The following is a 450,338-nucleotide window of genomic DNA, read 5'->3' on the forward strand; positions in this document are numbered from 1 at the left end:
CGGGCGACCCCGCGTACGTGTACGGCGAGCCCTCGACGCGGTTGCGGTTGTGGTAGGAGATGGTGCAGCCGAATGCGCTGAGCCGCTTGGCGATCGCGCCGCCGATGCGGCCCATGCCGAGAATGCCGACTCGGGTGTTGCTGACCTGACGGGTGAGCGGGTAGTTGCCGTCGACGGGCCAGCGACCGTCGCGCAGGTAGCGGTCGGCGGCCGAGAAGCGGCGCAGCGTGTCGATCATCAGCCCGACGGCGGTGTCGGCGACGCAGTCGGTCAGGACGTCGGGCGTGTTGCTCACCACCACACCGCGTTCGGCCGCGGCGTCGACATCAGTGGTGTCGTAGCCGACGCCGAAGTTGATCACCGCGCCGAGCCGCGGCAACGCCGCCATCAGTGCGGCGTCCACACCGGTGCGGCCCGAGGTCACCACGGCGGTGACGTCTGCCGCATCGGTGCCGAGGAATCGCTCCCTTTCGCCGGCGTCCTCGGGCAGCACGTGGGCGTCGTAGTCGGTGCGCAGCGTCTCGGCGAGGGAGGGCTTCAGCGGGCCCACCTGCAGCACACCCGGGCGGCGGGAAGGATCACGGCGGGTGGCGGTGTCGTCGGTGCTGGGCACGGTTCTCCTCTGTCGGGTCTGGTGTCACCGTAGGCCGGGCCGCGGATACCCGTCCAACTCGGAATTGGCATGGGTTTATACGGAACCTGCATGGATTGGCCTACGGAGTAACCGGTAGCGCATCACCGGCCGCGTCGTCGCGACGTCGCTGCAGCTCAGGCCCATGATTACCGTGCCCTAACCCGCCGCGACGACGTGTGCCGCGTGTCACTTGCGCGCCGCTCCGGGCCCTTTCTGACGGTTGACCCGGTCACGGCCCGTCCTTAGCGTGTGGTTGCGATCACACAGTCCATCCACATACGTGGACGCCACATTCGGAGGATTCATGAGGTCCACAGCCCCGACCACGCGGCGGCCGCGCCGCGTGCTGGCCCTCTCCGCCGCCGCCGCGGCGACGTGTGTGACAGCCGCCGGCTGCACGGTGGCCAACAGCGGCCACGGCGGCTACGACCCCAACACCCTGCGCATCGTGCTGCAGCAGGAGCCACCGACGCTCGAACCCTGTGAGAGCTCGCTGACCTCCACCGGCATCGTGGTCCGCTCGAACATCAGCGAGCCGCTGATCGAACGCGATCCGGGCACCGGCGACCTCGAGCCGCTGCTGGCCACCGGCTGGCGCCAGGACTCGCCGAACGTCTGGAGCTTCGACATCCGGCCCGGAGTGACGTTCTCCGACGGGACGCCGTTCACCGCCACCGACGCCGCCTTCTCGATCGACCGCGCGGTGAACTCCGACCTGCAGTGCAACGTCGACGGCTACGTGTTCGGCGACGACGAACTGGTGTTGGAGACCCCCAGTGACACCAAGCTGACCGTCACCACCGCGACGCCCGATCCGATTCTCCCGCTGCGGCTGTCGTTCGTGGAGATCGTGCCGCGCACCACCAGCATGACCGAGAAGGTGCGCGAGCCGATCGGCACCGGCCCCTACGTCATCGCGGACTGGGACTACGGACAGAAGCTGGTCCTCGAGCGCAACGAGAACTACTGGGCGGAGAAGCCGTCCTTCGCCCGCGCCGAATACCAGTGGCGCAGCGAGGGCAGCGTCCGCGCCGCGATGATCACCGGCGACGAGACCGACATCGCGACGGGCCTCGGCCTCGAGGACGGCGCGGGCGACCTCGGCGTGGAGTTCCCCAACAACGAGACCACCGCGCTGCGCATCACCTGCACCGACGCCCCGCTCAACGACATCCGCGTCCGGCAGGCCATCAACTACACCGTCAACCGCAGCGGAATCGTCAAGGCGCTCTTCCGCGACATGGGCGAACCCGCCGCCCAACTGATCCCCGACGGCGTCGTAGGCCACAACGCCGATCTGACCGAGTGGCCACACGATCCGGACAAGGCGAAGCAACTCGTCGACGAGGCCAGGGCCGACGGGGTTCCGGTGGACCGCCAGATCCGCCTGATCGGCCGCACCGCACAGTTCCCGAAGGTCGTCGAGACGGTCGAGGTGATCCAGAGCGAGCTCGCCGACGTCGGCCTCAACGCCAAGATCGAGATGATGGACACCGCCGGTCAGCTGCAGTTCCAGCTGCGGCCCTTCCCGGAGAACGCCGGCCCGTTCCTGGCGCTGATCATGCACGGCAACCAGGCCGGTGACGCCGCGTTCAGCGTCGACCAGTACATGCGCACCGACGGCGCCCAGAACGGCTGCGGCACACCCGAATTCGACAAGAAGATCGACGCGGCGGGCCAACTCACCGGCCAGCAGCGCCAGGACGCCTACGCCGAACTGTTCGCCGAGGAACCCGACGAGGTCGCCCAGTTCGCCTACATCGCGCACATGACCGGCATCCTCGGCAAGTCGCCGCGCGTGGACTACACCCCCGACTCCGCCACCGGCGACGAGATGCGGCTCGCCGAGATGACACCGGCCCGCGACGGCGCCACCGACCGCACCGACGCCCAGTAAGGAAGGCCGACACCATGTTCCCTTTCGTCCGGCGCCGGATGTACACCAGCGCCCTGCCCCTGATCATCGTGCTGCTGGGCGTGTTCCTGCTGGCCCGGCTCACCGGCGACCCGACCAACCTCTACCTCCCCGAGTCGGCGACCCCCGAACAGCGCGCGGAGTTCGCCGCCGCCAACGGCTTCGACAAGCCGTGGCTCACCCAGCTCGGCGACTACTTCACCGGCGTGCTGCACCTGGACTTCGGGTCCTCGCTGCGCACCGGTGAACCCGCCGCGGAGATGGCACTGCGGGCCTTCCCCGCCACCCTGCAGCTCGCGCTGGTCACCATGCTGCTGGCGATGGTCGGCGCCGTCGTCATCGGCTGCTGGGCGGCCTACCGGCCCAACTCACTGGCCGACCGGTTCTCCAGCCTGCTGTCCATGACCGCCGCCAGCATCCCGGACTTCTGGTTCGCGATCACCGGCGTGTGGCTGTTCGCGGTGCTGCTCGGCGTGCTGCCGACCTCGGGCACCGACGCGGGGATGCTGTCGTGGATCCTGCCGATCGCCACGCTGATGATCCGCCCGCTCGGCGTCCTCACCCAGGTGGTGCGCGGCGCCATGGTGTCCGCGCTGTCGGCGCCCTACATCCGGCTGGCCCGCAGCAAGGGCGCGGGCGACTTCCGCGTCGTCACCCACCACGCGCTGCGCAACGCCGCCGCCCCCGCGCTGACCGTGGCCGGCGACCTGGCCGTCGGACTCATCAACGGCGCCGTCGTGGTGGAGGCGATCTTCGGCTGGCCCGGCATCGGCAAGCTGATGATCGACGCGATCCTGCAACGCGACTTCGCGGTGCTGCAGGCCGCCGTGCTGCTGACCGCCGTGAGCATCTTCCTGCTCAACATCATCATCGACGCCTGCTACGCACTGCTCGACGCCCGCGTCCGGGAACCAGCGAAGGTCTAGGAGCACACCATGACTCAGATCGATATGGTGCCGGTCAAGCCGACCACCGCGATCGTCGGCGAGGCCGACACCGACCTGTCCAAGGGCCGCAACCGGTCGACGTGGTTCCGGCTGCTGGTCAACGACCGCGTCGCCGCGGTGGCGGCCTGTGTGCTCGGCCTGGTGTTCCTCACCGCTGCGTTCGGGCCGATGCTCGTCGGCGACCTCGCCACCGACATCGACCTGGACAACTCCAATCAGGCGCCGTTCACCCTGTCCCACGGCTGGGCGAACATCCTCGGCACCGACCCGCTGGGCCGCAGCATGCTGGCCCGGCTCATCGTCGCCAGCCAGACCACGCTCTCGGTCGCGATCCCCGCGGTGGTGATCTCGGCGGTGATCGGCTCGGCCGTCGGCATGTGGGCCGGCTACCACCGCGGCTGGCGCGAGACCATCGCGATGCGCGTCGCCGACGTCATCATGAGCTTCCCGTCGCTGCTGCTGGCCGTCGTGGTGCTCTACGTGTTCTCCCCGAGCGCCGCGAACATCGTGCTGGTGCTGGCGATCACCCGCATCCCCGTGTACCTGCGCACCGCCCGCGCCGAGTCGGCCGAGCTGCAGAGCCGGCTCTTCGTCGACGCCGCGAGGACATTCGGGTCCAGCGCACACTCCATCATCTGGCGCCACGTGCTGCCCATCGTGCTGCCGACCCTGCTGACCGTCGCCACGCTGGACTTCTGCTACGTGATGCTCGCCGAGAGCTCACTGAGCTTCCTCGGCATCGGCATCCAGCCGCCCGACATCAGCTGGGGCCTGATGGTGTCCCAGGGCCGGACCTACCTGCACACCGCCTGGTGGCTGTCGTTCTTCCCCGGCCTCGCCATCGTCATCACCACGGTGTCGGCCACCATCCTGGCCGCGTGGGCACGCATCGCCACCGATCCCGCCCAGCGGTGGCGGCTCACCGTCCCGCAGAAGAAACTGTCCCGCTTCACCAAGCGCACCTCGCGAATCTGAAAGGGCGCCTCATCATGACCGCTGTCGCAGACCATCCGCCGCTCGACAAGGTCGACGCGGACCCGGCCCTGGAGGTCGACGGCCTGACCGTCGACATCCGCACCATCACCGGCACCGTCCGCGCCGTGGACGACGTGACGTTCTCCGCCCACCGCGGCGAGACTTTGGCGCTGCTCGGCGAATCCGGCTGCGGCAAGTCGATGACCGCCACCGCACTCGTCGGCCTGCTCGAACCCGTCGCCGAGGTGGTGGCCGGCTCCGCCCGCCTCGGCGACGCCGATCTGCTGGCTGTGGACCGCAAGACGCGGCGCAGGCTGGCGGGCACCGAGCTGGCGATCGTCTTCCAGGACGCGCTCACGGCGCTCAACCCGCTCTACACCGTGGGCACCCAGCTGTCGGAGCCGTTCCGCATCCACGAAGGAATGAGCGCCAAGGACGCCCGGCGCAAGGCGGTGGAGCTGATGGCGCGGGTCGGGATCCCGCAGCCGGAGTCGCGGCTGAACTCCTACCCGCACCAGTTCTCCGGTGGCATGCGGCAGCGGCTGCTGATCGCGATGGCCGTCGCGCTCAACCCGACCGTGCTGATCGCCGACGAGCCCACCACCGCGCTGGACGTCACCGTGCAGGCCCAGATCATGGCGCTGCTTCGCGACCTGCGCGCCGAGTTCCACATGGCGGTCGTCCTGATCACCCACGACCTCGCGCTGGTGGCCGAGGAGGCCGACCGGGTGGCGGTGATGTACGCCGGCAACATCGTCGAGACCGGGCCCGTCGCCGAGGTTTTCGCCGACCCGCGGCATCCCTACACCAAGGGGCTGCTCGACTCGGTGCCCGTCAACGCGGTCCGCGGCGAGGCGCTCAAGTCGATCGGCGGGGCGCCGCCGGACCTGCACTCGATTCCCGAGGGCTGCGTCTACCAGGCGCGCTGCCCGATCGCCCGCGACGTCTGCGTCACCACCCGCCCGGCACTCGAGGCCACCGGCACCGCCGGCTCCGGCCGCAAGGCGGCCTGCCACTTCCCGGAAGAGGTCCGAAATGCCTGACACCGCAACGGACGGCCGGCTACTGACCGTCCGCGATCTACGCAAGTCCTTCCGCGTGCCCGGCGGCGGCAAGAACCGGCTGACCGCGCTGGACGGGATCGACCTCCACCTGGCCCGCGGGGAGACGCTCGGCCTGGTCGGCGAATCAGGTTGCGGCAAATCGACTCTCGCCCGCACGCTGATGATGCTCGAACGGCCCGACTCGGGCACCGTGACCTTCGACGGCGTCGACCCGTTCGGGTTGCGCGGCAAGGACCTGCTGAAGTTCCGCCGCCGCGTGCAGATGGTGTTCCAGGATCCCTACGCGTCGCTGAACTCCCGCATGTCGGCGGGTGAACTCATCGCCGAGCCGTGGCGCACCCACAAGTCGCTTCACCCGAACCGCAAGGACCGCGACATGCGGGTGCGCGGCCTGCTCGACCTCGTCGGGCTGGGCGCCAAGGCCGCGGGCAAGTTCCCGCAGGAGTTCTCCGGCGGACAGCGCCAGCGCATCGGCATCGCCAGGGCGCTGGCGCTCGACCCGGACGTGATCATCTGCGACGAACCGGTGTCCGCGCTGGACCTGTCGGTGCAGGCGCAGGTGCTCAACCTGCTCAACGATCTGCAGGATCAGCTCGGCATCTCCTACGTCTTCATCAGCCACGATCTGTCGGTCGTCCGCCACGTGGCCGACCGGGTCGCGGTGATGTACCTCGGCCGCATCATCGAGAACGGTCCCACCGAGGCGGTGTTCGACCGGCCCACCCACCCGTACACGGCCGCGCTGATGTCAGCCGCGCCGAAGCTCGACGCCGCACAGCGCGGCGAGCGGATCCTGCTCAGCGGTGAGGTGCCCTCGCCGCTGAACCCGCCGTCGGGCTGCCGGTTCCGCACCAGGTGCTGGCGGGCCACCGACATCTGCGCCGAGCAGACGCCGCCCGTGGCCGCCGACCAGCGGGCCGACGGCCATACCGCGCTGTGCCACCACCCGCTGCAGTCCGAACAGAGCGGGTTGGCGACGATGTCGGCGTGAGTGTCGCCGCGTACTGCGTGATCGCCGCGGCGATCCTGTTGGCCTCGTGCATGCAGGGGTCGATCGGCTTCGGCATGGGGATGCTGGCCGCGCCGTTCGTGGCGCTCGTCGATCCGAGCCTGATTCCCGGGACGCTCATCATGCTCGCCACCCTCGTCACCATCCTGGTGGTCGCGCGCGAACACCAGCAGATCGATCTACAGGGCACCGGCTGGGCGCTGGCCGGCCGGGTCCCCGGAACGGTCGCCGGGGCGCTGCTGCTGGTGATGCTGCCGGACAAGGCACTCGCGCTCGTCCTCGCGGGCGTGGTCCTCGGCGGTGTGCTGCTGACCAGCGTCGGGTGGGCGCCGGTGCCGCACCGTCGCAACCTGGTGCTCGCCGGTGCGGCGTCCGGCGTGCTCGGCACCGCGACCGCGATCGGCGGCCCGCCGATGGCGCTGGTGTGGCAGAAGGTGACCGGCGCCAGGCTGCGCGGCACGATGAGCGGTTTCTTCCTGGTGGGGTCGGTGCTCTCCCTCGTGGTGCTCGCCGCCGGCGGGGAGATCGACCGGCATTCGGTGATGTCCTTCCTGCTGCTGAGCCCGGCGGTGGTGATCGGCTACCTGCTGTCCCGGCTGATGAACCGGGTGCTCGACCGGCAGCGGCAACGGTGGCTGGCGATCTCCGTCTCCGCGGTGGGCGCCGTCGTGCTGATCGTCCGTCAGATCACGGGATGAAGGGGGACGCGATGAGTGAGGGTGAACCGGTACGGGCGGCCGACCGCAGGGTGAAGTCCGCGGTGCGCACCGTCGAACTGCTCGAGTACCTGGCCGCCCGACCGGACCGGCCTGCCCGCATCCGCGACATCTGCGGTGCGCTCGACATGCCGCGCAGCAGCGCGCATGCCCTGCTGCGGACGCTGGTCGCACAGGGCTGGGTGCGCTCGGACCCGACGGGCAGCCAGTACGGCATCGGCGTCCGGGCGCTGCTCGTCGGCACCAGCTACCTCGACGCCGACCCGTACCTGCCGGTGATCGCGCCGTTTCTCGACGACCTGCGCAACGACCTCGACGAGACCTTCCACATCGGCAGGCTCGACGGCGGTGACGTGGTGTACCTCGCGACCCGCGAATCCCGCCAGTACGTCCGCACGTCGAACAAGGTCGGCCGCAGGCTGCCGGCCTACACCTGTGCGCTCGGCAAGGCGCTGCTCGCCGAGCGGTTCGGCGCCGAGCGCGACGCCCACATTCCGGCGGCGCTCTCGCCGCTCACCCCGCACACCATCACCGACCGGGCGGCGCTCGACGCGTCGCTGGAGGAGGCGCGGGTGCGCGGTTACGCGACCGAGTACGAGGAGAACACCCCTGGCGTGCGGTGTTTCGCCGTGCCGCTGCGCTACGTCACACCCGCGCAGGACGCCATCAGCGCGTCGGTGCCGCTGGAGCGGCTCACTGGCGAACGGGAACGCGAGATCGTCGACGCGTTGCGGATGGTCTGCGACAAGGTGTCCCGGGTGGTCCGGCCGCTGGTCAACGGCGATCGGTGGTTCGCCGGATGACTGGACCAACTGATGCGATACAGGCATTGGTCCATGCCCCATTGGTGTTGGACATGCATAGAACGGCGATCTTAGGGTGAGGACATCATGAGCGCGCAGAACCGCACCCCCGTCGTCAGCGAGATGAAGGTCGTGCCGATCGCCGGACACGACAGCATGCTGCTCAACCTCAGCGGCGCGCACGGGCCGTTCTTCACCCGGAACCTGTTGCTGCTCACCGACTCCGACGGCAACACCGGTGTCGGTGAGGTGCCCGGCGGCGAGCAGATCCGCCGCACACTCGAAGACGCCGCCCCGCTGGTGGTCGGCTCGTCGCTGGGCGCCTATCACGGGACACTCGCCGCGATCCGGAGCCGCTTCGCCGACCGCGACAGCGGCGGCCGCGGAGCGCAGACGTTCGACCTCCGCGTCACCGTGCACGCCGTCACGGCGGTCGAGTCGGCGCTGCTCGACCTGCTCGGCCAGTATCTCGACGTCCCGGTCGCGGCGCTGCTCGGCGACGGGCAGCAGCGGGACCGGGTGCAGGCGCTCGGCTACCTGTTCTTCGTGGGGGACCGCACCCGCACCGATCTCGCCTACCGGTCGGCCGCCGACGAGGACGCAGGCGCCGACGAGTGGCTGCGCATCCGCCACGACGAGGCGCTGACGCCCGAGGCGGTGGTCCGCCTGGCCGAGGCCGCCCGTGATCGCTACGGCTTCCGCGACTTCAAACTCAAAGGCGGTGTGCTGCCGGCACCCGACGAGGCCAAGGCCGTGATCGCCCTCGCCGACCGGTTCCCCGACGCGCGGATCACCCTCGACCCCAACGGTGGTTGGCTGCTGCAGGACGCCATCCGCACCTGCCGCGAACTGACCGACGTGCTGGCCTACGCCGAGGACCCCGTCGGACCCGAGGGCACGTTCTCCGGCCGCGAGGTGATGGCCGAGTTCAAGCGCGCCACCGGTCTGCCCACCGCCACCAACATGATCGCCACCGACTGGCGCGAGATGGGTCATGCGATCCGCACCGGCGCCGTGGACATCCCGCTGGCCGACCCGCACTTCTGGACCATGAACGGCTCGGTGCGCGTCGCGCAGCTGTGCGACGCCTGGGGACTGACCTGGGGATCGCACTCCAACAACCACTTCGACGTGTCGCTGGCGATGTTCACCCACGTGGCCGCCGCCGCACCCGGGGAGATCACCGCGATCGACACCCACTGGATCTGGCAGGACGGGCAGCGGATCACCAAGGAGCCGTTCACGATCGCCGACGGCTATCTGACGGTGCCGGGCCGTCCCGGCCTCGGCGTCGACATCGACCACGACGCCGTGGCCGCCGCCCACGAGCTGTACCTGAAGGAAGGCCTCGGCGCCCGCGACGATGCGGCGGCCATGCAGTTCCTCGTCCCGGGCTGGACCTTCGACAGCAAGCGCCCGGCGCTGCACCGGTGACGCGCCGATGAAGGTCGTCGTCGGCGACACCAACCTCGCCCCGCACCGGGATCGGTTCGACGCCGCACTGCCCGACGGGGTCGACGTGTGCTGGCCCGACGGTGCCGTGGCCGACGCACTGGGCGACGCCGACGTCTTCGTGGGCGGCCGGTTCACCGCGCAGCTGGCCGCCGCCGCCCCAAGACTGCGGCTGGTGCACGCCGCGGGCGCGGGTACCGACAAGATCGACTTCGACGCGTTGTCGCCGGACACGTTGGTGGCCAACACCTTCCATCACGAACAGTCGATGGCCGAATTCGTCGTCGCCGCATCGGTGATGCTGCGGCGCAACTTCCTCGAGCAGGACCGGGCGCTGCGCGCCGGCCGGTGGGCGACCTCGGTGTACGACCGCTCGATCGCCCAGCCCGCATCGCTGCAGGGCGCGAGGATCGGCTTCGTCGGCTTCGGCCACATCGGCCGCCGCAGCTGGGAGCTGTTCCGCGCGTTCGGCGCCGACGGCGCCGCCGTCACCGGTCGCGGCAACCTCGACGCGGCCGCCGAGGGACTGCGATGGGCAGCGGGCACCGACCGGCTCACCGACCTGATGGCCGAGTCCGACATCGTGGTCGTCTCGGCCCCGCTGACCGAGCAGACCGTCGGCATGGTGGGCGCCGCCGAACTCGCTGCCCTCGGGATGCACGGCGTGCTCATCAACGTCGGGCGCGGGCGGCTCGTCGTCGAACAGGATCTCTACGAAGCGCTTTCGTCTCAGGCGATCGCCGCCGCCGCCGTCGACGTCTGGTACCGGTACCCCGATGGCACCGGTTACGGCGCCCCGAGCGCGCTGCCGTTCGCCGACCTGCCGAACGTGCTGATGACGCCGCACTCCTCGGGGGTCACCCGCGACACCTTCATCGGCCGGGCCGACGACATCGCCGCCAACATCGGCAGGCTGCACCGCGGCGAACCGCTGCACAACCTCGTCGCCCGCTGAGGCTCGGCCCGCGAAAGCGCAGCGGTGGTCGTTGATTCGTGAGAATCGCAGCCGTCACTGCTATCTCGCGAGAACCCCGTCAGCCCGACAGGCTCCAGTTCTCGGCGACCCGCTGCAGGCCCTGCCCGGTGAGCCGACCGAACAGCCGCAGCCGCGCCATCCCGCCGTCGGGGAAGATGTCCAGCCGGGCCTGCGTGACCGGCCGGTCGTCGCCGATGACGAACCGGTGCCGGGTGTCGGGCTGCAACTCGGTGCGCGGCAGCAGTTCGAACCATTCGCCGTCGGGGTCGTCGCGCCCCCGCAGCGTGGCGGCACCCGGGGCGTTGCCGAGGAAGTAGGACGTGTCGAGTTCGGCGAAGTCGAGCACACCGTGGCCGCCTAGCTGGACCTGCACCCAGTCGTTGCCGGAGTCGCGGCGGCGTGAGGTCTCCCAGCCGTCGCCCATGTGCCGGGCGGTGCCGGGCAGCAGCAGATTGTTCGGCGAGCTGTAGAACATGTTGGAACACGCGGTGATCCGGCCGCCGTTCTCCAGCGCCGCCAGATCGAGCGGCAACTCCGCGTACTGCGGGTCCAGCAGGCCCTCGCCGTGCACCCGCAGCCGCGCCACCCCGCCGTCGGGGTAGATCGACAGCCGCACATGCGTCCACCGCCGGGATGTCGCCACCGGGAACAGGTTCCGGGTGTCGCCGTCGACGCCGGTGCGTTCGACGATCGTGGTCCAGTGCGTGTTCTCGACGAGTTCGGACACCGGCGGATGGCCGTACACGAACGCCGCCTCGACCGAGACCTCCGGCGGATAGTTCCCGGTGAAGCACGCCGTGTCGACCACCACCCCGCGCACGATCCCGGGGACCCCGAGCCGAACGATCGCCGCGTCGTGCGCGTCGGGGCCCGCGCCGCGCCGCCTACGGGTCTCCCACCCGTCGTAGACCTGCCCCTTGTGGCCGAACGTGGCGGGCCGGTACGACGCCGGGCCGGGGGTGATCAGGTTCTCCTTTTCGGCGAACAGGTCGTCGTTGGCCCACACCACCGCCCCGCCCGCAGAGCGGACGGCCAGATCGGGCAGCGAGAGGAAGTGTGCCTGCGACACGGGGCCTGCCGGGGTGCTCACGCACCGAGACTAGGCCAGTGACCTACCAGTTGTGGTAGCCGCCTTCGGGTCCCAGCATCCGTTCCAGGCGGCTGCGGTTGATGCGGGCGAGCTCGTTGCGCACCACCTTGCGCTCGGTGTCGACGTCGTTGTGCAGCCGGTCGGTCAGCGCGGCCAGCACCTCCGTCGCGCCGTAGCCGTTGACGTACATCACGAAGCTGAAGCCGAACTGCTGTTCGTAGGCGCGAGCCTGCGCGTCCAGCCGGGCCATCACCTCGGGCCGCTCGTCCCACACCGCGCACTGCTCACACCGTGATCGGGCGCTGCGTGGCCGCCGGCCGACGCTCGGATACGCCTGCAGGATCGCGTCGATCGACACCTCGGCCATCGCGAACAGCAGCTCGTCGGCATGCCGGAACAGTGCGTCGTGGTTTCGGTATGGCCGGTCGCGGGCCAGGTCGGCGGCCAGCGACACGCTGCCGCAGCACTCGTAGACGGCGTGCACCGCCCGGCGCTGCGGCATCGCGTTGTAGGCGTCGAGTCCGATGCCCTGGTGCATCAGCATGTGCCCCATGGTGAAGCGGCGATGGGGCGGTGGCGTTACGCCGTGTTACGGCCAGGCAAATTCCGTGGCGACGGGGCCGGTCAGTGGCCCTGGGCCTTGAAGCGTTCCACCGAACGCTGCACCTCGGCCTCGGCCTCCTCGCGGCCCACCCAGTTGGAGGCCTTCACGAACTTGCCCGGCTCGAGGTCCTTGTAGTGCACGAAGAAGTGCTCGATCGCCTTGAGTTCGAAGTCGTCGATGTCGCCGAGGTCGCGGATGTGCTCCCACCGCGGATCGCCGGCGGGCACGCACAGCACCTTGTCGTCGCCGCCGGCCTCGTCGGTCATCTGGAACATCGCGACCGGCCGGGCGTCCAGCGCCGCGCCGGGGAACAGCGACTCGGGCAGCAGCACCAGCGCGTCGAGCGGGTCGCCGTCCTCACCGAGGGTGTCCTCGATGAACCCGTAGTCGGTGGGGTAGCCGAAAGCGGTGTAGAGGTAGCGGTCGAGCTTGACCTTGCCGGTCTCGTGGTCGACCTCGTACTTGTTGCGCGACCCCTTGGGGATTTCGATGACGACCTCGAACTCCACGGCCCGGCTCCTTTGAACGTCGTTTGCGATTCGGGGCGTCGTGACGACGACGCGGGACAACCCTAATGGAGCGGATACCCTCGTTGATTAGGTGCCCGGGGGGTGCCTCGGGTGAGTTCCACCCGGGCGAGAGTGGCGAAGGCAGGAACCACGGACGTGATGCGGCCCGCGCGGTGGAAGCGCTCCACCCATGTGGTGATCGGGGCGGCGGTGCTGTTGCTGGTCGCCGCCGTCGTCGCCGTGGCCGGTGTGCTCACCGCGGGCCGCGGCGGAGAGGCCCAGGCCGCCAAACCGCTCCCCGCGCCGGTCACCGCCGACCCGGCGGTCAAGCCGGTCGCCGACGACGCGCCGCGGCCGACGTCGCGCGGGATGGCCGCCGCACTGGCCCGCGCGCTGGCCAACCCCGACCTCGGGAACTTCACCGGCCGCATCACCGACGCGCTCACCGGTGGCGAGGTGTGGGCCAGGGGCGCCGACATCCCGATGCAGCCGGCGTCGACGAACAAGACGCTCACCGCGGCCGCCGCGCTGCTGACCCTCGATCGGGAGGCCCGCCTCACCACCACCGTGGTCGCCGGCGATCAGCAGCGGGACCCCGGCCTGGTGGTGCTCAAGGGCGGCGGTGACCCGACCCTGTCGGCGGCGCCAGAGGGCACGGACACCTGGTACAAGGACGCGGCCCGGATCAGCGACCTCGCCGGTCAGGTGCGCCGCAGCGGCATCAACGTGAAGGCCGTACAGGTCGACGTCAGCGCGTACAGCGGGCCCGACATGGCCGTCGGCTGGGATCCGCTCGACATCCCCGGCGGCGACATCGCGCCGATGGCGCCGGTGATGCTCGACGCGGGCCGCACCCAGCCGGTCAGCGACGAGTCGCGGCGGTCCACCACTCCGGCGCTGGACGCCGGCCGTGCCCTCGCCGACGCGCTCGACATCGACCCGGCCGTCGTCCGGGTGCGGCCCACGGCCTACACCGGCGGCAGCCAGATCGCGGCCGTGCAGTCGCCGCCGCTGATGGAGAGGTTGCGCACGATGATGAACGCGTCGGACAACGTGATGGCCGAGGCCATCGGGCGTGAGGTCGCCGCCCAGATCGACGAGCCGCAGAGCTTCGACGGCGCGGCGCGGGCCGTCCTGGACCAGTTGGAGGACGCCGGTGTCGACACCCGCCGCGCCGTGCTGAAGGACTCCAGCGGGCTGTCCGTCGACGACCGGCTGACCGCGCTGACCCTGGACGGGGTCGTCACCGTCGCGGCCGGCGACGACGAGCCGAAGCTCCGCCCGCTGGTCGACCTGCTGCCGATCGCCGGTGGCAGCGGCACACTGTCGAACCGCTACCTCGACACCGACGAGGGCCGCGCCGCCGCGGGCTGGTTGCGCGCGAAGACCGGCTCGCTCACCGGAACCAATTCGCTGGCCGGCATCGTCACCGACGCCAGCGGTCGGGTGCTGACGTTCGCGCTGATGTCCAACAACGCCGGCCCCACCGGCCGCACCGCGCTCGACGCGTTCGCGGCCACCCTGCGCAGCTGCGGGTGCACCGGATGAGCGGCGCCGAGCTGACCGTCGGGCGCGCCGTCGACTGGCAGTTCGCCGCGAACGTCGGCGCGAAGCTGGCCCGGCCGGGCCCGGTCACCACCGACTACACCCGCCGCCAGGCGGTGGACCAGCTGGCCGCCGCGGCCCGCGAGGCCGAGCTGCCGGTGCGCGAGGTGACCGGACTGAACGAGGGGCAGGCCGTCACCGAGGCCCGCATCGTCGACCGCGCGCAGTGGGTCCGGGCGGCCACCGGATCCATGCGGGTGATGACCGGCGGCGGGGACGCGCCGCGGGGGTTCGTCTCCGGACACCTGACGGGCGCACAGACCGGGGCGGTGCTGGCGTTCATCTCGTCGGGCATTTTGGGTCAGTACGACCCGTTCGCCGCCGGCGGCGGTGAATTGCTGCTGGTGTGGCCGAACGTGATCGCCGTCGAGCGGCAGCTGCGGGTCTCACCCACCGACTTCCGGCTGTGGGTCTGCCTGCACGAGGTCACCCACCGGGTGCAGTTCCGGGCCAATCCGTGGCTGGCCGACCACATGTCGCAGTCCCTGGCCGTGCTCACCCAGGAAGCCGGTGAGGACGTCACCGAGGTGATCGGCCGGCTGGCCGAGTTCGTCCGGGCCCGGCGCAACGGGTCCGACGCGGACCAGGATCCGAACTCCACCGGGGTGATCGGGCTGATGCGCGCCATGCAGGGCGAGCCGCAGCGCGAGGCGATGGACCGGCTGCTGGTGCTCGGCACGCTGCTCGAAGGACATGCCGACCACGTGATGGACGCCGTCGGGCCGAAGGTGGTGCCGTCGGTGGCCACCATCCGGCGCCGGTTCGACGAACGGCGCACACGCAAGCAGCCGCCGTTGCAACGGGTGGTGCGGGCGCTGCTCGGGGTGGACGCGAAGATGAGCCAGTACACCCGCGGCAAGGCGTTCGTCGACCACGTCGTCGGCCGGGTCGGGATGGCACGCTTCAACACCGTCTGGTCCGGACCCGACACGCTGCCGTTGCCCGCCGAGATCGACGAGCCGCAACGATGGATCGACCGGGTGCTGTAGCCGCCTTGCGGGCGGCGGTCGCGGCCTTCGCGGCCACGTACGCGACCGGCGACGAGCGGTGGTGCGTCGCCCTGTCGGGTGGTCCCGACTCGCTGGCGCTGACGGCGGCGGCCGCCGAACTGAGGCCGACCACGGCGCTGATCGTCGACCACCGGCTGCAACCCGATTCCGCGCGGATCGCCGACACCGCCCGTGAACAGGCGCTGCGCCTGGGGTGCCTCGGCGCACAGGTGCTTCGCGTCGACGTCGGCGCCGTGGGCGGACCGGAAGCGGCCGCACGATCGGCGCGCTACGCAGCGCTGGAGGCAGCTCGTGACGCGGCGCCGGTGCTGCTCGGCCACACCCTCGACGACCAGGCCGAGACGGTGCTGCTCGGTCTCGGCAGAGGCTCCGGTGCTCGTTCGATCGCCGGGATAAGGCCGTCTGACCCACCGTGGTACCGCCCGCTGCTCGCGGTCCGCCGGGCCACCACCGTGGCGGCATGCTCCGAACTGGGGCTCACCCCGTGGCAGGACCCGCACAACACCGACCCCCGCTTCACCCGCAACCGGCTGCGCGCCGAGGTGTTGCCGCTGCTGGAGGACGTCCTCTCCGGCGGTGTCGCCGAAGCGCTGGCCCGCACCGCCACCGCCCTGCGCGAGGACAACGACGCGCTGGACGACTTGGCCCGCGACAGCCTCGATGCGGTGGTCACCGACGACGGACTGAGCACGGACGGACTGGCCGTCCTCCCGGAGGCGATCAGACGAAGGGTGATCCGGCTGTGGCTGCTGGCCGGCGGGGCCCGTGGGCTCACCGACAGGCAGATCCGTGGGGTCGACGCTCTGGTCACCGGCTGGCGGGGGCAGGGCGGCGTCGCGGTCGGGTCCTCGCTACCGGCGCAACGGCTGGTCGCGGGGCGTCACGACGGTGCGCTGACCCTGCGCGCCGAACCGGTCAGTCGTTAGCGCTGTAAGAAGTCGAAGGGGCCGACGGGCGACGGCTCACCCTCCACGATTCGCCATCCCACCTGGACCTGCCCGTTGGTCGCGCCGGTGCGACCGGCGAAACCCTCGAAATAGGTGTGGCAGACGTTCATGTCCCACTTGACGTCGGGTTGCAGGCCCCAGCCGCCGACGGGCAGCGGCTGTCCGGGGCACCACACCCGGCTGCACATGCTCAGCGAGTTGCACTTGGCTTGGGCGATGCCGGGCGTCAGCGCGACGCCGGTGAGGGCGAGTCCGCCCGCGAGCACGGCGCCTGCGAGAAACCGGGTGCCCATCTTGTGAGTGGTCATGTGCGTCCTCTTCTCTCCTGCGCCACACCGTGCGGCGTCGTTGAGACAAGCTGACCCGACCCGCTCGGCTACCGATCCCAAAAATAACGGCCGGACTGCGGGACGATCCCGCTTTTCGACCCCCTTGCGCTGGTCGGCGGCCCCGGCTTCTGGCACGCTGTGGGCGTGTCTGCGCAATCAGCCGATTTGTATCCCGGGGACATCAAGTCGGTGCTGCTGTCCGAACAGCAGATCCAGGAGCGCACGGCCGAACTCGGCGCGCTGATCGCCGAGAAGTACCGCGACCACATCGGCCCCGACGGGCAGGACCTTCTGCTGGTGACGGTGCTCAAGGGCGCGGTCATGTTCGTCACCGACCTGGCCCGGTCGATCCCGCTGCCCACCCAGCTCGAATTCATGGCCGTCAGCTCCTACGGCTCGTCGACGTCGTCGTCGGGCGTGGTGCGCATCCTCAAGGACCTCGACCGCGACATCAACGACCGCGACGTGCTGATCGTCGAGGACATCGTCGACTCCGGGCTGACGCTGTCCTGGCTGCTGCGCAACCTGGCCCAGCGCAGGCCGCGCTCCCTGAACGTGTGCACACTGCTGCGCAAACCCGACGCCGTGCGCGCCGACGTCGAGATGGCCTACGTCGGTTTCGACATCCCGAACGAGTTCGTGGTCGGCTACGGCCTGGACTACGCCGAGCGGTACCGCGACCTGCCCTACATCGGCACGCTCGACCCGAAGGTCTACGAGGTCTAGACGATGACCGGCACCGCACTCCGGATCTGCCCGCTGTGCGAAGCCACCTGTGGACTGACGCTGACCGTCGACGACGGAGTCGTCACCGCTGCCCGCGGCGACCGCGCCGACGTGTTCAGCGCCGGCTACCTGTGCCCGAAGGGCGCCGGCTTCCCCGAACTGGACAACGACCCCGACCGGCTCACCGCGCCGCTGGTACGGCGCGACGGCGAACTGGTCGAGACCACCTGGGCCGAGGCGTTCGCGGAGGTCGCCGACAGGCTGGGCGCGGTGCTGCGCGAGCACGGCGGCCCGTCGGTCGCGGTGTACTTCGGCAACCCGAGTGCGCACAGCATCGCGGGCGCGCTCTACGTCCCGTTGCTCGTCAAGGCGCTCGGCACCCGCCAGGTGTACTCGGCGAGCACGCTCGACCAGATGCCCAAGCACGTCTCGGTCGGCCACCTGTTCGGCAATCCGATCGCGTTCCCGGTGCCCGACCTCGACCGCACCGACCACCTGGTGATCATCGGCGCCAACCCGCTGGTGTCCAACGGAAGTGTCACCACCGCAGCCGATTTCGGCGGCAAGCTCAAGGCGCTGCGCAAGCGGGGCGGAACGCTGACCGTCATCGACCCGGCGCGCACCCGCACCGCCGAACTCGCCGACCGCCACCTCGCGCCGCGCCCGGGCACCGACGCCGCACTGCTGATGGCCGTGGTGCACGTGCTGTTCGACGAGGAGCTGACGACCCCCGGGCCGGACGGTCTGGTCGCCGGCGTCGACGACGTCCGCGCGCTGGCCGCCGACTTCGCACCGGAGGTCGTCGCCGCGCACTGCGGCGTGGCCGCCGACGAGATCCGCGCGCTGGCCCGCGACATCGCCGCCGCACCGAGCGCCGCCGTGTACGGCCGCCTCGGCACCTCGACCGTCGAATTCGGCACCCTCGCCAGCTGGCTCGTCGACGTGATCAACATCCTCACCGGCAACCTCGACCGGCCCGGCGGGGCGATGTTCCCGCAGTCGCCGGTGTCCTCGGCGCCGCGGCCGCACCGGCCGGGCCGCGGCTTCCGCACCGGCCGCTGGCACAGCCGGGTGTCGGGGCATCCCGAGGCGCTGTCCGAGCTGCCCGCCACCGCGCTGGCCGAGGAGATCGAGACGCCGGGCGACGGCCAGGTGCGGGCGTTGATCACCGTGGCGGGCAACCCGGTGCTGTCCGCCCCTGACGGCGACCGGTTGAGCCGCGCCCTCGACGGCCTCGGCTTCATGATCTCGATCGACCCGTATCTCAACGAGACCACCCGGCACGCCGACGTCATCCTGCCGCCACCGCCGCCGTCGCGGACCGCCCACTTCGACGTCGCGCTGAACAACCTGGCGGTCCGCAACACCGCGCGGTACTCGCCGCCCGCGCTGCCCCTGCCCGACGGCAGGCCCGGCGAAGTCGAGATCGTGGCCCGGCTGGCGCTGATCCTCCACGGGATGGCGCCCGACGGCGACCCCGGACTCGTCGACGACCAGGTCATCGCGACCACGCTGGGCAGGGAGACCGCCGACCCCGACTCCCCGGTCGCGGGCCGTGACGCCGCCGAGCTGACCGCGATGCTGACAGCCGGCCCGGGTTACGAACGGCGCCTCGACATGATGTTGCGCCTCGGCCCCTACGGCGACGCGTTCGGCTCCCGGCCCGGCGGGCTGACCCTCGACACGCTCAAGGCGAACCCGCACGGCGTCGACCTCGGGCCGCTGCGGCCGCGACTGACCGAGGTGCTGCGCACCCCGTCGGGCAAGGTGGAACTCGCTCCCGAGCCGTTCGCCGCCGACGTCGGCCGGCTGCTGGACTCGCTGCAACGCCGCGACGCTCCGTTCGTCCTGATCGGCCGCAGGCACCTGCGCTCCAACAACAGCTGGATGCACAACCTGCCCGCGCTGGCCGGCGGCACCAACCGCTGCACGCTGCAGATCCACCCGGCCGACGCCGCCGAACTCGGGCTCACCGGCGCCGCGGTGATCAAAGGGCCCGGCGGCGAGGTGGAGGCGCCGGTCGAGATGTTCGACGGACTGCGCCGGGGTGTCGTGTCGCTACCGCACGGCTGGGGTCACGACGTGCTCGGCACCCGGCTGACCGTCGCCGCCGCGCGGCCGGGCGTCAACGTCAACCGGCTCAACGACGGTGCGCTGCTCGACCGGCTGTCGGGAACCGCGGTGCTCAACGGCATCCCGGTCGACATCAGCCCTGCCGGCTAGGACAGCTCCCACACCGCGGTCACCGTGAAGCCGACGGACTGCTGACCCGGCTCCAGCGGCACCGACTCCATGGCCGCCCGCGGCGCCTGCATCGGCACCGGCGGCGTCTCGCCGGCCAGCTCGGAGATCGAGATCACGTCGCCGAGGTCGAGTCCCGACAGGCCGGCGTACTGCTCGGCGCGGCTCTTGGCGTCCTCGAACGCCCGCGCCCGCGCGTCGCGAATGAGCTGCGAGTCGTCCTCGATCGAGTAGTTCACCGAGTTGATCCGCGCGGCGTCGCCGCCGGTGCTGACGATGAGCGCCAGCACCTGCGACGCCTTACCCAGGTCGCGGATCTTGACGTCGAGCGAGTTGCTGGCCCGGTAGCCGGCGATGGCGACGCTGTCCGGGCCGAACTGCGGCTGCAGGCTGACCTGCGTGGTGTTGATGTCCTTGCGCTCGATCCCGGCGTCGACCAAGGCGTTGATGACGGCCTGCTGCCGGTCGCTGGACTGGTTCATCGCGGCGGTGACGTCGGGCGCGATGAACTCCATGGAGACGTTGGCGGTCAACAGGTCCGGGGTGCCCTGCACCTGACCTTCGCCGACCACGGTGACCTGACGGGAGTCGGTGTTCGCCGGGGCGGCGGGGCCTGCCGTGGCGTCGCAGGCCGACAGCGCTCCGACGGTCAGCGCGGCGACGGCGAGGGTGGTCAGCAGGTTCTTCGCGCGGGCGGCGATCGGCATGCCTGGCACCCTACCGTCAGGGTGTCACGAGGATTTTGCAGTGCTGGTCGGGGTGCGCCAGGTCGTCGAACGCGGCGCCGACCGCGTCGAGTGGCACCTCGCCGGTGATCAGCGGGGCCACGTCGATGGCGCCTTCAGCGATGGCGCGCAGGGATTCCGCGAACTCGGCGGGCTCGTAGGCGAAGACGAACTGAATGGCGATCTCCTTGGCGGCGGCGAAGAACGGCAGCATGGTGTCGGGTTCCATGCACACTCCGGCGACCACCAGCCGGGTGCGCGCCGGCGCGCGGCGCAGCACGTCGTTGATGATGCCGGGTGCGCCGACGGCCTCGAACACCACCGTGGGGGCGACCGTGTCGAACGGCGACTCCTGTGCCGGGTCGACGGTCTCGTGGGCGCCGACGGTCGCCGCGAGTTCGCGGCGCTTCGCCGAGAAGTCCGACCCGACAATGTGTTCCACGCCGCGGTGGCGCAGGGCCGCGATGATCGCCACGCCGATCGGCCCGCACCCCAGCACCAGCGCGGTGTCACCCGGCGCGATCGCCGACCTGTTCACCGCGTGCAGGCCGACCGCCATCGGCTCGGTGAGTGCGGCATGCCGCGGGTCGAGCCCATTGGGCACCGGCAGCAGCAGCGGCGCCGAGAGCAGCATACGTTCGGCGTAGCCGCCGATCGTGTTGTTGGAGTAGATGATCGGCTCGACACCCGTACCGGACAGCAGCACCGGGATGGATGTGACCACGGTGCCAGGGGCGGGCGCGTCGGTGTCCGGACCGGCTTCGAGGACCTCGGCGCTGAACTCGTGGCCCATGTAGACGTCGGCGGCCAGATCCAGTGGCGCGCCGCCCAGTGGTGAGCCCTGCATCTGGGCGCCCAGCTCGAGCACGGTCGGGCCGTGCTGGGCGAAATGCAGGTCGGAGCCGCAGATCCCGCATGCCTTCACCGCGACGAGCACCTGCCCGGGCCCGGGCACCGGGTCGGCGACGCCGTCGCGCACCACCATGCGGCCGTCGCGCAGCACCGACGCCCGCATCAGCCCTTGGCCTGTTGCTCGTCGGTGTGCGCGGTGATGGCGTTCACGATCGCCTGGCCGGCGCTGCCGAGCAGTTGGTCGCGCATGCCCTTCGCCCACTCGTGCGACGCCTGCGGCGCGGTCAGCTGACCCTTGAAGTGCGGCATCACTTTCCGGGCGAACAACTCGTAGGAGTGGTACGTCGCCTCCGGGTCGGCCCAGTCGTGTCCCAGCAGCAGCAGCGTGCCGAAGCCGCCGGACTGCTCGAGCAGGCCGGTGATGTACTCGATCGCGTCGTCCGGGGTGCCGATGCAGCAGTTGCCTCCCGCGGCGTACTCGGCGACGAACTCCCGCGGCGTCTGTTGTTCACCCTCGACGGTGTTGGAGAGCGGGACGAAGCCCGCGGCGCCGAAGTAGTTCGCGAAGTCCTGCAGCCCGTAGGTGCAGTCCTCGATGGCCTGCTCGCGGGTGTCGGCGAGGTGGAAGATGCCCAGCACCCGCCAGCCCGACCGGTCGGGGGTGTCGCGGCCTGCCTTGGCCGCCTGCTCGGTGACCACCTGCCAGGTGTTCTCGAGCGCGGCGAAGCCGCCGGGCACCGACATCGACAGCGACAGCAGCGACGTGCCGTGCTGCCCGGCCAGCCGGGGCCCCGACGGCGAGACCATCGCCGCGGTGGAGATCTCGGGGTACGGCCAGGTGTAGGGCCGGATGTGCAACTGGGCGTCGCGCAGCGTGAACCAGTCGGTCTCGCGGGTGATGCGCTCGTCGGGTCCGGCGCGGAACAGAGCGAGGATCGCTTCGAGCGACTCCTGCATCATCCGGCGCTGGTCCACCGGGTCGATGCCCATCATGTAGGCGTCCGACGGCAGGGCGCCCGGCCCCGTGCCGAACACGACTCGGCCGCGGGTCATGTGGTCGAGCAGCACCCAGCGGTCGGCGACCATCAGCGGGTGGTGGTAGGGCAGCGACACCACGCCGGTGCCGAGCCTGATGTGTTTGGTGCGCTCGGCCGCCGCGGCGATGAACACCTCGGGGCAGGCGATCAGCTCGTAGCCGCCGGAGTGGTGCTCGCCGAACCACACCTCGTCGTAGCCGAGCCGGTCGAGCGCCACGGTGCGCTCGAGGTCGTATTCGAGGGCCACGGTGGGGGACTGGCCGACGGGGTGGAACGGCGTGATGAAGACGCCGAAGTTCAGGGGACGGTTCACGGCAGACCTCCGAGGAATTCGAGCAGGGCGGTGTTGACCTCGTCGGCGCGTTCCTGTTGCAGCCAGTGGCCTGCGCCGTCGAGCAGAATCTCGCGGTACGGGCCGGTGACCACGTCGCCGATGCGGTCGCGGGGGGTGAAGGACAGCACCGGATCGGCGGTGCCCGCGATGAACAGGGTCGGCACCCCGATCGTGGTCGCCGGGGTGTCCGCGGTGATCTCCCAGTTGCGGTCGAAGTTGCGGTACCAGTTCAGCCCGCCGGTGAAACCGGTGCGGGTGAACTCCGCGACGTAGTGCTCGACCTCCTCGGCGGTGATCCACGCCGGGATGCCGTCCGGCTCCGGGAGGCGGTCCAGGAATCCTCGCCGGTCCTGTGTCGCCATGTCGACCAGCGCGGTCCCCTCGGCGGGGTTGTTCAGCCCGCCCAGCATGCGCCGTATCGTCCGGCGCGGGTTCTCGTTCAACTCGGTGTCGGCGGGGCCGACGTCCTGGAAGTAGAGGATGTAGAAGAAGTTGTCGGCGAAGATCTTGCGCCAGATCTGGGTGGGCGGCCTCGACGAGCGCGGCACCGGCGGCGCGCTCATGGCCACCACTGCAAACACCCGGTCGGGGTGCAGCAGCGCGGTGTGGCTCACCACGGGAGAGCCCCAGTCGTGGCCGACGAACACCGCGGTGTCGGCGCCGACGTCGTCGAGCAGCCCGATCAGGTCGCCGCTGAGATGGACGATGTCGTAGTCCTGCACGTCCGCCGGCCGCGACGACCCGCCGTACCCCCGTTGATCGGGCGCCAATACGTGATAACCCGCGGCGGCCAGCACCGGGATCTGACGGCGCCAGGAGAAGGCCAGTTCGGGGAAGCCGTGCGCCAGCACCACCACCGGGGCGCCACGCTCACCGGCCTCCATCACCCGCAGCCGGACTCCGTTGGTGTCGACGAGACGTTCGGCCGGGGTGGTTGCGTCGGTGCCCACCGGCTCACCCAAGCACACGGGCGGCGGGCAGCGGAAGGCTTCTGGCGACGTGTGTAGCCAGAATCCTCGCGAAGTCACCCGTCGGCCGTCGGGAACTTCCGCACGTTGGTCTAGCGGTAGCCTGAAGTGATCCCAGCTGCGCGTATCGGAAGGACCTGGCCGACAGACTCATCGCTGGCCGAAAAATGATGAACCGGAAAAATGTGATCCGCACGCTGACCGTGATCGCGGTCGTGTTGCTGCTGGGCTGGTCGTTCTTCTACTTCAGCGACGACACCCGGGGCTACAAACCCGTCGACACCTCGGTGGCGATCGCCCAGATCAACGAAGGCAACGTCAACAGCGCCCAGATCGACGACCGCGAACAGCAGTTGCGACTCGACCTGAAGAGCGGCAAGGGCGAGACCGAGGACAGCGACAAGATCATCACCAAGTACCCCACCGGGTACGGGGTGACGGTCTTCGAGGCGCTGCAGGGCAAGAACGTCAAGATCAACACCGTCGTGAACCAGGGCAGCGTGCTCGGCTCGCTGCTCATCTACATGCTGCCGCTGCTGCTGCTCGTCGGTCTGTTCGTGATGTTCTCCCGCATGCAGAGCGGCGGGCGGATGGGCTTCGGGTTCGGCAAGTCGAAGGCCAAGCAACTCGGCAAGGACATGCCGACGACCACCTTCGCCGACGTCGCCGGTGTCGACGAGGCGGTCGAGGAGCTCTACGAGATCAAGGACTTCCTGCAGAACCCGAGCCGCTACCAGGCGCTGGGCGCGAAGATCCCCAAGGGCGTGCTGCTCTACGGCCCGCCGGGCACCGGCAAGACGCTGCTGGCCCGCGCCGTCGCAGGCGAGGCCGGCGTGCCGTTCTTCACCATCTCCGGTTCCGACTTCGTCGAGATGTTCGTCGGTGTCGGCGCCTCCCGGGTTCGCGACATGTTCGAGCAGGCCAAGCAGAACAGCCCGTGCATCATCTTCGTCGACGAGATCGACGCGGTCGGCCGCCAGCGCGGCGCAGGCATGGGTGGCGGGCACGATGAGCGCGAGCAGACGCTGAACCAGTTGCTCGTCGAGATGGACGGCTTCGGCGAACGCCAGGGCGTCATCCTGATCGCCGCCACCAACCGGCCCGACATCCTCGACCCGGCGCTGCTGCGTCCCGGCCGCTTCGACCGCCAGATCCCGGTGTCCAACCCCGACATCGCCGGCCGCCGCGCAGTGCTCAAGGTGCATTCGGCGGGAAAGCCGATCGCGCCCGACGCCGACCTGGACGGACTGGCCAAGCGGACCGTCGGCATGTCCGGCGCCGACCTGGCGAACGTCATCAACGAGGCCGCACTGCTCACCGCCCGCGAGAACGGCACCGTCATCTCCGGCGCCGCGCTCGAAGAAGCGGTCGACCGGGTGGTCGGCGGGCCGCGCCGCAAGGGTCGCATCATCAGCGAGCACGAGAAGAAGATCACCGCCTACCACGAAGGTGGGCACACGCTGGCGGCCTGGGCCATGCCCGACATCGAACCGATCTACAAGGTGACGATCCTGGCCCGCGGCCGCACGGGCGGCCACGCCATGTCGGTGCCCGAGGACGACAAGGGCCTGATGACGCGTTCGGAGATGATCGCGCGGCTCGTCTTCGCGATGGGTGGGCGCGCCGCCGAGGAACTCATCTTCCGCGAGCCCACCACCGGCGCCTCGTCGGACATCGACCAGGCCACCAAGATCGCCCGCGCGATGGTCACCGAGTACGGCATGAGCTCCAAGCTCGGCGCCGTCCGGTACGGCACCGAGCACGGCGATCCGTTCCTGGGCCGCACGATGGGCACGCAGGCGGATTACAGCCACGAGGTCGCCCAGATCATCGACGACGAGGTGCGCAAGCTCATCGAGGCCGCCCACACCGAGGCGTGGGAGATCCTCACGGAGTACCGCGACGTGCTGGACGTCCTGGCCGGAGAACTGCTGGAGAAGGAGACGCTGCACCGCGTCGAGCTCGCCGAGATCTTCGGTGACGTGAAGAAGCGTCCGCGCCTGACAATGTTCGACGACTTCGGCGGGCGCGTTCCCTCCGACAAGCCGCCGATCAAGACGCCGGGCGAGCTCGCGATCGAGCGCGGCGAGCCGTGGCCGCCCCCCGTCAAGGAGCCTGCTTTCAAGCTCGCGATCGCGGAGGCGTCCAAGGCCGCCGAGGAGGCGGCCGCCAAGAACGGCGGAAGCGCGCCGGGCACCAACGGCGCCGGTGGCAACGGCGTACCGGCGAACGGCGCTGCGACGCAACCGGATTACGGCGCGCCCGCCGGCTGGCACGCACCGGGTTGGCCGCCGGGCGGTCCGCCGGGGAGCCAGCAGCAGGGCCACTGGTATCCGCCGCCGCCCCATCCGTCGGGCTGGCCGGAGGGCTATCCGCCTGCGTACCCCCCGCCGTACCCGAACTACCCGCCGCCCGGGCAGGCCGGTCCACAGGCGAGCGGCCCCGATGACCAGCAGGCGCGCGACGCCGGCCGGCCCAATCCACCGACCCAGAACTGACAACTTCACAACGGGAGGCCCCGATGACGCGGTCGCACAACTCGACGGCCACCGGCGTCGAATTCGATGAGGAGCGCGCCGTAGCGGCGGTCCGGGAACTGCTGATCGCGATCGGGGAGGATCCCGACCGCCACGGCCTGGCCGACACGCCCGCGCGGGTGGCGCGCGCGTACCGGGAGATGTTCGCCGGATTGCACACCAATCCCGACGACGTGCTGAACACCACGTTCGACGAGCAGCACGACGAGATGGTGCTGGTCAAGGACATCCCCATGTACTCGACGTGCGAGCACCACCTGGTGGCCTTCCACGGGGTGGCTCACGTGGGCTACATCCCGGGCGAGGACGGCCGGGTGACCGGGCTGTCGAAGCTGGCCCGCGTCGTCGACCTGTACGCCAAGCGGCCGCAGGTACAGGAACGGCTGACCACCCAGATCGCCGACGCCCTGATGCGCAAGCTGGACCCGCGCGGCGCGATCGTGGTGATCGAGGCCGAGCACCTCTGCATGGCGATGCGCGGTATCCGCAAGCCCGGCGCCGTCACCACCACTTCGGCGGTGCGCGGACAGTTCAAGACCGACAAGGCATCTCGCGCCGAGGCGCTGGATCTCATCCTGCGCAGGTGAGTTCACCCGGCTTTCCGGTCCCGGCGCCCGGCGGGACGCGCGTGCAGGTGATGGGGGTCGTCAACGTCACCGACGACTCCTTCTCCGACGGAGGCCTGTTCCTCGACCGTGACCGGGCCGTCGAACACGGCGTGGCGCTGGCCGCCGACGGCGCCGCGATCGTCGACGTCGGGGGCGAGTCGACCCGGCCGGGCGCCAGTCGCGTCGACCCGCAGGTCGAAGCACGCCGCGTACTGCCGGTGATCGACGGTTTGGTGGCCGAGGGCATCACGGTCAGCATCGACACCATGCACGCGAAGGTGGCCGAGGTCGCCCTCGAACACGGCGCGCGGATCGTCAACGACGTCTCCGGCGGCCGGGCCGACCCGGACATGGCGCCGCTGATCGCCGACGCCGGGGTGCCGTGGGTGTTGATGCACTGGCGCTCGGTGCACGCGCAGCGGCCACACGAGGTGCCGCAGTACGGCGACGTGGTCGCCGCGGTCCGCACCGAACTGCTGTCCGCCGTGGACGCCGCGGTCGCCGCCGGTGTGGACCCCGCCAGGCTGGTCATCGACCCCGGGCTGGGCTTCGCCAAGACGGCACAACACAATTGGGCGCTGTTGCGCGCCCTGCCCGAATTCGTCGCGACCGGGATCCCGGTGCTCGTCGGCGCGTCGCGCAAGCGCTTCCTCGGCACTCTGCTGGCCGGCGCCGACGGGGAACCGCGACGGCCCGACGGGCGGGAAACCGCCACCGCCGTGGTGTCCGCACTGGCCGGGCTGCACGGCGCGTGGGGGGTCCGGGTGCACGACGTGCGTGCCTCGGTCGACGCATTGAAGGTGCTGCAGGCCTGGACGGAGCGGGATGACTGATCGAATCGAGTTGCGCGGGTTGACCGTTCGTGGACACCACGGTGTGTACGACCACGAACGGCGGGACGGCCAGGACTTCGTCGTCGACGTCACCGTCTGGATCGACCTGGCGGTCGCCGCGGCGAGCGACGACCTCGCCGACACCCTGGACTACGGCGGCCTCGCGCAGCGCGCCGCCGACATCGTGTCCGGACCACCCCGCAACCTGATCGAGACGGTGGCCGCCGAGATCGCCGACGACGCGATGGCCGACGAGCGCATCCACGCCGTCGAGGTCGTGGTGCACAAGCCGTCGGCGCCGATCCCGCTGACGTTCGGCGACGTGGCGGTGGTGGCGCGGCGGTCGCGTCGGGCGGGACGGGTCACGCCGTGACTCGTGTCGTGTTGTCGATCGGGTCGAATCTCGGCGATCGGCTCGGGCGGCTGCAGTCGGTGGTCGACGGTCTCGGCGGCGCCGTCCGCGCGGTGTCACCGGTGTACGAGACCGAAGCCTGGGGCGGCGTCGAGCAGGGGCCGTTCCTCAACGCGGTGCTGGTCGCCGACGACCCCGCCCTGGACGGCCACGGGTGGCTGCGCCGCGGCCAGCGACTCGAAGAAGCGGCGGGCCGCGTGCGCGGTCAGCGCTGGGGCCCCCGCACCCTCGACGTCGACCTCGTCACCTGCCACGACGGTGACACCGAGGTGACGTCGCGCGACGACGGCCTGACGCTGCCGCACCCGCTGGCGCACCTGCGGGCGTTCGTGCTCATCCCCTGGCTGGCGGTCGACCCGGAGGCGACGCTGACGGTGTCGGGCCAGGAGCGGCCGGTGGCGTGGCTGCTCGCCGACATCGACCCGGCCGAGCGCGACGGGGTGGTGCTGACGCCGTTCGTGCTCGAGACCGGTACCGCCTGATGGGGCCGACCAGGCTGCGGGATCTGGGGCTCGCCGCGGTGGCCGCAGCCGTGGCCGGTTACCTCGCCGCCGCGTTCGGTTATCCACGATCCTTCCCGCCGGTCACCGTCTGGAGCGGGCTGTCGTTGCTCGCTGTGGCGATCGCCGTCGGGGGGTGGGCCTTCTATGTGCGGACCAGGATCAGGGAGAACGAGATCGGCGACGGTGCCGGACGGCTGCACCCGCTGGCCGTCGCCCGCTCGGTGACCATCGCCAAGGCGTCGGCCTGGGTGGGAGCGCTGGTCACGGGCTGGTGGCTCGGCGTGCTGGTGCACGTGATCCCGCAGCGCGGGGTGCTGCAGGCGGCGAACGACGACACGGCAGGAATCGTGGTCGCGGCGGTGAGCGCGCTGGCACTCGCCGTCGCCGGATTGTGGTTGCAGCATTGCTGCAGGTCTCCGCTGGAGCCACCGGACAACGGCGACAACGCCTCCGGCTGACATCACGCCCGCGACGACGCGCCGAATCGCCGGATGGTCGACACGCTGAATGACCTGTGACGGGTACAGTCGCCCCATGACCGTTCTGTCCCGCGGCGCGCGCACCCGGCGCGGCGGACGCAGGCCGGGTTGGGTGCTGTTGACGGTGTTGCTGGTGCTCGCCATATTGGCGAGTTCGGCTCTGGTTTTCACCAACCGGGTGGAGCTGCTGAAGCTCGCGGTGATCCTCGCGCTCTGGGCGGCCGTGGCGGCGGCATTCGTCTCGGTGATCTACCGCAGGCAGAGCGACGCCGACCAGGCGAAGGCGCGTGATCTGAAACTCGTCTACGACCTGCAGCTCGATCGCGAGATCTCGGCGCGCCGCGAGTACGAGCTGACGGTCGAGACGCAGCTTCGCCGCGAGCTCGCGTCGGAGTTGCGGGCACAGTCCGCCGACGAGGTCGCCGCGCTGCGCGCCGAACTGGCGGCGCTGCGGACCAACCTGGAGATCCTGTTCGACACCGACCTCAACCAACGGCCGGCGATCGAAGGCGAGCGCACCACCGTGCGCGCCTTCGCCGACTGGGCCCGCGACGCGGAGACCACCGGGCGGGTCTCCGACTTCCCGCTCTCCTTCGACGGCGACGCAGACGATCCGGATCCGCGCACCGAGGAGAGCCCGATCATCGACGTGCCCGCCGAGCCGCAGCCGGCCGAGGCGGACTGGCCGCCGCCACCGCACGGAGGTGCGCACCGCAGGCCCTCGGAGACCGAGTCCGCGGTCAACGGCCGCCGTCACCGGCCCGAAGAGGCCCGTGGGCAGCGGCGACGCGACGGGACGCCACCACCGCCGCCACCGCAGACACCTCGCGAGGCCGCGCAGCGGTGGGCGGCACCGACACCGCAGGCCCCGCCGCCACCGCCACCCGAACCCCCGCCCGTCGTCGAGCCCGCGCCCGTCGCGCAGGCGGCGCCCGAGGCGGAGCCGGTGTCCCAGCCCGAAGCCGTGCCCGTGTCCCAGCCCGAGGCCGAGCCGCTGATGCCGTGGCTGCCGCCACAGGAACCGCCCCAACCGCCCCGCCAGCCCGTGCAGCAGGCGGAGCCGCCTCGGCCCACCGAGCCCCCGCAGCCACACCGCTTCACCGCGCCGGAGGCACCGCCGCTCCGCGAGCCGGGCGATCCGCAGTGGCAGCCCGCGCCGGCCGAGGGGCAGTGGATCCCGGCGGGCGTTCCGGGCAGCAACTGGGCCGCTCCGGTGCCCGAGAGCAGCACCGAGTCGTCGGAGTACGTCGGGCGCCGCCGCGCGCCTGAGCCGACGATGTCCGCGCCTGCGCCGGAGCCGCGGCGGGGCAAGCACTCGGCCGCGGCGGAGGAACAGGATGCCGCCCGTCCCGAGCCGGCGCTGGCCGCCGAACCCGCCGGTCCACCACCACCGCCTGAGCCCGTGACCGAGCCGGAGCCGGAGACGGCCGAGGAGTCCGCCGCCCGCCGGCACCGCAGCATCGAGGACACCGGCGGACAGTCGGTCGCCGACCTGCTCGCCCGGATGGGCACCGCCCCGTCCGGAGGCGGCAGGCGCAGGCGCCGCGAAGAGTGAGCTAGTCTGCTACAGACCGTCCGGTACCCGCAGAGCGGGACCGGAACGTAGAAATCAACGACAAGTTGCGAGGTCGTCTGCGATGGAGCAGCCCCCTGCGCGTGCGTCGGACGTCCCCGACGGGCTGCGTCCTGCCCGGCTGACGGTCGGCCTGATCTCGGCCGGCCGGGTCGGCACCGCGCTCGGCGTGGCGCTGGAGCGCGCCGAACACGTCGTCGTCGCCTGCAGCGCGATCTCGCAGGCGTCCCGCGGGCGCGCCGAGCGCCGACTCCCCGACACCGCGGTGCTGCCCGTCCAGGACGTGGCAGCCCGTGCGGAGCTGCTGCTGCTCGCGGTGCCCGACGCCGAACTCGCCGGGCTGGTGGCGGGCCTGGCGGCCACCGGCGCGGTGCGCGCGGGCACGATCGTCGCGCACACCTCGGGAGCCAACGGGGTGGCGATCCTGTCGCCGCTGACCGACCAGGGCTGCATACCGCTGGCCATCCACCCGGCGATGACGTTCACCGGGGCCGACGAGGACATCGCCCGGCTGTCGGAATCGTGCTTCGGGGTGACCGCCGCCGACGAGGTCGGCTACGCCATCGCGCAGTCGCTGGTGCTCGAGATCGGCGGCGAGCCGTTCCGGGTCCGCGAGGACGCCCGCACGCTGTACCACGCCGCCCTGGCGCACGGCAGCAACCACCTGGTCACCGTGCTGCTCGACGCTGTTGAGGCGCTGCGTTCGGCGCTGTGGGGGCAGGAGTTGCTCGGGCAGGAACTGGTCGGTGGGGCGCCGGGCGGCATCGCCGAACGCGTCGTCGGTCCGCTCGCGCGGGCGGCGCTGGAGAACGCGCTGCAACGCGGCCAGTCGGCGCTGACGGGTCCGGTGGCCCGCGGCGACGCCGCCGCCGTGGCCGGCCATCTGCGCGCGCTCGGCGAGGTCGACCCCGCATTGGCCGCGGCCTACCGGGCCGACTCGCTGCGCACCGCGCAGCGCGCACACGCTCCCGAGGAGGTCTTCGCGGTGCTGGCCGAGGTGAACAGATCGTGATCGTGCGCAAGCCGCCGAAATTCGCGGCCAATCAGCTCAACGTCTACGCCCGCCCGGCCGACGTCGCCGACGTCAGCCGCGCGCTGCGCACCACCGGCAGGCGGGTGATGCTGGTGCCGACGATGGGCGCCCTGCACGAGGGCCATCTGACGTTGATCCGGCACGCGAAGCGGGTGCAGGGCGCCGTCGTGGTGGTCTCGATCTTCGTCAACCCGCTGCAGTTCGGCGCGGGCGAGGATCTCGACGCCTATCCGCGCACCCTGGACGACGACCTGGAGGCGCTGCGCGCCGAAGGGGTCGAGGTGGCGTTCACCCCGACCGCCGCCGACATGTACCCCGCCGGGCCGCGCACCTCCGTGCACCCCGGGCCGCTCGGCGCCGAGCTCGAAGGTGCTTCGCGCCCTGGCCATTTCGCCGGTGTGCTGACCGTGGTGCTCAAGCTGCTGCAGATCGTGCGGCCGGACCGGGCGTTCTTCGGTGAGAAGGACTACCAGCAGCTGGTGCTGATCCGTCAGATGGCCGACGACCTCGACGTCGACACCCGGATCGTCGGCGTGCCGATCGTGCGCGAAGGCGACGGCCTTGCGCTGTCCTCACGCAACCGCTACCTCGACGACGTCGAGCGCGAGCAGTCCCTGGCGCTGTCGGCGGCGCTGCTCGCGGGCATGTACGCGGCGTCCGGCGGTGCGGCCGCCGTGCTCGACGCCGCCAGGGCGGTGCTCGACGAGGTGCCGGCCATCGACGTCGACTACCTCGAGCTGCGCGACACCTGGCTGGGTCCCGCGCCCGCCCACGGGCCGGCCCGACTGCTGGTGGCCGCCCGGCTGGGCCGCACCAGGCTGCTGGACAACATCGCCGTCGACATCGGCGCGAGTGCAGGCATCAACGGCCATCCCGGGATGGCGGGGCCGGACGACAATCACGAATTGCCATGGAGGAACTGATGTTACGTACGATGCTGAAGTCGAAGATCCACCGCGCCACCGTCACGCAGGCCGATCTGCACTACGTCGGCTCGGTCACCATCGACGCCGACCTGATGGACGCCGCCGACCTGCTCGAGGGCGAGCAGGTCACCATCGTCGACATCGACAACGGCAACCGGCTGGTCACCTACGCGATCACCGGTGAGCGTGGCAGCGGGATCATCGGGATCAACGGCGCCGCAGCGCATCTCGTTCATCCCGGCGACCTGGTGATTTTGATCGCCTACGGCACGATGGAGGACGCCGAGGCCCGCCGGTACCGCCCTCGGGTGGTGTTCGTCGACGCCGACAACAGGCAGGTCGACCTGTCGGACGACCCCGCATTCGTGCCGGACACGGCGGCCGACCTGATGTCGCCACGGTAATCACGGTGCTCCTGGCGATCGACGTCCGCAACACCCACACCATCGTCGGCCTGGTCTCCGGCGCGGGTGAGCACGCGAAGGTGGCGCAGCACTGGCGGATCCGCACCGAGTCGGAGATCACCGCCGACGAGCTGGCGCTGACCATCGACGGGCTCATCGGTGACGACTCCGAACGCCTGACCGGGGCGGCAGGCCTGTCGACCGTGCCGTCGGTGCTGCACGAGGTGCGGGTGATGCTCGAGCAGTACTGGCCGTCGGTGCCGCACGTGCTGATCGAGCCAGGCGTGCGCACCGGGATACCGCTGCTGGTGGACAACCCGAAAGAGGTCGGCGCCGACCGGATCGTCAATTGCCTTGCGGCCTACCACAAGTACGGCGGCGCGGCGATCGTCGTCGACTTCGGCTCGTCGATCTGCGTCGACGTGGTCTCGGCCAAGGGCGAGTTCCTCGGCGGTGCGATCGCGCCCGGCGTTCAGGTGTCCTCGGACGCCGCGGCGGCCCGGTCGGCAGCGCTGCGCCGGGTCGAGCTGACCCGGCCCCGGTCGGTGGTCGGCAAGAACACCGTGGAGTGCATGCAGTCCGGCGCGGTGTTCGGCTTCGCCGGCCTGGTGGACGGGCTGGTCAGTCGCATCCGCGCCGACGTCGACGGCTTCGCGGGCAACGACGTCACGGTGGTCGCCACCGGTCACACCGCCCCGCTGGTGCTGCCCGACGTGCAGACCGTCGGCACCTATGACCGGCACCTCACGCTCGACGGCCTGCGGCTGGTGTTCGAGCGCAACCGCGACAACCACCGCGGCCGCCGCTAGGCCGGTCCGTCGCTCAGAAGAAGGTGCGGATCAGGTCGACCACCCGGTTCTGCTCGTCGACCACCGGGATCACCGGCCACTTGTCGAACACCGTGCACGGGTGGGAGATGCCGAACCGCACCCAGTCCCCGACGTCGGCGCGGTCGGCGGCATCGAGCCGCAGGTAGGCGTGCTGGTCGTTGAGCTTGGTGACAGTCCCGGTCATGCCGTAGGGCACCGGCAGATCCTGGTCGAACGACACGTCGCGGCGGCCCATCGTCAGCAGTGCCAGGCCCGGCTCGGGCCGCGACACCACCTGCGCCCACACGCTCAGCGCGGCCGCCAGTTCGCCGTCGCTGGTCCGGCCCAGCGGTGACGTCCGGCGGTACAACCCGTCGTCGTGGGTGAGATAACACCCGCTGCGGATGACGGTCCGCACGGTCAGCCCGCCGGGCCAGTCGCCGGTGAGCACATCGGCGACGAGGTCGAAGTACGTGCTGCCGCCCGCGGTGACCACCACCTCGCCGGATTCGAACAGGCCCGCCAGCCGCACCACAGCGGCCCGCAGATCGCTCAGGTAACCGGTGACCACGGCCAGCGCGTCGGCGGTGACGGCGTGGCCGACGGCCGCCTCGTAACCGGCCACCCCGACCAGCCGCAGCCGCGGCGCCGCGACGGCCGCACGGGCGACCGCGTCGACGGTCTCCGCGTCGCGGCAGCCCGTCCGCCCGCCGGCCATGCCCAGCTCCACGCACACGTCGACCGGCCGGCCCTCGGATCCGAGTGCCGCGGACATCAACTCGACGCCGCGCACCGAGTCCACCCAGCAGACCACGCCGAAGTCCGGGTCGGCGTCCAGCTCGGCGGCCAGCCACGCCAATCCGGCCGGGTCGACCAGCTCGTTGGCCAGCACCACCCGCCGCACCCCGAACGCCCGGAAGACCCGGACCTGGCTGATGGTGGCGACGGTGACCGCCACCGCCCCCGCGTCGAACTGGCGGGCCAGCAGTTGCGGAGCCATGTGCGTCTTGCCGTGGGGGGCCAGCTCGACACCCCGGCGTCGGCACCACCGCGCCATCGTGACCAGGTTGTGGGTGAGCGCCGACGACAGCAGCACGCACACCGGTCCGACGGCCCCGGCGCCGAACAGATCAGGGGTGCGCCGACAGATCTCGGCCGGGCGCAGACCCCACCACTGCGCGGGGATGCCCTTGAACCGCCAGTCCAGCGGTTCGTCGGACAGGGCGGCCACCCGCTGCGCGTCGATTTCACCCGGCATTCGTTCATTTAAGCTGGCACCTCGTGATGGCAGCCGATGACCGCGCCGACGCGGCGCACGACGGACCCGACCTCCCCGAGCAGTTCCGGATCCGGCAGGCGAAGCGGGAGCGGCTGCTCGACGAGGGCCGCGATCCCTACCCGGTCGTGGTGGCCCGCACCCACACCCTTGCCGAGGTCCGGGCCGCGCACCCCGACCTCGCCGCGGACTCCGCGACCGGTGAGATGGTCGGCGTCACCGGCCGGGTGGTGTTCGCACGCAACTCCGGGAAGCTCTGCTTCGCGACGCTGCAGGAAGGTGACGGCACCCAGCTGCAGGCGATGATCAGCCTGGCGCAGGTGGGGCAGGGGTCCCTGGATGCGTGGAAGGCCGACGTCGACCTCGGTGACATCGTCTTCGTGCACGGCGAGGTGATCAGTTCGCGCCGCGGGGAACTTTCTGTGCTCGCCGACAGCTGGCAAATGGCGTCCAAGGCGCTGCGCCCGCTGCCCGTCGCCCACCGCGAGATGAGCGAAGAGGCCCGGGTGCGGCAGCGGTACGTCGACCTGATCGTCCGCCCCGAGGCGCGCACCATCGCTCGGCAGCGCATCGCCGTGGTGCGGGCGGTGCGCTCGGCGCTGGAACGTCGCGGCTTCCTCGAAGTCGAGACGCCGATGCTGCAGACCCTGGCGGGCGGCGCCGCGGCGCGCCCGTTCGTCACGCACTCCAACGCGCTCGACGCCGATCTGTACCTCCGTATCGCGCCGGAACTCTTCCTCAAGCGCTGCCTGGTCGGTGGATTCGAGCGGGTCTTCGAACTCAATCGAAATTTCCGGAACGAAGGCATTGATTCCACGCATTCACCGGAATTCGCGATGCTCGAGACTTATCAGGCCTACGGTGACTACAACGATTCGGCCGTCGTGACGCGTGAGCTAATTCAGGAGGTGGCCGACGAGGCGATCGGCACCCGGCAGGTCCCATTGCCCGATGGCGACGTCTACGACCTCGACGGCCAATGGGACACGCTGGAAATGTACCCGTCGCTGTCCGGGGCTCTCGGTGAGGAGATCACCCCGCAGACATCGGCCGAGACGTTGTGGTCGACGGCCGACCGGTTGGGCCTGGAGATTCCCCGGGATCGCGGCTACGGCCACGGGAAATTGGTCGAAGAACTGTGGGAACACACCGTCGGCGAGACGCTGTGGGCGCCGACCTTCGTGCGCGACTTCCCCGTGGAGACAACCCCACTGACCCGGCCGCACCGCAGTCAGGACGGCGTTACCGAGAAATGGGATCTCTACGTCCGGCGCTTCGAACTGGCGACGGGATACTCCGAACTCGTCGACCCGATAATCCAGCGGGAAAGGTTCCAGGCCCAGGCCGCCGCGGCCGCCGCCGGTGACGACGAGGCAATGGCGCTCGACGAGGATTTCCTCGCCGCTCTGGAGTACGGCATGCCTCCGACGACCGGCACCGGAATGGGCATCGACCGGTTGTTGATGGCATTGACGGGCCTGTCGATTAGGGAGACGGTTCTTTTTCCCATAGTTCGTCGGCACGGTGGTTGAGCGACCGGGTCTTGCACTTCGTTTAATGACGTACACTGCGAGCACATAACTGTTGTGGTCGAGAGACGAACAACTCGTCAATGCGCAGGCAGAAGGGTCAGTGTGAGCTGATGGCTAAGAAGGTCACCGTCACTTTGGTGGATGATTTCGACGGGTCGGGTAACGCCGACGAAACGGTCGAATTCGGGCTCGACGGAGTCAGCTATGAGATCGACCTTTCTGCGAAGAATGCGAAGAAGTTGCGCGAAGACCTGAAGCAGTGGGTCGAGGCCGGCCGTCGCGTCGGCGGCCGCCGCCGGGGCCGGTCCGCCGGTACGAGCCGCGGCCGCGGCGCGATCGACCGCGAGCAGAGCGCGGCCATCCGGGACTGGGCGCGCCGCAACGGTCACAACGTGTCGACGCGCGGCCGGATCCCCGCCGACGTCATCGACGCGTTCCACGCGGCAACCTGATTCGGCGTTGCCAGAACCGCTGATCCTGGAAATTTCGGGCCTGGCCGCGGCGTCACGCTGACGTTTCGCTGACGGCGAAGCGCTCCGGCCGCCCCGGCGGAAACGAATGCGCTGACCGCGGCGTTGATGCAGGCAAGCACCGGGAACAGGGCAGACGCGGCGGGCGGAGACACTCGCGACGGCTGCGGGCCGGATGGGGAAGGGACCGCCAACCACGGCACCCGGGGCAGCCGCCCGATACAGTGGACGGCAGGTGCGATGCGGCTCGGAGCACGCCTTCGGGACGCGGGGCGCCACTTATGCGATGGAGAGCAGGTAACCACCGATGTTCGAGAGATTCACCGACCGTGCCCGCAGGGTCGTCGTCCTGGCTCAAGAAGAAGCCCGGATGCTCAACCACAACTACATCGGCACCGAGCACATCCTCCTTGGACTCATCCACGAGGGCGAGGGCGTAGCGGCCAAGTCATTGGAGTCGCTGGGCATCTCGCTCGAAGGCGTGCGCAGCCAGGTCGAGGAGATCATCGGCCAGGGCCAGCAGGCGCCCTCTGGCCACATTCCGTTCACGCCGCGCGCCAAGAAGGTGCTCGAGCTGTCGCTGCGCGAGGCGCTGCAGCTCGGCCACAACTACATCGGCACCGAGCACATCCTGCTCGGCCTGATCCGCGAGGGCGAGGGTGTCGCCGCGCAGGTGCTGGTCAAGCTCGGCGCCGAACTGACGCGCGTCCGCCAGCAGGTCATCCAGCTGCTGTCGGGCTACCAGGGCAAGGAGGCCGCCGAGGCGGGCACCGGAGGCCGTGGTGGCGAGTCGGGCAACCCGTCCACCTCGCTGGTCCTCGACCAGTTCGGCCGCAACCTGACCGCGGCCGCGATGGAGGGCAAGCTCGACCCGGTGATCGGCCGCGAGAAGGAAATCGAGCGGGTCATGCAGGTGCTGAGCCGCCGCACCAAGAACAACCCGGTGCTGATCGGCGAGCCCGGCGTCGGCAAGACCGCCGTGGTCGAGGGCCTCGCTCAGGCCATCGTGCACGGCGACGTGCCGGAGACGCTGAAGGACAAGCAGCTCTACACCCTCGACCTGGGGTCGCTGGTGGCGGGCAGCCGGTACCGCGGCGACTTCGAGGAGCGCCTGAAGAAGGTGCTCAAGGAGATCAACACCCGCGGCGACATCATCCTGTTCATCGACGAGCTCCACACGCTCGTGGGTGCGGGTGCCGCCGAGGGCGCGATCGACGCGGCATCGATCCTGAAGCCGAAGCTGGCCCGGGGTGAGCTGCAGACCATCGGCGCCACCACTCTCGACGAGTACCGCAAGTACATCGAGAAGGACGCCGCCCTGGAGCGACGCTTCCAGCCGGTGCAGGTCGGCGAGCCCACAGTCGAGCACACGGTGCTGATCCTCAAGGGGCTGCGCGACCGCTACGAGGCCCACCACCGGGTCTCCATCACCGACGGCGCGATCGTGGCCGCGGCGACGCTCGCCGACCGCTACATCAACGACCGCTTCCTGCCGGACAAGGCGATCGACCTGATCGACGAGGCCGGCGCCCGGATGCGCATCCGCCGGATGACCGCTCCGCCGGACCTGCGCGAGTTCGACGAGAAGATCGCCGACGCGCGCCGGGAGAAGGAGTCCGCGATCGACGCGCAGGACTTCGAGAAGGCGGCGAGCCTGCGTGACCGGGAGAAGACCCTGGTCGCTCAGCGTGCCGAGCGGGAGAAGCAGTGGCGGTCCGGTGATCTCGACGTGGTCGCCGAGGTCGACGACGAGCAGATCGCCGAGGTGCTCGGCAACTGGACCGGCATCCCGGTGTTCAAGCTCACCGAGGAGGAGACCACCCGTCTGCTCCGCATGGAGGACGAGCTGCACAAGCGGATCATCGGCCAGGAGGATGCCGTCAGGGCCGTCTCCAAGGCGATCCGCCGCACCCGTGCCGGGCTGAAGGATCCGAAGCGCCCGTCGGGCTCGTTCATCTTCGCCGGCCCGTCCGGTGTCGGTAAGACCGAGCTGTCCAAGGCGCTGGCCAACTTCCTGTTCGGCGACGACGACGCGCTCATACAGATCGACATGGGCGAGTTCCACGACCGCTTCACCGCCTCGCGGCTGTTCGGTGCCCCTCCGGGGTACGTCGGCTACGAGGAGGGCGGCCAGCTCACCGAGAAGGTGCGTCGCAAGCCGTTCAGCGTGGTGCTGTTCGACGAGATCGAGAAGGCCCACCAGGAGATCTACAACAGCCTCCTGCAGGTCCTCGAGGACGGCCGTCTCACCGACGGTCAGGGTCGCACGGTCGACTTCAAGAACACCGTGCTGATCTTCACCTCGAACCTCGGTACGTCCGACATCAGCAAGGCGGTCGGCCTCGGCTTCACCCAGGGTGGTGGCGAGAACAACTACGAGCGGATGAAGCAGAAGGTCAACGACGAGCTGAAGAAGCACTTCCGCCCGGAGTTCCTCAACCGCATCGACGACATCATCGTGTTCCACCAGCTCACGACCGATCAGATCGTGATGATGGTCGACCTGATGATCGGCCGGGTCTCCAAGCAGTTGAAGGCCAAGGACATGACGATGGAGCTGACCGACAAGGCCAAGTCGCTGCTCGCCAAGCGCGGGTTCGACCCGGTGCTCGGGGCGCGGCCGCTGCGCCGGACCATCCAGCGCGAGATCGAGGACCAGCTCTCCGAGAAGATCCTGTTCGAGGAGATCGGCCCGGGGCAGCTCGTCACCGTCGACGTCGAGAACTGGGACGGCGAGGGTGCCGGCGAGGACGCGAAGTTCACCTTCAGCGGTGGGCCGAAGCGGCCGGAAGCCGTCGAGCCGGACCTGGCGAGCGCCGGTGCGGCAGGCGCCCCCAGCGTCGTCACCGAGTAGCAGCGCACGACCTGCACGACGAAGCGGGCGGCTTTCCCTCACGGGAATGCCGCCCGTTTTGCGTCACGCGTCGCCAAGGAGCGCGCCGAGTGCTTACGATGCTCAGGTAATCGGCGGGCGAAGGAATCTGGTGAGAGTCCAGAACGGTCGCGCCACTGTGACAGTCAGACCCGACGTCCGCCATCTGCTAACGGGACGCGACATCCCGAAAGGACTGGTCAATGACATCTCCTGACGCTCGCCGGAGCGCAGCACCCGCACTCGACCTCTCGGCCACCCGGGCCGCCGTGTGGCTTTCGGCCACCGCATTCCTCGCCCTGCTGGTGCTGTACTTCATCGGCCTGGACCAGGGCGCGACGTCGGTGTTCGGCAACAACACCGCGATCCACGAGTTCGTCCACGACGCACGCCATCTCCTCGGGTTCCCCTGCCACTGACCTGCCGTAGGGAGAACAAGTAAACATGGAGAAGCAGATCATCGGTCGCGGCCTGTTGGCCGGGGCCGCTGCGGGTGTGCTCGCCTTCGTCTTCGCCCGTATCTTCGTAGAACCCGTCATCCAACGGGCCATTGGCTATGAGGAGGGTGTCGGCGCCGCACGCGAGGCACTCGAGTCCGCTGCGCACGCGGGCGGCCACACTCACGAAGCGGACGGCGGCGGGTTCAGCCGCGCCGTGCAGATGAACATCGGCATGGGACTGGGCGTGCTGCTGTTCAGCCTGGCAATCGGCGCCATCTTCGCGGTGGTGTTCGCCGTGGCCTATTCGCGCGTGGGCGCGAAGGGCATGGTCTCCGCCCGGCTGCTGTCGGTGTACGTCGCCGGCGGCATGCTGTTGAGCCTCTACGTCGTGCCGTTCCTGAAGTACCCGGCAAACCCGCCCGCGCTCAGCCTCGACGGGACGCTGCGGCAGCGCACGCTGCTGTACCTGCTGATGGTGGTGCTGTCGGCGGCGCTGCTGGTCGGCGCGGTCTACCTGGGCAGGAGGCTCACCGACCGGCTGGGCACCTGGAACGCCACCCTGGCGGCCGCGGGCACCTACCTGGTGGCGGTCACGGTGTTGATGCTGGCGCTGCCTGCCATCCACGAGACGCCGGGCCCGCTGACCGACGACGCGGGCACCATCGTCTACGAGGGCTTCCCGGCCGACGACTTGTACGAGTTCCGGCTGTTCTCGCTGGGCACTCAGGTGGTCATGTACGTGACTCTCGCGCTGGTGTTCGCTGCTCTGGTGTCGCGGCTGCTCGATGGCAAGGGTCATGAGGCGCTGAGCCGACAGTGAGTGAGGTCGTCCGGCTGACCTTCGTCTCGCACGCGATGACCGATGCGATGGCAGCCGGACGATTCCCCACCGACGAACCGCTGAACTCGACGGGTCACCGGCAGGTCGACGCGTGTGTCGAGCTGGGCCGCACCGACGCGGCCTACTGCGGGCCGGAGAAGCGCGCCCGGCAGACCGCCGAGCTGCTCGGCCTGCCCGCCCTCATCGAACCGCAGCTGGCCGACCTGGACTGCGGCCGGTGGCGCGGTGACGTGTTGGGCGGGGTGCGGCCGGCCGAGCTGGCGATCTGGCTGACCGATCCGGCGCGGGCGCCGCACGGTGGCGAGTCGGTGGTCGACCTGATCGCCCGGGTGGGCACCTGGATGGAGTCATTGACCAGCCGGCGGGGCAGGCTGGTCGCCGTCACCCATCCGTCGGTGATCCGCGCCGCGATCCTGATCGCGCTCGACGCGCCGCCGAAGTCGTTCTGGCGCATCGACATCGCGCCGGTGAGCCGCACGGTGATGCACTTCCGGGGCCACGCCTGGACACTGCGGTCCGCCGTCTGAGGCCGGCTAACGCCCGACCGGAACCAGTGCGAAGGTCTGGTGCACGATCGACAGCAGCCACGTCGCTGCGGTGGTGCTGCGGTATCTGGGCCAGTTGAGCTGGAAGCTCACCACCCACGGCTGGCCGGTGTGGTCGACCGCGTACCAGGAGAACGTCAGGTCGCCGGGCAGGTTGCCGCCCTTGGCGCCGATGTAGGTCCACTTCTTGCGGTCGAGGTCGACGCCGGGGATGGCCGACAGGATGTCGCGCACGGGCGCGGCCGGTCCGGTAGCGGCCGCCTGCAGCGCCAGGTGCACGCGGCAGATGTCGGCGGCGCTGCCGTACCACTCGGCGCCGTAGGTCGACGCCGGCGTGTGGGTGCGGGCAGGGTCCGGCTCGTAGGGCCGGGACTTCGTCTGCCGCAGCAGCTGTGCGCGACGCGGGGGGTCGGCCTGCTTCCACTCCTCGCGCAGGTCCGGCTCGCCCCAGCCGACCGAGAACAGCTCGTGCATCGTCGGGAACGGCGTCATGCTGGCCGGGTCGTGGTGGCCGGCCGTCTTGAGCGCATGCTCGACGGCGCCCGGCCCCAACCGGTCGATCAGCAGGTCGGTGGCCATGTTGTCGCTGGCGGAGATCATCTGCTGCGCGGCCTCGCGCACCGACACCTGCGAGCCCGGCGGCAGCTCGTCGAGTCCCGCCGAGCCGACCGCCTTGGCCTCCTCGGTGATGGTCAGCGAGTCGTCCCAGGAGACCCGGCCTGCGGTGACGGCCTCGGCGACCGCGAGCAGCACGTAGAGCTTGAAGATCGACGCCAGCGGCAGTGACAGGTCGAGGTTGGTGCCCGCGACGGTGTCGCACCTGGCTTTGGTTCCGGCGGCGCCGGGCAGCACCCGGGACACCTGGTAGGAGTACCGGGCTCCCGACGCGGACAGCTCCCGGTCGATGTCGGCCCAATTCCGGATGACCGTGGGCTGCAGTGACACGTCGAACTGGTCGACCAGGCCGGCGTCGTCGGTGCGCAGCACGACGTCCTGGGCGACCCCGTAGGACGTCTTGACGTGCAGGGTCGCGGTGCCCGCGCCGATGTCGACGCCGGTGACGGTGATCGGCCGGTCCCACCACAGGTTGCCCATGGCGTCGATGATGTGGTCCACCTGACCGGGTACGGCCATCGTGCGCACGTTGACGTCGCCGATGGGCCAGTCCGAATTGACCATGTCCATGGTCTGTCTCGCGCGCAGCCCCTGCGGGGTGGTGGTCCCGATGTGGGCGCCGTAGGCGGCGTCGGCGGGCGCGGTACCCGCGTCGCCGCAACCTGAGGCGATGGTGACGACGAGGGCGGCAGCGGTCAGCAGGCCGGTGGCCCGGCGTCCCGCCCGCCTCGCGTCAGCTCTTGTCGCTGCTGCCGGCAACGTCCAACACGACCTCGAACTCCAGCAACGATGCCCCGGTCGCGACGGGGTTGTTCTGCTGGCCCTTGTGCGCCTCGATGGCCGGGCCGGTCGCCCAGGCCTGGAACGCCTCTTCGGTCTCCCACTGCGTCACCACGAAATAGCGGTCCTCGCCCTTGACCGGCCGCAGCAACTGGAAGCCGAGGAAGCCGGGCTGGTTGTCCACCGCGTGCGCGCGGTGGGCGAACCGTTTCTCCAGCTCGGGGCCGGCGTTCGGCGGCACCTCGATTGCGTTGATCTTCACCACGGACATGCGGTCAGGCTACCGCCTCGTCGGCTGGGCAAGATGGCGGCATGCGCTCCGAACTGCTCACCCCGCGCGGCGGCCCGCCCGATGCCGGGGGCACACCGCTCGTGCTGGTCCACGGTCTGATGGGCCGTGGCAGCACCTGGTCGCGGCAGTCGCCGTGGCTCGCGCCCTTCGGCGCGGTGTACACCTACGACGCGCCGTGGCACCGCGGCCGCGATGTCGTCGACCCTCATCCGATCAGCACCGAGCGGTTCGTCGCCGACCTCGGCGACGCCGTCGAGGAACTGGGCCGGCCGGTGATCTTGGTGGGGCACTCCATGGGTGCGCTGCACGCCTGGTGTCTCGCGGCGACTCGGCCCGACCTGGTCAGCGCGCTCGTGGTGGAGGACATGGCCCCGGACTTCCGCGGCCGCACCACCGGCCCGTGGGAGCCGTGGGTGCATGCACTGCCGGTCGAGTTCGGTACCGCCCAGCAGGTGTACGACCAGTTCGGACCGGTGGCCGGCCAGTACTTTCTCGAGGCGTTCGATCGCGTCGCCACCGGCTGGCGCTTGCACGGGCACCCGCGGCACTGGATCGAGATCGCCGCCGAGTGGGGTGTGCGCGACTACTGGCAGCAGTGGTCGGCGGTGCGGGCGCCTGCGTTGTTGATTGAGGCGGGTAACGGTGTCACGCCCGCAGGCCAGATGCGCCGGATGGACGAGACCGGCCATCGGACGACGTACCTGCTCGCGCCCGACGCCGGTCACCTGGTGCACGACGACGCGCCGGAGCTGTACCGACAGGCGGTCGAGACCTTCCTAACGACGCTCACCGACCGCGCCTGAGGCCGGCCACGCGGGGTGCTGCTCGAACCGGGTCCGGATGGCGTCGACGTCGTGGGTGACGCGGTGGAAGTCGCGATCGTCCTCGAAGAGCCGGCCCATCATCGGGGCCGACACCCGGAACTGGTCGAGGTGCAGTCGGAGCACGCCGGACCGGTGGGCCGCCCAGCCGAGGGCTGCGGCCAGTGCGAACGGTGCTGACAGGATGAGGATGGCGAGTGCAATGGTCATGGCAGTAATTCTGCGCAACGCCACATACCGCCAACAGTGGCGGAACTGACACCATGCGATAAGATGCTGCCATGGCGATCAAGAGCGTGTCGGCGATGGTGCTGGACGGTCTGGCGGTCTTCGAGTTCGGTGTCATCTGCGAGGTCTTCGGCATCGACCGGTCCGGCGACGGCGTTCCCAATTTCGACTTCAAGGTGTGCGGCCCGGTAGCGGGCGTCCCCGTCCGGACGTCGATCGGCGCGTCGTTGACCCCCGACCACGACTTCAGTCAGCTGGTCGGCGCCGACCTGGTGGCGGTGCCCGCCATCTCGGCCGGACCCAACGGCTATCCGCCGGAGGCGCTGGAGGCCCTGCGAACGGCCAGTGCGGCCGGCTCGATCATCCTCACCGTGTGCTCCGGCGCGTTCGTCGTGGGCGCCGCGGGCCTGCTCGACGGCCGCCCCTGCACCACACACTGGATGCACGCCGACGAACTGGCCCGGATGTACCCGACCGCGCTCGTCGACCGCAACGTGCTCTACGTCGACGACGGTGACCTGATCACCAGCGCCGGCACCGCGGCGGGCATCGACGCCTGCCTGCACCTGGTGCGGCGGGAACTGGGCAGCGAGGTCACCAACAAGATCGCGCGGCGGATGGTGGTGCCGCCGCAGCGCGACGGCGGCCAGCGCCAGTACATCGACCAGCCGATCCCGGTGCGCTGCTCGGAGCGGTTCGCCCCGCACCTGGACTGGATCCTGGCGCACCTCGAGAAGCCGCACACCGTGGCCACGCTGGCCCGGCGCGCCAACATGTCGGCGCGAACCTTCGCCCGCCGGTTCGTCGAGGAGACCGGCACCACCCCGATGCAGTGGGTCACCGATCAGCGGGTGCTCTACGCCCGCCGGATGCTCGAGGAGAGCGACCTCGACATCGACCACATCGCCGAACGGTCGGGCTTCGGCACCGCGACCCTGCTGCGGCACCACTTCCGCCGGGTGATCGGGGTGACGCCGTCGGACTACCGCCGCCGCTTCTGCTGCACCGGCAACGACCCTGCGGGCGTGAGCGAACTCGACAGCGAATTCGCCGCGGTGGTAGCCGAATCCGAGCAGACGGCGTAGCGCTCAGTCGCCCTCGCCTGCGAGCGCGAACCGGCCGTCGGCGGTCTGCTCCACCAGCCCGTCGACCAGCAGCGAGTCCAGCGCCCGGTCGCGCTGGGCGGTGTCGGTCAGCCAGGCCACGTCCAGCTGCGCACGGCTCACCGGAGAGTCGTTGCCGCGCAACACGTCCAGTAGCCGGCCGCGGCACTGGCGGTCGGTGCCTGCGTACTTCTGCGGCCGCCGCGCCGGCGCGATCGCGGCGGGATAGCCCAGCGTCCGCCAGGTGCACGCGCTGAGCGGGCACAGCCCGCACCGCGGCGCGCGGGCCGTGCACACCGTGGCGCCGAGTTCCATCAGCGCCACCGAGAACACCGGCGCCCGGTCATCGTCGGGCAGCAGCGCCTCGACGTCGGCCAGATCACGGGTGCTGGCCGGGGCGTCGGCGCGGCCGTGCACCGCCCTGGCCACCACCCGCCGGACGTTGGTGTCCACCACCGGAACTCGCTGCCGGAAGGCGAAGCAGGCGACGGCGCGGGCGGTGTAGGCGCCGATGCCCGGCAGCGTCAGCAACGTCTCCACGTCGGCGGGCACCTCGTCGCCGTGGTCGGTGGCGATCACCGTCGCGCACTCGTGCAACCGCTTGGCCCGGCGCGGGTAACCCAGCTTCCCCCACGCCCGCAGCACCTCACCGACGCCGGCCGCGGCGGTGGCCGACGGGGTGGGCCAGCGCGCGATCCAGTCGCGCCAGATCGGCTCCACCCGGGCCACCGGTGTCTGCTGCAGCATGAACTCGCTCACCATGATCTGCCATGCGCTGACGCCCGGCCTGCGCCACGGAAGGTCACGTTGCGCGTGGCCGTACCACGTCAACAGCTCGGCCGGTGCGATCACCGGGAAGCCCTCGGGCAGAATGTCGGCCATGCCCAATTCGAGTCCGAAGTCGGCGTGGAAAGCACTCACCGAGGGTAACGAGCGCTTCGTCGCCGGCCGTCCACAGCACCCCAGCCAGAGCATCGAGCACCGGGCCGGCCTGGCCGCAGGTCAGAAGCCCACCGCCGTGGTGTTCGGCTGCGCCGACAGCAGGGTGGCCGCGGAGATCATCTTCGATCAGGGGCTCGGCGACATGTTCGTGGTGCGCACCGCGGGTCACGTCGCCGACTCGGCGGTGCTCGGCTCGATCGAGTACGCGGTCACCGTCCTCGACGTACCGCTGGTGGTCGTCCTGGGCCACGACAGCTGCGGTGCGGTGAAAGCCACCCTCTCCGCGCTGGAGGACGGCGAGGTGCCCGGGGGCTACGTCCGCGACATCGTCGAACGGGTGACGCCGTCGATCCTGCTCGGCCGCAACCAGGGTCTGACCCGCGTCGACGAATTCGAGGCCAAGCACGTCATCGAGACCGTGCAGCAGCTGCGGGTGCGGTCGGCGCCGATCGCCCAGCGCATCCTCGATGGCACGCTCGCGATCGCGGGGGTGACCTACCACCTGGCCGACGGCCGGGTGGTGCTGCGCGACCACGTGGGTGACATCGGCGAAGGCTGACGACGACACGCCGGGTCACCTCGGACAACTATGCGTGACCTGCCCTTACCGTGAACTTGTGCTGGACGTTGAACCGCAGGGCCCGCTGCCCCCTGAGATCTACCGGCGGCGCAGAGCGCTCGCGCTCGGCGTCGGCGTACTCGTCGTCGGCATCATCGCCGCCCTCGTCATCATCATCGTGACCAGCGGTTCCGGTGGCGACACCGCAGATCAGCAGACGCCGACCACCGCCGCCGCGCCCACCCCGCTGCCGGGGGAGAACCCCGAGATAAAGACCCCCGTCGTGCCTCCGGCGCAGGCCGCCCCGCCCCCGACGCCGACACCGACCGCCGCGGTGGCGCCGCCGCCGGTGCTCAAGGAGGGCGACGACTGCCCCGACTCCACGCTCGCGGTCAAGGGCATCACCAGCCAGCCCGAGTACGTCGTCGGCGACCAGCCGAAGTTCACCATGGTCGTCACCAACATCGGCCTGGTGGCCTGTCAGCGCGACGTCGGCGCCGCCGTGCTGGCCGCGTACGTGTACGCACTCGACAACACCCGTCTGTGGTCGAATCTCGACTGCGCGCCGTCCAACGAGACCCTGGTCAAGACGTTCGCGCCTGGTGAACAGGTGACCACCGAGGTCACCTGGACCGGAATGGGATCGGCGCCGGACTGCCCGCTGCCGCGTCAGCCGATCGGGCCCGGCACCTACAACCTGATCGTCCAGCTGGGCAACCTGCGGTCGGCCACGGTGCCGTTCATCCTGGCCGCTCAGCCGGGCTCTCCCGCACCTGTGGGTGCACCGCCGGGACCGGTGCCTCCCGTCGGCTGACGCCGGGTCAGGCCAGCCGGTCGGCGATCGTCGACTCGGCCAGCAGCGACAGGCCCTCCCGGATGTGGCGCGCCCACATCGAGCCGATGCCCTCCACCGACTGCAGGTCGTCGGCGCTGGCGGCGAGCAGGCCCTGCAGCGACCCGAACGACCGCACCAGCAGATCGACGTGGGCGAACTGCAGCCGCGGGATGCCCGCCATCGCCCGGTAGCCGCGTGAACTCATCGCCGAGTCCTGCGCCTCCGGTGTGGACGGGTAGCCGAAAACCCTTGCAAGAGTTGTGAAGTCGAGCAACTCGACATCGGAGAGGCTGTCGAGCTCCTCCAGCGTGGCGCCGACCTGCGACGGGGACGGCGGATCGGGGTTGGCGTGGTAGTCACGCACGATCAGCTCGCGGGCGGTGTCGTTGTCGCCGACGAGTTCCTCGAGCTGGAGCTTGAGCTGACGGCCGTCGGTGCCGAGTTCCACCACGTCCGCGTCGATCTCGAGGCTGATCCGGCGCACCATCTCCAGCCGCTGCACCACGGTCATCACGTCGCGCAGCGTCACGAAGTCCTCGATCTCGGCGGTGGACAGCTGCCTGCTCACCTCGTCGAGCCGGGTCTTGTAGCGCTCCAGGGTGTCGATGGTCTGATTCGCCCGCGACAGGATGGTCGGGGTGTCGGGGACCACGTGCCGCTCGCCGGCGACGTAGACGGTGACGATGCTCATCGAGTGGCTCACCGAGATCACCGGATATCCGGTCTGGATGGCGGTGCGCTCGGCCGAGCGGTGCCGCGTGCCGGACTCGTCGGTGGGGATCGACGGATCGGGCACCAGTTGCACGTTCGCCCGCAGGATGCGGCTGCCGTCGGTGGACAGCACCACCGCGCCGTCCATCTTGGACAGCTCGCGCAGTCGGGTGGGGGCGTAGCGGATGTCGAGTTCGAAGCCGCCGTCGCAGATGACCTCGACGCTGTCGTCGTAGCCGAGCACGATCAACGCGCCGGTGCGGCCGCGCAGGATGCGTTCGAGGCCGTCGCGCAGTGGTGTCCCGGGTGCGAGCCTGCCCAGCGTCTCCCGCAGCGTCGGACGGGTCAGTGGCACCACGTTGCGCCCGGTGCGGCCGGTCCGGCCGGTCGACTTCACTGCCATGGCTACTCCTCGGATCGGGCGCTATTGTCCGCGATCCGGCGCAGCACCCGCAATGCCGCGCCGATGTTGTCGGCCTGCAGCACCCGCATCCCGGTCGGAACGGACTTCAACCCGGCGGGCACCACGGCCGAGGTGAAGCCCAGCCGGGCCGCCTCGGCGAGGCGGCGGTCCATCCCGGTGACCCGGCGCAGGTCACCCGCCAGACCGACCTCGCCGATCACCACCGAATCGGCGGGCATCGCCAGGTCCTTGCGGGCCGATGCCATCGCGAGCGCGATGGCGAGGTCCGCGGACGGATCGGTGAGCCGCATGCCGCCGACGGTGGACAGATAGATGTCCTGGCTTCCGACGCCGAGGCGGAGGTGCTTGTCGAGGACGGCGGCGATCATCGCGGCGCGGGCCGAGTCGATGCCGCTGACCGCCCGCCGCGGCATCGCCGCGGTGGGTGCACCGACCAGCGCCTGCACCTCGCCGATCAGCGGCCGCTTGCCGTCGAGCGTGACGGTGACTGCGGTGCCCGGCACGGGTGTGGTGCGCTGGTCGCGGAACAGTCCGGACGGGTCGGCGACGCCCTCGATCCCGGTGTCGTGCAGCTGGAAACAGCCCACCTCGTCGGCGGCGCCGAACCGGTTCTTGACGCCGCGGACCATCCGCAGCGTCGACGCCCGGTCCCCTTCGAAGTGCAGCACCACGTCGACCAGGTGTTCCAGCGACCGCGGCCCGGCGATCGCGCCCTCCTTGGTCACGTGACCGACCAGCAACACGCCGACGCCGCTGTTCTTGGCGTAGGAGGTGAGCGCGGCGGTGACCGCGCGCACCTGGGTGACCCCGCCGGGGACGCCGTCGGTCTCGCCGCTGGTCATTGTCTGCACCGAGTCGACGATCACCAGCGTCGGCTGCACCGCGTCGATGTGGCCGAGTGCGGTCGACAGATCGGATTCGGCGGCCAGGTACAGCTCGTCGTGGGTGCAGCCGGTGCGTTCGGCGCGCAACCTGACCTGGCCCGCCGACTCCTCGCCGGACAGGTAGAGCGCGCGCCGGCCCGCAGCGGCCCACCGGTGCGCGACCTCGAGCAGGAGCGTCGACTTGCCGACGCCCGGCTCACCGGCCAGCAGGGTCACCGAGCCCGGGACCAGTCCACCGCCCAGCACCCGGTCGAGTTCGGCGACGCCGGTGTGTTCATGACGTGTGGTGCCCGCGGCGATGGCACTGATGGGCACCGCGGGGGAGGCGGGCATCCGCAGCGCCGTACCGGCCTGGCCGAGCTGACCGGTCCGGACGGGCGCGAGTACCGCGATCTCTTCGACGGTGCCCCAGGTGCCGCACTCAGCGCAGCGCCCGACCCACTTGGCGGTGATGTGCCGACATTCCGAGCAGCGGTACTGCGCGCGGGCTCTTGCCACAGGTCGACGGTATCCCGCGCGACCGACAGGACGTCAGTGTCCGGCGCCGTTTCCCTCGTCGCCCTCGTTGTCGAGTTGGCCGGGGTCGTCGCGGCGCTGCTGCTCGCCTGCGGAGATCGGCACCGCGACCGTGGCCTTGCCGCCGCGCTCGAAGGTGAACTCGAAGTCGTAGGTCAGGCCGTTGGAGATCGGTTTGGTCAGCTTCACCTGGGCGGTCACGGTGTCGGCGGCCTCGACCGCCTCCAGCGGCGCGATCTGGCCGTCGGGCTCGCCTACGATCAGGGCGCCGCCTGCAGGCACCTGCGCGTCACCGGCCAGGGTGACCGTCGCGATGTCGGAGCGGATCGACACCAGCTTGTCGTTGACGTCGGGGGACTTGTTGGCGGCCACGAAGAGCAGTTCGGCATCGGTGCCCGGGCGCACGTAGTCCGACGTCTGCGGGGCCCGCAGGTGCACGTTGCGCAGCGCGATCTCGCCGGCGTTGGCGCTGACACCGTTGACCGCGGGTTCCTGGGTGGCCGTCTGGGCGATCTGCCCGGCGCTGCATCCGCTGAGTGTCAGTGTCGCGGCCAGCCCGGCGACGGCCAGGCCTGAGGTGACCGCCGAAGCGCGCAGTCCGAAGCGGTTCACTCGAGCCTCCTGGGTGCGGGTCCGGCGATGACGGACCGACGACATGCCGTTCGACTATGCAGAGTAGTAGGTGCGGTGAGCGGGCGGTACCGCAGGGCGGAGCGGGTTTGCGCGGCGGGCCGCGAAGGGCCCTCCCAGACACCACTCGGGGCCGTCACAGGTTCGCCGGACAACGCGGCCAGGCAACCCTCGCCTTGCACGGATTCCTGGCGGTGTCAACCCCTGGTCTTCCCGGTCAACGCCCCTGACCTGCATCGTTGATCCCCGCCTGTCTGGGCGTCGTGTTAACATGGACACGTGAAAGGGGCTCGAAACTGATGATTTTCAAGGTCGGAGACACCGTTGTTTACCCGCATCACGGTGCTGCGTTGATCGATGCGATTGAAACCCGGACGATCAAGGGTGTGGCGAAGGAATACCTCGTCCTGAAGGTCGCCCAGGGTGATCTGACCGTTCGAGTGCCCGCTGACAACGCCGAATATGTGGGCGTTCGCGACGTGGTCGGACAGGAGGGCCTCGACAAGGTGTTCCAGGTGCTGCGCGCCCCGCACACCGAGGAGCCGACCAACTGGTCGCGCCGCTATAAGGCCAACCTCGAGAAGCTGGCTTCGGGTGACGTGAACAAGGTCGCCGAGGTGGTTCGCGACCTGTGGCGCCGCGATCAGGAGCGCGGCCTGTCGGCAGGCGAGAAGCGGATGCTGGCCAAGGCCCGGCAGATCCTCGTCGGCGAACTCGCACTGGCCGAGAACACCGACAACGAGAAGGCCATGAACATCCTCGACGAGGCGCTCGCTACCGCGTCCTGACGCGCAATGACCACGGTGGCCGTCGTGCCTGCCGCGGGATCCGGTCAACGGCTCGCGGCGGGCGCGCCCAAGGCGTTCGTCCATCTCACCGGTCGGCCGATGCTCGAACACGCGCTGGCCGGCCTGCGGGAATCTGGAGTCGTCGACAGCGTGGTGGTGGCTGTGCCGCCCAACCGCACCGACGAGGCGAAACTGGTCTTCGGCGCGCACGCGGTGATCGTCGCCGGCGGGGCCGACCGCACCGAATCCGTGCGATTGGCGCTCGACGCGGTGGGTGACGCGGAATTCGTGCTCGTCCATGACGCCGCGCGCGCGCTGACCCCACCCTCGCTGATCGTGCGGGTGGTGCGCGCACTGCAGGACGGCCACACCGCCGTCGTGCCCGCGCTGCCCCTGACCGACACCATCAAGGCCGTCGATGCCAACGGCGCGGTGCTCGGCACGCCCGAGCGGGCGGGGCTGCGCGCCGTGCAGACCCCGCAGGGCTTCCACACCGACGTGCTGCGCCGTGCCTACCGGTCCGCCGCCGGCGGCGGCGGGTTCACCGACGACGCGTCGATGGTCGAGCGCATGGGCGGTCAGGTGCAGACCGTCGATGGGGATCCGCTGGCCTTCAAGATCACCACGCCGAACGACCTGCTGCTGGCCGAGGCCCTGCTCGGCGCCCGGGTGTGAGGCCGACCGTGAACCTGCCCCGCGTCGGTCTCGGCACCGACGTCCACCCCATCGAGTCCGGCAGGCCGTGCTGGCTGCTCGGGCTGCTGTTCCCCGACGACGACGGCTGCGCGGGGCACTCCGACGGCGACGTCGCCGCACACGCGCTGTGCGACGCGCTGCTCTCGGCGGCCGGGCTCGGCGACCTGGGCTCGGTGTTCGGCACCGGTCGCGAGGAGTGGCGGGGCGTCGGCGGGGCGGACATGCTGCGCCACGTCCACGGCCTGCTGCACGCCGAGGGCTTCCGGGTGGGCAACGCCGCGGTGCAGGTCATCGGCAACAGACCCAAGGTGGGGCCGCGGCGGGCGGAGGCTCAGCGCCTGCTGACAGAACTGCTCGAGGCACCGGTGTCGGTGTCGGCGACCACCACCGACGGCCTGGGGCTGACCGGGCGCGGCGAGGGGCTGGCGGCGATCGCGACGGCTCTTGTCGTCGCCGATGCCGGAATGTCGTAAACCTGCCGGTAAGCTGGCGCGTCGTGACCGAAGCCCGCGCCGGAGGCGATCTCCGCCTCCACGACACCTGGACCGGTGGCGTGCGCGACTTCGTCCCGCTGCGCGACGGCCACGTGTCCATTTACCTCTGCGGCGCAACGGTTCAGGGCCTTCCGCACATCGGCCATGTCCGCAGTGGCGTCGCCTTCGACGTGCTGCGCCGCTGGCTCACCGCCAAGGGCTACGACGTCGCGTTCATCCGCAACGTCACCGACATCGACGACAAGATCCTCAACAAGGCCGCCGACGCGGGCAGGCCGTGGTGGGAGTGGGCCGCCACCTTCGAGCGGGCGTTCTCGGCCGCCTACGACGCCCTCGGCGTGCTGCCGCCCTCGGCCGAACCCCGCGCCACCGGGCACATCACCCAGATGGTCGAGTTGATCCAGCGGCTCATCGACCAGGGGCACGCCTACACCGGTGACGGCGACGTCTACTTCGACGTGGCGAGCTACCCGGATTACGGCAGATTGTCGGGGCACCGCATCGACGACGTCCACCAGGGTGAGGGCGTCGCCACCGGGAAGCGCGACCAGCGCGACTTCACGCTGTGGAAGGGCGCCAAACCCGGCGAGCCGTCGTGGCCGACGCCCTGGGGTCCGGGCCGCCCGGGCTGGCACACCGAGTGCGTGGCGATGTGCGAGTCGTATCTCGGCGCGGAGTTCGACATCCACGCCGGCGGAATGGATCTGGTGTTCCCGCACCACGAGAACGAGATCGCCCAGGCCAAGGCGGTCGGCGACGGCTTCGCGCGGTACTGGCTGCACAACGGCTGGGTCACCATGGGCGGCGAGAAGATGAGCAAGTCGCTGGGCAACGTGCTCTCCATTCCCGCTGTGCTGCAACGGGTCCGGCCCGCTGAGTTGCGCTACTACCTGGGCAGCGCGCACTACCGGTCGATGCTGGAGTTCTCCGAGAACGCGCTGCAGGACGCGGTGAAGGCCTACACCGGCATCGAGGACTTCCTGCACCGGGTGTGCAGCCGCGTGGGCACCGTGGTGCCCGGTGACTGGACGCCGAGATTCGCCGCCGCCCTCGACGACGACCTGGCGGTGCCCGCGGCGCTGGCCGAGGTGCACGCCGCGCGCGCCGAAGGCAACCGGGCGCTGGAGTCCGGCGACCACGAGACGGCGATGGGCCACGCCCGCGCCATCCGCGCGATGATGGGCATCCTCGGGTGCGACCCGCTCGACGAGCGCTGGGAGTCCCGCGACGAGACGACGGCCGCGCTGGCGGCGGTCGACGTGCTGGTGCACTGGGCGCTCGCGGGCCGCGCCGAGGCCCGCGCCACCCGGGACTGGGCCACTGCCGACCAGATCCGCGACCGCCTCAAAGAGGCCGGCATCGAGGTCACCGACACCGCCGACGGTCCGCAGTGGACGCTGCTCGACGGCCACAGCAAGGACGACTGACCATGGCGGGTAATTCCAAGCGGCGCGGCGCGGTGCGCAAGGAAGGCACGAAGAAGGGACCGACGGTCGGTTCGGGCGGGGTGCGCAGACGCGGCCTCGAGGGCCGCGGCGCGACGCCGCCGGCCCACCAGCGGCCGAGCCACCCGGCGGCGAAACGTGCGGCCAAGACCGCGAGGTCACAGCAGGGCAGGCAGAAGAAGCCAGAGGACACCACCGAACTCGTGCTGGGCCGCAACCCGGTGGTGGAGTGTCTGCGGGCCGGGGTGCCCGCGACGGCGCTGTACGTGGCACTGGGCGCCGACAACGACGAACGTCTGACCGAGGCGGTACAGATCGCCGCCGACGCCGGCATCTCCATCCTCGAGGTGCCGCGTTCCGACCTGGACCGGATGAGCGGGTTCACCCTGCACCAGGGGCTCGGCCTGCAGGTGCCGCCCTACGACTACGCCCATCCCGACGACCTGCTCAAGGCGGCCAAGGCCGCCGGCGCACCGCCGCTGCTGGTCGCGCTGGACAACATCTCCGACCCGCGGAACCTCGGCGCGATCGTGCGGTCGGTGTCGGCGTTCGGCGGCCACGGCGTGCTGATCCCGCAGCGCCGCTCGGCGTCGGTCACCGCCGTCGCGTGGCGCACCAGCGCGGGTGCCGCGGCCCGGCTGCGGGTGAGCCGGGCCACCAACCTGACCCGCACGCTGAAGTCATGGTCGGACGCCGGTCTCCAGGTGGTCGGGCTGGACGCCGACGGCGACATCACGGTCGACGAGCTCGAGGGCACTGGGCCGATGGTGGTGGTGGTCGGTTCCGAGGGCAAGGGGCTGTCCCGACTGGTCCGCGAGACCTGCGACGCCGTGGTGTCGATCCCGATGGCCGGGCCGACGGAATCGCTGAACGCATCGGTGGCCGCGGGCGTGGTGCTCGCCGAGATCGCCCGCCAGCGACGCAGCTGAGGCTTCGTCAGCCGACGCTGACGAGCGTGCTCGACTTCGGTTCGATGCCCGCTCCCGGTCATCCGCCGCAGCCGCCGGATCGCCCACGGCGCGGCGAACGAGATCGCCCACCGGACATTGGTGTACACGTCCGCACCCGACGTCGGCGCCGGGATGAAGTTCGGCACCGGCGCTGCGCGCGACCCGGTGTCCGGCAGCGCCTCGAGCACCCGCGCCGCCATCACCTCGTGGCCGAGCGGGGACAGGTGCACCCGGTCGCCGTCCCACAGCAGTGGGTCGCGGAACTCGTCGAACCGCCAGAAGTCCACCAGGCCGATGCCGAGGTCGTCGGTGGTGGCGCGCAGCAGTTCGTTGTAGATGGCGGCCCGGCCGCGCAGTCCGCGGAACAGCGGCTTGGCGCCGAGGTCGGGTGCGGTGAAGGCGAGCACCACCGCGCCGGTCTGCTGCAGCGCCTTGAGCCCGTCGGCGTAGCGGGCCATCACCGCGTCGGTGTCCACGGCCAGCGCCATCAGGTCGTTCATGCCCGCGTAGACGGTGACCAGGTCGGGTTCGAGCAGCGCGCACAGCGGGATCTGCTCGGCCACGATGTCGTCCATCACCCGGCCCCGCACAGCGAGGTTGGCGTAGCCGAATCCGGGATGGTCCCGCGCGAGGTGGGCGGCGACCCGGTCGGCCCAGCCCCGGAGTCCGTTCCTGCTACCCGGATGCGGGTCACCCACCCCCTCGGTGAAGGAGTCTCCGATCGCGACGAATCTGCTGAACCTCAGCACGGCCCCAATTGTGCCCAGTCGCCGCCGGATCCGCTCGGTACGCCACGGCTCACACGCCGAACAGCCGGATGCCTGCCCACAGCGCGACCACCGCGGCGACCAGGGTCAGCGGCACGGTGACCACCCCGACCCGGCTGAACTCGATCGCACCCGCCGGGATGTCATGTTTGCGAACCACATTGCGCCACAGAAGGTTCGCCAATGAACCCACGTAGGTGAGATTGGGTCCGATGTTGACCCCGATCAGCACCGCGAGCACGGCGGCCGGACCGGCGCCCGCGATCAGCGGCAGCAGCACCAACACCGCAGGCAGGTTGTTGACGACATTGGAGAGCACCGCGGCGACGGCCGCGAACCCCAGCAGCGCGGGCAGGCTGTGACCGCCGGGCAGGATGTCGCGCATCGCGTCGTCGAGGCCGTGCACCATCACCGCCTCGACCACCACACCCAGCGCCAGCACGAACGCCAGGAACGGCACGTTGACCGCACGCGCGACACCGGCCACCGAACTGCGGCGCTGTGCGAGGCCGCGCACGCCGAGCGCCACCGCGCCGGCCAGTGCCGCCCACGCCGGTGACAGGCCGAGAAACGAGGTCAGCGCGAACCCGAGCAGCGTGAGCGCCAGCACCACGAGCACGAACACCGGCACCTCCGCCGGCGGCTGGTGATCGGCCCTGCGCGGTGCGACGGCCAGGTCGCGGGCGAACACCCAACGCAGCAGCAGGAACTCGACGAGCATCGTCACCAGCCACGGCAACGCCATCAGCGCGGCGAACCGGGTGAACGACAGCCCGGCCGCGGCGAACGCCAGCAGATTGGTCAGGTTGGACACCGGCAGCAGCAGCGACGCGCTGTTGGCCAAGTGGGCGGTCGCGTAGGCGTGCGGCCGCGCCGGTATCGACAGCGTCGCCGCGGTGGCGATCACCACCGGCGTCAGCAGTACCACGGTGGCGTCCAGGCTCAGGACCGCGGTGACAGCGGCCGCGACGACGAACACCATCCTCAGCAGGCGCCGCGGATCGCCCGCGCTGACCCGGGCCATCAGTACACCCGCGGCGTGGAACAGGCCTTCGTCGTCGCACAGCCGGGACAGCACCAGCACCGCCGCCAGGAACCCGACCACCGGGAGCAGTTCACGGATCTCGGCGGCGGCGTCGCCGGGTGAGATCGCACCGACGCCGACGAGCAGCGCCGCGGCGGGCACGGCGACCACCGCCTCAGGCAGGCCCCGCGGGCGGACCACCGCGAACGCCAGCACGACGGCGAGCAGCAGCAGGCTCATGACCAACGCGCGTGACATCCCTTCGAACTCTCGATGACGAAACTGCGTTGGTCCGCCTCGACTCCACCTGTCGCAGCGCCGACGCGGATAACGTCTTCAGCCATGCGCAGAGCTGCCACCCTCATCATGCTCGTCGCCGCTGCGGTCGCGTTCGGCAGCGCACCGCCTGCCGCCGCGCAGCCGTCGGGCTTCGACCTGCAGGCGCACCGGGGCGGGCGGGGGGAGACCACCGAGGAGTCGCTGCGCGCCTTCACCAAGGCGCTCGAGCTGGGCGTCAGCACACTCGAACTCGACGTCGTCATCACCAGGGACAACCAGCCGCTGGTGTGGCACGACCCGAAGATCGCACCGGAGAAGTGCGCGGACACCGCCCCGGCTTTCCCCAACGACCCGCAGTATCCCTACGTCGGCAAGTTGGTGCGTGACCTCACCCTCGCCCAGATCCGCACGCTCGACTGCGGCAAGCTGCTGGCCGACTACCCGAATGCCGAAGTCGTGCGGGGCAACAGGATCGCCGTGCTGCCGGAGGTGTTCACGCTCGCCGACGACTTCGGGGCGGGCGTGCGGTTCAACATCGAGACGAAGGTCGAGGCCGAACATCCCGAGCAGTCGGCGGCCCCCGAGGTGTTCGTCGACGTGATCCTCGCGGCGGTGCGGGCGGCGGGCAAGGTCGGCCGGGTCGACATCCAGAGCTTCGACTGGCGCACGCTGCCGATGGTGCGCCGCGCGGAGCCGTCGATCCCGCTGGTCGCCCTGTGGGACGAGACCACCTGGGTGCCGGGCTCGCCGTGGCTTGCCGGCATCGACCCGGCGGTGACGCCCGATCCGATCGCGGCCGCGCAGCAGATCGGCGCGAACATCCTGTCGCCGGGCTACTCGGTGCCCTACGGGCAGACGCCCGCCGATCCCGGCTTCCGGCTGGTCGCCGACCGGGCGTTCGTCGACCGGGCGCACGCGGCGGGCCTGCGGGTGATCCCGTGGACGATCAACGACGAGGACGCGATGCGCGCGCAGATCGCCGCGGGCGCCGACGGCATCATCACCGACTACCCGACCCGGCTGCGCGCGGTGCTGGCCGGCCTCGGGATGCCGTTGCCGCCGGCGTATGTCCGGATCAGGTGAGCCAGGGATCCTCGCGCTGCCACAGTGTCGGCAGATGCAGCGGCACGCCGTCGGCTTCGGCGAGGCGGGTGAGCACGCGCACCGAGAAGTCGAGGTCGTCGCCGGCGTAGGGCAGCGCCTGCAGCGGCCGGTGCAGCGGCCGGAAGAAGTCGTCCCAGTGGATGAGCACGACGCGGCGGGCGCCGACGGCGCGCACGACGTGGGTCCAGTAGTCGACGAGGTAGCGCTCGGGCTGCACGCCGAGCTGGCCGACTCCCAGGTAGACCACGTCGGCCTGGCTGCCGTCGAGCGCGCCGGGCACGAATCCCGCGCTGCCCACGATCAGCAGCCGCCGGCCGGTGGGGGAATGCTCGATCATCGTCGACCACGCCTCCCCACAGCGGTAGGCCGACGCTCGCACCGGCGGCCTGACGGGTTCGGTGATCTTTCCCGGGAACCGGTCGGGTGGGCAGTGTTCCGACTCGAGCAGCGTGACGCGGTAGGCGCCGAGCGTCATCGTCGTCCCGGGTTCGGCGATCAGCAGCCGGTCGGCGGGCAGTCCGTGACCACGCCCGACCTGGGCGGTCGATGTACCGCCGACCAGTGTGGCGCCGGTGCGCTCGGCGACCAGCGCGGAGTCGAGCGCGTGGTCGAAGTGGGTGTGCACCGGCAGCACGGCGTCCAGGTGCTGCACGCCGAGCCTGGCGAGGCAGCCGTCCACCCGCGGCGGTGACGGCGCGATCCGGCCCAGCCCGACGGACAGCAGGCCGGGCCGGGAGAAGAAGCCGTCGGTCATCAGGGCCGACGTGCCGTCGTCGACCAGCAGGGTCGTGACACCGGCCCAGGTGACGGTCAGCGGGCTGTCAACGGCCGCGGAGGGCGCGTCGAACAGGTGGGCGTGGGCATCGAGGTCGGGCCGGCCGGCGCGTAGGCGCATGGCTCGACTCTAGAGCGGTGCTGCTCCCGCTAGCCGCGGGCGGCGGCCCGGGTGCTGCGCAGGCCGAATGCGGCGGCCGCCAGGCAGGCCGCCGCGACGGCGCCGGCGAACCACGGGAACACCGCGGTGATGTCCCAGCGTGTCGCGGCCCATCCGGCCATCAGCGTCGGCACCGCCATCGCGGTGTACGCCAGCAGGTAGTACGCCGACATCGTCTCGCCGCGACGGTCGGCGGGCACCACGTCGGACAGGTGGCGCAGCGAGCCGCCGAAGCCGAGCCCAAAGGTGGCGCCGAGCAGCGCGGCCGCGACGAACACCAGCTGCCACTGGTGCGACATCAGCACCGGGATCGTCACGAGGAGCGCGACCGCCATGCCGACGTCTCCGACGACGGCCGCACGGCGGGCGGGCACCCGGGTGGCGAAGAGCTGTGCCAGCGCGGCGGCGAAGGCGGTGGTGCCGACGACAGCGCCGCCGAACACCAGGTTGTCGATGTGGGTCTGGCGGGCGGCCAGCGACGGGTACAGCGACAGCAGCACACCGAGCACCGACCACGACGCCATCACGCCGAGCGCGGCGAACCAGAAGTCGGCGCGGATCTCGGCCGGCACGGCGGGACGCGCGATCCGGATCGGTCCGCTGCTGCGGGCGAGGTGGGGTTCGCGCAGCGCCAGCAGGCCGACGCCGACGATCAGGCACAGGACGGCCACCACCGCATATGGGGTCCGCAGCGGGTGCGGCGCGTACTGGGCCAGCAGCGCGGAGCCGACGATGGCGATCGTCATGCCGATGTTGAAGCTGACCCCACTCAGCTGGCCGGAGCGCACGCCGTGCTGTGGACGGAGGTCGAGCAGTGCGGCGGCGCCTGCGACGACGATGGAGCCGACGGCCGCGCCGTGAATCGTGCGGGCAACCAGCAGCAGCGCCATGTTGTCGGCGATCAGGAACACGCCGAGTCCGACGAGCAGGGCGATCAGTGCGCCGACCAGGACGGGCTTGCGGCCCACCACGTCGGAGATGCGGCCGGAGACCAGCACGGCGGCCAGCGCCGCGACCGCGTAGACCCCGAACACGACGGTGGTGGCCAGCGGCGAGAGGTGCCACACGGACTCGTAGATGCCGTAGAGCGGGGCGGGCAGTCCGGAGACCCCGAGCGCCACACCGCTGAGCACCAGCAGCAGCGGGTACGCCCAGCGCTGCGTGTCGGTGCGCGGGGGCTCGATCGCGACCACTCCCGATCCCTCCTGACGGTTGGTTTGACAGGCATCGAACTTCATCCGAGAGTACGTTAGGTTCGATCGACATCAAACTTCGCGTGGCAGAGGACACATGACACCGACGACCGCGGCCTACCCGACCCATCCGGTCGGGTCCGTCCAGCAGGTGCTGGGCGCCATCGGTGACCCGGTGCGGCTGGAGATGGTGCGCCGGCTGTTCAACGCAGCCGCCCCGGTGCAGTGCGGCGGGCTCTACGACGGCATCAACAAGTCGACGGCCGCCCACCATTTCCGGATCCTGCGCGAGGCGGGGCTGACGGAGCGACTCGTGCTCGACGGGCACACCTGCCAGCGACTGCGCATCGAGGAGGTGGACGCGGCACTGCCGGGTCTGCTCGGCTCCGTCGTGGCGGGCGCCAACCGGGAGGCGGCCGGCTAGGCGCTGACTGAAGAGCCGAAGTCTTCCGGCGCCTGCGAACGACATTGCACAGATGGCTGTGCATGTTCACCGCACAGCCCTCGGCGCAGTCTCGTCAGTAGGGAGGGAATCAGTCCGTTGCCCACGGCGGCGCGGCTAGGTGAACGGTGCGACGGTGATGCCGTCGTCGGTGAGGCGGCGCCGCACCGCGGTGGCGATCTGCACCGCGCCCGGTGAGTCGCCGTGCACGCACACCGAGGCGACGGAGATCGGGATCGTCGACCCGTCGACCGCGTCGACGCGGCCCTCGGTCACCATCGACACCACCCGTTCGACGATCTCGCCGACGTCGCCGAGCACCGCGTTGGGTTCGCGCCGCGACACCAGTTGACCGTCGGCACGGTAGGCCCGGTCGGCGAACGCCTCGGGCACCGTGCGCAATCCGAGTTCCTCGGCGGCGGTGAAGAACACCGACCCGGACAGGCCGAGTACCGGCAGTCCCGGGTCGACGGCGTGCACCGCGGCCGCCACCGCCCTGGCCTGGCCGTGATGGCTGACGATCGAGTTGTACAGCGCGCCATGAGGTTTGACGTAGGACACCCGTGACCCCGCCGCATGGGCGAGCGCCTGCAGCGCGCCCATCTGATACATCACGTCCGCGGTGAGGTCTTCGGGGGTGGCGTCGATGAACCGGCGGCCGAAGCCGGCGAGATCGCGGTAGCTGACCTGCGCGCCGATCCGGACGCCGCGCTCGGCGGCGGCGCGGCACACCCGGGCCAGCCGGGCCGGGTCGCCGGCATGGAAGCCGCAGGCGACGTTGGCGCTGGTGACGATGTCGAGCATCGCGTCGTCGTCGCCGAGGTCCCAGACCCCGAAGCCCTCGCCGAGGTCGGCGTTGAGGTCGACGGACAGTTCGGCGCGAGCCGTTGGCATGCCGTCAGCCTAGTGCGGCGGCATCCGGTCCGACACGATCACCGAGTGGTCCGGCGGGCCAGGAGTTCTCGCTGACGAACTCGGCCAGTGGGCGACCGTGCGTCCAGTCGTCGATTTCGAGCGCGGGCCGGTCGGGGAACTCGGGCACCGGGCCGAGGCACAGCACCGCCACGGCCTGCGCGTCGTCGGGCAGTCCGAGCAGCGCGCCGAGTCGGTCCGGGTCGAAGATCGACACCCAGCCCATGCCGAGGCCCTCCGCGCGGGCGGCCAGCCACAGGTTCTGGATCGCACACGACACCGAGGCCAGGTCCATCTGCGGCAGGGTGCGCCTGCCGAACACGTGCCGCGCCCGGTCGTCGCCGAGTGCGACGACCAGCAGTTCCGCGCACTCGAGGATCCCCTCGACCTTCAGCGCCAGGAACTCCGCGGCGCGCGGGCCCAGCGCCTCGGCGGTCCGGAGCCGCTCCTCGTCGACCACTGCGTGAATCCGGCGCCGCAGCGCGCCGTCGGTGACGCGGATGAAGCGCCAAGGCTGCATCAGCCCCACGCTGGGCGCCGCGTGCGCCGCCTGCAGCAGCCTGCCGAGCACCTCCTCGTCGACCGTCGCGCCCGCCACGAACCGGCGCATGTCGCGCCGCTCGGCGATCACCCGGTAGACGGCACGCCGCTCGGCGGCGCTGAACGCATGGTCGGTCACCGGCCCAGCTTAGGGATGGCACCATCGAGTGGTGGCCCGTGCCGACGTCCTCATCACCGCCGACGAGCTGCTCGGCCTGCTCGCCGAGGGGCGGCCGGTCACCCTGCTCGACGTGCGCTGGCAGCTCACCGAACCCGACGGCCGCGACACCTACCGTCGCGGTCATCTACCGGGCGCGGTGTACGTCTCGCTCGAGGACGAGCTGTCCGACCACGGCGTCACCGGCCGGGGTCGCCATCCGTTGCCCGCCGGCCGTGCGGTCGAGTCGGCGGCACGCGGGTGGGGTGTGCGCGACGGTGTGCCGACCGTCGTCTACGACGACTGGAATCGCGCCGGTTCGGCCCGGGCGTGGTGGGTGCTGTCCGCTGCAGGCATCTCCGGCGTGCGGATCCTCGACGGCGGGCTGGCCGCGTGGCGGCAGGCGGGCGGTGCCATCGAATCGGGTCCGGTCACCCCGGCTCCCGGTGACGTCACCGTCGCGCACGACGATCTGTACGCCGGCGCGCTGCCGACGCTGACCGCCGACGACGTCGCCGGCTACGGCGGGGTGCTTCTCGACGCGCGTGCACCCGAACGCTTCCGCGGCGAGGTCGAACCCGTCGACCCGGTGGCCGGTCACATCCCGGGCGCGCGCAACGCACCGAGCACGGCCGTGCTGGACGACGCTGGCACGTTCCTGCCGACGGCGGACCTCACCCGGATGTTCGAATCACACGGCGCCACAGTCGCTCCCGGGATCGGCGTGTACTGCGGCTCCGGTGTCACCGCCGCGGTGACGATTGCGGCGTTGCGCGCCGCGGGCGTCGAGGCGGAGCTGTTCCCCGGTTCGTGGTCGCAGTGGTCGTCAGATGCCACCCGGGCGGTGGCCACCGGACACTGACGCGCAGTCGGTTCGCCACCGATAATGCAAACCGTTATCATTATCGGGTGACGACGAAGCGCGCTGCGATCCGCACGCTGGCCGCCGGTGCCCTGCTGGTCCTGCCCCTCGGGACGGCGGCCTGTGGCAACGGCAACGAACCCTCCGCCACCCCGGCGCAATCCGCCGCGCCCGAGTGCCCCACCGATCCGGTGTCGGTGGTGGTGAGCGTCGACCAGTGGGGCGACATCGTCTCCGACCTCGGCGGACAGTGTGCGAAGGTCACCACGGTGCTCGCCGGGTCGGGCGTCGATCCGCACGACTTCGAGCCCGCTCCGAAGGACGCCGCGCTGTTCGAGGACGCCCAGCTCGTGGTCGTCAACGGCGGTCACTACGACGAGTGGGCCACCAAGCTGGCCGCCGGCTCGGCGCCCGACGCGCCACTGATCGACGCGCTCGAGGCAGGCGGCGGCGAGGGCGTGCACGACGAGTCCTCGCACGGGGCCCACGCCCACGAGGACGGCGAACCGAACCCGCACGTCTGGTACAGCCCCACCGGCGTCACGGCGGTCGCCGACGCGGTCACCGCCGAGCTCGGAAAGCTCGCCCCGGACGCCATGGGCTACTTCGGCGAGCGTCGGGCCGAATTCGGTCAGTCACTCCGGGCGTACGACGAGCTGATCGCGTCGATCAAGGCCGGCGCATCCGGCAGGACCTACGCCGCCACCGAGAGCGTCTTCGACGACATGGCCACCGCCGTCGGCCTGACCGACCGCACCCCCGAGGGCTACCGGGCGGCCTCGGCGAGCGAGAGCGACCCGTCACCGGCCGACCTCGACGCGTTCCTGCGGCTGCTCGATGATCGCGGAGTGGATGTCCTGGTCTACAACGTCCAAACCGAAGGCTCTGTGCCACAGCAGATCCGGGCAGCGGCCGAAAAGTCGGGCGTGCCGGTGGTCGAGGTGACCGAGACGGTGCCCGCAGAGGCTCAGTCGTTCCAGGCGTGGCAGGTCGACCAGCTGACCGCACTCGCGAAGGCGCTCGGTGTCCCTGCCTGATCCGGTGACCGCGCAACCGGCGCTCACCTTCGAGGGCGCCGCCGTTGCCCGCGGCGGGCGCACGGTCTGGTCGCATGCCGACTTCGAGATCCCGGCGGGCGGGATCGTCGCGGTCATCGGCTCCAACGGCACCGGCAAGACCACGCTGCTGCAGGTGGTGCTCGGAGTGCTACCCCTGTCGGCGGGCCGGGTCCGGGTGCTCGGCCGCCCGCCCGGCACCGACAACGAACGCATCGGCTACGTGCCGCAGACCATCGGTTCTCACACCGGTGAGGCCATCCGGGTGCGCGACGCGGTGACGCTCGGTCTCAACGGACACCGCTGGGGTTTCGGCATCGCCAACCGTGACCAGCGCAGACGTGTCGACGAGGTGCTCGCCGCCGTCGACGCGACCGAGCTGGCCGACAAGCGGCTGTCGCAGCTCTCCGGCGGGCAGCGGCAGCGCGTCGCGCTGGCCGAGGCATTGGTGAGCGGCCCGGAGATGCTCATCCTCGACGAACCGCTGGCCTCTCTCGACCTGCGCAACCAGCGCGAGATGGTCTCACTGCTCGGCCGGATCAACGCCGAGCTGGGCGTGACCATCCTGGTCGTCGCCCACGACCTCAACCCGCTGCTGGGCGTGCTCACCGGCGCGGTCTACCTGCTCGACGGGCACCCGCACTACGACACCATCGACGGCGTCGTCGACGAGGATCTGCTCACCCACCTCTACGGCACCACGGTCGAGGTCGTGCACACTCCCCAGGGCGACCTGTACGTGCGGAGGACCTGAGTGACCACGACATTGGTGGCGTTGGGCTACCAGGAGAACTGGTGGCAGATCCTGACGTCGAGTTTCATGCGCAACGCCCTGGTCGGCGGCACGCTGGTGGCGCTGGCCGCCGGGCTCATCGGCTACTTCGTCGTCGTGCGCAACACGGCGTTCGCCGCGCACGCGCTCGCGCACATCGGTCTGCCCGGAGCCACCGGCGCCGTACTGCTCGGTCTGCCGGTGGTGCTCGGCCTCGGGGTGTTCTGTGTCGGGGGAGCGCTGGTCATCGGCGCGCTGGGGCGCCGCGCCGCCGACCGGGAGGTCGCCACCGGAACCGTGCTGGCGATGGCCACCGGTCTCGGCCTGCTATTCAACTCGCTGGCCACCCGCAACTCGAGCACCCTGACCAACGTGCTGTTCGGCAACCTGCTGGCCATCACCGATCAGCAGCTGGTCACCTTCGCCGTGCTGCTGGGGATGGTCGTGCTCAGTATCGGCGTCATCTACCGGCCGCTGCTGTTCACCTCGATCAACGCGCAGGTGGCCGACGCCCGCGGCGTCCCGGTGCGCGGGCTGTCCATCACGTTCATGGTGCTGCTGGGCCTGACCGTGACGATGGCCGTGCAGGCCGTCGGCACGCTGCTGCTGTTCGCGCTCGTCGTCACCCCCGCGGCGGCGGCGATCATGCTGACGCCGCGGCCACCGGCGGCGATCGGCGTCGCGACGCTGATCAGCCTGGTGTCGGTGTGGCTGGGGCTCGGGGTGTCGGCCATGTTCAACGCCCCGCCGAGCTTCGTCGTCATCACCATCGCCTGCACCATCTGGGCGGTGGTGTGGGCGGCGCAGCGAGGGCTGCGCTCGTCGGCGAACCGCGTACTGGTGACCTGACCTGCCCGCACCCGCCTCGCGATCGACGGTGCGTCCGCTAACCTGACACAGCATGTCCAGGAGTCCGCACCCGCGCCGGCGGGCGACCCTGGCCTCGCTGGCCGCCGAACTCAAGGTGTCGCGGACCACGATCTCCAACGCCTACAACCGCCCCGACCAGTTGTCGTCGGACCTTCGTGACCGAATCTTCGCCGCTGCCAAGCAACTCGGCTATCCCGGCCCTGATCCGGTGGCCCGCTCACTGCGCACCCGGCGGGCCGGTGCGGTGGGGTTGATGATCACCGAGCCGCTCAATTATTCGTTCAGTGATCCGGCGGCGCTCGATTTCGTTGCCGGCCTTGCCGAATCGTGCGAGGAAGCCGGACAGGGCCTGCTGCTGGTGGCCATCGGCCCCAACCGCAGCGTCGAGGACGGCTCGGCCGCGGTGCTGGCCGCGGGGGTCGACGGCTTCGTGGTGTACTCCGCCTCCGACGACGACCCGTACCTTCCGGTGGTGCAGCAGCGGCACCTGCCGGTGGTGGTGGTCGATCAGCCCAAGGACGTGCCAGGCCTGTCGCGGGTCGGCATCGACGACCGGTCGGCGATGCGCCGGCTCGCCGAACACATTGTCGGACTGGGTCATCGGGAGATCGGTCTGCTGACTATGCGGCTGGGAAGGGAGCCGCCGAACGGCAGCGTCCAGCCGGCGGTGGCCGACCCGCAGCGGTTGTCCACACCGCACTTCCACGTGCAGCGCGAACGCGTCAACGGGGTGTACGACGCCCTCGCCGCAGCCGGACTGTCACGCGAATCGGTGACCGTGGTGGAGAGTTACGAGCATCTGCCCTCCTCGGGCGGGGTCGCCGCCGAGGTGGCGCTGGCCGCCAATCCGCGACTCACCGCGTTGATGTGCACCGCCGACGTGCTGGCGCTGTCGGCGATGGATCACCTGCGCGGCCGCGGCATCTACGTGCCCGGCCAGATGACCGTGACGGGTTTCGACGGCATCCCCGACGCGCTGCGCCGCGGCCTGACCACCGTGGTGCAGCCCAGCATGGACAAGGGCCGGCGCGCGGGCAGGCTGCTGCACCACCCGGCGCGCTCGGGACTGCCGGAGGTCGAGTTGCTCGACACCGAGCTGATCCGCGGCCGGACCTCCGGCCCGCCCGCCTAATCGCGCGGTCGCGAGCGCCACTCGTCGACCGTGGGCCGCAGCGCGTCGGCGAGCATCGGCAGCTGCGGCGCCAGCGCCAGGACGGCTACCGCGGCGAGCCGGCCCGCGGCCTCGGTGAGCGCGAGCACCCGTTCATCGAGCTGCCGCATGCCGAGCCGCGCCGCGGCCGCGTCGTAGGCCGCCACTCCCTCGGCGCCGGCGAGCGCGAGATCGGATTCGACGGCCCCGAGCGTGACCAGCTCGAAGTCCGACCAGTACTCGCCCGACGGCGTGGCGATCATGTTGTAGAACGGGGCATCGCCGTGGATCGGTTGCACGTCCACGCCGGGGAATTCACGCTCGAACGCCGCGCGCGATGCGAAGACCGGCGCGATGTCGGCCCACTCTTGTTGTGCGCGAGCCACGTCGGCGGTGTCGAGCAGGTCCGGCCGCCGCTCGAGCTCGGCGAGACCCTCGGGGATGTAGGTGCTGAACTGCGTCCAGAATCCCAGTTCCGCTGCGTCGCAGTCGCGCAGCGCGGCATGCAGCCGCGCGGTCGCCTCGAAGCGCCGTGGCCATTCCGGCTCGACATCGGGTAGCTCGTCGAGATACCGCCAGAACGTCATCGAAAAGCCATCGCGCCGAACGGGTTCGCGGGCCACGAGCGGGGACGGCGGCACGACCGGATGTCCGTGGTCGGCCAGCCACCCCGCCACCGCCAGCTCCGAGCGCTGCTGCGTCGCCTGCCGGTCGGGATCGGCGGCCAGCGATCGAGGCAGCACCGTGGGGACGCGAACCACCACCGGCGCAGGCGCCAGATGGACGATCACCGAGAAGACGTCGTAGAGCACTCTCGGTTCGTCGGACCGGATTCCGAGTGCGCGGCCGGCCCAGGAGGCCGCCGCGACGGCACGGGCGGTACGCGCGGCGATGTCGTCGGGAGTCAGCATCGGCGCCAGTATGGCCGCCGAAGCGGCCGGGGTCGAACCGTTTTCAGCCGCGCCGCGCGGCCAGCAGATACCCGAGCGCCTCCGCCACATCCTCGGGTGAGTCCACCCGGAAACCCGCCAGCGACTCGCCCGGCCCGACCTTCACCCCGACATCGCCGTCGCCCATCCGGCGGAAGGCCTTCTCGTCGGTGACGTCGTCGCCGAGGAAGATCACCCCTGTCGCACCGGTCTGCTCGCGCAGGATGTCGACCGCTTCGCCCTTGTCGGTGGAGATCACCGCGAACTCCAGCACGGCCTTGCCCGCAGTGGCCTGCGCATCCCACCGGGTGGCCGCCTCCTGCGCGGCGGCCAGTGCGGCCTCACCGTCGGCCGGGCTCGCGTTGCGCACGTGCAGCGCCACGCTCGCCGGCTTGGTCTCCACGGTGACCCCCGGCCGGTCCGCGGCGATCTCGCGCAGTTCGGCGACGATCCGTGCCAGCAGGTCCTCGTCCACGTCGTGGGAAAAGCCGGTGTCGAACTCCGCGCCGTGGCTGCCCACCAGGTGTATCGCCGCGGGCATCGCCGACAGGTCGCGCAGCACCGCGAGCGCCCGCCCGGACACCAGCGCCGCGGCGGTGTCGGGGAGGTCGGCCAGCGCGGTCAGTGCCTCGGCGGAGGCGGGAAGCGCGCGAGCGGCGGACGGATCGCTGACGATCGGCGCCAGTGTCCCGTCGAAGTCGGAGACGACGAGCAGGCGGGGGGTGGCGGCGAGGCCGTCGAGCGCGCGGGTCAGGTCGGCAGGGAGCACGGGGACCATCATTCCCCGGGTCGCTTCGCTCCGCTCAGATCTTCGGGTGGTCCCCGTCGCCGATCAGCAGCCGCACCGCGAGGTCCAGCCGCTTGCTGACGTCGGTGGCCGACGCCCGGCGGGTCAACCAGGCCAGCAGGTTCGACAGCCACACGTCGGAGATGACGCGGGCGATGTGGTACTGGTCCTCGGTGGGTTCGCCGTCGCTCATCGCGCGGGCGAACATCGAGTCCATCAGCTTTCCGACGTGGTCCACCTCACCGGCGGCCGAGGCGTCGGCGAACACGAACGCACGGGTCATCGCCTCGGTCAGCAGCGGGTTGCGTTGCATGGCGCGGTTCAGCTTGCCGACCATGAAGTTCAGCCGCTGGTACGGAGTGCCGCCGGCCAGCGCGGCGCGGTCGGTCTTGGCGTCGATGCGTTCGAACTCCCGGCCCAGCGCCGAGACCAGCAGATGCACCTTCGAGGGGAAGTAGCGGTAGAGCGTGCCGACCGCGACGTCCGCGCGCTCGGCGACGGCACGCATCTGCACCGCTTCGTAGCCGCCCTTGGACGCGATGGCCAGGGTGGCGTCGAGGATGCGTTTGCGGCGCTCCCGCTGCGCTTCGGAGCCGAGTTCGGATTCCGCGAGGACCGACACGTTCATCACCTCACGCGGCCGCGAGTCCGAGCCCGAAGATTGTGCTGGCGACGACATGCAGCGGAAAACCCCTTCATCTTGCGTATCCACCTGAAACGATACGCATGCCCAACCCCATTTTCTCACCTCAGTGTCGCTTCGGCAGCGACCTGTCCTGCTGTGATGCCGGTCGACTTGACGGTCGAACGCTGGCACCATTAGAACACGTTCTAGTGAGAAGTGAGTCCTTCTCGCCCTAGGCTAGGAGGCCGGTAGATGACCCAGTCGGTCATGTCGGGGTCGGAGTCCGGTACCGACGAGCAGTTCGCTGCCCGTGAGCTGGTACGGAGCTGGGCCGCCGGCTCGAATGCGGTGGGCGCGGCCCGTGATGTGGAGCAGGGTGACCGCGACGCCTGGAAGGTGCCGTACGCGGGCCTGGCGGAACTAGGCATCTTCGGTGTCGCGGTCGACGAAGACCTCGGCGGCGCCGGCGGCACGATCGCCGATCTGTGCGCGATGGTCGACGAGGCGGCGGCCGCCCTGGTGCCGGGACCGATCGCCACGACCGCGCTGGCGACACTCGTCGCCCCCGGTGAGTGGCTCGAGGCGCTGATGTCGGGCGAACGCACCGCGGGCGTCGCGCTGGACGCCGACGTGCGGGTGGAGGGGAGTCTGATCTCCGGTACCGCAGGCCACGTGCTCGGCGCCGATCCGGCCGGTCTACTGCTGCTCACCGCGGGCGATCAGGTGCTGCTGATCGACGCCGCCGCGGACGGTGTGACGGTGGAACCGCTGACGCCGACGGATTTCTCCCGTCCGCTGGCGCGGGTGGTGCTCGACGGCGCCTCCGCCACCGAACTGCCGGTATCCGCGCGGCGGTTCGCCGACCTGGCCGCGACGGTGCTGGCGGCCGAGACCGCAGGCCTGGCCCGGTGGCTGCTGCGCACCGCGACCGACTACGCCAAGGTGCGCGAGCAGTTCGGCAAGCCGATCGGCAGCTTCCAGGCCATCAAGCACATGTGCGCCGAGATGCTGTTGCGTTCGGAGCAGGCGTCGGTGGCCGCGGCGGACGCTGCCCGGGCCGCGGCCGAGGCCGACGACGACCAGCTGTCGATCGCCGCGGCGGTGGCGGCCGCCACGGGTATCGAGGCGGCGAAGGCCAACGCCAAGGACGGCATCCAGGTGCTGGGTGGCATCGGCATCACCTGGGAACACGATGCGCACCTGTATCTGCGTCGGGCGTACGGCATCTCGCAGTTCCTCGGCGGCCGGCAACGCTGGTTGCGGCGCGTCGCGACCCTCACCCAGCAGGGCGTCCGGCGCCGGCTGCGGATCGATCTCGACTCGGTCGAGCATCTGCGCGCCGAGATCGCCTCCGCCGTCGCGGACGTCGCCGCGCTGCCGGAGGACCGGCGCCAGGCCGCGCTCGCCGAGGCCGGCCTCCAGGCGCCGCACTGGCCGCCGCCGCACGGGCGCGGGGCCGGTCCGGCCGAACAGCTGCTGATCGATCAGGAACTGGCCGCGGCCGGGGTCGACCGGCCCGACCTGGTGATCGGCTGGTGGGCGGCCCCGACGATCCTCGAGCACGGCACGCGGGAGCAGATCGAGCGGTTCGTGCCGCCGACGCTCAGTGGCGAGCTGATCTGGTGCCAGTTGTTCTCCGAACCTGGCGCCGGCTCCGACCTCGCCGCGCTGCGCACCAAAGCCGTTCGCGCCGAGGGTGGTTGGAAGTTGACGGGGCAGAAGGTGTGGACATCCTCGGCGCACCGGGCGCAGTGGGGTGTCTGCCTGGCGCGCACCGATCCCGATGCTCCGAAGCACAAGGGCATCACGTACTTCCTCGTCGACATGGCCTCGCCCGGCATCGTGATCCGGCCGCTGCGCGAGATCACCGGCGACGAACTCTTCAACGAGGTGTTCTTCGACGACGTGTTCGTGCCCGACGAGATGGTGGTCGGCTCGGTCAACGAAGGCTGGCGGCTGGCGCGCACCACGCTCGCCAACGAGCGGGTGGCGATGGCCGCGGGCACCGCGCTGGGCAACCCGATGGAGGAGTTGCTGCGCACGGCAGGCGAACTCGAGCTCGACGTCGCCGAGCAGGACCGTCTCGGAACCGTCATCCTGTCCGCTCAGATCGGCGCTCTGCTCGATCAGAGGATCGCCCAGCTCGCGGTGGGCGGTCAGGATCCCGGTGCGCAGTCCAGTGTCCGCAAGCTGATCGGGGTGCGGCACCGGCAGGCGCTGGCGGAGTTCAAGATGGATCTGTCGGAGGGCGCAGGCGCCGTGCACAGCCCGCAGGTGTTCGAGTTCCTCAACACCCGCTGCCTGACCATTGCGGGCGGCACCGAACAGATCTTGCTGACACTGGCCGGTGAGCGCCTGTTGGGCTTGCCGCGCTAGTTGAACGAGGCCTGCGCGCAGGCGTCCGGCGACGTCAAGTTGACGCCTGCGTACACGACTTGGATGTGGGCGCACACGATCAGCGGGACGTCGTTCCTGTGCTGTCCCGTTCGCCAGTCCGTGGGCCAGGTGTTGCCCTGCAGAGTGAACTTCTCGGGCGGCCCGCCGCCGAAGTAAACCGTCGACATCTCGACGTAAGTCTGCGACTTGAACAGCCGGGTATTCGGCCCGACGAATTGAGTCTCGACCCAGACCCCGCGGTCCATGGTCCGCACCGTGGTGGTCTGCCGGCCGTACACGTCGCCGGGAAACCCGATCACACCCTCGGGGGTGCGCAGGTTGGCGGCAGTGTTCCACAGGCAGTTCGATTCGGCCGCAATGCAGTTCGCGGTGACGTGCATCTCGAGCGTGGTGGTGGGATTCACCGGAATAGAGGAGTGGGCCGTGTCGATCGCAGCGGATGCGGCCGGACTATGTGCGATGAACATCAACGCCGACATCCCCGCCAGCCAGCCTGTCAATCGCTTGGTCACGTTGTTCCCTTCGGTGCGACGGATGATAGCCCTTCGCTACTCGTCGTAAGTGACTTCAACCGATTCCGACCGCGGCAGCGCCTGGCATCCCAGGATCAGGCCCTCGTCGAGGTCGGTCTGCTCGAGCACGTCGTTGATCGGCATCTCGACGTCCCCGCTCTTCTTGAGCACCGCGCAGGCGCCGCAGTGACCCTCGCGGCAGGAGAACGGCGCGTCGAGTCCCTTGTCGAGCAGGACGTCGAGCAGCTTGGCGTTGCGCGGCCACGTCACCTCGTGGGTGGCGCCGTCGAGTGTCACCACGGCGGTGGCGGGGCCCTCGTCGCTGTCGTCCTCCTCGATCACCACCGCGGCGAACGGGTCGGACTCGAGCGACTTGAACACTTCGAGGTGGATGCGGTTGTCGGCGGTACCCGCGCTGCGCAGCGCCTTCTCCGCGGCGGTCATGAATGGTCCTGGGCCGCAGATGTACGCGTCGTGGCCGGCGTACGGGGCGATGAGGCCGGACAGCGCGGCCGGGTCGGGCAGGCCCTGCACCGTCTCGAGCCAGTGCACGACGCTCAACCGGTCGGGGTACTGCGCCGCCAGGTCGCGCAGCGCGCCGCCGAAGATCACCGAATTCTCGTCGCGGTTGGCGTAGAGCATGACCACCTTGCCGTTGCCCTCCACCAGCGCCGACTTCAGGATCGCCAGCATCGGGGTGATCCCGCTGCCCGCGGCGAGCAGCAGGAAGTCGCCGTCCAGCGTCTTGGGCACGAACGTGCCCGACGGCGCGAGCACGTGCAGTCTCATACCGGGATGCGCGTGGTCGCACAGCCAGTTCGAGGCGTAGCCGTCGGCGGTGCGCTTCACCGTCACGGTCAGCGGATCATCGGTGAACGGCGAACTGCACAGCGAGTAGCAGCGGGCGACCGAACCGGTGCGGTCGCTGGGTACCCGCAGGGTCAGGAACTGCCCGGGTGCGTACCGCAGCCGCTCGGCGGGGATCTCCGGGTCACCGGGCCCGTCGGGCACCTTGAACACCAACGAACGCGCGTCGGCGGTCTCCTCGATCACGTCGGCCACTTCGAGCTCGAGCACGTGGCTGCCGAGCGGCTCGTCCGTCACGTCGCCTCAACCCTTCCGTCGCGTAGAATTAGAACAGGTTACAGAAATGCATGTGCGCAGGTCCAGCCGCCACAGGAATACGCTGCTCGACACAAATCGTAACGTGTTCTAATCTTTGTCCAGCCCTACTTCCGGGAGGCACTCCAGTGACGTCCATTGAACAGCGTGACGTGCAGTCGGTCCTAGCCGGCATCGACGATCTGCTGCCGCTGATCGCCAAGCGCGCCCAGTCCGCCGAGGAACTGCGGCGCCTCCCCGACGAGACGATCAACGAACTCGACGAGGTCGGCTTCTTCAAGCTGCTGCAGCCCGAGCAGTGGGGCGGCCTGCAGTGCGATCCCACCGCCTTCTACGAGGCTGTCCGGCGGATCGCCAGCGCGTGCGGGTCCACCGGCTGGGTGAGCTCGATCATCGGCGTGCACAACTGGCATCTGGCGCTGTTCGACCAGCAGGCCCAGGACGAGGTGTGGGGCAGCGACCCGACGGTCCGGGTGTCCTCGTCCTACGCCCCGATGGGCGCGGGCACCGTCGTCGACGGCGGCTACCTGGTCAGCGGCGCATGGCAGTGGTCGTCCGGCTGTGACCACGCCACCTGGGCGTTCCTCGGTGGCCCGGTGATCAAGGACGGCAGGCCGGTCGACTTCGGCAGCTTCCTGATCCCGCGCAGTGACTACCGCATCGACGACGTCTGGAACGTGGTGGGGCTGAAGGGCACCGGCAGCAACACGGTGGTCGTCAAGGACGTCTTCGTCCCGCGCCACCGGTTCCTGTCCTACCGTGCGATGAACGACGGCACCGCGGGCGGCTACGAGAACAACACCGCGCCGGTCTACAAGATGCCATGGGGCACCATGCATCCCACCACCATCAGTGCGCCGATCATGGGAATGGCCTACGGCGCCTACGACGCCCACGTCGAGCATCAGGGCAAGCGGGTGCGCGCGGCGTTCGCGGGCGAGAAGTCGAAGGACGACCCGTTCGCCAAGATCCGGATCGCGGAGGCCGCCAGCGACATCGACGCCGGCTGGCGTCAGCTGATCGGCAACGTCCGCGACGAGTACCAGCTGCTGCAGGCCGGCCAGGAGATCCCGTTCGAGCTGCGCGCCAGGGCCCGCCGCGACCAGGTGCGGGCCACCGCCCGCGCCATCGCCTCGATCGACCTCCTCTTCGAGGCCTCGGGTGCCACCGCGCTCAACCTCGACCAGCCCGTGCAGCGATTCTGGCGCGACGCGCACGCCGGCCGGGTGCACGCCGCCAACGAGCCCGAGCGGGCCTACCTGATCTTCGGCAACGACGCGTTCGGGCTGCCGCCGCAGGACACGATGGTCTAAATGACGTCGTACATCAAACAGGTCGAGACGCAGGCCGAGGTCACCTTCGAGTCGACGTCGCGGTACGCGCAGGTGGCCGACGACATGAAGCTGCACTACCACGAGGCGGGCGTCGGCAACGGCGAGACGATCGTGCTGCTGCACGGCGGCGGTCCCGGCGCGTCCAGCTGGTCGAACTTCGGCCGCAACATCGCGGTGCTGGCCAGGCACTTCCACGTCCTCGCCGTCGACCAGCCGGGGTACGGCCACTCGAGCAAGCACACCGAACACGAGCAGTACAACCGATACAGTGCGAACGCACTGCTCGGCCTGTTCGACCACCTCGGCATCGAACGCGCAGCGCTGGTGGGCAACTCGCTCGGCGGCGGTACCGCCGTGCGCTTCGCGCTGGACAACCCGAAGCGGGCAGGCCGGCTGGTGCTGATGGGCCCCGGCGGTCTGAGCGTCAACCTGTTCGCTCCCGATCCCACCGAGGGCGTCAAGCTGCTGGGCCGCTTCACCGCAGACCCCACCCGCGAGAACATGGAGCGCTTCCTGCGCATCATGGTCTTCGATCAGAAGATGGTGACGCCCGAACTGGTCGACGAGCGGTTCGCCATCGCCAGCCAGCCGGAGTCACTGGCCGCAGCGCGGGCGATGGGGAAGTCCTTCGCCGGCGCCGACTTCGAGCTCGGCATGATGTGGCGCGAGGTGTACAAGCTGCGGCAGCCGGTCCTGCTGATCTGGGGCCGGGAGGACCGCGTCAACCCGCTCGACGGAGCCCTGGTGGCGCTCAAGCAGATCCCCCGCGTGCAGTTGCACGTCTTCGGACAGTGCGGCCACTGGGCGCAGCTCGAGAAATTCGACGAGTTCAACAAGCTCACCATCGACTTCCTGGGAGGTACACGATGAGCATTCGTTCTCTGGGGTACCTGCGCATCGAGAGCGCCGACGTCGGCGCCTGGCGCGAGTACGCACTCAAGGTCCTCGGCATGGTCGAGGGCAAGGGTGCCACCGAGGGCGCCCTCTACCTGCGGATGGACGAGTTCCCTGCCCGCCTGATCATCGTTCCCGGCGAGCAGGACCGGCTGCTGGAGTCGGGTTGGGAGACCGCGAACGCGGCTGCGCTGCAGGAGATCCGCAACCGGCTCGACATCGAGGGCACGCCGTACAAGGAAGCCACGGCCGCCGAACTCGCCGACCGTCGCGTCGACCAGATGATCGTCTTCGACGACCCGTCGGGCAACACCCTCGAGGTGTTCCACGGGGTCGCGCTGGAGCATCGTCGTGTCGTGAGCCCCTACGGCCACAAGTTCGTCACCGAGGAGCAGGGGCTCGGCCACGTGGTGCTGACCACCCGCGACGACGCCGAGACGCTGCACTTCTACCGGGATGTACTCGGCTTCCACCTGCGCGACTCGATGCGACTGCCACCCCAACTGGTGGGCCGTCCCGCCGACGGCGCGCCGGCGTGGCTGCGGTTCCTCGGCGTGAACCCACGGCACCACAGCCTGGCGTTCATGCCCGGCGAGACACCCAGCGGGATCGTGCACCTGATGGTCGAGGTCGAGAACGCCGACGACGTGGGCCTGTGCCTGGATCGCGCGCTGCGGCGCAAGGTCAAGATGTCGGCGACCCTCGGCAGGCACGTCAACGACAAGATGCTGTCGTTCTACATGAAGACCCCCGGCGGCTTCGACGTCGAGTTCGGTTGCGAGGGGCTCGAAGTGGAGGACGACGACAGCTGGATCGCTCGCGAGAGCACCGCGGTCAGTCTGTGGGGGCACGACTTCAGCGTCGGCTTCAAGTAGCGATGAGCGCTTGCGCGAAGAGCCGAGGTCTGTGATGGCGGCCGAGCCCATCGATCCACGCACGTTCCGTCATGTGCTGGGCCAGTTCTGCACCGGCATAACGATCATCACGACGGTGCATGAGGACGAGCCGATCGGCTTCGCGTGCCAGTCCTTCGCGGCGCTGTCGCTCGACCCGCCGCTGGTGCTGTTCTGCCCCACGAAGGTGTCGCGGTCCTGGCAGGCGATCGAGGCCAGCGGGAAGTTCTGCGTGAACGTGCTGCACGAGAAGCAGAAGGACGTCTCGGCGCGGTTCGGGTCGAAGACCCCGGACAAGTTCGCCGGGATCGACTGGCGGCTGTCCAAACTCGGCTCGCCGGTGATCGACGGCACGCTCGCGCACATTGACTGCACCGTGGCTTCGGTGCACGACGGTGGCGATCACTTCGTGGTGTTCGGCGCGGTGCACTCGCTGTCCGAGGTGCCGAAGAAGAAGCCACGGCCGCTGCTGTTCTACCGCGGCGAGTACACCGGCATCGAGCCCGACAAGAACTCGCCGGCGCAGTGGCGCGACGACCTCGAGGCGTTCCTCACCGCGACCACGCCCGACACCTGGCTCTAGCCCGCACCCGATTTTCGCGAGCGTGCGTGTCTGTCGGCGACACGCCGCGCGGATTCCAGCGATTGTGCACGCTCGCACAGTGCTGACGCTGCGCGTCGGCAAAGGCGTGCGGCGGACGGACTCTGTTGTGTCAGCAAACGAATGCCCGATCGGGTAGCCGGTCCTCCTGCGCCGTTGCCCCGCGGACGCCGAGACGTAACCGCGGCGTCATGCATGTGCCGGTGCGCGGGCGAAGCGCCCTGGCCCGCGCCGGGTCGTTTGCATACTGGACTCTGCAAATAGCAACGCGCAGTGGCGTTCCTGACGCTTGTGTCGTTGCGGCGCTGCTGTCAGCCTTAGGGCAGTAGGGCAGGGAACGCATGTACTCAGGGGGCACCGAAATGACAGTCATCACAACGCAATCCGAGGAGCCGGACGAAGCCGTCGACACCATCGAGATGGCCGTCGTCGTACAGGCAACGGCCGCAACGGTGCTCATCAGCGAACAGCAGGTGCTGTTCGCGACATCGGCGGCCGTATTGGATGCGCCCCGTCGCAGGCGGCGGTGGTCGGTGCTGCACGCCTGGCTGACCTCGGCGCCGACGTCGCGCACACCGCGTCGGCGCCACCACCCCTCTCGGCGTGCGGCTTACATGGAGCACGCCGCGATGTCGCGGGAGATGCACCGGCTCTGACACCCGGCTACAGCTGCGCGTCGATGAAGTCGACGATCGCCGCCGCCACCTCGCGGTGCACGTTCTCATTGAGGATGTCGTGGCGACCCGGGAACTCCTGCAGCTGCAGCGGATTGATCTGCTCGGCATACGCCCGGACCGCGCCGATCGAGGCGATCGGATCAGCGATACCGTGCACGGCCAGCGTCGGCACCTCGAGGCCGGGTAGGTCCGCGCCGAATCTGTCCCAGCCGCGGTCGAGTTCGCGGGCCAGCGCCGTGGTGTCGGCGTCGACGAACGCGAGCGGATCGTTCTCCAGCGTGTCCAGATAGAACGGGTCGGCCGACAGCCAGTCCGGGTCCAGCTGCACGGACGTGTCGGCATCGAGCAGTTCGGCAACGGGCACGAGCGGTGCGCCCGAGATCACCGCGGCGGCGGCACGGGTATCACCGTCGAGCAGGCGGAACAGGGTGACGATTGCGCCGAAGGAGTGGCCCTGCGCGATCACCGGCACACCTGCCTCGGCGGCCAGCGCGGTCAGCGAATCGGCGAGGGCGGAGCTGTCCTCGATCGAGCCGAAGTCACCACGGTCGCCCGGGCTCAGGCCGTGGCCGAACTGATCGACCGCCCATAGGTCGATGCCCGCGGCGTTGAGCGCGAAGCCGTAGCGGTGGTAGACGCCGGTGTGCTCGCCGAAGCCGTGCAGGAACACGACCGCGGCCCGGGGCTCGTCGGTCGCCCAGTGCCGGTAGTACGCGCGGCCGCGATCGTGGTCGAGGAAGGGCATGGCTGACTGCACCACGCGCGCAACTGCAGGCGCAAGGTGTCGTCAACGCCGCTGCGCCGTGTCGAGGATCAGTTGCACCGTTTCTTGCGGTCGGTCCCAGTGCGGAAAGTGCCCGCAGTCGTCGAACCAGTGCATCGTGGCATCCGGGAAGCACTCCTGGGCTCGGGCGGCCTGACTCGGTGGCGTCACCCGATCCTTGCGACCCCAACCGATCACCACCGGCGCTCGCAGCGTTCCGGCGGGTGCCCCCTGCTGTTTCGGCCCGTGCACCAGAGCATGCATCGCCGCATCCAGGCTCGGGGAGCGCTTGAACGCCCGCAATTCGGTGCGCACCAGGTCGGCGTCCAGGCGCCAGGGCTTGGCGGAGAACTGCAGCAGCAGCGCCGTGCGGGTCAGCGGGGTGGCGGCCAACGCGGGGATGAGTGGGTCGATGGCGCGCACCAGCTTCAGCGACGGGCCGACCGTCGCGCCGAACATCCGCACCTGGGCGTCGGTCCAGAACCCGCCCGGGTTGAGTGCCACCACCGGACCACCGTGACCGCGCCGCGCCATCTCCAGCGCGATGCGGGCGCCCATCGAACTCCCGACAACGGTGACGTCGCCGAGGTCCTGTTCGACGACGAATTCCTGCACGGCGTCGGTCAGCGCGGCGACGGTGACCTCACCGGGTAACGGCGCGCTGTCGCCGAAGCCGGGCAGATCCACGGCGACGACCTCGTGCCCGGCGGCCAGCGCCGGGATGACGGGATCCCAGTTGTGCAGCTGCGAGATGCCGTGGACCAGCAACAGTGGGGGACCCGAGCCGTACCGACGAGAATGCATGGGGGTGGACTACCCACGCCGCCGGTCACGGCGGTGACGATCCTATGAACCTCCCAGCAGCACCTCGCGCTGCTCGGTGACGCGGGCGCGGATCGCGGCCACCACGGCCGAGACCTCCGGCCGGCGCATCGTCTCCGCCCGGGTCACCAGCCAGTAGCTCAGCCGGACGGCGACGGCGTCGGGCAGCACCCGCACCAGGTCGTCGTGACGGTCGGCCATGAAGCACGGCAGCAGTCCGAGCCCGGCTGCCGCCCGGGTGGCCTCGACGTGGACGAACACGTTGGTCGACGTCACCGACTCCCGCATCGCCGGAGCGAAACTCGTGGCCACGTCCAGGTCGTCGACCTGCAACATCGAGTCGATGAAGTACACCAGCGGATAGTCGGTCAACGCGTCGATGCCGCCGGGTGTCCCGTGCTCGGCCAGGTACGAACGGGCGCCGTACAGCCCGAGGCAGTAGTCGCCGAGCCGGATCGCCTCGGCCCGGTGCACCTGCGGCTCACCGACGACGACCTCGATGTCCAACCCAGACCGCTGCTGGGTGACCCGCCGGGTCGCGGCGACGATCTCCACCGCCACCCGCGGATGACGCCGCTGCACCTGGGCCGCCGCGGGTGCGGCGATGTAGGCGCTGAAGCCGTCGGTCGCCGACAGGCGCACCACCCCCTCGAGCGCCCGCTCACCGCCGGGATCGGCCTCCAGCGAGCGCACCGCCGTCTCGACCGCTTCGGCCGCGGACAGCGCGGCTCTGCCCAGGTCGGTGAGTTCCCAGCCGCCGGCCACCCGGGTCAGCACACGCCCGCCCATCGACTGTTCGAGCGCGGCGATCCGCCGCGAGATGGTGGTGTGGTTGAGCCCGAGTTCCTCCGCGGCGGTGGTGTACCGGCCGGACCGTCCGACGGCCAGCAGCACCAACAGGTCGTCCGCGCTGGGACGGCGGCCGGGCACGCTCACGTCTGCAGTTTTGCAGATCAAAGCTGCAGATTTGACCATTGCGGCGATGTCTAGGTGCATGAATACTCACCTGCAGAGTGTGGCCGGTCACAGTGCGACCCTCCATATGTCCTGCGTCATGAACGGAGCGTGCGATGAGCGTGCAGGAGCCGGTACAACCGGACACCAGTCCTCCGAGCTCGATCACCCAGGGGCTGAAACGGGTCGTCGTGGCGTCGATGGCCGGCACCGTCGTCGAGTGGTACGAGTTCTTCCTCTACGGCACCGCCGCGACGCTGGTCTTCAACAAGATCTTCTTCTCCGAGACCACCAGTGAACTGAACGCGATCTTCCTGGCATTCGCGACGTACGCCGTCGGCTTCGTCGCGAGACCGGTCGGCGGCGTGGTGTTCGGGCACTTCGGCGACAAGTACGGGCGCAAGAAGCTGTTGCAGTTCAGCCTGGTCCTGGTCGGCGCGGCGACATTCCTGATGGGCTGCCTGCCCACCTTCGGGCAGATCGGCTACTGGGCGCCGGGGCTGCTGGTGGCGCTGCGGTTCATCCAGGGCTTCGCCGTCGGCGGTGAGTGGGGCGGCGCTGTGCTGCTCGTCGCCGAGCACAGCCCCGACCGCCAGCGCGGGTTCTGGGCCAGTTGGCCGCAGGCGGGAGTGCCGGTCGGCAACCTGCTGGCCACCGTGGTGCTCTTGGTGCTCACCACGACGCTGCCGGACTCCGCCTTCCTGTCCTGGGGCTGGCGCGTGGCGTTCTGGCTGTCCGCGGTCGTGGTGCTGGTCGGCTACTACATCCGGACCAAGGTCACCGACGCCCCGATCTTCCTTGCCGCCCAGCAGGAGGTCGAGCGGGTGAAGGCCACCTCCTTCGGTGTGCTCGAGGTCCTGAAGCGTTACCCGCGTGGTGTTTTCACCGCGATGGGCCTGCGCTTCGGCGAGAACATCATGTACTACCTGGTGGTCACCTTCTCCATCACCTACCTCAAGACCCAGGTGGGCGCGGACACCACGTCGATCCTCTGGTACCTGCTGGTCGCCCACGCGGTGCACTTCGCGGTGGTGCCGCTCGTCGGCTGGCTCTCGGACCGCTACGGCCGCCGCCCGGTGTACATGGTCGGCGCGGTCACCGGCGCCACCTGGGGGTTCTTCGCCTTCCCGATGATGAACAGCGGGAACTACGTCATCGTCACGGCGGCGGTGACCATCGGTCTGGTGTTCCACGCGTTGATGTACGCCCCGCAGCCGGCGATCATGGCCGAGATGTTCCCGACGCGGATGCGCTATTCCGGTGTGTCCCTCGGTTATCAGGTCACGTCGATCGTCGCGGGCTCGCTCGCGCCGCTCATCGCGGTCAAGCTGCTCGACATCTACGGCTCCGCGGTGCCCGTCGCGATCTACCTGGCCGCGGCGTGCGCCATCACCCTCGTCGCGGTGCTCTTCACCAGGGAGACCCGGGGCATCGACCTCGAGTCGCTCGACGAGGCGGACCGCGCGGACCTCGCCCGCGAAGCCGAGGCTGCCCGCCGATGACGGATCTCGACGGGCGCACCGCCCTCGTCACCGGCGGCGCGAGCGGCATCGGCGCGGCCTGTGCGCGGGAACTGGCCGCCAGGGGCGCCGCGGTCACCGTCGCCGACCTCGACGACGTCGCCGCGAAGGCGGTCGCCGACGAGATCGGCGGAAAGGCGTGGGCCGTCGACCTTTCCGACGTCACCGCCCTCGAGGACCTGAAGCTCGACGTCGACATCCTGGTGAACAACGCCGGCGTGCAGCACGTCAGCCCGATCACCGACTTCCCGCCCGAGAAGTTCCGCTTCATCCTCGCGCTCATGGTGGAGGCGCCGTTCCTGCTGGTTCGGGCGGCGCTGCCGCACATGTACGACCGGGGTTTCGGGCGGATCGTCAACATCTCGTCGGTGCACGGCCTGCGGGCGTCGGAGTTCAAGTCCGCCTACGTCACCGCCAAGCACGCACTCGAGGGCCTGTCGAAGGTGACCGCGCTCGAGGGCGGCCCGCGCGGGGTGACCAGCAACTGCGTCGACCCGGGCTACGTGCGTACCCCCCTGGTCACGAAACAGATAGCCGATCAGTCCAAGGCGCACGGCATCGCGGAGGATGAGGTGGTGACACAGATACTCCTCAAGGAGGCCGCGATCAAGCGTCTCGTCGAACCCGGCGAGGTGGCCTCGCTGGTGGGTTGGCTCACCGGGCCGCAGGCCGGCATGGTCACCGGCGCCTCGTACACGATGGACGGCGGGTGGAGCGCACGATGACCGACGTGCCCGAAATGATCGAACCGCAGTGGGTGCCCACCGACCGGGATGTCGCCGAGTCCACCATCACCGACTTCGCCGGCTTCGTGGCCGCGCGCACGGGACGCGACATGCCGGACTATCAGACCCTGTGGCAGTGGTCGGTCGACGATCTGGCCGGCTTCTGGTCGGCGCTGTGGGAGTACTTCGACCTCGGCGACGCACCGGCCGAGGTCCTCGCCGACGACGAGATGCCCGGTGCGCAATGGTTTCCCGGCACCCGCTGCAACTACGTCGACCAGGTCAGGCGGCAGGCTCGCGGTGACCGCACCGCCATCATCCACGTCGATGAGGACGGCCACGGCACCGAGATGTCGTGGGACGAACTGCTGGGTCGCGCAGCGGCGTTCGCGCACACGCTGCGCGACCTCGGCGTCGGTCCCGGTGACCGCGTCGCGGGGTACCTGCCCAACGTCCCCGAGGCCGTGGTGGCGTTCCTGGCGACGGCGGCGATCGGCGCCGTCTGGAGCGCCTGCGGCCAGGACTACACCGCACGGGCCGCGCTCGACCGCCTCGGCCAGCTCGAGCCGACGGTGCTCGTCGCCGCCGACGGCTACCGGTTCAACGGCAAGGTCCACGACAAGCGCGACGAGATCAGCGCGCTGCGCGCCGGGCTGCCGACGTGCAAGGCCGCCGTCCTGGTGTCGCGCCTGGGTCTCGACGCCCCCGACGACTGGCTGGACTGGGCCGCCGTCAGCGCTCCCGGCGACGCCGAGCTGAGCACCGAGCAGGTCGAGTTCGGCCACCCGCTGTGGGTGTTGTACTCCTCGGGCACCACCGGCCTGCCGAAGGGCATCGTGCACGGGCACGGCGGCGTCCTGGTGGAGCACCTCAAAGCCGCTGCGCTGCAGTCCGACATCGGCGCCGACGACGTGTTCTTCTGGTACACCAGCCCGAGCTGGATGATGTGGAACTACCAGGTGGCGGGCCTGCTGGTGGGGGCGACCATCATCTGCTACGACGGCAGCCCCACGTGCCCGACGCCCGACGCGCTGTGGGCGGTTGCGGCCCGGTTCGGCGTGACCGTGCTGGGCACCAGTCCCGGTTACGTGCTGGCGTGCGCCAAGGCCGGGGCGGTGCCTCGCCGCGACCACGACCTCTCGGCACTCAAGACGGTCGGCATCACCGGATCGTCGCTGCCGGCGTCATCGTCGATGTGGTTGCACGACAACGTTGGTGAGCATGTGCAGGTGTCGTCGATCAGTGGTGGCACCGACGTGGTGTCGGCGTTCGCCGGCGGGGTGCGCACGGTGCCGGTGTGGCCGGGCGAGCTGTCGGCGCCGTTCCTCGGCGTCGCCCTCGACGCCTGGGACGAATCCGGTCAGCCCGTCCGCGGCGAGGTCGGCGAGCTCGTCATCACCAAGCCGATGCCGTCGATGCCGGTGTCGTTCTGGAACGACGACGACGGAAGCCGTTACCGCGACGCCTATTTCGAGATGTACCCAGGGGTGTGGCGGCACGGCGACTGGATCACCCGCACCGAGCGGGGCAGCATCGTGGTGCACGGTCGCTCGGACTCGACCCTCAACCGGCACGGGATCAGGATGGGCAGCGCGGACATCTACCAGGCCGTCGAGGGGCTGCCGGAGATCGCCGAGGCGCTGGTGATCGGCGTCGAGCAATCCGACGGCGGCTACTGGATGCCGCTATTCGTCACCCTCGCCGATGGCGGTGAACTCACCGACGACCTGCGGGCCACGATCAAGGACACCATCCGCGCCGACGTGTCACCGCGCCACGTGCCGGACCAGATCGTGCTCGCGCCCGGCATCCCGCACACCCGCACCGGCAAGAAGTTGGAGGTGCCGGTCAAGAAGCTGTTGCAGGGCGCCGATCCGGCGAAGGTGGTCAACCCGAGTGCGGTCGACGACCCGGCGCTGCTGCAGTGGTACGCGCAGCAGAAGCCCTAGCGTCCGGCCAGCCACGGCCCGATCCGGCGCAGCGCCTCGGTGATGTCTGCGGTGGGCCCGGCGAAGGAGAGCCGGACGAACGAGCCGCCGTGCACGGTGTCGAAGTCGATTCCCGGTGCGATCGCGACACCGGTGTCCGCCAACAGTTTCGAGCAGAACGACATCGAGTCGGTGGTGTAGTCGCTCACGTCGGCGTAGACGTAGAACGCGCCGTCGGTGGGGGCGACCCGGTCGACGCCGATCTGCCGCAGGCCGTCGAGCAGTAGGCGCCGGTTGTCGGCGTAGTGCCGCAGCAGGCCGTCGGACTCCGCGATCGATTCGGGGGTGAAGGCGGCGACGGCCGCGTGCTGGGCCAGCGCAGGCGGGCAGATGGTGAAGTTGCCCGTCAGCCGGTCGACGGCGCGCCGGAGTTCCTCGGGCACCAGCAGCCAGCCCAGCCGCCATCCCGTCATCGCGAAGTACTTCGAGAAGCTGTTGACCACCACGGCATCTCGCGATGTCTGCCAGGCGCAGCTGGTGGCGGGGGCGCCTTCGTACACCAGCCCGTGGTACACCTCGTCGCTGATCAGACGCACGCCTGAGGTGGCGCACCACGAGGCGATGGCCGCGAGTTCGTCGGGGGGGATCACGGTTCCGGTGGGGTTGGCCGGGCTGGCCACGATGACGCCCTGCACCGGCGGATCGAGTTCGGCGAGCTGGCGGGCGGTGGGCTGGAACCGGGTGTCCGGCCCGCACGGGATCTCGACCACCTCGCAGCCGAGCGCCGAGAGGATGTTGCGGTAACAGGGGTAGCCGGGGCTGGCGATCGCGACCCGGTCACCGACGTCGAAGCACGCCAGGAACGTCAGCAGGAAGCCGCCCGACGAGCCGGTGGTGATCACCACGTCGTCGGGCTGTACCGCAAGGCCGTACCGGTCGTCATAGCGCTGTGCGATCGCGGCCCGCAGTTCGGGGATGCCCAGTGCGACGGTGTAGCCGAGCTGGTCGCCCTGCAGTGCGGCCACGGCCGCCTCGCGCACCGCCGTCGGAGCGCCGGCACTGGGCTGACCCGCCGACAGGTTCACCAGGTCGCCGTGCGAACGCTGCCGTTGCGCGGCGGCCAGCCAGACGTCCATCACGTAGAAGGGCGGGATGCCTGCCCTCAGTGCCACCCGGTCACCCATTGCGCCAGGCTACTGAAGCGGGTTGCGGTGCTTGCGCGAGGCGGCCGAGCGGGGCGGCCGGTCACGCATGTGGTCGCGGACCCGGCTCATCAGGTCACCGAGGGTCTGCACGTCGGCATCGTCGAGCGCGCCGTAGAGCAGGTCGCGTACCACCTCGATGTGACCGGGCAGGACCTTGGCCACGCGGGTCCGGCCCGCCCGGGTGATGTCGACGACCGTCGCCCGCTGGTCGTGCGGGCTCGCGGTGCGGGTGATCAGCCCGGCCTTCTCCAGCAGGCCGGCCTGATGGGTGAGGCCGCTGCGGCTGTAGACCACACCGTCGGCCAGTTCGGTCATGGTGAGTGGTCGCTCGGCGTCGACCAGCGTGGCCAGCACCTCGAACTGCACGTAGCTCAGGTCGCCTTCGGCCTGCAGCTGCTGTCGCACGGCGTACTGCAGCAGGCTCACCGCCTCGGTGAGGGCGAAGTAGGTCCGCATCTGCGCGGGCCCGAGGGGTTCGGCCATGGCACCAGCCTAGTGTTTCGAGCTCGAAGCAATATCCGCTAAACGGGAATGCTTCGCGTTCGAAGCAAGTTACTCGGAGTGTAACTGCTTCGATATCGAAGCACCTGACAGAGGAGGACATCATGAAGGCAGCGATCTACCACCGGTACGGCGACAGCGGAGTCTTGCGGTACGAGGACGTGCAACGGCCCGCGCCGGGCGCCGGGGAGGTGCTCGTCAAGGTCGCCGCGACGTCGTTCAACCCGGTCGACGCGGGCATCCGGGGCGGCTACCTGTCCCAGGTGTACGCGATCACGTTCCCGCACACGCCGGGCATCGACGTCGCGGGCACCATCGCCGAACTGGGCGATGGGGTGGACGGCTGGCACGTCGGCGACGCCGTGGTGGGCATGCTGGCACTCGATGCCGACGGAGCCGCCGCGGAGTACGTCGTCGCTCCGGTCGAGGTGCTGACCGCCGCGCCGCGCTCGGTCGCCCTGGCCGACGCCGCGGCACTGCCCACGGTCGGGCTGACGGCCTGGCAGGCACTGTTCGAGGTCGCCGGACTCGAGGCCGGACAGACGATCCTGATCAACGGTGCGGGCGGAGCGGTCGGCGGCTACGCCGTCCAGCTCGCCAAGCGCGCCGGGGCGATCGTCACCGCGACCGCATCCGCGCGCAGCGCCGGCCGGCTGCGCCGCTACGGCGTCGACCGGCTGATCGATCACATCGACTACGCCGCAACACCATTCGTGGTCGACGGACAGCCGTTCGACGTCGTGCTCAACCTGGTCAGCAGCTCACCGGAGGAGACGGCGGCGCTGGTGAGCGTGGTCAAGGACGGTGGATTCCACGTCGGCACGATGGCCTCAGGGGAGGAGAATCCCCGGGTGCGCACGCAGCGGGTCTTCGTCCGCAGCGACGCAGCCCAACTCGCCGGCCTCGTCGGCCGTGTCGACGCCGGCGAGCTGCACATCGACGTCGCCGATCGCCGGCCGCTGGCCGAGGTCGCCGCGGTGCACGACGAGTCCGACGCCGGGCGGCTGCCCGGCAAGACCCTCCTCGTCCCCGGCGCATAGTGATTTCGGCGCGGAGACGATCACTCAGCGAACGTTTCCGCGCCGAAATCCCCTCTAGAGGACTTGGGATTCGAGGCGGCGCAGGTGGTCGCGGGGCGCGCCGAGCAGCTGTGCGCTGCCGTGGGCGCGCTTGAAGTAGAGCTGGATGTCGTGTTCCCAGGTGATCGCGATGCCGCCGTGCATCTGGATCGCCTCGCCTGCCACCGCGCTGAATGCCTCGCTCGCGGTGAACCGGGCCAGTGCGGCCGACGTGGCCGACGGCTCGGCGATCGCCTCGTTCACCACGGCCCTGGCCGACTGCACCAGCACGTAGAGGTCGGCCATCCGGTGCTTGAGGGCCTGGAAACTGCCGATCGGCCTGCCGAACTGCACCCGGTCCTTGGTGTAGGCCACCGTCAGCTCGAGACACCTTGCCGCTGCGCCGATCTGCTCGGCGGCCAGCAGCAGCGCGGCGATGTCGGCCAGTCCCGGGTCGGCGCCGAGTTCCCCAGCGGCCCGGCCCTGCAGCCGTGCCAGCCGGCGCGTCGGGTCCATCGTCACGTGCGCCTCGGCGGACACGTCGGTCCAGCGCACCAGCCGCTCACCGTCGACGGCGATCACCACGTCGGCGACGTCGCCGTTCACCACGTACTCCGGGTCGAACACCACCGCGCCGATGCGGGTGCCCTCGGCCAGCCCCTCGATGGCGTCGGTGTCGGGTTCGTCGGCGGCGAGCAGCGCCAGTTCGGCCAGGGTCGTGCCCAGCAGCGGCGTCGGCACCAGGGCCCGGCCCAGCTCCTCGATCACCACCGCCGCATCGGCCAGTTCACCGCCTGCGCCGCCGAGCTCCTCGGGCACCACCAGCGCGGCCGCACCGACCTGCTCGCACAACAGCTTCCACAGCGACTCGTCGTAACCGCGGTCGGACGCCATCGCCTCGCGCACCGCGGCGGGGGCGGCGTGCTTGTCGACCAGTGCGGCGACGGTGTCGCGCAGCAGTTCCCGCTCTTCACTCATTCGCGATCCGCTCCGCTCCTCGCTGGGCCCTCATCTCGTCAACTCCTCCAGCACCCGCCTGCGGTGCCACGCCGGGTCGCCCCACGCCGAGCGCAGTGCCTGCACCCGCAGCAGCCACAGCGACAGGTCGTGTTCGTGGGTGAAGCCGATCGCCCCGTGGGTCTGCAGCGCCGATCGCGCGGCCAGCAGCGCGGCGTCGGATGCGGCTACCTTGGCGGCGCTGACATCGCGGGCGGTGTCCGGGGAACCGTCGGCGAGCGACAGGGCCGCGCCGTAGACGAGGGGGCGGGCCAGTTCGACGGCGATGAGCACGTCGGCGAGCTTGTGCTTGATCGCCTGGTACGAACCGATCGCACGGCCGAACTGGTGACGCTGCTTGGCGTACTCCACCGACTGGTCGAGCATCGCCTGGCCGGCGCCGACCAACTGAGCGGCGGTGGCCAGCGCGCCGAATTCGTAGGCGCGGGCGACGTCGGCGGCGCGGGACTCTCCGGAGGCGTTGACGTCGAACAGCTTCCGTGCCGGGTCCACCGACTCGTGCGGTGCGCCTGCGGACCCGTCACGCACGCCGTGGTCGTCGGCGAGCAGCACCAGACCTGCGGTGTCGGCGTCGACGGCCCTCGGCACCCGCGGCGGCAGGGCGACGGTCGCGATCAGCTCACCGGATGCCAGTGCGGCGCTGCGCTCGTCACCGGCCAGCAGCACCGGGGCCACCGCGATGGACTCGGTGACCGGCCCCGGCACACACCAGCGGCCCAGCCGCTCGGCGGCCACCACGAGGTCGACCGGGTGGGCGTCGATGCCGTCGAACTCCTCGGCGACCAGCAGCGCGGTAACGCCCAGGTCGGCCAGCTGCGCCCACACCTTGCGGCCGGGCCCGGGGTCACCGGCGGCCCAGGCGCGCACCGCACCCGGCACGTCGGCCGCCCCGAGCGCCGCGTCGATGCTGGCCGCGAAATCCCGCTGCTGCTCGTCGATCTCGAAGTTCATTTGGCCTGCCCTTTCGGCTCGCGGGGCAGACCCAGCAGCCGTTCGGCGATGATGTTACGCTGAATCTCGTTGGTGCCCGCATAGATCGGCCCGCCGAGCGCGAACAGCAGTCCGTCGGTCCAGGAGCCGGCGAGTTCGGCGTCGGGGCCGCGCAGGTCGAGCGCGGTCTGGTGCAGCTCGACGTCGAGGTCGGACCAGAACACCTTGGTGACCGACGATTCCGCGCCCAGCTCACCGCCACCGGCGACGCGGGTCACGGTGCCGAAGGTGTGCAGCCGGTAGGCCTGCGCCTTGATCCAGGCGTCGGCCACCCGGTCGGCGATCGCGGGATCGCGGTCCTTCGCCCAGTCGGCAACCAGTCGTTCGGCCGGCGCCAGGAACCGCGCCGGGCTGCGCAGCGACATGCCGCGTTCGTTGCTCGACGTGCTCATCGCGGCCCGCCAGCCGTCGTTCACCTCACCGATCACGTCGGCGTCGGGCACGAAGACGTCATCGAGGAAGATCTCGCCGAACCCGGTGTCGCCGCCGAGCTGGACGATCGGCCGCACGGTGACGCCGTCGGCCTTCAGGTCGAACATCACGTACGTGAGGCCCTTGTGGCGCTGCGCCTCGGGGTCGGAGCGGAACAGCCCGAACGCCCTGTCGCCGAACGGCGCCCGCGAACTCCAGATCTTCTGCCCGTTGAGCAGCCAGCCGCCGTCCGTGCGCGTCGCCGTCGAGCGCAGTGAGGCCAGGTCGCTGCCCGACTCGGGCTCCGACCAGGCCTGCGCCCAGATCTCCTCACCGCTGGCCATCTTCGGCAGGATGCGATCGAGCTGCTCGGAGGTGCCGTGCGCGAACAGCGTCGGGGCGAGCATCGAGGTGCCGTTGGCGCTGGCCCGGCCCGGCGCACCGGCGCGGAAGTACTCCTCCTCGTAGACCACCCATTGCATCAGCGAGGCGTCCCGGCCGCCGTACTGCTCGGGCCAGGTGATCACCGACAGGCCTGCGTCGAACAGCACCTTGTCCCACTGCCGGTGCTGCGCGAAACCCTCGGCGTTGTCGTAGGACGTCGTCGGGAACGAGTCGCGATTCGCCGCGAGGAACTCGCGCACCTCCGCGCGGAAGTCCTCGGCGGAGTCGTCGAATGTCAGGTCCATTCAGGCTTCTTCCTTGTGGGACATTTCCCGAAGCGCAGGCTTGACCACCTTGCCCCCGGGATTGCGGGGCAGCGCGTCGAGGAACTCCACCGATCGTGGTGTCTTGAAGTTGGCGAGATGTTCACGGGTGTGGGCGATCACGGTCTGCGCGTCGAGCGTGGCGTCGGGCCTGGCGACGACGAACGCCTTGCCGACCTCGCCGAGCCGCTCGTCGGGTACGCCGATCACCGCGGACTCGGCCACCCCGTCGAGGCGCGCCAGCACCTGTTCGATCTCGGCGGGGTAGACGTTGAACCCGCCGCAGATGTACATGTCCTTGAGCCGGTCGGTGATCCGCAGGTTGCCCGCCGAGTCGACGGTGCCGATATCGCCGGTGTGCAGCCAGCCGTCGGCGTCGATGGTCGCCGCGGTCGCCTCGGGGTCGTCGAGGTAGCCGAGCATCACGTTCGGGCCGCGTAGCAGCACCTCACCCTCGGGTCCCTCGCCGTCGATGCGCAGTTCGAATTCGGCGATCGGCCGTCCGCAGGTGTTGGCGACGGTGACCGCGTCGTCGTCGGCCCGGCACATGGTGCCAAAGCCGCTGGCCTCGGTGAGCCCGTAGCCGGTGAGCACGATGTCGATGTCGAGTTCGGCCTGCATGCGCTCGATCAGCACCACCGGCACGACGGCCGCGCCGGTGACCGCGAAGCGCAGCGAGCTCAGGTCGTGGTCGGCGCGGCGGGGGTGGTCGAGCAGCGACTGGTAGATCGTCGGCGGTCCGGGCAACACGGTGATGCGGTGCTCCGCTACGGCGGCCATCGCCCGTTCGGGATCGAACGTCAGCTGCGGGATCAGCGTCGCGCCGGTCTGCAAGCAGGCCAGGATGCCCGCCTTGTAGCCGAAGTTGTGGAAGAACGGGTTGATGCACAGGTAGCGGTCGGCGCTGGTGAGCTCTCCGCAGGCGGCCCACGCGGCGGGTGCGTCCAGGGACTGCCGGTGGGCGCACAGCGCGCCCTTGCTGCGGCCGGTGGTTCCCGAGGTGAACAGGATGTCGGACACGTCGTCGGGCCGCACGGCGGCGGCGCGGGCGTCGACCGCCGCGAGGTCGGTTCCGCGAGCGACGAAGTCGTCCCAGGTGCCGTCGGCCTTGTCGACGGGCACCCGCACGACGTGCCGCAGGGCGGGCAGATCCGCACCGGCCAGCGATGCCGCCTTGTCGACGCCGAGGAACTCTCCCGAGGCGAACAGCAGCGGTGCGCCGGTGCGGCCGAGGACGTCGGCGGCCTCACTGGCGGTGTAGCGGGTGTTGAGCGGGACGACGACGCCGCCGGCGTAGTGGGTGGCGAGGCAGGCCACCACCCAGTGCCAGGTGTTGGGGGACCAGATCGCGACGCGGTCGCCGGATGCGACGCCGAGGTCGATCATGGCCGCGCCCGCGCGGCGGACCTCGTCCCTCAACTGGGCGTAGGTGATCCGCCGGTCGTCGGTGACCAGCGCGTCGTGGTCGGCGAACTGGTCGGCGATCCGGTCGAGGACCTGGGGAACGGTCCTGCCGTCGGACCGGTCTTGCCCGCCGGGCGTCGTCATCGATGCTCCTCTAACAAAGCAAGTGCTTGGTAGGTTAGCCTACAGGGGTGATAGAGGTCCAGGAGTTCCGGGCCGAGGTCCGGCAGTGGCTCAGCGAGAATCTGGTCGGTGACTTCGCCGCGCTCAAAGGCCTCGGCGGCCCCGGCCGCGAGCACGAGGCCTTCGAGGAACGGTTGGCGTGGAACCGCCGTCTCGCCGAGGCCGGCCTGACGTGCCTGGGCTGGCCGGAGGAGCACGGCGGCCGCGGCCTGACGGTGGCGCACCGGGTGGCGTTCTACGAGGAGTACGCGATCGCCGACGCACCGGCCAAGGTCAACCACCTCGGTGAGGAACTGCTCGGTCCGACGCTGATCGCCTACGGCACCCCCGAGCAGCAGCAGCGCTTCCTGCCCAGGATCCTCGACGTCACCGAACTGTGGTCGCAGGGCTACTCCGAGCCGGGCGCGGGCAGCGATCTGGCCAACGTGTCGACCACCGCCGAGCTGGACGGCGACCAGTGGGTCATCAACGGTCAGAAGGTGTGGACGTCGCTGGCGCACTGGGCGCAGTGGTGCTTCGTCATCGCCCGCACCGAGAAGGGCTCCAAGCGCCACGCCGGCCTGTCCTATCTGCTCGTGCCGCTCGACCAGCCCGGTGTCGAGATCCGGCCGATCATCCAGCTGACCGGCGACTCCGAGTTCAACGAGGTCTTCTTCGACGATGCCCGCACCGACGCCTCGATGGTGGTCGGCGAGCCGGGGGACGGCTGGCGGGTGGCCATGGGGACGCTGACGTTCGAGCGCGGCGTCTCGACGCTGGGCCAGCAGATCGAGTACGCCCGTGAGTTGTCCGCGCTGGCCGAGGTGGCCAAGCGCACCGGCGCCGCCGACGACCCGCTGATCCGGGAGCGGCTGACCCGGGCGTGGGTCGGCCTGCGCACGATGCGTTCCTACGCGCTGGCGACGATGGACGTCGAGGAGTCGGGTCAGGCCGACCCAGGAAAAGACTCCGTCTCGAAGTTGTTGTGGGCCAACTGGCATCGCGACCTCGGCGAGCTGGCGATGGAGATCGTGGGCGGCGAGGGGCTGGCGCTGCCCGGCGGCGAATTCGACGAGTGGCAGCGGCTGTACCTGTTCTCCCGCTCGGACACCATCTACGGCGGGTCGAACGAGATCCAGCGCAACATCATCGCCGAGCGGGTGCTCGGCCTACCGCGGGAGCCAAAGGGAACATGACGCTGACCGAAGCGCCGAAGGAGATCGACGGGCACGCACTCCTGGCAGGCAGGGTGGTGGTGGTCACCGCCGCGGCGGGTACCGGCATCGGGTCGGCGGTCGCCCGCCGGGCGCTGGCCGAGGGCGCCGACGTCGTGGTCTCCGACTACCACGAACGCCGGCTCGGGGAGACGCGCGACGAACTCGCCGCCCTCGGGCTAGGCCGCGTCGAAGCGGTGGTCTGCGACGTGACGTCGACCGCGGCCGTCGATGCGCTGATCAGCACGGCCGTGGAGAAGATGGGCCGGATCGACGTCCTGGTCAACAACGCCGGGCTGGGCGGTCAGACACCGGTGGTCGACATGGACGACGACGAATGGGACCGCGTGCTGAACGTGACCCTGACGTCGGTGATGCGGGCCACCCGTGCGGCGCTGCGGTACTTCCGTGACGCCCCGCACGGCGGTGTCATCGTCAACAACGCCAGCGTGCTCGGCTGGCGCGCACAGCACTCGCAGTCCCACTACGCCGCAGCCAAGGCCGGGGTGATGGCGCTGACCCGTTGCAGCGCAATCGAAGCCGTGGAGTTCGGCGTGCGCATCAACGCGGTGTCGCCGAGCATCGCGCGGCACAAGTTCCTGGAGAAGACCAGCTCCTCGGAGCTGCTGGACCAGCTGGCCGGCGGCGAGGCCTTCGGCCGGGCCGCCGAACCGTGGGAGGTCGCGGCCACCATCGCGTTCCTCGCCAGCGACTACTCCAGTTACCTGACCGGCGAGGTCATCTCGGTGTCCAGCCAGCGGGCGTAGCGAGCATCTCCACCGAATCTTCACAATCGCTGCCGGGAAGCCCCACAACCGGCCCCTACAGTCGGACATGTGAAGCGCATCCTGGTGGTCGACGACGAGCCGACCATCCTGGCCCAGGTGGCCACCCGGCTGCGCGCTGAAGCCTTCACCGTGGTCACCGCGGTCGACGGGCCGTCGGCGGTGGCGACCGCCGCGGCCACCGCACCCGATCTGGTGGTGCTCGACGTGATGCTGCCCGGATTCGACGGGCTCGAGGTGTGCCGGCGGATCCAGGCCGAACGTCCCGTCCCGGTGCTGATGCTCACCGCCCGCAGCGACGAGACCGACATGCTCATCGGGCTGGGTATCGGCGCCGACGACTACCTGACCAAACCGTTCAGCATGCGCGAGCTCGTCGCGCGGGTACGGGTGCTGCTGCGCCGGATGGACCGCGCCGGTGACGACCCGCAGCCGCTGCTGGTGGGCGACTGCCGCATCGACATGCAGGCGCGGCGGGTGCACCGCGGGGACGACGAGATCCACCTGACCCGGACCGAATTCGACCTGCTGGCGTTCCTCGTCGGCCGGCCGAGGGCCGTGGTGTCGCGCGACGTGCTGCTCGAGCAGGTGTGGGGCTGGGCCTCCGGGGTGGAGACCCGCACGGTGGACAGTCACGTGAAGGCGTTGCGGCGCAAGCTGGGTGCCGAACTGATCAGGACCGTGCACGGCGTGGGGTACGCACTGGAGACGCCGCGGTGACCGTCCGCGGCCGGGCCGTCGCCTTCTGGGAGCGACTGCCGAGGCCGTTGGACCCGTTCGCGTCCTTCAAGGTCAAGACCGGGCTGTTGGTGGCGGGCGCCATCACGCTGGCGTCGTTCACCTTCTGGATCGGCGCGAGTTGGCAGTTCCGGTATGCCCTGCTCGCCGCGCTGGTCACCTCTCTGGTGGTCACGCAGTTCCTCGCCCACGGGATGACCTCGCCGCTGCGGCAGATGACGGCCGCGGCGCGGGCGATGGCCCGCGGCGACTACAGCATCCGGGTGCGCGCCACATCGCGTGACGAGATCGGGCAGCTGGCAACGGCATTCAACCAGATGGCGGCCGACCTCGGGGCGGCCGACGAGTACCGGCGCGGTCTGATCGCCAACGTCTCACACGAGCTGCGGACGCCGATCACCGCGCTGCACGCGGTGCTGGAGAACGTGATCGACGGTGTCGCCCAACCCGACTCCGACACCATGCGGATGGCGTTGGCGCAGACCGAACGCCTCGGTGAGCTCGTCACCAACCTGCTCGACCTGTCGCGCGTCGAGGGTGGCGCGATCCCGTTGCGTCACGAGCGGTTCGACGTCGACGCCTTCCTGCGCGACGCGGTCGCGCACGTGGCTGCGGGTCAGGCGATCATCGAGGTGCGGGTGTCCCCGCCGACGCTGACCGCGGTCGCCGATCCGGCGAGGTTGCGGCAGGTGGTGGTCAACCTGGTGCAGAACGCGATCCGGCACAGCCCGCCCGGCGGCCGGGTGTCGGTGCTGGCGTGCGCGGCCGTGCCGTCGGGCATCCGGCTCGACGTGTGCGACGAGGGCCCCGGTATCCCGGCCGCGGAACGCGAGCGCGTCTTCCAGCGCTTCACCCGTGGTGCCACCTCCGACGGCGGCACCGGGCTGGGCCTGGCCATCGCCCGGTGGGCCGTCGAATTGCACGGCGGCGCCATCTCCGTCGCCGACGTCCGGGCGGGCTGCCGGATCAGCGTCACGATCCCCGAACCGAGAGAACAGGTGCCCACATGACCTCAGGCATGACGCAGATGGTTCCCGGCGTGCAGATGATGCCGCCCCCGCCGCCGCTGCTCGGTCCGCTGCTGCCGCGCCACGGCGAGCCCGGTTGGTCGGTGTGGTCGCGCAAGGTCTGGCCGATCGACCCGCTGGCCGCGGCGCCGTCCCTGCTGCTGGCCGCCGCTCCGGTGGCGGCACTGCTGGGCACCGCGCTGTGGCGTCCGTCGGTGCACAGCATCGGCTATCTCGTGACCGGGCTGATCGTCTTCGGGGTGGTGTATGCGACGGCGCAGCGCAGGCCCACCCGACGGGAGTGGTGCGGCATCGCCCTGACACTGGCGCTGCTGGCGGTGCCGGGACTGCTCGCCGCGGACTGGCTGGGCGTGCTGTGCATCATGACCGCGTGGATCACCGGGTGGCTGACGATCGTCGGCGGACACACCTGGACCGCGGTGTTCACCGGACCGTTCGTGCCGTGGGCCTCGCCGGCGCGGGTGCTGGGCTGGGTCCGGCGCGGTGCGAGTGGTTCGGTGGCGCACGGGCGCATCCCCGACGTCGGCCGGGTGGCCGTGGTGGCGGGGGTGACCGTGGCCGTTGCGCTGGTCTTCGGCGGTCTGTTCGCGGCGGCCGACGTCGCGTTCGCGCACGTGCTGGGCAGCGTCACCCCGGAGTTGCAGGTCGACGAGTTCGTCGCGCGCAGCGGCGTCTTCGTGATCGTCGCGGCCTTCGTGCTGGGCGGCGGGTACCTGCTGCGGTTCCCGCCGCGGCTGGACGCGTTGGCGCCCGCGCCGGGCAAGCCGGTGCGGCGGTGGGAGTGGGCGGTGCCGCTCGGTGTGCTCGACGCGCTGTTCCTGGTGTTCGTCGCCGTGCAGGCGACGGTGCTGTTCGGTGGGCATGCCCATGTGCTGGAGACCGAGGGGCTGACCTACGCGGAGTACGCGAGGCAGGGCTTCTGGCAGCTGCTCTGGGTGTCGGCGCTGACGCTGCTGGTGCTGGCCGCGGTGATCAGGGTGGCGGCCCGGGTGACCGGCACCGACCGCCGGGTGCTGCGGGTGCTCGTCGGAATCCTGTGCGCCACATCGGTGGTCGTGGTCATCTCGGCGATCCACCGGATGTGGCTGTACCAGGAGGCCTACGGGTTCAGCGTCCAGCGGCTGATGGTGATCACCATCGAGCTGTGGCTCGGCACGGTGTTCCTGCTCGTCGCGGCAGCGGGTGTCCGGATGACGGCGCGGTGGCTGCCGCAGGCGGTGCTGGTGGCGGGCGTGCTGGCGCTGCTCGGGCTGGCGGCGCTCGACCCGGAACGGCTGATCGCCGACCGGAACATCGACCGCTTCGAACGGACCGGTGAACTCGACGCCGAGTACCTGTCGACGCTGTCATCGGACATCGACCCCGCGGTGCACCGGCTGCCCGAGCAGGTGCAGCTCTGCGTTCCCTCGCCGCATCGCGACCCGGAGCCGTGGTACCTGTTCAACCTGTCCCGGTCGCGTGCGGACCGGCCGATGGACACCGATCGCCCGGAGCTGTGCCTCCAGTACGGGTGGGGCGACTACCGGTACTGACGGCGGACTCGACCTAGCAAGTGCTTGGTTGGTAGTCTGCACTGATGGACAAGGTGGCGCCGACGCGTCGCGAGGAGCTGCTCGAGCTCGCCGCGACGATGTTCGCCGACCGCGGGTTGCGGGCCACCACCGTGCGCGACATCGCCGACTCGGCGGGAATCCTCTCCGGCAGCCTCTATCACCACTTCGCCTCCAAGGAGGAGATGGTCGACGAGGTGCTGCGCGGATTCCTGGACTGGCTGTTCGACCGCTACCGGCAGATCGTCGACACCGAACCCACTCCGCTCGAACGGCTCAAGGGCCTGTTCCTGGCGTCGTTCGAGGCGATCGAACACCGCCACGCGCAGGTGGTCATCTACCAGGACGAGGCGAAACGACTCTCCGCGCACCCGCGCTTCTCCTACGTCGAGGAGCGCAACAAGGAGCAGCGCAGGATGTGGATGAGCGTGCTGAACCAGGGCATCGAAGAGGGCTGCTTCCGCCCTGATCTCGACGTCGACCTGGTCTACCGCTTCATCCGCGACACCACCTGGGTCTCGGTGCGCTGGTATCAGCCCGGCGGACCGCTCACTGCCCAGGAGGTCGGGCGGCAGTACCTCGACATCGTGCTCGGCGGCATCACCGTCGCGGGCGCATCGAACACCACGAAAGAGAGCTGAACATGGCTGAGGCGTATGTCATCGACGCTGTGCGCACCCCCGTCGGCAAGCGCGGCGGTTCGCTCGCCGGTGTGCATCCGATCGACCTCGGGGTGCATGCATTCCGCGGAATCTTCGACCGGGTCGACGTCGACCCCGGCGCGGTGGACGACGTCATCGTCGGCTGCGTCGACGCGATCGGCGGACAGGCAGGCAACATCGGCCGCAATGCCTGGCTGGCCGCCGGCTACCCCGAGGAGGTTCCCGGCGTCACGGTCGACCGGCAGTGCGGATCCAGCCAGCAGGCCATCTCGTTCGGCGCGCAAGCGATCCTGTCCGGAACGGCGGACATCATCCTGGCCGGCGGCATGCAGAACATGAGCCAGATCCCGATCGCGTCCGCGATGGTGGTCGGCAAGGAGTTCGGATTCACCTCGCCCACAGGCGAATCGGAGAACTGGCGGCACCGCTACGGCGACCAGGAGATCTCGCAGTTCCGCGGCGCCGAGATGATCGCCGAGAAGTGGAACATCTCCCGCGAGGAGATGGAGCAGTTCGCCTACACCAGCCACCAGCGGGCGTTCGGCGCGATCCGCGGCGGCCATTTCGAGAACGAGATCCTCGCCGTGGGTGACTTCCGCATCGACGAGGGCCCGCGGGAGTCGACGCTGGAGAAGCTCGCGTCGCTCAAGCCGCTCGCCGAGGGCGGCCGCCTGACCGCGGCTGTGGCCAGCCAGATCTCCGACGGCGCGAGCGCGGTGCTGCTCGCCTCCGAGCAGGCCGTCAAGGAGCACAACCTGACCCCGCGCGCCCGGATCCACCACATCAGCGCTCGGGGCGCCGACCCGGTGTACATGCTCACCGGTCCCATCCCCGCCACCCGCTATGCGCTGGAGAAGACCGGGCTGTCGATCGACGACATCGACACCGTCGAGATCAACGAGGCCTTCGCGCCCGTGGTGCTCGCCTGGCTCAAGGAGATCAAGGCCGACCCGGAGAAGGTCAACCCCAACGGCGGTGCCATCGCGCTGGGTCACCCGCTCGGCGCCACCGGCGCGAAGTTGTTCGCCACCATGCTCAACGAGCTGGAGCGCACCGGCGGCCGCTACGGCCTGCAGACGATGTGCGAGGGCGGCGGCACCGCCAACGTCACGATCATCGAGCGCCTCTAGTTCCTCTCGCCGGGAATGGCTCGCCGGGAATGGCTACGCGGCGACCGGCATGTCCGCGGCGGCTGCGGCGACGAACTCGTCGATCAGTCCGGCCACCGTCTCGGGGCGTTCGGTCGGCGGATGGTGGTGCACACCGGCCATGACGTGCAGCCGGCTGTTCGGTAGCAGCCGGTGGGCCGCACGGGCATGTTCGACGGGGATCACCCGGTCCTCGTCGCCGCTGATGATCAGCGCAGGCATGGTGTCGCACAACTTGTTCAGGGCCGACACCGCCTGACCGCGGAAGTCGACGACCGATCGCAGCGTGCGCAGGAAGGCCTGCCGGTGATCCCGGTTCGACAGGGACGGGCGGGCGGTGAAGCGGTCAGCGGAACCCGTCATCGCCCGCACCGCGTTGCCGGCGAAGATCGCAGCCCGCGATGCGAGGACCGGCAGGACGAGTTCGGAGCCCGGCAGCGACAGCAGGCGCAGCACGCGGCCGACGTCGCCGCCGAAGCCGCCGCTGCTGATCAGCACCATCCGGTCGCAGTACTCGCCGTGCTGATGGGCGAACTGCATCGCGATGCCGCCGCCGAGGGAATGTCCGACGACGGTGACGCGGGAGACGCCGAGGGTGTCCAGGAAGTCGCGGAGCAGTACGGCGAACGCGCCCACCGAGTAGTCGCCGCGCGGCTTGTCGGATGCGCCGTGGCCGAGCAGGTCCGGGGCGATCACCCGGTACTTCCTGGCCAGCAGCGGGATCACGCCGCTCCAGGTCTGCGAACTGCCCCCCATGCCGTGCACCAGCAGCACCACCTCGCCTTCGCCCTCGTCGCGGTACGCCAGGCGGTCACCGTGCAAGGTCATGGTCTTCAGCCGCTCGTCCACCGCGCTGATCACGGCGGCCGGCTGGGCGTCACGCCCGGGCAGTGAGGCGACGGCCGGGGCCGCCGCGAAGGCTGCGCATGCGGCTGCGCCGACCAACAGGCTCTTCATGGCGTTCATACGCTTGCTCCGATTGTGCGGGTTCCCGTGTGAGGAACGTCTTTCGATTGATCTCTACGATATGAGTTGCTGGTCAACACTTCTCGCTTGTGCGCACTACCGGCCACAAGCAACGATGTCCGCGTTCTGTGCATTGTGTGCGACGAGTGTCAGGTGCCGTTTCGTTCTGCCGGGCAGGGAAGTCCGTGACGTACGGCGCATCTCCATCGCGCGGCCGATGACGTCGCTGACGCACTCGGCGGCCTCCTGCGGCAGCAGGTGGCCCGCGGTGGGGTGGTGCAGATGGACGGCACCCGGGATGGCGGCGGCGATCTCCCGGGAATGCACTGCCGGGGTGAGGATGTCGGCGCCGCCGCTCACGACGAACGTCCTCGCGGTGATCCTCCCGAGAGATCTGGACACGTCGTAGCTCCGCAGGCTCGGCAGGAAGCCCGCCGCCGTGGTGAGCAGGGTTCGGCGGACGGCTGCTGCGGTGACACCGCTGACCGTGGTGTCGTCGCCGGCGAACATCGCCAGTGCGTCACCCAGTGGCCGCATGATCGCCTGGCCGGCCGTGTCCATGGCAGGTATGCGGCGGACGAGTCCGAACAGGGCTCCGGTGGCGGGTGTCGCCAGCAGCCGCGGGACGCCGTGTCCGGCGAGTCCGCCGGCGGCGGTGCCGACGAGCACGAGGGCGTCCGGATCGACGGGGCGGTCGCCGGCGGGCCGGGCGAGATACGCCAGCGCGGTCATCCCGCCCATCGAGTGGCCCGCGACCGTGAGTGGGCCGGTGATGTCGGATGCCGCCAGGATTTCGGCGAGATCGGTTGCCAGCCGCTCGATCCGGTAGGTGGGCATCGGTGCGGCGGCCGATCGGCCGTGGCCGCGGTGGTCGTAGGTGATGATGCGAATGCTGCCGCCGAACCTACGGCGCAGCCGGCACACCTGAGGAGCCCAGCTCTGTTGCGAGAGGAGCAGGCCGTGCAGCAGGACGACCGTCGGCGCGTCGGCGTGGTCGGCGCGGTGGTCACGCATCGCCAACCGCACGCCGTCGCTCGTCACGACGGTGCGTTCGACGACGGCGCGTTCGACGTAGTCGGCGCCGCCTGACGCATCCGCCCGAAAGGCGTTGGGCGCCAGCTCGTGCTCGGGTGCGATCGACATGGTGGGCTCCTCGACATCGTTGATGTCCTGAACCTACGGGCGGCCGATCATGCTGGCGCGCTTGTGCTTACAACCCACGTTGAACCCGAATTCACGCTTCTGCGCATTGCGCTCAGCGAGTGTTCCGACGCACGAAAGGAGGGCCGCCCGATGGCGGCCCTCCTGTGCGGCTATCCGGCGGGGCCGGTCACCTCCGGTGCCGGGCCACCGCGCCCGGCCTCGCCGGCCACCAGTTCGCCGGTCCGAGCAGCGTCGCCAGCGCAGGCACCGTGATCGTCCGCACCACGAAGGTGTCGATCAGCAGGCCGACACCGATGATGAAGCCGGTCTGCACCATGGTGCTGAGGCTGCCGAACAGCAGTCCGAACATCGATGCGGCGAAGATGATCCCGGCCGATGTGATGACGCCACCGGTGGACCGGATGGCGCGGATGATGCCGGTGCGGATCCCCGATCCCGACTCTTCGCGGATGCGGGTGATCAACAACAGGTTGTAGTCGGCGCCGACGGCCACCAGCACGATGAATGCCGTCGCCGCGACACTCCAGTGGATCGACTGTCCGAGTAGCACCTGGAAGAACAGCACACCCACGCCCATCGCCGAGAGGAACGACAGCACCACGGAGACGATCAGGTAGAGCGGTGCCACCAGGGCCCGCAGCAGGAGCACCAGGATGAGGAACACCACGGCCAGCGTGACGGCGATGATCAGCTCCACGTCGCTGTTGTAGTCGCTGCGGATCGTGCTGTACATCGCGGTGGTGCCGACCATCGAGATCGTGGCGTCCGACAGCGAGGTGTTGGGCTGTGCTCCTCGGGCGGTGTCCAGGATCGACGACACCTGGTCCATCGCGTTGGTGCTGAACGGGTCGAACGTCGTCTCGACCGTGTACCGCGCCGAATGCCCGTCGGGCGAGATGAACAGCTGCGCCGCCTTCTTGAAGTCGTTCGAGTCGAGCACCTGGCTCGGGATGTACATGCCCGCCATGGCCGGCGACGTCGCGTTCTGCTTCATCGACAGCAGCAGGTCGGACGCCTGGTTCAGGCCCGCACCCATCTTCTTGGTCTGGTCGACCAGGGTGTGCACGCCCGCGGCCAGTTTCGCACTGCCGTCGGCCAACTGGTCGGCTCCACTCTGCACCTGGGAGACCTCCGACTGGATGGTCGCTGCGCCACTGCCTGCGGCGTTGCGCAGCGTGTTGATCGCGGTGTCCAGCTGGCCGCTCAGGTTCTGCACCGTCGAGAGCATGCCGGGCGCGGCGGTCGAAGTGCTCGCGGGGATCACCTGGCCCAGAGCGGAGCGCCCGGCGCTGCACAGCGGATTGGCGGTGCACTGCGGCCCGTTCAGCTCGGACTGCATCTGGTTCACCGTCCCGGACGCCTGGGTGAGCGCCGCGGTACTCGAATTCGCCATCCCGCGAATCGAATCGACGAGGTTGGCCGCGGCATTGAGCTGGCCCTGCACCTGGCCCAGCGTCGAGGTGAGCCCGCTGACCGAGCCACTGGCACTGTGCACCTGATCGCGCACCGAGGCCAGGGTGGCGGCCAACTGGTCTGCGCCACTGGTCAGCGCATCGAGATCGCGGTCCTTGTCCGAGATCTGCGTCGATGCGCCGTGCAGCGCGTCGCCGACCTGGCCGGCCTGGTAGCTCAGCTTGGTCTGGTCCAACGGCTTGCCGTCGGGCCGGGTGATCCCACGCACCGCGGCGACGTTCGGCAGCTGGGACACCCGTTGCGCCATCTGCTCCATGTCCGCGAGGCTCTGCGCGGAGCGCAGGTCGTGCGGTGAGTGGATGTAGATGTACTGCGGCAGCAGCGCGCTCGTCGAGAAGTGGTCCTGCATCGCCGCGAACCCCACGTTGCTCTCCGCGGACTGCGGGAGCTGCAGCCGGTCGTTGAACGTCGGATGCAGGAACGCCGCACAGCCCGCCAGCGAGATCAACACCACCAGGCTGGCCGCCAGGTGCATCTTGGGCTTGCGGACGATGTTGACGGCCGAGCGCTGCCACAGCCGGCCGGTCAGCGAGCGCCGCGGCTTCACCCAGCCGCGCCGGCCTGCGAGCACGAGCACCGCGGGCAACAGGGTGATCGCGGCCAGCAGGGCAACGGCTATCGAGACGGCAAGGGCCGGGCCGACACTGGTGAACCAGGGCAGCTTGGCGAAGATCATGCCGAGGAACGTGACCGCGACGGTGGCCGCCGACGCGGCGATGACCTTGCCGATCGAACTCAGGGCCTTCCGCACCGCGGCGTCGGAATCCATTCCGTCACCGATGTACTCGTGGTACCGGCTGATCAGGAACACCGCGTAGTCGGTGCCCGCGCCGGCGACCATCGTGGTCATCAGCACCATCGTCAGCAGTGAGACGCTCAGACCCGCGTGGGTCAGCGCCGAGACCGCTCCTTCGGCCGTCGTCACCGAGACGCCGATCACGATCAACGGCAGCAGCACCGTGACGGGACGCCGGTAGATCACCAGCAGGATGGACAGCACCAGGATCATGGTGGCCAGTTCGATCAGGTGCATGTCGTGCTCACCGATGTTCGACAGGTCGCCCATCATCGCGGCCTGGCCGGTGACGTCGGCGGACAGCCCGGTGCCTTCGGTGGTGTGCTTGACGGTATCGGTGATCTGCCGGTAAGCGGCCGACGACTCGGGTGAGCCGGCAGGCGCCTTGAGTATCACCGCCATGTACGCCGCCTGATTGTCCTTGCTGACCATCAGCTGACGCAGGGGCGGGGTGGTGAGGTAGTCCTGGACACTCGCCACCTGGTCGGTGTCGGCGCGCAGCGTGGTGGCCACCTTGCGGTAGGTCGCCTCGTCGGCGGGTCCGAGGTCCTTCTTGTCGTTGTCGGTGAGGACGACGACCATGATGTTCTGGGCGGACTCGCCGAATTCCTTGGCCATCTGGTTGGTCGCCGCCATCGCGGCGGGCGGCAGCGGCTGCACCTGCTGGCTCTGCACCACCTTCGCGAGCGGAGTGCAGAACACACTCAGCACGATCAACAGCGCGACCCAGGCGCCGACCATGACCCATGGCGCGCGTACGACGAACCGACCCAGCGCGGAGAACGCGTCACCGGACGGCTTGGACTCGGCCCTGTGGGTGCCGGACTTTGTGAACACGGTGCGACCTTTCGCTGCGGTATGTGCTGGTAGAGCGAAGGTATGGCGCCGGGTAGCCCCGGGTCGCGCTTGTGAGCGATAGTCGCGACAAGCGACGATTACGGTGTTCTGCGCATTGCGCTCAGCGGGCCGCCGGTGCCGGCGAGGTGTCGACGCCGGTGAGCGAGAAGTCGCTCAGCGTGTCCGCCAGCTGCCGGCGCACCTCGGCGTTGGAGTTGGTTCGACCCGGCTGATATCCGGCGACAGACAGGAAGATCCGTCCGCCGACCCGTCCCGCGAGCATCGCCATCATTCCGCCCGTGCGGTGCATGAGCGAGCGGGTCATGCCGGGGCAGTTGGACTTGATGACGAAGCTGTCGGCGGCGGTGCCGTCGGGCCGGTAGACGTCGGGGTCGACCTCACCGAGGTTGGACGCGACGACACCCGTTGCGGCTCCGGCGGCCACCCCCGCCATCCGCTTGAGCAGCCACCGGGGGATCAGCGGCACCAGGGGCAGCAGCACCCAGCGCTCGTCGGGATTCGCGTCCCGCTGCGTGATCGCCTGTTTGGTCGCGGCGCGGATGGCGCGCAGTTCGGTCGTCGCGAGCGCGGGGTCGACCGTGAAGTCGACGTTGGTCACGGCGTTGGCGCGGGTGTCGTCCGGGGTGCGCTCGTTGACGGGCATCCCGACCGTGACCGCACCGTCCGCGGTGATTCGCCCCGCGCGCCGGGCGAGGCCCGCGGCGACGGCCGCCAGCAGGCTGTTGCTCGTGCCGCCGAGGGATTCGGCGCGGGCGTCCCAGTCGGCGGCGTCGATGAAGACCGTCGCCGTCGACAGTGTGATGGCTTCGTCGTCGCCGGTGAACTGCGCGGGCGGGGCGGTGGTCTGCGCCGCGGCTGATCCCTGGCCGCCGGTGCGTGCGCGCCGGGCCATGCGTGCTGCCGTGACGATGGCGCGACCGATGGCGGGGACGTCGCGCGCGGTCTGGCGGGCGTCCTCGCGGACGGCCCGCCATCGCGGACGGGAACCGGCGGCGGGCCAGGCGATGGTGTCGTCGCGACCGCACGCCGCGTCGGCCAGTGCCCGGAACAGCCCGACACCGTCGGTGAGGCTGTGCGAGATCAGCAGGCTCACACCGGCTCCGCCGTCGGTGAACGGCAGCACCGCGAGGTGCCATGCCGGGCCGTGTTCGGCGTCCAGCGGAGTGCCGGCCTGCTCGCGCAGCCACGCGTCGAATTCTTCGCGCGGCCGCGGGGTCGCGACGATCTCGAGCTCGGAGTGCGTGTCGGCCGCGACCCAGCGGTACCGGCCGAATGGCAGCGGTGAGCGTTCGATGAGGCGGGAGATCCGGCCGCGCTGCAGGTGGTGATGGAACCGGCGCACGCCGTCCAGGTCGATCGCGCGGTCGTAGACCCATACGGTCTGCAGCAGACCGGTGGCGCCGGTGACGCGTTCGCCGGTGAAGAAGGCCTGGTCGAAGAGGCCGAGTGTGTTGTCCATGATCCTGTGTCCTGTCTGTCGGTTCGGTCAGTGCGTTGCGGGCGCGGTGGTGGGCCAGCCGATGGTGGCGGGCAGTGCGAAGTCGGCCATGATCTGCGAAAGCATTTGGCGCAGTTCGATGTTGGTGGTGACGCTGTCCGGCTGGTAGGCGAGGACGGAGATGAAGACCCGTCCGTTCACCTCGGCCGAGATCAGCGCCATCATCCCGTTGGACAGCTGCACCGTCGCCTTGGTGACGCCGGGGCAGACCGACAGCAGGGACATGTAGTCGGCCGCGGTGCCGTCCGGGCTCGCGACGATCGAGGGTGCCGTCCCGAGCTGCGATGAGGCCACGCTGGTGGTGCTGGGCGTGTACACGTTGACCCAGCGCCGGACGAGCCGCCTGGGAAGCAGCGGAACCAGGGGCAGCAGGGCCATCCGCTCGTCGGGCGTGTCCTGGCGATGGATCAGCGCCTGCTTCGTCGCGGAGCGGATCTCGCTCAGGTCCGAGGTCGCTCGCGTCGCATCGACCGTGACGTCGACGTTGGTGACCGCGTTCGCGCGGGTGTCGTCGGCGGTCCGCTGGTTGACCGGGACTCCCAACGTGACCGTCCCCTCCGGGGTGACCCGTCCGGCCCGTTCGGCGAGCCGGGCGGCGACGCCCGCGAGCAGTGAGTTGCCGGTGCCGCCCAGCTCGGCGGCGCGGGCGTTCCAGTCGTCGGCGTCGACGAAGATGGTGGCCGTTGGGAGCGTGACGAGTTCGTCGGCTCCGGTGAGCGGCGCGGGCGGGGTCGGTGCTGTCGCACCGGTGCGGGCGCGGCGGGCCGCGCGGGCCGATCGCGCCGCGGCGACCAAGGCCCCGCGGACGGCCGGGATGTCGCGCGTGGTCTGACGGGCGTCCTCGCGCAGCGCCTGCCACCGCCGGCGCGAGCCGGCCGCGGGCGCGTCGATCGCGCTGTCGTAGCCCGAAGCCGCCTCCATGATGGCCAGGCAGCCGCCCATGCCGTCGGCGACGGTGTGGGAGACGACCAGGCTGACCCCGGCTCCGCCGTCGGTGAAGGGCAGCACGGCCAGATGCCATGGGGATCCGTGCTCGATGTCCAGCGGACGGTTCGCCTGTTCGGTGAGCCAGGCGTCGAATTCCGCACGCGGTCGAGGGGTCGCCACGAACTCGAGGTCGGACTGCGCACTCGACACCCAGCGGTGCCGGCCGAAGGGCAGCGGCGAACGTTCGATGCGGCGCGACAGCCGGCCGTTGGCGAGGTGGTGGTGAAACCGGTGCAGACCGTCGACGTCGACGGCGCGGTTGTAGATCCAGACCACCTGGCCGCGGCTGTTGGCGCCGGTGGCCCGCTCGAAGTCGAAGACGGCCTGGTCGACCAGGTCGAGTACGTTGCTCATCGTCGTCATTCCTTTTCCGGATCGTGGGTTATGCGGAGAGTTCGGACAGTCCGGCCGTCAAGCCGAAGGAGGCCGCGAGACCGAAGTCGTTCAGGGCATGCGAGATGTGTTCGTGCAGGGCGTCGTTCGAGTTGTCGCTGCCCGGCTGGTAGGAGAGCACCGAGACGAAGACCGTGTCTTCCGTGCGTCCCGACAGCAGTACCAGCAGGCCGCCGAGGCGGTGCATGACCGCTTCGGTCACTCCCTTGCCCAGTGATCTCATGACGAAGCGGTCGGCGGGCGTGCCGTCCGGCCGGTGGGCGGCCGGGTCGACGTCGCCGAGGTTCGACGAGACGACGCTGGTGGGGCTGCCGGCCGACACGCTCACCACCCTCCGGATCAGCCACTGCGGGAGCAGCGGAGCCAGGGGCAGCAGTGCGAACCGCTCGTTGGGCGCCTCCTGGGAGCGGGTCAGCGCTTCTTTGATCGCCGCCCGGATGCCGCGCAGATCCGTCGTCACCGGTGTGGGATCGACGGTGAAGTCGACGTTGGTGATGGCGTTGGCGCGGGTGTCGCCGGCTTCACGCCGGTTGACGGGCAACGTGAGATCGACTGCGCCAGCGGGGGTGACGCGTCCCATTCGTTGGGCCAGGTGCGCCGCGAATCCGGCGAGCAGCCCGTTGCTGGTGCCCCCGAGCGACGCCGCGCGCCTGTCCCAGTCGTCGGCGTCGATGAAGATGGTGGCCTTCGGAAAGGTGATGACGTCGTCGGACCCGGTGGACGGCGCCGCGGCCGCGTCGGAGGTACTGCTGCGCGTGGCGAAGCGTGCCGCGGAGACGGCGGCGCGGCCGATGTCCGGGAGGTCCCGTGCGGTCCGGCGGGCGTCCTCGGCCAGCGCCTTCCACAGCGGTCGCTTCCCGGCCGCCGGCCAGGTGATCGGGTCGTGTCGACCGCATGCCGCGTCCGCCAGCGCCTCGCACAGCCCCACACCGTCGGTCAGGCAGTGGGAGATGACCAGGCTCACGACGGCGCCGCCGTCGGTGAGGGGCATTGCGGCGAGGTGCCATTCGGGCCCGTCTTCGGCGTCGAGGACGGTCGCGGTCTGCTCGGCCGACCATGCGTCGAGATCTTCGCGCGGCCGCGGCGTCTCGACGATCTCCAGGGTCGAGCGGCCGCTCGCCGACACCCAGCGGTGGCGGCCGAACGGTAGGGGAGACGATTCGATACGGCGCGACAGCCGGCCCCGCTGGAGATTGCGGTAGAAGCGCTGCAGCCCGTCCATGTCGAGGGCGCGGTCGTACACCCAGATGCACTGCAGCATGTTGGTGGTTCCGGTCGCGCGCTCACCGGCGAAGGTCGTCTGGTCGTAGAGGTCGAGAACGTTGCTCATTTTCCGTAAGTCCCTTCCGGTGAACTGAATTCGTTCAGTGAGATCGAACCTACGGCGGGCCGGAGCGAGAGTCGCGGTTGTGGGCGATAGTCGGGATTAGTCTCGATTTTCGCGGTTGTGCGCATTGTGCGCAGCGGCCGTCGTCCGGTGCCATCCAGCGGTCGGCGTCAGCGCGAAGTCGCTGAGGGCATCCGAGATGTGCTGCTGCAGCGATGCATCCGACTCCGGATGCTGTGGCTGATAGCCAACCACCGAGACGAAGACCCGGTCACCGGCGCGTCCGGACAGCACCGACAGCACGCCGCCCTGCCGTCGCATCATCGCCGTGGTCATTCCCGACTGCAGCGATCGCATGGCGAAGTGGCCGGCGTCGGTGCCGTCGGGACGGATGACGGCGGGGGCGACGAGGCCGACGTTGGATGCGCCGACGCTCGCCGCACTGTTGGTGGCCGCGCCCACCCATTGCCTGCGGAGGCGCTCGGGGGTGAGCGGGATCAGCGGCAGCAGTGTCCACCGCTGGTCCGGCTGCTGCGCCGAGCGTGTCAGCGCGTTCTTGGTGGCGGCACGGATCGGGCGCAGATCCGTCGCCGCGGCGGAGGGGTCGACGGCGATGTCGACGTTCGTGATCGCGTTGGCGCGGGTGTCACCGGCGCAACGCCTGCTGATCGGCATCGTCAGCGTGACCGAACCGTCCGCGGCGATGCGGTCCACCCGCTGGGCGAGGCGGGCGGCGACGGCCGCGAGCAGCGTATTGCTGGTGCCTCCCAGCGCGTTCGCGCGGGCATCCCACTCGTCGGCGTCGACGAAGACCGTGCTCGCCGGAACGGTGACGGGTTCGTCGACCTCCGCCGCGGCGGCGACCGGCTCCGCTGTGCCCGGGCCGCTCCTGATGAATCGGGCCGCCGCGGCGGCGGCACGGGCAACGGCCGGCACGTCGCGTAGGGTCTGACCGGCATCCTCGCGGATGGCACGCCAGCGCGTACGCGACTGAGCCGACGGCCAATTCACCGTCGCCTCGGTGCCGGATGCGGCATCCGCAACCGCCTCGCACAGGCCGACCGCGTCGGTGACACAGTGTGAGGCGACCAGACTGATCCCGGTGCCGCCGTCGGTGAACGGCAGCACGGCGAGATGCCATCCGGGTCCGTGTTCGGCGTCCAGCGCGGTATCGGCCTGCTCGGCCAGCCAACCGTCGAACGCGGCGCGGGGCCGCGGCGTCGCGGCGACCTCCAACGGGGAGCTTCCACCGGGGGAGACCCAGCGGTACCGGCCGAACGGCAACGGGGACACCTCGACGCGACGCGCCAGCCGGCCCCGCCGCAGATGATCGTGAAAGCGCCGCAGTCCGGCGATGTCGACCGGCCGGTCGTACACCCACACGCACTGGATCAGGCTGGTGGTGCCCGCCGCCCGCTCGAGGCTGAAGATGGTGTGATCCACCAGGTCCAGTACGTTGTTCTGCTCTTCGGCGCCCATGTCTGCTGCATTCCTCTCAGTTCGCGCCCGTGCACACGACGCACGAGTCGCTGGTGTTGGCGTGATGGGCGACCTGCTCGATCCACTCCACGGTGGTCTGCGCGGCGTCCGCGAACGCCCGGCTCAGGGTCGCGATGTAGCGGTGCACAGACTTCCGCGCGACGGCGTTGTCCGGATATGACACGGTGATGGTGGTCTTGGTGGCGTGCCGGTTGATCCAGATGTTGATCTCGCCGTAGTTCAGGTTGTCACCGTAGGTGCCGAAGTTGGTCTCGTCCCACAGGGCGGCGACAGGGATCTTGCGGAAGTCCATGTAGGACAGCATCATCAGCGGTCGCCCAGGCGGCTTGATATCGATGCCCGCCGCTGCCGCCAGCTCGAGCATGCGGTCGATCGGCACGCCTGCGAGGTGCTTGGCCGCGTCGAACGATGCCTGGGCTGCACGGGCAGCGTCGGAGAACACCCGGCTCGCGGACGGCACGGTGACGGGGAACAGGCTGGCGAACCAGCCCACCGTCATCGCGTCGACGCCCGGTGTGCGGGTGTCGTAGGGCGTGAAGCCGCGGAAGATCCCGGTTCCCGCCAATTCACGCTCGGCGATCGCGGCGCAGGCCATCATGCCGCCGACGAATCGGGCGCCCGCGGCCTGGCACGCGGTGTCGAACGCCTCGGTGGCGGTGTCGTTCAACATCTCGACCGTCACGAAGCTGCCCGTGTTGTCGCCGTGGGTCTCACCGATCGGCAGGGGGAAGCTCGGCCAGTCGCCGTCGGCGTCCTGCGCGAAGTCGATCCATTCTTCGACCTCGGCCGAGGACTCGGTCAGGGCGTCCAGCGCGGCGTGCTGGCGGACGGCGAAGTCGCGGTAGCTGCTCACCGGGGCGAGGGTGCCGTCCACCTGTCCGTCACCCGATGCGAGGTGGTGGTAGAGCAGGTGGATGTCGAAAAAGATCAGCCCGGCCGAGGTGCCGTCGATGTGGAGATGGTCGATGCTGGCGTAGAACGTGAAATACCCGGCGTGCTGCACGATGCCGAAGGTGAAGCAATCCCACTGCAGCGTCTCGGGTGTCGTCGTCAGCGCGTGCGATCGCACCTGCTCTTCGGTCATGTAGCCGAATTCCACCGAGACGAGCTCGATCGCCTCGGGATCGTCGATCGTGCGGCGCACGAAGGCGCCGTCGGTGTACTCGAACCAGTCGTGGTACGCGTCGTGCCTGCGGACGTGCGCATTGATCGCGGTCGTCATCGCCGCGATGTCGCAGACGCCATGAATGTCCCAGGCCACCACCATCAGGCGGGGGAGCTGCCGGCCGGAGGCCTTGCTGTCGTAGGCCTTCCGGAGGTGATGCGCCCGCTGGTACGTCGGCGGGATGTCACTGCGGCGGGCGGCCTTGGCGGCGGCGCGCGAGGCGGGTGAGGCCATCCAGGTAGTGACCGGGCCGTCCGACGGCTGCCAGCCATTGATGTTGCCCAGTGCGACCATGTCGAAACTCCCTGCCTCTGAGTGCCTTTGCGTGTGCTGCTGATCTGAACCTAGGACGCTGCGTGCGGTGTGGCCCGCTTGTGCGCACAAGTCGCCGAAGTGGGCGATTAACTGCTTTCGTGCGTTGTGCTCATCGCGGCGCCCATCGTCTCGGGCAGTAGGTAGGTGCTGACGAGGCTGGTGACGACGAGGACTCCGAGCAGCGTGCCGATGCCGACGGCGCCGAAGGTGGCCGTGAGCGGTGCCGCGATCAGCGGCGGTATCGCCCCGCCGACCAGTCCGGCGATGTTGAGCGCGAGACCCGCGCCGCTGTAGCGGTAGCGGGTCGCGAACGTCTCGGTGATGAAGGCCCCCATCGGGCCGTAGGACGCACCGGCGATCGCGTAGGTGCCGACGATCGCAAGGGTGTACCAGACCGTGTTGCCGGTGTCGACGAGCGGGAAGAGCACGAACGCCCACGGCACGCCCGCGGCGAACGCAGCCATGATGACGCGCCTGCGCCCGAAGCGGTCGCAGGCGATCGCCGACAGGGCGCAGAACGTCATCGCCGTGATACCGCCGAGCACGTTGACGCTCAGGATCAGGTCGGGGGAGAAGCCCAGTCCGGTGTGGGCGTAACCGGTCAGATAGGCGTTCGCGATGTAGCCGAACGCGAAGAATCCGACCATGCTGCCCGCGGCCAGCAGCACCTCACGGCGCTGATGGGTGAACAGGGCGGCGACGGGAGTCCTCGCGGGTCCACCGTGGGACAGCTGTTCGGCGAACACCGGCGTCTCGGCGACGTTGAGGCGTACGTACAGCGCGATCGCGACCAGTACGACGCTGAACAGGAACGGCACTCGCCACGCCCAGTCGAGGAACGCGTGGCTGGTCTCGCCGATCGTCGAGTTGACGGCGAGGAACACCAGGCTGCTCAACGTCAATCCGCTGCCCGCGCCCAGCGAGGTGAACATGCCGTACCGGCCGCGCGATCCGGCGGGCGCGTGTTCGGTGGCCAGCAGCGCGGCGCCCGCCCACTCCCCGCCGACGGCGAAGCCCTGGGCGAGTCGCAAGGCCAGCAGGATCACCGGCGCCGCCACACCGATGGTCGCGGCGCCGGGCACCAACCCGACCGCGACCGTCGACAGGCCCATGATGAGCAGCGTCGCGGTCAGCGTCGCCTTGCGGCCCAACCGATCACCGAAGTGACCGAAGAACGCCGCGCCGGCCGGACGCGAGACGAAGGCCGCCGCGAAAGTGGCCATCGACGCCACCGTCGCCATCGTCGGGCCGAGGTGCGGGAAGAACACCCTGGGGAACACCAGCGCCGCGGCGGTGCCGTAGACGTAGAAGTCGTAGTACTCGATCGCCGAGCCCACATAGCTCGCGACGGCCACGCGCTTCATGGACGCCGGCCTGGTCAGTGTGGTCATGCGCTGAAGTTATGGGCGGCGCCGACGCGCGTCGCGGTTGCGCGCACAACCCGCGTAGCGGGCGATCTGCGAGTTGTGCGCGTTCTGCTCAGTGGCTAGTGGTCGTGCACCACCACACCGCGGATGATCCGTCCGGCGAGCATGTCGTCGTAGGCCTCGTTGATCTCGCCGAGCTTGTATTCATGGGTGACCGTCTCGTCGAGCAGCAGCTGCCCCGTGCGGTACAGGCTCAGCAGCCGCGGGATGTCGGCGCGCGGATTCGCCTCGCCGTACAGGCTGCCCAGCAGCCGCTTCTGGAACAGCGTGAACATCGCCATCGGCAGTGTCGGCGTCACGTCGGCCATCGCGGCGATGCCGGTGAGCACCACCGCACCGCCCTTGCGGATGATCTCGAGGGCCTCGCCGATCATCGGCCCTTCGACGAGCCCGACGGTGAGGATCGCCGAGTCGGCCATGACGCCCTTGGTCAGGTCCGCCACCAGCGCGGTGGCCTCCGCCATCGACGTCGCGAAGTGCGTGGCGCCGAACTCGTGGGCCTTCTCCCGCTTGTCGGCGACGATGTCGACGACGACGATCCGCTCCGCGCCGGCCAACCGGGCGCCCTGGACCGCGCCGCTGCCGACCCCGCCGAGGCCGATGACCACCACGGTGTCGCCGGGCCGGACGTCCGCGGTGTTGACCGCGGAGCCCCAGCCGGTGGTCACGCCGCAGCCGATCAGGCAGGCCCGCGACAGCGGCAGGTCGTCGTCGATCTTGACCACCGACGCCTCGGAGACCACGCCGTACTGGGCGAACGTGCCGAGCAGCAGCGCGACGTTGACGTCCACATCACCGATGTGCCGCCGGTAGGTGCCGTCGAGCTGGGTGCCGTTGAGGATGTGCGCGCCCAGGTCGCAGAGGTTCTGCCTGCCGCTGGCGCACCACCGGCAGCGACCGCACGCGGGCAGGAACGACGCCACCACGTGATCGCCGGGTTTGAGGTCGCGGACGCCCGGGCCGACCTCCTGCACGATGCCCGCGCCCTCGTGGCCGCCGATCACGGGCATCGGGCTCGGGAAGTCGCCGGTGCGGCCGTGGTGGTCGGAGTGGCACAGCCCGGTCGCCTCGAACGAGACGAGGATCTCGCCGTCCTGCGGTGGGTCGAGGTCGACCTCCTCCACCGTCCAGTCGCCATTGACTTCCCACAGGACCGCGGCGTCCATCTTCATGGTCGCCGAGTCTAGGAACGCCCGGCGCGCTACATCGGCGATTGGACATCGCGGGTGGATCGGAGCCCGCCGCAGCGCCACCTACGCTGGTGTCGTGCTCTTCATCTTCGGCTTCGGCACCAAACAGCAGCACCTCGGCGCCGGCAGCGTCCGGACCTGCCCGCGCTGCGGCAACACCACGCAGTGGGCGCGGATGCGGGAGTTCAAGCAGTTCACGCTGTTCTTCGTGCCGGTCGCGCGGTGGAAGCGCAGGCAGTTCGAGGCGTGCGGCATCTGCGGCGCCGCCGTCGCCGTCTAGCGTCCTCGAGGTCGCCGAGTGTGAACGTCACGACGATTTCGGCCCGATTCCGTCGTGAGGGTCACACTCGGGCCGGCCGCGAGCCCGCAGCGCCTCCTCGACCCGCAGCACGTAGGTCGCGCGGCGGTAGCGGAGCAGGTCGCGGCTCACACGAATCACGTTCCAGCCCAGTGCCGTCAAGTCGAACTGCTTGTCGATGTCCCGTTGTCGCACGGCGGGGTCCGTCCAGTGCTGCGGACCGTCGTACTCGATGCCGACCTTGACCCTTTCGTAGGCCAGATCCAACCGGGCGACGAACGTCCCCCATTCGTCGAAGACATTGACTTGGGTTCGGGGTGCAGGCAGCCCGGCATCGACCAGTGCGAGCCGCGCAACGGTCCCTTGCGGCGACTCGGCGCCGCCGTCGACCAGTGGCAGGACGGCGCGCAATCGCCGGAGGCCGCGCACGCCGGGGTGCGCCGCCGCCAACCCCTCGACGGCCGCAGGGTCGAGCCTCGTGGCCGCGGCCAGCGCGTCGAGCCGCTGAACAGCCTGAACGCGGTGGATGGTGTGCCGCCCGATGTCGAATGCCGTACGCGCCGGACTGGTCACCGCCATGCGGTCGACCTCGACGCGCTCATCGTCGAGGAGTACGTCGGAACGGACGATCAGCATCGGCGGTGTCTTGCGATTGTCGTGGACCAGCTCGGCCGGCTGCCGCCCGTCGATCCATTTGGTCCCGAGCATCGCTGCTGCGGACAGGCCGGCGACGACCCCTCGGCGCTTGGACCACAGCCAGGCCGCCTCGGCGCGCTCACGTGCGGACGGCTCGGAGCCCGTCGGCACGTAGACGCCCGGATAGAGCTGCAGGTATCTGCGGCGCAGCGTCCGCTCTGGGATCACCCGCGCTGCGATGGCTTCGGCACCGACGATCGGGCGGCACGGGGCGGACATGTGTTGCAGCGTGCGGACCGCCACCGACACCGACGACGTCAGGTGAGGGAGTTGTCCACAGGTCGAGAGCCGCGAGTGCGAACGTCACGACGATTTTGGCCCAAGAACGTCGTGAGGTTCACGCTCGAGCGACTTACTGCACGTACGAGACCGCGGCCTGCAGGTGTTTCACGGCATCGGCGACGATGGTGTCGATCAACTCCGCGCACGACGGCAGATCGTCGAGGATCCCGGCCACCTGACCCGACGCCAGCACACCGGCGTCGGTGTTGCCCTCGACCAGGCCGGCCTTGAGCAGCATCGGGGTGTTCGCGGCCATCACCACCTGCGACCAGGTGAGGTCCTTGCCCTTCCGCATCGCCACACCGTCGCTGATCATCGACCGCCAGCTCATCTGTGTCATCTTCTTGAACTTCTGTGCGTTGCCGACCGCCGCGGCCAGACCCCGCACAGGAGATCCGCTCTCGAGCTTCTCGACCAGCCCGGTGCGCAGTACCCGGTGCGGCATCCCGTCGACCCGGGTCGACACCACCGTGCCATCCAGCGCGGCCTCGAGATAGCGCCGCTTCACCGCCTCGGGCACCGTCGAATCCGAGGTCAGCAGGAAGCGGGTGCCCATCGCGACGCCGGCCGCACCGTAGGACAGCGCCGCGGCCAACCCGCGGCCGTCGAAGAACCCGCCGGCGGCGATCACCGGCATGCCGGTGTCCTTGACGGCGTCGAGCACCGACGGAAGCAGCAACGTGGTCGCGACGGGGCCAGTGTGTCCGCCGCCCTCGCCGCCCTGCACGATCACCGCGTCGGCGCCCCAGCCGGCCACCTTCTTGGCGTGCTTGGCGGCGCCCACCGACGGGATCACCACCACACCCGCGTCCTTGAGGCGGGCGATCAGCTCGGGTTTGGGCGCCAGCGCGAACGAGGCCACCTTGACGCCTTCGCGGATGAGCAGGTCGACCCGTTCGTTGGCGTCACCGGCGTCGGCACGCATGTTGATGCCGAACGGCTTGTCGGTCGTCGACTTCACCTTGGTCACGGCGGTCTGCAGTTCGTCGAGCGTCATCGTCGCCGACGCGAGGATGCCCAGCCCGCCTGCGTTGGCCGTCGCCGACACCAGCCGCGCACCGGCGACCCAACCCATCCCGGTCTGTACCACCGGATGTTCGATACCGACCAGCTCGGTCAGCGGCGTCTGGAGCCTGCTCACGACCGGATCTCCCGGTCACGCAGTGACTTCGGGTCGATCACCTCTCGGATCAGGCGCAGTTCTTCGTCGGTGGGCAGCCGCGTCGGCTCGGCCGAATCGAGGCCGTGCACCTCGAAGCCGGTGTTCTCGGCGACCTGGCCTGCGTCGACGCCGGGGTGCAGCGACACCGCGCGCATCTGCCGGTCCGGGCCGTTGAAGTCGAACACCCCGAGGTTGCTCACCACCCGGAAGACGTTGGTGAACCGGTATGCCGGGTTCTCGGGATCGACCTTGTCCCAGCCGATTCCGGACACGATGTCGACGGACTCGCCGAACACCCGCGAGCTGTGTCCGCCGACCCAGTAACTGGTCGCGTGGTTGATGGTGTTGCCGGGTGCGCCGCGGACGCCGAACATCTGCCGCTTCGGCTGCTGGATCGGGCCGAACGCCGAGAGGTTCTGGTTGCCGTACCGGTCGATCTGGTTGGCACCCATCACGACGTGCCGCCGCCCCCAGGTCAGCGTCTCGAAGACCCGGCCGAACGGCATCCACCCCTCGATCGCCCCGGTGGCGCCGAGTGCGGGTGTGTCGGCGAGCAGGCGGGCCTCGCCGTCGGTCAGCACGATGTCGGGGGAGAACGTCAGCCGCGCCAGGCGCGCGCCGACGGACACCATGTTGGCCATCGGGCTGACCATGATCTCGCCTGCGTCGCGGAACAGTTCGGCGCACGCGACGGCGCACACCTCGGCTCGGGTCGCGGCGGTCATGAGTTCTGCTCCTTGAAGTCGCGCACCGCGGCCTGGTAGTCGGCCTCGCTGCCGGACAGATAGGTGGCGACGAACGCCGCCCAGCTCTCGTCGGATCCGGCGGCCTCGGCATAGTGCCGCTGGAACTTCTCGTCGCGCCGGTAGTCGGGTTCGGCCGTGGTGAAGTGGGCGCCGTTGGGTGCTTCGACCACGGAGTCGACCATCATCCGGTTGATCAGGAGTGCCTGCGGCGGAACGGCCTTCACCAGCTCGTCGGTGGCCACCACCCGCTCGACCGACAGCAGCCGGCGCTCGGCCGACATCAGGAACAGGTCGTCGAAGTAGGGGTCGATGCCGGTGTAGGCCGCATTGCCCGCGGCGTCCCCGAGATTCATGTGCACCAGTGCCGCGTCGAGATTCAGCGCAGGCATCGCGACGAGTTCTTCGTATCCGTCGCCGGTCATATAGGGCGAGCGCACGGTCTTCAGTTCGTCGCCCCAGAACGCCCGTACGTCGCTGCCGAGGCCGGCGCGGATCGGCAGGAACGGCAGCCGTTGTGCCGCCGCCTGCAGGCCGCAGCGCAACATGCCCTCGTCCATCTCGCGGGCCTCGATGGCGCCGGACGTCCGGGCCTTGGCGAACCATGGATCGTAGAAGGGCGGGGAGTCCAGTGAGACGAAGCCGTAGTAGACCCGCTTGACCTTGCCCGCCGAGCACAACAGTCCGAGGTCCGGTCCGCCATAGGTGACGACGGTGAGGTCGGTGACGTCGGTGCGCAGCAGCGCCCGCACCAGGGCCATCGGTTTGCGCCGGGACCCCCAGCCGCCGATGCCGATCGTCATGCCGCTCTCGATCGAGGCGACGGCCTCGTCGGGCGTCGTCCGCTTGTCTGTCATCGAATCCCCGATCGCTTCGCTCGTGCCCGCCGGATCACCGTTCCCCGTCCTTCTTGCTGGTTCCCGCGAAGGCGTCCCGGTGTTCGTCGGACACGCCCGCGAGGTTCAGCTCGAAGGTGAAGCCCTGCTCCATGCGGTACCTGGCGTTCACCGGCTGCACGTCGATGAAGTTGAGCGCCTCTTTCGCGGCGCGGATCACGCGGGTGTCCTTCGACGCGATGTCGCGTGCGACGCGCAGTGCTGCCTCGTCGAGGTCCGCCCGCGGCACCACCTCGTGCACCGAGCCGAAGTGGTGCAGCGTGGCCGCGTCGACTCGCGCGGCGGTGAAGAACAGCCGGCGCATCATGTGCTGCGGAACCAGCCGCGACAGGTGGGTGGCCGCGCCGAGGGCGCCGCGCTCCACCTCCGGCAGCCCGAACGTGGCGTCGTCGGACGCGACGATGACATCGGCATTGCCGACCAGTCCGATGCCGCCGCCGACGCAGAACCCGTTGACGGCCGCGACCACCGGCACCGCACACTCGTACACCGCCCGGAAGGCTTCGTAGCAACCGCGATTGGCGTCGATGAGTGCGGTGAAGCCCTCGGTCTTCTGCATCTCCTTGATGTCGACGCCGGCGTTGAAGCCCTTGCCCTCGGCGCGCAGGATCACCACGTGGGTCGCGGTGCCGCGGCCCGCCGCGGTGAGGACGTCGGCGAGTTCGAACCAGCCGCGCGACGGGATCGCGTTGACCGGTGGGTAATCGACGGTGACCGAGACGATGCCCGGCTCGACGGTCGTGGACGTGATGGTCATCAATGACTCCTGGTGCACTTCAAAGGGGTCGCTACCTAAGCAAGCACTTGCTTGGTACGCTAGCACAGTGACCGACGCCGCTGGAATCAACCTGCAACTGGCCGGCCGGGTCGTCCTGGTGACCGGCGGGGTGCGCGGAGTGGGTGCAGGCATCAGCGCCGTGTTCGCCGGTCAGGGCGCCACGGTCGTGACGTGCGCGAGGCGGCCCGTCGACGGACTGCCCTACGAGTTCCACGCCTGCGACGTCCGCGACGACGACTCGGTGAAGGCCCTGATCGACACGATCGTCGAACGCCACGGCCGCCTCGACGTCGTGGTCAACAACGCGGGCGGATCGCCCTACGTGCCGGCCGCCGACGCTTCGGCGAAGTTCAGCGCCAAGATCGTCGGGTTGAATCTGCTGGGCCCGCTGTCGCTCTCGACGCACGCCAACGCGGTGATGCAGACACAGGACCGCGGCGGGTCGATCGTCAACATCGCCAGTGTCAGCGGCCGGCGCCCGACCCCGGGCACCGCGGCCTACGGGGCGGCGAAGGCGGGCATGGAGAGCATGACCACCACCCTGGCCGTCGAATGGGCGCCGAAGGTGCGGGTGAACTCGGTGGTGGTGGGCATGGTCGAGACCGAGCAGGCCGAATTGTTCTACGGCGACGCCGATTCCATCGCCGCCATCTCGCGCAACGTCCCACTCGGCCGGCTGGCCACCCCTGCCGACGTCGGCTGGGCCACGGCGTTCCTGGCGTCCGACGCCGCGTCCTACATCAGTGGCGCCTCACTGGAAGTACACGGTGGCGGTGAGCCGCCGCACTACCTGGCGACCACCACCGCCGACATCAAGCGATAAGGGAGACAACAGGGATGGGACTTCTCGACGGCCGCGTGGTCATCGTGACGGGAGCCGGCGGCGGTATCGGCCGCGCGCACGCACTGGCGTTCGCCGCCGAGGGCGCGCGCGTGGTGGTCAACGACATCGGGGTCGGCCTCGACGGATCACCGGCGGGCGGCGGCAGTGCGGCGCAGGGTGTCGTCGACGAGATCACCGCTGCCGGTGGCGAAGCCGTCACCAGCGGAGCGAACGTCGCCGACTGGGCGCAGGCCGAAGGCCTCATCCAGACCGCAGTGGACGCCTTCGGCGGCCTCGACGTGCTGGTGAACAACGCGGGCATCGTCCGTGACCGGATGTTCGCCAACACCAGCGAGGAGGAATTCGACGCCGTCACCGCCGTGCACCTCAAGGGCCACTTCGCGACCATGCGGCACGCAGCGGCCTATTGGCGGGCACAGTCCAAGGCCGGCGACACCCGAGATGCCCGCATCATCAACACCAGCTCCGGCGCGGGCCTGCAAGGCAGTGTGGGACAGGCGAATTACAGCGCGTCGAAGGCCGGCATCGCGGCCCTGACCCTGGTGGCCGCCGCGGAGATGGGACGCTACGGCGTCAGTGTCAACGCCATCGCCCCGTCCGCGCGCACCCGCATGACCGAGACGGTGTTCGCCGACATGATGTCGACGCAGGACAAGGACTTCGATGCCATGGCGCCGGAGAACATCTCGCCGCTGGTCGTGTGGTTGGGCAGCGCCGAGTCCAAGGACGTCACCGGCAGGGTCTTCGAGGTCGAGGGCGGCATCATCCGCGTCGCCGAGGGCTGGGCGCGGGGCGCCGAGATAGACAAGGGTGACCGGTGGGATCCGGCCGAAATCGGACCGGTCGTCAGCGATCTGCTCGCGAAGTCGCGCACGCCGCTACCGGTGTTCGGCGCCTGACCGGGCCGTTCCTCAGGGTTCGCAGACCACCAGCGGGATTACCCGGTCGGTGGCGTCGCGATAGTTGCGGTAGGGCGGATAGATCTTCGTCAGGTAGCGCCAGTAGCGTTCGCGCTCCTCGTCGGTGGCGTCGCGCGCGGTCATCTCCCGCTGCTGCGGCCCCACCTGGACCTGCACCTTCGGGTTCTCCTTCAGATTCAGGTACCAGACCGGGTCGGTGGCGCGGCCGCCGAACGACGCGGGCAGCACCACCTTGTCGCCGTCGCGCAGATACAGCGTCGGGGTGGTGCGCGGTAGGCCCGACTTGCGTCCGGTCGTCGTCAGCAGCGCTGCCGGGAACCACAGCAGTCGGGAGCCGAGCCGTCCGCCGGTGTTGCGGTACACCCAGATGTGGCCACGGGCGAACGACTTCATCGCCCACTTGACCAAGCCCGAATTGCGGATCGGGTGCGAATCATCGGCCATGGCGGGTAGATAGCCCGCGACGGCGTCTCGCAAACGCGCCGGACGGCGTTACGCCGGGTCGCAGATGACGATCGGGATCTTGCGGTCGGTGTAGGACCGGTAGTTGGCGAAGTCGGCGTACATCGCATCCAGCTTCGGCCAGTACTCGTCGCGTTCGGCGTCGGTGGCGTCACGCGCGATCAGGTCGGACACCCCGGCCTTGGTCTGGAACCTGACCTTCGGGTCGGCCTTCAAGTTCAGGTACCACATCGGGTTGGTGGCGCGGCCGCCCTGCGAGGCGACGAGCACGATGCGCCGGCCCTCCTGCAGGAACAGCAGCGGGCTGTCCCGCGGCTCACCGGACTTGCGGCCGGTGGTGGTCAGGATGCCGACCTCGGCGCCGCGCAGGAACTTGTTGCCGAGCTTGCCGTTGGACTTCTTGAACAGCCAGGTCTGAGCTTTCGACATCCACTTGATCGCGGTGCCGACCTTGGCGGAGTTCAGGCTCTCGATCTGCTTGCCGCTCAACGGGCGTGAGGGTTCGGCCATACCGGTCAACCTATCTGATGATGAACGGGCGGATTCGGGCGTCGATGCGGTGGATCAGACCGTCGGCGGGAATGTGGAACGTCTCGTCGATGTGGGCGCCCACCCGCACGCCGCCGACACGGGGCTTCGTCGCCAGGTCGAAGCGGGCACGCACCCGGTCGCCGTCGACGGTGAACTCCGGTGTGGTGGAGGATTCGATCACCTTGTACTGCGGTCCGCGGTTCAGGCTGCGCCGCAGATGATCTCCGGAGAAGCCGGTCTTGATGCCGATCTCGACGCGGGTGCAGCCGGGGGCGAACGGGACGGCGTCGGCCTGGTGGCTGACCAGCGCGTCGATGTAGGCCTGCGCGGCCGCGATCCGGTCGGTGTCGGTGATGGGCACTAGATCCGCTCGATGATCGTGCCGGTGGACAGCGCCCCGCCGGCGCACATCGTGATCAGCGCCGTCGTCTTGTCGGAGCGTTCGAGTTCGTGCAGCGCCGTGGTGATCAGCCGGCTGCCCGTGCTGCCCACCGGATGGCCGAGCGCGATCGCTCCGCCGTTGACGTTCACGCGGTCCATGTCGGGCTCGTGCACGCGCGCCCACGACAGCACCACCGACGCGAACGCCTCGTTGATCTCGGTGATGTCGATGTCGCCGATCTTCATGCCGGCCTTCTCGAGCACCTTGACCGTCGACTGCACCGGGCCGTCGAGGTGGTAGTAGGGCTCGGCGCCGACGAGCGCCTGGCTGACGATCCGCGCCCGCGGGGTGAGCCCCAGCGCCCTGGCCTTGTCCTCGTCCATCCACAGCACGGCCGCGGCGCCGTCGGAGATCTGTGACGACGTCCCCGCGGTGTGAATGCCGCCTTCCATCACGGGTTTCAGCGCGGCGAGGCCTTCTGCGGTGGTCTCGCGCAGACCCTGGTCGCGGGTCACCACGTGGCGCTCGGCGGTGGGCTGCTTGTTCTCGTCGAGCACGGGCGCCTCGATGCCGCTGATCTCGCGGTCGAACCGGCCCTCGGCCCACGCCTGAGCGGCCTTGCGCTGCGAGGCCAGCCCGAACGCGTCGATGTCCTCGCGGGTGATGCCGCGCCGCTTGGCGATGCGCTCGGCGGCCTCGAACTGGTTGGGCATGTCGATGTCCCACGACTCGGCGCGGATCCTCGACCGATCGGGCCCGGCGTTGGCGCCGAGACCGACACGGCTCATCGCCTCGATGCCGCAGGCGATGCCCACGTCGATGGCGCCCGCGGCGATCAGGCCCGCGATCAAGCCGTTGGCCTGCTGGCCGCTGCCGCACTGGCAGTCGATCGTGGTGGCGCCCACCTGCTCGGGCAGCCCCGCGGTCAGCCAGGCCACCCGGGTGATGTTGTTGGACTGTTCGCCGTACTGCGTGACACAGCCACCGATGGCCTGTTCCACCTCGGCGGGATCGATGCCGGCCTTCTCGACCAGAGCCCTCTGCGTGGCGCCCAGCAGCTCGGTCGCGTGCAGGCCGGAGAGCCATCCGTTGCGCTTGCCGATCGGGCTGCGGGTGGCTTCGACGATGACAGGGTTACCCATTCCGCCAGGCTAGAACACGTTTCATTAGTCTGACAAGCGGGGATCAACTGGTGCCTTTGATCTGCGGTGAAGCCGTGTTTTACTGGCACTAGAACACGTTGCAATTAGGAGCGCACTGCTATGGCACCCCTCAACATCCCCGCCGACTTCGACTTCCTCGATCCCGACGTGAACCTCGAGGCGTTGCCCGTCGAGCAGCTCGCCGAGCTACGGAAGTCCGAACCCATCCACTGGGTGGACGTACCCGGCGGCACGGGCGGCTTCGGCGACAAGGGCTACTGGCTCGTCACCAAGCACGCCGACGTCAAGGAGGTGTCGCGGCGCAGCGACGTCTTCTCCAGCTGGCAGAACGGCGCGATCCCGGTCTGGCCGAAGGAGATGCAGTTCGAGCAGATCGAACTGCAGCGCAGCGTGATGCTCAACATGGACGCGCCGCACCACACCCGGCTGCGCAAGATCATCTCGCGCGGCTTCACGCCGCGGGCGATCGGGCGGCTGGAGGAGGAGCTCTCGCAGCGCGCGCAGAACATCGCCAAGACCGCCGCGTCGGAGGGCACCGGTGACTTCGTCGAGCAGGTGAGCTGCGAACTGCCGCTGCAGGCCATCGCGGGTCTGCTCGGGGTGCCGCAGGACGATCGCGACAAGCTGTTCCGCTGGTCGAACGAGATGACCGGCGGCGAGGACCCCGAGTTCGCCGACGTCGACCCCGCGCAGTCGTCGATGGAACTCATCATGTACGCGATGGCGATGGCCGACGAGCGGGGCAAGAACCCGACCGACGACATCGTCACCACGCTCATCCAGGCCGACATCGACGGCGAGAAGCTCTCCGACGACGAGTTCGGCTTCTTCGTGATCATGCTGGCGGTGGCGGGCAACGAGACCACCCGCAACTCGATCACCCACGGGATGATCGCGCTCTCGCAGAATCCCGATCAGTGGGAGCTGTACAAGAAGGAGCGTCCGTCCACCACCGCCGACGAGATCATCCGCTGGGCCACGCCGGTTTCGGCGTTCCAGCGCACCGCCCTCGAGGACACCGAGCTCGCGGGCGTCCAGATCAAGAAGGGCCAGCGGCTGGTGATGTCCTACCGCTCGGCCAACTTCGACGAAGACGTCTTCGAGGATCCACATGCGTTCAACATCCTGCGCGACCCGAATCCGCACGTGGGCTTCGGCGGCACCGGTGCGCACTTCTGCATCGGGGCCAACCTGGCGCGGATGACCATCAATCTCATCTTCAACGCGGTCGCCGACCACATGCCGGATCTCAAGCCCGTCAGTGAGCCGGAACGGCTACGTTCGGGGTGGCTCAACGGCATCAAGCACTGGCAGGTCGACTACACCGGGGCCACTCGCTAGCTTCGTGCGCTGAATCAAGGAGGATTCGGGTGGATTTCAGCCCAGACGAGGGGCAGCAGGCTGTCGCCGACGTGGTGACATCGGCGCTCGGCAGGGACAACAGCTGGCAAGCACTGGTCGACGGCGGCGTCGTCGCCTTCGGGGTGCCCGAGCGTCTCGGTGGTGACGGGCTGGGTCTACCCGAGATCACCACCGCGCTCACCGAGATCGGCAGGCACGGCACCGTCAGCCCGGCGCTGGCGACGCTGGGCCTCGGACTGTTGCCGCTGCTCGATCTGGCGTCCGACGAGCAGCAGGACCGCTTCCTGGCCGGTGTCGCCAAGGGTGGCGTGCTCACGGCTGCAGTCAACGAGCCGGGTAGTTCGCTGCCCGAACGGCCCTCGACCCGCCTGTCCGGCGGCAAGCTCACGGGCACGAAGATCGGCGTTCCGTATGCCGAACAGGCGGATTGGCTGACCGTCACCACCGACAGCGGTGTCGTCGTCGTCTCGGCGAAGGCCGACGGGGTGACGCTGACCAGGACGCCGGCCGCCAACCACTCCGACGAGTACGTGGTGACGTTCGACGCCGTCGCGGTACCCGAGTCGGACGTGCTCGGGGCGACATCCGACTCAGTGCACCGCGTCAACCAGCTGGTGCTCGCGGCGACGGGTGCGTTCGCCGCGGGACTCGTCGCAGGCGCCCTTCGGCTGACCGCCGATTACGTGGCCAACCGGCACCAGTTCGGCCGGCCGCTTTCGACGTTCCAGACAGTTGCCGCCCAACTCGCCGAGGTCTACATCGCCTCTCGCACACTGGCCTTGGCGTCGACGTCGGTGGTGTGGCGGCTCGCCGAGGGCAGGGACGCCGACGAGGACCTCGACGTGCTGGGCTACTGGCTGACGTCACAGGCGCCGCCGGTGATGCAGACGTGCCATCACCTGCACGGCGGCATGGGTATGGACATCACCTACCCGATGGACCGCTACTACTCCACGATCAAGGACCTGACCCGCCTGCTGGGCGGTCCCTCGCATCGTCTCGAACTGGTGGGAGCGCAATGTACATCGAACTGACCCCCGAGCAGCGCCAGCTGCAAGCCGAACTGCGGCAGTACTTCTCGACGCTCATCACGCCCGAAGAGGCCGAGGCGATGGAGTCCGACCGGCACAACGAGGCCTACCGCGCCGTCATCAAGCGCATGGGCGCCGACGGCAAGCTGGGCATGGGCTGGCCCAAGGAGTTCGGCGGGCTGGGCCTGGGACCGGTCGAGCAGTCGATCTTCGTCAACGAGGCCGCCCGGGCCGACGTGCCGCTGCCCGCCGTGACACTGCAGACCGTCGGCCCGACGCTGCAGGTGTACGGCACCGAGGCGCAGAAGAAGAAGTTCCTCCCGGGCATCCTCGCCGGCGAGGTGCACTTCGCGATCGGCTACTCCGAGCCCGAGGCGGGCACCGACCTGGCGTCGCTGCGCACGTCGGCGGTGCGGCACGGTGACGAGTACATCGTCAACGGCCAGAAGATCTGGACCACCGGCGCGCACGACGCCGACTACATCTGGCTGGCGGTGCGCACGGATCCCGAAGCCGCGAAGCACAAGGGCATCTCGATCCTGATCGTGGACACCAAGGATCCGGGCTACTCGTGGACCCCGATCATCCTGTCCGACGGCGCCCACCACACCAATGCCAGTTATTACGAGGACGTCCGGGTGCCCGCCGACATGCTGGTGGGTGAGGAGAACGCGGGCTGGAAGCTGATCACCACCCAGCTCAACCACGAGCGCGTGATGCTGGGCCCAGCGGGCAAGGTCGCCGCCATCTACGACCGGGTGCACGCGTGGGCGTCCAAGCCGGGCGGCGACGGCGTCACCCCGATCGACCACGACGACGTCAAACGTCTGCTCGGCGAGATCAAGGCCATCTGGCGGATCAACGAACTGCTCAACTGGCAGGTCGCGGCCGGCGGCGAGACCATCCTGGTCGCCGATGCCGCGGCCACCAAGGTGTTCGGCACCGAGCGCATCCAGAAGGTGGGCCGGATCGCCGAGGAGATCGTCGGCAAGTACGGCAACCCGGCGGAGTCCGCGACCGGTGAGCTGCTCGACTGGCTCGACAGCCAGACCAAGCGCAATCTCGTCATCACCTTCGGTGGTGGGGTGAACGAGGTGATGCGCGAGATGATCGCGGCGGCCGGCCTGCAGGTGCCGAGGGTGCCACGATGAGTGACTTCTCCGCTGCCATCGACGAGATCAAGGCGGCGGGCCGCAGTGAGCCGCGCGTCGGACCCGATCCGGTGAATCAGCCGATGATCCGGCACTGGGTGGACGCGATCGGCGACAGCAACCCGATCTACGTCGACGAGGCGGCGGCGCAGGCCGCCGGGCACCCGGGGATCGTGGCCCCGCCGGCGATGATCCAGGTGTGGACGATGGCCGGGCTGAAGGGTCACCGCTCCGACGACGACCCGCTGAGCAAGATGATGAACCTGTTCGACGAGGCGGGCTACGTCGGCGTCGTCGCCACCAACTGCGAGCAGACCTACCATCGCTACCTACGCCCCGGCGAGGACGTCAGCATCAGCGCCGAACTCACCGACGTGATCGGGCCCAAGCGCACGGCGCTCGGCGAGGGTTACTTCATCAACCAGAAGATCACCTGGACCGTCGGTGACGACCACGACAACCCCGTCGCCGAGATGAACTGGCGGATCATGAAGTTCAGGCCCGCGGACCAGGACGCAGCGGCCACCGCGGCGCCGGTGCCCGACGATCTGGACGCCGATCAGATGATGCGGCCGTCGTCGTCGAAGGACACCAAGTTCTTCTGGGACGGCGTCAACGAACACGAACTGCGCATCCAGAGGCGCGGCGACGGCACGCTGGTGCACCCGCCGGTGCCCGCACTGTGGCTGGATAAGGAGCAGCAGACCGACTACCAGGTCGCGTCCGGTGCCGGCACCGTGTTCAGTTTCGTGGTGCACCACGCACCGAAGGTGCCGGGCCGCACACTGCCCTTCGTCATCGCACTGGTCGAACTGGAGGAGGGCGTCCGCATGCTCGGCGAACTCCGCAATGTCGACCCCGCCACCGTGGAGATCGGAATGCCGGTTCGCGCAACGTACATCGACTTCCCCGCCGGTGACTCCGGTCCGGCGTGGACGCTCTACGCCTGGGAGCCGGCCGCATGAGCGCCGCCGAGGTGGTGTCCGGCCTGGAGGTCGGGACGAAACTGCCCGAACTCGCGCTCTACGGCGACCCGACGTTCATCGTGTCGACCGCGATCGCGACGCGCGACTACCAGGACGTCCATCACGACCGGGACAAGGCGCAGGCCAAGGGGTCCAAGGACATCTTCGTCAACATCCTCACCGACACCGGTCTGGTGCAGCGCTACATCACCGACTGGGCGGGTTCGGACGCGAGGATCAGATCGATCGGACTGCGGCTCGGCGTGCCCTGGTACGCCTACGACACCGTCACGTTCCGGGGTGAGGTCACCGCCGTCGAGGACGGCCTCGTCACCCTGAAGATCGTGGGCAGCAACAGTCTCGGCGATCACGTCATCGCCAACGCCACGCTCACCGTCGGAGGCGGCGCGTGAGCGGGCCGCTGTCGGGCAAGGCCGCGATCGTCGGCATCGGCGCGACCGACTTCTCCAAGAACTCCGGCCGCAGTGAGCTCCGGCTCGCCTCGGAGGCGGTGCTCGACGCGCTGGACGACGCGGGCCTGACCCCTGCCGACGTCGACGGCATGACGACGTTCACGATGGACTCCAACACCGAGGTCGCGATCGCCCGTGCGACCGGCATCGGCGAGCTGAAGTTCTTCTCCAAGATTCACCACGGCGGCGGCGCCGCGTGCGCGACCGTCCAGCAGGCGGCGATCGCGGTGGCCACCGGGGTCGCGGACTGCGTGGTGGCCTACCGCGCGTTCAACGAGCGGTCCGGGATGCGGTTCGGCCAGGTGCAGATGCGGCTGGTGGAGAACGCGGATGCGACCGGCGTGGACAACTCGTTCTCCTATCCGCACGGCCTGTCGACACCGGCGGCGCAGGTGGCGATGATCGCCAGGCGCTACATGCAGCTGTCCGGCGCCACCAGCAGGGACTTCGGCGCCGTGTCGGTCGCGGACCGCAGACATGCGGCGAAAAACCCGAAGGCGTACTTCTACGAGAAGCCGATCACGATCGACGACCACCAGAATTCGCGGTGGATCGCCGAGCCGCTGCGGCTGCTGGACTGCTGCCAGGAGACCGATGGCGGTGTCGCGCTGGTGATCACGTCGGCGGAGCGGGCCAAGGACCTCAAGCACCGGCCCGCGGTCATCGAGGCGGCGTCGCAGGGCTCGAGCCCCGATCAGTACTCGATGACGAGCTACTACCGGCCGGAGCTGGGCCTGCCCGAGATGGGACTGGTCGGCAGGCAACTCTGGGAGCAGTCCGGCCTGTCGCCCGCGGACATCCAGACCGCGATCCTCTACGACCACTTCACGCCGTTCACGCTGATCCAGCTCGAGGAACTCGGCTTCTGCGGCCGGGGCGAGGCCAAGGACTACATCGCCGACGGCGCCATCGAGATCGGCGGCCGGCTGCCGATCAACACCCACGGCGGCCAACTCGGCGAGGCGTACATCCACGGGATGAACGGCATCGCCGAGGGCGTGCGTCAACTCCGCGGCACGTCGGTGAATCCGGTGCCCGACGTCGAGCACGTCCTGGTCACCGCAGGCACCGGGGTGCCGACGTCGGGCCTCATCCTCGGCTGACCGCCCGCCCCGGCGGCCGGAAATTGCTGCGCAGCAAACACCCACGCGCACGGTAGTGTCGGATGACACGGCGGACGAACGCGTAAGGGGGCCGTTGCAGTGGCGATCCAGCCGGAGAGCAGTCCGTTCGGATCACAGACGGTGACGGGGCCGGGCTGGCCCAACGTCGACGAGGAACAGCTCGCCGCGGCCGCGGCGAAGTTCGAGGCGCTGGCCGCCAAGATCACCGGCACGGTGGTGCCGCAACAGCAGACCCAGCTGATGGGCCTCTCCGAGAAGTGGATGGGCGGTGGTTCGCTGGCCGCCCAGGGTGAGGCGACCACGATCATCGGCGGCCACGAGGCCAACGGCGCGCAGGCGGCGGCGATCGCGGCGAAGCTGCGCGCCATGGAGGCCACCGTCGTCAAGACCAAGCTGCTGGCCAACGCCACCGCGGTCGAGGTGCAGCGCGAGTGCGAGGCGCTGTCGATGATGCCGTTCAGCAACGCCCAGGAGTTGGTGCAGAGCCGCATCAAGATGGGCCTCTCGCAGAACATCGCGTTCGTCACCGCCAACACCACGGAGCTCGCCAACACCCTCGCCGTGCCGCCCAGCATCCCGATGGTCGGCGCCGCGCCCGGGACGCAGGGCAAGGACGAAGCCGAAGATGCGGCCAAGGCCGCCGGCGAGGGCGGCGGCCAGGGCATGCAGCAGATGATGCAGATGGCCACCCAGATGGGATCGATGGCGGCACAGTTGCCCCAGCAGATCGGTCAGATGGTCACCCAGGTGCCGCAGCAGATGATGCAGACGCTGTCGCAGCCGCTGCAGCAGCTGACGTCGATGTTCGGCAAGGGCGGCAAAGCGGACGCGATCGGTCCTGCGGGCGCGCCGTTCTCGCAGTTCTCCAAGCATCCGCTGGCCGGCGGCGGTGGGCCGGGCGGCGGCTCCGGCATGGTCAAGGCCGCGTCGACACCCGGATCGGGCGGGGTGTCACCGCAGACACCGCTGATGTCGTCCCTGGTCAAGACCAATCCGGTGAGCACGGCTCCGGCGGAGGCCGCAGCGGCCACCGCCGCGGGCGGGTTGGCCCCGGTGGCCGCCGGTGCCAGCGGCATGGGCGGCGGCATGGGCCCCATGATGGGTGCCGGCCAGCGTGGCACCAGCGGCGGGACGACGGCGTCGCTGGCCATCCCGGCGCCGCTGGAATACGACGACGACATCGACGACGACGACGAGTGGTGAGGGAGTAGCTGTGGGCAGCCCATTGGAGAAGCCGGAAGGCATCAATTGGAACGCCGCCTCGGTCGAACTGCCCGAGGTCCCGATGATCCAGCCGGGTCAGGACGCGATGAGCATGACCATCGCCGGGGTGCTGCCGACGATGGCCGCCTCCTTGACCGCGAACGTCGCCACGCTGCAGGCCAAGGAGAACATGTTCTCCGGCAAGCTGGTTGCGGCCGAGTCCGCCTACACCAACGCCGACGACCAGGGCGGCCAGGCGGTCGGGCAGCTCACCGGCATGCTGGGTCAGCTCGGCCAGATGAGCCAGATGGCCGGTCAGGGCGGGCAGCAGGCCAGCGGTCTCACCGGCCAGTTCGGACAGTTGATGCAGCCTCTGATGAAGGCCTTCGAAGGAATGAAGCCCGAGGGTGGCGGGTCGCCGGCGGCCGGTCAGCAGGCTCAGCCGCAGGGCGCGGGCACGCCCGGCGCCGGGGCGCCTCAGGGGACGGGCACCGGTCAGGCGCCCGGCGGCCAGGGCACACCCGGCGGCGCGGGCGCACCGCAGCAGGGCCGCGACGACGCCGGCGAGTCCCGGCCGGAGGAGTCGCGCCGCGAGGAGGTCGACCGCGAACGCGAGGCACGCGAGAGCCGTGATCGCGAGGAGCGCCAGCAGGCCGCCCCGCCCGCGGCGGCCGGGCCCGCGGAGGCGCGCCCGGGCGCCGGGCCGGTCCCGGTCGCACCGGACCATCCGCGGCAGACCGGCGGCGAGGATGACCTCGCCCGCCGCATGTAGCGCGGAGCAGTCCGGCGCGGGCTACTTGACGCCGACGAGATAGATGCCGAGCACCCACCGGAACGGCACCCGACGGGCCAGCGCCCGGGACAGCTTGCGGGGCAACAGTTCCAGCACGCGTTCAGCCATGGCGGGCAACCAGTTCGGGACGGCGTAGAAGCGTCCGAGCACCCGGACGTGCGCGATGCTCTCGCGGAAGCCCACCGAGGAGAAGAGCCGGCGGAGTTCACCGGTGGTGTACTCCTTGAGGTGGAATCCGCAGGCATCGTAGGCGAAGTACTGCGAGACGTCGTGGGGGCCGTTGAGGCGATTCGGTGTCACACAGACGTAGCGACCGCCAGGGGCGAGTGCGCGGTGCAGGTTCCTGAGCTGTTCTTCTGCGTCGTCGGGATGGAGGTGCTCCATCAGCTGGTTGCTGTACGCGACGTCAACGCTGTTGGGCGGCACGGGAATGCTGCAGCCGTCGGACAGGACGAGTTCGCCGTTCGCCGGTAGCGCACCGGCACTCGCGACCTCGACCGAGACGTCGACCGCGTACACGCGCTCGACGTGAGCGGCGACCTCGGCGGACAACGTGCAATCTCCCGCACCGACCTCGAGGAAGGTCGCGCCGGGCGACAGGAAACGGCGCAGGAACCGCATCTGCTGGTCGACCAACTCGCGCGTGTCGGCGGGTGAGCTCTTCCTGGTCAGTTGCGGGTGCGTGGGCACCCGCTGAAAGAGCTCGTCGTACAGCTGGCTGTACAGGCCGAGGCGGCGCTCCCTCGGGGCGTCGCGCAGGACGCCCGCCAGTCCGCGCTCGACTTCGTAGTGCTGCATCACCTGTTCGGACGTGCGGGCGTCGTCCGGGCGTTTGAGCATCTGCATCGTCAACCTCAGGGTTCGAGCTGGACACGGGGCGCATACGTGGGCGTGTTTGCCCGCACCGCGACAACTGTACCGCGCCGGAGGTGACGGCGCCGCATCGGATAGTTCTCTGTGAGGCATACCGATGAGCGGATTACACATGTAGAACGTGCGAGACCGTACCACCTCCGATTTGCGAAATATGGCTGTTGATGTGCGTCAGGACCACCACCCACGTTGTGTCCGAGTTTCCTCGGCCATGACGCGCCATCGGCTCCCATGGCATGCTGGTGACCATGGTCGACGGAAATACCGTGACGAACACCGGGACGGACACCGCGCGCATCGGGCGTCGCACCTTCGCTCGCCTGTCGTTGGCCGCGGCCGCAGCGGTGGCCGGGGGATGCGCGGTGAGGCCGACCGAGGTCGCGACACCGCCGCGCGGACCGGCGCCCGCCCCGCGCATCGTCGGGGTGAGCAGCGAACTCCGGTTCCTCGGCGATTACAGCACAGGCGATTTCCGGCAGTGGTCGGTTCAGTGCCCCGGATACAACGGCCCCGGTGCCGAGTTCCCGGGGTCGTCCTCGGCCGAGGTCGTGCCGGATCCCCAGTACGGCCACGCGGCTCGCTTCGAGGTCCGACGTGGCGACGTGCCGCCGTTCGGCGGAGGTGAGCGTTCCGAGGTGAGCGGCGACGACAACTCGGGCGGGCGCGCCGGCCAGGAGCGCTGGTACCGGTTCGCCACGCGTTTCGATCCCGGCTTCCCCGGTGACCACGCCGATCTCGGCTGGGGAGTGACCAATCAGTGGCACGGCGACGCCGACGCGGGCTCCCCACCCCTCAACTGGGGCGTCGGCGAGCAGAACGGGCAGTGGACGCTGCTCGCGGCACGGCAGTCCGCGCCCGGGCAGTACCTCGACACCGTGCCGCTGTTCAGGACGCCGCTGGACGCGGGGCGGTGGCACGACGTCAAGATGCACGTCCGCTGGTCGACCTCGGACGAGGACGGGTTCGTGGAGCTCTGGCTGGACGGTGCGCGCCAGACCTTCACTGACGGTTCGACAACGTATCGGGTCCGGACGCTCATTCCCGGTACGCCGGCGCCGTCGGTCTACTACAAAGAGGGCTACTACCGGCAGAACGACATCGCGCCGACCGGGATCGTCCACCACGCCGGTTTCCGGTGCGCGGAAACCGAAGGGGCCCTCTGACTTCGGGCCCCTTTGTGCTGGATCAGCGCACCGGGTCAGGCTGTACCGCGGGGGCATCGGCCTGCGGGCGGTGGTCGTCGAGGGTGGTGAACACGTTCCGGTAGAACTCGATCAGATTCCGCCGCGACGTCTCCCACGACAGATCGCGCTCGACGCGGTCCCGTCCGTATCTCCCCATGGCCGCTCGCCGGTCAGGTTGATCGAGCAGTTCGCCGATCGCGACGGCGAAGGCGACCTCGTCGTTGGCGGGTACGTATACGGCCGCTTCTCCCGCGGACACCCGCGCCTCGACCAGATCGAAGGACACCAAAGGCCGTGCCATGGCCATGTATTCGACGACCTTGTTCATCGTCGAGACGTCGTTGAGCGGGTTCTTCGGATCCGGCGACAGACAGATGTCGGCACTGGACAGGCAACGCTGGACGTACTCGTCGGGCACCCGGCCGGTGAACTCGACGATGTCGGCGATGCCCAGTTCCCCCGACAGCGCCACCATCGCGTCGAACGCATCGCCTGCGCCCATGAAGACGAAGTGGACGTCGTCACGCCCCAGTTCATGGCGCAGGTGGGCGATCGCCCGCAGGGCGTAGTCCACGCCGTCCTGGGGTCCCATCACGCCCAGATACGTTCCCAGATAGCGCTTCCCGTTGCGCAGTCCCGGATCGGCGGCGCGCTGGACGAAGCGGGCGAGGTCGGGGGCGCTCCTGACCACCGACACCCGGTCCGGCCGCATCTTGCCGCGTTCGATCGCGACTCGCCGGTAGCTCTCGTTGGTGGAGATGACAGCGTCGGCGCACAGGAACGTCAGACGCTCGAGTGCCCGGGTGAACCAATACAGCGTCCTGCCGCCCGAACCGAAGCGCGACTGGAACAGTTCGGGAACGAGGTCGTGCTGGTCGAACACCGACCGGGCACCCCCGAGGATCCGGAGCATGATGGCGACCACGAAGAACAGGTCCGGCGGATTGCAGGAGTGGACGACGTTGACGGGATGGCGGCGGTGCACGGCGAGGGCCAGCCGCATGGTGTGCCACAGTGCGACGGAGTACTCGCGGAGGTAGCCGACCGGACCCCCGACGGCGGGACGCAGGGAGTACCGCAGGATGCGGACGCCGTCGATCGTCACCTCGTCCTCGGTGTCCTGTTTCGTACCCCGCGGGCAGATGACGGTGACGCGGTGGCCGGCGTCGACCAGGGCTCGGCTCTCCTGCCAGACGCGCCGGTCGAAGGGCACCGAGAGGTTCTCGACCAGGATCAGGACGTGCCGATTCATTTCTTCATCCTTTGCGTGCCACGACATCGCTGAGCAACTCCTCGTATCGGCGGGCGGTGTTCTCGATGCGGAAGTCCACCTCTGAGCGACGTCGCCCGTTCCGGCCCAGCCGTTTTCGCAGCAGGGGATCGCCGGCCAGTAACTGCAGTCGATCGGCGAAGCCGGCGACATCCCCGACGGGGACCACGAATCCGTTCTCGCCGTCGGTGACCACGTCGCGCACCGACCCGCAGTCGGTGGCGACGATGGGAACGCCGGCCGCCATCGCCTCGATCAGGGTGATCGGCACACCTTCGTGCACCGACGAGAGGCATGCCACGTCGAGCCCGGGGAGCAGGTCGGGCACGTCTCGGCGGATGCCGAGAAAGTTTGTGCGCGGATGGATGTCGAGGGCACGCGCCAGTTCGCGCAGCTCGCCGTCGCGTTCTCCGCCGCCGATCACGACAAGTCGGATCCGCGGCACCGATGCGGCGCACTTCGCGACAGCCTCGAACAGCACCTGGTGCGCTTTCTGGGCGCTCAGGCGGGCCACGACACCGACCACGACATCTCCGTCCTCGGCGTCGAGGAGGCGCCGTGCGCGCGCCCGCTGCTCCGGGGTGGCGGCAGCAGGCAGTGCGATCCCGTTCGGGATGACGACTTCGCGCGTGGTCGCGAGCAGGTGATCGCCGACGCCTTCCTCGCGGTGCAGATAGTCCCCCTGACCGGCAGAGAGCAGGACGAGCGCATCCGACATCGCGAGTGTGTTGACCGCCCAACGCGGAAGCACCCGCTGACCCGATGCGACGAGGTCCATGTCGTGCGCCGCCACCAGGCTGGGAACCCGTGCCCATCGCGCGGCGATGCGGCCCAGCGCAAGGGATGCGCGGTGGTGGTGTGTCACGAGGACCGCGTCGGTCCGCGCCCGGCGCAGTGAGCGGACGAGGCGAGGCAGGGTGCGTACATCGAATCTGCCGGACCTGTGCAGCACCTCGACCTCGAACCCCGCCGCCAGGAAGTCGGCGGCCAACGGTCCCGGGTCGCGCAGACACACCAGCCGCGGTGCGACGACCTCCGGGTCGAGGTGCTTGAAGAGATCCAGGAGCAACATCTCGGCGCCGCCGACGAAGGTGACGTCGAGGACCACGGTCAGGCGAAGCGGGCCCCCGCGCGGACAGGATTCGCCCACGAGGGCGCGGAGTGCACCTTCGGTCGCCGCCACGCTGGCCCGCAGGCTGAACGACTCCTCGACGCGGGAGCGCGCCGCGCGCCCCATCCGGTGTGCGAGCTCCCGGTCCGACAGGACCGCGACGAGCCGCTCGGCGAGCGCACCGGGATCGCGGGGCGGCACCAGGTAGCCCGTGCTGCCCTCCTGGATCATCTCGGGCACGCCACCCACCGCAGTGCACACGGCGGGCCGCCCCGCAGCCATCGCCTCCAGCAGTGAGATCGGAAAACACTCCACCGTCGCGGAGCTGAGAACGAAGACGTCGATGGCGCGCAGCAGCGCAGGCACGTCGGTGCGGGCGCCGGTCAGCACGACATGATTCGTGAGTCCGAGCTCGACGACGAGGCGTTCGATGTCCGATCGTGTCGCGCCGTCGCCGACGACCAGGAACTTCGTGTCCGGTAACCGGTCGACCACCAATCGTGCTGCCCGCACCAGGGTTTCGTGGTCCTTCTCCGGTCGAAGCATCGCGAATGTGCCGACCACCCGGTCGGCCTCGCCGATCTGGTGTCCCTGTATTGCGCTGCGGTCATCGGTGGAGTCGAAGGCGTCCGGATCGACACCGTTGTGGATCAGATGGACCTTCTCCGCCGGGTATCCGAGGTCGTTCACCAGATAGTCGACCTGGGTTCTGACGAGGCCGTAGTAGGCACTGGTGACGCGGTCCAGTGCGCGATCAGCCAGACGGCGGATCAGCCCGCGCGGTGTGGTGTCGCCGTGGTTGTGGACCCAGACGACACTGTGCGGCACCCCCGCCAGCCGCGCCGCGATCCGGCCGAGTGTCTCGGCGTTGTACCCGCGGGTGAGCACCACATCGGGTGCGAAGGCCCGCATCTCGCGGGTCAGGTCGCGTACCGCCCGCACAGCCTGGCGCTTGTTGCGGTTCAGTGCCACTGCATGGACGGCGGACCCTGCGAGTTCGCCGAAGAGGGCTCCTTCTTCGCCGATGCACACGACGGCGGTGTCGAAGTGGGCCAGATCGAGGTTCGGCATCAACGCGACGACATGGCGCTCCGCACCTCCGACCCGGAGATCGGGCACCACGTACATCACGCGGACGCGCCGCGCCGCGACCGCCTCCGGGCGGCGTGGTGCATCGCGGACATCACTCGCTGGCATGCTCGGCGCTTCCCCCGTCTGACGAGTACCGCGATGCGCCCGTCGTCGGCACGGGGTCGCCTTTGCCGCTGATGATAGAGGACCGGCAACCAGGTTGGCGAATGCAGATACGGCAAATGATGGCGAGCGCGATTGTCGCGACGATCAACAGCAGTTATGGCAGACAGCGGGCAACGTGATGCAGTGATGGCAAATTAATAGGCCTACGAGTTCGCTGACGTCATTCTCAGGAAACGATTAGCTCCGGCGTCGATCCCCAGTAGACTCACAGCGATTTCCAAGGCGGGGGCCGACGAAGCGGTCGGAAGGGATGTGGCCGGGTCATGTGTCGGGGTGCTTCATGTGCGGGATAGCCGGGGTGCGGAACCTCGACGGCTCGCCCGTCGACCGTTCCGTCCTTGCCGCGATGGCCGGGAGTCTGCAGCACCGGGGACCGGACGACAGCGGCCTGTGGACGGGTGGCTCCTGCGGGCTGGCGCACACCCGGTTGTCGATCATCGACACCGCGGGCTCGCGGCAACCCATGGAAGACGCCGGTGGCAGTGCCCATCTGGTGTTCAACGGCGAGATCCTGAACTACCGACAGCTCCGGCAGGAGAGCCGCTACCCCTTCCGCACCGACGGCGACACAGAAGTGCTCCTCGCGCTGTATGCCGAGTACGGGGCCGCCGGGGTGAGCCGGTTGCGCGGGCAGTTCGCCTACGCCGTGCAGGACACGGCGACCGACGAGACCCACCTGTTCCGTGACCGCCTCGGGATACTGCCGCTCTACTACTTCCTCGACGGCAGGGTGTTCGCGTTCGCGTCGGAGATCAAGGCACTGTTCCCGGTCATCCGGAACCCGAGCATCGACGACAGCAGCCTGCACGACTACCTCGCGCACCGATCCCTGCCGGCCCCGCACACCATGATCAAGGGCGTCCGCAAGCTGCCCCAGGGTCATCATCTCGTCGTCCGGCGTGACGGCACCCTCACCTGCCGCAGCTACTGGCAGGTGCCCAACAGCGCTGAGCAGCGCAAGACGAGTCCACGGGACGCCGTCCACCTCGTGGGCGAGGCGCTGACCGCGTCGGTGCGCGAGGCGCTGGTCGCCGACGTGCCGGTCGGGACCTATCTCTCCGGTGGCGTGGACAGCAGTCTGATCAGCGCACTCGCTGCGAAAGAACCTCGCTCGCAACGACTCCAGACGTTCTCCGCCGGATTCGGGGACGACCGGCTCGACGAGACACGCCACGCGCGCAGGGTGGCCGACCTCATCGGCAGTGACCATCACGAAGTCGTGGTGACCCCTGAGGACTTCCGGCAGGCGTGGTCGGCGCTGAGCTGGCATCGGGACGCCCCGCTCTCGGAGCCGGCCGACGTCGCGGTGTTCCGCCTCGCGCAGACTGCGCGCCGGCACGTCAAGGTGGTGCTCTCCGGTGAGGGCAGCGACGAACTGTTCGGGGGTTATCCGAAATGCAAGTTCGCCGGCCTGACGCGATGGGCCGGCTCGCTGCCCACTCCGGCGATGCGGCTGATCGAGCATTCTCTGCCCCCGCGAGCAGCGCGGTTGGGTACGGCCATGCGCGCCATGTCGGAGACCTCTCACGCGGAGCGCATGCGCGGCTGGTTCGCGCCGTTCACCGCCGCCGAACGCACGCAGATGATCGGGCGGCCACCGTCCCGCGACGCCCTGGCCCCATATCTCGAAGGCCGGGGCGACGCTCTGAGCCGGATGCTCTATGCCGACGCGCACACCTGGCTGGCCGACAACCTGCTCGAGCGTGGCGACCGGATGTCCATGGCGGCGTCGCTCGAGCTTCGCCCGCCGTTCCTCGACCACCGTCTCGTCGAGCTCGCTTTTGCCTTGCCGAGCAGTGTCAAGGTTCGCGGCGGCACCACCAAGTGGGTCGTCAAAGAGGTCGCCCGGCGGCACCTGCCCGCGGACATCGTCGACCGTCGGAAGGTCGGTTTCAAGGTGCCGTTGGACAGCTGGCTCCGCGGCGGCCTGCGGGACATGGCCTTCGACCTCCTGACCGGGCCGTCGTCGTTCGTCGGCGCGAACTTCGAGCCGGCAGCGGTGCGCACTCTGCTCACCGCCCATGGGTCGGGTAGACGCGACGAGCAGTCGCGGATCTGGACCCTGCTGTCCCTGGAGGTGTGGTTTCGTGAGTTTGCCAGGAGGGTCGTATGACTGCATGTACGTATTTGCGGATATGGACGACCTCTGTGGTGCACCTCCGGTGCGCAGTCATGGCGGCGCGGGGGTCCGACCGCCGACCGGTGCGTGACTTCCCGCGGTAGCGCGGAGGCACCGTGTGTGCCATCGTGGGGCGTTTCCAGCGGAAAAAGCCGCATAACGCCTTTCTTGCAGGATGCTGAGAATTTGCCGGGGGAGTCGGCTCGACTAGGATCTGCCATCGTTCGCTGCTACTCTGTTCGCGGGGTCCTTGCGTCGTGGTCGTTCGATCGACATGGATGTGCTCAGCGTTGCAGAGGATCTGTATTCGTCTCGGTGCATCGGTCGCCGAAAGGGGATGAAAGTGGAGCTCACGTCGAAGTACCGCCTGGAGCAGGTCCGCAGGAGATGGTGGGTCGTCGCGGTGGGCGTCGCCCTGGGGGTTCTCGCCGGGTTGGCGGTTTCGGTGAACGCCGGAACCAGCTACGTGGGTAAGTCCACGGTGCTGCTCTCCGGTCGGGCACCCGAGCAGGATGCCGTGATGGTGATCGGCTACCTGACTCTGATCAACGATCCGGGCACCGTCGAGCGGCTCAAGAACGCGGAGTCCGTTCCGCGGGACGTGACCGTGGAGGCCCGCACCGCGGGTGCGAGCCCGATCCTCTCCATCGAGGCGACCGCCCGGGATCCGGAGATCGCGCAGGACGCCGCCGAGACGATGGCCCAGGCGTTCAGCGAGGACGTCAACAGGGCGCCCCGGAAGGGCCGGGAAACACTGCTCGCCGACCTGCAGAACCAGCTCGGCACTGTGGCGCCGCTTGCGCCCGACGGGTCGGCGAACCCGTATTACACCGCCCTGCTGACTCAGATCGACGAGCTGAAGACCACCACGACCAACGAACTCCTCAGCCTCAATCCCCGCGCAGGTGTCACCGAGATCTCGCCGGCGACCACGTTCAACGTGATGACCGGCGCCCTCGGTGGACTGCTGCTCGGGATCCTGGCAGCGCTGGGCCTGGCGGTGTTGTCGAGCCGACTGAGCACCCTCTCGGACATCCGGAATCGCACGGGCGTCCGGCCGTTGGTCGAACTGCCGGCGGGCGCTCACCCGCAGGCCGGAACTCCTCTGCGGGAGGAACGGTTACGCGAATTGGCGAACACCGTCGACGCCGAGTGCTCACCCAAGCCGGGCGTTGTCGTCGTGACCGACGCACAGGGCGGAAGTGAAGCGCGGGGCGTCGCCGAGGCACTCGCCGAACTGTCCGCGAAGCGTGGTGCCCGAACCATCCTCGTCCATGCGGACGACAGGGCGGGCACGGTCGCGTCACCGATGATCGGCGGCGCAGGCTTCAATGACGCCGTCATCGGCAGCCGGTCGATCGACGAGATCCTGGAAGATCATGGCGCGGAGAGTCCGTCGGTCATCCACTGCGGGACGCTCGTCGACAATCGGCACCGGCTCACTTCGCCGACGGGTGTCATCGAGTTGTTCGAGGAGTTGCGTAAGCGGGGCGACGCGATCTTCGTTGCCGCACCGGCCATGTCGCCCGCCACCGATGCGTCGGTGCTGGCGGCGTTCGCGGATGCCGCCATCCTCGTCGCCACGCGCAACGAAACCCACGTCGTCGACTTCACCACTGCCGCGTCGATGCTGAGGGGGATGCGGACCCGTCTCGTCGGTGCGGTGCTGGTCGACACCGCCACACGCGTGCGCTGGAGCCCACGGTCGCGCGAGCGGCGGGCAGCGTCACAGCAGAACGAGAACCGGTCGGTATCCGGACGGCAGCCTGCGCCTGAGGAGCCTGCGTACGTCGTGGCGAACCGCGGCGACTGACGGATCGCGCCGCATGACAGAGTTCGACGGGCGCGGCGACGCCCGCGCCGGCACGGTGATGACGGCGCCGCCGGTCACCACCCGGGCGCCGGCAGCGGCGGAGACGCTCAGCGGGCCGGCCGTCGCCCCCATCGTCGCCGCCCTCGCCCTGGTTCTCACGACGTTTCTGCACCTCGGGCTCAAGCCGTATCTTCCCGACGGAATCTTCGTGGTGCTGTTCGCAATAGCGGTCGTCGCGATGGCCGTGTGGTTCCGTCACACCACGGTGCGGCTGCGCGGCATCGGTGCGGTCGAGTGCGCCTTTGCGCTCTACCTCGCGTGGAACATCTACTCGATGTACTACCCGCACAAGTATCCCGCCAGTGATCCGCTGACCGGGCAGGTGTTCTCGGTGCCCCGGTTCATCATGACCGGGGTCATGGTGCCCTTCCTGATGTACGTGATCGGGCGCTACGCGTTCAACCGCGAATCCTTTGTCCGGCTGCTCTTGTGGGCCGTCGTGTTCATGGCCGGCTACTCGGCCGCGGTCAGCATCATGCAGTTCACCGGGCCCAAGGACATGGTCTGGCCGCGTTTCATCGTCGACGGTTCACTGACGCCGGGGGTGGACACCTGGGCCGATCGCGCGATCGGGGTGTTCAATCAGCCTGTCGTGAACGGCTTGACGATGGTGCTCGGCTTCACCATCGCGATGGTGCTGGTGTCTCGCCGAACCGAGCCGGCGGTGCTGCGTTGCGTTGCCGCTGTGACCGCCCTCGCATGCGGTTTCGGCATCTACTTCACCTACACCAGGGCGGTGTGGCTCAGTGCCGCGCTCGCAATCGTCATCGGGGCGCTGCTCGCCAAGGGCAGTCGCCGCGGCTTCGCCATCTCGATGGCGATCGTGGCGGGCGCTGTGCTGACCAACTGGTCGACCTTCACCAGTGCCGACCGCAACGCCGGTGGCATCGGCTCGGCGAGCGAGGTCGACGACCGGATGAACATCATTCAGACTGCCCTGTGGGCGGCCGCGCGAGAACCGTTCACCGGATGGGGAATCCAGCGATTCCAGGCCATCAACACCTATCACCATCAGCAGTGGTCCCCCGAGGTGCCGTGGGGCAACGGTTACGGGATCGTCTCACACACGAACGAGATGGGGATCCTCGCCGAACTGGGACTCATCGGGCTCGGGCTCTGGCTCACCGTGCTGCTGCTCATCGTGCGCCGGCTGTGGACGGCGTACCGATCACTGCCCGAGCAGGATCTGTGCGGGAAACCGCTCGCAGTGATCGCGATCGTCGCGCTCGCTGTGTTGTTCTCGTCGGGACTGACCGTCGACCTGCGCCTGTTCGACTTCCCGACCGCCGTGGTCTTCCTCATCGTGGGTACCGCCGTCGGCTGGTCCGAGCGCGCGAGGGCCGCAGATTCTCTGAGCCGCACCCGCAGCCGATCCGGCTTCCTGCATGGCTGATGGGCGCGCACTGTGGGTCTCCACGAGTATGCGCACGAGAGGTGGAATCGCGACCTACGTGCGCGAACTGAAGCAGACGTCGCTGTGGGACGACTGGCAGGTCCGGCACATCGCCACCCACGTCGACGGGTCGAAGGCGGCGAAGCTGCTCGCGTTCGCGACCGGCGTGCTCCGGTTCGGCGCCGATCTCGTCCGGTTCCGGCCACACGTGGTACACCTGCACTCCAGCGCCGACGCGAGCTTCTTCCGGAAGGCGATCCTGTTGTGGCTGAGCACGGCCGCGCGCGTGCCGGTCATCGTGCACATGCACGGGTCGGATTTCCAAAGCTTCCACGATGATTCGCCGCTGCTCACCCGGACGTTCATCAGTCGCACGCTGAGCCGGGCGGCCGTGGTGATCGCGCTCGGCGAGGTCTGGGCCGGGCGCCTGCGCTCCATCGCGCCGTCGGCCCGCGTCACGGTCGTCCCCAACGCCGTGCGATCCGCTCGGCAGGTCGCTCAACCGCGGCCCGGTGACCCCGTCGAGGTCGTGTTCCTCGGCCGCATCGGCGATCGGAAGGGCGCTTTCCGGGTGCTCGAGGCGTGGGCGCGACTTGCCGCCGCCGGTGATGTGCGGGTCTCAGCGGCGAAGCTGACCCTCGCGGGCGACGGAGAGACCGACCGTGCCCGGGCCCGCATCCGCGAGCTCGGTGTGGGCGACACCGTCGTGACCCACGAATGGCTCTCCGAGGAGGCGGTCGCCGATCTGCTGGATCGCAGTCACATCCTCGTCCTCCCGTCGCGGAACGAGGGCCAGCCGATGGCGGTGCTCGAAGCGATGGCGAGGGGGATGTGTGTGGTCGCCAGCGGCGCGGGTGGCCTACCGGAGATGGTGGGTGGAGGCTGCGGGCTGATCGTCGCGCCGGACGAGGTGGACTCGATCGCAGCCGCGTTGAAGCGGGCGATCGACGACGCCGACCTGCGCGTCCGGCTCGGATCAGCGGCTCGAGACCGGTGTGCGAACACTTTCGACGTGGATGCGGTGGCCCGCCAGATCGACTCGCTGTACCGGCAGGTCGTCCGCACGCCGTCGTCCGACCGAGCGGGTTAACGATCCGGGAGCACCACCACGGCATCGCCCGCCGTTCCCGACGGCAGCACGAGCACGCGTGTGCCTGCGGGCATGACGTCTGAGCCGAAGCCGACCATCAGATGCCTTCCCGGCATGGGCTGCGGCGCACCGGGTCCGCGCAGTGCCTGCACGTAGCGCGCCAGATCTCCTTCGTTGGTCGGCGGCCGGTGCACCCGGTCGACGGCATTGGCGGAGTCGGTCGGGTTGTCTCTCTGCCCGACGAACCGGAGGTCGTAGTCGTCGTAACCCGACGCGACGAGCCAACGCACGATCTCCTCCATCTGGAAGGTCTTCTGCTGCTCGGCGACCAGTGGCGCAGAGAGCCGGGAAATCACCGGCACGTCGACGCCGAAGCGCAGGACGACCAAGAGCACCGACGCCGCGGTCACCACGACCACGGCCGCGACCGGCTTGCGATTGCCGATGCGTTCCTCGAATCGGCCACAGCCGTAGGGCAGGACGGCGCAGCACACCATGAGTGCGAACACGGTGTATGTCGGCGATCCGGTGGCCGTCGGCGCGGGAAAGGCTGCGGCGCAGACGAGTACGAGTGCGATCCACCATTTCTTCATGACGGCGGCCTTGACCAGGCAGACGGCGATCCACACCAGGAGCATGGGTAGCCCGGCGAGGTGACACACCGCACCGGCCAGCACCGCGGCGGCGGTCAGGCCGAAACGCAACCGATTGCCCAGCGGGACAGTGAGGGCGGTGACCACCGCCAGGCCGAGCGCGATCACGGAGATCAGGGGGTTGACCTCCACCATCCGGTAGGAGACCAGCAGTCCGTCGAACATCTCGCCGAGCGTCCTGGGGTCCGTTCGGCGCTCGGACACGACCAGCACGACCAACAGCGCGGTCGCGGCGCCGGTGACACCCGTCATCATGGCCCGCGGGCCGGCGTGAGATCCGCGTCGTTCGAGCGCCATCCCCGCCAGCGCCGCGATGAGCACCACGAGCGCATAGGGATGGAAGAACGCCGCGACCAGCGCACCGGCGGCCACGACGAGCAGACGGCCGCGGGTGAGGTCACGGTCTGCCCAGAACATCGCGGCCACCAGCAGCAGCAGCGGACTGTAGAAGACGCCGTGGAGGTGGAACAGATAGATGTACCCGGTGAAGAACACACCGCCGACCAGGAGTGCGGTGACCGCGAAGGCTCTGCGCTCACGCACCGAGGCGAGCAGGAGCAGCCATGCGGCCACCGCGACGACGTAGTTGAAGACCTGGACTGAGGTGATCGTGCCGCTCGACCGGTACCCGAGCCAGGCGACCGCCTGACCCAGCGGACGGTAGTTCGCCACCGGATAGGCGATCTGGGTCAGTGCGTCGGCGAATCCCATCTCCCGTAGCTGCGCGACGATGGCGAAGGACTCGTTGTGATTCGCGTACGGGAAGCCCAGGAAGAACCAGAACGACAGTCCCGTCACCGTCAGGAGCGAGTAGACGACGCGCTCGCCGGTCGTCATCCGCGGGCCGCGCCGGGTTGCGGCCCCGGCTTCTGCAGGGTCGACGGAATCGGCCGTGTCACCGGTGTCGGAGCCCGTCGCGGATCGGTGATCCGCGCCGAGCAGGCCACCGGACTGTCGTGACGCCATCTGCGGTCGGTATCCCTCCACTGGAAGCTGCAAACGTACTCTAGTACGCTTTGCTGAAATTGCATCGGCGAACCAAGTGGTTCACGAACACCAGGGGCGAAGTGTCCAGTCTGACGTGGTACGCGGATCGGCTATCCGCCATGTCTGCCAGGGAGATCGCATGGCGAGCCAGGCAGGTGGGCGGACGCCTGTCGTCCCCGGGCAGCCGATATGAGCGAACTGACAGGGAAGTGCTGAATCTCGCTGACGTCGACTGGTCCGAGGCGCTCCGGCGTTTCCGGCGCGGCGACGATCGCCCGGTTCTGCTCGACCGGGTCCATGCGGAGGCGATCGCGGCAGGTCATCCGTCGGAGGTCGAGTCGATGGTCACCGAAGCCGATCGCTGCGTCGCCGGTGAGCGGTCCTACTTCGGCTATCCGACGGTCAGCGTGGGGACGGTCGTCGACTGGCACCACGACCCGATCGCCGACTACCGCTGGCCGGCGACGCCGAGTGACCGGATCGACCATCGGGTGGCGCCGTGCGATCCGAAGTGGATCTGGGAGCTGAACCGCCTGCAACACCTGCCGGCACTGGCGCAGGCGTGGCTGTTCACCGGTCGGCCGCACTATGCGGAGACGGCGTTGAATCAGCTCGAAGGCTGGCTGGAGCAGAATCCCGTCGGCTGTGGAATCGCCTGGCGGGGCGCGTTCGAAGCGGGTCTGCGGGCGATCTCGGTCGCCGTCGCACTCCAGGGCCTGCGCGACTCGCCCGCGCTCACCGAGGCCCGTTTCCGGCGAGTCGTCCGCATGCTGGACGCCAGCGCCCGCTACTGCTGGCATGGCCAGTCCCGCTTCAGTTCGGCGAACAACCACCTCGTGGGCGAGATGGCCGGGCTGGCCGTCGTCCACCTGCTGGTGCCGGAACTCGCCGCTCCCGCCGAGCTGTTCGAGAGGTGCATCGCCATCCTCGTGACGGAGGCGGACCGCCAGATCCTCCCCGACGGCGCGGGCGCCGAGCAGTCGGTCGCCTATCAGATCTTCACGGCCGAGCTGATGTCCATCGTCATCGCCCTGCTGCGTCTGCGCGGTGACGACGTGCCGCCGCAGCTCGCCGACGCCGTCGCGCGCAGTTCGCGCTACCTGGCCGGCCTGGTCGGCGAGGGGGATCCCGACCCGCGCTACGGCGACGATGACGACGGCGTCGCGCTGCGACTGGGCGTCGAGCCGAAACAGTCGGTGCGTCGGCACCTCGGCGTCACCGCCGCGCTCACCGGCACCGCGACGACACCGGTCGAGACGACGCTCACCGCGGCGTGGTACGCCACCGCGTTCGGAGCCGACCTCGAGCAGATCCTGCGGGCGCAGCGCCCGGCGCACGCGAACTTCTTTGCTCCGGACGGCGGACTGGTGGTGCTGCGGTCGGGCGGCCGCCGGCTCACGATGGACGTGGGTCCGCTGGGTTACCTCTCGATCGCCGCGCACGGGCATGCCGACGCGCTCGCCGTCACACTCAGCGCGCACGGCACCGACCTGATCGTCGACCCGGGTACCGCGAGCTACTACGGGAATCCGAAGTGGCGCACAGCGCACCGGAGCACCCGGGCACACCCCACCGTGTGCGTCGACGGACTGGACCAGTCCGTGATGGCGGGGGCGTTCCTGTGGAGCAGGCACGCCGGATGCCGGGTCCGGTCGGTCGACATGGCAGGCGGAGTCGTCGACGCCGAACACGACGGCTACCGCAGGCTCGACGATCCGGTGGTACACCGACGGTGGTTGATCGCCAGGCCCGACGATCCGACCATCGCGGTGATCGATCTCATCGACGGTGCCGCCGAGCACGACGCGGTGGTGTCGTGGCCGCTGGCGCCCGGACTCGACGTGTGTTGCACCGGCGACGGCCACGACGTGATGCGGGCCGGGGAGCCGGTACTGGGTCTCCGCTACGCCGCCACCCGTCCGCTGTGGACGGAGCAGGTCAGGGCGGATACGCACGACGATCTCGGATGGTGGTCCGATCGGCTCGAGTCGAGGACGCCCTCGTGGCTGCTCGGCGTCAGATGCGCCGCGGTGGCACCGATGACCGTCCTGACCCTGATCCGCACCCGCGACATCGACGCGATCACGCAACCGACGATCACCGTGCACTCCGGCCGCACCACCGCCACGTGGGAGGAGAACGGGGTGGCCCGAGAACTCATCATCGACCGCATCTTCTCCGGCGCCATTGTGCGGGGCCCTTTTCCATCATCAGGAAGGACGGTCAACGCGCCGTGAACCAACAGAAGTCAACGGTCAGTGTGTTCGGCCTGGGGTATGTCGGGTGCGTGTCGGCAGCCTGTCTGGCGATGCGGGGGCATACGGTCATCGGCGTCGACGTGAGCCCCGAGAAGTTGCAGCTGCTGCAACAGGGCCGGTCACCGGTGGTCGAGGAGCGAATCGGTGACATCGTCGCCGATGTCGTCGCCGCGCAGACCCTGACGGTGACCACCGATTCGCACCGAGCCGTTCTGCGTTCCGACATCTCGCTGGTCTGCGTCGGCACGCCGTCGGGCTCGGGCGGCGGACTGTCGACCCGCTACCTCGAGCAGGTGACCGACGAGATCGGCGCGGCGCTGGCCGTCAAGGACGGCTGGCACGTCGTGGTGTACCGCAGCACCATGGTGCCCGGCACGTGTGAGGACGTGCTGATACCGCGTCTCGAAGCGGCGTCGGGCAAGCGTGCGGGCATCGACTTCGGTGTGTGCGTGAACCCGGAGTTCCTCCGCGAGGGGTCCAGCGTGCGGGACTTCCTCGATCCGCCCAAAACCGTTGTCGGGCAGACCGAGCCACGCAGCGGCGAGATGGTGATGGAGCTGTACGAAGGCCTGCCGGGACCGCGGTTCAACGTGCCGATCGGTACCGCCGAGATGACGAAGTACGTCGACAACAGCTTCCACGCGCTCAAGGTCGGCTTCGCCAACGAGATCGGGGCGATCTGCTCGTCGCTGGGTCTGGACTCCCACGACGTGATGGACGTGTTCCTGGCCGACACCAAGCTCAACATCAGTCCGGCCTACCTTCGCCCCGGATTCGCGTTCGGCGGCTCCTGTCTGCCCAAGGACGTGCGGGCCCTCACCCACACCGCGCGCCGCCACGACATCGACGTGCCGCTGCTGGCGAATCTCTTGACGTCGAACGAAGTCCACCTGCGCCGCGCGGTCGACATGGTGGTCGCAAGCGGTCGCAGGAACGTGGGCATGTTCGGGCTGTCGTTCAAGCAGGGCACCGACGACCTGCGCGAGAGTCCGATGGTGGAACTCGCCGAACGGCTCATCGGCAAGGGCTTCGACGTGAAGATCCACGACGCCAACGTGACGTTGTCGCGGCTGATCGGCGCGAACAAGAGCTACATCCGTCAGCAACTCCCGCACATCGGAGACCTCCTCACCGACGACGTCGATGCGGTCCTCGACCACGGTGACGTCCTGATCGCCGGATCGCGCGCACCCGAGGTCGTGGAGGCGGTGGCCCGTGCCGATGCGGAGACGCTGATCATCGACCTGGTCCGGTTGCCCAACGCGGCGGAGTTGCGGACCGGGCCGAATTACTGCGGAATCGGTTGGTGATGGTCGAGGCGCGTGGCGAACAAGGAGGCGGACGCCCGTTCGTCAGCTTCCTGACGACCGCGTTCGAAACGGAGCAGTACGTCGGCGAGATGATCGAGAGCGTGCTGGCGCAGACCGACGGCGACTGGGAACTCGTCGTCGTCGACAACGGCTGCTCCGAAGCGATGGCGGACGCCGTACGGCCGTACACCGCGGATTCCCGCGTCCACCTGATCCGGCAGGAGAACAAGGGGTACACCGGCGGCGTGAGCGCGGCAGCGGCGGCCGCGTCGGGCCGCTACCTCTGCGTGCTGGACAGTGACGACGCTGTGGCGCCGCGGTTCTGCGAGCGTGCGCGCTCACTGGTCGCCGCTGATCCGGGCATCGACGGGATCGGTTGCAACGCAGTCATGTTCCGTGACCTCGACGATGGTGGCGAACTCGAGGACTTCTTCACCTCGACCGGACGCCGGACCACCCCCGACCCCTCGCGCACGGTGACGTTCAGCGAGGTCCTGGCCGAGGGCGCTCCGCCGTACGTCGGGTTGATCCGGCGGGAGGTGTGGGACGACCTCGGCGGGTACGAATGCCCGGCCGATCTCGAGCCGGACGTCATCCTGTGGCTGCGGCTGGTCAGCACCGGCCGCGATCTCCGCATCCTGCCCGACTCCCTCGTCAAGACCCGTTTCAGGCCGGAGTCGCTCTCGCACCACCCGGACAAGGTCGACGCGTTCCAACGCCGGATGCAACTGTCGTACCTGACCGCCGCGCGCGAGCACGGGATGAGCGACTCCGTCGCGGCGCGCACGGGAATGCTGCGCCGATTGCGCTATCACCACTCGCTGACCACCGCCAGATCGGCGCTCGAGGACGGCGACGCCCCGTCGGCTCGCCGGGCCGCGCGTGACGCCTTCCGGCAGCGACGCACGCTGCGGGCCGTGGTCGCGGTCGCGGCGACCCATCTCGGGCGCGATGTCGCGCTGCGCCTGCGGGCGGTCAAGAACAACGCCGGCGACGGGCTGCGACGCCGGACGCGCCGCAGGCACGCAGGGTCGGTCGGGTGAGCGAGTCGGCCACCGGCCTCGCCGGCGTTCTCAAACGCGGTGCGACCATGTCGGCGGTCGGACTGATCGTCGCCCAGTCCGCCACGGTGGTGCAGACCATCGTGCTGGGCCGACTCCTCGGGCCCACCCAGGTCGGCATCTTCATGGCCGGCTCCGTGCTGATCGGATTCCTGGTCACGTTCTCGCAGGGCTCTCTGGTGCAGGCGCTCGTGCACCGCGACGGGGACATCGAGCAGGCCGCCAACACGGCGCTGGTGGCGACCTTCGTCACCGGCCTGCTCGGCACCCTGGCGGTGCTCGCCGCCGCTCCGGTCATCGGCATGCTGTTCCACAGCTCCGAGGTCGCCCTGATCGCGGCGGCGACGTCCGGTGTGATGCTGCTCCACGTGTGTGCGAGTGTGCCGGACGCGTTGATGCAGAGGCGTTTTCAGTTCACCCGGCAGATGATCATCACGCCGGCGGTCTCCATTGCGTTCGCGGCGGTGTCGATCGTGTTCGCGACGATGGGATACGGCGCGTGGGCGATGGTCATCGGGTGGTACGCATCGACGGTCACCGCGGTGGTCCTCAGCTGGTGGATGGCGCGATGGCGGCCCTTCGCCGCGCGGTTCTCGTTTCCGGTCTGGCGCGAGATGGCGCGGTACTCCTTTCCCCTGCTGCTGGACTCCATCGCCGAACGGCTGCGGGAGGTGTTCGAGCAGTTGGTCGTCGGCCGCGCGATGGGGACCGAGGTGCTCGGGCAGTACCGGTATGCGTACCGCCTGGCGTCGCTGCCCTCCCTGGCGGTCGTCACCGTCTGCTCGCACGTGCTCTTCCCCGCCTTCTCCCGGATCTCGGGTGACAGCCATCGATTCAAGGACGCATATCTGCGGGCGCTGGGCTGGATCTGGTTCGCCGCAGCGCCTCTGGCAGCGGTGCTCGTGGTCACCGGGGAGGCACTGGTGGTGCTCCTACTCGGTGAGGAATGGCGCGGCGCCGGCGTCGCGACCGCCGCCATGGCGGGAATCGGCCTCGGAGCGGCGCTCAACTCGGTGAACGGTGAGGCGATCAAGGGTGCGGGCCGGTCCTCGCTGCTCATGTGGTCGCCTGCGCTGGCCCTCGGCGTCGGTGTGCCTGCGATCCTGCTGCTCCTCCCGTACGGCTTGTTCGGGGTGAGCATTGCCATCTCGGCCACCTGCCTGGTCGTCGGCGCGGTCAATCTCGCGCTCGCTCACCGAGTCGTCGGCACGACACGGCGCGAGATCATCGGTTGTCTCGTGCCGCCGACGATTGCGGCGCTGATCGCCACCGCGGCGGTGCTGCCGCTCGAGCAGTTCGTCATCCTGTCCGACCGGCAGGCAGTGGCCCCCGGCCTCGCCTGGGTCGTCGCGGAGTGCGCACTGCTCGCCGGCGTGTATCTCGTTGCGCTGCGCGTCGTGTCACCGAGCCGGTTCCGGTCGGTGTCCACCGCGGTGGCGGGCGTGGCCACGAAGGCTGCGGCGAGATCTCGCCGGTCGTCGTGAGCTGCGCTTCGACTCAACACCCGGGTTGCGCGACCGCCCGTAGATAGCCGGCGGTCTGGTACACGTACTGCCAGGCCCATTCGGCCGCAGACGTGCCCGTCGAGCTGGCCACCATCGTCAGTTCACCGTCGAAGCACTGCTCGAGGATGAAGCGTGCACGCGAGATGTGTGGGCGGAACGTGACGACGATGACGCTCTTCCAGCCGTGGCGGTCCGCAAGGCGCCGCAGTTCGCGGCCTTCGCCCTTCGTGGTTCCGGGGTCGGGTACGAAGCAGTGCATCGTCACCCGTGGCGGCGGACTCGCGCAGTGGTCCCTGCGCCATGCGATCGCCGCGTCCTCGGGATTGGACACCACGAGGTCGGCCGCCCACCCTCGAGAGGCGAGGTCGAGACCGACCCGGTAGCGGCTGCCGCCCTGGCCGCCCAGCACGAGGATCGCGTCGGCGTGGCGCAGCGGGTCGGTCTGCGGCCTGACGTACACGGGGATGCCTGCGGCCACGGCGATGACGAGTGCCAGACAGCCCGCGATCAGCAACCGGGTGGCTCGGCGGCGGTCACCACGCATCAACGCGCGCAACCTCCAACATCGGCCCCGGACGGGGCGCCGCCCGACCCGCGACCATGCTACGGCGGGCGTGGGCGGCGCTACTTCGGGATCAGCTCCACCCCGGTGAGCACCGCGGCGTCCTCGCGGCCGGGCGCGACCACCGTCGCGACGTAGCGTCCGTCGTCCTTCCAGACGTTCGCCTTCAGCGTCTCACCGGGGAACACCACGCCGGCGAAGCGCGCGCCGTAGGTGTCCACGGCCGCGGCGTCGCCGTCGAGCACCCGGTCGGTGATCGCCTTGCACGTCATGCCGTAGGTGCACAGCCCGTGCAGAATCGGCTTCGGAAACCCTGCGGCCGAAGCGAATCCGGGGTCGGAATGCAGCGGGTTGCGATCGCCGCAGAGCCGGTACAGCAGCGCCTGCTGAGGCAGTACCGGGATCGACAACTCGAAGTCGGGTGCACGCTCGGGCGGCGCAATGCTGGTCGAGGGACCGCGCTCGCCGCCGAAGCCGCCCTCGCCGCGCGCGAAGATCGACCGCTTCTGCGTCCACAGCAGCGTGCCGTCGGGTGCGGTGACGGTGGTCTCCGACCAGATCACCGCGGCCTTGCCCTTGTCCCAGATGTCGGTGAACCGCGTGACGGCCACACCGGTGCCGCTCGCCGGGATCGGTCCCGGCGCCGAGATCGCCTCGCTGGCGTGCAGCACCTTGGACAGCTCGATGTCGATGCCCGGGAACTGCACCGTCGGGGGCTTGGTCATGTGGAAACTCTGGGCGACGTTGCCGAACGTCGGGAGCACCTGCGGGGTGTCGTCGACCAGGTAGCGCAGTTCGCGCGGGTCCATCGGGTCGCCACCTGCGCCGAGGCCCAGGTGGTACAGCTGCACATCGCTGCTGCTCCAGGAGAACTCGTCGGGCTCGAGCTCGGCCCCGAGTGCCTCGTCGAGGTTGATCGGCATCAGTTCCCGCCCCTGCCGGCCGTCGCCGGCTGCTCGACTCCGGCAAGGTGCAGGGCCGCGAGGTAGCCGAAGGCCATGGCCGGACCGATCGTCCCGCCGGGGCCGGGGTAGGTGTGGCCCATCACCGGGGCGCTGACATTGCCCGCGGCATAGAGGCCCTCGATCACCGAGCCGTCGTCGCGCAGCGCGCGGCCGTGCACGTCGGTGCGGATACCGCCCTTGGTGCCGAGGTCGCCGGGCACCATCTTGGCCGCGTAGTACGGGCCGTGGCTGATCTCGCCGAGGTTCGGGTTCGGCTTGTTGGTCGGGTCCCCGTAGTAGCGGTCGTAGGCGCTCTCGCCGCGGTGGAAGTCCTCGTCGACCCCGGCGCGGGCGAAGCCGTTGAACCGCGCGATCGTGGCCTCCAGCGCGTCGGCGGGCACTCCGGTCTCGGCTGCCAGCTCGGCCAGTGTGTCGGCCTTGACGATCACGCGCGACTCCAGCCACCTCTTCGGAATCCGCTGTCCGGGCTGCAATCCCGCGAAGATGTAGCGGTCACGGTACTGCTGGTCGAACACCAGCCAGGCCGGGATGTTCTCGCCCGGTCCGGCGCCCTGGCCGTACACGCCGCCGTACATGTGATGGCACGCCTCGACATACGGCATCGATTCGTTCATGAACCGCTTGCCCGACATGTTGACGATGATCGAACCGGGCGAGTTGCGTTCCGACAGGGCGAACCACGGCGCGCCGACCAGTGGGACGGTCGGCCCCCACCAGGCGTCCTCCATGACGTCGAGGGCGGCGCCCAGCTTCTCGGCCGCGACGATGCCGTCGCCGGTGTTCGCCTTCGCGCCGACGGTCCACTCGGTACTGATCGGCGCGCGCTGGTACTTCACCCGCATCTGCTCGTTGTGCTCGAACCCGCCGCTGCCGAGGATCACTCCGCGGCGCACCCGGATGAGCTCGGGCTCGGCGCTGGCGGAATCGCGCGCATCAACAACGTAGACGCCGCGCACCACCCCGTCCTCGACGTAGAGGTCGGTCAGGGCGGTGTTGAGCCGCACCGGGACCCCGGCCTGCTGCAGCCCGATGCGCAGGGGGGCGATCAACGCGCGGCCCATGCCGACGAGGTTCTTGCCGGTCGCCTTCGCCCAGGTCGCCCGCATGCCCACCTTCAGGCTGCGGAGCACGCCACGCGGGTGGCGCTTGAGCTGGTTGAGCCGGACGTAGTCCTGCTGCATGACGACCATGTTCATCGGCACCTTGCCGTACGGCGGCTCGAGGCCGTCGAGGTCGGCGCCGAGCTTCTTGGCGTCGAACGGCTTGGGCTCCACGGAGCGACCGGTGGGCTTGCCGCCGGGTGCCTCGGGGTAGTAGTCCGAGTAGCCCGGCACCCAGCACAGCTTCAGCGGGGAGTGCTTCAGTACGAACGACAACATCTCCGGCGCCCGGTCCAGATAGGTGTCGATCCGCTCGGCGGGCACCACGTCGCCGATGATGGCGTGCAGGTATTGGCGGGCCGCGTCTGGGCTGTCCTTGACGCCGTCACGCTTGAGGATCTCGTTGTTCGGGATCCAGACGCCGCCACCTGACCGCGCAGTGGAACCACCGTAGTGCGCGGCCTTCTCAACGACTACTGTGGAAAGGCCCTGGTGAGCGGCGGTGAGGGCGGCGACCATGCCGGCTGCGCCGCTCCCCACCACGACGACGTCGTACTCCTGTCCGGTCATGTAGAACACGTTATAGAATCGCCCGGCCGACCCACAACTGCGCCGGTCGACGAAACGAGGGGAATTCAGGTAGATGCTCTCTGCCGAGGTGCGTGACTGGCTTGCCGCTGACCTGGCGCAGGCCGAACGAAGCCGCGTTCCGATCACGCCGCTGACCGCCCGCGAATCCGACATCGACGTGGTCGATGCCTACGAGATCCAGCTCATCAACATCCGACAGCGGGTCGCCGAGGGGGCCCGCGTGATCGGCCACAAAGTCGGCCTGTCGTCGGAGGCCATGCAGAAGATGATGGGCGTCGACGAACCCGACTACGGCCACCTGCTCGACGAGATGCAGGTCTACGAAGATGTCCCCGTCCAGGCCGGGCGGTATCTCTATCCGCGGGTCGAGGTCGAGGTCGGCTTCATCCTCGCCGACGACCTGCCCGGGGCGAACTGCACCGAAGAGGACGTGCTCGCCGCGACGGCGGCGTTCGCGCCGGCGATCGAACTCATCGACACCCGGATCACCGACTGGAAGATCAAGTTGTGCGACACCATCGCCGACAACGCGTCGTCGGCGGGGTGGGTGCTCGGCGAGGCCCGGGTGTCGCCGAAGGACATCGACATCAAAGCCATCGACGCGGTGCTGACCAACAACGGCGAGGTCGTGGCCGAGGGGCGCAGCGACGCGGTGCTCGGCAATCCGGTCACCGCGGTGGCGTGGCTGGCCCGCAAGGTGGAGAGCTTCGGGGTCCGGTTGAAGGCGGGCGACATCGTGCTGCCGGGCTCGTGCACACGTGCGATAGATGCACCACCCGGCAGCCATTTCGTCGCCGACTTCGCCGGGTTAGGTTCAGTCAAGCTGAGTTTCGAATAAGCCAGGGGAGAAGCAATGCCGCAGAAGCTGCAAGTCGCGATCGTCGGGTCGGGCAACATCAGCACCGATCTGCTGTACAAGCTGCTGCGGTCGGATGTGCTGGAGCCGCGGTGGATGGTGGGGATCGATCCGGAGTCCGAGGGTCTGGCCCGGGCGCGCAAGCTCGGCCTGGAGACCACCCACGAGGGGGTGGACTGGCTGCTGGCGCGGGATGAGAAGCCGGACATGGTGTTCGAGGCCACCAGCGCCTACGTGCACCGCGACGCCGCCCCGCGCTACGCCGAGGCGGGCATCCGCGCGATCGACCTGACGCCGGCCGCGGTCGGGCCGGGGGTGATCCCGCCGGCGAATCTGCGCGAGCATCTGGACGCGCCGAACGTCAACATGGTGACCTGCGGTGGGCAGGCGACCATCCCGATCGTGCATGCGGTGTCGCGCGTGGTGGAGGTGCCCTACGGGGAGATCGTGGCGTCGGTGTCGTCGGCGTCGGCCGGGCCGGGGACACGCGCCAACATCGACGAGTTCACCAAGACCACCAGCGCCGGGGTACAGCACATCGGCGGTGCCAGGCGGGGCAAGGCGATCATCATCCTCAATCCGGCCGATCCGCCGATGATCATGCGCGACACCATCTTCTGCGCCATCCCCGAGGACGCCGACCGCGATGCGATCGCGCAGTCGATCCGCGACGTGGTGGCCGAGGTGCAGACCTACGTGCCGGGCTACCGCTTGCTCAACGAGCCGCAGTTCGATGACCCGTCGATGAACTCCGGCGGGCAGGCGGTGGTGACGACGTTCATCGAGGTGGAGGGTGCGGGTGACTACCTGCCGCCCTACGCCGGGAATCTCGACATCATGACCGCCGCGGCCACCAAGGTCGGCGAGGAGATCGCGAAAGAGTCTTTGACTGCGGCGGCGGGAGGCCAGGCATGAGTACCGACGAGATCTATTTCGACCCGATGTGGGACATCCGGATGACGGACACCTCGTTGCGGGACGGCAGCCACCACAAGCGCCATCAGTTCACCACCGACGAGGTCGGCGCGATCGTCGCCGCGCTCGACAGTGCCGGCGTTCCTGTCATCGAGGTGACCCACGGCGACGGGCTGGGCGGGTCGAGCTTCAACTACGGGTTCTCCAAGACCCCCGAGCAGGAGCTGATCAAGCTGGCCGCCGAGACGGCCACCAACTCCAAGATCGCATTCCTGATGCTGCCCGGGGTGGGCACCAAGGAGGACATCAAGGCCGCGCAGAACAACGGCGGGTCCATCTGCCGCATCGCCACCCACTGCACCGAGGCCGACGTCTCGATCCAGCACTTCGGGCTGGCCCGCGAACTCGGGTTGGAGACCGTCGGGTTCCTGATGATGAGCCACACCATTCCGCCGGAGAAGCTGGCCGCCCAGGCCCGCATCATGGCCGACGCGGGATGTCAGTGCGTCTACGTGGTCGACTCGGCCGGGGCGCTGGTGCTCGAGGGTGTGCGCGACCGGGTGGCCGCGCTGGTCGCCGAACTCGGTGACGATGCCCAGGTGGGTTTTCATGGCCACGAGAACCTCGGGCTGGGCGTCGCGAATTCGATCGAGGCGGTGCGGGCGGGCGCCAAGCAGATCGACGGGTCCTGCCGGCGGTTCGGTGCGGGTGCGGGCAACGCTCCGGTCGAGGCCCTGATCGGGGTGTTCGACAAGATCGGTGTGAAGACCGGCATCGACTTCTTCGACATCGCCGACGCGGCCGAGGAGGTCGTCGCGCCTGCGATGCCCGCCGAATGCCTGCTGGACCGCAACGCGTTGATCATGGGCTACTCGGGCGTTTACTCCAGTTTCCTCAAGCACGCCATTCGCCAGTCCGAGCGCTACGGGGTGCCCGCGCACAAGTTGCTGCACCGCGCGGGTCAGCGCAAGCTGATCGGCGGCCAGGAAGACCAGCTCATCGATATCGCGCTGGAGATCAAGCGTGAGCAGGACGCCGCCGCTGAGGTGGGCTGAGAGATGTCTCGATTGTGACATCACAGCCTGTCCGGTTCTGACGCGTAGTCGTTTGCGGGTATGGTGTGCATCGCTGTCGCACCTGCGATGGTTGCCGTGAGCACACTCGGCTTACTGTGACATCGGAGACGCCCTGAACGATCGATCTGTGGTGACTGGAACGCTTCAGATGCCGGAGCCCGTCGGCGGTCCGGTCAGCGATGTGTTCCTCGCACCCCGTGCCCGCGGCTGGATCCACGTGGTCGCCGCGTTCGTCGCCGTGCTCGGCGGCGCGGCGCTGATCGGGGTCGCGTGGAGTGGTGACCGGCCGGCAGAGGCCGGCTGGGCCGCGCTGGTCTACGTTGCCGCGATCATCACGATGTTCAGCGTCAGTGCGGTGTACCACCGGATGCGATGGACCTCGCCGGTCACGCAGAAGTGGATGATGCGCGTCGACCATTCGGTGATCTTCGTGTTCATCGCAGGCACCTACACACCGCTCGCACTGCTGGCCATGCCGCCGTCGATCGGGACCGAGGTGCTGGTGGTCGTGTGGACCGGCGCCGCGGCCGGCGTGCTGTTCAAGATGGCCTGGCCGTCCGGCCCTCGGTGGATCGGCGTCAGCCTGTACCTGGCCTTCGGCTGGGCGGCGATCTGGTTCGCCGAGACGCTGCTGCTCGGTGCCGGCCTGACGGTCGTCGCACTGCTGATCGCCGGCGCGGTGCTCTACAACATCGGCGCCGTCTGCTACGGCATGCGCTGGCCGAATCCGTGGCCGACCACGTTCGGGCACCACGAGGTGTTCCACGCGTTCACCGCGGTCGCGGCGCTCTGCCATTTCGCCGCCATCTGGCTCGTCATCGACTAGCTGCCCGTCCGCCTGTCACCGCGGCCGGGCACGATGGCGGCATGGCGACGCGGACCGAGGCACAGGCCCTTCTCGAACAGCTGGCAGGACCGCACGCCACCCTGCGTGACGACCAGTGGCGGGCGATCGAGGCACTCGTCGTGCACCGGCGTCAGGCGCTGGTGGTGCAGCGCACCGGGTGGGGCAAGTCGGCGGTGTACTTCATCGCCGCGAAGCTGCTGCGCGCTGCCGGGCACGGCCCCACGGTGATCGTGTCGCCGCTGCTGGCGCTGATGCGCAACCAGGTGGCCGCCGCCGAGCGCGCCGGGGTGCGGGCCGCGACGATCAACTCGAGCAACGTCACCGACTGGGACGACATCCACGCCCGGGTCGCCGCCGGTGACCTCGACGTGCTGCTGGTCAGCCCGGAACGGCTGAACAATCCCGACTTCCGCGACCAGGTGCTGCCGGCACTGGCCCGCGACGCCGGTCTGGTCGTCGTCGACGAGGCGCACTGCGTGTCGGACTGGGGCCACGACTTCCGGCCCGACTACCGCCGGATCCGCACCCTGATCGCCGACCTCGGCGCCGACATCCCGGTGCTCGCCACCACCGCGACCGCCAACGACCGGGTGGTCGACGACGTGGCGAGCCAGTTGGGCGTGGGTGGCCGGGACACGGTGGTGCTGCGCGGCGGCCTCGACCGGGAGTCGCTGCGGCTGTCGGTGGTGCATGCGGGCAATCCCGCTCAGCGCGCGGCGTGGATCGCCGCGCACCTCGGCTCGCTGCCCGGGTCGGGCATCGTCTACACGCTGACCGTCGCACAGGCGCACGACGTGGCGGCCCTGCTGCGGGAGCACGGGCACCCGGTCGCCGCGTACACCGGCGCCACCGAGGCCGCCGAGCGCGAACAGCTCGAGGCGGACCTGCTCGCCAACGAGGTCAAGGCCTTGATCGCCACGTCGGCGCTGGGCATGGGCTTCGACAAGCCGGATCTGGGCTTCGTCGTGCACCTGGGCGCGCCGTCGTCACCGATCGCGTATTACCAGCAGGTCGGCCGCGCAGGCCGGTCGACGGCGGAGGCCGAGGTGGTCCTGCTGCCCGGCCGGGAGGACCAGGACGTGTGGCGCTACTTCGCGTCGGTGGCGTTCCCGTCGGAGGCGATGGTTCGCGACGTGCTGCGCGCACTCGAGCCGGACCGTCCCCAGTCCACACCCGCGCTCGAACCGCTCGTCGACCTGAATCGCGCGCGGCTGGAGATGGTGCTCAAGGTGCTCGACGTCGACGGGGCCGTCCGGCGGGTCAAGGGCGGCTGGGTCGGCACGGGCGCACCGTGGACCTACGACGAGGAGCGTTACCGCAACCTCGACGCGGCGCGCAGGCGTGAGCAGCAGGCGATGCTCGAGTACCAGTCGACCGACGAGTGCCGGATGACGTTCCTGCGCCGCCAGCTCGACGATCCGGAGCTGGCCGACGGCGAGCGCTGCGGCCGCTGCGACAACTGCGCGGGCAGTCACCACGACGCCGGCGTCGACGACGCGACCGCCCAGGCCACCCGGCAACGGCTGCTGCGGCCGGGCGTGGAGATCACCCCGCGCAAGCAGTGGCCGTCGGGGCTGGCCAAACTCGGCGTGTCGCTGACGGGCCGCATCGCCGACGGACCCGCACCGGGACGGGTGATCGGCAGGCTCACCGACCTCGGCTGGGGCGCCCGGCTGCGCGCGGTGCTCGACGCGCCGGACGACGAGGTGAGCGACGACGTCGTGCGCGCGGCGGTCGACGTGCTCGCCGCCTGGGAGTGGCAGACCCGCCCCGTCGCCGTGCTGGCCATGGATTCGGTGGCCCGGCCGCGGCTGATCGGGTCGCTGGCCGGCCGGCTCGCCGAACTGGGCCGTCTGGAGAATCTGGGCACGCTGCGGTACCGGCCCGGCCGTCGCCAGGTGGCCGCCGCGAACTCGGCTTATCGCGTTGCGGCGCTGCATGATTCGTGGGAGACGCCGGATGTGTCGGCGGTGGGCGGGCCGGTGCTGCTGGTCGACGACCTCACCGATACCGGCTGGACCCTGACGATGGCCGCCCGGGTGGTGCGGGACGGGGGAGCGCCTGCCGTGCTGCCGTTCGCGATGGCCGCGGTCAGCTGACCGCAGGCCAGGGTGGCTTCTCGCCGCCCAGCTGAGCGGTCAGGGCGTCGGCGGACGACATCAGCCTGCGCGCCCGCCTGACGATCTCGGCGGCGCTCAGAGACCGGCCGACGTGCAGGGAGACCACCATGGCCTGGCGCTGATGGTGGTCGTACACCGGAGCGGAGATCACGCTGACGTCGTGGCGTTGCCGCCCGTCGCCTGTGGATTCACTCCGCAGGTAGACGCGCTCGCCGATGTCGGACACCATCTCGCCGAGCAGCGCCCGCAACTCGTGCGGGAGTGTGCTGGGTATGCCCGCGGTCAGCGCGTAGAGCCGCTGGCCGGCCGCGGTCCGTCGCTCCACCAGGTAGCCGTCGGCCCGGCACTCGGCGATCACCCGTTGCAGCCGGTCGTCGTCCGTGCGCAGCGGCACCGTCGGCTCCTTGGCCAACCAGGTCCGCACGGCGTCGTCGTCCCAGAGCACGAACATCAACCCGACGGGCGGGGCGAACGGATAGCTCTGGCCCACGTGCACCGGGGCCGCCACCTCAGGTGGCGACACCAGGTCCAGGACCGTGATGCGGTCCTGCACGACCGCCGACAGCGCGGCCGTCGCCGTGTAGGCCGCCGAGAGCCGGCGCAGTTCGGCGCGCGCGGCGGGGTTGACCCGAAGCGACTCCTGGGCCGTGTGCCCGAGCGCGATGAGCGCAGGACCCAGCCGATAGGTCTTGTCCTTCGCGTCGCGCACGAGGTAGCCCGCCGACGTCAGCGTGGTGACGATGCCGAGGCACGTCGGCTTGCTCAGCTGCAGGCGCCGCGCCAGGTCGGACAGCCCGAACCGGCCCCGCGGGTGGCCGGCGAGGTAGTCGAGCACGGCGACCACGCGTTCGGTGGGTGGCGACGTGCGAGCCGTGGACATGTCAGAAATGTACCTTGACGTTCCAAATATGAACCACGGATCAAGTCGCGACCATTGACTGGCACTAGAACGCGTTCTAGTTTCAAGGCGTGTACTCCGCACCCTTCGCCGAGGCCATCGCCGAGGCCGAGCGCCTCGTCACCGAAGCGCCGTTCATCGAATCCGAAGCCGATCTGCTCGAAGGTCTGCAGTACCTCGCCGGCGGGATCGCCGCCTGCACGCATCTGGCCTTCGACTACGACCGTGACCATCCGTTCCTGCAGTCCGGCACCGGCCCCTTCACCAAGATGGGCCTGGACAACCCGGACACGCTGTACTTCGGCACCCGGGTGCACCCGGGTAACGAGTACGTCGTCACCGGCAAGCGTGGCACCACCACCGACCTGAGTTTCCAGATGCTGGGCGGCGACTACACCGACGACAACGTGCCCGCCAGCCAGGCTGCATTCGACGACCGCGAACTCGACATCGCCGACGACGGCACCTTCGAGTGGCGGGTGACGCCGAACAGCCCGTCGCAGTTGCTGATCCGTGAGGTCTACAACGACTGGTCGGCCCAGCGCGGCTACGTCAACGTCGCGCGCACCGACACCGCGGGCACCGCGCCGCCGCCGCTCACCAAGGAACTCATTGAGAAGCGCTACGCCGTGGCGGGCAAGCAACTCGTCCAGCGGGTCAAGACCTGGCTGCAGTTCCCACAGTGGTTCTACGACAACCTGCCGGTGAACACGATGGTCGCGCCCCGCCTCACGCCCGGCGGCCTGGCCACGCAGTACTCGTCGGTGGGTCGCTTCGACCTGGCGCCGCACCAGGCCATGGTGATCACGCTGCCGGTTTCCGACGCGCCGTACCTCGGCTTCCAACTCGGCAGCCTGTGGTACATCTCGCTGGACTACATCAACCACCAGACGTCGCTCAACGGCACACAGGCGCAGGCCGATCCGGACGGCAAGATCCGCATCGTCGTCGCCGACGCCAACCCGGGTGTGACGAACTGGTGTGAGACGCTCGGCCACCGCAAGGGGTACCTGCAGTTCCGGTGGCAGCGGCTGTCGCGCGAACTGACCGAGGCCGACGGCCCGACGGTGGAGATCGTGGACGTGGACAAGGTGGCCGACGCGTTGCCCCATCACGACTCGAACAAGATCTCCGAGGACGATTGGCGCGACCGTATCGCGCTGCGACAGAAGCAGATCCAGAACAGAATGGTGGGCTGAGCCGATGACCGGACTGCTCGACGGCAAGGTGGTCGTGATCAGCGGTGTCGGACCCGCGCTGGGGACAACGCTGGCCCGCCGCTGCGCCGAGAACGGCGCCGACCTGGTACTGGCGGCGCGCACCGTGGAACGGCTGGACGACGTCGCCGGGCAGATCACCGGCCTGGGCCGGCGCGCGGTGTCGGTCGGCACCGACATCACCGACGACGCCCAGGTGGCCAACCTGGTCGAGAAGACGCTCGAGGCCTACGGCCGGGTGGACGTGCTCATCAACAACGCGTTCCGCGTCCCGTCGATGAAGCCGTTGGCCAACACCACCTTCGAGCACATGCGCGACGCGATCGAACTCACGGTGTTCGGCGCGCTGCGGCTGATCCAGGGCTTCACGCCGGCGCTGGCCGAGGCGAACGGATCGGTGGTCAACGTCAATTCGATGGTGGTGCGGCACTCCCAGGCCAAGTACGGCGCCTACAAGATGGCCAAGTCCGCGCTGCTGGCGATGTCACAGTCGCTGTCCACCGAACTGGGCGAGCAGGGCATCCGGGTGAATTCGGTGCTGCCCGGCTACATCTGGGGCGGCACCCTGGAGAGCTACTTCACCCACCAGGCCGGCAAATACGGCACCACCGTCGACGAGATCTATAAGGCCACCGCGGCCGCGTCCGACCTGAAGCGGCTGCCCACCGAGAACGAGGTCGCCTCGGCGATCCTGTTCATGGCCAGCGACCTGTCCAGCGGGATCACCGGACAGGCACTGGACGTCAACTGCGGGGAGTATAAGGCGTGAGCTTCCACGAAGGCGAACGCGAGTGAGGATCGCAGCGAGGTACGAGCGAGGACCGGAGCGAGCGAGAGTCGAGACATGAGCACACGCACCGATGTCGGCACCGTCGAAGATCTGCACGCGTCGGCCACCAAGGCCTGCGGCCTCGACGATTTCGGCTCCGACGACGACAACTACCGCGAGGCACTCGGCGTGCTGCTGGAGTCCTTCCGGCGCGACGCCGACCTCACTGAGTTCGGCAGCAAGATGCAGCGCTTCTTCGTGCGCAACGCCCTGGTGGCGCGGTTGGTCTCGGAGGCGGCGTGGAAGCAGTATCCCGAGCATGCCGACGTCGCGATCGAACGGCCGATCTTCGTGACCGGGCTGCCCCGCACCGGCACCACCGCCCTGCACCGGCTGCTGTCCGCCGACCCGGGCCACCAGGGCCTCGAGCTGTGGCTGGCCGAGTTCCCGCAGCCGCGTCCGCCGCGCGAGACGTGGGCGGACAATCCCGTCTTCCAGCAACTGGACGCCCAGTTCACCAAGGCCCACGAGGAGAACCCGGACTACACCGGGCTGCATTACATGACCGCCGACGAGGTCGAGGAATGCTGGCAGCTGCTGCGCCAGTCGCTGCACTCGGTGTCCTACGAGACCCTCGCGCACGTCCCGACGTACTCGCAGTGGCTGGCGCGCCAGGACTGGACGAAGCCGTACCAGCGGCACCGGCGCAATCTGCAGCTGATCGGGCTCAACGACGCCGAGAAGCGCTGGGTGCTCAAGAACCCGAGCCATCTGTTCGCGCTCGACGCGTTGTTCGCGACCTATCCAGATGCGCTCGTCATCCAGTGCCACCGGCCGCCCGAGACGCTGATGGCCTCGATGTGCTCGCTGGCCCAGCACACCACCGAGGGCTGGTCGCACCGCTTCGTCGGCGAGCAGATCGGCGCCGACTCGCTGGAGACCTGGTCACGCGGCCTCGGGAGGTTCAACACCGTTCGTGCGCAACATGACTCGGCGCAGTTCTACGACATGGACTACTTCGACTTCATCGCCGACCCGGTCGCCGAGGTGGAGCGCATCTACCGGCACTTCGGCCTGCCGTACACCGACGCCGCGCGCGGCGCGATGGAGCAGAGCCACGCCGAGAGCAAGAAGGGTCCGCGCGCGCCCAAGCACACCTACTCCCTTGCCGACTACGGGTTGACCGACGACATCGTCAAGGAGCGCTTCGCCGGCCTCTAGACGGTCACACCGTCATGTCGGCAAGGGTGTTGATGCGCTGCAACGCTTCCCGTGCGACGGACAGCACGTCGAAGCCGTTCTTCTGGGCGCACGCGGTGAGCTCGATCGCCGCGTTGTGTGCGGCGACGAACGCGTTGTCACACGACCATCCGCCGGTGATGGACCACAGCACGATCTGAGGCGAACCCGAATCCCGCGGCGGCAGCAGGCGGAAGTCGATCGTCTTGCCCTCCATGGTCGTCACCGCCAGGGCGTCGTCGCGGCAGGAGTCGATGGCGCGTCGCACCGTGTCGACGGCTGCGGCGGTGTCGAAGTCGGCACGGTAGACCGCGGCCATCTGCTGGACGGAGACGGTACGTGCGGCGTCGCCGTAGAACTGGCCGCCGTCGTGCGCGGCCGGGGTCCTGGCGAAGATGAAGGGCGGATCGACTTCCTGGGCGAGACCGGCACACTTCTCGGGTTCGGCCGTCACGAACAGGTTCGACTCGTGCTCCGGTGCGGTCTTGTCGCTCAGCAGGCCGCCGACCTGTCCGGCGGTGATGGGAGCAACGGGCACCACGGCGCGGGCGCGCGCGTCATCCACCACCTGGGTGCAGCCGCCGAGTGCGACACACAGCAGACCTGCCGCCGCGGTCCTGAGCATGGGATCAGTGTCGCAGCTCAGCCGTCGCCGGGCGACGGGGCGGACGACACCTCCTCGAGGCAGCCCTCTGCGACGGCGTGTTTGATGCTGTCGGCCAGCCGCGGACAGCTGCGTGAGCGGGCCGAGTGACCGCCGGACTCCCGGATCTCGGTGAAGTACGCGCAACGCTGGGACGCCGCGGAGTTCCACTGCACCGCGGTGTGCTCCGGCCCGAGCTTCTTCACGTCCACCGCCACGTGGCAGAACCGGCAGTCGATGGACACCAGACCCGCGGTCAGGTAGCGCTCCCGGTCACGCTGGCTGGCCTCTCGCACCGCCTCGGCCCGTTGCGGATCGGCAGCGAAGTCCGGTGCCTTGGACCAGGATCCGCGGCTTGGCGCGGCAGGCAGGTCGTCCTCGTCGTCATGGGCGCCGTGCAGGAGCAGCATCGACCGGGCCAACCGGTCGACGTCCGGTGCCTCCTGACGCTCGCCGGTCATGACGTGGCCTGTTCGGCCTTTGCCTCGTCGCGCTGCTTTTCGGCTTCCTGGCGCTTGAGGTTCTCCTCCACCTCGACCTGCCACTTCTCGTTGGCGGCCGTGGTGTCGACCTCGATTTCGAAACGGTCGGTCATGTCCGGCGTGACGTCGGCGACGTCGACGTAGAACTGCTGGTACCAGCGGCGCATCTGGTAGACGGCGCCGTCCTCCTCGACCAGCAGCGGGTTGTCGATGCGGGTCTTGTGCTTCCAGATCTCGACGTCCTGCAGGAAGCCCTTGCTGACGCCTTCGGTGAACACCCGCGCCAGCTTGTCGGTGGTCTTGTCGTCCAGGCCCTTGGGCTTCTCGACGATGACGCCCCACTGCAGCACGAAGGAGTCCTGGCTGACGGGGTAGTGGCAGTTGATCAGGATCGACTCGGCCTTGAATCCGCCGTAGTTGTTGTGCAGCCAGTTGATCATGAAGGACGGGCCGAAGTACGACGCCTCGGAGTCCAGGTGGGCCTCGCCGTAGGTGGTGCCCATGTCGTTGATGTCCGCACGGCCCACGTTGTGCAGGTACTGCGACGCGATGTGGCCCTCGAAGACGTTCTTGAAGTAGGTCGGCAGCCCGTAGTGGATGTAGAAGAAGTGCGCCATGTCGGTGACGTTGTCGATGATCTCGCGGCAGTTGGAGCCCTCGATGAGCATCGAATTCCAGCGCCAGTCGGTCCACTCGTCGCTGGCGGACTCCGGGATCTCGGGGATCTGCACCTCGGGCTGCGGTGGGTTGCCCTCGTGGTCGTGCCACACGAAGAGCAGGCCGCCGCGGACGTCGGTGTGCCAGGCCCGGGTGCGAGCCAGCCGGGGGGTGCGCTTGGCGTACGGGACGAGCTTGCACTTGCCGTCGCCGCCCCAGCGCCAGTCGTGGAACGGGCAGGCGACCTCGTCACCCTTGATGGTGCCCTGCGACAGGTTGCCGCCCATGTGCCTGCAATACCCGTCGAGGATCTTCACATCGCCCTTGGAGTCGGCGAAGACCACGAGCATGGTGCCGAAGATCTCGACGCCGTGCGGTTCGCCGTCCAGGTAGTCCTTGACGGGTCCCAGGCAGTGCCATCCGCGGGCGTACCGGTCGGGCAGCGCTCCGGTGTCGATCTCGCGGACGCCTGCGCCGGCGGTATCAGTAGCCACGTCGCACCTCCAGATCTGGGCTTCTAACTAGAACACGTTACAGTTTTATCCCGCGTTCGCACAATGATCGGTCCGTGACCTGCGGCATACCCAGGTCCGCAGCCTTCTGAACTGCTCACCCGCCATCCAGGGCGGCCAATACGGCGTGCGCGGCGGTGACCCGCGCGGCGATGGGGAAGTTCTTGTTGGCCAGCATGACGACACCGATGCCGCGCTGCGGCACGAAGGCGGCGTAGGCGCCGAAGCCGTCGGTGGACCCCGTCTTGTTGAACAGGGTCGGCGCGCCGGGCTGCTCAGCGGCGAGGGCGGCCACGGGATGGGGGTCCATCGCCATCGAGGTGGAGTTGCCCGCCAGCAGCTGGTCGAGGGTGACCGGATACGGGTACTGCTCCCAGCCCAGTCCCTGCACCATCGGGCCGACGCGGTAGCGGCCGACGTGCGTCGTCTCGACGGCCCGGCGCAACCGGGGCTCGAGGCCGTCGGGGGAGATGTTGCGCTCGACGAACCGGATCATGTCGGTGGCGGTGGACTTCACGCCGTAGGCCTCGGCGTCGAAGACGCCCGGATTGACCCGCACGGGTCTGTCGGACTTGTCGTATCCCCAGGCGTAGGCGTTCTGCGCCTGCGGCGGCACCCGCACGAAACTCTGCGGCAACCCGAGCCCGGGCATGATGTCGGTCTGCATCACCTCGGTGAAGTCGCGGCCCATCGCCGTCGCGCTCAGGTGCCCGAGCAACCCGATGCTGGCGTTCGAGTACTGCCTGATCCGGCCCGGCGGTGCGGTCGGGCGCCACTGCCGGAAGTACTCCGTCATCGTGGCGGCGTCGGTGACCGTCTCGGGGAACTGCAGCGGAAGTCCCCCTGCGGTGTAGGTGCCGAGGTTCGCCAGCGTGGCGGCGTCGATGGCGGCGCCGCGCAGCGCGGGCAGGTACCGGCCCGGGTGGTCGTCGAGCGACAGGACACCACCCTCGGCCGCGTATCCGGCCAGGGTGGCGGTGAAGGTCTTGCTCACCGAACCGATCTCGAACAGCGTGTCGGGCGTGACCGGCGCCCCGGTGTCCCGCGCCGCGACGCCGTAGGTGAAGAACTGCCTGCGGCCGTCGACGCTGACGGCGACCACCATGCCGGGGATCCCGTGTTCGGCCATCAGCGGGGCGAAGGCGCGATCCACCGCGGCGGCGACGGTTGCGGGGTCGGCGCCCGCAGGCGCGGCCGGTGCCGCCGCGGCGAGGAGCGCCACGGCCAGCAGGGTCCTGAGCACTCGCACGGAGATTCTCCTCGGGGTCGGGTCGATCGTCCGCCCTGACGCGTCCGCCCCAACCTAGCCGTCACCGGCCGCGCCGCTGCCCTGCGTGCGTCAGGCGGGCTTGTCGGCCGCGACGACCCACATCGAGTAGTACTGCGAACCGCCGCCGTAGGCATGGCCGAGGGCCTTGCGGGCGCCCTGCACCTGGTGCTCGCCCGCCTTGCCCATCACCTGGATCGCGGCCTCGGCGAAACGGATCATGCCCGAGGCGCCGATCGGGTTGGACGACAGAACACCGCCCGACGGGTTGAGCGGGATGCGACCGCCGATCGCGGTCTCGCCGGCCTCGGTGAGCTTCCAGCCCTCACCCTCGGGGGCGAAGCCGAGGTTCTCCAGCCACATCGGCTCGAACCACGAGAACGGCACGTACACCTCGGCGACGTCGATCTCGTCGATCGGGCTGGTGATGCCTGCGGCCTTCCACAGCGCCTTCGAGGCGTCCCGGCCGGCCTGCGGGTTGACCTGGTCGCGACCCGAATAGGCGAGCGGTTCGGTGCGCAGCGCGGTCGCGTGGATCCAGGCGACCGGATTCCCTTCCTGAACACGGCGATCCGCGATTTCTTCGTTGCCGATCACCATCGCGCAGGCGCCGTCGGAGGACGGGCACGTCTCATCGAACCGGATCGGGTCCCACAGCATCTGCGAGGCCATCACCTTCTCGAGCGTGATGTCCGGCTGGTGCAGGTGGGCCAGCGGGTTCTTGGCGCCGTTGAGGCGGTCCTTCACCGCGACCATCGCGCCGATGTGCGTCGGCGCACCCGAGCGGCGGATGTATGAGCGCACGTGTGGTGCGAAGTATCCGCCCGCCCCTGCGCCGACGGGCTTGGTGAACGGCACCGGAATGCTCAACGCCCACATGGCGTTCGACTCCGACTGCTTCTCCCAGGCCATCGTCAGCACGCGCCGGTACTTGCCGGACTGCACCAGTGACGCGGCGACCACACCGGTGGACCCGCCCACCGAACCGGCGGTGTGCACCCGGATCAGTGGCTTGCCCGTCGCGCCAACGGCGTCGGCCATGAACAGCTCGGGCATCATCACGCCCTCGAAGAAGTCCGGCGCCTTGCCGACCACCACGGCGTCGATGTCGTCGAACGTCGATCCCGAGTCGGCGAGCGCTCTGTCGATCGCCTCTCGGACGAGCCCGTTCATCGACACGTCCTGGCGCTTGGCGACGTACTTCGTCTGGCCGGTGCCCAGCACCGCCGCGAGTTGCTTACCCATCGTGTTACCGGCCTTCCAGGACTGCGACCAGATTCTGTTGCAATGCAGGGCCACTCGTCGCATGAGCGAGTACCCGTTGTGCGGACCCGTCGAAGATGTGCCGCGCCGCGAAGCCGATGCGCTCGAGGCCCGCCGAGAACATCGGATTGGCGGCCAGCGCACCGCCGGACGGGTTGATCTTCGTCGAGCCGTTCAGCCCGATCGCCTCTTTGAGGATCAGGTGTTGATGGGTGAACGGCGCGTAGAGCTCGGCGACGTCGATCGATCCGGCATCGCCACCCGTGGCGGCCTTCGCCGACGCCGCGGTCGACGGGGACGTCGTCAGGTCGCGGGCGCCCAGGATCGGCGTCTCGATGCGATGCTCGAATCCGGTGATCCAGGCCGGGTTCTCGCGCAGCTCGCGGGCGCGGTCGCCGGCGGCCAGCACGATCGCGGCCGCGCCGTCGGAGATCGGCGCGATGTCGTGGCGGCGCAACGGGTCGGCGAAGTACGGCCGCGCGAGCAGTTCGTCGATGCTCTCGGCGGGCTGCTCGCGGTCGGTGCGCTCGGCGACGGCGAACGAGTCGAGCGCCACCTGGGCCATCTGCTCGGCGGTCCACTTGCCTGCGTCGAGCCCGAGGCGGGCCTGCAGGCCGGCCATCGACACCGAGTCGGGCCACAGCGGGGCGACGGTGTACGGATCGGTCTGCAGTGCCAGCACACGGCGCAGGACGCCTGCGCTGGACTTGCCGAAGCCGTACACCAGCGCGGTGTCGACCTCACCGGTGAGGATCTTGATGTAGGCCTCGTAGAGCGCCCATGCCGCGTCCATCTCGACGTGGGACTCGTTGATCGGCGGCACGGCACCGATCGAGTCGATCGCGGAGATGAACGAGAACGCCCGGCCGGCAAGGTAATCCGAGGACCCCGAACACCAGAAACCGATGTCGGTCTGCTTGAGGCCGAGATCGGCGTACAGCTCGGCGAAACACGGCATCAGCATCTCGACGCCGTTGGTGGTGCCGTCGGTGCGGCGCACGTGCGGGGCGTGCGCGAAGCCCACCACTGCAACATCATTCGAGCCAGTCATTGTGTTCGCGCCCCTCAGAGGTGGTGCTTGTAGGTGTCGTACTCGGCGTCGGGCTCACCCGTCGGCCGGAAGTGCGAGATGTTGTCGATGCCGAGGCCCCACTCCTCGCGGGGCTTCCACACCGCCTGCACCCGCATCCCCATCCGCACATCGGCGGCCTCGATCTCGGTGACCAGGTGCAGGAACGGGATGTCCGCGCCGTCGAGCAGCACGTAGGCCGCCACGTACGGCGGCTTGATGCGCTGACCCGCGAACGGGATGTTGATGATCGCGAACGTCGTCACGGTGCCCTTGTCCGGCAGTTCGACGAACTCGGTGGTGGGTCGGCCGGTGCCCGGATCCGCCTCGCGCGGCGGGAAATACAGCTTGCCGTCCTTGCCGGTGCGAGCGCCGAGCAGCTTGCCCTCCTCCAGCGCCCGCAGGAACGTGCTCTCCGGCAGCGACGCGGTGTGCTGGATCTCGATGCTGCTGGGGGAGACCTGCACCGTCACCGGTTCGCGGTCGTCGGCGACGTCGGGGTGCTGCTCGGCCTCGTCGCCGAGCTCGAAGTAGGCGATGTCGGTGATCGCGCCCACCGGCTCGTCGGCCCAGTGCACGCGCACCCGGGCGCCTGCGCTGATGGCGTCGGACGATCCGGCGTCGACGGCGTGCAGCATCGGGGTGTCGGCGCCGTCCAGCGTGATGAGCGCCCACGCGAACGGACGGTCCAGCGGCTGGCCCTCCAGCGGCTGCGGCTGCCACGTCCACGACACCACCGTGCCGACCTCGCCCACCGGTACGATCTCCGTCAGCTGTTCGTAGCTGACCGGGTCGTATTCGGCCGGCGGCACGAGCACGCGCCCGTCGGTGCCGCGCACGCCGAGGATGCGCCGCGAGCGCAGTGCGGTGAAGAACTGACCGAGGAGTGGTCCGACTGAACGGGTGTAGTCGAAAGACAGTCTCAGCGGCGCGGAGAGCGGCTTCTCATGCTGGTCGATCAGGGCCGGGCTGCTTTGGCTGGCGGTCACGGCATCGAGTAGAACAGGTTCTAACTATGGTTTCAAGAACAGGGTGGCACTGATGAAACTGGGACTGCAGCTCGGCTACTGGGGCGCACAGCCGCCGGAGAACGCCGCGGAACTCGTCGCGGCGGCCGAGGACGCCGGTTTCGACACCGTGTTCACCGCCGAGGCGTGGGGCTCGGACGCCTACACCCCGCTGGCGTGGTGGGGTCGCGAGACCACCCGGATGCGGCTGGGCACGTCGGTCATCCAGCTCTCGGCGCGTACGCCCACCGCGTGCGCCATGGCGGCCCTGACACTCGACCACCTGTCGGGCGGGCGGCACATCCTCGGCTTGGGCGTCTCGGGGCCGCAGGTCGTGGAGGGCTGGTACGGCCAGCGGTTCCCGAAGCCGCTGGCGCGCACCCGGGAGTACGTCGACATCCTGCGCCAGGTGTGGGCGCGGGAGGCGCCGGTGCACAGCGACGGCCCGCACTACCCGCTGCCGCTGACCGGCGAGGGCACCACCGGACTGGGCAAGAACCTCAAGCCGATCACCCATCCGTTGCGCGCCGACATCCCGGTGATGCTGGGCGCCGAGGGGCCGAAGAACGTGGCGCTCGCCGCCGAGATCTGCGACGGCTGGCTGCCGATCTTCTACTCGCCGCGCATCGCGGGGATGTACAACGAGTGGCTCGACGAGGGCTTCGCCCGGCCGGGCGCGCGCCGCTCCCGCGAGGACTTCGAGATCTGCGCGACGGCGCAGGTGGTGGTCACCGACGACCGGCCGGCGGTGATGGAGCTGATGAAGCCGCACCTGGCGCTGTACGTCGGCGGCATGGGCGCCGAAGGCACCAACTTCCACGCCGACGTCTACCGCCGGATGGGTTACTCCGAGGTGGTCGACGACGTCACGCGGCTGTTCCGGTCGGACCGCAAGGACGAGGCGGCCAAGGCCATCCCCGACGAGCTGGTCGACGACTCGGCGATCGTCGGTGACCTGGCGTTCGTCGAGGAGCAGATCAAGGCGTGGGAGGCCTCCGGCGTCACGATGATGGTCATCGGCGCGCGTTCGACCGAGCAGATCCGCGATCTCGCCGCCCTGGTCTAGTAGACACTTCTTGCAAGCTGTCTAGAACACGTTCTAGATTCATCGTGTGACCGACACCACCCCTGTCTCAGGGGAGAGCTCCACGTACACCATCCAGGGCACCACGCTGACCATGCCGGTGCGGATCCGCAGGGCCGACACCCACGTCGCCATGTTCTCCGTCGACGCGTCCGCCGCGCAGCGGATGATCGACTACAGCGGGCTGCGGGTGTTCGAGCTGCGGCCGGGCCGCGCGGTGACGATGCTGATGCTGGTCCGGTATCACGACGGCGACCTCGGGAAGTACCACGAGTTCGGCACGGCCGTGATGGTGAGCCCGCCGGGCAAGACGCTCAAGGGGCTGGCGTCGCTGCAGTCGGCGGCTGCGTTCATCCACCACCTTCCCGTCAACCAGGGCTTCACCCTCGAAGCAGGACAACGGATCTGGGGCTTCCCGAAGATCATGGCCGACTTCTCCGTGCGGGAAACGGGCGGATTCGAGTTCGACGTCAGCGAGCACGGCAAGCTCATCGCGGGCATCGAATTCGGCGGCGGCGTGCCGATCCCCTCGGCGTTGACCGCCAAGCCGCAGGTGCTCACCACCTTCAGCCACCGTGACGGCGTGACCCGCGAGATCCCCTGGGAGATGCGGAACTCCGGGATGCGGGTCCGCCCCGGCGGCGCGCGGCTGCGGCTCGGTGACCATCCCTACGCAGACGAGCTACGGTCCCTCGGTCTGCCCAAACGGGCGTTCGCCAGCCAATCGTCTGGCAACGTCGAGATGACCTTCGGCGACGCCCAGGAGATCCGATGACACAGACGCTCTCGACCACCAAGCCCGACGTCGACCTGGCTGACGGCAACTTCTACGCAGACGGCCCCGCCGCCCGCGAGGCCTACCGGTGGATGCGGGCCAACCAGCCGGTGTTCCGCGACCGCAACGGCCTGGCCGCGGCAACCACGCACGCCGCGGTGCTCGACGCCGAGCGCAACCCGGAGCTGTTCTCGTCGACCGGCGGCATCCGTCCCGACCAGCCGGGCATGCCGTACATGATCGACATGGACGATCCGGCACACGTGTTGCGGCGCAAGCTGGTGAATTCCGGCTTCACCCGCAAGCGCGTGATGGACAAGGTGCCGTCGATCGAGCGGCTCTGCGACACCCTGATCGACGCGGTCTGCGAACGCGGCGAGTGCGACTTCGTGCGCGACATCGCGGCGCCGCTGCCGATGGCGGTGATCGGCGACATGCTCGGCGTGCTCCCCCAGGAGCGCGACATGCTGCTGCAGTGGTCCGACGACCTGGTGTGCGGCCTGAGCTCGCACGTCGACGAGCTGACCGTGCAGAAGCTGATGGATACATTCGCCGCCTACACCGCCTTCACCATGGACGTGATCGCCAAGCGGCGGGCCGAACCCACCGACGACCTCTTCTCGGTGCTGGTGCACGCCGAGGTCGAGGGCTCCCGGATGGCCGACGACGAGATCGTCATGGAGACGCTGCTGATCCTGATCGGCGGCGACGAGACCACCCGGCACACGCTGTCGGGCGGCACCGAGCAGCTGCTGCGCCACCGTGACCAGTGGGAGAGCCTGCGCGCCGACGAGGAGAAGCTGCCGGGCGCGATCGAGGAGACCCTGCGCTGGACCTCGCCGGTGAAGAACATGTGCCGCACGCTGACCGCCGACACGGAGTTCCACGGCACCGAGCTGAAGCAGGGCGAGAAGCTGATGCTGATGTTCGAGGCGGCCAACTTCGACGAGGAGGTGTTCGGCGATCCCGAGAATTTCCGGATCGACCGGAATCCGAACAGCCACCTGGCCTTCGGCTTCGGTACGCACTTCTGCCTGGGCAATCAGCTGGCCCGCCTGGAGCTGCGGCTGATGCTCACCAAGGTGCTGCAGCGGCTGCCCGACCTGCGTCTGGCCGACGGCGCCGAGGTGCCGCTGCGGGCGGCCAACTTCGTCAGCGGGCCGGAGGCGATGCCGGTGGTGTTCACGCCGACCGCGCGGGTGCTCTGAGTCCTGCGCGCCGAGTGTGCCGAGTGTGAAACTGTGGCGGGATTCGAGCCGAATTCTCGCCAACGCTTCACACTCGGCGAGCCCAGGCGGCCTGTAGCCGGCGGACGATGCCCCCTTCGGTGTCCTGGGACGTCACCCGGATGTCCGCCCAGCCGAGTTCCGTGACGGCGTCGTGGCGGTGGATGTCCTTGTTGAAGCGGATCGGACCCCTATGGTGGGCGCCTTCGTAGTCCAGCGCGACCTTGATGTCCTCCCAGCCCATGTCGAGCACGGCCACCAGGACGCCGTGCCGGTCGCGGACGGGGATCTGCGTGGTCGGCGGCGGAAAGCCGTTGCGAATGACGAGCAGTCGTAGCCACGTCTCCCGCGGCGATTCGGCGCCCGGGTCGACGAGCTCGAGAGCCCGACGCGCCGCCCGGATCCCGCGGTGGCCTCGATACCGCTCGGCGAGAAGTTCGACGTCGGCGACCTTGAGGTCAGTGGCATTCGCCAGTGCGTCGACCTCGGTGACGGCACGCTGCAGCGGGTTGCGGCGTGCCAGGTCGAGGGCAGTGCGGACCGGAGTTGTCACGGCCATGCCGTCGATCGTGGTCAGCTCGTCATCGGCGACGGCGTCGGCCCACGTGCGTATGCCTCGGGGCGGGTGCCGATTCCCACAGAGCAATTCGGCCGGCACTCGGCTATCGAGCCACTTGGCACCGTGCATCGCCGCCGCAGACCGGCCGGCGAGGACTCCTCGACGTCGTGACCACAGCCACGCCGCCTCAGCACGCAGCCGCGCAGTGATCTCCGCATCTGCAGGTAGGTAGACGCCCGGATACACCGCGGTGTGACGACTGCGGAGTTGATGGCGGGTGAGCACACCGCCGGTCAGCGCTTCACCCCCGATGAACGGCTTCTCCATGGCCGAAGTGTGCCGACATGGGCCGACATGTCACCGAGCGTGCGGTCAGTGCGAGATTCCGCCCCGGATTTTCGCACTGACCGCACGTTCGGCGCACGACCAAGGTGCCTACTTCATCTGGAAGTTGGGTGCCCGCTTCTCCTTGAACGCCCGCGGGCCCTCCTTCGCGTCGTCGCTGATGAACACCTCGATGCCGATCTTGGTGTCGATCTTGAACGCGTCGTTCTCGTGCAGGCCCTCGGTCTCGTGGATCGACCTCAGGATGGCCTGCACGGCGAGCGGGCCGTTCTTGTTGATCACCTCGGCGATCTCGAGCGCCTTCTCCAGCGCGGTGCCGTCGGGGACGACGTAGCCGATCAGGCCGTACTGCAGGGCCTCGGCGGCGGTGATGTGCCTGCCGGTGAGCAGCAGGTCGCAGGCGATGGTGTACGGGATTTGGCGCGGCAGGCGCACCGCCGACCCACCCATCGGGTACAGGCTCCACTTGGCCTCGGAGATGCCGAACTTGGCGCTCTCGCCGGCGATGCGGATGTCGGTGCCCTGCAGGATCTCGGTGCCACCGGCGATCGCGGGTCCCTCGACGGCCGCGATCAGCGGCTTGGTCAGCCGGCGACCCTTGAGCAGGCCGTCGATGCGCGACGGGTCGTAGGCGCCGCTCTTGAAGGAATCGCCGGGAGGCGCCTTGGTCGCGGCCTTGAGGTCCATGCCCGCGCAGAAGTAGCCGCCGGCGCCGGTGAGGATGCACGTCCGGATCTCCGGATCGTTGTCGACGCGGTCCCAGGCCTCGACCATTATCGAGAGCATCTCGGTCGAGAGCGCGTTGCGCGCCTCGGGTCGGTTGAGCGTCAGGATCAGAGTGTGTCCGCGCTGCTCAATGAGGGCGTCGGGGCCCTTTTCCGGCTCGCTCACAGGTATCCGCCTTCCTGCCGATCAACCACAGACTTGTCACGAAATGTAACACGTTCTAGTTTAGGCATCGTGGCCCTGAACATCGCCGATCTTGCCGAGCACGCCGTCGACGCCGTGCCTGACCGTGTCGCCCTGATCAGCGGCGACGAAACGCTGACCTACGGCCAACTCGAAGAGAAGGCCAACCGGCTGGCGCACTACCTGGTCGACCGGGGGGTGAAGAAGGACGATAAGGTCGGGCTGTACTGCCGTAACCGCATCGAGATCGTGATCGCGATGCTGGGCATCGTCAAGGCGGGCGCCATCCTGGTCAACGTCAACTTCCGCTATGTCGAGGGCGAACTGAAGTACCTGTTCGACAACTCCGACATGGTCGCGCTGGTGCACGAGCGCCGCTACGCCGACCGGGTGGCCAACGTGCTGCCGGAGACGCCGAACGTCAAGACGATCCTGGTGGTCGAGGACGGGTCCGACGACGACTTCCAGCGCTACGGTGGCGTCGAGTTCTCCGCCGCTCTCGAACAGGCTTCGCCCGAACGCGATTTCGGCCCGCGCAGCGAGGACGACATCTATCTGCTGTACACCGGCGGCACGACGGGGTTCCCGAAGGGCGTGATGTGGCGCCACGAGGACATCTACCGGGTCCTGTTCGGCGGTACCGACTTCGCGACGGGTGAGCCGATCGCCGACGAGTACGACCTGGCCAAGCAGGCCGCCGCGAACGCGCCGATGATCCGCTACCCGATCCCGCCGATGATCCACGGCGCCACCCAGTCCGCGACGTGGATGGCCCTGTTCTCCGGGCAGACCGTCGTGCTGGTGCCGGAATTCGACGCCGACGAGGTGTGGCGGACCATCGAGAAGCACAAGGTCAACCTGCTGTTCTTCACCGGCGACGCGATGGCGCGCCCGCTTCTCGATGCGCTTCTGGCGCAACAGGGCAAGGGCAACACCTATGACCTGTCGAGCCTGTTCCTGCTCGCCAGCACCGCGGCGCTGTTCTCCACCAGCATCAAGGAGAAGTTCCTCGAACTGCTGCCCAACCGCATCATCACCGACTCGATCGGATCCTCGGAGACCGGCTTCGGCGGCACCAGTGTGGTGGCCAAGGGGGAGTCGCACACCGGAGGCCCGCGCGTCACGATCGACAAGAACACCAAGGTGCTCGACGAGGACGGCAACGAGGTGGTGCCTGGATCGGGCAAGCGGGGCATCATCGCCAAGTGCGGTCACATCCCGGTCGGCTACTTCAAGGACGAGAAGAAGACCGCCGAGACCTTCAGGACCTTCCACGGTGTGCGGTACGCGATCCCGGGTGACTACGCCGAGGTCGAGGCCGACGGCACTGTGACGATGCTCGGCCGCGGGTCGGTGTCCATCAACAGCGGCGGCGAGAAGATCTACCCGGAAGAGGTCGAGGCCGCGCTGAAGGGACACCCCGACGTGTTCGACGCTCTCGTGGTCGGGGTGCCCGACCCCCGCTTCGGTCAGCACGTCGCCGCCGTGGTGCATCCGCGGAAGGACAGCCGCCCGGCGCTGGCCGACCTCGACGCGTTCGTCCGCAAGGAGATCGCGGGATACAAGGTGCCGCGCAGCCTCTGGTATGTCGACGAGATCAAGCGGTCGCCCGCGGGCAAGCCGGACTACCGGTGGGCCAAGGACCTGACCGAGGAGCGCACCGCCGACGAGGTACACGCCAAGCACGTGGCAGCAGGAGCGTGACACGCATGAGGACAGAGCTCTGTGATCGCTTCGGCATCCAGTACCCGATCTTCGTCTTCACCCCGTCGGAGAAGGTGGCGGCGGCCGTCACCCGTGCCGGCGGCCTCGGCGTGCTCGGATGTGTGCGCTTCAACGAGGCCGACGAGCTCGAGAACGTCCTGCAGTGGATGGACGAGAACACCGAGGGCAAGCCCTACGGCGTGGACATCGTCATGCCGGCGAAGATTCCCACCGAGGGCACGTCCGTCGACATCAACAAGCTCATCCCGCAGAGCCATCGCGACTTCGTCGACAAGACGCTCGCCGACCTCGGCGTGCCGCCGCTGCCCGAGGACGAGGAGCGCTCCGAAGGTGTTCTCGGATGGCTGCATTCGGTGGCCCGCAGCCACGTCGAGGTGGCACTCAAGCACCCGATCAAACTCATCGCCAACGCACTCGGCTCGCCGCCCAAGGACGTGATCGACCAGGCGCACGAGGCCGGGGTGCCGGTGGCTGCGCTGGCCGGCTCGGCCAAACACGCACTGCGCCATGCGGAGAACGGTGTCGACATCGTCGTCGCGCAGGGCCACGAGGCGGGCGGTCACACCGGTGAGATCGGTTCGATGGTGCTCTGGCCGGAGATCGTCGACGCGCTCGGCGGGAAGGCCCCGGTGCTGGCCGCAGGCGGCATCGGCACCGGTCGCCAGGTGGCCGCGGCGCTCGCCCTCGGCGCCCAGGGCGTCTGGATGGGCTCGGCATTCCTGACGTCCGCCGAGTACGATCTCGGCGTTCGCCGTGAGTCCGGCGTGTCGGTGATCCAGGAGGCGATGCTCACCGCGACGTCCGCCGACACCGTCCGGCGCCGCATCTACACCGGCAAGCCGGCCCGGCTGCTCAAGACGAAGTGGACCGACGCGTGGGACGCACCCGACGCGCCGGAGCCGCTGCCGATGCCGTTGCAGAACATCCTCGTCAGCGAGGCGCATCAGCGGATGAACGAGTCCGACAACCCCGCGACCGTGTCGATGCCGGTGGGCCAGATCGTCGGCCGGATGAACGAGATCCGGCCCGTCGCCGACATCATCGCCGAACTGGTGACGGGTTTCGAGGAGGCCAGCAGGCGGCTCGACGGGATCCGCGAGAGCTGAGGAGACAACCTCAGAAGGTGATGGTGGTCTCGTCGTCGATGGCCATGGTCGCCGGGGCCAGCACCATGGCTTGATCCTCGAGTGAGTCGGCATTGAGCTGCAGCACATAGAGGGCGTCGGGACCCGGGATCACGACGGTCTTCTGGGCGACCAGCTTGGTGACCCCGTCCTGCACCCACGTTCCGCCCAGCTGAAAGGCGGGGTACTCGCCGAGCGTGGTCGTTTCGCCCTCGTTCATCGCCGACCATCCGGGCAGGTTCTTCAGCTCGCCGGGCGCGAGGTCGATGATGGCCTGCGGGTCGACGTCGCCCTCGAGTCGCGACACCAGCGCGACGATCGACGGCTGGTAGTCGGCGGATTCGGGCCCGGTGTAGGCGATTGCGCCGTAGGCCCACTCGGGCGTCTGATCGCCGGCGGTGACCCAACCCTCCGGGATCGGGAGGTTGATCACCGGTGCGCCGGGCTCGCCCATCTTCACCGCCGACTCCTTGATGCCGTTGTCGGCGATGTAGCTGGCGATGGTGGGATTGGCGCCTGCGGCGTCCTCGTCGCGTGGCGCGATGCGCAGCTTGCCGGGCGCGGCCGCCGCCGAAGACGGTGTGCTCGGGGCGCTCTCACTGCTGGTGGCGCTGCTGGCACTCGAGGCGGCGGGCTCGGTGTCCGAGCCGCAGCCGGACAGGGCGAGCCCGAGGACGGCGGCGGCAGCCACCGCTCCAGTTATGCCGCTGGCTTTCATGAATTGACCTCCATGGAGTGGAAACGCGGAACACCGCGACAACACCGCAAACCTATCGAGTGCGAGCGAAGCGTAGCTCACCGGCGTGACCGCGGCTGTCCGATTCGTTCACGACAGTTCCGTGCGGTGTCCTTAACGTGATCGGCATGGATATCGCGCTCACCGGGACCACGATCGAGATCGTCGCCAAGGATCTACGGCGGACGCTCGACTTCTACCGCCTGCTGGGGTTGGCCGTACCGGAACCCGAAGGGGCCCCGCATGTCGAGGCCGAACTGCCCGGCGGAAACCTGCTCGCGTTCGACACCGAAGAGACCATCGCCGGGATGCACCCGGGGTGGACGCCCCCGGTGTCGGCGGGCCGGGTGGCGCTGGCCTTCCGGGTCGGCTCACCGGCTCAGGTCGACGCGCTCTACGAAAAGCTCACCGCAGCAGGTCATCCCGCCACGCTCGAGCCTTTCGATGCGCCGTGGGGGCAGCGCTACGCCACGGTGGCCGATCCCGACGGCACATCGGTGGACCTGTTCGCGCCGCTGGCCAGCTGAGCGACGGCGACGCCTGCCAGCGTCCGGACCTCGCGGTGCAGGTGCGGCTGGTCGGCGTAACCGACGCGCGTGGCGACCTCGGCCGCGGCGAGACCGTCGCCGAGCAGGCGCACCGCACGACGGAACCGCAGCACGCGCCGCAGCACCACCGGGCCGTAGCCGTACACCGCGCCGCAGTGGCGCTGCAGGGTGCGTGCGGACCAGCCCACCTCGGCGGCCACCTCCGTCACCGCCGCACCGTCGGCCAGGCGTGCGGTGACGTGCCGCAGCACCGGCAGGGGCCAGGGCGCCGTCTCGGTGGCCGGCTCCCCGGCGGCGAGGGCGTCGGTCACCCCGAGCAGCGGACGGTCGGCGACGTCGGAGCGCAGGTCCGCCAGCGGCACCCGGTGACCGCGGAGCTCGGAAGCCGGGACACCCAGCAGCCGGGGCAGCACACCGGGCCGGAACCGAAGTCCGCGCACGGTATCCGGGTGGGAGCCGCTGAGGTGTGCGACGGTGTCCGGTCCGGCGACGACGACATGACCGTCCATCTGGATGAGGTCCATGCAGCCGTCGGGCAGGACACGGCCCGGCTCGGCGGACCCGTCGCGTGTCCACCCGCACTCGACCAGATCGCGCAGCCGGTGCGGTGGCGAGAACTCGCGATAACCCACCCGACCGACCGTACCGCCAACCCCGTTCCAGGGAATCCACCGCAGGCCACTCGCCCAGCCCATAACCTGGACACATGTCCAGTGAGGTGTCCGATCACCGTGTGACGTGCCCACTCTGCGAAGCGATGTGCGGTTTGCGTGTCCGCGTGCGCGACGACCGGGTGCTGAGCATCCGCGGCAACGGCGACGATGTGTGGTCGCGCGGCCACCTCTGTCCCAAGGGCACCACACTGGGCGCGCTGCACGAGGATCCGGACCGGTTGCGCATGCCGATGGTCAAGGGCAGCGACGGCGTCCACCGCACCGTCGGGTGGGACGAGGCGTTCGCCGAGATCGAGCGACGGCTGCGACCCGTGCTGGACGAGGACGGCGCCCGGGCGCTGACCGTCTACGTCGGCAATCCCGTGGCGCACAACCTCGACCTCGCCTCCTATATCGGCGCCCTGGTCGGGATGGCCGGAGCCGCAGGGATGCCCGCGTACTACTCCCCGGGGACCGTCGACCAGTGGCCGCTCAACGTGGTGGGCACGCTGTTGTTCGGCGGCATGTGGAACGCACCGATTCCCGACCTGGAGCGCACCGACCATCTCGTCATCCTCGGCGCGAACCCCGCTGCCTCCCAGGGCTCGATGCTGTCGGCGCCCGACGTGATGGGACTCCTGGCCGACATCCGTCGCCGCGGCGGCGCCGTGGTCGTCGTCGACCCGCGCCGCACGCCCACCGCCGACCGGGCCACCGAGTGGGTGCCCATCCGACCCGGCACCGATGCCCTGCTGCTGTTCGCCATCCTGCGAATTCTGGCCGCCGACGGCAACATCCGGCGCCCCGCGCACCTCGCGGGCAAGGTCGACGGGCTGGACGAGGCAATCGCATTCGCCGATCCCTTCACCGAGGACCGGGTCAGCGCGGCCACCGGCATCGAGGCGACCACCATCCGGCGGCTGGCCGCCGAGCTCGCCGCGGCGCGCTCACCGGTGCTGTACAGCCGGATCGGAACCTGCACACAAGAATTCGGCACGCTCACCACATGGCTCGTGTTCGTCCTCAACGTCGCACTCGGAGCGGTCGACCGGCGGGGCGGCACAGTGTTCGCCAAACCCGCGGTGTACTCGCCGATGTTCATGAGGCCGCCCGACCAGACGGGTGAGCGCTGGGAGTTCGGCCGGTTCCGCAGCCGGGTCCGCGGCGCACCGGAGGTGCTCGGACAGTTCCCGCTCAGTTGCCTCGCCGAAGAGATCGACACCCCCGGGGACGGCCGCATCCGCGCACTGATCACGGTCGCAGGCAACCCGGTGATCTCGGCGCCCGGCGCGCGCCGCCTGGACATGGCGCTGCCGAAGCTCGACGCGATGATCGCGGTGGACAACTGGCTCAACGAGACCACCCGGCACGCGCACGTGATCCTGCCCGGGCTCTCGCCGCTCGAACGCGCGCACAGTGACGACCTGTACTGGATGTACGCCGTCGCGTCCTGCCTCAAGTGGTCGGCGCCGGTCTTCCCTCCCGATCCCGACCGTCCTGCGGAGTGGGAGATCCTGCTGCGGCTCGGTGCCGCGGCGCTCGGGGTTCCGGTTCAGGACGTCGACGTGACGGCGATGGACGACATGTACACCACCGGGCTGCTGTCGGCGATGTGCACCCAGCCGGGAACCCCGTTGACGGGACGTGACCCGGGTGAGGCCTTCGCGGCGCTGTCCGGCGGCGGACCGGCGAGGCTCGCGGACCTCGGAATCCGATTGGGGCCGTGGGGCGATCAGCTGGGCAGCAATCCCGGCGGGCTGACGCTGGACGCGGTGCGCGCTCACCCCGACGGGCTACGGCTGGCGGAGCTGGACGGCGGGCGCCTCGACGACGCCGTCGCCACACCGTCGGGCCGGATCGAACTGATACACCCGTGGATCACCGACGACATCCCTCGCCTGCTGGACCGGATCGACCGTGCCGGCCCGGGTCTGGTGCTGACCAGCCGGCGTCACCTGCGGTCCAACAACTCGTGGCTGCACAACGTACCGGCCCTGATGCGCGGGCGTGACCGCTGCACGCTGCTGATCCATCCCGACGACGCCCGTTCGGCAGGCGTCGCAGACGGAGAACTCGCCGTCGTGACGACCAGCGCGGGCTCACTCGAGATTCCGGTGGAGACGTCGGACGAGATGATGCCCGGCGTGGTGTCCCTGCCGCACGGCTGGGGTCACGGCAGGCCCGGCACCCGGCTCGGGGTCGCCAACGCCCATCCGGGGGTCAACTCGAATCTGCTGAATCCGGTTGACGTGATCGATGTTCCGAGCAACACCCACGTGGTGAACGGGGTGCCGTGCCGGGTCAGCGCGACGGTCGGCTGATCTCCCATACCGGGTCGGCACAGTCGGTGCCGTCGGCCGACAGAAGGCGCTTGAGCACCTTGAACGTCTCGGTGCGGGGCAGTTCGGTGGTGATGCGGACGAACGACGGCCACTGCTTGGGGCCCAGATCGTCCTGCGCTGACAGGAATTCGCACAGCCGCGCGGCGTCGAGGTCGGCGCCCGGAATCAGCACCAGCGCGGCCATCACCTGGTCGCCGACAGCCGGGTCGGGAATCGGATAGACGGCCACATGGGCGACGTCGGGATGGCGTGCCAGGATCCGCTCGATCGGTGCGGTGCCGAGGTTCTCGCCGTCGACGCGCATCCAGTCACCGAGACGGCCGGCGAAGTACACGAAGCCGTTCTCGTCGCAATAGGCCAGATCCCCACTGTGGTACATGCCGCCCGCCATCCGGACGGCCTCAGCATCCGGGTCGTTGTAGTAGCCGCGGAACTGGCCGCCCCCGCGGGGATTGACCAGTTCGCCGATCTTGCCGGGCGGGCACGGCTCGCCGGTCTCGACGTCCACGACGGCCACCTCGTCGGTCAGCGGCCCGAGTGCGCCGTCGGGGGTGTCCGGCGTTCGCGCGATCGACACCCCGCCCTCGGTGGAGCCGAAGCCGTCGACCACCACGACGCCGAACCGCCGCGCGAAGCGGTCCAGGTCGCGAGGCGCGCCTTCGTTGCCGTACAGGAACTTCAGCGGATTGTCGGCGTCGTCGTCACGCTCCGGTGTGGCGAGGATGTAGGACAGCGGCTTGCCGACGTAGTTGGCGTAGGTGGCGCCGAAGCGGCGGACGTCGGACATGAACGCGGACGCGGAGAACCTGCTCCGCAACGCGATCGATCCGCCTGCCGCTGCGGCCACCGCCCAGCCGGCCATGATCGCGTTGGAGTGGAACAGCGGCATCGACAGGTAGAACGTGTCCGCCGGGCCGAGGCCGAACCGGTCGGCGAGCATTCGGCCGGGGAACGCCACCTTCTCGTTGGTGACGCGCACCGCCTTGGGTTCGCCGCTGGTGCCGGAGGTGAAGATCAGCATGTACAGGTCGTCGGACGCGATGTCGGCGAACCGCACCGGCGTACCGTGCTGCCCGGCCACCTCCTCGGCCCACGCCGCCGATCCCACGTCGACGAACTCCACCCCGTCGGGCACCGGGCCCGCGTCATCGGCGAGCACCAACTGGCAATCGGCGCGGTCGATGTCGCGGGCCAGTGCGGCGCCGCGGCGAGTGGGATTGAGCCCCACCGGGACCAGTCCCGTCATGGCCGCGGCGACGAGCACCGTCGAGAAGAACGGGGTGTTGCCCAGCAGCACGCCGATGTGCGGCGGGCGGTCCGGGTCGAGCCGCGCCCACAGGGCCGCACCGAGTGCCGCGCCGTCGGCCAGGTGTTGCCGCCAACTGATGAAGGTGTCCTCCGCGTACACCCCGCGGTCGTCGACCTCGGTCAGCGGTTCCAGCAGTCGACCGACGGTCGGCCCGCCGTCCACAGTCAGACCGGGGTGTCAGCCAGCTCGCGGCCGATGCGCAGCAGCGCACCGGTGGCGCCGCCGACCGCGAACTCGGTCTGCTTGGCGGCCAGGAAGTACCGGTGCACCGGATGGTCCATGTCGATGCCGACGCCGCCGTGCACGTGCACCGTGGTGTGAGCGACCCGGTGGCCGGCCTCGGCCGCCCAGAACGCCGCACTGGCGACGTCGATGTCGGACAGCAGGTCTTCCGACAGCCTCCAGGCAGCCTGCGTCAGGGTCAGCCGGAGGCCCTTGATGTCGATGTAGCCGTCGGCCAGCCGCGACGACACCGCCTGGAAGCTGCCGATCGGCCGGTCGAACTGCTCACGCTCCCTGGCGTATTCGGCGGTCAGCTCGAGCGCGCGCTCCAGCACGCCGAGCTGAAAGGCGCTTCGGCCGAGCATGGACCTCGCGGTCAGCCACGCCACCGCGTCGCCGAGTCCGCGGTCGCCGCCGACCTCGACGCCCTGCAGCTCCAGGTATCCCACGCTGCCGAGACCCGTGGTCTCCAGCGTGCGCACCGACACCCCCGGATCGTCCCTGCTCACCAGGAAGACCGCAGTGCCCGAGTCCGTTTCGGCCGGCACCAGGAACGCGTCGGCCACCGGGCCGTACGGAACCTGGGTACGGGTGCCGGTCAGGGTGTGATTCCCGCCGCTCGCCGTCGCCCGGACGGGGCCCTCGCCCATCTCACCGTCGAGCGCGACGGTCAGGATCTTGCCGCCGGTGACCGCCGGTGCCGCCCACTCCTGCTGCAGCGCTTCGGAACCGAACGCGGCAAGCGCACCCGCGGCCAGCACCACCGACTCGAGGTAGGGCACCGCGGCCAGCCGACGGCCCAGCGCCACCAGCACGGCCACCTCTTCGAGCACCCCGTACCCGCCGCCGCCGAGCGACTCGGGTGCGGTGGTGCTCAGCACGTCGGCGTCGATCAGCTTCTGCCACAGTTCCCGGTCGACGCGATGCTCCTGCCTGTCGAGCTCGCGCTGGTGCTCAGGGGTGACCACCGACTCGGTGATGGTGCGGACCAGCCCGCCGAGGTCGTCGGCTGCTTCAGTCGTGGTGAAGTCCATATCGGGGGAGTCCCTTTCCTACCGGTTGACCCGGGGCAGGCCGAGCGCGACCATGCCGATGATGTCGCGCTGGATCTCGTTGGTGCCGCCGCCGAACGTCAGGATGAGCGCCGACCGGTGCATGCGCTCGATACGCCCGCGCAGCAGTGCGCCGGGGGAATCGGCCCGCAGCGTCGCCGACGTGCCGAGCACCTCCATCAGCAGCCGGTAGGCCTCGGTCGCCAGCTCGGTGCCGTAGACCTTGGCCGCCGAGGCGTCTGCGGGCGAGGGGCCGGCGCCGTCGGCGGAGGCGAGTTCCCAGTTGACCAGCTTGAGCACCTCGGCCTTGGCGTGCACCCGCGCCAGGTTGAGCTGCACCCACTCCGAGTCGATCAGCCGATTGCCGTGCGCGTCCTTGGTGTTCTGCGCCCAGTCGCGGACCGCGTTGAGCGCCACGTAGATCGGCTGGGCGGACACCAGGGCGACCCGCTCGTGGTTCAGCTGGTTGGTGACGAGCTTCCAGCCGGCGTTCTCCTCACCGACGAGACTCGTCGCCGGAACCCGGACGTCCTGGTAGTAGGTGGCACTGGTGTCGACGCCGGACATGGTGTGCACCGGCGTCCACGAGAAGCCCTCGGCAGTGGTGGGCACGATGAGCATCGAGATGCCGCGGTGCTTCTTGGCCTCCGGATTGGTCCGCACCGCCAGCCAGACGTAGTCGGCGTAGGCGATCAGGCTGGTCCACATCTTCTGGCCGTTGATCAGGTAGTCGTCCCCGTCGCGCACCGCAGTGGTGCGCAGCGACGCGAGGTCGGTGCCCGCGCCCGGTTCGGAGTAGCCGATCGAGAAGTGCAGTTCCCCGGCGGCGATCTTTGGCAGGAAGAACTTCTTCTGTTCGTCGGTGCCGAACGCCATGATGGTCGGCGCGACGCTGTTGATCGTGAGGAACGGCACCGGCACGTTGGCGATCGCCGCCTCGTCGGTGAAGATCAGCGCGTCGATCGGCGGGCGGCCCTGGCCGCCGTACTCCGTCGGCCAGTTCAGCGTCAGCCAGCCGTCCTTGCCCATCTGCGCGACGGTTTCGCGGTAGACGTTGCCGCGTCCCATCTCGCCGTCGTTGGACGCGAGCGCCTCGGCCCGGTCGGGCGTCATGAGCTTGGCGAAGTAGGCGCGCAGTTCGCGGCGCAACTCCTCCTGTTCGGGGCTGTAGCCGATCCGCATGGCGGTGAATCCTCACTTGTCGGCGCCCGCTCGTGGGCACCCTGGTATCCACCTGGTTGTAACACGTTCTAGTCTTGGGGTCCAGGCCGGTGTTGCGCACGCGCCTGAAGCCGGGGTCGTATTCTGACCCTTCATCACGGGCGGGCCGTCCGCACAGCGGTTGCGAGGAGGTTGTCATGCGAGTGGAAGTCGACCGGGACCGATGCGAGGGCAATGCGGTCTGCGTGGGAATTGCACCGGATCTGTTCGATCTCGACGACGAGGACTACGCCGTCGTCAGGGAGGATCCGGTGCCCGGCGATCAGGAGGACGTCGCCGAGCAGTCCATCGCCGAATGTCCCCGCGCCGCCCTGATCCGGAAAGACTAGAGGTATTCATAAATTGACTGATTCAGACGTGACCGATCTGTCCGGACGGGTCGCCGTCGTGACCGGTGCGGCCGCCGGGCTGGGCCGTGCCGAAGCGATCGGGCTCGCTCAGGCCGGCGCGTCGGTGGTGGTGAACGACATCGCCGCGGCGCTGGACAAATCCGACGTGCTCGACGAGATCTCCTCGGCAGGCGCCAAGGGGGTGGCGGTGGTCGGCGACATCAGCGAGCGCGCCACCGCCGACGAATTGGTGGAGACCGCCGACGGCCTCGGCGGCCTGGGCATCGTCGTCAACAACGCAGGCATCACCCGCGACCGGATCCTGTTCAACATGTCCGACGACGAGTGGGACGCCGTCATCGCCGTGCACCTGCGCGGGCACTTCCTGCTCACCCGCAATGCGGCGACCTACTGGCGGTCGAAGGCGAAGGCCGGGGACGGGACCGTTTACGGACGCATCATCAACACCTCATCGGAGGCCGGCCTGTCCGGTCCGGTCGGCCAGCCGAACTACGGCGCCGCCAAGGCCGGGATCACCGCGCTCACGCTGTCGGCGGCGCGCGCGCTCGAGCGCTTCGGCGTGCGGGCGAACGCCATCGCGCCGCGAGCCCGCACGGCGATGACCGCCGGGGTGTTCGGCGACGCGCCGGAGCTGCCCTCGGGTCAGGTCGACCCACTGTCCACCGACCACGTCGTGAACCTGGTCCGGTTCCTGGCCTCGCCCGCCTCGGGAGGGGTCAACGGACAGCTCTTCATCGTCTATGGTCCGACTGTCACTTTGGTGGCGGCGCCGGTCGCCGAGCATCAGTTCACCGCGGACGCGGACGCGTGGGACCCTGCGGAGCTCAGTTCGACGCTGCGCGAATACTTTGCTGACCGCGATCCCGAGCGCGGCTTCTCCGCCACCGCACTGATGGAGTCGCGAGACTGACAGTCTCGGTTGTCAGCCGGCTAGGCAGACTAGAACACGTTTCAGAATGACTTACATCACACCCGCGCTGAGCAGCGTGAATATAACGAAATGGACTGGTTTTGCGGTTCTTTGACACTGCGAACTTGTTCTAGTTAGTATGAGCCGGCTCACTAAGAGCAGTGCTTAAACCAGGGGTGGATTGGCCGCCGTCACAAGCGGTCCGGGATTTTTCGCCACGGCGAGATCTCGAGAACTCCCCCCGCCCTGAGAACGGAGCCGAGGTTGTTCGAACAGCTCGCGGTCCCGGCCCGGGCCGTGGGCGGTTTCATGCAGATGTCCGTCGAAACTCTCCGAGCCACGTTCCGCCGGCCGTTCCAATTTCAGGAGTTCCTCGACCAGACCTGGATGATCGCCAGGGTTTCGCTCATTCCGACGGTGCTGATCTCGATTCCGTTCACGGTGCTGGTCGCATTCACTCTCAACATTCTCCTGCGCGAACTCGGCGCCGCGGATCTGTCGGGCTCCGGAACCGCGTTCGGCACCGTCACCCAGCTGGGTCCGATCTCGACCGTGCTCGTCGTCGCCGGCGCGGGGGCGACTGCGATCTGCGCCGATCTGGGCGCTCGCACCATTCGCGAGGAGATCGACGCGATGCGGGTGCTCGGCATCGATCCCATCCAACGACTCGTCGTGCCGCGGGTGCTGGCGTCGACGGTCGTGGCCATGTTGCTCAACGGTCTGGTGATTGCGATCGGCCTGAGCGGCGGCTACGTGTTCTCCGTGCTCCTGCAGGGCGTGAATCCGGGAGCGTTCATCAGCGGCCTGACCATCCTGACCGGGTTGCCCGAGTTGGTGATCTCAGAAGTCAAGGCCCTTTTGTTCGGCGTCATGGCGGGACTGGTCGGGTGCTACCGAGGCCTCACCGTCAAGGGCGGACCCAAGGGTGTCGGAGAAGCTGTCAACGAGACCGTCATCTATGCCTTCATCTGCCTCTTCGTGATCAATGTGCTGATGACGGCAATCGGCGTTCGGATCACCCAATGAGTCAGATCGGGAGTTACGACGCGGCGCTGCGCATTCGGCGTGCGTTCCGGTGGCTGCCCCGGGCTGTCGACACGTTCGGCGAGCAGGCATTGTTCTACGCCGAGTCGATCCGATACATCCCGCACGCGCTGGGGCACTACCGCAAGGAAACACTCCGGCTGATCGCCGAGATGACGCTGGGCTCCGGTGCGCTGCTGCTGATCGGCGGCACGGTCGGCGTCGCGGCGTTTCTGACCCTGGCGTCCGGCGGCGTCATCGCGGTCCAGGGTTACGAGTCGCTCGGCAACATCGGCATCGAGGCGCTGACCGGGTTCCTCTCCGCGTTTCTCAACGTGCGCATCGTTGCGCCGATCATCGCCGGCATCGCGCTGGCCGCCACCATCGGCGCCGGCACCACCGCCCAACTGGGCGCGATGCGCATCGCCGAGGAGATCGATGCCACCGAGGCGATGGCCATACATTCACTCTCTTACCTGGTGTCCACCCGCATCATCGCCGGGTTGGTCGCGATCGTTCCGTTGTACTCGCTGGCAACCTTGGCTGCGTTCTTCTCCGCCCGCACGATCACCGTCTACGTCAACGGACAGTCCGGCGGTCTCTACGACCACTACTTCAACACGTTCTTGATCCCCACGGACCTGCTGTGGTCTTTCGCCCAGGCCATCGTGATGGCGGTCGCGGTGATGCTGGTGCACACCTACTACGGATACAACGCCTCCGGCGGACCCGTCGGCGTAGGCGTCGCGGTGGGTCAAGCGGTACGGACGTCGCTAATTGTCGTGGTCGTCATCACCTTGTTCATTGCACTCGCCGTGTACGGCGCGTCCGGTAATTTCAACCTCTCGGGGTAGAAGGGGAGGCCAGACGTCGTGTCGAGGACCACCGCGATCAGGTTCGCCGCCGCAGTGCTGGCGACGATCATCGTGGCGTTCACGGTGTTGACTTATCTGTCGTATACCGCGGCGTTCAGCCCGACCGAGACCGTGACGGTGATGTCACCGCGGGCCGGGTTGGTGATGGACAAGGAAGCAAAGGTCAAGTACCGCGGTATCCAGATCGGCAAGGTCGAAGACATCGCCTATACGGGTGACCAGGCGAAGTTGACGCTGGCGATCAGCGAGGACCAGTTGCGTTTTGTCCCGTCGAACGCCCCGGTACGAATCGCCAGCACCACCGTGTTCGGTGCGAAGTCGGTAGATTTCATGTCGCCGGAGCAACCGTCGGACGCGCCGTTGCGTCCCGGCGCCACCGTCGCCGCCCAGGCCGTGCAACTGGAAGCCAACACGCTGTTCCAGACCCTGATCGACGTGCTGCACAAGGTCGACCCGATGAATCTCAACGCGACCATATCGGCGATCGCCGAGGGGTTGCGCGGTCACGGTGACGAATTCGGCGGTAGCCTTGCAGGGTTGAATCAGTATCTGACGCAACTGAACCCGAAGTTGCCCACTGTCGAATCGGACTTCGCGCAGACAGCGACGGTCGCCAACATCTACGGCGATGCCGGTCCCGATCTGGTCACCGTGATCGACAACGTGCCGACCATCAGCAACACGATCGTCGATGAGCAGGAGAACCTCAACGCGACGCTGCTGGCGGCAACCGGCTTGGCGAACGAGGGATACGCAACGTTGGAGCCGGCGGCAGACGACTACATCGCAGCGATCCAGCGGCTGCGGGCGCCGTTGACGGTGCTGGGGGACTATTCGCCGGTACTCGGCTGCATAGTGCAGGGTGTCAAGAAGGGGGCCGAGCGGGGTGCAAGCGTCGTCGGCGGCATGAAACCCGGCGCGATGGTCAGTTCCAGCTTCGTGCTGGGCGTGCCGTCCTACACGTATCCGGAGAGTCTGCCGATCGTGAATGCGTCGGGCGGTCCGAACTGCCGCGGCCTGCCCAACCTCCCCACCAAGCAATACGGTGGCTCCTTCTACCGTTCGCCTTTCCTGGTCACCGACAATGCCGTAATTCCGTACGAGCCGTTCACCGAGGTGCAGGTCGACGCCCCGAGTACCTTCCAGTTCTTGTTCAACGGGGCATTCGCAGAACGCGACGACTTTTGATGAGCCGCCGGGGAAATCTGCTCAAGGTGAGCATTTTCGCGGTGGTCATGCTGCTCATCTCCGCCGGTCTGGTGGTGGTTTTCGGGGAAATCAGGTTCGCTTCGAGCAACACCTATCACGCCACGTTCGCCGACGCCTCGCGGCTGAAGGGCGGCAACGACGTGCGGATCGCCGGCGTTCCGGTGGGCAGTGTCGGCGATGTGAAATTGAACCCCGACAACACCGTTGACGTGGCGTTCAACATCGACAAGAAGTATCAGATGTACACCTCGACACGGGCCGCGATCCGCTATGAGAACCTCGTCGGCGACCGCTATATGGAGATCACCTCGGGTCCGGGCGAGCTTCGGAAGTTGCCGTCGGGTGGGATGGTTCCTATCGACCAGACCCAGCCGGCCTTGGATCTCGATGCTCTGCTCGGTGGCCTACGCCCGGTGGTCAAGGGTCTCGACGGCGAGCAGATCAACCAGATAAGTGGTGCGGTCATCGAATCGCTGCAAGGCGAGGGTGGTGCGCTGTCGCGATTGCTCTCGGAAACAGGAACATTCAGTCAGACCCTGGGCGATCGCTATCAGGTGATCTCCGAGGCGATCAAGAATCTGAACGAGGTGCTGGGGACCATCGACGAGAAGAGCGTCGAGTTCGATGCGAGCGTGGACGAACTCCAACAGCTGGTCAGCGGACTGGCGGAGGGCCGGGACCCGATCGCAGGGGCCATTCCGCCGCTGGCATCCGCCTCAGCGGATCTGACCGACATGCTTGTCGATTCGCGACGGCCGCTGCAGGGCGTGCTCGAAAACCTTCGTCCGCTTTCGACCGAGCTCGACAATCGAAAGGATGAGGTCAACCGCGTCATCGAACCGTTGGCCGAAAACTATCTGCGGCTCAATTCCCTTGGCGCGTACGGCTCGTACTTCAACTACTACATCTGCGCGACGACGCTCAAATTCAACGGGCCGGCAGGCAGCGACATCTTCCTGCCGATCGGTGGCGTGCCGGACCCGTCGAAGGGCAGGTGTTCAGACAATGGATAAGACCATCCGGGCGGGTGTACTCGGGATCGCGGTCGTGGCGTGTGTCGTGATCGTTGCGTTCGGCTACACCAGCTTGCCGTTCTATCCGCAAGGCAAGACCTACGAGGCCTTCTTCGCCGACGCAGGTGGTATCTCGCCGGGCAACGACGTCAACATCTCCGGCATCACGGTCGGCAAAGTGACCGACGTCGGCCTCGCGGGCAACGCCGCAAAGGTGGCGTTCACCGTCGACCGCAAGGTCAGGCTCGGCGATCAGACTCTCGTATCGATCAGGACCGAAACCGTTCTGGGGGAGAGGTCGTTGGGGATCGTTCCGCAGGGTAGCGGGTCGGTGACATCAATTCCTTTGAGCCGCACCACTGCTCCGTACACCTTGAACATGGCGCTGCAGGACCTCGGTCAGAATTCCGGTGCGCTCGATAGGAACCAGTTGACCCAGGCGTTGCAGGTGCTGACCGATTCGTTCCGCGACGCGACGCCCGAGCTGCGCCGCACGCTCGACGGGGTGGCCACGTTGTCGCGCAGCATCAACGCCAACGACGAAGCGCTGGGTCAGCTGTTGACACGCGCCAGGTCGGTGACGGCGGTGCTCGCAGACCGGGCCGGTCAGGTGAACCAGCTCATCACCGACGGCAACCAGCTGTTCGCCGCGCTCGATGAGCGACGGGCTGCGCTGAGCAGTCTGATCGCGGGCATCGACGATGTGTCACAGCAGATTTCGGGGTTCGTCGCCGACAACCGCCGCGAATTCGGCCCAGCCCTGAGGAAATTGAACTTGGTGTTGGACAACCTGCTCGAACGCCGTGAACACATCAGCCAGGCGCTGAAGCGTCTGCCAGGCTACGCCACCTCGCTCGGCGAGTCGGTCGCGTCGGGTTCAGGCTTCCAGGTCAACCTACCCAATGCGATACCGAACGGTACGCAGTCGGCCGCACTACTGGACCTCTATTTCCAACCGGGCAAGATTCCCGACAGCCTCGCCGACCTCCTGCGCGGGTTCATCAACGAGCGCCTGATAATAAGGCCGAAGTCGCCGTGAGCCGCCTCTTGCGCTACGGCGTCATCGCCGCGCTACTGGTTGCGCTGATCGGTGGCGTCGCCATGGTGTGGCCGCGAGTCTCCACGTACACAGTGGTCGGATACTTCACCTCGGCGGCGGGCGTCTATCCGGGCGACGAGGTTCGTATCATCGGCGTGCCTATCGGCTCGATCGAATCCATCTCGCCGCAGGCCGATGCCGTCAAGATCACCATGAGGGTGAAGGAAGACGTCAAAGTGCCCGCCGACGCTCGCGCGGTGGTCATTGCCCCGAACCTCGTGGCAGCCCGGTTCATTCAGCTGACCCCTACCTATAGTCAGGGTCCGGCAATGGAGGATGGCGGCACCATCGAGTTGGGCCGCACCGCCGTGCCGGTCGAGTGGGACGACGTCAAGACCGAGCTGACCAGGCTCAGCCGGCAACTCGGACCGTCGGCGGGCGAAGTTCACGGCCCGTTGAGCAGCTTCGTCAATCAGGCCGCCGATACCTTCGACGGAAACGGCGACTCGTTTCGACAAGCCGTGCGCGAATTGTCGCAGACTGCGGGGCGGCTGGGCGACTCACGCACGGACCTGTTCGGCACGGTGAAGAACCTGCAGATCCTGGTCGACGCGCTGTCGAGGAGCAACGAGCAAATCGTGCAGTTCAGCGGGCATTTGGCCTCGGTCTCTCAGGTGTTGGCCGACAGCGCGGTGGGGCTGGACGACACCTTGGGCAGTCTCAACCAGGCCCTGTCGGACGTCCGCGGCTTCCTCGACGAGAACAACGCGGCGCTGATCGACAACGTCAACAGGCTGACCGACTTCACCAGCATCCTGACAACGCAGACCGACGACGTCGAGCAGATACTGCACGTCCTGCCGAACGCGATGGCGAACTTCTACAACATCTACAACCCGGCGCAGGGCACCGCGAATGGTCTTCTGGGCCTGCCGGAGTTCGCCAATCCGGTGCAGTTCATCTGCGGCAATTTCGACGCGGCGGGGATGCCCGACTATGACAAGCGATCCGAGATCTGCCGCCAGCGGATGGCTCCGGTGCTCAAGCGCCTCGCGGTGAACTACCCGCCCTTCATGGCGCACGGGATCAACACGATCAGCGCGTACAAGGGCCAGGTGATCTACGACACCCCGGCGACTGAGGCCAAGGCGCAAACCTACATCCCGCACCTCGAGTGGATCCCCAGCGACGGGCGGTTCCCGCCCCGTGCCGGTGAGGGAGGAGATCCCACGTCGTTGCTGCTGCCACCGAACCCGGTTCCTGGTCCGCCGCCGCCTGCGCAGCCGTACACGCTTGGTCCGGTGGTACTGCCGCCCGGTCCAGCGCCCGGTGGTCCGCCGCCCGGTCCGGCTCCGGGTGCGCCGGCACCAGCTGCGCCCGGTCCGCTTCCGGCCGAGATCGGCGCGCCGGTGCAGCCGATCGCTCCGCAACAACATGGAGGCGGAGGATGACGCGAAAGTCGTTGCAAAGCAATAGTGGCCGCGTGAGCAGGTGCATGGTGGCCGTCGGCTCCGGCGTAGTGCTACTCACCGGGTGCCAGTTCGGCGGGCTGAACTCCCTGAACATGCCCGGCACGGCCGGTCACGGCGCGGGCGCGTACACCATCGCCGTGGAGCTGCCCGACGTTGCCACTCTGCCGCAGAACTCGCCCGTGATGGTCGACGACGTCACCGTCGGCAGCGTGTCGGGGGTCGAGGCTGTGCAGCGGTCAGATGGCAGCTTCTATGCTGCGGTGCAACTGTCCCTTGACCGCGAAGTCCGGCTGCCGGCCAACGCGACGGCCAGGGTCGCGCAGACATCGCTGTTGGGTTCACAGCACATCGAGCTATCGGCTCCGGTCGATCAACCCCCGGTGGGCGAGCTACGTGACGGGTCGGAGATCCCGTGGAGCCAGGGCGGCCGCTACCCCACTACCGAGGAAGTGCTGTCCGCCTTGGGTGTCGTCGTCAACAAGGGCAATCTCGGTGCGCTGCAGGATATCACCCAAGAGGTCTACAACGGGGTGGCGGGCCGTCAAGGCCAGTTCGCGGGCCTGATCCCGCGGCTCGCCGAGCTGACCGCGTCGTTGAACCGGCAGACCGAGGACATCATCGCCGCTGTCGAAGGCCTGAACCGATTCGCCGGAGTCCTCGCGCGCAGCAAGGACAGTCTCGGCCGGACCCTGGACACCCTTCCGGCAGCGCTGCGCGTGCTCAACGACAATCGGACGAACATCGTTGACGCGTTCGCCGCACTGCAGAGTTTCGCCACCGTCGGAGCACGCATCCTGGCCGAGACCAAGGACGATTTCGCGGAGGACATGATCGACTTGTACGCGGTGATCAAACCGCTCAATGACAACCGCGCGGACCTCGTCTCCTCCCTGGACAGCTTGGCGACCTTCCCGTTCCCAGGCAAGAATCTGCATCGAGTGGCCAGGGGTGACTACTTCAACATCTTCTCCACATTCGACCTGACAATCCGCCGGCTCGGCGAGACCATCTTCACGACGTCGTTCTTCGACCCGAACATGAAGCGCCTCGCCGAAGTCGTCAACCCGCCGGAGTTCTTGACCGGGGAGATGGCAAACTTGTCCGGGCAGGCCGCTGATCCGTTCAAGATCCCGCCCGGTACCGCGTCGGGCCAGGAGGTGCCGCCCGAGTAATGCTCAACCGAACCGCGCGAATCCAACTGATGATCTTCGCCGTCGTGACCGTGGTCACCGTCGGCGCGATCTCCTTTTTCTACCTTCGGGTACCCGCCCGGCTGGGCGTCGGTGTGTACGGTGTCACGGCCGAATTCGTCGCCGGTGGCGGGCTGTACGAGAACGCCAATGTCACCTATCGCGGCGTGCAAGCCGGCCGCGTCCAGGCCGTGGAGTTGACCGACGACGGCGTCGCCGCGCACATGGAACTCAACAGCGATGTCAAGATTCCGGCGAATTCGACCGCCACCGTCAAGAGTGTGTCGGCGATCGGCGAACAATACGTAGATTTCGTTCCGCCCGCCGATCCCTCGCCGGCGTTGCTGTTCAACGGTGCAACCATCCCGAAGGAACGGACGGCGATACCGCAGGACGTCGCTGAGCTGCTGGGTGAGGCGGACCGATTGGTGAACAGCCTCGACAACACCCGCATCCAGGACCTCCTACGCGAGACGTTCGACGCGTTCAACGGCTCAGGGCCCGAACTGGCGCGACTCATTCAATCGGCACGGTCGCTGATCGACGAGGCCAACGCAAGTTGGCCGCAGACCGCGACGCTGATCGACCAGGCTGAACCGTTCCTCGAGGCGCAGATTCGCAGTGGCGATGACATCCGGTCGTCGGCCGACGGCCTTGCGCGCTTGACAACCGAAGTGGCCAACGCCGATCCGCAACTGCGTGCGCTGCTTGCGGAGGCACCGGCGGCGGCAGCCGAAGCCGGCGAGACGTTTGCGGGCATTCGGCCCTCGTTCCCGGTGCTCGCGGCCAACCTGGCCAACTTCGGCCGCGTCGGCGTCATCTACCACAGGTCGATCGAACAGGCGCTGGTCATCTTTCCTGCGCTGCAGGCATCGCTGTTGACGATCGGCGGCCAACTTCCCGCGGACGAAGGTGGCAAGCAGGACTTCAAGATCTCGATCAATGATCCGCCGCCGTGCAACACTGGATTCTTACCGCCGTCGGAGATTCGCACGCCAGGCGACACCACGCTGCGCGAGCTACCCGACGACTTGTATTGCAAAGTCGCGCAGAATGATCCGATGGTTGTGCGCGGCGCGAGAAACTATCCCTGTCAGGAGTTCCCCGGCAAGCGCGCGCCGACAATTCAGTTGTGCCGCGACCCCCGTGGCTATGTCCCGATCGGTAACAGCCCGTGGCGCGGTCCGCCGGTGCCGATCGGCACACCGATGGACGTCCTGGAGGACGACACGCCCGAGGATGGGCGAAACATCTTCCCGCCCAACAAGTTTCCCTACATTCCACCGGAGAATGACCCGGACCCGGGGTACCCCGTCGCGCCGGGTCTGGTACCGCCCGGGGTCCAAACCGGCCCGGGGCCGGCGCCACATCAACCATGGCCGTACATTCCCCCTCCGAACGATGGCCCACCGCCGCCGCCGCTGACGGCGTGGATACCGCCGGCGCCGTACCCGGAGGCATGGCCGCCGCCGCCGGTCGGGCCGGCGATCAACGGTCCTCCAACACCGCCGCCGATCTTCGCGGGGCCCTACAACACCGCGGCCCTGCCACAGACCCCCGCAGCGCCGCCGCCACCCGCTGCGCCGCCGCCACCCGCTGCGCCGGTGCCGCAGGGTGCGCCGGTGCCGCAGGCGAGCGGGGCGGCTTACGGGACGTACGACCAGAAAACCGGAGTCTTCGTCGATCCGGCCGGCGGTAGCGGGGTCTACGCCCCCGGTGTCGCTGACGTGCGGCCGCAGGAGAATTGGGTTGATCTCATGCTCTATCCGAGGCTGGCCTGATGACGCCTACTTCGGCCCGTCCGGAACAGGCCCGACGTCGCCGCGCGTCCCGGCCCGCAGGTCCGGCGAACGGTAAAGCCGCCGAGGCCACCGTCGCACGTGTTCAGACCACGAAGCCGACCGGTGCAACGTCTGCGCGCAAGTTCGGCAAAGCTGCGCCCCCACCACGCCGGAAGGCGCACCGACGGCTGGTCGCAATCGTTGCGTTGGTGTCTGGGCTCGTCGCGACGAGTGTTCTCGGCGCTTTAGTGGCGGTACTGGTCGTCCAGAAACAACACACAGAAGCAACGCAAGCACGCAATCAGCGGTTCGTCGACACGGCGACGCAGACCGTGGTGAACATGTTCAGCTTCAGGCAGGACACCATCGACGAGAGTGTCGACCGATTCTACGAAGGCACCAGCGGGCCATTGCGAGACATGTTCAGCCAGAACAACAACGTGGTGAACCTCAAGGCGATTTTCCGGGACACCGGCGGCAGTTCGGAGACGGTGATCAACGGTGCTGCATTGGAGAACATCGACGACATCAGTAAGAATGCGGCGGTGTTGGTGTCGGCTCGGGTCACGGCCAGCGACATGGACGGCAACAACAGGCCATCGCAGCCGTACCGGCTGCGCATCGTCGTGCACGAGGATGACGACGGGCGGATGACAGCCTACGACCTCAACTATCCCAACGGTGGCAACTGATGCGCTGGATCGTCAGCGGAATCATCGGGCTGATGGCGGTTGCGTTCGTCAGCCTGGCCGCCGTGGGTGGTGGCCTCTACTGGCAGCGGGTGGAGACGCGTGGAGAGCAGTCTGCCCGCGACGAACTCGGACCACTTGCGCAGAAACAAATTCCGACGGTCTTCACCTACGACTACAAGACGGTCGAGCGCAACCTCATCGATTCCTACAACCTGCTCACGCCCGACTATCGCAGGGAGTTCGAGCAGAGGGCGAACGCCGACATCATTCCGCAGGCGCGGGAGCGAGAGGTAGTCAGCCAAGCCAACGTAGTCGGCGTCGGAGTTCTGAGTGCGCAGCGCAACTCGGCAGCGGTGATGGTCTACATCAACCGCACAGTGTCCGAGAAGTCGAATCGCGACCAACCGATCTATGACGGCGCGCGACTGCGGGTGGAGTACGAACGAATCGACGGGAAGTGGCTGATCAGTTACATCGCGCCGATCTAGGCGCGCGGTGACTCGGTGTCGGCCAGCGCGTCGAGGAAGGCACGCGCCCACCGGTCGACGTCGTGTGCCAGCACCTGCCGTCGCAGCGCACGCATCCGGCGCCTGCCCTCCTCGGGAGCCTGGCGCAGCGCCGCCTCGATCGCGTCCTTGACGCCCTCGAGGTGATGCGGATTGGCCAGGTATGCCTGGCGCAGTTCGGCTGCCGCACCGGTGAATTCGCTGAGGACCAGCGCGCCTCCGAGATCGCTGCGGCAGGCCACGTACTCCTTGGCCACCAGGTTCATCCCGTCACGCAATGGCGTGACCAGCATGACGTCTGCGGCGACGAAGAACGCGATCAGCTCGTCACGGGGGATCGGCCGGTGCAGGTAGTGCACGATCGGGTGGCCGACTTCGCCGTGCTCGCCGTTGATGTGGCCGACCTGACGCTCGATGTCCTCGCGCATCGCGATGTAGCTCTCGACGCGTTCCCGGCTGGGGGTCGCCAGCTGCACCAGCACGGTGTCGTCGCGGTCCACCCGTTTCTCGTCGAGTAGTTCCGACAGCGCGTGCAGGCGGACGTCGATGCCCTTGGTGTAGTCGAGCCGGTCGACACCCAGCATGATCTTGCGCGGATTCCCGAGCTCGGCACGGATCTTGCGGGCCCGCTGCCGGATCTCCCGGTTCCTCGCCTTGGTGTCGAGTTCGGCCGAGTCGATGGAGATCGGGAACGCGCCGACCTTGACGGTGCGGAAGCCGACCTGCACCTCGCCGAAGCGGGACCGCACACCGACGTTGCCGCGCGAGGTGTTGGCGCCGACCAGCCTGCGGGCCAGGATCAGGAAGTTCTGCGCGCCGCCCGGCAGGTGGAAGCCGACCAGGTCGGCGCCCAGCAGGCCCTCGATGATCTCGGTGCGCCAGGGCATCTGCATGAACAGCTCGACCGGTGGGAACGGGATGTGCAGGAAGAACCCGATGGTGAGGTCGGGCCGCAGCATCCGCAGCATCTTGGGCACCAGCTGCAGCTGGTAGTCCTGGACCCACACGGTGGCGCCCTTGGCGGCCGCACGTGCGGTGGCCTCCGCGAACCGCCGGTTGACCTCGACGTAGCGCTCCCACCATTCGCGGTGGTAGATCGGCTTGACGATCAGGTCGTGGTAGAGCGGCCACAGCGTGGCGTTGGAGAAGCCCTCGTAGTACTTGGCGACGTCGTCGGCCGACAGCGACACCGGGTACAGCTGCAGGCCGTCGTCGTCGATCGGATCTTCGTCGCTGTCGGGAACGCCCGCCCAGCCGATCCATGCCCCGTGCCGCTTACGTAGCAGCGGCTCCAGCGCCGTGACCAGGCCACCGGGGCTCCGCTTGTACGTCGTGGTGCCGTCCGGGTTGCGCTCGATGTCGATCGGCAGCCGGTTGGCCACGACGACGAAGTCGGAGTCCCCGGAGTCGGACTGTGCGCCGGCCTCCGGTGACACCTACGCCTCGATTTTCGACGGTCCAATACCGAGCATCGAGAGGAAGACCCGGCATTCGTCGGCATCGGTGGCGTAGGCGGCGACCACGCGCCTGGCCTGACGCGCAGTGCTGTCGGCCAGTGGTTCGACGTCGCCGATTTCGGCGGGATCAGATTTCGCGGGCATGACGTCAACTCTAGGCGACATCGGCGACAGCCGGTTGATCGCCTGTTACTACACGGTGTAGCTGATCATGGCCGCGACTGTGTGAAGGCGGGCCGGGCGCTGCCCGTAATGTGCCTGCCATGGCCGATGAGCAGGTGACTTACGAATCCCTCGACGAGGGCCGGATAGCTCGCATCTGGCTCAACCGGCCGGAATCCCAGAACGCGCAGTCGCGCACCCTGCTGGTGCAGCTGGACGAGGCCTTCACCCGCGCCGAGGCCGACGACCAGGTGCGCGTGGTGATCCTGGCCGCGCGCGGGAAGAACTTCTCGGCCGGACACGACCTCGGCTCGGAGGCGGCACTGGCCGAGCGCACGCCGGGGCCGGACCAGCATCCGACCTTCCGCTCACACGGCGCGACGCGGTCCGCCTCGATGGAGAAGCTGTACCTGCAGGAGTGGCACTTCTACTTCGAGAACACCAAGCGGTGGCGCGATCTGCGCAAGATCACCATCGCGCAGGTACAGGGCAACGCCATATCCGCCGCGCTGATGCTGATCTGGGCCTGCGACCTCATCGTCGCCGCGGACGACGCGAAGTTCAGCGATGTGGTGGGCGTCCGGCTCGGGATGCCGGGCGTCGAATATTACGCCCACCCGTGGGAATTCGGTCCCCGCAAGGCCAAAGAGCTCTTGCTGACCGGTGATTCGATCGACGCCGAGGACGCCTACCGGCTGGGCATGGTGTCCAAGATCTTCCCGGTCGACGAGCTCACGGACAAGACGCTCGAGTTCGCCCGCCGGATCGCCGAACGGCCCACCATGGCGGCGCTGCTGATCAAGGATTCGGTGAACGCTGCCAGCGATGCGATGGGCTTCGCCGAGGCGCTGCGACACGGATTCCACATCCATGAGCTCGGCCACGCGCACTGGGCCGCGCACAACGAGAACCGACTGCCACTGGGCCTGCCGCCCGACGTGCCGGACTGGCGCACACTGGGCGCGCCGAAGCCGGCCCGGCGCGATCAGCCGTGACGTATAACTAGAACCTGTTCTAGTAAACCTGGCGAAGGGGTCGCGGTGCAGCTGTCGTTGGCGGATCGGACGTACGTGGTCACCGGTGGTGGCAGCGGCATCGGCAAGGGTGTGGCCGCCGCGGTGGTGGCGGCCGGTGGCAGGGTCATGCTGGCCGGCCGCAACGCCGACCGGCTGGCTGCCGTCGCCGAAGAGCTCGGCGATCGTGACTCGGTGCGGTACGAACCGACCGACATCACCAACGAGGACGAAGCGGCACGGCTCGTCGACGCGGCCGCCGCCTGGCACGGGCGGCTACACGGCGTCGTGCACAGCGCGGGCGGTTCGGAGACCATCGGTCCGATCACGCAGATCGACTCCGACGCCTGGAGGCGCACGGTGGACCTCAACGTCAACGGCACGATGTACGTGCTCAAGCACGCCGCGCGCGAGCTGGTCCGCGGCGGCGGCGGATCGTTCGTCGGGATCTCGTCGATCGCGTCGAGCAACGTCCACCGCTGGTTCGGCGCCTACGGTCCGAGCAAGGCGGCACTCGACCACATCATGATGCTGGCCGCCGACGAGCTGGGCCCGTCGTGGGTGCGCGTCAACGGCATCCGGCCCGGCCTGATCCAGACCGACCTGGTGGGACCGATCCTGGAGTCGCCGGAGGTGTCGGCGGACTACCGCGCCTGCACGCCGCTGCCCCGCTTCGGCGAGGTCACCGACATCGCGAACCTCTCGGTGTTCCTGCTCAGCGACGCCGCGGAGTGGATCACCGGGCAGGTGATCAACGTCGACGGCGGCCACGGCCTGCGTCGCGGGCCGGACATGTCCGGCATGCTCGAGCAGCTGTTCGGCGCCGACGGTCTGCGCGGAGTGGTCGCGAAGTAACACCCGGCCGCGGTATACCTGGCCCCATGCCGGCCGACGTACCGCTACTGCTGGTGCTCGACCTGGCGGGCACCTTCGCCTTCGCGCTCAACGGGGCGCTGACCGCGGTACGCGCCGAACGCCTCGACATCTTCGGGGTGATCACCCTCGGCATGTTCACCGGTCTCGGCGGCGGCACGATCCGCGACGTGCTGCTCGACGACCTGCCGCCCGCCACCTTCGTCGACTGGCGCTACCTGGCGCTGGCGGCAGTCGGGGGCCTGCTGGCCTTCGCGCTGAGCCACGTGCTCGAGAAGCTGGCGACCGTCATCACCGTCCTGGACGCGGTCGGGCTGAGCGTCTTCGCCGTGCTGGGGGCGGTCAAGGCGCTCGACATGGGATTCGGTGTGCCACAGGCGATGATCGTCGGCACGATCACCGCCGTGGGTGGCGGAACGATCAGGGACGTGATGCTCGGCCGGGTGCCGGTCGTGCTGCGCAGCGAGCTGTACGCCATTCCCGCGCTGTTGGGTGCGGGCTGCGCGGCCGCGGCCTACAGCTTCGGGTACCGCGGCACGCTGGCCGCACTCGCCGCGGCGGCGGTCTGCTTCATCGTCCGCATGGTCGGCGTCCGCTTCGACCTCCACGCGCCGCGGCCACCCGGCCGGCGGTGATGTCACGCCCGCCCGACGGCGCGGATGCGTTCGCGGTACCGGGTGCGGGCATCGTCGCGGACCACCGTGCCCGCGTCGAGGTGCTCACCGCGTAGATATCCGGCCACTCCGAGCGCGGCCGCGGCGAAGCCCAGCGACCACGCCGTCCACGCGCCCGCTCCGGGGGTGAAGCCGACCACCCACGGCGCCATGAACAGCGCCAGCCCGACGACAGCCAGCTTGAAGTAGTCGCGGGTGGGATCGGCGGCGAGCAGCGACCACAGCGCCGTCACCGCGATCAGGACGCCCGCGCCGGCGACGACGACGGTCGCCGCCGACGACCGCACCAGCGTGGCGGCCAGCACCACGGCGACGGCACCGAGCGCCAGGGCCGAACCACTCAGCCACCCCGCGATCACGCCGGGCCGCACCTCGCGGCTGCCGTACTCGTTGACGCCGAGCTTGGTCGGCGGGTCCCCGGTCACCCAGCCGATGCCGCCGAGGACCAGGGCCAGCACGCCGGCCACGCCGGCGGTCCACGCGGCGCCGCGGTCGGGGACGAAGCCCGAGCCGAGCCACGGCACGACGGCCATCGTCAGGCCCGTCACCACGAGCCCCCATCGGCCAGGTATCGGATCGCGGGCGAGCAGGGACATCGAGGCGAAGAAGACGATGAAGGCGCCGAGTCCCAGGGTGAGCCCCCGTCCCGGCTGTGTCGCCGACAGCGCGACAGCGCCCGCGAGGGCGCCGACGCCCACCGCCAGCGCCGCCCAGCTCGTCCACGATCTGTCTGGTCTCTTCACTTCTCGCTCCTCACTACGGGTTCTTTCGTTCGTCTGGGCCGTGAATGGCTACGACAGCGCGCCGCCTTCGGCCTCCCATCGCTCGATCCAGATGTCAGCGTTGGCATACATGGGTTTTCGCCTCCTCGTGTGTTCGTCGGTCATCGCGACAGTGCTCAGCGCGCGACTGACTGCGCCAACTGATGCGCGTCGCACGGCCTGTCGCGTATGGCGTGGCACAGCCGCGGAAAGAAGGTGGCCGAACCTGCTGGCCACGCACTCCATTGTCGTCGACACAGCCGCCCGGCGGCCTGCGCCAAGCGGACAGCATCGCCGTCGTCGATTCTCGCCGACCGACAAGCGGCCGGCGCAGAGATCAGCCGGTAGGACTGTGGATGCCGTGGGGGACGGCCCTGAGCATCGTGATGGTCATGGTCTTCCCGTTGGGCGTGGTGTAGCTGCACTGCTGCCCCGGGCGGGCCCCGACGATTGCGGCGCCGAGCGGTGACCGCACGGAATAGACGTCGAGCTCGCCGTATTCGGCACCGCGCACACCGAGCAGGAACGTGTCGGTTTCACCGGTGTCGTCGTAGCGGACCGTCACCACCATGCCCGGCTCGGCGATGCCGTCATTGGGCGGATCCTCGCCGACGACGGCGTTCATCAGCAGGTCGTGGATCTGCTGGATGCGGCTGCGCCGGGCGGCCTGGACGGCCGCCGCGTTCTCGTCGGTGTCCGCGTCGCCGGTCGTGATGGTGGTGAGCCGGCGCAGCGTGGCCAGTTCGTCCTGCAGGTGCTCGTAGGCCTGCGGCGACAGCCAGACGGTGTGCTTCTCGATCATGTGGATTCCTTCCAGGTCAGGGGATTGCCGTCAGGGGCGGGCGAAGAGAAGCTCCGCCCCTGACGACTCGCGGGCCCGCGGTGGGCCGAAGTCAAGGGTTCGAACATGCTGTGTCAGCGGGAGACTCAGCGACCCGTGCGGCGCAGGGGGTCGAGTTCGCGCAGGGCGTCGGGTTGCTTGCCGGTGGTGATCTGTTCGGCGAGGAGGCGCCCGGTGACCGGTCCGTGCGCCAGGCCCCACATGCCGTGTCCGCCCGCCACGTAGACGTTGCGCGACATCTCGCCGACGAGCGGCCGACCGTCTGGCGTCACCGGCCGCGGCCCGACCCACACGTCGGTGCGTTCGGCCCAGCGGACGCCCTCGAGTAGTTCGCCGGCCGAGGCGACTATGGCGTCCACCCGTGCCGCCACCGCCGGTTCGTAGGGGTCGCGGAATTCCATGGTTCCCGAGACGCGCAGCCCGTCGCGGTAGGGCGTGCACGCCACCCGGATGCCGGGGAGATAGAAGGGTCCCGGTAGCGGCCGGTCCACGGGCACGGTGAACGAGTAGCCGCGCCCGGACTGCACGGGCACGCGCAGTCGGCCGGCCAGCCGGGACAGCCACGCTCCGGTGGCGACGACCACGGCGTCCGCGGTCATGGGATCGCCCTCGCGAAGGAAGACTTCCGCGCCGCTTCCACTGCTGTACACGCCCCGGACCTCCGCGGTGTGGATCGTGGCGCCGCGGTCGACGACAGCGCTGGCCAGGGCGTGCACGAAGCGGCCCGGGTCGATGAAGCGCTGTCCGTTGACGTTGATCGCGGCGGTGATCGCCGACGAGGCCAGCGGCACCTGTTCGCGCAGCGCTGCACCGCTGAGGTGGGTGACGTCCACCGACTGACCGGCTTCGCCGAGTCCGTCCAGTTCGGCCAGCATGTGCCGCGCCTCGTCGGCGCTGCGGAACAGCGCCGTGATGGGGGCATCGGTGACCGGCGCGTCGACGCCGTTGGAGACGAGGACGTCGAAGGCTTCGATGCACTCCTCGTTGAGGGGCAGGTTGGCGCGCACCGCGCGTCGCCATGTCGACCGTCGGCAGCTGGCGGCGAATTGCACGAGGAAGACCCCGAGCCCGCTGTTCGCGGCGAGCGGGATGTGCAGCGGTGCGGCGGGGTCGCGCAGCGCTCGCAGCCCGTACCGCAACGTGGCGGGGGAGTTCAGCGGCAGGGTCAGCGTGGGCGCAATCCAGCCGGCGTTGCCCCAGGACGCTCCGGCGGCCACGCCGGTGCGGTCGATCACCGTGACGTCGACGCCGCGTTCCTGCAGGAACCACGCCGTGGACAACCCGACGATGCCTGCGCCCACCACGATCACCGATCGCGGTCCGCCGTCGAAGCGCTCGTGGCCGGCCATCACATACCTCCTCAGGTGTCACTCCCCATGGTGGTGTGCGGGACCACGGCGCGGCTTGCCCGGAATCGACAACCCGCTGCCGCGGCGTTGTGCCGATGCGACAACGCCGACCCGGCGCCGGGTCAGTCGGACTCGGCGGCCGCCAGTTCGATCGACATCGCCTGCCGCTTGCGCGCGTCGTCCAGTTGCAGGTCGGTGATCTCGGCCATCTTGCGCAGGCGGTACCGCACGGTGTTCTCGTGCACTCCGAGGCGTTCGCCGGCTTCGGTGGGGTCACCGAGGGCCTCGAGCCAGGCCCTCAGCGTGGCCAGGTATTCGGTGGCGTGCTCGCGGTCGTGGCGGCGCAGCTCGGCCACCGGCCCCCGGCCCGGCGACCGACCCGAGCGTGCGGCCATCCGCAGCCGCGCCAGCACGATCTCGTCCCACGATTCGTCGTAGGCCGGGGGCTCGGTTGCCTGGGGCCGCGTCTCGTGCAGCGCCAGACACTCGTCGGCCTCCTGGCGCGCCGCCGGCAGGTCCGGTACCGCTGCGGGCTTGCTGATGCCTGCCACCACCGTCACCCGGTCAGGCAGTGCCGCCCGTAGCCCGGCGACCCAACGGCGAGCCGCGGCGGCCTGCTCGCCGGGCAGCAGTGTGTAGACGGTGTTCCCGGCCAGTGCGCTGCGGCCGGGCCGCGACCAGCCGAATCCACTGGTGGCGCGGTCGAACAGCAACAGCAGCGGGGCATCGCGGTCGGCGGCGACGGAGGCCTGCAGCGCGATGACCCGCATGGGGCCCTGCGGCAGCCCGAGCCTGCTGGTCGACGCCGTCGCGTCGGCGGTGCCGTCGAGCAGCCGGATCACCTGTTCCGACTCGACCTGGCGTTCGAGGTCCGCGCTGGCTCGAGACCGCAGTAGATGCAATGCCACCGTGCGGGCGCCGTCGGTCAGGGCCGTGAGTTCCTCGCCCTCAAGCGGAGCCGTGCACGACACCCACACCGAGCCCATCAGCACCCGGGCTGAGCGCACCGCCACGACCATACGGCCGGAAAGGCCTTGATCCGCAGCGGCATTCACGAACAGCGGCTCGTCGGACACCGCGAGATGGGCGGAGATCCCACACTGGTCGAAGAACTCGCGGAGGTGCTCTGGTGCCTGTCTGCCCATGATCGTCGCAGTGCGTGCGTCGTCGGCATTCCTCTGCACCATGGAGTACGCCAGCACGCGCGAGAGCGGGTCCTCGATGGTGACCGCGCCGCCGGTCACCTCGGCGAGGCTGTCGGCCAGTGCGAACAGATCCGTGGGTCCGCGACCGGATTCGGTCTCGCGGCCCTCGAGCACCAGGCCGTAGACCACGGCCGCGAGTTCGCTCCAAGACATCGCCGGGTCGACCGCCAGCACCGCGATGCCGTCATGGTCGGCGTCGGACCCCGTGTCGTCCTCGACGTCGCGGACGAACACGACCGCCGCCCGCGCCGACATCGCCCACCGCACCGCCTGGGCCACCGTGGCGGCGCCGATGGCAAGCAGCACGTCACCGACCACGGCGCGGCCGCCGACCTCTTCGTGCACAACAACGCCGGCCAACCCGGTGGAGCGAGGAATTGGGCACGACCGCAGCCGAACGCCATACGCGCCCAGTACATTCACCAATCGGTCCAAAGTGACCACACGCTGCTCCTCTGGCGTCGCGGCTGAGACGGACCGTGTGTGCCTACGGTCAAGGCTAGCCCCACATCCCATGGGAACCGCCGGATTGCGCCCCGGGCCCCATCCCGGAGAGCGGGTCTGCCACATTTACTGCCGTGGGCACCTACGTCGTCACCGGCTCGGCCTCGGGCATGGGACTCGAGACCGTGCGCCGGCTGCGCGCCGACGGCCACACCGTCATCGGTGTCGATCTGCAGCAGACCGACGTCGTCGCCGACCTCTCCACGCCCGACGGTCGTATCGGCGCCGCGCGCAGCGTGCTGGCAGCTGCGGACGGGCACCTCGACGGCGCGGTGCTCGCCGCCGGTCTCGGTCCCGGCCGGGGACGGGACCGGTGTCGCGTCATCGCGGAGGTCAATCACTTCGGCGTCGTCGATCTGCTCGAGCACTGGCGACCGGCGCTCGCGGCAGCACCGAGAGCGAAGGTGGTGGTGCTGTCCAGCAATTCGACGACGACCATCCCGGCGGTGCCGCAACGGGCGGTGCGGGCGCTGCTGTCGGGCGATGCCGACCGGGCGGTGCGCGCCGTTCGACGGTTCGGCCCGGCCGACGGCACGATGATGTACGCGGCGTCGAAGATCGCGGTGAGTCGATGGGTGCGCGCACAGGCGGTGCGACCGGAGTGGGCGGGCGCCGGTATCCGCCTGAACGCGCTGGCGCCCGGCGCGGTGATGACCCCGCTGCTGACCGACCAACTGGCGAATCCGACACAGGCGAGGGCGGTGCGGCGCTTCCCGGTGCCCATCGGCGGCTTCGGCGACGCCGCCCAGCTGGCCGAGTGGATCTGCTTCATGCTGTCCGACGCGGCCGACTTCCTGTGCGGCAGCGTGCTGTTCGTCGACGGTGGCACCGACGCCCACTTCCGCGCAGGCGACTGGCCGAGGGCGGTGCCCGGCCGCCGCCTGCCGTCCTATCTCGTCCGGTTCCTGCGCTGATCACCGGCTCGCGGCCGATGGCTCACGCGATCGGGCCGGTGCCGCCCGAATCCCACTCTGCGAGTGCGCCGATCGCCGACCAGTCGAGGTGACCGCCGCCGAGGGCGAGCAACGTCAGGAACCGGTCGCGCAGCAGGCTGGCGATCGGCAGCGGCACCTGCAGGCTCTCGCCGGCCGCCAGCACCAGCCGGACGTCCTTGAGTCCGCCCTCGGCCGCGAAGCCGACCGGTTCGAATTCCTGGCGCGCCAACAGCCCTCCATAGGTGTGGTAGACGGGCGCGTCGAAGAGTGTGGACGTCAGCAGTTCCAGGTACTGCTGCTTGTCCAAGCCGGCCTTGCCCACCAGCGCCATCGCCTCACCGACCGATTCGATGACGGACGCGATGAGGAAGTTGCCGCTCAGTTTCACCAGGTTCGCGGTCCTGGGCTCGTCTCCGACGGTGAACGTGCGCCTGCCGATGGCGTCGAACACCGGCGACATCGCCGCCACCACGGCGGGCGCCCCGGCGGCGGCGACGAAGAGCTTCGCTGCGGCCGCGGCTTCCGGGCGGCCGAACACCGGTGCCGCGACGAAGCCCTGTCCGGCGTCGCCGTGGGCGGCCGTCAGCCGCTCGCTGAGCGCCACGCTGATCGTCGACGCCGACACGTGCACCGCCCCGGCGGGCAGCGACGCGAGGATCCCGTCGTCGCCGAACGTCACCGCTTCGACGGCCCCGTCGTGGGCGAGCATCGAGACGACCGCCTCTGCGTCGCACGCCTCGGCCACGGTCCTGGCGGGCCGCGCGCCCGCGGCGGCGAGTGCGTCGACCTTGTCCTGCGACCTGTTGTACGCGGTCACCTCGTGGCCGGCCTGCAGCAGGTTCGACGCCATGCCCGTACCCATGTTGCCCAGTCCGACGAAACCGATTCTCATGTCATCACTTCTACCGGACCGATCCGTGCGAAGCTCAGATGATGGACCCGCAGCCGCACGCCGTGGCGACGCTGCCGCCGCCGGTGGCCGCGCTGGTCGACGGCGCGGGTCTCGGTGACAAAGTGGGTCAGACGATTTCGATCCTGACGGTCGGGGAGGACGGCTGGCCGCGGTTGTCGCTGCTGTCGGTCGGTGAGCTGCTCAGCACGTCGGGCGCCGACATCCGGTTGGCACTGCACGCGCACAGCGGCACCACCGCGGCGCTCACCGCATCGGGGCGGGCGATGCTGCACGTGGTGTGCGACGCGACCGTCTACAAGATCCGCGTGCTCGTGCACCGGCTGGACCCGCAGCCCGCACCAGGCTCCGGCGATGTGGAGCTCGCCTTCTTCGCCGGCGAGGTCTGCCGGGTCGACGAGGACCGGGTCGCCTACGCCGAATTGACCTCCGGGATCACCTACCGGCTCGACGACCCAGCGGCCGTCGTCGAACGTTGGACCCGGCAGGTGGACCGGCTCAAGGCGCTGACGTGACCGCGTCGCGCGCTCACCGCCCGCGGATCGTGGTCGCCATCACCGGCGCCAGCGGCTCCATCCTCGGGGTGCGGATGCTCGAACGGCTGCGCGAGTTCGACGTCGAGACCCACCTCGTCATCAGCGCGTGGGGGGCACGCACCCTCGAGCACGAGACCGGCTGGACCGTCGCCGAGGTGCGCCGGCTGGCCGACGTGGTGCACAAGCCAGGCGACCTCGGCGCCAGCATCTCCAGCGGGTCGTTCCGCACCGAGGGCATGCTGATCGCGCCGTGCAGCGTCAAGACCCTGGCGGCCATCGCCAACGGCTACGCCGAGGACCTGATCGCCCGCGCCGGCGACGTCGTGCTCAAGGAACGCCGGCGACTCGTGCTGATGGTTCGCGAGGCGCCGTTGAGCGAGATCCACCTGGAGAACATGCTCAAGCTCGCCAGGATGGGCGCCTCGATCGTGCCGCCCGTACCGGGCTTCTACAACCGGCCGAAGACTCTCGACGAGGCCGTCGACCACATCGTCACCCGGGCGCTCGACCAGGTCGGCCTGGTGTCGGGGGAGACGCCGCGCTGGGACGGCACCGTGATGAGGCAGCGACCATGACCGGATCCCGCCGCATCGCGGCGGTCGTCACAGCGCTTGCGGGCTGACCTCTTTCGCGGCGCGGGTGTGCTCAGCGGCCTGGTGCACGGCGTTGACGATGCCCTGGTATCCGGTGCACCGGCAGAAGTTGCCGGACAGTCCCTCGCGGATCTCGGCGTCCGTCGGCTCGGGGTTGTCGCGCAGCAGCGCCGTGATGGAGGTGACGAATCCCGGTGTGCAGAAACCACACTGCAGTCCGTGGCAGTCGCGCATCGCGGACTGCACCGGTGACAGCTCGCCGTCGGGACCCGCGATGCCCTCGACGGTGGTGACGTCCTGGCCGTCGGCCTGGACCGCGAAGATCAGGCACGATCGCACGGCCTGGCCTTCGAGCAGCACCGTGCAGGCGCCGCAGGCACCGTGCTCGCATCCGAGGTGGGTGCCCGTCAGGCCGCACTGCTCTCGCAGGAAGTCGGCGAGGGTGACCCGTGGCTCGACGGTGCCGCGGTGCTCGATTCCGTTGACGTTCAACTCGACCGGTAGCTCATGCACTGAGCGTCACCTCCGTCTTCTCGTCGCTGGTGGCCTCTGCGATGGCCGAGTGCAGCGCGCGTGACACCATCGCGGCGCCGACCCGGCGGCGGTACGAGGCGGACCCCTGCAGATCGGCCGGGACGTCGTCGAGGGCCGACATGGTCAGCCGGCCGATCTCGTCGGCGCTCAGTTCGGTGACCGGACGCCCGAGGATCGCATCCTCGCCCGCGGAACCGCGCACCGGCGTGGATCCCAGGCCGAGCAACCCGATGCCGCACCGCGCGATCCGGTCGTCGCCGTCCACCTCGACGGCCACCACCGCGCCGGCGATCGCGAAATCGCCATGCCTGCGCGCGAACTCCTCGATCGCGAACCCGGTGCGGCCGCCCCACACGGGAAATCTTACGGCGGTGAGGATCTCGTCGGCCGCCAACGATGTCTCCCAGAGCCCGGTGAAGAACTCCGACGCCGCGATCTGCCGGGCGCCTCGCGTCGACACCGCGTCCATCTGCGCGTCGAGCGCCAGGGCGACGGCGGCGTACTCGGCCGCGGGATCGGCGTGGGCGATCGCCCCGCCCAGGGTGCCGCGGGTGCGGATCTGGAAGTGCCCGATGTGCGGCGTGGTGAGTGTCAGCAGCGGCGCCGACTCGGCGACCTCGTCGTCCATGCCGACGAAGGCGTGCGGTGTGCCTGCGCCGATCACCACGTCGTCGCCGTCCAGGTCGATGCCCTGCAACTCGGCGACGCGGGAGATGTCGATCAGGTTCTCGAAGTGCGTCAACCGCATGGCCAGCATCGGCACCAGACTCTGCCCGCCGGCGAGGACCTTGGCATCGTCGCCGTACTCGGCGAGCAGTTCTGCCGCCTCCTTGACCGAGCCCGGGCGGTGGTATTCGAACGGGGCGGCTTTCATGACGACAGCAGCCGGGCCAGTGCCGCCTGCAGGTCGTCGGCGAGCACCGCCGCGGGGTGTGCGCGCCTGCGCCTGCCCACCAGCAGTCCGACGGTGAGACCGGCCGCGAGACCCGCGAGCACCGGCGCGACCCGCTTCGCCATCGGCAGGGCGACGACCTTCAGCAGGTCCACCGAGTCGCCTGCGTCGGCCGCGACGGCCGCGACCCCCGCCGCCGACGGTGCGTCGGTTGCCGCGCCGGCCGGTGCGTTGGCCGCCGGCGTCGAATCGCCGAGCACGCTGGCCTCCAGCGACTTCGCGAACTGGCCGATCAGGTTGCCTGCCACGTCGGCCAGCACTCCGCGGCCGAACTGCGCCGCCTTACCGGAGATCTGCAGATCCGTGCTGATGTAGACGGCGGTGGCGTCGCCCTCGTCCTTCAACTGTGCGGTGACGACGGCCGCCGCGCTGCCGTTGCCGCGGGTCTCCTTGCCGGTGGCGCGCAGCACCACCCGCCGGGCCGTCGCATCCTTCTCTTCGAATGCGGCAATACCCTTGTACGACACCGTGATCGGGCCGACCTTGACCTTGACGGCACCGGTGAACTCGTCGCCGTCGACGGAGAGCAACGTGGCGCCCGGCAGGCACGGCGCCACCCGCTCGACGTCGGTGAGCACCTCCCAGGTCTTGGCGGCGGGCACCGCGACGCGGAATTCGTTGGTCAGTTCCACAGTCAGTGGTCCTCTCGCTTGGCGTTCTCGAGCAGTTCGACAATCGCCGCCGGGCTGGCCGGCAGCGTGGTCAGCGTGACGCCCAGTGGCGCCAGCGCATCGTTGACGGCGTTGATCACGGCGGGCGTGGACCCGATGGCGCCCCCTTCGCCCGCACCCTTGTAGCCGCCGACGCCCGGGCCGGGGATCTCGACGTGACCGAACTCGATCGGTGGCACCTCGGTCGCGGTGGGCAGCAGGTAGTCGACGAAGGTGGACGACAACGGATTCCCCTCGGCGTCGTAGACGAGGCTCTCGAGCAGCGCACCGCCGATGCCCTGCACGGTGCCGCCGGCCACCTGACCCTCGACCACGTTGGGATTGATCATCGGCCCGACGTCCTCGCTGACGATGTAGCGCGTCAAGGTCACCTGGCCGGTGTCGATGTCGACCTCGCACGTGCAGGCGTGAGTGGCGTTGGCCCAGTGGATCATCGCCTGGGAGGTGAACCGCGTGGTGGCCTCCAGCGACGCGGACATCCCGGGCGGCAACTGCTGAGGCTCGTAGTGGGCGCGGTAGGCGATGTCGGCGAATGTCACGCATTTGTCCGGGTCGTCGCGGACGTACGCCGTCGACCCGCCGAGCTCGATGTCGCCGGCTTCGACCCCCAGCCGGTGGGCGGCCATCGCGGCGATCTGCCCGCGCAGGATCGTGCCCGCCTCGTTGACCGCACCGGCCGTCATCGGCCCGCTGCGGCTGCCCTGGGTCCCGGCCCCGTAGGGGGTGACCGCGGTGTCGCCCTGGATGGTCGAGACGTCGTCGATGTCGGCGCCGAGCGCATCGGCGGTGAGCTGAACGACGGTGGTCTCCAGGCTGTTTCCGGTGGACCCGCCGTTGACGTAGACGTTGATCTTGCCGGTGGACTCCATCCGGATGGTGCAGCCCTCGGTGGCCAGGTGACCGGTAGCCGCACCCGTCGGTTCGATGTAGGCCGAGAACCCCAGCCCGATGTAGCGGCCCTGCGCGAGTGCCTCGGCCTGCTCCTTGCGGAAACCTTCGTGATCGAGGATCTTGACCGCCTGCTCGAACGTGTCGGCCGGTGCGACATGGTCGTACGGCATGCCGTTCGGGTTGAAGTAGGGCATCTCGTCCCCGCGCAGGATGTTGCGGCGGCGCAGTTCGACGGGATCCATGCCGAGCTTGCGCGCGGCGATGTCGAACATGATCTCGCGGGCCAGCGTCTCGTACTGCCACGGACCCCGATAAGCATGCAGCCCTGCGGTGTTCGAGAACACCGTCTTGTAGTTGAAGCTGGACTTCGGCACGCGGTACGGACCCGGATAGAACATGCCGATGGCTGCGGTCGTCAGCACCGGGTACGGCGTGGGATAGGCGCCGATGTCCTGGACGAAGTCGATGTCGACGGCCAGGATGGTGCCCTCGTCGTCGAACGCCATCCGCGCGGTGCCGTCGACATGGCGCGCCTGGCCCGCCGACATGAGATTCTCGCGCCGGTCCTCGATCCACTTCAGCGGCCCCGGCACCTTGCGCGCCGCGAGCATGATGACCATGTCCTCGCGCATCGGGACGACCTTCTGGCCGAAGCCGCCACCGGTGTCCCGCATGATCACTCGGACCTTGCTGGCGGGGATGCCGAGCAATCGGGCACAGAACGCGCGCAGTTCGTGCGGTGTCTGCGTCGAACCCCACAGCGTCAGCTCACCCGTGGTGGCCGTCCACTCGACGACCATGCCGCGCGTCTCGATCGGCACCGGCACGTGCATCTGTTGGTAGATCTTCTCCGACACCACACAGGCCGCGGTGCTGAACGTCTCCTCGTCGGGCGGCGCGCCGCCCATGCCGCCCGCGACGTTATCCGGATACTCCTCGTGCACCACGGGAACGCCGGCTTCGGCACCGCCGATGGCGACCCGGAAGTCGGCGACGGCGGGCAATGGTTCGTAGTCGACCTCGACAGCGTCGGCGGCGTCTTCGGCCAGGTAGCGGGATTCGGCGACGACCAGCGCGACAGGGTCGCCGACGAACTTCACCTGACCCTCGGCCAGCGGCGGACGCGGGGTGTCCGGCATGTCCTTGCCCGCGACGGCGTGCCAGGCCTCGACGGCATCGCCGTTGATGTCGGCGGCCGTGAGGACCGCCCGCACTCCGGGCATCGCGAGTGCTGCGGCGGTGTCTATGCCCCTGATGGTGGCGCGGGCGAACGGGCTGCGGACGAAGCAGGCGTGCAGCATGCCGGGACGCTGGATGTCGTCGACGAACGTGCCGCGGCCGGTCAGCAGGCGGTTGTCCTCGACGCGGGCGTGCCGGGTGCCCGAATAGCGGGTGGCGACGGTCTCCAGCCTGGGCGATGCAGACGTTGACGTCATCGTCGGTCACTCCTCATCCGTCGAGAATGCTGTTCGAACTTCTGCGCGTAAGCACTCCAGCACGGGCTGGCGGACATCGCTCAAGAGTCTGCTTATCGTAGTTGAATAAGGCGCATGCCAGAAGGGGAGAGTCACGTTTCCGCATACGTGGCGAGAATGCTTGTCGGCGGTAGCAATTTTTGACGAGCAAGATAATAGCTCACAGGTTTTCCGCAGTATTTACATGGTCGGCTCTCTAGCAGCGGAAACGGCGCAAAGTCGTCGGGTAGGGTAGCGCCAGTTCTTGGGGTGGCGAGTGATGGGGCAAAGGGGGTGTCGTGGTGGATTGGCGCATCAAGCAGGTCGAGCCTCAGTTCGACAGCGATGAGATCGCCGCATTGTGCGGCACCGTCGAACGCGGTTGGCTCACCGAGGGCCCGTGCGCCGAGGAATTTCTCGAGGCGATCAGGCAGTGCACGGGTTCGCGCTATGCGGTGCTCGCCCCCAACGGCACCCTCGGGCTGTTCCTCGGTCTGCTCGCGCTGGACCTGCCGCCCGGCGGCGAGATCCTCATCCCGTCGTTCACCTTCTTCGCCTCGGCATCGGCCGCGATCTTCGCGGGACTGCACCCGGTGTTCGTCGATGTCGACCCAAACACCTTCAACGTCGACGTCGAGGCACTCGAACGGCATGTCACCGACCGGACGGTCGCCGTGATGCCCGTTCACATCTACGGGCACGCGGCGCAGGCCGACCGGATTCAGGAGTTCGCCGAGGCCCGGGGACTGCGTGTCATCGAGGACGCGGCGCAGGCCTACGGCGTGCACTATCGCGGCAGGCACGCCGGCACGTGGGGCGACGTCGGAGTGATCTCGTTCTTCGCGGACAAGACCGTGACCACCGGTGAGGGCGGCGTCGTGCTCACCCAGGACGAGGCCCTCTACGACCGGCTTCGCCTGCTGCGCAACCAGGGTCGGCTCAACAGTGGGACGTTCGTTCACGACGCCCTCGGGATGAATTTCCGGGTCACCGATCTGCAGTGCGCCGTCGGCCTGGGACAACTGCGCAAGCTGCCCGCCATCTCCGGGGCCAAGCGGCGCAATCACGCACGGTATGTGGCCAACCTGCGCGAGGTCACCGGCATCACCCTGATGGGTGTGGATCGCGAATCCGACCACGTCCCTTTCCGGTTCGCGATGCGCAGCGACCGACGCGACGCTGTCGTGGCGGCGCTGGAGGGGGCAGGCGTACAGACGCGGACGTTCTTCTATCCGCTGCATCGGCAGCCTGCGCTGCAGAAGTACGCGCGTGGTGCGTTACCGGTGTGCGATCGACTCTTCGCAGAGGGAATCTGCCTCCCCGTGCACGGGGGGCTCTCGTCGTCGGACATCGACTCGATCACCGACATCGTCCGGCAGGTGCACGGGGCCTGACGAGGGTTTGCCGAAATGTGGATCCGCTGTCGAGACCTCGCGCCGCGCGCGCAACGGTACGATCGGCGACAATGTGTTTCGTGTGGGCGGGACGAGGTGGCGGGGCACTTCGGCTCGTCGAGCGCCTGATAGCTGGCACTGTGCCGGCGTGAGCGACGGGGGACCAGCCGAATGCAGCGCAGGGCACTGAGCCGGCATCTGCCGGCGGCACTGGCTTGGAGCTTCGTGCTCGCCCTTCTGCTCGGCCTGGTGTCGGCGTGCGGTGCCGCTGACGACCGGACGATCGCACTCCCCGGACCGGCGGGCGAGCGTTCTGCGATCGTCTTCCATCCTTCGTCCGCGGGACCGGGTGCGCCGCTGGTGATCGTGTCGCACGGCGCCAACGGCTCTGCCGAGCAGGCGCGCAAGTCGTTCGGCTGGGACGCTGTGGCCGAACGGAACGGGTTCGTGGTCGCCTACCCGGACGCACTCGACGGCCGCTGGAGCGCCGGCTTCTGCTGCCGCAAGTCCAGCAGCCCGAAGGTGGACGACGTCGCCTTCCTGCATGAGCTGCGGGACCGGCTCATCGCCGAGGACAGCGTCGATCCGAAGCGGGTCTTCGCGGTCGGCGCCTCGAACGGCGGCATGCTGTCGTACGCCTGGGCGTGCACACGTCCGGGCGACCTCGCCGGCATGGGCATCGTCGCCGGTGCGCTGACGGTGCCCTGCCCGAACCCTGCGCCGTTGACGGTGGTCGCGGTGCACGGAGCGCAGGACGAAGTGGTCCCGGTCGCCGGGGGCACCAGCGTCGGTGGGCCGGGGAACAACCTGGTGTACCCGTCGATCGACGAGGCGCTGGCGCCGTTCATCCGTGCCGCAGACTGTTCGTCCGAACCGCGGGTGCAGTCGGAGCCGCCGGCGACCGTGACGACGTGGCCGTGCCCGAACGGCCGCGAGGTGGTGCGCGATGTGATCGACGGCGAAGACCACGGGTGGCCGGGCTCGGGCGGCGACGCCGGCACCACCACCGACCCGTGGGACAGCACCGGCTTCCTGTGGAGCAAGCTCGGCAACGTGAACGCGCCGTCACCGAGCTGACGCGCGCGCTCGGCTCTGCAGCTCCTGCAGCCAGGCCTCGTAGGCGTCCAGCGCGCTGGAACGGGAAAGCACCTGACGGGCGTACTCGCGCCCGCGGTTGCCCAGCCGGCTCGCGCCGCCGCGGTCTTCACCCGTGCGCAGTGCCGCATCGAGCAGAGCCTGCGGTTGGCCCGACTCCACGCAGGTGCCTGCGCCGGCGGCCTGCATCTCACGCTTCGATCCGCTGCGTGGGTCGGTCGCGGCGACCACCGGTCGACCTGCTGCGAAGTACGACGTCAGCTTGCTGGGCACACTCATCTCGGCGACACCGGGCTTCTCGTTGAGGATGAGCACGTCCGCGGCGCCGAGGGCGTTCTCGAACTCTCCGTCGGGGAGCGGGTCGAGGAACTGCAGTGTGCTCAAGCCCGAACCCAGAGATTCGAGTGCCCGCCTGCGCGCCCCGTCGCCGAGCAGCACGAAGCGGATGGGCAGGGAGTTCTGCTGCGCGATGCGGGCGGCGTCGACGACGTTCTCCAGGCCCTGCTTCTCGCCCATGTTGCCCGCATGCAGCGCGATCACCTCGTCATCGCGCCAGGCGAGCAGGCGGCGCGAGGCTGATCTGTCGCGCGCGGGTTCGGCGATGTGACTCCAGTTGCGGATGACGGTGACCTTCGCCGGATCGATGCCCAGCTCGGTGACCACGTCCCCGAACAGATCGTGGATGACGGAGACGCCGTCGGCCCGCGACAACAGGCCGTGCTCGAGCCGCGCCACTGCGCCTGCACCCCGGCCGCCGAGCGCCCCGGTCTCGACTGCGGCACGTGAGTAGATGTCCTGGGTGATCACGCCAACCGCGGTCCGGCCCGGCCGGCGCCATGTCAAAGCGGTTGCCACGCTGAGCAATGCCGGACTGACGGCCAGCGCGACGTCGGGCCTGCGGCCGCGGATCATGGTGGCGTGGGCGGCGAAGGCCGCTTCCATCGCGATGCGGCCGACGCCCGTCGAGGTGCGCGGGACAGGATGACGCACCCGGGTGACCTCGACACCGTCGATCACCTCGCGCATGCGCAGTCCGTGGTAGCCCTCGGCGATCTTCCACTGCGGATAGTGCGGATACCCGACGACGGCCCGGACCCGGTGCCCCCGCTCGACCAGCCCGCGGGCCAGTCCGGCGGCGTACGGCGCGATTCCGGTCGGTTCGGGCTCGTAGTAGAAGCTGACGAGGAGGACGTCGAGGGCGCCCGCCGCCATGTCAGTCCGTCCGTGGCGGAACGTGCGGGTCTTTTCCGTTCTGCCGCGGCGGCTTCACCAACGTCGACGTGACGTGCTCCGGTGGTGTGCCGTTGCGAACGTGCGGCGCGGGTCGCGCTGTATTCCGGCGCGGCTCGGCCAGCGCCGTGTCGACCGGCCTGGCATGCGGCCGGTAGGTGTAGCCGGTGCCGTACCAATAGCGGCTCTTGCCGGCCTTCCTGGACGGCACCATGTTGAGCACCGTGCCGAGTACCCGGGCGTTGACCTGTTCGAGGCTCTTGAGCGCCCGCTGCATCTGCGGGACGGTGGTCTTGCCGGCCTGCACGACGAACAGCACCGCGTCGGCGAGCGCTGCCAGCACCACCGCGTCGGCTGCGGGCAGCGTGGGCGGCGCGTCGATCAGGACCACCTCGAACCTCTCCGTGAGGTCGCGCAGCAGCCCCGGGAATCGCTTGGAACTCAACAGTTCTGCCGGATTGGGTGGCACGGGGCCGCTGGTGATGACGGCGAACCCGGTGTCCACCGACTGCAGTATCTGGTCGAGGTTGGCGCGTCCCACAAGTGCATTGCTCAATCCGAGGGTGCCGTTGAGCTTGAAGTAACTGGCCACGGACGGCCGCCTGAGGTCGCCGTCGACGAGGCACACCCGCACGCCGACATGCGACATCGCCACCGCCAGGTTTCCCGCGACCGAACTCTTCCCCTCGCCGGCGAGCGCGCTGGTGACGACGATGACCTTGGGCATCCGGTCCACCGCGGCGAACTGCAGATTGGTCCGTAGCTGCCGGTAGGCCTCGCTGCGGCTGCCGAGATGGTCGTCGCGCACGATGGCGGTCGCACCGCGGCGGGAGTCGCGCACCACGTGGGCCAGTACCGGGATGTCGGTCACCTCCGCGAGATCAGAGGTGTCCTTGACGCTGGTGTTGAGCTTCTCGAGCAGCACAGCCAGTCCCACTCCGGCGATGAGCCCGATGAGCAGTCCCAGGCCGAGGTTGATGGGGATGCTCGGCGAGGCCGGCGAGGCCGGCACCATGGCCGGGGTCACCACCGTGGCCTTGACCGGCGAGGAGCCCCTGGTCTCGGAGGATTCCAGTTCCTGGATCACCTTGGCCAGGCTGTTACCGACCGAGTTGGCGATCGCGGCGGCCATCTCGGGCGAGTCCGATGTCGCCGAGATGTCGATCATGACCGTCTCCAGCGGAACCTTCGCCGAAACATGATCGGCTAATTGGCGGGCGTCGACCGGCAGGCTCAGTTCCGCGATCACGGGGTCGAGCACAGTGGGGCTCGTGACGAGCTGCGAGTAGGACTTGACACGCTCTGCCGAAAAGTTGCTGCCCTGAAAGAGCTCCTGGTTGAGATTGCCCGAGCTGATCTGCGTGGAGACGAACAACTGCGCCTCACCGCGGTAAGTGGGCGTCATCAGCAGGATGGAGCCCGCGGCGGCCGCCAAGCACACCACCACCACACTGACGATCAGCCATGCCCGTTTGGCCAGTATGGCGAGGTAGGAACGAAGATCCACGGTTTCCCCCATCGATGCCGGACGACCGTCTCAGCCGTTGATTCGTATTCACGTTGTGTTCTGCGCGACCGGCATGCTGCGGCCCAGTCACGTCCCGCCCCGTGCGTAACGATAGGGCACGAAACGCATGTTGGTCGAGTATGCGGCGAAGTTGCCCGCTTTTATGTGCCAAGTCAATTTTTGACCATGAAGGTAATAATGCCGTCACGAAAATTCGCCGTTAAAGATTGCTGTTCCGATCGCGGAAATGATGATCACCGTGTAAGCACTGCAATCAGGGGATCGTTTGCCAGCACGGCATCGAAGTGACGAATGGGGCGGAAGTGCAACAGATGAAACGAGCGTTCATCACGGGTGTCACCGGGCAGGACGGGTCCTACCTGGCGGAACTGCTGCTCGAGAAGGGTTACGAGGTGCACGGGTTGATCCGCCGTGCATCGACGTTCAACACGGGCCGACTGGAACACATCTACACGGATCCGCACGTGGAAGGCGCCCGTTTCTTCCTGCACTACGGTGACCTCACCGACGGGTCGCGTCTGGTGACGCTGCTGCAGCGGATCAAGCCCGACGAGGTGTACCACCTCGCCGCCCAGTCCCACGTCCGGGTGAGCTTCGACGAGCCGGAGTTCACCGGTGACACCACGGGGCTGGGGACCACCCGGTTGCTCGAGGCGATTCGGATGATCAACCTGAACTGCCGGTTCTACCAGGCTTCGAGCTCTGAGATGTTCGGCGCGAGCCCGCCGCCGCAGGACGAGCACACGCCCTTCTGGCCGCGCAGTCCGTACGGCGCGGCCAAGGTGTACTCCTACTGGATCACCCGCAACTACCGCGAGGCGTACGGCATGTTCGCCGTCAACGGCATTCTCTTCAACCACGAATCACCGCGCCGCGGAGAGACGTTCGTTACCAGGAAGATCTCCCGCGCGGTGGCGCGGATCCGGGCCGGCTTGGACGGCGACCTGTATCTCGGCAACCTCGACGCCGTCCGCGACTGGGGCTATGCCAAGGAGTACGTCGAGGCGATGTGGTTGATGCTGCAGGCCGAACGGCCCGAGGATTACGTGGTCGCCACCGGCACCGCGTACTCGGTGCGGGACTTCGTTCAGTTCGCGTTCGATCACGCCGGGCTGGATTGGGAGCGCTACGTCAAGTTCGACGACCGCTACCTGCGGCCCTCAGAGGTCGACTCGCTGATCGGCGACCCGTCGAAGGCCCGAGAAGTGCTGGGCTGGAAGGCCAAGGTGCTGGCGCCGGACCTGGCACGGCTGATGGTCGACGCAGACAGCGAACTTGCGCTGGCGGAGGTGCGCAGCCGTGGCTGAGCTGCCCCTCGACCGCAATGCCAAGGTGTACATCGCCGGCCACCGCGGCCTGGCCGGCTCGGCGATCCACCGCGCCTTCGCGGCGGCCGGGTTCGACAACCTCGAAGGTGTCGCTTCGTCCGAGCTGGACCTGAGGGACCGCGGCGCGACATTCGACTACCTGCGCGGCCTCCGGCCGGACGTGGTGGTCATCGCGGCCGCACGGGTGGGCGGTATCGCCGCCAACGACGCGTCGCCCGCCGAGTTCCTCTCCGACAACGTCCGCATCCAGGTGAACCTGATGGATGCGGCTCGCGAGCTCGCGGTTCCCCGGCTCGTGTTCCTCGGTTCGTCCTGCATCTACCCCAAGCACGCGCCGCAACCGATTCCGGAGTCGTCGCTGCTGACCGGACCGCTCGAGCCGACCAACGAGGCCTACGCGGTGGCCAAGATCGCCGGCATCACCCACCTGCGCGCCGTGCGCCGCCAGTACGGACTGCCGTGGATCGCGGCGATGCCGACCAATCTCTACGGCCCGGGCGACAACTTCGACCCGGAGAACTCACACGTCCTGCCCGGCATGATCTACCGGTTCCACACGGCGCTCGAGCAGAACCGTGACGACGTGGTGCTGTGGGGGTCCGGTGAGCCACGCCGGGAGTTCCTGCACGCCGACGATCTGGGCCGGGCCATCGTGCACCTGCTCGACACCTACGATCACCCCGAGATCGTGAACGTCGGTTGCGGGACCGATCTCACCATCCGCGAGCTCGCCGAACACGTCGCTGCGGCGGTCGGTTTCACAGGGCGGATCACCTGGGACACCTCCCGGCCCGACGGGACGTTGCGCAAGCTCCTCGACGTCTCCCGCATCACCGCGACCGGGTGGCGTCCACGGGTCGAACTCGACGAGGGGATCCGTGGTGCCTACGAGTGGTTCCGGGCCAATGTCGCCGGTGAGCAGGCCGTCGCGTGTGCCTCGGGGGTTCGCGATGCGTGATTCTGGTTCCGCACAGGAGGGTCGACGGTGACGCACATCGTGGAGCGCGGCCCGGACGCCGCGCAGGACAGGCCGCCCGCCGGCCCGGTCCGCGAGAAGACCGCGGTCGTCAGCTCGAAGGTGGGTGGTCACCGAAAGGACATCGAGGGGCTGCGCGCCCTGTCCATCTTGATGATCATGGTGTGGCACGCCGGCGTGCCGTTCTTCCCGGGCGGCTTCGTGTCGCTGGACGTGTTCTTCGTCATCTCCGGGTTCCTCATCACGCAGCTGCTCGTCCAGGAATTGCGGACGACGGGGCGGCTGAAGTTGCGGCGCTTCTACGGTCGGCGAGCCAAACGGCTGTTGCCCGCGCCCACAGCGGTCTTCGCGGTCGTCGCCATCCTCACCATCGTGCTGTTGCCGCGCAGCCGGTGGATTCCCACCGCTCAGGACATCATCGCCACCGCGACGTACAGCATGAACTGGCGGCTGGCGGCAGAGAGCACGGATTACTTCTCCCAGAACTCCACGGAGAGCATTCTCGAACACTTCTGGTCGTTGTCCGTCGAGGAACAGTTCTACCTGTTGTGGCCGTGTCTGCTGGCCTATACCGCCGCCCGCACGTTCCAGCGCGGCAGGCGCACCATGGGGCCCGCGCTGCTCGCCGCGTTCGCCCTCGTCGGTGTGCCGTCGTTCCTGTGGTCGGTGTACTACTCGGTGGAGAATCCGGCCAAGGCCTACTTCGTCACCACAACGCGGGCATGGGAATTCGCGCTCGGCGGCGCTCTGGCCATGCTCACGTTCACCACCTGGAAGCTGCCCAAACCGGCGGCGATCGTGGTGGGGTGGGCCGGTCTGGTCACCATCTTCGCCGGGGCCTTCTACATCACGACGGAGTTCCCCTATCCCGGGTACTGGGCCCTGATTCCGTGCCTGGGCACCGCGGCGATCATCTTCGCCGGCTTCACCGCTGGCCGCGCCGGACCGGTGGCGATACTGGGCACCGCTCCGATGCAGGTGGTCGGGCGAATGTCGTACTCGCTCTATCTCTGCCACTGGCCGGTGCTGATGTTCACCGCGGCAGCACTCGGGCGGCCGCTCACCCCGGTCGAGGGATTGATCACGGTCACGGCCTCGGCGATACCGGCATATCTGTTGTACAAGTTCGTCGAGAATCCGATCCGATACTCCCGCACGCTGTTCCCGACCTCGGCGCGCATGCTGCAGGCCGCGGCTGTCGCCACGGTCGTGTCGCTGATCGTCGGGATGGGTCTGTACATGGCGAACTGGCCGCCGCCACCGCCGTTCGTGCCGCCGACGATCGCCCAGGTGGGGGACTCCTCCGCCGATCAGGGCGCCGCGGCGAGCCCGACGGCCAATCTCGACCCGAAAGCCGTGGTGGGTGCCGGCGCGCTCGGCCCGAAACCACTGGGCGATCAGAACGGTGCACCGAAGGACCAGTCCCCCTCGATCGTGCCCGCGCCGAACGTCGCGGCCAATGACTACACGGATTGCACACAGACGCAAGAGAACAGCGACGTGATGTCGTGTGTCTACGGCAAGAAGGACTCGTCGACGGTGGTGGCCGTCGTCGGTGACTCCCATGCCAATCAGTGGGTGCCCGGCCTCGCCGAGGTCGCGACGGCGCGGGGCTGGAAGCTCGTCGAATACACCAAGGCGGCGTGTTCCTTCGCCGACGTCCTGACAACCACCAAGGACGGCGACCCGTATCCGTCCTGCCAGGAGTGGGGCAGGTCGCTGCTCGACAAGCTGCTCACCACGGAGAAGCCGACCATGTTGATCACCAGCAGCATCAAGAAGCGGGTGATCCTCGACGGGGAGGCCAATTTCGATGCCGCCAATGTCAGCGCGCTGGCGGCGGGCCTCAGGCGCAACTACGAGGCGCTGAACAAGGCCGGTATCCCGGTCGTGGTCATCCAGGACACGCCGACCCCGACGTTCGACATACCTGAATGCGTACAACAGAACCCGGACAAGCTCACCAAGTGTGCGGGTGACCGGTCGAAGATGGTGCCCGGCGATCTCGGTGCGGAGCAGTTCGAAGCGAAGGCGGGGCTCGACGACGTGAACATCATCGACCTCAACGGCGCCATCTGCCCGACGGAGCAGTGTGCCGCGGTCATCGGCAACGTGTTGGTCTACCGCGACGCCAGCCACCTGACGGGTACCTATGTCCGGACACTGTCGCCGAGGCTCGACGCCGAGATCGGTGCCGCGACGCAGTGACGCTCCAACGCGGCGATTCCATCGAGAGGGTGTCGGCGGATCCACCGCCGACACCTGGCAGTCCTCAGCACGACGGCCTGCTCACGCTGGGCAGGGCGCTGCTCTACCCGGGGCTCGCGCTGACGTCGCTGTTGCTGCTGAGGGGTCCGATGGCGTTGCCGATCGGCGACATCCTGATGGCGGGGGCGGGTTTCTGTGCGCTGCTGTCCATGCGCCGGCCACCACGGCAGGTTCCCGCGATGCTCTGGCTGGCGGCCGCTCTCCTGGTGGTGGGTGGCGCGGTGGCCTCCGCTGTCAGCAGCGATCCTGTCGGCAGCCTGAGCATCCTGGCCCGGCTGGTGTACATGGTCGTCATCGTGCCGTGGATCCTGTTGAACCTGCTCGTCGAACAGCGGCATGTGACGCGAGCGGTCTCCTGGTGGCTGATCGGAGCGGCGCTGTGCGGGTTGGGTGCCGTCGTCCAGCTGCTCTTCGGTGATGTGATCCCGGGTGGTCAGGTCACCGTCGACGGGCGGTTCACCGGTATCACCACCCACCAGAACGACCTCGCAGGCATCAGTGTGATGGCGGCCGCGGCGGCGCTCGCTGCGTTCGGCAACGGAGTGACGAGACGCTTCCGCATCTTCGCGTTCGGCATCCTGGCCATCTGCACGACGGGGTTGATCCTCAGCGGCAGTGTGAGCGGGGTGCTTGGCATGCTCGCCGCCATTTTGTTCCTGCTGCTGTCGAGAGCGATCCACCTCGGCCGCGCGACGCTCGTCACCGCCGCCGGCTCGGTGATCATCGTGTTCGTGCTCAGCCAGCTGGAGGGCCTCGGCGCCCTCAACCCGATCGAACGGCTGATGCGGACCACCGGGTTCACCACCACCAAGGCCGAATACGACACCGCGGGAACGCGAATGGAGTTGGCCCGTCGTGCGATGGATCAGATCCGCGAGTCACCGGTCATCGGTAACGGGATGCTGATCGAAGACAACGTCCTGATGAAGCGGTTCACCGTGCACAACAACTTCCTGGGTACGTGGACCGCCGGTGGCGTGCTCGCGTTTCTGGGCGTGGTGATCGCGACGGCACTGGCCGCTCGCTACTGTCTGCGTCGCGACCCGAGGAACGCCCTCCACGGCGTGGTGGCCACCGCGTTCGTCGCTGCACTGGCGTTCGCGCAGACCGCGCCGGGCATCTACAACCGGTACTACTGGATCCCGGTGGCGTTCATGATCTTCCTGGTCTGGCAGTGGCGTCCCACGGCAACAAAGGCCGGTTCACTGCGATGTTGAAGGCCCTCGGCCTCGTCGGCGGTGCCCGAATCTCGTCGACGGCCGCGCAGGCGCTGAGTCTGCTGGTGCTCGCCAGAAGCCTCGGGCCTTCGGACTTCGCCGAATTCGCCGCCGTGCTGGGCGCACTCATGGCGCTCAACCTGGTCTCCGACGGGGGCGCCACGTACGCCGTGGGCCGTCACCACGAAGACCCGACGACGATCGTCAGGATCCTGCGCGCCGGGCGCACGCTCTCCGCGGCGACCATGCTCATCTCGATCCCGGTGCTCGTGGCGTTCGCCGCCGCAACGGGGTCGGCGGTGCTCGTCGCGTGTCTACCGCTGTGCCTGTGGGTGCCACTGGAGCGTCAACTGGAAGTCAGCAGCGCGTATCTGATGTCGAGGAACCAGCAGGTTCCGGTCGGCGCCGGCTTCCTGCTGCGCAGGCTGCCCACGCTGGTGGCGGTCCTGCTCTTCGCCTCGACCACCCACCTCGTGTGGGCATTCTCGGTCACCATGCTGATCACCGCCGTGGTGGCGAACGTGTATCTCGGCCGGCGGGTCGCCGCTGAGACGGCGGCCGGCGACAGGGACGCGCGTCCCGACGGGGCCACCTGGCGCATGCTCCGGCCGTTCTGGGCCGCCATCGCCGGACAGGGAGTCCGCCAGATCGACGTCGCCGTGCTGACCTTCGCCGCCGGCACCGCGGTCGCCGGGATCTTCGCGCCGGCAACCCGATTGGTGCCTGCCCTGCTCCTGGTTCCGGGTACCTACACACAGCTGCTGCTGGCGCGCCTCGCGACCACCAAAGAGACCTTGACGCTACGGGCGGTCGCGGTGCTGGGACTCGTCACCGGCGCGGTGTTCGCACCGCTGGCGGTGACGGCAGGCCACTGGGTCCCGCTGCTTCTCGGGGACGAGTACAGCGCGAGTGTGCCTGTGGTGCAGATCGTGATCGGCAGCCTGGTCTTCGCGGCGATGTCGTCGGCCTTCGCCAGCGGACTGCACGCTGTCGACTGCGCGTCCCGGGTGGCGGCCACGGTGTGGACCAGCGCGCTGACCACGCTGGCGCTGATCGCGGTGCTGGGCTCGACGCACGGCGGGATCGGTGCCGCGTGGGCCGTCGCCGTGGGTTACGTCCTGCAATTCATCCTGATGGCCGGTGCGTACCGGCTGCGGCGACAGCCCGCACCGACAACGGTTCTCGCGCACTGATGGGGGACAACGACCGATGACCAGTGACACGATTCGTTCGGTGACCGGCGATCGGGTCCGCGCGCACTCTCCGGTGCGGCGCCGACGCGATCTGGTGGTGACGCAGTTGGCGATGCCGTCGTATCGGCAGGAGTTCGTGCGCGCGCTCGAATTGTCCGGCGAGGACATCCTGCTGCTGGTCGGCGACGCGCAATTCGGCGACGGCGTCGTGACCGACGTGGCGTCGCCCATCGTGCTGCGTACCGGACGCAACCGCTATCTCGCCGGGCGCCGGGCGGTGTGGCAGCACGGATGCCTCGTGCGTGGATTCCTCGCCAGGAAACTGGTGATCGAGATCAACCCGCGCAATCTGACGTCCTGGCTGCTGCTGATCGCCCGGCTGCTCACCCTGCGCGGCACTGCCGCGTGGGGGCACGCGCACTCACGGCGCGGACCTCGACCGGAGCACAATCGCATTCGCCGGGTGATGGAGAGTTTGTGCTCGGAGCTGATCACGTACACCGAGACGGAGGCCGCGGAACTCCAGGACCTCTTCCCGCGCAAGAACGTCATGCCGGCTCGCAATTCGCTCTACTCGATCGAGCAGATGTCGCGATTCGACGTGGGTCAGGTGGCCGACCGTCCGGATCTGGTGATGATCGGCCGCCTGGTTCCAGACAAGAAGCCGCTGCTGGGCCTCGAGGCGTTCGAGCGGGCCCGTGCCGCGCTGCCCGCGGACACCGTCCTACACATCGTCGGGTCGGGGCCGTTGGAGCGTGCCATCGCCGATCGGGTGGCGCAGTCGGGACTCGACGCCCAGGTCCGCTGCTACGGCTGGGTCAGCGACCTCGACCAGCTGGCGCCGATCTTTCAGCGCTGCCGTGGACTGCTCGCGCCCGGTTACATCGGTCTGAATGCCACGCAGGCGCTGTATTTCGGTGTGCCCGTCGTCTATCCTCGCGACGATCCGCATGCCCCCGAGATCGAGGCCCTCGACGCGAGCAACAGCATCGTGTTCGAGACCGACGACGCCGCGGGCTGCTGCGAGGCCATCATGTCGCTCTACCGCGAGCCCTGGTCGTTCGATTCCGAACAGATGGCCCAGCTTGCGCGGTCGAAGTATTCGGCCGACCGAATGGTCGAACCGTTCCTCGCGCTGGCGAGGCGCGGTTGACGACTTCGGCCGAGCGGCGCATCTCGCCCCGACCGGTGCCGCTCTGTACCGGTGCGCGCAAGGTGGCGAGCGGCGGGAAAGACTTTGGCGGAGCGGGCAGCTTCGTGCTGCATGACGTACCGTCCAACGCAGTGGTCGCCGGCCGGCCGGCCCGTGTGATCCGGACGAGGTGACATGCGATTTCGCTCCGCTGCGTTGGCGGCCGCCGTCCTGGCGACGTCGGCGGGCTGTGCCACGGAGCCGCCTCGGGTTCCGGTGGGGTCGCGGGTGGTGTTCGTCGGCGACTATGACACCGGCGATCTCACCCAGTGGGCGACACTGCAGACCCAGGACTGGAGCCAGTTCGCCGGTGACTACTGCACCTACCGGGCATGCGTTCAGGACGGCGGCGAAGGCCACTCGACTGCGGCACGATTCGAGGTACGGGATGGGGATGTCCCGCCGTTCGGCGGCGGAGAGCGCGCGGAAGTGCGTACCGGCGACGGTCCTTCGAACGGCGGCTACGCCTTCGAGGGTGATGAGCGCTGGTATGAGATGTCGGTCAAGTTCGACGAGGGTTTCCGCAACCCCCGGGTGTCCAGCGCGGGTTGGTTCATCGTGATGCAGTGGTTCGGCTACGGAGCTCCCGCGCTGGCCCTGCAGGTTTCGGAGAGCAACACCCTGGACTTCGGCGGCGACGGGGTGCCCCGCAGGTATCACCGGTCCATCGGGGAGGTGCGGCCCGGCGAATGGGTCGACTACATCCTGCATGTGAAATTCTCGAAGAACCCATCGGTCGGATTCGTCGAGGCATGGGCCGACGGTCTGCTGGTGCTCCCGCGGTACAACCGGCCGACGATGACCACCGAGTCCATCTATTTGAAGCAGGGTATCTACCGTGACGCGAATGCCGGTGACACGCAGGTGGTGTGGCACGACGGCCTCCGTGTCACGGCGCCCTGACATGCGCCGCACCGCCACCGTCGTGGCTGTCGTCTGTCTGGCCTGGCTCGCCGCAGGCTGCGCGGCACCGCCTGCTCCCGCGTCGCCGCTGTGCGCGAGTCCACGCGACGCGGCCGACGCGTGCATGGTCCGGGCGGGATCGCGTGTGGTGTTCACCGGCGATTACGACACCGGTGATCTCGACCAGTGGGCCACTCTCCACACCAGAGACTGGAACAAGCCCCCTGGTGCCTACTGCGAGTACAGCGCATGTGTGCGCGACGGGGGACCGGGACATCCCACTGCGGCTCGTTTCGAGGTGCGCGACGGCGACGTCCCGCCGTTCGGCGGTGGCGAACGCGCGGAGGTGCGCACCGACGACGGATCGACAAGCGGTGCCGGCGTCGCCGAGGGCGATGTCCGGTTCTACGAGCTGTCGATCATGTTCGACGAGGCCTTCCAGAATCCCCGGCAAGGCAGCGACAGCTGGTTCGTGCTCATGCAGTGGCTACCCAGCGACGACTCGTCCCCGCCGCTCACCCTGCAGGTGTCCAAGGCGAACACGCTCGAACTGGGAGGCGACGGTCCGTCGATTCCCCACCGGCGCCCGATCGGGCCGGTGCGGCCGGGCGTGTGGTCGGATTACGTTCTGCACGTCAAGTTCTCCGCCGATCCCGCCATCGGTTTCGTGGAGGTCTGGCAGGACGGGGTGTTGGCCGTGCCGCGGCACAGCCGCCCGACACTGAGCGATAGGCCGGCGTACCTGAAACAGGGGGTGTACCGCGATGCAGCCAGCAGCGGGACGCAGGTCGTCTGGCACGACGGATTGCGCGTGACCGCTCCTTAGCGGGTCTCAGACGGCGGCCAGTGAATGCGGCGCTTCCATCAGCTTGCACCGCATCTCGTCGACCACAGTCTCGGCCGCGGTGACGGCGGTGACCAGCTTGCCCGAGAACAGTGTCATGACCGTCGGCGCCACCCAGTTGACGATGGTCGGGCGCGCATCGGTGGCGTCGACATCCGCCAGCACGGTACGCACGCTCCACAGTGAGCCGCAGTACTCGGCGTCGTCGAGGCCGTTGACGAACCTGCTGGCGTTCTCGCGCATCGCTTCGAAAGCGGTGAGCGCCGAGGGCGCTCCGCAGGGATTCGTCAGCAGCTCGCGGTAGATCTCGGGCGGCTCGAAGGACTCCGAGACCGACCGGTGGTGCACACTGTGTTCGACGTCGTAAAGGATGTGCAGATCTTCCCGCCGGCCGTACGGCGACAGTGAATTGAACGGCCCGTCCATCACGACGATGTCGGTGTCGCCCAACGCCGCGCCCTTCATGATCGCGACCTCGCACACCTCGAACTGACGGCGGGGCGGCGTGATGCCCCATGCCCGCATGAGCGCGTTCGAGCGGGCGTTGCCACACAGCACCACGTAGTCGTAGTGGTCCACCACATCGGGTCCGGCCTCCACGCCGCCGTACAGACGTACGCCCGACTCCGCCAGCCGGCGCAGCCCGATGTTCTTCAGCTGCACCGGATCCATCCGCGACTCGGTCGCCCTGATGACGAGTTCCGTGGAGTCCTCGCGAAGCAAGGGCGACTTCACCACCTCGACCTCCAGGCCGGCCCTGGTGCAGTGCTCGAGGAACTGCTCGCCGGTGACCCTGCTGCCGACGCGGCTCACCGCGTAGAGGTGCTGCTCGGAGTCGATCACCGCCGCCCCGTACTCGGCGAGGAACGAGGTCACGCTCTCCTTGGTTTCGAGAGCGGTGTCGAGGCTGCGGGGATAGTGGTATCCGCGGTGCAGCCGGAAGACGTTGTTGCCTGTCGCCCCGTTCATGATGGAGCGCTGTGCTTCGAAAACGTCCACCTCCCAGCCGTCTTCGGCCAGCCGCACGGCGGCGGAGACGCCGAACACTCCGGCGCCGACGACGGCCACACGGCCGAATGTGACGGGTTTCGAGATCATGCGGGACGCTCCTGTCGAGTGGATAACGCGCGGCTGATGAGATCGGTGACGGCGACGGACAGCGACATGTCGGCCCGCATCGCGTGGCGGTCCGCGCGATGGTCGAGGAACCACTGCACTTCGCGCAGGAGGGGCTGGTTCGGCGCGAACTGTGCGTCGACGGAATCTGCACCGGCCGGTGACTGCCGTAGCCGGTGGTCGGACCAGTCCCAGGACTCACCCGATGCGGTCGTCAGCGAGAGCTGCTTTCGTTTCGGGCCAGGGCCCGAGCCCTTCAGTTCGATCGACACGGTGGCCCCGCGGGAGGTGGTCCACCAGCATCGGGCGGATTCTCCGCCGCCGGACACCCGGATCGCCCGCGGGACCTCGTCGGTCAACGTGACGGCCAGGGCGATCTCGTGCGGGAGCAACTCCCACTCGACCGGGCCTGCGAGTGCCGGCCGGTTCCAGGTGAAGCTCAGCGCCGCAACGTCATCGGCGGTGACCGCGGCACGCAGTCGCTCGACGGCCGGGTGGTAGAGATAGGTGAATCCGGTGAAGAGCGCCAGCCCACGGTTATCCGCCATCGCGGTCAACTGACGGCCGTCGGCGGGATCGAGCGCCATCGGCTTCTCGACGAAGACGTGGCGGCCGTGTGAGAGCGCGAGTTCGGTCAGGGCGACGTGGGATTCCTTCGGCGTCGTGATCACCACGGTCGCGGCGTCGTTCTCGGCGAGCAGCTGCCGGGCGTCGGTCGACACCGGCACCCCGGGATGGGCGGTGGACAGCCACGTCAGGGTCGGCGCGGTCCCGTTCACCGCGAACCCGCTCGCGGTGGCGCCGCACGCGGTGAACGCCGTGATGACATTGCGGCCCCAGTTGCCCGCGCCGAAGAACAGGCAGGAGCTGTCGGGTCGGCTGCTGGGCGGCAGGGTCAGGACGTTCATTGCGGCAGCGATATCCGCTTGTCGAGGAACGGCACGAGAGTGCGCACGTACGTCCCGGTCAGGTGGCTGTTGTCGCGATAGAGGAGCACATTGCCGATGACCGCCGCGCACTTGTCGGTCGGGCAGATCGCATCGTTGAAGTCGACCACACGGACGTTGCTCAGCCCCTGGACCGCCTCCATCTGATCGGAGCCGTGGTCGTCGGGGACCATCACCGCGCGGTCGGCGGCGCAGGCGGTGAGTTCTTCGGTATTGGCCTCGACACAGTCCGGGATGTCCTGGGTGGGTGCGGGACTGTCCTGGATCACCAGGACGGGTATCCCCGCCTTCGTCAGCGCCTCGTAGTACCGGCGCAGGCCCGCCGCGAGCGCGCTGCGTCCCACCGGGTCGTAGCGGAGCTCACCGTTGACGAACACACCCTTGGAGGACTGGGCGGTGATCACCATCGTCGGTTTCTCTTTGATCAGCTGGTCGAGCACTGCCGCGCTCCACTCGTTGCACGAGGGGTAGGGCTTCTGGTCCTTGGTGGCCACCGGGACGTCGCTGAACGAGCACGCCGCCTTGGTGTACTCCACCAACGCCCAGCCCTTCTTCTCGGCGACCTTGGCCAGGCCAGGCACCCATTGGTTGGCGTGCGAGTCCCCGACGACAGCGACGACGACGTCGGAGTCCTGTTTTCCGTACGCGCAGGAGCGCACCTCGGCGCTCTCGATGACCTGGGTGCACTGGGTGTAGTCCTCGTTCGCCACCAGGGGATCCGGAACGATGTGTGCCGACTTGTCCTTCGGTGCCCCGTTGGGATCGTTGAGCGGATCTTCGCGGAGCAGAGCAGCGCCGAGTATGGCGTTGGGATTCGTCCGGTCGACCGGCTGTTCGTTCTGTGTGCCGCCCGTCTGGCTGACGGGACTCGTCGTGCCGGCGCCGTTCATCACCGTGATCGCGGGCGGCACGAACGGGGGTGCGGGGGGCCAGTTCGCGATGTAGAGAACCATTCCGGCGGTCAGCGAGACGATGGTGGTCACGCACGCCAACTGCAGCATCGGCCCGGAGTACTGCAGACGTGACTGGGAGAACCGGATGGGATTCTCGATGTGGTGGTGCAGCAGATACGCGGGGATGAACGAAGCGCTCACTGCCACCAGTCCGACGACCGGGCTCAGGGTGCCCATGGTCGCGGTGACCACCACGATGATCGGCCAGTGACACAGGTACAACGAGTACGACAGTCGTCCGATCGCCTCCATCGGACCGGTGGACAGGATCCAGCCGACGGACCCTGTTTCCCTGCCGTCGGCGGAGAGACCCGCAACGATGACGGCCGCGGTACCCAGCGTCGGGACCAGGGCCCAGTAGCCGGGGAACGGGGTCTCCGTGGTGAACAAGACGCCCGCCGCGATGATCGCGGCGATGCCCGCCCACCCGGCCAGGACGGCCAGGGTCCGCGGGAGGTTTCGCCCGTTCACCGCCAGAATCGCCACCGCCGCCCCGAGCGCGAGCTCCCACACCCGGGTGGTGGACACGAAATATGCTCTGTCGGGGCTGGTTTCGGTGTAGTAGATCGACCACGCCAGCGACGGCAGACCCACGAGCGCGAGTGCGCACAGCAATGCGCCGTTCAGGCTGCGTCGATGGGCCAACCGGGCAGCGAACGCCGCCGCGATCAGCAGGCACGGCCACAGGATGTAGAACTGCTCCTCCACGGCGAGTGACCAGAAATGCTGCACGATGCTCGGAGCGGCATCGGCCCGCATGTAGTTCACGCTCTCTTCGGCGAATCGCCAGTTGATCGCGTACACCGCGCTGAACATGATGTCGTAAGCGGTGCTCGCCCAGCGGTTCTGGGGCAGGAACAACCATGCCAGGAGTGCCGACGCCACCAGCGTGACCGCCGATGCGGGCAGCAGCCGCCGGGCCCGGCGGGCATAGAAGCGGCGGACGCGGAGCCGCCCGGTGGAGCGGACCTCGCGGACCAGCATCTGCGTGATGAGAAAACCGGAGATCACGAAGAAGACGTCGACGCCGACGTATCCACCCTCGAGCCGGCTCACTCCGGAGTGGGCGAGCAACACCAGGATGATCGCTACCGCGCGCAGCCCCTCGATGTCGGGCCGGTAGCCGGCGCGGACCTTGGGCTGGTCCGGGGCCGACTCGACCCTGGCGACCTGTGTCATCTAGTACGCACCCTTGCGCTCGAAGACGACCCGCGGCGTCTGCAGCATGATCCGCAGATCCCACAGCAGTGACCAGGATCGGACGTACACCGAGTCGAGGTGTTGCAGATCGGCGTAATTGAGGTCACTGCGACCGCAGACCTGCCAGAGCCCGGTGATGCCGGGGCACACGTCGAGTCGGGTCAGAGCGGCGCCGTCGAGACCGTCTGCCATGTCGGTGGGCAGCGGCCGCGGACCCACGAGCGACATGTCGCCGAGCACCACGTTGAGGAACTGTGGCAGTTCGTCGAGGCTGGTGCGGCGCAACAGTCCTCCGACGCGGGTGACCCGGGGATCGTTCTCCGCCTTGAACAGCGGGCCGTCCACCTTGTTGTGCTGCGCGACCGCGTCGAGCTGTGCGGCGGCGCCGTCGGTCATCGTGCGGAACTTGAAGATCTGGAAGGGCTTTCCTGCGCGTCCGATTCGCTCCTGGCGGAAGAAGACCGGCCCCGGACTGTCCAGCCGGATGGCGACCGCGATCACCAGCCAGAGCGGCGCCACCACCGCCAGCGCACATGAGGCGAGTGTGATGTCCATGGCGCGCTTGAGGGTTCGCGCGCTGACACCCAGTGACGCGGCGGGCACATGCATGAGCGCGAGCCCGTGCAGCTCCTCGACCTCGCTGCGCCAGTTGTGCAGTTCGAAGAACCGGGGGATCACCGACACCGGCACCTGCCCCAACAGGAGTCGAAGCGCGTCGAGAGTGTGCTGATCGGTCGCATTCGGGAACGCGACGATGACCCGGTCCGCGCGGTGCTCCGAGCAGACGTCGGGGAGATCTGCCAGGCCGCCGAGCACCGACGAACCCGGTGCCGGGTTGTCATCGACGTGGCCGACGACGAGGGTGTCGGCGCACCTGCTCAGTCGCGCGGTCAGCCGGTCGGATATGGGTCCGGTGCCGACCACCACGATCCGGGTGACGGTCGGGGTGTCGAACATCCGGACCACGAGCCCTCGTGCGGACGGGACCAGAGCGACGGCGGGCAATGTCATCGCCACTGCCGAGGTCAGTGTCATCCGGCCGCCGTGGAACAGCAGGGCGTCGGCGCCGAGCGCGAGCAGTGCCGCCGTCGGCAGGCAGCGCGCGATGACCGTCGGCCGCCACCAACCACTCGGCCGCAACCGGGATGCCGGCCTGCGGTACAGGCCGTGCAGATGCAGCGCCACCACCATCGCCAGCACAGTGACGATGATGTCGCGCACGCCGAGGTCACCGGCCCTGACCGGGCTGATGAGATTCAGCGCCGTGCCACCGAGCGCGGCGGACGCGGTCAGCGCCAGCACATCGGAGATCCGGAGCAGATACCGCTGCCGCTGACCGAGTTCGGGGGCCGCAGGCACCGGTCGGGTGTTGTTGAGTGGCAACACGGCTGACGGCGGTGCGATGTTGGCCGCCACCGGCATGGCGGGCGGTGCTGTTCGACCGGCGAGGATTGCCTCAGTGGTCATGGTGACTCCTCGGTGCTTTCGGAGTGTGATGGTGGAGTTGGGTCACCAGCCGAAGCCGATGAGACGCAGACCGGATCCCGCGAAGGCGGCCTGCGGCAGGAAGTTTCGACCGTCGACGACCAGGTCTCCGCGCATGACGCGGCGCAACGCTGCAGCGTCGATGAAGCGGAACTCCGGCCAGTCGGTCATCAGGATCAGCGCGTCCACCCGGTCGGCCGCGTCGTACGCGTCACTGGCAAGGCGGATCGCCGCGTACTCGTCGGGCAGCGACTTGACCACCGGGTCGAACGCCGAGATCACTGCCCCCGCGGCCAGCAGCCGTTTGGCCACGTCCAGTGCGGGAGCATCACGCAGGTCGTCGGTCCCCGGCTTGAACGTCAGCCCGAGCAGGGCGATGCGGCGGCCCTTGAGTACGTGCAGCTCCCGCTGCAGCTTGCGCACCGCCGTCGCGCGCTGCGCCTGGTTGATCTCGACCGTCGCGCACAGCATGGAGGGGGTGTAGCCGTACTCCTGGCCGGTCGAGATCAAACCGGCGACATCCTTGCCGAAGCACGAGCCACCCCAGCCCACCCCGGGATTGAGGAACGCGTTGCCCACGCGGCGATCGGCGCCGATGGCGGGAAGAACCTCGCGTACGTCCGCTCCGACCAACTCACACAGCTGCGACATCTCGTTCGCGAAGCTGATCTTCGTCGCGAGGAAGGCGTTGGCCGCGTACTTGATCATCTCGGCCGATGCCAACTCGGTGGTGATCAGCGCCGGCCGGTGATTGCGGCGGCCGGCCTCGAAGGACTGGTCGACCACCGGCTGGTAGAGCTGCGCGACCCGGTTCACGTCGGACGGGTCACCGCCGAGCACGATCCGGTCCGGGTACAGGAAGTCCTCGATGGCGCTGCCTTCGCGCAGGAATTCGGGGTTGGAGACGACGTGGAAGAACGTCTGCCTGCCGCCGGGCAGCGCCTCTTCCAGGATCGTGCGGGTCCAGTTGCCGGAGCCGACCGGCACGGTCGACTTGTTGACGATCACCACTCCGGGACGCAGATGCGGCGCGAGGGAGCGGATCGCGCTCTCGAGCTGAGTGAGGTCGGGTGACCCGTCGGTGCCGAGCGGAGTGCCGACACAGAGGAACACGAAGTCCGCGTCGGTCAGCGCCTCGGCCGGCTGGTCGGTGAACTTCAGCCGGCCGGTGCCCAGGGTGGCGGTCAGCATCTCGGGCAGGCCCGGCTCGTGGAACGGCGCCTGACCGTCGTTGAGCTGGCCGGCCCTTGCCGGGTCCGCATCGAGACCACACACCACGTGACCCAGCGATGCCAGGCAGATGGAGGTCACTGCGCCGACGTACCCGGTGCCGATCACCGCGACCTTGTGCCGTGGGCGGTCCTGCTCGGCCTCGCGCGGAGCGCGCCGCGGCGTGGGGAAGCTTGCCGGTGACCGCTCGTCGGACTGGTCGCGGAACCAGCCGATCGTCTCCAGGAGACCCTCGCGGACGTCGACCTTGGGCTCCCACCCCAGCTCCCTGCGAGCCAGTTCGATGTCGGGCCTGCGCTGAGAGGGATCGTCCTGGCCGCGGTCGGTGAACTCCACCGGGGACTGCGACCCGGTGAGTTCGCGGACCAGGTTGGCGAGCTCGAGCACGGTCATCTCGTGCGGATTGCCGACGTTCACCGGGCCCGACAGGTCCGAGAACAGCAGCCGCAACGCACCGTCGACCAGGTCGTCGACGTAGCAGACCGAGCGGGTCTGGCTGCCGTCACCGTGCACGGTGATCGGCGTGTTCGACAGTGCCTGACCGACGAAGTTGGGAATGGCCCGCCCGTCGCGCGGCCGCATCCGGGGACCGTAGGTGTTGAAGATCCGCATGATGGCGGCGTTGACGCCGTGCTTGACCCGGTAGGACGTGGTCAGCGCCTCCGCGAAGCGCTTCGCCTCGTCGTAGCAGGCGCGTGGGCCGACCGGATTGACGTTGCCCCAATATGTTTCGGGCTGCGGGTGGACCAGGGGGTCCCCGTACGTCTCCGAGGTCGACGCCAGCAGGTAGCGCGCGCCCTTGTCCTTGGCCAGGCCCAGCGTGTGCAGCGTGCCGAGGGAACCGGCCTTCATGGTCTGGATCGGCAGTTCGGAGTAGTCGACGGGCGACGCCGGTGACGCGAAGTGGAGCACGTAGTCGACCGGTCCCGGGATGGAGATGTAGTCCGAGACGTCGACCTTGAGCAGGCGGAACCCGTCGCGCCCCAGTAGATGGGCGACGTTCTCCGGTGCCCCGGTCACGAAGTTGTCCAGACAGACGACGTCGATGTCGTGCTCCAACAAGCTTTCCGCCAGGTGGGAGCCGACGAATCCTGCCCCTCCGGTCAATACCGCACGTCGGCGCATGGTCCCCTCCTCGTCTGCCACGGCACCGGCGACGCCGATGCAGTGACACCTCCGGTCATAAGTTTGCCCCCGCGCGAGACTTTAGCGTGTTCTGGCGTTCTTCGCGTGATAAAAGGCAAGCCGAAAGGTGATCTTGGCAAATCTTCGTTGAAAACAAGATCATCCCTACCGGCGGCGGCTCCGATTGCGACGCGCGGCGAGCGGTGACACCGGCGGCCCACGAGCCCGAAGGCATGGAAATGCATCGTTGGCAACCAATCGGCGACGGTCCAGCTCTGCTCACTTGCGTAGGTGCACGTCGCGGGCGATCGTGCCGCGTCGGCGGCATCGCCCGCGCACCCACCCGTTGTCCTGAGGGATACCTGCTGTTCAGACGCCTCTTCAGCGTGACCTCGAGGAGCTCGGTGGGAGGCCGCATCGCCGTCGGTGTTCGGTGTCTGCTGCGGGCGGCAGGGGCGGAGAATGACACTGCGAATCACATTCCGCGACTTCGGCGAACTTCCGATGTGTTCGGATGGTCGGCTTTATGATGCCGCCGCCCACCTCGGTGTCAGGAGGGATTGGTCGCCGGCGGTGGCATTCCGGACGTCGGGCGTGAACGGCGATTGTTACGCCGGTGTTATTTTTTGGCGAAGTAGATACGCCCGGAGATTACGAAGTCGTCGCACGTGTTCGCATTGGCAATTGATCTTTGCCAATGAAAGCGGTGACCAATCCGCTCGCCGCGCGTTCCGACGGATCGATCGACGCGTCGGCCGGCGAGGTGCTTCGATCGTCGGATGCGCAGACCGGTCGCCGCGGCATGCGTGGTCGCGATGTGCCTGTTCGTGGTCGGCTGCGGCCGTGACAAGGCGCCGACCTCGTGGTTCGACGCCGCGGGTTACCACGTCCGCGACGGCAAGGTGTTCTACCTCGAGGCGTTCCCCGGCACGGCGGTCGAGATCGCCGGCGCCGACGCCCCGTCGTTCCAGGCGCTCGATCGGACGTTCGCGCGTGACCGGCGCAGCGTCTACGTCGACGGCCGGCGCCTCGTGGAAGCGGATCCGGAGAGCTTCGAACTCTTGGACCGTCAGGACTTCGCCCGCGACCGATCGCACGTGTTCCGGCGGGACCGCATCGTCAGCGACGATCCCGCACACTTCGCCCTGCTCGACGGCGACCTGACCCGCGACGGCCGCGCGGTGTACTGGAGCGACGGTCGCGTGCTGTCCGATGACCCCGCGAACTTCGCGATCATCTCGAACGTCGACTCCTACCTGTTCACCAGGGACAGGGCCGCGGTGCACGTCAACGGCGGCGTCATCGGCGACGCCGATCCTGCGACATTCCGTGTGTTGCGGGGGGCGTATGCACAGGACGCGGCACAGGTCTTCTACTTCACCGGTCCGATCGCCGGCGCAGACGCCGAGAGCTTCCGTCCGCTACAGGGCCCCTACGCCGTGGACGCCGCCCGGGTCTACTGGATGGGCAAGCCGATCGCGGGTGCCGACCCGGCGTCGTTCCGCGTGCTGAACGCCGACTTCGAGTGCACGTCGGACCGCACTCGGGCCTACTACCGCGACGGCGTCGTCGCCGGCGCCGATCCCACCACGTTCCCGCCCGGTCGGGCCGTCACGAATTGCTCCGAGACGTCGATATCGTTCGCCGGCTGAGCGTCGACCGCCGTCATGCCCAACCGCCTGGTGCCACTGCTGTTCGTTCTCGGTGCGGTGTCGCAGTACGTGGGTGCGGCGATCGGCGTGTTCCTGTTCGACACCACCGAACCGTCGACGGTGGCGTGGCTGCGGGTGGCGACCGCGGCGGCGCTGCTCTGCGCCTGGCGCCGCCCGTGGCGGCTGCCGTGGACGCGGCGCGGCCTGGCCGCGGCCGGGTGCTTCGGCCTGATCACCGCGGGCATGAACATCGCCATCTACGAGGCGATCGCGCGGATCCCGCTCGGCACCGCGGTGGCGATCGAGTTCCTCGGCCCGGTCGTGGTGGCGGCACTCGGCTTTCGACATCGGCGCGACGTCGTCGCGGTCGTCCTCGTGTGCGCGGGGGTGATCCTGCTCGCCGGCGTGCAGTTCGAGGCCTCCTGGCTCGGTGTCGCCTTCGCGCTGGCGTCGGCCGCGATGTGGGCCGGTTACATCGTCACGGGCAAGATCGTCGCCGACGCCGGGCAGGGCCTCGACTCCCTCGCGGTCGGCATGGCGATCGCCGCGGTGGCGATCGCGCCGGTGATCGTCGCCGGCCAGGCCCGAGTTGAACCGACGGTCTTTCTCGACGCGCGGACCTGGCTGCTCGGCGCAGGCATCGGAGTGCTGTCCACGGCCATCCCGTACGCGCTCGATCAACTGGTGCTGGCCCGGGTGGGCCGCGCGCGGTTCGCCCTTCTGCTGGCGCTGCTGCCCACCACGGCGGCGGTGGTCGGAGCCGTTGTGCTGCTGCAGGTTCCGACGGCAGCGGAGATCGCCGGCATCGCCCTGGTGATCGCGGCGCTGGTGGTCGGAGCGCCGCCGACGGACGCCGGGCCGCCCGCCTAGATGATCGGGTCGTCGTCCGGGCGGCGCAGCCGCAACCACCGGTAGCCGTAGGGCTCCAAGCCGATCTCGATGCGGCCCTTGCTGTCGAGCCGATGCTCGGTGAGACCGTGCAGCAGGTCCACCAGGAGGCAGCCGCCCTCGTCCTCGAGCTGCAAGGGCACCATGCAGCTGTCTGCGCCGAAGTTGTGCAGCGCCAGCATCAACCAGTCCGACTCGGCTTCCCGGCAGACGTGTGCCAGCACCCCCGGGTGTGGCTGCTTGAGTACTTCCGGGGTGGACCAGCCGATCTCAGGCTGCTGCCGGTAGGTGTAGATCAGGTTGCGCATGAACCACCAGAACGACTCGTGGTCGTGGCGCTGATCGGCGGCGTTGACGCGGTCCGGGCCGTACATCCCATCGGGGAGTGGTCGCGGCAGTCGGCGTTTCCCGGCGCGGGAGAAGCCGCCGTTGGGTCCGCCGGTCCACTGCATCGGGGTGCGAACCGCGAACCGTCCTGGCACCTCGAGGTTCTCGGCCATCCCGAGTTCCTCGCCGTAGAACAGCACCGGTGTGCCGGGCAGCGAGAACGCCAGTGAGTAGGCCATTCTCATCCGGCGCTGGTCACCGCCGAGCATCGAGGGCAACCGGCGGCGCAGCCCACGACCGTAGAGCTGCATGTCCTCGTCGGGTCCGAACGCGTCGAACACCTCCTGGCGTTCCTCGTCGCTCAGCTTGTCGAGGGTGAGCTCGTCGTGGTTGCGCACGAAATTCGCCCACTGACTGGTGATGTCGAGTTTCGGCCGTTGCCGCAACGCCCTGGCGATCGGGCGGGCGTCGGCGCGGGCCAGCGACAGGAAGATGTTCTGCATCCCGATGAAGTCGAACTGCATGTTCAGGCCGTCGCCGTCAGCGCCGCCGAAGAACGCCTTCTGATCCTTGTAGGGCACGTTCACCTCGCCGAGCAGTACGGCGTCGCCGACGCGGCGGTTCACGAAGTTGCGCACGTCGCCGAGATATTCGAAGGGATCGAACGGATCCGGCCGGCCCGGGACGGCGTCCTTGGCGAACAGGAACGGCACCGCGTCGACCCGGAATCCCGAGACCCCGAGCTGTAGCCAGAAGCCGAGGGTGCGCGAGATCTCCTCCTGCACCTTGGGGTTCTCGATGTTCAGATCGGGTTGGTGCTTGTAGAAATGGTGCAGATACCACTCGCCTGTCTTGGGGTCGAGCTCCCAGAGGCTGTCCTCCTGGTCGGGAAACACGACGTCCTTCGAGGTGTCGGGCGGCTCGGTGTCGGTCCAGACGAAGTAGTCGCGGTAGGAGTCGTCCTTGCTGCGGCGCGCGGACTTGAACCACGGGTGCGCGTCGGAGGTGTGGTTCATGACGAAGTCGATGATCACCCGGATGCCGTGGGCCTTGGCGGTACGGACGAGCTCGACGAAGTCGCCGAGATTGCCCAGGCGGGGGTCGACGCTCAGGAAGTCGATGATGTCGTATCCGTCGTCCTTGCGGGCGGTGGGGTAGAAGGGCATCAGCCACAGGCAGGTGACGCCGAGGTCGGCCAGGTACTCGACGCGTTCGGTCATCCCGCGGATGTCGCCGCAGCCGTCGCCGTTCCAGTCGTAGAAGGTCTCGATGTCGGCGCAGTAGAAGACGGCGTTCTTGTACCAGAGGTCGCCGGTGTCGGCCCGCCTCATGCGTTGGCCGCTTCGGCGGCCGGTGCGGGTGCGGTCGGGGAGAGCTGCGGCAGCACGTGCTCGCCGAACGCGTCGATGAACGGTGTCTGCTGCTGGCCGACGAAGTGCAGGTACAGCTCGTCCCAGCCCTGCTCGAGGTATCCGTGCAGCCACTCGGCGTGCCGGCCGAGGTCGCTGGAGATGTTCACCGACTTCCTGACCTGGTCGACGGTGACGTCCTGGCCGATCGCGTCGAACGCCTCGACGGACTCGGTGTCCCAGCAGACCGGTGGTGGGAACACGTTGCTGCGCCACTGGTCGTGAGCGATCGCCTCCGCGGTGTCCTCGTCGGGCGCCCAGCTGAGGTGGATCTGCAGCCGAGCGGGGCCCCGGCCGCCTGCGCCGCGGTACGCGTCGAGCACCCGCCGCAGGGTGTCGCGGTCCTGGTTGACGGTGATCAGGGCGTCGGCCCAGGCGGCGTGGCGGGCGGCGGTCTCGGGTGTGACGGCCGGGCCGACGAGATCGGGGACGGCGTCGGGCAGCGTCCACAGCCGGGCGCGGTTGACGTGCACCAGGCCGTCGTGGCTGACCTCCTCGCCGCGCAGCAGCCGCCGGATGACGTCGACGCACTCGACGAGGCGCTGATCGCGCACCTCTTTCCGTGGCCACACGTCACCGGTGACCCGTTCGTTGGATGCCTCGCCGGAGCCGAGCGCCGCCCAGAACCGACCCGGGAACATCTGAGCCAGCGTGGCGATGCCCTGGGCGATGATTGCCGGGTGGTACCGCTGCCCCGGCGCGTTGACCACGCCGAACGGCAGACTCGTCGTGGCGAGTGCGGCGCCGAGGAAGGCCCAGGCGAACCCGGACTCGCCCTGCCGCTCGCTCCACGGGCTCAAGTGGTCCGAGGACATGCCCGCGGTGAAGCCGGCCTGTTCGGCGTGCTGGACGTCGCGCAGGAGCTGGGCTGGGTCGATCTGCTCGTGGGAGCAGTGGAAGCCGATGACCGTCATGGCCGGGGCATACCCGTTTCTGGGAGGTCGCTGTCAGCAGTTGTGACGGCTGTGGACTCACGGATTGCGTCAGCAAAGTTCGGGGTATGACGACACTTCCCGATCGACGATGGAGTATTCGATGAAGTGTAAGAACCTGGCCGGCCGTGCGGCGGCAGTCATGGCCGCGCCGGCCTTCGTGGCCGCGATGCTGGTGGGGGCACCCGCCCCGGCGGCGACGGCCCAGCAGTGTGCCGACGTCGAGGTGGTGTTCGCCCGGGGCACCGGAGAGGCGCCGGGCGTGGGAGGCGTCGGCCAGTCGTTCGTCGACGCGCTGCGCAACCAGGCGGCACCCAGGACGGTCAACGTCTACGCCGTCAACTATCCGGCCAGCAACAACTTCTCCGGCGGTGTGGAGTTCGCGCGCACGGTCGTCGACGGCATCCGGGACGCGGGCAGCCACATCCAGGCGACCGCAGCCAACTGCCCGGACACCCGCATCGTGCTCGGCGGCTTCTCCCAGGGTGCGGCGGTCGCCGGCTACACCACGTCGGCCTCGATTCCCGCTGACGTTCCGCCCGCGTACGCGTCCTACATCCCGCAGCCGCTGGCGCCGGAGATCGCCGAGCACGTCGCAGCGGTGACGCTGTTCGGCACGCCGTCGGAGCCGTTCCTGCGCACCTATGGCGCACCGCCCATTGCGATCGGTCCGCTGTACGCACCGAAGACCACCCAGTTGTGCGCCCAGGGCGACACCATCTGCGACGGCACGCCCGGCGGCCAGCCGTCGTTCGCCCACGCGCTCTACGGCGTGAACGGAATGACCGCGCAGGCCGTGACATTCGCCGTCGGCCGGCTCTGAGGATGACGCAGCCAGACGACCCGTCGGCCCGGCCGAAGGACGCCACAGAGGTCACCGACGAGCAGCGTGAACAGCAGCAGCTGTTCGATCATCAGGGTGAGGATCCGGACGCGCCCGGCGGGCATGAGAGCCGCCGCCAGATCGCCGACGAGAACTGATCCGCGGCGGAGCTAGTGGGGCGCGCGGTGGGAGATCACCCGCTCGAGCGCTTGGATGTCGGCTTCGATCTGCCGCGACAGCCAGTACACGAGAACGAAGCCGGCAATGCCGCCGATACACAGCACCCTGATCGGCAGGATGACCGCGGCGATCTCGGTGGCGGTCAGGAAGCTCACCGCCACCACCCCGAGCAACGGCACCGACGCGGCAACCGCGAGGTAGCGGGGCAGTCGACGACTCAGCGCGCATAGCTGTTCGGCCTCCCGCTGGTCGGTCTGTCCGTGTGCCACCAGTTCGGGATAGACGCTGCGCACCACATAGAAGGTGACCAGGAAGAACGGATACGCGATCGCGATGGCGCCGCACACCGTGATCGACCCGAAGAAGTGGATCGCCGACCTGCCGGGAATTCCACCCGCGGCGAACTGCATGGTGAACGGAAAGGTGAGCGCGGACAGCAACCACAAACCGAACACCACGAACACCACCCGGTCACCTGCGACGAGGCAGTCATGGCGGGCCCGGGCCACGTCTTCGGCGGGCGGTGCCGGACCGCTTCGCAGGCGCCGCGGAACCAGGATGACGTAACGGAACCAATAGATCAGCACCGCGCCGCCGAGCGGGAAGAACACCAGGTTCACCAGTGTGGTGACCAGCATGAACCGGGCCTGGGCATGCTCGGAGAGTTGGCTGACGATGAGCAGCTGGTTGTGTCCGATGTTGTACGCGCTGGCCAGCACGTTGGGGATCAGGATGGCCAGCGTGGCGATCGGCAGGAAGAACGGCCGCAACCGCAGCCGCCAACTCCGCGCGGGCGGATCGACGAGATCACGGGCATGCGGATCGAGGCACAGCTGCAGTTGCTCGGCGAATTCGGCGCCCGAGGCCCAGCGCTGTTCGCGATCGCTGCTGAGTGCCTTCAGCAGAACTCGACACAGCGCGGCAGGGCAGTCCGCGGGCAGCGCGGCGATCGCCGCGGACGAAACCCCTTGCGCTCGGGCGGTCAGCATCAGCTCGAGCGCGGTGGTGTCGCTGATCGATCCGCCCGAGTCCGCCCGAGCGGCTTGCGCCGCGGAGTCGTCGAACGGTTTCCGGCCGGTCAGCAGTTCCCACAGCACGACAGCGAGCGAGTAAGTGTCGCTGCGGGTGTCGAGGTCGGCCGCACCGTGCGTGTGACCGGGCCGGCAGGCCATGAGCTGCTCGGGCGACATGTAGGACAGTGAGCCGCCGAAATAGTCGAACGGGCTCGCGCCCGAGACGTTGCGGGCGAAGCTGATGTTGAAGTCAGCGAGTTTCGGGGTGCAGTCGGGAGCGAGCAGCACGTTCGCAAGCTTGATGTCGCGGTGCAGGACGCCTCGCGACGTCGCGTAGTGCACTGCTTCGGCCAGTCGTTTACCCAGCCAAGCGACGGTCTCGGGCCAGGTGAGGTCCGCGAGCTCGGCGCGGGTGACCGACTCGGCCGGCCGGATCTCGCCGCGCGACTCCAGTGCGCTGTCCACCGCGTCGATCAGCGCTTGACCGGAGTCGGGGGGCCGGTCCGTACGGTGCACCGCTTCGACGAGATCGAGCAGCGTCCCGCCGGGCAGGTACTGCATGTACAGCAGCCGCCAGTCCCGGTCGCGGAGGATTCTCTGGTCGAAGACCCGGACGATGTAGTCGTGATCGAGCTGGGCGAGGGTCTGTGGTTCGTGGCCGAGATTCTCGGAGATCTTGACCGCCACCAGTCGTTGCAACGACATCTGCCGGGCCAGGAAGACGCGCGCAAAAGCCCCGCTGCCGAGTTCGATGAGCAGATCGAAGTCGTCGAGCCGCTGGCCGACCTCGATATCGGTGAAGTGGGTGCACGGGCCGAGGGTGGACGTCGATCCGAAGGTCGCCGTTCCGGCTTCTGTCGCGTCGCCGGCGAAAGGCGTCGCTCGAGTGCGGGACAGCTCGCCCGGGTAGTCGGCAGTCGGATCAGTCATGGCAACCTCGTTCAGGTCACCCAGATACTAACGGCTGCCGTGCCCGCAGCCTGCGCGTTTCGCGACGCCGACCCCTCGATGGTCAGGGTGTGAGGGGTGCCCCGCAGCGCTGGCGGAAGTCGACCGATGGTTGCCGGATGCGCTGAAGTTCCTGCCGCACGTTCGGATTGGCGTCGAGATACACCCGGACCTTCTCGCCGATCTCGTTCTTCGGCTGGCCTTTGAGACTGGTGAAGAAGTCGTTCACCGGCGGGTTGAGGGTGAGATAGTTCGACGTCTCGAACGTGACCCCGGACATCACCCGGGCCAGTTCCGCGGCGGTGCATGGGGGCGGGATCGGAGCAGGCGGAAGTGGTTGTGCGCCAGCGGATCCAGTGGCGATCGCGAAGGCGCAAGCCAGGGCGCCGAAACCGGCGAGTCCCATCGCTGTGCGGCGTCCTGGGCGGGTTGCAGGCAACATCGTGTCTCCTTGATCTGTGGGTTGGCCGGTCACGTCGGGGCTCATCGTCATCCACCACCGCCGGGGCGGTTTGGGCGGCCCGGGCGGCCAGGATCAATGGGGCGATCCGGACGGTCCGGAGGGTCCGGGTTCCAGGCGATGTCGACATCGGAGTCGGTGTCGCAGTACCAGTCGTAGTCACACGGGTACGGGACCACCGGAGTGGCCACCCTCGGCCCACTGTCGCCGCCCTGGGCGCAGACCGACGTCCCCCATGTGGAGGTACATTGCGCCACTGCCGGTGGCGCCGTGACGATGACGGACATGGGGACGGCCGCAGCGACCAGCCCCCAAGCCAGGTAGCGCCGCTGTGATCGCATGAGAGCTCCCCCTTCGTCGGCAATGCGGGCGAAGCGCTCGCGTAGCCGGAGCATAAGACGCCGAGTCGAATTCAAGTAGACAAATCGGAAATCTGAAAGTGCCGAATGTGTACCGCTGGTGAGCACGATTGTTGCGCATGCAGAATCGGACGCGCAAGGAAACACGGATATCCAGATATCGACGGCTCGTCGGTTTTTGACATCATCACCGATTGATTTCCGTATCACCCATCACGCCGATGACGAAATGAACCCACCGACCGCTATGGCGTGGCAGGTACCCCGCAGCGCTGGCGGAAGTCCACCGATGGTTGCCGGATGCGCTGAAGTTCCTGCCGCACGTTCGGATTGGCGTCGAGATACACCCGGACCTTCTCGCCGATCTCGTTCTTCGGCTGGCCCTTGAGGCTGGTGAAGAAGTCGTTGACCGGCGGGTTGAGGGTGAGATAGTTCGACGTCTCGAACGTGACTCCCGACATCACCCGGGCCAGTTCCGCGGCCGTGCACGGCGGTGGGACCGGAGCGGGCGGCGGTGGTTGTGCGCCGGCGGATCCGGTGGCGATCGCCATGGCGCATGCCAGGGCGCCGAATCCGGCCACTCCCATCGCTGCGCGGCGTCCTCGGCGTGCTGCAGGCAACATCGTGTCTCCTCGATCGATGGGTTGGCCGGTCATTGAATTGCTCAACGTCCTCTTCCGCCGCCGCCCCCGCCGCCGGGGCGGTTCGGGCGGTTCGGACGGTTCGGGCCGTCCGGACGGTCGATGCCGGGATCCCACGCGACATCGAGATCCCAGTCGGTGTTGCAGTACCAGTCGTTCTCGCACGGGTAGGGCACCCCCGCGGTCGCTGCTCGCGGAACGCCGTCGGCGCCACGGACGTCGCCCTGGGCGCAGATCGTCGTCCCACCCGAGTAGGTGCAGTCCGCCTCCGCCGGTGGCGCCGAGACGATGACCGCCACGGGGATCGCCGCGGCGGCCACTCCCCACGTCAGGTAGCGCCGCTGTGATCGCATGACAGCTCCCCTTCTTCAGTTGGGCGAGCGCAGGCACCCGCACAGGCGGAGCATAGAACGCCGCGCCATTGTCGAGGAGAAATTCGGCAATTCGCGTGCTTCAAGCGAGTGGCGCCCAGAAGCGATGTTCTTGCCAAATCAAAATAAAATTGACGCACGAGCAAACACGTTCGATGTGCTAGGAATGCTGTGCTTCACAGCGATGTGTCATCGCTTGTCGTGGCCGTGGCGTGCGCGAAACGGATTTCGTGAACGGGACATGTCGAGGTGCTGATTTCGGCTGAAAGTGCTGCTGTCCGTAACCCGCTCCGAGTACCGTCTGGGTACATCAATTAGACGAAGGGGCCGCCATGCCGACGACCGAACGTGACTGGACTACTCCGGCGGCGATGGCCATTCCCGAGAAGGGCTATTTCGAAGAGCAGCGGGGCCGGTATGGGCCGATCTTCCCGCGGACGCCGGCCTGCTACGGCTTCTCCATCATCGCGAAGGTGAAGGAGGGGCGAGAGGAAGCGGTACGGGCGTACGGCAAGCAGATCGAAGAGGCCATCGCGGGCAGCCCGGAGGTGCTGGCGCCGCTGCGGCTGCACTATCTGCGGTGGGTGCTGTTCGACATCGGGTCGGGTCTGCACTTCCAGTATCAGGGCATCTTCGACACCGACTTCGACAAGTACACCGAGGACGCCGTCGCGCTGTTCAGCGCGACGGGCATCACCACGGTGTTCACGAATCTCGAAGGCTTCCCAGAGGATTGGAAGGAGAACCCCGCCGCCTTCATGCAGTTCGTGCGTGAGCACCATTACCCCAGCTTTTTGGAGTACGGCGAATATCCGTACGTGACGGCCGACGAGATCAAGAAGGCACTTCGACTGAAAGCGGCCTTCTCGACCATGCTCGACCAGATGCAGTGAGAGCCGCCGAGGTGCGCACTGATGCTTGAGCTCGACGACATCCAGCACATCCTGCTGACCCGGACCCCGTCGATGACCGGGCGCTACGAGTTCCTGACATTCGACAACCCGGCGGGCGCGCGCGCCTGGCTCAGCGAGCTGACCGACGTCGTCGAGTCCGCGGCGTCGGTGCGGGAGACGATGGACGAGACGAAGCGGTGGGTCACGCTCGGCTTTACCTGGAATGGACTACGCGCACTCGGGGTTTCGCAGGAGTCGCTCGACAGCTTTCCGGAGGCGTTCCGGCAGGGTATGGCCGCGCGAGCCGACATCCTCGGGGACACCGGCCAGAACCATCCGGACAAGTGGGAGGGCGGCCTGGCCGGTGACGACCTGCACGCCATCGCCATCCTGTTCGCGCGCGACGACGCCGAGCACGCGCGGGCCACCCGCGCACACGACGAGTTGGTGGCCCGATGCGACGGGGTGCGCGTGCTGTCCCGTCTCGACCTGAATGCCACACCGCCGTTCAACTACGCGCACGACCACTTCGGATTCCGTGACCGGTTGTCGCAACCGGTGATCGAGGGCTCCGGTGAGGAGCCGACGCCCGGCTCGGGCGCTGCGCTGAAGGCCGGCGAATTCCTGCTCGGATATCCCGACGAGTGGGGACCGACCGCCAACCTCCCGCAGCCGGACGTGTTGTCCCGCAACGGGACATACGCGGCATACCGCAGACTGCAGGAGCACGTCGGGCTGTTCCGCTCCTATCTGAGCGACAACGCCGAGACGGCGGAGCAGCAGGAACTACTGGCCGCCAAGTTCATGGGCCGCTGGCGCAGCGGAGCACCGTTGGTGCTGGCCCCAGATCGTGACGACCCGGAACTGGGCGCAGACCCGATGCGCAACAACGACTACGACTACGGCACCATGGATCCGCACGGGTACGCCTGCCCGCTCGGATCACATGCCCGCCGCCTCAATCCGCGTGACACTGCGCACAACATGAACCGCCGCAGGATGATCCGGCGCGGCGCCACCTACGGTCCGGCACTGCCCGACGGAGCACCGGACGACGGCGCGGACCGCGGTATCGCCGCGTTCATCATCTGCGCCGACCTGGTCCGGCAGTTCGAGTTCGCGCAGAACGTGTGGATCAACGACCGCGCGTTTCACGAGCTCGGCAACGAACACGACCCGATCTGCGGAACACAGGACGGAACGCTGGATTTCACTGTGCCCAAGCGGCCGATCCGCAAGGTGCACAAGGGTCTGCCCGCATTCACCACCCTCACCGGTGGCGCCTACTTCTTCCTTCCCGGGATCAACGCGATGCGCCACCTCGCGGCCTCGGGCGGAGCGGAATCGCCATGACCTCGTTGCCGCACGCCCGCACCTACAACCAGAACCACGTGGCCCGGCCGCATTCCGGCGGACGCCGCATCAGCATCTACTGGACGTGGAGCTATCCGTGGGAGGCGCAACGCGACCCCGCTCTGATCGAGAACCGCTTCTCCACGATCACCGAGGTGCGCAACGTGCTCTGGCCGGCCTACGAGACGCCCGAGTACGACGCCGCGAACTTCTTGCAGGGGATCGCAGGCACCCTCGAGCTCTTCCACCGGTCGTCGCTGGCCTTCCAGAAGGTCGCGGAGGAAGCCACCGGTCACCCGGTCGCGGTGTTCCAGCGCATCGACCAGGCCGGATACCAGCAGCCGATCGACGAGCGGATCCTGGCCGACACGGACACGCTGATGGTGTTCGGGCTCGACCACCTGCTCGGCCAGCAGGAGGCCGCGCCCGAGGAGATCGCCGCGATCACCGAGTGGTTGCAGCGGGAGGGCACCTGCCTGCTGCTTGCGCCGCACCACGACGTCGGATTCACCGACGACTACGACCAGCGGCAGGTCGAGTACCAGCACCACGGTGACCGACTCGTCCCGCGACAGCAACGCTTCAGCCAGTACACCCGCTCGTTGATGACCGCGCTCGACGTGCCGGTGCACAACGTGTGGGGGTTACGGCCCGCGGTCGTCGAAGGGACGAAGGACATCGCGCCGCTCACCGGTGTACGCGACCTGGACACGCCTCGGCTGCTCGACAACGTCACCACGTTCAACTTTCACCCGCATCTGCCGCACTACGAGCTGACGGAGCCGGAGAGCGACCTGCTCCGGGTGCTGGGGCGCCAGCGCGTCGACCCGAACCGGCCGCACCCGTTCACCGCCGCCGGGCACACCGAGTTCAACGCGTTGATCTGGATGCCGCCGAACGGTGGGCGTGCGGGCGACATCGTCCTGATCGACTCCACGCATTTCACGACGCTGTTCGGCGGAACCGACAGTCTGCGGAACCTCTGGCACAACCTCGCGACCATGGGGTGAGCCTTTGGTCACCGGCCCGCGACCGGACAAGCAGTGTGGGGTGGGCCTTGTCGCCCGCGTCGGCTGGCCGATCCGCGGGCCGGCGCCCGCCTGCGGTCCAGCACGATCCGGGCACCACGGGCAGGGACGATCGTGACGGTGCTCCTGCCGATGCGCTCTGATCGCTCGGTGGTGGGTTCGACGCGTGCGGTGCGCAAAATCGTCGCCAGCACGATGCGCGACTCCATGGCGGCGAACGCTGCTCCGAGGCACCGCCTGCGTCCGCCGCCGAACGAGATCCACGAGTAGGTGGGTACGGTCGCGTCGAGGAACCGCTCGGGGCGGAAGGCGTGCGGGTCGTCGTACAGGTCGGGCCGCCGGTTGACGAGCGTGATGTACGGGCTCACCATCGTGCCCTTCGGAACGGTCAGGCCGGGCAACTCGAAGTCCTCCGCGGCAAGGCGCCCGGTGAGCGGGAACACCGGGCGCAGCCGCATCGTCTCCTTCACGACCGCATCGAGGTACTCGTCGTCTCCGTCACGTGCGGCGGCGTCGGCGCGGACGAGCACCTCCGGATGGCGGGCCATCCGTTCGAGGGCCCAGGCGAGCGTCGTCGCCGTGGTGTCGTGACCGCCGAGCAGCAGTGTGCGCATCGTGTCGCAGAGCTCGGCGTCCGTCAGGAGGGACCCGTGCTCGTCGGGGGTCCGCAGCAGTACGCCGAGGACGTCGCCGCGGTCGAGGTCACCGGATCCGCGCCGGGCGTCGATCTCCTCCCGCACGACCACGTCGACCGCGGCGATCGCCCGGCGCATCCGGGGGAACGGGCCGTCCCATCCGTTCGGGCGGGACGAGGCGATCATGGTCTGGACGAGGAATCGTCGCGAATTGCCCTCCCGGAGCAGCGCTTCGATCGCTGTGCGCAAGCGTTGCAGGCGTGCGGGGTCGGTGATTCCGAAGACTGCCGCCATGATCACCTCGAGGGTGATCGACTGCATCATCGGTAGCGCCGGGGTCGCGACGCCGTAGGGCCAGCGGGCCAGGGCCTGCTCGGTCTTGGTGCGCACCGTCGCCTCGTGAATCGTCAGAGACTGTCCGTGGAACGGCGGGTTCTGCACCCGGCGTAGGCGTCGGTGCTCGGCGCCGTCGACGTTCGTCAATCCGCTCGGCCCGAGCACGAGGGGATGTGGGGAGGACTTCGCCAGGGCCTCGCCGAAGCGCAGTACGTCGGTGTCGGCAGTGAACACGCGCTTGACGTCGTCGGGATGGGTGAGGCAGAGCCAGGGTCCGGTGGCCGGCATCGGAACCTGGAACCGGTCGCCCAGGGTTTCGCAGCGATCGGCGAAGCGCGCCGGGGCCAGCCAGTATTCCGCGGCATTGAGCACCGCGGGCCGGCGTAATCGGGGTACATCGAGCGTGGTCCGACGCATGGGTCGCATCCCTCCATTGATACTAAGTTATGAATTGCGTATCATAGTAGCCATGCTGTCAATGGCGGATATCCTGCAGGTAGGGCCGGAGCCGGGCGAGGACGCGACGGTCGACCGCATCGCCGCCGCTGCGCTCGATCAGTTCGCGCAATACGGCATCCGTCGGTCCACGATCGACGACGTGGCGAAGCGCGCCGGTGTCTCGCGGGTCACGGTGTTCCGCCGGTTCACCAACAAGGAGCGACTGGTCGAGTTCGTGGTTGCTCGCGAGATCCGCCGTGGCATGGAGGAATTGGACCGCGCGTGGGACGGCGGCGGAACGCTGGAGGACCGGTTGGTGCACGGGTTCTCGTTCGTCATGGAGTTCACCCGCGGTCATCCACTGTTCGGGCGGCTGCTGCACAGCGAACCGGATTACGTTCTGCCGCTGGTGACGGTCGACGGAGGGCCCGCGCTCGCGCTCTACCGGTTCCTGATCGCCCACCGTCTCGACGCCGAGGTCCGCGCCGGCCGTGCTCGGGCCGGTGATGTGGAGGCCAAGGCGGAGGTCATCGCGCGGCTGGCGATGTCACTGGTGCTCACACCCGTCGGCGTGATCGATCTCGACGACGCGAGCTCGGTGCGGGCCTTCGTCCGTCTCGCGTTGCTGCCGATGCTGGAGCCGATCGACGGAGACACGCCTCAGTAGGACTGGCCATCGGCGTATCGCTGCCTGCGGTAGTGGCGCCCCTTGCCGCGGTTGCGGTTCTTGAAGGTCGGCAGCTGCGAGTCGCAGTTCGGGCAGATCAGCCGCAGGTTCTCCCGCCGGTTGTTGGTCGGGTCGCCGTCGATGTGGTCCAACACGAAGGCCAGGGGGAGATCGAGCCACACAGCTGCGCCGCCACAGATCGCACAGCAACCCGACTGGGCGGCGGCGATGTAGGTCCGGATGTAGTGGCCGCGGCTGCTGCCTGGCCACGCCTCGCCGGATTCGAGCCAACGTCGCGTACCGGTGTCGCGCCGAACCGTCGCCTGGCACGCGTTGCTGCAGTAGATCTTCTGACTGCGCTTCGAGAGCGGTGAACCACAGCCGCGACACTGTCTCACGCGTCGGACGTTACGAGCTACCTCCGACAACATGCCGGACCGTGGAGCCTCCTATCGGGATTGAACCGATGACATTCCGCTTACAAGGCGAACGCTCTACCACTGAGCTAAGGAGGCGACGCGCAGAGTTTACCGGGTTGCGCCCGCGGGGAACCCGCTGCCCGTGACTGTCAAGGACGATCTACTGGCCGACTTCCCGCACGTGTATCCCGCGCTGCCGCGGGACAGGGTCGAGCGGCTGCTGACCCTGCTCGACCAGAGCGCGGGGACCGAGGGCAGCCTTGCGACGTCCATCGCCACCTCGCTGGAGCCGCTCGCGCCTGAGGTGGCCGGTCGCATCAAGTCGTACAAGAGCTCCGCCGACGTCGACGACTACGTCCGCATGCTGCGCGGCGCGACCGTGTTGCTGCTGCAGAGATGGGACGGTCAGCCGCCGGATGCCGACGCGATCAGCGCCGCGGTGAAGGATCTCGAAGCGGAGGGCTGACGCCTACTCGTCGGCCTCGACGATGCGCTGCGAGCGCACCACCGTGGGTGTGGACGAGGGCCGGTTCCGCGGCCGCCTGCCCGGGAACGGGATGCGGTCAGCGATGTTGCTCAGCGGGTTGACCACCTGGCTGAGCGTGATCACCGCGTCGCGCAGCGCCTCGATCGTCGGTTCCAGCGCTTCCAGCCCGGGCGCCAACCGGTTCAGGGTGTCCGCGACGGCCGCCAACTGCTCGAGCGGGCCGTTGCGGGCGGTCAGCCTCTCGACCAGGCCGCCCTCGGCAAGCAGCCGATCGGCCAGGCCGTCCTCGGCCAGCAGCCGATCGACGATTCCGTTCTCGTCGAGCAGCTGATCGACCAGCCCGCCGGGCTCGATGGCCCGCATCAGGCCGCCGTCCTCCTTGGTCAGCCGGTCCAGCACCCCGCCGGGCATGGTCAGCTTGTCCACCACGCCGCCGGGCTGAAGCAGGCGGTCGATCGGCCCGCCCGGTGTCAGCGCCCGCCCCAGCGGCTGGTCGTCGTCCATCAGCTTGGCCAGCCGGTTGGCACGCTGCACGGCCTCGTCAATGCCCAGCAGGTGCGCCATCGAGTTGGGCGCGGACCTGGTCTGCGCTCCGGCCTCGCCCAGGGTGCGCTGCGCCAGCCCCACCGCACCTGCGGCGGCCCCCAACGATGCCTCGGCGACGGCGAGTCCCGCCCGTGCCGGCGCGGTCGCGAGGTCGACCAGGTTCTTGCCCAGGTTCATCTGCCCAGTGTATGAACAGCGCAAGCGTCGATTCACAGGAAGTCCACAGCTGGCCCGCAGGATGACGATAGGCGGAGGGAGGACTCTGACAACCATGGCGATGCCTGCAATGACCGAGTCCGTTCCGGAAGCGCGGGTCCTCGTCGTCGACGACGAGGCCAACATCGTGGAACTGCTCTCGGTGAGTCTGAAGTTCCAGGGCTTCGAGGTGCACACCGCGTCCAACGGCGCGGCGGCGCTGGACAAGGCCCGCGAGGTCCATCCCGACGCGGTGATCCTCGACGTGATGATGCCGGGCATGGACGGCTTCGGCCTGCTGCGCAGGCTGCGGGCCGACGGCATCGACGCGCCAGCGCTGTTCCTGACCGCGCGCGACTCGCTGCAGGACAAGATCGCGGGGCTGACGCTCGGCGGCGACGACTACGTCACCAAGCCGTTCAGCCTCGAAGAGGTGGTGGCCCGCCTGCGGGTGATCCTGCGGCGCATCGGCCACGGCGTCGAGGAGCCGCGCAGCGCACGGCTGACCTTCGCCGACATCGAACTCGACGAGGACACCCACGAGGTGTGGAAGGCCGGCGAACCGGTGTCGCTGTCGCCGACCGAGTTCACCCTGCTGCGGTACTTCATCATCAACGCGGGCACCGTGCTGTCGAAGCCGAAGATCCTCGACCACGTCTGGCGCTACGACTTCGGCGGCGACGTCAACGTCGTCGAGTCCTACGTGTCGTACCTGCGCCGCAAGATCGACACCGGCGACAAGCGGTTGCTGCACACGCTGCGAGGCGTGGGGTACGTCCTGCGCGAACCGCGATAGTGCGCCAGGGCGTGCCGCTGCGGGTGGGGCTGGTGGCCGCCACCCTGGTGCTGGTGGCCTGCGGCCTGCTGGCCTCGGGCATCGCCGTGACCACGATCATGCGGCATAGCCTGGAGAACCGGGTCGACCAGACGCTGCTGGAAGCGTCGCGTGGCTGGGCGCAGGCGCCTGCCCGGTCGTCGTCGATGCCGATGGAGGGGCCGAACCCGGCCCGGCCGCCGTCGAACTTCTACGTCCGCGGCATCGACCCGGACGGCCGGATGTGGATGGCGGTCAACGACCGCGACGCCGAACCGGTGCTCCCCGACGACAACGACGTCGGACCCGAACCCGTGACGGTCCACTCGGTCGACCACTCGAACGTGACCTGGCGAGCGATGACCGTGCGCGGGCCCGAGGGCACGGTCACCACGGTGGCCGTCGACCTGTCCGAAGTGCAGTCGACCGTCCGCGCGCTGGTCTGGTCGCAGGCCGGGATCGGGGCGGCGGTGCTCCTGGTGCTCGGTGTGCTGGGTTATGCGGTGGTGCACCGCAGCCTGCGGCCACTGACCGAGGTGGAGGAGACGGCGGCCGCCATCGCCGCGGGCCAGCTCGATCGCCGTGTCCCGCAACGTGACCCGCGCACCGAGGTGGGTCGACTCTCGCTGGCGCTCAACGGCATGCTCGCCCAGATCCAGCGTGCGGTGGCGTCGTCGGAATCGTCGGCCGAGGCCGCGCGTACCTCGGAGGAGCGGATGCGCCGCTTCATCACCGATGCCAGCCACGAACTGCGCACCCCGTTGACCACGATCCGCGGGTTCGCCGAGCTGTACCGCCAAGGCGCGGCGCGCGACGTGGAGATGCTGATGAGTCGCATCGAGAGCGAGTCGCGGCGGATGGGTCTGCTCGTCGAGGATCTGCTGCTGCTCGCGCGCCTCGACGCGCAACGTCCGCTCGAGCGGCGTCGGGTGGATCTGCTGGCGATGGCCACCGACGCGGTGCACGACGCGCGGTCGATCGCGCCGAAACGCTCGATCACCCTGGACGTGTTCGACGGTCCGGGCACGCCGGAAGTGCTCGGCGATGAGGCCCGGCTGCGTCAGGTGCTCGGCAACCTCGTTGCGAACGCGCTGCAGCACACCCCGGAGACCGCAGGCATCGCGCTGCGGATCGGCACCGACGGCGACGACGCCGTGCTCGAGGTCTGCGACGAGGGTCCCGGCATGAGTCCGGAGGATGCGCAACGGGTGTTCGAACGGTTCTACCGGACCGATTCGTCGCGGGCCCGCGCCAGCGGCGGCACGGGCCTGGGGCTCTCGATCGTCGACTCGCTGGTGTTCGCGCACGGCGGGACGGTCACCGTCACCACCGCGCCCGGTGAGGGCTGCCGGTTCCGGGTGCAGCTGCCGCGGATCGCGGAGACGCCGGTGGCGGCGAATGCGGCGGACAATTCCTCGCTGGTGTGACGCCTCAGGTCAGTTCGGCGAGCGCTGCCTTGATCTTGCGCTGGGCGTCGTCGAGCGACTCCGGTGAGGGGTTGTTGTCGACGTTGGCGAAGCCGAAGTCCGCGAGATCCCGTGCGGGGAAGACGTGCACGTGCAGGTGTGGCACTTCGAGGCCGGCGATGATCAGCCCGGCGCGCTCGGCGGGGAACGCCTTGATGACGGCCTTGCCGATCAGCTGTGCCACCTCCATCACGCGACCGAAGACCGCGGGTTCGATGCCCTGCCACTGGTCGATCTCGGCGCGCGGCACCACCAGCGTGTGGCCCGGCGTCATCGGCTGAATCGTGAGGAAGGCGACGATGTCGTCGTCCTCGTAGACGAATCGGCCCGGCAGTTCTCCGTTGATGATCTTGGTGAAGACGGTCGCCATGCTCACGAGCATGCCAGATTGCTCACGCCGCCGAGGCTACGGTTGTTGACGCGAAACACGAGTAGATCCGTCAACAACCGTACTGTCGGCGATCAGCGTGGGCCGAGCAGCGCGTCCAATTCGTCGAGGGTCCAGGGCGGCGAGTCATGGTGGTCGCGGTAGCCGATGAAACCGGGTGAGGGGCGGCCGAATTCGCCGACGAAACCGCCTGCGGCGATGAAGATGCGGCCGGTGATGTCGCGGGCCCGGTCGCTGACCAGGTAGGCGTAGGTCGGGGCCACGTACTCCGGCGGTGCGGCGTCGAGCGCGCCCTGCATGCTGACGTCGTCGAGCAGGCCGCGCCGGTTCAGGTCGGCGATGTGGGCCTCGTAATCCGGACCCGTCGAGAGCCGGGTCTTCGCGCCCGGGCAGACGACATTCGCGCGAACGCCCTTCCCCTCGAGTTCCGCCGCGATCGCCAGGGTGAGCCCGTTGACCGCGCCCTTGCCGGCCGGGTAGCCGGTGCCGCCGTAGTCGCCGAGGAACGCGAACGAACTGGTGTTGACGATCGCGCCCCCACCCTGGGCGACCATCCTCGGCGCGGCCGCCCGGCACGTCTCGAACACCGTGCCGAGATGCGCGTCGAGCAGCTCGCGGAACTCGCCGCTGGTGACCGTGAGGATGGACGACCCCGGCGGCTCGGCCGTGCCCGCACAGTTCACCAGGATGTCGATGCGCCCGAACTCCTGCACACACGCGTCGACGAGTGCGTCGGCCATGGCGGGGTCCGCAGGTGAGCCGGCGACACTGTGTGCACCCGGAATCCCTTGCGCTGCGGCCGCGACCGCCTCACTGTCCCGGCCGTTGAGCACCACACCCGCGCCCTGGGCGGCGAGCAGCGAGGCCACCGCGAGGCCGACACCCCGCGAGCCGCCGACGACGACCGCGCCACGCCCGTCGAGCGGGCCGGCGCTAATCGCCCTCGCCCTCCTGGCTGAACTCCATCGAGTCCTCCATGTTCCAGTAGCCGCGCAGATTGGTGATCAGGCCGTCGTCGTTCACCCGGTAGGTGAAGACGCCCCGCACCGTGGCGACGAAGCCGTTGGGGAAGCGGGTGCGCAGCACCAGGATGTAGGCGATCTCCGTCGGGGAACTGGAAGCGAACGTCGCCTCCCGGGTGACGGTCAGCTGGTTGGGGCCGATGTTGGCGTCGAAGAACTCCGAGACCGCCTGCTTGCCCCGCACCCCGTTGCCGTCCGGGTTGGTGACCGCCTGCCCGATGGGATCCTCGAGCACGACGTCGTCGGCCATCAGGGCCAGCCAGCCGTTCTTGTCGCCGGCCTGGACGCAGCGCCACGATGACTCCGACGCGGTCACCACCGGCGTCTGCTGGGCGGTGTCGGTGCTCATGTCAGCGGTCCGCGTCGGTGTAGCGGATGATGCCGCGGATGTTGCGGCCCTCGAGCATGTCCTTGTACCCGTCGTTGATCTGTTCGAGCTTGTACTGCCGGGTGATCATGTCGTCGAGGTTGAGCTTGCCCGCCTTGTACATAGACAGCAGCTGCGGAATGTCGTAGTGCGGGTTGCCGCCGCCGAAGATGGTGCCCTGCAGGTTCTTCTGCATCAGCGTCAGCATCGCCAGGTTCAGCGTCACGTTGGTGTCGAGCAGGCTGCCGATCGCGGTCAGCACACAGGTGCCACCCTTGGAGGTGAGGTTGACGTAGCTGTCGACGTCGGCACCCTTCAACTCGCCGACGGTGACGATCACCTTCTTGGCCATCAGGCCCCAGGTGACCTCGGCGATGCCGGCAAAGGCCGACTCGAGGTCCGGATAGGTATGTGTGGCACCGAACTTCAGCGCGGCATCGCGCTTCCACTCCACCGGCTCGATGACGAAGATGTTGCGCGCGCCTGCGTTGACGGCACCCTGCAGCGCCGACATGCCCACGCCGCCGACGCCGATCACCGCGACGTCGTCACCCGGGCGGATGTCCGCGGTGCGGGTCGCCGAGCCGTAGCCGGTGGTGACGCCGCAGCCGACCAGGCAGGCCACCTCGAACGGGATGGACGGGTCGATCTTCACCACGGAGCTCTTGTGCACCACCATGTACGGGCTGAACGTGCCCAGCAGTGTCATCGGGATGACGGGCTGCCCCTTTGCGTGGATGCGATGGGTGTTGTCGGAGACCGCGAGGCCGCCGAGCAGTCCCGCGCCGAGGTCGCAGAGGTTGCGCAGGCCGGCCTGACATGACGGACACCTGCCACACGACGGGATGAACGAGAGCACCACGTGATCGCCGGGTGCGATGTCCTCGACTCCGGGACCGACCTCGGTGACGATGCCCGCGCCTTCGTGGCCGCCGAGCACCGGGAAGCCGGCCATCGGGATGTCACCGGTCACCAGATGGTGGTCGGAGTGGCACATGCCCGACGCTTCCATCTGGATCTTGACCTCGTCCTTGACGGGGTCTCCGATCTCGATCTCCTCGATCGACCACGGCTGGTTGAACTCCCAGATGAGAGCGCCTTTTGTCTTCATCAAAAGCTGCCTTCCAATAGAGCCGGTGAGCACAGACTAGAGGCATTAGTTAGGTGCGTCACACCCACCCCCAATCAACTGCTTGGCCGGGAGTCACCAGATCGGGACGGGGGCGTGGCCGAGGGGGTAGTAGCCGGGCAGTTTCTCGCCGGCCACGCTGCGCTCGATGCGCTTCTGCATGGTCGGGCTGAGATCTCCGGACTCGATGAGCTTCAGGAACATCTTCTGCACGTGGCCGAAGTCGAAGAAGTCCCGCTGCCACTCGATCTTGAGATCGTCATCAAGCCGGAACCAGCTGCCGCCGATGCCGTAGATCTCGTCCTGGGTGCCGTCACTCTTGTTGACGATCTGCTTCCAGAACCCGACGATCTCGTTCTGCTTGTCGTCGATCAGCACCTTCTGGTATTCGTAGTACCAGTTCTCCAGGCCCTCCATCTCCAAACCGAGTGCGGTGTCGCGGATCTCGTCCTTCCCGACGCACATCACATCCTCTTTGGGCCCGATGTTCCAGCCGTAGGTCGCGTCGTCGGTGTAGAAGTCGGCCAACGGCTTCCAGTCACCGGCCTTCTCGGCGTCCTTGTTGGCCTGCAGCCAGCGCTCGACCCAGTTTTCGAGCTGTTCACGTGACGCCATTGTCAGTCCTTCTCTTCGATGGATATTGCACGGGTAGGGCACATGTCGACAGCCAGCTCCACGGCATCGCGGAGCTCGTCGGGTGGTTCGGGGTCCAGGATCTGGACGACGCCGCGTTTGGGCACCGTGAACACGTCGGGAGCCTCCAGTTCGCACATCGCGTGGCCCTGGCACAGGTCCTCGTCGAGCACGACTCGATAGCAACCCATGTCGGATCAGGCCTCTCCGATTCCCCGGTCACTGCGCTCCTGCCCGCCGGCAGCGCGCTTGCGGTAGCGCACCTTCGCCGGCTGGGCCAGCTGCACGACCATCTTCGAGTGGTCGTTGTGGTAGCTCTCCGCGGGTTGAGCCATTTCGAACTCGTACTCACGCAACAACACCGAGAAGATCGCCTTGATCTGCATCTGGGCGAACGCCGCGCCGACGCAGCGGTGCTTGCCGGCGCCGAAGGGGATCCAGGTCCATCGGTTGGCGACGTCGGCCTGCTCGGGCTTGTTGTAGCGATCGGGGTTGAACGCGTCGGGGTCGGGGAAGTCCTCGGCGATCCGGTTGGAGATCGCCGGTGACGCCGCGACGAAGTCACCCTTGTGGATCGGGAAGCCCTTCACCTCGAACTCGTCCTGCGCGACCCGCATCAGGATGATCAGCGGCGGATGCAGGCGCAGCGTCTCCTTGACCACGTTGTCCAGCTTCGGGATCTGGCGCAGCGCGTGGAAACTCACCTCCTGGCCGTCGGCATAGAGGTCGTCGAGCTCTGCCCGCACCTCGGCGTAGGTATCGGCGTGGCGGATCAGTTCGATCAGCGTCCACGCCGATGTTCCCGAGCTGGTGTGGTGGCCCGCGAACATCAGCGAGATGAACATCCCCGTCACCTCGTTGGCGGTGAAGCGCGGGTTGCCGTCGTCGTCCTTGATCGACACCAGCACGTCGAGCAGGTCGCGGTCGGCCTTGTCCGCGGGCGGGTTCGCGATACGTGCGTCCATGATTTCCTGCACCAGCGCAACGAGTTTCACCCGCGACTCGTCGCGGATGCGGAAGCTGTCGATGTCGAGGTAGGGGTCGACGTAGCACAGCGGGTCGGTGCCGCGTTCGAGCTGGTGGTAGTAGTGGGCGAACCGGCTGTCGAGCTGCTCGCGGAACTTCAACCCGATCAGGCAGGCCGTCGAGGTGTAGATGGTGAGCTCGGAGAAGAAGTCGAGCAGCTCGATCTCGCCTTCATCCCCCCATTCGGCGACCATCTTCTTGACTTCGTTCTCGATGGTGGCGGCGTGGCCCTTCATCTGCTCACCGCGAAGTGCGGTGTTGTGCAGCATCTCCGCGCGACGTTCGGGGTCGGCATCGAACACCACGCCCTCGCCGAAGATCGGTGTCATGAACGGGTAGGCCTCGGCCTGGTTGAGCTCGCTGTCGCTGGAGCGGAAGAAGAACTCGTTGGCCTCGGATCCGGACAGCATGACGACCTGCTTGTCGGCGAGCTGGAACCAGCCGACGTCACCGCACTCCTCTCGGATCCGCTTCATCAGGCCGATCGGGTCGGTGCGGAACTCTTCGAGGTGGCCGTGCTCCTCTTCGCCGCCCGAGACGCGGGGAACGATCGCAGTGGTCATGGCTTCAAGTTCTCCTCGTTCAGCTTCAGCTGTTGACGGTCGGCGGGCGCGTCGGCCAGCGGTGCTTCGGGCTGGAGTTCCATGTTGGCGATGTATCCGCCGCGCGGTGTCTCGGCGACGAAGGTGATGGCGCGCGCGAGATCCGACGCACGAAGGAAGTAGTCGTGGCGGGCCTGTCCCCACTTGGCCCAGTCCTCGAGCGCGGGCCCGATCTTGTCGGCGGGCAGGCTCCAGCCCATCGATGTCTTGGTGGGGCCCGGGTGGACGATCGAGGCGCGCACGCCGGTGCCCTCGAGCTCCATCTGGAAGTTGTTCACCATGGCCACCAGCGCGGCCTTCGCGGCGCCGTAGGCGCCCATGTGCGGTCGCTGACGAAGCGCCACATCGGATCCCACGAAGATGAGATCACCGCGCTGACGCTCGAGCATGCCGGGCAGCACCGCGGCCGCCAGCCGGTTCGCACCGACGAGGTGGATCTGCAGTTGTGACTCGAACTCGTCTGTGCCGATCTCGGCCAGCTTGCCGAAATAGGTGTCACCGGCGCCGGCCACCAGCACCTCGATGTCGCCCAGTGCGTCGATCGACTGGGTCACGAACGACTTCACCGAGTTCGGGTCGGTGACGTCGAGGTGGAAGCCGACGGCTTCACCGCCGTCGGCGTTGATCTTTCCGACCAGGTCCTCGAGCTTCTCCACCCGGCGCGCGCCGAGCGCGACCGGGAAGCCGCGGGCGGCCAACTCGATGGCGGTGGCCTCACCGATGCCGGAGGAGGCGCCGGCCACGATGGCGGGTCGGCGTTCGGGAAGTGGGGCGAAACGTGGCATGGAACGGGAGCCTCTCGGGCGGACGTGTCAGCGGGGCTGGAGGGTCATGGGCAGGTGGGCGAATCCGCGGACATTGCTCGAGTGGACGCGGACGGCGTTGGCCTCGTCGACCTCGTATCCGCGGATTCGTTTGAAGAGCTCGGCCAGCGCGACGCGCGCTTCCATGCGAGCCAGGTGGGCACCGAGGCAGAAGTGCGCGCCGGAGCCGAAACTCATCAGCTTCGAACCGATCTCGCGGCCGATCACGAAGTCGTCGGGGTTCTCGAAGACCCGCTCGTCGCGGTGCGCGGATCCGGGCAGCAGCAGCAGCACGTCGCCGTCGGGGATGGTGGTGTCGTACAACGTCAGATCACCGGCGACGGTGCGGGCCAGGATCTGGCTGGAGGTGTCGTAGCGCAGCGTCTCCTCGACCCACAGCGGGATCCGCGACTCGTCCTGGTAGACCGGCTGAAGCTGGTCGGGGTTCTTGTGCCCCCAGAAGGCCGCGTTGGCAAGCAGTTTGGTGGTCGTCTCGTTGCCGGCGATCACCATCAGGAACATGAAGCCGAGGATCTCGTCGTCGGTGAGCCGGTCACCGTCGATCTCCGCCTCCAGCAGTGCTGTCGTCAGATCGTCGGTGGGGTTCTTCCGGCGCTGGGCGACCATCTCCTGGTAGTAGACGATCAGGTTGATGGACGCCTCGATCGCCTCGGGGGGCACATCGGTCACGCCGTCGTCGCGGTGCATCACCCCGTCGGCCCACGCCCTCACCTGGTCGCGGTCGGGTTGTGGCACCCCCATCAGCTCGGAGATGACGTCCATCGGCAGCTTGCCCGCGAACTCGTTGACGTAGTCGACGGTCGCGTCGTCGCCGGCCTTCTCCATCATCGCGTCGAGGTGCTGGACCGCGATCTCGGTGACCCGTGGTTCCAGTTCGCGGATGCGTCGCGGGGTGAAGCCCTTGGACACCAGGGTGCGCAACCGAAGGTGCGCGGGGTCGTCCATCGCCAGGAAGGACATCGTCTTGGCGGCGTGCGGACCGCGGGACGCCGGATCCAGGGAGACGCCGAACTTGTTCGACAGCGTGGTGCTGTTGCGGAAGCCCTGCAGCACGTCGGAGTGGCGCGACAGCGCCCAGAAGCCGAGTGCCTCGTTGCGGTACAGCGGGGCCTCGTCGCGCAGGCGCTGGTAGTACGGGTACGGATCCTCGTGGAAGTCGTAGTCGTACGGGTCGAGTACGACGTCTGAAACGGTCACGTGTCTTCTCCGAGGATGAGGCCGACGACATAGGACAGCCGGTCGGCGATCTGGTGGTAGGTGAAGGCGCCGCTGCCCGCGTTGACCAGCGCGCCGAAGAACGTCATCTCCAGGGCAGCGACCGCGCGCGGGTCGGCGTCCGGGCCGACCGCGGAGCGGATACGGCGGTGGATCTCGGCGCCGATGCGGTCGCGCACCTGGCGGACGGTCGGGTCGGTACCGGTGAGCAGTGCGGTGGTGCACGCCGCGGCCACCTCGGGCTCGTCGGCCACCGTCAGGGCCATCGCCCGCAGCGCCTGCGCGACGCGCGCCTGCATGGGCTCGTTCACGTCGGTGAAGAACGGCACCTTCTTGATCAGATCGAGGTAGACCTCGGCGATCAGGTGGTTCTTCGACGAGAAGTAGGTGTAGGCGGTGGCGGGCGCGACCTTGGCCCGCGCCGCCACCGCGCGGACGGTCAGGTCCGCATACGACGACTCGCGCAGCATCTCGACCCCGGCAGTGAGCACCTTGCGAAAGGTCTCCTCCTGCCGGCGGTTGCGGGGCGCCTTGACCACGTCGGCCGGCGTGCTGCCGTCTGTGATCGCGACCACTGCATCACTGGACACATGTCCAAGTTATCCGACGTCCGCACCGGGAGGCAAGCCGAAGCAGCAAATTGGCGCTGCCCATGCGCTTTTCGGATGTCGCCGCGGAGTCGCAGGTGACCGGGCCTTGCGGCGCGGTCGGCCCGACGGCTATGGTTCGACTGAACAGCGCCGGACAGTTGTCCAGTGACGAGACGGGAGTGCGGATGACGCTGCTGGGCGATCGAGAGAGTCGGCTGCTGGTCGACGGCAAGTTGGTGGCCGGGAGCGGCGGCACGTTCGCCACGGTCAACCCCGCCACCGAGGAGACGCTCGGCGTCGCGGCGGACGCGACGGCCGAGGACATGGGCGCGGCCATCGAGGCCGCCCGCCGGGCCTTCGACGACACCGGCTGGTCGACCGACGTCGAGCTGCGCGTCCGGTGCATCCGGCAGCTGCAGCAGGCGATGCGCGACCACGTGGAAGAACTTCGTGACCTGACCATCGCCGAGGTGGGCGCGCCGCGGATGCTGACGGCGGCCGCGCAGCTCGAGGGTCCGGTGGAGGACCTCAGCTTCTGCGCCGACACCGCGCAGTCCTACGAGTGGACGTCCGATCTCGGTGTCGCGTCGCCGATGGGCATCAAGACCCACCGCACGATCGCCAGGGAGGCGATCGGCGTCGTCGGCGCCATCACACCGTGGAACTTCCCGCATCAGATCAACCTCGCCAAGGTCGGACCGGCCCTCGCGGCGGGAAACACGCTGGTGCTCAAGCCCGCGCCCGACACACCGTGGGCGGCGGCAGTGCTCGGCGAGCTGATCACCGAGCACACCGACTTCCCGCCGGGCGTGCTCAACATCGTCACGTCGAGCGACCATGCGGTGGGCGCGCTGCTGTCGAAGGACCCGCGCGTCGACATGGTGTCGTTCACCGGGTCGACGAACACCGGACGGGCCGTGATGTCCGACGGCGCGGCCACGCTGAAGAAGGTCTTCCTGGAACTGGGCGGCAAGTCCGCGTTTCTGGTGCTCGACGACGCCGACCTGGCGGGCGCGTGCTCGATGGCGGCGTTCACCGCGTCGATGCACGCCGGTCAGGGCTGCGCGATCACCACGCGCCTGGTGGTGCCACGCGCCCGGTACGACGAGGCCGTCGAGGCGGCCGCCGCCACCATGGGCGGGTTGAAGCCCGGCGATCCGAACAAGCCGGGCACCATCTGCGGACCGGTGATCTCGGCACGCCAGCGCGACCGGATCCAGGCCTACCTGGACTCCGCTGTCGCCGAGGGCGGCCGATTCGCCTGCGGTGGTGGCAGTCCCGCCGATCGTGACACCGGCTTCTTCATCGAGCCGACGGTGATCGCGGGCCTCGACAACGGTGCGAAGGTGGCGCGGGAGGAGATCTTCGGGCCGGTGCTGACGGTGATCGCCCACGACGGCGACGACGACGCCGTCCGCATCGCCAACGACTCGCCCTACGGCCTGTCCGGCACCGTGTTCTCGGCCGACGAGGATCGTGCCGCCGGCATCGCCGCCCGGCTGCGTGTCGGCACGGTCAACATCAACGGTGGGGTCTGGTACTCGGCGGACATGCCGTTCGGTGGTTACAAGCAGTCCGGCATCGGCCGGGAGATGGGACTCGCCGGCTTCGAGGAGTACCTCGAGATCAAGGCGATCGCCAAGGCAGCGAAGTAGAAAGCGGAGACCGGGATGGGACTCTACGGAGATCAGTTCAAGGACAAGGTGGCGATCGTCACCGGTGCCGGCGGCGGCATCGGCCAGGCGTACGCCGAGGCGCTGGCCCGTGAGGGCGCGGCCGTCGTCGTCGCCGACATCAACACCGAAGGCGCGGCGAAGGTGGCCGACGGCATCAAGGGCGAGGGCGGCAACGCGCTGGCCGTGCGTGTCGACGTCTCCGACCCGGACTCCGCGAAAGAGATGGCGGCGCAGACGCTGTCGGAGTTCGGCGGGATCGACTACCTGGTGAACAATGCGGCCATCTTCGGTGGGATGAAGCTGGACTTCCTGATCACCGTCGACTGGGACTACTACAAGAAGTTCATGAGCGTGAACATGGACGGCGCGCTGGTGTGCACCCGGGCGGTGTACCGCAAGATGGCCAAGCGCGGCGGCGGCGCGATCGTCAACCAGTCGTCGACCGCGGCGTGGCTCTACTCGAACTTCTACGGCCTGGCCAAGGTCGGCATCAACGGCCTCACCCAGCAGCTGGCCACCGAACTGGGCGGGCAGAACATCCGCGTCAACGCGATCGCGCCGGGACCCATCGACACCGAGGCCAATCGCACCACCACGCCGCAGGAGATGGTCGCCGACATCGTCAAGGGAATCCCGTTGTCCCGCATGGGCGAAGTGGACGACCTGACCGGCATGTGCCTGTTCCTGCTGTCGGATCAGGCCAAGTGGGTCACCGGGCAGATCTTCAATGTCGACGGCGGACAGATCATCCGCTGATGAGCGCTTGCGCGAAGAGGAAAAGACGATGACCGACGAGCAGCCCCGGTACGGCTACATCGGGCTGGGCAACATGGGCGCGCCGATGGCCAGCCGGCTGGTCGAGTGGCCCGGCGGGCTGACCGTGTTCGACGTGCGCACCGACGCGATGACCCCGCTGGTCGAGGCGGGTGCGTCGGTGGCCGACAGCGTGGCCGACGTGGCGAGCGCCGACATCATCAGCGTCACCGTGCTGAACGACGCGCAGGTGCGCCAGGTGGTCGCCGAACTGGCCGAGCACGCGAAGCCGGGGACCGTGATCGCGATCCACTCGACGATCAGCCCCGAGACCGCCGTCGAACTGTCCGAGCAGCTCCGGCCGCAGGACATCCACATCGTCGACGCCCCGGTCAGCGGTGGCGGGGCGGCCGCGGGCAAGGGTGAACTCGCGGTGATGGTGGGCGCCGACCGCGAGGTGTACGAACGCATCAAGCCTGCCTTCAAGCAGTTCGCCTCGATGGTGATCCACGCGGGAGCGCCAGGTGCCGGGACGCGAATGAAGCTGGCGCGCAACATGTTGACCTTCACCTCGTATGCGGCGGCGTGTGAGGCGATGCGGCTCGCCGAGCAGGCGGGCATCGACCTGCAGCAGCTGGGCCGGGTGGTGCGTCACACCGATGCGCTGACCAGTGGCGCCGGCGCGATCATGGTGCGCGACGACATGCGCCCGCTCGATCACGACCACTTCCTGTACGAGCCGTTCCTGCACGCCCGCGGTCTGGGAGAAAAGGATCTCAGCCTCGCGCTCGCGCTGGGGGAGTCGGTGTCGGTCGACCTTCCGCTGGCGCGGGTGGCGCTGGACCACCTCGCCGACGGGTTGGGTGTCCCGCACGTCGAATCCAGCACGGAGGAGTGAGCATGGACGAGCTGCGCCGCAAGGGCCTCGACAAGATGAACGAGGTCTACGGCTGGGAGATGCCGGACATGCCCGGCGACTACTTCGCGCTGACCGCCGACCACCTGTTCGGGACGATCTGGACGCGTCCCGGACTGTCGATGCGCGACAAGCGGATCATGACGCTGACCGTCGTCACCGCCCTTGGCATCTCGGATCTCGCCGAGATACAGGCCAATGCCGCGCTCGCCAACGAGGAGCTCACCGAGGAGGAGCTCAAGGAGATGGCGATCTTCTTGACCCACTACCTCGGCTTCCCGCTGGGATCGAAGCTCGACGGTGTGGTGACGAAGGTGGCCAAGCAGCGCAGGAAGACCGCAGAAAAAGGTGAAGACAAGAAGGCCAACGTCAATGCCGCGCTGAACATGCACTCGGGAAGCACGCTCGATGATGAGTAGGTACGCCGCGCTCTCGCGCGAGGAACTCGCGGTGCTGGTGCCCGAGCTGCTGTTGATCGGTCAGCTGATCGACCGGTCGGGCATGGCGCACTGCATCAGCGCGTGGGGACGCGAGGAGATGTTGCAGGTCGCCATCGAGGAGTGGGCGGCGTCGAGTCCGCTCTACACCAGGCGGATGCAGAAGGCGCTCAACTACGAGGGTGTGGACATCTTCACCCTCTTCAAGGGTCTGCAGCTCGACATCGGCGCGCCGCCGCAGTTCATGGACTTCCGGTACGTCGTGCACGACCGGTGGCACGGCGAGTTCTACCTGAACCACTGCGGGGCGCTGCTCGACGTCGAGCCGATGGGCGAGGACTACGTGCACGGGATGTGCCACGACATCGAGGACCCGACGTTCGACGCCACCGCGCTGGCCACCAACCGCAAGGCCCAGGTGCGGCCCATCCACCGGCCGCCGAGGGCGTCGGCCGATCAGCACCCGCACTGCCGGTGGACGGTGATCATCGACGAGTCCTACCCGGAGGTGCCGTTCATTCCCGCGATGGACGTCGTCGCCGCCACCCACGCACACCACACCGAGCTGGACCCGATCGACCGCGACGACGAGGGGATGGCGGACTATTCGGGTCCGTTGCTGGCCGACGTCGACTTCGGCGCGTTCTCGCACTCGGCGCTCGTGCGGATCGCCGACGAGGTGTGCCTGCAGATGCACCTGCTCGTCTTTTCGTTCAAGCTGGCGGTCGAGGCGCGGGCGAAGGATGATGCGGCGCTGGCAGAGTCGATCCGCACCAAACAGCTGATCGGCATCGCCGGAGTCGCAGCGGAGCGAATTCACAAGGCGCTCAAGCTGTCCAGTGACGTCAAGGGAGCGCTGCGGGTGCTCGAGTTGCATCCGCTGCTCAACCCCGCCGCCTACGTGTGGGCTGACGTCGACCCGGGGTTCGTGCATGTGCGACCGTCGCCCGCCCACGAGGACGGGTCATGGATCTCGCTGGTGTCACCGGTCGCGGACAAGCCGCTGCAGGCGATCGCCGCGGCGGTCGACCCTCATCTGCGGGCGGAAGTGACCGGCACGCAGTCGGACTGGACGGTGCGCTTCGTCGAGACCGACACTCCGTCGAAGGAGCTGGGCGAGGTCGCGGTCACCAAGTTCAGTGGGGGCGCGAGCTGGGTGTTCGAGGACCGCAAGTCGCTGCCGCTCACCGTGGTGTAGCTAGGCCGCTGTGTTGCCGGGTGGTTCCGGTCTTCCGGGTTCGTCCTCGGCGGCCGGGCGCGCGTCATCCTCCTCGAGTGGCAGGAGCAGTTTCTCGGGGTGGTGGTAGCCGTTGGTGCGCTTCTGCCCGGTATCGAGTCCGGCCGGAGGTATCCATTCGACTTCGTGCCGGTGGTTGAGCAGGGTGGTCCAGCCGCCGGGGCCGACCGCGCGATTGTCCGGCCCGCACGCCAGGCCGAGGTCGTCGATGTTGGTGTCGCCGCCGGCGGTCCAATCCTTCGCGGCGTGGTGGACCTGGGCGCCGTAGGCGGGCACCGTGCAGCCGGGTTTGGTGCAGCCACCGTCGCGGGCGATCAGCGCAAAGCGTTGGGCCACCGAGGCAGTCCGCCGGGTTCTGAACAGGTCGAGTGTGGATCCGGTGGCGTCGTCGAACACGGCGAGGTAGTTGGTGGCGTTGGCGTGCGCTGCCATCCGTAGGACGTCGGCAATCGGAAGTGCAGTGCCGCCACCGGTGATGCCGATGCCGGCCAGGGTGCGCAGCTCCTGCAGCGTGGTCCGCACGATGATCGCGGTGGGGAGGCCGTTGAGCTGGCCGAGTTCGCCCTTGTCGAAGGCAGCGCGACCGATGAACTCGAAGGCGTCGTGGCGGCGTTGCTCGATGCTGCGGTTGTCGCCGTCGATCTGCGCCTGCGTCGGTGTGCCGGACGTGCACGGGGCGACGTCTGCCGGGTTGCACATGCCGGGTGCTGCGTATCGCGCGAACAGGACCTCCCACACCGCCCAGGCTTCGGGGGTGAGGTTCGCCTTCATCTCGGTCATGGCGTCGTGTTGCTGCCTGCCCTTGGACAGCCCCCGGCGGCGGGCGCGCTCCTCGTCGTCCGGGGCGGGCCCATCCTGGTCGAGCAGGAACAGCGTCCGTGCGGTCTGGTCCTGGAGTTCCTTGGGGCCCGACCCGACGGCGTGCCGCACCCAGTCGACTTCGAGGCGTTCGCGGGTGGCGGTGTCGACCCAGCCGGGCATGCGCTTCATCGCGAGACGGATCACCGTGACGTGCTCCGGGGTGATGAGCCCGAGTCGCTGTGCGGTGGCGGTCGCGACGAGCAGCGGTGGCAGCGGTGCTCCGGTGAGGGCTCGCCGGGGCGCCAGCAGTGCCGTCTCGGTGAGCCGGCGGTTGGCCTCCTCGGTGGAGATGCGCCACCGGATCGCGATGACGTCACGCCATGACTTGGCACCGAGTTCCCGCGGTGTCGACTCGGCCTGCAGGCGGGCCAGCAGACGGTGGTTCTGGCTCGGGAGCTGGCAGCCGATCGTCTGCACCTCGTCGAGGACCTCGAGTAGTTCGGTGCGGGTGAGTGTTTCGACGTCGCAGTCGGCCAGGGCGTCGTACGCGGCACGGAGCGCGGTGAGCGCTTCACGGACTGACTCGAACGCCATTCGTCGAATATATGTTCGAATCTTAAGAGAACGGCGACGTGTTTGATGTGAGCTCCCGAAGAGCTGAAATGCCTGCCATGCAGGTGATTTCAGGCGTGTCGGCGACGCCCGCGGCGCCGTCCGAGGATCCCGCTAGCGCGGCCCCACCGCGCCACCCACCCAGCGGCGTAGGTAGGCCCTCAGGTCCTCGCCGGTGCGCGGCGGCCTGCCCGGGTCGACGACGAACGACTGGATGATCCGCAACAGGTGTTCGGCGAGTTCGTCGAGTTCGTGGTCGGTGAAGCCGAGACCGGTCCAGTCGACGTCGAACCGGCGCAGCATCGCGTTCGCGAACTGCTGGGCGACATCGGAGGTTACCGACTCGCTGTGGGCGTCGGCCCGGCCCGGCGTGACGAGCAGGCCGATGTGCTTGTCCTTGGGTAGCCACTCCAGCGCGGTGGCGATCGCCTCGGCGACCGCCTCGACCGGATCGGTGATGCCCTGCAGGTGCATGGCGAGCCGCTCGAGGAAGTCGGCCGCAGCGTGCACCGCCGCCTCGACGAGAAGTGCTTCGGTGCTGGGGAAGTACCGGTACACGGTCTGCCGCGTGACGCCGAGGGTGCGGGCCACATCGGCGATGCTGATGTCGGCGCCGCGCTCGTCGATAGCCCTGCCCGCCGCGGCGAGGATGCGCGCGACGGCCTCCTCGTCGGACGCGGGCGCCGCGCCCGACCAGCCGTGGGTGCGCATGGGCCGATGGTACGTCAGCCCGTGCGCTCAGCCGCGATAGCTGACCTGTAGGTCTTTCACCCCGTTGATCCAGCCCGACCGCAGCCGCTGTGGCTCGGCCAGCTTCGCGATGTCCGGTATCTGGTCGGCGATCTCGTTGAAGATCAGCTTGATCTCCATGCGCGCGAGGTTCGCGCCGATGCAGAAGTGCGCGCCGTTGCCGCCGAAGCCGAGGTGCGGGTTCGGGTCGCGCAGGATGTCGAAGCGGAACGGGTCTCCGAAGACGTCCTCGTCGTAGTTGGCCGAGCTGTAGAACAGGCCGGCGCGCTGCCCCTCGCGGATCGTCACCCCGCCGATCTCGACATCGGTGAGCGCGGTGCGCTGAAAGCAGTGCACCGGGGTGGCCCAGCGGACGATCTCGTCGACCGCGGTGTTCGGCCGTTCGCGCTTGAACAGCTCCCACTGGTCGGGATGCTCGAAGAAGGCGTTCATGCCGTGCGTCATGGCATTCCGGGTGGTCTCGTTGCCCGCCACGGCCAGCAGGATCACGAAGAACGCGAACTCGACGTCGCCGAGCGACTCGCCGTCGATGTCGGCCTCGATCAGCCGCGTGACGATGTCGTCGGCCGGGCAGCGCCTGCGCTCCTCGGCCATCGTGTAGGCGTAGCCCATCAACTCGGCGTTGGCGGTGGTCGGATCCGAGTCGAAGTCCGGATCGTCGGTGTTCATGATCGAGTTCGTCCAGTGGAACAGCCGCTCACGGTCGGCCTCCGGGACGCCGATCAGGTCGGCGATGGCCTGCAGCGGCAGGATCATCGCGATGTCGTCGACGAAGTTGCCACTGTCCTTCTGCGCTGCGGCGCTGACGATCTCGCGGGCGGCGACAGCAAGCCGCTCCTCGAGTGCGGCGACCGACCGCGGCGTGAACAGCCGCGAGACGATCTTGCGCAACCGGGTGTGCTCCGGGGCGTCGTGGTTGATCAGCAGCGCCTTGGTCAGGTCGAGCTGTTCGCTGGTGACACCCTCGGGCAGCCGCATCACCGCGCCCTTGCGGTTGGTCGACCAGAGATCGCCGTTGCGCGAGATCGACTTGATGTCCTCGTGCCGGCTGATCACCCAGTAGCCGCCGTCGTCGAATATCGACTCCGCCTGCTCGTTCCACCACACCGGCGCCGTGCGGCGCAACTCGGCGAATTCGGTGACCGGGATGCCCTTGAGCAGGACGTCGGGATCGGTGAAGTCGTACCCCGGTCCGAACGGACAGCGGCTCTCCATGGTGGTCACGGCGAATACCTCCTTGTGTGACGCGGGCCACGTTCACCACGACCATACACTCTGCTGTCAAGTGTATGCCCGGACGGGCGCGTTAGGGTTGTCGACTGTGCACGTCCTGGTGATCGGATCCGGCGCCCGTGAACACGCCCTGCTGCTCGCGCTGCGCCGCGACCCGGAGGTCGAGACGCTGGCCGTCGCCCCCGGCAACGCCGGTACCGCGGTCATCGCCGACCAGTACGACGTCGACGTGACGTCGGGCGAGGCGGTGACCAAACTGGCTCAGCGCATCGGCGCCGATCTGGTGGTGGTGGGTCCCGAGGTGCCACTGGTGCTCGGTGTGGCCGACGCGGTGCGCGCGGCAGGCATCGACTGCTTCGGGCCGACCAAGGACGCCGCCCGCATCGAGGGCTCGAAGTCGTTCGCCAAGGACGTGATGACCGCCGCAGGCGTGCGCACCGCCACCAGCGAGATCGTCGACACCCCCGCTCGCCTCGACGAGGCGCTCGACCGGTTCGGCCCCGCCGCGGGCGACCCGGCGTGGGTGGTCAAGGACGACGGACTGGCCGCGGGCAAGGGTGTGGTGGTGACGGCCGACCGCGACGCGGCGCGTGCGCACGCCGCCGCCCTGCTCGACGCCGGGCACCCGGTGCTGCTCGAGTCCTTCCTCGACGGTCCCGAGGTGTCGCTGTTCTGCGTCGTCGACGGTGAGACCGTCGTACCCCTGCTGCCCGCACAGGACTTCAAACGCGTCGGGGACAACGACACCGGGCCCAACACCGGCGGCATGGGCGCCTACGCCCCGCTGCCATGGCTGCCCGACGATGTCGGTAGGCGGATCGTCGACGACATCGTCAAACCCGTTGCCGCAGAACTCGTCCGGCGGGGCAGCTCGTTCTCCGGACTGCTGTACGCCGGGTTGGCCATCACCTCACGCGGGCCCGCGGTGGTCGAGTTCAACTGCCGCTTCGGCGACCCCGAGACGCAGTCGGTGCTGGCGCTGCTCGAGAGCCCGCTCGGTCAGCTCCTGCGGGCCGCCGCCACCGGCCGGCTCGCCGGCTTCGGCGAACTGCGCTGGCGGGACGGCGCGGCGGTGACGGTGGTGCTGGCGGCCGAGAACTACCCCGGCCGGCCGCGCGTCGGCGACGCGATCACCGGGTCGGAGGCCGACGGCGTGCTGCATGCCGGTACGGCGCGCCGCGACGACGGGGCCGTCGTCTCGTCGGGCGGTCGGGTGCTGTCGGTGGTGGGCACCGGTGCGGACCTGTCGATTGCCCGCGCCGCGGCCTACGACCTGATCGGGTCGGTTCGTCTGCCGGGCAGTCACTTCCGCACCGACATCGGACTCGCGGCCGCCGAGGGCCGCATCGCGCTCTAGGCGACGAGCAGCGGTGCCATCCAGGCGATCTCGGCAGGCAGCTGAGAGCTCCAGAAGGCGCCGTCGTGTCCGCCCGGCGAGAAGCCGCCCGCGGGCGGGGTGGGCAGCTGCGCGATGAACTGCTCGGTCGCCGCGTAGAACGGGTCGCTGTCGCCGCAGTCGATGCGGATCGGGATGTCGGCGAGCGCAGGCAGGCCCCAGACGCTGTTGGCGGCGTAATCGTCGGCGCCGTCGAATGCGCCGGGCGCCGCCGCCCCGGCCGACGTCCACAGCGCAGGGCTCACCGCGCAGATCGCCGCCGTGCGCGCCGGTCCGAGGCGGGCGCCCAGCAGCAGCGCGCCGTAACCGCCCATCGACCACCCGAGGAAGCCGACGCGCGAGGTGTCGAGGCCCATCGTTCCCAGCATCGGGATCAGCTCGTCGAGCACCATGGCGCCCGAGTCCTCACCGGAAGCCCTTTTGTGCCAATAACTCCCGCCACCGTCGACGGCCACGACGGCGAACGGCGGCAGCCCGGCGTCGACGGCCTGAGCCAGCCCCTGTTCCACACCGCCCGCCATCACCTGGGCGGCGTCGGCCCCCTTGCCGTGCAGCGCGATCACCGGTCGAAGCGGCCCGGACTGCCCCGGCGGACGCGCGATCGCCCAGTTGGTCGCAGCTCCGCCGCGCGCGGCCGAGACGAACGAACCGGTGACGTAGGTCGGGGCGGCGGCGGGCGGCGGCTGCAGCGGGGGTGGGGCCAGCGGAGCGCCCGCGCTCGTCATCGCCACCGACGGTCCACCGGCCGGCGTGGTGTCGAGCGTCGTGCCGAGCGCGTAGGCGCCCGCCGCTCCGGCGGCCGCGCCCAACCCGAGGCGCAGGAGCGCGCGGCGGCTGACGTCAGGCATGCGGGCCATCATGCCATCGCTGCCGGACCCGCCGACCGGCGGCCGATTCCCTGAACAAAGCCTGATGATTGGCCGAAACCGCGATGTCGCTTCGCTGTGACTGGCAGCATGCAAGGCGTGACGGCAGCGGTCACTCCCAAGGGAGAGAGACGACGGTATGCGCTGGTCAGCGCCGCCGCGGACCTGCTGTGCGAAGGCGGCTTCGACGCGGTGCGACACCGGGCGGTGGCGCGCCGGGCGGGTCTGCCGCTGGCGTCGACGACGTACTATTTCTCCTCCCTCGACGACCTCATCACCAAGGCCGTCGAACACGTGGGCACCCGGGAAGCCGACGAACTGCAGCAGCGGGTCGCGGTCCTGTCGCGGCGGCGCCGGGGCGCGGAGTCGACCGCCGAGGTGCTGGTGGATCTGCTCGTCGGCGAGTCGGCGAGCACCTTCGGCTCCGACGAACTGATCTCGCGTTACGAGCGCTACATCGCCTGCGCCCGCCAACCCGCACTGCGCGACGTGCAACGCCGAATCCTGCAGCAGCGCACCGACGCCGTCGTCGAGGTGGTCGAGCGCTCCGGCCGGACGGTGCGGTCGGAATTCCTGACCGCACTGGTGTGCGCCGTGGATGGAGCGGTGGTCGCGGCGCTGGTGGGCGACGGCGACGGGCCCCGCGCGACCGCACGGGCCACCCTGGTCGACGTGATCGACGTGCTGGCCCCCATCGACTGACCGAATAATCCGGATGACACTGCGTGGCGGTCGCCGCTGACTCATGATGGTGGGCACCAACCGTCACGGAGGAGCCCATGAGTCAGTCGGAAACCGCCGAGGAGCAACCGCAGTTACGGCGCGTCATGGGTCCCGGCCTGCTGTTGCTGTTCATCGTCGGCGACATCCTCGGCACCGGCGTCTACGCGCTCACCGGTGACGTGGCCGCCGAAGTGGGTGGCGCCGCGTGGGTCCCGTTCCTCGTCGCCTTCCTCATCGCCACCGTGACCGCGTTCAGCTATCTCGAGCTGGTGACCAAGTACCCGCAGGCGGCCGGCGCAGCGCTCTACGCGCACAAGGCTTTCGGCATCCAGTTCGTCACGTTCCTGGTGGCCTTCGTGGTGATGTGTTCGGGCATCACCTCGGCCTCTACCGCGTCCCGGTTCTTCGCGGCGAACCTCGACACCGTGCTCGACGACGCATTCCAGTGGAGCCTGGGCAAGGTCGGGATCGTCGTCGTCGCACTGCTTTTCATGGCTCTGATCGCCATGGTCAACCTGCGCGGTGTCGGTGAGAGCGTCAAGCTCAACGTCGTCCTGACCATCATCGAGATCACCGGCCTGCTGCTGGTCATCTTCGTCGGACTCTGGGCCTTCACCGGTGGCGGCGGAGATGTCGACTTCGCCCGGGTGGTGGCCTTCGAGACCGCGCAGGACAAGAACGTGTTCCTGGCCGTCACCACCGCCACCTCGCTGGCGTTCTTCGCGATGGTGGGCTTCGAGGACTCGGTCAACATGGCCGAGGAGACCAAGGATCCGGTGAAGATCTTCCCCAAGGTGTTGCTGACCGGTCTGGGTATCGCCGGTGCCGTCTACGTCATCGTGGCCATCGTCGCAGTCGCCCTGGTACCGGTCGGCGTGCTGGAGGCGAGCGACACCCCGCTGGTGGAGGTCGTCAAAGCCGGAGCGCCGGGCCTGCCGATCGAGACGATCCTGCCGTACATCTCGATGTTCGCCGTCTCCAACACCGCGCTGATCAACATGCTGATGGCGAGCAGACTGATCTACGGCATGTCCCGCCAGCACGTGCTTCCGCCAGTGCTGGGCACGGTGCACCCGCGGCGCCTCACCCCGTGGGTGGCGATCCTGTTCACCACGCTGATCGCCTTCGGGTTGATCTTCTACGTCACGGCGTTCGCCAACAGCAGCGCGATCTCGGTACTCGGCGGCACCACGTCGCTACTCCTGCTCGCGGTGTTCGCGATGGTCAACGTCGCGGTGCTGGTGTTGAGGCGCGACGTCCAAGCGGCGGGCGGCCATTTCAAGACGCCGACTGCGCTGCCGGTCATCGGCTTCCTGGCGTCGCTGTACCTGGTACTGCCGTTCTCGGGTCGGCCGACCCAGCAGTACGTGCTGGCGCTGATCCTCGTCGCCATCGGCGTCGTGCTCTTCCTCATCACCATGCTGATCAACCGTCAGCTCGGCATCCGCGACGCGGGCATCACCGACCCCCACCTGGCGAAGACCCCGGACTAGGAGTCCGCACCGCCCGGCAGCCGCTTGAGCCTGTTCTGCAGCAGCTCCACCCGGTGGGCGTTGCCGTGCAGGCGCAGGTACCGGTCCCGGAAGATTGCCAGCAGCGCGTCGTCGAGGCGGCGTACCGCACCGGCCGGATAGCGGTATCCCATCGCCTTGTCGATCGTGTCGGCGTCCACTCCGTCGAGGAGCGCGGTCAGCTCGTCGAGTGAGGTGATGCCGAGTTCGAGCAGCAATCCGGAGATCCAGCCGTAGTGGTCGGTGCGCGACCAGCCCGCCTCGGCGTACCGGTTGCCGAGATAGGTCGCCAGCACCGCGGTGGCGATGCGGGGATCGGCGGACTGGTCGTACTCCTCGGCCGCCATCTCCTCGTCGGTCAGCGAGACGCGGAGTCGCTCTCGGATCGCGGTGAACTCCCGGTCGGCGAGTTCGAGCAGGCCTGCCGCCAGTGTGAATCGCCGGTCGAGGTCCGGAACATGTTCGGCGGGAATCGATCCCTTGTAGCGGATGTCGTGCTCGAACTCGGCCCAGGCGTGTTGCAGCACGGTGCGGACCTGGATCGACGCCGGCTGCTGCTGACCTTCCACGCCGACCAGCAGGTGCCTGCTGGCATAGCCCCACCGGCCCTCCCGTGCCGTCTGCAGGCCCATGTCACGGTCGTCCAGCAGGCGCATCTCGTCGGTGAGCAGTGTGGCGACGGCGTCGACGTCCTCCCGCAGGTAGGTGATGACCCGCAGCCCGATCTGGTCGGTGATCTCGGCCAGCGGATCGCTGAACAGTCGCTGCCCGTCGACTTCACGTTCGGCCTTGGCCGCGAAGGACTCGACGCTCTTGGTGCGCGCGGTCACGCTGAGATAGTTGATGCCTGCATCGTCGAGGAGCGAGGTGACCAGCCGCAGGTAGTGATCGGTGGCGGTGACGAGACCGGGCCTGCGGGCCTCGTACTGTGCGATGGCCGTCCGTACCACGTCCGGAATCGGTTGCGCCGTCTGCGGTGTCAGCCCCACGGGCAGCGTCGGGGTGAGGATCTGGCCGGTGGCCTCGTCGCCGTAGACGGTGACGTCACCGGGTCGGCGCACCGAGTACAGCCCGACGTAGGCGCACAGCACCGCGTCGACCGGATCCTCGGCGCGCCGCAGTTCGCTCTTGCGGGTGGCGGACTCGACCGATTCACGAAGGCGCTGCCAGTCGTCGTGGTCCGCGACCCGCAGCGCGGGGTCGGCGCCTTCGAGTCCCTCGATGAGGGCGATCAGCCTGAGCAGTTCGGACTGCATCTTCTCGAACTTGCGTCCCCGCTTGTCCTTATATTTCAGGGTTCTGCCGAGGCCGAACAGCGCCACCGAGGCGGCGTGCGGATAGACCTCAAGCGCCCGGCGCCGCCCGGTGGAGAACGGGTCGAGGTCCAGGTTCAACGCGGCGGCCAGGCGCGCGCCCCGGGTTCCGTTCGCGAACTCCGGCTTACCGGTGTTGGACGGGTGGGCGCCCGCCTGAAAAGCCCGGAAGTCACGGTTGAGCGCCGCTTCGCAGGACCGGTTGCCCGTCGGGTTCGTCACCACCAGCGGCGCGTCGATCGCGACGACGCAGTCGCCGTCGGCGTAGGGGCCGATCGCCGCGAGGATGCTCTTGTCGTCGTGCGCGGCGCCGACGTGCATCAGCCGGCCCTCGGCGTCGACCACCGCGACGCCGGTCCGGTTCCGCTCACCCCAGGCGAGGTCGAGTCCGACGAAGTGCATGGGCCCAGCCTGCCTTACCCGGGTCGTAAGCTGTTGCTTCGTGACGGTCTCCCCAAAAATCCCTAACGTGCTGGCCAATCGGTACGCCAGCGACGAGATGGTGGCGATCTGGTCGCCGGAGGCCAAGATCGTCGCCGAGCGACGGCTCTGGCTCGCCGTGCTGCGCGCACAGGCGGAGTTGGGCGTCGACGTGCCCGACGGCGTGGTGGCCGACTACGAACGCGTGCTCGAGACCGTCGACCTGCAGTCGATCGCGGACCGCGAGCGGGTGACGCGCCACGACGTCAAGGCCCGCATCGAGGAGTTCAACGCACTCGCCGGCCACGAGCACGTGCACAAGGGCATGACCAGCCGTGATCTCACCGAGAACGTCGAGCAGCTGCAGATCCGGCGCTCGCTGGAACTCGTGCACGCCCACGGCGTTGCCGTGGTGGCGCGACTGGCCGAGCGTGCGATCAGCTACCGCGATCTGGTGATGGCGGGCCGCAGCCACAACGTCGCCGCGCAGGCCACCACGCTGGGCAAGCGGTTCGCCTCGGCCGCCGAGGAGATGCTCGTCGCGCTGACGCGCCTCCGTGAGTTGATCGACCGGTATCCGCTGCGGGGCGTCAAGGGCCCGATGGGCACCGCGCAGGACATGCTCGACCTGTTCGACGGCGACACCGCCCGGCTCGCCGACCTCGAGCGGCGGGTCGCCGAGTTCCTCGGTTTCACCGAGATCTTCACCAGCGTCGGCCAGGTCTACCCGCGCTCGCTCGACCACGACGTGGTTTCCGCGCTGGTGCAGCTGGGCGCCGGGCCGTCGTCGCTGGCGCACACCATCCGGCTGATGGCGGGCCACGAACTCGTCACCGAGGGCTTCGCGCCGGGCCAGGTCGGGTCGTCGGCGATGCCGCACAAGATGAACACCCGGTCCTGCGAGCGGGTGAACGGGCTTCAGGTGGTGCTGCGCGGATATGCGTCGATGGCCGCCGAACTGGCCGGCGCGCAGTGGAACGAGGGTGACGTGTTCTGCTCGGTGGTGCGCCGCGTCGCACTGCCCGACGCATTCTTCGCCATCGACGGGCAGACCGAGACCTTCCTGACGGTGCTCGACGAGTTCGGCGCGTACCCGGCGGTGATCCAGCGTGAACTCGACCGCTACCTGCCGTTCCTGGCCACCACCCGCATCCTCATCGCGGCAGTGCGTGCGGGGGTGGGCCGCGAGACGGCGCACGAGGTGATCAAGGAGCATGCGGTGACGGTGGCTCTGGCGATGCGGGAGAAGGGCCAGGAGCCCGATCTGCTGGACCGGCTCGCCGCCGATCCGCGGCTGCCGCTCGACCGTCTCGCGCTCGACGCCGCGCTGGCCGACAAGCAGGCGTTCACCGGCGCCGCGGGCGATCAGGTCGACCGCGTCGCCGAGGCGGTCGACGAGGTCGTCGGCCGCTACCCGGAGGCGGCCAAGTACACCTCGGGCGCCATTCTGTAGCCGACGAATTGGTGCGCCAGGGGGTCCGCGTCGCGGCGGAGAATGATTGCATGACGCAGCCGCACGGTTACCCGCAGCCGCCCTATCCGGGATACGGACAGGCGGTGTACACGCACAACGGTCGCACGCACGTCGTGCCGGGGGAGCAGCAGTACAAGGTGGAGACGGTGAGGCACACCGGCGTCGTGGTGCTGTGGTTCGCACAGGATTCCACCTTCACCGGCACCTACGCCCAGTGCCAGGCCAAGATCAGGGCGAGCCTCCTGCACTGTCTGTTCCTCGGCTGGTGGGGCATCTTGTCGATGGTCTTCTTCAACCCTCTGGCGATCGTGCGAAATCTGCTCGCGCTCGCGGTGCTCAAGCGTGAGGCCAGAATGGTGCGCGAATTCTGGGCCTCGCAGCCGCACCACTTCGCCCCGGGGCCGCAATATCACCCGCCACTCCGGTAGGCACGCCATCCTGTAGGGATGCGGCTCGCGGATATCGATCTCACCGATCTGGACAATTTCGCCGACGGCTTTCCGCATCACCTGTTCGCCGTGCATCGCCGCGAGGCGCCGGTCTGCTGGCACGAACCCACCGAGCACACCCCCGACGGCGAGGGCTTCTGGTCGGTCGCCACACACGCCGAAACGCTTGCGGTGCTTCGTGACCCGGTGTGCTACTCGTCGGTGACCGGTGGCGACCGGCCCTACGGCGGCACCCTGCTGCAGGACCTGGCCGTCGCGGGCCAGGTGCTCAACATGATGGACGACCCACGGCACGCGCAGATCCGCCGACTGGTCAGCTCCGGGCTGACACCGCGGATGATCCGCCTGGTCGAGGACGACCTTCGGGCACGGGCCCGCCGGTTGCTCGACGCGGTGGCGTCCGGCCGGCCCTTCGATTTCGTCGTCGACGTGGCGGCGGAACTGCCGATGCAGATGATCTGCATCCTGCTGGGAGTGCCTGAGAGCGAACGGCATTGGTTATTCGAGGCGATCGAGCCGCAGTTCGACTTCGGCCGGGCCCGCACGGCCGAGGTGGGTCAGCTGACCGCCGAAGACGCCGGGACCCGGATGTACACCTACGGAATGGAACTCATCGCCGCCAAGCGCGCCGAGCCGACCGACGACATGCTCTCCGTTGTCGCGAATGCGGCGCTCGACGAGGGGCTCTCCGACCTCGAGCTGTACCTGTTCTTCAGCCTGCTGTTCAGCGCGGGCGCGGAGACGACGCGCAACGCGGTGGCCGGTGGACTGCTCGCACTCGCCGAGCAGCCCGCGCAATGGGCGGCGCTGCGGGCCGACCCGTCGCTGCTGCCGTCGGCGATCGAGGAGATGGTGCGCTGGACGTCGCCGTCCCCGTCGAAGCGCCGGACCGCCACCCGTGACGTCGATCTGGGTGGATGCGCGATCAATGCCGGGCAGAAGGTTCAGGTGTGGGAGGGTTCGGCGAACCGCGACGGCGCGGCGTTCGCCGAACCCGACACCTTCGACATCGCCCGTAAACCCAACCCGCACCTCGGCTTCGGGTACGGGGTGCACTACTGCCTCGGGGCCAACCTGGCGCGGCTCGAGCTGCGGGTGCTGTTCGAGGAGCTGCTCCGCCGCTTCGCCGGTGTGCGAGTGGCCGAGCCCGTCGAGTGGACCCGCAGCAACCGGCACACCGGTATCCGGCACCTGGTGGTCGAGCTGACTCCGTGAGGCCGGATGCGTTCGCGGCGGTGATGGCAACCGGGATCGTCTCGATCGCGGCGGCCGACCACGGCTACGGTCCCGTCAGCGCCGCGCTTGCGGTGCTCGCGGTGGTCGCCCTGCCGGTGCTGGTGTTCCTCGCAGCGCTGAGCTGGCGGCGCGACGGCTGGAATCTGCGCGAGATCGACACGGCCGTCGGGCTGTTCACCTACGTGGCGGCGTGTGCGGTGCTGGCCGCCCGCTTCGCCGATCACGAAACGGTCGTGTGGGTGCTCGGCACGATGGCCGCGCAGGGCTGGGTGTCGCTGATGCCGGTTGTCGTCGGACAGATGTGGCGACTGCGGTGGACCGGCCTGCGGGACCGTGCGCACGGCGCGTGGGAACTGGTCAGTGTCGCCACGTCAGGACTGGCCATCGTGTCCGTGGCATCCGGAATCGTGTTCTGGGCCATCGCCTTCTGGCTGCTCGCGCTGTGCTGGTATCTCGTGATGACGTCGCTGATCATCTGGCGGATCGGCGCCGACCCGGCCATGCGCCGCGATGTCCCTCCCGACCACTGGATTTTGATGGGTGGGCTCGCGGTCTCGACGCTGGCCGGCGACCACCTGCACCACGCGCTGCCGCCCGGACCGTTCGCCGACGCCGTGGAGCACGTGACGATCGGGACGTGGGTGCTCGCCACGTTGTGGATCGTCCCGCTGCTCTGCGTTGGGTGGCGGCGGGTGCGGGCGTGGCCGGCGGTGTTCCCGCTGGGCATGTACGCCTCGGCCACCTTCGCGATGTACCGGGAGACGGGGTGGCGATGGCTCGACGTGGTGTCCGAAGTCGCGTTATGGATCGCCCTGGTCGTCTGGCTGCTCACGGTCTTGCGATGGCGCGACGAATTTCGGCGATCACCCGTTGTGGATGTTCCGTCAGGTCCAGCCACGTGAAGCGGAGCACCTGCCACCCGGCGAGTGCGATCGCGTTCTGACGTACTCGATCGGCGTGGAAGTCGTCGGTGTCGGAGTGGAAGGCGAGGCCGTCGACCTCGACGGCCACTCGGGCGCTCGGGAATGCCACGTCGACGCGGTACCCGGCGACCGGATGATTGGCCTTCCAACCAGTGATGCGTGCCGCCTTGAGCAGTCGGACGAGCAGTCGCTCGGCTTCCGAACGGGCGCCGTCGTCGGCGACCTGAAGCAGGCGACGGGCGGCGGGCGATCCATGCCGGCCTTTGTTACGAAGGTGAGCAGTCCACAGGGTCGGTAGGTCGACCCGGTGTTGCAGCGCCGAGTCGAGAATCTTGGCGCCCCCGCCGCGGCGGGCGGCCGCTTCGACGACGGTGAGGGGAATCGCGGTGACCTGTAGCCCGCGGTGCTCGGTGACGTCGGCTGGTCGCAGGTCACGTCGCCGCGGTCGGGCGCCGGGGCGACTCCGGCCGTGGCTGTTGCGGGGCACGGTCACCTCGACGACGTCCGGGGCGAATCGGGTCAACCCGTGCCACCATGCGGCGGCCAATCCGCTCGCCGTCGCACGCGTGCCGAGACCCCATACCGCTGCTCGAATGCGGGCGGCGTCGGTGAACGGCCTGTCGTCGACGAAGTAGACACCCGGTGAGCAGCGCCGCCAGTGGCCGGATCTGACCCGTCGCCGTACCGCCTGTTCGTCGAGTCCCGCCCGACCGGCCTGAGCGAGCGTGATGACACCGTCGTGGCGGCGCAGATAGTCGTCGATCACGATGGTCAGACGACGAGCCGCCGCGAACAGCTCCCACCCCTGCGATTTCGGCGCGGTTTCGATCGCTGAGCGAACGTGAGCGCGCCGAAATCACTGGGGATCTAGAGGTGGGCGCGGATGCCTGCGGCGCGCAGCTCCAGCGCCGCCAGCCCGCGGATCGCCACGGCGTCCTGGCTGCGCCACGCGCCGACGGGATCGTCGTCGACGCTGACGAGCTTTGCCAGCGGCCGGTTGGCCAGGGCCCGCAGCGCCAGCAGCTGCTCACCGGCCGGCGTCCTGGCCAGGGTGACGGCCGTCCACTTGCGACGGAAGAAGCGCAGCCGCAGGAACAGCCACGGCATCGCGACGGCCAGGATCGGCGGCGACGCGACGGCCAGCGCCAGCACCCACGCCAGCCACGACGCGGTGTCGTCCAGGCTCTGGCCTGCGCCCGCGATGTCGAGCGCCGCCTCGCTGGCCGCCCGCAGCGGCTTGGCCAGCGCATCACCGACGAGCGGGAAGTCGTCGGCGTTGTCGCCCGCGGAGTTGAGGTTGTCCGCGACGCCGTTGGCCCCGGTGTTCACCTGGCGGCCCACTTCGGCGATGGTGGCCACCGCCGCGTGCACCGCCATGCCCACCAGCACCCACACCACGGTCCACGCCGCGATGACGATGTCGCTGATCAACTGCCACAACAGGCGGACGGGCGTGGTGGCGTACGGCAGGTAGCGAGAGCTCATGCCCCGATCCCAGCAGATAGTCTGGCCCGATGCGCCCTGCTCTGACCGACTACCGCCATCTGGCCAGCGGCAAGGTCCGGGAGCTCTACCGCATCGACGACGACCACCTGCTGTTCGTGGCCACCGACCGCATCTCCGCCTACGACCACGTGCTGGACGGCGACATCCCCGACAAGGGCCGCATCCTGACGGCGATGAGTGTGTTCTTCTTCGACCTGCTCGACGCGCCCAACCACCTCGCGGGTCCGCCCGACGACGAGCGGATCCCCGAGGAGGTGCTCGGCCGCGCACTGGTGGTGCACGAGCTGCAGATGCTCCCCGTGGAGTGTGTGGCCCGCGGCTACCTCACCGGCTCCGGCCTGGTCGACTACCGCAAGACCGGCCAGGTCTGCGGCATCGCCCTGCCGGAGGGGCTGACCGAGGCCAGCAGATTCGCCGAGCCGCTGTACACCCCGGCCAGCAAGGCCGAACTGGGCCACCACGACGAGAACATCACCTTCGACGACACCGTCGGACTCGTCGGCGCCGTACGCGCGGAACAGTTGCGCGACCACACCCTGCAGACGTACGTCCGGGGCGCCGAGCACGCATTGACGAAGGGCATCATCATCGCTGACACCAAGTTCGAGTTCGGCGTCGACAGGCACGGCACCCTGGTGCTCGCCGACGAGGTGTTCACCCCGGACTCGTCGCGGTACTGGCGCGCCGACGACTACCGCGAGGGCGAGGTGCAGTCCAGCTTCGACAAGCAGTTCGTCCGCAACTGGCTGACCGGGCCGGAGTCCGGCTGGGACCGCGCCGGCGACAGACCACCGCCACCGCTGCCGCCCGACGTCGTCGCGGCCACCCGCGCCCGCTACATCGAAGCCTACGAACGCATCTCGGGTCTGCAGTTCGACGCGTGGATCGGTCCTGGCGCGTGAACCCGCCGGAGGCCAAGCGCGTCGAGCACCGCCGCGAGTTCCACGGCGACGTGTTCCTCGACCACTACGAGTGGCTGCGGGACAAGGACGACGCCGAGGTGATCGAGTACCTCGAGGCGGAGAACGCCTACACCGAACACATGACGGCCGATCTCGCGCCGTTGCGGCAGAAGATCTTCGACGAGATCAAGGCCCGCACCAAGGAGACCGATCTGTCGGTGCCCACCCGCCGGGGCGACTGGTGGTACTACGGCCGCAGCTTCGAAGGCAAGCAGTACGGGGTGCACTGCCGTTGTCCGGTGGGCGATCCCGGCGACTGGACACCTCCGGTGCTCGACGAGCACACCGAGATCCCGGGCGAGCAGGTGCTCCTCGACGAGAACGCCGAGGCCGACGGTCACGACTACTTCGCCCTCGGCGCCGCGACGATGAGCCTGGACGGCAATATCCTGGCCTACTCCGTGGACACCGTCGGCGACGAGCGGTACACGTTGCGGTTCAGGGACTTACGCACCGGCGAGCAGTACGACGACACCGTCGTCGGCATCGGGGCCGGCGCCACCTGGGCGGCCGACAACCGCACCGTGTACTACACGACGGTGGACGACGCGTGGCGCCCGGACACGGTGTGGCGCCATCGCCTCGGCGCCGGGCTGCCCGCGCAGCGGGTCTACCACGAGGCCGACGAGAAGTACTGGCTCGGCGTCGGGCGCACCCGCAGCGACCGGTACCTGATGATCGCTGCGGGCAGCGCCGTCACCTCCGAGGTGCGATTCGCCGACGCGGCAGACCCGGAGGCCGAGTTCGCCGTCGTGTGGCCGCGCCGCGAGTCGGTGGAGTACTCCGTCGAACACGCCGTGGTGGGCGGCGACGACCGGTTCCTGATCCTGCACAACGACGGAGCCGAGAACTTCGAGCTGGTCGAGGCACCCGTCACCGATCCGGCGGCCGTGCGCACGCTCATCGAGCACCGCGAGGACGTCCGCCTCGACGGGGTGGACGCCTTCGCGCGGCACCTCGTGGTGAGTTACCGCAGTGAGGCGCTGCCCCGGATCGAGTTGTGGCCGCTGACCGCCGACGGCGGGTACGGCCGCGCCGAGGAGATCACCTTCGACACCGAACTGACGTCGGCGGGCCTGTCCGCCAATCCGAACTGGAACGCGCCGAAACTGCGGGTGGGAGCGACGTCGTTCGTGACGCCGGTTCGGGTGTACGACATCGACCTCGAAACCGGTGAGCGCGTGCTGCTGCGCGAGCAACCGGTGCTGGGCGACTACCGGCCGGAGGACTACGTCGAGCGGCGCGACTGGGCGACCGCACCCGACGGCGCCAGGGTGCCGATCTCCATCGTGCACCGGGCCGGTCTGCAATTCCCTGCCCCGACACTGCTGTACGGCTACGGCGCCTACGAGTCCTGCGAGGACCCGCGCTTCTCCATCGCGCGGCTGTCGCTCCTCGACCGCGGAATGGTGTTCGCGGTGGCGCACGTCCGCGGCGGTGGAGAGCTCGGCCGGTCGTGGTACGAGCACGGCAAGATGCTGGAGAAGGGCAACACGTTCACCGACTTCATCGCGGTGGCAAGGCATCTCATCGCCACCGACGTCACACGGCCGGAGAACCTCGTCGGCCTCGGCGGCAGCGCAGGCGGTCTGCTGATCGGCGCGGTGGCCAACCTGGCGCCGGAGTTGTTCGCCGGGTTCCTGGCCCAGGTGCCGTTCGTCGACGCGCTGACCACGATCCTGGATCCGGCGCTGCCGCTCACGGTGACCGAGTGGGACGAGTGGGGCAACCCGATCGAGGACGAGAACATCTACTTCTACATGAAGTCGTACTCGCCCTACGAGAACGTCGTCGCCAGGGAATACCCGCCGATACTGGCGATGACGTCGCTGAACGACACCAGGGTGCTCTACGTGGAGCCCGCGAAATGGGTTGCCGCGCTTCGGTATGCCAAGACCGATGCCAACCCGGTGCTGTTGAAGACCGAGATGAGCGCCGGCCACGGCGGGATCAGCGGACGCTACGAGCGGTGGAAGGAGGCGGCGTTCCAGTACGCGTGGGTGCTATCCACCGCCGACCGCGACCACTACGGCAGCGGCGAGGTAGAGAACTTCTTCGGCGGACCGAACGTCTAGTCGCGACGTCATCGACCGCGGTGGGTCCGGCATCCTCGCCGCGTGAACGTTGGCGGGGAACATGGCCAGCATCAGCAGGAACAGGCACACGGCCGCCGCAACCCGGGTCGGGGGGAACAGCAGGCCCACCGCGCCGAGCAGTTCCAGCACGCCGGTGATCGTCACCAGCAGGCCGGGCGCCGGTAGCCGCGGCGGCACGATGGCGATCATGTCGCGGCGCATGGCCGGGACGAAGTGCGCCACTCCGGTCATCGTGAACATCAGCGCCAGCCCGACGGCGACGGCGCGCGGCCAGCTGTCGACATAGTCGACGCCGAGCCGGCCCACCGTCCTGGCCGCGAGGCTGCCCAGTACCAGCGCCATCAGGACCGCCATCGCCATCTCCCTTGAACTTGTCAGTGTCAAGATGAGGATACGACGTAACTAGGCAGTGTCAAGATGTGGGCTAGACTGAGCGGATGAGCAAGGCCACCTACCACCACGGCGACCTCAAGGCCGCGATCCTCGGGCACGCCGCGGACCTGGTCGCCGAGCGCGGCGCCGACGCGGTGTCGCTGCGCGAACTGGCCCGCGCCGCCGGGGTGTCGCACGCGGCTCCTGCTCACCACTTCACCGACCGGCGCGGACTGTTCACCGCGCTCGCGACGGAGGGGTTCCGGCTGCTCACCGCGGCGCTCGAGCAGGCCAGACCCGACTTCGTCAACGCCGCCCTGGCCTACGTCGGCTTCGCGCTGAGCCACCCGGGCCACTACGCGGTGATGTTCGACCGATCGCTGTTCGACGCCGCCGACCCCGACCTCGCCGCGGCTCAGGCCGCCGCAGGCGCGGAGCTGGCCCGCGGCGTCGGCACCCTCACCGACGACCGTGCCGAGGCCGACCCCGAGGCCGCCGCGCTCGCCGCGTGGTCGCTGGTGCATGGTTTCTCGCTGCTCTGGCTCAACCAGGCCGTCGACACCGACGCCGACCCGATCGCCACCGCCCGCCGTACCGCCACGATGCTGTTCGGCCGGTGACGGGGGCGCTGCGGTAGCGTGCGGTCATGGCTGACACGTCGCTGTCCGACATCCCGCTGACCACGCTCGACGGCACCGCCACCAACCTCGCCGAGATCACCGACGGCGCGGTGCTCGTGGTGAACGTCGCCTCCAAATGTGGTCTGACGCCGCAGTACAGCGCGCTGGAGCGGCTGGCCCAGGAGTACGGCAGGCGCGGACTGACCGTGATCGGCGTGCCGTGCAACCAGTTCATGGGCCAGGAGCCCGGCACCGCCGAAGAGATCCAGACCTTCTGCTCGAAGACCTACGGCGTGACGTTCCCGCTGCTGGCCAAGGCCGACGTCAACGGGCCGGACCGGCATCCGCTCTACGTCGAGCTGACGAAGACCCCCGACGCAGGCGGCGACGCCGGCGACATCCAGTGGAACTTCGAGAAGTTCCTGATCGCACCCGACGGCTCGGTGGTCAACCGGTTCCGTCCGCGCACCGAGCCGGACGCACCCGAGGTCATCACCGCCATCGAAGCGGTCTTGCCCCGATAGACAACTCCCGCCCACGTGTCGTCAACCGTCACGACACCTGGCGTTGCCACACTGCACACGTGGCTGGACAACTGATCGTCTCGATCGCCCATATCAGCGACCGCACGCTGCCCGACGTCGCCTCGTTCTGCGCCGAGCTGGATGCGCGCGGCGTGCCGTCGTCGTTCCTGGTGGCGCCCCGACTCAAAGGCGGCTACCGGCTGGACCGCGACGAGCCGACGGTGAGCTGGCTGACGCAGCGCCGTGCCGACGGCGCGGCCATCGTGCTGCACGGCTTCGACGAGGCCGCGACCAAGCAGCGCCGCAGCGAGTTCGCCACCCTGCCCGCGCACGAGGCCAACCTGCGGCTGATGGGTGCCGACCGGGTGCTCGAACACCTCGGTCTGCGGACGCGGCTGTTCGCCGCCCCGGGCTGGACCGTCTCGCAGGGCACCTCGACTGCCCTGCCCCGCAACGGCTTCCGTCTGGTCGCCGGCCTCACCGGCATCACCGACCTGGTGCGTCAGACGACGGTGCGCGCCCGGGTCGTCGGCATCGGCGCCGGTTTCCTCACCGAACCGTGGTGGTGCCGCACGCTGGTGCTGACCGCAGACCGCACCGCCCGGCGCGGTGGCATGGTGCGGCTCGCGGTGTCGGCCAAGCAACTGCGCCGGCCGGGCCCGCGGCAGGCCGTGCTGGACGCCGTCGACCTCGCATTGATGCACCAGTGTGCGCCCGCGGTCTACCGCTGGGCGCCGCCTGCGGCGCTGACCACCGCTGCCGCCTGAGCCCTGCTCACAGCGGCCGGGGCTAACGTAGCGTCCTGTGGACGCTGACGTCATTGTCGTAGGGGCCGGGCTGGCCGGGCTGGTCGCGGCCTGTGAGCTCGTCGAGCGGGGCAGGCGCGTACTGATCGTCGACCAGGAGAACGCCGCCAACGTGGGCGGCCAGGCGTACTGGTCGTTCGGTGGCCTGTTCTTCGTCGACAGCCCCGAACAACGCCGGCTGGGCATCCGCGACAGCTACGAACTCGCCCTGCAGGACTGGCTCGGCTCGGCCGGCTTCGACCGGCCCGAGGACCACTGGCCGCGGCAGTGGGCGCACGCCTACGTCGACTTCGCCGCGGGGGAGAAGCGCAGCTGGTTGCGGACCCGCGGGCTGCAGACCTTCCCGCTCGTCGGGTGGGCCGAGCGGGGCGGCTACGGCGCGACGGGCCACGGCAACTCCGTGCCGCGCTTCCACGTCACCTGGGGCACCGGCCCCGCGATCGTCGAAGTGTTCGAGCGGCGGCTGCGCGCCGCCCCGGGCACGGTGCGGTTCGCACACCGGCACCGCGTCGACGAGTTGATCGTCGAGGACGGCACGGTCACCGGCGTGCGTGGCGCCGTACTCGAACCGTCGACCGCGGTCCGGGGTGCGCCGTCGTCGCGAACCACCGTGGGCGAGTTCGAATTCCGGGCATCGGCGGTGATCGTCTCCAGCGGCGGCATCGGCGGCAACCACGACCTGGTGCGGAAGAACTGGCCACCCCGGATGGGCCGGGTGCCCGAACAGTTGATCAGCGGTGTGCCCGCCCACGTCGACGGACGGATGATCGGCATCACCGAGGCCGCGGGCGCACGGGTGATCAACGCCGACCGCATGTGGCACTACACCGAGGGCATCACCAACTACGACCCGATCTGGCCGCTGCACGGCATCCGGATCCTGCCCGGCCCGTCGTCACTGTGGTTGGACGCCAACGGGAAACGGCTGCCCGTGCCGTTGTACCCGGGTTTCGACACCCTGGGCACGCTGGAACACATCTGCACCACCGGGCAGGACTACACCTGGTTCATCCTCAACGCGCGGATCATCGAGAAGGAGTTCGCGCTGTCGGGTCAGGAGCAGAACCCCGACCTCACCGGTCGGAGCGTGCGGCAGGTGCTGGCCAGGGTACGACCGGGCGCCCCGGCCCCGGTGCAGGCGTTCGTCGACCGGGGCGTCGACTTCGTCAGCGCGAACTCGTTGCGGGAGTTGGTCGCCGGGATGAACGGCGTACCCGCCGTGGTGCCGCTCGACTACGACACCGTGGCCGCGGAGGTGACGGCGCGCGACCGCGAGGTGGAGAACCGGTTCACCAAGGACAGTCAGATCACCGCGATCCGGGGAGCCCGGGCGTATCTCGGCGACCGGTTCAGCCGGGTGGTCGCCCCGCACCGCCTGACCGACCCCAAGGCCGGGCCGCTGATCGCGGTGAAGTTGCACATCCTGACCCGGAAGTCGTTGGGCGGGTTGGAGACCGATCTCGACTCCCGCGTGCTGACCGCCGACGGATCGGCCTACCCGGGGCTGTACGCGGCCGGTGAAGCGGCCGGCTTCGGCGGCGGCGGTGTGCACGGGTACCGCTCGCTGGAGGGCACCTTCCTGGGCGGCTGCATCTTCTCCGGCCGAGCGGCGGGCCGCGGCGCCGCCCGCGACATCGCCTGACTGCTCGCCCGAGGTCAGAACGCGGTGCCGTTCTCCGGTTCGAGCACGCGGAAATCGGTGTCGGTCATCTCCGAGAGCCTGCCGTAGTAGATGCCGCGCGCACTCGGGTCGATGATCGCCTGGTGGATCGGCACCGCCTGTGCCGGCGCGACGGCCCTCAGGTAGTCGACCGCCTCGGAGATCTTCATCCACGGCGCCGCTGCCGGAGTGGCCAGTACCTCGACCGGCTCACCGGGCACGAACAGCGCATCGCCCGGATGCATGAGCCGCGCCGGGTGATCGCCGTCGCCGAGCAGGTAGGAGATGTTGTCGATCACCGGGATCTCCGGATGGATGACCGCATGCGTGCCGCCGACACCACGCACCTGCAGGTGGCCGATGCCGAACTCGTCGCCGACGTGCACGGCCCGCCACGGGTCGCCGAGCTGCTCGGCGGTCTGCGGATCGGCGTACAGGGCGGCCTGCGGGTTGGCCTCCAGCAGCGCAGGCAGTCGCTCGGTGTCGGCGTGATCGGGATGCTGGTGGGTGATCAGGATCGCCGACAGACCGGTGATGCCCTCGAAGCCGTGGGAGAACGTGCCGGGGTCGAACAGCACCGTCGTCTCGGCCCCGGAGTCCCCGGATCCGGCGGAAAAGCTGGCGAGAAGGCAGGAATGGCCGAAATGCGTCAGTTGCATGCCTATATTGTGGCGCTCGGGCGGGGCATGAGCGCGGGGGTTCTCGATGCGAATTCTGCTGGCGGCGGTGCTGGCGGGTTGCGGGTTGGCGTTCGCGCCAGGTCAGGTGGCCGCCGCCCCGCTCGACTGCCCGCCCTTCTGCGACCGGATTCCGCAGTCGGCCTGGATCGCCCCGACCTCCATCCCGCTGCACGACGCGTACCGCTGGCCCGAACTGGGGGCCGTCGCCACGCCCGTGACCGCGCCACGGTTCCGGTTCGAGGAGGCATGCGCCTCGCCGCCGGTCGACGACGCGCGTGCCTACGCCGTGGCGTCCCGCGCCGTCGTGACCTCGCCCGACGGCCTGTGGCACCTGCAGGCACAGGTGATGCACTGGCGCGGGGAGGCGTGGCGGGCCGGAGAGACGGCCGAGGAGGTCTACGACGCCGGTGTCGCCGCCCTGCGCCGGTGCCAGCTGACCGCTCCGCAGACGTCGCCGTCGCTCACCACCGCCGAACCGGCGCGCAAAGCCGCGGTGATCAGCGACGCGGGGGGATCGACACTGCGCGAGTACCTGCTGGTGGACCCGCGTAGCGGCACGATCAGCGAGCTGGCGCTGTGGTCGACCGACCGCCAGGCCCGCCCGTGGCCGGCCGTGGCGGACACCGATGTGCTCGACGCGATGGCCGCCCCGCTGTGCGTCGCCTACATCGACTCGTGCCGGTAGGGCGGACGCACGGCCGACGCCGGTACAGTTGTCCCGTGGCAAGGGTGGTGGTGCATGTGATGCCCAAGGCGGAGATCCTCGATCCGCAGGGGCAGGCGATCGTCGGTGCGCTCGGTCGCCTCGGCATCTCCGGAGTGTCAGATGTTCGGCAGGGCAAGCGATTCGAGCTCGAGGTCGACGACAGCGTGACCGACGAGACGATCGCCGAGCTCGCCGAATCGCTGCTGGCGAACACGGTGATCGAGGATTGGTCGGTCAGCAGGGAGCAGGCATGACGGCGCGTGTGGGGGTCATCACATTCCCCGGCACCCTCGACGACATCGACGCGGCCCGCGCGGTGCGGCTGTCCGGTGCCGAGGCGGTCAGCCTGTGGCATGCCGACGCCGACCTCAAGGGGGTCGACGCGGTCGTGGTGCCCGGCGGCTTCTCCTACGGCGACTACCTGCGCGCGGGCGCGATCGCGAAGTTCGCGCCGGTGATGGGCGAGGTGGTCCGCGAGGCCCGCGAAGGGCTGCCGGTGCTCGGCATCTGCAACGGCTTCCAGGTGCTGTGCGAGGCGGGTCTGCTGCCCGGTGCGCTCACCCGCAACGCCGGACTGCACTTCGTGTGCCGCGACATCTGGCTGGAGGTCGCCTCGACGTCCTCGGCGTGGTCCACCCGTTTCGAAGCGGGTGCCGACGTCCTCGTCCCGCTCAAGTCGGGGGAGGGCCGCTACGTCGCCGACGAGAAGACGCTCGACGAACTCGAGGGCGAGGGCCGGGTGGTGTTCCGCTACCGCGACAACCCCAACGGGTCGATGCGCGACATCGCGGGCGTCAGCTCGGCCGACGGCCGCGTCGTCGGCCTGATGCCGCACCCCGAGCACGCCACCGAGGCGCTCACCGGTCCGTCCGACGACGGCCTCGGCCTGTTCTATTCCGCGCTCGACGCGGTGCTCGCCCAGGCCTGAGCACCGCGCGAACCGCTCAGGCCGTCAGGGCGACCGACGCCTCGGCGGTGTAGCACAGGAACGTCAGCGTCTCCTGCAGGTACAACTGCACGGTGTCGGCGTCGTGCGACAGGTATCCGATCGACACGTCGGTGCCGAGCTGCAAATCGAAATCCCCACCGCGGGTTGACAACACGAACGCGCCGTCGATCGCGGGCGCCCAGATGATGTCGCCGTCGACGAGCCGGTTGAGGTGCTCGCGGATGGGATAGCCGTTCACCGTCGTCTCGCTCACCTGCGTGTACACGTCGGCCGACAGCAGCACGCTGTACGGGCCGTCGACGCCTGCCAGCCGCAGCTCCGACAGCGCCTGGGTGATGACGTCGGGGATCTCCCGCGGATCCGCGGGCAGTTTGAGGCTCGGGCACGAACTCGACCCGCGGATGCCCTCGATCGACGCGGCCGGGTAGCCCTCGAAGATGGCGCGGTCCTCGACGAACGCCAGCTTCTTCGCGGCGTCCTTGACCGGATCCCAGTCGGAGTCCTGCGAGCCGCGTTCGACGTCGTCGATCGCGCTGCGCGACACCGTGAACGGAACCCGCAGCCGCACCAGCGGCCTGCTGTCGCGCAGGTGTGCCGACACGCCGTCACCCGGGGAGGTCACGTCGATCAGGTGGCCGGTGCTGATCGCGGCGGTCACCGGTCCACCCGGCTCGCTCACGTCGACGACGCGACGACCGGCGATGTGGCGCTTGAACGTTCGGGTCGCCTCCTCTTCGATCTGCTGCCACGCCTCGGCGGTGACCGGGGCCAGCTCGCGGTAGAGGTTGTTCATCAGGACTGTCCTTTCAGGCTGCCGATCGACAGGGAACCGGCGTAGGCGGGGGCCGGCGCGGGGGAGGCCGCCGGAACGCTCACCGCGTGGGGCAGCGGCGGCGGGTCGTCGAGGAAGTCGATCGTGGGGGAGAAGAACATGCCGCCCGTCACGGCGGTGGAGAAGTCGAGGATGCGGTCGGTGTTCCCGGGCGGATCGCCGATGAACATGTTGTGCAGCATCCGCTCGGTCACGGCCGCGGCGCGCGAGTAGCCGATGAAGTAGGTGCCGAACTCCGACCGGCCGATCTCGCCGAACGGCATGTTGTGCCGCACGATCTTCAGCTCGTTGCCCGCCTCGTCGGTGATCACGTTGAGCGCGATGTGCGCGTTGGCGGGCTTCGCGGCATCGTCGAGCTCGATGTCGTCGAGTTTGGTGCGCCCGATCACCCGCTCCTGCTCACCGACCGGCAACGCGTTCCACGAGCCCATGTCGTGCAGGTACTTCTGGACGTGCACATAGCAGCCGCCGGCGAAATCGGGATCCTCGTCCCCGATCTGCGTCGCGCTGCGCGCCGGCGGGCCGTCCGGGTTCTCGGTGCCGTCGACGAAACCCATCAGGTCCCGGTTGTCGAAGAACTTGAAGCCGTGCACCTCGTCGACGACGGTGACGGCGCCGGCCATCGCCTCGACCAGCTTGGTGGCCAGTTCGAAGCAGACGTCCATCGATTCGGCACGGATGTGGAACAGCAGATCGCCGGGCGTCGATGGGGCGTCGTGGCGCGGACCGTGCAGCGCGACGAAGGGGTGCAACTCGGCGGGCCGGGGGCCGGAGAACAACCGGTCCCAGGCGTCGGACCCGATCGAGGCCACCACCGACAGTCGCTTGGCCGGGTCACGAAAGCCGATGGAGCGCACCAGGCCTGAGATGTCGGCGAGCCCGTCGTGCACCGTTTCCTCGCCGCCGTCGTCGACGGTGAGGACCAGGAAGACGGCGGCCGGCGTGAGCGGCGCCAGCACCGGTTGCGGCTGTGGATCGGGCACAACTGGACCCTAGCGTCAAGATCATTGAAATCGCCCGTCAAACTTGAAAGATGGCAGCTAGCCCCCAGCACCTGTGTGAGTTCATCGATGCCTCGCCGTCACCGTTCCACGTCTGCGTCACCGTGGCCGAACGGTTGCGGGCCGCGGGCTTCACCGAACTCGCCGAGTCCGACGCCTGGCCGACCGAGCCGGGGGACTACTTCACGGTGCGGGCGGGATCGCTGGTCGCGTGGCGGGCGGGTGACGATCCCGGTGCGCCGTTCCGGATCGTCGGCGGCCACACCGACAGCCCCAACCTGCGGGTCAAGCAGCACCCCGACCGATTCGTCTCGGGCTGGCAGGTGGTGGCGCTGCAGCCCTACGGCGGCGCCTGGCTCAACTCGTGGCTGGACCGTGACCTCGGGGTCAGCGGCCGGCTCTCGGTGCGCAGCGACCGGGGAATCGGCGGCGTGCGGGACGTGCTGGTGCGCGTCGACGAGCCGATCCTGCGGGTGCCGCAGCTGGCCATCCACCTGTCCGACGACCGCAAGGGCGTCACCCTGGACCCGCAGCGCCATCTGAACGCGGTGTGGGGCGTGGGCAGCGGAACCCGCTCGTTCTTCGAGTACGTCGCCGACCACGCGGGCGTCGCGGCGGGCGACGTGCTCGCCGCGGACCTGATGACCCACGACCTCGCGGGTTCGCGGCTCGTCGGCGCGAACGAGGAACTGGTCAGTGCGCCGCGGCTGGACAACCAGGGCACCTGCTACGCCGGGCTTGAGGCGTTCCTCGCCACCACCGCGGGCGGTCGGAACGTGCCGGTGCTGGCACTGTTCGACCACGAGGAGGTGGGGTCGACGTCCGATCACGGCGCGCAGTCCGACCTGCTGCCGACCGTGCTGGAACGAATCACGCTGGTGGCGGGCGGCGCTCGCGAAGACCTGCTGCGCAGGCTGTCCGGGTCGGTGGTGGCCTCCGGCGACATGGCGCACGCCACCCATCCGAACTATCCCGAGCGCCACGAGCCGCTGCATCTGATCGAGGTCAACGCCGGCCCCGTGCTGAAGGTCCAGCCGAATCTGCGTTACGCCACCGACAGCCGCACCGCCGCGGCGTTCCAGCTCGCCTGCGATCAGGCCGGCGTCTCGCTGCAACGCTACGAGCACCGCGCCGACCTGCCGTGCGGGTCCACCATCGGCCCGATGACGTCGGCGCGCACCGGCATCCCGACCGTCGACGTCGGTGCCGCCCAGCTCGCCATGCACTCCGCGCGCGAGCTGATGGGCGCCCATGACGTCGCGGCGTATTCGGCGGCGCTGCAGGCGTTCCTGGCGCCCGCCTGATTTCTCCGATTCGCCTGCCGATGCGCGGTGAGGGCGCAACAGTGAACCCGTGACCGCACAGGACGTGGTGGACGCGCACATCCACCAGTGGGACCCGTTCACCACCCCGCGCAAAGTGTCGACGGTGGCGAAGGTGGTGCGCCGCGCGCCGCCGGTGATGCCGGTGCTGGTGCGGGTGTTCCCGCGCAGCAACCGCGAGTTCGTCGGCGATGCGCAGTACCTGTTCGACCGGTACCTGCCCGACGACTACCGTGACGACGCAGCGGCCGCGGGGGTGCGCACCGTGGTGCACATCCAGGCCGGCTGGGAGTCGAAGGATCCGCTCGGCGCGGTGGACGAGACGCGATGGGTGGCAGCACTGCCGTTCGGTCGAGACGGCGCACCCGCCCTCGGGGCCATCGTGGTGCACGCCGACCCCCGCGAATCCGGTGTCGGTCGAGTGCTCGACGCCCACCTGGCGGCGAGCCCGCTGGTGCGGGGCGTGCGCTGCCTGGCCGCCCACCACGACGACCCGGGCGTGATGGACTGGACGCCGTCGCCGCACCTGCTCGCCGAACCGGCCTTCCTCCGTGGTTTCGCGGCGGTGGCCGAGCGCGGCCTGACCTACGACATCTGGGTCTACAGCCACCAGTTGCCCGACGCGGTGACGCTTGCCCGCGAGTACCCGCAGACGACCTTCGTGCTCGACCACTTCGCGACGCCGGTGGGTGCGCTCGGCCCGCGCGGCAGGCGCACCGGCACGACCCCTGCCCAGCGCGACGACATCGTGGCCCGCTGGCGCGACGACGTCGCCGAACTCGCCGAGCTGCCCAACGTCGTCGCCAAGCTCGGCGGCCTCGGCATGCCGGTGCTGGGCGCCGGACCGGTGCCGCGTGAACGACTGCGCGACCTCGCCGCACCGCTGATCACCCACCTGCAGTCGGTGTTCGGGCCGCAGCGCACGTTCTGGTCGTCGAACTTCCCGATCGACAAGCCCAATGTGGCGCTGCCGGAAAGCATCTGGATCCTGCGCGAGGTCTTGGGCGACGCGTTCGACGAGGACGCCGTGCTGCGCGACAACGCCCGGCGCGTCTATCGGTTGTCGGTGGGCTGACCTAGGGTCGGGTGCATGGCACTCAGAGTGGAGACGCTGACCTTCGACTGTGACGACCCCGACGGGTTGGCCGCGTGGTGGGCCGGGGCGGTGGGCGGCGACGTCAACGCCGTCGTGCCAGGCGAATTCGTGCTCGTCGCGCAGGCCAACGGTCCGCAACTGGGCTTCCAGCGGGTGCCCGACCCGACGCCGGGCAAGAACCGCCTGCACGTGGACTTCGCGGCCGCCGACCTGGAGGCGGAGGTGGCCAGGCTGGTGGACCTCGGCGCCAGCGAGACGGGTCGGCACAGCTTCGGCGAGGAGTTCCGCTGGGTGGTGCTCGCTGACCCCGCAGGCAACGCGTTCTGTATCGCGGAGGGTTAGCCGCGAGCGGGCTGGAAAGATCGCGCCCGTGCTGCTGTCACTGATCGCGGTCTCCGTGGTGCTCGCCGGCTGGTCGCTGCTGGCCCGGCGGCTGGAGTCCTGGCGGTTGACCGCACCGATGGTGCTGGTGCTCGCAGGCATCGCCGTCGGCTTCGCGACCCGGGACCAGGTGGCGGCGTCGTTGAACACCGACGCCGCCGAGCACATCGCCGAGGTGATCCTCGCCATCCTGCTGTTCGTGACGCCACCGACGTACGCGGCGGCCTGTTCGGCCGGGAACCGCGGTCGGCGCTGCGGGTGCTGTTCATCGTGATGCCGCTGAGCCTGGGTGCCGCCCTGCTGCTCGGGCTGTGGCTGCTGCCGGGGCTGTCATGGACGGTACTGCTGATCATCGCGTGCATCGTGGTGCCGATCGACTTCGCGCCGGCCACGTCGATCCTGCGCGACCAGCGGATCCCCGAACGGGTGCGCAACCTGCTCAACGTCGAGGCCGGCTACAACGACGGCATCGTCTCGCCGATCTTCATCTTCGCCCTGGTGCTCGCCGGCGAGGGCGGCGACGCCGACAATCCCTTGGCGGCACTGGGATCGGCGGTGCCGCAGGCGATCAAGGCGATCCTGGTCGGCCTCGCCGTCGGGGCGGCGCTGGCCGTGCTGTCCAATGCGGCCGACCGCCGGGGCCTGATGACCGAGCACTCCAAGCGCTGGCTGTTGGTGGCCGCCCCGCTGATGGCGTTCGGGCTCAGCCTTGGCGTCGACGGCAACGGCTTCGTGGCGGCCTTCGTCTGTGGCCTGGCGCTGCGCAACCTGCGGCACTCGGCCGACATCGGTCGCGAACTCGAACTGGTCGACGATGTGGGCTTCCTGCTCGCCGTCGGCATGTGGTTCGTGTTCGGCGCCGCGGCGGTGGTGGCGCTGCAGTCCGGCGCGTCCATCGGCATGGTGGTCTTCTGCCTGCTGGCGCTGACCGCGGTGCGGGTGGTGCCGATGCTCATCGGCCTGCTCGGCTCGCGACCGAACTGGCGCGAGCGGTGGCTGCTCGGCGCGCTGGGACCCCGCGGCACCACGTCCATCGTCTTCGGTCTGCTCGCCTTCAACACGCTGTCCGACACGGCCGAACACGAGGTGCTGCTGGCGATGGTGGTGACCGTGCTGGGCAGCGTGGTGCTGCACGGACTGGGCGCTCCCGCCGTGGCCCGCGCGCACGCGCGGAGCGGTGGGCAGGAGCGGCGGGGTCCCCAGCCGGAGGCTAGGGGCCGACAGGGGAATTAGACTGATCCCCGTGACGCAGGAGGTCGGACCCACACTGGACACCGTCGAGCGGGCGGCAGCCAGCCCCGACCAACCCCAGCCCCACCGCGAGCTGGGCCTCAAGGACGACGAGTACCAGCGGATCCGCGAGATCCTCGGCCGCAGGCCCACCGACGCCGAGCTGGCGATGTACTCGGTGATGTGGAGCGAGCACTGCTCCTACAAGTCCTCGAAGGTGCATCTGCGCTACTTCGGCGAGACCACCACCGACGAGATGCGCGCCGGCATGCTCGCAGGCATCGGCGAGAACGCCGGGGTCGTCGACATCGGTGACGGCTGGGCGGTCACTTTCAAGGTCGAGTCCCACAACCATCCCTCGTACGTGGAGCCCTACCAGGGCGCGGCCACCGGCGTCGGCGGCATCGTGCGCGACATCATGGCGATGGGCGCCCGCCCGGTCGCGGTGATGGACCAGCTGCGTTTCGGGGCGGCCGACGCCCCCGACACCCGCCGGGTGCTCGACGGTGTGGTGCGCGGCATCGGTGGCTACGGCAATTCGCTCGGCCTGCCCAACATCGGCGGCGAAACGGTCTTCGACTCGTCCTACGCGGGCAATCCGTTGGTCAACGCGCTGTGCGTCGGCGCGATGCGCACCGAGGATCTGCATCTGGCGTTCGCGTCCGGCACCGGCAACAAGATCATCCTGTTCGGCGCGCGCACCGGTCTGGACGGCATCGGCGGGGTGTCGGTGCTGGCCTCGGAGACCTTCGGCGGCGACGAGGGATCGGGCCCGGGACGCAAGAAGCTGCCCAGCGTCCAGGTCGGTGACCCTTTCATGGAGAAGGTGCTCATCGAGTGCTGCCTCGAGCTGTACGCCGCCGGCCTGGTGGTCGGCATCCAGGACCTCGGCGGCGCCGGATTGTCCTGCGCCACTTCTGAACTGGCTTCAGCCGGCGACGGTGGCATGCGTATCGAGCTGGACCGCGTGCCGCTGCGGGCGAAGAACATGACGCCGGCGGAGGTGCTGTCCAGCGAGTCGCAGGAACGCATGTGCGCGGTGGTCACCCCCGACAACGTCGACGCGTTCCTGGCGGTGTGCCGCAAGTGGGAGGTGCTGGCCACCGTGATCGGGGAGGTCAGCGACGGTGACCGGCTGGAGATCACCTGGCACGGGGAGACCGTCGTCGACGTCCCGCCGCGCACCGTGGCGCACGAGGGCCCGGTGTACCAGCGACCGCTGGCCCGCCCCGACACCCAGGACGCGCTGATCGCCGACACCACCGCCGGACTGCCCCGTCCGCAGACCGGTGACGATCTGCGCGCCACCCTGCTGGCGATGGTGGGCAGCCCGCACCTGTGCAGCCGCGCGTACATCACCGAGCAGTACGACCGCTATGTGCGCGGCAACACCGTGCTCGCCGAACACGCCGACGGCGGTGTGCTGCGCATCGACGAGGCCACCGGCCGCGGCATCGCGGTCTCCACCGACGCCTCCGGCCGCTACACCGCGCTCGACCCCTATGCGGGAGCGCAACTGGCCCTCGCCGAGGCCTACCGCAACGTCGCCGTCACCGGTGCGACCCCGGTCGCCGTGACCAACTGCCTCAACTTCGGCTCGCCGGAGGACCCCGGGGTGATGTGGCAGTTCTCCGAAGCGGTCCGCGGGCTCGCCGACGGGTGTGCGGCACTGGGCATTCCGGTCACCGGCGGCAACGTCAGCTTCTACAACCAGACCGGCAGCACCCCGATCCTGCCCACTCCGGTGGTGGGCGTGCTCGGCGTGATCGACGACGTGAAGCGCCGCATCCCCACCGGCGTCGGCACCGAACCGGGTGAGACGCTGATCCTGCTGGGCGACACCCGCGACGAATTCGACGGCTCCATCTGGGCGCAGGTCACCGCGGGGCACCTCGGTGGCACGCCGCCGCGGGTCGACCTCGACCGGGAGAAGCTGCTCGCCGAGGTGCTGACCGCCGCGTCGCGCGACGGCCTGGTCTCCGCGGCGCACGACCTGTCCGAGGGCGGGTTGATCCAGGCCGTGGTCGAGGCGGCGCTGGCCGGCGAAACCGGTTGCCGCGTCATCCTTCCCGACGGTGCCGACCCCTTCGTCACGCTGTTCTCCGAGTCGGCGGGCAGGGTGCTGGTCGCCGTGCCGCGCACCGAGGAGAGCCGGTTCCGGTCGATGTGCGAGGCCCGCGGCCTGCCCGCCACCCGCATCGGCGTGGTCGACGACGGCAGCGATGCCGTCGAGGTGCAGGACCAGTTCAGTGTGACCCTGGCGGATCTGCGCAGCACGTCGGAGGGCGTGCTGCCCGGATTGTTCGGGTGAGTGCACCGACCCACGACCGCACCGGCGAGCGATTCGCCGAGGCGCAACAGCGCCGTTCGCGCCACCCACTGCTGATCTGGGCCTGGAGCCTGGTCCGCCTCGACTTCGTCGGCATGGCCTTCGGCGCACTGTTCTTCTGCCTGTCGCTGACACCGTCGCTGTTGCCGAGGGACTGGCTGTTCCAGGGTCTGATCGGCGGCATCAACGGCGCCATCGGCTACGGGATCGGTGTGTTCACCGCGACGATGCTGCACCGCTTCGTTCTTCGCCATTCCCGGCGCTGGCCGCCACCGAAGCGCGCGCTGTACCGGGCCAAAGGTCTGACGGTGGTGCTGGCGATCGTCGCGAGTGTGGCGATGCTGGTGCCCGCCGCCGCGTGGCAGCGGCAGGTGTCGGCGGTGACCGGCGTGGAGGGCCCCACGACGCTGGGGCATTCCCGCACGCTGATCATCGCCGTGCTGGTCGGCGCCGCGTGTGTGGCGGTCACCCGGGTGCTGCTCGACGCGGTGAAAGTGCTTGCCCGCGCGCTGATCAGGCGCTGGCACCTGCACCAGGAGGTGGCGTTGTTCATCGGCACCGCGATCGTGGTGGTGCTGGTGATCACGCTGGTCAACGGCGTGCTGCTGCGCGGCTTCCTGGCCGGCGCGAACCGGGTGTTCCAGCCGCAGAACACCACCACCCGCGACGGCATCGTGGCGCCGACGCAACCGCAACGCTCGGGCAGCCCGGAGTCCTTCGCGTCGTGGGACTCCCTGGGCTTTCAGGGCCGCAACTTCGTCGCCTCCGGGCCGGACGCCGACGAGCTCGAAGCCGTCAACGCGCGTCCTGCCCTGGAGCCGATCAGGGTGTACGCCGGGCTGCAGTCCGCCGACACCGACGAGCAGCGAGTCGCGTTGCTGCTCAGCGAACTCGAGCGCACCGGCGCGTTCGACCGGCAGGTGCTGGTGATCGTCCCGACCACCGGCACCGGGTGGATCAACCCGGTGGCCGCGCGGTCGCTGGAACTGATGTACAACGGCGACACGGCGATGGTCGGGATGCAGTACTCCTACCTGCCGAGCTGGATCTCGTTCCTGGGTGACCGGCAGAAGTCGATGGACACCGGCCGGTTGATGATCGACGCGATCCACGAGCGCTGGGAGCGGCGCCCCGCAGACCGGCGACCCGAACTGGTGCTCTACGGCGAGAGTCTCGGATCGATGGGTGGGCAGGGCGCGTTCGCGTGGCTGCCCGACATCGCCAGGATGGGATTCTCCTCGGTGCTCTGGGTGGGCCCGCCCAACGCCAGCCCGCTGTGGCGGGCCATCATCGAGCGGCGCGATCCCGGCACTCCGGAGGTCGCCCCGCGCTACGACAACGGCCGCACCGTCCGCTTCTCGGAGGCGACCGGTCCGCAGGAGATCGCTGCGGACACCGCCGCGCCGTGGGAGGGCACCCGCGTGCTGTTCCTGCAGCACCCGTCGGATCCGATCGTGTGGTGGTCGCCGGATCTGCTGTTCTCCCGGCCCGACTGGCTGAGGGAGGCGCCCGGTCGTGACCGCACCGCGTCGATGCGCTGGTACCCGATCGTCACCTTCTGGCAGGTCGGCGCCGACATGACGAACGCCGCCGGGGTGCCGGGCGGGCACGGCCACAACTACGGCGACTCGGTGCTCGACGGTTGGGCGGCCGTCGCGCCGCCCGACGGCTGGACCGCCGAGGACACCGCGCGCATCCGGCTGGCCCTGGAGAAGTCCGCCGCCGATGGGCCCGAATACTAGTGTCGCCGGCCGGTTTTCGGGCGGTGGCGCTCGCCGTCATCCTCGTTGCGCTCAAGGGCCTGGTGAGCCCGCGGCTGCCTGCGCGCTGGCACCCGCTCGTGCAGGCCGCCTTCGGCACCGCACTGGTCCGGCTCACCCGCGCGCCGCTGGGATTGCGCCCGCCCGAGCTACGGAGCGGACTGCGGCACGGACTGGCCGTGGTCGCCGTCGTGGCGGCGGTGGTCGGGGCGGCGGCCGCGCTGCCCGTCGTGCGCGCGGCGATGGCCGACCAGAAGGTGCCGGACCGCCCGGTGCGCTGGCTGCTGCTGCGGATCCCACTCGGGACGGTGTGGGCCGAGGAGACGGCGTTCCGCGCCGCGCTCGCAACGCTGGCCGCCGAAGGGTTCGGGCCGGACGGCGGGCGGCTGCTGCAGTCCGCGGCGTTCGGGCTGTCGCACATCGCCGACGCGCGGGCAGCCGGTCAGCCGGTACCGGCCGTGGTCGTGGCGACCGGACTGGCCGGCTGGGGGTTCGCCCTGCTCGCCGAACGCTCGGGCAGTCTCGCCGCGCCGATGCTGGCGCACCTCGCGGTCAACGAGGCGGGCGCCGTCGCCGCGCTGGCGGTCAGACGTCGCGGATGTCGGCGACGAGATCGTGCGGTGCGGTCTCGGTGTCGTCGATGCCGAAGCTGATGATGCGGCGGGGATGCACGCGGATGATCGCGGGGTCGAGTTCGTCGCCGGAACCGCCGTGTGACGGCGCGGTGTGCGCCTGCTCGGCGGTGCCGCGGATCTCCAGGCAGCGGACCCGCCACGGGTCGCGCGAGTAGATGTCGTCCACGACGAACGCCACGCGGGCGTTGTGCGCAATGTTGCGGAACTTCTGGCTGCGCGACATCCGGTAGCCGGCGATGTCGATGGTGCCGAGTTCGTCGTTGTAGGTGAAACCGACAGGACTGTTCTGCGGGGTGCCGTCGGGCTGGACGGTGGCGAGCCGACCCAGGTCGGCGTCACGCAGGAAGGCGATCTCGTGTGGCTTGAACGTCATGGCCGCCAACGTAGAACCTCAAGGAAACTTGATGTCAACAACCGGGGGTCAGGGGTTGATGGTGAGCTCGCCGAACTGGCGGCCCCACACGTAGTCGATCGCGAACGGCTTGCCGATCTCCATGTGGTTGTACGGGGCGATGCTGTATCCGGTGTCCATCACCAGGTAGGGCATCGGCCAGAGCTCGCGGGTGATCTTCTGCCAGCACCCGGGCCTGCCACCGGGACCGCCGCGGGCGTTCACCCGGGGCAGGTTGTCGGGGTAGATGTACGGGTTGCCCGCTCCCGTGGGCGCACCTGCCGACCGCAGCGAGAACCCGTTGTCGCCGCCGAGGGTGCGCTGGATCTCCGGAGCGACGTCGTGATAGTTGCGGATCGTGCAGAAGATCATGCCGCGGTAGTCGTCGAGCAGCTTGGCCGTCGGCCCCAGATCCTCGGCCACCCGCACGAAGTACGGACCGGCCCGCTCGAAGGCTTCGCCGCCGGTGTTCGCGAACCCGATCGAGGCGAGCAGGGCGGCGTCCACGTCGGCACGCCGGTCGTTCAGCGCGCGGGCGGTCAGCACGGCGTCGTCGAGGCCGTCCCAGAGGTCGTGCGAGGCGTCGGCGTAGACGTCGGCGAGGTCGGCCAGGTTCGTGATGTCCTCGCGCAGCTGCGGCATCCGCGGGTTGAGGTTCTCGAGGATGGCGTTGCCGTCGGTCAGCGAGTTGCCGAACCGGTCGCCGAGCCCGGTCAGCGCCTGCGCCGTAGTGCTCAGCGTCTGATTCAGTTTGATCGGGTCGACCTGTTCGGCCAGTGCGGTGACCGTCTCGAACACCGTGTTGAACTCGGTGGTCACCGACGAGGCCACCACCACGTCGCCGTCCGAAAGGCGTTGCGCGGCAGGATCATTCGGTGAGCTGAAGGCGATGTACTTGTTGCCGAACACTGTGCTCGCGTTGATGTCGGTCACCACGTTCGCCGGGATGAGACCCAGGTAGCGGGGATCGACGTCCAGCGACAGCCGGGCCTGCTGAGAGTCGTCGGTGGCGACGGTGCCGATACCGGTGACCCTGCCGATCTCGACCCCGTTGAACGTCACCTTCGACCCCGGATCGACCACCAGCCCCGCGCGTGAGGACACCACCGTCAGCTCGGCCCTCGGTGTGAACGCGCCTCGGAACTGCAGGGAGAACAGCACGCCGACGACGACCATCAGTGCGATCAACACCGCACCCGCCGTTTTGTACGGCGGGTGGTGGTGAAGATCAATCACTTTGCGACCCTAAGATATGGCCACCCGTCGTAGTCCCGATCCGGCAAAGACCCGCGCCGCCGTCGTGGCGGTCGCCGACTGGCTGCGTGACGCCACCCGCGCGGAACCGTCGCGCACCGACGTCGCCGAGGCGGTGCGCCTCACCGCCCGCACCCTCGCCGCGTCGGCGCCCGGCGCCAGCGTCGAAGTCCGCGTCCCGCCCTTCGTTGCGGTGCAGTGCATCTCCGGCCCGCGCCATACCCGGGGCAACCCGCCCAACGTCGTCGAGACCGACGGGCGCACCTGGCTGCGGCTGGCGACGGGGCTGACGACCGTCGACGCCGCGGCGGCCGCACACGACATCACCCTGTCCGGATCGCGGGCCGGCGAGATCGCGCAGTGGCTCCCCGTGGTGGCGCTGGAGAGTTAGTTTCGCCACACCAGCCACGGCCTTCCGCGGACGGTGTCCCGGGAATGACCTGCACTCGCGACGGCGTTGTGCCACTGAGATCCACCGGCGACACTGCCGCCGCGATTCCTCGAACACCCGCGATTGACCGTATGCTCGGTCATGTCACCCAACGCCCCCACGGAGCAGCCCCTAACGTGACCGGCCAGACAGACCTCGAGCCCGAAGAGGGCCCCAAGGAAGAGTGCGGCGTTTTCGGTGTCTGGGCACCGGGCGAGGACGTCGCGAAACTCACCTACTACGGTCTCTACGCCCTGCAGCACCGCGGCCAGGAAGCCGCGGGCATCGCCGTCGCGGACGGTTCGCAGGTGCTGGTGTTCAAGGACCTCGGCCTGGTCAGTCAGGTCTTCGACGAGCAGACGCTGGCCGCGATGGACGGCCACGTCGCAATCGGCCACTGCCGCTACTCGACCACCGGGTCGACCACGTGGGAGAACGCCCAGCCGGTGTTCCGCAACACCGCCGCGGGCACCGGGGTCGCGCTCGGCCACAACGGCAACCTGGTCAACACCACCGAACTCGCCGCGCGCGCCCGCGACGCCGGGCTGATCAACCCCCGCACACCCGGCGCGGCCACCACGGACTCCGACATCCTCGGCGCCCTGCTCGCCCACGGCGCGGCCGACAGCACGCTCGAACAGGCCGCGCTCGCGCTGCTGCCCACCGTCCGCGGCGCGTTCTGCGTGACATTCATGGACGAGAACACCCTCTATGCGGCACGCGACCCCTACGGCGTACGCCCGCTGTCGCTGGGCCGCCTGGACCGCGGGTGGGTGGTGGCCTCCGAGACCGCCGCGCTCGACATCGTCGGCGCGTCGTTCGTTCGCGACATCGAGCCGGGCGAACTGCTGGCCATCGACGCCGACGGGGTGCGCTCCACCCGGTTCGCCAACCCGACGCCCAAGGGCTGCGTCTTCGAGTACGTCTACCTCGCCCGGCCGGACAGCGTCATCGGCGGCCGGTCCGTGCACGGCACCCGCGTCGAGATCGGCCGCAGGCTGGCCGCCGAGAAGCCCGTCGACGCCGACCTGGTGATCGGGGTCCCCGAATCGGGGACACCCGCCGCCGTCGGGTACGCGCAGGGCTCCGGGATCCCCTACGGCCAGGGCCTGATGAAGAACGCCTACGTGGGCCGCACCTTCATCCAGCCGTCGCAGACGATTCGGCAGCTGGGTATCCGGCTCAAGCTCAACCCGCTCAAGGAAGTGATCCGCGGCAAGCGGCTGATCGTCGTCGACGACTCGATCGTGCGGGGCAACACGCAGCGCGCGCTGATCCGGATGCTGCGCGAGGCGGGTGCGCTCGAGGTGCACGTGCGGATCGCCTCACCGCCGGTGAAGTGGCCTTGCTTCTACGGCATCGACTTCGCCACCCCCGCCGAGCTCATCGCGAACGCCGTCGAGGACGAGGACGAGACACTCGAAGCCGTCCGCCGGGCGATCGGCGCCGACAGCCTCGGCTACATCTCCCAGCACGCCATGATCGCGGCGACCGAACAGCCCGCGTCGCGGCTGTGCTCGGCGTGCTTCGACGGCAAGTACCCGATCGAGCTGCCGGGTGAGACCGCACTGGGCAAGAACGTCATCGAACACATGCTGGCCACGGCCGCACGCAACGGGCTGCCGCTGTCGATCGAGAACGACAACGCCTCAGCCGTGCGTCGCCCCTGAAAGTTATTGCGGTGCAGTCGGACTGAACTTCACCAGGTGGCGCCGCCCGCCGGTCGACGCGGTGCCATCCTGCTGCAGCGCCTCGGTCACCGATTCGCGGTAGGACATCGAACCGCCCGGTGGCGGCGGGATGACCGCGTCGATGTCGTGCTCCGCCATCACCGCGTCGTGCGCCAGCGACTCGACCAGGGGCCGGGCCAGACCAGACGGAATCGGGGTCACCAGACCCACCCACCAACTCGCGATGGACGGCGTCAGGAATGGCATCACGACGATGAATCTCTTCCGGAGACCCGCGACGTTCGCATAGACCTGCATCGCGTCGCCGTACTCCAGGACATCGGGTCCGCCGACGTCCCAGGTCCGTGACTCCGGGATGTCGGCGGTGGCGGACTCGGTCAGGTAGTACAGAACGTCGTCGATCGAGATCGGCTGGATCTTGTTGTGCACCCACTTCGGGGTGGTCATGGCAGGAAGGCGGTCGGTGAGGTGGCGGATCATCTCGAACGACGCGGAACCCGAGCCGATGACGATGCCCGCCTGCAGCACCACGGTCTCGATGCCGGAGGCGATGAGGATGTCCCCGACCTCGGTACGTGATGCCAGGTGACGGGACAACGCCACATCCTTGGGATGCAGGCCACTCAGGTAGACGATCCGCGTGACACCGGCCTTCTTCGCCGCGGCCACCACGTTGGACGCCGAGCGCTTCTCATCGGCGACGAAATCCTTCGACGTGCCCATCGAGTGCACGAGGTAGTAGACGACGTCCATGCCCTCGAACGCGGCCACCAGGGAGTCGGGCTCGGTGAGATCGCCGCGCACCACCTCGACGCGATCGCGCCACGCGGCGTCGTCCAGCTTCTCCGGCGTACGGGCCATGGCGCGGACCTGACGGCCCTCGTCGAGCAGTCGGGGCACCAGGCGGCTACCGATGTAACCGGTGGCGCCGGTCACCAGGCAGCGGATCTGTTCAGCGGGCACCCGCGGTCTCCATCTCTCGTTCAGCCGTCTCCAGGTATTCGAAGCCGGTACGCCGCCGGATGACCGTTTCAGGGGTCAGGCAAACCCGCAACCCGGATCCGGTGCGTCCTGTGACAGCGGCACCCCGGCCGGATTGACGTACAGGATCTCCAGCACCAGGGGCGTCGGCCCGACGTTGCGGCCGATGTGGACGTAACCCGGACCGCCCTTCTCGGCGATCTCCTGACCGGCGACGTAGAGGCCGTCCATCGTGCAGTCGGCCCGGTTGTGCATCAGGATGCCCTCCTTCACCGTGCCGAAGAGCTGCCCGGGATGGGAGTGCCAGCCGGTGCTGCCGCCTGGCGCGATGGTGATCCGGCGGAAGATGTAGTCGGTGCCGGTGGGGGCGGCGCCGTCGGTCATCTCCCAGGTCACGACGCCATCGGTGTCCCGTGGCGGGGTGGCCGCGGCCGGCGCCGCGAGTGCCGTGGCGGCGAGCACCGACACCGCCGCGGCCACCGCCGACCGGTGAAAGTTGTCCATGCCGGGTCACGGTGTCACACCGCGGGCCGCACGGCGGGGAAACGCGCAGGCAGCGATGACTCGAGGCGCGTACCGTGCCGCGGCCGGTACCGGTAGCCTTTCCTTCGATGACCGATCGCGCCGAACAACACGGCATCTCCTATGCGTCGGCCGGGGTGGACATCGAAGCCGGTGACCGCGCCGTCGAACTGTTCAAGCCCCTCGCCGCGAAGGCCACCAGGCCCGAGGTCCGCGGCGGCCTCGGCGGCTTCGCCGGGCTGTTCGCCCTGCGTGGCGGCTACCGAGAGCCGGTGCTGGCCTCGTCGACCGACGGTGTGGGCACCAAGCTCGCCGTCGCCCAGGCCATGGACAAACACGACACCGTGGGGCTGGACCTGGTCGCCATGGTCGTCGACGACCTGGTGGTCTGCGGCGCAGAGCCGCTGTTCCTGCAGGACTACATCGCCGTCGGCCGCACGGTGCCCGAACGGGTCAGCGAATTGGTCTCCGGTATCGCCAACGGCTGCGTGATCGCCGGTTGCGCACTGCTGGGCGGCGAGACCGCCGAGCATCCGGGCCTGATGGCGCCCGACCACTACGACATCTCCGCCACCGGCGTCGGCATCGTCGAGGCCGACGACGTGCTGGGCCCGGACCGGGTGAAACCCGGCGACGTGATCATCGCCCTCGGCTCGTCGGGGCTGCACTCCAACGGCTACTCGCTGGCCCGCAAGGTGCTGCTGGAGATCGACCGGATGAACCTGGCCGGTCACGTCGAGGAGTTCGGCCGCACACTCGGCGAAGAACTCCTCGAACCCACCCGCATCTACGCCAAGGACTGCCTCGCGCTGGCGGCCGAGAGCCAGGTCCGCACGTTCTGCCACATCACCGGTGGCGGGCTGGCGGGCAACCTGGAACGCGTCGTGCCCAACGGGCTGTCAGCCGAACTCGACCGCGGCACCTGGACGCCGGCCCCGGTGTTCCAGATGATCGCGCAGCGCGGCCGCGTCGACCGCGCCGAGATGGAGCAGACGTTCAACATGGGAATCGGCATGGTGGCCGTCGTCGCGCCGGAGGACACCGACCGTGCGCTGGCCATTCTGACTGCCCGTCATCTCGACTGCTGGACGCTCGGCACCGTCAAGAAGGCCGGTAAGGACGAACCGCGGGCACACCTGGTCGGTCAGCACCCGCGGTTCTGAAACAAGGGGACTAGCGGCGCCAGTCGTCGTCGTCGAGGTAGTTTCCAGCGTCCTCGGGTTCGTACCCGTCGCTGTTTCCAGGAGAGCTCGACCCGCCGCCCAGCTCCTGCTGGAGCCGCTCGAAATCGGTTTGCGGTGAGCTGTACTTGAGCTCACGTGCAACCTTGGTCTGCTTTGCCTTCGCCCGGCCGCGGCCCATGGGGGGACCCCCTCGCGCAATAACGGAGCGGCCCAGCGAGCAGGCGGCTCCGATCTGAGTGTGTTTATTGTCCTGCGGTCACTTTACCGTGCCCGGCTGCGGTCTGCTGGTAGGCCCTGCCTTGGGTGACCACCCTCACCGCGCGCCGCCGCGAAGGCGCTCGACGGCGAGCCGGCCCGCCCCCGTCGCGTCGGCCGCCGGCACGGAGGCCGGATCGATCACCGCGGCGACCTCGGCCGCGCCGCCGGTGGCGAGTGCGGTGTCGACCGGCAGGCCCCGCTTCAGCAGCGCCAGCGCGATCGGGCCCTCGTCGACGTGGTCGACCACCGTGCCGAGACGGCCGACGGCCCGTCCGCCTGCCAGCACCGGATCGCCCGTCGCCGGCCGGTCGCTCGATCCGTCCAGCTGCAGCAGCACCAGCATCCGGGGCGGTTTACCCAGGTTGTGCACCCGGGCGACGGTTTCCTGACCGCGGTAGCAGCCCTTGTCCAGGTGGACGGCGCCGACGCCGGGACCGCCGATCCAGCCCACCTCGTGGGGGATGGTGCGCTCGTCGGTGTCCAGGCCGAGCCGGGGCCGCCCGGCCGCCACGCGGTGCGCCTCGTAGGCCCACACGCCGGCCGGGCGCACACCCGCCGCGGTCAGCCGGGCCCGCCATTCGGCGGCCCGTTCGCGCGGCACGACGACGTCGATCTCGAGACCGTCGGCCACCAGCCGGCGCAGGAATCCGCCGCCGTCGAGGGCCACCGCCGTTGATTCCGCCGGTAGCGAATCGACGCCGAGCGCGTCGAGCACCGGCGTGTCGCCCAGTGCGGGACCGAGCAGCGACAGCACCGCCAGATCGGCGGGCTCGACCTGCACGTCGGCCCAGAACACCATCTTGCGCAGGTAGGCCAGCAGCGGCTCGCTCCGCCAGGGCTCGGTGTCGAGGTAGGTGGTGCCGTCGAGTTCGGTCTGCAGCCAGTGATCTTCGACGCGCCCCTGGCCGTCGAGGCTGAGGTTCTCGGTGACCGTGCCGTCGGGCAGCTCGCTGACGTGCTGGGTGGAGATGTTGTGCAGCCAGCTGCGGCGCTCGGCGCCGGTCAGTGCGAGCGTGCCGCGGTGGGAGCGGTCCACCAGGACGGCGTCGTGCGCGGCGGCACGCTGCTCGCCGAACGGATCACCGTGATGCCAGACTGCGCCGGCATCGGGACTGCCCTCGGGCACGGGAACTGCGGACATACCGTCAACTGTACGAGCGCTAGGCTAACCGGCCATGGGCAGCCAACCCGCGGTCGTGGTGACCCTCGACGGCACGCTGCACGACCCGCATGCGCCGCTGCTGCACGCCGACGATCTCGCCGCCGTGCGCGGCGACGGCATCTTCGAGACGCTGCTGATCCGCGACGGCGCGCCGTGCCTGCTCGAGGCGCACCTGGCGCGGCTGACCCAGTCGGCCAAGATGACCGACCTGCCCGCACCCGATCTCGACCGCTGGCGCGCCGCGGTGGCCGCGGCCACCGCGGCGTGGACGGCGGACCACGAGGGCGAAGGCGTGCTGCGCCTGGTGTACAGCCGCGGGCGGGAGAGCGGTTCGGAGCCGACGGCGTACGCCACCGTCGGCGCGCTGGCCGCCCGGGTGGCCGTGGCGCGCCGCGACGGTGTGGCCGCCATGCTGCTCGACCGCGGGCTGTCGGCCGGCGCGGCGGACATGCCGTGGCTGCTGGCCGGTGCCAAGACCCTGTCCTACGCGGTGAACATGGCCGCGCTGCGGCACGCCGAACGCCACGGCGCGGGCGACGTCATCTTCGTCAGCTCCGACGGCTACGTGCTCGAGGGGCCGCGCTCGACGGTGGTGATCGCCGCGGGCGAGCCGGACGACCCGGTGCTGCTGACGCCGCCGCCCTGGTATCCGATCCTGCGGGGCACCACGGCGAAGGCACTGTTCGAAGTCGCCCGCAACAAGGGCTTCGACTGCGACTACCGCGCGCTGCGGCCCGCGGATCTGGCTGCGGCGCACGGCGTCTGGCTGATCTCCAGCATCACGCTCGCCGCCCGGGTGCACACCCTCGACGGCAGGCCGCTGCCGCCGTCGCCGTTGGCCGCCGAGCTGTCCGGGCTGGTCGACGCCGCGATCGTCTGTGATCGCTGAGCGCGAAACGAAAATTGCTTGTCGGGCCGCCGGGCCGTCGGTATGGTCGCTCGTACACAGGAAGGGAGGTGGTCCGACATTTTGAATGACTCATGGACATGTGAGGTGGCTGCGAGCTAGCAGCACCAAGGGGGACCGCCGTTCGGCGAAACTACTTGCGCGCGCTGGCGAATTCCCCGCAGTCACCCGGCCCCCGAGCCCCTCGGTCCGTCCAGCTGTGGATCCTTGGCTCGGGGGTCGCTCCATGTCCGCATCACGGGTGCCGGTTGGCGCCGCCCCACCGAGTACGCGAAGATCGCGGCCATGCGCACACTCCCGATCTTGGTGGCCGGGCCCGCACTGATCGCGTTGGCCGTGCTGAGCGCCTGCGCCCCCGCCGACGAATCCGCACCGTCTGCTCCTTCGGCGCAGAGCTGCCAGAAGGAGGCGCTGCCGACCCTGACCGACGGGGTGCTGACCTTCGCCACCGACCAACCGGCCTACCAGCCGTGGTTCATCAACGACGACCCGGCGAACGGCCAGGGCTTCGAATCGGCGGTCGCCTACGCCGTCGCCGAGAAGCTGGGCTACGCCAAGGAGGACGTGCGCTGGGAGCGGGTGCCGTTCAACTCCGCGATCGCCCCCGGACCCAAGAACTTCGACGCCAACCTCTCCGAGTTCTCCATCACCGACGAACGCAGGCAGGCCGTCGACTTCTCCTCGCCGTACCTCGACGTCACCCAAGCATTCATCACGCTGCCGTCGTCGCCCGCGGCGTCGGTGACCACCCTCGACGGGCTGCGTGACGTGCGGGTGGGCGCGCAGGTGGGCACCACCAGCTTCGAAGCCGCGCAGAAGGTCAGCGGCGGTGCGGAGGTCTCGGTGTACAACAACAACGAGGATGCCAAGGCCGCGCTGGTCAGCGGACAGATCGACGCGCTGGCGCTGGACCTGCCGACCGCCTTCGCGGTGCAGATGGAACTGCCCGAGTCGAAGATCGTCGGTCAGCTGCCGTCCGAGCCCGGTAAGGCCGAACAGTTCGGCATCGTGCTGGACAAGGGCAGCGCTCTGACCTCGTGTGTGTCACAGGCGGTCGACCAGCTGGGCGACGACGGGGTGCTGTTCCGGTTGCAGAAGGAGTGGCTGGCCGGGCCGGGAGCGGCGCCGTTCCTCTCGTGACACCACCCGTCGTCTCCGCGCCACTGCTCGACCGGCAGGCGTTCCGCCGCAGCAGGGCCCGCCGCTCCACGCTGGTGGCGCTGCTGTCGACCGTGGTGTTCGCCGCGGTGCTGTTGCTGGTCGTCACCAACGCACCGGGCTGGCCGCGGGTCCGTGAATCGTTCTTCGATCTGCGCATCGGCTGGGACAGCCTGCCCGCGGTGTTGTCGGGGCTCTGGCTGAACCTGCGGGTGCTCGCGGTGGCGACCGTGCTGGTACTAGTCGTCGGCCTCGCACTGGCGCTGGTGCGGGCCTCGCGGGGGCCGGTGTGGTTCCCGGTGCGCGCCATGGCGACCGGGTACGTCGACGTGTTCCGCGGACTGCCCCTGCTGATCTGCCTCTACCTGGTCGGATTCGGCCTGCCCGGGCTGCGGCTGAACGGGGTGCCGAACGACCCCGTGCTGCTCGGCGGCTTGGCTCTGGTCCTGGTGTACTCGGCCTACGTCGCCGAGGTGTTCCGCGCCGGCATCGAATCGGTGCACCCGTCGCAACTGGCGGCCGCGAAGTCACTGGGGCTCGACTACCGCCGCACCATGCGCCTGGTGGTGCTGCCGCAGGCGGTCCGGCGCGTCACCCCCGCCCTGCTGAACGACTTCGTCGCGCTGCAGAAGGACTGCGGGCTGATCTCCGTGCTCGGCGCGGTGGACGCGGTGCGCGCCGCGCAGATCGAGTCCGCCTCGACCTACAACTTCACCCCGTACGTGGTGGCCGGGCTGCTGTTCGTGGCGCTGGCCGTGCCGTCGGCGCGGCTCGCCGACTGGGTGGCCCGCCGCGCCGCGACCCGTCAGGGGGCGGTGTGAGCGCCGCCGCGGCGACGGTGCTGTCGATCCGCGGCCTGCGCAAGAGCTACGACGGACGAACCGTACTGAACGGGATCGACCTCGACGTCTGCGAGCACCAGGTGGTGGTGCTCATCGGGCCGTCCGGCTCGGGCAAGTCCACGCTGCTGCGGTGTGTGGACCTGCTCGAGGAGATCGACGACGGGCAGATCCTGCTCGACGGCCGCGACATCAGCGACCCCCGGGTCGACGCCGACGCCGCCCGGCGGGCGATCGGCATGGTGTTCCAGTCCTACAACCTGTTCCCGCACATGACCGCGCTGGCCAACGTGACGCTCACCCCGCGGGTGGTGCACGGCGCCGAGCGGCGGGAGGCCGACCGTCGCGGACGTGAGCTGCTCGACCGGATCGGGTTGTCGGACAAGGCCGATTGCTATCCCGACACGCTGTCGGGCGGTCAGCAGCAGCGGGTCGCCATCGCGCGCGCCCTGGCGTATGAGCCGCGGCTGCTCCTGCTCGACGAGATCACCAGCGCGCTGGACCCCGAACTGGTCGGCGACGTGCTCGACCTCGTCGGTGAACTCGCGGCGGCGGGCCGCACCATCCTGATGGCCACCCACGAGATGGGCTTCGCCCGCCAGGTCGCCGACACGGTGTGCTTCGTCGACGGCGGGGTCGTCGTCGAATCCGGGCCTGCCGAACAACTGCTCACCGACCCGACCCATGAGCGCACCCGGGAGTTCCTCGCCCGGGTGCGTCGCGGGTGACGGGTCAGCGCTGCAGGCTGTTTAGCCGGCGGGGCCGGGTGCCAACGTGGAGCAGCTGTCCATGGCGGTCTTCCACTTCGCGGCGTCCACCCCGGGCGGTGGCCCGGCGACGGGCCCGGGCGGCGCGGGAACGCCATGTGCGCCAAGGCATTCGGCGAAGGTGCCGTGGCCGCTGGGCGTCTCGGAGGTCGACGGATCCGGGGGAGGCGCACTCTCCGAGGAGCACCCGGCGAGTAGGGCGACTGCGGTGAGTCCGGTACCGAGACAGATTCCGAGGCGGCGCGTCATCCGACGAATCTAGACAACCGGGCAGACAAGTTCGGCACCAACCCGCCGTCGGCGTCCACCCGTTCCTCGACATACGCCAGGTCGCCGCCGTCGACGATGCCGTAGAGCCGCTTGGCGCCGCCGACGAGCACGCCGGACTTGCTGCGCGCCAACGCGTCGGTGGCCAGTTCCCACGACGACTGGTTGCGGGGGCGGCCGTAGAAGAGTTCGACGTAGCCGGCGGAGTTCGCCAGCAGGAGTTCGATCGCCTGCGACTCCGACGGGTCGGCCGGGTCGGGGACGAACCGCCAGAAGCCGGTCTCGCGCAGTGCGGGCCGGTCGTACTCACCGGTCTCGGTGAGGCGCCACGAGCGCGCTTCCCAGTTGAGGTAGTCGCCGCCGTCGTGGCTGACCACGATCTGCTGCCCGAAGCGGTAGTCGCCGCCCGCGCCGCGGCCCTCGCCCTCGCCGCGCCAGACGCCCACCAGCGGCAGCAGGGCGAGCAGCGCCTCGTTGAGGTCCACACCCTCGCGGAGATTCGCGGTGTCGGTCGGCAGCGGCAGGTCGTCGAACACCGGGATGTTGCGCGGCGCCGTCTCTCTCGCGCGCTGCGCGGCCGCAGCCACCGCCCTGTCGCCCGAGCCGAAAATCGAACCGGTGAGGTCCTCGGGGCCGTCGGGGGAGCTCACGACTCGTCGGTGATGAGGCGATACACCGCGTACAGCGCGAACCAGGTGATCACCACGGTGCAGGCGACCAGGAGGAGTTCGAAGAACAGCACCACGATGCGAGTCTAACCGTCTGACGCCCACGGCATGAAGCCGCGGGTCGGCGCGAGCGTGCGTGATTGCTCACTATCGTCGGCGTGTCGCCGTGCAGACACGCGCACTCGCGCCAACGAGTCAGGAGGCGGTCAGGCGACCTTGACGTCGACCTCGTGGATGCCGGCGCCCGACGGGGCGACGCTGGCGTCGCCGTTGCCTGCGGGCGACAGCGCGCGCAGCGTCCAGGTGCCGGGTGCGGCGAAGAACCGGAAGTCACCGGTGGCCGATGCGACGACCTCGGCGGTGAACTCGTCGGAGCCGTCCAGCAGCCGCACGAAGGCCCCGCCGACCGCCTGCCCGGATCCGTCGACCACGCGGCCGGTGATCACGGTCTCCTTCTCGAGGTCGACACTGGCGGGCAACGTCAGCCCTTGCTTCGGTGCAGAGCACATATCAATCAACTTCCCAACTCGATCGGGGCTCCCACGAGGGAACCGTATTCCGTCCAACTGCCGTCGTAGTTCTTGACGTTCTGGTGGCCCAGCAGCTCGCGCAGCACGAACCAGGTGTGCGAGGAACGCTCGCCGATGCGGCAATAGGCGATGGTCTCCTTGCTGCCGTCGAGCCCGGCCTCGGCGTACAGCTTCGCCAGGTCGTCGTCGGACTTGAACGTGCCGTCCTCGTTGGCCGCCTTGCTCCACGGAACGTTGATGGCACCGGGGATGTGCCCCGGCCGCTGGCTCTGCTCCTGCGGCAGGTGCGCAGGCGCGAGGATCTTGCCGGAGAACTCGTCGGGGGAGCGCACGTCCACCAGGTTCTTGCTGTCGATGGCCTCGATCACCTCGTCGCGGAAGGCACGGATGCTGGTGTCCGGCGCCTGGGCGGTGTACGTGGTGGCAGAGCGGTTGACCGGCTCGGTCGACAGCGCGCGACCGTCGAGCTCCCACTTCTTGCGGCCGCCGTCGAGCAGCTTGACGTCCTGGTGGCCGTACAGCTTGAAGTACCAGTACGCATAGGCGGCGAACCAGTTGTTGTTGCCGCCGTAGAGGACCACGGTGTCGTCGTTGCCGATGCCGCGGTCGGACAGCAGCTTGGAGAACTGCGCGGCGTCGACGAAGTCGCGGCGCACCGGATCCTGCAGGTCGGTCTTCCAGTCGAGCTTGACGGCGCCCTGGATGTGACCGCCGTCGTACGCCGAGGTGTCTTCGTCTACCTCGACGAAGACGACGTTCGGCGCCTCGAGATTGCTCTCGGCCCAGTCTGCGGTGACCAGGACGTCGGAGCGTGCCATGGATGAGATCCCTTCGGTTGCTTGTGAATTCGATCAGGAATGAGCGGGACTGCGGCGGAGGCGGATGGCGAGCGGGTAGAGCCGGCAGCCCAGGCAGATGCCGAAGGCTGCGTTGAGGAACGCCGCGAACAGCGCGAACGCCGTCGCGGTGAGACCCAGCGGGGACAGCCCCAGGGCGAAGCCGGCCACGCCGACGACGGCGAACACCAGGCCGACGACCTGGGCGAACTTGAGCGGCGGCACCGGTTCGGTCTCGGTGGCCGGACCGAGGCGCGGCGCGATGACCCGGCTGAACAGCGCGCCGTACGGATGGCCGCGCGGTCCGCGCACCGCTCCGATCGCGAACACCGCGGCCTGCACGGCGAGAACGACGGCGGCGGCGGCCTCATCGACCGCGGCCGTCAACAACGTCGCCACGAGCACGGCCGTGGTGACCCATGCGACGAACCGGGGTCCGCGCACGTCCACGTGGTCCGGCGTGATGGTCATGAATCTGCTCCTGTTGCACGGTTGGGCTGGTCACGGGCATGCCACGAAGGCCTGCTCCGAGCGGACGCGTGACGACGCGAGGGCGCTCAGCAGCTACAACAACAACAGCAACAACCCGCGACGCGGCACAGATCAACTGCGCGGCGCTTGGTGAGCACAAGCTCGATGCGGGCGAACACGTCGGTCAGCTTACCCAATGACAGGGTGATCAGGCCAACAGCGGCTCGACCGCAGAACGCAGGTCAGCGGCCCTCGGCACGCCGGTCGTGCGGTACCGCGGCCTGCCGTCGGCGTCGAAGATCAGTGTGGTGGGCAGCGACAGCACCGAAAGCCGCCGGGCCGCCGCCGGATTGGCGTCCATGTCGATCTCCACGTGCGCGACCGCGGGTAGTTCGGCGCACACCTGGTTGACCACCTTGCGCACCGCGGCGCACGGGCCGCACCACACCGCGCTGAAGTGCACGATGGTCGGACCTGTGCCCGACAACCCGAGATCGGAGGTGTCGACGTCGGCCGCGGCCTCGGCCCCCTTCAGCATTCCGGCGCGCATGGACATCAGCCGGCCGACGACGAAGGCGACGCCGAAGACGGCGATCAGCACGGTGATGACCACCGCCCACTGTGTGCTCATGACTGTGTGAACCCCCCCAGCGCGATCGTTACTCCCTCCGCGATGCCCTCGATGATGATGTCCGAACCGCGGGCGCCCTCGCTGGTGGGCGCGATGCCGAAGGGCAGCTCCTGGCCCGGCATCGTGGTGCTGAACGCGGCCAGGACCGCGGCCACCTTGTCCTCGGGCACCTCCTGGTCGGCGGTACCGGGGCCGGTGAGCACTCCGGTGGCCGTGAGCACCAGCGTGCTCTGGTCGCCTGCCGGCCGGGACAGGTCGACCGCCACGCTGACCCGCTCGGTCACGTCCGCGGACTTCGGGGTGCCGGTGAACACCAGTCCGCGGTTGCTCGAGATACCCGACTCGGTGGTGCCGCCGGTGGAGTCGTTGGTCTCCCGCGACGGCGCTTCCACCAGCAGGTCGGGGATCCCCATGAAGCGCCCGACGTGGGTGGAGTCGATGATGATGCGGCTCTCCACCTTGCCGACCGGAAGCGGCGCCTGCGGCCTCACCAGCCACGACGCCTGGCCGAGGCCGATGTCGTGCAGGGTGGTCTCCAGGGAGACCTTGCCGACCACCGGGTGATCAACGCCACTGGCCCGGATCTCGACCTCGTCGTAGTGCCGGTCCATCGCCTGGGTGGCGAACGGGAAGCCCAGAATCGCCACCGACGGGTCCCACTCCAGGTCCGCGGCGCTGCGCACGGCCCTGGCCAGTCGGTATTCGGCGTAGATCGCGGCGCCGAAGTCGGCGCCGACCGCGGTGACGACCAGGACGGTCAGCGTCGCCCCCAGTCCGATCAGCAGCCTGCGCACCTGGACATTCTGGCCTACCTCGACCGGCGCGGTCCGCTCGACGCGGCTGATCCGCAGGTGGCGCGGTATCGTTACGTGACCAACAGCCGGTAACGGCGACATGTCAGGCATGAATCTGGGAGATCACCGCAGGAGTTGATTGCACCCCGGGGACGCTGGAGGGCCTGTGGACCTACTTCTCTTGACCGTCGATCCGCATCCTGAGTCGGTCCTGCCGTCACTGGCGCTGCTCGCGCACAACGTCCGATCGGCGCCGACCGAGGTGTCAGCTCTGCTCGAGGCCGGCACCGCGGACATCGCCATCGTCGACGCACGCACCGACCTCGCCGCCGCACGCGGCCTGTGCCGGCTGCTGGGCACCACCGGCACGTCGGTGCCCGTCGTGGCCGTGGTCAACGAGGGCGGCCTGGTCGCGGTGAACCACGAGTGGGGGCTCGACGAGATCCTGCTGCCGGGCACCGGTCCCGCCGAGATCGACGCCCGCCTCCGCCTGCTGGTCGGACGCCGCGGCGGCATGGCCAACCAGGAGAACGTCGGCAAGGTCAGCCTCGGTGAGCTCGTCATCGACGAGGGCACCTACACGGCACGACTGCGCGGACGGCCGCTCGACCTCACCTACAAGGAATTCGAGCTGCTGAAGTACCTCGCCCAGCATGCGGGCCGGGTGTTCACCCGCGCCCAGCTGCTGCAGGAGGTGTGGGGGTACGACTTCTTCGGCGGCACCCGCACGGTGGACGTGCACGTGCGCCGGTTGCGCGCCAAGCTGGGTCCCGAGTACGAGTCGCTGATCGGCACCGTGCGCAACGTCGGGTACAAAGCGGTCCGGCCCGCGCGCGGCCGCCCGCCCGCTCCCGGCACGGAGTTGTCCGACGACGACGAGGAGGACGACTACGCGCACGCGCCGGACAGCGTGCCCGAGTCGTTCGACCCGCTCCGCACGCAGTGACGACGTTCGACTGGCGCACCGATCTCTCCGCGGCCGACCAGGACCGCATCCGTGCGCTGATCCGCACCGCCACCACTGCGGACGGCGTCGCGCCGGTGGGGGATCAGGTGCTGCGGGAACTGGACGCCGACCGGACGCGCCACCTGGTGGCTCTCGACGGCGACGACATCGTGGGCTATCTGAACCTCGCTGCCGCCTCCGACGATGCCCCCGCGATGGCCGAACTGGTGGTGGATCCGCCGTCGCGCCGCCGTGGTGTCGGATCGCAACTGGCGACCGCCGGTCTTGCCGCGGGTGGCGAGGACGCCAGGATCTGGGCGCACGGGAACCTGGAGCCCGCCCAGGCCACTGCCCGGTCACTCGGTCTGGTGGTGCGCCGCGAACTGCTGCAGATGCGCCGCTCGCTGCGCGACCTTCCCGCGCCGGTGACGTCGCAGGGTGTGACCATCACGACCTACTCCGGACCGGCCGACGACGCCGACCTGCTGCGCGTGAACAACGCCGCCTTCGCCTGGCATCCGGAACAGGGCGGCTGGACCGACGCCGACATCGCCGAGCGCCGTGGCGAGCCGTGGTTCGACGCCGACGGGCTGTTCCTCGGTCGCGATGACACCACCGGTGAACTGCTCGGCTTCCACTGGACGAAGATTCACGACGGCGATCTCGGCGAGGTCTACGTGGTCGGCGTGGACCCCGCGGCCCAGGGCCGCGGACTCGGCGCGACGCTCACGCTGACGGGTCTGCATCACCTCGCGAAGCGGCTGTCCGAGAGCGCGGAGCCGACGGTCATGCTCTACGTCGAGGCGGACAACGCGGCGGCGGTGAACACCTACCGGAAGCTGGGCTTCGACATCCACAGCGTCGACGTCGCGTATGCCGCCGGTGCCCCTTTGGGCTCCTGAGGCCTGGGCTCGGCCACTCGACGTTCGTTTGCCCGCCGATTCGATCAGTGTCAATATCGACGGATGTCGAATCGGCCGCCCGTCGAACCGTCCGACTGCTGTGACGTCGGGCCGCTGCTGCGTGAGCCGCTGACGGCGGACGGCGCCACACAGATGGCCGCCACGCTCAAGGCACTGGCCGATCCCGTGCGGCTGCGGCTGTTCAGTGCCATCGCCAGCCGCGCGAACGGCGAGGCCTGCGTCTGCGACATCTCCGAGGGCCTCGACGTCAAACAGCCGACGATCTCGCACCATCTGAAGGTGCTGCGCGACGCCGGACTGCTCACGTCCGAACGGCGCGCGTCATGGGTCTACTACGCCGTGGCACCGGATGCACTGCGCGATCTGGCGGCATTGTTCGCCGCCGGCCCGCAGCACGTGGCGGCCGGAGCCCCGGCATGACCCGGACAGCTGCGACCGCCGACACCACGGACGTCGTCGGCAAGCTCTCCACCCTCGACCGGTTCCTGCCGCTGTGGATCGGCCTCGCGATGGCCGCCGGCCTGCTGCTCGGCCGCGGGATCCCCGGGCTGGACACCGCGCTGGGTCGCGTCGCGATCGACGGTGTCTCACTGCCCATCGCTCTCGGTCTCCTGATCATGATGTACCCGGTGCTGGCGAAGGTGCGTTACGACCGCCTCGACACCGTCACCGGCGATCGCAGGCTGCTCGTGAGTTCCCTTGTGCTGAACTGGGTTTTCGGGCCCGCGCTGATGTTCGCGTTGGCCTGGCTCATGCTGCCCGACCTGCCGGAGTATCGGACCGGGCTGATCATCGTCGGCCTCGCCAGGTGCATCGCCATGGTGATCATCTGGAACGACCTGGCCTGTGGCGACCGGGAAGCCGCTGCCGTGCTGGTCGCCCTCAATTCACTCTTCCAGGTGATCATGTTCGCGGTCCTGGGTTGGTTCTACCTGTGGGTGCTGCCGGGCTGGCTCGGTCTCGAACAGGCCGCCATCTCCACGTCGCCATGGGAGATCGCCGAGTCGGTGCTGATCTTTCTCGGCATTCCGCTTGTGGCGGGCTATCTTTCGCGCCGGTTCGGTGAGAGAGCGAAGGGGAGGGACTGGTACGAGTCGAGATTCCTGCCTGCCGTCGGGCCGTGGGCGCTCTACGGCCTGCTCTTCACGATCGTCGTCCTGTTCGCCCTGCAGGGGGAGCAGATCACCGGTCGCCCACTCGACGTGGCACGGATCGCTCTGCCGCTGCTGGTGTACTTCGCCGTGATGTGGGGCGGGGGATACCTGCTCGGCGCGGCCATCGGCCTGGGGTACGCGCGCAGGACCACACTGGCATTCACCGCTGCGGGCAACAACTTCGAACTGGCCATCGCCGTCGCGATCGCCACCTACGGAGCGACGTCCGGGCAGGCGCTCGCCGGTGTCGTCGGCCCGCTCATCGAGGTGCCGGTGCTCGTCGCCCTGGTGTACGTCTCACTCGCGCTGCGGCGCCGATTCTCGCCATCTGACCGCGCCGCATCGGATGACGGGGGTGTTCGACATGCCTGAACACGCGAAGCCGGCGGTGCTGTTCGTGTGCGTGAAGAACGGCGGCAAGTCACAGATGGCCGCGGGGCTCATGCGCAGGGTCGCAGCGAAGTCCGTCGATGTCTACTCCGCGGGCACCCGGCCGGGCACTGCCGTGAACGCCCTCTCCGCGGAAGTGCTCGCCGAGGTCGGCGTCGACATCACCGACAGACGCCGACATCGATCGATCCGGAACTGGTCGAGAAGGTCGATCTGGTGGTCACCCTGGGCCGGGAAGCCGAGGTCGAACCCGTGCCGGGAACGCGCTTCGAGAACTGGGACACCGACGAGCCGTCCGAGCGGGGCATCGACGGCATCGAACGGATGCGGCTCGTCCGCGACGACATCGCTGCCCGGGTGGACGCACTCGCGACCCGGCTGCGGCGAGGCGGGCCGGATGCGTCCGATCCTGTCAACACGTTGTGAGAATGTGGCGCACTCCGCCGTCGCGGTTCATTCTGCGTTCACCATGCGTAGGTAATTCATTCATGGCGTCCCTTTAGGTTCACAGCCGAGCAGCAATGGGTCTGCTTGACGCGCCGACGACGGGCAGCGTCCACCCGTGAACTCTAGAAGGAGCTTCGTGAAGGCGAATCGTTCTGGTGCTGCGCTCGGCCTGCTGGCCGCCGGTGCCCTGTTGCTGTCGGCGTGCGGCAGCGACAACAACACCTCTTCGGGATCGGGATCCGGCGAATCCGGATCGCAGGCGGCCGGTCAGTGCGGCGGCAAGGAAGCGCTGAAGGCGAGCGGCTCGAGCGCCCAGGCCAACGCGATGACGCGGTTCATCAATGCCTACGAGAAGGACTGCCCCGGCTTCACCCTGAACTACACCTCGAGCGGATCGGGTGCCGGCGTCTCGGAGTTCCTCGGCGGCCAGACCGACTTCGGCGGCTCGGACTCCCCGCTCAGCGCGGACAAGGGCGAGGTCGAGAAGGCCAAGGAACGCTGCGGTGGCAGCGAAGCGTGGAACCTTCCCGCCGTCTTCGGACCCATCGCCGTGACCTACAACGTCTCCGGCGTCGACGGCCTGGTGCTGGACGGACCCACGCTGGGCAAGATCTTCAACGGCGCGGTGAAGACCTGGAACGCGCCTGAGATCGCGGCGCTCAACGGGGGCGCCACCCTGCCGGCCGAGCCCATCAACGTGATCTTCCGCAGCGACGAGTCCGGTACGACCGACAACTTCCAGAAGTACCTGGATGCCGCGTCGGACGGGTCCTGGGGCAAGGGTGCGGGCAAGTCCTTCGCGGGCGGTGTCGGTGAGGGCGCCAAGGGCAACGAGGGCACCTCGGCGGCGATCAAGAGCACGCCGGGTTCGATCACCTACAACGAGTGGTCGTTCGCCAAGTCGCAGAACCTGTCGATCGCCAAGATCATCACGTCGGCCGGGCCCGAACCGGTGGAACTGAGCTCGGAGACGGCGGGCAAGGCCATCGACGCCGTCAAGTTCAAGGGTGAGGGCAACGACCTCGTCCTGGACACCGCGTCGTTCTACAAGCCGACCGAGGCCGGGTCCTACCCGATCATGCTCGCGGCCTATGAGATCGTGTGCTCGAAGTACCCGGACGCCGAGGTGGCGACCGCGGTCAAGGCGTTCCTGAACTCGGCCCTCGGCAACGGGCAGAATGGACTCGAGGACAACGGCTACATCCCGGTGCCCGAGGCGTTCAAGACGCGGCTGACCAAGGCTGTCGACGCCATCAACGCGACGGCGTAGCAGCCAACACACAATGGCTGTCACACCAGACTCGACCGCTGTGGGCTCGTCGGAGACGACGAGCCCACAGCAGGGCGGGCACACGCCCGAGAAGGCAACCAAGAACCGGAAGGGATCGGCCTTGAAGCAGGGCGAAGGACGTTGGGGCGACACCGTCTTCAAGTCCATCGCGATCGCGGCCGGCGCCACCATCATCGGCGCGATCGCGCTGATGGCGCTCTTCCTGATCATCAAGGCGATTCCCTCGCTGCAGGCCAACCAGGCGAACTTCCTCACCAGCACCGAGTTCCTCACCAGCGACTCCAGCAATCTGCGCTTCGGCATCCGCGACCTGTTCATGGTGACGGTGCTCAGCTCCGTGTTCGCCCTGATCATCGCCGTGCCCATCGCGATCGGCATCGCGGCGTTCCTGACGAACTACGCACCCAAGCGGCTGGCGAAACCGTTCGGCATGCTGGTCGACCTGCTGGCGGCCGTGCCGTCCATCGTCTTCGGTCTGTGGGGCATCTTCGTACTCGCTCCGTGGCTCAGCCCGGTCGCGACCTTCCTCAACGACAGCCTCGGCTGGTTCTTCCTGTTCTCCCAGGGCAACGTGTCGCTGGCGGGCGGCGGAACGATCTTCACGGCAGGAATCGTGCTGGCGGTGATGATCCTGCCGATCATCACCTCGGTCACCCGCGAGGTCTTCGCCCTCACCCCGCGCGGGCACGTCGAGGCCGCGCAGGCTCTCGGCGCCACGAAGTGGGAAGTCATCCGGATGACGGTCTTCCCCTACGGCCGCAGCGGCATGATCGCGGCATCCATGCTCGGATTGGGCCGCGCGCTCGGCGAGACGATCGCGATCCTGATCATCCTGCGCACCGCGGCGCAGGCCGGCCACTGGTCGCTGTTCGACGGTGGCTACACATTCGCGTCCAAGATCGCTTCGGCAGCAGCGGAATTCAGTGCGCCACTGCCCACAGGTGCTTACATCGCCGCCGGCTTCGTGCTCTTCGCGCTGACCTTCGTGGTCAATGCGCTGGCCCGGGCAGCGGCCGGCGGAAGGGTTAGCGGCGGATGACCGCAACGACGTCATCGCTCGACCAGCCGGTGAAGGCCCCGACCTTCCACCCGGTCAGCGTCAGCCGAAAACTGAAGAACAACATCGCGACGACGCTGTTCACCGCGTCCTTCGTGATCGCCATGATCCCGTTGGTGTGGCTGATCTACACCGTGCTGGCCAAGGGCGTCCGCGCGATGACCTTGTCCACGTGGTGGACCAACTCGCTGGCGGGGGTGCTGCCGGAGGAGTTCGCCGGCGGCGTTTACCACGCGATCTACGGCACCCTGATCCAGGCGGCCATCGCCGCCGTGCTGTCCGTGCCGTTGGGCGTGATGGCGGCGGTCTACCTGGTCGAATACGGCCGGGGCCGGTTCGCCAAGGTCACCACGTTCATGGTGGACATCCTCGCCGGTGTGCCGTCGATCGTGGCCGCGCTGTTCGTCTTCGCGCTGTGGATCGCGACGCTGGGCTTCGAACAGAGCGCCTTCGCCGTGTCGCTGGCTCTGGTGCTGCTGATGCTGCCCGTCGTCGTGCGGAACACCGAGGAGATGCTCAAGCTCGTTCCCGACGAGTTGCGAGAAGCGTCCTACGCCTTGGGAATTCCCAAGTGGAAGACCATCATGCGCGTCGTGGTGCCGACTGCGCTGCCCGGCATGATCAGCGGCATCCTGCTCGCCCTGGCCAGGGTCATGGGTGAGACGGCGCCGGTGCTGGTGCTCGTCGGCTACAGCCGGTCGATCAACTTCGACGCCTTCGAGGGCAACATGGCGTCGCTGCCCCTGCTGATCTACACCGAGCTGATCAACCCGGAAGCGGCAGGCGCGCTGAGGGTCTGGGGTGCCGCACTGACCCTGATCCTCATCATCGCGGCCCTGTACCTCGGCGCTGCCTTCATCAACCGATACCTCACGCGGAACAGAGTTTAGGAGCATCATGGCCAAGCGCCTGGATCTCAAGGATCTCAACATCTACTACGGCAGCTTCCACGCCGTGTCCAACGTGGGTCTCGCGGTGCTGCCGCGTAGCGTCACCGCCTTCATCGGACCGTCCGGCTGCGGGAAGTCGACCGTGCTGCGCACACTGAACCGGATGCACGAGGTGATCCCCGGCGCCCGTGTCGAGGGTTCGGTGCTGCTCGACGGCGAGGACATCTACGCCTCGGGGATCGATCCGGTGAGCGTCCGCAAGACCATCGGCATGGTGTTCCAGCGGCCGAACCCGTTCCCCACCATGTCGATTCGCGACAACGTGGTGGCAGGACTCAAGCTGCAGGGGACGCGCAACAAGAAGGCGCTCGAAGAGGTCGCCGAGCGTTCGCTCAAGGGCGCGAACCTGTGGAATGAGGTCAAGGACCGGCTGGACAAGCCGGGTGGTGGTTTGTCCGGTGGTCAGCAGCAGCGGCTGTGCATCGCCCGCGCCATCGCGGTCCAGCCCGACGTGCTGTTGATGGACGAGCCGTGTTCGGCGCTCGACCCGATCTCGACGCTGGCCATCGAGGATCTGATCGCCGAGCTCAAGCAGGACTACACGATCGTGATCGTGACCCACAACATGCAGCAGGCCGCCCGGGTCAGCGACCAGACGGCGTTCTTCAACCTCGAGGCGACCGGCAAGCCCGGGCAGCTGGTCGAGGTCGACGACACGGAGAAGATCTTCTCCAACCCGACGCAGAAGGCGACAGAGGACTACATCTCGGGCCGCTTCGGCTGACGGGCGCTGCATGCACGTCGCGCGAGGGGGCGACAGAGGGACGGGCGAGGCGGTGACGCGTGACGATTGAGGTCCGGCGCACCGACGCGGGCTTGGGGCAGCACCGCGCGGCGGTCCCGCCCACCCGCGGAACGCTGATGCTGGTCGACACAGATCCCGGTGTCGCCACACGCCTGATGGACGATGCGGCGAAGATCGGCATCGAGACCACCTGGTGTGACGACGGCGTCGAGGCGCTGCTGGCCATCGGCGTCGAACAACCCAATGTGCTGGTGCTGGCCGCACGGACCAGCATCGTCGACGCCGCGCGGATCACGTCTGCGGTGCGCAACAGGTGGAGTCTGCCGATCCTGATCGGCGCGCCCAGCGCCGACGAGGTCACGCGCCGGGCGCTGTCGGCAGGGGCGTCGGCGCTGATAATCCGTCCGTACGACATCAACACGATCGCGCCGTTCGCGTTCAACGGGATCAGGGATTTCCGACGGGATCCGAAGGTCCACACGGCGGGCCCGATCGAGGTGGACCCGCACGGCTACGAGACCCGCGTGCGTGGGCGCGACGTCCAGTTGACCCAGCGCGAACTCGAGCTGCTGGTGTTCCTGATCGAGCGCCGCGGGCGGGTGGCCAGCAGCGACGAGATCAGCCGCGCCGTGTGGGGTCATCCCGCCGACACCAACACCGTTGCCGTGCACGTGCGGCGCCTGCGCGAGAAGCTCGGTCATGATCCCGAACACGGCGAGTTCATCCGCACCATCCGCGGCGCCGGCTACCGCCTGGCGCCGTCCATCTCCGCCTGAAGTGCTCGCCGGCTGACGTCAGCGCGGCGTGGGGATCTGCTCCTCGGTCGGATAGGTGCCCGTCACCTGGAAGATGACCCGGCGCGCCACCTCGACGGCGTGGTCGGCGAAGCGCTCGTAGAACCGGCTGAGCAGCGTCACGTCGACGGCGGGCGTCACGCCGTGCTTCCACTCGCGGTCCATCAGCACCGTGAACAGGTGCCGGTGCAGGTCGTCCATCGCATCGTCTTCCTCCTGGATGCGGGCGGCCTTCTCCGGATCGCGGGTGAGCAGCACCTCCTGCGCGGCGTTGCCGAGTTCGACCGCGACGCGGCCCATCTCGGCGAAGTAGCCGTTGACCTCCTCGGGCAGCACGTGCTGGGGGTGCCGGCGCCGCGCGATCTTCGCGACGTGCAGGGCCAGTGCGCCCATCCGGTCGACGTCGGCGACGATCTGGATCGAACCGACGACCGAGCGCAGGTCACCGGCCACCGGGGCCTGCAGCGCCAGCAGCACGAACGCGGACTCCTCGGCGCGGACGCTCAGCGCGGAGATCTGCTCGTGATCACTGATCACCTGCTCGGCCAGCACCAGATCGGCCTGAAGCAGAGCCTGCGTCGCGCGTTCCATCGCCGTACCCGCCAGGCCGCACATTTCGCCGAGCTGCCTCGTCAGGGAATCCAGCTGTTCGTGGTACGCGGTTCGCATGTGCCAAGCCTAGAGGTTGAGCAGGTCACACGTCACGACGCCGACAGTGAACGACAGGTGAATGACAATTACCGCGACGTTGGCGATGGCCGATTCGCGCAGCCGTTATTCGCAGGTGGTGTCCGCGGCGTTGGTGACCGAGAGATCGTCGGGCAGGTGTGACGGGGCGGTGCTCGTCGCCCGCACCACCTGGACCTGCACAGGCGACCCGCTCGGCGTCGGGGCGCCCACGGTGTTGAAGTCCGAGCCGAGCACCACCTGAACGGTGTCACCGAGGCCGGAGACCTGTTCGACGGTGGCGTTGGCGAACGACGACGCGACGGTGGCCGCCGCCTGCTCGTTGCCCGGTGCGAAGAACACCGTCGTCGCGGACAGCGAGTCGGGGTAGTCGTCGGGGGTGGTGACCTTGAACCCGTGTGCCTGCAGTTCGTCGGCCGCGGTGGCGCCGAGCCCGGTCTGGCCGGTCGAGTTCGACACCTGGACGGTGATCTGCGCGGGGTCCGTGGTGACCGCGTTGACCAGTTCGCCCGAGCCCGCCGCCGGCGCCGGCTCGGGCGCCTGAGTGGTGGTGGACTCCGGGGTCGCGGTGGCCGATTCCGGGGTGCCCGGCACGGGGGTGTTGTCAGCGTTCTTCTCGCCGGGCAACGGGTTGTCGTTGATGATCGAGTCGAACAGGGCGTCCATGTCCTCTTCGCGCGGCACCTCGTTGCCGTAGTCGTCGGCGTAGCCGACGGTGGGAACGGTGACGAAGCTGATCCGCCCGGCGGACACACCCTGGATCGACTGGCCGAGGTCGACGAGTTCCCGGGTGCCGATGTTGTCGACGTAGGTGTCGTCGATGAACTTGTTGACCACGTCGTTCAGCTTGTTCAGCGAGAAGAACACCTCCTTGCTGATCAGCGAGCGCAACAGCGACGACAGGAACAGCTGCTGGCGCTTGATGCGGCCGTAGTCGCCGTTGATCTCGGTGGTGACCTGGCGGGCCCGCACGTAGTTCAGCGCGGTGTGCCCGTCGATCATCTGGCGTCCGGCGTTGGGCAGCACCGTGCCCAATTCGTAGTCCTCGATCGGGGTGGTGCTGCACACCTCGACGCCGCCGATCGCGTCGACCATCTTGGAGAAGCCGGCGAAGTCGACGGCCATGAACCGGTTCACCGACAGCCCGGACAGCTTCTGAATGACCTTGACCAGGCACTTCGGACCGCCGACGGCGTATGCGGAGTTCAGCTTGGTCTCCGTCCACGCCTCCTCGAGCCCGTACATCGGCGAATTCTCGTCGGTGATGGGTCCGTAGGCGCCGGTCTCGGGATTCCACGGCTCGCACTGCATCGGCTCGATGGACAGGTCACGCGGGAACGACACCGCGACGACCCGCTTCCGGTTGGCCGGGATGTTGACCAGCATCACGGTGTCCGAGCGGGCGCCCGCCGCGTCCTCGGTGTCGCCTGCGCCCATGTCGCTGTTCTCGCCGATCCGGCTGTCCACGCCGACGATCAGGAAGTTCTCGTCGCCGAACTGCGCGTTGGCGTCGATGATGTCGCGCGAATCGCGGTCCAGCGCCGACACCTTGTTCATGCTGTTGTTCTTCGACGACTGCCACTGCCACGCGCCGCCGGTGAGCACCAGCGCGAAGGCCGCAAGCAGCGCGGCGGCGGTGCGGCCCGCCAGCATCACCCGCCTGCGACGCCGCGGTTCGTCATCCGCCGCGCCCGCCGACCGCCGACCTATCCGCGACGGCGGCACCCGCGACGAGGTGAGGACGGGGATGTCGTCGTCGAATGCGGACGGCACCGACGGGATGATCTCGGTGTCCTGCCGGTCCGCGTCCGACGGACGGGCGGCACCGTCGGCCGCCACCGACTCGTAGCCGTCGTAGGGCTGATAGGACTCGTAGTCCTCGTACTGCTCGTAGGCCTCGGCCGGGACGGCGTCGATGATCTCCGTGGGTGGCGCGGGCGGCTCGGCCGGCGGCACCGCGTCGATGATCTCGGTCGGCGGAGCGGGCGGGGCATCGCGCTCGGGCTCGGGCTCTTCGAGGCGGCGCCGCTTCCGTCCGGGCCGGCCGCCGCTCTCCTCCGCCATCTTGGCGATGAGGTCGGCGACGGTCAGGCCGCCATCGGTGTGGCTACCGCCGGGCTCGTCGGGCGGCTCGTCGGCCTGCTCGTCAACAGGCGTGGGCGCGATGGGGTGCCGATCGCTGCGCTCCCACGGCGCGGCACCGAAGGATCGCCGAGGAGTTCGGGTAAGCCATTGGTTGTCCGCGTCGTGATCCGGGCCCGGGTCCGGTGCTCGCCGACGGCCAGGAGTGGCGTTGTCGCCGTCACTCATGTCCTCATCGGCCTCCGACTCCGTGGACCCGCAGGCGCGTCGGCGCTCGGCGGGCTTGTGCAATGCCACATGTTTCGTAGCAGCATCGAGATCGGCTCCGCCACCGGAGCCATCACAGCAAGACCCACATCGTACTGAGACAACCTGTGAGTGAGCCAGTCGGAGCGGGTGACAGGTTCGTCTCGAATTGTCACGAACGTGCTACGTCGCCGCCTCGCGCGCCCCTTCGAGCCCTGCTCAGCCGCCCGAATGCATGACGTCCGCACCGGTGGGGACGGTGCAGTCGTCGGGGTCGGCCAGCCAGCCCTCCGGCAGCGTCACCGATGCGGGCGAGCCCTGCCGGCCGCGGGGGCCGGTCGCCTCGGCCGGGAACGGGACGTCGGGATCGAGTTCGTCGAGCAGCCGGTCCAGATCGGCCAGCGTCTTCACCAGCGCCAGACCTCGTCGCAGCTCGGCTCCGGCGGGCAGGCCGTGCAGGTACCAGGCGACGTGCTTGCGGATGTCGCGCATGCCCTTGTCCTCACCGAAGTGGTCGGCGAGCAGCTCGCCGTGACGCCGGACGATCGCGGCCACCTCGCCCAGCGTCGGCGGCACCGGGATCTCGCGGCCGGCGAACGCCGCGGACAGTTCCGCGAACAGCCACGGCCTGCCCAGGCAGCCGCGGCCGATGACGACGCCGTCGCAGCCGGTGGACGACATCATCGCCAGCGCGTCGTCGGCGTCGAAGATGTCGCCGTTGCCGAGCACCGGAACCGTGGTGACGTGCTGTTTCAGCGCGGCGATCTGCGACCAGTCCGCAGTACCGGAGTACCGCTGCGCGGCGGTGCGGGCGTGCAGTGCCACGGCGGCCGCACCCTCCTCCGCGGCGATGCGGCCCGCGTCGAGGTGGGTGTGATGCTCGTCGTCGATGCCGATCCGGAACTTGACGGTCACCGGGATCCCCGAGCCCTCGACGGCGCGTACCGCGGCGGCCACGATCCTGCCGAACAGCCGGCGCTTGTAGGGCAGCGCGGCGCCGCCGCCCCGGCGGGTCACCTTCGGCACCGGGCAGCCGAAGTTCATGTCGATGTGGTCGGCCATGCCCTCGTCGGCGATCATCCGCGCCGCCGCATAGGTGGTGTCCGGGTCGACGGCGTAGAGCTGCAGCGACCGCGGCGACTCGTCCGGCGCGAAGGCGGTCATGTGCAGGGTGACGGGATGCCGCTCCACGAGCGCCCTCGCGGTCACCATCTCGCACACGTACAGCCCGCTGACCGTGCCTGCGCGGGCGATCTCGAGCTCGCGGCACAACGTCCGGAACGCGACGTTCGTCACACCGGCCATCGGGGCCAGCACGACGGGGCTGGACAGCGCGAACGGCCCGATCTGAAGTGCAGATCGGGCCGGCGCGCGGTGTGCGGTCAGGACGCTGATGAGGCGAGCACCTTCGAGTTGCGCTTCTCCGCCATCTTGCGTTCCCGTTCGAGGCGCTTCTCCTTGGCGAGCTCGAACTTGACGCAGGCCTCCTCGAGTTCCTCGATGAGCACGCCGAGGTCGTCGCGCATCCGCGCAGCCTCGCCGGTGAAGTCCTCGCGCTCGAAGATCCGCCACTTCTTCAGCACCGGCATCACCACGTCCTCGAGGTGGATGCGCGGGTCGTAGACGCCGCCGACGGCGATGATGACGGCCTTGCGCCGGAACTCCGGCACGGTGAAGCCGGGCATCTTGAAGTTGCGCAGCACGCGGTGCAGCGACTTCATCGCCTGGTTCGGCGCGATCGCGAGACCGGCCTCGCTGACATCGCGGTAGAAGATCATGTGCAGGTTCTCGTCGGCCGAGACCCGCGCCAGCAGCTGATCGGCGATCGGCTCGTTGCAGGCCTTCCCGGTGTTGCGGTGCGAGACGCGGGTGGCCAGCTCCTGGAACGTCACGTAGATGACGGAGTCGAAGAGGCTGTGGGCGAACATGTCGCCCTGGGCGTTCTGGCCGGGGGAGAAGCCGCGGGTCATCTGCTCGACGCGCAGTTCCTCGAGCTGGATGGGGTCGATGGCGCGGGTGACGACGAGGTAGTCGCGCAGCGCGATCCCATGCCGGTTCTCCTCGGCGGTCCAGCGGTTGACCCACTGGCCCCAGGCGCCGTCCATGCCGAAGTTCATCGCGATCTCACGGTGATAACTGGGCAGGTTGTCCTCGGTGAGCAGGTTCTGCACCATCGCGGTCTGGGCGACCTCGGACAGTTTGGACTGCTCGGGATCCCAGTCCTGTCCGCCCAGCGCGTAGTAGTTCTTGCCGTCCGACCACGGGATGTAGTCGTGCGGATTCCAGTCCTTGCGCATGCGCAAGTGCCTGTTGAGGTTCGCCTCGACGACCGGCTCGAGCTCTTTGAGCAAGTGCAGGTCGGTCAGGTCGATCGCCATGGGCCCCTCCGGTTATCTGTACCTGATGGTTGCACTCAATATATCTGTGTACTCCGGTGACATCAAGTTGGCCCGCACCGGGTGTCGCCCACCCGCCGCGCCGCGTTTCCGGCGTCACTCCCGCTCGGGTACCCACCGAAGCGGGCAGTTCTCAGTAGTCGGCCACCCGGCTGAGCAGCATGTCGACGCAGTAGTCGATGAACTGCTCGCGGGAGGCCTTGAGCCTGCCGTCGAGGTACGCGGTGAAGAGCGCCGTCAGCGCCCCGATCAGCCCGGTTGCGACCATCGCCTGCAGCGCAGGATCGGTGATCCGGGTCAGCTTGCGCTGCAGCAGGTCGATGAAGCTGGGCATCCATTCCGCGCCGGACTGGACGAGAACCGGTTCCGATTCGGGGGCGAGCAATAGCACGCGACCGCGTGCGGGGTCGTCGACCATCAGCGCGACGAACTGTTCGACGGCGTCGCGCGGCGTCTCCGCGCTCGTCAGGGCGGCCATCGCGCGGGCGCAGACGTCGTCGTAGACCGCGCGGACGTACTCGTCGCGGTCGCCGAAGCTCTCGTAGAAGTAGCGCTCGGTCAGGCCGGCCTCCCGGCACACCGCCCGGACGGTCAGTGCGGGCCCGGCCGCGTTGCCGAGCAGTTTCACCCCCGCGGTGACCAGTTCGTCGCGGCGCAGCACCTGGCGATCCTGCAGCGGAACGCCCGACCAGCGGCCGCGTCGTTGACCGGAGGGCACATCACTCCCTAAGCTCGATGTGACAACACTCGTAGTCAGAATGGCTACTGGCGTCGATGGGACTGATATCAGTGACTCAAGATACTTCTGCGGCCAGTCCGCTGACCAGCGAATCGCCGCTGGCCACCGGCTGCCCGGTGGCGCCCGGCGGCTACGACGCCCCGCCCGCGCCGCTCGGCCCCGACTCCCTGACGTGGAAGTACTTCGGCGACTGGCGGGGACTGCTGCAGGGGCCGTGGGCCGGCTCGATGCAGAACATGCACCCCCAGCTGGGCGCCGCGGTCGAGGAGCACTCGACGTTCTTCCGTGAGCGGTGGCAGCGGCTGCTGCGCTCGCTGTACCCGATCGGCGGCGTGGTGTTCGACGGCGACCGCGCGCCGACCACGGGAGCCGAGGTCCGCGACTATCACACCGACATCAAGGGCGTCGACGGCCAGGGCCGCCGCTACCACGCCCTGAACCCCGACGTCTTCTACTGGGCGCACTCGACCTTCTTCGTGGGCACGCTGATCGTCGCCGAACGCTTGTGCGGCGGGATCACCGAGGCGGAGAAGCGCCAACTGTTCGACGAACACGTCGAGTGGTATCGCATGTACGGCATGAGCATGCGGCCGGTCCCGGCGACCTGGGAGGACTTCCAGGTCTATTGGGACCACATGTGCCGCAACGTGCTGGAGAACAACTACGCCGCGCGTGCGGTGCTCGACCTCACCGATCTGCCCAAGCCGCCGTTCGCGGCGGCGATGCCGGACTGGATGTGGCGGCTGCAGCGAAAGATGTTGGCGCCGTTCTTCGTCTGGTTCACCGTCGGCCTGTACGACCCACCGGTGCGCGACCTCATGGGCTACACGTGGTCGGCCCGCGACGAGTGGTGGCACCGGCGGCTCGGGCAGGCGGTGGGCACGGTGTTCCGGCTCGTGCCCGAGCGGCGCCGGATGCATCCGCGGGCCCGCGCAGGCCTGGACCGGGTCAGGGGACGCATTCCGGCCGACGCGCCGCTGGTGCACACCCCCGCCCGCAACCTGCCGCCGGCGGACTGCCGCGGAAAGTCGACGCATTACTGCCCCGTGGTCTGACACTTTCGGCAAATAGCCGGTGCCGCGCTAGGTTGATCCCATGACGGCCCCCGAGATCCTGGGCGGCCGCTACGAGCTGAGAGGCGTCCTGGGTCGGGGCGGCATGGCCGAAGTGCGTGACGGCTGGGACACCCGTCTGAATCGTGCGGTCGCCATCAAGCTGATCCACCCCGCGCTCGGGTCGCAGCCCGAGACCCGGACCCGATTCGAGGCCGAGGCCCGCTCGGCCGCGGGCCTGAACCACCCGCACATCGTCGCCGTGCATGACAGCGGCGAACACAACGGCATCCCGTTCATCGTGATGGAGCGGCTCTCCGGGTTCTCGCTCGCCGATCAGATCGCGCGCGGCCCGCTGCCGGTGCCGATAGCGCACAAAGTCGTCGACGACGTCCTCGACGCACTGACCGCCGCACACGACGCAGGCGTCCTGCACCGCGACATCAAGCCGGGCAACATCCTGTTCACGCCGTCGGGCGATGCCAAGGTCACCGACTTCGGCATCGCGAAGACCGCGGAGGCCGGCGTGACGATGACCGGCCAGATCGTCGGCACGATGGCCTATCTGAGCCCGGACCGGTTGATGGGACACCCGGCCACACCCTCTGACGATCTCTACGCGGTCGGCGTGGTGGGCTACGAGGCGCTCGCCGGCAGGCGGCCGTTCCTGCCGGAGCATCCCGGCGCGTTGGCCCGCGCGATCATGGACGAGCAGCCGCCGCCGCTGCGGGCGCTGCGGCCCGACGTCGACCCGGTGCTCGCCGCGGTGATCGAACGCGCGATGGCCCGCGATCCTGGGCTGCGCTTCCACAACGCCCGCGCGATGCGCGCGGCGCTCGCCGGTACCGTGCCCGTGGCTGCGCCGGGACCGCCTGGGCCGATGGGCACCCGGGTACTCGACACCCCGGTGCCGCCACCCTCGATGGTCGCCGTGCCGCCGCCGCGCCGCTCGGGCCCGAATCGCAGGAAGCTGTGGATCGGCGCGGCGGTCGCGGCGATCCTGCTCGCGGTGATGCTCGCGGTGTTCGAAGCGGCGACGTCGTCCAGTCCGCCGCCCCAGCCCGCCACCACCAGCACGCCGGTCACCACGAGACCCACGACGACACCGCCGACGACGACGCCGCCCACCACCACGGTGGCTCCGCCGCCCGTGGAGCAGGGCCCGCCGATCGAGAAGCCGGGCAAGAAGCCCAAGCGCAACGGCAGGGGCGGCGACTGACGCCGCGGTGAGCGCTTCGTAGCCCCAGAGCGACACAGCGGCAACGGAACTGAAACGCCACCGTGATTCCCTCGGTCGATGAGCATCTACGAGCAGATCGGCGGTGCCGAGGCGCTGGAAGGCGTCGTCGCCGACTTCTACGACCGGGTTCTGGCCGACCCGGACCTGGCTCCGTTCTTCACGGGGACGAACATGTCGCGGTTGCGGGGCAAGCAGGTGGAGTTCTTCGCCGCCGCCCTCGGCGGGCCCGAGCCCTACACCGGCGCGCCGATGCGACAGGTCCATCAGGGTCGCGGCATCACCATGCACCACTTCAACCTGGTGGCCGGACACCTGACCGAGAGCCTGGATGCGGCCGGGGTGCCCGCACCGATCGTCGGGCAGATCATCGGTGCGGTCGCACCGCTGGCCGACGACATCGCGGGCGCACGCAGCGCCTGACGTGCCGGGTGCGAGGTTTAGCGTAAGCCCGTGACCAAAGCCGGCTTCTGGCTCAATGCCGTCCTGGCGTCGGTGGGGATCGTCGCGTTCGTGGTGCTCGCCGGGGTGTTCGGCTACAAGTGGCTCGCGAGGGACGAACCGAACGACGCCTACTCGTGCGGCAGTGGGACCCGCGGCGGCACCTGCTTCAGCGGTGAGACGACGAACATGGTGCTCACGTGTGTCTTCGCCGGCATCGCGGTGATCGGGATCGTGCTCTTCGTGAAGTCCGTGCGCTCCCATTGGCGCGACGCGTCCTAGACAGGGCGTGAGTACAGAAAGCGCTGTATCGTCGCCGAGGTGGAGACCCTGCAGCACACCGATGCGCTCGCCCGGTTCGGTCACGCCCTCTCCGACGCCACGCGAACGCGCATCCTGCTGCGTCTGAGCCGGGCGCCCGGGTACCCGTCCGACCTGGCCGATGCGATCGGGGTGTCGAGGCAGATCCTGTCGAATCACCTGGCCTGCCTGCGCGGGTGCGGACTGGTGGTGGCGGTATCCGAAGGTCGTCGCGCGCGCTACGAACTGGCCGATCCCCGCATCGGGCATGCGTTGACCGACCTGATGGGTCTGGTGTTGGCCGTCGACCCTGACTGCCGGTGTTCCGGCGCGGACGGCCGCGAGTGCGAATGTGGTTGCGGCTGATGGCGTCCCGGCTCACCGACGCGCGGCGCGATCTGCTGTCCCGGCGCATCCGCCTGTTCGTCGCCGCGACGATCTCGTACAACGTCATCGAAGCGGTCGTGGCGACCACCGAGGGCGCCCGGGTGTCGTCGACCGCGCTCGTCGGCTTCGGGCTCGACTCGGTGATCGAAGTGTCCTCGGCTGCCGCGGTGGCCTGGCAGTTCGCCGGCCGCGATCCAGAGGCCCGCGAGAAGGTCGCGCTGCGCATCATCGCCTTCTCGTTCTTCGGCCTGGCGGCATATGTGACCGTCGACGCGGTGCGGGCGCTGCTGGGCGCCGGTGAGGCGCGGCACTCGACGGTGGGGATCGTGCTCGCCGCGCTGAGCCTGATCGTCATGCCCGTGCTGTCGTACGCGCAACGCCGGGCAGGTCGCGAACTCGGCTCGCTGTCCGCGGTCGCCGACTCGAAGCAGACGCTGCTGTGCACCTACCTGTCGGCGGTGCTGTTGATCGGACTGGTGCTCAACAGTGCCTTCGGCTGGTCCTGGGCCGACCCGATCGCGGGCCTGGCGATCGCCGCCATCGCGATCAGGGAGGGCGTCAACGCGTGGCGCGGTGAAACATGCTGTGCGCAACCGATCGAGGCCGACGGCGGGGCATGCCGGGACGACTGCTGCGACGGCTGACGCCGAGGTCGATCCGATTGTGGTGCCCCCACCAGGGCTCGAACCTGGGACCTGCGGATTAAAAGTCCGTAGCTCTACCAACTGAGCTATAGGGGCGCGGTGAAACACAATACCGGGCGGCCTGCCGGACCCCATTTGAGGATTCGGGAGCCGGTAATCTAAGCTATCGAGGCTCCCAACGGAGACGTTGTGAGTACCCCGAAGAGATTCGGCTTGGCCCCCTTCGTTTAGCGGCCTAGGACGCCGCCCTTTCAAGGCGGTAGCGCGGGTTCGAATCCCGTAGGGGGTACGACGCACCGGCGGCGACGTCGATGTGGCACTACAGCAAGGCCCTGTGGCGCAGTTGGTTAGCGCGCCGCCCTGTCACGGCGGAGGTCGCGGGTTCGAGTCCCGTCAGGGTCGCCATCACGGCGAGGCATACCGGTCGTCAGGCCGGTGCCTTCCGGCCAGGTAGCTCAGTTGGTACGAGCGTCCGCCTGAAAAGCGGAAGGTCGCCGGTTCGATCCCGGCCCTGGCCACTCAGCAGGGGCGGACGCGAAGGACAGGCAGTGATCGCCGATCGGCACGGCGGCCGGCAGGACGGCGGCGGCTTCCGGCAGCGGTTGCTCGATGCGCTCGAGGCGTCCATCGCCGAGGACGGATACCAGAAGACCACCATCGCCGGCATCGTGCGCCGTGCCCGTACCTCGCGCCGCACCTTCTACGAACACTTCGAGGACCGCGAGGCCTGCTTCGTCGCGCTGCTCACCGCCGCCAACGACGAGCACATCCGCAGCATCTCGGCCGCCGTCGACCCGACCGCCCCCTGGCAGCACCAGGTGCGTCAGGCCATCGTGGCGTGGATCGCCTCCGCGGAATCGCGCCCGGCGCTGATGCTGAGCTGGATCCGCGACATGCCCTCGCTCGGCGCGTCCGCACGCCGGTTGCAGCGCGACGTGATGGACAACTTCGTCGACATGGTGCAGGCGCTCGGCGCCACCGACCGTTTCCGCGCCGCAGGCATCGGCCCGGTGTCGCGCCAGCGGGTCATCATGCTGCTCGGCGGGCTGCGCGAACTCACCGCCATCACCGTCGAGGACGGCGGCCGGATGAGCGACGTCACCGACGAGGCCGTCGACGCGTCGATCGCCCTGCTCACGCCGACCGGCTGACCGCGGCCGGCGGGCACTCGGCGGCGGGTACGTTACCGGCATGGCCCGGCCGGCTCAGACCATCCGCAGCGAACGCACCCGCGACGCGCTGCGCCAGGCCGCGCTCGTGCGCTTCCTCGCCCAAGGCGTCGAGGACACCTCTGCCGAACAGATCGCCGCCGACGCCGGGGTGTCGCTGCGGACGTTCTACCGGCACTTCGCGTCGAAACACGATCTACTGTTCGCCGACTACGACGCCGGGCTGCAGTGGTTCCGCGCCGCGCTGGCCGACCGCTCCGCCGACGAATCACTGGTCGACTCCGTGCATTCGGCGATCCTCGCGGCGCCCTACGACGTCGACGCCGTCGCCAAGATCGCCGCGCTGCGGTCCGAGGAGCTCGACCCGGGCCGCATCGTGCGGCACATCCGCCAGGTCGAGGCGGACTTCGCGGAAGCCGTCGAGGAACACCTGGCCCGCGATCGCCCGCCGCCCGCGGACGCCGACCAGCGGCTGCGCCTTACCGTCACGGCCCGCTGCATCGCCGCCGCGGTGTTCGGGGCGATGGAGATGTGGATGCTCAGCGAGCCGCGGTCACTCCCGGAGCTGGCCCGGCTGTCTCGCGCCGCGTTGGAGTCGCTGCGCGGCGGCATCATCGACTGACGGCTCTCGCGTTTTTGCGTCGGGGGTCGTGGCGCCGCGCCGATCGCAGCCCTGAGCGCAAAAACAGCGAGGCGGCGCAGAAGTTTCGTCAATATTGACAAAACATGCGTCACCGTGTCAGCCTCAGCCGATGGCGGATCATGACGCGATCGTCGTCGGCGCGGGCCACAACGGACTGACCGCTGCGGTGCTGCTGCAGCGCGCAGGCCTGCGTACCGTGTGCCTGGAGGCCAAACGCTACGCCGGCGGAATGGCCTCCACCGTCGAGCTTTTCGACGGCTACCGGTTCGAGATCGCCGGCTCGGTGCAGATCCCGACCGCCGCCACGGTGAGCCGCGAACTCGGTCTCGACGCGCTGCCGACCGTCGATCTCGACGTGATGTCGGTGTCGCTGCGCGGCATCGGCGACGACCCCGTCGTCTACTACACCGACCCGGTGCGACTGCTCACCCACCTCAACGAGGTGCACGGTGCCGAGGCGGTCAACGGCATGGCGGGCCTGATGGCCTGGAGTCAGGCCCCGACCCGCGCGCTCGGGCGGTTCGAGGCCGGCCGACCCCCGAAGACGCTCGACGAGATGTACGCCTGTGCCACCAACGAATTCGAGCGCTCGACGATCACCGACCTGTTGTTCGGCTCGGTCACCGACGTGCTCGACCGCTACCTGCCCGACCGCGAGAAGCACGGCGCGCTGCGGGGGATGCTGGCACTGCTGGCCGTCAACACCACCTACCGCGGGCCCGCCACGCCCGGCACCGCCGCGGCGCTCGCGTACGGCTTCGCCGTGCCCGACGAGAACACCCTGCTGGTCAAGAAACTGCGCGGCGGCATCGGCGCGCTCACCTCACACCTACAGGACGTGTTCACCTCCGCCGGCGGCGAATTGAGGCTCCGCGCCGAGGTCGCCGAGATCCTGGTGACCGACGGGCGGGCCGCCGGGGTGCGCCTCGAGGACGGCACGCGGCTGAGTGCCCCGGTGGTCGTCTCCGCCGTCGCACCCGACCTCACGGTGACCCGACTGCTGGACCCCGCCGCGATACCGGCCGACATCCGCGCCCGCTACGGCCGCGTCGACCACCGCGGCAGCTACCTGCAGATGCACTTCGCCCTCGACGGCACACCGGAATTCGCCGCGCCCTACGAGATGCTCAACGACCCCGCCATGCAGTCCAACATCGGCATCTTCAGCACCCCGGAGGAACTGCAGCAGCAGTGGGAGGACTGCCGCCGGGGCGTCGTGCCCGCCGACCCGTCGATCGCGCTGCAGATCCCCTCGGTCAACGACCCCACCCTGGCGCCTGCCGGGAAGCACGCCGCGTCGGCGTTCTCGCTGTGGTTCCCGGTAGAGCAGGGGGAGTCGAGCTACGGCGAGATGAAGACCGAGATGGGCAGGCGGGTGATCGAGAAGATCAGCCGCATCGCCCCGGACTTCGAGTCCCGCATCATCCGGCACACCACCTTCACCCCCAAGCACATGGGCACCATGTTCGGCGCCCCCGGCGGCGACTACTGTCACGGCCTGGTCCACCCCGAACAACTGGGCCCCAACCGCCCGGGCCCGAAAGGCCATGTCGACCAACCGCTTCCGGTTCAGGGTCTCTACCTGGGCAGCGCCGGCTGCCACGGCGGCCCCGGCATCACCTTCGTTCCCGGTTACAACGCCGCCAAGCAGGCACTGGCCGACGCCTGAGGCTCAGACGCCGGTCGCGCGCTCCAGATCCTTGAGCGAGTCCTCGAGGTGGCCGAGCAGACGCTGCAGATGCGGCACGCTGCCTCTGGCGCCCACCAGCCCGAAGTCCAGGTTGTCGGCGTTGTTCGCCACCGTGATGTTCACCGCCTGGCCGTCCAGCGCGATCGACAGCGGGTAGTTGCCGTCGAGGCGGGCGCCACGCCAGTACAGCGGCTCCCTGGCGCCCGGCACATTGGAGATGACGATGTTGAACGGCGGCGGCGCGGCCGACACGAATCCCGGCACGGCGCCCAGACCGAGCGGAGCGATCATCGTCGCCGACAACGCCAACTGCTGCACGCGTGGCAACTGCGTGAAGACCTTCTTGTTGTTGCGCATCGACGTGCTGATGATCTCGAGCCGCTTGGCGGCGTCGGCCGTGTCGGTGGCGAGGTTGCACAGCACCACACCTGTCATGTTGCCGCCCGTGTCGGCCTCCTCCTCGGTGCGCAGACTCACCGGGACCATGGCGATCAGCGGTGCGTCGGGCAGCGCGTCCTGCTCCTGCAGGTAGGCGCGCAGCGCGCCGGCGCTCATCGCGAGCACCACGTCGTTGACCGTGACGCCCGCTGCCGACTTCACCGCACGCAGCCGCTCCATCGCCCAGGACTGCGCCGCGACCCGCCGGGCGCCGCCGATCGGCACGTTGAACATCGTCCGCGGAGCGCCGTACGGCAGTTGCAGCTGCTGCTCGAGGAGCGCCGAGCGGGCCAGCGACAGCGTCGAGGGCGCCAGCGCCGCAACCGATCCCAGCCGGCGACTGAGCGCCTGCAGCGGAGACGACGACGACTGTTCCGGCTCGGCCTTGCGCTCCTTGCGTGGCAGGTGCCACGGCACCCTCAGCTCGGGGTCGTCGGGATCGGTGGACAGCGTGCGCTGCGTGAGCTTCAGCGCCGACACCCCGTCGATCAGCGCGTGATGGAACTTGACGTAGACCGCGAACCGGTTGTCGTTGAGGCCCTCGATGAGGTGGGCCTCCCACAGTGGCCGGTGCCGGTCGAGCAGGGTGCCGTGCAGTCGCGACGTCAACTCGAGCAGGTCACGCACCCGGCCGGGTGAGGGCAGCGCCGACCGCCGAAGGTGGTAGTCGAGGTCCACCTCGTCGTCCTCGGCCCATGCGAGATTGGCGATGCCGCCGAGCAGCGTCCCCGGGTGCTTGCGGAAGGTCGGGTGGAACTCGGTGTGCTCGACCATCTGCTGATGCATCTCGCGCAGGAAATCCGGGCCCGAGACGCCGTCCGGCGGTTCGAACAACTGCAGGCCGCCGACATGCATGGGGTGCTCGCGGGATTCGACGAGCAGGAACATCGAATCGGTCGGCGAGATGAGCTTCATCGCACTCCTCTGAGGTAGGTGTCCTTTCTATTCCCTGCGGGCCCGGTTCTCAACGTTTCACCCGATCGGCCGCCGGGAAAGACCTGGGGATGGCACTTCGCGTCGCTGTCACGGGCCCCACCGGAGAGATCGGCAAGTCGGCGGTCGACGCGCTGGAGCGCAACCCCGACGTCGAGCGGATCATCGGGATGGCCCGCAGACCCTTCGATCCGGCCGCCAGGGGATGGACGCGCACCGAGTACCGGCAGGGCGACATCACCGACCGGGCGGCCGTCGACGCGTTGGTGGCCGACGCCGACGTGGTGGTGCACCTGGCGTTCATCATCATGGGTTCGCGCGCCGAGAGTGCGCGGGTGAACCTGGCGGGCACGCGCAACGTCTTCGAGGCGACGGTGGCCGCCGAGCGGCCCCGCCGGCTGGTCTACACGTCATCGGTGGCGGCCTACGGCTACCACTCCGACAATCCGGTGCCGATCACCGAGGACGTCCCGCCCCGCGGCTCACCCGAGCACTACTACTCCGAGCAGAAGGCGACGTGCGAGGCCGCGCTGGCCGAGATCACCGACGGCTCCGATCTCGAGGTGTTCGTGTTGCGGCCGTGCATCGTGGCCGGACCCGACGCGCCCGCGCTGGCCGACGTGATGCCGTGGAACCAGCTGCCCGGGCCGATCCGCCGCGCCGCCCAGAAGTTCCCGCTGCTCAAACCGCCGTTTCCGGACCCCGGCACGCCGTTGCAGCTGGTGCACCACGACGACGTGGCCGACGCGATCGCACTGGCCGCGACGAGTTCGGCGCCGCCGGGGGCGTACAACATCGCCGGCGACGGTGTGCTGTCGATGTCGCAGGTGGCCGACGCGCTCGGTGCGCGACCCGTCCGGGTGCCACGGCTGACAGTGTCGGCGGCGTCCGAGGTCGTCGCGCGGTTGCCGTTCGTGCCGTCGGCGCTGGAGTGGCTGCACATCGGCCGCACGTCGGTGGTGATGGACACGACCAGGGCCCGCACCGAGCTGGGCTGGACACCGAAACACACGGCGGCCGAGACACTTTCGGCGCTCGCCGAGTCCTACATGTGACGGCTACTGGGTGGGGTCGCCGGTGTCGGCGGGGCCGCCGGGCGTCGCGCCGCCTTCGCTCGACCAGTCGACCCGGTCGTCGGCGCCCTCGGCGGGATCACTGATGACGTCGTCCTGGGCCTGATCGGAACCCTTGTCGGTCTCGGTGGTGTCCGGCTTTTCCTTGCTCACCGGCGCTGAATACCCTGGTCACCGGGATCGGAAACGGCGGGCGCAGCCGTGTCAGTCCGTGCGGTTGCGCAGCTGCTCGGCCCAGTCCCTCGGCACCCTGCCGCGCGGGCCGGGGACCGTCTGGTCGGCCGGACGGCTGTGCGGCGCGGCGAGTTCCGGGCCGTCGTAGTAGTCGTCGGTCTGGAAGTTCCAGAACCAGTCCTCGCCGGGTTCGAAGGACTGGATGATCGGATGCCCGCTGCCGCGCCAGTGTGCCGAGGCGTGCCGGGCGGGCGAATCGTCACAGCAGCCGATGTGCCCGCATGCCGCGCACCGCCGCAGGTGCACCCACCAGCCGTTGTCGGCATCGCATTCCACGCAACCGGTTCCGCTCGGCGGCACCGCGGGATCGACGGCTTCAGTCATGCCCGCAGCCTATCGTCAACGGATGGCCCTGACGCTGCGTCGCGAAGTGATGATCGAGGCCGGCGTCGAGGAGATCCTCGACGTGATGCTCGACCTCGAGTCGCTGCCGCAGTGGTCGCCCGCACACCGGACCTCGGAGGTGCTCGAGCGCGACGAGCGGGGCAGGCCGCTGCGCAGCAGGGCGACCGTGCAGACCGTCGGCATCACCGACGAGACCGAGATCGCCCTGACCTACCACGACGACGGCTACGGCTGGACCCTGGTCAGCTCGACGTGGCAGCGCTCCCAGGACGCCCGCTACACCCTCGTCCCGCAGGGCGACCGGACCCTGGTGCGGTTCGAGGTGACCGTCGACCCCGTCATGCCGATGCCCGGCTTCATGCTCAAGCGGGCGGCCAAGGGCGTGATCGACACGGCGACCGACGGGCTGCGGAAAAGGGTGCTCGCGGTGCGGAAGCGGGGGAAGTAACCCGCCGCGCCTGCACGCTGGCTAGGGTCACGCCATGGCCGTCAGCGATTCCCGTGAAGTGCTCGTCGAAGCGACCGCCGACGAGATCCTCGACGTCATCGCCGACGTCGAGTCGACCCCGGACTGGTCGCCGCAGTACCAGAAGGCCGAGATCCTCGAGACCTACGACGACGGCAGGCCGCACCGGGTGAAGATGAAGGTGAAGTCGGCGGGCATCTCCGACGAACTGGTGGTCGATTACACCTGGACCGACTCGAGCGCGAGCTGGACGCTCGTGTCGGCCGGCCAGCTCAAGGCCCAGGACGGCAAGTACACGCTGACCCCGGAAGGGGACAAGATCCGGCTGCGGTTCGACCTGACGGCGGATCCGTCGGTGCCGATCCCCGGCTTCATCCTCAAGCGGGCCCTCAAGGGCGCCATGGAGACGGCGACCGACGGACTGCGCAAGCAGGTTTTGAAAGTGAAGAAGGGTGGCACATAGCCCACCATGGCCATCACCGAGAGCCGCGAGGTCACCATCGAGGCGACCCCGGACGAAATCCTGGACGTTCTCTACGACCTCGAGTCGCTGACCGAGTGGTCGTCGGCGCATCAGTCCGTCGAGATCCTCGAGCGTGACGACCAGGGCCGCCCGAAACGGTCGCGGCAAGTCGTCAAGATCGTCGGCGTCAGCGACGAGCAGGTGCTCGACTACACCGTGCACGACGACGGGGTCAGCTGGACGCTCGTCGAATCGAAGCAGCAGAAGGGCCAGGACGCCCGGTACACCCTGACCCCGGACGGCGACGGCACCAAGGTGCGGTTCGAGCTCACCGTCGACCCGCTGGTGCCGCTGCCCGGCTTCCTGATCAAGAAGGGCGCCAAGGGGCTGCTCGACACCGCCACCGAAGGCCTGCGCAAGCGGGTGCTGAAGGTCAAGAAGTCCTGACTCCGGCCGTCGCGCCGTGCCAAGATCAGGACCATGACCATCGTCCTGGTGCACGGCAACCCGGAGACCGACGCCCTGTGGGATCCACTGGTCGACGCGCTGGGGCGCGACGACGTGGTGCGGCTGTCACCGCCGGGTTTCGGCGCGCCACTTCCCGAGGACTTCTCCGCCACCTTCACGGCGTACCGGGACTGGCTGGAAGACGAGCTGACGCGCATCGACGGGCCGATCGACCTCGTCGGCCACGACTGGGGCGGCGGTCACGTGGTCAATCTGGTGATGCACCGCCCGGAACTGGTGCATAGCTGGGTCAGCGACGTCGTCGGGCTGTTCGATCCGGACTATGTCTGGCACGACATGGCGCAGATCTGGCAGACGGAGGGCGAGGGCGAGAAGCTGGTCGACGAACTCCTGGGCGGAACGGTGCGCGAACGCGCAGAGCGGATGGCCACCTTCGGCATACCGCTGGAGACGGGCGAGAAGATCGCCGCCGGGCAGGGGCCGGAGATGGCCCGCGCGATCCTGCTGCTGTACCGGTCGGCCCGCCAACCTGCGATGGCAGAGGCCGGCCGCGATCTGGAGAAAGCCGCTGCCCGCCCCGGTCTGTCGATTCTCGCCACCGACGATCCCTTCGCACGTCCGGGACCGTCGCGCGGGCGAGCCGCCGACCGTGCCGGGGCGCGCACGGAGGTCCTCGATGGTCTCGGACACTGGTGGATGGTGCAGGATCCCGCCCGCGGGGCGGCCGCCCTCACCGGCTTCTGGAACACGCTCGACTGACGCGGTCGCCCGAACCGCGACCTACCCGGCCGCGCGGGTCTACATTTGCTGGTATGGCCGTTCGCGCGTCCAAGGAAGCAGTGATCGAAGCCTCCCCGGAGGCGATCCTGGACGTGCTCGCCGACATCGAGGACCTGCCGGCGTGGTCGTCGGTGTACAAGAACGTCGAGGTGCTCGACCGCCATCCCGACGGCAGGCCGTTCCACGTGCGCGCGACGCTGCGGCTGATGGGCATCACCGATAAGGAGATGCTCGAATACCACTGGGGCGACCGCTGGGTGGTGTGGGACGCCGCCGACACCTTCCAGCAGCGCGGCCAGCACGTCGAGTACAACCTCACCCCGGAGGGCGAGGGCGACCGCACCCGGGTTCGCTTCGACGTCATCGTCGACCCCTCGGCGCCCATCCCGGAATTCCTGATCAAGCGGGCGAAGAAGATCGTGCTGAACTCGGCGATCGAGCAACTGCGGCGACGGGTGCTCAGTAGGACTCGCGCCGAATAGAACTCGCGCTGATCCGAACGGAATGCGCGCACCGGTCACGATGGTTGGCACCTGACATGCCGACTGGAGTAGTCATCCACCCCCGACCCGACGCCGCCAACGCGGTCGACGACGCCGTGGCACAGGCCACCGCCGCGCACCGTGCGGGTGTCTCGCAGGTGTGGCTGGCCCAGCGGGTCGATCACGACGCCATCGCGCTGGCCGGCCTGATCGGCGCCGCCGTTCCCGGCCTCGGCGTCGGCACGTCGGTGGTGCCGATCAATCCCCGGCATCCGTTGCTGATCTCGTCCGCGGCGCAGACCGCGCAGGCCGCCGCGCACGGCAACTTCAGCCTGGGCCTCGGACTGGGCGCCCACGAACCCGAACGGCTGGCGTTCGGCGCGTCATGGCCCGACCCGGTCGGCCGGCTGCGCGAGCACCTCACGGTGCTGCGTTCGCTGCTCGACACCGGCACCGTCGACTTCCACGGCGAGGCGATGACTTCCAGCCCGGCGTGGCCGGCCACGGTGGCGGGCGGCACCCCGGTGCCCGTCTACGTCGCGGCGATGGGGCCGAAGGCGCTGCAGGTCACCGGCGAGCTCGCCGACGGGACGCTGCCCTACCTCGCCGGGCCGCGCACCATCGGGGACTTCATCGTGCCGACCATCGGGCGCGCCGCCGCCGATGCGGGCAGGCCGAGCCCGCGCGTCATCGCCATGGTGCCGGTGTTCGTGACCGAGGACCCCGGCAGCGTGCACGAGGCCGTGGCCGCGGAGCTGGACTTCTACAACGCCATCCCGTCGTACCAGAAGATCCTGGCGCGCGAGAACGCCTCCGGCGCAGCGGAACTCGCGGCCATCGGACCGGCCGAATCGGTGCTGCGGCAGCTCCGCCGGTACCTCGACGCCGGCGCCACCGACGTCGTGCTCGCGCCGGTGGGTCCGGTGGATGACCGCGCCCGCGAGGCGCTGTGGTCGGTTGCCGCCTCGCTCTGAACCTCAGCGACCGGGGCGCAGCACCTGCAGCCGGCGGATCGCCTCGTCGAGGGTGTCGTCGCGTTTGCAGAACGCGAACCGCACCAGGTGGCTCCACGCGTCGGCGTGCGCGGCGGCGGGGTCGCAGAACGCGGACATCGGGATCGCGGCGACGCCGGCGCGCTCCGGTAGCTCCGCGCAGAACGCGGTGCTGTCGGTGTAGCCGAGCGGACGCGGATCGGCGCACAGGAAGTAGGTGCCGGAGCTGGGGTGCACGTCGAAGCCGAGGTCGACGAGCGCCGATCCGAGGCGGTCGCGCTTGGCCTGCAGGGAGTCGCGCAACGCGGCCACCCAGGCGTCCTCGTGGTCGAGTGCGTGGGCCACCGCCGGCTGGAACGGCGCACCGCCGACGTAGGACAGGTACTGCTTGGCCGCCCGTACTCCGGCGATGAGATCGGCTGCGCCGCAGGCCCATCCGATTTTCCAGCCGGTGACGTTGAACATCTTGGCTGCGCTGGAGATGGTGATCGTGCGCGCCGCCATCCCGGGGTAGTTGGCCAGTGGGAGATGCGTGCGTCCGTCGAAGACGAGGTGTTCGTACACCTCGTCGGTGATCACCAGCAGGTCGTGGGCGACGGCCAGTTCGGCGATGGCGGCCAATTCGGCGTCGCCGGCGACCATGCCGGTGGGGTTGTGCGGCGAGTTCAGGATCAGCGCCCGGGTGCGGGGTGTCACGGCCCGGCGCAGCGCGTCGACGTCGATCGCGAAGCCGTCGCCGACCTGCGCCAGCGGAACCGCGACCCGCTGACAGCCGGCCATTGCGAGCACGGGGGAGTAGGAGTCGTAGAACGGCTCGATGAGCAGCACCTCGGAGCCGGGTTCGACCAGGCCGAGGACCGCCGACGCGATCGCCTCGGTGGCGCCGACCGTCACCAGCACCTCGGTGTCGGGGTCGTAGACGGTGCCGAAATGACGAAGGCGCTGCGCGGCGATCGCCTCCCGCAGCGGTGCGATGCCGAGGCCGGGCGGGTACTGGTTGACCCCGTCGGCGATGGCTGCCCGGGCCGCCTCGAGCATGGCCGGCGGGCCGTCCTCATCGGGAAAACCCTGGCCCAGGTTGACCGCGCCGATACGAGCGGCCAGCGCCGACATCTCGGCGAACACCGTCACCGCAAAGGGGCGCAGCCGCGAAACCGTCATGGCTGCCGAGCGTAGCCGCGGGAATGAACCGCGGTGCCCCGGCACTTATTGCCTGCGTGACTTTCCAACTCGCTGCCGACGCCACGCTGCTCACGCCGATCCAGGTCGGTGACACCCCGGCTGCGAACCGGCTCTTCATGGCGCCGCTGACGAGGTCGCGCGCCGACGCCGACGGCACCCCGTCCGACCTGGCGGCCACCTACTACGCGCAGCGCGCGGCGGCGGGCCTGATCGTCAGCGAGGCCACCGCGGTGTCACCCGGTGCGGGCGGCGCGTACCCGAACACCCCCGGGATGTTCACCGACCGGCAGCAGCACGCGTGGGCCGGGATCGCCGACGCCGTGCACACCGCGGGCGGCAAGATGTTCCTTCAGCTCTGGCACGTCGGCCGGATGGGCCACCCGGACCTCAGCGGCGCCGAGACGGTGGGCCCGTCGGCGGTCGCCGCCGATCTGGACGCGCGCACACCGCAGGGCCGCAAGCCGCTGCCGGTGCCGCGCCCCCTGGCGGTCGACGAGATCGCGGAGATCGTGGCGTCGTTCCGCGCCGCCGCCCGCCGGGCCGTCGACGCGGGCATGGACGGGGTGGAGATCCACTCCGCCAACGGCTACCTGCTGCACGAGTTCCTCTCCGACGTCGTCAACCGGCGCACCGACTCCTACGGCGGATCGGCCGCCAACCGCGCCCGGCTCACCGCCGAGGTGGTCGAGGCGGTGGTCGACGAGATCGGTGCGGGCCGGGTCGGCCTGCGCATCTCGCCCGGAAACGCCGCAGGAGACATGCACGAGGACGACGTGGTCAGTGCTTACGAGGCGCTGCTGGCACGCATCACGCCGCTGGACATCGCCTATCTGCATGTCCTCGTCGACCCCACCACGCCGCTGTTCGGCACCATGCGCGCGCTGTGGTCGGGCACGTTCGTGCTGAACACCGGCCGCGACACCGACACCGACTTCTGCCAGCTGGAGAGCTTCGCCGACTGGGGTGCGATCAGCGCCGCCGCCGTCGGACGGTCCTACCTGGCCAACCCGGACCTGATCGACCGGTTGCTGCTCGGAGCCGAACTCAACGAACCCGATCCTGCGACGTTCTACGCGCCCGGGCCCGTCGGTTACATCGACTACCCGACGCTGGAAGCGCAGCGCCAGAGCGCCTGACGGTTTTCCGGGTGACCGCCCAACCAACAGGTTGGTTTAGGCTGTTACGCTTCGCTTCATGTCTGAAGAAGCCTTCATCTACGAGGCGATCCGCACTCCCCGCGGCAAGGGGAAGAACGGCTCGCTGCACGAGATCAAACCCGTCAACCTGGTCGTCGGCCTGATCGACGAGCTCCGCAGCCGCCATCCCGACCTCGACGAGAACCTGATCAGCGACCTGATCCTCGGCGTGGTGTCGCCCGTCGGCGATCAGGGCGGCGACATCGCGCGCACCGCCGCGCTGGTGGCCAAGTTGCCCGAGACCACCGGTGGCTTCCAGCTCAACCGGTTCTGCGCGTCCGGCCTGGAGGCCGTCAACACCGCGGCGCAGAAGGTCCGCTCCGGCTGGGACGACCTGGTGCTCGCCGGCGGCGTCGAGTCGATGAGCCGTGTGCCGATGGGCTCCGACGGCGGCGCGTGGGCCACCGACCCCGAGACCAACTACCGCATCGGCTTCGTCCCGCAGGGCATCGGCGCCGACCTCATCGCGACGATCGAAGGCTTCTCGCGCGAGGACGTCGACGCCTACGCGCTGCGCAGCCAGGAGAAGGCCGCCGCCGCGTGGTCGGGCGGTTACTTCGCCAAGTCCGTCATCCCGGTGAAGGACCAGAACGGCCTCGTTGTCCTCGACCACGACGAGCACATGCGCCCCGACACCACCCCCGAGGGTCTGGCCAAGCTGCGCACCGCCTTCGACGGCGTCGGCGCGATGGGCGGCTTCGACGATGTGGCGCTGCAGAAGTACCACTACGTCGAGAAGATCAACCACGTCCACACCGGCGGCAACAGCTCCGGGATCGTCGACGGCGCCGCGCTGGTGCTCGTCGGCAGCGAGAAGGCCGGCACGTCGCAGAACCTGACCCCGCGGGCGCGCATCGTGGCCACCGCGACCAGCGGCGCCGACCCGGTGATCATGCTGACCGGGCCGACCCCGGCCACCAAGAAGGTGCTCGATCGCGCGGGCCTGACGGTCGACGACATCGACCTGTTCGAGCTGAACGAGGCGTTCGCCTCGGTGGTGCTGAAGTTCCAGAAGGACCTGAACATCCCCGACGAGAAGCTCAACGTCAACGGCGGCGCGATCGCGATGGGCCACCCGCTGGGCGCCACCGGCGCGATGATCACCGGAACCATGGTCGACGAGCTCGAGCGCCGCAACGCGCGCCGGGCACTGGTCACGCTGTGCATCGGCGGCGGCATGGGTGTCGCGACCATCATCGAGAGGGTTTAAAAGCATGGCAGAGAACACCATTCAGTGGGACAAGGATGCCGACGGCATCGTCACCCTGACGCTGGACGACCCGACCGGTTCGGCCAACGTGATGAACGAGCACTACCAGGAGTCGATGCACAACGCCGTCGAACGGCTTGCGGCAGAGAAGGACTCGATCACCGGCGTGGTGATCGCCAGCGCGAAGAAGACCTTCTTCGCCGGCGGTGACCTCAAGGGCATGATCAACCTGGGTCCTGAGAACGCCGCCGAGGCGTTCGAGATGGTCGAGGCCGTCAAGGCCGACCTGCGCAAGCTGGAGACCGTCGGTGTGCCGGTGGTCGCCGCCATCAACGGCGCCGCGCTCGGCGGTGGCCTGGAGATCGCGCTGGCGTGCCACCACCGCATCGCCGCCGACGTCAAGGGCGTGCAGATCGGCCTGCCCGAGGTCACGCTGGGCCTGCTGCCAGGTGGCGGCGGCGTCACCCGCACCGTCCGGATGTTCGGCATCCAGAAGGCGTTCATGGAGATCCTGAGCCAGGGCACCCGGTTCAAGCCGGGCAAGGCCAAGGATGCCGGCCTGGTCGACGATCTCGTGGACAGCGTCGAGGAACTGCTGCCCGCCGCGAAGGCGTGGATCAAGGCCAACCCGGACAGCCACACCCAGCCGTGGGACCAGAAGGGCTACAAGATGCCCGGCGGCACCCCGAGTTCGCCCGGCCTCGCCGCCATCCTGCCGTCGTTCCCGGCGCTGCTGAAGAAGCAGCTCAAGGGCGCGCCGATGCCGGCTCCGCGGGCGATCCTTGACGCCGCGGTCGAGGGCGCGCAGGTCGACTTCGACTCGGCCAGCCGCATCGAGAGCCGCTACTTCACCCAGCTGGTCACCGGCCAGGTCGCCAAGAACATGATTCAGGCGTTCTTCCTCGACCTGCAGTACATCAACTCCGGCGGCTCGCGGCCCGACGGCATCGAGTCGGTCAAGATCAACAAGATCGGCGTGCTGGGCGCAGGCATGATGGGCGCGGGCATCGCCTACGTCTCGGCCAAGGCCGGCTACGACGTCGTGCTCAAGGACGTGTCCATCGAGGCCGCCGAGAAGGGCAAGAACTACTCGGAGAAGATCGAGGCCAAGGCACTCGAGCGGGGACGCACCACCGAAGAGAAGTCCAAGGAGCTGCTGGCCCGCATCACGCCGACGGCCGACGCTGCGGACTTCAAGGGCGTCGACTTCGTCATCGAGGCGGTGTTCGAGAGCCAGGAACTCAAGCACAAGGTGTTCCAGGAGATCGAGGACGTCGTCGAGCCCAACGCGCTGCTCGGCTCGAACACCTCCACGCTGCCGATCACCGGTCTGGCGACCGGCGTGAAGCGCCAGGAGGACTTCATCGGCATCCACTTCTTCTCGCCGGTCGACAAGATGCCGCTGGTGGAGATCATCCGCGGCGAGAAGACCTCCGACGAGGCGCTGGCCCGGGTGTTCGACTACACGCTGGCCATCGGCAAGACGCCGATCGTCGTCAACGACAGCCGCGGCTTCTTCACCAGCCGCGTCATCGGCACGTTCGTCAACGAGGCGCTGGCCATGCTCGGTGAGGGCGTCGCGCCGGCGAGCATCGAGCAGGCGGGTTCGCAGGCCGGCTACCCGGCGCCGCCGCTGCAGCTGTCCGACGAGCTCAACCTCGAGCTGATGCACAAGATCGCCACCGCAACCCGCAAGGGTGTGGAGGACGCGGGCGGCACCTACGAGCCGCACCCGGCCGAGGCGGTCGTCGAGAAGATGATCGAGATCGAGCGGCCCAGCCGCCTCAAGGGCGCCGGGTTCTACGAGTACGTCGACGGCAAGCGGGTCGGCCTGTGGCCGGGCTTGGCGGAGACGTTCAACTCGGGCAGCACCGAACTGCCGCTGCAGGACATGATCGACCGGATGCTGTTCGCCGAGGCGCTCGAGACGCAGAAGTGCCTCGACGAGGGCGTGCTCACCACCACCGCCGACGCGAACATCGGCTCGATCATGGGCATCGGCTTCCCGCCGTACACCGGTGGCTCGGCGCAGTTCATCGTCGGCTACGAGGGTGCAGGCGGCGTCGGCAAGGAGGCCTTCGTGGCCCGCGCCAAGGAGCTGGCCGCCAAGTACGGCGACCGGTTCAACCCGCCGCAGTCCCTGCTGTAAGCACTGCCCGAGTGGCCACCTGTGACGCATGAACGGCGAGATGCCGTGTCACAGGTGGCCACTCGGCGTTAGCCTCCAGGCGTGGCCGACTTCACAGAGACATTCGCGGCAGGGCTGAGGAGCTACGGCGCCGGGCCGTGCCTGGAGTTCGAGGGCAGGTGGCACACCGGCGACGAGATCGTCGCGCACGCCGACGCCGTCACCGCCGCGCTGCGGGACGCCGGTGTCGCCCACGACGCCCCGATCGGCCTGGTGGTGCGCAACCGGCCCTGGCATGCGGCGACCATCGCCGGCCTGCTCGCCGACCGGCGCTGGGTGTCGATGATCTACTCGTTCCAGTCGCCGGAGTCGATCGCCCGCGACGTCGAGTCGCTCGACCTGGCCGCGGTCGTGGCCGATGCCGAGGACTGGACGGCGCCGGTGCGTGCCGCCGCCACGCGTGCAGGCATTGTGGCAGTAACGATCTCGGCTACCGGTGTCGAACTCGTCGACGGCCTGACCCGGGTGCGCGGTGCGCACCCCACCCGCGCCGGCGCGGGCCTGCAGATCCTCACCAGCGGCACCACCGGCCCGCCGAAACGGCAGTCCATCGACACCACCGTGCTGGAGCGCACGGTGTTCAGCGTGACCGGTGGCCGGTTCGCCTCGCCGCAGGACCCGCCGGAGCTGTCGTACTGGCCGTTCGGCGGAATCGGCGTGTGCCAGTTGATCACCGGCTTCTACACCGGCCGGCGGATCGTGCTGCTCGAGAAGTTCGGCGTCGACGCGTGGGTGCGGGCCGTGCGGACGCACCGCATTGCGCGGTCGGGTGTGCAACCGGCGGTGGTGCGGATGCTGCTCGATGCCGACGTCGACCCCGAGGACCTGGCGTCGCTGCAGTACATCATCAGCGCCTCGGGTCCGCTCGACCCGCCGACCCGCGACGAGTTCGAGCGCCGATACCGGATCCCGGTGCGGTTGGCCTACGGTGCAACCGAATTCGCGGGCTCCGTGTGCGCGTGGACTCCCGAGCTGGTGGCGCGCTACGGCGACGCCAAGCGCGAGAGCGTGGGAAGGCCGCTGCCCGACACCGAGGTGCGCATCGTCGACCAGGACAGCGGGGTCGAGATGCCCATCGGCGAGCAGGGCGTGCTCGAGGCCCGTATCCCGGTCATCACGCCGGACTGGATCCGCACCACCGATGTCGCGACAGTCGATGCCGACGGCTTCGTCACGCTGCACGGCCGCACCGACGGGGCGATCATCCGCGGTGGTTTCAAGGTGCTCCCGGAGACGGTGCGCCGGGTGTTGTTGTCGCATCGGGGCGTTCGGGATGCGTGCGTGGTCGGCGTGCGCGACGAGCGGCTGGGGGAGGTGCCGTTCGCAGCGTTCGAACCGGCCCCGGGCAGGCCGGTGCCGACGGAGCGGGAACTGCAGGAGCTGGTGCGCGGGTCGTTGCCCAGGCATCATGTGCCGGTCGCCGTCCTCGCGGTCGGCGAGTTGCCGCGCACGGCGTCGCTGAAGGTGCGGCTGCCCGACGTCGCGGCGCTCTACGACACGGTGCGCCCGGACACGTAGTGGCCGTGCTCAGAACGAGCCCATGTCCGCCGACAGCCAGTGCGCGGGGGTGAGATGGATCGCGACGTGCTCGCCCAGGTTCTCCCTGGCGAACGCCAGGTACTGCTCGGCCGCGTCGCCGGAGAGGTAGCGGCGGGTGACCTCTTCCATCATCTCGTCGGTGCCCGGCTCGATGCGGCTGACCGGGCCGTCGACCGCGACGTAGCGGGTGGTCGGCTCGACCCGCTCCACCATGAGCGAGAAGTGGCCGGCCGCCTCGATGAGCCGATGCTTGCGGGACCCTGCGCCGGTGAGCACCCACGGCTCGCCACCGGGGCGGTACTGGTACCAGATCGGCACGGTCAACGGACCGCGTCCCGTGCCTGCGGACACCGACAGGGCGGCGACGTGCGGTTCGGCCAGGAACTGTTCGCGCTCTTCTCTACTGAGGGCCATGATCGCGAGGGTAACGACGGCCACCGACAGCCTCGATGCGCTCGCCGAGTCAGCGAGTGGCGAGGGCCGGGTAGTCGGGGACGCGGATCGAGTCGAAGAACCGGACGCCGCGGTCGTCCAGCCCGGCCAGTGCCCGGCCGATGGGGCTGGGCAGCACGGAGATGAGCCGCCCCGCGGCCAGCAGCGCCCGGACTCCGAGACCCGATGACGGCAGGATGCTGCCGGCCATCCTCTTCGCCAGTGCCCGGCTGCCGATCACCGCCGGGCTCATGACGTCCTCGTAGGCGGGGAACGCGACGGTGTGGTCCCCGGCGGCGCGATCGAGTTCACCGGCGAGGACGTAGGCCCCGATGACGGCGAGGCTGGTGCTGCCTCCGACGGCGGGGCCGGGACAGTATCCGGCGTCGCCGACCAGCGTGACCCGACCGCGGGACCAGCTCGTCAGCTGCAGCTGGTCGATCGCGTCGAAGTAGAAGGCCGGCGTGTGGTCCACCTCGGCCAGCCAACGGTCGACGGGACCTGACATCCCGCCGAAGCGCTTACGCAACTGCTCTTTCTGACCGGTCGGGTCGCGGTGGTCGAAGTGGTAGGCGGCGGGCCTGAAGATGAAGACCGCCCGGGCGTCCTCGAGATGGTCGGCGGTGTAGATCATCGCGACGCGGTCGAGGTCGATGAACCCGGTCGACTCGCCTGCGCGCACAAATTCTTTTGGGACCGATACGACACAGAGGTAGCCGCCGAGGAACTCGGTGTGGCCGGCGTCCTCGCCGAACACCAGGCGTCGCACACCGGAGTGCAGCCCGTCGGCGCCGATGACGACGTCGAATCCGCGTGGCGCCGAGCGGGCGAACGTGACCGCGCCGTCAGGGGCGATGGCGGTGATGTGGTCGCCGAAGAGGTACTCGACGTCGGCGCGGCCCGCGTCGTAGAAGATCTCGCTGAGGTCGTCGCGCATGATCTCCACGTGCCGGTCGGAGATGGCCGCCGACAGCTTGTGATAGTCGATGAGGGTCGGTCGCCGGGCCCCGACGCGGTGCATGATCAGCCGTCCGGTGCCGGTGGCGTGCTCGATGACGCGGTCGAGGACGCCCATCTGCTCGGCGATCGCCATGGCCGGACCGAACAGGTCGATGGCGTGGCCGCCGGTCTTGCGCAGCGCAGGCGCGCGTTCCACGACCGTGACGTCGAAGCCCTGGCGCGTCAGCCAGTAGGCCGCCACGGGGCCGGCGATGCTCGCGCCGGAGACGAGTACACGCATGACGCTTCTCCTTACTGAACGATCGGTAAGCCGATGACGGTGAGCTTACTTAACGATCGGTCAGTTAGGGTGGGTACGTGAGCGGCCCACGTTCGGACACCCGGCAGCGGATCCAGGACGTGGCGCGCGAACTGTTCACGGCCAAGGGCGTGCAGCGCACCAGCCTGCAGGACATCGCCGGGCGCCTTGGCATCACCAAACCTGCCCTTTACCACCATTTCTCATCGCGCGAGGAGCTGGTCCGCAGCATCGTGCAGCCGCTCATGGACAGTGGCGAGCGCTATGTACGCGAGTGCGAGGAGCGGCCGGGGATCACGCCCCGCGAGGTGCTGGAGGGGTTCTTCGACTTCCAATACGCCCACCGCGCGGACCTCGTGCTGATCGTCTCCGAGCTCAGCACCATCGCCGACCTGGGCCTCATCGACAGCATGCTGGCCTGGCGGGAACGGCTCAGCCGAATCCTCTTCGGGCCCGACCAGACGCTCGAGCAGGCCACCCGGGCCGTGATAGCGCTCGGCGGCCTGCAGGACTGCTGCCTGCAGTTCCCCGACGCGCCGGCGGACGCGTTGCGCCACGCGGCGGTCACGGGTGCGTTGGCCGCCCTGGGCAAGTCGACCGGACGGCGCCATCCGACTCGCTAGAGTCGAATGCCATGCGCTTCGGACTGTTCATCCCGCAGGGCTGGCGACTCGACCTGATCGGCATCGCACCGGTCGAACAGTGGCAGGTGATGCGTGACCTGGCCGCCTACGCCGACGGCGCAGCATGGGACTCGCTGTGGGTCTACGACCACTTCCACACCGTGCCGGTGCCCACCGACGAGGCGACCCACGAAGCGTGGACGCTGATGGCGGCCTACGCGGCGACCACCTCCCGGATCAAGCTCGGCCAGATGTGCACAGCGATGGGCTACCGCAACCCGGTGTACCTCGCCAAGGTCGCAGCGACCACCGACATCATCTCCGGCGGGCGGGTGCAGATGGGCATCGGTGGTGGCTGGTACCAACACGAGTGGGAGGCCTACGGTTACGGCTTCCCGACGGCCGGGCAGCGCCTCGGCATGCTCGACGAGGGCGTGCAGATCATGCGCGACGCCTGGCGTGACGGTCGGGTGACCTTCGAGGGGAAGCACTACAAGGTCGACGACGCGATCGTCGCGCCCACCCCGCTGCAGCAGGGCGGACCGCCGCTGTGGATCGCGGGCGGCGGCGAGAAGGTGACTCTGCGCATCGCCGCCAAGTTCGCGCAGTACACCAACTTCACCTCCGAACCGGCGGGCTTCGAGCACAAGTCCGAGGTGCTCGCCGGGCACTGTCGCGACGTCGGCACCGACTACGGGAAGATCGTCCGCTCGGCGAACTTCAACGCGGTCATCGGCGATTCGGAGGCCGACGTGAAAGACCGCATCGAGCGGATCCGCGCCAGGCAGCAGGCCAAGGCCGACCCCGGTTCCGTCGATCGGATGCTGTCGGCGGTCAGCGCACCCGAATCAGCCAGCGGCACAACCGAACAAGTCATCGAGAAGCTGAAGCGGATGCGTGACCTCGGCTGTGAGTACGCCATCATGTACTTCCCCGAGGCGGCCTACGACCGGTCCGGCATCGAGTTGTTCGAACAGCAGGTCATCCCGGCGCTGAGCTAGCCGCCTCCGCCCGCTCTCGCCCCCCGGGCACCGTCGCGGCGCGCTGTTAGGCTCGCGGCACGAAGCGGTGAGGGGGTCTGCGTGAGCTATCCGGCGCTGGGATTCCCGCCGCCCGAGGACGACGGGCACCTCCCCGAGTACGTCGAGCGCACCACCGTCGACTATCCCGCCGACCCGCCGCCGCCCGGCGGACCGCCACGAGGCGGCCGCCGCGTGTGGTGGGTGGCGGCGGCCGTGGCCGCGGTGGTGGTGCTGGGCGCCGGCGTGCTGCTCGCAGTCGACGCCCGCCGGTCACCGACGTCCGACACGACGGCGGCGACGGTCAGCGCACCGCCTATCCCACCCGCGGCGCCGCCGCCCTCCACCCCGCCGCCCCCACCGCCGTGTGAGCCGGCGCTCCCGGGCACCCAGACGCCGGCCGGCTGGAAACCGGTGAGCAGCAACGTCGGCCTCACCTATGACGTGCCGCCGGAGTGGACCGTCGAGGGCTGCGGCGTGCGCCTCGGCTGGGAGAAGGTCTGCAAGGGCGGACTGTTCGACACCTGCCCCGTCGAGATCCTGCGCGCCGCAGCGCAAATAGAGTCCGCGGCGTGCCCCGACAACTGGCTGGCCGTGTCCGGGCTGGACAGCCCGAACAACCCCCGCGACCTCAACCGTGCCGTGCGCGACAAGGCCGCGCTGGTCCGCGACATCTACACGTCTGCCGGCGGGCGGGTGCCGAAGGTGACGCTGACCGACCCGCGCGGCCTGATCCTCGACGCCACCCCGGCATTGCAGATCCTGGCCACCGTGACCGGGATCGAAGCCGGTGAGTGTGGGGCCTCCTCGGCGGTGCACAGCGTCGTCGCCATCAACGTGCCCGGCCAGGACGGAGCGGTGGTGTTCGTGGTCTCCCTCTACCAGGGCATCCCCGGCGCACCGAGTCCGCGACTGATCGACGACCTCGTCGCGACTCTGCGGCACACCTGACGCCCGGGTGGCACCATTCGGGGATGGAGAAGATCTCACTCACCGCGCTGGCCCGCGAGCACCTCGAGACCGCCCGCGCCACTGGCAGCGGCCGCAGTGCGCACACCGTGTACGGCGGTCACGAACACGCGTTGCGCCAGACCCTGATCGCGCTCACCGGCGGCAGCGACCTGCACGAGCACGAGAGCCCCGGCGAGGCGACGCTGCAGGTGGTGACGGGCCGGGTGCGGCTGAGCACCGAGGAGGCCGGCTGGGAGGGCTCCTCGGGCGACCACATCGTCATCCCCCGCACCCGCCACGGCCTGCACGCCATCGAGGACTCGGTGGTGCTGCTGACCGTCGTCAAACCGGTCGGGCCGCACACCTGAGCATGGCGACTGCGGTGATTACTGCCCGGCGATGATCTTCGGAGGCATCGGCGCAGGCGCCGGCGGCCCGGGCTGACCCGGCGCGGGGGCCCCCGGCTGACCCGGCGCGGGGGCCGGCGGCGCGTCGAAATATCCGGGCGGCGGCGGCCCGTCGAGCGGGTAGTAGCCCTCCGGCAGCGGCGGTCCGCCCGTCTTCGGCCCGGCGGGCGCAGCCGGGGTGGACGACCCGGGGTCGCTGATCGAGGTGTAGCCGGGCGGCAACGCAGGCGCGGGGCCTGCGCCCGGGGGCGGGGCCGTCGATCCGGGTGCGGTCATGGTCGGGTCGCCGTACGGGTTCTTCGCCTGGTTCCAGGCGTCGCGCAGGAAGCCCAGCGGGCCGTCGCCGCTGCCGTACTTCTGATCCTGCATCTGCATCTGCGGCACGGGCGGCGGGCCGCCCGGGGGCGGTGGCGCAACCGGAGCTCCCGGAGCGGGTGCGGGCGGCACCGGCGGCATTCCGGGCTGGGCGGCGGCGGGTGTCGCGGCGACCAGGGCGCCGAAGCCGACGGCGAGGCCGGCCAGCGCCAGCCTGACGGCGGGGGTGTTCGAGGCAGCGCGAGCGCGCCGTCGTGCGGTCATGGGTGTCGAGGCTATCGCCTCAGCGCGGCGGGTGCGTGGTCACCGGTGGAACTCGTGGTGACACGGCGCCGTCAGATCGCCGGGCCGAGCAGGTCATCGGCGTCCTTGATGATGTAGCCGTAGCCCTGTTCGGCGAGGAACCGCTGCCGGTGGGCGGCGTACTCCGCGTCGAGGCTGTCGCGCGACACCACCGAGTAGAACACCGCGCCGCCGCCGTCGTGCTTGGGCCGCAGCAATCGGCCGAGCCGCTGCGCCTCCTCCTGGCGCGAGCCGAAGGTGCCCGAAACCTGCACCGCCACCGAGGCTTCCGGCAGGTCGATGGAGAAGTTGGCCACCTTGGACACCACCAGGGTGGAGATCTCGCCGCGCCGGAACGCGTCGAACAGCGACTCGCGCTCGGCGGTCTTGGTCGACCCCTGGATCACCGGCGCATCGAGTTCGCGGCCGAGTTCGTCGAGCTGGTCGAGGTAGGCGCCGATCACCAGCGTCTGCTCGCCCTTGTGCTTCTCCAGGATCGAGCGCACCACCGCGATCTTGGTGTGCACGGTGGAGCACAGCTTGTAGCGCTCCTCGGGTTCGGCGACGGCGTAGAGCATCCGCTCGTTGTCCGTCATCGTCACCCGCACCTCGATGCACTCGGCGGGCGCGATCCAGCCCTGGGCCTCGATGTCCTTCCAGGGGGCGTCGTAGCGCTTGGGCCCGATCAGGCTGAACACGTCGCCCTCGCGGCCGTCCTCACGGATCAGCGTGGCCGTCAGCCCCAGCCGTCGCCTCGACTGCAGGTCGGCCGTCATCCGAAACACCGGCGCGGGCAGCAGGTGCACCTCGTCGTAGATGATCAGCCCCCAGTCGCGGCTGTCGAACAGTTCGAGGTGGCGGTACTCGCCCTTGGTGCGACGGGTGATCACCTGATAGGTCGCGATGGTGACCGGGCGGATCTCCTTGCGTTCCCCGGAGTACTCGCCGATCTCCTCCTCGGTCAGCGTGGTGCGCGCGATCAGCTCGCGCTTCCACTGCCTTCCCGCGACGGTGTTTGTCACCAGGATCAGCGTCGTGGCGCCCGCCCTGGCCATCGCCGCCGCGCCGACCAGCGTCTTGCCCGCGCCGCACGGCAGCACCACCACGCCGGAACCGCCCGCCCAGAACGAGTCGGCCGCCATCTCCTGGTAGTCGCGCAGCTCCCAGCCGTCCTGCTTCAGGTCGATGGCGTGCTTCTCGCCGTCGACGTACCCGGCGAGGTCCTCTGCGGGCCAGCCGACCTTGAGCAGCAGCTGCTTGATGTGGCCGCGCTCGCTGGGATGCACGATCACCGTGTCGTCGTCGATGCGCGCGCCCAGCATCGGGGCGATCTTCTTGTGGCGCATCACCTCTTCGAGCACTGCACGGTCCAGGCTGACCAGCACGAGGCCGTGCACGGGGCTCTTGACCAGCTGCAGGCGGCCGTAGCGGGCCATCGTGTCGACGATGTCGACGAGCAGAGGCTGCGGCACCGGGTAGCGGGAGAAGGACACCAGCGCGTCGACGACCTGCTCGGCGTCGTGGCCCGCGGCCCTGGCGTTCCACAGTGCCAGCGGGGTGATCCGGTAGGTGTGGATGTGCTCGGGGGCGCGTTCGAGCTCGGCGAACGGCGCGATGGCGGCCCGCGCCGCTCCGGCCTGCGCGTGGTCGACCTCGAGCAGCACCGTCTTGTCGGACTGGACGATCAGTGGGCCGTCAGTCATGCGGGTCTCGCTGGTGAGTCATCTTCTCCATCATCCTGCGTCATTCGCTGTCGGCCGACACCACCGACGTCACGCGATGGATCGCGAATTCGCGTACCCGTCCGGATGCCGGGTCGTAGGCGGTGAGCTGCCCGCCACGCACGTTGATCGGTGCGACCACCCGCTGGGTCGCGATGCCGGCGGGGTCGACGTAGCCGATCACCACCGACGTCTGGGTCAGGGCGGCGTCCTGCAACTGCGTTATCGCAACGCCGGGGTCGAGCCGGGTGTTCCCGAACGGCGCGACGGCGACCTTGCGCAGCACCGCGACGATCGCGCCCAGCGTCTGCGGCGTCGGAGTCGGTGCGGGCCGGTAGACCCGGCGGCGGGGCGCGGTCGGCACGCGCGCTCCGCGGGCGCGCAGGTCGACGATCGCGCCCGAGGCGTCCTCCGCCGCCGGAGCGAGCCCCGCGTTGCGCAGCGCCGTGAGCACCTCGCCGATCGGCGCCTGCGACACCGCCACCGTCGGCGCCAGCAGCCGCATCTCCAGCGCCTCGGCGGCCGGTGCGCTGACCGCCTGGGCGAGCAGCACCGCGTCCTCGCACCGGACGAACGAGTTGGCCATCCCGACGCGCAGCTGCCCGTGCCTGCGGGCGACGTCGTCGATCAGGTACGTCAGGCCCTGCGGCACCGGGGTGCGGGAGTGCCGCTCGAACAACGCGTGCAGCTCGCTCGCCGTGCGGCCGGTGTCCAGCGCGCGGCGGATCGACGACTCGCTGATCCGGTACACCATCGCGGCGCCGGCCGACTCGACGGTGGCGACCGCGGTGAGCTGCTCGGCGAGCTCGCGTTCCAGCGGTCCCGGCACGATGACCGTCAGGTCGGCCTGCAGCAGGAAGTGGTCGATGGGCTTCGGCATCACCTTCTGCATGGCGGCGACGACCTCGTCGACCGGATCGCCGGCGAGCAGCTTGCGGCCGGGTCCGGTGATGGCGCCGCGCCCCACCACCCCCAGCGCGTGCGCCTCGGTGAGCAGACTGCCGACGGGTTCGGGCTGCAGCCTTGCGGCCCAGCGCGGGCGCTGCCAGATCATCGCGGCCGATGCCGATGCGGCGTCGGCGCCCGCGCCGTGGGGCAGCCCGGACAGCACCGTCAGCAGCAGCCTGCGGTCCAGCGGAGCCGCCGTCGAGTACAGCGAATCCGACAGCGCCGCATACGGTTTGCCGTCCGGACCGCGGGTCGCGATGAGGCTCGGCCTGCCCGGCAGGTCCAGCCACGTCGACGCCAGCAGATGCCACTTCGCGGCGCTGGTCGATTCGACGAACCGGTCGGCGGCCACCGTCGGCGCCCAGTGCGGCCCCGCGCCGTCGCCGGGATCCGGCTCGGGCATGCCCGCCGCGATCAGCCCGGCCGCCGCCGAGAGCTCGACGATCAGGCCGAGCCGCTGCTCGTCGATGCCGGTGGTCTTGGTCAGCCGCTTCATGTCGCGCACACCGAGGCCGCCGCTGCGCAGCTCGGGAACCGGCGTCGCCGACAGGGTCTCGATCACCAATTCGACCTCGCGCAGCAGGTCGAGAGCCGCCCCGGCGGCGACGGCGTCCGCATCCGCGCCGGAGGTGGTGGAGACCGTCGGGTTCGGCTGGGTGAGGTCCACCGGGCCGGGCGCCTCACCGCGCAGCACCTGGCCGACCAGTCGCGGCAGGATCACGGTCTCGTCGTCGACCTGGCGCAGCAGCCCTGCGGCCAACAGTCGCGGCACCGGCCGGTCGGGCTGGGTGCCGGGAGCGGCGTCGCGGGTACGCCCCACCGGCGACCCGTTCACCAGCCGCGACAGCAGCTCGGTCTGGGCGGTGTCGAGGCCCTCGAGGCGGCGGGCGATGTCCCCGGGCGACTGCGCGGCGGTCTCGACGACGGCCTGGCCCGGGTACCAGGGCAGACCGGACGCGGCCTCGGCGGTCACCCGCAGTTCGGCCGCGCCCCACACCAGTGCGCGCTCGCGCAGATCGTTCACGGCGGCGTCGAGCGCCTGTTCGTCGGTGCGGCCGTCGAACAGTTCGACCAGCTTGGTCAGTGGGACGGCGGTGGTGTCGGCGTGCAGCACGAGAAGGCCGTCCAGCACCGCCAGTCGCAGGAAGTCGAGCTCGTCGGTGGCTGCCTTGACCGACTGCCGCGACGTCGCCCGTGCCGCCAGCGCTGCGACATTGCCGGGTGGCGGCTGGGTGAGGTCAGGCCGCAGCTGCAGCAGTCTGACGAGCTGCTCGTCGGGCAGCTCGGCCAGCCAGGCGCCCAGCGGGACGCCCGCCGATCCGCGGGTGGTGTCACTCCGGCCCGGCGGCGGAGTCTTTTCGGTCATTGCTGACCAGCGTAAAGCCTCTGCCCGACCTCGCCAGCGCGCCCGGGGTTTGCCACAATGAGTACGTGGCTGACAAGAAGAAGAAGCAATACGTCGACAACGGCTGGCCGGCGCACCTCGAGGGCGACGAGCACGCGGTCAGCGAGCTGGCGACGGATCGCACCGGGGCGCTGTCCCCGTTCGGTGATCTGGTGTTTCCGCTGCCGGCCGACCAGTTGCCGTACACGCATCCCGTCACCGTCGTCAACAAGTAACCGGTGACCGGCGGGGAGCTGTCCCACCTCGACGAGTCCGGCGCGGCCCGCATGGTCGACGTCAGCGCCAAGAACGCCACCCGGCGCACCGCCGTGGCCGCCGGGGTGCTGCACACCCGCCCCGATGTGGTGGCACTGATCACTTCCGGCGGGCTGCCCAAGGGTGACGCACTGGCCACCGCCAGGATCGCCGGCATCATGGCGGCCAAACGCACCAGCGACCTCATCCCGCTGTGCCACCAGCTCGCCCTCACCGGGGTCGACGTGGACTTCGACGTCGGGGACGCGCGTGTGGTGATCACCTCGACGGTCCGCAGCACCGACCGCACCGGCGTCGAGATGGAGGCCCTCACCGCGGTGAGCCTGGCCGCGCTGACGCTCTACGACATGATCAAGGCGGTGGATCCGGCCGCCCGCATCGACGACATCCGGGTGCTGCGCAAAGAGGGTGGCAAGACCGGCGAGTGGACCAACCCGTGACGCGAAGCGCCCGGGTCGTGATCGCCTCCACCCGGGCCGCCGCCGGGGTCTACGAGGACCGTACCGGCCCGCTCATCGTCGACTGGCTCGAGCAGCGCGGCATCAGCACCCCCGCCCCGGTGGTGGTGCCCGACGGCCGCGACGTGGCCACCGCGCTCGCCGCGGCGCACGGCGACGACGTCGACGTCATCGTCACCTCCGGTGGCACCGGCATCTCACCCACGGACGGCACCGCCGATGCGACGGCCGAGTTCGTCGACTACCAGATTCCCGGCCTGGCCGACGCCATCCGGCGGGCCGGCGAGGACAAGGTGCCCACCTCGGTGCTCTCCCGTGGCGTGTGCGGGGTGCGGGGCCGCACGTTGATCGTCAACCTGCCCGGCTCACCGGGCGGGGTGAAGGACGGGCTCGCAGTGCTCGACCGGGTGCTCGACCACGCGCTGGACCAACTCGTCGGGAAGGACCATCCGCGATGACGGCGATCGTGCTGCGGGCCGAACTCACCGAGGCGCCCATCGACCTCTCCGCGCACGAGGAGCTCGTCGCGCACGAATCAGCCGGGGCGGTGGTCGGTTTCGCCGGGGTGGTCCGCGACCACGACGGCGGCCGGACGGTGCGGCGACTGGAGTACTCCGCCCACCCCACCGCGGCGCAGGTGCTCGAAGAGGTGGCCGCCGAGCTCGCCGCGGAGGGGCACGGCGTGCGGGCGATCGCGGTGAGTCACCGCATCGGGCCGCTGGCGATCGGTGACGCCGCGCTGGTGGCCGCCGTGGCAGCCGACCACCGCGGGGCGGCGTTCGACACCTGTGCCCGGCTCGTCGACGCCGTGAAGGACCGGCTACCGGTGTGGAAGCACCAGTTCTTCGGCGACGGCTCCGACGAGTGGGTCAACTCCGCCTGACGGCACTCAGGCCGGCGGCAGAACCGGAGCAGGCGCGGGGGCCGGTGCCGGCAGCGGTGCGGGAACAGGTGCGCCCAGCGGTGCCGGCGGAGCGGCCGGGTCGATCGGTCCGCCGACCGGCTTGTTCGGCGGCGGGCCACCCGGGGTGTCCGGCGTCGTCAGCGGCCGCTGGGTCAGTGCCAGCAGCGCGTCCTGGCCGGAGATGTCCTGCGTCTGGATCGCGTGCCAGATCTCTTTGAGGTACGTCACGTTCGGGCTCTGCTGCGGGCCCGTCGGAGCCAGCGCCGCGCCCGGGGGCAGGTTCTCGGGGCTGGCCAGGTGCGGGATCCCCTGGGCCATGGCCGGCAGATCGCCGGGCACGGCGGGCAGGCCGGCGGGCACGCCGCCGGTCATCGCCTCGTTGGCCGCGTCGAACATCGGCTGCGGGATGTTCACCGCGTTGAGCGGTGCCATCGGATCCGCTGCCGGGGCGGCAGGCGCGGCGACGACACCCGGTGCGGGTGCCGGGGCCGGCGCAGGAGCCGGCGGGACCGGCTGCAGCGGCAGCGGAGCGCCGTTGTGCAGCGACCAGGTCTGCGGCGCGTCAGGAGCGGCGGGGGCGACGTCCCAGTTCGAGGCGGTGACCACGGTCTCCGGGGCGGGCGGCGGCACATCTGCGGCCGGGGGCGCAGGCGGCAGCGGCGCGACCAGCGGCACACCGTTGAGCGAGTTGCCCGGGGGAGGCGGGGGCGGCACCGGCGCAGGAGCCGGCGCCGGAGCGGCCATCAGGTCGACCGGGGCGGGCGGCGGCGGGGCGGGAGCCGGCGCAGGCGCGGGTGCCGGCGCAGGCGCGGGGGCGGCCAGCGCGTCGAACGGCGCGGGCGCGGGCGGCGGGGGAGGCATGGGAGCCGGCGGAGGCGGCGGCAGCGGTGCGGCCAGCGGCGCGGGCGCGGGCGGCGGAGGCGGAGCGAACGGGTTGAACGGCGGCGGGGGCGGCAGCTGGCCGTTCAGGCCGACGGCGTCGAGCGCGTCGTCGAGCACGTTGCGAGGAGTGGCGCCGGACAGAGCCTTGCCGCACGTCGGCCACGCGCCCTTGCCCTGGCTGGCCAGGACGCGCTCGGCGACGGCGATCTGCTCTTCCTTGGTGGCCTGGAACGCCGACGGGGCGTATTCACTGCCGCCGTGGCCGGACCAGGTGCTCGGCGAGAACTGCAGGCCGCCGTGGTAGCCGTTGCCGGTGTTGATGGCCCAGTTGCCGCCGGACTCGCAGGATGCGACCTGGTCCCATTCACCGTCGGTGGCGGCGTTGGCCTGGCCCGCGAGGGTGAGGCCACCGGTGCCGATCACCGCGCCGGTGAAGGCGATCTTGGCGACGCTGACAGCTGGTTTGGTGGGCTTGCGATGCCGTCCACTCATAAGTGCGATAGGTCCTCTCGTGAGCGCCCGCGAGGTCAGCTGTCGGGTTCGGGTCTGAGAGGTCACCCGGCCGGCGGAGATCCGCCGGCTTCACCCCAAGGAACCGCAAGCGGTTCCAGGTCCTTCGGTGGACCGGTGGGTCCCCCGCCTCCATCCAGGTGGGTCGTGGTCCCTCTTCCGACGGATGGAGCTCGGCGCTGTCGAACGAGGCGAGCCGACTGATGTGGGTCGATCGGCCTGGAAGAGAAGGTAACGGCTCTCCGCGATCCCGTCACCTTCTGCCGACCTCGGCGTTTCTCCCCTTGGCAAATATTAAACAGGCTCTAAACCGCCAGGTTGGCGCGACGTTTTCCGTCGTTCACCCGCCACTCAGCGCGTCTGTGACAGTTTGTGACCATTTCGTTATGTGATGCAAATCACGCTTATCCGCCGGCAAAGGGTGGAAGAACGTCCACCGTCTGGGCGTTCCGCAGCGCGATCGTCTGGTCGCGGACCGCGATGCCGTCCACCAGATAGGAACAGCGCGCAAGCACCCGGGCGAGCTCGTCCCCGCGGCCGCTGAGGATGTCGGTCAGCGCTGCCACCGTGGTGCCCGCCGCCAGTTCGAGCGCTTCCTCCTCCACGCCCGCCGCGGCTCGGGCCGCAGCGAAGTATCGGACGGTCACCCGCACCGTCGTCGTGGCCGACACGCGTCAGCCGCCGATCGCGCTCATCGGGCGGTCGGGCTGCACGAAGTCCGGATCGTTGATGCCGTGCCCGGCGGCTTTGGCCCACATCGCGGTGCGCCACGCCTGCTCGATCGCGTCGTCGTCGGCGCCGGTGCGCATCAGCTGCCGCAGATCGGTCTCAGCGGTCGCGAACAGGCAGTTGCGCACCTGACCGTCGGCGGTGAGCCGGGTGCGGTCACAGGCGGCACAGAACGCCTTCGACACCGAGGCGATGATCCCGACCGTGGCGTCCGGGCGGCCGTCCACCCGCCACAGCTGCGCCGGGGCCGAACCTCGCGGCGTGGGGTCGGGTGTCAGGGTGAACTCGCGGCGCAGTGCGGCGAGCACGTCATCGGCCTCTAGGGCCTCGCCGCGGCGCCACCGGTGTTCGGCATCCAGCGGCATCTGCTCGATGATGCGCAACTGGTAGCCGTTCTCGAGGCAGAAGCGCAGCAGCGCGACGGCGTCGTCACGCCCGCCGACCGGATCGAGGACGGCGTTGACCTTCACGGGCGTCAGTCCGGCCGCCTTGGCCGCGGCCAGGCCCGTCAGCACGTCGTCGAGCCGGTCCCGGCGGGTGATGGCAGCGAAGCGGGCCCGGTCGACGGTGTCCAGTGACACGTTCACCCGGTTCAGGCCTGCCCGCTTGAGCTGGTCGGCGCGCCGGCCGAGGCCGAGGCCGTTCGTGGTCACGGCGATCTCGGGCCGGGGCCGCAGCGCCGCCGTCGCGGCGACCACCTCGTGGAGGTGGCGCACCACCAGCGGCTCGCCGCCGGTGAAGCGGACGCTGGTGACACCCAGCCTCGTCACGGCGATGCGCAGCAGCCGGGCGAGTTCCTCGGAGGTGAGCAGTTCGTCGCCGGGCAGCCAGTCCAGCCCCTCGGCGGGCATGCAGTACGTGCAGCGCAGGTTGCACCGGTCGGTCAGCGACACCCGCAGGTCGGTCGCGATCCGGCCGAAGGTGTCCACCAGAGGTCCGGCGGTGGGCATCCCCGCCAGGGGTCGCTGCACCGTCGGAAGTCCGAGGCCGACCACCGTCATGCGGCGGCTCGCACCGGTCTGCTCCACGGGTCGTTGTGTGCGTCGACGGGCACGATGTCCTTGCCCAACGGGAACAGCGAGACGGGGATCAACTTCAGGTTGGCCAGCGCCAGCGGGATGCCGATGATCGTCACCGCCATCGCCACGGCGCTCACGATGTGCCCGATCGCCAGCCAGACGCCGGCCACGATGAGCCAGATGATGTTGCCCACCAGCGCTCCGGGCCGCGGGCCGGGCTTGTCGACGACCGTCTGGCCGAACGGCCACAACGCGTAGACCCCGATGCGGAATGCCGCGAAGCCGAACGGGATGGTGATGATCAGGACGAAGCAGACGATGCCGGCGAGGAAGTAACCCAGGGCCAGCCACAGGCCGCCGAAGATCAACCAGATGATGTTCAGGATCAATCGCATGTCAGCTGCTTCTTCTCCTTCAGCAGAGATTCCAGCCTACCGACAAACAGGATGAACCTGCGGGTGCGGGCCGAGTAGGATCACCACTCGACGCGTCCCGGCGCAAGCGGGACGCTTTCTTGTGTATCAGTGTGTGTTGTTTCGAGACGAGCGGGTGAGGGCAGTGCCGACCGGCAAGGTTAAGTGGTACGACACCGAGAAGGGCTTCGGCTTCCTGTCGCAGGAGGAGGGCGAGGACGTCTACGTCCGCTCCTCGGCGCTGCCCGCAGGAGTCGACGGCCTCAAGGCGGGCCAGAAGGTTGAGTTCGGCATCGCCGCAGGCAGGCGCGGTCCGCAGGCCTTGAGCGTCAAGGTGCTCGAGCCGCCACCGAGCCTGAGCCGCACCCGGCGCGAGGCCGAGCGTCCCGAGCACAAGCACACGCCCGACGAGTTGCACGGCATGGTCGAGGACATGATCACGCTGCTCGAGGGTGCGGTGCAGCCCGAGCTGCGCAAGGGTCGCTACCCCGACCGCAAGGTCGCCCGCCGGGTGTCCGAGGTGGTCCGCGCCGTCGCGGGTGAACTCGACCAGTAGCCCGAGAGCGAGCGCCGAGTCTGAGCTTGCGGTCGATATTTCGCCGACAACTCGTACACAGCCTCAGATTCGACACCCTGCGGCTGTCAGTGCCCGGCGTGTGCGTTGGAGGATGACGCGGGGCCGGTTGCGCAGCATGTCCGCGCCGACGCGCACGATGCGCCACCCCAGCGCCTCGAGTTCGGCGTGGCGATCGATGTCGCGGGTGCGCTGTCTGCCGTCCGTCCAGTGCTGCACTCCGTCGTACTCGACCGCGACCTTCCACTGTGGCCAGGCGATGTCGAGGCGGGCGACGAAACAGCCTTGCCGGTCATACACCTCGACCTGAGTCTGCGGCGTCGGCAACCCTGCGCCGACCAGCAGGAGGCGGACACGCGACTCCTGGGGTGACTCCGCTCCGGCGTCGGCCAGCTCGAGAGCGCGGCGTAGCTGCACCACCCCCCGGGCTCCTCGGTGCCGCTCGACGAGCCCGTCGACGTCGGATGACTTGAGATCGGTGGCACGCATCAGCGCATCGAGCCGCGCCACCGCTGTGACTAGCCCGCCTCGGCGGCCGAGGTCGAATGCCGTACGGGCCGGCGTGGTCACCGGAATTCCCCGAACAGTTGTCATTTCCTCGCTTGCCAACGCGTCGGCGTGCAGGACGATGCCCGCCGACCTGTGCTGACTCGTCTGATTGAGTTCGGCAGGCAGATGGGCGTCGACCCAGAGTGACCCGTGCAGTGCCGCGGCCGAGACGCCGGCCACTGTTGCCCGTCGCCCCGACCACAACCACGCGGCAACGGCTCTGTCGGCCGCTGTCAGTGACGTTCCCCGGGTTGCGTACACGCCGCGGAACACGCGGTCGAACCGGGTTCTCAGGGCATGTCTGGTCATTCCCGCGGCCAGAGCCTCGGTGCCGACGAAGGGATCCATGCCGATTCGACGTCGTTCTCCGGACATGCGTTCCGGCGAATCTGCGCTTGTGTCCGCTATTCCGTGGAAACTCCGCGCATAAGTTCAGTTTCGGCAGGGAAGATCAGAGCCATGAGTTACGTCGCCAGCGGTGGCGAGTTCGACCGCGACACCGACTACATCGAGACCCGCATCACCGCCGACGGCCGCGACGGCTATCCGGTGGAGCCGGGCCGCTACCGGCTGATCGTGGCGCGGGCCTGTCCGTGGGCCAACCGCGCCATCATCGTGCGGCGGCTGCTCGGCCTCGAGGATGCGCTGTCCATCGGTTTCTGCGGGCCGACGCACGACGACCTCAGCTGGACCTTCGACCTCGATCCCGGCGGCGTCGACCCGGTGCTGAAGATCCCCCGGCTGCGCGACGCGTATCTCGAGCGGTTCCCCGACTACCCCAAGGGCATCACGGTGCCCGCCATCGTCGACGTGCCGACGGGGCAGGTGGTCACCAACGATTTCCCCCGGATCACCCTCGACCTGTCCACCGAATGGACGGCCCACCACCGTGACGGCGCCCCGCAGCTCTACCCGGAGCCGCTGCGCGACGAGATCGACGAGGTGGCTCAGCGCATCTACACCGAGATCAACAACGGTGTGTACCGGTGCGGCTTCGCCGGGTCACAGAAGTCCTACGACCGGGCCTACGACCGGCTGTTCGCCGCGCTGGACTGGGTCTCCGACCGGCTCGAGAACCAGCGATACCTGGTGGGCGACACCATCACCGAGGCCGACGTGCGGCTGTTCACCACGCTGGCCCGGTTCGACCCCGTCTATCACGGCCACTTCAAGACCAACCGGAGCAAGCTCTCGGAGATGCCGGTGCTGTGGCCCTACGCCCGCGACCTGTTCCAGACCCCGGGGTTCGGCGACACCGTCGACTTCGTGCAGATCAAGCAGCACTACTACATCGTGCACACCGACATCAATCCGACCAAGGTGGTACCGAAGGGACCCGAGCTCGGCGACTGGCTCACCCCGCACGGCCGGGAAGCACTGGGCGGCAGACCCTTCGGCGACGGCACACCACCGGGGCCGACGCGCGAGGGCGAGCGGGTGCCTGCCGGGCACACCCCGCTCTAGGGCCACTGCGTGCGGATGGACCATTCGGCGTGCGGGACGTCGAACACCTCGCCGGTCTCGTCCTGCACGAGGGTGAGCAGCTGCACCGCGATGCCCGTCAGCCGGCCGCGCTGCGGGTCGACGGTGGGGATCGTGACCGCCAGCCGGCTGTCGCGGGGGAACACCGAAACCGTGGTGTCGACCGGATTCTCGTAGACCTGCAGCAGCCGCCACGGGGCTTTGGCGATCGCGGCGGGCACCGACAGCTGCACCGGATCGCGGTCGTTCACCCGCAACTCGCCCTGCACCCCCGCCCGCTCGCAGTCGTTGAGGTCGAGCACCCGGCAGTACTGGAACGGCCCGACCCGGGTCAGCTCGCCACGCGAATATGCGCTCACCTCAGGCAGTTCCGGGCCGTGGTCGCGGGTAGCCCGCCACACCAGGGCGGCGGTGACCGCCGTCGTCAGCACGACGACGGCCGCCAGCACGGCCGCGGCGCGCTTCACTCGGGCACCATGTCGGTCCGACGGCCCTCCTGCGCGGCCAGCACCGGCCGGTTGCCGCCGAAGCCCGGGATCAGCGACTCACCGCGATAGCTCACGATCGTCTGCGCCAGGCCGAGGATCAGCACGGCGCTGATGGTGGTGAATCCGATCCACAGTTCGGTGTAGATCAGCACCCCCGTCGCACCGCCTGCCACCCACGCCAACTGCAGCAACGACTCCGAACGGCCGAACGCCGAGGCCCGCGACTCCTCGGGCAGGTCGTCCTGCAGCGAGGCGTCCAGAGACGCCTTGGCGATCGCGCTGGCGCCTGAGGTCACCAGGGTCGCGGCCGCGGCCACCAGCAGATTGCCGGTCACGGCGGCGGCCAGCGCCATCGCCGTCACGGCGATCGCGGCGCGCACCACCAATTGCGCCGGGCGGCCGAGTTTGAGCCGGGCACTGGTCATGTTCCCGGCGAAGTTGCCGATCGCCGCGGCCGCGCCGATCAGCCCGAGGATGCGCAACTGCTCCCAGCCGCTGGCCTGGTGTGACTTGGCGACGAACGCGGGATAGAGGAACAGGAACCCGACCATCACCTTGATCGTGCAGTTGCCCCACAGCGACGTGATGATGTTGCGGCCCAACGGCTGCCGGGCGGTGCGGGCCTTGCCGCCCGCCGGCCGGCGACGCAGGTCGTCGCTGCCGCCGTGATAGCTCAGCGTCGCGGGCACCTCACCCTCGGTGACCTCCACCCACTTCGGGATCCGCATGGCCAGCACAGCGCCTGCGACGGTCGCGGCGACCAGAACGTAGAGCGCGCCGGGCAGGTGGACCAGGCCCAGCAGGTATTCGGCGGCCGCTGCGACGGCGCCGCCGGCCATCGTCCCGCCCAGCAGACCGAACATGGTCAGCCGGGCGTTGACCCGCACCAGGTCGATGCTCGGCGGCAGCACCCGTGGCGTCACCGCACTGCGCAGCACGCTGAATGACTTGGACAGCACCATCATTCCCAGTGCACAGGGGTACAGCACCCACGACGGGAAGCTACCGGTGGCACCGTCGTAGTTCGCGATCAGCACGATCACCAGCGCCGTACGGATCAGGAAGGAACCGGCCAGCGCGACCCGTCGGCCGTGCTGCAGCCGGTCCAGCGCCGGACCGATCAGCGGTGCGATGACGGCGAACGGGGCGATCGTGATCAGCAGGTACAGCGCCACCTTGCTCTTGCTCTCGCCGGAGGCGGCCGCGAAGAACAGCGTGTTGGCCAGCGCGATGGCCATCGCCGCGTCGACCGCGAAATTGGCGACCACCGGCCAGGTCAGGGCCGTCAGCCCGGACTTGTCGGCACCGTCGGCGGTGGCGGCGCGGTGCACCAGCCCGTACATCCGCGACCCCATCTCGCGGCTGCGCGCGGCGGCGGCGCGGGTGACCGTGACCCGCTCGCCGGCACCGGCTCCGACGCCGGGGTCGCGTTCGTACCGGTACCCGGCGGTGGTCTCCTGCTCGTCGAGCGGCGGCAGCCACCGGTTCGAGCTGGGCATCGACTGCCTGCGCTGCCTACGGTGGTCCACGCCGTCGCTGGGATAGTTGGCCATGCCGGGATGGTCGGCGCCTGCCGCGGGGCGGGGCGGGTAGTAGCGGCCGTTGTCCCGCGCCCTGTCGTCCCGCCGCCCTCCGGTCACGCCACGATTGTCCCTCATGGCGCCGACGGCGCCCGCCATGGCAACCGGTGTGGCCCCGAGGCATCGGACTCAGGCACTATGGGGGGCGATGGAAAGCATGACCGAAGCCGCTGAGCAGGGTGCGACGCTCCCGCTGGGGCAGTCCACCGCCGACCTGGAGTCGGTGTTGACGGGCGCCGTCGAGCAGGCGCGCACCGCGCTGGAGGAGTTCGCCGGCGCAGATGCGGTCGGTGAGTACCTCGGCGCGTCCTTCGAAGACCCCGCGGCGGCGACGCACCGCTTCCTGGCGAACCTGCCGAGTTACCGCGGCTGGCAGTGGGCGGTCGTGGTGGCCGGCTACCCCGGCGCGGATCACGCCACCATCAGCGAGGTCGTCCTGGTGCCCGGTCCGACGGCGCTGCTGGCGCCGAGGTGGGTGCCCTGGGAAGAACGTGTCCGGCCGGGCGACCTGGGTCCAGGTGACCTGCTCGCCCCGTCCGTGGACGACCCGCGGCTGGTGCCCGGCTACGTCGCCAGCGGCGACCCGGAGGTCGACGAGGTCGCGCTCGAGCTCGGGCTGGGCCGTAAGCAGGTGCTCAGCGACTGGGGCCGCGTCGAGGCCGCCCAACGCTGGCACGACGGTGATCACGGGCCCGCCTCGTCGATGGCCCGATCGACCCGCCGGGTGTGCCACGAGTGCGGGTTCTACCTGCCGCTCTCGGGTGCGCTCGGGGTGACGTTCGGCGTGTGCGCCAACGAACTGGCGGCCGACGGTCACGTGGTCGACGCCGAGTACGGCTGCGGGGCCCATTCGGACACCCCGCCGCCGCCGGGAACGGGTTCACCGCTCTACGAACCGTTCGACGACGGCGTCCTCGACGTCGCCGACCGCGACTAGGCTTCCGCCGCCGCCTTGATCCGGGCGAGCGACTGCTTCATGCCCTCGACGAGCTCCTGCTCGAAGCTGGGGACCCCGCCGAACAGCGCGTTGACCGTCGCGTTCGACAACGCCTTGACGCCGTTGTCGGCATGCCGGGTCTCGGTGAGGCGGGTGCCCCCGTCGACGGGCTCCAGCCGGTAGCGCCACACCGTGTTGTTGGCGTTGACGCGGAACGCCAATTCCTTCTCGGGGACCACTGCGGTGATCGTGCTGGTGGTCGGCCACACCAGCCGGCCACGCCGATTGAAGTTGACCGCGCGGGTTCCGGGCCGCAGCGGCCCGAGTCGCTTGGTCCAGCGACACTGCGGACTCCAACGCGGCATCCGCTCGAGATCGGAGACGAGCTCCCACACCCGGCTCACCGGTGCGTTGATGTCGATCTCTGCCTGCAACAGCGGTGCGGCCACCGTGTCTCCTCGCCTTCCGGCCGGCTCAGGTGAGCCCGCTCTGTGCGCCGCGGGCACCGCGCCGCACAGCGTGACGTTGCCACAAGAAGAGCGACGTGCCAAAGACGCCGACACCGAGGCCGGCGACGGCGATCGGCCGCCAGTCGTGCAGGGCCGGGAGCGTGAACGCCAGCACCGTCACGATCAGCCAACCGGCGGCGATCAACGCGATCACCGGCCGCGGATCGAGCAGCCTCGCCGGCAGCGCCGGGGGCTGCCGCGCGTCGGGTTCGGGCGAGCTGTCTGCAGGCATCGACGCCGAATCTATCCGATTCAGGCGTTTCGCGACGCACCCCCGACGGATTAGCTGTGAGATTGCGGCGTGCTGGGTACTCTTTGCCATGTGAAAGACCAGGACGCGCAGCTGGCCGGTGACCTGTCGCTTGCCGTAGTGCGTTTAGCTCGGCAGTTACGCTTCCGCCGGGCGGAATCCAGGATTTCGCTGTCGCAGTTGTCTGCGCTGTCGACGCTGGCCAAGGAGGGCGCGATGACTCCGGGGGCGTTAGCTGACCGGGAACGTGTCCGGCCGCCGTCGATGACGCGGGTGATTGCTTCACTGGCCGAGTTGGGTCTGGTGGAGCGCAGCGCCCATCCCACGGACGGACGCCAGGTGCTGGTGTCGGCGTCGCCATCGGGCATCACCCTCGTCGAGGCGGAGCGTCGCGCCAGTCAGGAATGGCTGATGGTCCGGCTCGCCCGGCTCGATCCGGAGCAGCGCAGGACGTTGTTGTCCGCCGCCGACCTGATGACCGGGATGGTCGAAGAAAGCGCCTGAGGTCGCGGGTGCGAAGCTACCCGGGTTATGGCCACCGTCATCGACGTCGACGACCCGGGCGACCCCCGCCTCGACGACTTCCGCGATCTCAACAGCGTCGACCGTCGCCCCGACCTGCCCAGCGGCAAGGGACTGGTGATCGCGGAGGGCGTACTGGTGGTGCAGCGCATGCTGGCATCGCGCTTCGTCCCGCGGGCGCTGCTCGGCACCGACCGCCGGCTCGCCGAACTGGGTGACGACCTGCACCGCACCGACGCGCCGTACTACCGGGCCGGCGCCGAGGTGATGGCCGCCGTGGTGGGCTTCCATCTCAACCGGGGGGTGTTGGCGTCGGCGTCGCGGCCCGGTGAACTCGCCGTCGACCAGGTGCTCGCCGACGCGCGGACGGTGGCGGTGCTCGAGGGCGTCAACGACCACGAGAACCTGGGGTCGATCTTCCGCAACGCCGCCGGACTCGACGTCGACGCTGTGGTGTTCGGCACCGGTTGCGCCGACCCGCTCTACCGGCGGGCGGTGCGGGTGTCGATGGGGCATGCGCTGCTGGTGCCCTACGCCTGGGCGCCGTCCTGGCCCGAGGATCTCAACCTGTTGCGCGACAACGGCTTCAGGCTTCTGGCGATGACCCCCGATGCGGCCGCCGCGACGCTCGCCGCGGCGATGCCCGCACTGGCGGACGACAAGGTGGCCATCCTGGTCGGCGCGGAGGGGCCTGGCCTGACCGAGCGTGCGATGCGCGCCAGCGACACCCGAGTGCGCATCCCGATGTCGCGTGGCACCGACTCCCTCAACGTGGCGACCGCCGCGGCGCTGGCGTTCTACGAACGGGCAAGGGCGGCAGGCTAAATTGGGGGATGGGCCGGTGGGCAGGAGCGAAGCGCCCGGGGGGATGGGCCGGTGGGCAGGAGCGAAGCGACCGGGGGAGATGAACAGTGACCGACGATTCGACACCGTGGGGCACCGGGCTGACGGTGGCCGGGTTCGTCGCGGCGGTCGTCGCGGCGGCGGTGATGGTGCTCAGCCTCGGCCTGGTACGCGTGCACCCGCTGCTGGCCGTCGGGTTGAACATGGTCGCCGTCGGCGGGCTGGCGCCGACGGTGTGGGGCTGGCGCACGCGACCGGTGTGGCGGTGGTTCGTGCTGGGTGGCGGCGTCGGCGTGGCCGTCGGCTGGCTCGTGGTGCTGGCGTTGACGCTGGGCAGCTGAGCGGTCAGCGCTGCCCGCTGGAGCGCACCCCGAGCAGAACGTCCTCCCACGCAGGCACGGCCGGCTTGCCCTTGCGGGCGCGGGCCGGCTTCTTCGCTTCGACGGCCGGCTCGGGTTCGGGCTCGGGGAGCGGCTCAGGGGTCGGCGCGGGCGTGGGGGCGGCGACGGGCTCGGTGAAGTCGAGTTCGGCCAGCGGCACCGCGCGCAGCGGGCGGGCGAAGTCGGGATCGATCAGTTCGGAGGCCGCATCGTCGAAGGCGCTGACGGTGCCGCCGTGCGCGCCCGGGGTGAACCGGAAGTGGGCGACGTTGTCCGACCGGCCTGCCTTCCAGCCCAGCTGCACGGTCCAGCGGCCGTCCTCGTTGCGCCACGCGTCCCACGTCGTGCTCTCGGGGTCGAGGCCGCGGGCGACGAGCGAGGTGGTGATCGTCTCGAGCAGTGTCAGCACCGAGGGGCCGTCGGCGAGGACCGGGTGCGCGGCGGTGGCGAGTTCGGCGGCGCGCGAGCGTTCCAGCAGCACCGGATGGGCGAAGCGTTCCACCCGTTCGAGCGGCGCCCCGGCGGCCGCGGCGACCTGTTCGACGGATGCGCCCGCCCGGATCCTGGCCTGGATGTCCTTGGGACTCAGCACAGTGGTGACCTCGACATCGATCTGGGTTTGGCTGCTACCGACTCTGTCGCCACGGACGGCCGCACGCAGCCGGTCGTCCACGACCATGATGAATTTGTCGCCGGAGTCCGCTTCGCAGATGATGCTGCGGCCGTCTACGTCGAGCCCGACGACCTTGAGTACCCGCATACCGACCTCCTCCGGGACGAGCCCGATTAGCAGGTCACCCTACTGCGTTATCCGCCCGTTACCGCCCAGACACGCCCGTGTATGCGGTGGCAGCTCAGAGGTGTTCGACCACCCAGTCGACGCACTGGGTGAGTGCGCTGACGTCGTCGGGGTCGACGGCCGCGAACATCGCGACACGCAGCTGGTTGCGGCCGAGCTTGCGGTACGGCTCGGTGTCGACGATGCCGTTTGCGCGCAGCACCTTGGCGACCGCGGCGGCATCCACTGAGTCGTTGAAGTCGATGGTGCCGACGACCTGGGACCGCAGCGCCGGGTCGGTCACGAACGGGGTGGCGTACTGCGACGCGTCGGCCCACGAGTAGAGCCGTGACGAACTGTCCGCGGTGCGCTTGACCGCCCAGTCCAGCCCGCCGTTGCCGAGCATCCAGTCCAGCTGGTCGGCCAGCAGCACCAGGGTGCCGATCGCCGGGGTGTTGTAGGTCTGGTTCTTGACGCTGTTCTCGACCGCGATCGGCAGCGACAGGAAGTCCGGCACCCACCGGCCCGACGCGTGGATGGACTCGATGCGGGCGAGCGCGGCGGGGCTGACGACGGCGAGCCACAGGCCGCCGTCGCCGGCGAAGTTCTTCTGCGGCGCGAAGTAGTAGGCGTCGGCCTGGCCGATGTCGACGGGCAGCCCGCCCGCCCCCGACGTGGCGTCGATCAGGATCAGTGCGTCGCCCGCGTCGGCGGGCCGCTGCACCGGGACCGCCACGCCGGTCGAGGTCTCGTTGTGCGCCCAGGCGATGGCGTCGACGGACGGGTCGGCCTGAGGTTCGGGGGCGCTGCCGGCGTCGGCCTTGATGACGATCGGGTCGCCCACGAACGGGTTCTTGGCCACCGCGGAGGCGAACTTCGCGCTGAACTCGCCGTACGTGAGGTGTAGCGAGCGCTTGTCGATCAGCCCGAACGCGGCCGCGTCCCAGAATGCGGTGGACCCGCCGTTGCCGAGGATCACGTCATAGCCGTCGGGCAGCGAGAACAGCTGGCGTACCCCGTCGCGGACGCGGCCGACGAGGTTCTTGACCGGGGCCTGCCGGTGCGACGTGCCGAACAGGTCGCCTGCGGCGGCCAGTGCCTGCAGTTGTTCGGGGCGCACCTTCGACGGCCCCGACCCGAATCGTCCGTCTCTCGGCTTCAGGTCGGCGGGAATGGTGAGTTCGGCCATGCGGTCAAGACTAGTGACCAGCGCCTGTGCGCCTCCTGCCGGGGAGGGCGGCACAAAATACTAAAAAGTCAATAAAAGCGGTTTGAGCGACACGCTCCTGTGTCCATACTGTGATCTGTCGGGGCGGACAGCTGGGAGCCCGTCATGGGGTGCACGTTCAGTGGGGGAAATCGAGCTTCAATTCTGATGCCTGTTTGCGCTGCGGCCCTGGCGCTCGCCGGGGCACTGGTTGCCGCGGTACCCGCCAACGCCGATGGTGGCCAGGGCGGCGCGCTGCTGGGCCAGATCAACGCCACGCGCGCGGCGAACGGCTGCGGCCCCGTCGCGCCGAACCCGCAGTTGACGGCGGCCGCCAACCGGCACGCCACCGACATGCTCGCGTCCGGGGTGCGCAGCCACACCGGTTCCGACGGGTCGTCGGTCGTGCAGCGCGTCACCGACGCCGGTTATGCGCCGTACGCGGCGGTCGGTGAGGTCGTCTTCTGGAGCACGGGCTACAGCGACGACCCCGCCTACGCGGTGAACTGGTGGATGAACAGCCCTCCGCACCGGGCGGTGATCACCGACTGCGGCATGACCGAGGCCGGATTCTCGTCGGTGAGCAGCGGTGACCGGGTGATCGCAGCCGGGGAGTTCGGCACCAAATAGCCGCCCGGCGCCTGAGCCGTCGGCGTGGTCGCGTCGGCGTGTGTCTTCTCAAAGATCAGTGTGGGTACTCCATGTGCTGAAGCGGTGCGTGGACCTTCAGCAAACTCTCAGCACGGGGATGGACATTTACCCGGTACCTGCGGTACTGTGTACACAAGGCCGGTAAATGTAAACCTCTCAGGGAGGCTTCGAATGGCTCGGACCCGCACGATCACGCGCTGGCGACGCAACATGGACGTCAGCGACGACCAGCAGTACGTGGACATGCTCAACACGCTGTCCGAAGGCTCGGTGCGGCGGAACTTCAATCCGTACACCGACATCGACTGGGACTCCCCGGAGTTCGCCGTCTTCGAGAATGACGCCCGCTGGGTGCTGCCGGCGACGGACCCGCTGGGCGGGCACCCGTGGTATCAGGCGCAACCGCAGGAACAGCAGATCAAGATCGGCATGTGGCGTCAGGCCAACGTCGCGAAGGTCGGCCTGCACTTCGAGTCGATCCTCATCCGCGGTCTGATGGAGTACTCGTTCTGGACGCCGAACGGCTCCCCGGAGTATCGCTACTGCCTGCACGAGGCGGTCGAAGAGTGCAACCACACCATGATGTTCCAGGAGATGGTGAACCACATCGGCGCCGACGTGCCCGGCATGCCGCGCCTGCTCAAGTGGGTGCAGCCCGTCATCCCGCTCGTCGCTGGGCCGCTGCCTATTCCGTTCTGGTTCGGCATCCTCGCCGGCGAGGAGCCGATCGACCACACGCAGAAGAACGTGCTGCGCGAGGGCAAGGCGCTGCACCCGATCATGGAGCGCGTCATGGCCATTCACGTGGCGGAGGAAGCGCGCCACATCTCGTTCGCACACGAGTACCTGCGCAAGCGGGTGCCGCACCTGTCGCGGATGAAGCGATTCTGGTTGTCGCTCTACGTGCCGGTGGTGATGAGGGTGCTGTGCTCGGCCATCATCGTTCCGCCGAAGGCGTTCTGGAAGGAATTCGACATCCCGCGCTCGGTGCGCAAGGAGGTGTTCTTCCGCTCGCCGGAGTCCCGGCAGATGTTGCGCGACATGTTCGGCGACGTCCGGATGCTCTGTAAGGACACCGGGCTGATCAATCCGGTGGCCAAGCTGATCTGGAAGCTCTGCCGGATCGATGGGCGCCCCAGCCGTTACCGCAGCGAACCGCAGCGCCAGCACGTGGTCGCGGCCGCCTGACGAGAGCCTGAATCCCTTATGCCGCACGTCATCACCCAGTCGTGTTGCAGCGACGGGTCCTGCGTCTACGCCTGCCCCGTCAACTGCATCCACCCGTCGCCTGACGAACCGGGTTTCGCGACCGCCGAGATGCTCTACATCGACCCGGTCGCGTGTGTGGACTGCGGTGCGTGTGTCAGTGCCTGCCCGGTCGGCGCCATCGCCCCCGACACCCGGCTGGACGACAAGCAGTTGCCGTTCATCGAACTCAACGCGGCGTTCTACCCCGAACGCGAGGGCAAGCTCCCTCCGACGTCGAAGCTGGCGCCGGTGCTGGAGGCGCCCGAGGTGCACCGCCGGGGCAGTGGACCGCTGAAGGTCGCGATCGTCGGGTCGGGCCCGGCGGCGATGTACGCCGCCGACGAACTGCTCACCCAGCCGGGCGTGCAGGTCAACATGTTCGAGCGGCTGCCGACGCCCTACGGGCTGGTGCGGGCGGGCGTCGCGCCCGACCACCAGAGCACCAAGCGGGTCACCCGGCTGTTCGACAACGTGACCCAGCTGCGCGGCTTCACGTTCTATCTCAACGTCGAGGTGGGCACCCACCTGAGCCACGCCGAACTGCTGGAGCACCACCACGCCGTGCTCTACGCGGTCGGCGCGCCCAATGACCGCCGCCTCGAGATCGAGGGCATGGGGATGGCCGGCACCGCCACCGCGACCGAACTGGTCGCCTGGTTCAACGGCCATCCCGACTTCGCCGATCTGCCAGTCGAACTCGGACACCGGCGCGCCGTCGTCATCGGCAACGGCAACGTCGCCCTCGACGTCGCGCGGATCCTCACCACCGACCCGGATCAGCTGGCAGCCACCGACATCGCCGATCACGCGCTGGCCGTGCTGCGCACCTCACGCATCGACGAGGTGGTGATCGCCGCCCGCCGCGGACCGGCGGACTCGGCCTTCACGCTGCCCGAGTTGATCGGGCTGACCGCGACCTGTGACGTGGTGCTCGACGCGGCCGACCACGACCTCGTGCGGCGCGATCTCGGCACCGCCACCGATCCGCTGACCCGCAACAAGCTCGAGATCCTGAGCAAGCTCGGCGCCGCGTCCACCCCGGCGACGCGGCCGCGCATCAGGCTGGCGTATCGCCTCACCCCGCGGCGCGTACTCGGCGACCTGCGTGTCGACGGCGTCGAGTTCACCGTCACCGGCACCGAAGAGGTAAGGCTGATGAGTGCCGGCCTGGTGCTGACATCGATCGGCTACCGCGGCAAGGCGATTCGCGACCTGCCGTTCGACCACGACGCCGCGGTGGTGCCCAACGGCGGTGGCCGGGTGGTCGACCCGGAGTCGGGCCAACCAGTGCGGGGCGCCTACGTCGCAGGCTGGATCAAGCGTGGGCCGACCGGGTTCATCGGGACCAACAAGTCCTGTGCCGCGCAGACCGTGCACCACCTCGTCGACGACTACAACAGTGGTGCGCTCGCCGAGCCGTCCGCCACGTCGTCCGCGCTGGGGAAGCTGGTGCGCAGCCGTCGGCCCGACGCGGTCGACGCCGCGGGCTGGCAGGCGATCGACGCGGCCGAGGTCGCGCGCGGCGGTGACGTCCGGCCGCGGGTGAAGTTCACCTCGGTCGAGGACATGCTGGCCGCCGCCGCGGCCGCGCCGACACCGCCGCTCCATCAGCGGCTGCTGGCCGGATTGTGGCGCTAGTCAGGATCTTTCACAGACAGATGGCTGCGGCCTACTGCTGCTGCTTCATCGCCTCCTCGATCTCCTCCATGCTGACCTCGCGCATGGGCTGACCCATCGACCAGTAGTGGCCGAACGGGTCGCGCAGGACCCCGTAGCGGTCGCCCCAGAACGCGTCTTCGAGAGGGGACAGCACCGTGGCGCCTGCGTCGACGGCGCGCTGGAACTGGGCGTCCACATCGGTGACCGTCAGGTGGATCGTCACCGGCGTGCCGCCCAGCGAGGTGGGCGTCATCGACTTGCCCTCCGTCATCTCCGGGAAGTCGTCGTTGAGCATCACCATCGATCCGTTGATGTTCAACGCGGCGTGCACGAGCTTGCCGTCCGGACCGGGCACCCGCCCGTACTCGGTGGCTCCGAAGGCCTTGACGTAGAAGTCGATCGCCGCCGCGGCGTCGTCGACGACCAGGGACGGGGACACTGCGGGTTGCACTTCGATGGCCATGGGGATGTCTCCTTCGTTGTCAGTGATATCCGTGCTGACTGGCGGCGGGTCCAAGACTCATCGCGAGACGACGGTTGTTGACGCTTTTCGCCGAAATTCCGTCAACAACCGTCGGCTCGGCGCCGTCTCAGACGACGGAGAACGATGCGGGTAGTGGTGTGCGGCCGGTCAGCGCCAGCAGCAGGGTCTCGCCGTCACCGAGCGTGACGGCCGTGTCCGCGGCCAGCCGGACCGCGGCGCCGAGCACGTCGCCGGGTAACGGGTGATCCACCCCGACGGCGCGGGCGATGTCGAGGCCGTGCACGGCGAGTTCGAACGTGCGCGTGGGCAGGTAGCTGAACAGCCGGATGCCCTGTCCGCCGATCACCTCGATCAACCGGTCGTCGACGCCGTCGAGATCGCGACGGGCCTGTCGGACCAGCGCCTCGACCGCCGCGGCGGGGTCCGGCCCGAGGTCCCGACCGGCCTGCCGGCCGCGCTCCAGCACCGCGGCGCCACCGGCCTGTGTCGCGAACCGCCGCGCGAACACGTAGTACTCCTGCGGGTCGCGCAGGTCCTCCCGCCGGGCGGTGGTCTTCAGGTAGGTGCTCACCGTCGTCAGCGATCGCGACGTGTGCCCGACGAGGGCGCGCAGATCCCATTCGCCGAGGCCGGGGCCCTCCCACGCGCCGGCCGGGATCTTCGCCACCAGTTCGGCGAAACTCTCTGCGGCGCTGTAGAACACCTGATCGGCCGTCACGGGCGGGCGATCTGATCCCATCCGCGCACGGTTTCCGGGCCGCGCGGTTCGGGGCCGACGTAGACCGCGGCAGGCCGCACGAGCCGGCCCAGCCGCTTCTGTTCGAGGATGTGCGCGCACCAGCCGGCGGTCCGCCCGCAGGTGAACATCGCCGGCATCATCGAGGTCGGCACCTCGGCGAAGTCGAGGATCACCGCGGCCCAGAACTCGACGTTGGTCTCGATCGCGCGGTCGGGGCGACGCTCGCGCAGTTCGGCCAGCGCGGCCTGTTCCAGCGCGGCCGCCACCTCGTAGCGCGGCGCCGCCAGCCGCTCCGCCGTGCCGCGCAGCACCCGGGCCCGCGGGTCCTCGGCCCGGTACACCCGGTGGCCGAAGCCCATCAGCTTCTCCTTGCGGTCCAGGATGCCCTTGACCACGGCGGCGGCGTCGCCGGACTTCTCCACTTCCTCGATCATCGGGATCACCCGGGCCGGGGCCCCGCCGTGCAGCGGGCCGCTCATCGCGCCGACCGCGCCCGACAGCGATGCGGCCACGTCGGCGCCCGTCGACGCGATCACCCGTGCGGTGAAGGTGGAGGCGTTCATGCCGTGCTCGGCGGCGCTCACCCAGTACGCGTCGATGGCCTCGACGTGCCGCGGATCAGGCTCGCCCTTCCAGCGGGTCATGAATCGTGCTGTCACCGTGTCGCACCCGTCGACGACGCGCTGCGGCACTGCGGGCTGGTAGATGCCGCGGGCGGACTGGGCGACGTAGGACAGCGCCATCACCGACGCCCGAGCGAGCTGGTCGCGCGCGGTGGCGTCGTCGATGTCGAGCAGCGGCTTGAAGCCCCAGATCGGGGCGAGCATGGCCAGGCCGGCCTGGACGTCGACGCGGACGTCACCGCTGTGGATCGGCAGCGGGAACGGCTCTGCGGGCCGGAGTCCGCGGCCGAATTCTGCGTCGACGAGCAGCGCCCAGACATCGCCGAAGGTGACCTTCTGCGTGACGAGGTCCTCGATGTCCACGCCGCGGTATCGGAGCGCGCCGCCGTCCTTGTCGGGTTCGGCGATCTCGGTGGTGAACGCCACCACGCCCTCGAGTCCCTCGACGAAGTTCTCCGGCAGCCCTGACGCGGCAGTCATGAGCAGATTCTCGCACCACCGCCGGAGGCCCTCGCTACCGGCCGGTAACTGCGCCTGCGGTCAATTGCTGGAAGGTCTCCCACGACGACCGCTCGACCCAGTTGGTCGTCAGCGTGCCATCGGCGTCGACCGCCCACACCGCGGTACCGGTCATCGCCACGCGCTGCTGATCCGCTGCGGTGCCGAGGATTCCGTTGTTCCGGCCGGTGAGCAGCCAGCGCGACGTCACCCGGCGGCCGTCGGCACTCTGGAACGTCTCGAGCACCTCGAGGTGCAGGCCGGTCAGCCCGTTGAGGAAGTCGTTCACCCACGCCTTGAAGTTGTCCCGTCCGGTGATCGCCCGCCCGCCGGTGACGATGACGAAGTCCTCGCTGACGAAGCGGTCGACGGCGGCCGCGTCGTGGGCGTTCCACACCTCGTCCCAGAAGCGGTTGACGGTGTCGACGGGGTCTCGGGTGTCCATGTGGGTGGAACAACCGCGGCGACGGCGGTATGCCCGCCAGGCGTAGCGTCGTGCGGGTGGCTGATGGGTCAGACGCCGTCGGATCGGACGGGGCCTCGAACGAACACCTGGCGAGGATGCGCGTGGAATACGGATCGGTGGAGAAGGACGGCAGCGGGGACCTGGATGCCGACTGGCTGGGCGCCGACCCCGCCACGGGTTGGGTTGACCTGCTGCGGAACTGGCTGACGGACGCGGAGCAGGCCGGCGTCGCCGAACCGAACGCGATGGTGGTCGGCACCGTCGACGCGGCGGGACGCCCGGTCACGCGCACGGTGCTGTGCAAGAGCGTCGACGGCGACGGCATCACGTTCTACACCAACTACGACTCCGACAAGGGTGAGCAACTCGCGACGACGCCGTATGCGTCGGTGACCTTCCCCTGGTACCTGCTCGGGCGGCAGGTGCACGTGCGCGGCACGGTCACCCGGGTGGCGCCGGAGACCACCGAGCAGTACTGGTCGAAGCGGCCACGCGGCTCCCAGCTGGGGGCGTGGGCGTCACACCAGTCGAAGCCGATCGCCTCGCGCGGCGCGCTGCTCGATCAGCTGACCGAGGTCACCGAACGCTTCGCCGCCGACGAGACCGTGCCGGTGCCGCCAAACTGGGGCGGATACCTCGTCACACCCGAGACCGTCGAATTCTGGCAGGGCCGGGAGAACCGGGTGCACAACAGGATTCGTGTGACCCTCACCCCGGACGGGGTCCGCGTCGAGCGGCTCCAGCCCTAGCGTGCGGCGGTTCTTCGCCGACACCGCCCCGCTCCGGTCGCCCGACTTCCGCCGGCTGTGGCTGGCCGGCATCCCGACCGTCATCGGGGCGAACTTGACGATCTTCGCGGTGCCGGTACAGCTCTACGCGCTCACCCAGAGTTCGGCCTACGTCGGATTGGCGGGCCTCTTCGCGCTGGTGCCGCTGGTCGTCTTCGGGCTGTGGGGCGGCGCGTGGGCGGACGCGATGGACCGGCGGGTGCTGCTGGTGATCGCGTCGTGCGGGCTGGCCGCGGCGTCGGTGCTGTTGTGGCTGCAGGCCGCGCTCGAGCTGAACAACGTCTGGCTGGTGCTGTGTCTGCTCGCGGTGCAGCAGGCGTTCTACGCGGTGAACTCGCCGACCCGCGCGGCCGCCATCCCGCGGATGGTGCCCGGCGACCAGTTGCCCGCCGCCAACTCGCTGAACATGACGGTGTTCCAGTTCGGGGCGATCGTCGGCCCACTGCTCGCGGGGGTGCTGCTGCACTGGGTGGATCTGTCGACGCTGTACCTGATCGACGCGCTGACGTGCCTGCTGCCGATCTGGGCGACGTTCCGGCTCAAGCCGATGCCACCCGCCGGCGAAACGCGGGGCGGCGCCCGATGGGGCCTGCGTGCGGTGCTGGACGGCTTCCGCCACCTGGCGGGCAACCGGGTGGTGCTGATGTCGTTCGTGGTCGACCTGATCGCGATGATCTTCGGCATGCCGCGGGCGCTGTTCCCGCAACTGGCGCACGAGAGCTTCGGCGGCCCGGTCGAGGGCGGCACCACCGTGGCGCTGCTGGCCGCCGCGATGTCGGTGGGCGCGGTGCTGGGCGGGGTGTTCTCCGGGTGGTTGCCGAGGATCGGCAGGCAGGGGTACGCGGTGGTGATCTCCGTCGTGGTGTGGGGTCTGGCGATGGTGGGCTTCGGCGTGGCGTGCGGGCTGGCGGACGGCCGCGCCGGCACGATGCTCCTGGCCGCGCTGGCATTCCTGGCGGTCGGGGGAGCGGCGGACATGGTGTCGGCGGCGTTCCGGTCGACCATCCTGCAGGAGGCGGCGTCCGACGACGTGCGCGGTCGCCTGCAGGGCGTCTTCGTCGTGGTGGTCGCGGGCGGGCCGCGGGTGGCCGACACGCTGCACGGAGCCGCGGCGGCCGCGGTCGGCACGACGATCGCCGCGGCCGGTGGCGGTGGGCTGGTGGTGGCCGGTGTGCTGGTGGCGGCGCTGTTGTCGCCGTCCTTCGTTCGCTACCGACCCGGGAAAACGCCCCGAGCAGACATACTGTGAGTACGGGCGATTTGCATAGGGTGCCAAATTCTCAAAGTTTCCTCAGCTGCGCGGGTTAGCATCGCCGCGTGGCTGAAGTCGACGGCAAACCGATCCTCGGCCTGCGCGAGCGCAAGAAACAGCGCACGCGAGCGGAATTGATCGAGGCGGCCGTCGAGCTGTGCACCCGGCAGGGCTACGAAGCAACCACCGTCGACCAGATCGCCGCCATCGCCGACGTCTCGCCGCGCACGTTCAGCCGCTACTTCGCCACCAAGGACGCCGTCGTGCTGGCCTCCATCGACGACATCGTCGACCTGGTGGCGCTTCAGCTGACCCGCCAGCCCGACGACATCACCCATCTCGACGCGCTGTGCCGCGCCCACATCGAGGCGTTCGTGTCCACGAAGACCGGTGCGGTCAACGGGCTGACCTCCGAGCGATTGCTCGCCGCCGCCCGCATCATCAACTCGTCGCCCTCACTGCGCCACCTGTCCGGCGAGTTCCGCGAGGACGCGGTGAACGCCGCGCTCGCCAAGCGCATGGGGGTGGCGCGCGACGACAAGCGGCTGAAACTGGTGGCCTGCGTCTGGTCGGCGATCGTGAGCACAGCGATGGCCGACGTCGCCGCATCGGACTGGGCCAGCCTCACCGTCGAGGCCATCGTGTCGCGCGTGGAGGAGACCTACTCGATGTTCCTGGCGGAGACGGCCGGCGCCCGGCAGCCGGCCTGAGCAACTGCCGCCCCCCGCGGGCACGACTGTCGGGATGGGACTACCTTTTGTAGGACAGGTCCGCATCTCAGGCGATGACGAAGGGGTACCCGTGGCCGATAACCCGTCCGGTGGAGAAGAGCACGCCACCCTGTCCTATCCCGGGGGCGAACTGGAGCTGGACGTAGTCCACGCCACGGAAGGATCCGACGGCATCGCGCTGGGGTCGCTCCTGGCCAAGAGTGGCTACACCACCTACGACAGCGGTTTCGTCAACACCTCGTCGACCAAGAGCGCGATCACCTACATCGACGGCGACGCCGGGATCCTGCGCTACCGCGGGTATCCGATCGAGCAGCTCGCCGAGAAGTCGACCTTCATCGAGGTCAGCTACCTCCTGATCTACGGCGAGCTGCCGACCGCCGAGCAGCTGGAGAAGTTCACCACCCAGATCCAGCGGCACACCCTGCTGCACGAGGACCTGAAGCGGTTCTTCGACGGCTTCCCGCGCAACGCCCACCCGATGCCGGTGCTGTCGAGTGCGGTCAACGCGCTGAGCGCCTACTACCAGGACTCGCTCGACCCGTTCGACGACGAGCAGGTGGAGCTGTCGACGATCCGGCTGCTCGCCAAGCTCCCGACGATCGCGGCGTACGCCTTCAAGAAGTCGGTGGGCCAGCCGTTCCTCTACCCGGACAACTCGATGAGCCTGGTGGAGAACTTCCTGCGGATGACGTTCGGCCTGCCCGCCGAGCCCTACGAGGTGGACCCGGAGGTGGTGCGGGCCCTCGACATGCTGCTCATCCTGCACGCCGACCACGAGCAGAACTGCTCCACCTCGACGGTGCGGCTGGTCGGCAGCTCGCAGGCGAACCTGTTCACGTCGATCTCCGGCGGCATCAACGCGCTGTGGGGGCCGCTGCACGGCGGCGCCAACCAGGCGGTGCTAGAGATGCTCGAGCGCATCCGCACCGAGGAGAGCGACGTCCAGACCTTCGTCAAGAAGGTCAAGAACCGCGAGGACAACGTGAAGCTGATGGGCTTCGGTCACCGCGTGTACAAGAACTACGATCCCCGCGCGCGGATCGTCAAGGAGCAGGCCGACAAGATCCTCGGCAAGCTCGGCGGCGACGACGAACTGCTCGACATCGCCAAGTCGCTGGAGGAGTTCGCCCTCACCGACGACTTCTTCGTCGAGCGCAAGCTCTACCCGAACGTCGACTTCTACACCGGCGTGATCTACCGGGCGATGGGCTTCCCGACGCGGATGTTCACCGTGCTGTTCGCGTTGGGCCGGCTGCCCGGCTGGATCGCGCACTGGCGGGAGATGCACGACGAGGGCGGCGGCAAGATCGGCCGGCCGCGGCAGATCTACACCGGGTACACCGAGCGCGACTACATCGATACCGAGAAGCGCTGACCTACGCTCCTTGCCGGAGCGACGCACGTCACGGTCAATCGGCTTGCGATCACGACAGTTGTAGTTTCACAATAGTTAGGTGATCGATACTGTCGGCATGACCTCGCGGCGCAAGGCCATCATCCTGATGTCCTGCTGCCTCAGCCTGCTGATCGTGTCGATGGACGCGACGATCGTCAACGTCGCCATCCCGGCCATCCGCTCCGACCTGCACGCGTCGCCGTCGCAATTGCAATGGGTGATCGACGTCTACACCCTGGTGCTGGCGTCGCTGCTGATGCTGGCCGGCGCCACCGGCGACCGGTTCGGCCGGCGCCGGGTGTTCCAGCTCGGGCTGACGATCTTCGCGCTCGGCTCCCTGCTGTGCAGCCTGGCGCCCAACATCGAGACGTTGATCGTCGCGCGGCTACTGCAGGCCGTCGGCGGCTCGATGATGAATCCCGTTGCGCTGTCCATCATCTCGCAGGTGTTCACCGGCCGGGTGGAGCGCGCACGGGCGCTCGGGTTCTGGGGAGCGGTGGTCGGCATCTCGATGGCGCTCGGCCCGATCGTCGGCGGACTGCTGATCGAATGGATCAGCTGGCGGGCGGTGTTCTGGATCAACCTGCCGATCTGCGCGGCGGCCATCATCCTGACCGCGGTGTTCGTGCCCGAGACCAAGTCGGCGACGATGCGCAACATCGACCCGGTCGGCCAGGCGCTCGGCGTGCTGTTCCTGTTCGGCGTCGTGTTCACCCTGATCGAGGGCCCGGGTCTGGGCTGGACGAATCCGCGGACCGTCGGCGCTGCTGTGGTGGCCGTCATCGCGTTCGCGGCTTTCCTGCGCTACGAGTCGCGCCGCAACGACCCGTTCGTCGATCTGCGCTTCTTCCGCAGCATCCCGTTCACGTCGGCGACGGTGACGGCGATCTCGGCCTTCGCGGCGTGGGGCGCGTTCCTGTTCATGATGTCGCTGTACCTGCAGGGCGAACGCGGCTATTCGCCGATGCACACCGGCCTCATCTACCTGCCGATCGCGATCGGCGCGCTGCTGTTCTCGCCGCTGTCGGGCCGCCTCGTCGGACGGTTCGGCGCCCGTCCGTCGCTGCTGGTGGCGGGCGTCCTGATCACGTCGGCCTCGGTGCTGCTGACGTTCCTCACCGCGACGACGCCGGTGTGGGAACTGCTGGTGGTGTTCGCGGTGTACGGCATCGGCTTCTCGATGGTCAATGCGCCGATCACCAACGCGGCGGTCAGCGGAATGCCTCTGGACCGGGCAGGCGCCGCGTCGGCGGTGACCTCGACCAGCAGGCAGATCGGCGTGAGCATCGGTGTCGCGCTGTGCGGTTCGGTCGCGGGAGCGGCGCTGGCCGGTACGGCCACCGACTTCGCCACCGCAGCCCGACCGCTGTGGTTCGTGTGCATCGCACTCGGGGTGGTCATCACCGTGCTCGGCGTCTACTCGACGTCGGGGCGCGCTCTGCGTTCCGCGGATCGCCTGGCGCCTCTGATCGCCGGTGAGAAGCCTCGGGTGGAGCCCACCCATGTCACATGACGGGCTGGCCGACGACGTGTGGCGGGCGATGACAGCGCTCGTCCACGAGAACCGCGAGGGCTGGAAGCGCGCGGTCGTCGAGCAGACCGGGCTGCCGTTCAGCCGGGTCCGCGTCCTGCGCCGGCTGGCGCGTCAGCCGATGAGCGTCAAGGAGATCGCCCACGCGGCCACCGTCGACGCGCCCGCGGCCACCGTCGCCGTCAACGACCTCGAGGACCGCGGACTGGTGGTGCGCGAGGTCGATCCGGGCAACCGTCGCACCAAGCGGGTGTCGCTGACAGCGGCCGGTCGCGCGGTGGTCGAGCGCATCGACGCCATCGACGATCCGGCGCCCCCCGCCCTGGCCGCGCTCGCCGCCGACGACCTGCTGACGCTGCGGGCGATCATCGACAGGGTGCGGTGACGCTCAGGCGCGGGTGAGCGTCGTGTTGTACAGCGCCACGGCCGTGTCGGTCGGCAGGATGTCGACGAACGTCGCGACGCCCCGCACCGCATCTCCGCGCGCGATGATGTGGCCGCCGGCATTGTGCGAGCACGGAAAAGCGTTGCAGCGCAACCAGAAACCGGGAGCACTCTGATAGGGAGCCATGCTCGGCGCCTGGTCGACGCGGTAGCGGCCCGGCGCGATGAAGGCCGTCACCCAGCCCTCGCCGGCCACCGGGTCGACACCGAACACCCCGTTGCTGCCGTAGGTCGGTACCGCGGCCGCAGGCGCGGCGAGCACCACGGCCGCCGCGGACATCGCCGCAGCGGCCAGTGCCGCCATCCTGACCTTCATCTTCGCCAGGCTAGCAAGCCTGCCTCCGCTTCACCGGCTTTCGAGCACAGCCATCGCCGCATTGTGCCCGCCGATGCCGGACACCCCGCCGCCGCGTCGGGCGCCGGAGCCGCACAACAGGATTCGTTCGTGGGCGGTGTCGACGCCCCAGCGCCGGGCCGGGGTGTCGAGCGGCTCGTGATCCTCGGCGAACGGCCAGTGCAGGCCGCCGTGAAAGATGTTGCCCGCAGTCATGCCCAGCGTGTGCTCGAGGTCGGCGGTGGTCTTCGTCTCGATGCACAGCCGGCCCGCGCCGTCCTCGAGGATCACGTCCTGCACGGGCTCGTCGAGCACCGAGTTCAGTGAACCGAGCGCCGCCGACGTCAGCGCATTGCGCAGCCGATCCGGATCCTGGCCAAGGGTGAGCGAGTGCGGCGTGTGCAGGCCGAACAGCGTCATCGTCTGCGCGCCGGTGCCGCGAAGGCGGTCGGAGAGGATGGTCGGATCGGCCAGCGAGTGACAGTAGATCTCGCACGGCAGCGGCTGGGGGACGTCGCCGCCGGCGGCACGGTCATGGGCGGCGTCGAGCTGGGTCAGGTTCTCGTTGACGTGGAACGTCCCGCCGAACGCCTGCTCGGGCGTCACCGACGCGTCCCGCAGCCTCGGCAACCGGCGCAGCATGAGGTTGACCTTGACCTGTGACCCGCCGGCGAGCTCCGGCGCGGGCTCCCCGACGAGCCCGGCGAGTACCGCCGGGGTGACGTTGGCCAGGACGAACCGCGCGCCGACGCGGTGCTCCCGCCCGCCGGCCCGATAGCGCACCTCCCCGTCCGGGTCGATGCCGACCACCTCTGCGCCGGTGACGATCTCGGCGCCGAACCCGGCCGCGGCGGCGGCCAGCGCGCCGCTGACCGCGCCCATGCCGCCGATCGGGACGTCCCAGTCGCCGGTGCCGCCGCCGAGCAGGTGGTAGAGGAAACACACGTTCTGCGCCAGGGACGGGTCGTCGGTCCTGGCGAAGGTGCCGATCAGCGCGTCGGTGGCCATCACCCCGCGCACCAGATCACTGGACACCGCGCTCTCGATCGCCGCACCGATCGGCGCGCCGACCATCGCCTGCCACACCGCGGCGGCCTGCGGGTCACCGGCCAGCACGTGCGCCTGCGCCTGGCCGCGCGTCATCAGCGGCGCCGTCAGCGTCGGCCACAACCGCTGGGTGACCGTGCGGCAGCGGCGGTAGAAGTCCTCGAAGCCGGCCTCGTCGTCGGCGGCGCCGATCGCCGCGAACGTGTTCTCCCGCCCCACCAGCAACCCGGTCCGCCCGCCGGTCGCCGGGTCCGGTGTGTAAGACGACTGCCGCCGTTTTACCAGCCGGACGCGGGCGCCCAGGTCGTCGACGATTCGCCGCGGCAGCAGGCTGACCAGATACGAGTACCGCGACAGCCGGGCCTCGACGCCCTCGAACGCGTGCGCCGAGACCGCCGCCCCGCCGACGTGGTCGAGGCGTTCCAGCACCAGCACCCGCCTGCCCGCGCGCGCCAGATACCCCGCGGCGACCAGCCCGTTGTGGCCGCCGCCGACGATGACCGCATCGAAGGTCGCGGCCGGAGCGGCTCCGGCGTCGAACGTCGCGGCGTGGTCGGCGCTCAGTTCAGGTAACCCTCGACCTCACCGGCCGGCCGCACCTCGGCCTCACGGGGATCCTTGCCCGACTCACGCAGGGCGCGTCGCTGTCGCAGCAGGTCCCAGCACTGGTCCAGCGCCACCTCGACGGCACGCAACCGCTGGTGTTCTTCTGATTCGTCGATCTCGTGGTGCTGGAGCTGGGAGCGCAGGTCCTTCTCCTCAGCGACGAGTCGGTTCACCTGATCGAGGATGTCTTCGTCTTTGGCCACGGCTACAGTCTGCCCGACTACGGTGGGTGCGGTGACTGCCAATAGTGGGGGAAAGCCCGAGATCGAGTTTCCCGACGGACCGCCTCCGACCGATCTGGTCATCGAGGACCTGGTCGTCGGCGAGGGCGCCGAGGCCGTGCCGGGCGCCAACGTCGAGGTGCATTACGTCGGTGTGGAGTACGACACCGGCGAGGAGTTCGACAGTTCGTGGAACCGCGGCGAGTCGATCGAGTTCCCGCTGCAGGGGCTGATCCAGGGCTGGCAGGACGGCATCCCCGGGATGAAGGTCGGGGGCCGCCGCAAGCTGACGATCCCGCCGGCCCAGGCCTACGGCGACGCGGGCGGCGGGCACCGGCTCTCGGGCAAGACGCTGATCTTCGTCATCGACCTGCTGGCCACCCGCTAGCCCGCTGACCTAGAGCTGCAGCCCCTCACCGGGCCGCGGTCCCGGCAGCCGCAGCAGCAGCCGGGCGCCGCCCAGCGGACTGGCCTCCAGCGTCGCCGTGCCGCCGTGCAGTTCGGCCTGCTGCGCGACGAGCGCGAGCCCCAGCCCGGAGCCCAGCCGCGACGCCGTCGACCCGCGGGAGAACCGCTCGAACACCAGCGCGCGTTCCTCCTCCGGCACGCCGCAGCCGTCGTCGTCGATCGCGATCTCGACGCCCTCGCGTGAGCTGACCGCCGAGAGCTGCACCCGGCCCGCCCCGCCGTGCTTGACGGCGTTGGCGATGGCGTTGTCCACCGCGAGCCGCAGCCCGGCGGGCAGCCCGACGATGATCACCGTCGGCGCAGGCGCCAGCGAGACCTCCAGATCGGTATAGATCCGCATCGCGTCGTGCGCCGCCCGGTCGAGCAGTTCGGTGATGTCGACCGGGACGTGATCGTCGGCGGTCGACAGTTCACCCTGCGCCAGCCGCTCCAGCGCCCACAGCGTCGCCTCGATCCGCGATTGCGTGCGGATGACGTCGCCCACCACCTCCTGGCGCTGCTCGCCGTCGAGATCGAGCGTGGCGAGCACCTCGAGGTTGGTCCGCATCGCGGTCAGCGGGGTGCGCAACTCGTGCGCCGAGGCCGCCGAGAAGTCGCGGGCCGAGGTCAGCGCCGCCTTGGTCCGGTCCTGTTCCTTGGCGATGCGCTGCAGCATGCCCTTCACCGCGTCGGCGATCTCGACGGCTTCTGTCGCGCCGCGCACCTCGATGACCGGCGTCTCGTCGGCGGTGTCGATCTGGCTGGTCTGCCGGGCGAGGCGTTTGAACGGCCGGACCGCGAACGTCGCCAGCAGCCAGCCCACCACCGCGGCGGCGCCGATCGCCAGCGAGCAGATGATGACCACCCGTCGGTGCAGGTTGTTGGTGTCGGCGATGGTGGCGTTGTAGGTGTCGCCGACCGCCACCAGCATCGGCTCGGGAGTGGGGATCTCGACCGTGCGCACGCGGTACCGCACGTCGTCGACGTAGGTGTCCTCGTAACCGGCGGGCAACTCGGGCAGCACCACCTCGGAGTTGGAGCTGACCTGACCGGCTCGGCGCACCGTGATGACGGCGTCCTTGTCGTTGGGCGACTTGGGGATCTCGTCGAGCCCGCGCGGCAGGAACGGGATCGCGAATCCGGCCGCCTCGTCCAGCCTGCGGTCGAGCCGTTCCTTGCGGTCCCCGGTGATGCCGACCCACACCACGGTGCCGACGATCAGCACCGGGATCGCCGCGCCGATCGCTGTCGCGACCACCACCCTGGCCCGCAGTGAAGGCGTGCGGCGGATGCGCGACAGCAGGTTCATCGACTACTGGGTCCGCAGCACGAAACCCACACCGCGCACGGTGTGCAGCAGCCGCGGTGCCCCGTTGGCCTCGAGCTTGCGGCGCAGGTAGCCGATGAACACGTCGACCACGTTGGTGTCGGCGGCGAAGTCGTATCCCCACACCAGCTCGAGCAGCTGGGCCCGCGACAGCACCGCGGTCTTGTGTTCGGCGAGCACCGCGAGCAGGTCGAACTCCCGCTTCGTGAGGTCGACGTCGGCGCCGTTGACGCGCGCCCGCCGGCCCGGGATGTCGACCTCCAGCGGGCCGACCTGGATGGTCTCCGACGAGATGGTGGCCGACGATCCGCGGCGGCGCAGCAGCGCCTTCACCCGGGCCACCAGCTCCTGCAGCACGAACGGCTTGACCAGGTAGTCGTCGGCCCCGGCCTCCAGCCCCGCCACCCGGTCGTCGACGCTGCTGCGCGCCGACAGCACACAGACCGGCACGTCGTTGTCCATCGCGCGCAGCGCGGTCACCACGCTCACACCGTCGAGCACCGGCATGTTGATGTCGAGCACGATCGCGTCCGGCCTGGTCTCGGTGGCGCTGCGCAGCGCCTCGGCGCCGTCCACGGCGGTGGAGACGTCGAACCCGGACAGCCGCAGTCCGCGCTCGAGCGACGCCAGCACGTCGGGGTCGTCGTCCACCACGAGCACGCGGGGCGAAGGCACTCCACTGTCCATGCCCGCAATCTTGCCTGATGGCCGGGTCACGCTGGGGGAGGCTGACCGCCGGGACCGCGTCCCTCCTCGCGCAGCAGCGCGATCTCGCCGCGCAAGTCCTTGATCTCGGCGAGCACCCGGTCGACGTGGGCGGTGGTCACCGCCTCCTCGGCCGACTGTTCGTCGGCGACGCGCTGCACGATCCACGACGCCAGGGTGGCGGTGATGGAACCGACGAGGCTGATGCCGCCGATCATCAGCAGCACCGCGATCACCCTGCCGGTGCCGGTGAGCGGGGTGAGGTCGCCGTAGCCGACGGTGGTGATGGTGGTGATCGACCACCACAGCGCCTCACCGAAATTCGTGATGTGCGGGTCGGCGTGGTCGCGTTCACTCTCGAGCACCGCCAGCGACGCCACGAACACCAGCAGGACGGCCGCCGAGATCGTGTAGATGACGACCCGGCCGCGGATCGCATTGCCGACCGCCCGCTGCAGCACGGAGATGAGGATGACCAGCCGCACCAGGCGCAGCGGCCGCAGCAGCGGCAGCAGCACGATCGCCAGATCGAACAGGTGCCGGAAGAACCACCGCCAGCGGTTGGTGGCCAGGCTCAGCCGGATGACGTAGTCGACGGCGAAGACGGCGTAGGAACCCCAGGCGACCACCTCGATCGCCACGTCGGCCGCGCCCTGCGGCTGGGCGAGCACGTCGATCGCGTAGGCGATGAGGAACACGACGGCGACCGCCGCCAGGGGCCACTCGGTGCGTCGTTCCCAAGCGTCGAGCTTCGGGCGTGACGCCGAGGAGTCGTTGATCACGGCCCACAAGTTACGCCCATCGTCGTTTGCTGGCTGCGCTGCGGTGCTAGCATCCGGAACTTGTGCCGTCGTCGAATCTGATCGTGGAACCCGACGACGGGCTGGCCCCGGTTCGGGAGTTCATCTCGTCGGCCCGCGAGCGCCTTCTGGTCAAGCAGTTCACCTTCACCGACGAGAGCCTCATCGACGCGGTGATCGCGCGCAGGGCCGCGGGCGTCGACGTGCGGGTGATGTTGAACGCCAAGCGGTCCGGTGGTGACCGGGCGAACGACGACACCTACGAACGACTCCGCGCGGCGGGCGTCGAGGTGCAGTGGTGCAACCCGAAGTTCTACGTGACGCACGAGAAGTCCATCGTCGTCGACGGCGACGCGGCGTTGATCGCCACGTTCAACCTGTGCACCAAGTACTTCACCCGCACCCGCGACTACGGGATCATCACCACCGACCGCGATCACGTCGCCCAGATCACCGAGGCGTTCCACGCGGACTGGAACCACGAGGACTGGTCCCCCGCGCAGAACGACGGCCTGCTGTGGAGCAACGCGAACTCGCGCTACCGGATGGCGCAGTTCATCGACGCCGCCACCCACCGCCTCGACATCCAGCACCCGAAGTACGTCGACGCCGTGATCCTCGACCACATCGCCGCCGCCGCCGACCGCGGCGTGAAGGTGCACGTGTTGTGCGGCGGCAGGCACGGCATCAGCGAGTGGGACGTGCTGGACACGTTCGCCTCGCTGCGCACCCTGCGCCGCTTCGGGGTCAAGGTGCGTAAGCAGAAGCAGCTGCGGGTGCACGCGAAGCTGCTGATCATCGACGACAGCCAGGCGCTGCTCGGCTCGATGAACATCGACCGCAGCGCATTCGACCTGCGCCGCGAGCTGGGCGTCATCACGAGCGACCCCGAAGCCGTGGCGCGGTTGAAGCAGGTCTTCGACGGCGACTGGGAGACGTCGCACCACTACGAGCCACCCGACCCCCTCGAGCCGGCGCACCATCACGAGGACGAGACGCACCTCGACTTTCCTGCCGATGCGCACGTCGACCATGAGTGAGACCGACAAGCCGGTCTCACTGTTCGACATCGCCTGGACGTTCAACCACATCGCGCTGGCGTCGTTCGGCGGCGGACTGTCGGCGTGGTCGCGGGAGATCCTGGTCGTCGAGAAGCGGTGGCTCGGTGAGGCGGAGTTCCTCTCGGCCATGACGATGTGCCGGATCCTGCCCGGCGCGAACCAGGTCAACATGGCGGTGTTCGCCGGCTCCAAGATGCGTTCCGTCGCGGGGGCCGTCGCCGCGGTGGCCGGCCTGTGCTTCATGCCGCTGGTGATCATCCTGGTGATGTCGTTCCTGTACTTCCGGTTCAAGGAGGTGCCCGCCGTCGCGGGCGTGCTGCACGGCGCGTCGGCGGCGGCGGTCGCGCTGACCGTGGCGATGGTCATCCAGACCGGGCGACAGTGCCTCACCGGTCTCGTGCCCGTCGCGCTGTTCGCGGCGGCGTTCGTGCTCAACGGGGTGCTGCGCTGGCCACTGCTCGGTGTACTGGCGATCCTCGCGCCGCTCAGCGTGCTCTGGGCGTGGCCGCGCCGGACGGCGGAAGCGGCCACCGAGACGTGAGCACCTACCTGCAGCTGATCGCGCTGTTCGGGTCGTTGTCGCTGATGTCGATCGGCGGCGGAAACGCCGTGCTGCCCGAGATGCACGCCCGGGCGGTGCACGAACGGCACTGGCTGACCGACGGGCAGTTCGCCGACCTGTTCTCGATCTCCCAGTCGGCGCCGGGTCCCAGCATCCTCATCGTCGGGATGGTGGGCTACGCGGCCGGCCTGGAGGCGGGCGGAGTGCCGGGCGCGATCGTCGGCGGCGTGGTCGCCACGGTGGCGATGGTGCTGCCCGCGGCCACGCTGGTCCTGATCATCACCCAGTTCTGGCAGCGAGCGCAGAGGTCGCGGTTGCGGATCGCCGTGGAGAAGGGCTTCGCGCCGCTGACCGTCGGGCTGATCCTCGCCACGTCGCTGGTGATGAGCCGGTCGGCCGACCACGACTGGCGGGCCTATCTGCTGACGGCCGTCTGCACGGCGGTGTTCGTCTTCACCAAGCTCAACCCGCTGCTGGTGGTCGCCGTCGCGGGAGTGATCGGGTACTTCGGCATCGTTTGACGGGTCGTGCCCGGTTGGCGCGCGGCCCATCGGGGAACGCTGCAGGCCAGGACGGCGATTTCGCCGGGCCGGAAGGCTTTGACCTAATCCATTGTTGAGGTTCTACGGTGAAAACATGAGCTTGGAGACGGTTGCCCGGCAATCGCTGTACCGGCAGACGCACGCCCGCGGCGGTGATCTGCGGTCGTTGGCCGACCGCACGCTGCTGAAGCGGATCTGGCGGTTCTCGGCACGCCATCACCGCAGGCTGGGGGTGTTCGTCGGCGTCAGCGTGGTGACGGCGTTGCTGACGGTGGCGACGCCGCTGCTCGCCGGGCGGGTGGTCGATGTGATCACCGCGGGCGGTCCGGCAAGTGCGGTGGTGGTGCTGGCGGTCGTCATCGCCGGCGTCGCGGTCGCCGAGGCGGCGGTGTCGCTGCTGACGCGCTGGCTGTCGTCGACCATCGGTGAGGGTCTGATCCTGGACCTGCGCACCGCGGTGTTCGACCACGTGCAGCGCATGCCGGTCGCGTTCTTCACCCGCACCCGGACCGGCGCCCTGGTCAGCCGGCTGGGCAACGACGTCATCGGCGCCCAGCGGGCGTTCTCCGACACGCTGTCCGGCGTCGTCTCCAACGTCGTGACGCTGACCCTGACGCTGGCCGTGATGATCGGCATCTCGTGGCAGATCACCCTGCTGTCGCTGGTGCTGATGCCGCTGTTCGTGGTGCCCGCCCGCCGCATCGGCGCCCGGATGGCGCACCTGAGCCGCGAGGCCGCGATCTACAACGCGACGATGAACACCCAGATGACCGAGCGCTTCTCCGCGCCGGGCGCGACGCTGGTGAAGCTGTTCGGCAGGCCGACGCAGGAGTCGGGCGAGTTCGCGGCGCGTGCCGGGCGGGTCCGCGACATCGGGGTGCGGTCCTCGATGCTGCAGGCCACGTTCATGAACTCGCTGACGCTGATGTCGGCGCTCGCGCTGGCGCTGGTGTACGGCCTCGGTGGGGTGCTGGCCATCGGCGGGCACCTGCAGACCGGCGCGGTGGTGTCGCTCGCGCTGCTGCTGACCCGGCTGTATGCGCCACTGACCGCGTTGGCCAACGCCCGCGTCGAGATCGCCAGCGCGCTGGTCTCCTTCGAGCGGGTCTTCGAGGTGCTCGACCTGGTGCCGCTGATCCGGGAGAAGCCCGACGCCGTGGCGCTGCCCGAGGGCCCGGTCGCCGTGGAGTTCGATCAGGTGCGGTTCGGTTATCCCGCGGCCGACAAGGTGTCGCTGGCCTCGCTGGAGGAGGTCGCGACGCTCGACGACCGCGGCGGCGAGGAGGTGCTGCACGGCATCTCGTTCACCGCGGAGCCGGGGCAGATGGTCGCGCTGGTGGGCTCGTCCGGCGCGGGCAAGTCGACGATCGCGGCGCTGCTGGCCCGGCTGTACGACGTCGACGACGGCGCGGTCCGGCTGGGCGGCGCCGACGTGCGTGACGTGACGTTCGAGTCGCTGCGCGACACCGTCGGGATGGTCACCCAGGACGGTCACCTGTTCCACGAGTCGATCAGGTCCAACCTGCTGCTGGCGGCCCCGGAGGCCACCGAGGCCGACCTGTGGTCGGCGCTGCGGCGGGCTCGGCTGGCCGACCTGATCGGCGAGATGCCCGACGGCCTGGACACCGTTGTCGGAGAGCGCGGTTACCGTCTGTCCGGCGGGCAGCGGCAACGGCTGACGATCGCCCGCCTGCTGTTGGGGAGGTCGCGGGTGGTGGTGCTCGACGAGGCGACGGCATCGCTGGACTCCGAGTCGGAGGCGGCAGTGCAGCAGGCCCTCGGCGAGGCGTTGGCGGGGCGCACGTCCATCGTGATCGCCCACCGCCTCTCGACGGTGCGGGCCGCCGATCAGATCCTGGTGATCGAGGACGGCCGGGTCGTCGAACGCGGCACGCACCGGGAACTGCTGGCCCGCGGCGGCCGTTACACGGTGCTCTACGAGACGCAGTTCGGCCCGCAGGACGCCGGGGTCGCCGCGTGACGTTATTCGGTTGTGGCGGATGGGAAGATGTTCTGAGTGCCCGAGCCAGTGAGTGACGCCCTGAACGCCGCGCCCGCGATAGCACCGCCACGGGTGCGGCCGCGCGCGAGTTCGGATCTGTGGCGGCTGCTGCCCTACCTGCTGCCGTACCGCATGCGGTGGACGGCGATGGTGGTCATCGCGATCGCGAGCCTGGGCGCCACGGTGTCGATCCCGCTGATGACCAAGGCCGTCATCGACGGCCCGGTGCGCCACCAGGACCAGCAGGGGCTGTGGCTGCTCGGCGCCGCGGCGATGGGCGTCGGCATCACCGAGGCCGTGCTGTGGTTCATCCGGCGCTGGCTGAGCTCGCGCGCCACCATGGGCGTCGAGGCCGACATCCGCAAGGATCTGTACGCGCGCCTGCAGATCCTGCCGATGAGCTTCCACGGCCGCTGGCAGTCCGGGCAGTTGCTGTCACGAATGATGAACGACCTGAGCACGATCCGGCGCTTCATGTCGTTCGGGCTGCTGTTCCTGGTGCTCAATTTCCTGCAGATCACTGTGGTGACGGCGATCCTGCTGGCGATGTACTGGCCGCTCGGCGTGGTCGTGCTGGTCTCGATCGTCCCGATCACCTTGATCGTGCTGCACTTCCAGCAGTCCTACACCATGCTGTCGCGCCTGGCGCAGGACCAGTCCGGCCATGTCGCGACCCACGTCGAGGAGTCGGCGCTCGGCCTGCGGGTGGTCAAGTCCTTCGGCCGCGAGGACTACGTCTACGACCGGTTCGACCAACAACTCACCGACCTCTACGACACGCAGGTGAAGCGGGTGGGGGTGTCCGCGAAGTTCTGGACGCTGCTCGAGATCATCCCGAACCTGACGCTGATCGTGGTGCTGGGTTTCGGCGCGTACGCCGCGGGCCAGGGCCAGGTCACGCTTGGCACGCTCGTCGCGTTCATCACGATGATGCTGTCGCTGGTGTGGCCGATCGCCTCGCTGGGCTTCCTGCTGTCGATGACACAGGAGTCGTTCACGGCCGCCAACCGCATCGCCGAGATCTTCGACGCGCCACGGGAGATCACCGACGGGCCGGCGCAGACGGCACCGCGCGGCGGCCGCCTCGAACTCGTCGACGTCGGATTCCGGTTCCCCGACAGCGAGGAGTGGGCCCTGCGGCACGTCACCGCGACAGTCGAACCGGGGGAGACGCTGGCGCTCGTCGGGCCGACCGGCTCGGGCAAGTCGGTGCTGGCCGCGCTGTTCTCGCGGCTCTACGACGTCACCGAGGGGTCGATCAGGATCGACGGCCGCGACATCCGCGAGCTGCCGCTGCCAGCCCTGCGTGAGGCGGTGGCCACCGCGTTCGAGGACCCGACGCTGTTCTCCATGTCGGTGGCGGAAAACCTGCGGCTGGGCCGCCCGGACGCCACCGACGAGCAGCTGGCCGAGGCCGTCGAGGTCGCCGCCGCGCAGTTCGTCTACGACCTGCCGTTCGGCCTGGACACCCGCATCGGCGAGCAGGGCATGAGTCTGTCCGGCGGTCAGCGCCAACGGCTGTCGCTGGCCCGGGCGATCCTGGCCGGGCCCAAGATCCTGGTGCTCGACGACACGCTCTCGGCGCTCGACATGCACACCGAGGCCGTGGTGACCGAGGCGCTGGGCCGGGTGCTGCACTCGGTGACGGGCATCGTCGTCGCGCACCGCGCGTCCACCGTGCTGCTCGCCGACAAGGTCGCACTGATCGGCCCCACCCGCGACGGCGGAACCATCACCCACATCGGCACGCACGCCGAACTGCTGGCCGACGTGCCGCAGTACCGCTACCTGCTGGCCGCCGACGACGACCAGCTCGACGACGGCGCCGAGCGCAGCTGCGCCTGGCAGGACGACGAGGACCGGCGCCGCCTCGACCGCGCCTACGAGGAGCAGGAGGCCACCGACGACGCCTGTGCGGAGCGGCCTTTCGTGACGTCCGAGGCCGAGGCGCGATGACCGTCACGGACTGGCGCGGGCGGGTCAAGGAGAGCGGCGACGACGACCTTCCGATCGACGAGAGTGTGCCGCGCCGCCGCGAGGCCCGGGCGCTGCTGGGCTCTCTGCTGCGCCCCTACCGCCTGACGGTCGGGCTGCTGGCGTTGGTCGTGGTGGTGGAGAACGCCGCCCGGCTCTCGGTGCCGCTGCTCGTGCAGCGTGGCATCGACCGCGGCATCCCGCCGATCGTCGACGGCGGGTCGGCCCGCGAGCTGATGCTCATCGTCGCGTCGCTGGGCGTCGTCGTGGTGGTGCAGGCCATCAGCCGGATGTTCTTCCTGCGCCGCTCCGGCCGCATCGGCCAGAAGGTGCTGCTGGAGTTGCGGCGCAGGGTGTTCCGGCACTTCCAGCGGCTCGACATCCGGTTCCACGACCGCTACACCTCGGGCCGGGTGGTCAGCCGGTCGACCAACGACGTCGAGGCCATCCAGGACATGCTGGAGACCGGGTTCGACTCGCTCATCACCGCCGTGCTGACGCTGGTCGGCACGGCCGTGCTGCTCGTCGTGCTCGACGTGAAGCTGGGCCTGATGTGCCTGGCCGCGTTCCCACTGCTGGTCGCGCTGGTGTGGTGGTTCCGCACCGAGTCCGCCAAGACCTACCGCAAGGTGCGCGAGAGCGCGGCGCTGGTGATCGTGCAGTTCGTCGAGACGATGACGGGCATCAAGGCCGTGCAGGCCTATCGCCGCGAGCCGCGCAACCAGGAGATCTTCGAGGACATCGCCGACGAGTACCGCGAGATCAACGAGAAGACCTTCAAGCTGCTCGCGATCTTCATGCCCGGCGTGAAGCTGGTCGGCAACGTCACCACCGGAGTGGTGCTGCTCTACGGCGGCTATCGGGTGTTGCACGGCGAGATGACGATCGGCACGCTCACGGCGTTCCTGCTGTACCTGCGGATGTTCTTCGAGCCGATGCAGGAGATCTCGCAGTTCTTCAACACCTTCCAGTCGGCGTCCTCGGCGCTGGAGAAGTTGGCCGGGGTGCTGGCGGAGCGGCCCGGCATCGAGGATCCGGAGAATCCGGTGAAGCTGGATCGGGTGCGGGGTGAGATCGCGTTCTCCGGCGTCGAATTCGAGTACACCCAGGGCCGGACGGTGCTGCCCGGGCTGAATCTCGACGTGCCCGCGGGGCAGACCGTCGCGCTGGTGGGCACCACGGGCGCGGGCAAGACGACGATCGCGAAGCTGATCGCCCGGTTCTACGACCCGACCTCGGGCGCGGTCACCCTCGACGGCGTCGACCTGCGCGACCTGTCGCAGAGCGAACTGCGCCGCCACGTGGTGATGGTGACCCAGGAGAACTTCATGTTCGAGGGCACCATCGCCGACAACATCCGATTCGGCAGGCCCGAGGCCACCGACGAGGAGGTGCGGGCCGCCGCGGTCGCCGTCGGCGCGGACCGGTTCGTCGCGACGCTGCCCGACGGCTACGACACCGACGTGGCCAAGCGCGGCGGCCGGTTGTCGGCGGGGCAGCGACAGTTGGTGGCGTTCGCGCGGGCATTCCTGGCCGACCCGGCGGTGCTGATCCTCGACGAGGCGACCTCGTCTCTGGACATCCCGAGTGAGCGAATGGTGCAGCGGGCGTTGGAGACCGTGCTGTCCGACCGCACCGCGCTGGTGATCGCGCACCGGCTCTCGACCGTGGAGATCGCCGACCGCGTGCTGGTGCTCGAGCACGGCCGCATCGTGGAGGACGGCCCGCCGGCCGAGCTCATCACCCGCGACGGGCGGTACGCCGCGCTGCACCGGGCGTGGCAGGACTCGCTCGCCTGAGCCGTTGACTTTGCGCTCAGATCGCGAATACGTCCGCAATCGCGATCTGAGTGCAATCTCAACGCGGCAATCTCAGGTAGTCGGCTTCAGCGAATCGTGTCGAAGAACGCGGTCACGTCGTCGACGAACAACTCGGGCTGCTCGAGCGCGGCGAAGTGCCCGCCGCGCGGCATCGTCGTCCAGTGGGTGATGTGGTAGTTCGGCTCGCACCACCGGCGTGACGACTGCAGGATCTCCCTCGGGAAGGACGCCACCCCGGTGGGCAGGGTGACCGGATCGCCGCCGCCGAAGCTGGTGAAGCTCTCCCAGTACAACCGTGCCGAGGACGCCGCCGACGCGGTGAGCCAGTACAGCATCACGTCGTCGAGCATCTCGTCGCGGCTGACGGCGTTCTCGGGATGCCCGTCGCAGTCGGTCCACGCCCAGAACTTCTCCACGATCCAGGCCAGCTGTCCGACCGGGGAGTCGACCAGCCCGTAGCCCACGGTCTGCGGCCGGGTGGACTGCTCCTTGGAGTAGCCGGTGCCCCAGCGCTGGTGCTCGGCGACGCGGGCGAGCGCCCGCTGCTCGTCCTCGGTGGCGTCGGAGAGGTCCTTCGGCGGTCTGCCGATCGGCATGTTCAGGTGGATGGCAACGCATGACCCGACGTTGCGGCCGATCTGCGTGGTGACCGCGGCGCCCCAGTCGCCGCCCTGCGCGCCGTAGCGGTGGTACCCGAGCCGGACCATCAGCGTGTCCCATGCGGCGGCGATCCGCTCGACACCCCACCCGGTGCCGGTCGGCTTGCCCGAGAAGCCGTATCCGGGCAGCGACGGGCACACGACGTCGAAGCCCGCGGCGTTGAGCGGCTCGATCACCTTGTGGAACTCCACGATCGACCCGGGCCAGCCGTGGGTGATCAGCAGCGGGAACGCGTCGTCACGGGAGGAGCGCTGATGGACGAAGTGGATGTCGAGTCCGTCGATCTCCGTGGTGAACTGGTCGAACCGGTTGAGCGCGGCTTCACGGGCGCGCCAGTCGTAGCCGTCGGCCCAGTAGCCGGCGAGTTCGCGGGTGTAGGCCAGCGGGACGCCCTGGCTCCAGTCGGTGACGGTCTCGCCCTCCGGCCACCTGGTGTTGGCCAGTCTCGTACCTGAGGTCGGTGAGGGCGGCGTCGGGGACGGCGATGCGGAAAGGGTGAACGGCGACCACTCCTCGTGCATACACGACCGATGCGGGGTGACAGGTGGTGGGTGTGACGTGGACCATGGCGGGCATGGAAGCCTACGACCGCGGACCCACCGACGTCGCTCTGCTCGAGGAGACGATCGGGGCCAACTTCGAGCGGACGGCGCAGGCGCATCCCGACGTCGACGCGCTGGTCGAGGTGGCCACCGGCCGGCGCTGGACCTACGCGCAGCTCGACGACGAGATCAATCGCACCGCCGCCGGTTTGATGGATCTCGGGGTGCAGAAGGGCGACCGGGTCGGGATCTGGGCGCCGAACTGCGCGGAGTGGACGATGGTGCAGTACGCCGCGGCGAAGATCGGGGCCATCCTGGTCAACGTCAATCCCGCGTACCGCACGCACGAACTGGCGTACGTGCTCGAGCAGTCCGGCGTGCGCACGCTGATCGCCGCGACCTCGTTCAAGACCTCGGACTACCGGGCCATGGTCGACGAGGTGCGCCCCGGCTGCCCGGCTCTGCATGACGTGCTGTTCCTGGGCACCGACGAGTGGACCGCCCTGCAGCAGCAGCAGCGGGTCTCCGTCGACGCGGTGCGGGACCGGATGGCGCAGCTGGACAACCGTGACCCGATCAACATCCAGTACACTTCGGGGACAACGGGTTTCCCAAAGGGCGCGACGCTGTCGCACCGCAACATCCTCAACAACGGCTACTTCACGACGGAGCTGATCAATCTGGGTCCCGATGACCGGTTGTGCATCCCGGTGCCCTTCTACCATTGCTTCGGCATGGTGATGGGAAACCTCGGGTGCACGGCGCACGGCACCACGATGGTGATCCCGGCGCCCGGCTTCGATCCCGGCCTGACCCTCGCCGCGATCGAACAGGAGCGGTGCACCGGCGTCTACGGCGTGCCGACGATGTTCATCGCGATGCTCGGCCATCCCGATTTCGCGGATGCCGACCTGTCCTCGCTGCGCACCGGCATCATGGCCGGCTCGGTGTGCCCGGTCGAGGTGATGAAACGGTGTGTGGCCGAGATGAACATGGCCGAGGTGGCGATCGCCTACGGCATGACGGAGACCTCTCCGGTGTCGTGCCAGACGCTGATCGACGACGACCTGGAGCGGCGGACCGCGTCGATCGGCCGGGCGCATCCGCACGTCGAGGTGAAGATCGTCGACCCCGGCAGCGGCGAGACCGTGCAGCGCGGTGAGACGGGCGAATTCTGTACGCGGGGTTACTCGGTGATGCTCGGCTACTGGGAGGACGATGCGAAGACGGCCGAGGCGATCGACGCCGACGGCTGGATGCACACCGGTGATCTCGCCGTCATGCGCGAGGACGGCTACTGCAACGTCGTCGGCCGGATCAAGGACATGGTGATTCGCGGGGGCGAGAACGTCTATCCCCGCGAGATCGAGGAGTTCCTCTACACCCATCCCGACATCGAGGACGCGCAGGTGGTGGGGGTGCCCGACGAGAAGTACGGCGAGGAGATCTGCGCGTGGGTCCGGATGAAGGCGGGCCGCGCCGCGCTGGACGCCGACGCGGTGCGGGCCTTCGCTCGGAACAAGTTGGCGCACTACAAGATTCCTCGGTACGTGCACGTGGTCGACGAGTTCCCGATGACCGTCACCGGCAAGGTGCGCAAGGTCGAGATGCGTGAGGAGAGCGTGCGCGTCCTCGGCCTCGACGGTTAGCGGTACACCAGGCCGGACAGCCGCCAGGCCAGCGCGCGTCGCACCGCGGGCACCCGGCCGGCGAGGCTCATCGCCACGTTGCGCAGCGGGCGCAGTCCGCGAGGCAGGGTGGCCAGCCGCGTCAGCCGGTCTGTCAGGGTGACGACGTCGCGGGCGATCGGTCGGCGGGTGTCGCTGTAGTCGTCGAGCAGCGTGGCCGGTCCGCCGGCGAGCACCCCGGTGAGCGCGCCGGCCAGCGCGACGGCGTCCTGGATGCCCAGGTTCATGCCCTGTCCGCCCGCGGGACTGTGCACGTGCGCGGCGTCGCCGACCAGCAGCAGCCGGCCCGCGCGGTACGTGTCGGCCACCCGGTGCTGGATGCGGAAGCGGGACCCCCAGACCACCTCGGTCACCCGCACGCTGCCCGCGCCTGCGCCCCGGTCGTCGAGGAGCTGCTGGACGAAATCGATCGACGGTTCCTCCGGTGCGTCGGGGACGGGGGCGACGATGCGGAAGGTGCCGTCGGGCAGCGGGGCCACCACGGTGAGCCCGGCCGTCGCCCAGAACAGCACGACCTCCTCGGTCGGCGCGTCGCCGGTCAACCGGACGTCGGCGAGCACGAACGATTCGTCGTAGGCGCCTCCGGTGAAGCCGATGCCGGCGTGTTCGCGCACGGTGCTGTGGATGCCGTCGGCGCCGACGACGTAACGGGCGCGCAGCGCGTCGTCGTCGAACTCCGCCGTCACCCCGTCGGCGTCCTGGGTGATGGACGTCAGCGTCTTCGGCCGGACGACCGTGCCGCCCAGCTCGACGAGCCGGTCCAGCAGCACCTGTTCGGTGGTGCTCTGCGGGACGAGCAGGGTGTAGGGGTAGGGCGACGGCAGGACGCTGAAGTCGATCGGGATCAGCGTGCGCGCCCGGTCGCGGATGGAGAAGCGCGGCGCCTGCACGCCCTGCTTGACCAGCCGGCGCGACACGTCGAGGTCTTCGAGCACCTCGAGGGTGCGTGCATTGACCGCGGCGGCCCGCGACGTGTTGGCCCCCTCGGGCTGCCGGTCCACGATCGTGGCTCGCACACCATGCCTGAGCAGCGACGCGGCCAATGTCAGGCCGCTCGGGCCGGCTCCCACGATGAGGACGTCGGTGTCGTTCATGGTCCGCTCCTTCGGTCAATGCCAACGCTTGTTGGCATAACTGTGCGCCGATGATGGCAGAAAGTCAACACCTGTTGGCATACAGTTGTTGGCATGCGCAGATCATCGGTCGAGACGAAGGCGGTGATCCTCGCCGCCGCCCGCGAGCGGTTCGCCGCATCAGGGTTCGAACGGGCGACCATCCGGGCGATCGCCGCGGACGCGAACATCGACCCGTCGATGGTGATGCGGTACTTCGGCAGCAAGGACCAGCTGTTCGCCGCCGCGGCGGACTTCGACCTGGAACTGCCCGAGGTCACCGACGTCCCGCTCGACGACCTCGGCCGGCTGCTCGTCAGCCACTTCGTCGACCGGTGGGAGCGCGACGAAGCGCTCGTGGTGCTGCTGCGGTCCAGCACGACGAATTCCGATGCCGCACAACGCATGCGGGAGATCTTCAGTGCGCAGCTGCTGCCCGTGCTCACGAAGGTCGGGCCGGCGGAACCCGCCCGGCGCGCCGCGTTGATCGCCACGCAGATGCTCGGGCTGGCGTTGTGCCGCTACGTCCTGGAACTGCCCCCGGTGGTCGACATGACCCGTGACGAGGTGGTGGCCTGGCTGGCGCCGACGGTGCACCGATACCTGTGTGCACCGGACGAGCCGGGATAATGGGACCGCGTGTGGACCCCGACGCTCGTCCTGATCGCCACCACCGCGCTGTTCTCCGGCGTCCTGCTCGGCGGCGGGCTCTACGAGCACCTCGCCATCGACCCGTTCTGGCCCAAGCGGCCCGGCATCGTCCAGCAGCGCAACGGCGGAATCTCCCGACGGCGGTTCTGGCTCCCGGCGCACGTGACCTTCGAGGTGCTGCTGGTGGCCTCGGTGATCGCGGCATGGGGACGGCCGGAGACGCGGTACCCGCTGCTGGTCGCGCTGGCCGCGCACGCCGGGGCGCGGGTCTGGTCGCTGCTCGACGTGATCCCCAAGGCGGCCGAGTTCGAGCGGACCGACCCCGCCGCCGTCGACGAAGCGGCGGCGGTGCGGTGGACCCGGCGCAGCCTGCTGCGACTGCCGCTGAACCTGGTCACCAGCGGCGCCATTTTCTTCGCACTGATGTTCGGATCACACGCATAGATGCGGCCCGCAGCGGGCATAGAACAGTCATGACTGAAGACGTGGGGCGAGCCCCCCAGGAGAACGCCGAGAAGGACGCGTCGGACTGGGTCACCGGCGACGAGCCGATGACCGGACCGCAACGCAGCTATCTGGGCACCTTGGCGCAGGAGGCCGGCGAAGAGGTGCCCGACGACCTGACCAAGGCGCAGGCGTCGGAGATGATCGACCGTCTGCAGCAGCGGACCGGGCGGGGGCAGTGATGACGGTCTCCGCCGACGACGTGCGCCGACTGCAGAGCGCTGAGGGCGACGCCGTGCTCGTCCTGATCGAGGGCCGCGCCGAGGTGGTCACCGCCGAACAGCTGACCTCCGACGAGTACCGGGGCGCCCTCGAGGTGATCACCCACGGCGACCTCACCGCCCGCCTCGGCGACGACCCGTCGGATCGCGAACTGACCGAGCAGGCCGCCATTCTCGACGCCGAGGTGTCCGAGCTGGGCGGGTAGCGGCCGTTCACGGCAGGCCGATGCGGCGGTAACGCGCGAGCCGGTGGGTCAGCCGGTCGCCGTCGGGATCCTCGCGCAACCGGTGCAGTTCCACGGCGATCGACGCCGACAGCCGCACGGTGAACTCCTGCGGTTCGTCGGCCGCGTCGGGGTGCTCGGCCACGATGGCGTCCACGATGCCGTCCCGCAGCAGGTCGGCCGACCGGATGCCCTGTGCCGCAGCGAGTTCCGGTGCATGGTCGGTGTCGCGGTACACGATCGCGCTGGCGCCCTCCGGCGGCAGCGGCGCCAGCCAGCCGTGCTGGGCGGCCAGCACCCGGTCGGCGGGCACCATCGCCAGCGCGGGCCCGCCGCTGCCCTGTCCGAGCAGCACCGACACCGTCGGGGTGTCCAGGGTGACGAGTTCGGCCAGGCAGCGGGCGATCTCGCCGGCCAGCCCGCCCTGTTCGGCCTCGGTCGACAGCGCGGGGCCCGCGGTGTCGATCACCAGCACCAGCGGCAGCCGTAACCCGGCGGCCAGCGCCATCCCGCGGCGCGCCTCGCGCAGCGCGGCAGGCCCGACCAACCCGCCCACCACCCGCTGCTGACCCACCACCACGGCGGGCTGTCCACCGAAGCGGGCCAGCGCCAGCAGGGTCGTCGAGTGCCTGCCGGTGCCCGACAGCAGCACGCGTTCGGTGGTGCCGTGCCGCAGCAGATAGGCGACGCCGGGACGGTCCGGCCGGCGCGACGCGGTGACCGACTCCCAGGCAGGCACGTCGGTGCGGGCGGCCTCGGCGAGCGGAGCGGGCGGCGTCGGCTCCGGCCGGTCGGCGATGACGGTGAGGGTGCGGTCCAGGGTGGAGCGCAGGAACTCCAGCGGCACCACGCCGTCGATCACCCCGTGCCGGTGCAGGTTCTCCGCGGTCTGCACGCCCTCAGGGAATTCTTCGCCGTAGAGGTGCCGGTACACCCGAGGCCCGAGGAATCCGATCATGGCGCCGGGCTCGGCGGCGGTGACGTGTCCGAGCGAGCCCCAGGAGGCGAACACCCCGCCCGTCGTGGGGTGGCGCAGGTACACCAGGTAGGGAAGGTGCGCCCGCTTGTGCAGTTCGACGGCCGCGGCGATCTTGACCATCTGCAGGAAGGCGACCGTGCCCTCCTGCATGCGGGTGCCGCCGGAACTGGGGGAGGCCACCAGCGGCAGCCGCTCGGCCGTCGCGCGCGCGACGGCCGCGGCGATGCGCTCGGCGGCGGCCACCCCGATGGATCCGGCGAGGAAGTCGAACTCGCATGCCACCACGGCCACCCGTCGGCCGAAGACGGTGCCCTCGCCGGTCAGCACCGCCTCGTCCAGCCCGGTGGCGGCCGCGGCGTCGGCGAGTTCTTCGCGGTAGGCGTCGCTGGTGGCGACGGGCACCGGCGGGCCGTCCCAGCTCCGGAACGAACCGGGGTCGAGCACGGCGTCGCGGATCTGCAGCGCACCGATCCGGCTCATGGAGGAAGGCTAGCCAGGAGGGGGCGGCGCGAGCTGCCAGTGCCCCGATGTCTGCGGGAATCGTGCCTGCAACCGGGCGCCGGCCTCGCGGTCGGCGACCCGGACGTCGAGCAGGCGATCGTTGACCCCGGGTTCGCTCGCCGGTTCGGCCGGCCGGCTCAGCTGGACCGACACCACGCCGGGGAACTGCATCGCCTCCGCCCACAGGCGCAGGTCGCCGGCCACGTCGTCCGCGCTCACCGGGTTGCGCCCGAGTCGGTTGTCCGTGAGCCGAAAGGAGGCGCCCGACGACCCCTCCGTCCGGTCCACCGACGCGCTCTGGACCTTCAGCGACACGATGTACTCGGGGAATCCGTGGTCGTCCACCTCGACGACGAACCGGCCGCCGGCCTGCTCCAGCAGCTCCGGCGAGATGGCGTGCCGCACCTCGACCGCGAGTGTGAACGTCGCGCCCAGCGATGTGCTGTTGACGTATGTCGGCTCGGCGCGGGTGACGCCGGGCACGCTGCGCATCGCGGCCGTGATCGAGTCGATCTCGTCCTGGCGGTCCTCGAACGCCGTGCACGCCATGAGCACAGAAGCGAGCAGGACGGCCGCCGGCACCCGCCACCTGTTCCGCGTCACCGTCCGATTCCACCATCCCGGTGCAGGGGTGGCGAACACTCGGACCGAGTCCGCGGCCGGGCTTCATATAGGTTGGCGCCATGATTGGAGTGACCCGCGACGGCCACGTGCTGACCCTGGAGATGCAGCGCGCCGAACGGCGCAACGCGCTGAACAGCGAACTCGTCGACAGCCTTCGCGAAGCGATCGAGAAGGCCGCCACCGAGGACGTCCGCGCCATCGTGCTGACCGGCCAGGGCCACGTGTTCAGCTCCGGTGCGGACCTGTCGGACCCGTCGGGTGTCGCCGAGGACCTGCCCGACCGGGCCAGGGCGCTGAACCTGGCCATCGATGCGGCGCCGGTGCCGGTCATCGGCGCGATCAACGGCCCGGCGATCGGGGCCGGGGTCATCCTCTCGATGATCTGCGACCTGCGCGTCGTCGCGCCGGAGGCGTACTTCCAGTTCCCCGTGGCGAAGTACGGCATCGCGCTCGACAACTGGAGCATCCGGCGGCTGACGTCGCTGGTCGGGGCGGGCCGCGCGCGCGGGATGCTGATGGCCGCCGACCGGCTCACCGCCGACGTCGCCCTGCAGACCGGTATGGCCAACCGCATCGGGACGCTGGCCGACGCGCAGGCCCTGGCGCAGGAGATCGCCGGGTACGCGCCGCTGGCGCTGCAGCACGCCAAGCGGGTGCTCAACGACGACGGCGCCTACGACGAGCCGCGGCCCGTGCACCAGGAGCTGTTCGACCGGGCCTGGGCGAGCAAGGACATCATCGAGGCGCAGGTGGCGCGGATCGAGAAGCGGCCGCCGAACTTCCTGGGCGCCTGACATGCTGCGGGCCGCGCTGCGCTTCGGTTTCGGGACCGCCTCGCTGCTCGGCGGCAGCTGGGTGCTGCGGGCGTTGCACGGCACTCCCGCCGCGCTGGGCGCCACGCCCGCGGAGATCGCGGCCGTCGCGCGGCGGTCACCGCACTACCGCGACGGCGTGTTCGTCAATCTCGACCCGACGTCGCAGATGAGCCTGGACGCCGAGCAGCAGCGCCTGCTGGTGCGCGAACTGCTGACCGGACGCGACTCGACCCCCGGCGGCCCGATCCCGCTCGCCGCCCCCGCCGCCGCGGACCGTACGGCGGCCGAGCTGGCCGTGCACTGGTACGGACACTCCTCGGCGCTCGTCGAGGTGGACGGGTACCGGGTGCTCACCGACCCGATCTGGAGTTCCCGGTGTTCGCCGTCCCGTCAGGTCGGGCCGCAGCGGCTGCACGACGTGCCGGTGGAACTGGAGGCACTGCCTGCCGTGGACGCCGTGCTGATCAGTCACGACCACTACGACCACCTCGACATGGACACCATCCTCGGGCTCGCCCGCACCCAGTGGGCGCCGTTCTGCGTGCCACTCGGTGTCGGCGCGCACCTGCGCAAGTGGGGCATCCCCGAGGACCGCATCGTCGAACTGGACTGGAACGAGAGCCACCGCATCGGCGACCTGACGGTGGTGTGCACCCCGGCCCGGCACTTCTCCGGTCGGCTGTTCGCCCGCAACACGACGCTGTGGGCGTCATGGGTGATCGCCGGTCCCAGCCACCGCGCCTTCTTCGGCGGCGACACCGGCTACAGCCGGAGCTTCGCCGACATCGGAGCCCAGCACGGGCCGTTCGACGTGACGCTGCTGCCCGTCGGGGCGTACCACCCGGCGTGGCCCGACATCCACATGAACCCCGAGGACGCGGTGCGCGCACACCTCGACGTCGCCGAGCCCGGCGCCGGTCTGCTGGTGCCGATCCACTGGGCGACGTTCCGGCTCGCACCGCATCCGTGGGCCGAACCGGTCGAACGCCTGCTGCGCGCAGCCGATCCCGCCGGCGTGCCGGTGGTCGTGCCGAAGCCGGGCGAGCGCATCGACCGCGACACCATCCGGCCGTCCGCGCCGTGGTGGCAGTTGTAACGTCGGGCGCATTGACCGCCCAACCGGGTGCCCGACCGCTACGGTGCTGATCATGAGGGCACTGATCAGCGCCGCCGTCGCCGGCCTGCTGCTGGTATCGACGGTGGGCTGCGACTCGGAACCGGCTGAGCCGGCGTCGTCCGCGTCGGCGGAGTCCGACGTCCCGCCGCCACTGGTGCCCGCGATGGCGCTGCCCGAGAACGCGGTGGACAACGCGGTCGCCGAACTCGACGGCCTGGTCCAGAAGCTGATGGACGCCTCCGGCATCCCCGGCATGTCCGTCGCGGTCGTACACGGTGGAAAGACGGTGTACGCAAAGGGTTTCGGCGTCAAGGACGTCAAGGCCGGCGACGGTGACGACAACAAGGTGAACCCCGACACGACGTTCCAGCTGGCGTCGCTGTCCAAGCCGATCGCCGCGACGGTGGTCGCCCATCAGGTGGGCAAGGGGGCGGTCGGCTGGGACACCCCGATCGTGGAGAAGCTACCGCGGTTCGCGCTGTCCGATCCCGCGGTCACCCGGATGGTCACCGTCGGTGACATGATGTCGCACCGGTCCGGCCTGCCCGACCACGCCGGCGACCAGATCGAGGACCTCGGCTACTCCCAGGAGTACATCCTCGACAAGTTGCGTCGATTGCCACTCGATCCGTTCCGGATTTCCTACGCCTACACCAACTTCGGTTACACCGCCGGCGCCGAGGCGGTGGCCGCCGCGGCGGGCAGGAAGTGGGAGGACCTCGCCGACGAGGCGATCTTCGGCCCGCTCGGAATGAAGTCCACCAGCTACCGCTTCGCCGACTACGAGGCCAGGCCGAACCGCGCCGCGGGCCACATCCACATCGACGACCGCTACGAGCCGCTGTACGTCCGCGACGCCGACCCGGAGGCGCCCGCCGGCGGCGCCAGCTCGTCGGTGAACGACATGGCGCGGTGGCTGGCGATGGTGCTGGCCGACGGAAAGCATGACGGCGCACCGCTGATCGACCCGAAGGCGCTGCTGCCCGCCCTCACCCCGCAGGTGGTGTCGAGCCCGGCCAGTGAACCGGCGATGCGCACCGGCTTCTACGGGTACGGCTTCAACGTGGGCACCACGTCGGGCGCCCGCACCGAGCTCAGCCATTCGGGCGCCTTCGAGTCGGGTGCGGGCACCAACTTCTTGTTCCTGCCGTCGGCCGACGTCGGCATCATCGCGCTGACGAACGCGACCCCGGCCGGCGTGCCCGAGGCGCTGACCGCGCAGTTCGCCGACCTGGTTCAGTTCGGCGAGGTCCGCGAGGACTGGTACGAGCTGTACAACAACGTCTTCCAGCAGATGGAGAAACCCGTCGGCGAGCTGGTCGGCAAGAAGCGGCCGGCCGGCGCCAAGCCACCCGCGCCGCTGTCGTCCTACGCCGGTGTCTACGGCAACGACTTCTGGGGCCCGGCAACGGTCATCGAGCAGGGCGGAGCGCTCCGGCTGAAGATGGGCACCAAGCTCGACGTGGAGCTGACGCCGTGGGACGGCAACGTCTTCAGCTACTCCTGGGTGAGCGAGAACTCGCCGCCCGGAACGGTGTCCGCGGCGACATTCGACGGCGACAAGCTGACCCTCGACTACTACGACGAAGAGGGCAACGGAGTCTTCTCCCGATGAGCGCAGCCCTGGTGGCCGCCGGGCTGTCCGACGCCGAGGTCGCCCAGCGCGTCGCCGACGGCAAGACCAATGATGTGCCCACCCGGGCGGCACGCACCACGCGGGAGATCGTCCGGTCCAACATCTTCACCCGGATCAACGCGATCCTCGGCGTGCTGTTCGTCATCGTGCTGTCCACCGGGTCGGTGATCAACGGCGCGTTCGGCCTGCTGATCATCGCCAACAGCGCGATCGGCATCATCCAGGAGCTGCGGGCCAAGAAGACGCTCGACGAGCTCGCCATCGTGGGTCAGGCGAAACCGTTGGTGCGCAGACAGTCCGGCCCGGCCGCGGTGCTGCCCAACCAGGTGGTGCTCGACGACGTGATCGAGCTCGGGCCGGGCGATCAGATCGTGGTCGACGGCGACGTGATCGAGGAGCTCAACCTCGAGGTCGACGAATCCCTGCTCACCGGCGAAGCCGACCCGATCGCCAAGGACGTCGGTGACCACGTCATGTCGGGCAGCTTCGTGGTGGCAGGCAGCGGGGCCTACCGGGCCACCCGGGTGGGCCGGGAAGCGTACGCGGCCAAGCTCGCCGAGGAGGCCACCCGGTTCACGCTGGTGAAGTCCGAACTGCGCAGCGGGATCAACAAGATCCTGCAGTTCATCACCTATCTGCTGGTTCCCTCCGGGCTGCTGATCATCTACACCCAGCTGTTCACCACCGGCGCCGACTGGCGCGAGTCGGTGCTGCGGATGGTCGGCGCGCTGGTGCCGATGGTTCCCGAAGGCCTGGTGCTGATGACGTCGATCGCGTTCGCGGTCGGCGTCGTCCGGCTCGGCCGCCGTCAGTGTCTGGTCAACGAGTTGCCCGCCATCGAGGGGCTGGCACGTGTCGACGTGGTGTGTGCGGACAAGACCGGCACCCTCACCGAGAACGGCATGCGGGTGGCCGACACGCAGCGGCTGTCGGCCGCCGACGCCGCAGACGTGCTGGCGCAGTTGGCCGCCGACGACGCCCGGCCCAACGCCAGCATGCTCGCCATCGCGGAGGCGTACACGACGCCGCCGGGCTGGGCCGCTACCGCGACCGCGCCGTTCAAATCGGCCACCAAGTGGAGTGGCGCGTCCTACGGCGAGCACGGCAACTGGGTGATCGGCGCACCCGACGTGCTGCTGGACCCCGCCTCACCGGCCGCGGCGCAGGCCGAGCAGATCGGCGCGCAGGGGCTGCGGGTGCTGCTGGTCGGCTCGTGTGACGTGGCGGTGGACGACGCGTCCGCGCCGGGCACGGTGACGCCCGTCGCGCTGGTGGTGCTCGAGCAGCGGGTGCGGCCCGACGCCCGCGACACCCTCGACTACTTCGCCTCGCAACGTGTCTCGGTCAAGGTGATCTCCGGCGACAACGCGGTGTCGGTGGGTGCGGTCGCGGGATCACTGGGGCTGACCGGCGAGACGATGGACGCGCGCCAGTTGCCCGACGAGCCCGACCGGCTGGCCGACACGCTGGAGGAGTACACCACCTTCGGCCGGGTGCGGCCGGACCAGAAGCGGGCCATGGTGCATGCGCTGCAGTCGCGCGGCCACACCGTCGCGATGACCGGTGACGGGGTCAACGACGTGCTCGCGCTCAAGGACGCCGACATCGGCGTGGCGATGGGATCGGGTAGCTCGGCGTCGCGGGCGGTGGCACAGATCGTGTTGCTGGACAACAGGTTCGCGACGCTGCCCTACGTGGTCGGCGAGGGCAGGCGGGTGATCGGCAACATCGAGCGGGTGTCCAACCTGTTCCTCACCAAGACCGTGTACTCGGTGCTGCTGGCGGTGCTGGTCGGCCTGGCCGGACTGTCGTCCGAGGTGTTCGACACCGATCCGCTGCTGTTCCCGTTCCAGCCCATCCACGTGACCATCGCGGCGTGGTTCACCATCGGCATACCGGCGTTCGTCCTGTCGCTGGCGCCCAACAGCGAACGCGCCCACACCGGGTTCGTCCGCCGGGTGATGACCGCCGCGCTGCCGTCGGGCCTGGTGGTCGGTACGTGCACCTTCGTCTCCTACCTGCTCGCCTATCAGGGCAGGAACGCCACGCTGACCGAGCAGACGCAGGCCTCAACGGCGGCGCTGATCACGCTGCTGGTGGGGGCGGTGTGGGTGCTGGCGGTGGTGGCCCGGCCCTACGAGTGGTGGCGGGTGGCGCTGGTGGCGGTCTCGGCGCTGGCGTACGTGGTGATCTTCTCGATCCCGTGGGCGCAGGATCTGTTCATCCTCGACCCGACGAACGCGGCGATCACGGCGACGGCGCTGGGCATCGGGCTGCTCGGTGCGCTGGTCATCGAGGTGCTGTGGTGGATCCAGGGGTCGGTCCTCGGGGAGCGACGGCGGCTGTGGCGCGGCCGGTAAGCTGGTCGCATGGCTATTTTCGACAAGGTGAAGAACTGGGTGTCGAAGAACCCCGACAAGGCGAGCGGCGCGATCGACAAGGCCGCCAACCTCTTCGATCAGAAGACCAAGGGTAAGTACGCCGACAAGGTCGACAAGGCCCAGGGCGCGGCCCGCAACTACGTCAACAAGAACAACCCGCACGGCCCCGGTCCGGCCGGCCACCCGCCGGTCCCGCCGCCGCCGGTGCCGCCACGCCCCTGACGTATGGCCAAACTGTCTGTCTCCGTCGATGTCCCGCTGTCGCCGGCGGACGCATGGGCGGCCGCATCGGATCTGTCTCGCTACAAGGAGTGGCTGACCATCCACCGGGTGTGGCGGTCGAAGCTGCCCGAGACCCTGGAGAAGGGCTCCCGCATCGACTCGATCGTCGAGGTCAAGGGCATGCCCAACCGGGTGAACTGGACCATCGTGCACTACCGGCCGCCGGAGGCGATGACGCTCAACGGCGACGGCAAGGGTGGGGTGAAGGTGAAGCTCGTGGGCAAGGTGAAGCCCGCCGCCGACGGCGGTTCGACGGTCACCTTCGACGTGCACCTGGGCGGACCGGCGCTGTTCGGCCCGATCGGCATGGTGGTCGCCGGCGCGCTCAGGAGTGACATCCAGGAGTCGCTGAACAGGTTCAAAGCCGTCTTCGCGCCGGCCTGAACCGATGCGATTCGACCGCGCCATCCCGGTGCTCAGAGTTTTCGACCAGGCCAAGGCCGAGGAGTTCTACCTCGGCTATCTGGGTTTCGGCACCGACTGGGAGCACCGGTTCGGGCCCGACTTCCCGCGCTACGCCCAGATCAGCCGCTCCGACCTGATCCTGCACCTGTCGGAGCACCACGGCGACGGGACCCCGGGCAGCGTCGTCTTCCTGCCGATGGACGGCATCCGTGACTTCCATGCCGAGCTGTCCGGCCGCGACTACCGCTTCGCCAAGCCGGGATTGGAGAGCGCGCCGTGGGGTCTGACGGTCGACGTGACCGACCCGTTCGGCAACCAGCTGCGATTCTGCGAGCGGGGTGTCAGCGACGCATCCGGCGCCTGAGCAGCCGGCCGAACTCGACGGCCGAGCGCCGTACCGACTCGACCTCCAGTGACACCAGCAGGGTGTCCACCATCGCGAACGGCAGCGTGGTCACCACCGCGCCGCGGCCGTACTCGATGTGCCAGGAGCCGGGGTGGATCGTCAGGCCCCGGACATGACCCTTCTCCAGGCAGGTGTGCTCGCCGGCCCGCAGCGTCCCAGGCAGCAGGTCGTCGGACTCCAGGTCGAACGAGTCGATCTGGCCGGCGATCAGGAACTTGTGGATCTCCACCCGCTTGTAGCGGCCGGAGAACCCCACGGTGCCGGTGGGGGAGCCGAACAGCACGATGTACTCCTTCGGGCTGAAGTACAGGAACCGCACCTTGCCGAGCACGCCGCCCGCCCTGCTCGCCACCCAGCGTCCGCCGCCGGTGTCGATCAGGTCCGGGTACTCCGCTGCGAGCAGTTCCGTTGTGCGACGGATCAACTCGCCACCCGCGAGTGGTGTGCCGGTCACTTGCTTTGCCACCCGGGCGAGGACGTCGGGGTCGATCCGGTAGGCCATCCTCCGAGGTAACCACAGCCAGTGGCGCGATGCGCCGGAGTGCGGCCGGTGATTTCGGCGCGTTCTCGTTCACGCAGCGATCGCGAGCGCGCCGAAATCGCGGAGGGGCCGCCCTTGACGGCCCCGCGGAGTGTGACGTAGCTTACGTGGAAACGTTCACATGGAAACGTTTCCACGGCGAAGGGGCTGACTGTTGGCGAGCAACGGCGTCACGATCCGCGACGTGGCCGCGCGCGCAGGAGTCTCGCTCGGCACCGTGTCGCGGGTGCTCTCCGGCCATCCCGCGACGTCGCCGGGCGCGCGCACCCGGGTCACCGAAGCGGCCGCCGCACTGGGATACCGGCCCAACGCCCAGGCCCGCTCCCTGCGGTCGACCCGCACGCACGCCATCGGCCTGCTGGTCTCCGACGTGCGCAACCCGTTCTTCGCCGATGTCGCCCACGCCGCCGAACAGGCCGCGCTCGACGCCGACTACGTCACGCTGCTGGGCAACGCGAACGAGGACGTCGACCAGCAGGACCGCTACCTCGAGACGTTCCTGACCCAGCGTGTCGACGGCGTGGTGATCACCCCGCAGGGCCGCGGATCGGGCAGCCTCGACACGCTGATCGACAGCGGCATGCCGACCGTGTTCGCCGATCGCACCGTCGACGGGCTCGACGTGCCGAGCGTGACCACCGACAGCAGGCCCGGCCTCGACGAGGCGATCGCCCACCTCGCCGCCCGCGGGCACACCAGGATCGCGTTCATCGGTGGCCCGCAGTCCATCTCGACGGGTCGGGACCGCCACGACGCCTTCGTCGAGGCCATGCCCGCGCACGGCCTGGAGGTGCACGGCGACCTGATCACGTTCGGCGACTTCCGCGAAGCGAGCGGCACCGAGGCCGCCGAACGCCTGCTGGCCCGCCCGGACCGGCCGACCGCGCTGCTGGCGGCCGACAACCTGATGGCCGTCGGCGCGCTCGCGGCGCTGCGCGGCCACGGCCTGACCATCGGCGCCGACATCGACCTGATCGCCTTCGACGACACGGAGTGGTTCCCTTTCCTGGACCCGCCGATGTCGGTGATCGCCCACGACCCCGGCGCGATCGGCCGGCATGCGGTGGCGCTGCTGCTCCAGGTCATCGGCGGCGGCACACCCGAGTCCGTCGTCCTGCCGACGAAGTTCGTCGACCGTTCAGTGGGAGCGCCTCATGGCTGAGCGGCGGGTGTTCGTCGTCGGCAGCCTCAACGCCGACCACCGGGTGCAGGTCGCCCGCATCCCGGCGGCGGGCGAGACCGTGCTCGGCTCGACCGTCACCGTCGGTGCCGGCGGCAAGGGGGCGAACCAGGCCGTCGCCGCGGCCAGGGCCGGGGCCGCCACCCGGATCGTCGGGGTCGTCGGCGAGGACGCCGACGGCGACGTGATCCGGACGGCACTCTCGGGTGAATCCGTCGACACCCACCACCTGCACACCGTCGCGGGCACGCCGACGGGCCGCGCTCTGATCACCGTCGACGACGCGGGGGAGAACACGATCGTCGTGTCGCCCGGCGCCAACAGCACGCTGTCGCGGGATGCCGTCTCGGCCGGGCTGGCCGGCATCGGTTCCGGTGATCACCTTCTGCTGCAACTGGAGACGCCGATGCCGATCGTGGCGCACGCCGCCCGCACCGCACGCGATGCCGGTGCGACCGTGGTGGTCAACGCCGCACCGGTGCCCTCGGCCGTCGAGAACCTCCTCGATCTGGCCGATCTCCTGGTGGTCAACGAACACGAACTCGCCGACATCGCGCAGCGGATGCGCGGCGACGACAGCCTCGGCGGTGTCGAGGACGACATGGCTGCGGTGGTGGCGGCGTCGGGCGCGGGTGTCGTGTGCACGGCGGGCAGCGCCGGCGCGTTCGTGTGGAGCGACGACGGCGTGGCACACGTGCCGTCACCGGCGGTCGCCGCGGTCGACTCCACCGCGGCCGGTGACACGTTCATCGGGTACCTGGCCGCCGGGCTCACCGTCGACCCCGACGACCTCACCGCCGCCATCGGGTACGCGGTGCGCGCGGCGGCGGTCTCAGTCACCCGGCCGGGCGCCATCGGCTCCATCCCATACCGCGATGAACTCGAAACCGACGACGAACTCGAAACCGACACCGCCGCAACGAAGGAACGTTCATGAGAATCGCACTCGGAAACGACCACGCCGGATACCCGCTCAAGGCCCATGTGCGCGAGGTGCTCGAAGGACTCGGCCACCAGGTCATCGACCGCGGCGCGCCGAGCGACGAACCGGTCGACTTCCCCGACGTCACGTTCGCGACGTGCGACGCGGTCAGGAAGGGCGACGCCGACCGCGCCGTGCTGGTCTGCGGAACGGGTGCGGGTGCGGTGATGGCGGCCAACAAGATCGCCGGGATCAGGTGCGCACTCGGCCACGACGTGTACTCCGCGCACCAGAGTGTCGAACACGACGACGCCAACGCGATCGCCATGGGGGCGTGGGTGATCGGCCGCGCCACCGCGGGCGAGGTGCTCGAGGCGTTCCTCGCCGCCCGCTTCGACGACGACGAGGACACCGTGCGCCGCGTCGGGAAACTGCACGACCTCGAGAAGCAGTCGGCGCGCGAGCTCGCCGCAGGCCTCTGACGTCCGCCCCGCCCATCAAAGGAGATCGGCAATGACCACCGACATCGAGACCACCCGCAGGCAAGCCGAACACGGCTCACCGGGGAAGCTGAAGACCGCGTTCGGCGCAGCGGCGGGCACCTGCGTGGAGAACTACGACTTCGTCGCGTACGGCACCGCGTCGGCGCTGTACTTCGGCGACGTGTTCTTCCCGGAGTCCGACCCCGTGACCGGGACCCTGCTGTCCTTCGCCACGCTGGGCGTGGGCTTCCTGATGCGGCCCATCGGCGGCTCGGTCGGCGGCTTCCTCGGCGACCGGTACGGCCGCAAGCCCGTCCTCGTCGGCGCCCTGCTCATCATGGGCATCGCCACGGTGCTGATCGGGCTACTGCCGACCTACGCGCAGGTGGGTGTGCTGGCCCCGGTGCTGCTGGTGGTGATCCGGATGATCCAGGGACTGGCCTTCGGCGCGGAGTGGGGCGGCGCGGTGCTGATGGCCTACGAGCACGCGCCGTGGCGGCACCGCGGCCGGTTCGCCGCCATCCCGCAGGCCGGTAACCCGCTCGGTATCGCACTGGCCAACATCGCATTCCTGGCCAGCGCCTCCCTCGACAGCGACTGGGCGTGGCGAATCCCGTTCCTGGCCAGCGCGATCCTGATCGCCGTCGGGCTGTTCGTCCGGATGCGGCTGAGCGAGTCGCCGGAGTTCGTGGCCACCAAGGCCCTCGGCGAGGTGGTGCGCAACCCGTTCCTCACGGTGATCAAGGAGGACTGGCGGAACATCCTGCGCGTGATCGCGCTGCGCGTGGTCGAGTCCTGCGCCTACTACCTGACGGCGACGTACCTGCTCAGCTACATCGCCCAGCGCGACCCGGCCGACCGCACCCCGGCACTGACCGGCGTCGTCATCGCCAGCGTGATCGCCGTCGGCACAACGCTGTTCGCCGGGAATCTGACCGACCGCATCGGCCGCCGACGTGTCTACCTCGTCGGCTGTCTGCTCGCGGTGGCGTTCGGCGTCCCGATGTACCTGTTGGCCAACACCGGTCAGCCGTTCCTGATCGCGGTGGTGTTCATCATCGGCATCGGCCTCATCCACGCCGTGCTGACCGGAACGCAGGCCGCGTGGTTCGCCGAGCTGTTCGCCACCAGGACGCGGACGTCCGGCGCGTCGATCGGCTACCAGGTCGCCGCGTCCATCGCCGGCTTCGCCCCGTTCCTCGCGGTGCTGCTCGCCGACGGGCTGGGCTGGATCGGCCCCGCGTTGTTCTACGTGACCGTCGGACTGGTCGGACTCGGCGGTGTGATGGCCACCAGGGAGACCTGGGGTCCGAAGGAACGCGCAGGTGTCGACGCGTTCATCCGCGGCGAGGCGGACGTGACCGTCCGCTAAGCCAGCGCCTCGTCGATCGGGGTGTCGCCGGAGATCAGCTCGAAGGTCCTGCCGCCACCGGTGTCGAGCGCCGCGACGAGCACCGCCGCGACGTCGGCGCGCGGAATGCTGCCGCGCCCGGTGGATTCGGCGATCCGCACCCGCCCGTTGCCCGGGTCGTCGGTCAGCATCCCCGGCCGCACGATCGTCGTGTCGAGCGCACTGCGGGCGGCGACGTAATCGTCGGCGGCGCCCTTGGCGCGCAGGTACGCGACGAACACCTCATCGTCGGCGGCGTCGTCGGCCGCTGCAGGATCCGCGCCCATCGCCGAGACCATCAGGTACCGGCGCACGCCCGCCGCCTCGGCGGCATCGGCAAGCAGGATGGCGGCGTCGCGGTCGACGGTCTCCTTGCGCGCCGCACCGCTGCCCGGGCCGGCGCCCGCCGCGAACACCACCGCGTCGGCGCCCCGTAGCTGGGCGGTGACCTCGTCGAGGGTGGCCTTCTCCAGATCCAGCACGATCGCCTCGGCCCCCGCGGCCTGCAGGTCGGCGGTGTGATCGGGGTTGCGGATCAGCCCGGCGACCGAGTCGCCGCGTTCGGACAGCAGTTTCTCCAGCAGCAGGGCGATCTTCCCGTGGCCGCCCGCGACGACGATGCGCATCGTGGTGGCATACCCGATCGCCCGCACCGCCGAACGTGTCGGCCGCGATTCACGCCAGCTGCGCGCGCAACTCCCGTTTGAGCACCTTGCCGTAGCTGTTCTTCGGCAGTTCGTCGACGAACTCGTAGCGCTTGGGCCGCTTGAACCGGGCGATCCGCTCGAGCAGGTGGGCGTCCAGCTCGGAGGCGCCCGCGGTGCCCACGATGAACGCCACCACCACCTCACCCCATTCCGGGTCGGGCGCACCGACCACGCACGCCTCGGTGACGCCGGGGTGCTCGATGAGCACCTCCTCGACCTCCCGCGGATAGATGTTGCTGCCGCCGCTGATCACCACGTCCTTGGACCGGTCCCGCAGAGTCAGGAAGCCGCGGCCGTCGAACGACCCCATGTCGCCGGTGTGCAGCCAGCCCCGCTGCAGCGTCGCCGCCGTCGCCGCCGGGTTGCGCCAGTACCCCGACATCACGACGTCGCCGCGGCAGACGATCTCGCCGATCTCGTCGACGGCTGCCGGGGTGCCGTCCTCCCGCAGCACCGCGACGTCCACCCCCGAGCGGGCATAGCCCACCGAGCCGAGCACCGCGTCGTCGGAGTCGAGATGGTCGGCCCGGCGCAGACCCGTGATCGTCATCGGCGCCTCGCCCTGTCCGTAGAGCTGGGTGAAGATCGGCCCGAACGCCGCCATCGCCTTCTTCAGGCTGTCGACGTACATCGGGCCGCCGCCGTAGACCACGGTGCGCAGGTTCGCCGGCCGTGGCCGCCCGGTCTGCACCAGCCGCTGCACCATCGTCGGAGCCAGGAACGCGCTGCAGCCCGGATGGTGCTCACAGAGATCGAGGAACTCGTCGGGTTCGAACGCCGAGGACGCCGGCACCACCTGCCGGGCGCCGCGCAGCACGTACGGCGCGATGTAGAGCCCCGAACCGTGCGACATCGGCGCGCCGTGCACCAGCGCGCACTCGTGGTCGGGGGAGTCGAAGTCGGCGAGATGGGACACCGTCATCGCGGTCAGGTTGCGGTGCGAGAGCATCGCGCCCTTGGACCGGCCGGTGGTGCCGCTGGTGTAGAACAGCCACGCCAGCGTCTCGGGGTCGGTGTCGGTCGGGACCTCGCCGGGGGCCGTGCGCAGCCGGGCGGCGTACTCGTCGCCGGCGATCACCTCCACCGGCCGGACAGTCGTGCCTGCGAGCCCGTCCGCGATCTTGGGAGACGCGAAAACCTGTGCGACGTCGGCGTCGTCGAGGATCTGCGCCATCTCCAACGGGTGCAGCTTGAAGTTGATCGGCACCACGACGCTCTCGGCGGCCCAGGCGGCGAACATGAGTTCCACGATCTCCGGGCGGTTCTCGCTGGCGACCGCGATGCGGGCGCCGGGACCGAGAGGGCGCAGTGACGCGGCAAGTCGCAGCACCCGCTCGCGCAGTTCCCCCCACGTCCACAGCTGCTGCTCGCCGAGGAACACCGCGCCGCGGTCACCGAAGCGCGACGCGGCCTGGTCGAGCATGGAGAACAGGTTGGTCATGCGCGGATCCGCCTCAACGTGCCACCCATTCCGAGGACAGCGCGAAGTCCGACAGGTACTTCGTCGAACTCCACCCGCCGTCGACGGCGATCGTCTGCCCGTTGATGAAACTGCCACCGTCGGAACACAGGAACACCACCGTGGACGCCAGATCGGCGACGGTGCCCAGCCGCGGGTACGGCGTCATCTCGGTGTTGATCTTGCGGAACCGCTCGTCCTCGAGCCGGTGCGCCACCATCGGGGTGAGCGTCACCCCGGGCGCCACCGCGTTGCACCGGATCCCCTGCGGCCCGTACTGGCAGGCGATGTGGGTGGTCAGCGCGGTCAGTCCGCCCTTGGCCGCCGAGTACGCGCCGCCGCGCAGACCGCCGACGACCGCGAACGTCGAGGTGACGTTGATGATCGCCGACCCGGACCGCATGTGCGGGATGACGTCGCGGGCCAGTCGGAACGGCGCCCGCAGCATCAGGCCGAGGAAGTAGTCCAGGCTCTCGTCGTCGGTCTCGTGCAACGGCTTCGGGCTGCCGACGCCGGCGTTGTTGATCAGATAGTCGATCCGGCCCCACCGCTGCACCGCGGCGTCGACGATCCGCCTCGGTCCGTCGTCGGCGGTGAGGTCGACGGCCAGGGTGGCGACCAGATCGGGGTCGCCGATCGCCCGCTCGAGTTCGGCCAGCCGCTCCGGGTCGCGGCCGGTGCCCAGCACCGCCGTCCCCGCTTCGGCGAGCGCTGTCGCGCAACCGAATCCGATGCCACTGCTGGCACCCGTGACGATGGCCACCTTGCGTCCGGCGTCCTCTTGCATTGCTACCTACCTGACTTCCGCGGCGTCCAGTGCCGCGCGGATCCGATGCTTCAACACCTTGCCTGCGTCGTTCTTGGGCAGCGCATCCCAGATCGCCACCTGCTCGGGCACCTTGAACTTGGCGACGCCCCGGCCCAGCAGGAAGTCGCGCAGGCTCTCGACGTCGGGGGCTTCGTGACCGGCGGCCACGATCACCGCACACGCCCGTTCGCCGGTGCGGGCGTCGGGCAGGCCGACGACCGCGACCTCGGCGATACCGGGGTGACCGGTGAGCAGGTCCTCGACCTCTTTGGGCGAGATGTTCTCGCCGTTGCGGATGACGATGTCCTTGGCGCGCCCGGTCACGACGAGATAGTCGTCGTCCACCCATGCGCCCAGGTCGCCGGTGGCGAAGTAGCCGTCGGCGTCGAAGCAACCGGCCGCGTCGTCGGCATGCAGGTAGCCGACCAGCATCTGCGGTCCGCGGGCGTGGATCTCGCCGGAGCCCTCGGGCGCGGCGGGGTGGTCGGCGAGCCGGATGTCGGCGATCCCGGCGCGGCCGTCGGTGTCGGCCGCGTGGTCGACGTCGCGGGCATCGGGCACGCCGACGGTGGTCACGGGCACCTCGGTCGAGCCGTACACCCGGGTCACCACCGCGTGCTCGAAAGTGCCTACAGCACGGCGGATCAGGGACGGTGACACCGAGGCGCCGCCGCAGATGAACACCTTCAGGTCGGGGAGTCGGGTGCCGGCCTGCCCGGCCGCGGCCAGCAGTCCCTCGAGGAACGGGGTCGCGCCCGCCATGTGGGTGCACCGCTGCGCGGACATCAGCGCCACGGCGGCCGCGGGGTCCCACCGCTCCATCAGCACCGCGGTGGTTCCGAGCAGCAGCGGGCATTCGAACGCGTAGATCGAGCCGCCGATGTGGGCGATCGGCGACGGCACCAGGAACCGGTCGCCGGGCTCCACCAGCCAGTGCTCACCGAGCTGGCGGATCAGCGCGTGGATCGAGTTATGGCTGTGCAATACACCTTTGGGGCGCCCGGTGGTGCCCGAGGTGTACATGATCATGCGCACGTCGTCGGGGTTCGGGTCGGTCAGGGCCACCGGCGGCGAGTCGAACAGTGCCACGTACGCGGTGTGCGGGCCGGGGTCGCCGCGTAGCACCACCACCTCGGGCGGGTCGGCCATGGCGGCGGTGACCCGGGTCAGCATGGCGGCGTAGTCGTGGGTGCCGAACCGCCGCGGCACGAACATCATCCGGGTGTTCGCGTCGCCGAGGATGAACTGCAGTTCGTGGTCGCGGAGTGAGGGCAGGACCGGGTTGACCACCATGCCTGCCAGCGTCGCGGCGAGGTAGACCACCGCCGCCTCGTGCCAGTTCGGCAGCGTGAACGACACCACGCTGCCTGCGGGCATCCGGGCTGCCATCGCGTGAGCCAGTGTCGACGCCTGCGTGTGCAGTGTCGCGCAGTCCACCTCGACGTCGCCGTCCACCAGCACGACCCGGTCCGGGGTGTCACGCGCGGCGGCGCGCAGTGCGTCGGCCAGCGTGGTGCGCACCCACAGCCCGCGGTCGTAGGCGTCGGCCGCGCGTCGCTCGTCGACGGCGACCCTCACGGCTCGACCAGACCCTTGACCCGGCGCATCGTCATCGCGTGCCGAAACCGGGCCGACGGGTGGGTGTTCACGGTGACCTGGGCGATCTCCCCGTCGGAGGTGGTGTAGGTGCGCTGCATCTCCAGCGCGGCACTGCCTGCGGCGACACGCAGCCGATCGGCCAGTTCCGGGGTCAGCACCACGGCGGCGATCTCCTGGTGCACCTCGACGATGCTCACCCCGAACAGGTCCTCGATCAGCGGGAAGATCGGCCCGGAGTGGCGCGCCAGCAGGCGGCCCACCGCGGCGAACGTCCGATTGATGTAGTACTCCGTGCGGCAGATCGGCGCAACGGTGCCGTCGGCCTGGCGATACCCGCGCACGGCCAGCCACTGCGTACCGATGTCCAGACCGGTCCGCTCGGCGAGGCCTGCGTCGATGGTCACCATCGCGGTCGACTCCACGGCGAACTGCGCGCCCGCGGCGAACGCGAGCAGGTCGTTGATCGACATCACGTCCTGCGCATACGAACTCGCCTCGGGGCGAGGCACCACCAGGGTGCCCGCACGTGGCCGCGAGGTGACGAGGTTGTCCTCGCGCAACCGGCGCAGCGCCTCACGCACGGTGTAGCGGCTCACCGCGAAGCGTTCGCACAGTTCGTGTTCGGTGGGCAGCTGCGAACCCACGGGGTACACCCCGTCGACGATCTCCTTGCGCAGCGCCCGCGCCACCTGCAGGTAGCGGTGCTCGGTGGTGATTGTCATGCGCGGCGCAACGCCAGCACGCTGCCGTCGCCGTCGGCCGCCACGAACAACGTGCCGTCCGCGCCACCGGTGATGCCGGCGAACGGCCCCTGTGGACCCGAGAACGGCTGGATTCCCCGCAGCGGCTTGGGCGTCACACCGGGCGGCGCACCGATCGGCAGGCCGGAGGCGATGACGCCGCGCGCACCGGTGGTGAGGTCGACGGCGACGACCTCCTTCGCGCCGGCGTCGACGACGTACAGCGAACCGCCCTCGACGGTGATGCCCTGCGGCGTCTGCAGTCCGTCGACCACGGTCTCGGCGCCAGAACCGGTCAGCCGGACCACCCGGCCCGCGGCGGACTCGGCCACCAGCGGAGCGCCGTCGATGCCGATCGCCACCCCGGTCGGCTCGGCGAGGCCGTCGGCCAGCACCGCGCCCTCGCCCGCGCGCAGCGAGTGCACCCGTCCGGCGCCGAGCTCCGCGAACACGATCGTGCCGTCGAACCCGACGGCGATGCCGTAGAGCTGGTCGAAACCCGTGGCGAGGTAATCGGTTTCGCCGCCGGGGCGGTACCGGCCGACCTGGCCGAGCGAGGTGGTGCACAGGAAGTCGCCGTCCGCGGTGCTGGTCAGGCCGCGCAGGTATCCGGGATAGCCGGGGGTGAACAGCATCGCGACCGCTTCGAGCGACCCGTCGGGCTGCAGCGCGTAGAAGTAGGTGCCGTCGGCGATGTGCAGCCTGCCGTCGGCGCCCACCGCCAGGTCGTGCGGCCAGTTCAGGCCGCCGGGCAGCAGGGTGCGGGTCTCACCGCCGCCGAGCACCTCGGCGATCTCGCCGGTGAAGTTGGAGGCGAACAGCCGCCCATCGACGATGGTCAGGTTGTCGAGGCCGGGATTGAGCTGGGCCAGCACCGTCTGCGCGCCCGAGCGGGGGTCGATGCGCAGCACCTGGCCGGAGGCCACCTGGGTGGAAACGATGAATCCGTCGGCGTCGAACTTCACCGAATCGGGCACGCCGAGGTCCGCGGCGACACGCTGCGGTTCACCGCCGTCGGGGTCGATGCGCCAGATCTCGTTGGCGGTCATGACGGGGTAGTAGAGCAGCCCGTCGGGGCCGACCTCCATCGCATTGGGCGAGGGCAGGTTGTCCGCCAGGACGCGCGGTTCGCCGCCGGAGAGTTCGAGCTCCAGCAGCCGGCCGCCGTCGCGGCACTCGTTGACGAAGAGCCTGCCCCGATGGGTGGTGATGCCGTTGGCGGCGGGCACGTCGTCGCGCAGCACCCGCGTCCGGCCCGAAGGGTCGCGCACGCTCACCCGGCCGTCCATGTACTCGGTGGCGTACAGGTTGCCGTCGGCATCGAAAGCCAGATCGTCGGGCGCGACGATGTCGCTGCCCTTGGCGCTGATCGTCTCCATCACCCCGGTCGCGATGTCCAGGGCGCTGATCTGGCTGCCGGTCACCTGCGCGATGTACATCCTCCCGTCCGGCCCGGTGCGCAGGCCGTTGGCGCCGAACAGCCGGCTGGGCGGGGTGAGGCGCGTCAGCCGCCAGCCGTCGGCCGTGGCCGGATTCGCGGCGGTGTACCTGGCGGCAGGCGTCGGCGCCGCGGTGGGTGGCGGAGTCATGGGTCCGGACGTTAGCAAGCGGGCTTAGTCCAGACAATAGCGATCGCGGAAGCAATGGAGTCCCTTGACGGCCGGATAACGGCTGCGGAATAGTGTTCTTCAATATGCAGAGCACCATTGTTTGTCCGGACAATTAGGTATCGGACATGGATGACCTCCTCAACCTCGACGGCCGCATCGTGGTCGTGTCGGGCGCCGGTGGCGGCGGTATCGGCACCACCGTCACCGAGCTCGCCGCCGCGGCGGGTGCGACCGTCGTCGCCGTCAGCCGCAGGCAGGACAACCTCGACCAGCACGTCGGCCCACTCGCCGACAAGGGGCTGCCGGTGGTCACCGTGGCCGCCGACGCATCCACCGACGAGGGTGTCGCCGCGGTGCTGGAGGCGGTGCGCAGCACGGCCGGCCGCACCGGTGCTCGGCTGCACGGTCTGGTCAACATCGCCGGTGGGGCGGCGCCCGCAACCTGGATGCCCTCGACCCGCGTCACCCGTGACGACTGGCGGGCGCTGTTCGCCGCCAACCTCGAGACCGCCTTCTTCATGAGCCAGGCGGTCGCCGTCGAACTGCGGTCGCAGGGCAATCCCGGGTCGATCGTGTCGGTGTCGTCGATCAGCGGCATGAACACCGCGCCGTTCCACATCGCCTACGGCACCGCCAAGGCGGCGGTGGTGGCGATGACCAGGACGATGGCCGTCGAACTCGCACTCGACGGCATCCGCGTGAACGCTGTCGCCCCCGGTGTCACCGAGACCGCGGCATCGGCCACCTACGTCGACGCCGACCCCGAGCGTGACCGCCAGGCCATCGCGATGGGCCGCCGCGGCACACCGCGCGAGCAGGCAGGCGCCATCCTGTTTCTGCTCTCCGACCTGGCCGGCTACGTCACCGGCCAGACGCTGCTGGTCGACGGCGGCCTCGACCTCAAGTGGAGCCACCTCGCCGCGGACAATACCTCGCTGTTCCTGAAAGACGAATCCTTCCGCAGCACCATCAGCCGGCTATGAAGGGGATGTAGATGACCGACATGAAGGCCGATACGGAGAAGACCGTCCCGGAACCCGCACCCGTGGAGGAGCTCTCGGAGCCCACGACCATCCCGGTCGAGGCCTACATCTCCGAGGACTACGCCCGCGCCGAGCGGGACAGGCTGTGGCGCAAGGTGTGGCAGCAGGTCGGCCGGGTCGAGGAGATCCCCGAGGTGGGCGGCTACCTCACCTACGACATCCTCGACGACTCGATCATCGTGGTGCGTACCGGTGACAACGAGTTCGCGGCGCACCACAACGTCTGCATGCACCGCGGCCGCAAGCTCGTCGACCGGCCGGAAGGCGCGAAGAACGCCGTGGGCCGGGCGCGCAAGTCGTTCGTCTGCGGATTCCACGGCTGGACCTACGGATTGGACGGCACCTGCACCCACATCAGGGAGCAGGACGACTGGAAGGGCGCGCTGAACCCGCGCAACACCCACCTGGCGCCGGTGCAGGTCGACACCTGGGGCGGCTGGCTGTTCATCAACATGGACCCCGACTGCGAACCGCTGGCCGACTACCTGTTCCCGGCGGCGAAGATCCTCGATCCGTTCGGCCTGGAGAACATGCGCTACAAGTGGCGCAAATGGCTGTACTTCGACTGCAACTGGAAAGTCGCGATGGAGGCCTTCAACGAGACCTACCACGTGTTCACCACGCACCCGGAGTTCAACAAGTTCGGCGAGTTCAAGGGCTGGGCCAAGGCGCAGGGCAGGCACAGCAACATCGGCTACGACGCGCCGAAAGGGATGGACGAGACCAAGTCCAAGATCCGGCTCGGCACCGGCGACGACCCGCGCGTGTCCACGGCCGAGATGCAGATGTACACCTGGGAGCAGACCAACGCGACCACCACCGAGACACTGGTCAACGCCGCCAAGCGGCTGGTCGACGAACTCCCCGAGGGCACTCCTGCCGACAAGGTGCTCCAGCACTGGCTGGCCTCCGCGCGCCGGGACGACGAGGCGCGCGGCGTCATCTGGCCGGTGATCCCGCCCGACATCCTCGGCCAGAGCGGCACCGCGTGGCAGCTGTTCCCGAACTTCCAGATCGGCCAGGGCCTCACCAGTGCACTGTGCTACAGCGCCCGACCGGATCCCAGCTACCACCCAGACAAGTGCATCTTCGAGGTCGCCGTCTTCGAGCTGTACCCGAAGGGCGAAGAGCCGCAGACCGACTGGGTCTACACGCCCGTGGGCGACCCGAACTGGCTGTCGGTCCTGCCGCAGGACTTCTCGAACATGGCCGCGGTGCAGCAGGGCATGAAGTCGGCCGGTTTCCCCGGCACGAAGCCCAACCCGTACCGCGAACGCAGCACGGTCAACCTGCACCACCAACTGTCGCAGTACATGGGCACCGGCGAACCCCGCGAATTGTGATTTCGGCGCGCTTTCGATCGCTCACCGAACGACATCACGCCGAAATCACGGAAGAAGGAGAGACATGACGACCGCCGAGCAGTCCTGCGGGCCTACCGACGTCCCGACCGACATCGACATCCCCGCGATCCGGGACAGGTACGCCGCCGAGCGGGCCAAGCGGCTGCGACCCGAGGGCGCCGACCAGTACCTGGAACTCGAAGGTGACTACGCCGGCTTCTACGAGGTCGACCCGTACACCACGGTGACCGAGCGGGACGCGATCACCGAGGACGTCGACGTCGTCGTCCTGGGTGGCGGTATCGCCGGACTGCTGGCGGGGGCGTACCTGAAGAAGGCCGGCGTCGACGGCATCCGTGTCATCGAGATGGCAGGTGACTTCGGTGGCGTCTGGTACTGGAATCGGTTCCCCGGCATCCAGTGTGACAACGACGCGTACTGCTACGTCCCGCTGCTCGAAGAACTCGACTTCATGCCGTCGAAGAAGTTCGCCGACGGGGCCGAGATCTTCCAGCACTGCCGCAACATCGGAAAGCACTTCGGCCTGTACGACGGTGCGCTGTTCTCCACCCAGGTGCGGGAACTGAGCTGGGACGAAGAATCGCAGCGTTGGCAGATCGTCACCGACCGGGGTGACGACCTGCGCGCCCGGTTCGTCGTAATGGCCCAGGGCTCCTACAACCGTCCGAAGTTCCCCGGCATCCCCGGCATCAAGGACTTCACCGGACACGTGTTCCATTCGGCCCGCTGGGATTACGACTACACCGGCGGCAACGCCGACGGCGGGCTGCACAAACTGGCGGACAAGCGTGTCGCCCTCGTCGGCACCGGGGCCACCGGCATCCAACTGGTGCCGCACCTGGGGCGCGATGCGCAGGAGCTGTTCGTCTTCCAGCGCACGCCGTCCTCGGTCGACGAGCGCACCAATCCGCCCACCGACCCCGCCTGGGCCGCCTCCCTCGAACCGGGGTGGCAGGAGGCGCGCAAGCGCAACTTCCACAACTGGTCACCGTTCGTCGGTGTGGTGTTCGGCGAACCCGATCTGATCTGCGACTTCTGGACCGAGCTCGGGCGCAACCTGACCGCCCGGATCGCCGGCCTGGACGATCCCGCCTCGGTCACCATCGAGCAGATCATGGCGTTCCGGGAGGAGGAGGACTACAAGATCATGGAGCGGTTGCGTCGCCGTGTCGACGCGATCGTCGAGGATCCCGCCACCGCGGAGTCGCTCAAGCCGTACTACCGGTTCATGTGCAAGCGGCCGTCCTCCAGCGAGCATTATCTCGCTTCGTTCAACCGTCCGAACGTGACGCTGGTCGACGTGTCGGAGTCCAAGGGCGTGGAGAAGCTGACCGAGAAGGGGATCGTCGCCAACGGTGTCGAGTACGAGGTGGACTGCGTGATCTTCGCGAGTGGCTTCGAGATCTCCACCGAGATCAGCCGCCGGTTCGCGATCGACAGCATCGTCGGCCGCGACGGGCTGTCGCTGTTCGACCACTGGCAGAACGACTACAAGACACTGCACGGCATGACCAGCCGCGGCTTCCCCAACCAGTTCTTCATGGGATTCATCCAGGGCGGCGTGTCCGCGAACACCACGGCGATGTTCGAACAGCAGGCTCAGCACATCGCGTACATCATCGCGGAGGCGCAGAACAGAGGTGCCACTCGAGTCGAACCCACCCAGGAGGCGCAGGACAGCTGGGTGCAGACGGTCCGCGAGCTGTCGATCGACAATTCCGCATTCGAGTTGTCCTGCACGCCTGGCTATTACAACAACGAGGGGCGAGGCGGCGCAGAACGCAACGGGTCATTTCTCGGCGACTTCTATTCGCCCGGGTTCTACGCGTTCGATGAATTGATCGCGGAATGGCGCGGCAAGGGTGATCTCGACGGTCTGGAGCTGAGGACATGACAGCTGTTGCAGCGGCTCTCGAGGCCCGCGAGATCAACCCGCGCATCGGCACCGAGATCCGGGCCGACAAGGCGACACTGCTCTCGGGCGAGCACGCCGCCACCCTGCGGGATCTGCTCGAGCAGCGCGGCGTGCTGGTGTTCCCGGAGATCGGTTTCACCGACGACGAACAGGTGGCGTTCACCGAGACGCTCGGCACGCTGGCCACCGAGCGCAAGGGCGAGAAGCTCTACAACGTCACGCTCGACAAGACCGTCAACAAGCAGGCCGACTACCTCAAGGGGTCGCTGTACTGGCACCTCGACGGCACGATGAACGAGGTGCCGATTCTGGCCTCACTGCTGTCGAGCAAGGCACTGGGCAACGAGGGCGAGGGCGACACCGAGTTCTGCAACACCTACGCCGCCTACGACGACCTGCCCGACGAGGACAAGGCGGCGTACGAGGAACTGCGGGTGGTCCACTCGACCTGGACGACGCTGCTCTACTACGAGCCCGAGCCGTCGCTGGAGATCCTGCAGCAGATGATGGCGATCGGCGAGCGCGAACTGCCGCTCGTGTGGCGGCACCGCTCGGGCCGCAAGTCCCTGGTGCTGGGCTGCACGGCCGGTCACGTCGTCGGCATGGACCGCGCGAAGAGCATCGAACTGCTTGTGCGGCTGCGGGAGTGGGCCACCCAGCCGCAGTTCGTCTACCGGCACACGTGGTCGGTAGGCGACCTGGTGATCTGGGACAACACCGGCACCATGCACCGCGCGACGCCGTACGACCCGGCATCGGGCCGGCTGCTGCAGCGCACCAAGCTCGCCGGTGAGGAGTCGTTCGCCTGACATGGGTGACCTGAGATTCGACGGCCGGGTGGCCGTCGTCACCGGCGGGGGCCGCGGCCTCGGGCGGGCCTACGCGCTGCTGCTGGCCTCCCGCGGGGCGAAGGTCGTGGTCAACGACCTCGGCGGCAGCCTCACCGGTGAGGGCGGGGACGAGGGCCCGGCCCACGACGTGGTGCGCGAGATCATCGCCGCGGGCGGACAGGCCGTCGCCAGTACCGATTCGGTCACCGCGCCCGAGGGCGGGCGGGCCATCGTCGGTGCCGCACTCGACGCATTCGGCCGCCTCGACGTGGTGGTGCACAACGCGGGCAACGTGCGGCGCGGCTCGCTGCGCGACATCAGCTACGCCGACTTCGAGGCCGTCGTCGACGTGCACCTGCGCGGTGCGTTCCACGTTGTCCGCGAGGCCTTTCCGGTGATGTGCGACGCCGGCTACGGGCGCATCGTGCTCACCTCGTCGATCGGCGGGCTGTACGGCAACCACGACGTCGTCAACTACGCGGTCGCCAAGGCGGGCGTGATCGGACTGTCGAACGTCGCGGCGATCGAGGGCGCGGCGCACGGCGTGACGAGCAATGTGATCGTGCCCGCCGCCGTCACCCGGATGGCCGAGGGCATCGACACGTCGGCCTACCCGCCGATGGGACCCGAACTGGTGGCGCCCGCGGTGGGCTGGCTGGCACACGAAAGTTGTTCTGTCACCGGCGAGATCTACATCGCGCTGGCCGGCAGGATTGCCCGCGCCGCGATTGCCGAGAGCCCGGGGGTGTACCGGCCGTCCTGGTCGGTCGAGGACGTCGAGGCTCAGCTCGACGGGATTCGCGACCTCTCGCAGCCGGTGGTGTTCCCGCCCGTCCCCGACGGGCACACCGACCACATCCGGTACAGCTTCGCGATGGCTGTCCAGCAGCAGGGAGCCGTCCATGGTTAGCTCCGCCGGCCCGCTCGCCGGGATCCGGGTCGTCGACCTCACCGCAGTGGTGATGGGGCCGTACTGCACGCAGATCATGGCCGACATGGGCGCCGAGGTCATCAAGGTCGAGCCGCCCGAGGGCGACATCACCCGCTACGTCGCACCCGGTCCGTCGCCGGGGATGAACGGCGTGTTCGTCAACGTCAACCGCGGGAAGCGCAGCATCGTCCTCGATCTGCGGTCCGACCACGGGAGGGCGGCACTGCGCGCGCTCGTCGAGACGGCCGACGTGTTCGTCCACTCGATGCGGGCGAAGGCGATCGCCAAGCTCGGATTCGACTACGAGTCGGTCGCGGCCATCAACCCGCGGATCATCTACACCAACTGCTACGGCTACAGCAGACGCGGCCCGGATGCCGACCGGCCCGCCTACGACGACACCATCCAGGCCGAGTGCGGTCTGCCCGCGGTTCAGAAGCAACTCACCGGCGACGCCACTTACGTCGCAACGATCATGGCCGACAAGGTCACCGGCCTCACCGCGCTGTACGCGACCATGATGGCGCTGTTCCACCGCGAACGCACCGGCGAGGGACAGGAGGTCGAGGTCAGCATGTTCGAGACCATGGCGTCGTTCATGCTCGTCGAGCACGCGAACGGCGCCATGTTCGACCCGCCGCTCGGGCCGGCCGTATATCCGCGGACGGTCGCGCCGAACCGGCGTCCGTATCAGACGAAGGACGGTTACATCGCCGCGCTGATCTACAACGACAAACACTGGCGGGCATTCACCGACGCGGTGCGACCGTCGTGGAACTCCGACGAATACACCACACTGCAGATGCGGGCCAAACAGATCGATGTCGTGTACGGGCTGGTGGCCCAGACGATGCGGGAGCGCACCACCGCCGAGTGGCTCGCGCTGTTCGCGGAACTGGAGATCCCCGCCACGCCGATCAACACACTCGACTCGTTGTTCGACTCGCCGCAGCTCAACGCCGCCGGGATGTTCGAGACCATCGACACCCCGCACGGCAAGGTGCGCTTCCCCGGGGTGCCGACGTGGTTCTCCCGCACACCGGGCCACGTCCGGGGTTACGCACCCGAACTCGGCGCCGACACCGCCGAGGTGCTCGCCGGTCTGGGGCTGCCGAGCGACGCCGAGACGACGGTTGTCGACGCGAATCGCGCGAATTCGGTCGACAACCGTGGTGTCGGCGCGTCGGAAGCCGCGGCGGAGCTGGCATGAGCATGGACTTCGAGATGGGGCAGCGCGCCGCGCAGTTGCGCACGGATCTGCGGGAACTGGTGCACGACAACGTGCCCGGCGACTTCCTCGGCGCCTTCACCGATGACCCGGCGGACCTCGAGACGGCGCAGCGGTTCTGCCGGCTGCTCGCCGAGCGGGACCTGCTGTGCCTGTCGTGGCCGGAGGAGTTCGGTGGCGGCGGGGCGTCGGTGTGGGAGCAGACGGTGGTGCGCGAGGAGATGTGGGCGCACCACGAACCGCGCGGCGCCCAGTACATGGGCGTGAACTGGGTGGGGCCGATCATCATGCGGCACGGCACCGAGGAGCAGCAGCGCACCCATCTGCCACCGATCGCCCGCGGAGAGGTGATCTGGTGTCAGGGGTTCTCCGAGCCCGAGGCGGGCTCCGACCTGGCATCGCTGCGCACCACGGCCCGGCGCGACGGGGACGGCTGGTTGGTCAGCGGCCAGAAGATCTGGACGTCGTACGCCACCATGGCGCAGTGGTGCTTCCTGCTGGCGCGGACGTCGAAAGGTGAGAAGAAGCAGCAGGGCCTGACGATCTTCCTGGTGCCGATGGACGATCCGGCGATCCAGGTGCGGCCGATCCGCTGCATGATGGGCCCGCACCACCTCAACGAGGTCTTCTTCGACGACCTGCGGGTGACCGAGGCCGACGTGCTGGGCACCGTCGACGGCGGCTGGTCGGTGGTGCAGGACGTGATGGCGTTCGAACGCGTCGGCATCGCCCGCTACGCCCGCTGCGAGCGGTTGCTCGCCGCCGCGCCCGCCGTGCTCGGGCCGCGCTGGGACGATGTGCCGGAGGAGTTGCGCGGCAGATGGATTCGCATGCTGACGCACTGCCGCCGGGCCCGCCTGCTGGCCTATCGCGTGGTGTCGCTGCAGAGCAGTGGCCGCATCACCCCCGGTGACGCCGCCGCCTACCGCATCGCCGTCACCAAGCTCGACCAGGACAGCGCGGAGGTGCTGATGGACATCGCCGCCGAGGTGCGCCACGACGACCCGAACGCCGGGTGGTTCCTCGGTGAGGTCGAGGACCACTGGCGCTACTCGCAGGCGTCGACGGTCTCCTCGGGCAGCATCGAGATGCAGCGCATCCTGCTGTCGCGCGCCCTGTTGGCGGCCGCGAAATGATCCTCGATCTGGGCGACGACGCCGCGGAGTTCGGCAGGCAGGCGCTGCGCGCGTTCGAGGCCGCCGGCGGCGACGAGCTGGTACAGCAGGCCGAAGCCAAACCCGCAGAACGTGAATCGCTCGTCGGCCCCGCACTGGCGGGCCTTGGCGCCTGGGACCTCGACGTGCGCGGTGACGCCGACGAGCTGGAGGCCGCAGCGGCGCTGTGCCGCAGCGCCGGTCACTGGGCACTGCCGTATCCGGTGGCCGAGCGGCTGGCCCGGCCGGCCGACCTGGACGTCGACGGGCTGATCGTGGTCGCCGACCAGCGGCCGTCGGCAGCCGTCGCCGGCCTGCAATCGCGCTGGGCGACAGTCACGCTGACCGGGCAGCGCAGCCACGTCACCGCACAGGGACCCGCAGGCGCGGCGTTCGTCACCGAGCTCGAACTGTCGGCGGTCGACGACACCGGTGCCGGTGACCTCGCCCTCGCCCTGGTACTGCCCTGCTGGACCCTGCTCGGAATGCTCGACAGGGCACTCGAACTCACCATCGCCCACATCACCCTGCGCAAGCAGTTCGGTCAGCCGCTGTCGTCGTTCCAGGGCGTGCAGTTCCAGCTCACCGACGCCGAGGTCGAGCGCAGCGGGGTGGACATCCTGGCCAAGTACGCGCTGTGGAGCATCGCGACCGGTCGCCCCGAGGCGCTCGACGATGCGCTGGCGCTGCGGATGGCCGCGCTGGAGGCGGCGGAGGTGGTGTTCCGGGTGTGCCATCAGCTGCACGGTGCGGTCGGCTTCTGCGACGAGACCACGCTGTCCTGGCTGTCGCGCTACAGTCAGCCGCTGCGCCGGCTGCCGTTCGGATTGTCCGCCACCCGGGACCGGCTGCTGCACGCCGCGGGCCCCCGCGGGCTGACGGGACTGTACGCGTGACCGGGACCCCCGCCGAACGTGAAGATACGCGCGAGGATTCGGCGGAAACTCGCACAGATCTTCACGCTCGGCGCGAGGAGATCCGCGCCTGGTGCGTCGACCACATCCCGCGTGACTGGCGGCAGACGCAGACCGGCGTGGCCGACGAGGAGTTCGTCCGCTTCCAGAAGGCGTGGTTCGCCGAACTGCACGCGGCGGGTTACGCGGTGCCGCACTGGCCGCGCGAGTGGGGTGGCGGCATGTCGGTGGCCGAGCAGATCGTGCTGTACCAGGAACTCGCCGCCCGTGACGCACCCCGTCTGGTGCTGGCGTTCGTCGGCATCCACCACGCCGCGTCGACACTGCTGGTGGCAGGCACCGACGAGCAGCGGCGCCGACATCTGCCCGCGATCCTCGACGGCGAGATCTGGGTGCAGGGCTTCTCCGAACCCGAGGCCGGATCCGACCTGGCGGCCCTGCGCACCACCGCACGGCGTGAGGGCGACGAGTTCGTGGTCAACGGCCAGAAGCTCTGGGCCAGCGGCGGTCTGCACGCCGACTGGTGCCTGCTGCTGGCCCGCACCGATCCCGATGCCCCGAAGCGCAAGGGCATCTCGTACTTCCTGCTGGACATGACGTCGCCCGGCATCGACGTGCGGCCCATCCGCAATGCCGTCGGTGACTCGCACTTCTGTGAGATCTTCCTCAGTGACGTGCGGGTTCCCGCGGCCAATTTGGTGGGCGCCGAGAACGCCGGCTGGCAGGTGGCGCAGGCCACCCTCGGCGCCGAACGCGGCATGACCATGCTGGAACTCGCCGAGCGTCTCGGCAATGCCGGCTTCCGGTGGCTGGTGCAGAGCAGTCCCGTCGGCGATCCGGTGGTCGCCGACCGGCTGGCACAGTTCGAGATCGAACTGGCCGGGCTGCGCGGCATGTGCCGGAAGATCGTGGAGGAACACGATTCCGGGGCGACGGGACCGGCGGACGCGTCGATCGTCAAGCTCTACTACAGCGAACTGCTGCAACGCATGACCGACTTCGGCGCCGAGATCGGCGGCCTGGCCGGTCACACCGACCTCGCCAAGCCGATGTCGAGCGGATGGGAGTCGGGATCCTGGGTGCTGGACTTCATCGGATCGTGGGAGTGGACGATCCCCGGCGGGTCGAGCGAGATCCAGCGGACCATCATCGGTGAGCGCGGCCTCGGCCTGCCCCGGGAACCGAGCGCGGTGTGATGGCCGCGGAGGACTTCGCCGAGTTTCACGACGAACTGCGCTCGATCGCCGCCGACCTGCTCGCCAAGGACGCCGCGGTCGAGTGGCCCGCGCTCGTCGACGCGGGGTGGGTGGGGCTCGAGGTGCCGGAGGAATTCGGCGGCGCCGGAGCAACTTTCGCCGAGGTCGCGGTGATCTGCACCGAGATCGGCCGCGCCGCCGCCGCCAACAGCTATCTGGGCAGTGCCGTGCTGGCGGTCAGTACGCTGACCGCGCTGCAGCCCGGTGCCACCCGTGACCGCCTGCTCTCCGGTGTCGCGTCGGGCGATGTCCGGGCGGCCGTGGCCCTGGAGTCGCTGTCCTTCGTGCCCGACGCGTACGGCGCCGACCAGGTCCTGGTCGTGGCCAACGGCGCCGTGGCCGTTGCCGATCTGTCGGTGAGCCGGGCGCCCGTCGTCGACGAGACGCGGGCGCTGGCCATGGTGTCGTCGCGGACCGTCGATCCGCCTGAGCTACTCCAGTTCGATGGAGACGCCGTCGCCGCGGTGCGCCGGCTGCACGACCGCGCCGCGGTGGCCGTCGCCTGCGACAGCCTGGGCGTCGCCGAGGCCATGCTCGACGCGACCGTGGCATACGCCAAGGTGCGCAACCAGTTCGGCCGTCCGATCGGCTCGTTCCAGGCCGTCAAGCATGCCTGCGCCGACATGCTGGTGGCCGTCTCGATGTCACGCCAACTCGTCGGCGACGCCGTGACGGCGATCGTCGAGGACCGCGACGACGCCCAGGTCGCCGCCTCGATGGCGAAGTCGTACGTCACCGGCGCCGCGGTCGACGTGGTCGGCAAGGCCATGCAGCTGCACGGCGGCATCGGCTACACGTGGGAGAGCGGCATCCACGTCTACCTCAAACGCGCCAGCCTGAACCGGTCACTGTTCGGATCGCCTGCCGCACACCGAAAACAACTCGCTCACCGATACCTGTCACCGACATAGGAGCTCAACCATGGGTGTACCCGTCTACAAACGCATTCTCGACCTGTTCGAGGCCGAGGGCGTCAACACGCTGTTCGGCATCCCGGACCCGAACTTCGTGCACATGTTCGCCGAGGCCGAGGCCCGCGGCTGGTCGGTCGTCGCGCCGCACCACGAGCTCAGCGCCGGCTTCATGGCCGAGGCGGCGTCGCGGATGACCGGCGGGCCCGGACTGTGCATCGGCACGCTGGGCCCCGGCGTGGCCAACATCGCCGGAGCCATGATGTGTGCGCTGGTGGAGAACTCGCCGGTGATCTTCCTCGGCGGCCAGCGGGCCAGGATCACCGAGCGCCGGGTCCGTCGCGGCCGCATCCAGTTCATCCAGCAGGAGGGGCTTTTCACTCCCTCGGTGAAATACAGCAGCTCCATCGAGTACGCCAACCAGACCGACGAGATCATCCACGAGGCGATCCGCAAGTCGATGTCGGGGACCCCGGGCCCGTCCTACGTGGAGTTCCCGTCGCACGTCATCCTCGAGGAGCTCGACGTCGCCGACCCGCTGCCGCCGCACCGCTACCGGCTCGTCGAGCAGGGCGCGGGCGCACGCGAGGTCGCCGAGGCGGTCAGGCTGATCCGCGAGGCGAAGAGCCCGATCCTGCTCGTCGGCCACGGCGTCCACACGTCGCGCACCCAGCAGGAGGTCAAGCAGCTCGCCGAACTGATGAACTGCCCGGTCATCCAGACCTCCGGCGGCACGTCGTTCATCCCGGGCCTGCAGGACCGGACGTTCCCCTACCTGTTCTCGCCGGCCGCCAACCAGGCGGTCGAGGAGTCCGACCTGTGTGTCGCGCTGGGCACCGAACTCGGTGAGCCCATGCACTACGGCCGCACCCAGCACTGGGCCGGCAACGATGCCGACCGCAAGTGGGTGCTGGTCGAGCAGGACCCGACGGCCATCGGCGTCAACCGGCCCGTCGACGTGGCGCTGGTCGGCGACCTGCGCGGCGTGGTGCCGCAGCTGGTCGAGGCGCTCGAGGACTCACCGCGGCAGCCGTCGGCCAACCTCGACAACCTGGTCAAGGCCGACGCCGCCGAACTGGCGCGGGTGGCCGAGGAGGCCCCGAGCGGACGAACCCCGGTGCACCCGGCGCGCTACGTCGTGGAGGCGACGAAGGCGTTCGCCGAACTCGAGGACGGCATCATGGTGCGCGACGGCGGCGCGACCGTGATCTTTCAGTGGACCTACTCGCAGTCCAAGCCGCGCGACGTCATCTGGAACCAGAACTTCGGTCACCTCGGCACCGGCCTGCCGTACGCCGTCGGCGCCTCGGTCGCCGAGGGCGGCAAGCGGCCGGTCATGCTGCTGACCAGCGACTCGGCGTTCCTGTTCCACATCGCCGAACTGGAGACCGCGGCGCGGCAGAACCTGCCGCTGGTGTGCGTGGTCGGCGTCGACCACCAGTGGGGACTCGAGGTGGGCGTCTACAAGCGGACGTTCGAACAGCCGTCGCCGCAGCCCGGTGTGCACTGGAGCAAGGACGTCCGGATGGACAAGATCGCCGAGGGCTTCGGTTGCCACGGCGAGTACGTCGAGAAGGAGGAGGAGATCGGGCCGGCGATCGCGCGCGCGTACGCCAGCGGCAAGGTCGGCGTGGTGCACGTGTGCATCGACCCGACCGCGAACTCCGAGGAGATGCCCAAGTACGACCGATTCCGCACCTGGTACGCCGAAGGTACTCAGTAGGACCCGTCGATAGGGGAGAGTGAAACCATGCGTGAATACCTGAAGTTCTACATCGACGGACAGTGGGTCGAGCCGGTGCGGCCCAACACCCTCGACGTCGACAACCCGACCACCGAGCAGGTCTCCGGCCGGATCGCGATCGGCACGGCGGTCGACGTCGACGTCGCGGTGCAGGCGGCGCGGCGGGCGTTCGGCACGTGGTCGCAGAGCACCCGCGAGGAGCGCCTCGACCTCCTGCAGGCGATCATGGGCGAGTACCAGAAGCGCGCCGGCGATCTCGCCGACGCGGTCAACGAGGAGATGGGCGCTCCCGCGTCGCTGGCGTCGGGCCCGCAGGTCAATCTCGGCCTCGGTCACCTCGCCACGGCAATGGACGTGCTGAAGAACTTCCAGTTCGAGGAGCAGCACGGCTCCACGCTGGTGGTGAAGGAGCCGGTCGGGGTCTGCGGGCTCATCACGCCGTGGAACTGGCCGATCAACCAGATCGCCTGCAAGGTGTTCCCGGCGTTGGCCACCGGCTGCACCATGGTGCTCAAGCCGTCTGAGGTGGCGCCCTACTCGGCGCAGATCTTCACCGAGATCATCGACGCCGCAGGCGTTCCCGCCGGCGTGTACAACCTCGTCTACGGCGACGGGCCCGGTGTGGGTGTCGCGCTGTCGAGCCACCCCGACATCGACATGGTGTCGTTCACCGGTTCCACCCGGGCCGGTGTCGACGTCGCCCGCAACGCCGCGGCCACCGTCAAGCGCGTCACCCAGGAGCTGGGCGGCAAGAGCCCGAACATCGTGATCGACGACGACGACTTCGCCAAGAGCGTGACGGCCGGGGTGTCGGTGATGATGATGAACAGCGGCCAGAGCTGTAATGCGCCGTCGCGGATGCTGGTGCCGAACTCGCGCATGGACGACGCCATCGCGGTCGCGCGGGACGTCGCGGGGGCCGTCAAGGTCGGCACGGGTGACAAGGACGCGATCGGGCCGGTGGCGTCGAGGGCGCAGTTCGAAAAGATCCAGGGCCTGCTCGCGAAGGGCATCGAGGAGGGCGCCACCGTGGTGGTCGGCGGCACCGGGCGTCCGGACGGGCTCGACAGCGGCTACTACATCAAGCCGACGGTGTTCGCCCACGTCACCAACGACATGACCATCGCCCGCGAGGAGATCTTCGGGCCGGTGCTGTGCATCCTCGGCTACGACGACCTCGACGAGGCGGTGGAGATCGCCAACGACACCGAATACGGTCTCGCAGGCTATGTCTCGGCTGCCGACCTGGATCAGGCCCGGCAGCTGGCGCGGCGCATCCGCGCCGGTTCGGTGGCGATCAACCACGGCTTCGACATGAGCGCGCCGTTCGGTGGCTACAAGCGCAGCGGCAACGGCCGTGAATGGGGCCAGTTCGGCTTCGACGAGTTCCTGGAGACTAAGGCCGCCCTGGGTTACGCCCCCGCATAGCGGTGATTTCGGCGCGCATTCGTTCACCTGTCGATCGAAAGCGCGCCGAAATCGCCATGGTGCGTAGCCTGGAGCGGTGGATGCCGCTCGGGATCGCGACGAGGCCGGACGCGCACACAACGCGCGGCCCAGGGATGCGCTCGGCAGACCGTTGCCCCGGCGCGAGACCGGCGTGCCGCGGATTCCCGACGACCTCGAGGTCACACCCGATGAAGGCCTCGCCGCTGCGCAACACCTGCTCGACGACGGCCTGGCGTTCAACGCTCACGAGGTGCTCGAAGCCGTCTGGA

At 69.2% G+C, this 450,338-nt stretch carries 444 protein-coding genes, 5 tRNA genes, 4 pseudogenes and 1 riboswitch (2 of these 454 only partly in view); of the genes and pseudogenes, 265 read left to right on the plus strand and 188 right to left on the minus strand.

The window, feature by feature from the left end:
- Positions 1-613: the 5' portion of a 2-hydroxyacid dehydrogenase gene (locus ACPCHZ_RS06650; RefSeq protein ID WP_423484031.1), read on the minus strand. It extends 395 nt beyond the left edge of the window; the window shows 613 of its 1,008 coding nt (coding positions 1-613); it begins with the start codon at positions 611-613; its stop codon lies off the left edge, out of view.
- Between the two features lie 325 nt (positions 614-938).
- Between ACPCHZ_RS06650 and ACPCHZ_RS06655 the strand changes: the two genes are divergently transcribed.
- The 9 genes from ACPCHZ_RS06655 to ACPCHZ_RS06695 all read left to right on the plus strand — a co-directional run bounded on the left by ACPCHZ_RS06655 (position 939) and on the right by ACPCHZ_RS06695 (position 10,470).
- Complete coding sequence (locus ACPCHZ_RS06655) at positions 939-2,531, plus strand: ABC transporter substrate-binding protein (protein ID WP_423484032.1); 1,593 nt, start codon at positions 939-941, stop codon at positions 2,529-2,531.
- Between the two features lie 14 nt (positions 2,532-2,545).
- Positions 2,546-3,475: an ABC transporter permease gene (locus ACPCHZ_RS06660; protein WP_269893038.1), complete on the plus strand. Its 930-nt coding sequence runs from the start codon at positions 2,546-2,548 to the stop codon at positions 3,473-3,475.
- A 9-nt stretch (positions 3,476-3,484) separates the two neighbouring features.
- Positions 3,485-4,471, plus strand: coding sequence for an ABC transporter permease (locus tag ACPCHZ_RS06665; RefSeq protein WP_423484033.1), 987 nt, complete (start codon positions 3,485-3,487; stop codon positions 4,469-4,471).
- A gap of 14 nt (positions 4,472-4,485) precedes the next feature.
- Positions 4,486-5,514: an ABC transporter ATP-binding protein gene (locus ACPCHZ_RS06670; RefSeq protein WP_423484034.1), complete on the plus strand. Its 1,029-nt coding sequence runs from the start codon at positions 4,486-4,488 to the stop codon at positions 5,512-5,514.
- Positions 5,507-6,526 (plus strand): ABC transporter ATP-binding protein, encoded by a 1,020-nt coding sequence (locus ACPCHZ_RS06675; protein WP_423484035.1) that lies wholly within the window; start codon positions 5,507-5,509, stop codon positions 6,524-6,526. Before ACPCHZ_RS06670 ends, ACPCHZ_RS06675 begins: the two co-directional genes overlap by 8 nt.
- Entirely contained in the window at positions 6,523-7,242 is a 720-nt protein-coding gene (locus ACPCHZ_RS06680) for a sulfite exporter TauE/SafE family protein (RefSeq protein ID WP_423484036.1), read from the plus strand. The genes ACPCHZ_RS06675 and ACPCHZ_RS06680 overlap by 4 nt, the downstream gene beginning before the upstream one ends.
- An 11-nt stretch (positions 7,243-7,253) precedes the next feature.
- Positions 7,254-8,063, plus strand: a complete 810-nt coding sequence (locus ACPCHZ_RS06685; protein ID WP_423484037.1) for an IclR family transcriptional regulator — start codon at positions 7,254-7,256, stop codon at positions 8,061-8,063.
- Positions 8,064-8,150: 87 nt separating this feature from the next.
- Entirely contained in the window at positions 8,151-9,497 is a 1,347-nt protein-coding gene (gene gudD / locus ACPCHZ_RS06690) for a glucarate dehydratase (protein WP_423484038.1), read from the plus strand.
- 7 nt (positions 9,498-9,504) lie between these two features.
- Positions 9,505-10,470, plus strand: coding sequence for a 2-hydroxyacid dehydrogenase (locus tag ACPCHZ_RS06695; protein WP_423484039.1), 966 nt, complete (start codon positions 9,505-9,507; stop codon positions 10,468-10,470).
- A 79-nt stretch (positions 10,471-10,549) separates the two neighbouring features.
- Here ACPCHZ_RS06695 and alc read toward each other — a convergent pair whose 3' ends face one another.
- From alc to ACPCHZ_RS06710, 3 genes are all read right to left on the minus strand, one after another.
- On the minus strand, positions 10,550-11,581 hold the full coding sequence (alc, locus tag ACPCHZ_RS06700; RefSeq protein WP_423484040.1) for an allantoicase: 1,032 nt from the start codon (positions 11,579-11,581) through the stop codon (positions 10,550-10,552).
- A gap of 22 nt (positions 11,582-11,603) precedes the next feature.
- The gene (locus tag ACPCHZ_RS06705; protein WP_423484041.1) at positions 11,604-12,125 is read right to left on the minus strand and encodes a 2-oxo-4-hydroxy-4-carboxy-5-ureidoimidazoline decarboxylase; all 522 of its coding nucleotides are present in this window, start codon (positions 12,123-12,125) and stop codon (positions 11,604-11,606) included.
- Positions 12,126-12,205: 80 nt separating this feature from the next.
- Positions 12,206-12,694 (minus strand): inorganic diphosphatase, encoded by a 489-nt coding sequence (locus ACPCHZ_RS06710; RefSeq protein ID WP_264016181.1) that lies wholly within the window; start codon positions 12,692-12,694, stop codon positions 12,206-12,208.
- A 159-nt stretch (positions 12,695-12,853) separates the two neighbouring features.
- Here ACPCHZ_RS06710 and dacB point away from each other — a divergent pair, with 159 nt between their 5' ends.
- Genes dacB through tilS form a run of 3 tightly spaced genes read left to right on the plus strand, consistent with a single transcriptional unit; the run spans position 12,854 to position 16,235 of the window.
- Positions 12,854-14,242, plus strand: coding sequence for a D-alanyl-D-alanine carboxypeptidase/D-alanyl-D-alanine endopeptidase (gene dacB / locus ACPCHZ_RS06715; protein WP_423484663.1), 1,389 nt, complete (start codon positions 12,854-12,856; stop codon positions 14,240-14,242).
- A complete protein-coding gene (locus ACPCHZ_RS06720) occupies positions 14,239-15,288 on the plus strand; it encodes a zinc-dependent metalloprotease (protein ID WP_423484042.1) in 1,050 nt (349 codons plus the stop codon). Before dacB ends, ACPCHZ_RS06720 begins: the two co-directional genes overlap by 4 nt.
- Entirely contained in the window at positions 15,267-16,235 is a 969-nt protein-coding gene (tilS, locus tag ACPCHZ_RS06725; RefSeq protein ID WP_423484043.1) for a tRNA lysidine(34) synthetase TilS, read from the plus strand. The genes ACPCHZ_RS06720 and tilS overlap by 22 nt, the downstream gene beginning before the upstream one ends.
- Here tilS and ACPCHZ_RS06730 read toward each other — a convergent pair.
- Positions 16,232-16,564, minus strand: a complete 333-nt coding sequence (locus tag ACPCHZ_RS06730; RefSeq protein WP_423484044.1) for a hypothetical protein — start codon at positions 16,562-16,564, stop codon at positions 16,232-16,234. The two genes, tilS and ACPCHZ_RS06730, sit on opposite strands and share 4 nt — an antisense overlap.
- A gap of 105 nt (positions 16,565-16,669) precedes the next feature.
- Here ACPCHZ_RS06730 and hpt point away from each other — a divergent pair, with 105 nt between their 5' ends.
- Entirely contained in the window at positions 16,670-17,311 is a 642-nt protein-coding gene (gene hpt, locus ACPCHZ_RS06735) for a hypoxanthine phosphoribosyltransferase (RefSeq protein WP_423484664.1), read from the plus strand.
- A 3-nt stretch (positions 17,312-17,314) separates the two neighbouring features.
- Positions 17,315-19,534 carry a molybdopterin-dependent oxidoreductase gene (locus ACPCHZ_RS06740; protein ID WP_423484045.1) on the plus strand — a complete coding sequence of 740 codons (2,220 nt, stop codon included), beginning with the start codon at positions 17,315-17,317 and terminating at the stop codon, positions 19,532-19,534.
- On the opposite strand, the gene ACPCHZ_RS06745 is transcribed toward ACPCHZ_RS06740, so the two are convergent.
- From ACPCHZ_RS06745 to ACPCHZ_RS06760, 4 genes are read right to left on the minus strand one after another with little or no spacing between them, the layout of a single operon-like run.
- Positions 19,531-20,259: an SIMPL domain-containing protein gene (locus ACPCHZ_RS06745; RefSeq protein ID WP_423484046.1), complete on the minus strand. Its 729-nt coding sequence runs from the start codon at positions 20,257-20,259 to the stop codon at positions 19,531-19,533. The two genes, ACPCHZ_RS06740 and ACPCHZ_RS06745, sit on opposite strands and share 4 nt — an antisense overlap.
- A 16-nt stretch (positions 20,260-20,275) precedes the next feature.
- Positions 20,276-21,292: a zinc-binding dehydrogenase gene (locus ACPCHZ_RS06750; RefSeq protein WP_423484047.1), complete on the minus strand. Its 1,017-nt coding sequence runs from the start codon at positions 21,290-21,292 to the stop codon at positions 20,276-20,278.
- Complete coding sequence (locus ACPCHZ_RS06755; protein ID WP_423484048.1) at positions 21,292-22,479, minus strand: LLM class flavin-dependent oxidoreductase; 1,188 nt, start codon at positions 22,477-22,479, stop codon at positions 21,292-21,294. The genes ACPCHZ_RS06750 and ACPCHZ_RS06755 overlap by 1 nt, the downstream gene beginning before the upstream one ends.
- Complete coding sequence (locus tag ACPCHZ_RS06760; protein WP_423484665.1) at positions 22,476-23,384, minus strand: alpha/beta fold hydrolase; 909 nt, start codon at positions 23,382-23,384, stop codon at positions 22,476-22,478. Before ACPCHZ_RS06760 ends, ACPCHZ_RS06755 begins: the two co-directional genes overlap by 4 nt.
- Before the next feature lie 254 nt (positions 23,385-23,638).
- Here ACPCHZ_RS06760 and ftsH point away from each other — a divergent pair, with 254 nt between their 5' ends.
- The 11 genes from ftsH to ACPCHZ_RS06815 all read left to right on the plus strand — a co-directional run bounded on the left by ftsH (position 23,639) and on the right by ACPCHZ_RS06815 (position 33,585).
- The gene (ftsH, locus tag ACPCHZ_RS06765; protein ID WP_423484049.1) at positions 23,639-25,966 is read left to right on the plus strand and encodes an ATP-dependent zinc metalloprotease FtsH; all 2,328 of its coding nucleotides are present in this window, start codon (positions 23,639-23,641) and stop codon (positions 25,964-25,966) included.
- Between the two features lie 23 nt (positions 25,967-25,989).
- Positions 25,990-26,592 (plus strand): GTP cyclohydrolase I FolE, encoded by a 603-nt coding sequence (gene folE / locus ACPCHZ_RS06770; RefSeq protein ID WP_423484050.1) that lies wholly within the window; start codon positions 25,990-25,992, stop codon positions 26,590-26,592.
- A 50-nt stretch (positions 26,593-26,642) separates the two neighbouring features.
- A complete protein-coding gene (gene folP, locus ACPCHZ_RS06775; protein ID WP_423484666.1) occupies positions 26,643-27,446 on the plus strand; it encodes a dihydropteroate synthase in 804 nt (267 codons plus the stop codon).
- Positions 27,439-27,819: a dihydroneopterin aldolase gene (gene folB / locus ACPCHZ_RS06780; protein ID WP_423484051.1), complete on the plus strand. Its 381-nt coding sequence runs from the start codon at positions 27,439-27,441 to the stop codon at positions 27,817-27,819. Before folP ends, folB begins: the two co-directional genes overlap by 8 nt.
- On the plus strand, positions 27,816-28,340 hold the full coding sequence (gene folK, locus ACPCHZ_RS06785; RefSeq protein ID WP_423484052.1) for a 2-amino-4-hydroxy-6-hydroxymethyldihydropteridine diphosphokinase: 525 nt from the start codon (positions 27,816-27,818) through the stop codon (positions 28,338-28,340). Before folB ends, folK begins: the two co-directional genes overlap by 4 nt.
- Positions 28,340-28,819 (plus strand): DUF3180 domain-containing protein, encoded by a 480-nt coding sequence (locus ACPCHZ_RS06790; protein ID WP_423484053.1) that lies wholly within the window; start codon positions 28,340-28,342, stop codon positions 28,817-28,819. Before folK ends, ACPCHZ_RS06790 begins: the two co-directional genes overlap by 1 nt.
- Before the next feature lie 76 nt (positions 28,820-28,895).
- A complete protein-coding gene (locus ACPCHZ_RS06795) occupies positions 28,896-30,395 on the plus strand; it encodes a DUF6779 domain-containing protein (protein WP_423484054.1) in 1,500 nt (499 codons plus the stop codon).
- A gap of 82 nt (positions 30,396-30,477) precedes the next feature.
- Positions 30,478-31,425 (plus strand): Rossmann-like and DUF2520 domain-containing protein, encoded by a 948-nt coding sequence (locus ACPCHZ_RS06800; RefSeq protein ID WP_423484055.1) that lies wholly within the window; start codon positions 30,478-30,480, stop codon positions 31,423-31,425.
- Complete coding sequence (gene panC / locus ACPCHZ_RS06805) at positions 31,422-32,369, plus strand: pantoate--beta-alanine ligase (RefSeq protein WP_423484056.1); 948 nt, start codon at positions 31,422-31,424, stop codon at positions 32,367-32,369. The genes ACPCHZ_RS06800 and panC overlap by 4 nt, the downstream gene beginning before the upstream one ends.
- A complete protein-coding gene (panD, locus tag ACPCHZ_RS06810) occupies positions 32,369-32,776 on the plus strand; it encodes an aspartate 1-decarboxylase (RefSeq protein ID WP_423484057.1) in 408 nt (135 codons plus the stop codon). Before panC ends, panD begins: the two co-directional genes overlap by 1 nt.
- Positions 32,777-32,781: 5 nt before the next feature.
- Entirely contained in the window at positions 32,782-33,585 is an 804-nt protein-coding gene (locus tag ACPCHZ_RS06815; RefSeq protein WP_364976224.1) for a type III pantothenate kinase, read from the plus strand.
- 13 nt (positions 33,586-33,598) lie between these two features.
- Here the strand turns inward: ACPCHZ_RS06815 and ACPCHZ_RS06820 are convergent, their stop codons facing one another.
- Complete coding sequence (locus ACPCHZ_RS06820; protein ID WP_423484058.1) at positions 33,599-34,843, minus strand: alanine racemase; 1,245 nt, start codon at positions 34,841-34,843, stop codon at positions 33,599-33,601.
- Between the two features lie 26 nt (positions 34,844-34,869).
- Here ACPCHZ_RS06820 and lysS point away from each other — a divergent pair, with 26 nt between their 5' ends.
- The 6 genes from lysS (at position 34,870) to ACPCHZ_RS06850 (ending at position 41,543) form a co-directional block, all read left to right on the plus strand.
- Positions 34,870-36,393, plus strand: coding sequence for a lysine--tRNA ligase (lysS, locus tag ACPCHZ_RS06825; protein ID WP_423484059.1), 1,524 nt, complete (start codon positions 34,870-34,872; stop codon positions 36,391-36,393).
- A 110-nt stretch (positions 36,394-36,503) separates the two neighbouring features.
- Positions 36,504-36,845, plus strand: a complete 342-nt coding sequence (gene lsr2, locus ACPCHZ_RS06830; protein ID WP_423484667.1) for a histone-like nucleoid-structuring protein Lsr2 — start codon at positions 36,504-36,506, stop codon at positions 36,843-36,845.
- A gap of 325 nt (positions 36,846-37,170) precedes the next feature.
- Entirely contained in the window at positions 37,171-39,717 is a 2,547-nt protein-coding gene (gene clpC1, locus ACPCHZ_RS06835) for an ATP-dependent protease ATP-binding subunit ClpC (RefSeq protein ID WP_364976208.1), read from the plus strand.
- 221 nt (positions 39,718-39,938) lie between these two features.
- The gene (locus ACPCHZ_RS06840) at positions 39,939-40,154 is read left to right on the plus strand and encodes a CbtB domain-containing protein (protein WP_423484060.1); all 216 of its coding nucleotides are present in this window, start codon (positions 39,939-39,941) and stop codon (positions 40,152-40,154) included.
- A 25-nt stretch (positions 40,155-40,179) separates the two neighbouring features.
- Positions 40,180-40,995 carry a CbtA family protein gene (locus ACPCHZ_RS06845; RefSeq protein WP_423484061.1) on the plus strand — a complete coding sequence of 272 codons (816 nt, stop codon included), beginning with the start codon at positions 40,180-40,182 and terminating at the stop codon, positions 40,993-40,995.
- Positions 40,992-41,543, plus strand: a complete 552-nt coding sequence (locus ACPCHZ_RS06850) for a histidine phosphatase family protein (protein ID WP_364976199.1) — start codon at positions 40,992-40,994, stop codon at positions 41,541-41,543. The genes ACPCHZ_RS06845 and ACPCHZ_RS06850 overlap by 4 nt, the downstream gene beginning before the upstream one ends.
- Positions 41,544-41,549: 6 nt before the next feature.
- On the opposite strand, the gene ACPCHZ_RS06855 is transcribed toward ACPCHZ_RS06850, so the two are convergent.
- Together ACPCHZ_RS06855 and mhuD are read right to left on the minus strand one after the other, a co-directional pair.
- On the minus strand, positions 41,550-42,935 hold the full coding sequence (locus ACPCHZ_RS06855) for a serine hydrolase (protein ID WP_423484062.1): 1,386 nt from the start codon (positions 42,933-42,935) through the stop codon (positions 41,550-41,552).
- Positions 42,910-43,227 (minus strand): mycobilin-forming heme oxygenase MhuD, encoded by a 318-nt coding sequence (mhuD, locus tag ACPCHZ_RS06860; RefSeq protein ID WP_364976193.1) that lies wholly within the window; start codon positions 43,225-43,227, stop codon positions 42,910-42,912. The genes ACPCHZ_RS06855 and mhuD overlap by 26 nt, the downstream gene beginning before the upstream one ends.
- 41 nt (positions 43,228-43,268) lie before the next feature.
- Between mhuD and ACPCHZ_RS06865 the strand changes: the two genes are divergently transcribed.
- Positions 43,269-44,051, plus strand: a complete 783-nt coding sequence (locus ACPCHZ_RS06865) for an alpha/beta fold hydrolase (protein ID WP_423484063.1) — start codon at positions 43,269-43,271, stop codon at positions 44,049-44,051.
- On the opposite strand, the gene ACPCHZ_RS06870 is transcribed toward ACPCHZ_RS06865, so the two are convergent.
- Complete coding sequence (locus tag ACPCHZ_RS06870) at positions 44,025-44,279, minus strand: hypothetical protein (RefSeq protein ID WP_364976187.1); 255 nt, start codon at positions 44,277-44,279, stop codon at positions 44,025-44,027. The genes ACPCHZ_RS06865 and ACPCHZ_RS06870 overlap by 27 nt on opposite strands.
- 71 nt (positions 44,280-44,350) lie before the next feature.
- Between ACPCHZ_RS06870 and ACPCHZ_RS06875 the strand changes: the two genes are divergently transcribed.
- Positions 44,351-45,382: a GlxA family transcriptional regulator gene (locus tag ACPCHZ_RS06875; RefSeq protein WP_423484064.1), complete on the plus strand. Its 1,032-nt coding sequence runs from the start codon at positions 44,351-44,353 to the stop codon at positions 45,380-45,382.
- A gap of 3 nt (positions 45,383-45,385) precedes the next feature.
- Here the strand turns inward: ACPCHZ_RS06875 and ACPCHZ_RS06880 are convergent, their stop codons facing one another.
- The gene (locus tag ACPCHZ_RS06880) at positions 45,386-46,282 is read right to left on the minus strand and encodes an A/G-specific adenine glycosylase (RefSeq protein ID WP_423484065.1); all 897 of its coding nucleotides are present in this window, start codon (positions 46,280-46,282) and stop codon (positions 45,386-45,388) included.
- Between ACPCHZ_RS06880 and ACPCHZ_RS06885 the strand changes: the two genes are divergently transcribed.
- Both ACPCHZ_RS06885 and ACPCHZ_RS06890 read left to right on the plus strand, forming a co-directional pair.
- The gene (locus tag ACPCHZ_RS06885; protein WP_423484066.1) at positions 46,281-46,901 is read left to right on the plus strand and encodes a carbonic anhydrase; all 621 of its coding nucleotides are present in this window, start codon (positions 46,281-46,283) and stop codon (positions 46,899-46,901) included. The two genes, ACPCHZ_RS06880 and ACPCHZ_RS06885, sit on opposite strands and share 2 nt — an antisense overlap.
- Positions 46,902-46,959: 58 nt before the next feature.
- On the plus strand, positions 46,960-47,715 hold the full coding sequence (locus tag ACPCHZ_RS06890) for a hypothetical protein (RefSeq protein WP_364976175.1): 756 nt from the start codon (positions 46,960-46,962) through the stop codon (positions 47,713-47,715).
- 7 nt (positions 47,716-47,722) lie between these two features.
- Here ACPCHZ_RS06890 and disA read toward each other — a convergent pair whose 3' ends face one another.
- The 3 genes from disA to ACPCHZ_RS06905 are packed head-to-tail and all read right to left on the minus strand — an operon-like array spanning position 47,723 to position 50,883.
- On the minus strand, positions 47,723-48,805 hold the full coding sequence (disA, locus tag ACPCHZ_RS06895) for a DNA integrity scanning diadenylate cyclase DisA (RefSeq protein ID WP_423484668.1): 1,083 nt from the start codon (positions 48,803-48,805) through the stop codon (positions 47,723-47,725).
- A gap of 47 nt (positions 48,806-48,852) precedes the next feature.
- Positions 48,853-50,253, minus strand: coding sequence for a DNA repair protein RadA (gene radA, locus ACPCHZ_RS06900; protein WP_423484067.1), 1,401 nt, complete (start codon positions 50,251-50,253; stop codon positions 48,853-48,855).
- Between the two features lie 33 nt (positions 50,254-50,286).
- Complete coding sequence (locus ACPCHZ_RS06905; protein ID WP_423484068.1) at positions 50,287-50,883, minus strand: hypothetical protein; 597 nt, start codon at positions 50,881-50,883, stop codon at positions 50,287-50,289.
- A 317-nt stretch (positions 50,884-51,200) separates the two neighbouring features.
- On the opposite strand from ACPCHZ_RS06905, the gene ACPCHZ_RS06910 reads away from it, so the two are divergent.
- From ACPCHZ_RS06910 to rlmB, 5 genes are read left to right on the plus strand one after another with little or no spacing between them, the layout of a single operon-like run.
- Positions 51,201-51,689, plus strand: coding sequence for a CarD family transcriptional regulator (locus tag ACPCHZ_RS06910; protein ID WP_364976770.1), 489 nt, complete (start codon positions 51,201-51,203; stop codon positions 51,687-51,689).
- A 6-nt stretch (positions 51,690-51,695) separates the two neighbouring features.
- Complete coding sequence (gene ispD, locus ACPCHZ_RS06915; protein WP_423484069.1) at positions 51,696-52,364, plus strand: 2-C-methyl-D-erythritol 4-phosphate cytidylyltransferase; 669 nt, start codon at positions 51,696-51,698, stop codon at positions 52,362-52,364.
- Positions 52,365-52,372: 8 nt separating this feature from the next.
- Positions 52,373-52,858 carry a 2-C-methyl-D-erythritol 2,4-cyclodiphosphate synthase gene (ispF, locus tag ACPCHZ_RS06920; RefSeq protein ID WP_423484070.1) on the plus strand — a complete coding sequence of 162 codons (486 nt, stop codon included), beginning with the start codon at positions 52,373-52,375 and terminating at the stop codon, positions 52,856-52,858.
- A 23-nt stretch (positions 52,859-52,881) separates the two neighbouring features.
- Complete coding sequence (gene cysS / locus ACPCHZ_RS06925; protein WP_423484071.1) at positions 52,882-54,306, plus strand: cysteine--tRNA ligase; 1,425 nt, start codon at positions 52,882-52,884, stop codon at positions 54,304-54,306.
- 2 nt (positions 54,307-54,308) lie between these two features.
- The gene (rlmB, locus tag ACPCHZ_RS06930; protein ID WP_364976157.1) at positions 54,309-55,253 is read left to right on the plus strand and encodes a 23S rRNA (guanosine(2251)-2'-O)-methyltransferase RlmB; all 945 of its coding nucleotides are present in this window, start codon (positions 54,309-54,311) and stop codon (positions 55,251-55,253) included.
- Between the two features lie 266 nt (positions 55,254-55,519).
- Here rlmB and ACPCHZ_RS06935 read toward each other — a convergent pair.
- Both ACPCHZ_RS06935 and ACPCHZ_RS06940 read right to left on the minus strand, forming a co-directional pair.
- Positions 55,520-56,023: pseudogene (locus tag ACPCHZ_RS06935) on the minus strand (SGNH/GDSL hydrolase family protein); the annotation flags it as partial.
- Between the two features lie 49 nt (positions 56,024-56,072).
- Complete coding sequence (locus ACPCHZ_RS06940; RefSeq protein ID WP_423484072.1) at positions 56,073-57,323, minus strand: SLC13 family permease; 1,251 nt, start codon at positions 57,321-57,323, stop codon at positions 56,073-56,075.
- Positions 57,324-57,407: 84 nt separating this feature from the next.
- On the opposite strand from ACPCHZ_RS06940, the gene ACPCHZ_RS06945 reads away from it, so the two are divergent.
- Positions 57,408-58,427 carry a glycerophosphodiester phosphodiesterase family protein gene (locus ACPCHZ_RS06945; protein WP_423484073.1) on the plus strand — a complete coding sequence of 340 codons (1,020 nt, stop codon included), beginning with the start codon at positions 57,408-57,410 and terminating at the stop codon, positions 58,425-58,427.
- On the opposite strand, the gene ACPCHZ_RS06950 is transcribed toward ACPCHZ_RS06945, so the two are convergent.
- Positions 58,420-59,343 carry an MBL fold metallo-hydrolase gene (locus ACPCHZ_RS06950; RefSeq protein WP_423484074.1) on the minus strand — a complete coding sequence of 308 codons (924 nt, stop codon included), beginning with the start codon at positions 59,341-59,343 and terminating at the stop codon, positions 58,420-58,422. The two genes, ACPCHZ_RS06945 and ACPCHZ_RS06950, sit on opposite strands and share 8 nt — an antisense overlap.
- Before the next feature lie 29 nt (positions 59,344-59,372).
- On the minus strand, positions 59,373-60,575 hold the full coding sequence (locus ACPCHZ_RS06955; RefSeq protein ID WP_423484075.1) for an MFS transporter: 1,203 nt from the start codon (positions 60,573-60,575) through the stop codon (positions 59,373-59,375).
- A 97-nt stretch (positions 60,576-60,672) separates the two neighbouring features.
- Between ACPCHZ_RS06955 and ACPCHZ_RS06960 the strand changes: the two genes are divergently transcribed.
- Positions 60,673-60,999 carry an ArsR/SmtB family transcription factor gene (locus ACPCHZ_RS06960; RefSeq protein WP_423484076.1) on the plus strand — a complete coding sequence of 109 codons (327 nt, stop codon included), beginning with the start codon at positions 60,673-60,675 and terminating at the stop codon, positions 60,997-60,999.
- Between the two features lie 135 nt (positions 61,000-61,134).
- Here the strand turns inward: ACPCHZ_RS06960 and ACPCHZ_RS06965 are convergent, their stop codons facing one another.
- Both ACPCHZ_RS06965 and bluB read right to left on the minus strand, forming a co-directional pair.
- Entirely contained in the window at positions 61,135-61,911 is a 777-nt protein-coding gene (locus ACPCHZ_RS06965; protein WP_423484077.1) for a LamB/YcsF family protein, read from the minus strand.
- A 4-nt stretch (positions 61,912-61,915) separates the two neighbouring features.
- A complete protein-coding gene (gene bluB, locus ACPCHZ_RS06970; protein WP_423484078.1) occupies positions 61,916-62,608 on the minus strand; it encodes a 5,6-dimethylbenzimidazole synthase in 693 nt (230 codons plus the stop codon).
- A gap of 31 nt (positions 62,609-62,639) precedes the next feature.
- Here bluB and ACPCHZ_RS06975 point away from each other — a divergent pair, with 31 nt between their 5' ends.
- The 5 genes from ACPCHZ_RS06975 to ACPCHZ_RS06995 are packed head-to-tail and all read left to right on the plus strand — an operon-like array spanning position 62,640 to position 67,317.
- Complete coding sequence (locus tag ACPCHZ_RS06975) at positions 62,640-63,488, plus strand: sulfurtransferase (protein WP_423484079.1); 849 nt, start codon at positions 62,640-62,642, stop codon at positions 63,486-63,488.
- 47 nt (positions 63,489-63,535) lie between these two features.
- Positions 63,536-64,525, plus strand: coding sequence for a metal ABC transporter solute-binding protein, Zn/Mn family (locus tag ACPCHZ_RS06980; RefSeq protein ID WP_423484080.1), 990 nt, complete (start codon positions 63,536-63,538; stop codon positions 64,523-64,525).
- Positions 64,526-64,529: 4 nt separating this feature from the next.
- Entirely contained in the window at positions 64,530-65,297 is a 768-nt protein-coding gene (locus ACPCHZ_RS06985) for a metal ABC transporter ATP-binding protein (protein ID WP_423484081.1), read from the plus strand.
- Entirely contained in the window at positions 65,298-66,164 is an 867-nt protein-coding gene (locus tag ACPCHZ_RS06990) for a metal ABC transporter permease (protein WP_423484082.1), read from the plus strand.
- A 52-nt stretch (positions 66,165-66,216) separates the two neighbouring features.
- Positions 66,217-67,317: a substrate-binding domain-containing protein gene (locus ACPCHZ_RS06995; RefSeq protein ID WP_423484083.1), complete on the plus strand. Its 1,101-nt coding sequence runs from the start codon at positions 66,217-66,219 to the stop codon at positions 67,315-67,317.
- On the opposite strand, the gene ACPCHZ_RS07000 is transcribed toward ACPCHZ_RS06995, so the two are convergent.
- The 3 genes from ACPCHZ_RS07000 to kstR are packed head-to-tail and all read right to left on the minus strand — an operon-like array spanning position 67,314 to position 69,673.
- Complete coding sequence (locus ACPCHZ_RS07000; protein WP_423484084.1) at positions 67,314-68,246, minus strand: aminoglycoside phosphotransferase family protein; 933 nt, start codon at positions 68,244-68,246, stop codon at positions 67,314-67,316. The two genes, ACPCHZ_RS06995 and ACPCHZ_RS07000, sit on opposite strands and share 4 nt — an antisense overlap.
- A gap of 43 nt (positions 68,247-68,289) precedes the next feature.
- Positions 68,290-69,042 (minus strand): trehalose-phosphatase, encoded by a 753-nt coding sequence (gene otsB / locus ACPCHZ_RS07005; RefSeq protein WP_423484669.1) that lies wholly within the window; start codon positions 69,040-69,042, stop codon positions 68,290-68,292.
- Between the two features lie 25 nt (positions 69,043-69,067).
- A complete protein-coding gene (kstR, locus tag ACPCHZ_RS07010) occupies positions 69,068-69,673 on the minus strand; it encodes a cholesterol catabolism transcriptional regulator KstR (RefSeq protein WP_423484085.1) in 606 nt (201 codons plus the stop codon).
- 270 nt (positions 69,674-69,943) lie between these two features.
- On the opposite strand from kstR, the gene ACPCHZ_RS07015 reads away from it, so the two are divergent.
- Positions 69,944-72,052, plus strand: a complete 2,109-nt coding sequence (locus ACPCHZ_RS07015) for an acyl-CoA dehydrogenase (protein ID WP_423484670.1) — start codon at positions 69,944-69,946, stop codon at positions 72,050-72,052.
- On the opposite strand, the gene ACPCHZ_RS07020 is transcribed toward ACPCHZ_RS07015, so the two are convergent.
- The gene (locus ACPCHZ_RS07020; RefSeq protein ID WP_423484086.1) at positions 72,049-72,585 is read right to left on the minus strand and encodes a hypothetical protein; all 537 of its coding nucleotides are present in this window, start codon (positions 72,583-72,585) and stop codon (positions 72,049-72,051) included. The genes ACPCHZ_RS07015 and ACPCHZ_RS07020 overlap by 4 nt on opposite strands.
- Positions 72,586-72,621: 36 nt before the next feature.
- A complete protein-coding gene (locus tag ACPCHZ_RS07025) occupies positions 72,622-73,689 on the minus strand; it encodes a 2Fe-2S iron-sulfur cluster-binding protein (RefSeq protein WP_423484087.1) in 1,068 nt (355 codons plus the stop codon).
- Positions 73,690-73,835: 146 nt separating this feature from the next.
- Here ACPCHZ_RS07025 and hsaA point away from each other — a divergent pair, with 146 nt between their 5' ends.
- The 5 genes from hsaA to ACPCHZ_RS07050 all read left to right on the plus strand — a co-directional run bounded on the left by hsaA (position 73,836) and on the right by ACPCHZ_RS07050 (position 78,085).
- Positions 73,836-75,020, plus strand: coding sequence for a 3-hydroxy-9,10-secoandrosta-1,3,5(10)-triene-9,17-dione monooxygenase oxygenase subunit (gene hsaA, locus ACPCHZ_RS07030; RefSeq protein ID WP_423484088.1), 1,185 nt, complete (start codon positions 73,836-73,838; stop codon positions 75,018-75,020).
- Complete coding sequence (hsaD, locus tag ACPCHZ_RS07035; RefSeq protein ID WP_423484089.1) at positions 75,021-75,911, plus strand: 4,5:9,10-diseco-3-hydroxy-5,9,17-trioxoandrosta-1(10),2-diene-4-oate hydrolase; 891 nt, start codon at positions 75,021-75,023, stop codon at positions 75,909-75,911. It begins immediately after the preceding gene.
- Positions 75,908-76,810: an iron-dependent extradiol dioxygenase HsaC gene (hsaC, locus tag ACPCHZ_RS07040; RefSeq protein WP_423484090.1), complete on the plus strand. Its 903-nt coding sequence runs from the start codon at positions 75,908-75,910 to the stop codon at positions 76,808-76,810. Before hsaD ends, hsaC begins: the two co-directional genes overlap by 4 nt.
- 34 nt (positions 76,811-76,844) lie before the next feature.
- Positions 76,845-77,411 carry a 3-hydroxy-9,10-secoandrosta-1,3,5(10)-triene-9,17-dione monooxygenase reductase subunit gene (gene hsaB, locus ACPCHZ_RS07045; protein WP_364976099.1) on the plus strand — a complete coding sequence of 189 codons (567 nt, stop codon included), beginning with the start codon at positions 76,845-76,847 and terminating at the stop codon, positions 77,409-77,411.
- 380 nt (positions 77,412-77,791) lie between these two features.
- Positions 77,792-78,085 (plus strand): hypothetical protein, encoded by a 294-nt coding sequence (locus ACPCHZ_RS07050; RefSeq protein WP_423484091.1) that lies wholly within the window; start codon positions 77,792-77,794, stop codon positions 78,083-78,085.
- Positions 78,086-78,092: 7 nt separating this feature from the next.
- On the opposite strand, the gene ACPCHZ_RS07055 is transcribed toward ACPCHZ_RS07050, so the two are convergent.
- The 3 genes from ACPCHZ_RS07055 to ACPCHZ_RS07065 are packed head-to-tail and all read right to left on the minus strand — an operon-like array spanning position 78,093 to position 80,666.
- Positions 78,093-78,851, minus strand: a complete 759-nt coding sequence (locus ACPCHZ_RS07055; protein ID WP_423484671.1) for an alpha/beta hydrolase — start codon at positions 78,849-78,851, stop codon at positions 78,093-78,095.
- A 42-nt stretch (positions 78,852-78,893) separates the two neighbouring features.
- Positions 78,894-79,673: an alpha/beta fold hydrolase gene (locus ACPCHZ_RS07060; RefSeq protein WP_423484092.1), complete on the minus strand. Its 780-nt coding sequence runs from the start codon at positions 79,671-79,673 to the stop codon at positions 78,894-78,896.
- 42 nt (positions 79,674-79,715) lie between these two features.
- Positions 79,716-80,666, minus strand: coding sequence for a LysR family transcriptional regulator (locus tag ACPCHZ_RS07065; RefSeq protein ID WP_423484093.1), 951 nt, complete (start codon positions 80,664-80,666; stop codon positions 79,716-79,718).
- 95 nt (positions 80,667-80,761) lie between these two features.
- Here ACPCHZ_RS07065 and ACPCHZ_RS07070 point away from each other — a divergent pair, with 95 nt between their 5' ends.
- Genes ACPCHZ_RS07070 through ACPCHZ_RS07080 form a run of 3 tightly spaced genes read left to right on the plus strand, consistent with a single transcriptional unit; the run spans position 80,762 to position 84,839 of the window.
- A complete protein-coding gene (locus ACPCHZ_RS07070) occupies positions 80,762-82,147 on the plus strand; it encodes an MFS transporter (protein WP_364976088.1) in 1,386 nt (461 codons plus the stop codon).
- Positions 82,144-82,890, plus strand: a complete 747-nt coding sequence (locus ACPCHZ_RS07075; RefSeq protein ID WP_423484094.1) for a 3-hydroxybutyrate dehydrogenase — start codon at positions 82,144-82,146, stop codon at positions 82,888-82,890. The genes ACPCHZ_RS07070 and ACPCHZ_RS07075 overlap by 4 nt, the downstream gene beginning before the upstream one ends.
- 14 nt (positions 82,891-82,904) lie before the next feature.
- Complete coding sequence (locus ACPCHZ_RS07080; RefSeq protein ID WP_423484672.1) at positions 82,905-84,839, plus strand: acetoacetate--CoA ligase; 1,935 nt, start codon at positions 82,905-82,907, stop codon at positions 84,837-84,839.
- Here ACPCHZ_RS07080 and ACPCHZ_RS07085 read toward each other — a convergent pair.
- Complete coding sequence (locus ACPCHZ_RS07085) at positions 84,836-86,002, minus strand: pyridoxal phosphate-dependent aminotransferase (protein ID WP_423484095.1); 1,167 nt, start codon at positions 86,000-86,002, stop codon at positions 84,836-84,838. The genes ACPCHZ_RS07080 and ACPCHZ_RS07085 overlap by 4 nt on opposite strands.
- 9 nt (positions 86,003-86,011) lie before the next feature.
- Entirely contained in the window at positions 86,012-86,506 is a 495-nt protein-coding gene (locus tag ACPCHZ_RS07090) for a MarR family winged helix-turn-helix transcriptional regulator (RefSeq protein ID WP_423484096.1), read from the minus strand.
- A gap of 122 nt (positions 86,507-86,628) precedes the next feature.
- On the opposite strand from ACPCHZ_RS07090, the gene ACPCHZ_RS07095 reads away from it, so the two are divergent.
- Positions 86,629-87,564, plus strand: a complete 936-nt coding sequence (locus tag ACPCHZ_RS07095) for an NADP-dependent oxidoreductase (protein ID WP_423484097.1) — start codon at positions 86,629-86,631, stop codon at positions 87,562-87,564.
- A gap of 54 nt (positions 87,565-87,618) precedes the next feature.
- On the opposite strand, the gene ACPCHZ_RS07100 is transcribed toward ACPCHZ_RS07095, so the two are convergent.
- Genes ACPCHZ_RS07100 through fadD3 form a run of 4 tightly spaced genes read right to left on the minus strand, consistent with a single transcriptional unit; the run spans position 87,619 to position 92,255 of the window.
- The gene (locus ACPCHZ_RS07100; RefSeq protein ID WP_423484098.1) at positions 87,619-88,560 is read right to left on the minus strand and encodes an acyl-CoA dehydrogenase family protein; all 942 of its coding nucleotides are present in this window, start codon (positions 88,558-88,560) and stop codon (positions 87,619-87,621) included.
- Positions 88,561-88,590: 30 nt separating this feature from the next.
- Positions 88,591-89,550 (minus strand): acyl-CoA dehydrogenase family protein, encoded by a 960-nt coding sequence (locus ACPCHZ_RS07105; protein ID WP_423484099.1) that lies wholly within the window; start codon positions 89,548-89,550, stop codon positions 88,591-88,593.
- Positions 89,547-90,689 (minus strand): acyl-CoA dehydrogenase family protein, encoded by a 1,143-nt coding sequence (locus tag ACPCHZ_RS07110; RefSeq protein WP_423484100.1) that lies wholly within the window; start codon positions 90,687-90,689, stop codon positions 89,547-89,549. Before ACPCHZ_RS07110 ends, ACPCHZ_RS07105 begins: the two co-directional genes overlap by 4 nt.
- Positions 90,690-92,255, minus strand: coding sequence for a 3-((3aS,4S,7aS)-7a-methyl-1,5-dioxo-octahydro-1H-inden-4-yl)propanoate--CoA ligase FadD3 (gene fadD3, locus ACPCHZ_RS07115; RefSeq protein WP_423484101.1), 1,566 nt, complete (start codon positions 92,253-92,255; stop codon positions 90,690-90,692).
- 47 nt (positions 92,256-92,302) lie between these two features.
- On the opposite strand from fadD3, the gene ipdE1 reads away from it, so the two are divergent.
- From ipdE1 to fadA6, 7 genes are all read left to right on the plus strand, one after another.
- Positions 92,303-93,469: an acyl-CoA dehydrogenase IpdE1 gene (gene ipdE1, locus ACPCHZ_RS07120; protein ID WP_423484102.1), complete on the plus strand. Its 1,167-nt coding sequence runs from the start codon at positions 92,303-92,305 to the stop codon at positions 93,467-93,469.
- Entirely contained in the window at positions 93,466-94,254 is a 789-nt protein-coding gene (ipdF, locus tag ACPCHZ_RS07125; RefSeq protein ID WP_423484103.1) for a (5R,7aS)-5-hydroxy-7a-methyl-1-oxo-2,3,5,6,7,7a-hexahydro-1H-indene-carboxyl-CoA reductase, read from the plus strand. Before ipdE1 ends, ipdF begins: the two co-directional genes overlap by 4 nt.
- 69 nt (positions 94,255-94,323) lie before the next feature.
- Entirely contained in the window at positions 94,324-94,992 is a 669-nt protein-coding gene (locus ACPCHZ_RS07130; RefSeq protein WP_423484104.1) for a response regulator, read from the plus strand.
- A complete protein-coding gene (locus ACPCHZ_RS07135) occupies positions 94,989-96,020 on the plus strand; it encodes an ATP-binding protein (RefSeq protein WP_423484105.1) in 1,032 nt (343 codons plus the stop codon). The genes ACPCHZ_RS07130 and ACPCHZ_RS07135 overlap by 4 nt, the downstream gene beginning before the upstream one ends.
- Positions 96,017-97,570, plus strand: coding sequence for a DUF4153 domain-containing protein (locus ACPCHZ_RS07140; protein ID WP_423484106.1), 1,554 nt, complete (start codon positions 96,017-96,019; stop codon positions 97,568-97,570). Before ACPCHZ_RS07135 ends, ACPCHZ_RS07140 begins: the two co-directional genes overlap by 4 nt.
- A 44-nt stretch (positions 97,571-97,614) precedes the next feature.
- Entirely contained in the window at positions 97,615-98,229 is a 615-nt protein-coding gene (gene kstR2, locus ACPCHZ_RS07145; RefSeq protein ID WP_364976050.1) for a TetR family transcriptional regulator KstR2, read from the plus strand.
- A gap of 2 nt (positions 98,230-98,231) precedes the next feature.
- Complete coding sequence (gene fadA6, locus ACPCHZ_RS07150; protein ID WP_423484107.1) at positions 98,232-99,380, plus strand: steroid 3-ketoacyl-CoA thiolase FadA6; 1,149 nt, start codon at positions 98,232-98,234, stop codon at positions 99,378-99,380.
- Between the two features lie 33 nt (positions 99,381-99,413).
- Here the strand turns inward: fadA6 and ACPCHZ_RS07155 are convergent, their stop codons facing one another.
- The 10 genes from ACPCHZ_RS07155 to ACPCHZ_RS07200 all read right to left on the minus strand — a co-directional run bounded on the left by ACPCHZ_RS07155 (position 99,414) and on the right by ACPCHZ_RS07200 (position 114,439).
- Positions 99,414-100,235, minus strand: coding sequence for an alpha/beta fold hydrolase (locus ACPCHZ_RS07155; RefSeq protein WP_423484673.1), 822 nt, complete (start codon positions 100,233-100,235; stop codon positions 99,414-99,416).
- 225 nt (positions 100,236-100,460) lie between these two features.
- On the minus strand, positions 100,461-101,507 hold the full coding sequence (locus ACPCHZ_RS07160) for an alpha/beta fold hydrolase (RefSeq protein WP_423484108.1): 1,047 nt from the start codon (positions 101,505-101,507) through the stop codon (positions 100,461-100,463).
- A 187-nt stretch (positions 101,508-101,694) separates the two neighbouring features.
- Entirely contained in the window at positions 101,695-104,634 is a 2,940-nt protein-coding gene (locus tag ACPCHZ_RS07165; protein WP_423484109.1) for an RND family transporter, read from the minus strand.
- Positions 104,635-104,755: 121 nt separating this feature from the next.
- Positions 104,756-106,114 carry a hypothetical protein gene (locus tag ACPCHZ_RS07170; protein WP_423484110.1) on the minus strand — a complete coding sequence of 453 codons (1,359 nt, stop codon included), beginning with the start codon at positions 106,112-106,114 and terminating at the stop codon, positions 104,756-104,758.
- 27 nt (positions 106,115-106,141) lie between these two features.
- On the minus strand, positions 106,142-107,494 hold the full coding sequence (locus ACPCHZ_RS07175) for a hypothetical protein (RefSeq protein WP_423484111.1): 1,353 nt from the start codon (positions 107,492-107,494) through the stop codon (positions 106,142-106,144).
- A gap of 28 nt (positions 107,495-107,522) precedes the next feature.
- Positions 107,523-108,863 carry a hypothetical protein gene (locus ACPCHZ_RS07180; protein ID WP_423484112.1) on the minus strand — a complete coding sequence of 447 codons (1,341 nt, stop codon included), beginning with the start codon at positions 108,861-108,863 and terminating at the stop codon, positions 107,523-107,525.
- A gap of 96 nt (positions 108,864-108,959) precedes the next feature.
- Positions 108,960-110,339 carry a hypothetical protein gene (locus ACPCHZ_RS07185; RefSeq protein WP_423484113.1) on the minus strand — a complete coding sequence of 460 codons (1,380 nt, stop codon included), beginning with the start codon at positions 110,337-110,339 and terminating at the stop codon, positions 108,960-108,962.
- A gap of 16 nt (positions 110,340-110,355) precedes the next feature.
- Positions 110,356-111,819 (minus strand): condensation domain-containing protein, encoded by a 1,464-nt coding sequence (locus ACPCHZ_RS07190; protein WP_423484114.1) that lies wholly within the window; start codon positions 111,817-111,819, stop codon positions 110,356-110,358.
- Between the two features lie 107 nt (positions 111,820-111,926).
- A complete protein-coding gene (locus tag ACPCHZ_RS07195; RefSeq protein WP_423484115.1) occupies positions 111,927-113,231 on the minus strand; it encodes an MFS transporter in 1,305 nt (434 codons plus the stop codon).
- A 95-nt stretch (positions 113,232-113,326) separates the two neighbouring features.
- Complete coding sequence (locus tag ACPCHZ_RS07200) at positions 113,327-114,439, minus strand: NDMA-dependent alcohol dehydrogenase (protein WP_423484116.1); 1,113 nt, start codon at positions 114,437-114,439, stop codon at positions 113,327-113,329.
- Positions 114,440-114,533: 94 nt separating this feature from the next.
- On the opposite strand from ACPCHZ_RS07200, the gene ACPCHZ_RS07205 reads away from it, so the two are divergent.
- A complete protein-coding gene (locus ACPCHZ_RS07205) occupies positions 114,534-114,737 on the plus strand; it encodes a zinc-ribbon domain-containing protein (RefSeq protein WP_423484117.1) in 204 nt (67 codons plus the stop codon).
- 27 nt (positions 114,738-114,764) lie between these two features.
- Here the strand turns inward: ACPCHZ_RS07205 and ACPCHZ_RS07210 are convergent, their stop codons facing one another.
- From ACPCHZ_RS07210 to echA20, 5 genes are all read right to left on the minus strand, one after another.
- Positions 114,765-115,670, minus strand: a complete 906-nt coding sequence (locus ACPCHZ_RS07210; protein WP_423484118.1) for a hypothetical protein — start codon at positions 115,668-115,670, stop codon at positions 114,765-114,767.
- Between the two features lie 133 nt (positions 115,671-115,803).
- Positions 115,804-116,874, minus strand: a complete 1,071-nt coding sequence (ipdC, locus tag ACPCHZ_RS07215; protein WP_423484119.1) for a (3aS,4S,5R,7aS)-5-hydroxy-7a-methyl-1-oxo-octahydro-1H-indene-4-carboxyl-CoA dehydrogenase — start codon at positions 116,872-116,874, stop codon at positions 115,804-115,806.
- Positions 116,871-117,620 carry a cholesterol ring-cleaving hydrolase subunit IpdB gene (gene ipdB, locus ACPCHZ_RS07220; RefSeq protein ID WP_423484120.1) on the minus strand — a complete coding sequence of 250 codons (750 nt, stop codon included), beginning with the start codon at positions 117,618-117,620 and terminating at the stop codon, positions 116,871-116,873. Before ipdB ends, ipdC begins: the two co-directional genes overlap by 4 nt.
- Complete coding sequence (ipdA, locus tag ACPCHZ_RS07225; RefSeq protein WP_423484121.1) at positions 117,617-118,495, minus strand: cholesterol ring-cleaving hydrolase subunit IpdA; 879 nt, start codon at positions 118,493-118,495, stop codon at positions 117,617-117,619. Before ipdA ends, ipdB begins: the two co-directional genes overlap by 4 nt.
- Before the next feature lie 34 nt (positions 118,496-118,529).
- A complete protein-coding gene (echA20, locus tag ACPCHZ_RS07230) occupies positions 118,530-119,291 on the minus strand; it encodes a (7aS)-7a-methyl-1,5-dioxo-2,3,5,6,7,7a-hexahydro-1H-indene-carboxyl-CoA hydrolase (RefSeq protein ID WP_423484122.1) in 762 nt (253 codons plus the stop codon).
- 67 nt (positions 119,292-119,358) lie between these two features.
- Here echA20 and ACPCHZ_RS07235 point away from each other — a divergent pair, with 67 nt between their 5' ends.
- Positions 119,359-120,135, plus strand: a complete 777-nt coding sequence (locus ACPCHZ_RS07235) for an SDR family oxidoreductase (protein ID WP_423484123.1) — start codon at positions 119,359-119,361, stop codon at positions 120,133-120,135.
- 14 nt (positions 120,136-120,149) lie between these two features.
- Positions 120,150-121,055: an SDR family oxidoreductase gene (locus ACPCHZ_RS07240; RefSeq protein ID WP_423484124.1), complete on the plus strand. Its 906-nt coding sequence runs from the start codon at positions 120,150-120,152 to the stop codon at positions 121,053-121,055.
- Between the two features lie 12 nt (positions 121,056-121,067).
- On the opposite strand, the gene ACPCHZ_RS07245 is transcribed toward ACPCHZ_RS07240, so the two are convergent.
- The 4 genes from ACPCHZ_RS07245 to ACPCHZ_RS07260 are packed head-to-tail and all read right to left on the minus strand — an operon-like array spanning position 121,068 to position 123,593.
- Positions 121,068-121,520, minus strand: coding sequence for a nitroreductase family deazaflavin-dependent oxidoreductase (locus tag ACPCHZ_RS07245; protein ID WP_423484125.1), 453 nt, complete (start codon positions 121,518-121,520; stop codon positions 121,068-121,070).
- 48 nt (positions 121,521-121,568) lie between these two features.
- Entirely contained in the window at positions 121,569-122,048 is a 480-nt protein-coding gene (locus ACPCHZ_RS07250; RefSeq protein WP_423484126.1) for a nitroreductase family deazaflavin-dependent oxidoreductase, read from the minus strand.
- 10 nt (positions 122,049-122,058) lie between these two features.
- On the minus strand, positions 122,059-122,430 hold the full coding sequence (locus tag ACPCHZ_RS07255) for a hypothetical protein (RefSeq protein ID WP_423484127.1): 372 nt from the start codon (positions 122,428-122,430) through the stop codon (positions 122,059-122,061).
- Positions 122,430-123,593, minus strand: a complete 1,164-nt coding sequence (locus ACPCHZ_RS07260; protein WP_423484128.1) for a steroid 3-ketoacyl-CoA thiolase — start codon at positions 123,591-123,593, stop codon at positions 122,430-122,432. The genes ACPCHZ_RS07255 and ACPCHZ_RS07260 overlap by 1 nt, the downstream gene beginning before the upstream one ends.
- Positions 123,594-123,713: 120 nt before the next feature.
- On the opposite strand from ACPCHZ_RS07260, the gene ACPCHZ_RS07265 reads away from it, so the two are divergent.
- From ACPCHZ_RS07265 to ACPCHZ_RS07300, 8 genes are all read left to right on the plus strand, one after another.
- Positions 123,714-124,955 (plus strand): cytochrome P450, encoded by a 1,242-nt coding sequence (locus ACPCHZ_RS07265; protein ID WP_423484129.1) that lies wholly within the window; start codon positions 123,714-123,716, stop codon positions 124,953-124,955.
- A gap of 29 nt (positions 124,956-124,984) precedes the next feature.
- The gene (locus ACPCHZ_RS07270; protein WP_423484130.1) at positions 124,985-126,010 is read left to right on the plus strand and encodes an acyl-CoA dehydrogenase family protein; all 1,026 of its coding nucleotides are present in this window, start codon (positions 124,985-124,987) and stop codon (positions 126,008-126,010) included.
- The gene (gene fadE29 / locus ACPCHZ_RS07275; RefSeq protein WP_264016135.1) at positions 125,995-127,158 is read left to right on the plus strand and encodes an acyl-CoA dehydrogenase FadE29; all 1,164 of its coding nucleotides are present in this window, start codon (positions 125,995-125,997) and stop codon (positions 127,156-127,158) included. Before ACPCHZ_RS07270 ends, fadE29 begins: the two co-directional genes overlap by 16 nt.
- On the plus strand, positions 127,155-128,123 hold the full coding sequence (locus ACPCHZ_RS07280) for a bifunctional MaoC family dehydratase N-terminal/OB-fold nucleic acid binding domain-containing protein (RefSeq protein WP_423484131.1): 969 nt from the start codon (positions 127,155-127,157) through the stop codon (positions 128,121-128,123). Before fadE29 ends, ACPCHZ_RS07280 begins: the two co-directional genes overlap by 4 nt.
- On the plus strand, positions 128,120-128,536 hold the full coding sequence (locus ACPCHZ_RS07285; protein WP_423484132.1) for a MaoC family dehydratase: 417 nt from the start codon (positions 128,120-128,122) through the stop codon (positions 128,534-128,536). The genes ACPCHZ_RS07280 and ACPCHZ_RS07285 overlap by 4 nt, the downstream gene beginning before the upstream one ends.
- 8 nt (positions 128,537-128,544) lie before the next feature.
- Positions 128,545-129,699: a lipid-transfer protein gene (locus tag ACPCHZ_RS07290; RefSeq protein WP_423484674.1), complete on the plus strand. Its 1,155-nt coding sequence runs from the start codon at positions 128,545-128,547 to the stop codon at positions 129,697-129,699.
- Positions 129,700-129,798: 99 nt separating this feature from the next.
- Positions 129,799-130,923: a hypothetical protein gene (locus tag ACPCHZ_RS07295; protein ID WP_423484133.1), complete on the plus strand. Its 1,125-nt coding sequence runs from the start codon at positions 129,799-129,801 to the stop codon at positions 130,921-130,923.
- A gap of 10 nt (positions 130,924-130,933) precedes the next feature.
- Positions 130,934-131,695 (plus strand): hypothetical protein, encoded by a 762-nt coding sequence (locus ACPCHZ_RS07300; protein WP_423484134.1) that lies wholly within the window; start codon positions 130,934-130,936, stop codon positions 131,693-131,695.
- Between the two features lie 21 nt (positions 131,696-131,716).
- On the opposite strand, the gene ACPCHZ_RS07305 is transcribed toward ACPCHZ_RS07300, so the two are convergent.
- A complete protein-coding gene (locus ACPCHZ_RS07305) occupies positions 131,717-132,556 on the minus strand; it encodes a class I SAM-dependent methyltransferase (RefSeq protein WP_423484135.1) in 840 nt (279 codons plus the stop codon).
- A gap of 281 nt (positions 132,557-132,837) precedes the next feature.
- On the opposite strand from ACPCHZ_RS07305, the gene ACPCHZ_RS07310 reads away from it, so the two are divergent.
- A complete protein-coding gene (locus tag ACPCHZ_RS07310; RefSeq protein WP_423484136.1) occupies positions 132,838-133,752 on the plus strand; it encodes a polysaccharide lyase in 915 nt (304 codons plus the stop codon).
- A gap of 22 nt (positions 133,753-133,774) precedes the next feature.
- On the opposite strand, the gene ACPCHZ_RS07315 is transcribed toward ACPCHZ_RS07310, so the two are convergent.
- Both ACPCHZ_RS07315 and ACPCHZ_RS07320 read right to left on the minus strand, forming a co-directional pair.
- Positions 133,775-135,025 carry a glycosyltransferase family 4 protein gene (locus tag ACPCHZ_RS07315; protein ID WP_423484137.1) on the minus strand — a complete coding sequence of 417 codons (1,251 nt, stop codon included), beginning with the start codon at positions 135,023-135,025 and terminating at the stop codon, positions 133,775-133,777.
- Positions 135,026-135,029: 4 nt separating this feature from the next.
- The gene (locus tag ACPCHZ_RS07320; RefSeq protein ID WP_423484138.1) at positions 135,030-137,351 is read right to left on the minus strand and encodes a glycosyltransferase; all 2,322 of its coding nucleotides are present in this window, start codon (positions 137,349-137,351) and stop codon (positions 135,030-135,032) included.
- Positions 137,352-137,691: 340 nt separating this feature from the next.
- On the opposite strand from ACPCHZ_RS07320, the gene asnB reads away from it, so the two are divergent.
- The 4 genes from asnB to ACPCHZ_RS07340 all read left to right on the plus strand — a co-directional run bounded on the left by asnB (position 137,692) and on the right by ACPCHZ_RS07340 (position 143,886).
- A complete protein-coding gene (asnB, locus tag ACPCHZ_RS07325; protein ID WP_423484139.1) occupies positions 137,692-139,524 on the plus strand; it encodes an asparagine synthase (glutamine-hydrolyzing) in 1,833 nt (610 codons plus the stop codon).
- 349 nt (positions 139,525-139,873) lie between these two features.
- Positions 139,874-141,343 carry a tyrosine-protein kinase family protein gene (locus tag ACPCHZ_RS07330; RefSeq protein WP_423484140.1) on the plus strand — a complete coding sequence of 490 codons (1,470 nt, stop codon included), beginning with the start codon at positions 139,874-139,876 and terminating at the stop codon, positions 141,341-141,343.
- Positions 141,344-141,356: 13 nt separating this feature from the next.
- Entirely contained in the window at positions 141,357-142,796 is a 1,440-nt protein-coding gene (locus tag ACPCHZ_RS07335) for an O-antigen ligase family protein (RefSeq protein ID WP_423484141.1), read from the plus strand.
- A 58-nt stretch (positions 142,797-142,854) separates the two neighbouring features.
- Positions 142,855-143,886, plus strand: a complete 1,032-nt coding sequence (locus tag ACPCHZ_RS07340; RefSeq protein ID WP_423484142.1) for a glycosyltransferase family 4 protein — start codon at positions 142,855-142,857, stop codon at positions 143,884-143,886.
- Here ACPCHZ_RS07340 and ACPCHZ_RS07345 read toward each other — a convergent pair.
- Positions 143,883-145,505 carry a hypothetical protein gene (locus tag ACPCHZ_RS07345; protein ID WP_423484143.1) on the minus strand — a complete coding sequence of 541 codons (1,623 nt, stop codon included), beginning with the start codon at positions 145,503-145,505 and terminating at the stop codon, positions 143,883-143,885. The genes ACPCHZ_RS07340 and ACPCHZ_RS07345 overlap by 4 nt on opposite strands.
- Positions 145,506-145,735: 230 nt before the next feature.
- On the opposite strand from ACPCHZ_RS07345, the gene ACPCHZ_RS07350 reads away from it, so the two are divergent.
- From ACPCHZ_RS07350 to ACPCHZ_RS07365, 4 genes are read left to right on the plus strand one after another with little or no spacing between them, the layout of a single operon-like run.
- A complete protein-coding gene (locus ACPCHZ_RS07350; RefSeq protein ID WP_423484144.1) occupies positions 145,736-147,763 on the plus strand; it encodes an alginate lyase family protein in 2,028 nt (675 codons plus the stop codon).
- 23 nt (positions 147,764-147,786) lie between these two features.
- On the plus strand, positions 147,787-149,094 hold the full coding sequence (locus tag ACPCHZ_RS07355; protein ID WP_423484675.1) for a nucleotide sugar dehydrogenase: 1,308 nt from the start codon (positions 147,787-147,789) through the stop codon (positions 149,092-149,094).
- Positions 149,094-150,137 carry a glycosyltransferase family 2 protein gene (locus ACPCHZ_RS07360; protein WP_423484145.1) on the plus strand — a complete coding sequence of 348 codons (1,044 nt, stop codon included), beginning with the start codon at positions 149,094-149,096 and terminating at the stop codon, positions 150,135-150,137. The genes ACPCHZ_RS07355 and ACPCHZ_RS07360 overlap by 1 nt, the downstream gene beginning before the upstream one ends.
- Positions 150,134-151,639, plus strand: coding sequence for an oligosaccharide flippase family protein (locus tag ACPCHZ_RS07365; protein ID WP_423484146.1), 1,506 nt, complete (start codon positions 150,134-150,136; stop codon positions 151,637-151,639). The genes ACPCHZ_RS07360 and ACPCHZ_RS07365 overlap by 4 nt, the downstream gene beginning before the upstream one ends.
- A gap of 13 nt (positions 151,640-151,652) precedes the next feature.
- On the opposite strand, the gene ACPCHZ_RS07370 is transcribed toward ACPCHZ_RS07365, so the two are convergent.
- From ACPCHZ_RS07370 to kstD, 3 genes are all read right to left on the minus strand, one after another.
- Positions 151,653-152,204: a YdcF family protein gene (locus ACPCHZ_RS07370; protein WP_423484147.1), complete on the minus strand. Its 552-nt coding sequence runs from the start codon at positions 152,202-152,204 to the stop codon at positions 151,653-151,655.
- Between the two features lie 80 nt (positions 152,205-152,284).
- The gene (locus ACPCHZ_RS07375) at positions 152,285-153,145 is read right to left on the minus strand and encodes a MaoC/PaaZ C-terminal domain-containing protein (RefSeq protein ID WP_423484148.1); all 861 of its coding nucleotides are present in this window, start codon (positions 153,143-153,145) and stop codon (positions 152,285-152,287) included.
- The gene (gene kstD / locus ACPCHZ_RS07380; protein WP_423484149.1) at positions 153,145-154,857 is read right to left on the minus strand and encodes a 3-oxosteroid 1-dehydrogenase; all 1,713 of its coding nucleotides are present in this window, start codon (positions 154,855-154,857) and stop codon (positions 153,145-153,147) included. Before kstD ends, ACPCHZ_RS07375 begins: the two co-directional genes overlap by 1 nt.
- 73 nt (positions 154,858-154,930) lie before the next feature.
- On the opposite strand from kstD, the gene ACPCHZ_RS07385 reads away from it, so the two are divergent.
- From ACPCHZ_RS07385 to ACPCHZ_RS07405, 5 genes are all read left to right on the plus strand, one after another.
- A complete protein-coding gene (locus ACPCHZ_RS07385; protein ID WP_423484150.1) occupies positions 154,931-155,716 on the plus strand; it encodes a 2-keto-4-pentenoate hydratase in 786 nt (261 codons plus the stop codon).
- A 15-nt stretch (positions 155,717-155,731) separates the two neighbouring features.
- Positions 155,732-156,649 carry an acetaldehyde dehydrogenase (acetylating) gene (locus ACPCHZ_RS07390; protein ID WP_423484151.1) on the plus strand — a complete coding sequence of 306 codons (918 nt, stop codon included), beginning with the start codon at positions 155,732-155,734 and terminating at the stop codon, positions 156,647-156,649.
- Complete coding sequence (gene dmpG, locus ACPCHZ_RS07395; RefSeq protein ID WP_364975927.1) at positions 156,646-157,704, plus strand: 4-hydroxy-2-oxovalerate aldolase; 1,059 nt, start codon at positions 156,646-156,648, stop codon at positions 157,702-157,704. The genes ACPCHZ_RS07390 and dmpG overlap by 4 nt, the downstream gene beginning before the upstream one ends.
- A 151-nt stretch (positions 157,705-157,855) precedes the next feature.
- On the plus strand, positions 157,856-158,551 hold the full coding sequence (trhA, locus tag ACPCHZ_RS07400; protein WP_423484152.1) for a PAQR family membrane homeostasis protein TrhA: 696 nt from the start codon (positions 157,856-157,858) through the stop codon (positions 158,549-158,551).
- Between the two features lie 41 nt (positions 158,552-158,592).
- A complete protein-coding gene (locus ACPCHZ_RS07405; RefSeq protein WP_423484153.1) occupies positions 158,593-160,671 on the plus strand; it encodes a RecQ family ATP-dependent DNA helicase in 2,079 nt (692 codons plus the stop codon).
- On the opposite strand, the gene ACPCHZ_RS07410 is transcribed toward ACPCHZ_RS07405, so the two are convergent.
- Complete coding sequence (locus tag ACPCHZ_RS07410; protein WP_423484154.1) at positions 160,664-161,572, minus strand: IclR family transcriptional regulator; 909 nt, start codon at positions 161,570-161,572, stop codon at positions 160,664-160,666. The two genes, ACPCHZ_RS07405 and ACPCHZ_RS07410, sit on opposite strands and share 8 nt — an antisense overlap.
- A gap of 89 nt (positions 161,573-161,661) precedes the next feature.
- Between ACPCHZ_RS07410 and ACPCHZ_RS07415 the strand changes: the two genes are divergently transcribed.
- From ACPCHZ_RS07415 to ACPCHZ_RS07425, 3 genes are all read left to right on the plus strand, one after another.
- Entirely contained in the window at positions 161,662-162,789 is a 1,128-nt protein-coding gene (locus ACPCHZ_RS07415; protein WP_423484155.1) for a hypothetical protein, read from the plus strand.
- A gap of 4 nt (positions 162,790-162,793) precedes the next feature.
- A complete protein-coding gene (locus ACPCHZ_RS07420) occupies positions 162,794-163,576 on the plus strand; it encodes an SDR family oxidoreductase (protein ID WP_364975913.1) in 783 nt (260 codons plus the stop codon).
- 75 nt (positions 163,577-163,651) lie between these two features.
- Entirely contained in the window at positions 163,652-164,797 is a 1,146-nt protein-coding gene (locus tag ACPCHZ_RS07425) for a sulfotransferase family protein (protein WP_423484156.1), read from the plus strand.
- A 4-nt stretch (positions 164,798-164,801) separates the two neighbouring features.
- On the opposite strand, the gene ACPCHZ_RS07430 is transcribed toward ACPCHZ_RS07425, so the two are convergent.
- From ACPCHZ_RS07430 to ACPCHZ_RS07460, 7 genes are all read right to left on the minus strand, one after another.
- Positions 164,802-165,440: a sensor domain-containing protein gene (locus tag ACPCHZ_RS07430; protein WP_423484157.1), complete on the minus strand. Its 639-nt coding sequence runs from the start codon at positions 165,438-165,440 to the stop codon at positions 164,802-164,804.
- Positions 165,441-165,457: 17 nt separating this feature from the next.
- A complete protein-coding gene (locus tag ACPCHZ_RS07435; RefSeq protein WP_423484158.1) occupies positions 165,458-165,919 on the minus strand; it encodes a hypothetical protein in 462 nt (153 codons plus the stop codon).
- On the minus strand, positions 165,916-167,091 hold the full coding sequence (locus ACPCHZ_RS07440; protein ID WP_423484159.1) for a Rieske 2Fe-2S domain-containing protein: 1,176 nt from the start codon (positions 167,089-167,091) through the stop codon (positions 165,916-165,918). The genes ACPCHZ_RS07435 and ACPCHZ_RS07440 overlap by 4 nt, the downstream gene beginning before the upstream one ends.
- Before the next feature lie 115 nt (positions 167,092-167,206).
- On the minus strand, positions 167,207-168,358 hold the full coding sequence (gene ampC, locus ACPCHZ_RS07445; protein WP_423484160.1) for a class C beta-lactamase: 1,152 nt from the start codon (positions 168,356-168,358) through the stop codon (positions 167,207-167,209).
- Positions 168,359-168,448: 90 nt separating this feature from the next.
- Complete coding sequence (locus ACPCHZ_RS07450; protein WP_364975899.1) at positions 168,449-169,621, minus strand: thiolase domain-containing protein; 1,173 nt, start codon at positions 169,619-169,621, stop codon at positions 168,449-168,451.
- Between the two features lie 4 nt (positions 169,622-169,625).
- On the minus strand, positions 169,626-170,690 hold the full coding sequence (locus ACPCHZ_RS07455) for a thiolase domain-containing protein (RefSeq protein WP_423484161.1): 1,065 nt from the start codon (positions 170,688-170,690) through the stop codon (positions 169,626-169,628).
- Between the two features lie 14 nt (positions 170,691-170,704).
- Complete coding sequence (locus ACPCHZ_RS07460; RefSeq protein WP_423484162.1) at positions 170,705-171,697, minus strand: Zn-ribbon domain-containing OB-fold protein; 993 nt, start codon at positions 171,695-171,697, stop codon at positions 170,705-170,707.
- A 52-nt stretch (positions 171,698-171,749) separates the two neighbouring features.
- Between ACPCHZ_RS07460 and ACPCHZ_RS07465 the strand changes: the two genes are divergently transcribed.
- From ACPCHZ_RS07465 to ACPCHZ_RS07475, 3 genes are all read left to right on the plus strand, one after another.
- Positions 171,750-172,781, plus strand: a complete 1,032-nt coding sequence (locus ACPCHZ_RS07465) for an LLM class F420-dependent oxidoreductase (protein ID WP_423484163.1) — start codon at positions 171,750-171,752, stop codon at positions 172,779-172,781.
- A 112-nt stretch (positions 172,782-172,893) separates the two neighbouring features.
- On the plus strand, positions 172,894-173,574 hold the full coding sequence (locus ACPCHZ_RS07470) for an acetoacetate decarboxylase family protein (protein ID WP_423484676.1): 681 nt from the start codon (positions 172,894-172,896) through the stop codon (positions 173,572-173,574).
- Complete coding sequence (locus tag ACPCHZ_RS07475) at positions 173,571-174,782, plus strand: cytochrome P450 (protein ID WP_423484164.1); 1,212 nt, start codon at positions 173,571-173,573, stop codon at positions 174,780-174,782. Before ACPCHZ_RS07470 ends, ACPCHZ_RS07475 begins: the two co-directional genes overlap by 4 nt.
- 67 nt (positions 174,783-174,849) lie before the next feature.
- On the opposite strand, the gene ACPCHZ_RS07480 is transcribed toward ACPCHZ_RS07475, so the two are convergent.
- Positions 174,850-175,686, minus strand: a complete 837-nt coding sequence (locus ACPCHZ_RS07480; RefSeq protein ID WP_423484165.1) for a hypothetical protein — start codon at positions 175,684-175,686, stop codon at positions 174,850-174,852.
- Positions 175,687-175,794: 108 nt separating this feature from the next.
- The gene (locus ACPCHZ_RS07485) at positions 175,795-176,595 is read right to left on the minus strand and encodes a crotonase/enoyl-CoA hydratase family protein (RefSeq protein ID WP_423484166.1); all 801 of its coding nucleotides are present in this window, start codon (positions 176,593-176,595) and stop codon (positions 175,795-175,797) included.
- Positions 176,596-176,664: 69 nt separating this feature from the next.
- Between ACPCHZ_RS07485 and ACPCHZ_RS07490 the strand changes: the two genes are divergently transcribed.
- Both ACPCHZ_RS07490 and ACPCHZ_RS07495 read left to right on the plus strand, forming a co-directional pair.
- Positions 176,665-178,317 carry an acyl-CoA synthetase gene (locus ACPCHZ_RS07490; protein ID WP_423484167.1) on the plus strand — a complete coding sequence of 551 codons (1,653 nt, stop codon included), beginning with the start codon at positions 176,665-176,667 and terminating at the stop codon, positions 178,315-178,317.
- Positions 178,318-178,322: 5 nt separating this feature from the next.
- Positions 178,323-179,444 (plus strand): NAD(P)H-dependent flavin oxidoreductase, encoded by a 1,122-nt coding sequence (locus tag ACPCHZ_RS07495; RefSeq protein WP_423484168.1) that lies wholly within the window; start codon positions 178,323-178,325, stop codon positions 179,442-179,444.
- A 10-nt stretch (positions 179,445-179,454) separates the two neighbouring features.
- Here the strand turns inward: ACPCHZ_RS07495 and ACPCHZ_RS07500 are convergent, their stop codons facing one another.
- A complete protein-coding gene (locus ACPCHZ_RS07500) occupies positions 179,455-180,180 on the minus strand; it encodes an LpqN/LpqT family lipoprotein (RefSeq protein ID WP_423484169.1) in 726 nt (241 codons plus the stop codon).
- A 146-nt stretch (positions 180,181-180,326) separates the two neighbouring features.
- Here ACPCHZ_RS07500 and ACPCHZ_RS07505 point away from each other — a divergent pair, with 146 nt between their 5' ends.
- A complete protein-coding gene (locus ACPCHZ_RS07505; protein ID WP_423484170.1) occupies positions 180,327-180,725 on the plus strand; it encodes a VOC family protein in 399 nt (132 codons plus the stop codon).
- On the opposite strand, the gene ACPCHZ_RS07510 is transcribed toward ACPCHZ_RS07505, so the two are convergent.
- Complete coding sequence (locus ACPCHZ_RS07510; protein WP_423484171.1) at positions 180,662-181,378, minus strand: DUF6597 domain-containing transcriptional factor; 717 nt, start codon at positions 181,376-181,378, stop codon at positions 180,662-180,664. The genes ACPCHZ_RS07505 and ACPCHZ_RS07510 overlap by 64 nt on opposite strands.
- A gap of 74 nt (positions 181,379-181,452) precedes the next feature.
- Between ACPCHZ_RS07510 and ACPCHZ_RS07515 the strand changes: the two genes are divergently transcribed.
- A complete protein-coding gene (locus ACPCHZ_RS07515) occupies positions 181,453-183,720 on the plus strand; it encodes a molybdopterin-dependent oxidoreductase (protein ID WP_423484172.1) in 2,268 nt (755 codons plus the stop codon).
- Here ACPCHZ_RS07515 and fadD17 read toward each other — a convergent pair.
- The 3 genes from fadD17 to ACPCHZ_RS07530 are packed head-to-tail and all read right to left on the minus strand — an operon-like array spanning position 183,701 to position 187,506.
- On the minus strand, positions 183,701-185,212 hold the full coding sequence (fadD17, locus tag ACPCHZ_RS07520; protein ID WP_423484173.1) for a long-chain-fatty-acid--CoA ligase FadD17: 1,512 nt from the start codon (positions 185,210-185,212) through the stop codon (positions 183,701-183,703). The genes ACPCHZ_RS07515 and fadD17 overlap by 20 nt on opposite strands.
- A 2-nt stretch (positions 185,213-185,214) precedes the next feature.
- Positions 185,215-186,306, minus strand: a complete 1,092-nt coding sequence (locus tag ACPCHZ_RS07525; RefSeq protein WP_423484174.1) for an acyl-CoA dehydrogenase family protein — start codon at positions 186,304-186,306, stop codon at positions 185,215-185,217.
- Positions 186,307-186,324: 18 nt separating this feature from the next.
- Positions 186,325-187,506, minus strand: coding sequence for an acyl-CoA dehydrogenase (locus ACPCHZ_RS07530; RefSeq protein WP_364975861.1), 1,182 nt, complete (start codon positions 187,504-187,506; stop codon positions 186,325-186,327).
- A 176-nt stretch (positions 187,507-187,682) separates the two neighbouring features.
- Here ACPCHZ_RS07530 and ACPCHZ_RS07535 point away from each other — a divergent pair, with 176 nt between their 5' ends.
- The 12 genes from ACPCHZ_RS07535 to ACPCHZ_RS07590 all read left to right on the plus strand — a co-directional run bounded on the left by ACPCHZ_RS07535 (position 187,683) and on the right by ACPCHZ_RS07590 (position 199,587).
- Positions 187,683-187,874 carry a ferredoxin gene (locus tag ACPCHZ_RS07535; RefSeq protein WP_423484175.1) on the plus strand — a complete coding sequence of 64 codons (192 nt, stop codon included), beginning with the start codon at positions 187,683-187,685 and terminating at the stop codon, positions 187,872-187,874.
- A gap of 4 nt (positions 187,875-187,878) precedes the next feature.
- Positions 187,879-188,805 carry a 3-oxoacyl-ACP reductase gene (locus tag ACPCHZ_RS07540; protein ID WP_423484677.1) on the plus strand — a complete coding sequence of 309 codons (927 nt, stop codon included), beginning with the start codon at positions 187,879-187,881 and terminating at the stop codon, positions 188,803-188,805.
- A 264-nt stretch (positions 188,806-189,069) separates the two neighbouring features.
- A complete protein-coding gene (locus ACPCHZ_RS07545; protein ID WP_264014061.1) occupies positions 189,070-189,831 on the plus strand; it encodes an MlaE family ABC transporter permease in 762 nt (253 codons plus the stop codon).
- A complete protein-coding gene (locus ACPCHZ_RS07550; protein WP_423484176.1) occupies positions 189,828-190,682 on the plus strand; it encodes an MlaE family ABC transporter permease in 855 nt (284 codons plus the stop codon). Before ACPCHZ_RS07545 ends, ACPCHZ_RS07550 begins: the two co-directional genes overlap by 4 nt.
- A gap of 18 nt (positions 190,683-190,700) precedes the next feature.
- Entirely contained in the window at positions 190,701-191,891 is a 1,191-nt protein-coding gene (locus tag ACPCHZ_RS07555; RefSeq protein WP_423484177.1) for an MCE family protein, read from the plus strand.
- Entirely contained in the window at positions 191,891-192,925 is a 1,035-nt protein-coding gene (locus tag ACPCHZ_RS07560; RefSeq protein WP_423484178.1) for an MCE family protein, read from the plus strand. The genes ACPCHZ_RS07555 and ACPCHZ_RS07560 overlap by 1 nt, the downstream gene beginning before the upstream one ends.
- Positions 192,918-193,964, plus strand: coding sequence for an MCE family protein (locus tag ACPCHZ_RS07565; RefSeq protein WP_423484179.1), 1,047 nt, complete (start codon positions 192,918-192,920; stop codon positions 193,962-193,964). The genes ACPCHZ_RS07560 and ACPCHZ_RS07565 overlap by 8 nt, the downstream gene beginning before the upstream one ends.
- The gene (locus tag ACPCHZ_RS07570) at positions 193,961-195,415 is read left to right on the plus strand and encodes an MCE family protein (protein ID WP_423484180.1); all 1,455 of its coding nucleotides are present in this window, start codon (positions 193,961-193,963) and stop codon (positions 195,413-195,415) included. Before ACPCHZ_RS07565 ends, ACPCHZ_RS07570 begins: the two co-directional genes overlap by 4 nt.
- Positions 195,416-195,459: 44 nt before the next feature.
- Positions 195,460-196,608 (plus strand): MCE family protein, encoded by a 1,149-nt coding sequence (locus ACPCHZ_RS07575; protein WP_423484181.1) that lies wholly within the window; start codon positions 195,460-195,462, stop codon positions 196,606-196,608.
- A complete protein-coding gene (locus tag ACPCHZ_RS07580) occupies positions 196,608-198,407 on the plus strand; it encodes an MCE family protein (protein WP_423484182.1) in 1,800 nt (599 codons plus the stop codon). Before ACPCHZ_RS07575 ends, ACPCHZ_RS07580 begins: the two co-directional genes overlap by 1 nt.
- Positions 198,407-199,099, plus strand: a complete 693-nt coding sequence (locus ACPCHZ_RS07585; protein WP_423484183.1) for a mammalian cell entry protein — start codon at positions 198,407-198,409, stop codon at positions 199,097-199,099. Before ACPCHZ_RS07580 ends, ACPCHZ_RS07585 begins: the two co-directional genes overlap by 1 nt.
- Positions 199,099-199,587, plus strand: a complete 489-nt coding sequence (locus ACPCHZ_RS07590; protein ID WP_423484184.1) for a mammalian cell entry protein — start codon at positions 199,099-199,101, stop codon at positions 199,585-199,587. Before ACPCHZ_RS07585 ends, ACPCHZ_RS07590 begins: the two co-directional genes overlap by 1 nt.
- Here the strand turns inward: ACPCHZ_RS07590 and ACPCHZ_RS07595 are convergent.
- Together ACPCHZ_RS07595 and ACPCHZ_RS07600 are read right to left on the minus strand one after the other, a co-directional pair.
- Positions 199,584-201,041, minus strand: coding sequence for an alpha,alpha-trehalose-phosphate synthase (UDP-forming) (locus ACPCHZ_RS07595; RefSeq protein WP_423484185.1), 1,458 nt, complete (start codon positions 201,039-201,041; stop codon positions 199,584-199,586). The two genes, ACPCHZ_RS07590 and ACPCHZ_RS07595, sit on opposite strands and share 4 nt — an antisense overlap.
- A complete protein-coding gene (locus tag ACPCHZ_RS07600; RefSeq protein WP_364975828.1) occupies positions 201,042-201,206 on the minus strand; it encodes a hypothetical protein in 165 nt (54 codons plus the stop codon).
- Positions 201,207-201,325: 119 nt separating this feature from the next.
- Between ACPCHZ_RS07600 and ACPCHZ_RS07605 the strand changes: the two genes are divergently transcribed.
- From ACPCHZ_RS07605 to ACPCHZ_RS07615, 3 genes are read left to right on the plus strand one after another with little or no spacing between them, the layout of a single operon-like run.
- Positions 201,326-202,219, plus strand: coding sequence for an enoyl-CoA hydratase (locus tag ACPCHZ_RS07605; RefSeq protein WP_423484186.1), 894 nt, complete (start codon positions 201,326-201,328; stop codon positions 202,217-202,219).
- Between the two features lie 45 nt (positions 202,220-202,264).
- A complete protein-coding gene (locus ACPCHZ_RS07610; RefSeq protein ID WP_364975824.1) occupies positions 202,265-203,092 on the plus strand; it encodes an SDR family oxidoreductase in 828 nt (275 codons plus the stop codon).
- A gap of 26 nt (positions 203,093-203,118) precedes the next feature.
- Positions 203,119-203,745: a trimeric intracellular cation channel family protein gene (locus ACPCHZ_RS07615; protein WP_423484187.1), complete on the plus strand. Its 627-nt coding sequence runs from the start codon at positions 203,119-203,121 to the stop codon at positions 203,743-203,745.
- A gap of 2 nt (positions 203,746-203,747) precedes the next feature.
- Here ACPCHZ_RS07615 and ACPCHZ_RS07620 read toward each other — a convergent pair whose 3' ends face one another.
- From ACPCHZ_RS07620 to ACPCHZ_RS07635, 4 genes are all read right to left on the minus strand, one after another.
- Positions 203,748-204,527: a hypothetical protein gene (locus tag ACPCHZ_RS07620; RefSeq protein WP_423484188.1), complete on the minus strand. Its 780-nt coding sequence runs from the start codon at positions 204,525-204,527 to the stop codon at positions 203,748-203,750.
- Positions 204,528-204,882: 355 nt separating this feature from the next.
- Positions 204,883-205,347 carry a GreA/GreB family elongation factor gene (locus ACPCHZ_RS07625; RefSeq protein ID WP_423484189.1) on the minus strand — a complete coding sequence of 155 codons (465 nt, stop codon included), beginning with the start codon at positions 205,345-205,347 and terminating at the stop codon, positions 204,883-204,885.
- Positions 205,348-205,472: 125 nt separating this feature from the next.
- A complete protein-coding gene (locus tag ACPCHZ_RS07630; protein ID WP_423484190.1) occupies positions 205,473-206,735 on the minus strand; it encodes an NAD(P)/FAD-dependent oxidoreductase in 1,263 nt (420 codons plus the stop codon).
- Positions 206,736-206,857: 122 nt separating this feature from the next.
- The gene (locus ACPCHZ_RS07635) at positions 206,858-208,384 is read right to left on the minus strand and encodes a PucR family transcriptional regulator (protein ID WP_423484191.1); all 1,527 of its coding nucleotides are present in this window, start codon (positions 208,382-208,384) and stop codon (positions 206,858-206,860) included.
- 134 nt (positions 208,385-208,518) lie between these two features.
- On the opposite strand from ACPCHZ_RS07635, the gene ACPCHZ_RS07640 reads away from it, so the two are divergent.
- Positions 208,519-209,358 carry an SDR family oxidoreductase gene (locus ACPCHZ_RS07640; protein ID WP_423484192.1) on the plus strand — a complete coding sequence of 280 codons (840 nt, stop codon included), beginning with the start codon at positions 208,519-208,521 and terminating at the stop codon, positions 209,356-209,358.
- A gap of 22 nt (positions 209,359-209,380) precedes the next feature.
- Here the strand turns inward: ACPCHZ_RS07640 and ACPCHZ_RS07645 are convergent, their stop codons facing one another.
- Positions 209,381-210,271: an NAD(P)-dependent oxidoreductase gene (locus ACPCHZ_RS07645; RefSeq protein ID WP_423484193.1), complete on the minus strand. Its 891-nt coding sequence runs from the start codon at positions 210,269-210,271 to the stop codon at positions 209,381-209,383.
- A 38-nt stretch (positions 210,272-210,309) separates the two neighbouring features.
- On the opposite strand from ACPCHZ_RS07645, the gene ACPCHZ_RS07650 reads away from it, so the two are divergent.
- Both ACPCHZ_RS07650 and ACPCHZ_RS07655 read left to right on the plus strand, forming a co-directional pair.
- The gene (locus ACPCHZ_RS07650; protein ID WP_423484194.1) at positions 210,310-210,804 is read left to right on the plus strand and encodes a hypothetical protein; all 495 of its coding nucleotides are present in this window, start codon (positions 210,310-210,312) and stop codon (positions 210,802-210,804) included.
- Positions 210,801-211,400, plus strand: a complete 600-nt coding sequence (locus ACPCHZ_RS07655) for a UbiX family flavin prenyltransferase (protein WP_423484195.1) — start codon at positions 210,801-210,803, stop codon at positions 211,398-211,400. The genes ACPCHZ_RS07650 and ACPCHZ_RS07655 overlap by 4 nt, the downstream gene beginning before the upstream one ends.
- Before the next feature lie 27 nt (positions 211,401-211,427).
- Here ACPCHZ_RS07655 and ACPCHZ_RS07660 read toward each other — a convergent pair whose 3' ends face one another.
- The 4 genes from ACPCHZ_RS07660 to ACPCHZ_RS07675 are packed head-to-tail and all read right to left on the minus strand — an operon-like array spanning position 211,428 to position 215,902.
- Entirely contained in the window at positions 211,428-211,931 is a 504-nt protein-coding gene (locus ACPCHZ_RS07660; RefSeq protein WP_364975796.1) for a (2Fe-2S)-binding protein, read from the minus strand.
- On the minus strand, positions 211,924-212,826 hold the full coding sequence (locus tag ACPCHZ_RS07665) for an FAD binding domain-containing protein (protein ID WP_423484196.1): 903 nt from the start codon (positions 212,824-212,826) through the stop codon (positions 211,924-211,926). The genes ACPCHZ_RS07660 and ACPCHZ_RS07665 overlap by 8 nt, the downstream gene beginning before the upstream one ends.
- Positions 212,823-213,536 (minus strand): SRPBCC family protein, encoded by a 714-nt coding sequence (locus ACPCHZ_RS07670; RefSeq protein ID WP_423484197.1) that lies wholly within the window; start codon positions 213,534-213,536, stop codon positions 212,823-212,825. Before ACPCHZ_RS07670 ends, ACPCHZ_RS07665 begins: the two co-directional genes overlap by 4 nt.
- Before the next feature lie 2 nt (positions 213,537-213,538).
- The gene (locus ACPCHZ_RS07675) at positions 213,539-215,902 is read right to left on the minus strand and encodes a xanthine dehydrogenase family protein molybdopterin-binding subunit (RefSeq protein WP_423484198.1); all 2,364 of its coding nucleotides are present in this window, start codon (positions 215,900-215,902) and stop codon (positions 213,539-213,541) included.
- A gap of 320 nt (positions 215,903-216,222) precedes the next feature.
- Here ACPCHZ_RS07675 and ACPCHZ_RS07680 point away from each other — a divergent pair, with 320 nt between their 5' ends.
- Both ACPCHZ_RS07680 and ACPCHZ_RS07685 read left to right on the plus strand, forming a co-directional pair.
- Positions 216,223-217,314: a DegT/DnrJ/EryC1/StrS family aminotransferase gene (locus ACPCHZ_RS07680; RefSeq protein ID WP_423484199.1), complete on the plus strand. Its 1,092-nt coding sequence runs from the start codon at positions 216,223-216,225 to the stop codon at positions 217,312-217,314.
- 171 nt (positions 217,315-217,485) lie between these two features.
- Positions 217,486-218,391, plus strand: a complete 906-nt coding sequence (locus ACPCHZ_RS07685; protein ID WP_423484200.1) for an alpha/beta hydrolase family esterase — start codon at positions 217,486-217,488, stop codon at positions 218,389-218,391.
- Here the strand turns inward: ACPCHZ_RS07685 and ACPCHZ_RS07690 are convergent.
- Together ACPCHZ_RS07690 and ACPCHZ_RS07695 are read right to left on the minus strand one after the other, a co-directional pair.
- Entirely contained in the window at positions 218,380-219,621 is a 1,242-nt protein-coding gene (locus ACPCHZ_RS07690; RefSeq protein ID WP_423484201.1) for a glycosyltransferase, read from the minus strand. The two genes, ACPCHZ_RS07685 and ACPCHZ_RS07690, sit on opposite strands and share 12 nt — an antisense overlap.
- A 1-nt stretch (position 219,622) precedes the next feature.
- Positions 219,623-221,146, minus strand: a complete 1,524-nt coding sequence (locus ACPCHZ_RS07695; RefSeq protein ID WP_423484202.1) for a polysaccharide biosynthesis tyrosine autokinase — start codon at positions 221,144-221,146, stop codon at positions 219,623-219,625.
- A 332-nt stretch (positions 221,147-221,478) separates the two neighbouring features.
- Here ACPCHZ_RS07695 and gmd point away from each other — a divergent pair, with 332 nt between their 5' ends.
- The 8 genes from gmd to ACPCHZ_RS07735 all read left to right on the plus strand — a co-directional run bounded on the left by gmd (position 221,479) and on the right by ACPCHZ_RS07735 (position 231,070).
- Positions 221,479-222,474, plus strand: a complete 996-nt coding sequence (gene gmd, locus ACPCHZ_RS07700) for a GDP-mannose 4,6-dehydratase (RefSeq protein ID WP_423484203.1) — start codon at positions 221,479-221,481, stop codon at positions 222,472-222,474.
- Entirely contained in the window at positions 222,467-223,453 is a 987-nt protein-coding gene (locus ACPCHZ_RS07705; RefSeq protein WP_423484204.1) for a GDP-L-fucose synthase family protein, read from the plus strand. The genes gmd and ACPCHZ_RS07705 overlap by 8 nt, the downstream gene beginning before the upstream one ends.
- 27 nt (positions 223,454-223,480) lie before the next feature.
- Positions 223,481-225,679 (plus strand): acyltransferase family protein, encoded by a 2,199-nt coding sequence (locus ACPCHZ_RS07710; RefSeq protein ID WP_423484205.1) that lies wholly within the window; start codon positions 223,481-223,483, stop codon positions 225,677-225,679.
- 29 nt (positions 225,680-225,708) lie between these two features.
- Entirely contained in the window at positions 225,709-226,956 is a 1,248-nt protein-coding gene (locus ACPCHZ_RS07715; protein ID WP_423484206.1) for an O-antigen ligase family protein, read from the plus strand.
- Entirely contained in the window at positions 226,950-228,149 is a 1,200-nt protein-coding gene (locus ACPCHZ_RS07720; RefSeq protein WP_423484207.1) for a lipopolysaccharide biosynthesis protein, read from the plus strand. Before ACPCHZ_RS07715 ends, ACPCHZ_RS07720 begins: the two co-directional genes overlap by 7 nt.
- A gap of 40 nt (positions 228,150-228,189) precedes the next feature.
- The gene (locus ACPCHZ_RS07725) at positions 228,190-229,302 is read left to right on the plus strand and encodes a glycosyltransferase (RefSeq protein WP_423484208.1); all 1,113 of its coding nucleotides are present in this window, start codon (positions 228,190-228,192) and stop codon (positions 229,300-229,302) included.
- Between the two features lie 174 nt (positions 229,303-229,476).
- Positions 229,477-230,244: a polysaccharide lyase gene (locus ACPCHZ_RS07730; RefSeq protein WP_423484209.1), complete on the plus strand. Its 768-nt coding sequence runs from the start codon at positions 229,477-229,479 to the stop codon at positions 230,242-230,244.
- Complete coding sequence (locus ACPCHZ_RS07735; protein ID WP_423484210.1) at positions 230,228-231,070, plus strand: polysaccharide lyase; 843 nt, start codon at positions 230,228-230,230, stop codon at positions 231,068-231,070. Before ACPCHZ_RS07730 ends, ACPCHZ_RS07735 begins: the two co-directional genes overlap by 17 nt.
- A 6-nt stretch (positions 231,071-231,076) precedes the next feature.
- Here the strand turns inward: ACPCHZ_RS07735 and ACPCHZ_RS07740 are convergent, their stop codons facing one another.
- Genes ACPCHZ_RS07740 through ACPCHZ_RS07760 form a run of 5 tightly spaced genes read right to left on the minus strand, consistent with a single transcriptional unit; the run spans position 231,077 to position 239,144 of the window.
- Entirely contained in the window at positions 231,077-232,186 is a 1,110-nt protein-coding gene (locus ACPCHZ_RS07740; RefSeq protein WP_423484211.1) for an FAD-dependent oxidoreductase, read from the minus strand.
- A complete protein-coding gene (locus tag ACPCHZ_RS07745) occupies positions 232,183-233,112 on the minus strand; it encodes a Gfo/Idh/MocA family protein (RefSeq protein WP_423484212.1) in 930 nt (309 codons plus the stop codon). The genes ACPCHZ_RS07740 and ACPCHZ_RS07745 overlap by 4 nt, the downstream gene beginning before the upstream one ends.
- Positions 233,109-235,283 carry an acyltransferase family protein gene (locus ACPCHZ_RS07750; RefSeq protein WP_423484213.1) on the minus strand — a complete coding sequence of 725 codons (2,175 nt, stop codon included), beginning with the start codon at positions 235,281-235,283 and terminating at the stop codon, positions 233,109-233,111. The genes ACPCHZ_RS07745 and ACPCHZ_RS07750 overlap by 4 nt, the downstream gene beginning before the upstream one ends.
- Positions 235,284-236,771: a sugar transferase gene (locus ACPCHZ_RS07755; RefSeq protein ID WP_423484214.1), complete on the minus strand. Its 1,488-nt coding sequence runs from the start codon at positions 236,769-236,771 to the stop codon at positions 235,284-235,286.
- 42 nt (positions 236,772-236,813) lie between these two features.
- Complete coding sequence (locus ACPCHZ_RS07760) at positions 236,814-239,144, minus strand: UDP-glucuronate decarboxylase (RefSeq protein WP_423484215.1); 2,331 nt, start codon at positions 239,142-239,144, stop codon at positions 236,814-236,816.
- A gap of 779 nt (positions 239,145-239,923) precedes the next feature.
- Between ACPCHZ_RS07760 and ACPCHZ_RS07765 the strand changes: the two genes are divergently transcribed.
- Both ACPCHZ_RS07765 and ACPCHZ_RS07770 read left to right on the plus strand, forming a co-directional pair.
- Positions 239,924-240,796 (plus strand): DKNYY domain-containing protein, encoded by an 873-nt coding sequence (locus ACPCHZ_RS07765; RefSeq protein WP_423484216.1) that lies wholly within the window; start codon positions 239,924-239,926, stop codon positions 240,794-240,796.
- 15 nt (positions 240,797-240,811) lie between these two features.
- Entirely contained in the window at positions 240,812-241,666 is an 855-nt protein-coding gene (locus tag ACPCHZ_RS07770; RefSeq protein ID WP_423484217.1) for an EamA family transporter, read from the plus strand.
- Here ACPCHZ_RS07770 and ACPCHZ_RS07775 read toward each other — a convergent pair.
- Together ACPCHZ_RS07775 and ACPCHZ_RS07780 are read right to left on the minus strand one after the other, a co-directional pair.
- Positions 241,663-243,342, minus strand: coding sequence for an alpha-amylase family protein (locus ACPCHZ_RS07775; protein ID WP_423484218.1), 1,680 nt, complete (start codon positions 243,340-243,342; stop codon positions 241,663-241,665). The two genes, ACPCHZ_RS07770 and ACPCHZ_RS07775, sit on opposite strands and share 4 nt — an antisense overlap.
- Positions 243,339-244,334: a TIGR03885 family FMN-dependent LLM class oxidoreductase gene (locus tag ACPCHZ_RS07780; RefSeq protein ID WP_423484219.1), complete on the minus strand. Its 996-nt coding sequence runs from the start codon at positions 244,332-244,334 to the stop codon at positions 243,339-243,341. Before ACPCHZ_RS07780 ends, ACPCHZ_RS07775 begins: the two co-directional genes overlap by 4 nt.
- A gap of 121 nt (positions 244,335-244,455) precedes the next feature.
- Here ACPCHZ_RS07780 and ACPCHZ_RS07785 point away from each other — a divergent pair, with 121 nt between their 5' ends.
- Positions 244,456-245,175 (plus strand): cutinase family protein, encoded by a 720-nt coding sequence (locus ACPCHZ_RS07785; RefSeq protein ID WP_423484220.1) that lies wholly within the window; start codon positions 244,456-244,458, stop codon positions 245,173-245,175.
- 2 nt (positions 245,176-245,177) lie between these two features.
- Positions 245,178-245,333 (plus strand): hypothetical protein, encoded by a 156-nt coding sequence (locus ACPCHZ_RS07790; protein ID WP_423484221.1) that lies wholly within the window; start codon positions 245,178-245,180, stop codon positions 245,331-245,333.
- Between the two features lie 12 nt (positions 245,334-245,345).
- Here ACPCHZ_RS07790 and ACPCHZ_RS07795 read toward each other — a convergent pair whose 3' ends face one another.
- The 4 genes from ACPCHZ_RS07795 to ACPCHZ_RS07810 form a co-directional block, all read right to left on the minus strand.
- Positions 245,346-247,298, minus strand: a complete 1,953-nt coding sequence (locus tag ACPCHZ_RS07795) for a serine/threonine-protein kinase (protein ID WP_423484222.1) — start codon at positions 247,296-247,298, stop codon at positions 245,346-245,348.
- A gap of 82 nt (positions 247,299-247,380) precedes the next feature.
- Positions 247,381-247,803 carry a heme-binding protein gene (locus ACPCHZ_RS07800; RefSeq protein ID WP_423484223.1) on the minus strand — a complete coding sequence of 141 codons (423 nt, stop codon included), beginning with the start codon at positions 247,801-247,803 and terminating at the stop codon, positions 247,381-247,383.
- A 577-nt stretch (positions 247,804-248,380) separates the two neighbouring features.
- Complete coding sequence (locus tag ACPCHZ_RS07805) at positions 248,381-248,758, minus strand: heme-binding protein (RefSeq protein ID WP_423484224.1); 378 nt, start codon at positions 248,756-248,758, stop codon at positions 248,381-248,383.
- A 41-nt stretch (positions 248,759-248,799) separates the two neighbouring features.
- Positions 248,800-249,129, minus strand: coding sequence for a hypothetical protein (locus tag ACPCHZ_RS07810; RefSeq protein WP_423484225.1), 330 nt, complete (start codon positions 249,127-249,129; stop codon positions 248,800-248,802).
- Positions 249,130-249,479: 350 nt separating this feature from the next.
- Between ACPCHZ_RS07810 and ACPCHZ_RS07815 the strand changes: the two genes are divergently transcribed.
- From ACPCHZ_RS07815 to ACPCHZ_RS07825, 3 genes are read left to right on the plus strand one after another with little or no spacing between them, the layout of a single operon-like run.
- Positions 249,480-250,040 carry a hypothetical protein gene (locus ACPCHZ_RS07815; RefSeq protein WP_423484226.1) on the plus strand — a complete coding sequence of 187 codons (561 nt, stop codon included), beginning with the start codon at positions 249,480-249,482 and terminating at the stop codon, positions 250,038-250,040.
- A gap of 21 nt (positions 250,041-250,061) precedes the next feature.
- Complete coding sequence (locus ACPCHZ_RS07820) at positions 250,062-251,393, plus strand: Dyp-type peroxidase (RefSeq protein ID WP_423484227.1); 1,332 nt, start codon at positions 250,062-250,064, stop codon at positions 251,391-251,393.
- Positions 251,390-252,403: a hypothetical protein gene (locus ACPCHZ_RS07825; protein WP_423484228.1), complete on the plus strand. Its 1,014-nt coding sequence runs from the start codon at positions 251,390-251,392 to the stop codon at positions 252,401-252,403. Before ACPCHZ_RS07820 ends, ACPCHZ_RS07825 begins: the two co-directional genes overlap by 4 nt.
- Before the next feature lie 8 nt (positions 252,404-252,411).
- Here the strand turns inward: ACPCHZ_RS07825 and ACPCHZ_RS07830 are convergent, their stop codons facing one another.
- Entirely contained in the window at positions 252,412-253,809 is a 1,398-nt protein-coding gene (locus tag ACPCHZ_RS07830) for a cytochrome P450 (RefSeq protein WP_423484229.1), read from the minus strand.
- Between ACPCHZ_RS07830 and ACPCHZ_RS07835 the strand changes: the two genes are divergently transcribed.
- Positions 253,808-254,497: a TetR/AcrR family transcriptional regulator gene (locus ACPCHZ_RS07835; protein WP_423484230.1), complete on the plus strand. Its 690-nt coding sequence runs from the start codon at positions 253,808-253,810 to the stop codon at positions 254,495-254,497. The genes ACPCHZ_RS07830 and ACPCHZ_RS07835 overlap by 2 nt on opposite strands.
- Here the strand turns inward: ACPCHZ_RS07835 and ACPCHZ_RS07840 are convergent.
- Both ACPCHZ_RS07840 and ACPCHZ_RS07845 read right to left on the minus strand, forming a co-directional pair.
- Complete coding sequence (locus ACPCHZ_RS07840; protein WP_364975711.1) at positions 254,491-254,895, minus strand: HNH endonuclease; 405 nt, start codon at positions 254,893-254,895, stop codon at positions 254,491-254,493. The genes ACPCHZ_RS07835 and ACPCHZ_RS07840 overlap by 7 nt on opposite strands.
- A 42-nt stretch (positions 254,896-254,937) precedes the next feature.
- Positions 254,938-255,012 (minus strand) — tRNA-Thr (locus ACPCHZ_RS07845).
- Between the two features lie 46 nt (positions 255,013-255,058).
- On the opposite strand from ACPCHZ_RS07845, the gene ACPCHZ_RS07850 reads away from it, so the two are divergent.
- A complete protein-coding gene (locus ACPCHZ_RS07850) occupies positions 255,059-255,382 on the plus strand; it encodes a hypothetical protein (RefSeq protein ID WP_423484231.1) in 324 nt (107 codons plus the stop codon).
- A gap of 3 nt (positions 255,383-255,385) precedes the next feature.
- Here the strand turns inward: ACPCHZ_RS07850 and ACPCHZ_RS07855 are convergent, their stop codons facing one another.
- Positions 255,386-256,126 carry a hypothetical protein gene (locus ACPCHZ_RS07855; protein WP_364975708.1) on the minus strand — a complete coding sequence of 247 codons (741 nt, stop codon included), beginning with the start codon at positions 256,124-256,126 and terminating at the stop codon, positions 255,386-255,388.
- A gap of 94 nt (positions 256,127-256,220) precedes the next feature.
- On the opposite strand from ACPCHZ_RS07855, the gene ACPCHZ_RS07860 reads away from it, so the two are divergent.
- Together ACPCHZ_RS07860 and ACPCHZ_RS07865 are read left to right on the plus strand one after the other, a co-directional pair.
- Entirely contained in the window at positions 256,221-256,940 is a 720-nt protein-coding gene (locus ACPCHZ_RS07860; protein WP_269892861.1) for a response regulator transcription factor, read from the plus strand.
- The gene (locus ACPCHZ_RS07865) at positions 256,940-258,385 is read left to right on the plus strand and encodes a sensor histidine kinase (protein WP_423484232.1); all 1,446 of its coding nucleotides are present in this window, start codon (positions 256,940-256,942) and stop codon (positions 258,383-258,385) included. Before ACPCHZ_RS07860 ends, ACPCHZ_RS07865 begins: the two co-directional genes overlap by 1 nt.
- 4 nt (positions 258,386-258,389) lie before the next feature.
- On the opposite strand, the gene ACPCHZ_RS07870 is transcribed toward ACPCHZ_RS07865, so the two are convergent.
- From ACPCHZ_RS07870 to ACPCHZ_RS07915, 10 genes are all read right to left on the minus strand, one after another.
- Positions 258,390-258,794, minus strand: coding sequence for an HIT family protein (locus ACPCHZ_RS07870; protein ID WP_264014000.1), 405 nt, complete (start codon positions 258,792-258,794; stop codon positions 258,390-258,392).
- 92 nt (positions 258,795-258,886) lie between these two features.
- Positions 258,887-259,750: an SDR family NAD(P)-dependent oxidoreductase gene (locus tag ACPCHZ_RS07875; protein ID WP_423484678.1), complete on the minus strand. Its 864-nt coding sequence runs from the start codon at positions 259,748-259,750 to the stop codon at positions 258,887-258,889.
- Positions 259,746-260,183: a nuclear transport factor 2 family protein gene (locus ACPCHZ_RS07880; protein ID WP_423484233.1), complete on the minus strand. Its 438-nt coding sequence runs from the start codon at positions 260,181-260,183 to the stop codon at positions 259,746-259,748. Before ACPCHZ_RS07880 ends, ACPCHZ_RS07875 begins: the two co-directional genes overlap by 5 nt.
- Before the next feature lies 1 nt (position 260,184).
- Complete coding sequence (locus ACPCHZ_RS07885) at positions 260,185-261,312, minus strand: NDMA-dependent alcohol dehydrogenase (RefSeq protein ID WP_364975698.1); 1,128 nt, start codon at positions 261,310-261,312, stop codon at positions 260,185-260,187.
- Between the two features lie 93 nt (positions 261,313-261,405).
- Positions 261,406-261,945 (minus strand): nuclear transport factor 2 family protein, encoded by a 540-nt coding sequence (locus ACPCHZ_RS07890; RefSeq protein WP_423484234.1) that lies wholly within the window; start codon positions 261,943-261,945, stop codon positions 261,406-261,408.
- Between the two features lie 2 nt (positions 261,946-261,947).
- A complete protein-coding gene (locus ACPCHZ_RS07895) occupies positions 261,948-262,154 on the minus strand; it encodes a ferredoxin (RefSeq protein ID WP_269892858.1) in 207 nt (68 codons plus the stop codon).
- Between the two features lie 6 nt (positions 262,155-262,160).
- Complete coding sequence (locus tag ACPCHZ_RS07900) at positions 262,161-263,552, minus strand: cytochrome P450 (RefSeq protein WP_423484235.1); 1,392 nt, start codon at positions 263,550-263,552, stop codon at positions 262,161-262,163.
- Positions 263,549-264,376, minus strand: a complete 828-nt coding sequence (locus ACPCHZ_RS07905; RefSeq protein ID WP_423484236.1) for an SDR family oxidoreductase — start codon at positions 264,374-264,376, stop codon at positions 263,549-263,551. The genes ACPCHZ_RS07900 and ACPCHZ_RS07905 overlap by 4 nt, the downstream gene beginning before the upstream one ends.
- Before the next feature lie 27 nt (positions 264,377-264,403).
- Positions 264,404-265,612: a cytochrome P450 gene (locus ACPCHZ_RS07910; protein WP_423484237.1), complete on the minus strand. Its 1,209-nt coding sequence runs from the start codon at positions 265,610-265,612 to the stop codon at positions 264,404-264,406.
- A complete protein-coding gene (locus tag ACPCHZ_RS07915) occupies positions 265,609-266,220 on the minus strand; it encodes a TetR family transcriptional regulator (protein WP_423484238.1) in 612 nt (203 codons plus the stop codon). The genes ACPCHZ_RS07910 and ACPCHZ_RS07915 overlap by 4 nt, the downstream gene beginning before the upstream one ends.
- 185 nt (positions 266,221-266,405) lie before the next feature.
- On the opposite strand from ACPCHZ_RS07915, the gene ACPCHZ_RS07920 reads away from it, so the two are divergent.
- Genes ACPCHZ_RS07920 through ACPCHZ_RS07940 form a run of 5 tightly spaced genes read left to right on the plus strand, consistent with a single transcriptional unit; the run spans position 266,406 to position 271,200 of the window.
- Entirely contained in the window at positions 266,406-267,875 is a 1,470-nt protein-coding gene (locus ACPCHZ_RS07920) for an aldehyde dehydrogenase (protein ID WP_423484239.1), read from the plus strand.
- 15 nt (positions 267,876-267,890) lie between these two features.
- Positions 267,891-268,652, plus strand: a complete 762-nt coding sequence (locus tag ACPCHZ_RS07925) for an SDR family oxidoreductase (RefSeq protein WP_364975678.1) — start codon at positions 267,891-267,893, stop codon at positions 268,650-268,652.
- Between the two features lie 28 nt (positions 268,653-268,680).
- Entirely contained in the window at positions 268,681-269,547 is an 867-nt protein-coding gene (locus ACPCHZ_RS07930) for an NAD(P)-dependent oxidoreductase (protein ID WP_423484240.1), read from the plus strand.
- Positions 269,548-269,549: 2 nt separating this feature from the next.
- Positions 269,550-269,984: a carboxymuconolactone decarboxylase family protein gene (locus tag ACPCHZ_RS07935; RefSeq protein ID WP_423484241.1), complete on the plus strand. Its 435-nt coding sequence runs from the start codon at positions 269,550-269,552 to the stop codon at positions 269,982-269,984.
- On the plus strand, positions 269,974-271,200 hold the full coding sequence (locus ACPCHZ_RS07940; protein WP_423484242.1) for a hypothetical protein: 1,227 nt from the start codon (positions 269,974-269,976) through the stop codon (positions 271,198-271,200). Before ACPCHZ_RS07935 ends, ACPCHZ_RS07940 begins: the two co-directional genes overlap by 11 nt.
- Here the strand turns inward: ACPCHZ_RS07940 and ACPCHZ_RS07945 are convergent, their stop codons facing one another.
- From ACPCHZ_RS07945 to ACPCHZ_RS07955, 3 genes are all read right to left on the minus strand, one after another.
- On the minus strand, positions 271,201-272,634 hold the full coding sequence (locus ACPCHZ_RS07945) for a DUF222 domain-containing protein (protein ID WP_423484243.1): 1,434 nt from the start codon (positions 272,632-272,634) through the stop codon (positions 271,201-271,203).
- Between the two features lie 132 nt (positions 272,635-272,766).
- The gene (locus tag ACPCHZ_RS07950; protein ID WP_423484244.1) at positions 272,767-273,363 is read right to left on the minus strand and encodes a TetR/AcrR family transcriptional regulator; all 597 of its coding nucleotides are present in this window, start codon (positions 273,361-273,363) and stop codon (positions 272,767-272,769) included.
- A 27-nt stretch (positions 273,364-273,390) separates the two neighbouring features.
- Positions 273,391-274,617, minus strand: coding sequence for a cytochrome P450 (locus ACPCHZ_RS07955; protein WP_423484679.1), 1,227 nt, complete (start codon positions 274,615-274,617; stop codon positions 273,391-273,393).
- 106 nt (positions 274,618-274,723) lie between these two features.
- Between ACPCHZ_RS07955 and purD the strand changes: the two genes are divergently transcribed.
- Positions 274,724-275,992 carry a phosphoribosylamine--glycine ligase gene (gene purD / locus ACPCHZ_RS07960; RefSeq protein WP_423484245.1) on the plus strand — a complete coding sequence of 423 codons (1,269 nt, stop codon included), beginning with the start codon at positions 274,724-274,726 and terminating at the stop codon, positions 275,990-275,992.
- Here the strand turns inward: purD and ACPCHZ_RS07965 are convergent.
- The gene (locus ACPCHZ_RS07965) at positions 275,989-276,891 is read right to left on the minus strand and encodes an alpha/beta hydrolase (protein ID WP_423484246.1); all 903 of its coding nucleotides are present in this window, start codon (positions 276,889-276,891) and stop codon (positions 275,989-275,991) included. The two genes, purD and ACPCHZ_RS07965, sit on opposite strands and share 4 nt — an antisense overlap.
- Positions 276,892-276,987: 96 nt before the next feature.
- On the opposite strand from ACPCHZ_RS07965, the gene ACPCHZ_RS07970 reads away from it, so the two are divergent.
- Both ACPCHZ_RS07970 and ACPCHZ_RS07975 read left to right on the plus strand, forming a co-directional pair.
- The gene (locus ACPCHZ_RS07970) at positions 276,988-277,599 is read left to right on the plus strand and encodes a TetR/AcrR family transcriptional regulator (protein WP_364975662.1); all 612 of its coding nucleotides are present in this window, start codon (positions 276,988-276,990) and stop codon (positions 277,597-277,599) included.
- A gap of 77 nt (positions 277,600-277,676) precedes the next feature.
- Positions 277,677-279,113, plus strand: a complete 1,437-nt coding sequence (locus tag ACPCHZ_RS07975) for an APC family permease (RefSeq protein ID WP_364975660.1) — start codon at positions 277,677-277,679, stop codon at positions 279,111-279,113.
- On the opposite strand, the gene relZ is transcribed toward ACPCHZ_RS07975, so the two are convergent.
- Positions 279,110-280,846: a bifunctional ribonuclease/(p)ppGpp synthase gene (relZ, locus tag ACPCHZ_RS07980; RefSeq protein ID WP_423484247.1), complete on the minus strand. Its 1,737-nt coding sequence runs from the start codon at positions 280,844-280,846 to the stop codon at positions 279,110-279,112. The two genes, ACPCHZ_RS07975 and relZ, sit on opposite strands and share 4 nt — an antisense overlap.
- On the opposite strand from relZ, the gene purB reads away from it, so the two are divergent.
- The 4 genes from purB to ACPCHZ_RS08000 are packed head-to-tail and all read left to right on the plus strand — an operon-like array spanning position 280,845 to position 284,925.
- Complete coding sequence (purB, locus tag ACPCHZ_RS07985; protein WP_423484248.1) at positions 280,845-282,317, plus strand: adenylosuccinate lyase; 1,473 nt, start codon at positions 280,845-280,847, stop codon at positions 282,315-282,317. The genes relZ and purB overlap by 2 nt on opposite strands.
- 50 nt (positions 282,318-282,367) lie before the next feature.
- On the plus strand, positions 282,368-282,766 hold the full coding sequence (locus tag ACPCHZ_RS07990) for a hypothetical protein (RefSeq protein ID WP_423484249.1): 399 nt from the start codon (positions 282,368-282,370) through the stop codon (positions 282,764-282,766).
- 18 nt (positions 282,767-282,784) lie between these two features.
- The gene (locus tag ACPCHZ_RS07995; RefSeq protein WP_423484250.1) at positions 282,785-284,002 is read left to right on the plus strand and encodes a cytochrome P450; all 1,218 of its coding nucleotides are present in this window, start codon (positions 282,785-282,787) and stop codon (positions 284,000-284,002) included.
- Positions 283,999-284,925, plus strand: a complete 927-nt coding sequence (locus tag ACPCHZ_RS08000; RefSeq protein WP_423484251.1) for a tellurite resistance/C4-dicarboxylate transporter family protein — start codon at positions 283,999-284,001, stop codon at positions 284,923-284,925. Before ACPCHZ_RS07995 ends, ACPCHZ_RS08000 begins: the two co-directional genes overlap by 4 nt.
- Here the strand turns inward: ACPCHZ_RS08000 and ACPCHZ_RS08005 are convergent.
- Positions 284,852-285,712 (minus strand): DUF559 domain-containing protein, encoded by an 861-nt coding sequence (locus ACPCHZ_RS08005; RefSeq protein WP_423484252.1) that lies wholly within the window; start codon positions 285,710-285,712, stop codon positions 284,852-284,854. The two genes, ACPCHZ_RS08000 and ACPCHZ_RS08005, sit on opposite strands and share 74 nt — an antisense overlap.
- A gap of 101 nt (positions 285,713-285,813) precedes the next feature.
- Positions 285,814-286,431 (minus strand): hypothetical protein, encoded by a 618-nt coding sequence (locus ACPCHZ_RS08010; RefSeq protein ID WP_364975646.1) that lies wholly within the window; start codon positions 286,429-286,431, stop codon positions 285,814-285,816.
- Positions 286,432-286,460: 29 nt separating this feature from the next.
- Between ACPCHZ_RS08010 and ACPCHZ_RS08015 the strand changes: the two genes are divergently transcribed.
- The gene (locus ACPCHZ_RS08015; RefSeq protein ID WP_423484253.1) at positions 286,461-287,354 is read left to right on the plus strand and encodes a phosphoribosylaminoimidazolesuccinocarboxamide synthase; all 894 of its coding nucleotides are present in this window, start codon (positions 286,461-286,463) and stop codon (positions 287,352-287,354) included.
- On the plus strand, positions 287,351-289,489 hold the full coding sequence (locus tag ACPCHZ_RS08020; protein WP_423484680.1) for a S9 family peptidase: 2,139 nt from the start codon (positions 287,351-287,353) through the stop codon (positions 289,487-289,489). The genes ACPCHZ_RS08015 and ACPCHZ_RS08020 overlap by 4 nt, the downstream gene beginning before the upstream one ends.
- Here ACPCHZ_RS08020 and ACPCHZ_RS08025 read toward each other — a convergent pair.
- Positions 289,418-289,864 carry a DoxX family protein gene (locus ACPCHZ_RS08025; protein WP_423484254.1) on the minus strand — a complete coding sequence of 149 codons (447 nt, stop codon included), beginning with the start codon at positions 289,862-289,864 and terminating at the stop codon, positions 289,418-289,420. The two genes, ACPCHZ_RS08020 and ACPCHZ_RS08025, sit on opposite strands and share 72 nt — an antisense overlap.
- 83 nt (positions 289,865-289,947) lie before the next feature.
- Between ACPCHZ_RS08025 and ACPCHZ_RS08030 the strand changes: the two genes are divergently transcribed.
- From ACPCHZ_RS08030 to ACPCHZ_RS08045, 4 genes are read left to right on the plus strand one after another with little or no spacing between them, the layout of a single operon-like run.
- A complete protein-coding gene (locus tag ACPCHZ_RS08030) occupies positions 289,948-290,502 on the plus strand; it encodes a TetR/AcrR family transcriptional regulator (protein ID WP_423484255.1) in 555 nt (184 codons plus the stop codon).
- A 26-nt stretch (positions 290,503-290,528) separates the two neighbouring features.
- The gene (locus ACPCHZ_RS08035) at positions 290,529-291,026 is read left to right on the plus strand and encodes a glutathione peroxidase (protein WP_423484256.1); all 498 of its coding nucleotides are present in this window, start codon (positions 290,529-290,531) and stop codon (positions 291,024-291,026) included.
- 59 nt (positions 291,027-291,085) lie between these two features.
- Entirely contained in the window at positions 291,086-291,793 is a 708-nt protein-coding gene (locus ACPCHZ_RS08040; protein WP_423484257.1) for a DUF2334 domain-containing protein, read from the plus strand.
- A 37-nt stretch (positions 291,794-291,830) separates the two neighbouring features.
- Positions 291,831-293,474 carry an FAD-binding dehydrogenase gene (locus tag ACPCHZ_RS08045; protein WP_423484258.1) on the plus strand — a complete coding sequence of 548 codons (1,644 nt, stop codon included), beginning with the start codon at positions 291,831-291,833 and terminating at the stop codon, positions 293,472-293,474.
- Positions 293,475-293,488: 14 nt separating this feature from the next.
- Here ACPCHZ_RS08045 and ACPCHZ_RS08050 read toward each other — a convergent pair whose 3' ends face one another.
- Positions 293,489-294,151 (minus strand): MBL fold metallo-hydrolase, encoded by a 663-nt coding sequence (locus ACPCHZ_RS08050; protein WP_423484259.1) that lies wholly within the window; start codon positions 294,149-294,151, stop codon positions 293,489-293,491.
- A gap of 46 nt (positions 294,152-294,197) precedes the next feature.
- Between ACPCHZ_RS08050 and ACPCHZ_RS08055 the strand changes: the two genes are divergently transcribed.
- The 3 genes from ACPCHZ_RS08055 to purQ are packed head-to-tail and all read left to right on the plus strand — an operon-like array spanning position 294,198 to position 295,806.
- Positions 294,198-294,857, plus strand: a complete 660-nt coding sequence (locus tag ACPCHZ_RS08055) for an ATPase (protein WP_423484260.1) — start codon at positions 294,198-294,200, stop codon at positions 294,855-294,857.
- Between the two features lie 35 nt (positions 294,858-294,892).
- Positions 294,893-295,132, plus strand: coding sequence for a phosphoribosylformylglycinamidine synthase subunit PurS (gene purS / locus ACPCHZ_RS08060; RefSeq protein ID WP_423484261.1), 240 nt, complete (start codon positions 294,893-294,895; stop codon positions 295,130-295,132).
- On the plus strand, positions 295,129-295,806 hold the full coding sequence (gene purQ / locus ACPCHZ_RS08065) for a phosphoribosylformylglycinamidine synthase subunit PurQ (RefSeq protein ID WP_423484262.1): 678 nt from the start codon (positions 295,129-295,131) through the stop codon (positions 295,804-295,806). The genes purS and purQ overlap by 4 nt, the downstream gene beginning before the upstream one ends.
- Positions 295,807-295,822: 16 nt before the next feature.
- On the opposite strand, the gene ACPCHZ_RS08070 is transcribed toward purQ, so the two are convergent.
- Both ACPCHZ_RS08070 and ACPCHZ_RS08075 read right to left on the minus strand, forming a co-directional pair.
- Positions 295,823-296,620 (minus strand): family 1 encapsulin nanocompartment shell protein, encoded by a 798-nt coding sequence (locus tag ACPCHZ_RS08070; RefSeq protein WP_364975621.1) that lies wholly within the window; start codon positions 296,618-296,620, stop codon positions 295,823-295,825.
- Positions 296,620-297,642, minus strand: a complete 1,023-nt coding sequence (locus ACPCHZ_RS08075; RefSeq protein WP_423484263.1) for a Dyp-type peroxidase — start codon at positions 297,640-297,642, stop codon at positions 296,620-296,622. Before ACPCHZ_RS08075 ends, ACPCHZ_RS08070 begins: the two co-directional genes overlap by 1 nt.
- Positions 297,643-297,692: 50 nt before the next feature.
- Here ACPCHZ_RS08075 and ACPCHZ_RS08080 point away from each other — a divergent pair, with 50 nt between their 5' ends.
- The 7 genes and pseudogenes from ACPCHZ_RS08080 (at position 297,693) to ACPCHZ_RS08110 (ending at position 306,431) form a co-directional block, all read left to right on the plus strand.
- On the plus strand, positions 297,693-298,964 hold the full coding sequence (locus ACPCHZ_RS08080; protein ID WP_423484264.1) for a M18 family aminopeptidase: 1,272 nt from the start codon (positions 297,693-297,695) through the stop codon (positions 298,962-298,964).
- 49 nt (positions 298,965-299,013) lie between these two features.
- Complete coding sequence (locus ACPCHZ_RS08085; protein WP_423484265.1) at positions 299,014-300,057, plus strand: amidohydrolase family protein; 1,044 nt, start codon at positions 299,014-299,016, stop codon at positions 300,055-300,057.
- A 15-nt stretch (positions 300,058-300,072) separates the two neighbouring features.
- The gene (locus ACPCHZ_RS08090) at positions 300,073-300,420 is read left to right on the plus strand and encodes a VOC family protein (RefSeq protein WP_423484266.1); all 348 of its coding nucleotides are present in this window, start codon (positions 300,073-300,075) and stop codon (positions 300,418-300,420) included.
- Between the two features lie 28 nt (positions 300,421-300,448).
- Positions 300,449-301,692, plus strand: a pseudogene (locus ACPCHZ_RS08095) (cation:proton antiporter).
- A gap of 34 nt (positions 301,693-301,726) precedes the next feature.
- Positions 301,727-304,000, plus strand: coding sequence for a phosphoribosylformylglycinamidine synthase subunit PurL (gene purL, locus ACPCHZ_RS08100; RefSeq protein WP_423484681.1), 2,274 nt, complete (start codon positions 301,727-301,729; stop codon positions 303,998-304,000).
- On the plus strand, positions 303,997-305,760 hold the full coding sequence (locus ACPCHZ_RS08105) for an alpha/beta hydrolase (RefSeq protein ID WP_423484267.1): 1,764 nt from the start codon (positions 303,997-303,999) through the stop codon (positions 305,758-305,760). The genes purL and ACPCHZ_RS08105 overlap by 4 nt, the downstream gene beginning before the upstream one ends.
- 23 nt (positions 305,761-305,783) lie before the next feature.
- Positions 305,784-306,431, plus strand: coding sequence for a CPBP family intramembrane glutamic endopeptidase (locus ACPCHZ_RS08110; RefSeq protein WP_423484268.1), 648 nt, complete (start codon positions 305,784-305,786; stop codon positions 306,429-306,431).
- On the opposite strand, the gene ACPCHZ_RS08115 is transcribed toward ACPCHZ_RS08110, so the two are convergent.
- Positions 306,364-306,786: a PPOX class F420-dependent oxidoreductase gene (locus ACPCHZ_RS08115; protein ID WP_423484269.1), complete on the minus strand. Its 423-nt coding sequence runs from the start codon at positions 306,784-306,786 to the stop codon at positions 306,364-306,366. The genes ACPCHZ_RS08110 and ACPCHZ_RS08115 overlap by 68 nt on opposite strands.
- A 48-nt stretch (positions 306,787-306,834) precedes the next feature.
- Positions 306,835-308,040, minus strand: a complete 1,206-nt coding sequence (locus ACPCHZ_RS08120) for an MCE family protein (protein ID WP_423484270.1) — start codon at positions 308,038-308,040, stop codon at positions 306,835-306,837.
- A 16-nt stretch (positions 308,041-308,056) separates the two neighbouring features.
- Between ACPCHZ_RS08120 and ACPCHZ_RS08125 the strand changes: the two genes are divergently transcribed.
- The gene (locus tag ACPCHZ_RS08125; protein WP_364975598.1) at positions 308,057-308,449 is read left to right on the plus strand and encodes a sterol carrier family protein; all 393 of its coding nucleotides are present in this window, start codon (positions 308,057-308,059) and stop codon (positions 308,447-308,449) included.
- A 131-nt stretch (positions 308,450-308,580) separates the two neighbouring features.
- The gene (purF, locus tag ACPCHZ_RS08130) at positions 308,581-310,158 is read left to right on the plus strand and encodes an amidophosphoribosyltransferase (RefSeq protein WP_423484271.1); all 1,578 of its coding nucleotides are present in this window, start codon (positions 308,581-308,583) and stop codon (positions 310,156-310,158) included.
- A gap of 3 nt (positions 310,159-310,161) precedes the next feature.
- Here the strand turns inward: purF and ACPCHZ_RS08135 are convergent, their stop codons facing one another.
- Entirely contained in the window at positions 310,162-311,142 is a 981-nt protein-coding gene (locus tag ACPCHZ_RS08135; RefSeq protein ID WP_423484272.1) for an NAD(P)H-binding protein, read from the minus strand.
- A gap of 75 nt (positions 311,143-311,217) precedes the next feature.
- Positions 311,218-311,664: a cupin gene (locus tag ACPCHZ_RS08140; RefSeq protein WP_423484273.1), complete on the minus strand. Its 447-nt coding sequence runs from the start codon at positions 311,662-311,664 to the stop codon at positions 311,218-311,220.
- Between the two features lie 107 nt (positions 311,665-311,771).
- Here ACPCHZ_RS08140 and purM point away from each other — a divergent pair, with 107 nt between their 5' ends.
- The gene (purM, locus tag ACPCHZ_RS08145; protein WP_364975590.1) at positions 311,772-312,845 is read left to right on the plus strand and encodes a phosphoribosylformylglycinamidine cyclo-ligase; all 1,074 of its coding nucleotides are present in this window, start codon (positions 311,772-311,774) and stop codon (positions 312,843-312,845) included.
- A gap of 10 nt (positions 312,846-312,855) precedes the next feature.
- On the opposite strand, the gene ACPCHZ_RS08150 is transcribed toward purM, so the two are convergent.
- Complete coding sequence (locus ACPCHZ_RS08150; RefSeq protein WP_423484274.1) at positions 312,856-313,044, minus strand: DUF3073 domain-containing protein; 189 nt, start codon at positions 313,042-313,044, stop codon at positions 312,856-312,858.
- A 135-nt stretch (positions 313,045-313,179) separates the two neighbouring features.
- On the minus strand, positions 313,180-314,265 hold the full coding sequence (locus ACPCHZ_RS08155) for a YgfZ/GcvT domain-containing protein (protein WP_423484275.1): 1,086 nt from the start codon (positions 314,263-314,265) through the stop codon (positions 313,180-313,182).
- Positions 314,266-314,299: 34 nt separating this feature from the next.
- On the opposite strand from ACPCHZ_RS08155, the gene ACPCHZ_RS08160 reads away from it, so the two are divergent.
- From ACPCHZ_RS08160 to ACPCHZ_RS08175, 4 genes are all read left to right on the plus strand, one after another.
- Entirely contained in the window at positions 314,300-315,175 is an 876-nt protein-coding gene (locus ACPCHZ_RS08160; protein ID WP_423484276.1) for an aminodeoxychorismate lyase, read from the plus strand.
- 303 nt (positions 315,176-315,478) lie between these two features.
- A complete protein-coding gene (locus ACPCHZ_RS08165; protein WP_423484277.1) occupies positions 315,479-316,333 on the plus strand; it encodes an ABC transporter substrate-binding protein in 855 nt (284 codons plus the stop codon).
- Positions 316,330-317,172, plus strand: a complete 843-nt coding sequence (locus ACPCHZ_RS08170) for an amino acid ABC transporter permease (RefSeq protein WP_423484278.1) — start codon at positions 316,330-316,332, stop codon at positions 317,170-317,172. Before ACPCHZ_RS08165 ends, ACPCHZ_RS08170 begins: the two co-directional genes overlap by 4 nt.
- Positions 317,169-317,918, plus strand: coding sequence for an amino acid ABC transporter ATP-binding protein (locus ACPCHZ_RS08175; RefSeq protein WP_423484279.1), 750 nt, complete (start codon positions 317,169-317,171; stop codon positions 317,916-317,918). The genes ACPCHZ_RS08170 and ACPCHZ_RS08175 overlap by 4 nt, the downstream gene beginning before the upstream one ends.
- 21 nt (positions 317,919-317,939) lie before the next feature.
- Here the strand turns inward: ACPCHZ_RS08175 and ACPCHZ_RS08180 are convergent, their stop codons facing one another.
- The 8 genes from ACPCHZ_RS08180 to lmeA all read right to left on the minus strand — a co-directional run bounded on the left by ACPCHZ_RS08180 (position 317,940) and on the right by lmeA (position 322,154).
- Positions 317,940-318,206 (minus strand): hypothetical protein, encoded by a 267-nt coding sequence (locus tag ACPCHZ_RS08180; protein ID WP_364975573.1) that lies wholly within the window; start codon positions 318,204-318,206, stop codon positions 317,940-317,942.
- Positions 318,203-318,874: an FABP family protein gene (locus tag ACPCHZ_RS08185; RefSeq protein ID WP_364975570.1), complete on the minus strand. Its 672-nt coding sequence runs from the start codon at positions 318,872-318,874 to the stop codon at positions 318,203-318,205. The genes ACPCHZ_RS08180 and ACPCHZ_RS08185 overlap by 4 nt, the downstream gene beginning before the upstream one ends.
- Before the next feature lie 224 nt (positions 318,875-319,098).
- Positions 319,099-319,401, minus strand: coding sequence for a DUF1416 domain-containing protein (locus ACPCHZ_RS08190; RefSeq protein ID WP_264013941.1), 303 nt, complete (start codon positions 319,399-319,401; stop codon positions 319,099-319,101).
- Between the two features lie 5 nt (positions 319,402-319,406).
- Positions 319,407-320,240, minus strand: coding sequence for a sulfurtransferase (locus ACPCHZ_RS08195; RefSeq protein ID WP_423484280.1), 834 nt, complete (start codon positions 320,238-320,240; stop codon positions 319,407-319,409).
- A 33-nt stretch (positions 320,241-320,273) separates the two neighbouring features.
- Positions 320,274-320,729, minus strand: coding sequence for a DUF4395 domain-containing protein (locus ACPCHZ_RS08200; RefSeq protein ID WP_423484281.1), 456 nt, complete (start codon positions 320,727-320,729; stop codon positions 320,274-320,276).
- A gap of 86 nt (positions 320,730-320,815) precedes the next feature.
- Positions 320,816-320,908 carry an Ms5788A family Cys-rich leader peptide gene (locus ACPCHZ_RS08205; RefSeq protein ID WP_364975562.1) on the minus strand — a complete coding sequence of 31 codons (93 nt, stop codon included), beginning with the start codon at positions 320,906-320,908 and terminating at the stop codon, positions 320,816-320,818.
- 29 nt (positions 320,909-320,937) lie between these two features.
- Complete coding sequence (locus ACPCHZ_RS08210) at positions 320,938-321,360, minus strand: thioredoxin family protein (protein WP_423484282.1); 423 nt, start codon at positions 321,358-321,360, stop codon at positions 320,938-320,940.
- Positions 321,357-322,154 (minus strand): mannan chain length control protein LmeA, encoded by a 798-nt coding sequence (gene lmeA, locus ACPCHZ_RS08215; RefSeq protein ID WP_423484283.1) that lies wholly within the window; start codon positions 322,152-322,154, stop codon positions 321,357-321,359. The genes ACPCHZ_RS08210 and lmeA overlap by 4 nt, the downstream gene beginning before the upstream one ends.
- A gap of 166 nt (positions 322,155-322,320) precedes the next feature.
- On the opposite strand from lmeA, the gene ACPCHZ_RS08220 reads away from it, so the two are divergent.
- The 10 genes and pseudogenes from ACPCHZ_RS08220 to ACPCHZ_RS08265 all read left to right on the plus strand — a co-directional run bounded on the left by ACPCHZ_RS08220 (position 322,321) and on the right by ACPCHZ_RS08265 (position 330,833).
- Positions 322,321-323,100 carry a winged helix-turn-helix transcriptional regulator gene (locus ACPCHZ_RS08220; RefSeq protein WP_423484284.1) on the plus strand — a complete coding sequence of 260 codons (780 nt, stop codon included), beginning with the start codon at positions 322,321-322,323 and terminating at the stop codon, positions 323,098-323,100.
- Positions 323,097-324,002: a mycothiol synthase gene (gene mshD / locus ACPCHZ_RS08225; RefSeq protein WP_423484285.1), complete on the plus strand. Its 906-nt coding sequence runs from the start codon at positions 323,097-323,099 to the stop codon at positions 324,000-324,002. Before ACPCHZ_RS08220 ends, mshD begins: the two co-directional genes overlap by 4 nt.
- Before the next feature lie 63 nt (positions 324,003-324,065).
- The gene (locus ACPCHZ_RS08230) at positions 324,066-324,443 is read left to right on the plus strand and encodes an ArsR/SmtB family transcription factor (protein WP_423484286.1); all 378 of its coding nucleotides are present in this window, start codon (positions 324,066-324,068) and stop codon (positions 324,441-324,443) included.
- Positions 324,440-325,748: pseudogene (gene arsB / locus ACPCHZ_RS08235) on the plus strand (ACR3 family arsenite efflux transporter); the annotation flags it as partial. The gene ACPCHZ_RS08230 and the pseudogene arsB, both read left to right, overlap by 4 nt.
- A 35-nt stretch (positions 325,749-325,783) precedes the next feature.
- Complete coding sequence (locus ACPCHZ_RS08240; protein WP_423484708.1) at positions 325,784-325,993, plus strand: hypothetical protein; 210 nt, start codon at positions 325,784-325,786, stop codon at positions 325,991-325,993.
- A 157-nt stretch (positions 325,994-326,150) separates the two neighbouring features.
- Positions 326,151-327,284, plus strand: a complete 1,134-nt coding sequence (gene pstS / locus ACPCHZ_RS08245) for a phosphate ABC transporter substrate-binding protein PstS (protein ID WP_423484287.1) — start codon at positions 326,151-326,153, stop codon at positions 327,282-327,284.
- A 13-nt stretch (positions 327,285-327,297) separates the two neighbouring features.
- Positions 327,298-328,344, plus strand: coding sequence for a phosphate ABC transporter permease subunit PstC (gene pstC / locus ACPCHZ_RS08250; RefSeq protein ID WP_423484288.1), 1,047 nt, complete (start codon positions 327,298-327,300; stop codon positions 328,342-328,344).
- Positions 328,341-329,252 (plus strand): phosphate ABC transporter permease PstA, encoded by a 912-nt coding sequence (pstA, locus tag ACPCHZ_RS08255; protein ID WP_423484289.1) that lies wholly within the window; start codon positions 328,341-328,343, stop codon positions 329,250-329,252. Before pstC ends, pstA begins: the two co-directional genes overlap by 4 nt.
- Before the next feature lie 7 nt (positions 329,253-329,259).
- The gene (pstB, locus tag ACPCHZ_RS08260; RefSeq protein WP_302913165.1) at positions 329,260-330,036 is read left to right on the plus strand and encodes a phosphate ABC transporter ATP-binding protein PstB; all 777 of its coding nucleotides are present in this window, start codon (positions 329,260-329,262) and stop codon (positions 330,034-330,036) included.
- A 59-nt stretch (positions 330,037-330,095) separates the two neighbouring features.
- Positions 330,096-330,833 carry a winged helix-turn-helix transcriptional regulator gene (locus ACPCHZ_RS08265; protein WP_423484290.1) on the plus strand — a complete coding sequence of 246 codons (738 nt, stop codon included), beginning with the start codon at positions 330,096-330,098 and terminating at the stop codon, positions 330,831-330,833.
- A gap of 18 nt (positions 330,834-330,851) precedes the next feature.
- Here the strand turns inward: ACPCHZ_RS08265 and phoU are convergent, their stop codons facing one another.
- From phoU to ACPCHZ_RS08290, 5 genes are all read right to left on the minus strand, one after another.
- Entirely contained in the window at positions 330,852-331,520 is a 669-nt protein-coding gene (gene phoU / locus ACPCHZ_RS08270) for a phosphate signaling complex protein PhoU (protein WP_364975535.1), read from the minus strand.
- Positions 331,521-331,625: 105 nt separating this feature from the next.
- Positions 331,626-333,848, minus strand: coding sequence for an LCP family protein (locus tag ACPCHZ_RS08275; RefSeq protein WP_423484291.1), 2,223 nt, complete (start codon positions 333,846-333,848; stop codon positions 331,626-331,628).
- 237 nt (positions 333,849-334,085) lie between these two features.
- Complete coding sequence (gene dusB, locus ACPCHZ_RS08280) at positions 334,086-335,252, minus strand: tRNA dihydrouridine synthase DusB (RefSeq protein ID WP_423484682.1); 1,167 nt, start codon at positions 335,250-335,252, stop codon at positions 334,086-334,088.
- Positions 335,249-336,244, minus strand: coding sequence for an acyl-ACP desaturase (locus ACPCHZ_RS08285; RefSeq protein WP_364975531.1), 996 nt, complete (start codon positions 336,242-336,244; stop codon positions 335,249-335,251). The genes dusB and ACPCHZ_RS08285 overlap by 4 nt, the downstream gene beginning before the upstream one ends.
- A 151-nt stretch (positions 336,245-336,395) precedes the next feature.
- Positions 336,396-336,980: a TetR/AcrR family transcriptional regulator gene (locus ACPCHZ_RS08290; RefSeq protein WP_423484292.1), complete on the minus strand. Its 585-nt coding sequence runs from the start codon at positions 336,978-336,980 to the stop codon at positions 336,396-336,398.
- Positions 336,981-337,051: 71 nt separating this feature from the next.
- Here ACPCHZ_RS08290 and ACPCHZ_RS08295 point away from each other — a divergent pair, with 71 nt between their 5' ends.
- The 6 genes from ACPCHZ_RS08295 to ACPCHZ_RS08320 all read left to right on the plus strand — a co-directional run bounded on the left by ACPCHZ_RS08295 (position 337,052) and on the right by ACPCHZ_RS08320 (position 341,062).
- The gene (locus tag ACPCHZ_RS08295; protein WP_423484683.1) at positions 337,052-338,056 is read left to right on the plus strand and encodes an oxygenase MpaB family protein; all 1,005 of its coding nucleotides are present in this window, start codon (positions 337,052-337,054) and stop codon (positions 338,054-338,056) included.
- Positions 338,057-338,096: 40 nt separating this feature from the next.
- A complete protein-coding gene (locus ACPCHZ_RS08300) occupies positions 338,097-339,272 on the plus strand; it encodes a serine/threonine-protein kinase (protein ID WP_423484293.1) in 1,176 nt (391 codons plus the stop codon).
- Between the two features lie 78 nt (positions 339,273-339,350).
- Positions 339,351-339,713, plus strand: coding sequence for a group I truncated hemoglobin (locus ACPCHZ_RS08305; RefSeq protein WP_423484294.1), 363 nt, complete (start codon positions 339,351-339,353; stop codon positions 339,711-339,713).
- Positions 339,714-339,743: 30 nt separating this feature from the next.
- Positions 339,744-340,013 (plus strand): hypothetical protein, encoded by a 270-nt coding sequence (locus tag ACPCHZ_RS08310; RefSeq protein WP_423484295.1) that lies wholly within the window; start codon positions 339,744-339,746, stop codon positions 340,011-340,013.
- Between the two features lie 39 nt (positions 340,014-340,052).
- Positions 340,053-340,397, plus strand: coding sequence for an ArsR/SmtB family transcription factor (locus tag ACPCHZ_RS08315; RefSeq protein WP_423484296.1), 345 nt, complete (start codon positions 340,053-340,055; stop codon positions 340,395-340,397).
- A complete protein-coding gene (locus tag ACPCHZ_RS08320) occupies positions 340,397-341,062 on the plus strand; it encodes a cation transporter (RefSeq protein ID WP_423484297.1) in 666 nt (221 codons plus the stop codon). Before ACPCHZ_RS08315 ends, ACPCHZ_RS08320 begins: the two co-directional genes overlap by 1 nt.
- Before the next feature lie 20 nt (positions 341,063-341,082).
- Here the strand turns inward: ACPCHZ_RS08320 and ACPCHZ_RS08325 are convergent.
- Positions 341,083-341,158, minus strand: a tRNA-Lys gene (locus ACPCHZ_RS08325).
- A 120-nt stretch (positions 341,159-341,278) separates the two neighbouring features.
- Here ACPCHZ_RS08325 and ACPCHZ_RS08330 point away from each other — a divergent pair.
- The 6 genes from ACPCHZ_RS08330 to ACPCHZ_RS08355 all read left to right on the plus strand — a co-directional run bounded on the left by ACPCHZ_RS08330 (position 341,279) and on the right by ACPCHZ_RS08355 (position 344,543).
- Positions 341,279-341,351, plus strand: a tRNA-Glu gene (locus tag ACPCHZ_RS08330).
- 39 nt (positions 341,352-341,390) lie between these two features.
- Positions 341,391-341,467: transfer RNA gene (locus ACPCHZ_RS08335), tRNA-Asp, on the plus strand.
- 39 nt (positions 341,468-341,506) lie between these two features.
- A tRNA-Phe gene (locus ACPCHZ_RS08340) sits at positions 341,507-341,580 on the plus strand.
- Positions 341,581-341,610: 30 nt separating this feature from the next.
- The gene (locus tag ACPCHZ_RS08345; RefSeq protein WP_364975509.1) at positions 341,611-342,213 is read left to right on the plus strand and encodes a TetR/AcrR family transcriptional regulator; all 603 of its coding nucleotides are present in this window, start codon (positions 341,611-341,613) and stop codon (positions 342,211-342,213) included.
- A gap of 40 nt (positions 342,214-342,253) precedes the next feature.
- Positions 342,254-342,853 carry a TetR/AcrR family transcriptional regulator gene (locus ACPCHZ_RS08350; protein ID WP_423484298.1) on the plus strand — a complete coding sequence of 200 codons (600 nt, stop codon included), beginning with the start codon at positions 342,254-342,256 and terminating at the stop codon, positions 342,851-342,853.
- Between the two features lie 130 nt (positions 342,854-342,983).
- The gene (locus tag ACPCHZ_RS08355; RefSeq protein ID WP_423484299.1) at positions 342,984-344,543 is read left to right on the plus strand and encodes a phytoene desaturase family protein; all 1,560 of its coding nucleotides are present in this window, start codon (positions 342,984-342,986) and stop codon (positions 344,541-344,543) included.
- A 3-nt stretch (positions 344,544-344,546) separates the two neighbouring features.
- Here ACPCHZ_RS08355 and ACPCHZ_RS08360 read toward each other — a convergent pair whose 3' ends face one another.
- Positions 344,547-345,917, minus strand: coding sequence for a WS/DGAT/MGAT family O-acyltransferase (locus tag ACPCHZ_RS08360; protein WP_423484300.1), 1,371 nt, complete (start codon positions 345,915-345,917; stop codon positions 344,547-344,549).
- Between the two features lie 89 nt (positions 345,918-346,006).
- Here ACPCHZ_RS08360 and ACPCHZ_RS08365 point away from each other — a divergent pair, with 89 nt between their 5' ends.
- Complete coding sequence (locus ACPCHZ_RS08365; RefSeq protein WP_423484301.1) at positions 346,007-346,990, plus strand: NAD-dependent epimerase/dehydratase family protein; 984 nt, start codon at positions 346,007-346,009, stop codon at positions 346,988-346,990.
- Positions 346,991-346,993: 3 nt separating this feature from the next.
- Here ACPCHZ_RS08365 and ACPCHZ_RS08370 read toward each other — a convergent pair whose 3' ends face one another.
- Positions 346,994-347,161: a hypothetical protein gene (locus ACPCHZ_RS08370; RefSeq protein ID WP_364975498.1), complete on the minus strand. Its 168-nt coding sequence runs from the start codon at positions 347,159-347,161 to the stop codon at positions 346,994-346,996.
- A 51-nt stretch (positions 347,162-347,212) separates the two neighbouring features.
- Entirely contained in the window at positions 347,213-347,566 is a 354-nt protein-coding gene (locus tag ACPCHZ_RS08375; protein WP_423484302.1) for a UBP-type zinc finger domain-containing protein, read from the minus strand.
- Positions 347,567-347,588: 22 nt separating this feature from the next.
- On the opposite strand from ACPCHZ_RS08375, the gene ACPCHZ_RS08380 reads away from it, so the two are divergent.
- From ACPCHZ_RS08380 to ACPCHZ_RS08405, 6 genes are read left to right on the plus strand one after another with little or no spacing between them, the layout of a single operon-like run.
- Positions 347,589-348,035: an SRPBCC family protein gene (locus tag ACPCHZ_RS08380; RefSeq protein WP_423484303.1), complete on the plus strand. Its 447-nt coding sequence runs from the start codon at positions 347,589-347,591 to the stop codon at positions 348,033-348,035.
- A gap of 34 nt (positions 348,036-348,069) precedes the next feature.
- Positions 348,070-348,516: an SRPBCC family protein gene (locus tag ACPCHZ_RS08385; RefSeq protein WP_423484304.1), complete on the plus strand. Its 447-nt coding sequence runs from the start codon at positions 348,070-348,072 to the stop codon at positions 348,514-348,516.
- A 6-nt stretch (positions 348,517-348,522) separates the two neighbouring features.
- Positions 348,523-348,963: an SRPBCC family protein gene (locus ACPCHZ_RS08390; RefSeq protein ID WP_423484305.1), complete on the plus strand. Its 441-nt coding sequence runs from the start codon at positions 348,523-348,525 to the stop codon at positions 348,961-348,963.
- Positions 348,964-348,996: 33 nt separating this feature from the next.
- On the plus strand, positions 348,997-349,743 hold the full coding sequence (locus ACPCHZ_RS08395) for an alpha/beta fold hydrolase (RefSeq protein WP_423484306.1): 747 nt from the start codon (positions 348,997-348,999) through the stop codon (positions 349,741-349,743).
- Between the two features lie 53 nt (positions 349,744-349,796).
- Positions 349,797-350,246: an SRPBCC family protein gene (locus tag ACPCHZ_RS08400; protein ID WP_364975480.1), complete on the plus strand. Its 450-nt coding sequence runs from the start codon at positions 349,797-349,799 to the stop codon at positions 350,244-350,246.
- A gap of 56 nt (positions 350,247-350,302) precedes the next feature.
- Positions 350,303-351,220 (plus strand): LLM class F420-dependent oxidoreductase, encoded by a 918-nt coding sequence (locus tag ACPCHZ_RS08405; protein ID WP_423484307.1) that lies wholly within the window; start codon positions 350,303-350,305, stop codon positions 351,218-351,220.
- Positions 351,221-351,223: 3 nt separating this feature from the next.
- Here the strand turns inward: ACPCHZ_RS08405 and ACPCHZ_RS08410 are convergent, their stop codons facing one another.
- A complete protein-coding gene (locus ACPCHZ_RS08410) occupies positions 351,224-352,399 on the minus strand; it encodes a pyridoxal phosphate-dependent aminotransferase (protein WP_423484308.1) in 1,176 nt (391 codons plus the stop codon).
- A 56-nt stretch (positions 352,400-352,455) separates the two neighbouring features.
- On the opposite strand from ACPCHZ_RS08410, the gene ACPCHZ_RS08415 reads away from it, so the two are divergent.
- From ACPCHZ_RS08415 to ACPCHZ_RS08430, 4 genes are all read left to right on the plus strand, one after another.
- Positions 352,456-353,556: an alkene reductase gene (locus ACPCHZ_RS08415; protein ID WP_423484309.1), complete on the plus strand. Its 1,101-nt coding sequence runs from the start codon at positions 352,456-352,458 to the stop codon at positions 353,554-353,556.
- A gap of 58 nt (positions 353,557-353,614) precedes the next feature.
- Entirely contained in the window at positions 353,615-354,826 is a 1,212-nt protein-coding gene (locus ACPCHZ_RS08420) for an acetyl-CoA C-acetyltransferase (RefSeq protein WP_423484310.1), read from the plus strand.
- 4 nt (positions 354,827-354,830) lie between these two features.
- A complete protein-coding gene (locus ACPCHZ_RS08425) occupies positions 354,831-356,975 on the plus strand; it encodes a 3-hydroxyacyl-CoA dehydrogenase NAD-binding domain-containing protein (protein ID WP_423484311.1) in 2,145 nt (714 codons plus the stop codon).
- An 81-nt stretch (positions 356,976-357,056) separates the two neighbouring features.
- Complete coding sequence (locus ACPCHZ_RS08430; protein WP_423484312.1) at positions 357,057-358,532, plus strand: class I adenylate-forming enzyme family protein; 1,476 nt, start codon at positions 357,057-357,059, stop codon at positions 358,530-358,532.
- Positions 358,533-358,541: 9 nt separating this feature from the next.
- On the opposite strand, the gene ACPCHZ_RS08435 is transcribed toward ACPCHZ_RS08430, so the two are convergent.
- Positions 358,542-358,967 carry a pyridoxamine 5'-phosphate oxidase family protein gene (locus ACPCHZ_RS08435; RefSeq protein ID WP_423484313.1) on the minus strand — a complete coding sequence of 142 codons (426 nt, stop codon included), beginning with the start codon at positions 358,965-358,967 and terminating at the stop codon, positions 358,542-358,544.
- A 49-nt stretch (positions 358,968-359,016) separates the two neighbouring features.
- On the minus strand, positions 359,017-360,225 hold the full coding sequence (locus tag ACPCHZ_RS08440; RefSeq protein ID WP_423484314.1) for an FAD-dependent monooxygenase: 1,209 nt from the start codon (positions 360,223-360,225) through the stop codon (positions 359,017-359,019).
- Between the two features lie 77 nt (positions 360,226-360,302).
- Between ACPCHZ_RS08440 and ACPCHZ_RS08445 the strand changes: the two genes are divergently transcribed.
- From ACPCHZ_RS08445 to ACPCHZ_RS08460, 4 genes are all read left to right on the plus strand, one after another.
- Positions 360,303-360,866: a TetR/AcrR family transcriptional regulator gene (locus ACPCHZ_RS08445; protein ID WP_423484315.1), complete on the plus strand. Its 564-nt coding sequence runs from the start codon at positions 360,303-360,305 to the stop codon at positions 360,864-360,866.
- Positions 360,867-360,877: 11 nt separating this feature from the next.
- The gene (locus ACPCHZ_RS08450; RefSeq protein WP_423484316.1) at positions 360,878-361,867 is read left to right on the plus strand and encodes an LLM class F420-dependent oxidoreductase; all 990 of its coding nucleotides are present in this window, start codon (positions 360,878-360,880) and stop codon (positions 361,865-361,867) included.
- 81 nt (positions 361,868-361,948) lie between these two features.
- Entirely contained in the window at positions 361,949-362,836 is an 888-nt protein-coding gene (locus ACPCHZ_RS08455; protein ID WP_423484317.1) for a hypothetical protein, read from the plus strand.
- A 23-nt stretch (positions 362,837-362,859) separates the two neighbouring features.
- Complete coding sequence (locus ACPCHZ_RS08460; RefSeq protein WP_423484318.1) at positions 362,860-363,204, plus strand: LuxR family transcriptional regulator; 345 nt, start codon at positions 362,860-362,862, stop codon at positions 363,202-363,204.
- A gap of 18 nt (positions 363,205-363,222) precedes the next feature.
- On the opposite strand, the gene ACPCHZ_RS08465 is transcribed toward ACPCHZ_RS08460, so the two are convergent.
- The 3 genes from ACPCHZ_RS08465 to ACPCHZ_RS08475 all read right to left on the minus strand — a co-directional run bounded on the left by ACPCHZ_RS08465 (position 363,223) and on the right by ACPCHZ_RS08475 (position 367,875).
- Positions 363,223-363,822 carry a hypothetical protein gene (locus tag ACPCHZ_RS08465; protein ID WP_423484319.1) on the minus strand — a complete coding sequence of 200 codons (600 nt, stop codon included), beginning with the start codon at positions 363,820-363,822 and terminating at the stop codon, positions 363,223-363,225.
- Positions 363,823-363,893: 71 nt separating this feature from the next.
- Positions 363,894-365,543, minus strand: coding sequence for a DNA repair helicase XPB (locus ACPCHZ_RS08470; RefSeq protein ID WP_364975443.1), 1,650 nt, complete (start codon positions 365,541-365,543; stop codon positions 363,894-363,896).
- Between the two features lie 40 nt (positions 365,544-365,583).
- Positions 365,584-367,875, minus strand: a complete 2,292-nt coding sequence (locus ACPCHZ_RS08475) for a helicase-associated domain-containing protein (protein ID WP_423484320.1) — start codon at positions 367,873-367,875, stop codon at positions 365,584-365,586.
- Positions 367,876-367,940: 65 nt separating this feature from the next.
- Between ACPCHZ_RS08475 and ACPCHZ_RS08480 the strand changes: the two genes are divergently transcribed.
- The 4 genes from ACPCHZ_RS08480 to ACPCHZ_RS08495 are packed head-to-tail and all read left to right on the plus strand — an operon-like array spanning position 367,941 to position 369,510.
- A complete protein-coding gene (locus tag ACPCHZ_RS08480) occupies positions 367,941-368,129 on the plus strand; it encodes a hypothetical protein (RefSeq protein ID WP_364975438.1) in 189 nt (62 codons plus the stop codon).
- A 51-nt stretch (positions 368,130-368,180) separates the two neighbouring features.
- The gene (gene moaC / locus ACPCHZ_RS08485; protein ID WP_423484684.1) at positions 368,181-368,609 is read left to right on the plus strand and encodes a cyclic pyranopterin monophosphate synthase MoaC; all 429 of its coding nucleotides are present in this window, start codon (positions 368,181-368,183) and stop codon (positions 368,607-368,609) included.
- The gene (locus tag ACPCHZ_RS08490; RefSeq protein WP_423484321.1) at positions 368,606-369,085 is read left to right on the plus strand and encodes a MogA/MoaB family molybdenum cofactor biosynthesis protein; all 480 of its coding nucleotides are present in this window, start codon (positions 368,606-368,608) and stop codon (positions 369,083-369,085) included. Before moaC ends, ACPCHZ_RS08490 begins: the two co-directional genes overlap by 4 nt.
- The gene (locus ACPCHZ_RS08495; protein WP_423484322.1) at positions 369,082-369,510 is read left to right on the plus strand and encodes a molybdenum cofactor biosynthesis protein MoaE; all 429 of its coding nucleotides are present in this window, start codon (positions 369,082-369,084) and stop codon (positions 369,508-369,510) included. Before ACPCHZ_RS08490 ends, ACPCHZ_RS08495 begins: the two co-directional genes overlap by 4 nt.
- A 6-nt stretch (positions 369,511-369,516) precedes the next feature.
- Here the strand turns inward: ACPCHZ_RS08495 and ACPCHZ_RS08500 are convergent, their stop codons facing one another.
- From ACPCHZ_RS08500 to ACPCHZ_RS08515, 4 genes are all read right to left on the minus strand, one after another.
- Positions 369,517-370,905, minus strand: a complete 1,389-nt coding sequence (locus tag ACPCHZ_RS08500) for a transglycosylase family protein (RefSeq protein ID WP_423484323.1) — start codon at positions 370,903-370,905, stop codon at positions 369,517-369,519.
- Between the two features lie 9 nt (positions 370,906-370,914).
- Positions 370,915-371,112, minus strand: a riboswitch (cyclic di-AMP (ydaO/yuaA leader).
- Positions 371,113-371,327: 215 nt separating this feature from the next.
- Complete coding sequence (locus ACPCHZ_RS08505; protein ID WP_423484324.1) at positions 371,328-371,594, minus strand: MoaD/ThiS family protein; 267 nt, start codon at positions 371,592-371,594, stop codon at positions 371,328-371,330.
- Between the two features lie 3 nt (positions 371,595-371,597).
- The gene (gene moaA, locus ACPCHZ_RS08510) at positions 371,598-372,653 is read right to left on the minus strand and encodes a GTP 3',8-cyclase MoaA (RefSeq protein WP_423484685.1); all 1,056 of its coding nucleotides are present in this window, start codon (positions 372,651-372,653) and stop codon (positions 371,598-371,600) included.
- Positions 372,650-373,066, minus strand: a complete 417-nt coding sequence (locus ACPCHZ_RS08515; RefSeq protein ID WP_423484325.1) for a YccF domain-containing protein — start codon at positions 373,064-373,066, stop codon at positions 372,650-372,652. Before ACPCHZ_RS08515 ends, moaA begins: the two co-directional genes overlap by 4 nt.
- 163 nt (positions 373,067-373,229) lie before the next feature.
- On the opposite strand from ACPCHZ_RS08515, the gene ACPCHZ_RS08520 reads away from it, so the two are divergent.
- Positions 373,230-373,640, plus strand: coding sequence for a cold-shock protein (locus tag ACPCHZ_RS08520; RefSeq protein ID WP_423484326.1), 411 nt, complete (start codon positions 373,230-373,232; stop codon positions 373,638-373,640).
- 63 nt (positions 373,641-373,703) lie between these two features.
- Here the strand turns inward: ACPCHZ_RS08520 and ACPCHZ_RS08525 are convergent, their stop codons facing one another.
- On the minus strand, positions 373,704-374,555 hold the full coding sequence (locus tag ACPCHZ_RS08525) for a DUF559 domain-containing protein (protein WP_423484327.1): 852 nt from the start codon (positions 374,553-374,555) through the stop codon (positions 373,704-373,706).
- A 111-nt stretch (positions 374,556-374,666) separates the two neighbouring features.
- Between ACPCHZ_RS08525 and ACPCHZ_RS08530 the strand changes: the two genes are divergently transcribed.
- Entirely contained in the window at positions 374,667-375,671 is a 1,005-nt protein-coding gene (locus ACPCHZ_RS08530; RefSeq protein WP_423484328.1) for a glutathione S-transferase family protein, read from the plus strand.
- Here ACPCHZ_RS08530 and ACPCHZ_RS08535 read toward each other — a convergent pair.
- Positions 375,668-376,156 (minus strand): DUF2771 domain-containing protein, encoded by a 489-nt coding sequence (locus tag ACPCHZ_RS08535; protein ID WP_423484329.1) that lies wholly within the window; start codon positions 376,154-376,156, stop codon positions 375,668-375,670. The genes ACPCHZ_RS08530 and ACPCHZ_RS08535 overlap by 4 nt on opposite strands.
- Positions 376,153-377,730, minus strand: a complete 1,578-nt coding sequence (locus tag ACPCHZ_RS08540) for an MFS transporter (protein WP_423484686.1) — start codon at positions 377,728-377,730, stop codon at positions 376,153-376,155. The genes ACPCHZ_RS08535 and ACPCHZ_RS08540 overlap by 4 nt, the downstream gene beginning before the upstream one ends.
- A 184-nt stretch (positions 377,731-377,914) precedes the next feature.
- Between ACPCHZ_RS08540 and ACPCHZ_RS08545 the strand changes: the two genes are divergently transcribed.
- On the plus strand, positions 377,915-378,694 hold the full coding sequence (locus ACPCHZ_RS08545; RefSeq protein ID WP_423484330.1) for a DUF3027 domain-containing protein: 780 nt from the start codon (positions 377,915-377,917) through the stop codon (positions 378,692-378,694).
- Here the strand turns inward: ACPCHZ_RS08545 and ACPCHZ_RS08550 are convergent.
- Both ACPCHZ_RS08550 and ACPCHZ_RS08555 read right to left on the minus strand, forming a co-directional pair.
- Positions 378,691-379,143 carry an SRPBCC family protein gene (locus tag ACPCHZ_RS08550; protein ID WP_423484331.1) on the minus strand — a complete coding sequence of 151 codons (453 nt, stop codon included), beginning with the start codon at positions 379,141-379,143 and terminating at the stop codon, positions 378,691-378,693. The two genes, ACPCHZ_RS08545 and ACPCHZ_RS08550, sit on opposite strands and share 4 nt — an antisense overlap.
- A 25-nt stretch (positions 379,144-379,168) precedes the next feature.
- Positions 379,169-379,435, minus strand: a complete 267-nt coding sequence (locus ACPCHZ_RS08555) for a DUF2530 domain-containing protein (RefSeq protein ID WP_423484332.1) — start codon at positions 379,433-379,435, stop codon at positions 379,169-379,171.
- Between the two features lie 90 nt (positions 379,436-379,525).
- Here ACPCHZ_RS08555 and ACPCHZ_RS08560 point away from each other — a divergent pair, with 90 nt between their 5' ends.
- The 3 genes from ACPCHZ_RS08560 (at position 379,526) to ACPCHZ_RS08570 (ending at position 381,159) form a co-directional block, all read left to right on the plus strand.
- Complete coding sequence (locus ACPCHZ_RS08560; RefSeq protein WP_364975403.1) at positions 379,526-379,957, plus strand: MarR family winged helix-turn-helix transcriptional regulator; 432 nt, start codon at positions 379,526-379,528, stop codon at positions 379,955-379,957.
- Between the two features lie 27 nt (positions 379,958-379,984).
- Positions 379,985-380,800, plus strand: coding sequence for a TrmH family RNA methyltransferase (locus ACPCHZ_RS08565; RefSeq protein ID WP_423484333.1), 816 nt, complete (start codon positions 379,985-379,987; stop codon positions 380,798-380,800).
- Positions 380,801-380,886: 86 nt separating this feature from the next.
- The gene (locus ACPCHZ_RS08570) at positions 380,887-381,159 is read left to right on the plus strand and encodes a DUF2537 domain-containing protein (protein WP_423484334.1); all 273 of its coding nucleotides are present in this window, start codon (positions 380,887-380,889) and stop codon (positions 381,157-381,159) included.
- A gap of 4 nt (positions 381,160-381,163) precedes the next feature.
- Here the strand turns inward: ACPCHZ_RS08570 and sepH are convergent, their stop codons facing one another.
- Both sepH and serC read right to left on the minus strand, forming a co-directional pair.
- Positions 381,164-381,958 (minus strand): septation protein SepH, encoded by a 795-nt coding sequence (gene sepH / locus ACPCHZ_RS08575; protein ID WP_423484335.1) that lies wholly within the window; start codon positions 381,956-381,958, stop codon positions 381,164-381,166.
- A 94-nt stretch (positions 381,959-382,052) separates the two neighbouring features.
- On the minus strand, positions 382,053-383,165 hold the full coding sequence (gene serC, locus ACPCHZ_RS08580; protein ID WP_423484336.1) for a phosphoserine transaminase: 1,113 nt from the start codon (positions 383,163-383,165) through the stop codon (positions 382,053-382,055).
- Positions 383,166-383,351: 186 nt separating this feature from the next.
- Between serC and ACPCHZ_RS08585 the strand changes: the two genes are divergently transcribed.
- The 3 genes from ACPCHZ_RS08585 to ACPCHZ_RS08595 all read left to right on the plus strand — a co-directional run bounded on the left by ACPCHZ_RS08585 (position 383,352) and on the right by ACPCHZ_RS08595 (position 386,720).
- Entirely contained in the window at positions 383,352-383,813 is a 462-nt protein-coding gene (locus tag ACPCHZ_RS08585) for a CAP domain-containing protein (protein WP_423484337.1), read from the plus strand.
- A gap of 192 nt (positions 383,814-384,005) precedes the next feature.
- On the plus strand, positions 384,006-385,022 hold the full coding sequence (locus ACPCHZ_RS08590) for an AurF N-oxygenase family protein (protein ID WP_423484338.1): 1,017 nt from the start codon (positions 384,006-384,008) through the stop codon (positions 385,020-385,022).
- Positions 385,023-385,040: 18 nt separating this feature from the next.
- Positions 385,041-386,720, plus strand: a complete 1,680-nt coding sequence (locus ACPCHZ_RS08595) for an FAD-dependent oxidoreductase (protein WP_423484339.1) — start codon at positions 385,041-385,043, stop codon at positions 386,718-386,720.
- Positions 386,721-386,751: 31 nt separating this feature from the next.
- Here the strand turns inward: ACPCHZ_RS08595 and ACPCHZ_RS08600 are convergent, their stop codons facing one another.
- The 4 genes from ACPCHZ_RS08600 to ACPCHZ_RS08615 all read right to left on the minus strand — a co-directional run bounded on the left by ACPCHZ_RS08600 (position 386,752) and on the right by ACPCHZ_RS08615 (position 389,530).
- Positions 386,752-387,204 (minus strand): VOC family protein, encoded by a 453-nt coding sequence (locus ACPCHZ_RS08600; protein WP_364975383.1) that lies wholly within the window; start codon positions 387,202-387,204, stop codon positions 386,752-386,754.
- A gap of 127 nt (positions 387,205-387,331) precedes the next feature.
- Positions 387,332-387,964, minus strand: coding sequence for a maleylpyruvate isomerase family mycothiol-dependent enzyme (locus tag ACPCHZ_RS08605; protein WP_423484340.1), 633 nt, complete (start codon positions 387,962-387,964; stop codon positions 387,332-387,334).
- Entirely contained in the window at positions 387,940-389,067 is a 1,128-nt protein-coding gene (locus tag ACPCHZ_RS08610) for a citrate synthase 2 (protein ID WP_423484341.1), read from the minus strand. Before ACPCHZ_RS08610 ends, ACPCHZ_RS08605 begins: the two co-directional genes overlap by 25 nt.
- 34 nt (positions 389,068-389,101) lie before the next feature.
- The gene (locus tag ACPCHZ_RS08615) at positions 389,102-389,530 is read right to left on the minus strand and encodes an ester cyclase (RefSeq protein WP_423484342.1); all 429 of its coding nucleotides are present in this window, start codon (positions 389,528-389,530) and stop codon (positions 389,102-389,104) included.
- Positions 389,531-389,586: 56 nt separating this feature from the next.
- Here ACPCHZ_RS08615 and pdxH point away from each other — a divergent pair, with 56 nt between their 5' ends.
- From pdxH to ACPCHZ_RS08645, 6 genes are all read left to right on the plus strand, one after another.
- Positions 389,587-390,300, plus strand: coding sequence for a pyridoxamine 5'-phosphate oxidase (pdxH, locus tag ACPCHZ_RS08620; protein ID WP_423484343.1), 714 nt, complete (start codon positions 389,587-389,589; stop codon positions 390,298-390,300).
- 1 nt (position 390,301) lies between these two features.
- Positions 390,302-391,588 (plus strand): MFS transporter, encoded by a 1,287-nt coding sequence (locus ACPCHZ_RS08625; RefSeq protein ID WP_423484344.1) that lies wholly within the window; start codon positions 390,302-390,304, stop codon positions 391,586-391,588.
- Positions 391,589-391,656: 68 nt separating this feature from the next.
- Positions 391,657-392,301, plus strand: coding sequence for a TetR family transcriptional regulator (locus tag ACPCHZ_RS08630; protein ID WP_423484345.1), 645 nt, complete (start codon positions 391,657-391,659; stop codon positions 392,299-392,301).
- 91 nt (positions 392,302-392,392) lie between these two features.
- Positions 392,393-393,700: a citrate synthase gene (locus ACPCHZ_RS08635; RefSeq protein WP_423484346.1), complete on the plus strand. Its 1,308-nt coding sequence runs from the start codon at positions 392,393-392,395 to the stop codon at positions 393,698-393,700.
- A gap of 97 nt (positions 393,701-393,797) precedes the next feature.
- Complete coding sequence (locus ACPCHZ_RS08640; RefSeq protein WP_423484687.1) at positions 393,798-395,234, plus strand: MFS transporter; 1,437 nt, start codon at positions 393,798-393,800, stop codon at positions 395,232-395,234.
- Positions 395,224-395,637 carry a MarR family transcriptional regulator gene (locus ACPCHZ_RS08645; RefSeq protein WP_423484347.1) on the plus strand — a complete coding sequence of 138 codons (414 nt, stop codon included), beginning with the start codon at positions 395,224-395,226 and terminating at the stop codon, positions 395,635-395,637. Before ACPCHZ_RS08640 ends, ACPCHZ_RS08645 begins: the two co-directional genes overlap by 11 nt.
- Before the next feature lie 3 nt (positions 395,638-395,640).
- On the opposite strand, the gene ACPCHZ_RS08650 is transcribed toward ACPCHZ_RS08645, so the two are convergent.
- The 3 genes from ACPCHZ_RS08650 to ACPCHZ_RS08660 are packed head-to-tail and all read right to left on the minus strand — an operon-like array spanning position 395,641 to position 397,886.
- On the minus strand, positions 395,641-396,012 hold the full coding sequence (locus ACPCHZ_RS08650; RefSeq protein ID WP_423484348.1) for a hypothetical protein: 372 nt from the start codon (positions 396,010-396,012) through the stop codon (positions 395,641-395,643).
- 30 nt (positions 396,013-396,042) lie between these two features.
- Complete coding sequence (locus ACPCHZ_RS08655; RefSeq protein ID WP_423484688.1) at positions 396,043-397,641, minus strand: phytoene desaturase family protein; 1,599 nt, start codon at positions 397,639-397,641, stop codon at positions 396,043-396,045.
- Positions 397,638-397,886, minus strand: coding sequence for a DUF2630 family protein (locus ACPCHZ_RS08660; RefSeq protein WP_264015062.1), 249 nt, complete (start codon positions 397,884-397,886; stop codon positions 397,638-397,640). Before ACPCHZ_RS08660 ends, ACPCHZ_RS08655 begins: the two co-directional genes overlap by 4 nt.
- Between ACPCHZ_RS08660 and ACPCHZ_RS08665 the strand changes: the two genes are divergently transcribed.
- Positions 397,867-398,292, plus strand: a complete 426-nt coding sequence (locus tag ACPCHZ_RS08665; RefSeq protein ID WP_423484349.1) for an FKBP-type peptidyl-prolyl cis-trans isomerase — start codon at positions 397,867-397,869, stop codon at positions 398,290-398,292. The two genes, ACPCHZ_RS08660 and ACPCHZ_RS08665, sit on opposite strands and share 20 nt — an antisense overlap.
- A gap of 9 nt (positions 398,293-398,301) precedes the next feature.
- Here ACPCHZ_RS08665 and ACPCHZ_RS08670 read toward each other — a convergent pair whose 3' ends face one another.
- Genes ACPCHZ_RS08670 through ACPCHZ_RS08680 form a run of 3 tightly spaced genes read right to left on the minus strand, consistent with a single transcriptional unit; the run spans position 398,302 to position 401,165 of the window.
- Positions 398,302-399,660, minus strand: a complete 1,359-nt coding sequence (locus tag ACPCHZ_RS08670; protein WP_423484350.1) for a sensor histidine kinase — start codon at positions 399,658-399,660, stop codon at positions 398,302-398,304.
- A 3-nt stretch (positions 399,661-399,663) separates the two neighbouring features.
- Positions 399,664-400,374: a response regulator transcription factor gene (locus tag ACPCHZ_RS08675; protein WP_364976731.1), complete on the minus strand. Its 711-nt coding sequence runs from the start codon at positions 400,372-400,374 to the stop codon at positions 399,664-399,666.
- 17 nt (positions 400,375-400,391) lie between these two features.
- Complete coding sequence (locus ACPCHZ_RS08680; protein ID WP_423484351.1) at positions 400,392-401,165, minus strand: potassium channel family protein; 774 nt, start codon at positions 401,163-401,165, stop codon at positions 400,392-400,394.
- An 83-nt stretch (positions 401,166-401,248) separates the two neighbouring features.
- Here ACPCHZ_RS08680 and ACPCHZ_RS08685 point away from each other — a divergent pair, with 83 nt between their 5' ends.
- From ACPCHZ_RS08685 to ACPCHZ_RS08710, 6 genes are all read left to right on the plus strand, one after another.
- Positions 401,249-402,223: a phospholipase D-like domain-containing protein gene (locus ACPCHZ_RS08685; RefSeq protein ID WP_423484352.1), complete on the plus strand. Its 975-nt coding sequence runs from the start codon at positions 401,249-401,251 to the stop codon at positions 402,221-402,223.
- Entirely contained in the window at positions 402,216-402,785 is a 570-nt protein-coding gene (locus ACPCHZ_RS08690; RefSeq protein WP_364975348.1) for a chromate transporter, read from the plus strand. The genes ACPCHZ_RS08685 and ACPCHZ_RS08690 overlap by 8 nt, the downstream gene beginning before the upstream one ends.
- Positions 402,782-403,327, plus strand: coding sequence for a chromate transporter (locus ACPCHZ_RS08695; RefSeq protein ID WP_423484353.1), 546 nt, complete (start codon positions 402,782-402,784; stop codon positions 403,325-403,327). Before ACPCHZ_RS08690 ends, ACPCHZ_RS08695 begins: the two co-directional genes overlap by 4 nt.
- A 115-nt stretch (positions 403,328-403,442) precedes the next feature.
- On the plus strand, positions 403,443-405,329 hold the full coding sequence (locus ACPCHZ_RS08700) for an ABC transporter ATP-binding protein (protein ID WP_423484354.1): 1,887 nt from the start codon (positions 403,443-403,445) through the stop codon (positions 405,327-405,329).
- A gap of 36 nt (positions 405,330-405,365) precedes the next feature.
- Positions 405,366-407,306, plus strand: a complete 1,941-nt coding sequence (locus ACPCHZ_RS08705; RefSeq protein WP_423484355.1) for an ABC transporter ATP-binding protein — start codon at positions 405,366-405,368, stop codon at positions 407,304-407,306.
- Positions 407,303-409,123, plus strand: coding sequence for an ABC transporter ATP-binding protein (locus ACPCHZ_RS08710; RefSeq protein ID WP_423484356.1), 1,821 nt, complete (start codon positions 407,303-407,305; stop codon positions 409,121-409,123). The genes ACPCHZ_RS08705 and ACPCHZ_RS08710 overlap by 4 nt, the downstream gene beginning before the upstream one ends.
- 86 nt (positions 409,124-409,209) lie before the next feature.
- Here the strand turns inward: ACPCHZ_RS08710 and ACPCHZ_RS08715 are convergent.
- Positions 409,210-410,314, minus strand: a pseudogene (locus ACPCHZ_RS08715) (epoxide hydrolase family protein).
- A 64-nt stretch (positions 410,315-410,378) separates the two neighbouring features.
- Between ACPCHZ_RS08715 and ACPCHZ_RS08720 the strand changes: the two are divergent.
- Positions 410,379-411,995 carry an AMP-binding protein gene (locus tag ACPCHZ_RS08720; RefSeq protein WP_423484689.1) on the plus strand — a complete coding sequence of 539 codons (1,617 nt, stop codon included), beginning with the start codon at positions 410,379-410,381 and terminating at the stop codon, positions 411,993-411,995.
- On the opposite strand, the gene ACPCHZ_RS08725 is transcribed toward ACPCHZ_RS08720, so the two are convergent.
- Positions 411,992-413,128: an FAD-dependent oxidoreductase gene (locus tag ACPCHZ_RS08725; RefSeq protein WP_423484357.1), complete on the minus strand. Its 1,137-nt coding sequence runs from the start codon at positions 413,126-413,128 to the stop codon at positions 411,992-411,994. The two genes, ACPCHZ_RS08720 and ACPCHZ_RS08725, sit on opposite strands and share 4 nt — an antisense overlap.
- A gap of 93 nt (positions 413,129-413,221) precedes the next feature.
- Between ACPCHZ_RS08725 and ACPCHZ_RS08730 the strand changes: the two genes are divergently transcribed.
- From ACPCHZ_RS08730 to ACPCHZ_RS08745, 4 genes are read left to right on the plus strand one after another with little or no spacing between them, the layout of a single operon-like run.
- Positions 413,222-413,776 (plus strand): TetR family transcriptional regulator, encoded by a 555-nt coding sequence (locus tag ACPCHZ_RS08730; protein ID WP_423484358.1) that lies wholly within the window; start codon positions 413,222-413,224, stop codon positions 413,774-413,776.
- Between the two features lie 9 nt (positions 413,777-413,785).
- Positions 413,786-414,241 carry a hypothetical protein gene (locus ACPCHZ_RS08735; protein WP_423484359.1) on the plus strand — a complete coding sequence of 152 codons (456 nt, stop codon included), beginning with the start codon at positions 413,786-413,788 and terminating at the stop codon, positions 414,239-414,241.
- Between the two features lie 29 nt (positions 414,242-414,270).
- A complete protein-coding gene (locus ACPCHZ_RS08740; protein ID WP_269892721.1) occupies positions 414,271-414,483 on the plus strand; it encodes a DUF3072 domain-containing protein in 213 nt (70 codons plus the stop codon).
- Positions 414,483-414,728, plus strand: a complete 246-nt coding sequence (locus tag ACPCHZ_RS08745) for a hypothetical protein (RefSeq protein WP_423484360.1) — start codon at positions 414,483-414,485, stop codon at positions 414,726-414,728. The genes ACPCHZ_RS08740 and ACPCHZ_RS08745 overlap by 1 nt, the downstream gene beginning before the upstream one ends.
- Before the next feature lie 7 nt (positions 414,729-414,735).
- Here ACPCHZ_RS08745 and ACPCHZ_RS08750 read toward each other — a convergent pair whose 3' ends face one another.
- Entirely contained in the window at positions 414,736-416,205 is a 1,470-nt protein-coding gene (locus ACPCHZ_RS08750) for a carboxyl transferase domain-containing protein (protein ID WP_423484361.1), read from the minus strand.
- Positions 416,206-416,214: 9 nt separating this feature from the next.
- The gene (locus ACPCHZ_RS08755; RefSeq protein WP_423484362.1) at positions 416,215-416,829 is read right to left on the minus strand and encodes a hypothetical protein; all 615 of its coding nucleotides are present in this window, start codon (positions 416,827-416,829) and stop codon (positions 416,215-416,217) included.
- An 80-nt stretch (positions 416,830-416,909) separates the two neighbouring features.
- Between ACPCHZ_RS08755 and ACPCHZ_RS08760 the strand changes: the two genes are divergently transcribed.
- The 7 genes from ACPCHZ_RS08760 to ACPCHZ_RS08790 are packed head-to-tail and all read left to right on the plus strand — an operon-like array spanning position 416,910 to position 423,850.
- Entirely contained in the window at positions 416,910-417,644 is a 735-nt protein-coding gene (locus ACPCHZ_RS08760) for an enoyl-CoA hydratase (protein WP_364975315.1), read from the plus strand.
- A gap of 1 nt (position 417,645) precedes the next feature.
- Entirely contained in the window at positions 417,646-418,761 is a 1,116-nt protein-coding gene (locus tag ACPCHZ_RS08765; RefSeq protein WP_423484363.1) for an MBL fold metallo-hydrolase, read from the plus strand.
- 52 nt (positions 418,762-418,813) lie between these two features.
- On the plus strand, positions 418,814-420,397 hold the full coding sequence (locus ACPCHZ_RS08770) for a serine hydrolase (protein ID WP_423484364.1): 1,584 nt from the start codon (positions 418,814-418,816) through the stop codon (positions 420,395-420,397).
- A complete protein-coding gene (locus tag ACPCHZ_RS08775; RefSeq protein ID WP_423484365.1) occupies positions 420,394-422,778 on the plus strand; it encodes an HAD-IC family P-type ATPase in 2,385 nt (794 codons plus the stop codon). Before ACPCHZ_RS08770 ends, ACPCHZ_RS08775 begins: the two co-directional genes overlap by 4 nt.
- 9 nt (positions 422,779-422,787) lie before the next feature.
- Positions 422,788-423,021: an antitoxin gene (locus ACPCHZ_RS08780; protein WP_264010809.1), complete on the plus strand. Its 234-nt coding sequence runs from the start codon at positions 422,788-422,790 to the stop codon at positions 423,019-423,021.
- A 3-nt stretch (positions 423,022-423,024) separates the two neighbouring features.
- Positions 423,025-423,465 carry a type II toxin-antitoxin system Rv0910 family toxin gene (locus tag ACPCHZ_RS08785; protein ID WP_364975304.1) on the plus strand — a complete coding sequence of 147 codons (441 nt, stop codon included), beginning with the start codon at positions 423,025-423,027 and terminating at the stop codon, positions 423,463-423,465.
- A 4-nt stretch (positions 423,466-423,469) separates the two neighbouring features.
- A complete protein-coding gene (locus ACPCHZ_RS08790) occupies positions 423,470-423,850 on the plus strand; it encodes a glyoxalase superfamily protein (protein WP_423484366.1) in 381 nt (126 codons plus the stop codon).
- Here ACPCHZ_RS08790 and ACPCHZ_RS08795 read toward each other — a convergent pair.
- Entirely contained in the window at positions 423,828-424,394 is a 567-nt protein-coding gene (locus ACPCHZ_RS08795; protein WP_423484367.1) for an isomerase, read from the minus strand. The two genes, ACPCHZ_RS08790 and ACPCHZ_RS08795, sit on opposite strands and share 23 nt — an antisense overlap.
- 223 nt (positions 424,395-424,617) lie before the next feature.
- Between ACPCHZ_RS08795 and ACPCHZ_RS08800 the strand changes: the two genes are divergently transcribed.
- From ACPCHZ_RS08800 to ACPCHZ_RS08815, 4 genes are read left to right on the plus strand one after another with little or no spacing between them, the layout of a single operon-like run.
- The gene (locus ACPCHZ_RS08800; protein WP_423484368.1) at positions 424,618-425,595 is read left to right on the plus strand and encodes a LacI family DNA-binding transcriptional regulator; all 978 of its coding nucleotides are present in this window, start codon (positions 424,618-424,620) and stop codon (positions 425,593-425,595) included.
- Positions 425,588-426,550 (plus strand): ribokinase, encoded by a 963-nt coding sequence (locus ACPCHZ_RS08805; RefSeq protein ID WP_423484369.1) that lies wholly within the window; start codon positions 425,588-425,590, stop codon positions 426,548-426,550. Before ACPCHZ_RS08800 ends, ACPCHZ_RS08805 begins: the two co-directional genes overlap by 8 nt.
- Positions 426,547-427,017: an RpiB/LacA/LacB family sugar-phosphate isomerase gene (locus tag ACPCHZ_RS08810; RefSeq protein ID WP_423484370.1), complete on the plus strand. Its 471-nt coding sequence runs from the start codon at positions 426,547-426,549 to the stop codon at positions 427,015-427,017. Before ACPCHZ_RS08805 ends, ACPCHZ_RS08810 begins: the two co-directional genes overlap by 4 nt.
- A 31-nt stretch (positions 427,018-427,048) precedes the next feature.
- On the plus strand, positions 427,049-428,389 hold the full coding sequence (locus tag ACPCHZ_RS08815) for an MFS transporter (RefSeq protein ID WP_423484371.1): 1,341 nt from the start codon (positions 427,049-427,051) through the stop codon (positions 428,387-428,389).
- Here ACPCHZ_RS08815 and ACPCHZ_RS08820 read toward each other — a convergent pair.
- The 6 genes from ACPCHZ_RS08820 to ACPCHZ_RS08845 are packed head-to-tail and all read right to left on the minus strand — an operon-like array spanning position 428,386 to position 435,309.
- Entirely contained in the window at positions 428,386-429,033 is a 648-nt protein-coding gene (locus ACPCHZ_RS08820) for an NAD(P)H-binding protein (RefSeq protein ID WP_423484690.1), read from the minus strand. The genes ACPCHZ_RS08815 and ACPCHZ_RS08820 overlap by 4 nt on opposite strands.
- 49 nt (positions 429,034-429,082) lie before the next feature.
- The gene (locus ACPCHZ_RS08825; protein WP_423484372.1) at positions 429,083-430,555 is read right to left on the minus strand and encodes an acyl-CoA synthetase; all 1,473 of its coding nucleotides are present in this window, start codon (positions 430,553-430,555) and stop codon (positions 429,083-429,085) included.
- Between the two features lie 13 nt (positions 430,556-430,568).
- A complete protein-coding gene (locus ACPCHZ_RS08830) occupies positions 430,569-431,360 on the minus strand; it encodes an SDR family NAD(P)-dependent oxidoreductase (RefSeq protein WP_423484373.1) in 792 nt (263 codons plus the stop codon).
- A gap of 6 nt (positions 431,361-431,366) precedes the next feature.
- Positions 431,367-432,959 (minus strand): AMP-binding protein, encoded by a 1,593-nt coding sequence (locus ACPCHZ_RS08835; protein ID WP_423484374.1) that lies wholly within the window; start codon positions 432,957-432,959, stop codon positions 431,367-431,369.
- The gene (locus ACPCHZ_RS08840) at positions 432,956-433,702 is read right to left on the minus strand and encodes a GntR family transcriptional regulator (protein ID WP_423484375.1); all 747 of its coding nucleotides are present in this window, start codon (positions 433,700-433,702) and stop codon (positions 432,956-432,958) included. Before ACPCHZ_RS08840 ends, ACPCHZ_RS08835 begins: the two co-directional genes overlap by 4 nt.
- Positions 433,699-435,309, minus strand: a complete 1,611-nt coding sequence (locus ACPCHZ_RS08845) for an SMP-30/gluconolactonase/LRE family protein (protein WP_423484376.1) — start codon at positions 435,307-435,309, stop codon at positions 433,699-433,701. The genes ACPCHZ_RS08840 and ACPCHZ_RS08845 overlap by 4 nt, the downstream gene beginning before the upstream one ends.
- 146 nt (positions 435,310-435,455) lie before the next feature.
- On the opposite strand from ACPCHZ_RS08845, the gene ACPCHZ_RS08850 reads away from it, so the two are divergent.
- From ACPCHZ_RS08850 to ACPCHZ_RS08910, 13 genes are all read left to right on the plus strand, one after another.
- Positions 435,456-436,313, plus strand: a complete 858-nt coding sequence (locus ACPCHZ_RS08850) for an SDR family NAD(P)-dependent oxidoreductase (RefSeq protein ID WP_423484377.1) — start codon at positions 435,456-435,458, stop codon at positions 436,311-436,313.
- An 11-nt stretch (positions 436,314-436,324) separates the two neighbouring features.
- Entirely contained in the window at positions 436,325-437,716 is a 1,392-nt protein-coding gene (locus tag ACPCHZ_RS08855; RefSeq protein WP_423484378.1) for an aromatic ring-hydroxylating oxygenase subunit alpha, read from the plus strand.
- A 64-nt stretch (positions 437,717-437,780) separates the two neighbouring features.
- Entirely contained in the window at positions 437,781-439,631 is a 1,851-nt protein-coding gene (locus ACPCHZ_RS08860) for a flavin-containing monooxygenase (protein ID WP_423484379.1), read from the plus strand.
- On the plus strand, positions 439,628-440,461 hold the full coding sequence (locus ACPCHZ_RS08865) for a TauD/TfdA dioxygenase family protein (RefSeq protein WP_423484380.1): 834 nt from the start codon (positions 439,628-439,630) through the stop codon (positions 440,459-440,461). The genes ACPCHZ_RS08860 and ACPCHZ_RS08865 overlap by 4 nt, the downstream gene beginning before the upstream one ends.
- Position 440,462: 1 nt before the next feature.
- Positions 440,463-441,392, plus strand: coding sequence for an SDR family NAD(P)-dependent oxidoreductase (locus ACPCHZ_RS08870; protein WP_423484381.1), 930 nt, complete (start codon positions 440,463-440,465; stop codon positions 441,390-441,392).
- Complete coding sequence (locus ACPCHZ_RS08875) at positions 441,385-442,623, plus strand: CaiB/BaiF CoA transferase family protein (protein ID WP_423484382.1); 1,239 nt, start codon at positions 441,385-441,387, stop codon at positions 442,621-442,623. The genes ACPCHZ_RS08870 and ACPCHZ_RS08875 overlap by 8 nt, the downstream gene beginning before the upstream one ends.
- A gap of 2 nt (positions 442,624-442,625) precedes the next feature.
- On the plus strand, positions 442,626-443,777 hold the full coding sequence (locus ACPCHZ_RS08880) for an acyl-CoA dehydrogenase family protein (protein WP_423484691.1): 1,152 nt from the start codon (positions 442,626-442,628) through the stop codon (positions 443,775-443,777).
- Positions 443,774-444,691 (plus strand): acyl-CoA dehydrogenase family protein, encoded by a 918-nt coding sequence (locus ACPCHZ_RS08885; protein ID WP_423484383.1) that lies wholly within the window; start codon positions 443,774-443,776, stop codon positions 444,689-444,691. Before ACPCHZ_RS08880 ends, ACPCHZ_RS08885 begins: the two co-directional genes overlap by 4 nt.
- Positions 444,688-445,905: an acyl-CoA dehydrogenase family protein gene (locus ACPCHZ_RS08890; protein ID WP_423484384.1), complete on the plus strand. Its 1,218-nt coding sequence runs from the start codon at positions 444,688-444,690 to the stop codon at positions 445,903-445,905. Before ACPCHZ_RS08885 ends, ACPCHZ_RS08890 begins: the two co-directional genes overlap by 4 nt.
- On the plus strand, positions 445,905-446,876 hold the full coding sequence (locus ACPCHZ_RS08895; RefSeq protein ID WP_423484385.1) for an acyl-CoA dehydrogenase family protein: 972 nt from the start codon (positions 445,905-445,907) through the stop codon (positions 446,874-446,876). Before ACPCHZ_RS08890 ends, ACPCHZ_RS08895 begins: the two co-directional genes overlap by 1 nt.
- Positions 446,877-446,886: 10 nt before the next feature.
- Positions 446,887-448,599 (plus strand): thiamine pyrophosphate-binding protein, encoded by a 1,713-nt coding sequence (locus ACPCHZ_RS08900; protein ID WP_423484386.1) that lies wholly within the window; start codon positions 446,887-446,889, stop codon positions 448,597-448,599.
- A 27-nt stretch (positions 448,600-448,626) separates the two neighbouring features.
- On the plus strand, positions 448,627-450,048 hold the full coding sequence (locus ACPCHZ_RS08905; RefSeq protein WP_423484387.1) for an aldehyde dehydrogenase family protein: 1,422 nt from the start codon (positions 448,627-448,629) through the stop codon (positions 450,046-450,048).
- 76 nt (positions 450,049-450,124) lie between these two features.
- Positions 450,125-450,338: the 5' portion of a DUF309 domain-containing protein gene (locus ACPCHZ_RS08910; RefSeq protein WP_423484388.1), read on the plus strand. It continues 275 nt past the right edge of the window; the window shows 214 of its 489 coding nt (coding positions 1-214); it begins with the start codon at positions 450,125-450,127; the stop codon falls past the right edge of the window.

Source organism: Mycobacterium sp. NPDC050041 (genome assembly GCF_049541695.1).
GTDB lineage: Bacteria > Actinomycetota > Actinomycetes > Mycobacteriales > Mycobacteriaceae > Mycobacterium.

Coding starts and splice junctions, on each gene's coding strand:
- ACPCHZ_RS06655 (WP_423484032.1), top strand. CDS start 939: ATGAGGTCCACAGCCCCGACCACGCGGCGGCCGCGCCGCGTGCTGGCC.
- ACPCHZ_RS06660 (WP_269893038.1), top strand. CDS start 2,546: ATGTTCCCTTTCGTCCGGCGCCGGATGTACACCAGCGCCCTGCCCCTG.
- ACPCHZ_RS06665 (WP_423484033.1), top strand. CDS start 3,485: ATGACTCAGATCGATATGGTGCCGGTCAAGCCGACCACCGCGATCGTC.
- ACPCHZ_RS06670 (WP_423484034.1), top strand. CDS start 4,486: ATGACCGCTGTCGCAGACCATCCGCCGCTCGACAAGGTCGACGCGGAC.
- ACPCHZ_RS06675 (WP_423484035.1), top strand. CDS start 5,507: ATGCCTGACACCGCAACGGACGGCCGGCTACTGACCGTCCGCGATCTA.
- ACPCHZ_RS06685 (WP_423484037.1), top strand. CDS start 7,254: ATGAGTGAGGGTGAACCGGTACGGGCGGCCGACCGCAGGGTGAAGTCC.
- gudD (WP_423484038.1), top strand. CDS start 8,151: ATGAGCGCGCAGAACCGCACCCCCGTCGTCAGCGAGATGAAGGTCGTG.
- ACPCHZ_RS06695 (WP_423484039.1), top strand. CDS start 9,505: ATGAAGGTCGTCGTCGGCGACACCAACCTCGCCCCGCACCGGGATCGG.
- ACPCHZ_RS06705 (WP_423484041.1), bottom strand. CDS start 12,125: ATGCTGATGCACCAGGGCATCGGACTCGACGCCTACAACGCGATGCCG.
- dacB (WP_423484663.1), top strand. CDS start 12,854: ATGCGGCCCGCGCGGTGGAAGCGCTCCACCCATGTGGTGATCGGGGCG.
- ACPCHZ_RS06720 (WP_423484042.1), top strand. CDS start 14,239: ATGAGCGGCGCCGAGCTGACCGTCGGGCGCGCCGTCGACTGGCAGTTC.
- tilS (WP_423484043.1), top strand. CDS start 15,267: ATGGATCGACCGGGTGCTGTAGCCGCCTTGCGGGCGGCGGTCGCGGCC.
- ACPCHZ_RS06730 (WP_423484044.1), bottom strand. CDS start 16,564: ATGACCACTCACAAGATGGGCACCCGGTTTCTCGCAGGCGCCGTGCTC.
- ACPCHZ_RS06740 (WP_423484045.1), top strand. CDS start 17,315: ATGACCGGCACCGCACTCCGGATCTGCCCGCTGTGCGAAGCCACCTGT.
- ACPCHZ_RS06745 (WP_423484046.1), bottom strand. CDS start 20,259: ATGCCGATCGCCGCCCGCGCGAAGAACCTGCTGACCACCCTCGCCGTC.
- ACPCHZ_RS06750 (WP_423484047.1), bottom strand. CDS start 21,292: ATGCGGGCGTCGGTGCTGCGCGACGGCCGCATGGTGGTGCGCGACGGC.
- ACPCHZ_RS06760 (WP_423484665.1), bottom strand. CDS start 23,384: ATGGAGGCCGGTGAGCGTGGCGCCCCGGTGGTGGTGCTGGCGCACGGC.
- ftsH (WP_423484049.1), top strand. CDS start 23,639: ATGAACCGGAAAAATGTGATCCGCACGCTGACCGTGATCGCGGTCGTG.
- folE (WP_423484050.1), top strand. CDS start 25,990: ATGACGCGGTCGCACAACTCGACGGCCACCGGCGTCGAATTCGATGAG.
- folP (WP_423484666.1), top strand. CDS start 26,643: ATGGGGGTCGTCAACGTCACCGACGACTCCTTCTCCGACGGAGGCCTG.
- folB (WP_423484051.1), top strand. CDS start 27,439: ATGACTGATCGAATCGAGTTGCGCGGGTTGACCGTTCGTGGACACCAC.
- ACPCHZ_RS06790 (WP_423484053.1), top strand. CDS start 28,340: ATGGGGCCGACCAGGCTGCGGGATCTGGGGCTCGCCGCGGTGGCCGCA.
- ACPCHZ_RS06795 (WP_423484054.1), top strand. CDS start 28,896: ATGACCGTTCTGTCCCGCGGCGCGCGCACCCGGCGCGGCGGACGCAGG.
- ACPCHZ_RS06800 (WP_423484055.1), top strand. CDS start 30,478: ATGGAGCAGCCCCCTGCGCGTGCGTCGGACGTCCCCGACGGGCTGCGT.
- panD (WP_423484057.1), top strand. CDS start 32,369: ATGTTACGTACGATGCTGAAGTCGAAGATCCACCGCGCCACCGTCACG.
- ACPCHZ_RS06820 (WP_423484058.1), bottom strand. CDS start 34,843: ATGCCGGGTGAAATCGACGCGCAGCGGGTGGCCGCCCTGTCCGACGAA.
- lysS (WP_423484059.1), top strand. CDS start 34,870: ATGGCAGCCGATGACCGCGCCGACGCGGCGCACGACGGACCCGACCTC.
- lsr2 (WP_423484667.1), top strand. CDS start 36,504: ATGGCTAAGAAGGTCACCGTCACTTTGGTGGATGATTTCGACGGGTCG.
- clpC1 (WP_364976208.1), top strand. CDS start 37,171: ATGTTCGAGAGATTCACCGACCGTGCCCGCAGGGTCGTCGTCCTGGCT.
- ACPCHZ_RS06840 (WP_423484060.1), top strand. CDS start 39,939: ATGACATCTCCTGACGCTCGCCGGAGCGCAGCACCCGCACTCGACCTC.
- ACPCHZ_RS06845 (WP_423484061.1), top strand. CDS start 40,180: ATGGAGAAGCAGATCATCGGTCGCGGCCTGTTGGCCGGGGCCGCTGCG.
- mhuD (WP_364976193.1), bottom strand. CDS start 43,227: ATGTCCGTGGTGAAGATCAACGCAATCGAGGTGCCGCCGAACGCCGGC.
- ACPCHZ_RS06865 (WP_423484063.1), top strand. CDS start 43,269: ATGCGCTCCGAACTGCTCACCCCGCGCGGCGGCCCGCCCGATGCCGGG.
- ACPCHZ_RS06870 (WP_364976187.1), bottom strand. CDS start 44,279: ATGACCATTGCACTCGCCATCCTCATCCTGTCAGCACCGTTCGCACTG.
- ACPCHZ_RS06875 (WP_423484064.1), top strand. CDS start 44,351: ATGGCGATCAAGAGCGTGTCGGCGATGGTGCTGGACGGTCTGGCGGTC.
- ACPCHZ_RS06885 (WP_423484066.1), top strand. CDS start 46,281: ATGCCCAATTCGAGTCCGAAGTCGGCGTGGAAAGCACTCACCGAGGGT.
- ACPCHZ_RS06880 (WP_423484065.1), bottom strand. CDS start 46,282: ATGGCCGACATTCTGCCCGAGGGCTTCCCGGTGATCGCACCGGCCGAG.
- ACPCHZ_RS06910 (WP_364976770.1), top strand. CDS start 51,201: ATGATTTTCAAGGTCGGAGACACCGTTGTTTACCCGCATCACGGTGCT.
- ispD (WP_423484069.1), top strand. CDS start 51,696: ATGACCACGGTGGCCGTCGTGCCTGCCGCGGGATCCGGTCAACGGCTC.
- rlmB (WP_364976157.1), top strand. CDS start 54,309: ATGGCGGGTAATTCCAAGCGGCGCGGCGCGGTGCGCAAGGAAGGCACG.
- ACPCHZ_RS06940 (WP_423484072.1), bottom strand. CDS start 57,323: ATGTCACGCGCGTTGGTCATGAGCCTGCTGCTGCTCGCCGTCGTGCTG.
- ACPCHZ_RS06945 (WP_423484073.1), top strand. CDS start 57,408: ATGCGCAGAGCTGCCACCCTCATCATGCTCGTCGCCGCTGCGGTCGCG.
- ACPCHZ_RS06950 (WP_423484074.1), bottom strand. CDS start 59,343: ATGCGCCTACGCGCCGGCCGGCCCGACCTCGATGCCCACGCCCACCTG.
- ACPCHZ_RS06960 (WP_423484076.1), top strand. CDS start 60,673: ATGACACCGACGACCGCGGCCTACCCGACCCATCCGGTCGGGTCCGTC.
- ACPCHZ_RS06965 (WP_423484077.1), bottom strand. CDS start 61,911: ATGCCAACGGCTCGCGCCGAACTGTCCGTCGACCTCAACGCCGACCTC.
- ACPCHZ_RS06995 (WP_423484083.1), top strand. CDS start 66,217: ATGTCCAGGAGTCCGCACCCGCGCCGGCGGGCGACCCTGGCCTCGCTG.
- ACPCHZ_RS07000 (WP_423484084.1), bottom strand. CDS start 68,246: ATGCTGACTCCCGACGACATCGCCGCGCGTACCGCCCGTGCCGTCGCG.
- otsB (WP_423484669.1), bottom strand. CDS start 69,042: ATGGTCCCCGTGCTCCCTGCCGACCTGACCCGCGCGCTCGACGGCCTC.
- ACPCHZ_RS07015 (WP_423484670.1), top strand. CDS start 69,944: ATGTCGGGGTCGGAGTCCGGTACCGACGAGCAGTTCGCTGCCCGTGAG.
- hsaD (WP_423484089.1), top strand. CDS start 75,021: ATGACGTCGTACATCAAACAGGTCGAGACGCAGGCCGAGGTCACCTTC.
- hsaC (WP_423484090.1), top strand. CDS start 75,908: ATGAGCATTCGTTCTCTGGGGTACCTGCGCATCGAGAGCGCCGACGTC.
- hsaB (WP_364976099.1), top strand. CDS start 76,845: ATGGCGGCCGAGCCCATCGATCCACGCACGTTCCGTCATGTGCTGGGC.
- ACPCHZ_RS07050 (WP_423484091.1), top strand. CDS start 77,792: ATGACAGTCATCACAACGCAATCCGAGGAGCCGGACGAAGCCGTCGAC.
- ACPCHZ_RS07055 (WP_423484671.1), bottom strand. CDS start 78,851: ATGCCCTTCCTCGACCACGATCGCGGCCGCGCGTACTACCGGCACTGG.
- ACPCHZ_RS07060 (WP_423484092.1), bottom strand. CDS start 79,673: ATGCATTCTCGTCGGTACGGCTCGGGTCCCCCACTGTTGCTGGTCCAC.
- ACPCHZ_RS07065 (WP_423484093.1), bottom strand. CDS start 80,666: ATGGTCAAATCTGCAGCTTTGATCTGCAAAACTGCAGACGTGAGCGTG.
- ACPCHZ_RS07070 (WP_364976088.1), top strand. CDS start 80,762: ATGAGCGTGCAGGAGCCGGTACAACCGGACACCAGTCCTCCGAGCTCG.
- ACPCHZ_RS07075 (WP_423484094.1), top strand. CDS start 82,144: ATGACGGATCTCGACGGGCGCACCGCCCTCGTCACCGGCGGCGCGAGC.
- ACPCHZ_RS07080 (WP_423484672.1), top strand. CDS start 82,905: ATGATCGAACCGCAGTGGGTGCCCACCGACCGGGATGTCGCCGAGTCC.
- ACPCHZ_RS07085 (WP_423484095.1), bottom strand. CDS start 86,002: ATGGGTGACCGGGTGGCACTGAGGGCAGGCATCCCGCCCTTCTACGTG.
- ACPCHZ_RS07090 (WP_423484096.1), bottom strand. CDS start 86,506: ATGGCCGAACCCCTCGGGCCCGCGCAGATGCGGACCTACTTCGCCCTC.
- ACPCHZ_RS07095 (WP_423484097.1), top strand. CDS start 86,629: ATGAAGGCAGCGATCTACCACCGGTACGGCGACAGCGGAGTCTTGCGG.
- ACPCHZ_RS07100 (WP_423484098.1), bottom strand. CDS start 88,560: ATGAGTGAAGAGCGGGAACTGCTGCGCGACACCGTCGCCGCACTGGTC.
- ACPCHZ_RS07105 (WP_423484099.1), bottom strand. CDS start 89,550: ATGAACTTCGAGATCGACGAGCAGCAGCGGGATTTCGCGGCCAGCATC.
- ACPCHZ_RS07110 (WP_423484100.1), bottom strand. CDS start 90,689: ATGGACCTGACATTCGACGACTCCGCCGAGGACTTCCGCGCGGAGGTG.
- fadD3 (WP_423484101.1), bottom strand. CDS start 92,255: ATGACGACGCCCGGCGGGCAAGACCGGTCCGACGGCAGGACCGTTCCC.
- ipdF (WP_423484103.1), top strand. CDS start 93,466: ATGACGCTGACCGAAGCGCCGAAGGAGATCGACGGGCACGCACTCCTG.
- ACPCHZ_RS07140 (WP_423484106.1), top strand. CDS start 96,017: ATGACCTCAGGCATGACGCAGATGGTTCCCGGCGTGCAGATGATGCCG.
- kstR2 (WP_364976050.1), top strand. CDS start 97,615: ATGGACAAGGTGGCGCCGACGCGTCGCGAGGAGCTGCTCGAGCTCGCC.
- fadA6 (WP_423484107.1), top strand. CDS start 98,232: ATGGCTGAGGCGTATGTCATCGACGCTGTGCGCACCCCCGTCGGCAAG.
- ACPCHZ_RS07160 (WP_423484108.1), bottom strand. CDS start 101,507: ATGTCGATCGCACCCGAGCACGAGCTGGCGCCCAACGCCTTTCGGGCG.
- ACPCHZ_RS07170 (WP_423484110.1), bottom strand. CDS start 106,114: ATGGACAACACACTCGGCCTCTTCGACCAGGCCTTCTTCACCGGCGAA.
- ACPCHZ_RS07175 (WP_423484111.1), bottom strand. CDS start 107,494: ATGAGCAACGTACTCGACCTGGTCGACCAGGCCGTCTTCGACTTCGAG.
- ACPCHZ_RS07180 (WP_423484112.1), bottom strand. CDS start 108,863: ATGAGCAACGTTCTCGACCTCTACGACCAGACGACCTTCGCCGGTGAG.
- ACPCHZ_RS07185 (WP_423484113.1), bottom strand. CDS start 110,339: ATGGGCGCCGAAGAGCAGAACAACGTACTGGACCTGGTGGATCACACC.
- ACPCHZ_RS07190 (WP_423484114.1), bottom strand. CDS start 111,819: ATGGTCGCACTGGGCAACATCAATGGCTGGCAGCCGTCGGACGGCCCG.
- ACPCHZ_RS07195 (WP_423484115.1), bottom strand. CDS start 113,231: ATGACCACACTGACCAGGCCGGCGTCCATGAAGCGCGTGGCCGTCGCG.
- ACPCHZ_RS07200 (WP_423484116.1), bottom strand. CDS start 114,439: ATGAAGATGGACGCCGCGGTCCTGTGGGAAGTCAATGGCGACTGGACG.
- ACPCHZ_RS07210 (WP_423484118.1), bottom strand. CDS start 115,670: ATGTCCGCCCCGTGCCGCCCGATCGTCGGTGCCGAAGCCATCGCAGCG.
- ipdB (WP_423484120.1), bottom strand. CDS start 117,620: ATGACCGCCGCGACCCGAGCCGAGGTGTGCGCCGTCGCGTGCGCCGAA.
- ipdA (WP_423484121.1), bottom strand. CDS start 118,495: ATGACAGACAAGCGGACGACGCCCGACGAGGCCGTCGCCTCGATCGAG.
- echA20 (WP_423484122.1), bottom strand. CDS start 119,291: ATGACCATCACGTCCACGACCGTCGAGCCGGGCATCGTCTCGGTCACC.
- ACPCHZ_RS07240 (WP_423484124.1), top strand. CDS start 120,150: ATGGGACTTCTCGACGGCCGCGTGGTCATCGTGACGGGAGCCGGCGGC.
- ACPCHZ_RS07245 (WP_423484125.1), bottom strand. CDS start 121,520: ATGGCCGATGATTCGCACCCGATCCGCAATTCGGGCTTGGTCAAGTGG.
- ACPCHZ_RS07250 (WP_423484126.1), bottom strand. CDS start 122,048: ATGGCCGAACCCTCACGCCCGTTGAGCGGCAAGCAGATCGAGAGCCTG.
- ACPCHZ_RS07260 (WP_423484128.1), bottom strand. CDS start 123,593: ATGGGTAACCCTGTCATCGTCGAAGCCACCCGCAGCCCGATCGGCAAG.
- ACPCHZ_RS07265 (WP_423484129.1), top strand. CDS start 123,714: ATGGCACCCCTCAACATCCCCGCCGACTTCGACTTCCTCGATCCCGAC.
- fadE29 (WP_264016135.1), top strand. CDS start 125,995: ATGTACATCGAACTGACCCCCGAGCAGCGCCAGCTGCAAGCCGAACTG.
- ACPCHZ_RS07280 (WP_423484131.1), top strand. CDS start 127,155: ATGAGTGACTTCTCCGCTGCCATCGACGAGATCAAGGCGGCGGGCCGC.
- ACPCHZ_RS07285 (WP_423484132.1), top strand. CDS start 128,120: ATGAGCGCCGCCGAGGTGGTGTCCGGCCTGGAGGTCGGGACGAAACTG.
- ACPCHZ_RS07305 (WP_423484135.1), bottom strand. CDS start 132,556: ATGCTCAAACGCCCGGACGACGCCCGCACGTCCGAACAGGTGATGCAG.
- ACPCHZ_RS07310 (WP_423484136.1), top strand. CDS start 132,838: ATGGTCGACGGAAATACCGTGACGAACACCGGGACGGACACCGCGCGC.
- ACPCHZ_RS07315 (WP_423484137.1), bottom strand. CDS start 135,025: ATGAATCGGCACGTCCTGATCCTGGTCGAGAACCTCTCGGTGCCCTTC.
- ACPCHZ_RS07320 (WP_423484138.1), bottom strand. CDS start 137,351: ATGCCAGCGAGTGATGTCCGCGATGCACCACGCCGCCCGGAGGCGGTC.
- asnB (WP_423484139.1), top strand. CDS start 137,692: ATGTGCGGGATAGCCGGGGTGCGGAACCTCGACGGCTCGCCCGTCGAC.
- ACPCHZ_RS07335 (WP_423484141.1), top strand. CDS start 141,357: ATGACAGAGTTCGACGGGCGCGGCGACGCCCGCGCCGGCACGGTGATG.
- ACPCHZ_RS07345 (WP_423484143.1), bottom strand. CDS start 145,505: ATGGCGTCACGACAGTCCGGTGGCCTGCTCGGCGCGGATCACCGATCC.
- ACPCHZ_RS07360 (WP_423484145.1), top strand. CDS start 149,094: ATGGTCGAGGCGCGTGGCGAACAAGGAGGCGGACGCCCGTTCGTCAGC.
- ACPCHZ_RS07370 (WP_423484147.1), bottom strand. CDS start 152,204: ATGCGTGGTGACCGCCGCCGAGCCACCCGGTTGCTGATCGCGGGCTGT.
- ACPCHZ_RS07375 (WP_423484148.1), bottom strand. CDS start 153,145: ATGCCGATCAACCTCGACGAGGCACTCGGGGCCGAGCTCGAGCCCGAC.
- kstD (WP_423484149.1), bottom strand. CDS start 154,857: ATGACCGGACAGGAGTACGACGTCGTCGTGGTGGGGAGCGGCGCAGCC.
- ACPCHZ_RS07385 (WP_423484150.1), top strand. CDS start 154,931: ATGCTCTCTGCCGAGGTGCGTGACTGGCTTGCCGCTGACCTGGCGCAG.
- ACPCHZ_RS07390 (WP_423484151.1), top strand. CDS start 155,732: ATGCCGCAGAAGCTGCAAGTCGCGATCGTCGGGTCGGGCAACATCAGC.
- dmpG (WP_364975927.1), top strand. CDS start 156,646: ATGAGTACCGACGAGATCTATTTCGACCCGATGTGGGACATCCGGATG.
- ACPCHZ_RS07405 (WP_423484153.1), top strand. CDS start 158,593: ATGGCGACGCGGACCGAGGCACAGGCCCTTCTCGAACAGCTGGCAGGA.
- ACPCHZ_RS07410 (WP_423484154.1), bottom strand. CDS start 161,572: ATGTCCACGGCTCGCACGTCGCCACCCACCGAACGCGTGGTCGCCGTG.
- ACPCHZ_RS07420 (WP_364975913.1), top strand. CDS start 162,794: ATGACCGGACTGCTCGACGGCAAGGTGGTCGTGATCAGCGGTGTCGGA.
- ACPCHZ_RS07425 (WP_423484156.1), top strand. CDS start 163,652: ATGAGCACACGCACCGATGTCGGCACCGTCGAAGATCTGCACGCGTCG.
- ACPCHZ_RS07430 (WP_423484157.1), bottom strand. CDS start 165,440: ATGCTCAGGACCGCGGCGGCAGGTCTGCTGTGTGTCGCACTCGGCGGC.
- ACPCHZ_RS07435 (WP_423484158.1), bottom strand. CDS start 165,919: ATGACCGGCGAGCGTCAGGAGGCACCGGACGTCGACCGGTTGGCCCGG.
- ACPCHZ_RS07450 (WP_364975899.1), bottom strand. CDS start 169,621: ATGGGTAAGCAACTCGCGGCGGTGCTGGGCACCGGCCAGACGAAGTAC.
- ACPCHZ_RS07455 (WP_423484161.1), bottom strand. CDS start 170,690: ATGACTGGCTCGAATGATGTTGCAGTGGTGGGCTTCGCGCACGCCCCG.
- ACPCHZ_RS07465 (WP_423484163.1), top strand. CDS start 171,750: ATGAAACTGGGACTGCAGCTCGGCTACTGGGGCGCACAGCCGCCGGAG.
- ACPCHZ_RS07470 (WP_423484676.1), top strand. CDS start 172,894: ATGCCGGTGCGGATCCGCAGGGCCGACACCCACGTCGCCATGTTCTCC.
- ACPCHZ_RS07475 (WP_423484164.1), top strand. CDS start 173,571: ATGACACAGACGCTCTCGACCACCAAGCCCGACGTCGACCTGGCTGAC.
- ACPCHZ_RS07480 (WP_423484165.1), bottom strand. CDS start 175,686: ATGGAGAAGCCGTTCATCGGGGGTGAAGCGCTGACCGGCGGTGTGCTC.
- ACPCHZ_RS07495 (WP_423484168.1), top strand. CDS start 178,323: ATGAGGACAGAGCTCTGTGATCGCTTCGGCATCCAGTACCCGATCTTC.
- ACPCHZ_RS07500 (WP_423484169.1), bottom strand. CDS start 180,180: ATGAAAGCCAGCGGCATAACTGGAGCGGTGGCTGCCGCCGCCGTCCTC.
- ACPCHZ_RS07505 (WP_423484170.1), top strand. CDS start 180,327: ATGGATATCGCGCTCACCGGGACCACGATCGAGATCGTCGCCAAGGAT.
- ACPCHZ_RS07515 (WP_423484172.1), top strand. CDS start 181,453: ATGTCCAGTGAGGTGTCCGATCACCGTGTGACGTGCCCACTCTGCGAA.
- ACPCHZ_RS07525 (WP_423484174.1), bottom strand. CDS start 186,306: ATGGACTTCACCACGACTGAAGCAGCCGACGACCTCGGCGGGCTGGTC.
- ACPCHZ_RS07530 (WP_364975861.1), bottom strand. CDS start 187,506: ATGCGGATCGGCTACAGCCCCGAACAGGAGGAGTTGCGCCGCGAACTG.
- ACPCHZ_RS07535 (WP_423484175.1), top strand. CDS start 187,683: ATGCGAGTGGAAGTCGACCGGGACCGATGCGAGGGCAATGCGGTCTGC.
- ACPCHZ_RS07550 (WP_423484176.1), top strand. CDS start 189,828: ATGAGTCAGATCGGGAGTTACGACGCGGCGCTGCGCATTCGGCGTGCG.
- ACPCHZ_RS07560 (WP_423484178.1), top strand. CDS start 191,891: ATGAGCCGCCGGGGAAATCTGCTCAAGGTGAGCATTTTCGCGGTGGTC.
- ACPCHZ_RS07565 (WP_423484179.1), top strand. CDS start 192,918: ATGGATAAGACCATCCGGGCGGGTGTACTCGGGATCGCGGTCGTGGCG.
- ACPCHZ_RS07575 (WP_423484181.1), top strand. CDS start 195,460: ATGGTGGCCGTCGGCTCCGGCGTAGTGCTACTCACCGGGTGCCAGTTC.
- ACPCHZ_RS07580 (WP_423484182.1), top strand. CDS start 196,608: ATGCTCAACCGAACCGCGCGAATCCAACTGATGATCTTCGCCGTCGTG.
- ACPCHZ_RS07585 (WP_423484183.1), top strand. CDS start 198,407: ATGACGCCTACTTCGGCCCGTCCGGAACAGGCCCGACGTCGCCGCGCG.
- ACPCHZ_RS07590 (WP_423484184.1), top strand. CDS start 199,099: ATGCGCTGGATCGTCAGCGGAATCATCGGGCTGATGGCGGTTGCGTTC.
- ACPCHZ_RS07600 (WP_364975828.1), bottom strand. CDS start 201,206: ATGCCCGCGAAATCTGATCCCGCCGAAATCGGCGACGTCGAACCACTG.
- ACPCHZ_RS07605 (WP_423484186.1), top strand. CDS start 201,326: ATGGCCGATGAGCAGGTGACTTACGAATCCCTCGACGAGGGCCGGATA.
- ACPCHZ_RS07615 (WP_423484187.1), top strand. CDS start 203,119: ATGCCGGCCGACGTACCGCTACTGCTGGTGCTCGACCTGGCGGGCACC.
- ACPCHZ_RS07625 (WP_423484189.1), bottom strand. CDS start 205,347: ATGATCGAGAAGCACACCGTCTGGCTGTCGCCGCAGGCCTACGAGCAC.
- ACPCHZ_RS07630 (WP_423484190.1), bottom strand. CDS start 206,735: ATGGCCGGCCACGAGCGCTTCGACGGCGGACCGCGATCGGTGATCGTG.
- ACPCHZ_RS07645 (WP_423484193.1), bottom strand. CDS start 210,271: ATGAGAATCGGTTTCGTCGGACTGGGCAACATGGGTACGGGCATGGCG.
- ACPCHZ_RS07650 (WP_423484194.1), top strand. CDS start 210,310: ATGATGGACCCGCAGCCGCACGCCGTGGCGACGCTGCCGCCGCCGGTG.
- ACPCHZ_RS07665 (WP_423484196.1), bottom strand. CDS start 212,826: ATGAAAGCCGCCCCGTTCGAATACCACCGCCCGGGCTCGGTCAAGGAG.
- ACPCHZ_RS07675 (WP_423484198.1), bottom strand. CDS start 215,902: ATGACGTCAACGTCTGCATCGCCCAGGCTGGAGACCGTCGCCACCCGC.
- ACPCHZ_RS07685 (WP_423484200.1), top strand. CDS start 217,486: ATGCAGCGCAGGGCACTGAGCCGGCATCTGCCGGCGGCACTGGCTTGG.
- ACPCHZ_RS07690 (WP_423484201.1), bottom strand. CDS start 219,621: ATGGCGGCGGGCGCCCTCGACGTCCTCCTCGTCAGCTTCTACTACGAG.
- gmd (WP_423484203.1), top strand. CDS start 221,479: ATGAAACGAGCGTTCATCACGGGTGTCACCGGGCAGGACGGGTCCTAC.
- ACPCHZ_RS07720 (WP_423484207.1), top strand. CDS start 226,950: ATGTTGAAGGCCCTCGGCCTCGTCGGCGGTGCCCGAATCTCGTCGACG.
- ACPCHZ_RS07730 (WP_423484209.1), top strand. CDS start 229,477: ATGCGATTTCGCTCCGCTGCGTTGGCGGCCGCCGTCCTGGCGACGTCG.
- ACPCHZ_RS07740 (WP_423484211.1), bottom strand. CDS start 232,186: ATGATCTCGAAACCCGTCACATTCGGCCGTGTGGCCGTCGTCGGCGCC.
- ACPCHZ_RS07745 (WP_423484212.1), bottom strand. CDS start 233,112: ATGAACGTCCTGACCCTGCCGCCCAGCAGCCGACCCGACAGCTCCTGC.
- ACPCHZ_RS07750 (WP_423484213.1), bottom strand. CDS start 235,283: ATGACACAGGTCGCCAGGGTCGAGTCGGCCCCGGACCAGCCCAAGGTC.
- ACPCHZ_RS07755 (WP_423484214.1), bottom strand. CDS start 236,771: ATGACCACTGAGGCAATCCTCGCCGGTCGAACAGCACCGCCCGCCATG.
- ACPCHZ_RS07760 (WP_423484215.1), bottom strand. CDS start 239,144: ATGCGCCGACGTGCGGTATTGACCGGAGGGGCAGGATTCGTCGGCTCC.
- ACPCHZ_RS07765 (WP_423484216.1), top strand. CDS start 239,924: ATGCGCAGACCGGTCGCCGCGGCATGCGTGGTCGCGATGTGCCTGTTC.
- ACPCHZ_RS07770 (WP_423484217.1), top strand. CDS start 240,812: ATGCCCAACCGCCTGGTGCCACTGCTGTTCGTTCTCGGTGCGGTGTCG.
- ACPCHZ_RS07775 (WP_423484218.1), bottom strand. CDS start 243,342: ATGAGGCGGGCCGACACCGGCGACCTCTGGTACAAGAACGCCGTCTTC.
- ACPCHZ_RS07780 (WP_423484219.1), bottom strand. CDS start 244,334: ATGACGGTCATCGGCTTCCACTGCTCCCACGAGCAGATCGACCCAGCC.
- ACPCHZ_RS07785 (WP_423484220.1), top strand. CDS start 244,456: ATGAAGTGTAAGAACCTGGCCGGCCGTGCGGCGGCAGTCATGGCCGCG.
- ACPCHZ_RS07790 (WP_423484221.1), top strand. CDS start 245,178: ATGACGCAGCCAGACGACCCGTCGGCCCGGCCGAAGGACGCCACAGAG.
- ACPCHZ_RS07795 (WP_423484222.1), bottom strand. CDS start 247,298: ATGACTGATCCGACTGCCGACTACCCGGGCGAGCTGTCCCGCACTCGA.
- ACPCHZ_RS07800 (WP_423484223.1), bottom strand. CDS start 247,803: ATGAGCCCCGACGTGACCGGCCAACCCACAGATCAAGGAGACACGATG.
- ACPCHZ_RS07805 (WP_423484224.1), bottom strand. CDS start 248,758: ATGTTGCCTGCAGCACGCCGAGGACGCCGCGCAGCGATGGGAGTGGCC.
- ACPCHZ_RS07810 (WP_423484225.1), bottom strand. CDS start 249,129: ATGCGATCACAGCGGCGCTACCTGACGTGGGGAGTGGCCGCCGCGGCG.
- ACPCHZ_RS07815 (WP_423484226.1), top strand. CDS start 249,480: ATGCCGACGACCGAACGTGACTGGACTACTCCGGCGGCGATGGCCATT.
- ACPCHZ_RS07820 (WP_423484227.1), top strand. CDS start 250,062: ATGCTTGAGCTCGACGACATCCAGCACATCCTGCTGACCCGGACCCCG.
- ACPCHZ_RS07825 (WP_423484228.1), top strand. CDS start 251,390: ATGACCTCGTTGCCGCACGCCCGCACCTACAACCAGAACCACGTGGCC.
- ACPCHZ_RS07835 (WP_423484230.1), top strand. CDS start 253,808: ATGGGTCGCATCCCTCCATTGATACTAAGTTATGAATTGCGTATCATA.
- ACPCHZ_RS07830 (WP_423484229.1), bottom strand. CDS start 253,809: ATGCGTCGGACCACGCTCGATGTACCCCGATTACGCCGGCCCGCGGTG.
- ACPCHZ_RS07855 (WP_364975708.1), bottom strand. CDS start 256,126: ATGAACCTGGGCAAGAACCTGGTCGACCTCGCGACCGCGCCGGCACGG.
- ACPCHZ_RS07860 (WP_269892861.1), top strand. CDS start 256,221: ATGGCGATGCCTGCAATGACCGAGTCCGTTCCGGAAGCGCGGGTCCTC.
- ACPCHZ_RS07870 (WP_264014000.1), bottom strand. CDS start 258,794: ATGGCGACCGTCTTCACCAAGATCATCAACGGAGAACTGCCGGGCCGA.
- ACPCHZ_RS07880 (WP_423484233.1), bottom strand. CDS start 260,183: ATGAGCACCGACACCGCCCAGCAGACGCCGGTGGTGACCGCGTCGGAG.
- ACPCHZ_RS07885 (WP_364975698.1), bottom strand. CDS start 261,312: ATGAAGACAAAAGGCGCTCTCATCTGGGAGTTCAACCAGCCGTGGTCG.
- ACPCHZ_RS07890 (WP_423484234.1), bottom strand. CDS start 261,945: ATGGCGTCACGTGAACAGCTCGAAAACTGGGTCGAGCGCTGGCTGCAG.
- ACPCHZ_RS07895 (WP_269892858.1), bottom strand. CDS start 262,154: ATGGGTTGCTATCGAGTCGTGCTCGACGAGGACCTGTGCCAGGGCCAC.
- ACPCHZ_RS07900 (WP_423484235.1), bottom strand. CDS start 263,552: ATGACCACTGCGATCGTTCCCCGCGTCTCGGGCGGCGAAGAGGAGCAC.
- ACPCHZ_RS07905 (WP_423484236.1), bottom strand. CDS start 264,376: ATGCCACGTTTCGCCCCACTTCCCGAACGCCGACCCGCCATCGTGGCC.
- ACPCHZ_RS07920 (WP_423484239.1), top strand. CDS start 266,406: ATGACGCTGCTGGGCGATCGAGAGAGTCGGCTGCTGGTCGACGGCAAG.
- ACPCHZ_RS07925 (WP_364975678.1), top strand. CDS start 267,891: ATGGGACTCTACGGAGATCAGTTCAAGGACAAGGTGGCGATCGTCACC.
- ACPCHZ_RS07930 (WP_423484240.1), top strand. CDS start 268,681: ATGACCGACGAGCAGCCCCGGTACGGCTACATCGGGCTGGGCAACATG.
- ACPCHZ_RS07935 (WP_423484241.1), top strand. CDS start 269,550: ATGGACGAGCTGCGCCGCAAGGGCCTCGACAAGATGAACGAGGTCTAC.
- ACPCHZ_RS07940 (WP_423484242.1), top strand. CDS start 269,974: ATGATGAGTAGGTACGCCGCGCTCTCGCGCGAGGAACTCGCGGTGCTG.
- ACPCHZ_RS07945 (WP_423484243.1), bottom strand. CDS start 272,634: ATGGCGTTCGAGTCAGTCCGTGAAGCGCTCACCGCGCTCCGTGCCGCG.
- ACPCHZ_RS07950 (WP_423484244.1), bottom strand. CDS start 273,363: ATGCGCACCCACGGCTGGTCGGGCGCGGCGCCCGCGTCCGACGAGGAG.
- ACPCHZ_RS07955 (WP_423484679.1), bottom strand. CDS start 274,617: ATGGAGAGCCGCTGTCCGTTCGGACCGGGGTACGACTTCACCGATCCC.
- ACPCHZ_RS07965 (WP_423484246.1), bottom strand. CDS start 276,891: ATGATGGCCCGCATGCCTGACGTCAGCCGCCGCGCGCTCCTGCGCCTC.
- ACPCHZ_RS07970 (WP_364975662.1), top strand. CDS start 276,988: ATGCAAGGCGTGACGGCAGCGGTCACTCCCAAGGGAGAGAGACGACGG.
- ACPCHZ_RS07975 (WP_364975660.1), top strand. CDS start 277,677: ATGAGTCAGTCGGAAACCGCCGAGGAGCAACCGCAGTTACGGCGCGTC.
- purB (WP_423484248.1), top strand. CDS start 280,845: ATGGGCCCAGCCTGCCTTACCCGGGTCGTAAGCTGTTGCTTCGTGACG.
- relZ (WP_423484247.1), bottom strand. CDS start 280,846: ATGCACTTCGTCGGACTCGACCTCGCCTGGGGTGAGCGGAACCGGACC.
- ACPCHZ_RS07990 (WP_423484249.1), top strand. CDS start 282,368: ATGACGCAGCCGCACGGTTACCCGCAGCCGCCCTATCCGGGATACGGA.
- ACPCHZ_RS07995 (WP_423484250.1), top strand. CDS start 282,785: ATGCGGCTCGCGGATATCGATCTCACCGATCTGGACAATTTCGCCGAC.
- ACPCHZ_RS08010 (WP_364975646.1), bottom strand. CDS start 286,431: ATGAGCTCTCGCTACCTGCCGTACGCCACCACGCCCGTCCGCCTGTTG.
- ACPCHZ_RS08015 (WP_423484253.1), top strand. CDS start 286,461: ATGCGCCCTGCTCTGACCGACTACCGCCATCTGGCCAGCGGCAAGGTC.
- ACPCHZ_RS08025 (WP_423484254.1), bottom strand. CDS start 289,864: ATGGCGGTCCTGATGGCGCTGGTACTGGGCAGCCTCGCGGCCAGGACG.
- ACPCHZ_RS08030 (WP_423484255.1), top strand. CDS start 289,948: ATGAGCAAGGCCACCTACCACCACGGCGACCTCAAGGCCGCGATCCTC.
- ACPCHZ_RS08035 (WP_423484256.1), top strand. CDS start 290,529: ATGGCTGACACGTCGCTGTCCGACATCCCGCTGACCACGCTCGACGGC.
- ACPCHZ_RS08050 (WP_423484259.1), bottom strand. CDS start 294,151: ATGCAACTGACGCATTTCGGCCATTCCTGCCTTCTCGCCAGCTTTTCC.
- ACPCHZ_RS08055 (WP_423484260.1), top strand. CDS start 294,198: ATGCGAATTCTGCTGGCGGCGGTGCTGGCGGGTTGCGGGTTGGCGTTC.
- purQ (WP_423484262.1), top strand. CDS start 295,129: ATGACGGCGCGTGTGGGGGTCATCACATTCCCCGGCACCCTCGACGAC.
- ACPCHZ_RS08070 (WP_364975621.1), bottom strand. CDS start 296,620: ATGAACAACCTCTACCGCGAGCTGGCCCCGGTCACCGCCGAGGCGTGG.
- ACPCHZ_RS08080 (WP_423484264.1), top strand. CDS start 297,693: ATGGCAGCTAGCCCCCAGCACCTGTGTGAGTTCATCGATGCCTCGCCG.
- ACPCHZ_RS08090 (WP_423484266.1), top strand. CDS start 300,073: ATGGCACTCAGAGTGGAGACGCTGACCTTCGACTGTGACGACCCCGAC.
- ACPCHZ_RS08115 (WP_423484269.1), bottom strand. CDS start 306,786: ATGACGTTCAAGCCACACGAGATCGCCTTCCTGCGTGACGCCGACCTG.
- ACPCHZ_RS08125 (WP_364975598.1), top strand. CDS start 308,057: ATGGCCACCCGTCGTAGTCCCGATCCGGCAAAGACCCGCGCCGCCGTC.
- purF (WP_423484271.1), top strand. CDS start 308,581: ATGCTCGGTCATGTCACCCAACGCCCCCACGGAGCAGCCCCTAACGTG.
- ACPCHZ_RS08140 (WP_423484273.1), bottom strand. CDS start 311,664: ATGGACAACTTTCACCGGTCGGCGGTGGCCGCGGCGGTGTCGGTGCTC.
- purM (WP_364975590.1), top strand. CDS start 311,772: ATGACCGATCGCGCCGAACAACACGGCATCTCCTATGCGTCGGCCGGG.
- ACPCHZ_RS08150 (WP_423484274.1), bottom strand. CDS start 313,044: ATGGGCCGCGGCCGGGCGAAGGCAAAGCAGACCAAGGTTGCACGTGAG.
- ACPCHZ_RS08155 (WP_423484275.1), bottom strand. CDS start 314,265: ATGTCCGCAGTTCCCGTGCCCGAGGGCAGTCCCGATGCCGGCGCAGTC.
- ACPCHZ_RS08160 (WP_423484276.1), top strand. CDS start 314,300: ATGGGCAGCCAACCCGCGGTCGTGGTGACCCTCGACGGCACGCTGCAC.
- ACPCHZ_RS08165 (WP_423484277.1), top strand. CDS start 315,479: ATGCGCACACTCCCGATCTTGGTGGCCGGGCCCGCACTGATCGCGTTG.
- ACPCHZ_RS08180 (WP_364975573.1), bottom strand. CDS start 318,206: ATGACGCGCCGCCTCGGAATCTGTCTCGGTACCGGACTCACCGCAGTC.
- ACPCHZ_RS08190 (WP_264013941.1), bottom strand. CDS start 319,401: ATGTGCTCTGCACCGAAGCAAGGGCTGACGTTGCCCGCCAGTGTCGAC.
- ACPCHZ_RS08195 (WP_423484280.1), bottom strand. CDS start 320,240: ATGGCACGCTCCGACGTCCTGGTCACCGCAGACTGGGCCGAGAGCAAT.
- ACPCHZ_RS08200 (WP_423484281.1), bottom strand. CDS start 320,729: ATGACCATCACGCCGGACCACGTGGACGTGCGCGGACCCCGGTTCGTC.
- ACPCHZ_RS08210 (WP_423484282.1), bottom strand. CDS start 321,360: ATGAGCACACAGTGGGCGGTGGTCATCACCGTGCTGATCGCCGTCTTC.
- ACPCHZ_RS08230 (WP_423484286.1), top strand. CDS start 324,066: ATGTCGAATCGGCCGCCCGTCGAACCGTCCGACTGCTGTGACGTCGGG.
- pstC (WP_423484288.1), top strand. CDS start 327,298: ATGGCTGTCACACCAGACTCGACCGCTGTGGGCTCGTCGGAGACGACG.
- pstA (WP_423484289.1), top strand. CDS start 328,341: ATGACCGCAACGACGTCATCGCTCGACCAGCCGGTGAAGGCCCCGACC.
- pstB (WP_302913165.1), top strand. CDS start 329,260: ATGGCCAAGCGCCTGGATCTCAAGGATCTCAACATCTACTACGGCAGC.
- phoU (WP_364975535.1), bottom strand. CDS start 331,520: ATGCGAACCGCGTACCACGAACAGCTGGATTCCCTGACGAGGCAGCTC.
- ACPCHZ_RS08275 (WP_423484291.1), bottom strand. CDS start 333,848: ATGAGTGACGGCGACAACGCCACTCCTGGCCGTCGGCGAGCACCGGAC.
- ACPCHZ_RS08285 (WP_364975531.1), bottom strand. CDS start 336,244: ATGGCGATCGACCTGACCGACCTGCACTTGCTCAAAGAGCTCGAGCCG.
- ACPCHZ_RS08300 (WP_423484293.1), top strand. CDS start 338,097: ATGACGGCCCCCGAGATCCTGGGCGGCCGCTACGAGCTGAGAGGCGTC.
- ACPCHZ_RS08305 (WP_423484294.1), top strand. CDS start 339,351: ATGAGCATCTACGAGCAGATCGGCGGTGCCGAGGCGCTGGAAGGCGTC.
- ACPCHZ_RS08320 (WP_423484297.1), top strand. CDS start 340,397: ATGGCGTCCCGGCTCACCGACGCGCGGCGCGATCTGCTGTCCCGGCGC.
- ACPCHZ_RS08350 (WP_423484298.1), top strand. CDS start 342,254: ATGGCCCGGCCGGCTCAGACCATCCGCAGCGAACGCACCCGCGACGCG.
- ACPCHZ_RS08355 (WP_423484299.1), top strand. CDS start 342,984: ATGGCGGATCATGACGCGATCGTCGTCGGCGCGGGCCACAACGGACTG.
- ACPCHZ_RS08360 (WP_423484300.1), bottom strand. CDS start 345,917: ATGAAGCTCATCTCGCCGACCGATTCGATGTTCCTGCTCGTCGAATCC.
- ACPCHZ_RS08365 (WP_423484301.1), top strand. CDS start 346,007: ATGGCACTTCGCGTCGCTGTCACGGGCCCCACCGGAGAGATCGGCAAG.
- ACPCHZ_RS08375 (WP_423484302.1), bottom strand. CDS start 347,566: ATGACTGAAGCCGTCGATCCCGCGGTGCCGCCGAGCGGAACCGGTTGC.
- ACPCHZ_RS08380 (WP_423484303.1), top strand. CDS start 347,589: ATGGCCCTGACGCTGCGTCGCGAAGTGATGATCGAGGCCGGCGTCGAG.
- ACPCHZ_RS08385 (WP_423484304.1), top strand. CDS start 348,070: ATGGCCGTCAGCGATTCCCGTGAAGTGCTCGTCGAAGCGACCGCCGAC.
- ACPCHZ_RS08390 (WP_423484305.1), top strand. CDS start 348,523: ATGGCCATCACCGAGAGCCGCGAGGTCACCATCGAGGCGACCCCGGAC.
- ACPCHZ_RS08395 (WP_423484306.1), top strand. CDS start 348,997: ATGACCATCGTCCTGGTGCACGGCAACCCGGAGACCGACGCCCTGTGG.
- ACPCHZ_RS08400 (WP_364975480.1), top strand. CDS start 349,797: ATGGCCGTTCGCGCGTCCAAGGAAGCAGTGATCGAAGCCTCCCCGGAG.
- ACPCHZ_RS08405 (WP_423484307.1), top strand. CDS start 350,303: ATGCCGACTGGAGTAGTCATCCACCCCCGACCCGACGCCGCCAACGCG.
- ACPCHZ_RS08410 (WP_423484308.1), bottom strand. CDS start 352,399: ATGACGGTTTCGCGGCTGCGCCCCTTTGCGGTGACGGTGTTCGCCGAG.
- ACPCHZ_RS08420 (WP_423484310.1), top strand. CDS start 353,615: ATGTCTGAAGAAGCCTTCATCTACGAGGCGATCCGCACTCCCCGCGGC.
- ACPCHZ_RS08425 (WP_423484311.1), top strand. CDS start 354,831: ATGGCAGAGAACACCATTCAGTGGGACAAGGATGCCGACGGCATCGTC.
- ACPCHZ_RS08435 (WP_423484313.1), bottom strand. CDS start 358,967: ATGGCCCTCAGTAGAGAAGAGCGCGAACAGTTCCTGGCCGAACCGCAC.
- ACPCHZ_RS08440 (WP_423484314.1), bottom strand. CDS start 360,225: ATGCGTGTACTCGTCTCCGGCGCGAGCATCGCCGGCCCCGTGGCGGCC.
- ACPCHZ_RS08450 (WP_423484316.1), top strand. CDS start 360,878: ATGCGCTTCGGACTGTTCATCCCGCAGGGCTGGCGACTCGACCTGATC.
- ACPCHZ_RS08460 (WP_423484318.1), top strand. CDS start 362,860: ATGGAGAAGATCTCACTCACCGCGCTGGCCCGCGAGCACCTCGAGACC.
- ACPCHZ_RS08465 (WP_423484319.1), bottom strand. CDS start 363,822: ATGACCGCACGACGGCGCGCTCGCGCTGCCTCGAACACCCCCGCCGTC.
- ACPCHZ_RS08470 (WP_364975443.1), bottom strand. CDS start 365,543: ATGACTGACGGCCCACTGATCGTCCAGTCCGACAAGACGGTGCTGCTC.
- ACPCHZ_RS08475 (WP_423484320.1), bottom strand. CDS start 367,875: ATGACCGAAAAGACTCCGCCGCCGGGCCGGAGTGACACCACCCGCGGA.
- moaC (WP_423484684.1), top strand. CDS start 368,181: ATGGTCGACGTCAGCGCCAAGAACGCCACCCGGCGCACCGCCGTGGCC.
- ACPCHZ_RS08495 (WP_423484322.1), top strand. CDS start 369,082: ATGACGGCGATCGTGCTGCGGGCCGAACTCACCGAGGCGCCCATCGAC.
- ACPCHZ_RS08500 (WP_423484323.1), bottom strand. CDS start 370,905: ATGAGTGGACGGCATCGCAAGCCCACCAAACCAGCTGTCAGCGTCGCC.
- moaA (WP_423484685.1), bottom strand. CDS start 372,653: ATGACGGTGGTCGGCCTCGGACTTCCGACGGTGCAGCGACCCCTGGCG.
- ACPCHZ_RS08515 (WP_423484325.1), bottom strand. CDS start 373,066: ATGCGATTGATCCTGAACATCATCTGGTTGATCTTCGGCGGCCTGTGG.
- ACPCHZ_RS08525 (WP_423484327.1), bottom strand. CDS start 374,555: ATGGATCCCTTCGTCGGCACCGAGGCTCTGGCCGCGGGAATGACCAGA.
- ACPCHZ_RS08530 (WP_423484328.1), top strand. CDS start 374,667: ATGAGTTACGTCGCCAGCGGTGGCGAGTTCGACCGCGACACCGACTAC.
- ACPCHZ_RS08540 (WP_423484686.1), bottom strand. CDS start 377,730: ATGGCCAACTATCCCAGCGACGGCGTGGACCACCGTAGGCAGCGCAGG.
- ACPCHZ_RS08545 (WP_423484330.1), top strand. CDS start 377,915: ATGACCGAAGCCGCTGAGCAGGGTGCGACGCTCCCGCTGGGGCAGTCC.
- ACPCHZ_RS08555 (WP_423484332.1), bottom strand. CDS start 379,435: ATGCCTGCAGACAGCTCGCCCGAACCCGACGCGCGGCAGCCCCCGGCG.
- ACPCHZ_RS08565 (WP_423484333.1), top strand. CDS start 379,985: ATGGCCACCGTCATCGACGTCGACGACCCGGGCGACCCCCGCCTCGAC.
- sepH (WP_423484335.1), bottom strand. CDS start 381,958: ATGCGGGTACTCAAGGTCGTCGGGCTCGACGTAGACGGCCGCAGCATC.
- serC (WP_423484336.1), bottom strand. CDS start 383,165: ATGGCCGAACTCACCATTCCCGCCGACCTGAAGCCGAGAGACGGACGA.
- ACPCHZ_RS08585 (WP_423484337.1), top strand. CDS start 383,352: ATGCCTGTTTGCGCTGCGGCCCTGGCGCTCGCCGGGGCACTGGTTGCC.
- ACPCHZ_RS08590 (WP_423484338.1), top strand. CDS start 384,006: ATGGCTCGGACCCGCACGATCACGCGCTGGCGACGCAACATGGACGTC.
- ACPCHZ_RS08595 (WP_423484339.1), top strand. CDS start 385,041: ATGCCGCACGTCATCACCCAGTCGTGTTGCAGCGACGGGTCCTGCGTC.
- ACPCHZ_RS08600 (WP_364975383.1), bottom strand. CDS start 387,204: ATGGCCATCGAAGTGCAACCCGCAGTGTCCCCGTCCCTGGTCGTCGAC.
- ACPCHZ_RS08605 (WP_423484340.1), bottom strand. CDS start 387,964: ATGGGATCAGATCGCCCGCCCGTGACGGCCGATCAGGTGTTCTACAGC.
- ACPCHZ_RS08610 (WP_423484341.1), bottom strand. CDS start 389,067: ATGACTGCCGCGTCAGGGCTGCCGGAGAACTTCGTCGAGGGACTCGAG.
- ACPCHZ_RS08615 (WP_423484342.1), bottom strand. CDS start 389,530: ATGGACACCCGAGACCCCGTCGACACCGTCAACCGCTTCTGGGACGAG.
- ACPCHZ_RS08640 (WP_423484687.1), top strand. CDS start 393,798: ATGACCTCGCGGCGCAAGGCCATCATCCTGATGTCCTGCTGCCTCAGC.
- ACPCHZ_RS08645 (WP_423484347.1), top strand. CDS start 395,224: ATGTCACATGACGGGCTGGCCGACGACGTGTGGCGGGCGATGACAGCG.
- ACPCHZ_RS08650 (WP_423484348.1), bottom strand. CDS start 396,012: ATGAAGGTCAGGATGGCGGCACTGGCCGCTGCGGCGATGTCCGCGGCG.
- ACPCHZ_RS08665 (WP_423484349.1), top strand. CDS start 397,867: ATGTCTTCGTCTTTGGCCACGGCTACAGTCTGCCCGACTACGGTGGGT.
- ACPCHZ_RS08670 (WP_423484350.1), bottom strand. CDS start 399,660: ATGAACCTGCTGTCGCGCATCCGCCGCACGCCTTCACTGCGGGCCAGG.
- ACPCHZ_RS08690 (WP_364975348.1), top strand. CDS start 402,216: ATGAGTGAGACCGACAAGCCGGTCTCACTGTTCGACATCGCCTGGACG.
- ACPCHZ_RS08700 (WP_423484354.1), top strand. CDS start 403,443: ATGAGCTTGGAGACGGTTGCCCGGCAATCGCTGTACCGGCAGACGCAC.
- ACPCHZ_RS08710 (WP_423484356.1), top strand. CDS start 407,303: ATGACCGTCACGGACTGGCGCGGGCGGGTCAAGGAGAGCGGCGACGAC.
- ACPCHZ_RS08720 (WP_423484689.1), top strand. CDS start 410,379: ATGGAAGCCTACGACCGCGGACCCACCGACGTCGCTCTGCTCGAGGAG.
- ACPCHZ_RS08725 (WP_423484357.1), bottom strand. CDS start 413,128: ATGAACGACACCGACGTCCTCATCGTGGGAGCCGGCCCGAGCGGCCTG.
- ACPCHZ_RS08730 (WP_423484358.1), top strand. CDS start 413,222: ATGCGCAGATCATCGGTCGAGACGAAGGCGGTGATCCTCGCCGCCGCC.
- ACPCHZ_RS08740 (WP_269892721.1), top strand. CDS start 414,271: ATGACTGAAGACGTGGGGCGAGCCCCCCAGGAGAACGCCGAGAAGGAC.
- ACPCHZ_RS08745 (WP_423484360.1), top strand. CDS start 414,483: ATGACGGTCTCCGCCGACGACGTGCGCCGACTGCAGAGCGCTGAGGGC.
- ACPCHZ_RS08750 (WP_423484361.1), bottom strand. CDS start 416,205: ATGAGCCGGATCGGTGCGCTGCAGATCCGCGACGCCGTGCTCGACCCC.
- ACPCHZ_RS08760 (WP_364975315.1), top strand. CDS start 416,910: ATGATTGGAGTGACCCGCGACGGCCACGTGCTGACCCTGGAGATGCAG.
- ACPCHZ_RS08765 (WP_423484363.1), top strand. CDS start 417,646: ATGCTGCGGGCCGCGCTGCGCTTCGGTTTCGGGACCGCCTCGCTGCTC.
- ACPCHZ_RS08770 (WP_423484364.1), top strand. CDS start 418,814: ATGAGGGCACTGATCAGCGCCGCCGTCGCCGGCCTGCTGCTGGTATCG.
- ACPCHZ_RS08775 (WP_423484365.1), top strand. CDS start 420,394: ATGAGCGCAGCCCTGGTGGCCGCCGGGCTGTCCGACGCCGAGGTCGCC.
- ACPCHZ_RS08780 (WP_264010809.1), top strand. CDS start 422,788: ATGGCTATTTTCGACAAGGTGAAGAACTGGGTGTCGAAGAACCCCGAC.
- ACPCHZ_RS08785 (WP_364975304.1), top strand. CDS start 423,025: ATGGCCAAACTGTCTGTCTCCGTCGATGTCCCGCTGTCGCCGGCGGAC.
- ACPCHZ_RS08790 (WP_423484366.1), top strand. CDS start 423,470: ATGCGATTCGACCGCGCCATCCCGGTGCTCAGAGTTTTCGACCAGGCC.
- ACPCHZ_RS08795 (WP_423484367.1), bottom strand. CDS start 424,394: ATGGCCTACCGGATCGACCCCGACGTCCTCGCCCGGGTGGCAAAGCAA.
- ACPCHZ_RS08805 (WP_423484369.1), top strand. CDS start 425,588: ATGGCTGAGCGGCGGGTGTTCGTCGTCGGCAGCCTCAACGCCGACCAC.
- ACPCHZ_RS08810 (WP_423484370.1), top strand. CDS start 426,547: ATGAGAATCGCACTCGGAAACGACCACGCCGGATACCCGCTCAAGGCC.
- ACPCHZ_RS08815 (WP_423484371.1), top strand. CDS start 427,049: ATGACCACCGACATCGAGACCACCCGCAGGCAAGCCGAACACGGCTCA.
- ACPCHZ_RS08820 (WP_423484690.1), bottom strand. CDS start 429,033: ATGCGCATCGTCGTCGCGGGCGGCCACGGGAAGATCGCCCTGCTGCTG.
- ACPCHZ_RS08825 (WP_423484372.1), bottom strand. CDS start 430,555: ATGACCAACCTGTTCTCCATGCTCGACCAGGCCGCGTCGCGCTTCGGT.
- ACPCHZ_RS08830 (WP_423484373.1), bottom strand. CDS start 431,360: ATGCAAGAGGACGCCGGACGCAAGGTGGCCATCGTCACGGGTGCCAGC.
- ACPCHZ_RS08840 (WP_423484375.1), bottom strand. CDS start 433,702: ATGACAATCACCACCGAGCACCGCTACCTGCAGGTGGCGCGGGCGCTG.
- ACPCHZ_RS08845 (WP_423484376.1), bottom strand. CDS start 435,309: ATGACTCCGCCACCCACCGCGGCGCCGACGCCTGCCGCCAGGTACACC.
- ACPCHZ_RS08850 (WP_423484377.1), top strand. CDS start 435,456: ATGGATGACCTCCTCAACCTCGACGGCCGCATCGTGGTCGTGTCGGGC.
- ACPCHZ_RS08855 (WP_423484378.1), top strand. CDS start 436,325: ATGACCGACATGAAGGCCGATACGGAGAAGACCGTCCCGGAACCCGCA.
- ACPCHZ_RS08860 (WP_423484379.1), top strand. CDS start 437,781: ATGACGACCGCCGAGCAGTCCTGCGGGCCTACCGACGTCCCGACCGAC.
- ACPCHZ_RS08865 (WP_423484380.1), top strand. CDS start 439,628: ATGACAGCTGTTGCAGCGGCTCTCGAGGCCCGCGAGATCAACCCGCGC.
- ACPCHZ_RS08870 (WP_423484381.1), top strand. CDS start 440,463: ATGGGTGACCTGAGATTCGACGGCCGGGTGGCCGTCGTCACCGGCGGG.
- ACPCHZ_RS08875 (WP_423484382.1), top strand. CDS start 441,385: ATGGTTAGCTCCGCCGGCCCGCTCGCCGGGATCCGGGTCGTCGACCTC.
- ACPCHZ_RS08880 (WP_423484691.1), top strand. CDS start 442,626: ATGGACTTCGAGATGGGGCAGCGCGCCGCGCAGTTGCGCACGGATCTG.
- ACPCHZ_RS08885 (WP_423484383.1), top strand. CDS start 443,774: ATGATCCTCGATCTGGGCGACGACGCCGCGGAGTTCGGCAGGCAGGCG.
- ACPCHZ_RS08895 (WP_423484385.1), top strand. CDS start 445,905: ATGGCCGCGGAGGACTTCGCCGAGTTTCACGACGAACTGCGCTCGATC.
- ACPCHZ_RS08900 (WP_423484386.1), top strand. CDS start 446,887: ATGGGTGTACCCGTCTACAAACGCATTCTCGACCTGTTCGAGGCCGAG.
- ACPCHZ_RS08905 (WP_423484387.1), top strand. CDS start 448,627: ATGCGTGAATACCTGAAGTTCTACATCGACGGACAGTGGGTCGAGCCG.